This window comes from Cytobacillus citreus, from assembly GCF_018343665.1.
GTDB lineage: Bacteria > Bacillota > Bacilli > Bacillales > Cytobacillaceae > Cytobacillus > Cytobacillus citreus.
This window is the reverse complement of sequence record NZ_JAGYPM010000001.1, coordinates 959,290-1,296,606: the sequence shown is the minus strand read 5'-3', so window position 1 is coordinate 1,296,606 and position 337,317 is coordinate 959,290. Positions and strand designations below refer to the sequence as shown.

315 protein-coding genes, 9 pseudogenes and 6 riboswitches (1 of these 330 only partly in view) are annotated in these 337,317 nt (G+C 36.1%); of the genes and pseudogenes, 258 read left to right on the top strand and 66 right to left on the bottom strand.

Annotated features, from left to right (window positions below; all coding sequences use genetic code 11):
- Positions 1–147: 147 nt before the first annotated feature.
- The 8 genes and pseudogenes from KHA94_RS06340 to KHA94_RS06305 form a co-directional block, all read left to right on the top strand.
- Positions 148–1,044, top strand: a pseudogene (locus KHA94_RS06340) (IS3 family transposase); the annotation flags it as partial.
- 318 nt (positions 1,045–1,362) lie between these two features.
- Positions 1,363–1,854 carry an RNA polymerase sigma factor gene (locus KHA94_RS06335; RefSeq protein WP_213101221.1) on the top strand — a complete coding sequence of 164 codons (492 nt, stop codon included), beginning with the start codon at positions 1,363–1,365 and terminating at the stop codon, positions 1,852–1,854.
- The gene (locus KHA94_RS06330; RefSeq protein WP_213101220.1) at positions 1,851–2,786 is read left to right on the top strand and encodes an anti sigma factor C-terminal domain-containing protein; all 936 of its coding nucleotides are present in this window, start codon (positions 1,851–1,853) and stop codon (positions 2,784–2,786) included. Before KHA94_RS06335 ends, KHA94_RS06330 begins: the two co-directional genes overlap by 4 nt.
- A 38-nt stretch (positions 2,787–2,824) precedes the next feature.
- Positions 2,825–3,604, top strand: coding sequence for an ABC transporter permease (locus tag KHA94_RS06325; RefSeq protein ID WP_213101219.1), 780 nt, complete (start codon positions 2,825–2,827; stop codon positions 3,602–3,604).
- Between the two features lie 31 nt (positions 3,605–3,635).
- Positions 3,636–5,099, top strand: a complete 1,464-nt coding sequence (locus tag KHA94_RS06320; RefSeq protein ID WP_213101218.1) for a permease — start codon at positions 3,636–3,638, stop codon at positions 5,097–5,099.
- Positions 5,100–5,114: 15 nt separating this feature from the next.
- Positions 5,115–5,753 (top strand): ABC transporter ATP-binding protein, encoded by a 639-nt coding sequence (locus KHA94_RS06315; protein WP_213101217.1) that lies wholly within the window; start codon positions 5,115–5,117, stop codon positions 5,751–5,753.
- Between the two features lie 398 nt (positions 5,754–6,151).
- Positions 6,152–6,802: a hypothetical protein gene (locus KHA94_RS06310; RefSeq protein WP_213101216.1), complete on the top strand. Its 651-nt coding sequence runs from the start codon at positions 6,152–6,154 to the stop codon at positions 6,800–6,802.
- A gap of 73 nt (positions 6,803–6,875) precedes the next feature.
- Entirely contained in the window at positions 6,876–7,262 is a 387-nt protein-coding gene (locus KHA94_RS06305) for a hypothetical protein (RefSeq protein WP_213101215.1), read from the top strand.
- 79 nt (positions 7,263–7,341) lie between these two features.
- On the opposite strand, the gene KHA94_RS06300 is transcribed toward KHA94_RS06305, so the two are convergent.
- Positions 7,342–7,911 (bottom strand): recombinase family protein, encoded by a 570-nt coding sequence (locus KHA94_RS06300; RefSeq protein WP_213101214.1) that lies wholly within the window; start codon positions 7,909–7,911, stop codon positions 7,342–7,344.
- Positions 7,912–8,551: 640 nt separating this feature from the next.
- On the opposite strand from KHA94_RS06300, the gene KHA94_RS25875 reads away from it, so the two are divergent.
- The 3 genes from KHA94_RS25875 to KHA94_RS06285 all read left to right on the top strand — a co-directional run bounded on the left by KHA94_RS25875 (position 8,552) and on the right by KHA94_RS06285 (position 10,573).
- On the top strand, positions 8,552–8,950 hold the full coding sequence (locus KHA94_RS25875; RefSeq protein WP_249365328.1) for a hypothetical protein: 399 nt from the start codon (positions 8,552–8,554) through the stop codon (positions 8,948–8,950).
- A gap of 16 nt (positions 8,951–8,966) precedes the next feature.
- Positions 8,967–9,407 (top strand): RlpA-like double-psi beta-barrel domain-containing protein, encoded by a 441-nt coding sequence (locus tag KHA94_RS06290; protein WP_213101213.1) that lies wholly within the window; start codon positions 8,967–8,969, stop codon positions 9,405–9,407.
- Positions 9,408–10,180: 773 nt separating this feature from the next.
- Positions 10,181–10,573: a DUF3888 domain-containing protein gene (locus KHA94_RS06285; RefSeq protein ID WP_213101212.1), complete on the top strand. Its 393-nt coding sequence runs from the start codon at positions 10,181–10,183 to the stop codon at positions 10,571–10,573.
- An 81-nt stretch (positions 10,574–10,654) separates the two neighbouring features.
- Here the strand turns inward: KHA94_RS06285 and KHA94_RS06280 are convergent.
- A pseudogene (locus KHA94_RS06280) lies at positions 10,655–13,652 on the bottom strand (Tn3 family transposase).
- 478 nt (positions 13,653–14,130) lie between these two features.
- Between KHA94_RS06280 and KHA94_RS06275 the strand changes: the two are divergent.
- The 11 genes and pseudogenes from KHA94_RS06275 to KHA94_RS06225 all read left to right on the top strand — a co-directional run bounded on the left by KHA94_RS06275 (position 14,131) and on the right by KHA94_RS06225 (position 24,542).
- Entirely contained in the window at positions 14,131–14,685 is a 555-nt protein-coding gene (locus KHA94_RS06275) for a hypothetical protein (RefSeq protein WP_213101211.1), read from the top strand.
- A gap of 317 nt (positions 14,686–15,002) precedes the next feature.
- The gene (locus KHA94_RS06270) at positions 15,003–15,821 is read left to right on the top strand and encodes a tyrosine-type recombinase/integrase (RefSeq protein ID WP_338030710.1); all 819 of its coding nucleotides are present in this window, start codon (positions 15,003–15,005) and stop codon (positions 15,819–15,821) included.
- Positions 15,712–16,713 (top strand): tyrosine-type recombinase/integrase, encoded by a 1,002-nt coding sequence (locus tag KHA94_RS06265; protein WP_213101209.1) that lies wholly within the window; start codon positions 15,712–15,714, stop codon positions 16,711–16,713. The genes KHA94_RS06270 and KHA94_RS06265 overlap by 110 nt, the downstream gene beginning before the upstream one ends.
- Positions 16,714–16,835: 122 nt before the next feature.
- A pseudogene (locus KHA94_RS06260) lies at positions 16,836–17,054 on the top strand (transposase domain-containing protein); the annotation flags it as partial.
- 284 nt (positions 17,055–17,338) lie between these two features.
- Positions 17,339–17,716 carry a hypothetical protein gene (locus KHA94_RS06255; protein ID WP_213101208.1) on the top strand — a complete coding sequence of 126 codons (378 nt, stop codon included), beginning with the start codon at positions 17,339–17,341 and terminating at the stop codon, positions 17,714–17,716.
- A 94-nt stretch (positions 17,717–17,810) separates the two neighbouring features.
- On the top strand, positions 17,811–18,590 hold the full coding sequence (locus tag KHA94_RS06250; protein ID WP_213101207.1) for an ABC transporter permease: 780 nt from the start codon (positions 17,811–17,813) through the stop codon (positions 18,588–18,590).
- 67 nt (positions 18,591–18,657) lie between these two features.
- On the top strand, positions 18,658–20,094 hold the full coding sequence (locus KHA94_RS06245) for a permease (protein WP_249365326.1): 1,437 nt from the start codon (positions 18,658–18,660) through the stop codon (positions 20,092–20,094).
- Between the two features lie 16 nt (positions 20,095–20,110).
- Entirely contained in the window at positions 20,111–20,749 is a 639-nt protein-coding gene (locus KHA94_RS06240; RefSeq protein ID WP_213101205.1) for an ABC transporter ATP-binding protein, read from the top strand.
- Positions 20,750–21,481: 732 nt separating this feature from the next.
- A complete protein-coding gene (locus KHA94_RS06235) occupies positions 21,482–21,970 on the top strand; it encodes a TniQ family protein (RefSeq protein WP_213101204.1) in 489 nt (162 codons plus the stop codon).
- Between the two features lie 2 nt (positions 21,971–21,972).
- Complete coding sequence (locus tag KHA94_RS06230; RefSeq protein ID WP_213101203.1) at positions 21,973–23,181, top strand: TnsD family Tn7-like transposition protein; 1,209 nt, start codon at positions 21,973–21,975, stop codon at positions 23,179–23,181.
- A gap of 201 nt (positions 23,182–23,382) precedes the next feature.
- Positions 23,383–24,542, top strand: a protein-coding gene (locus KHA94_RS06225) for an IS3 family transposase (protein ID WP_249365325.1) whose coding sequence is annotated in 2 segments (ribosomal slippage) — positions 23,383–23,644 and positions 23,644–24,542 — 1,161 coding nt in all. Because the reading frame shifts where the segments join, the coding sequence is not laid out codon by codon here.
- Positions 24,543–25,317: 775 nt separating this feature from the next.
- Here the strand turns inward: KHA94_RS06225 and KHA94_RS06220 are convergent.
- On the bottom strand, positions 25,318–25,935 hold the full coding sequence (locus KHA94_RS06220) for a TetR/AcrR family transcriptional regulator (RefSeq protein WP_213101202.1): 618 nt from the start codon (positions 25,933–25,935) through the stop codon (positions 25,318–25,320).
- A 198-nt stretch (positions 25,936–26,133) separates the two neighbouring features.
- On the opposite strand from KHA94_RS06220, the gene KHA94_RS06215 reads away from it, so the two are divergent.
- Genes KHA94_RS06215 through KHA94_RS06195 form a run of 5 tightly spaced genes read left to right on the top strand, consistent with a single transcriptional unit; the run spans position 26,134 to position 30,789 of the window.
- Entirely contained in the window at positions 26,134–26,820 is a 687-nt protein-coding gene (locus KHA94_RS06215) for a CoA transferase subunit A (RefSeq protein ID WP_213101201.1), read from the top strand.
- On the top strand, positions 26,804–27,466 hold the full coding sequence (locus KHA94_RS06210; RefSeq protein ID WP_213101200.1) for a 3-oxoacid CoA-transferase subunit B: 663 nt from the start codon (positions 26,804–26,806) through the stop codon (positions 27,464–27,466). Before KHA94_RS06215 ends, KHA94_RS06210 begins: the two co-directional genes overlap by 17 nt.
- Positions 27,467–27,483: 17 nt before the next feature.
- Positions 27,484–28,239 (top strand): 3-hydroxybutyrate dehydrogenase, encoded by a 756-nt coding sequence (locus tag KHA94_RS06205; RefSeq protein WP_213101199.1) that lies wholly within the window; start codon positions 27,484–27,486, stop codon positions 28,237–28,239.
- Between the two features lie 22 nt (positions 28,240–28,261).
- Complete coding sequence (locus KHA94_RS06200) at positions 28,262–29,446, top strand: acetyl-CoA C-acetyltransferase (RefSeq protein ID WP_213101198.1); 1,185 nt, start codon at positions 28,262–28,264, stop codon at positions 29,444–29,446.
- Between the two features lie 23 nt (positions 29,447–29,469).
- Positions 29,470–30,789: an MFS transporter gene (locus KHA94_RS06195; RefSeq protein WP_213101197.1), complete on the top strand. Its 1,320-nt coding sequence runs from the start codon at positions 29,470–29,472 to the stop codon at positions 30,787–30,789.
- 502 nt (positions 30,790–31,291) lie between these two features.
- Here the strand turns inward: KHA94_RS06195 and KHA94_RS06190 are convergent.
- The gene (locus KHA94_RS06190; RefSeq protein WP_213101196.1) at positions 31,292–32,269 is read right to left on the bottom strand and encodes a ring-cleaving dioxygenase; all 978 of its coding nucleotides are present in this window, start codon (positions 32,267–32,269) and stop codon (positions 31,292–31,294) included.
- A 442-nt stretch (positions 32,270–32,711) separates the two neighbouring features.
- Between KHA94_RS06190 and KHA94_RS06185 the strand changes: the two genes are divergently transcribed.
- From KHA94_RS06185 to KHA94_RS06155, 7 genes are all read left to right on the top strand, one after another.
- Positions 32,712–34,679, top strand: a complete 1,968-nt coding sequence (locus tag KHA94_RS06185; protein ID WP_213101195.1) for a transporter substrate-binding domain-containing protein — start codon at positions 32,712–32,714, stop codon at positions 34,677–34,679.
- A complete protein-coding gene (locus KHA94_RS06180) occupies positions 34,654–36,033 on the top strand; it encodes a sigma-54-dependent transcriptional regulator (protein WP_213101194.1) in 1,380 nt (459 codons plus the stop codon). Before KHA94_RS06185 ends, KHA94_RS06180 begins: the two co-directional genes overlap by 26 nt.
- Positions 36,034–36,197: 164 nt before the next feature.
- Complete coding sequence (locus tag KHA94_RS06175) at positions 36,198–37,178, top strand: TAXI family TRAP transporter solute-binding subunit (protein ID WP_213101193.1); 981 nt, start codon at positions 36,198–36,200, stop codon at positions 37,176–37,178.
- Positions 37,179–37,219: 41 nt separating this feature from the next.
- Positions 37,220–38,320, top strand: coding sequence for an ABC transporter substrate-binding protein (locus KHA94_RS06170; protein WP_213101192.1), 1,101 nt, complete (start codon positions 37,220–37,222; stop codon positions 38,318–38,320).
- A 17-nt stretch (positions 38,321–38,337) separates the two neighbouring features.
- Positions 38,338–39,438, top strand: a complete 1,101-nt coding sequence (locus KHA94_RS06165) for an ABC transporter ATP-binding protein (RefSeq protein ID WP_213101191.1) — start codon at positions 38,338–38,340, stop codon at positions 39,436–39,438.
- Positions 39,402–40,349: an ABC transporter permease gene (locus KHA94_RS06160; RefSeq protein ID WP_213101190.1), complete on the top strand. Its 948-nt coding sequence runs from the start codon at positions 39,402–39,404 to the stop codon at positions 40,347–40,349. Before KHA94_RS06165 ends, KHA94_RS06160 begins: the two co-directional genes overlap by 37 nt.
- On the top strand, positions 40,349–41,146 hold the full coding sequence (locus KHA94_RS06155) for an ABC transporter permease (protein WP_213101327.1): 798 nt from the start codon (positions 40,349–40,351) through the stop codon (positions 41,144–41,146). Before KHA94_RS06160 ends, KHA94_RS06155 begins: the two co-directional genes overlap by 1 nt.
- A 229-nt stretch (positions 41,147–41,375) precedes the next feature.
- Here the strand turns inward: KHA94_RS06155 and KHA94_RS06150 are convergent, their stop codons facing one another.
- Positions 41,376–42,050 (bottom strand): hypothetical protein, encoded by a 675-nt coding sequence (locus KHA94_RS06150; RefSeq protein WP_213101189.1) that lies wholly within the window; start codon positions 42,048–42,050, stop codon positions 41,376–41,378.
- A gap of 130 nt (positions 42,051–42,180) precedes the next feature.
- Here KHA94_RS06150 and KHA94_RS06145 point away from each other — a divergent pair, with 130 nt between their 5' ends.
- The 8 genes from KHA94_RS06145 (at position 42,181) to KHA94_RS06110 (ending at position 51,520) form a co-directional block, all read left to right on the top strand.
- The gene (locus tag KHA94_RS06145) at positions 42,181–43,590 is read left to right on the top strand and encodes an FAD-binding oxidoreductase (RefSeq protein ID WP_420828146.1); all 1,410 of its coding nucleotides are present in this window, start codon (positions 42,181–42,183) and stop codon (positions 43,588–43,590) included.
- Positions 43,583–44,851, top strand: coding sequence for a (Fe-S)-binding protein (locus KHA94_RS06140; RefSeq protein WP_213101187.1), 1,269 nt, complete (start codon positions 43,583–43,585; stop codon positions 44,849–44,851). The genes KHA94_RS06145 and KHA94_RS06140 overlap by 8 nt, the downstream gene beginning before the upstream one ends.
- Before the next feature lie 136 nt (positions 44,852–44,987).
- Positions 44,988–46,142, top strand: a complete 1,155-nt coding sequence (locus tag KHA94_RS06135) for an acyl-CoA dehydrogenase family protein (RefSeq protein WP_213101186.1) — start codon at positions 44,988–44,990, stop codon at positions 46,140–46,142.
- A complete protein-coding gene (locus KHA94_RS06130) occupies positions 46,139–47,200 on the top strand; it encodes an acyl-CoA dehydrogenase family protein (protein WP_213101185.1) in 1,062 nt (353 codons plus the stop codon). The genes KHA94_RS06135 and KHA94_RS06130 overlap by 4 nt, the downstream gene beginning before the upstream one ends.
- Complete coding sequence (locus tag KHA94_RS06125) at positions 47,181–48,002, top strand: enoyl-CoA hydratase/isomerase family protein (protein WP_213101184.1); 822 nt, start codon at positions 47,181–47,183, stop codon at positions 48,000–48,002. Before KHA94_RS06130 ends, KHA94_RS06125 begins: the two co-directional genes overlap by 20 nt.
- A gap of 20 nt (positions 48,003–48,022) precedes the next feature.
- Complete coding sequence (locus KHA94_RS06120) at positions 48,023–49,207, top strand: CaiB/BaiF CoA transferase family protein (RefSeq protein ID WP_213101183.1); 1,185 nt, start codon at positions 48,023–48,025, stop codon at positions 49,205–49,207.
- A gap of 228 nt (positions 49,208–49,435) precedes the next feature.
- Positions 49,436–50,650, top strand: a complete 1,215-nt coding sequence (lhgO, locus tag KHA94_RS06115; protein WP_213101182.1) for an L-2-hydroxyglutarate oxidase — start codon at positions 49,436–49,438, stop codon at positions 50,648–50,650.
- Between the two features lie 84 nt (positions 50,651–50,734).
- Positions 50,735–51,520, top strand: coding sequence for an SDR family oxidoreductase (locus tag KHA94_RS06110; RefSeq protein ID WP_213101181.1), 786 nt, complete (start codon positions 50,735–50,737; stop codon positions 51,518–51,520).
- A 459-nt stretch (positions 51,521–51,979) separates the two neighbouring features.
- Here the strand turns inward: KHA94_RS06110 and KHA94_RS06105 are convergent, their stop codons facing one another.
- Positions 51,980–53,068 carry a citrate synthase/methylcitrate synthase gene (locus tag KHA94_RS06105; protein WP_213101180.1) on the bottom strand — a complete coding sequence of 363 codons (1,089 nt, stop codon included), beginning with the start codon at positions 53,066–53,068 and terminating at the stop codon, positions 51,980–51,982.
- A gap of 108 nt (positions 53,069–53,176) precedes the next feature.
- Between KHA94_RS06105 and KHA94_RS06100 the strand changes: the two genes are divergently transcribed.
- The 5 genes from KHA94_RS06100 (at position 53,177) to KHA94_RS06080 (ending at position 57,331) form a co-directional block, all read left to right on the top strand.
- Positions 53,177–54,058: a LysR family transcriptional regulator gene (locus KHA94_RS06100; RefSeq protein WP_213101179.1), complete on the top strand. Its 882-nt coding sequence runs from the start codon at positions 53,177–53,179 to the stop codon at positions 54,056–54,058.
- A 213-nt stretch (positions 54,059–54,271) separates the two neighbouring features.
- Complete coding sequence (locus KHA94_RS06095; protein WP_213101178.1) at positions 54,272–54,721, top strand: NUDIX hydrolase; 450 nt, start codon at positions 54,272–54,274, stop codon at positions 54,719–54,721.
- Positions 54,722–54,806: 85 nt separating this feature from the next.
- Positions 54,807–55,115: a hypothetical protein gene (locus tag KHA94_RS06090; RefSeq protein WP_213101177.1), complete on the top strand. Its 309-nt coding sequence runs from the start codon at positions 54,807–54,809 to the stop codon at positions 55,113–55,115.
- A 102-nt stretch (positions 55,116–55,217) separates the two neighbouring features.
- Positions 55,218–55,463 carry a hypothetical protein gene (locus tag KHA94_RS06085; RefSeq protein WP_213101176.1) on the top strand — a complete coding sequence of 82 codons (246 nt, stop codon included), beginning with the start codon at positions 55,218–55,220 and terminating at the stop codon, positions 55,461–55,463.
- A 1,484-nt stretch (positions 55,464–56,947) separates the two neighbouring features.
- Positions 56,948–57,331, top strand: a complete 384-nt coding sequence (locus tag KHA94_RS06080; RefSeq protein ID WP_213101175.1) for a hypothetical protein — start codon at positions 56,948–56,950, stop codon at positions 57,329–57,331.
- A 181-nt stretch (positions 57,332–57,512) separates the two neighbouring features.
- Here KHA94_RS06080 and KHA94_RS26610 read toward each other — a convergent pair whose 3' ends face one another.
- From KHA94_RS26610 to KHA94_RS06065, 3 genes are read right to left on the bottom strand one after another with little or no spacing between them, the layout of a single operon-like run.
- Entirely contained in the window at positions 57,513–57,788 is a 276-nt protein-coding gene (locus KHA94_RS26610) for an IS3 family transposase (protein ID WP_420828136.1), read from the bottom strand.
- 38 nt (positions 57,789–57,826) lie between these two features.
- Positions 57,827–58,120: a transposase gene (locus KHA94_RS06070; RefSeq protein ID WP_213101173.1), complete on the bottom strand. Its 294-nt coding sequence runs from the start codon at positions 58,118–58,120 to the stop codon at positions 57,827–57,829.
- Between the two features lie 30 nt (positions 58,121–58,150).
- The gene (locus tag KHA94_RS06065; protein ID WP_213101172.1) at positions 58,151–58,420 is read right to left on the bottom strand and encodes a hypothetical protein; all 270 of its coding nucleotides are present in this window, start codon (positions 58,418–58,420) and stop codon (positions 58,151–58,153) included.
- Between the two features lie 592 nt (positions 58,421–59,012).
- On the opposite strand from KHA94_RS06065, the gene KHA94_RS06060 reads away from it, so the two are divergent.
- From KHA94_RS06060 to KHA94_RS05995, 14 genes are all read left to right on the top strand, one after another.
- Positions 59,013–59,318, top strand: a complete 306-nt coding sequence (locus KHA94_RS06060) for an AbrB/MazE/SpoVT family DNA-binding domain-containing protein (RefSeq protein ID WP_213101171.1) — start codon at positions 59,013–59,015, stop codon at positions 59,316–59,318.
- A 184-nt stretch (positions 59,319–59,502) separates the two neighbouring features.
- Positions 59,503–59,844, top strand: coding sequence for a PDDEXK family nuclease (locus KHA94_RS06055; RefSeq protein ID WP_213101170.1), 342 nt, complete (start codon positions 59,503–59,505; stop codon positions 59,842–59,844).
- Positions 59,841–60,755, top strand: a complete 915-nt coding sequence (locus KHA94_RS06050) for a polyprenyl synthetase family protein (RefSeq protein WP_213101169.1) — start codon at positions 59,841–59,843, stop codon at positions 60,753–60,755. The genes KHA94_RS06055 and KHA94_RS06050 overlap by 4 nt, the downstream gene beginning before the upstream one ends.
- Before the next feature lie 19 nt (positions 60,756–60,774).
- Positions 60,775–60,936 carry a competence pheromone ComX gene (gene comX, locus KHA94_RS06045; RefSeq protein WP_213101168.1) on the top strand — a complete coding sequence of 54 codons (162 nt, stop codon included), beginning with the start codon at positions 60,775–60,777 and terminating at the stop codon, positions 60,934–60,936.
- Positions 60,937–60,981: 45 nt separating this feature from the next.
- The gene (locus KHA94_RS06040) at positions 60,982–63,342 is read left to right on the top strand and encodes a sensor histidine kinase (protein ID WP_213101167.1); all 2,361 of its coding nucleotides are present in this window, start codon (positions 60,982–60,984) and stop codon (positions 63,340–63,342) included.
- Positions 63,317–63,982 (top strand): response regulator transcription factor, encoded by a 666-nt coding sequence (locus tag KHA94_RS06035; protein WP_213101166.1) that lies wholly within the window; start codon positions 63,317–63,319, stop codon positions 63,980–63,982. The genes KHA94_RS06040 and KHA94_RS06035 overlap by 26 nt, the downstream gene beginning before the upstream one ends.
- A gap of 426 nt (positions 63,983–64,408) precedes the next feature.
- On the top strand, positions 64,409–64,804 hold the full coding sequence (locus tag KHA94_RS06030; protein ID WP_213101165.1) for a hypothetical protein: 396 nt from the start codon (positions 64,409–64,411) through the stop codon (positions 64,802–64,804).
- Positions 64,805–65,160: 356 nt separating this feature from the next.
- Positions 65,161–65,538, top strand: a complete 378-nt coding sequence (locus tag KHA94_RS06025; RefSeq protein ID WP_213101164.1) for a BlaI/MecI/CopY family transcriptional regulator — start codon at positions 65,161–65,163, stop codon at positions 65,536–65,538.
- Between the two features lie 3 nt (positions 65,539–65,541).
- Positions 65,542–66,732, top strand: a complete 1,191-nt coding sequence (locus KHA94_RS06020; protein ID WP_213101163.1) for a M56 family metallopeptidase — start codon at positions 65,542–65,544, stop codon at positions 66,730–66,732.
- A 50-nt stretch (positions 66,733–66,782) separates the two neighbouring features.
- Positions 66,783–67,856 carry a beta-glucanase/beta-glucan synthetase gene (locus tag KHA94_RS06015; protein ID WP_213101162.1) on the top strand — a complete coding sequence of 358 codons (1,074 nt, stop codon included), beginning with the start codon at positions 66,783–66,785 and terminating at the stop codon, positions 67,854–67,856.
- Between the two features lie 13 nt (positions 67,857–67,869).
- The gene (locus tag KHA94_RS06010) at positions 67,870–69,069 is read left to right on the top strand and encodes a transcriptional regulator (RefSeq protein ID WP_213101161.1); all 1,200 of its coding nucleotides are present in this window, start codon (positions 67,870–67,872) and stop codon (positions 69,067–69,069) included.
- Between the two features lie 83 nt (positions 69,070–69,152).
- A complete protein-coding gene (locus tag KHA94_RS06005) occupies positions 69,153–70,025 on the top strand; it encodes an ABC transporter ATP-binding protein (protein ID WP_213101160.1) in 873 nt (290 codons plus the stop codon).
- Positions 70,019–71,227, top strand: coding sequence for an ABC transporter permease (locus KHA94_RS06000; RefSeq protein ID WP_213101159.1), 1,209 nt, complete (start codon positions 70,019–70,021; stop codon positions 71,225–71,227). Before KHA94_RS06005 ends, KHA94_RS06000 begins: the two co-directional genes overlap by 7 nt.
- Before the next feature lie 6 nt (positions 71,228–71,233).
- A complete protein-coding gene (locus KHA94_RS05995; RefSeq protein WP_338030697.1) occupies positions 71,234–73,291 on the top strand; it encodes a DUF5050 domain-containing protein in 2,058 nt (685 codons plus the stop codon).
- A gap of 651 nt (positions 73,292–73,942) precedes the next feature.
- Here KHA94_RS05995 and KHA94_RS05990 read toward each other — a convergent pair.
- Entirely contained in the window at positions 73,943–74,608 is a 666-nt protein-coding gene (locus tag KHA94_RS05990; RefSeq protein ID WP_213101158.1) for an IS3 family transposase, read from the bottom strand.
- A 49-nt stretch (positions 74,609–74,657) separates the two neighbouring features.
- Here KHA94_RS05990 and KHA94_RS05985 point away from each other — a divergent pair, with 49 nt between their 5' ends.
- The 3 genes from KHA94_RS05985 (at position 74,658) to KHA94_RS05975 (ending at position 77,402) form a co-directional block, all read left to right on the top strand.
- Positions 74,658–74,915 (top strand): DUF5348 domain-containing protein, encoded by a 258-nt coding sequence (locus KHA94_RS05985; protein ID WP_213101157.1) that lies wholly within the window; start codon positions 74,658–74,660, stop codon positions 74,913–74,915.
- A gap of 326 nt (positions 74,916–75,241) precedes the next feature.
- Positions 75,242–75,640 (top strand): hypothetical protein, encoded by a 399-nt coding sequence (locus KHA94_RS05980; protein ID WP_213101156.1) that lies wholly within the window; start codon positions 75,242–75,244, stop codon positions 75,638–75,640.
- 91 nt (positions 75,641–75,731) lie between these two features.
- Positions 75,732–77,402 (top strand): ribonuclease J, encoded by a 1,671-nt coding sequence (locus tag KHA94_RS05975; RefSeq protein WP_213101155.1) that lies wholly within the window; start codon positions 75,732–75,734, stop codon positions 77,400–77,402.
- An 883-nt stretch (positions 77,403–78,285) separates the two neighbouring features.
- Here the strand turns inward: KHA94_RS05975 and KHA94_RS05965 are convergent.
- Entirely contained in the window at positions 78,286–79,107 is an 822-nt protein-coding gene (locus KHA94_RS05965; protein WP_213101153.1) for a helix-turn-helix domain-containing protein, read from the bottom strand.
- Between the two features lie 371 nt (positions 79,108–79,478).
- On the opposite strand from KHA94_RS05965, the gene KHA94_RS05960 reads away from it, so the two are divergent.
- From KHA94_RS05960 to KHA94_RS05945, 4 genes are all read left to right on the top strand, one after another.
- Positions 79,479–80,909: a class-III pyridoxal-phosphate-dependent aminotransferase gene (locus KHA94_RS05960; protein WP_249365324.1), complete on the top strand. Its 1,431-nt coding sequence runs from the start codon at positions 79,479–79,481 to the stop codon at positions 80,907–80,909.
- Positions 80,910–81,368: 459 nt separating this feature from the next.
- A complete protein-coding gene (locus KHA94_RS05955; RefSeq protein ID WP_213101152.1) occupies positions 81,369–82,805 on the top strand; it encodes an aldehyde dehydrogenase family protein in 1,437 nt (478 codons plus the stop codon).
- Between the two features lie 438 nt (positions 82,806–83,243).
- Positions 83,244–83,561: a hypothetical protein gene (locus KHA94_RS05950; protein WP_213101151.1), complete on the top strand. Its 318-nt coding sequence runs from the start codon at positions 83,244–83,246 to the stop codon at positions 83,559–83,561.
- 1,124 nt (positions 83,562–84,685) lie between these two features.
- Positions 84,686–85,549, top strand: coding sequence for an NAD(P)H-dependent flavin oxidoreductase (locus KHA94_RS05945; RefSeq protein WP_213101324.1), 864 nt, complete (start codon positions 84,686–84,688; stop codon positions 85,547–85,549).
- Between the two features lie 120 nt (positions 85,550–85,669).
- On the opposite strand, the gene KHA94_RS05940 is transcribed toward KHA94_RS05945, so the two are convergent.
- Positions 85,670–86,866, bottom strand: a complete 1,197-nt coding sequence (locus KHA94_RS05940) for an MFS transporter (RefSeq protein ID WP_213101150.1) — start codon at positions 86,864–86,866, stop codon at positions 85,670–85,672.
- A 230-nt stretch (positions 86,867–87,096) separates the two neighbouring features.
- On the opposite strand from KHA94_RS05940, the gene KHA94_RS05935 reads away from it, so the two are divergent.
- The 11 genes from KHA94_RS05935 (at position 87,097) to KHA94_RS05885 (ending at position 98,690) form a co-directional block, all read left to right on the top strand.
- Positions 87,097–87,555 (top strand): nucleoside deaminase, encoded by a 459-nt coding sequence (locus KHA94_RS05935; RefSeq protein WP_213101149.1) that lies wholly within the window; start codon positions 87,097–87,099, stop codon positions 87,553–87,555.
- A gap of 313 nt (positions 87,556–87,868) precedes the next feature.
- The gene (locus KHA94_RS05930; RefSeq protein WP_213101148.1) at positions 87,869–89,218 is read left to right on the top strand and encodes an acyclic terpene utilization AtuA family protein; all 1,350 of its coding nucleotides are present in this window, start codon (positions 87,869–87,871) and stop codon (positions 89,216–89,218) included.
- Positions 89,219–89,230: 12 nt separating this feature from the next.
- Positions 89,231–89,542, top strand: coding sequence for a DUF4387 domain-containing protein (locus KHA94_RS05925; RefSeq protein WP_213101147.1), 312 nt, complete (start codon positions 89,231–89,233; stop codon positions 89,540–89,542).
- Between the two features lie 14 nt (positions 89,543–89,556).
- Positions 89,557–90,477, top strand: a complete 921-nt coding sequence (rbsK, locus tag KHA94_RS05920) for a ribokinase (protein WP_213101146.1) — start codon at positions 89,557–89,559, stop codon at positions 90,475–90,477.
- Entirely contained in the window at positions 90,452–91,354 is a 903-nt protein-coding gene (locus tag KHA94_RS05915) for an ABC transporter permease (protein ID WP_213101145.1), read from the top strand. The genes rbsK and KHA94_RS05915 overlap by 26 nt, the downstream gene beginning before the upstream one ends.
- Positions 91,355–91,372: 18 nt before the next feature.
- On the top strand, positions 91,373–92,251 hold the full coding sequence (locus tag KHA94_RS05910) for a carbohydrate ABC transporter permease (protein WP_213101144.1): 879 nt from the start codon (positions 91,373–91,375) through the stop codon (positions 92,249–92,251).
- 56 nt (positions 92,252–92,307) lie between these two features.
- Positions 92,308–93,768: an extracellular solute-binding protein gene (locus tag KHA94_RS05905; RefSeq protein WP_338030696.1), complete on the top strand. Its 1,461-nt coding sequence runs from the start codon at positions 92,308–92,310 to the stop codon at positions 93,766–93,768.
- A gap of 12 nt (positions 93,769–93,780) precedes the next feature.
- Complete coding sequence (locus KHA94_RS05900; RefSeq protein WP_213101143.1) at positions 93,781–94,941, top strand: ADP-ribosylglycohydrolase family protein; 1,161 nt, start codon at positions 93,781–93,783, stop codon at positions 94,939–94,941.
- A 9-nt stretch (positions 94,942–94,950) separates the two neighbouring features.
- A complete protein-coding gene (locus tag KHA94_RS05895; RefSeq protein ID WP_338030709.1) occupies positions 94,951–97,065 on the top strand; it encodes an ADP-ribosylglycohydrolase family protein in 2,115 nt (704 codons plus the stop codon).
- Positions 97,066–97,182: 117 nt separating this feature from the next.
- Positions 97,183–98,202 (top strand): LacI family DNA-binding transcriptional regulator, encoded by a 1,020-nt coding sequence (locus KHA94_RS05890; RefSeq protein WP_213101141.1) that lies wholly within the window; start codon positions 97,183–97,185, stop codon positions 98,200–98,202.
- A 326-nt stretch (positions 98,203–98,528) separates the two neighbouring features.
- Positions 98,529–98,690 (top strand): DUF3934 domain-containing protein, encoded by a 162-nt coding sequence (locus KHA94_RS05885; RefSeq protein WP_213101140.1) that lies wholly within the window; start codon positions 98,529–98,531, stop codon positions 98,688–98,690.
- Positions 98,691–98,854: 164 nt separating this feature from the next.
- On the opposite strand, the gene KHA94_RS05880 is transcribed toward KHA94_RS05885, so the two are convergent.
- Positions 98,855–99,295, bottom strand: a complete 441-nt coding sequence (locus KHA94_RS05880; protein WP_213101139.1) for a YaiI/YqxD family protein — start codon at positions 99,293–99,295, stop codon at positions 98,855–98,857.
- 599 nt (positions 99,296–99,894) lie between these two features.
- Between KHA94_RS05880 and KHA94_RS05875 the strand changes: the two genes are divergently transcribed.
- Positions 99,895–103,101 (top strand): DUF7402 domain-containing protein, encoded by a 3,207-nt coding sequence (locus KHA94_RS05875; RefSeq protein ID WP_213101138.1) that lies wholly within the window; start codon positions 99,895–99,897, stop codon positions 103,099–103,101.
- A gap of 206 nt (positions 103,102–103,307) precedes the next feature.
- Positions 103,308–103,751, top strand: coding sequence for a HupE/UreJ family protein (locus tag KHA94_RS05870; protein ID WP_338030708.1), 444 nt, complete (start codon positions 103,308–103,310; stop codon positions 103,749–103,751).
- A gap of 80 nt (positions 103,752–103,831) precedes the next feature.
- Here KHA94_RS05870 and guaC read toward each other — a convergent pair whose 3' ends face one another.
- Both guaC and KHA94_RS05860 read right to left on the bottom strand, forming a co-directional pair.
- Positions 103,832–104,815 (bottom strand): GMP reductase, encoded by a 984-nt coding sequence (gene guaC, locus KHA94_RS05865; RefSeq protein WP_213101137.1) that lies wholly within the window; start codon positions 104,813–104,815, stop codon positions 103,832–103,834.
- Between the two features lie 84 nt (positions 104,816–104,899).
- A riboswitch (purine riboswitch) is annotated at positions 104,900–104,998 on the bottom strand.
- A 293-nt stretch (positions 104,999–105,291) separates the two neighbouring features.
- Positions 105,292–106,653 carry a uracil-xanthine permease family protein gene (locus KHA94_RS05860; RefSeq protein WP_213101136.1) on the bottom strand — a complete coding sequence of 454 codons (1,362 nt, stop codon included), beginning with the start codon at positions 106,651–106,653 and terminating at the stop codon, positions 105,292–105,294.
- A 162-nt stretch (positions 106,654–106,815) separates the two neighbouring features.
- On the opposite strand from KHA94_RS05860, the gene KHA94_RS05855 reads away from it, so the two are divergent.
- The 3 genes from KHA94_RS05855 (at position 106,816) to KHA94_RS05845 (ending at position 110,093) form a co-directional block, all read left to right on the top strand.
- Complete coding sequence (locus KHA94_RS05855) at positions 106,816–107,793, top strand: Rieske 2Fe-2S domain-containing protein (protein WP_213101322.1); 978 nt, start codon at positions 106,816–106,818, stop codon at positions 107,791–107,793.
- A gap of 552 nt (positions 107,794–108,345) precedes the next feature.
- Complete coding sequence (locus KHA94_RS05850) at positions 108,346–109,716, top strand: aldehyde dehydrogenase (RefSeq protein ID WP_213101135.1); 1,371 nt, start codon at positions 108,346–108,348, stop codon at positions 109,714–109,716.
- Positions 109,717–109,829: 113 nt separating this feature from the next.
- A complete protein-coding gene (locus KHA94_RS05845; protein ID WP_057776460.1) occupies positions 109,830–110,093 on the top strand; it encodes a hypothetical protein in 264 nt (87 codons plus the stop codon).
- 52 nt (positions 110,094–110,145) lie between these two features.
- Here the strand turns inward: KHA94_RS05845 and trhA are convergent, their stop codons facing one another.
- Positions 110,146–110,793, bottom strand: a complete 648-nt coding sequence (trhA, locus tag KHA94_RS05840; RefSeq protein WP_213101321.1) for a PAQR family membrane homeostasis protein TrhA — start codon at positions 110,791–110,793, stop codon at positions 110,146–110,148.
- A 137-nt stretch (positions 110,794–110,930) separates the two neighbouring features.
- Here trhA and KHA94_RS05835 point away from each other — a divergent pair, with 137 nt between their 5' ends.
- Positions 110,931–111,515: a DUF1836 domain-containing protein gene (locus KHA94_RS05835; RefSeq protein ID WP_213101134.1), complete on the top strand. Its 585-nt coding sequence runs from the start codon at positions 110,931–110,933 to the stop codon at positions 111,513–111,515.
- Between the two features lie 71 nt (positions 111,516–111,586).
- On the opposite strand, the gene KHA94_RS05830 is transcribed toward KHA94_RS05835, so the two are convergent.
- Complete coding sequence (locus tag KHA94_RS05830) at positions 111,587–112,615, bottom strand: LLM class flavin-dependent oxidoreductase (protein WP_213101133.1); 1,029 nt, start codon at positions 112,613–112,615, stop codon at positions 111,587–111,589.
- A 301-nt stretch (positions 112,616–112,916) separates the two neighbouring features.
- On the opposite strand from KHA94_RS05830, the gene KHA94_RS05825 reads away from it, so the two are divergent.
- Positions 112,917–114,155: an MFS transporter gene (locus KHA94_RS05825; RefSeq protein ID WP_213101132.1), complete on the top strand. Its 1,239-nt coding sequence runs from the start codon at positions 112,917–112,919 to the stop codon at positions 114,153–114,155.
- Positions 114,156–114,193: 38 nt separating this feature from the next.
- Here KHA94_RS05825 and KHA94_RS05820 read toward each other — a convergent pair whose 3' ends face one another.
- Positions 114,194–115,030, bottom strand: coding sequence for an undecaprenyl-diphosphate phosphatase (locus KHA94_RS05820; RefSeq protein WP_213101131.1), 837 nt, complete (start codon positions 115,028–115,030; stop codon positions 114,194–114,196).
- A 473-nt stretch (positions 115,031–115,503) separates the two neighbouring features.
- Between KHA94_RS05820 and KHA94_RS05815 the strand changes: the two genes are divergently transcribed.
- The 7 genes from KHA94_RS05815 (at position 115,504) to KHA94_RS05785 (ending at position 125,073) form a co-directional block, all read left to right on the top strand.
- Positions 115,504–116,907 (top strand): sodium:solute symporter family protein, encoded by a 1,404-nt coding sequence (locus KHA94_RS05815; protein ID WP_213101130.1) that lies wholly within the window; start codon positions 115,504–115,506, stop codon positions 116,905–116,907.
- Positions 116,908–117,030: 123 nt separating this feature from the next.
- On the top strand, positions 117,031–118,191 hold the full coding sequence (locus tag KHA94_RS05810) for a CaiB/BaiF CoA transferase family protein (protein WP_213101129.1): 1,161 nt from the start codon (positions 117,031–117,033) through the stop codon (positions 118,189–118,191).
- A 25-nt stretch (positions 118,192–118,216) separates the two neighbouring features.
- Positions 118,217–119,356 carry an acyl-CoA dehydrogenase family protein gene (locus KHA94_RS05805; protein WP_213101320.1) on the top strand — a complete coding sequence of 380 codons (1,140 nt, stop codon included), beginning with the start codon at positions 118,217–118,219 and terminating at the stop codon, positions 119,354–119,356.
- 251 nt (positions 119,357–119,607) lie between these two features.
- A complete protein-coding gene (gene hutU, locus KHA94_RS05800) occupies positions 119,608–121,251 on the top strand; it encodes a urocanate hydratase (protein WP_213101128.1) in 1,644 nt (547 codons plus the stop codon).
- Positions 121,252–121,291: 40 nt separating this feature from the next.
- Positions 121,292–122,875 carry a helix-turn-helix domain-containing protein gene (locus KHA94_RS05795; protein WP_213101127.1) on the top strand — a complete coding sequence of 528 codons (1,584 nt, stop codon included), beginning with the start codon at positions 121,292–121,294 and terminating at the stop codon, positions 122,873–122,875.
- A gap of 496 nt (positions 122,876–123,371) precedes the next feature.
- Positions 123,372–123,908, top strand: a complete 537-nt coding sequence (locus KHA94_RS05790) for a hypothetical protein (RefSeq protein WP_213101126.1) — start codon at positions 123,372–123,374, stop codon at positions 123,906–123,908.
- Positions 123,909–124,176: 268 nt separating this feature from the next.
- Positions 124,177–125,073, top strand: coding sequence for a M23 family metallopeptidase (locus tag KHA94_RS05785; protein WP_338030695.1), 897 nt, complete (start codon positions 124,177–124,179; stop codon positions 125,071–125,073).
- 773 nt (positions 125,074–125,846) lie between these two features.
- On the opposite strand, the gene KHA94_RS05780 is transcribed toward KHA94_RS05785, so the two are convergent.
- Positions 125,847–126,296, bottom strand: a complete 450-nt coding sequence (locus tag KHA94_RS05780; protein ID WP_213101125.1) for a hypothetical protein — start codon at positions 126,294–126,296, stop codon at positions 125,847–125,849.
- A 391-nt stretch (positions 126,297–126,687) separates the two neighbouring features.
- A complete protein-coding gene (locus tag KHA94_RS05775) occupies positions 126,688–127,887 on the bottom strand; it encodes a DUF418 domain-containing protein (RefSeq protein WP_213101124.1) in 1,200 nt (399 codons plus the stop codon).
- A gap of 152 nt (positions 127,888–128,039) precedes the next feature.
- Between KHA94_RS05775 and KHA94_RS05770 the strand changes: the two genes are divergently transcribed.
- The 4 genes from KHA94_RS05770 to KHA94_RS05755 all read left to right on the top strand — a co-directional run bounded on the left by KHA94_RS05770 (position 128,040) and on the right by KHA94_RS05755 (position 132,790).
- Positions 128,040–128,759 (top strand): response regulator transcription factor, encoded by a 720-nt coding sequence (locus tag KHA94_RS05770; protein WP_213101123.1) that lies wholly within the window; start codon positions 128,040–128,042, stop codon positions 128,757–128,759.
- The gene (locus KHA94_RS05765; RefSeq protein ID WP_213101122.1) at positions 128,756–130,492 is read left to right on the top strand and encodes a sensor histidine kinase; all 1,737 of its coding nucleotides are present in this window, start codon (positions 128,756–128,758) and stop codon (positions 130,490–130,492) included. Before KHA94_RS05770 ends, KHA94_RS05765 begins: the two co-directional genes overlap by 4 nt.
- 343 nt (positions 130,493–130,835) lie before the next feature.
- On the top strand, positions 130,836–131,321 hold the full coding sequence (locus KHA94_RS05760) for a hypothetical protein (protein WP_213101121.1): 486 nt from the start codon (positions 130,836–130,838) through the stop codon (positions 131,319–131,321).
- Positions 131,322–131,755: 434 nt separating this feature from the next.
- Positions 131,756–132,790: a CNNM domain-containing protein gene (locus tag KHA94_RS05755; protein ID WP_213101120.1), complete on the top strand. Its 1,035-nt coding sequence runs from the start codon at positions 131,756–131,758 to the stop codon at positions 132,788–132,790.
- A 54-nt stretch (positions 132,791–132,844) separates the two neighbouring features.
- On the opposite strand, the gene KHA94_RS05750 is transcribed toward KHA94_RS05755, so the two are convergent.
- Positions 132,845–133,975 (bottom strand): CAP domain-containing protein, encoded by a 1,131-nt coding sequence (locus KHA94_RS05750; RefSeq protein ID WP_249365321.1) that lies wholly within the window; start codon positions 133,973–133,975, stop codon positions 132,845–132,847.
- A gap of 199 nt (positions 133,976–134,174) precedes the next feature.
- Between KHA94_RS05750 and speD the strand changes: the two genes are divergently transcribed.
- The gene (speD, locus tag KHA94_RS05745; RefSeq protein WP_213101119.1) at positions 134,175–134,984 is read left to right on the top strand and encodes an adenosylmethionine decarboxylase; all 810 of its coding nucleotides are present in this window, start codon (positions 134,175–134,177) and stop codon (positions 134,982–134,984) included.
- Between the two features lie 105 nt (positions 134,985–135,089).
- Here the strand turns inward: speD and KHA94_RS05740 are convergent, their stop codons facing one another.
- Positions 135,090–136,013, bottom strand: coding sequence for a MerR family transcriptional regulator (locus KHA94_RS05740; RefSeq protein WP_213101118.1), 924 nt, complete (start codon positions 136,011–136,013; stop codon positions 135,090–135,092).
- 301 nt (positions 136,014–136,314) lie between these two features.
- On the opposite strand from KHA94_RS05740, the gene KHA94_RS05735 reads away from it, so the two are divergent.
- Positions 136,315–137,040 carry an AAA family ATPase gene (locus KHA94_RS05735; RefSeq protein WP_213101117.1) on the top strand — a complete coding sequence of 242 codons (726 nt, stop codon included), beginning with the start codon at positions 136,315–136,317 and terminating at the stop codon, positions 137,038–137,040.
- Between the two features lie 108 nt (positions 137,041–137,148).
- Here the strand turns inward: KHA94_RS05735 and KHA94_RS05730 are convergent, their stop codons facing one another.
- Entirely contained in the window at positions 137,149–137,577 is a 429-nt protein-coding gene (locus KHA94_RS05730) for a cell wall hydrolase (RefSeq protein ID WP_213101116.1), read from the bottom strand.
- Between the two features lie 152 nt (positions 137,578–137,729).
- Complete coding sequence (locus tag KHA94_RS05725; protein WP_213101115.1) at positions 137,730–138,176, bottom strand: OsmC family protein; 447 nt, start codon at positions 138,174–138,176, stop codon at positions 137,730–137,732.
- A 208-nt stretch (positions 138,177–138,384) separates the two neighbouring features.
- Here KHA94_RS05725 and KHA94_RS05720 point away from each other — a divergent pair, with 208 nt between their 5' ends.
- A complete protein-coding gene (locus KHA94_RS05720) occupies positions 138,385–138,669 on the top strand; it encodes a hypothetical protein (RefSeq protein WP_213101114.1) in 285 nt (94 codons plus the stop codon).
- Between the two features lie 70 nt (positions 138,670–138,739).
- Positions 138,740–139,501 (top strand): exodeoxyribonuclease III, encoded by a 762-nt coding sequence (locus KHA94_RS05715; protein WP_213101113.1) that lies wholly within the window; start codon positions 138,740–138,742, stop codon positions 139,499–139,501.
- An 85-nt stretch (positions 139,502–139,586) separates the two neighbouring features.
- Here KHA94_RS05715 and KHA94_RS05710 read toward each other — a convergent pair whose 3' ends face one another.
- Positions 139,587–141,155, bottom strand: coding sequence for a GNAT family N-acetyltransferase (locus KHA94_RS05710; RefSeq protein ID WP_213101112.1), 1,569 nt, complete (start codon positions 141,153–141,155; stop codon positions 139,587–139,589).
- Between the two features lie 306 nt (positions 141,156–141,461).
- Here KHA94_RS05710 and KHA94_RS05705 point away from each other — a divergent pair, with 306 nt between their 5' ends.
- Positions 141,462–142,697: a dicarboxylate/amino acid:cation symporter gene (locus KHA94_RS05705; RefSeq protein WP_213101111.1), complete on the top strand. Its 1,236-nt coding sequence runs from the start codon at positions 141,462–141,464 to the stop codon at positions 142,695–142,697.
- A 153-nt stretch (positions 142,698–142,850) separates the two neighbouring features.
- On the opposite strand, the gene pdxR is transcribed toward KHA94_RS05705, so the two are convergent.
- Positions 142,851–144,248 carry a MocR-like pyridoxine biosynthesis transcription factor PdxR gene (gene pdxR / locus KHA94_RS05700; RefSeq protein ID WP_213101110.1) on the bottom strand — a complete coding sequence of 466 codons (1,398 nt, stop codon included), beginning with the start codon at positions 144,246–144,248 and terminating at the stop codon, positions 142,851–142,853.
- 126 nt (positions 144,249–144,374) lie between these two features.
- Between pdxR and pdxS the strand changes: the two genes are divergently transcribed.
- Positions 144,375–145,262, top strand: a complete 888-nt coding sequence (gene pdxS / locus KHA94_RS05695) for a pyridoxal 5'-phosphate synthase lyase subunit PdxS (RefSeq protein WP_213101109.1) — start codon at positions 144,375–144,377, stop codon at positions 145,260–145,262.
- Position 145,263: 1 nt separating this feature from the next.
- Positions 145,264–145,851: a pyridoxal 5'-phosphate synthase glutaminase subunit PdxT gene (gene pdxT / locus KHA94_RS05690; protein WP_213101317.1), complete on the top strand. Its 588-nt coding sequence runs from the start codon at positions 145,264–145,266 to the stop codon at positions 145,849–145,851.
- 303 nt (positions 145,852–146,154) lie between these two features.
- Here the strand turns inward: pdxT and KHA94_RS05685 are convergent, their stop codons facing one another.
- Positions 146,155–146,781, bottom strand: coding sequence for an FMN-dependent NADH-azoreductase (locus tag KHA94_RS05685; RefSeq protein ID WP_213101108.1), 627 nt, complete (start codon positions 146,779–146,781; stop codon positions 146,155–146,157).
- Between the two features lie 294 nt (positions 146,782–147,075).
- Here KHA94_RS05685 and KHA94_RS05680 point away from each other — a divergent pair.
- Positions 147,076–147,236: pseudogene (locus KHA94_RS05680) on the top strand (transposase); the annotation flags it as partial.
- A 32-nt stretch (positions 147,237–147,268) separates the two neighbouring features.
- Here the strand turns inward: KHA94_RS05680 and KHA94_RS05675 are convergent.
- Both KHA94_RS05675 and KHA94_RS05670 read right to left on the bottom strand, forming a co-directional pair.
- Positions 147,269–147,913, bottom strand: a pseudogene (locus KHA94_RS05675) (DsbA family oxidoreductase).
- A gap of 154 nt (positions 147,914–148,067) precedes the next feature.
- On the bottom strand, positions 148,068–148,652 hold the full coding sequence (locus KHA94_RS05670) for a DUF3238 domain-containing protein (RefSeq protein ID WP_213101107.1): 585 nt from the start codon (positions 148,650–148,652) through the stop codon (positions 148,068–148,070).
- A gap of 150 nt (positions 148,653–148,802) precedes the next feature.
- Here KHA94_RS05670 and KHA94_RS05665 point away from each other — a divergent pair, with 150 nt between their 5' ends.
- From KHA94_RS05665 to KHA94_RS05655, 3 genes are all read left to right on the top strand, one after another.
- A complete protein-coding gene (locus KHA94_RS05665; protein ID WP_213101106.1) occupies positions 148,803–149,279 on the top strand; it encodes a MarR family winged helix-turn-helix transcriptional regulator in 477 nt (158 codons plus the stop codon).
- 169 nt (positions 149,280–149,448) lie between these two features.
- Positions 149,449–149,546, top strand: a riboswitch (guanidine-I (ykkC/yxkD leader).
- Positions 149,547–149,616: 70 nt separating this feature from the next.
- Positions 149,617–149,961, top strand: coding sequence for a DMT family transporter (locus KHA94_RS05660; protein WP_213101105.1), 345 nt, complete (start codon positions 149,617–149,619; stop codon positions 149,959–149,961).
- The gene (locus KHA94_RS05655; protein WP_213101104.1) at positions 149,958–150,272 is read left to right on the top strand and encodes a DMT family transporter; all 315 of its coding nucleotides are present in this window, start codon (positions 149,958–149,960) and stop codon (positions 150,270–150,272) included. The genes KHA94_RS05660 and KHA94_RS05655 overlap by 4 nt, the downstream gene beginning before the upstream one ends.
- A 24-nt stretch (positions 150,273–150,296) precedes the next feature.
- Here the strand turns inward: KHA94_RS05655 and KHA94_RS05650 are convergent, their stop codons facing one another.
- Entirely contained in the window at positions 150,297–150,782 is a 486-nt protein-coding gene (locus KHA94_RS05650; RefSeq protein ID WP_213101103.1) for a GNAT family N-acetyltransferase, read from the bottom strand.
- 216 nt (positions 150,783–150,998) lie between these two features.
- Between KHA94_RS05650 and KHA94_RS05645 the strand changes: the two genes are divergently transcribed.
- From KHA94_RS05645 to corA, 5 genes are all read left to right on the top strand, one after another.
- Positions 150,999–152,063: an undecaprenyldiphospho-muramoylpentapeptide beta-N-acetylglucosaminyltransferase gene (locus KHA94_RS05645; protein ID WP_213101102.1), complete on the top strand. Its 1,065-nt coding sequence runs from the start codon at positions 150,999–151,001 to the stop codon at positions 152,061–152,063.
- Positions 152,064–152,218: 155 nt separating this feature from the next.
- On the top strand, positions 152,219–153,400 hold the full coding sequence (locus tag KHA94_RS05640; RefSeq protein WP_213101101.1) for a DHH family phosphoesterase: 1,182 nt from the start codon (positions 152,219–152,221) through the stop codon (positions 153,398–153,400).
- Positions 153,401–153,446: 46 nt separating this feature from the next.
- A complete protein-coding gene (locus tag KHA94_RS05635) occupies positions 153,447–153,803 on the top strand; it encodes a cupin domain-containing protein (RefSeq protein ID WP_213101100.1) in 357 nt (118 codons plus the stop codon).
- A gap of 107 nt (positions 153,804–153,910) precedes the next feature.
- Positions 153,911–154,480, top strand: coding sequence for a nucleotidyltransferase family protein (locus KHA94_RS05630; protein ID WP_213101099.1), 570 nt, complete (start codon positions 153,911–153,913; stop codon positions 154,478–154,480).
- Between the two features lie 188 nt (positions 154,481–154,668).
- Positions 154,669–155,610, top strand: a complete 942-nt coding sequence (gene corA, locus KHA94_RS05625; RefSeq protein WP_213101098.1) for a magnesium/cobalt transporter CorA — start codon at positions 154,669–154,671, stop codon at positions 155,608–155,610.
- Between the two features lie 75 nt (positions 155,611–155,685).
- Here corA and KHA94_RS05620 read toward each other — a convergent pair whose 3' ends face one another.
- Both KHA94_RS05620 and KHA94_RS05615 read right to left on the bottom strand, forming a co-directional pair.
- On the bottom strand, positions 155,686–156,135 hold the full coding sequence (locus tag KHA94_RS05620; RefSeq protein ID WP_213101097.1) for an HXXEE domain-containing protein: 450 nt from the start codon (positions 156,133–156,135) through the stop codon (positions 155,686–155,688).
- A 286-nt stretch (positions 156,136–156,421) separates the two neighbouring features.
- Entirely contained in the window at positions 156,422–157,135 is a 714-nt protein-coding gene (locus KHA94_RS05615; RefSeq protein ID WP_213101096.1) for an NAD-dependent protein deacylase, read from the bottom strand.
- 206 nt (positions 157,136–157,341) lie between these two features.
- Between KHA94_RS05615 and htpG the strand changes: the two genes are divergently transcribed.
- The 22 genes and pseudogenes from htpG (at position 157,342) to KHA94_RS05510 (ending at position 176,578) form a co-directional block, all read left to right on the top strand.
- Positions 157,342–159,222, top strand: coding sequence for a molecular chaperone HtpG (htpG, locus tag KHA94_RS05610; RefSeq protein WP_213101095.1), 1,881 nt, complete (start codon positions 157,342–157,344; stop codon positions 159,220–159,222).
- 220 nt (positions 159,223–159,442) lie between these two features.
- Positions 159,443–159,535 carry a putative holin-like toxin gene (locus KHA94_RS25865; RefSeq protein WP_249365320.1) on the top strand — a complete coding sequence of 31 codons (93 nt, stop codon included), beginning with the start codon at positions 159,443–159,445 and terminating at the stop codon, positions 159,533–159,535.
- A 135-nt stretch (positions 159,536–159,670) separates the two neighbouring features.
- On the top strand, positions 159,671–159,895 hold the full coding sequence (locus KHA94_RS05605; protein WP_213101316.1) for a hypothetical protein: 225 nt from the start codon (positions 159,671–159,673) through the stop codon (positions 159,893–159,895).
- 35 nt (positions 159,896–159,930) lie between these two features.
- A pseudogene (locus KHA94_RS05600) lies at positions 159,931–160,308 on the top strand (ATP synthase beta subunit C-terminal domain-containing protein); the annotation flags it as partial.
- 748 nt (positions 160,309–161,056) lie between these two features.
- Entirely contained in the window at positions 161,057–161,512 is a 456-nt protein-coding gene (locus tag KHA94_RS05595; RefSeq protein WP_213101094.1) for a GNAT family N-acetyltransferase, read from the top strand.
- A 182-nt stretch (positions 161,513–161,694) separates the two neighbouring features.
- Positions 161,695–162,015: a GNAT family N-acetyltransferase gene (locus KHA94_RS05590; RefSeq protein ID WP_338030707.1), complete on the top strand. Its 321-nt coding sequence runs from the start codon at positions 161,695–161,697 to the stop codon at positions 162,013–162,015.
- Between the two features lie 304 nt (positions 162,016–162,319).
- Positions 162,320–163,795: an MDR family MFS transporter gene (locus KHA94_RS05585; protein WP_213101093.1), complete on the top strand. Its 1,476-nt coding sequence runs from the start codon at positions 162,320–162,322 to the stop codon at positions 163,793–163,795.
- Between the two features lie 305 nt (positions 163,796–164,100).
- Positions 164,101–164,664 (top strand): hypothetical protein, encoded by a 564-nt coding sequence (locus KHA94_RS05580; protein ID WP_213101092.1) that lies wholly within the window; start codon positions 164,101–164,103, stop codon positions 164,662–164,664.
- A 65-nt stretch (positions 164,665–164,729) separates the two neighbouring features.
- Complete coding sequence (locus tag KHA94_RS05575; RefSeq protein WP_213101091.1) at positions 164,730–165,878, top strand: FAD-dependent monooxygenase; 1,149 nt, start codon at positions 164,730–164,732, stop codon at positions 165,876–165,878.
- Positions 165,879–165,988: 110 nt separating this feature from the next.
- On the top strand, positions 165,989–167,038 hold the full coding sequence (locus KHA94_RS05570; RefSeq protein WP_249365319.1) for a hypothetical protein: 1,050 nt from the start codon (positions 165,989–165,991) through the stop codon (positions 167,036–167,038).
- A gap of 103 nt (positions 167,039–167,141) precedes the next feature.
- Positions 167,142–167,624, top strand: a complete 483-nt coding sequence (locus KHA94_RS05565; protein WP_213101090.1) for a pyridoxamine 5'-phosphate oxidase family protein — start codon at positions 167,142–167,144, stop codon at positions 167,622–167,624.
- Positions 167,625–167,821: 197 nt separating this feature from the next.
- Positions 167,822–168,004 (top strand): hypothetical protein, encoded by a 183-nt coding sequence (locus tag KHA94_RS25860; RefSeq protein ID WP_249365318.1) that lies wholly within the window; start codon positions 167,822–167,824, stop codon positions 168,002–168,004.
- A gap of 120 nt (positions 168,005–168,124) precedes the next feature.
- Entirely contained in the window at positions 168,125–168,547 is a 423-nt protein-coding gene (locus tag KHA94_RS05555; protein WP_213101089.1) for a hypothetical protein, read from the top strand.
- Positions 168,548–168,804: 257 nt separating this feature from the next.
- Positions 168,805–169,176 carry a DUF2089 domain-containing protein gene (locus KHA94_RS05550; protein WP_213101088.1) on the top strand — a complete coding sequence of 124 codons (372 nt, stop codon included), beginning with the start codon at positions 168,805–168,807 and terminating at the stop codon, positions 169,174–169,176.
- The gene (locus tag KHA94_RS05545; RefSeq protein ID WP_213101087.1) at positions 169,176–169,565 is read left to right on the top strand and encodes an SHOCT-like domain-containing protein; all 390 of its coding nucleotides are present in this window, start codon (positions 169,176–169,178) and stop codon (positions 169,563–169,565) included. Before KHA94_RS05550 ends, KHA94_RS05545 begins: the two co-directional genes overlap by 1 nt.
- A gap of 3 nt (positions 169,566–169,568) precedes the next feature.
- Positions 169,569–169,838, top strand: coding sequence for a hypothetical protein (locus tag KHA94_RS05540; protein ID WP_213101086.1), 270 nt, complete (start codon positions 169,569–169,571; stop codon positions 169,836–169,838).
- A gap of 444 nt (positions 169,839–170,282) precedes the next feature.
- On the top strand, positions 170,283–170,969 hold the full coding sequence (locus KHA94_RS05535) for a DUF3995 domain-containing protein (RefSeq protein ID WP_213101085.1): 687 nt from the start codon (positions 170,283–170,285) through the stop codon (positions 170,967–170,969).
- Between the two features lie 99 nt (positions 170,970–171,068).
- Positions 171,069–171,743: a response regulator transcription factor gene (locus KHA94_RS05530; RefSeq protein WP_213101083.1), complete on the top strand. Its 675-nt coding sequence runs from the start codon at positions 171,069–171,071 to the stop codon at positions 171,741–171,743.
- The gene (locus KHA94_RS05525) at positions 171,740–173,098 is read left to right on the top strand and encodes a sensor histidine kinase (protein ID WP_213101081.1); all 1,359 of its coding nucleotides are present in this window, start codon (positions 171,740–171,742) and stop codon (positions 173,096–173,098) included. Before KHA94_RS05530 ends, KHA94_RS05525 begins: the two co-directional genes overlap by 4 nt.
- An 85-nt stretch (positions 173,099–173,183) precedes the next feature.
- Entirely contained in the window at positions 173,184–173,447 is a 264-nt protein-coding gene (locus KHA94_RS05520; protein WP_213101080.1) for a hypothetical protein, read from the top strand.
- On the top strand, positions 173,438–174,376 hold the full coding sequence (locus KHA94_RS05515; RefSeq protein WP_213101079.1) for a hypothetical protein: 939 nt from the start codon (positions 173,438–173,440) through the stop codon (positions 174,374–174,376). The genes KHA94_RS05520 and KHA94_RS05515 overlap by 10 nt, the downstream gene beginning before the upstream one ends.
- Before the next feature lie 459 nt (positions 174,377–174,835).
- The gene (locus KHA94_RS05510; RefSeq protein WP_213101077.1) at positions 174,836–176,578 is read left to right on the top strand and encodes an ABC transporter ATP-binding protein; all 1,743 of its coding nucleotides are present in this window, start codon (positions 174,836–174,838) and stop codon (positions 176,576–176,578) included.
- Positions 176,579–176,798: 220 nt separating this feature from the next.
- Here the strand turns inward: KHA94_RS05510 and KHA94_RS05505 are convergent, their stop codons facing one another.
- The gene (locus KHA94_RS05505) at positions 176,799–177,887 is read right to left on the bottom strand and encodes a PrsW family glutamic-type intramembrane protease (RefSeq protein WP_213101076.1); all 1,089 of its coding nucleotides are present in this window, start codon (positions 177,885–177,887) and stop codon (positions 176,799–176,801) included.
- A gap of 375 nt (positions 177,888–178,262) precedes the next feature.
- Between KHA94_RS05505 and KHA94_RS05500 the strand changes: the two genes are divergently transcribed.
- Together KHA94_RS05500 and KHA94_RS05495 are read left to right on the top strand one after the other, a co-directional pair.
- Positions 178,263–178,613: an anti sigma factor C-terminal domain-containing protein gene (locus KHA94_RS05500; protein ID WP_249365316.1), complete on the top strand. Its 351-nt coding sequence runs from the start codon at positions 178,263–178,265 to the stop codon at positions 178,611–178,613.
- Entirely contained in the window at positions 178,598–178,918 is a 321-nt protein-coding gene (locus tag KHA94_RS05495; RefSeq protein ID WP_213101074.1) for a hypothetical protein, read from the top strand. Before KHA94_RS05500 ends, KHA94_RS05495 begins: the two co-directional genes overlap by 16 nt.
- A gap of 124 nt (positions 178,919–179,042) precedes the next feature.
- Here KHA94_RS05495 and KHA94_RS05490 read toward each other — a convergent pair whose 3' ends face one another.
- Positions 179,043–180,053 carry an AI-2E family transporter gene (locus tag KHA94_RS05490; protein ID WP_213101073.1) on the bottom strand — a complete coding sequence of 337 codons (1,011 nt, stop codon included), beginning with the start codon at positions 180,051–180,053 and terminating at the stop codon, positions 179,043–179,045.
- A 228-nt stretch (positions 180,054–180,281) separates the two neighbouring features.
- On the opposite strand from KHA94_RS05490, the gene KHA94_RS05485 reads away from it, so the two are divergent.
- The 9 genes and pseudogenes from KHA94_RS05485 to KHA94_RS05445 all read left to right on the top strand — a co-directional run bounded on the left by KHA94_RS05485 (position 180,282) and on the right by KHA94_RS05445 (position 188,626).
- The gene (locus KHA94_RS05485) at positions 180,282–180,965 is read left to right on the top strand and encodes a M50 family metallopeptidase (RefSeq protein ID WP_213101072.1); all 684 of its coding nucleotides are present in this window, start codon (positions 180,282–180,284) and stop codon (positions 180,963–180,965) included.
- Positions 180,966–180,997: 32 nt separating this feature from the next.
- Positions 180,998–181,840 (top strand): oxidoreductase, encoded by an 843-nt coding sequence (locus tag KHA94_RS05480; protein WP_213101071.1) that lies wholly within the window; start codon positions 180,998–181,000, stop codon positions 181,838–181,840.
- Positions 181,841–182,076: 236 nt separating this feature from the next.
- Positions 182,077–183,201, top strand: coding sequence for a metallophosphoesterase (locus KHA94_RS05475; RefSeq protein ID WP_213101070.1), 1,125 nt, complete (start codon positions 182,077–182,079; stop codon positions 183,199–183,201).
- A 250-nt stretch (positions 183,202–183,451) separates the two neighbouring features.
- A complete protein-coding gene (locus KHA94_RS05470; RefSeq protein WP_213101069.1) occupies positions 183,452–184,558 on the top strand; it encodes an ABC transporter ATP-binding protein in 1,107 nt (368 codons plus the stop codon).
- Positions 184,548–185,351, top strand: a complete 804-nt coding sequence (locus KHA94_RS05465; protein ID WP_213101068.1) for an ABC transporter permease — start codon at positions 184,548–184,550, stop codon at positions 185,349–185,351. Before KHA94_RS05470 ends, KHA94_RS05465 begins: the two co-directional genes overlap by 11 nt.
- On the top strand, positions 185,348–186,151 hold the full coding sequence (locus KHA94_RS05460) for an ABC transporter permease (RefSeq protein WP_213101067.1): 804 nt from the start codon (positions 185,348–185,350) through the stop codon (positions 186,149–186,151). Before KHA94_RS05465 ends, KHA94_RS05460 begins: the two co-directional genes overlap by 4 nt.
- Positions 186,148–187,221 carry an ABC transporter substrate-binding protein gene (locus KHA94_RS05455; protein ID WP_213101066.1) on the top strand — a complete coding sequence of 358 codons (1,074 nt, stop codon included), beginning with the start codon at positions 186,148–186,150 and terminating at the stop codon, positions 187,219–187,221. Before KHA94_RS05460 ends, KHA94_RS05455 begins: the two co-directional genes overlap by 4 nt.
- 129 nt (positions 187,222–187,350) lie before the next feature.
- A complete protein-coding gene (locus KHA94_RS05450; RefSeq protein ID WP_213101065.1) occupies positions 187,351–188,112 on the top strand; it encodes a divergent polysaccharide deacetylase family protein in 762 nt (253 codons plus the stop codon).
- Positions 188,113–188,302: 190 nt separating this feature from the next.
- Positions 188,303–188,626: pseudogene (locus KHA94_RS05445) on the top strand (nucleoside triphosphate pyrophosphohydrolase).
- 40 nt (positions 188,627–188,666) lie between these two features.
- On the opposite strand, the gene KHA94_RS26460 reads toward KHA94_RS05445, so the two are convergent.
- Positions 188,667–188,951 (bottom strand): polysaccharide deacetylase family protein, encoded by a 285-nt coding sequence (locus KHA94_RS26460; RefSeq protein ID WP_420828145.1) that lies wholly within the window; start codon positions 188,949–188,951, stop codon positions 188,667–188,669.
- 661 nt (positions 188,952–189,612) lie between these two features.
- On the opposite strand from KHA94_RS26460, the gene KHA94_RS05440 reads away from it, so the two are divergent.
- From KHA94_RS05440 to KHA94_RS05380, 13 genes are all read left to right on the top strand, one after another.
- The gene (locus KHA94_RS05440; protein WP_213101064.1) at positions 189,613–190,779 is read left to right on the top strand and encodes an SPFH domain-containing protein; all 1,167 of its coding nucleotides are present in this window, start codon (positions 189,613–189,615) and stop codon (positions 190,777–190,779) included.
- A 15-nt stretch (positions 190,780–190,794) separates the two neighbouring features.
- Positions 190,795–191,385 carry a zinc ribbon domain-containing protein gene (locus KHA94_RS05435; protein WP_213101063.1) on the top strand — a complete coding sequence of 197 codons (591 nt, stop codon included), beginning with the start codon at positions 190,795–190,797 and terminating at the stop codon, positions 191,383–191,385.
- 60 nt (positions 191,386–191,445) lie between these two features.
- Positions 191,446–192,180 (top strand): hypothetical protein, encoded by a 735-nt coding sequence (locus KHA94_RS05430; protein WP_213101062.1) that lies wholly within the window; start codon positions 191,446–191,448, stop codon positions 192,178–192,180.
- 66 nt (positions 192,181–192,246) lie between these two features.
- Complete coding sequence (gene essC / locus KHA94_RS05425; RefSeq protein WP_213101061.1) at positions 192,247–196,926, top strand: type VII secretion protein EssC; 4,680 nt, start codon at positions 192,247–192,249, stop codon at positions 196,924–196,926.
- 82 nt (positions 196,927–197,008) lie between these two features.
- Positions 197,009–197,263 carry a hypothetical protein gene (locus KHA94_RS05420; protein ID WP_053435329.1) on the top strand — a complete coding sequence of 85 codons (255 nt, stop codon included), beginning with the start codon at positions 197,009–197,011 and terminating at the stop codon, positions 197,261–197,263.
- A 17-nt stretch (positions 197,264–197,280) separates the two neighbouring features.
- A complete protein-coding gene (locus KHA94_RS05415) occupies positions 197,281–197,580 on the top strand; it encodes a WXG100 family type VII secretion target (protein WP_213101060.1) in 300 nt (99 codons plus the stop codon).
- A 62-nt stretch (positions 197,581–197,642) separates the two neighbouring features.
- A complete protein-coding gene (locus KHA94_RS05410; RefSeq protein WP_213101059.1) occupies positions 197,643–197,954 on the top strand; it encodes a WXG100 family type VII secretion target in 312 nt (103 codons plus the stop codon).
- A gap of 22 nt (positions 197,955–197,976) precedes the next feature.
- A complete protein-coding gene (locus KHA94_RS05405; protein WP_213101058.1) occupies positions 197,977–198,273 on the top strand; it encodes a WXG100 family type VII secretion target in 297 nt (98 codons plus the stop codon).
- A gap of 84 nt (positions 198,274–198,357) precedes the next feature.
- On the top strand, positions 198,358–199,335 hold the full coding sequence (locus KHA94_RS25855; protein WP_249365315.1) for a hypothetical protein: 978 nt from the start codon (positions 198,358–198,360) through the stop codon (positions 199,333–199,335).
- 111 nt (positions 199,336–199,446) lie between these two features.
- Positions 199,447–200,217 carry a hypothetical protein gene (locus tag KHA94_RS05395; RefSeq protein ID WP_213101057.1) on the top strand — a complete coding sequence of 257 codons (771 nt, stop codon included), beginning with the start codon at positions 199,447–199,449 and terminating at the stop codon, positions 200,215–200,217.
- Between the two features lie 19 nt (positions 200,218–200,236).
- On the top strand, positions 200,237–200,506 hold the full coding sequence (locus tag KHA94_RS05390; RefSeq protein WP_249365314.1) for a DUF4176 domain-containing protein: 270 nt from the start codon (positions 200,237–200,239) through the stop codon (positions 200,504–200,506).
- Between the two features lie 39 nt (positions 200,507–200,545).
- The gene (locus KHA94_RS05385; protein WP_213101056.1) at positions 200,546–201,400 is read left to right on the top strand and encodes a PP2C family protein-serine/threonine phosphatase; all 855 of its coding nucleotides are present in this window, start codon (positions 200,546–200,548) and stop codon (positions 201,398–201,400) included.
- 38 nt (positions 201,401–201,438) lie between these two features.
- Positions 201,439–203,295 (top strand): serine/threonine-protein kinase, encoded by a 1,857-nt coding sequence (locus tag KHA94_RS05380; protein WP_213101055.1) that lies wholly within the window; start codon positions 201,439–201,441, stop codon positions 203,293–203,295.
- A gap of 1,330 nt (positions 203,296–204,625) precedes the next feature.
- On the opposite strand, the gene KHA94_RS05375 is transcribed toward KHA94_RS05380, so the two are convergent.
- Positions 204,626–206,356: an AAA family ATPase gene (locus KHA94_RS05375; protein ID WP_249365312.1), complete on the bottom strand. Its 1,731-nt coding sequence runs from the start codon at positions 206,354–206,356 to the stop codon at positions 204,626–204,628.
- 222 nt (positions 206,357–206,578) lie between these two features.
- Positions 206,579–206,681, top strand: a riboswitch (TPP riboswitch).
- Between the two features lie 66 nt (positions 206,682–206,747).
- Between KHA94_RS05375 and thiT the strand changes: the two genes are divergently transcribed.
- Entirely contained in the window at positions 206,748–207,347 is a 600-nt protein-coding gene (gene thiT, locus KHA94_RS05370; RefSeq protein ID WP_213101053.1) for an energy-coupled thiamine transporter ThiT, read from the top strand.
- An 80-nt stretch (positions 207,348–207,427) separates the two neighbouring features.
- Here thiT and KHA94_RS05365 read toward each other — a convergent pair whose 3' ends face one another.
- Positions 207,428–208,420, bottom strand: a complete 993-nt coding sequence (locus KHA94_RS05365) for a thermonuclease family protein (RefSeq protein ID WP_249365311.1) — start codon at positions 208,418–208,420, stop codon at positions 207,428–207,430.
- Positions 208,421–208,609: 189 nt separating this feature from the next.
- Between KHA94_RS05365 and KHA94_RS05360 the strand changes: the two genes are divergently transcribed.
- The 4 genes from KHA94_RS05360 to KHA94_RS05350 all read left to right on the top strand — a co-directional run bounded on the left by KHA94_RS05360 (position 208,610) and on the right by KHA94_RS05350 (position 212,777).
- Positions 208,610–209,050, top strand: coding sequence for a ferritin-like domain-containing protein (locus tag KHA94_RS05360; RefSeq protein WP_213101052.1), 441 nt, complete (start codon positions 208,610–208,612; stop codon positions 209,048–209,050).
- Between the two features lie 203 nt (positions 209,051–209,253).
- The gene (locus KHA94_RS26235; protein ID WP_275950862.1) at positions 209,254–209,382 is read left to right on the top strand and encodes a hypothetical protein; all 129 of its coding nucleotides are present in this window, start codon (positions 209,254–209,256) and stop codon (positions 209,380–209,382) included.
- 403 nt (positions 209,383–209,785) lie between these two features.
- Positions 209,786–211,954 carry a beta-propeller domain-containing protein gene (locus KHA94_RS05355; protein ID WP_213101051.1) on the top strand — a complete coding sequence of 723 codons (2,169 nt, stop codon included), beginning with the start codon at positions 209,786–209,788 and terminating at the stop codon, positions 211,952–211,954.
- Between the two features lie 250 nt (positions 211,955–212,204).
- On the top strand, positions 212,205–212,777 hold the full coding sequence (locus tag KHA94_RS05350; protein WP_213101050.1) for a glycerol-3-phosphate acyltransferase: 573 nt from the start codon (positions 212,205–212,207) through the stop codon (positions 212,775–212,777).
- 157 nt (positions 212,778–212,934) lie between these two features.
- On the opposite strand, the gene KHA94_RS05345 is transcribed toward KHA94_RS05350, so the two are convergent.
- Positions 212,935–213,324, bottom strand: a complete 390-nt coding sequence (locus KHA94_RS05345; RefSeq protein ID WP_213101049.1) for a globin domain-containing protein — start codon at positions 213,322–213,324, stop codon at positions 212,935–212,937.
- A gap of 151 nt (positions 213,325–213,475) precedes the next feature.
- Here KHA94_RS05345 and KHA94_RS05340 point away from each other — a divergent pair, with 151 nt between their 5' ends.
- Together KHA94_RS05340 and KHA94_RS05335 are read left to right on the top strand one after the other, a co-directional pair.
- Entirely contained in the window at positions 213,476–213,625 is a 150-nt protein-coding gene (locus tag KHA94_RS05340; RefSeq protein ID WP_213101048.1) for a hypothetical protein, read from the top strand.
- Entirely contained in the window at positions 213,622–213,945 is a 324-nt protein-coding gene (locus tag KHA94_RS05335) for a DUF3889 domain-containing protein (RefSeq protein ID WP_213101047.1), read from the top strand. Before KHA94_RS05340 ends, KHA94_RS05335 begins: the two co-directional genes overlap by 4 nt.
- 92 nt (positions 213,946–214,037) lie before the next feature.
- On the opposite strand, the gene metH is transcribed toward KHA94_RS05335, so the two are convergent.
- The 4 genes from metH to KHA94_RS05315 all read right to left on the bottom strand — a co-directional run bounded on the left by metH (position 214,038) and on the right by KHA94_RS05315 (position 221,828).
- Positions 214,038–217,490, bottom strand: a complete 3,453-nt coding sequence (metH, locus tag KHA94_RS05330) for a methionine synthase (RefSeq protein ID WP_213101046.1) — start codon at positions 217,488–217,490, stop codon at positions 214,038–214,040.
- Complete coding sequence (locus tag KHA94_RS05325; protein ID WP_213101045.1) at positions 217,468–219,333, bottom strand: bifunctional homocysteine S-methyltransferase/methylenetetrahydrofolate reductase; 1,866 nt, start codon at positions 219,331–219,333, stop codon at positions 217,468–217,470. The genes metH and KHA94_RS05325 overlap by 23 nt, the downstream gene beginning before the upstream one ends.
- Before the next feature lie 219 nt (positions 219,334–219,552).
- A complete protein-coding gene (gene metC / locus KHA94_RS05320) occupies positions 219,553–220,719 on the bottom strand; it encodes a cystathionine beta-lyase (RefSeq protein WP_213101044.1) in 1,167 nt (388 codons plus the stop codon).
- Entirely contained in the window at positions 220,716–221,828 is a 1,113-nt protein-coding gene (locus KHA94_RS05315) for a methionine biosynthesis PLP-dependent protein (RefSeq protein WP_213101311.1), read from the bottom strand. The genes metC and KHA94_RS05315 overlap by 4 nt, the downstream gene beginning before the upstream one ends.
- A 142-nt stretch (positions 221,829–221,970) precedes the next feature.
- A riboswitch (SAM riboswitch) is annotated at positions 221,971–222,085 on the bottom strand.
- Positions 222,086–222,454: 369 nt separating this feature from the next.
- Between KHA94_RS05315 and sucA the strand changes: the two genes are divergently transcribed.
- From sucA to KHA94_RS05295, 4 genes are all read left to right on the top strand, one after another.
- A complete protein-coding gene (gene sucA / locus KHA94_RS05310; RefSeq protein ID WP_213101043.1) occupies positions 222,455–225,298 on the top strand; it encodes a 2-oxoglutarate dehydrogenase E1 component in 2,844 nt (947 codons plus the stop codon).
- Between the two features lies 1 nt (position 225,299).
- The gene (odhB, locus tag KHA94_RS05305; protein WP_213101042.1) at positions 225,300–226,541 is read left to right on the top strand and encodes a 2-oxoglutarate dehydrogenase complex dihydrolipoyllysine-residue succinyltransferase; all 1,242 of its coding nucleotides are present in this window, start codon (positions 225,300–225,302) and stop codon (positions 226,539–226,541) included.
- A 530-nt stretch (positions 226,542–227,071) separates the two neighbouring features.
- Positions 227,072–229,225, top strand: a complete 2,154-nt coding sequence (locus KHA94_RS05300; RefSeq protein WP_213101310.1) for a peptidoglycan D,D-transpeptidase FtsI family protein — start codon at positions 227,072–227,074, stop codon at positions 229,223–229,225.
- Positions 229,200–229,352, top strand: a complete 153-nt coding sequence (locus KHA94_RS05295) for a hypothetical protein (RefSeq protein ID WP_213101041.1) — start codon at positions 229,200–229,202, stop codon at positions 229,350–229,352. Before KHA94_RS05300 ends, KHA94_RS05295 begins: the two co-directional genes overlap by 26 nt.
- A 35-nt stretch (positions 229,353–229,387) precedes the next feature.
- Here the strand turns inward: KHA94_RS05295 and sda are convergent, their stop codons facing one another.
- On the bottom strand, positions 229,388–229,522 hold the full coding sequence (sda, locus tag KHA94_RS05290) for a sporulation histidine kinase inhibitor Sda (RefSeq protein ID WP_213101040.1): 135 nt from the start codon (positions 229,520–229,522) through the stop codon (positions 229,388–229,390).
- A gap of 187 nt (positions 229,523–229,709) precedes the next feature.
- Between sda and KHA94_RS05285 the strand changes: the two genes are divergently transcribed.
- The 5 genes from KHA94_RS05285 to KHA94_RS05265 all read left to right on the top strand — a co-directional run bounded on the left by KHA94_RS05285 (position 229,710) and on the right by KHA94_RS05265 (position 234,890).
- Positions 229,710–230,279, top strand: coding sequence for a hypothetical protein (locus tag KHA94_RS05285; RefSeq protein ID WP_213101039.1), 570 nt, complete (start codon positions 229,710–229,712; stop codon positions 230,277–230,279).
- 97 nt (positions 230,280–230,376) lie between these two features.
- Positions 230,377–231,174 carry a VOC family protein gene (locus KHA94_RS05280; RefSeq protein WP_213101038.1) on the top strand — a complete coding sequence of 266 codons (798 nt, stop codon included), beginning with the start codon at positions 230,377–230,379 and terminating at the stop codon, positions 231,172–231,174.
- 178 nt (positions 231,175–231,352) lie between these two features.
- The gene (locus KHA94_RS05275) at positions 231,353–233,011 is read left to right on the top strand and encodes an AMP-binding protein (RefSeq protein ID WP_338030705.1); all 1,659 of its coding nucleotides are present in this window, start codon (positions 231,353–231,355) and stop codon (positions 233,009–233,011) included.
- Positions 233,012–233,109: 98 nt separating this feature from the next.
- The gene (locus KHA94_RS05270; protein ID WP_057770592.1) at positions 233,110–233,313 is read left to right on the top strand and encodes a DUF6501 family protein; all 204 of its coding nucleotides are present in this window, start codon (positions 233,110–233,112) and stop codon (positions 233,311–233,313) included.
- A gap of 119 nt (positions 233,314–233,432) precedes the next feature.
- A complete protein-coding gene (locus tag KHA94_RS05265; protein WP_213101036.1) occupies positions 233,433–234,890 on the top strand; it encodes a pyruvate kinase in 1,458 nt (485 codons plus the stop codon).
- A 74-nt stretch (positions 234,891–234,964) separates the two neighbouring features.
- On the opposite strand, the gene KHA94_RS05260 is transcribed toward KHA94_RS05265, so the two are convergent.
- From KHA94_RS05260 to KHA94_RS05250, 3 genes are all read right to left on the bottom strand, one after another.
- The gene (locus tag KHA94_RS05260; protein ID WP_213101035.1) at positions 234,965–235,540 is read right to left on the bottom strand and encodes a YhcN/YlaJ family sporulation lipoprotein; all 576 of its coding nucleotides are present in this window, start codon (positions 235,538–235,540) and stop codon (positions 234,965–234,967) included.
- A 238-nt stretch (positions 235,541–235,778) separates the two neighbouring features.
- Positions 235,779–236,573, bottom strand: a complete 795-nt coding sequence (gene yidC, locus KHA94_RS05255; protein ID WP_213101034.1) for a membrane protein insertase YidC — start codon at positions 236,571–236,573, stop codon at positions 235,779–235,781.
- Positions 236,574–236,601: 28 nt separating this feature from the next.
- Positions 236,602–236,886, bottom strand: coding sequence for a hypothetical protein (locus KHA94_RS05250; protein WP_213101033.1), 285 nt, complete (start codon positions 236,884–236,886; stop codon positions 236,602–236,604).
- A gap of 172 nt (positions 236,887–237,058) precedes the next feature.
- Here KHA94_RS05250 and KHA94_RS05245 point away from each other — a divergent pair, with 172 nt between their 5' ends.
- The 3 genes from KHA94_RS05245 to nadE all read left to right on the top strand — a co-directional run bounded on the left by KHA94_RS05245 (position 237,059) and on the right by nadE (position 240,477).
- Positions 237,059–237,985: a lysylphosphatidylglycerol synthase domain-containing protein gene (locus tag KHA94_RS05245; protein ID WP_213101032.1), complete on the top strand. Its 927-nt coding sequence runs from the start codon at positions 237,059–237,061 to the stop codon at positions 237,983–237,985.
- 145 nt (positions 237,986–238,130) lie between these two features.
- Positions 238,131–239,609, top strand: a complete 1,479-nt coding sequence (locus tag KHA94_RS05240) for a nicotinate phosphoribosyltransferase (RefSeq protein ID WP_213101031.1) — start codon at positions 238,131–238,133, stop codon at positions 239,607–239,609.
- 46 nt (positions 239,610–239,655) lie between these two features.
- Positions 239,656–240,477: an ammonia-dependent NAD(+) synthetase gene (gene nadE, locus KHA94_RS05235; protein ID WP_213101030.1), complete on the top strand. Its 822-nt coding sequence runs from the start codon at positions 239,656–239,658 to the stop codon at positions 240,475–240,477.
- A gap of 258 nt (positions 240,478–240,735) precedes the next feature.
- Here the strand turns inward: nadE and KHA94_RS05230 are convergent, their stop codons facing one another.
- Positions 240,736–241,188 (bottom strand): cupredoxin domain-containing protein, encoded by a 453-nt coding sequence (locus KHA94_RS05230; protein WP_213101029.1) that lies wholly within the window; start codon positions 241,186–241,188, stop codon positions 240,736–240,738.
- A gap of 729 nt (positions 241,189–241,917) precedes the next feature.
- On the opposite strand from KHA94_RS05230, the gene KHA94_RS05225 reads away from it, so the two are divergent.
- The gene (locus KHA94_RS05225) at positions 241,918–243,066 is read left to right on the top strand and encodes a D-alanyl-D-alanine carboxypeptidase family protein (protein ID WP_213101028.1); all 1,149 of its coding nucleotides are present in this window, start codon (positions 241,918–241,920) and stop codon (positions 243,064–243,066) included.
- A 22-nt stretch (positions 243,067–243,088) separates the two neighbouring features.
- Here KHA94_RS05225 and modB read toward each other — a convergent pair whose 3' ends face one another.
- Both modB and modA read right to left on the bottom strand, forming a co-directional pair.
- Complete coding sequence (gene modB, locus KHA94_RS05220; RefSeq protein WP_213101027.1) at positions 243,089–243,748, bottom strand: molybdate ABC transporter permease subunit; 660 nt, start codon at positions 243,746–243,748, stop codon at positions 243,089–243,091.
- A gap of 5 nt (positions 243,749–243,753) precedes the next feature.
- Complete coding sequence (gene modA / locus KHA94_RS05215) at positions 243,754–244,596, bottom strand: molybdate ABC transporter substrate-binding protein (RefSeq protein ID WP_213101026.1); 843 nt, start codon at positions 244,594–244,596, stop codon at positions 243,754–243,756.
- 118 nt (positions 244,597–244,714) lie between these two features.
- Here modA and KHA94_RS05210 point away from each other — a divergent pair, with 118 nt between their 5' ends.
- Entirely contained in the window at positions 244,715–245,641 is a 927-nt protein-coding gene (locus KHA94_RS05210) for a substrate-binding domain-containing protein (protein WP_213101025.1), read from the top strand.
- 52 nt (positions 245,642–245,693) lie between these two features.
- Here KHA94_RS05210 and KHA94_RS05205 read toward each other — a convergent pair whose 3' ends face one another.
- Entirely contained in the window at positions 245,694–245,939 is a 246-nt protein-coding gene (locus KHA94_RS05205; RefSeq protein ID WP_057770563.1) for a YkuS family protein, read from the bottom strand.
- Positions 245,940–246,053: 114 nt separating this feature from the next.
- Between KHA94_RS05205 and KHA94_RS05200 the strand changes: the two genes are divergently transcribed.
- A complete protein-coding gene (locus KHA94_RS05200; RefSeq protein ID WP_213101024.1) occupies positions 246,054–246,191 on the top strand; it encodes a YuzL family protein in 138 nt (45 codons plus the stop codon).
- Positions 246,192–246,385: 194 nt separating this feature from the next.
- On the opposite strand, the gene KHA94_RS05195 is transcribed toward KHA94_RS05200, so the two are convergent.
- A complete protein-coding gene (locus KHA94_RS05195; protein WP_213101023.1) occupies positions 246,386–248,005 on the bottom strand; it encodes an ABC-F family ATP-binding cassette domain-containing protein in 1,620 nt (539 codons plus the stop codon).
- Positions 248,006–248,306: 301 nt separating this feature from the next.
- On the opposite strand from KHA94_RS05195, the gene KHA94_RS26230 reads away from it, so the two are divergent.
- Positions 248,307–248,441: a hypothetical protein gene (locus KHA94_RS26230; protein WP_275950861.1), complete on the top strand. Its 135-nt coding sequence runs from the start codon at positions 248,307–248,309 to the stop codon at positions 248,439–248,441.
- Between the two features lie 90 nt (positions 248,442–248,531).
- Here the strand turns inward: KHA94_RS26230 and KHA94_RS05190 are convergent, their stop codons facing one another.
- Both KHA94_RS05190 and KHA94_RS05185 read right to left on the bottom strand, forming a co-directional pair.
- Positions 248,532–249,131 (bottom strand): SCO family protein, encoded by a 600-nt coding sequence (locus KHA94_RS05190; protein WP_213101022.1) that lies wholly within the window; start codon positions 249,129–249,131, stop codon positions 248,532–248,534.
- 388 nt (positions 249,132–249,519) lie between these two features.
- On the bottom strand, positions 249,520–251,004 hold the full coding sequence (locus tag KHA94_RS05185) for an aldehyde dehydrogenase family protein (protein ID WP_213101021.1): 1,485 nt from the start codon (positions 251,002–251,004) through the stop codon (positions 249,520–249,522).
- Positions 251,005–251,367: 363 nt separating this feature from the next.
- Here KHA94_RS05185 and KHA94_RS25850 point away from each other — a divergent pair, with 363 nt between their 5' ends.
- The 7 genes from KHA94_RS25850 to KHA94_RS05150 all read left to right on the top strand — a co-directional run bounded on the left by KHA94_RS25850 (position 251,368) and on the right by KHA94_RS05150 (position 256,426).
- Positions 251,368–251,805 (top strand): molybdopterin-dependent oxidoreductase, encoded by a 438-nt coding sequence (locus tag KHA94_RS25850; RefSeq protein WP_249365310.1) that lies wholly within the window; start codon positions 251,368–251,370, stop codon positions 251,803–251,805.
- A gap of 103 nt (positions 251,806–251,908) precedes the next feature.
- Positions 251,909–252,154 carry a 4Fe-4S dicluster domain-containing protein gene (locus tag KHA94_RS26605; RefSeq protein WP_213101309.1) on the top strand — a complete coding sequence of 82 codons (246 nt, stop codon included), beginning with the start codon at positions 251,909–251,911 and terminating at the stop codon, positions 252,152–252,154.
- Between the two features lie 6 nt (positions 252,155–252,160).
- Positions 252,161–252,397, top strand: a complete 237-nt coding sequence (locus tag KHA94_RS26225) for a 4Fe-4S binding protein (protein ID WP_213101020.1) — start codon at positions 252,161–252,163, stop codon at positions 252,395–252,397.
- A gap of 229 nt (positions 252,398–252,626) precedes the next feature.
- Complete coding sequence (locus KHA94_RS05165; RefSeq protein ID WP_213101019.1) at positions 252,627–253,421, top strand: ABC transporter ATP-binding protein; 795 nt, start codon at positions 252,627–252,629, stop codon at positions 253,419–253,421.
- On the top strand, positions 253,418–254,602 hold the full coding sequence (locus tag KHA94_RS26220; protein ID WP_213101018.1) for a putative ABC transporter permease subunit: 1,185 nt from the start codon (positions 253,418–253,420) through the stop codon (positions 254,600–254,602). The genes KHA94_RS05165 and KHA94_RS26220 overlap by 4 nt, the downstream gene beginning before the upstream one ends.
- On the top strand, positions 254,595–255,116 hold the full coding sequence (locus KHA94_RS26215) for a hypothetical protein (protein ID WP_213101017.1): 522 nt from the start codon (positions 254,595–254,597) through the stop codon (positions 255,114–255,116). Before KHA94_RS26220 ends, KHA94_RS26215 begins: the two co-directional genes overlap by 8 nt.
- 128 nt (positions 255,117–255,244) lie before the next feature.
- The gene (locus tag KHA94_RS05150; protein ID WP_213101016.1) at positions 255,245–256,426 is read left to right on the top strand and encodes an MFS transporter; all 1,182 of its coding nucleotides are present in this window, start codon (positions 255,245–255,247) and stop codon (positions 256,424–256,426) included.
- Between the two features lie 118 nt (positions 256,427–256,544).
- Here KHA94_RS05150 and KHA94_RS05145 read toward each other — a convergent pair whose 3' ends face one another.
- A complete protein-coding gene (locus tag KHA94_RS05145) occupies positions 256,545–256,691 on the bottom strand; it encodes a hypothetical protein (RefSeq protein WP_213101331.1) in 147 nt (48 codons plus the stop codon).
- A gap of 73 nt (positions 256,692–256,764) precedes the next feature.
- On the opposite strand from KHA94_RS05145, the gene KHA94_RS05140 reads away from it, so the two are divergent.
- A complete protein-coding gene (locus KHA94_RS05140; protein ID WP_249365308.1) occupies positions 256,765–256,986 on the top strand; it encodes a cold-inducible protein YdjO-related protein in 222 nt (73 codons plus the stop codon).
- 63 nt (positions 256,987–257,049) lie between these two features.
- On the opposite strand, the gene KHA94_RS05135 is transcribed toward KHA94_RS05140, so the two are convergent.
- The 3 genes from KHA94_RS05135 to yhfH form a co-directional block, all read right to left on the bottom strand.
- Positions 257,050–257,226, bottom strand: a complete 177-nt coding sequence (locus KHA94_RS05135) for a hypothetical protein (RefSeq protein ID WP_213101015.1) — start codon at positions 257,224–257,226, stop codon at positions 257,050–257,052.
- A 429-nt stretch (positions 257,227–257,655) separates the two neighbouring features.
- The gene (pepF, locus tag KHA94_RS05130; RefSeq protein WP_213101014.1) at positions 257,656–259,470 is read right to left on the bottom strand and encodes an oligoendopeptidase F; all 1,815 of its coding nucleotides are present in this window, start codon (positions 259,468–259,470) and stop codon (positions 257,656–257,658) included.
- Positions 259,471–259,770: 300 nt separating this feature from the next.
- A complete protein-coding gene (gene yhfH / locus KHA94_RS05125) occupies positions 259,771–259,905 on the bottom strand; it encodes a protein YhfH (protein WP_213101013.1) in 135 nt (44 codons plus the stop codon).
- Between the two features lie 285 nt (positions 259,906–260,190).
- Here yhfH and KHA94_RS05120 point away from each other — a divergent pair, with 285 nt between their 5' ends.
- Positions 260,191–262,320, top strand: a complete 2,130-nt coding sequence (locus tag KHA94_RS05120; RefSeq protein WP_249365307.1) for a PAS domain-containing protein — start codon at positions 260,191–260,193, stop codon at positions 262,318–262,320.
- Between the two features lie 81 nt (positions 262,321–262,401).
- On the opposite strand, the gene KHA94_RS05115 is transcribed toward KHA94_RS05120, so the two are convergent.
- Positions 262,402–263,754 (bottom strand): VWA domain-containing protein, encoded by a 1,353-nt coding sequence (locus tag KHA94_RS05115; RefSeq protein WP_213101011.1) that lies wholly within the window; start codon positions 263,752–263,754, stop codon positions 262,402–262,404.
- 356 nt (positions 263,755–264,110) lie between these two features.
- Here KHA94_RS05115 and KHA94_RS05110 point away from each other — a divergent pair, with 356 nt between their 5' ends.
- The 4 genes from KHA94_RS05110 (at position 264,111) to KHA94_RS05095 (ending at position 269,317) form a co-directional block, all read left to right on the top strand.
- Positions 264,111–264,692, top strand: a complete 582-nt coding sequence (locus tag KHA94_RS05110) for a TerD family protein (protein WP_213101010.1) — start codon at positions 264,111–264,113, stop codon at positions 264,690–264,692.
- A 75-nt stretch (positions 264,693–264,767) separates the two neighbouring features.
- A complete protein-coding gene (locus tag KHA94_RS05105) occupies positions 264,768–265,346 on the top strand; it encodes a TerD family protein (RefSeq protein WP_213101009.1) in 579 nt (192 codons plus the stop codon).
- Positions 265,347–265,534: 188 nt separating this feature from the next.
- The gene (locus KHA94_RS05100) at positions 265,535–266,836 is read left to right on the top strand and encodes a glycosyl hydrolase family 18 protein (protein ID WP_213101008.1); all 1,302 of its coding nucleotides are present in this window, start codon (positions 265,535–265,537) and stop codon (positions 266,834–266,836) included.
- 411 nt (positions 266,837–267,247) lie between these two features.
- Complete coding sequence (locus KHA94_RS05095) at positions 267,248–269,317, top strand: transglycosylase domain-containing protein (protein ID WP_213101007.1); 2,070 nt, start codon at positions 267,248–267,250, stop codon at positions 269,315–269,317.
- A 468-nt stretch (positions 269,318–269,785) separates the two neighbouring features.
- Here the strand turns inward: KHA94_RS05095 and KHA94_RS05090 are convergent, their stop codons facing one another.
- Entirely contained in the window at positions 269,786–270,262 is a 477-nt protein-coding gene (locus KHA94_RS05090; RefSeq protein ID WP_213101006.1) for a DUF2512 family protein, read from the bottom strand.
- A 198-nt stretch (positions 270,263–270,460) separates the two neighbouring features.
- Between KHA94_RS05090 and KHA94_RS05085 the strand changes: the two genes are divergently transcribed.
- The 8 genes from KHA94_RS05085 (at position 270,461) to dacB (ending at position 275,721) form a co-directional block, all read left to right on the top strand.
- Entirely contained in the window at positions 270,461–270,661 is a 201-nt protein-coding gene (locus tag KHA94_RS05085) for a hypothetical protein (RefSeq protein ID WP_420828135.1), read from the top strand.
- A gap of 102 nt (positions 270,662–270,763) precedes the next feature.
- Positions 270,764–270,898: a hypothetical protein gene (locus tag KHA94_RS26210; RefSeq protein ID WP_275950860.1), complete on the top strand. Its 135-nt coding sequence runs from the start codon at positions 270,764–270,766 to the stop codon at positions 270,896–270,898.
- A gap of 73 nt (positions 270,899–270,971) precedes the next feature.
- A complete protein-coding gene (locus KHA94_RS05080) occupies positions 270,972–271,409 on the top strand; it encodes a peptidylprolyl isomerase (RefSeq protein WP_213101005.1) in 438 nt (145 codons plus the stop codon).
- Positions 271,410–271,508: 99 nt separating this feature from the next.
- A complete protein-coding gene (locus KHA94_RS05075; protein ID WP_213101004.1) occupies positions 271,509–271,700 on the top strand; it encodes a YbxH family protein in 192 nt (63 codons plus the stop codon).
- An 84-nt stretch (positions 271,701–271,784) separates the two neighbouring features.
- Positions 271,785–272,306, top strand: a complete 522-nt coding sequence (locus KHA94_RS05070; RefSeq protein ID WP_213101003.1) for a mismatch-specific DNA-glycosylase — start codon at positions 271,785–271,787, stop codon at positions 272,304–272,306.
- A 150-nt stretch (positions 272,307–272,456) separates the two neighbouring features.
- On the top strand, positions 272,457–273,422 hold the full coding sequence (locus KHA94_RS05065) for a S8 family peptidase (RefSeq protein WP_213101002.1): 966 nt from the start codon (positions 272,457–272,459) through the stop codon (positions 273,420–273,422).
- 329 nt (positions 273,423–273,751) lie between these two features.
- Entirely contained in the window at positions 273,752–274,069 is a 318-nt protein-coding gene (locus KHA94_RS05060) for an MGMT family protein (protein ID WP_213101001.1), read from the top strand.
- A gap of 167 nt (positions 274,070–274,236) precedes the next feature.
- Positions 274,237–275,721, top strand: coding sequence for a D-alanyl-D-alanine carboxypeptidase/D-alanyl-D-alanine endopeptidase (gene dacB / locus KHA94_RS05055; protein WP_213101000.1), 1,485 nt, complete (start codon positions 274,237–274,239; stop codon positions 275,719–275,721).
- Positions 275,722–275,824: 103 nt separating this feature from the next.
- On the opposite strand, the gene KHA94_RS05050 is transcribed toward dacB, so the two are convergent.
- A complete protein-coding gene (locus KHA94_RS05050; RefSeq protein ID WP_213100999.1) occupies positions 275,825–276,358 on the bottom strand; it encodes a YceI family protein in 534 nt (177 codons plus the stop codon).
- A 381-nt stretch (positions 276,359–276,739) separates the two neighbouring features.
- On the opposite strand from KHA94_RS05050, the gene KHA94_RS05045 reads away from it, so the two are divergent.
- The 13 genes and pseudogenes from KHA94_RS05045 to KHA94_RS04985 all read left to right on the top strand — a co-directional run bounded on the left by KHA94_RS05045 (position 276,740) and on the right by KHA94_RS04985 (position 290,566).
- Positions 276,740–279,307 (top strand): DEAD/DEAH box helicase, encoded by a 2,568-nt coding sequence (locus KHA94_RS05045; RefSeq protein ID WP_213100998.1) that lies wholly within the window; start codon positions 276,740–276,742, stop codon positions 279,305–279,307.
- Positions 279,308–279,389: 82 nt separating this feature from the next.
- On the top strand, positions 279,390–280,028 hold the full coding sequence (locus KHA94_RS05040) for a spore coat protein (RefSeq protein WP_213100997.1): 639 nt from the start codon (positions 279,390–279,392) through the stop codon (positions 280,026–280,028).
- Between the two features lie 180 nt (positions 280,029–280,208).
- Positions 280,209–281,369 (top strand): ABC transporter substrate-binding protein, encoded by a 1,161-nt coding sequence (locus KHA94_RS05035; protein WP_213100996.1) that lies wholly within the window; start codon positions 280,209–280,211, stop codon positions 281,367–281,369.
- A gap of 25 nt (positions 281,370–281,394) precedes the next feature.
- On the top strand, positions 281,395–282,279 hold the full coding sequence (locus tag KHA94_RS05030; RefSeq protein WP_213100995.1) for a branched-chain amino acid ABC transporter permease: 885 nt from the start codon (positions 281,395–281,397) through the stop codon (positions 282,277–282,279).
- A 4-nt stretch (positions 282,280–282,283) separates the two neighbouring features.
- Complete coding sequence (locus KHA94_RS05025) at positions 282,284–283,264, top strand: branched-chain amino acid ABC transporter permease (RefSeq protein ID WP_213101306.1); 981 nt, start codon at positions 282,284–282,286, stop codon at positions 283,262–283,264.
- Positions 283,236–284,009 (top strand): ABC transporter ATP-binding protein, encoded by a 774-nt coding sequence (locus KHA94_RS05020; protein ID WP_213100994.1) that lies wholly within the window; start codon positions 283,236–283,238, stop codon positions 284,007–284,009. Before KHA94_RS05025 ends, KHA94_RS05020 begins: the two co-directional genes overlap by 29 nt.
- The gene (locus KHA94_RS05015; RefSeq protein WP_213100993.1) at positions 284,002–284,706 is read left to right on the top strand and encodes an ABC transporter ATP-binding protein; all 705 of its coding nucleotides are present in this window, start codon (positions 284,002–284,004) and stop codon (positions 284,704–284,706) included. Before KHA94_RS05020 ends, KHA94_RS05015 begins: the two co-directional genes overlap by 8 nt.
- A 797-nt stretch (positions 284,707–285,503) precedes the next feature.
- Positions 285,504–286,562 (top strand): annotated as a pseudogene (locus KHA94_RS05010) (xanthine dehydrogenase family protein molybdopterin-binding subunit); the annotation flags it as partial.
- Entirely contained in the window at positions 286,549–287,382 is an 834-nt protein-coding gene (locus KHA94_RS05005; protein ID WP_213100991.1) for an FAD binding domain-containing protein, read from the top strand. The pseudogene KHA94_RS05010 and the gene KHA94_RS05005, both read left to right, overlap by 14 nt.
- A 24-nt stretch (positions 287,383–287,406) precedes the next feature.
- Positions 287,407–287,871, top strand: a complete 465-nt coding sequence (locus tag KHA94_RS05000; RefSeq protein ID WP_213101305.1) for a (2Fe-2S)-binding protein — start codon at positions 287,407–287,409, stop codon at positions 287,869–287,871.
- An 89-nt stretch (positions 287,872–287,960) separates the two neighbouring features.
- Positions 287,961–288,470, top strand: coding sequence for a DUF3189 family protein (locus tag KHA94_RS04995; protein ID WP_213100990.1), 510 nt, complete (start codon positions 287,961–287,963; stop codon positions 288,468–288,470).
- Between the two features lie 308 nt (positions 288,471–288,778).
- The gene (locus KHA94_RS04990) at positions 288,779–289,375 is read left to right on the top strand and encodes a branched-chain amino acid aminotransferase (protein WP_213100989.1); all 597 of its coding nucleotides are present in this window, start codon (positions 288,779–288,781) and stop codon (positions 289,373–289,375) included.
- Between the two features lie 288 nt (positions 289,376–289,663).
- Complete coding sequence (locus KHA94_RS04985) at positions 289,664–290,566, top strand: DUF1002 domain-containing protein (protein ID WP_213101304.1); 903 nt, start codon at positions 289,664–289,666, stop codon at positions 290,564–290,566.
- 31 nt (positions 290,567–290,597) lie between these two features.
- Here KHA94_RS04985 and KHA94_RS04980 read toward each other — a convergent pair whose 3' ends face one another.
- Positions 290,598–290,954 (bottom strand): hypothetical protein, encoded by a 357-nt coding sequence (locus KHA94_RS04980; protein ID WP_213100988.1) that lies wholly within the window; start codon positions 290,952–290,954, stop codon positions 290,598–290,600.
- A 142-nt stretch (positions 290,955–291,096) separates the two neighbouring features.
- Here KHA94_RS04980 and desA point away from each other — a divergent pair, with 142 nt between their 5' ends.
- The 18 genes and pseudogenes from desA to KHA94_RS04890 all read left to right on the top strand — a co-directional run bounded on the left by desA (position 291,097) and on the right by KHA94_RS04890 (position 306,433).
- Entirely contained in the window at positions 291,097–292,131 is a 1,035-nt protein-coding gene (gene desA, locus KHA94_RS04975; protein ID WP_275950859.1) for a Delta(5) desaturase DesA, read from the top strand.
- A 151-nt stretch (positions 292,132–292,282) separates the two neighbouring features.
- Positions 292,283–293,419, top strand: coding sequence for a sensor histidine kinase (locus KHA94_RS04970; RefSeq protein ID WP_213100986.1), 1,137 nt, complete (start codon positions 292,283–292,285; stop codon positions 293,417–293,419).
- Positions 293,416–294,015 (top strand): response regulator transcription factor, encoded by a 600-nt coding sequence (locus tag KHA94_RS04965; protein ID WP_213100985.1) that lies wholly within the window; start codon positions 293,416–293,418, stop codon positions 294,013–294,015. The genes KHA94_RS04970 and KHA94_RS04965 overlap by 4 nt, the downstream gene beginning before the upstream one ends.
- 280 nt (positions 294,016–294,295) lie before the next feature.
- Positions 294,296–295,363: a branched-chain amino acid aminotransferase gene (locus KHA94_RS04960; protein ID WP_213100984.1), complete on the top strand. Its 1,068-nt coding sequence runs from the start codon at positions 294,296–294,298 to the stop codon at positions 295,361–295,363.
- A gap of 109 nt (positions 295,364–295,472) precedes the next feature.
- A riboswitch (TPP riboswitch) is annotated at positions 295,473–295,578 on the top strand.
- A gap of 75 nt (positions 295,579–295,653) precedes the next feature.
- Positions 295,654–295,745, top strand: a riboswitch (TPP riboswitch).
- Between the two features lie 132 nt (positions 295,746–295,877).
- Positions 295,878–296,567 (top strand): thiaminase II, encoded by a 690-nt coding sequence (tenA, locus tag KHA94_RS04955; RefSeq protein ID WP_213100983.1) that lies wholly within the window; start codon positions 295,878–295,880, stop codon positions 296,565–296,567.
- Between the two features lie 18 nt (positions 296,568–296,585).
- Positions 296,586–297,332: an ABC transporter ATP-binding protein gene (locus tag KHA94_RS04950; protein WP_213100982.1), complete on the top strand. Its 747-nt coding sequence runs from the start codon at positions 296,586–296,588 to the stop codon at positions 297,330–297,332.
- Positions 297,319–298,086, top strand: coding sequence for an ABC transporter permease (locus KHA94_RS04945; protein ID WP_213101303.1), 768 nt, complete (start codon positions 297,319–297,321; stop codon positions 298,084–298,086). Before KHA94_RS04950 ends, KHA94_RS04945 begins: the two co-directional genes overlap by 14 nt.
- 22 nt (positions 298,087–298,108) lie before the next feature.
- Complete coding sequence (locus KHA94_RS04940; protein WP_213100981.1) at positions 298,109–299,119, top strand: ABC transporter substrate-binding protein; 1,011 nt, start codon at positions 298,109–298,111, stop codon at positions 299,117–299,119.
- Between the two features lie 28 nt (positions 299,120–299,147).
- Positions 299,148–299,669 (top strand): energy coupling factor transporter S component ThiW, encoded by a 522-nt coding sequence (gene thiW / locus KHA94_RS04935; protein ID WP_213100980.1) that lies wholly within the window; start codon positions 299,148–299,150, stop codon positions 299,667–299,669.
- Entirely contained in the window at positions 299,638–300,444 is an 807-nt protein-coding gene (gene thiD / locus KHA94_RS04930; protein WP_213100979.1) for a bifunctional hydroxymethylpyrimidine kinase/phosphomethylpyrimidine kinase, read from the top strand. The genes thiW and thiD overlap by 32 nt, the downstream gene beginning before the upstream one ends.
- Before the next feature lie 21 nt (positions 300,445–300,465).
- The gene (gene thiM / locus KHA94_RS04925) at positions 300,466–301,269 is read left to right on the top strand and encodes a hydroxyethylthiazole kinase (RefSeq protein WP_213100978.1); all 804 of its coding nucleotides are present in this window, start codon (positions 300,466–300,468) and stop codon (positions 301,267–301,269) included.
- The gene (gene thiE / locus KHA94_RS04920) at positions 301,266–301,880 is read left to right on the top strand and encodes a thiamine phosphate synthase (protein ID WP_213100977.1); all 615 of its coding nucleotides are present in this window, start codon (positions 301,266–301,268) and stop codon (positions 301,878–301,880) included. Before thiM ends, thiE begins: the two co-directional genes overlap by 4 nt.
- Before the next feature lie 339 nt (positions 301,881–302,219).
- A complete protein-coding gene (locus KHA94_RS04915; protein WP_420828144.1) occupies positions 302,220–302,921 on the top strand; it encodes a 2OG-Fe(II) oxygenase in 702 nt (233 codons plus the stop codon).
- Positions 302,891–303,628 carry an amidase domain-containing protein gene (locus tag KHA94_RS04910; protein ID WP_213100975.1) on the top strand — a complete coding sequence of 246 codons (738 nt, stop codon included), beginning with the start codon at positions 302,891–302,893 and terminating at the stop codon, positions 303,626–303,628. Before KHA94_RS04915 ends, KHA94_RS04910 begins: the two co-directional genes overlap by 31 nt.
- 584 nt (positions 303,629–304,212) lie before the next feature.
- A pseudogene (locus KHA94_RS04905) lies at positions 304,213–304,407 on the top strand (Tn3 family transposase); the annotation flags it as partial.
- A 216-nt stretch (positions 304,408–304,623) separates the two neighbouring features.
- Positions 304,624–305,082: a RidA family protein gene (locus tag KHA94_RS04900; RefSeq protein WP_213100974.1), complete on the top strand. Its 459-nt coding sequence runs from the start codon at positions 304,624–304,626 to the stop codon at positions 305,080–305,082.
- A 13-nt stretch (positions 305,083–305,095) separates the two neighbouring features.
- Positions 305,096–306,055 (top strand): threonine ammonia-lyase, encoded by a 960-nt coding sequence (locus KHA94_RS04895; RefSeq protein WP_213100973.1) that lies wholly within the window; start codon positions 305,096–305,098, stop codon positions 306,053–306,055.
- 42 nt (positions 306,056–306,097) lie between these two features.
- Positions 306,098–306,433, top strand: a complete 336-nt coding sequence (locus KHA94_RS04890; protein WP_213100972.1) for a rhodanese-like domain-containing protein — start codon at positions 306,098–306,100, stop codon at positions 306,431–306,433.
- 109 nt (positions 306,434–306,542) lie between these two features.
- Here the strand turns inward: KHA94_RS04890 and KHA94_RS04885 are convergent, their stop codons facing one another.
- The gene (locus tag KHA94_RS04885) at positions 306,543–306,992 is read right to left on the bottom strand and encodes a CBO0543 family protein (protein ID WP_249365304.1); all 450 of its coding nucleotides are present in this window, start codon (positions 306,990–306,992) and stop codon (positions 306,543–306,545) included.
- Positions 306,919–308,064 (bottom strand): DUF2515 domain-containing protein, encoded by a 1,146-nt coding sequence (locus KHA94_RS04880; RefSeq protein WP_420828143.1) that lies wholly within the window; start codon positions 308,062–308,064, stop codon positions 306,919–306,921. Before KHA94_RS04880 ends, KHA94_RS04885 begins: the two co-directional genes overlap by 74 nt.
- Positions 308,065–308,354: 290 nt before the next feature.
- Here KHA94_RS04880 and shc point away from each other — a divergent pair, with 290 nt between their 5' ends.
- From shc to KHA94_RS04810, 14 genes are all read left to right on the top strand, one after another.
- Positions 308,355–310,226, top strand: a complete 1,872-nt coding sequence (gene shc / locus KHA94_RS04875) for a squalene--hopene cyclase (RefSeq protein WP_338030692.1) — start codon at positions 308,355–308,357, stop codon at positions 310,224–310,226.
- A 203-nt stretch (positions 310,227–310,429) separates the two neighbouring features.
- A complete protein-coding gene (locus KHA94_RS04870; RefSeq protein ID WP_213100970.1) occupies positions 310,430–310,768 on the top strand; it encodes a YmaF family protein in 339 nt (112 codons plus the stop codon).
- Between the two features lie 287 nt (positions 310,769–311,055).
- Complete coding sequence (locus KHA94_RS04865; protein WP_249365303.1) at positions 311,056–311,232, top strand: hypothetical protein; 177 nt, start codon at positions 311,056–311,058, stop codon at positions 311,230–311,232.
- 144 nt (positions 311,233–311,376) lie between these two features.
- Positions 311,377–311,967: a TetR/AcrR family transcriptional regulator gene (locus tag KHA94_RS04860; protein WP_213100969.1), complete on the top strand. Its 591-nt coding sequence runs from the start codon at positions 311,377–311,379 to the stop codon at positions 311,965–311,967.
- Positions 311,968–311,990: 23 nt separating this feature from the next.
- Positions 311,991–312,452 (top strand): DUF2269 family protein, encoded by a 462-nt coding sequence (locus tag KHA94_RS04855; protein WP_213100968.1) that lies wholly within the window; start codon positions 311,991–311,993, stop codon positions 312,450–312,452.
- A 15-nt stretch (positions 312,453–312,467) separates the two neighbouring features.
- Complete coding sequence (locus KHA94_RS04850) at positions 312,468–312,902, top strand: DoxX family protein (RefSeq protein WP_213100967.1); 435 nt, start codon at positions 312,468–312,470, stop codon at positions 312,900–312,902.
- A 258-nt stretch (positions 312,903–313,160) separates the two neighbouring features.
- Positions 313,161–313,592, top strand: coding sequence for an NAD(P)H-dependent oxidoreductase (locus KHA94_RS04845; protein WP_338030704.1), 432 nt, complete (start codon positions 313,161–313,163; stop codon positions 313,590–313,592).
- 440 nt (positions 313,593–314,032) lie between these two features.
- Positions 314,033–314,749, top strand: a complete 717-nt coding sequence (locus KHA94_RS04840) for a GNAT family N-acetyltransferase (RefSeq protein WP_213100965.1) — start codon at positions 314,033–314,035, stop codon at positions 314,747–314,749.
- A gap of 266 nt (positions 314,750–315,015) precedes the next feature.
- A complete protein-coding gene (locus KHA94_RS04835; RefSeq protein ID WP_338030703.1) occupies positions 315,016–315,681 on the top strand; it encodes an alpha/beta fold hydrolase in 666 nt (221 codons plus the stop codon).
- Between the two features lie 720 nt (positions 315,682–316,401).
- Entirely contained in the window at positions 316,402–317,589 is a 1,188-nt protein-coding gene (locus KHA94_RS04830; protein ID WP_213100964.1) for a CaiB/BaiF CoA transferase family protein, read from the top strand.
- A 47-nt stretch (positions 317,590–317,636) separates the two neighbouring features.
- The gene (locus KHA94_RS04825; RefSeq protein ID WP_213100963.1) at positions 317,637–318,851 is read left to right on the top strand and encodes an acyl-CoA dehydrogenase family protein; all 1,215 of its coding nucleotides are present in this window, start codon (positions 317,637–317,639) and stop codon (positions 318,849–318,851) included.
- 116 nt (positions 318,852–318,967) lie between these two features.
- Positions 318,968–320,365 (top strand): APC family permease, encoded by a 1,398-nt coding sequence (locus tag KHA94_RS04820; RefSeq protein ID WP_213100962.1) that lies wholly within the window; start codon positions 318,968–318,970, stop codon positions 320,363–320,365.
- Positions 320,366–320,389: 24 nt separating this feature from the next.
- A complete protein-coding gene (locus tag KHA94_RS04815; RefSeq protein WP_213101300.1) occupies positions 320,390–321,691 on the top strand; it encodes an aminotransferase family protein in 1,302 nt (433 codons plus the stop codon).
- A 12-nt stretch (positions 321,692–321,703) separates the two neighbouring features.
- Positions 321,704–323,155: an NAD-dependent succinate-semialdehyde dehydrogenase gene (locus KHA94_RS04810; protein WP_213100961.1), complete on the top strand. Its 1,452-nt coding sequence runs from the start codon at positions 321,704–321,706 to the stop codon at positions 323,153–323,155.
- A gap of 117 nt (positions 323,156–323,272) precedes the next feature.
- On the opposite strand, the gene KHA94_RS04805 is transcribed toward KHA94_RS04810, so the two are convergent.
- Positions 323,273–323,581 (bottom strand): DUF3870 domain-containing protein, encoded by a 309-nt coding sequence (locus KHA94_RS04805; RefSeq protein ID WP_057770420.1) that lies wholly within the window; start codon positions 323,579–323,581, stop codon positions 323,273–323,275.
- A 165-nt stretch (positions 323,582–323,746) separates the two neighbouring features.
- On the opposite strand from KHA94_RS04805, the gene KHA94_RS04800 reads away from it, so the two are divergent.
- The 8 genes from KHA94_RS04800 (at position 323,747) to KHA94_RS04765 (ending at position 333,310) form a co-directional block, all read left to right on the top strand.
- Positions 323,747–325,774, top strand: coding sequence for a hydantoinase/oxoprolinase family protein (locus KHA94_RS04800; protein WP_213100960.1), 2,028 nt, complete (start codon positions 323,747–323,749; stop codon positions 325,772–325,774).
- Between the two features lie 17 nt (positions 325,775–325,791).
- Positions 325,792–327,771, top strand: a complete 1,980-nt coding sequence (locus tag KHA94_RS04795) for a hydantoinase B/oxoprolinase family protein (RefSeq protein ID WP_213100959.1) — start codon at positions 325,792–325,794, stop codon at positions 327,769–327,771.
- Positions 327,772–327,860: 89 nt separating this feature from the next.
- Positions 327,861–328,133, top strand: a complete 273-nt coding sequence (locus tag KHA94_RS04790; RefSeq protein WP_213100958.1) for a hypothetical protein — start codon at positions 327,861–327,863, stop codon at positions 328,131–328,133.
- 225 nt (positions 328,134–328,358) lie between these two features.
- Positions 328,359–329,267, top strand: coding sequence for a hypothetical protein (locus tag KHA94_RS04785; RefSeq protein WP_213100957.1), 909 nt, complete (start codon positions 328,359–328,361; stop codon positions 329,265–329,267).
- A gap of 15 nt (positions 329,268–329,282) precedes the next feature.
- On the top strand, positions 329,283–329,924 hold the full coding sequence (locus KHA94_RS04780) for a DUF4129 domain-containing protein (RefSeq protein ID WP_213100956.1): 642 nt from the start codon (positions 329,283–329,285) through the stop codon (positions 329,922–329,924).
- 11 nt (positions 329,925–329,935) lie between these two features.
- Entirely contained in the window at positions 329,936–331,075 is a 1,140-nt protein-coding gene (locus KHA94_RS04775; protein WP_213100955.1) for a DUF4350 domain-containing protein, read from the top strand.
- Positions 331,072–332,001, top strand: a complete 930-nt coding sequence (locus tag KHA94_RS04770; protein WP_213100954.1) for an AAA family ATPase — start codon at positions 331,072–331,074, stop codon at positions 331,999–332,001. The genes KHA94_RS04775 and KHA94_RS04770 overlap by 4 nt, the downstream gene beginning before the upstream one ends.
- Positions 332,002–332,008: 7 nt before the next feature.
- Positions 332,009–333,310, top strand: coding sequence for a DUF58 domain-containing protein (locus KHA94_RS04765; RefSeq protein WP_213100953.1), 1,302 nt, complete (start codon positions 332,009–332,011; stop codon positions 333,308–333,310).
- Here the strand turns inward: KHA94_RS04765 and KHA94_RS04760 are convergent.
- Positions 333,288–334,268 (bottom strand): stage II sporulation protein M, encoded by a 981-nt coding sequence (locus tag KHA94_RS04760; RefSeq protein ID WP_213100952.1) that lies wholly within the window; start codon positions 334,266–334,268, stop codon positions 333,288–333,290. The genes KHA94_RS04765 and KHA94_RS04760 overlap by 23 nt on opposite strands.
- Positions 334,269–334,369: 101 nt before the next feature.
- Here KHA94_RS04760 and KHA94_RS04755 point away from each other — a divergent pair, with 101 nt between their 5' ends.
- Positions 334,370–335,176: an RDD family protein gene (locus tag KHA94_RS04755; RefSeq protein ID WP_213100951.1), complete on the top strand. Its 807-nt coding sequence runs from the start codon at positions 334,370–334,372 to the stop codon at positions 335,174–335,176.
- Positions 335,177–335,209: 33 nt separating this feature from the next.
- Here KHA94_RS04755 and KHA94_RS04750 read toward each other — a convergent pair whose 3' ends face one another.
- The gene (locus tag KHA94_RS04750) at positions 335,210–335,968 is read right to left on the bottom strand and encodes a hypothetical protein (RefSeq protein ID WP_213100950.1); all 759 of its coding nucleotides are present in this window, start codon (positions 335,966–335,968) and stop codon (positions 335,210–335,212) included.
- A 159-nt stretch (positions 335,969–336,127) separates the two neighbouring features.
- Here KHA94_RS04750 and pepF (KHA94_RS04745) point away from each other — a divergent pair, with 159 nt between their 5' ends.
- Positions 336,128–337,317 carry the 5' portion of an oligoendopeptidase F gene (pepF, locus tag KHA94_RS04745; protein ID WP_213100949.1) on the top strand. The gene runs 598 nt beyond the window's last position, so 1,190 of the gene's 1,788 nt are visible here — the first part of the coding sequence; it begins with the start codon at positions 336,128–336,130; the stop codon falls past the right edge of the window.

The following is a 337,317-nucleotide window of genomic DNA, read 5'->3' as shown; positions in this document are numbered from 1 at the left end:
AAATACTTTACATGGATGGGTCAAGAAATATGGTGAACAGCCCGAGGTAAAGGCTGTACAAACATTTTCATCTCCAGAAGCCGAACTAAAAGCATTACAAAAACAATTGCGTGATCTGGAGGAGGAAAACGAAATTTTAAAAAAGGCGATGCACTACTTCGCGAAAAGCCCTCGGTAAAGTATGATTTTATTCATCATCATCACTCCCAATACCGAGTGGAGAAGATGTGCAAAGTCCTGGGAGTTTCTAAAAGCGGCTATTTCAAATGGATAAAACGACCAAAGAGTAGCCGACAGAAAAAGCATGAGGAACTGTCTCAACAGGTCTTGAAAACTCACATTGAATTCAAGCAACGCTATGGAAGCATAAAAATTACAAAAATGCTAAACAAGCGAGGAATAAAAGTAAGCCAGCGTACAGTTTCACGCATCATGACAAAGAATAATTGGAAATCTTGCACAACCAAAAAATATAAAGCTACGACCAATTCCAAGCACCATCATCCAATAAGTGAAAATGTGTTAAATAGACAATTTAAGGCGGACAAGCCCAACCAGTCGTGGGTTACAGATATTACGTACATCCCGACAAATGAGGGGTGGCTTTATTTGGCAAGTGTCATGGATTTGTATTCCCGCAAAATTGTCGGATGGTCTATGGATAAAACGATGACAAAGGAGCTAGTGATGAATGCTTTAAAAATGGCGTACCATCGCCAGAAGCCTGGTAATGGGCTTATTCATCACTCCGATCGTGGCGTCCAGTATGCATCAACTGAATATCAGAAACTATTAAAACAATATCAGATGATTGGCAGCATGAGCCGCAAAGGAAACTGTTACGACAACGCTTGTATCGAGTCCTTTCACGGTATTCTTAAACGTGAACTCGTTTATCAAACTAGATACAGAACAAGAAATGAAGCCAGAAAATCGATCTTTGAATATATCGAATTCTTCTATAATTCAAAGCGAATTCATTCAACTCTTGACTATCACACACCTAATGAATTTGAGAAAATGTATGTTCAAACAGTGGCATAAAATTTTCCTGCACAAAAAAGTTTAAAAATGGTTTTCTTTTAAACTTTTTTGTGCAGGCCACCAAGCGATAGCGCGGTAGAAAATCTGTGTCTATTTTCTTGACATAGTATCATCCCACCAACAAAAAGCGCAAAACCTACGTATGCTAAGCAAATTTCGACATGAAAAAAGCCGATTTTTCTTACGCTTTTATAACTATATAAAGAATTGCTTTGTAGCCCACACTATATGTTTTGATGTGGGTTATTTTTATTTTATTTAAAAAAAGTGTATACAAAGAGAGATGAAGATTCGTTTACTTTATGAAAGGAGGAAAAAATGGCATATGAATTAGATGATTTTTTTAAAAATAAAATGAATATGCTCTTCCGATATTTGCTTAAAATGGGTGTCGGCGAGGCAGATGCACAAGATATTATTCAAGACACGATGATTAAAACCTTGTCATATCTAGGAGAAATCCCAAACGATAAATTGAATGCATGGTTATTTAAAGTAGCAATGAACCGATTTTATGATATGTATCGAAAAAAGAAAAGGACCATACATATCCCAATCGAGCCAGAGCATTTAATTGATGAAGAAGGACCAGAAGAAATCATATTAACATCTGAGCAAAAAAATGAATTTAACGCTCTACTCGATCAACTTAGACCAGAATACAAGCATATTTTACTATTAAAATACGAGTTTCATTATTCCTACAAGGAAATATCAGACACGCTTGATATGAAAGAAGAAACGGTAAAGACATGGTTGTATCGGGCGAGAAAACAATTTGAAAAAGTGTACAGGAGGTCAGAACAATGAAACAAGATAAAACGCCAATGCTGGCTGATGATCAAGTCAACAAAATGTTAAATAAAGCAAAGAGAAAATCTGTATTTAAACAAATTATTATTTCAGCTGTTGTGACACTGATACTTGTCCCAACGATGTTCCTTGGGGTTAGCCATCTGTCGAATCGAAGTTATATAAACATGAATATGGAGATTGAAGATATTAATAAAATTACCCGTCCCAATACTCAACTAGTTGAAACCATGATTCGTTATGGTTTATTCGGTGGAGAAGCAGAATATACAGCCTATAAAGTGATTGAAGGCGTACCCGTTCCATTAGGAAAAGAAAATTATGAATATAACTTTTTAAATAATTTTTCTCGGAAGGACAAGTTTAACGTTATAAAAGTTCCTGAAGAAGACACTGGGGTTTTCTACCATATCAATTCAACGCAGCGAGATATGCAGTTTTATCATCCCGGAAAAAAATACAGTGACTACCAAAACGATGCAAAAATAATAGGGAGATATCCAAACGAAGTTGCAGAGATGGCTGTTTCATTTGATAAGCCATATTCAATAGAGCAGATTCAAAAGATGCTGCCCAATGGGGTGAACCCTGTATGGTACTGGGTGGACACATATGAGAATCCAGAAAAACTTGATACTCCGGACTCTTCTTTAGAAGTTTACGGTATTGCTCATAACAGTAACGATGTTGATCTAAAAAGAGACTTTCTCGGCTCAATTGAAAAGGGATTTAAAGAAGAAGGCAGGTATAAGCGAGAGTATAAAAGAATTTACGATGTTTTAAGGGATGGAAAAAAGGAACCTACAGAAGATGATGTTCAGATCATTGGGGTTGTTGTGACCGGAAAAACAGAAAATTTAACTAAATTAAATGGCCAAACCTTTGCAAAAGCAATTGTTTTAGGTGCGATGGCTAAAGAATTACATTAATACGTATCTTTTATGCTGAGGAAGAAAGGAAGAATAAAATGCTTGGACAGCAAATTAAAGCAGAATTTAAAAGTGCAGTAACAGGAAGACAGCTAATCATTTGGTCGGCATTGATCTTGGCATTTCCGACAATACAGTTTTTACTTGTTATGAATAACTATGTCTATTATAGGCAATTAGAAATATTTTTACGTGTCAATAATGGCTTTTTACCGATTCTTTTGCCACTTTTGATGGTGTTAATTTATGCAGTCCGTTTTATTGGTGAACAGAAAAATAATTTCATTCCCTATGCAAGAATTCGAATTTCATTGAAAGATTATATAGGCAGTAAGGCAATAGTAAATGCACTTTATTCTTTTAGCGCAGCGTTCTTAATGGTGTTCATACCTTTCCTATTTATTATTTATATTGAGCCAAGTCTAGGGATCATTGAACTTTATCCACCTGATTCTAGCCCCAAGGTTGCAACAACTTTTGAACAGCTCTTACCTTATGGAACGATCACATATGGGCTGATTTATTCAGCATGGGTTGGATTGAATGGAATGTTATATGCAACAATTGCTTTCTTGCTCTTACAGTTGTTAAACAATTCATTTGTAGCATTATCTATCCCATTTGCTGGTTATATGGTGATTGTATTTGTTCTTCAAATATTCCATCTTGATAAATTTTCACCGATGGATTCAGTGTTCCCGTTTGGCATTGGCCAGCAACCGTTATGGACAGTTTTTATTCCATTTTCGGCTTTATGCCTTATCACTACGGCTCTGATTTTAAACGTAAGGAAGAAGTTGTATTTCCGATATGAATAATTTAAAAGAAAATCTTTGGAGCTTATCTTTTATGAAGTGGATAGGTTTAGGCGTAATTATGTACCTATATGTTGTTAATCATATAAATAGACTTGCAATGTTTTCAACAAAGCATGACGCCACATACAATGGTTGGGATCTTATCATAACATCACTTAGCGAAAGATATCTCATCACATATTTTTTATTTCCATGGATGATTTGGCACTCTGTCTCCTTCTTATTAAAGGACTCTGATTATAACAAATTGATTCGCTTTGGTTCCTATAAAAGTTGGATTTTTTATACCCTGAAAAATTTCATCATCATGTATGGGAAATTAATGTTCTTATGGATTGCTGTCATCGTGATTTTATTAATCGGTATGCCGTTTTCCTTAGAATGGAGTGAATTTAGTCAGATAAATGATTCCAGTTTTGGATCGCAAATATTGGAAAAGCACTTTAATAACCCAGTTATAGCACTTCTATCACACATATTTTTATTTACACTTTCGATGGTTGCTACTCATTTGTTGTTAGCAATAATCTATGTTGTGACAAAAAGTAGGGTTATAACGATTTCTACAATGATTTTAATAGGTTTATGGGTAATCTGTTCAGGTAAATATCTCCCTGATTCTCTTGCTTTTTTATACCCATTAAATTACTTTTCATTGCCTATTGGTATCTATAATACCGGTAATAGCCTTGTGGCTTTTATTGTTGTAGGGACGGTACTACTATTAAGTACACTGATAATTAGTCAAGTCGATTATAACTTCCAACATGTATGGGGTTTTTTCAAAGACAAGGGAACTCTACTTATCTTTCTCTTTTTAATTAGTGCGATATTGTGGAAAGGCACTTCCGTAAACGGTATACAAACAATTGGTGACATGTTTTTTTACACCTTCTATGGAGGGTCTATTGAAGGGTTTAACTTCTTTAACTTTTTATCTTACTTTATTCTATATTTCGGTTTTGTATATGTAGTTCAATTGCATCTACAAAAGGTTCTGTCGCAAATAAGTCATTATATGATCATTCGATATCAATCAGTAAATCGATGGTTTTGGCAATGGTATCGAAAAGTAGCATTTTCTACATTAATCTACTTAACTATACTCGCATTGGTTAGCATCGTTATTGGTGGATTAGCAGGTGGAACACTAGGTTTTTCAACAACTTTTGAAAGTTCCTTTTCAACCTTTGAGCTGTACTATCACTTTTTTGTAAATGGTTATCTTCAAATTTCATTTTATGTGCTTCTTGTATTTATGATTTCTTGGCTTACTACCGATCCTTTTTATAGCTTAGTTGTCATAGGGGTATTATCTATTTTTATGTTTCCCGGTCTAAGTTTAATCAAAGTTGTTCCTGTTGGGTTGAATAGCTTAGGGTATCTAACAGGTCACTTCACGCCATATACAATAAGCATCATACTATTATTCTATATTTTACTGGAATTTAGAATCTTAAGTTTTCTGTTAAATCGAAAAGATATTACTCTATAAAAGGGGAGAAAATAAGTGGCATTAATACACATATCAAATGTAAACAAATCCTATAAAGGGCAAACAATTTTTGAAAATTTAAATTTTGATGTAGAAAAAGGCAAGATCTACGGAATTACAGGTCCAAATGGATCAGGAAAGTCCGTATTATTTAAATTAATGTGTGGATTCGTGTTTCCAGATGCAGGAAAGGTTGTTGTGAATGGTGAAGCGCTTTGGAAAAACAAACGTTTTCCAGATAACTTTGGGATTATTATTGACCGTCCAGGTTATATAGCGAATCAATCAGGGTTTGACAATTTAAAATCATTAGCAATGATTAAGGGCAACATAGGAGATGAAAAAATAAAACAAACCATGGAATTAGTCGGCTTGCAGCCTCAAGCAAAACAAAAAGTAAAAAACTATTCCCTTGGCATGAAGCAAAAACTTGCCATAGCTCAGGCCATAATGGAAGACCAGCAAACGCTTATTTTGGATGAGCCATTTAATGCTCTTGATGCTGATAGTGTTGAAAATACACGCCAGTTGATTCAAAGATTTAAAGATGAAGGTAGAACAATTTTACTTACAAGTCACAATCAAGAGGACATTGATCTTCTCTGCAATGAAGTTTATAGAATTAATAAGTTTAAGCTTGAAAAGGTTAAATAATTTAACATAAGGGATTTCGGACCTGATTTTTAGTGCGAATGTTCCTAACTTAAATGAATGTTGTCACACATCGTTATGTACGGAAACTCATGAGTAATTGAACAAAGTTCTTAGACAAGAAGAAGTATTTTATTTATCTGAATTTTATACTGGCAAATTAAATTTGCCCTTTAAACTACAAGAAATACTATAATTCACTGTATTTCACAAAAATAAGTCGAAAGTTTTCTGTTTAATTAAATATGCGAATATATTAAACTATCAATATGAACTAGAATGGAAATAATTATCTAAATTATTAAATTTTTACTACTAGAGGATTAATTATAAAGTTGTAACAACAGTCGACTAATGTGATATTGAGTAGAAGTTCTTAAAACTTTAAAGGTCGTGGTAATTTGAAAAAGAGAACCTTGTTAATCTATGTTATTTTACTTATTTTAGTATCTAGTGGTGGTTTGCTTTTAAAATCTAATTTCTTACAAAGTAGCCAGACCTCCAATAATTTAGAAAAAGAAATAAAAAATCAAGTCTATTATGTAAAATCTTTTAATTCATTGCCTGATAGAGAAATTACATTTCTAGAAGCTTATCAATTCGGTTTTAAAAAAGCAAAAGAATTAGACAAAACTGCAGAACTTATGTTTTTAAACAGTGTAGATGACGGTAAAGTAAGTGGACAGGATGGAAAAAAAGCAAACTGGCAAGGGGTATTTGCTTTACCTTATATCAACCGACAAATTGTATTCGTAATAGAAAAAGGGAAACTAAAAAGTTACGAAATAATCGATAAGTCTGATGAACTTACTATAAAAGATAAAAACATTAAAATAGATAGTCCTCAAATTGTAAAGGCAGCAATAAAATACTTTAATCTTCAACCATCTCCCAGAGATCATCCATTTTCACATGGTTATCATTTTAGAATTTTAAGAGATGAAAAAAATATTTTTTTCGCCGTGGATGGTCAAGTAGATGGTAAAGCAGTAGAGATATATTATCATCCAAAAACAGGAGAGTACATGGGTAGAACCGAAGCAAAAAAGTGACCTTAAAGGAGGTGATTTTTTATACCTTAACAATATACCTATTTAATTTTATCAAATGGAGGAGGTAATATAATTGAAAAGGTTTATTTTAGGAATTATTTTGTCAACAATGTTAATCTCATTAAATTTTGAGGGAGAAGCATCCGCAGCGTCTTACACCGACGAAAATGTTACCGCTTACACTGCATATTCTGAGAGCTTAACTTATCATGAGACAACTCCTGTATACTATACTACTGCTGCCGTTCGTCCTTTGATATGTGGTAAGCCTACTTCAGGAACGAAGTTTGCGAAGGGTACAATAATAACAACCTCTACAAGTTTGTCCTTCCCAGATGCTCGGTTAAGAAACACATTTTCTGTTTATGACATGGGCGATGAAAACTGCACACGAGATGTAACTCAAAACTTCTTTGACATATATTTTGGTAAGAAAACTGTTAACTATACTACTCGTTAAAACACTTAGAAGGCCTAGTGACAGGGTTCCTGCTGTAGACCGCAAAGTAAATTTGAAGAAATAATAAATAAAACGCGCCCTATTTTTTTATTTCTTCGAGCTTTCTTCCGTTGACTGCTCTATATAAGGAACCTTGAGATATTCCAGTTGCTGAGACTATCTCCTTTATAGAATATTCTTCACTATCATACATCCTTAGCGCAACAGCAAGTTTTTCTTTATCCAACTTGGGTCTACCTAATGTTTTCCCACGTCTTTTACTTGCTTCAAGTCCTTCCTTTACTCTCTCAGCAATAAGGTTTCTTTCTAATTCAGCAATGACACACATCATTTGGAACATGGCTTTGCCCGTAGAGGTTCTTGTATCCATATTTTCTTTTAAAGAAATGAATTGCACCCCCATCTCTTCTAACTGTTGAATAATGTTGAGGATATCCAATGTTTTACGTCCTAAACGGGAGATGCTCTCCACTGCAACCGTATCGCCTTTCCGAATGACATCAAAAAGTTGATGAAGACCTTTTCGATCTTTAACCGTACCTGTAAATTTCTCCTTAACTATTTTTTCACAACCATATTCATTAAGCATACCAATTTGCCGATCTAAGTTTTGGTCAATAGTAGATACCCGAGCATAACCGATTATCATTTGTAACCTCCAATAAACTTGTATATTTTTATTTTACTAGAGGGGTAATTATTGTAAAGGTATTTGGTAATACTTTTGGTAATTATTTTTGGTAACTTCTAATCTTAATATAATCAAAGAACATCAGGGTCATGGGGGATCATTACAAAAACACTGGTTTTTGGTAATGGTATGTATTAACATGACAGTCTGTAACGCTAAAAGCCACTTTGAATTAATAAAGAATATATTAGTAATAATTTCAAAAATAGACAAAATTATACAAAAAACATTGAAGGGTTTTAATTAAAAATAATAGAATTATATTCTTATGAAAGTAAATGAAAGGGAAAGGAGTGCTGATTAATATACAGAAAGGGAAAAAATGCAAATGATATTTTTATCTAATCTTTAATAATAAATAAAGAGGTGCTTACATGAAAAAAAAAGAAAAAATTTAATTATTGTTATATTCTTATTAATTCCGTTATTACTAGTTAGTGTTCTACTATTTGAGGATAATCGTACTCCCCAAACCGTAGCTTCTAAAGTCGAAAAACCAAAAACTGAAATAACAGTCCTAGAAGCAGTTAATCTTGCATATCCCTCTGCTTTAAAATGGAATAAAAATGCTCAATTATTAGATGTAATAAATATAGACTTGGATAAGCCAGGTAAGTCAATAGGGAGCAATGGGAAAAGAAAATATTGGAATGTGCAATTTGCGGTGCCGGATACTAATTTGCATTTTTTAGTCACTATCCATGAAGGGGAAATTGATAAAACAACGGATTTAACCAATAAAGTTAATTCCCCAATTCCAAAAGAACAATTTATAAAATTGTCAGATATAAACTACGACTCGCCTCAATTACTTAAAAAAGCGGTGAAAAAAGGCGGAGTTCAACCTGGAAAAGAATGGGCTAAAGGCTATAATTTTAATCTATACAAAGACCCAGAAACAAATATCACTCAAATGGTTGTAATTGGTTGGAATAGTGATTATAAAAAAATGGCTGCAATTTCTTTTAATGCCAATAATGGCAAATTACTTAAATAAAGGGAGGCTATTAAAAATGAAAAAGTTTGTAATTTCTATTGTAGCAGCTTTAACTTTGATTGGATTTAATTTCTATTCAGAAGCATCAGCTGCAAGCAAACATACTCATTCAAGTCAAGACGTTACTGCTTATGTAGGTTCAACTTGTGGACATGGATGTACTACAGGTTACAAAAATTCACAATTCAATACAGTTGCAGTGCATAAAGACGGATCAAATATCCCTTATATTCCTTTTGGAACTACTATTAACCTTAAGTCTTCAGTCCTTTTACCTTATGTAGATGGTACGAAGACGAAATCCGCTTTTACAGTTACTGATACTGGTGGAGGGCCAGGTAAAACTGATTATTGGATTGATATTTATTATGGAGAAGACAACTCGACAAATAGATATTGGGCAAATAAATTTGGTACTAATAATGATATAAGAATCAGCTATACTGCTTATTATTAAAAATGTACATCCTGGTTTAACAATTTGACGCTAAATGAGTTGCTTGAGCAACTCATTTTTTAATTAAAAGGAAATATTTTAACTAAGAAGTAAAACATTATTAATTTATACCTTTTTAATCTCATCTTTTTATACTTTTTGGTTCATTTCCTGTGTGACTTTCGATTGTTTTATTTGTTCAATAAGAGTATTTTTCATTTTTTCGAATGTTTGTTTTGACTCCTGTTACAGTTCGAAAGGGATAAACACTTTTTGCTTGAAAAATTGGGACACTTTTTCAAGTTAGAGACGTGCTTTTTACATGGAGAGATGTACATGATAGCCTTAGTCGATAAGGCATATTCCTTGTGTGGCTTCGTTTTATAAGAGAATCATGTTCGTAGAGGCTCCATGTCAAATGACATTGGATTTAATCTAATTTCCAGTAAAGTGTGTCACTTGAATGAGCAGAAACTGTGTCATTTTACTTGACGGTCACAACGCCCCGTTACTTCTGCCATATGGTATCCATCTTGAGTTTTAGGGGGAGGACTTTGTTTTGTTTTAACGAATAGGATGCCTATGTTTTCGACCTTACTAATGATCAGATAATTATTCAAAGAATTGGAATTACCAAACAACCCAAAATTTAAATTTAATTTCATGACAGTTATAAAGGAGTACCAAAAGGTTAACAAAAAGAAGAAATAATTACTTTACAAAGCCAAATGCCTTAGTATAAAAAACATCGGCATGGGGAAAATAAGGTAAAAATATGGAGGTTCTTATGACTTATGAAGAAAAGCCTTTTAATATTAGTTACCTTCTTGACTCTTTTCTCTTATTCTCACGTTCAAGCTGAAACCGTAACTAAAAATGATGTACAGTTGCGCGATGATGTGATCCTCGATTTGCTTTTTCCATCCATCGACAAAGCACTCGAAAAACATTTCGGCAAACCGAAGCAGTATTATTGCGAACAGATTCACCAAATCAATAAGATGGTAGAAAACAAAACCTACAGCTACTTTAATGTCACCTTGCAAGTAACAACATTTGAAGGTGCTCACGATTTCCCATATGATTTAGTTACTATCACTTTTAGTAATAAAAATAGTATGGAGTGGCGGGCTATTGATGTCAAAAGCAGAACGTTAAAACCAAAAGAAATAACTAAATGCCATTGAAATAGGGTATTTTATTACGAAGCAAATAAAAAATCGGGTACAGTTTAGTCTGTATCCGATTTTTTCGCAAAATGATGAGAATTATGATAATTTCAACTTAATATGTATTCGTTGATCCATATCGAGTTCAAATGTTCCATATGGATTAACGTGATGGTAAAATAAAGGTGTTAATCCTCTAAAATCTTCCAATGTCATTTTCTTCAACCAATATTGATTGTTGTCATATAGTACTTCTTGTACCATTAAGGTATTCATATAAACTAAGCAATTTTGCAGTAATTGAAGTGATAAGGCAGACACCTCTTGATCTTCTATCGAATTGGAACGAATCTCACTGTTTTTTCCGTAGAAAATATAAGTATTCACCGAATTCCATTGTTCCACTGTGTTTAATCCTTCATGGATCTCTCTTCGAATCTCTTCATACGTGTAAGTAATTACATAAAAAGATTGTTTTGATCGCTTTTCCTAATTCACATAAAGCCTGGTAGGTAGGATGTTTCGTATCCCTTGTAAATCGCTTTAATATGGATTCGGCAGAAGCAGTACCCAATCGTAGAGCAGTTGCAAACTTAATGATTTGTTCATACTGTTGCCGAATAAGATCCCAGTTAATCGGTCTACTTAAAACCTGTTGTAGGTGAGGATATTCCTCATTCATGCCGGCTTCTGGACGATATAACTTTTGAGACCCGATATTTTTAAAGCGTGGCATCAGTTTAAAACCAAGTAAATGACAAAAAGCAAAAGCAACGACACTTTGTCCGTGTGTATCGACATAATTTCTGTCAACTTCCATATCCGTACAGTGACGAAGAACCCCTTCCATCATTGCTGCCACCTCAGAAGAAAGGCATGACTTAAGCTGAGAATAAATACAAGCTGACTTACGATCTGTATGCCAATAGATCATGACTCCTTGTTTCTTGTAACGTGGATGCCATTCAGAAAGCAGGTTCTGATCCCAAGAGCCAAAATGTTTTGAATCGGAAGCACATGCAGTGGTAGCTTCTCCCCATACCTCTTTCATTCGATTGTAGATGATATGGTTGGTAACCTCTGGGTTGGCTTTTCGCAAATGATCCTTATGAATAAACTTTTGACGTATATACCGAAGTTCCCGATAACTATCTAGGTGGTTTCCAGCAGAAACAGTTTTTAATCCTGTATTTGTTCCCAATCCAAATAAACTTAGAAGAAGCCGTCGTTGGACGGTTTCTCGTTCTAAAATCTCTCGATTGGCTGTGGTTTTAAAATGTTTCGTAAACCCCGTATGAAAATCTGTTTCTTTTAGTAAATCCAATAGGTTAATGTCAGACCAACGGTTCTTAACCTCCTGTTTAAGCATCGTCATGTGTGGAGGTTCTGGTTGCTTTTCAAGTGGAGAAACTTTAATCCATCCTTTATTATTTTTGGTAGTAATCGCTACTTTTTCATTACTTTGATCGCCTAGCCCTTGATTCAATAAATGGAGTTTATCTTTCATCAACTGTATAATATCATTGATAAAAGGCTCTACATCAAGAGGGGCTTTCAGTGCTTGAAAATATTCTTCCTTGTGTTCATCAAAATCTTGTGGGAGATCTTCATCTGGGTTTCGATATCGATCAGCGCCCTCAATCCAAATTTCTTTACAACGAAGTCTAGTGCGAAGCGATTGTATCACAGCAATTTCATAATTGATTCGATTTACTCTTTCAATCCCTTTGCTGTCGGTCTCGACAATAACGTCTTTCCATTTTGGCTGAATTACGCCTTCAATGGGAACTTCATCTCCAGTAGCAAAATAACGTTGCCCACTTTCTCCATATTCTCGTATGAGTTGGATAGCCTCAATAATTGGCTGATGAAATTGATTATTTGAGCGAAAAGTAAGGTTGTTTAAAATTTTGAAAAGAGACTTCCGATAATGTCCTTGGTAAGAAGAATGCATTTTTGTATAGATTTTTTCTTTGTACTCCCGGTTATTTTTTGTCATGTCCTTAATAATATCCCGAATCATTTCAGAGCTAACAATAGGGAATAAAGTATCTTGAATGACCCCTTCTGGGTGACCTACGGTTGCTTTTAATAAATTGACAATATGTTTATTTTTTCCTTGGACTTTTTCTAATTCTTCTACTGCTTCTTTTCTGGTTGTGTTCTTGGCTTTATTTCCGAATTTAAGCGTAATTTCATCCAATAAATCAGCTAAATAATCAATGACTTCCTCATGACGATGCGAAAATAAAATGGCAAGAAGAGTATAGCGAATGGATGCAGGGTGTGCGCGCAATTCCGTTACGGTTTCTGTAGCTGCACGAACTCGATATTTTTTTACTAGCTTAGGAGACATCTGCTTACATAAATCATCTGGAATTTGAAGATGGCGAATGGCTAATAATTTTTTGATTTCCATTTCCATGGTATTTACACTTGGTTTGCTAGGAGAAGATAAAAGTCGTCGAAAAGTTAAAATATCTGATTCCTTTTCCTTATGAAACTCTTCTTCAAAACCTTCTGGTGATACCTCATCATCATGAGATTCCAGAAGCGCATCTAATCGTGAACAAGTCTTAGAAGACAGCTGTTGATAGATTGTTTGATACAAATTCTTTTCAAAAGTATCAATGGCTGAATCGATCATACGCTTTAAACTTCCATTTGAAGGAGGCTCGACTTTCCACTTACGAAACAGACTGTATGCCTGAACTTTTAGATAGTCGGTATCGTGCGTAAAGTGAACTTGTTCGTTTAACCAATCTGTCAAAAAAACATTGTCCTTTGCCGTAAGTTCTCTAAAGCCGAAAAATTCCCTAATTTGCTTTCGATGGTAAGTAAAATTTCTTTCCTCTGCCCCCCAACGATAGTCCTCAAAAAGATCTGCAGATATTTCCAATTGATTCGCTATGTATTCAACTATGACCTTGGGAATATCTTGTTTCTTGGACGGAAATCTAGCCTCTTGTTGAAAATACTTTAATAATACTGCAAATCCTAAACGACTTGCCCCTGTTTTATTACCAATTAATTTTTTCTCAATTGGTAATACTCCAAAGTGCTCGAGTAACTCATCTTCATTCCAATTTCGTTTCATAAAGCCTCTTCCCCTAATCTAAAGTAATTACTAATTTGAGTGTAATCTATTGATTAGAGGATGAAAACAATACTTTGCGGTCTAGAGCAGCTACCCTGTCACTAAGCCTAGAAGAGGAGTAGATACAATTGATCTGCTCTTCTTTTGTTTCTTTATATCAAAATGGTTAATTTCAGCAAGCTATTGTGTATCATTTACTTGAGTGTACTTTTCATATTCTTTCTATGGAAACAAGAAAGGAAAATGGATATTGTATAATAGAAAATTCATTCTAAATCAACATCAAGTAGAAAAAACCGATTCCTTAGCGTAGGAAAAATCGGCTTTTTTTATGTCGAAATTTGCTTAGCGTATGTTTTCCGCGTTTATCTTAAACTAGCTAAAAACGCACTATTCATAGTATACAAAGTAAAGAAAACCGTCCTAATTGTTACACTGTAGACATGATATCTTAACTCTGTAAACAATGAATAAACCATTGATAGGCAAAGGTTTTCTATTTACGAGTCAAGATAAATGCATTTTGTTGGTGGGACCCCATTATAAACTAAAGGAAATGGATTTTAATAGAGCAGCAATATTAGAGGAAGTTTTAAGTATGCGTTACTCAATTAATCAGAATAAAAATACTGACAATATTAAAGAAACGGAACCTGATTCTATTATAAAAGATGGTTTAAATGAAAATTTGTTTGTTACCAAAAATAAAGAAAAGTTACAGTCTGTTTTTGTTGAAATAGAAGGGAAAGAACTTACATTGTCTGTTGGAAATGATACAGAAAAAGCAATGAGATATGCAATAGTAGCTTTTAAAGATTGGGAACAAAATAAAATCATAAATAATCAAGATGTTATTTATACTACTGTTCCTTCGGGAGTAAGGCAAATTTTTGATTTTAACTTACCTAATGTGGATAACGAAACTAATTTTCAATTATTAGCTCTACCTTTTCCATATGAGGTCAGTAATGAAAATTATATCAGTCAACAAGCTTTTGGTTCTTTCCGAATTGTCATTCAAAATAAAGACTAAAAAATAATCCAGGAAGGAGCATTATAACTTGTTTACTATAATTACGTTTTCGATTTTATTATCATTGTTTTTTTAGCTATGGCAAAAACGGTAAGAGATAATTCGAAAAAATAAGATAGTTTTTTACATTTAAATGTTCTTATATAATACCACCAAAATAAAGCCGAGGATTCCTTAGCATAGGAAAAATCGGCTTTTCTTATGTCAAAATTTGCTTAGCGTGTATTTTTCCCGTTTTGATACGGTGACCCCATACACGTTGGTATAGAGCACGGAGATTAGAAACTGTTCATGTTTTCGCAAAATATGCTTTTTCCATTGATAAAAATACACAAATACCCCCAACAGGAATCTTTGGTAAATGCCATGGTCGCGTTGCTCCCTACATCTACTCTAATGACGAAGTCATTATACTTATGGATCATGCAAAAAAACTAATTTCTCCAGACAACTTAAGGGCAAGTGCTATCATTACAGCTATTGGATTATTGTGGGCAACTGGAATGCGGGTATGCGAATTATACCGATTACTGCAAAATGATATTGATTTCGATAAAATGGAAATCCATATTAGAGATACGAAATTTCATAAAGAACGGTATATCCCTATTCATAAAACAGTTATTGAAGCATTACAGAGGTATGCAAAATTTCGGGATAGTTTATATCCAAACAGTGATAGTGCCCACTTTTTTCTTACAACGGGTGGACAAGTACTTACAAAAAGACATCTTGAATATAATTTTGCAAAGGTTCGTCAATATCTATTGCCAAATGGGAAAAACTGTTGGGATAGACGTCCGCCAAGGCTATACGACCTAAGACACACCTTTGCTTGTAATACTATAATTCGTTGGTATAAAGAAGGAGCTGATGTTAATCATAATCTATTGCTACTTTCAACGTACCTTGGGCACGTCAAGCCAAGCGATACTTATTGGTATTTGACGGGAACTCCTCAACTTCTAGCTATTACTACTGAACAGTTTGAGAACTTTTCCCGTGGGTTCGGAATGGAGGAAAGCTATGAAAAATTATATTTTTCAATCATTATTACAATGCTTCTTTTTGGACCGGCTAATAAAACAAAAAAATGCATCTTCATTTACTGTAAGTTCGTATCGGGATACTTTTAGGATTTTTCTTAAATTCATGAAAGAGAAAAAACAATGTGCCCCTTCCAAAGTAACAATCGAAATGGTAAATGCAGAAAACGTAATTGACTTTTTAAACTACATTGAGTTTATAAGAAATAATTCCGTTAATACCAGAAATAACCGATTAGCAGCTATACATTCGTTTATGGAGTATGTTTCATTTCAGGCTCCTGAGTATTTAGGCATTGTTCAAAGGGTTATGACAGTTCCTTTTAAGAAAACAGAAACAAGAATTATTGATTACCTAATTAAGGAAGAGGTCGATTCAACCCTGGGGGCATGTAACCTGAACTGCTGGTTAGGTAGACGTGACCGCTTAATGATTTCAATTCTTTATAATACTGGGGTAAGGGTTTCGGAATTAGTTTCAATTAAAATAAAGGACATTACCATAAATAAAAATGGAACAGGATTAATCCATGTAATAGGCAAAGGACGAAAAGAAAGAACCATTCCTTTATGGAAATCAACACAAGCTTATTTAGTAGACTATATGGCAGAAATGAGGTGTTCAGATGAAGATTACTTGTTCAAAAATAATCAGGGTGAAAATCTCACACGTTCCGGGGTGGCATATCGCTTAGATTGTCTGGTGAAAAAAGCAGCTCTTCATTGCCATTCTTTACTTAAAAAACGAGTGACTCCGCATGTTTTTCGTCATACAACAGCGATGCATTTATTAGAAGCAGGAGTTGATATTTCGACAATAGCTATCTGGCTGGGTCATGAAAGTATTGAAACCACCCATAAATACATGGTTGCTGATATTCGGTTAAAAGAAAAAGCATTGGCAAAGGTTAATGAGCCTATTGTTTCAGAATTCAGATACAGGCCTTCTGAAGATATCCTTAATTTTCTTGATAGTTTATAATCTAAATTATGTAATATTTTATCCTGCTTGATTATTTCTAAAGTAGCGTAAGCAATGCTTATGCTACTTATATTTTTATAATCGACTGAACATAAATTCTTTTATGTTTTCAAGAACATAAAAGAAAAAACTGGCTTTTTTCGGTCAGCGAAGCCGGCGCAAAAGCAAATGCCATTTGTTTGAGTATCGCAGAAACAGCCAAAAGTAACGGGATTGATTTCTACGAATACATAAAGAAACTTTTAAAGGATCTTCCGAATCTCGGGATCCATCAAAACCCTGAAATTTTAGATCAATACATGCCCTGGTCAAAAATGATCCAGGCTGAATGTAGCAAATAAATTAAATAAGCCGTATATTCGATTGAAAAAATCGGGATAAACGGCTATTTGTGTTGCGTACCGGTAAGGTGCGCTTATTTTTTATAATTCGGGCTTACCTTAGAGTTGTTTGTATAGTAGTCTGCGCGGATACGTAGTATCTCGTAAATATTTACCTATTACCACTAATAGGGCTTCGGTAAACCGCAATTTTATTTACGGTGAAGTTTAATAGAATTTATGTGAGAATAATAGTGTGAGATACTTACAGTATCTACCAAACAAATTACAAGGAGATGTTGTAAATGAAAAAGAAACTTGCAGTAATGGCATTAGCAGCAGGGCTTGTGACTACAGGAAGTATGGCTCAGGCTGGAACAACGTATTCAGGATATGATGTAATCGTGCCTGGGTTTAATAGCAGTGGATTTTCTCCTCAGCAAACAAAATCTACAAGTAATGCATCTGCTGATCTAAAAGTCAGTATACTTGGTAAACCAATGGATGCTAGGGCACATTCACACAGTGGAGGAACCGGAGCTTGGGTACGTCTTTCAACTGTTGGCGGTCCTTTCAAATTACCTAATACCATCAAATCAGGTAATCCAACTAGAGTAGAATTCGACTCCGATTGGAATCAAACAGTTGATGCGAGGGTAAAGGGAGAGTGGAGAAGTAATTAATTTTTTCTGATAACAAGAATCAGTCAAATTTATTTGACTGATTCTTGTTTAAAGTCAAAATGGAAATATTGTTAATAAGACAGGAGATTTTAAAATGTTAGGACATCAACTTAAAGCTGAATTTAAAAGGGTAGCAACCTGGCGGCAGTTTACTATTTGGATGTTATTAATATTGGTAATACCAACTATTCAATTTTTATTAATTAAAGACAATTACGTATTTTATAGACATTTGGACCTTTTCCTGCGGTTAAATTCTAATTTTATTCCATTGCTTTTCCCTATAATAATGGTCCTTGTAAATACAATTCATTTTGTTGGAGAACAAAAAAACTATTTTATTCAATACACTCGTATTCGTATTCCTTTATCTACTTACTTATTTAGTAAGTTATTAACTAATGCTGTTCTATCTTTTTCTATAGCATTTTTAATTACATTCATTCCTTTTGTCTTTTCTATGTATATCGAACCATATCTTGGTATAGTAAAGTTGTATCCTACAGAAGGCAATCCTATTCCATATACAACATTTGAGCAGCTCCTCTTTCTTGGAACTTTACCATACGGAATAATTTATTCGCTTTGGGTGGGACTTAACGGAATGATGTATGCGACGATTGCTTTATTGGCTCTTATGATATTAGAAAAATCTTTTATAGCACTTTCAATTCCTTTTATGTATTACTTACTCGCTAATTTTATTACACAAGCGCTAGGTTTTGACAAATTTTCACCATCCAACACAATTTTTCCATTTAGTATATCGCAACAACCTTTATGGACAGTATTTGTTCCGTTTACAATATTATGCATTGCCGTTATCATATTAGGTTTGTATTTAAAGGAGAATATGAATAAACGCTATGAGTAGTATATTAAGAAGTAATTTTAAGAGTTTTATAGATGAAGCTTTTAAGTTTAGGTGGATAATATTAGGGATGGCTTTATATGTGTTTGGTTCGAGAAGTAAAGAACAATTATTTTATTTTTCGACTCAGACTGAATTGTTAATAAATAAGTGGGATTTAGTTTTTAATTTCCTAAGTAACATTTATCTAATTATATATGTTATATTGCCAATTTTAATATATCGATCAGTCTCTATTATTATATCTGATTTTGAATATATTATTTTAATTAGATTAGGATCCTATCGAAAGTGGGTTTATCAAACCTTAAACAAGTTTTTCAAAACTTTTGCGGTATTAGTTGTTGTCTGGATCTCAGTCATAGTGATTTTAATGATTGGTGCTCCTCCATTTAGCGGATGGAGTCCGTTTAGTGAACTAAATGAATCATTAAGCGAATCACAGATACTAGAAAAGTTTATAAGTATGCCCTCTTTGGGGATATTCTTACAATTTATTTTATTTACACTAAGTTTAATCTGTATTCACTTTAGCCTATCGCTAATTTATGTTATGTCAAAAAGAAAAGGGATTGTAATATCTATAGCTATTCTATTATGGTTATATGGTGTTGCATCATTCAGAATTTTGCCCGATAGTGCTTTTTTCTTTGATTTGTCTAACTATTTACTATTGCATTGGGGAGCAATAGGGTTTGGAAATATATGGGGGCCTATAATTATTGTAGTGGGCATACTACTCATCCATATTTGGATTTTAGGTAAAATTGATTTAAATCAAAATGTTTTTAAAAAATCTCCAATCTGGATATATATTCTATTTTTGGTTATTACCTTAATAGTTTTATGGTCAGGCACTCAAGAGGCATCATCTAAGAATGTTTGGGATAAATTTATTATAATTTTTTTAGGTGGTTCATTAAACGGTTTTAATCTAAAAGCTTTTTTTTCCTATTTTATTATTTATGTGGGATTTATATATTTAATTCAATTGTACTTACAAAGAGAATTAAGAGAAATTGGATACTATAAACTTTTACGCTATCATTCGGTAAATAAGTGGTTCTGGAGCTGGTATAAAAAAATAATTATCTACATTGGGCTCTATTTATTATCACTTTCATTATTTTCATTAATTCTATCTTTCTTAACAGGTTCTTCTTTAAGTTTCTATATTTCTATAAAGGACACTATTACAATATATGAAACGTTGTTTCACTTTTTTGTTAACGGTTATCTACAATTGCTATTCTACACGTTATTTGTATTTATCATTGCTTGGCTGTGCAAAGAAACATTTTATAGTTTAGTCGGTATAAGTATACTTTCAATTTTTATGTTTCCAGGTCTGAATGCGAAATTAATTATGCCTTATGGATTAAACAGTATGGGGTATATACTAAATGGCCACTCAACTTATTATATAAGTCTTGTTTTATCCATATGGATTATCGTGGAAATTATAGTTATTTTATATATCTTTAATAAAAAAGATATAGATTTATAAAAAGGAAGTGGAAAATTTGTCGTTTATAGAGATTAATCATGTTAGTAAGTCGTTTAAAGGAATAACTATATTTGAAAATCTGAATTTTACGGTAGAAAAAGGTAAAATATACGGTATTATTGGTCACAACGGTTCTGGTAAGTCGGTATTGTTCAAGTTAATATGTGGATTTATTTTTCCTGAATCCGGAAAAATAATTGTAGATGGGGAAGAGTTAGGAACAAATAAACGATTTCCAAATAGTTTTGGAATTATAATTGACCGACCTGGATACATTGCTGGAAAAACAGGTTTTGAGAATTTAAAAGCACTTGCAATGATTGAAAACAAAATTAGTAATGACAAAATAAAGCAGACAATGGAAATGGTAGGATTACAACCAGAAGCAAAACAAAAAGTAAAAAATTATTCTCTTGGAATGAAACAAAAGCTTGCAATTGCTCAAGCAATTATGGAAGATCAACAAACTCTAATTTTAGATGAACCTTTTAACGCACTTGATATAGATAGCGTTGGGAATATTCGCCAGTTGCTTCAAGGGTTTAGAGAAGAAGGTAGAACTATCATACTTACAAGTCACAATCAAGACGACATCAACCTTCTCTGCGATGAAGTTTATAGAATAAATAATTATAGACTTGAGAAAGTGAAATAATTGGATGAATCGTTTCTATATATTAACAGAACGAATATTAAACAACTTTATTATTACATCATTGAAGTATGATTCAGGAATTACACCAAAAATTAAACAACATTATTTTTACACCGTCAATATTTGTGGACGGTGTAATGCGTATTTACGGCTTCAAAATTAAACAACTTTTATCATATAACAAAATAGCCGGTTTTAACCACGTTAAGGGTTTAGCCCGCTTAATTTATTCTATTCTTGGCTTAATGGCCGCAATGATTCTAAGGTGGTAGCTCCTTTATGGGAAAATCCCCCTGAATCAAAAATTAATAAAAGTACTATTTATAAAATGCTTCCAGGTTATGTTCAAAGCAGGTGCTATTCCTACAGTGCCTTCTTACCAAGGACGATACAATTAATTGAGCAAAGTATAGAAACAGATGATCAATATTTTGTTAGAAATTTTCCAAAAGTAGTTGATTGGTTCAAAGAGTCTAGGTATAAAACGTTATCATTAAAATTAATTCAAAATAGGTTTAAATCGTATAAAAAGTGTTCGATTATGGTTATACAATGGATAGAGGTTCAAATCGCTCTAATTAATAGGTCTTGAGGAGATTTAAAAAAATATGCATTTTTTCCCCCCTCTTTATCCAGACGAATTGCTGTATAGTGCATTTGCTAGATATCATACTTATTCAGGTAATGAAAATTTTAAAAAAACCATGAGAGATTTATTCGAGTGTGAAGTCGGTGTGTTCTGTAACTGATCTACCATGTCATCTTGATATATTAAGTAAACGTATCCCTGGCAATGCTATTAGTAAAGAAAAACTAGTTCAAAAACACACTTTACTGCTATACTATAGCCATTTTATTCCTCAGGAGCGTTTAGAAAATATTCTATTTGAAATGTACTTTAATAAAGGCAGCTCGGTTCATATGAAACTAGGCTTAACAGCTAATAGTGTTAAGTCTCATCGATACTTAAAGTACTGTATATCTTGTGCCAGAAATGATCGATATCAGTATGGTTTAGCCTATTGGCATCGTGTACATCAACTACCTGGGGTAACTGTATGTTACAAGCATAAAAATCAGCTCTGGGAATCCAATGTTCTTTATGCTCAAAGAAGAAATAAGCATGAATTTATTCCTTTAGATACAATCTTGGAAGATGTAAGTTTTATGGGGGGATTTGTTGAAAACCATTTGAGTTTGCTTATTGCGGAGAACTCTTAAATATGAAACCTAAAAGGTCTGTAAAATTAGAACATATCAGATATAGCTATTTATATGAGTTACAAAAATTAAATATGTTGTCGGCTAAAGGAAGAATTAAGTTTAATAATCTTATCTCTAGTTTTAACAACTATTTTAGGAATGATTTATTAGCTTCGATAGGAAGTCAAGTGGAAAGAGATAATCATGAAACATGGTTACATAAGGTATTACGAAATTCTGGAGATGTAATTCATCCTCTTAAACATATTTTATTACATATTTTCTTTGGTATGAAAATAGATTCTACAATTAAAGGAAGTAATTTAATGATTTCAATTCCTCACCCATTTGGTAATGGCCCATGGCCTTGTTTAAATAAAACAGCAGAGCATTTCGGGGAAAAAGTAATTCCTTTATGTGAAATAACAAGATGCCATAATACTGGTAAACCTGTTGGAACTTTTACTTGCAGCTGTGGATTTGTTTACTCACGTAGAGGTCCAGATAGTTCTGAAATAGATCAAATGAAAATTGGGAGAATCAAGAATTTCGGTAGTGTTTGGGAGACTAAACTTTGTGAGTTATGGGACAATAAAAATCTGTCCTTAAGAGAGAAAGCAAGACAATTAGGTGTGGACCCACAAACTGTCAAGCGAAAGGTTAATGTTTCATCTCAGGTGACCAATGAAAATAGTCAAAAACCTAACAAATTACAACAAATAAAAGTAAAGAGAAATGAATGGTTGTCCTTAAAAGGGGAAGATACATCTCAACAAAGAAAGACAGTGTACAACTGGCTATATAAACATGATAGAGATTGGTTAATGCAAACTAGACCAATTAATAAAGGTAATTCTTATAGTAATAATCGTGTCAACTGGGTACAAAGAGATGAGGAAATAGCAGAAAAGGTAAGAGACATAGTGAATAAGTTGAAACCAATAAAACGAGTAAGGATATCTAAAACGGAAATAGGAAGGCAAATAGGGGCTTTGTCTTTAATAGAAAACCAGCTAGATAAATTACCAAAAACGGAAAAAGAATTAGAAAAAGTTGTAGAGAATATAGAACAATTTCAAATTCGTAGAATTGATTTAAGTATCGCAGAATTAGTGAGAAGTAATGAGATATTAAAAGCATGGAAAGTTGCAAAAAAAGCAGGATTAAAGACGGAAGCTTATAATCGATTGAAGGAAGAAATATTAAAAAAAATTAATAATGTTAGTTAATGTCTTATTAAAAAATCATTCGTATATACAGTTTCTGTATCTAAAAAGAATAATATAAGTTATGGTTACCAACTTATGCTATTAAATAAACTTAATGTAAATATTTGAGTTACCAACTTTAATCGAAATAAGTTTGATGCTAGACTAAAAAGTAGACACAGATTGTTATAATAAAATAAACAACAATAATGGGGTGTCTACATGACCAAAGGTACTGGTAAACGTTATGATGAAACATTCAAAAAAGAAACAGTGAAGTATATTCTTGAGAACAATAAACCAGTCGCACAAGTGGCGAGAGAAACTGGAATCAATACAAATACTTTACATGGATGGGTCAAGAAATATGGTGAACAGCCCGAGGTAAAGGCTGTACAAACATTTTCATCTCCAGAAGCCGAACTAAAAGCATTACAAAAACAATTGCGTGATCTGGAGGAGGAAAACGAAATTTTAAAAAAGGCGATGCACTACTTCGCGAAAAGCCCTCGGTAAAGTATGATTTTATTCATCATCATCACTCCCAATACCGAGTGGAGAAGATGTGCAAAGTCCTGGGAGTTTCTAAAAGCGGCTATTTCAAATGGATAAAACGACCAAAGAGTAGCCGACAGAAAAAGCATGAGGAACTGTCTCAACAGGTCTTGAAAACTCACATTGAATTCAAGCAACGCTATGGAAGCATAAAAATTACAAAAATGCTAAACAAGCGAGGAATAAAAGTAAGCCAGCGTACAGTTTCACGCATCATGACAAAGAATAATTGGAAATCTTGCACAACCAAAAAATATAAAGCTACGACCAATTCCAAGCACCATCATCCAATAAGTGAAAATGTGTTAAATAGACAATTTAAGGCGGACAAGCCCAACCAGTCGTGGGTTACAGATATTACGTACATCCCGACAAATGAGGGGTGGCTTTATTTGGCAAGTGTCATGGATTTGTATTCCCGCAAAATTGTCGGATGGTCTATGGATAAAACGATGACAAAGGAGCTAGTGATGAATGCTTTAAAAATGGCGTACCATCGCCAGAAGCCTGGTAATGGGCTTATTCATCACTCCGATCGTGGCGTCCAGTATGCATCAACTGAATATCAGAAACTATTAAAACAATATCAGATGATTGGCAGCATGAGCCGCAAAGGAAACTGTTACGACAACGCTTGTATCGAGTCCTTTCACGGTATTCTTAAACGTGAACTCGTTTATCAAACTAGATACAGAACAAGAAATGAAGCCAGAAAATCGATCTTTGAATATATCGAATTCTTCTATAATTCAAAGCGAATTCATTCAACTCTTGACTATCACACACCTAATGAATTTGAGAAAATGTATGTTCAAACAGTGGCATAAAATTTTCCTGCACAAAAAAGTTTAAAAATGGTTTTCTTTTAAACTTTTTTGTGCAGGCCACCAAGCGATAGCGCGGTAGAAAATCTGTGTCTATTTTCTTGACATAGTATCATTCTACATAGAATGTAGTTTTTTGCACATATTTTCTTTTGAATGGTTTGCGGGTTCCGCCGCATGCCCATCAAGCTAATATGTTGAAGTGTCCTCACAACGAAAGTTTTATTATTTTATAGTTATTTATGAGAATGCAACTCATTTTTTTCGTTTTGGGGAGCAACCAATTTCTTAACTTGATGGCGATGTGGTAGTACCTCAGAATGAAGAAGGTTCTAAAAATAAAAAGGAATTTAACTGTTTGGAGTAAGGTAAAATAAAATGATAATATCCAATAATATTATTATGAAACTAGAAAATAAATCGATTCAATTTGGAAAGAAAAGAATGTTAAATATTAAAAGAAATATTCAACCGTTTGGGGAAAATAAATTAGATCGATAATATCCAATAATATTATTATGTAAACTAAAAAACAAATTAATCATGACCAATATGGGGTCTAACCAACGCTATCCTGATGCAGTTGCTCTCCATCGCACGGCGAGGAAGAGAGGCATGTTTATTGCAACAGCCGTCTCTTTGATAGTTACTAAACGATCAGAGACCTTTTTTAAATATCCGCAAGATGAATAAGAAGACCGTTCTCACATGAGAATGGTCTTCTTATTGTGCACCCAGTATGAGTCCAATTCTACAGAGTTCTGTTCGCGGATGGCGTCTAATCTTGTTTTTTGTTCTTCATTTTCAGCCCCACAAGGATTGTTTTCATCAGCGGGATTGATAATGATTCCAGACTTTGATCGGAGTCGTGTATACCCCAGTGATAGATGATTCCCATTAGGCTTTGTGTGACCATTGTTGATATGACTTCTACACATTGGTCAGTGCCAATGGATCCTTGGTCCTTAGCTTCTTCAAGTAGTGTAAAGATGATTTGAAAGAGTGAACGGTTTGAATTTAAAAAGTAAGTGTGTTCTTTTGAATTTAGAGAGGAACTATAAATGACTTTCATAAGATCTTTACCCATTTCTTCTTCTAGAAAACGCATTAATTTCTGAGTGAAAATAAATAGTTTTTCAAATGGGTCCATATCTTCCGGGAAAGAGTGGAAAACTTCTAAATAATAATTATCGACTTCTGTAAATCTCACTAAAAATATGTCCGATTTAGCCGAAAAGTGTTGGTAAAATGAGCCTTTTGAAGTGCCGGTTTTTTTCACGATTTCATCGACTGTAACTTTGTCATAACCTTTTTCGCTAAAAAGTCTTAAAGCCGTTTTTAAAATTTTATCTCGTGTTACTTCTCCGCGGCGCTGCTTTTTTTTTGATTCTAGCATAAAAAATCCTCCAAAAATAGTTGACAGAATATTTATATTTTTTATAAAATCAGACTATGGTCTAATTAAAAACAGACTGTAGTCTAGTTGATAGGTTGGTATTCTTTTCAAGTCTACCTTAGATTTCAACTATTACAACGATTTCTTATTTTATTTTAACAAAAAAGAAAGCGCTTTATAAAGAACCGGAGGGAAATTATGGATAAAGTCATTGAGTCTAGTGAATTAAGAAAGTATTTCAAGAGTGGTGATGTAATTTTAACAGGAGGCTTTGGCTTATCAGGTACACCTTTGACGATCATTGATGAACTATTGGAAACAGATATTCGTGATTTAACGATTGTTAGTAATAATTTAGGGGATCTTGGACAAGGATTGCATAAATTATTTATGCAGGGAAAAATCAAAAAAGCAATCGGCTCCTTTTTTTCCATTAATAAAGAAGCAGTTATAGCTTGGTCTAAAGGCGAGCTGGAAATCGATTTGCTGCCTCAAGGTACATTAGCTGAAGCAGTTCGCTGCGGCGGTGCCGGTATTGGAGGTTTTTACACAAGAACTGCTGTTGGTACTGAATTAAGCAAGGGCAAAGAGGAAAGAGAAATAGATGGAGAGAGATACATTTTTGAAAAAGCTATTAAAGGTGATGTCGCCATTATAAAGGCGGCTAAAGCAGATCGAATGGGAAATTTAGTGTACCATACGACAGCTAGAAACTTTAACCCTATGATGGCTACAGCTGGAAAAATAGTCATTGCAGAGGTTGATGAAATTGTTGAAGTTGGTGTGCTGGATCCAGAATTTGTTGTGACGCCTTATGCATATGTGGATTATGTCATCCAAAGCAAATATTCAAAGATAGGGAGTGAATATGTTGAGTCAAGATAAAAGACATATTATTGCTAAGAGAATTGCTGAAGAATTAGAAGATGGACAGATTGTTAACTTAGGAGTTGGAATTCCTACTTTGGTTGCTTCCTATTTAGGTAATAAGGAGGTTTATTTACAATCTGAGAATGGGTTGTTAGGTATGGGACCTTCTCCCGCAGAGGAAAATGTAGATATTGATCTAATAAATGCAGGAAAAGAACCGGTTACCTATTTAAAAGGCGCATCATTTTTTAATAGTGCTGATTCTTTTGCTTTGATTAGAGGGGGTCATATTGACGTAGCGGTTTTAGGCACACTTCAGGTGGATGTTCATGGTGAAATTGCCAACTGGGCCGTTCCTAATCAGCCGATTTTAGGTGTTGGTGGAGCGATGGATTTGGTGACAGGAGCAAAAAAGGTTATTGTCGCAGCTACTCTGTTTGCAAAGGATGGAGCGTCTAAATTAGTCCAGGAATTATCATATAAAACTAGCGGGATTCGAAAAGTAGACCTATTCGTTTCCGATTACGCTGTTTTTAAATTTACGGATGAAGGCGTAAAAGTCGTAGAAATGATGGAAGATATTTCAATAGAAGAATTAAGTGAAAAAGTTGGTTTTGATTTAGAGTATTTGAATGATTTAACACTTGTAAGTAATAAGTGAAGAATGGAGGGCAACAGATGCACAAGCAAAGAACAGTTATTGTGACAGGTGCAGCAGGCGGTTTGGGTAAAGCAATTGCAAAAGAATTTATTAAACAAAATGACTTTGTTTATGTAGCTGATCTTAATAAAGGGGCTGCAGAGGAGACCGCGTATGCGCTGGGAGCAAATGCAAAAGGAATATATTTGGATGTTACGGATGAATCTGTTATTCAATCAGCCATTGCAGACATTATGAAGGAGAGGGGATCGATTGAGGTTTTAGTTAATAATGCCGGACTTCAATATCGTGCACCATTAGAGTCATTCCCTTTAGAAAAATGGAACTTGCTTATTGATGTCATGCTGACAGGTGTATTCCTAATGACGAAGCATGTTTTTCCGCATATGAAGAAAGAAGAATACGGCAGGATTGTGAATATTTCATCTGTCCATGGGAAGATGGCCACACAGGAAAAAGTCGCCTATGTTGCTGCTAAGCATGGCGTGATAGGCGTAACGGGTGTAACTGCTTTAGAGGGAGCGCCATATAAAATAACGGCTAACTCGATTTTACCAGGTCCAGTGAAAACAGAATTGCTAGTTAAGCAGCTTGATAGCTTAACAGATAAAGGAATGACGGATAAAGAAGCGCTTGAGGCTATTATGTATCCAAGGCAAGCGATGAATCGTTTTATCGAACCAGAAGAGGTTGCTTCTGGCGTCGCATATTTAGCATCAGATGCAGCAGGCGGTATTACAGGAGAACATATTAAAGTCGCAGGCGGCATGTAATAAAAAAAGAGGAGGAAAAAGAATGGCAACTTATATTGTTAACGGAGCAAGAACAGCCTTTGGTACTTTTGGCGGGGCATTAAAAGATGTGAACGATATCGATTTAGGTGTAGTAGCAACGGAAGAGGCATTGAAAAGAAGCGGAATTCAAGCTTCTCATGTAGATGAAATCATATTTGGAAATATTATTCATACAAGCAGCAGCTCTGCTTATTTAGCCAGACATATCGGTTTAAAAAGCGGCATGGCAGAGTCATCATCTGCTCTTACACTTAATAGATTATGCGGTTCAGGCATGCAGTCTATCGTATCTGCCGCACAGTCCATTGCTTCTGGGGATGCAAAAGTAGTTGTCGCTGGAGGAACCGAAAATATGAGCTTATCGCCGCATGTATTAAGAGGCACGCGCTTCGGCTCACCAAATAAAGCACCAAAAGTTGATGATATGTTATGGGAAACATTAACAGATAACTACGTTGGCTGTGGAATGGGAATGACAGCTGAAAACTTAGCTGAAAAATATTCAATTTCCCGAGAAGAGCAGGATCAGTTTTCTGTGGAATCACATGAAAAGGCCATTGCAGCAAGAGATAGCGGCCGCTTTGCAGAGGAAATTGTTCCGGTTAAGTTAAAAGGCAGAAAAGGTAAGGAAGTCATTTTTGATACGGATGAGCATATTCGTGAAGGTACATCTGTAGAAGGTTTAGCAAAATTGAAGCCCGCTTTTAAAAAGGATGGGACTGTTACACCAGGGAACGCGAGCGGCATTAATGATGGTGCAGCTGCTGTGTTAGTCGCATCTGAGGAGTATGTGAGTGAACATAACTTAAAGCCGCTAGCGAAAATTGTAACATGGGGCGTAGCAGGAGTTGACCCGAGCATTATGGGGATTGGCCCCGTACCAGCAAGCAAAAAAGCATTACAAAAGGCTGGTTTAAGCTTAGAGGATATTGGCTTGTTCGAATTTAATGAGGCATTTGCTTCACAATCTATTGCTGTAATGAAAGAGTTAGGTGTCGATAAGGAAAAGGTGAATGTGAACGGAGGGGCTGTTGCATTAGGACATCCTGTAGGCGCAAGCGGTGCTAGAATCACCTATTCTTTAGCACTTGAAATGAGGAAAAGAAACGTTAAATATGGATTAGCCGCGCTTTGTATTGGCGGCGGACAAGGCATTGCCATTATTTTAGAAAATGTACAAAGCTGATGAAACAGTCAGGAGGAAATTTGATGAATCAGAATATTAAGGCTATAGAAAAAAGTACAATTCGTAAAACGATGAAACGCCTTCTTCCAACTATACTAATTCTCTATATTGTTGCTTACTTAGACCGGGTAAACTTAGGCTATGCTGCTTTGGAAATGAATGCAGAATTAGCTTTATCTGCTGAAGTTTTTGGTCTCCTTTCCGGTATATTCTTTATTGGCTATTTCTTTTTTGAAGTCCCAAGTAACATGATTATGCATAAAATTGGGGCGCGCATTTGGATTGCCCGGATTATGCTTTCATGGGGGATTATAGTAATATTAACTGGTTTCGCGCAAACGACGTCACATTTATACATCCTGCGTTTTCTATTAGGTATTGCTGAAGCCGGATTTTTTCCTGGAATTATTTTGTATTTAACTTATTGGTTTAGAGCCCGCGAAAGAGGACGAGCAACAGCTGTATTACTGCTGGCATTACCGATAGGAGGCCTAATTGGCGCACCGTTGTCAACGTGGATTATGGATAACATATTTTGGCTCAATATGTCAGGGTGGAGATGGATGTTTATCCTTGAGGGCATCCCGGCCATTATCTTAGGTGTTTTTACTATCTTCTTCTTAACAAATAGACCTGCAAATGCAAAATGGTTATCGAAGGAAGAAAGAGATTGGCTGGAGAGCGAATTGAGTGCTGAACAGCAAGCAAGTTCAAAAGTAAATAAAGTCTCAAAACTAGACATGCTGAAGGATTCAAAGGTTTGGAAGTTATCTGTGCTATATTTTGCTGTTTATACAGGTATCTATGGCTTGTCATTCTGGATGCCAACCATCATTAAATCCTTATCAGAAACTGCCACGACCAACTTAGAAATAGGCTGGTTAGCCATGATTCCTTCATTAGTAGGTATTCCGGCTATTATATTTGTCGGATGGTATTCGGATCGAACGAATGCGTACAAACAACACTTAATTGTTTGCTTTATTATCTCAGTATTGGGCTTTATCGGATGTGGCCTTTCAGAAAGCGTCTTTATGATGGTACTTATGTTAACCATTACATCCGCTGGATTATATGGATTTACTGGATGTTTCTTTGCCTACATGACATTTTTCTTCACTGAGTCTACTGCACCTGTTGGCATCGCTTTAGTTAATTCATTTGCAGCATTAGGCGGATTTGTAGGACCGATGATTCTTGGAAGTGTAGCACTTACTCAAGGGATGTTTATTATATCAGGATTACTGCTCATCGGCCTTTTCACATTAATTACATTAAAATTGAAAAGTAATAATAGTGTGGAAACTGTCAAAGAAGCACAGACAAATGTTATTCAATCATAACGGATATTTAATAGGACGCTAATTTGTACGAAAATGGAGTTGTGTATCATAAACAAGATGTAAACAAGCACCCCTCGTGAGAAGCTCTAGCGCCAAGCTCGATGAACAAAAAAATATTAGATAATTGAAAATATTACCAGCTTCTCAGTATAAAAAAGAGCTGCAGGAAAGTGATGAATTGATAAAAAAAGTGCCTGATCCCCAGAAAAAAGGGGAGTCCGGGCACTTTTTTGAGCTAATAGGAAAGTTTAAGTTTATTAACTTACTAAAGTGAAGTGTGTTTTCATTTAAATATCTGCTAATAAGATCGCATAAGAAAAACTAAGGAGTTCGCCAAAAAGGACTTGGCGAACTCCAAGTTTTTCTAAGCTAATAGGAAAATTCATGTTAATTAACGTACTAAAGTAAAGTGTGTGTTCAATTAAATATCTGCTAATAAGATCGCATAAGAAACACTAAGGCATTCGCCAAAAAGGACTTGGCGAACGCCAAGTTTTTCTAATTATTCTTTTTCAAAGTGGATCGTGCTTCTCACTGTATCAATCGGGCGAACGAGCTTTTCAATTTGTTCACGCTTTGGTTCAAGGAAAGGAGGAAGTGATAGCTTTTCTCCAAGTGTTTCATATGGTTCATCTCCCATAAAGCCAGGACCATCTGTTGCAAACTCAAATAATATATGTGGCGCAACTCTTGCATATAAGGACTCAAAAAAGTGACGGTTTACATATCCAGATGTATTGAATCCAAAGCTTTCCATTCGGTCGATCCATTCCTCTAAAACAGATCGATCCTCAACACGAAATGCTGCATGGTGAACAGTCCCAAAACCCTGGCTTCCTGTTGGAAGTATCGAATTATGCTCAACAATAATCTGTGCACCGTTTCCACCTTCCCAAACTTCAAATAAATGGAATTCTTCTTCCTGTCCAATTTCTTTAAATAGAAGCACCTTTTCCAACATTTCTTTAAAATAGTCAAAATTAGCGATTCGAACAAAGATCGGACCTAATCCAGTAATAGCAAATTCAAGAGGAATGGGGCCCTTTTGCCATGGTGTGCCTGAAGCGATACCTTTATTATTTTCATCTGAAATCAATTGATATTGCTGATCATCAAAATCAACGAAGGATAGAGTCTTTTTACCAAATTGTACTTTAATTCCTGTATGTTTTACTTCTAATCGATCAAAACGCTTAACCCAATAGTCTAATGAGGCATCATTAGGAACTCGAAAAGATGTTTTTGATATTTCATTCGTTCCATGTACACCTTTTGGGATCCCAGGGAAGTCGAAGAAGGTCATATCTGTACCAGCACTGCCGGTATCATCTGCAAAAAATAAATGGTAGGTTTGAATATCATCTTGGTTAACTGTCTTCTTTACTAAACGCATACCCAATACATGAGTGAAAAATTTGTAGTTCTTTTCTGCACTGCTTGTAATAGCTGTTACGTGATGTATTCCTTTTAAATGGTTCATGGAAATTTCCTCCGTTAAGAAGTATTTATGATCATGTTTCCTATTGACAAAGCATTATTATGCTAAAATGTATCTCTTTAATTAAAATATCTTTAATTCAAGATAAATTTATCATGGTTATTATAATTTGTCAATTCGTCTTTATATTATAAATTTGCTCGAGAAGTTCTTTCGTATAACACTGCAAAAAAATATTTAAAGCCAAAAACACGTCATCGTAAATGGTGTGTTTTTTTGTTTGTACCAAATATCTTTGAGAATGGAAGTGGTTCCTAGTGGTTTGGAAAAGCAAACAATATAAATAAGAGAGGGTTGCTATCATACGAAGATTTCCATATTATTATATTATTATCAAAAATTTTTGAATTTTTACTCGAAAGGAGGTAGTGTTATTCAAAAACTGATCAGGCTATTAATTATTATCATTAGTCTCCTTTTATTTATGTCATTATCACAACGTTTAGTAATTGCTGAAGATAAAATATATAAAATCGCTGGGGAATGGGCTCTCCCTCCTTTTTCTTATAAAGATCAACAAGGGTCATTGACTGGCATAAATATTGAATTAATGAAAAAAATCGCAGATGAAAATGGGCTTACTTTTAAATATATACCAATGGAGATTCATGAAGCGGAACAGGCATTAAGAGATGGCGAAGTAGATGCGATAGCAGGGGTAACATATAGCACCGAAAAGGATAAAGTATTCGATTTTAGTCAACCCTACTTTACGATGTCGGATTCTTTAATTATCCCAATGGAAAGTAGTGATAAAATTAAAAGTATCGAGGATATTAGAGACATGCATATTGTCCTGCAAGATAATCCTCCTGCTCTAAGCACTTTATTAAATTTAAGGAATACGAATCTTACTGTGGTGACAAATCACTACTCGGGTCTATTGATGCTTCTAAATGACCGGTCTGAAGTCTTTATTGGAAATAAATTTACAGCCTCCTTCTTTTTAAAAGAGTTTGGTCAAGAAGAAAATTACCTTATTCTAGATGAAGTAATTAATCCGGCAGATTATGCGATTGCAGTAAAGGAAGGGAATGAGGACCTCCTTTTAATCATTAATCAAACGCTAACAAAATTGAATGCTAAGGGAGAGGTAAGTAAATTAATTGATGAATGGGTTAGACCAGAAACCGAAGCTAAAATTGCTCGGTTGGAATATTTTATCTTCTTATTATTTATATTTCTTTTGATTGGTGCACTCATCCTCATTTTCATCTATATTTGGAATCAACGGTTAAAAGAAGCTGTTAATATTCATACAAAAGACCTCCAACTATTAAATGAAGATTTACAAAAGCAACGGCAACGAACGGCTGATAGCCATGCATTTAAAGATCAAATATTAAATAATATAGACACGGGCATCGTCACTTTCGATATCGATTTTAAGATAACGAGCTGTAATAAGTGGGCATTGGAAATTCTCGAGCTTCGCGCCCATACAAAGTTCAATCTCCAGCATTCCCCCATTTTTGTGAAGCTTTTTGAACATTACCGTTATGGACAAGCTTTGCACCAAGAAAGCGCTGAATATAATCGCTCTTTAGAAATAATTAATAATGGAGAACGCAAGGTAATCTATTATTCTCTCAATAAGATGTTTAACTCACTTGAAAACCAGGCAGGCTATTTGCTCTCAATGAATGACGAAACAGAAAAAAAGAAACTCGAACAAAAGCTAATTACACAGGAGAAGCTCCACGCGCTTGGCCAGTTAGTAGCTGGTGTAGCTCATGAAATTCGGAACCCGTTAACGTCAATTAAAACCTTCATAGACCTGATTCCAAGGAAATACGATCAACCGAACTTTCAAAAGGTACTTATGGAGCATTTACCAGAGGAAGTGAACAGACTAAATAGAATTGTAACAGATTTAATTGATTATGCTCGTCCTAGCTTGCCTAATATTCAACCCTGCACTGCAATCGAGCTGACATCCTTACTAGCTATACTTCAAGTAACTATGGATGAAAATAGGATTGAATTTGAACAACACATAGAATCCGACCTTGTTTTTAACATTGATCCTCAGCAAATTCGTCAGGTCCTTCTTAATCTATTATTAAATGCCATTCAGGCAGTGGAAGAAACAGAAGTGAAGAAAATTAAAATCATAATGAAGAAAGAGGATTTTAAGAAGGGAAGGATTGTGATTAGAGATACCGGTAAAGGGATGGAGCAAGAGGAACTAAACCATATCTTTGAACCATTTTATACAACAAAGGGAAAAGGCGTCGGATTGGGGTTGACCTTATCCTACAATTTAATAAAAGAGAACAATGGAGACATTCAAGTAAGCAGTATTCCTAATACAGGAACGACATTTACGGTTGTATTGCCTTTATACCAAAAGGAGGAGATTCAGAATGAAGCCAAGAGTACTGGTTATTGACGATGAACAAGCAATTTGTACTTCACTTAGCTTTGCTCTTGAAGATGATTATTTCGTTATGACCACAACGGATCCGGAGAAAGGTATACTCATTGTTGAAAAAGAACAAGTGGATATTATTCTGCTAGACCTTCGTATTGGGCGTTACAATGGAATGGACATTTTGCAAAGAATTAAACAAATAGACTCAAAAGTGACTGTCATTATGATGACCGCTTATGCTTCAATAGAAACATCCATTGAAGCAATCAAAATGGGTGCTTATTATTATATTGAAAAACCGATTAATATCGAAAACCTGTCATTGCTTTTATTAAGGGCCTCTGAGTTTAAACAAATATCTAATAAGCTTGAAACACTTCATGAAGAGCTGGAGGAAAGGAAGGGCCTTAAAGACTTCTTAGGAAATAGTAAGGCTATGAAATATGTATTTTCGATGATCGACCGCATTAAAGATATCGACTCTTGCGTCTTGATTACGGGAGAAAGTGGAACGGGGAAAGAACTTGTAGCTAAAAGGATTCATTATTCAGGGAAGCGTAAGGATGGACCATTAGAAATTTTGAATTGCGCAGCCATTCCGGAAAGCTTACTTGAATCTGAATTGTTCGGTTATGAGAAGGGGGCTTTTACAGGGGCAACACAGTCTAAGGAAGGGAAGTGGGTCGCAGCAAATAGAGGAACTCTTTTTCTTGATGAAATTAGTGAGATGCCCCTCCCCCTCCAAGCGAAATTATTGCGGGTCATTCAGGAACGTGAAGTGACACCTCTAGGCTCTAATAAGAAGATCCCATTAGATGTTCGTATTTTATGTGCTGCTAATAAAAATCTTGAACAAATGGTCCAAGAAGGGACTTTCCGAGAGGATCTGTATTTCAGATTGAACGTTATTCCTATTAAAACACCGCCGCTTAGAGTAAGAAAAGAGGATTTGCCACTGTTGATTGATTATTTTTTGCAAAAGTATTGTAAAGAAATGAACAGGGAAAAGAGATCTTTTTCTGCAGCTGCCCGCAGGTTTTTACTAGACTATCACTATCCGGGAAACGTTCGGGAACTAGGAAATATTATTGAATACTCTGTCGCGCTCTCTATCAATACAGTCATTGATGAGGGGGATTTGCCACATTACATTCTAGAGCAAAAGAAAGGGGATGGATATATTTCTAATGATTGTGAAAAAAATATTGTCATTCCTATCGGTCTATCAATGAAGGAAATTGAGAAAAAGGTGATTTCCGGAACTTTAAAATATTATGGAAAACACCGCCAAAGTACTGCCCAAACATTACAAATTTCTGAAAGAAGTCTCCGGGATAAAATTAAACTATATGGTATTGAAAAAGCTAAATAATAAATAAATTCGGATATACGGCAAATTTTGCTGAGAATAGCGGCAGAATTTGCCGATTTCATTTATAAGAAAGTATTTAGTGTTGTGAAAACGCATACAAATTCAATAATCTGAAGATTGGCACAATATTTGCAAGTATTATTTGTATGAAAGGAGGACAGTCATTGAAAACTGGGACACTTTTAAAAATCTTCTTCCTTTTAATATTTCTTTTGATTGGGTGTATAAAGATAAAGCAGGAATTATTTCCACCCAGGGTTCAAGCAGTTCCAGAGCTATCAGAGGAACTCACAGGAAGAAGTCAACCTCCATTGGTTATTGCTACCGGTGATATGTCAGGTGTCTATTTTCCTTTGGGACAAGCGATGGCAGACTTATTTCGCAAGTACAACGGAAAACCGTCGGGAACACAAGTAACGAACGCTTCGATTCAGAATACTCAACTAGTAAGTCAGAAACAGGCTGAAATAGGATTCAGTACAGTGGATGTCCTTGGGCTGCCGGAAACTAAAAAATCCGAAATTCTCGCCCTTACAGGAATTTACTCTAATTTCATCCATATTGTCACGACCGGAAGTGATATTAAAACTTTAGAGGATTTACGAGGGAAAAGAGTAAGTATAGGAACAGTCGGGAGTGGAACAAAGCTAATGTCAGAAAGAATTCTGAAGGTTGCCAATCTAGCAAGCTATGAAATGGATTTATCTACTCTTTCATTTACACAATCGGCGGATGCTTTAAGAAATGGAGCGATTGATGTTGCTTTCTTTTCTTCCGGTTTACCGAATCCAGTCATTGCGGAACTTGCTTCAGAGATGGAAATTTCACTTGTTCCGATTCCAAAACAAATTGCTGAAAGCCTTCATGAGGAGTTTGAATTTTACACACTGGATGAAATAAGCGGTCAAACTTACGAAGGTATAAAGAGTACTCCTACATTAGCAGTAAAAAATGTCCTTCTTACATACCCAGATTTGCCAAAACAAGAAGCTTATCAAATAGTAAAAACGTTATATGACCACTTACCAGAATTGCAAAATGTCCACCCAGAAGCAATGGAAATCAATTTAGCAGAAGCAACCGTAGGGATTCCAATAGATTTCCATCCCGGAGCAACACAATTTTTCAAAGAAATTATCCAATAAAATACAAAATCTATAAAACTAAAAATAGGAGGCAAGTGAAAATGAAAAAGATCATTACATTAATTTCAATCCTTTTTCTAATTGTTTTATCAGCTTGTGGTGCACCTAATCCACAAAAGGCTGGAGAAACAGCCAGTACGAATACGAGTAAGGATGGAGAAAAATCCATTACCATAGCAGGAAATGGCGGGGTTATTGAAAAAACCATTCGTGACGTCATTGCTCCGAAATTCAAAGAGGAAACAGGTATCACGGTTAACTATGTTCCAGGACTTTCTGGGGAGATTTTATCTAAGGTAGAATTACAAAAAAATGCTCCACAAATTGATATTGCCATTTTTGTACCAACAGATGTACATCGCGCAAATGACAAGGGGCTTACAGGTAAAGTCGATGAAGCTAATGTTCCTAATATGAAAAATGTAGATTCGAAGTTCGTTGCAGTTGAGGGTGCGGGTGCTCCAGTATTTGGATTGGTCATTGCCCCTGCTTATAATACAGAATCGTTTAAAGAAAAGGGTTTGAAACCCATTGAATCATGGAATGACTTACCATCAGGTCAATATGAAGGAAGAACAGCGTTTGTGGATATTACGAATGACTGGGGCTTTAACACATTATATGCACTAGCGATGACAAACGGTGGCGGTACAGATAATGTGGAGCCAGGGATAGAAAAAGCAAAGGAACTTGCCGGTTACTCAACGACTTTTTATAAAAATTCCACACAAGTAATGCCAGCGATTCAGCAAGGTGCTGCAGACGTAACAGTTATGGGAAGCTATGTTATTGGTGATTTAGCGTTATCCGGTGTTCCAATTAAAATGGCTGTACCGAAAGAAGGAGTTCCTATTCAAGCCTTTAGTGGAGCCCTTGTGAAAAATGCTCCTAACGAGAAGGAGGCACTAGAATTCATTAACTACCTAATCAGCAAAGAATCACAAGCATTGATTTCAGAACAGGGGTTTTATCCAGTTGTTGAAGGCCTGGAGCTTCCAGAGAAATTCCAAGAATCCATTGGGCTAAAGGATACAGATAAAACATTTAAACCAGATCCTGCTGTATTTGCGGAAATACGTGCTGAATGGTCTGATCGTTGGACGAAAGAAGTAGTTCCAGAAATCGGTAAATTACTGAAATAAGAATGGAGGGAACACCCATGAATGCAATTACATTCGATGTAGAGATAAAGGGGGCAAGAAAGCAATTTGGTTCCAATGTCGTATTGAATGATATTGACTTAGAAGTAAAACAGGGTGAGTTGTTAACACTGCTTGGACCCTCGGGCTGTGGGAAATCAACAACATTGAATTTAATTGCAGGCTTTCTTGAAGCAGATCAGGGAGATGTTTATATTAAGGGAAAGAAAGTAACGAAAGTTCCCCCTTATAAGCGTGATTTAGGTATGGTATTTCAAACCTATTCCTTGTTTCCACATATGACGGTGCTTGAAAATCTTAGCTTTGGTCTGAAGTTGCGAAAAGTGGCTAAAACAGAACAAAAAAAGAAAATTGATCGAGTTCTTGAACTTGTTAAGATGTCTGGGCTTGAACACCGTTATCCAAGGGAATTATCGGGGGGGCAAAGGCAACGTGTCGCTATCGCTAGAGCCCTTGTAGTTGAGCCAGAATTACTGCTGCTTGATGAACCGCTATCAAATCTAGATGCAAAATTGCGACATGAACTTCGCGCGGAAATTAAACGTTTACAAAAAGAAATTGGTGTAACAACGATTTTTGTTACACATGATCAAGAGGAAGCTCTATCTATGTCTGACCGGGTAGTTGTTATGAATGCAGGGGAAATCGAACAAATCAGCACACCGACTGTTATCTACAATCATCCTGAAACTGAATTTGTCTTTCAATTCATTGGTAAATCGAATTCTTTTGAAGGAGAGGTTATAGAGACCGATGGTAGGAAAATTTCGTTGAAGTTAGGTGAGGAAATTATTCATGTCAATCCGGCCAATATTATTGGTGAGAATCGTTCATTGAGAGCTGCGGATGAGGTGAAACTATATATTCGCCCTGAGAATATTCACATTTCCTCTACCAGGGAAACATCATCACCAACAATGGAACTTCAGCCAGCTAAAATCATTCAGCTTAATTACCTTGGCACTTCATGGGAAGTAGATGTTTCATTACAAGGGAAAACGATTCAATTATTAACCAATTCATATGACTCAGCTTGGCAATATGGAAGTGAGGTGTATGTTGGATGGAACCCCTCAGAAATTATGCTGATCAAGAAGTAAGTGAACAAGTAAAGGTAACGGGAGAACCGCAAAGAAAGACGAAAGTAAGAAAAAGAAGAAGTTGGATAGCTGGGCTTCTTCTTTTAATCCCAATCCTTTTATTTGTCTTTGGATTTTTTATTGTTCCTATGCTGTATATTTTGTATTTAAGTTTTATTTCTACTGATAATTTGAATGGTGCGGATGCGGTTTATAGCTTACAAAACTATATAACTTTATTTACCGATAGCTATTACTTATCTTCAATGTGGCTGACGGTAAAAATCAGTTTATATTCTGTGCTTGTTTCACTTATCCTCGGATATCCAATCGCGTTAACGATGGCCAAAAGCTCACCAAAAATTAGGGGATATATAACGTTATTAATTGCTTCGCCTCTTTTGGTCAGCATCGTCGTACGTAATTTTGGATGGTACTTATTATTATTGCCAAATGGTACAATCAATCAATTTTTAATGAATATTGGACTAATCAAAAAGCCGCTTAATCTATTATTTTCAGAACTTGGTGTCGTAATCGGGCTTTCAAACGCCTATTTACCTTTTATGGTATTAGCCATTGCGACAAGCTTGTATAATATTGACCCTTCATTAGAGAAAGCGGGAGCTATTCTTGGTGCAAGCCCGATGCGCAGTTTTTTAACGATAACCCTTCCACTTAGTTTGCCTGGGATAGTATCAGGATGTGTGCTCGTCTTTAGTTTATCCATGAGTGCCTATGTCACCCCTTCTTTAATGGGAGGAGCGAATGTTCCGATGATGCCAGTTGTAATATACGACCAAATTAACACTCTGCTGAAATGGACGTTTGGCTCTGCGTTGTCGTACGTTCTCTTAGGTATTACTCTTTTATCAGTTTTCTTCTTTACACGGGCATTTGAAAAAAGTAAGTTTAGGGAGGTGTTTAGATGATGAAAGCACTTGGAAAGCTCCGACTCGTCCTTGCAGTATTAGGGATCATTTATATATTAATTCCATTAATTGCTGTCGTTCCGGCATCTTTTACAAGTGCAAATTATCCAAGTTTTCCTCCAAAAGGTTTTTCTCTCCAATGGTATACAAAGATTTTAGAACGTCAAGAGTTCGTCGAAGCATTCTTTAATAGTTTGCAATTTGCCTGCTTAGCAGCATTTTTTGCTGTTTTATTTGGGACGCTAGGTGCACTGGCGATTGCGAAATATGATATTCCAGGAAAACATTATGTTACATCCATTTTGACAGCGCCGTTAAGTGTTCCACAACTAGTATTGGGGATTGCCCTGCTTATTTATTTCACACCGATGATGCTTGCAGGTACATCAACAGGATTTTTGATTGCACACACGATCATTTGTATCCCGTATGTTATTCGCTTGGTACTAACAGGGTTAAGCGGATTTGATTACAATTTGGAGAAAGCAGCAGCTATTCTGGGAGCAAACCCATTCATCGTTTTTTGGAAGGTAACACTGCCGCTCATCAGACCGGCCATGATATCTGGGGGATTATTTGCATTCTTGACATCTTTTGATAATGTCACAGTTTCATTGTTTATGATTTCCCCTAATATGCGAACACTTCCAATTGAGATTTTCTCAACGATGCAGGATGCTTATAATCCAATAGTAGCTTCCGTTTCAAGTGTGGTTATTTTCATTTCTGTCATATTAATCGTCGTACTTGAAAAAATTCATGGGGTTGGAAAGGTATTCGGTGGCACCCAGCATTAGGAAATGAAGAGGTGAATAAACATTAGCCGGCCGATTTGCTTATTTAAGTAAAACTGCCGGCTGTTTCAGTTCAAGAGGAAAGATTTTTTACACGTTAAGAACGTATAAATTGTCAGCGCGGAAGGTGATTCGACGTAGTTGCCAATTTTAGGAATTAAGTACGACGGAAAGGATGTCCTAGTCGGGCGAATGCCACAGGACGTGGCATGTATGAGCGCGATAAGTGCAACTACGCCTCTGTCTTCGCCTTTCCAAGGCTCGTCAATCGCCGAGTTTTCTTTAAATAGTCTATACATCTATTCACAGTTGCTTGTGGAGCAGTAAGAATAGGAACAGAGGTCTGAACCTGATGTGCAATATGATCCATACTATACTGAGAAAGAACAATTACATCTACTTTTTCGTCCATCTGCTGTATCATGTTTCGTACTCTTTCGTCATGTTCATCGACCCTCCCTTGAAAAAGAAGATGGATAATTCCTGGGTCTACTAGAGATTCAATGATACAATCTGGCTTCTTTTCTCTTAAATAACTCATTAAGGCAACCGGTGTTTCTTTAACGGTGGAAATGAGGCCAATTCGTTCATAGGCAAGTGCTTCATCTAACATGGCTTCATCTGACCGAAAAAGTTTAACATCATGCATTGGCTGCAAAATCGAAGTGATGTTATTAAAGGCTGAACAAGTCAATTGAATGCAATTTGCTTCAGATTCAGCAGCAAGTTTGACCAATGCTGAAAATCTGCGAATAATTTCCGGGGTTAATCCCTCGGACTTTTCCATCATGGAAAGCAAATTTGTATCCATAAAATGCAGTAGTTCAATTTCAGGAGCTGTTTTCTGAAAAGCTTTTTCAATAGGCTTTAAGGCTGTGGTCGTTGCATGGATCAGGGCTACTTTCAAAATTTGTCATCCTCTTTCATTATCATTTTGTAATTATAACTATATTTCTATTATTTTAATATATAACAAATCGAATATTTTGAATTTTCATTCATGATTAAATATTTTTCAAAGGGAGGTTTGGGTCTTGATACATGCAGAAATAGAAAAAGCAATACGCCAAGTGATCAATAACAAACGTCGAGTACTTACAAATGAAGCGGATCTTGCCAGTTATTCATATGATGCTTCTTTCGGCGTTTTTCTCCCGGATATTGTTGTACAGCCAACTTCTACGAATGAAGTGGTTGGAATTGTCAAATTGGCCAATAAATATAAAATCCCGATTTATCCAAGGGGAAGGGGAACTAGCTTAAGCGGGGGACCATTACCTGTTCATGGAGGGATTGTTCTTGATTTTTCTAAATGGACAGATATTTTAATTATCGAACCAGATGATTTAGTCGCGATTGTTTCCCCAGGAGTCATAACGGCAGATATTAATAAAAAGGCCAATCAATTTGGTCTTATGTATCCTCCTGATCCGAGCAGCTCCCATGTGTCAACGATTGGTGGGAATTTAGCGGAAAATGCCGGTGGCCCGCATGGACTTAAATATGGGGTTACGAAAGATTATGTGCTTGGCCTTGAAGTGGTTACTGCTGACGGTGAAGTAATCCAAACTGGGGGAAGAACCGTAAAAAATGTAACAGGATATGACTTGACGAAATTAATTGTTGGATCTGAAGGGACTTTAGGGATAATAACAAAAGCGATTTTACAGCTAATCCCTAAACCACAGTCTACAGGAACTTTATTGGTCCTTTTTGATGACCTAATCATTGCTGGAAGAGCCATTTCCAGCATCCTGACAGGTGGCATTTTACCATCTAAATTAGAAATTATGGATCAAGCATCTGTTGTCGCTGTAGAGCAATTTGATCCATCAGGGTTACCTACCGAAATAGAAGCACTTTTATTAATAGAATTGGACGGTCATCCTGCTGCCATAGAGGCAGAAGCCAAAAGGGTAAAGGAAATTTGCTTGGAAATTGGCGCTATTGAAGTGAAAATAGCAAAAACGAAGGAAGAAGAAGCCGAACTTTGGAAGGCGCGAAAACTAGTTTCTCCAGCAATAGTCCGAAAAAAGCCAACGAAAATTTCAGAAGATGCTACTGTTCCGCGCAGTAGGATTCCAGACATGTTTCAACGTTTAAAGGAAATTAGAGATAGGTATAACATCGATTTAGTTGTATTTGGTCATGCTGGAGATGGGAATTTACATCCCAATATAATAGCGGATAAACGAGATATCGAAGAAATGAAGCGAGTTGAAAAAGCAGTCGAGGAGATTTTTAAAGCTGCAGTGGAATTGGGTGGCACGTTATCAGGAGAACATGGGATTGGAACGATGAAGGCCCCTTTTATGGAGATGGAGCTTGGTCCAACCGGTTTATCCATGATGAAACGGATTAAAGAAGCCTGGGATCCTTATAACCTCTTAAATCCCGGAAAAGTGTTTCCAGAGCCTGGACAAAGGTTTGTGTTAACAAATGAGTAGAAGCCATCTATTAGCCTATGAAGAAACGTTTGCATGTGTCCAATGCGGCTATTGTTTGCCCAAATGCCCAACCTACGAGACGACAGGTGTGGAAACCCAGTCACCGCGGGGGCGAATAAATTTAGTGAAGTTATTAGCAGAAGAAAAAATTTCGATAGAGTCCGCAGCTTCTTCCATTGAGTTATGTTTAGGCTGTAGAGCCTGTGAAACAGCTTGTCCGACCAATGTTCAATACGGGACCATTTTACAATCTGCCAAGGAATTAATCGCGAAAGAGATGCCTGCTTCTAAAATGGAATCGCTACTCCTTGAAAAAGGAATACCGAATAAAAAGTGGCAAAAAGTTGCCGGAAGGGGGTTAGAAATAGCACAGAAAACAGGAATGGTATCTTTAGCGAGAAAAGCAGGCATCATGAGGGTATTCCCAGATAGTATTCAGGCAATGGAATCTATTGCGCCCGTGATCAAGATGCCGAAAAAAAAAGAAAGAGAATACAGAGTATTACCTCCAATTGGGAAGAAGACCTATACTGTTGGATTTTTTGTTGGTTGTATTATGGATATGATGTTCTCAAAAATTAATGATGACAGTATGAAATTGCTACAGCTTGCAGGCTTCAAAGTCACCTTGATCGAAGAACAAACATGCTGTGGAGCTCTTTTACATCATAGTGGAAAAAAAAGAGAGACCATTGCCCTAGCTCAAAAAAATATTGCAGTATTTGAAAAATATGATTTTGATTTTATTGTCAATAGTATTGGTGGCTGTGGTGCGATGTTGGTGGAATATCCTGAATTGTTTGACGAACACTCAGAATGGCGTTCTCGTGCAGAAAAATTTGCCTCGCGGTGTAAAGATATTAGCGTTTTATTAGCCGAGAGTTCATTGCCATTTACTAAAGAAATTCGAAAAGTCGTAGCATACCAACCTTCATGTCATTTACAGCATGTTCAAAAAGTCATTAATGAGCCTCACCAATTGATAAAGAAGATTCCGGGGATTGATTACCGCCTTTTTGAAAACCAGGACATGTGCTGCGGATCTGCAGGAATTTACAATGTTATCCACTACAATGAAGCGATGGAAGTGTTGGATCAAAAGATGAATCATATTGAGAAAGTGGTGCCAGATATCATCGTCACAAGTAATCCAGGCTGCCATTTACAGATGAAATTAGGTGTCCGGCGCGAAGGGAAAACAGAAAAAATAAAAGTGGTTCATATTGTTGAACTGCTAGCTGAAGCCTGTGGGATATCCTAATTCCTAATCTATGAATAAATATCGACTAAATTTTCTGTTAATAAAAAATAGCAAATAAAGCATTGGCAGGTAATATGAATTTAATCATACAATTTGCATAATAGTTATGCTATATCGGTAAAAGGAGTGAGAGATAATGAGACAATTACAACTTCCGGCATTTGAATTTACGGAAAAACAAAAAGAGTTTCGTAAAGAAGTACGTTCTTTCTTACAAGCTGAGAAACAAAAAGGAACATTCGACACACATGCAGATTCTTGGCTAAGCGGGTATAGTAAGGAATTTTCGAAAAAGATTGGGGCAAAAGGCTGGATCGGGATTACATTTCCGAAAGAATACGGGGGGCAAGCACGTTCCACAATAGACCGTTACATCATTACAGAAGAGCTCTTAGCGTTTGGAGCTCCCGTTGCATCACACTGGTTTGCAGATCGTCAATCTGGACCGTTAATTTTAAAATTTGGGACAGAAGAACAGAAGAAATTTTTTATTCCGAAAATCGTGAAGGGTGAATGTTATTTTTCGATTGGACTTTCTGAACCGAACTCAGGATCTGATTTAGCGTCACTAAAAACAACCGCTGAAAAAGTGGATGGCGGATGGATCGTTAATGGAATGAAGACGTGGACCTCTGGTGCTCATCACTCGCACTACATGATCACACTTTGCAGAACCTCTCAGCAGGATCCAAAAAATCGTCATGGAGGAATGAGTCAATTAATCATTGATCTAAAATCCGATGGCGTAACCATTCGGCCCATTCAGTTCTTAACGGGTGAACATCACTTTAACGAAGTCTTTCTTGAAAACGTTTTTGTTCCAGATAACCGAGTAGTTGGAGAAGTTGGAAATGGCTGGGCACAAGGGTTGACTGAACTGGCATTCGAACGAAGTGGCCCAGAACGAATTTTAAGCACATTTCCTCTGCTTGAAGAGGCGATTCGTCTATTGAAAGAAAAGGAGGATCATAGAGGTTTGATGGAGGCTTCGAAACTAGTAAGCCGAATGTGGGCACTGCGTAATATGTCGATAGGTATTGCTGCTCTCCTTGAAGAGAAAAAAGATGTAAACCTAGCAGCTGCTCTAGTGAAAGACCTTGGCAACAGCTTTGAGCAAAGTGTGGCTGAGCTCATTCGGCTACTTTTACCGGCGATGCCAAGCAAGCACGCGGAAGATGTGTATGCCAGGATGTTAGCGGAATCCATTTTACACGGGCCAGGATTTACCATTCGTGGTGGAACAACTGAGATCCTTAGAGGGATTGTAGGAAAAGGAGTGATATCTGCATGAATGAGATGAAATCATTTATTGAAGACACTGTTGGGAAGATTTTAAGAGACTTATCGACTAAGGAACAACGTGAACGTTTTGAAGAAGGTGAGTGGGCGAGTTCACTATGGAAGACGATTCAAGAATCTGGGTTAACATTACTTGGAATTGCCGAAGAGAAAGGTGGGGGCGGCGGAGATTATGAGGACGTTTTCGCTATCCTGCGAGTCGTCGGAAAGCACGCTGCTCCAGTTCCTTTAGCGGAGGTTATATATGCCAATCAATTTCTTGCCGCACATGAAGGTGAGGTCGAAGATAAATTAAGAGTCGTTCATTTCGCAGAAGAAAGCTCGTCGGTTCATTCTCCGTATAAGTTAATAAATGTTCCATATGGAAGATATATAGACGAAGTGATTGTGATCCGTCAGGAGGATCATCAAGCTTCTTATTCAATTGTCAATGCATTAGTATGTGAGATTGAGAAGAATGACAATCTAGCTGCGGAGCCTCGTGATAGCTTAACCTTTTCAAATTTAGGTGAAACGAAGAAATTAGATCTAAGTTTTAAAGAGGCATTAGAAGATTACAAAAAATTCTTAGCGCTTAGCCGTGTAGCGATGATGACAGGTGCGATGGAAAGTGTGCTAGCTTTATCTATCTTCTATTCAAAAGAGCGTCAGCAGTTTGGTCGACCACTGCACAAATTCCAAGCTATCCAGCATCACTTGACTGCAATGGCTGGCGAGGTGGCTGCAGCCTATGCAACACTTGCTGTGGCGAGTGCATCTTATCTATCAGACTTGGAAAAAGAGCAAATTGCGATGGCAAAAATTGAGTTATCCGCTAACGCGAATGTGGTTGCAAAAGCTGCACACCAGCTACATGCTGGAATTGGGATGACATATGAACATGAACTTCATCATTTTACACGTCGTTTGTGGGCGTGGCGTGAAGAAGGAGGAAATGAGACGTATTGGGCTGATCAGTTAGCCAGTTTGTATCAGGCTCGAGAAGAAACGATTTGGGAATCGATTACTCATGTAAAAGGAGAAGAAGCACATGCCGGATCTACTGTTTGAAGTCAATAATAAAATCGCAACCATCACATTAAATCGTCCTGAAGCACTAAATGCGTTTAGTGGCGAAATGCTTGATTTATGGATTGACTCGCTTGAGAAAGTGAGGGATTCAGATGAGATTTCTGTTTTAATTGTCCAAGGAGCAGGAAGAGGCTTCTGCTCGGGTGGAGACATTAAAGAGATGATCGCTGGTAACGGATTCTACAAGTCGGATCAAGATATTGTTTCAAAAGGAATAAATCGAAAGAACTCGCTGTGGAAAAAGGTGCAGAGGATCCCTCTTTTATTAGAAGAAATCGACAAACCAGTTATTGCAAAAGTACATGGAGTGGCATTTGGTGCAGGACTTGATATGGCTCTTATGTGTGATATTCGTTTTGCTTCAGAATCAGCTCGATTGTCTGAAAGCTATATCAAAGTAGGAATTGTGCCTGGAGACGGTGGAGCGTACTTCTTGCCGCGACTCGTTGGACGGGATATGGCATTGCATATGTTGTGGACGGGAGAAGTGTTGACAGCAGAAGCGGCAAAAGAACGCGGACTCGTTACATTTGTTGTGCCAGATGAGGAGCTTGATCAAGCAGTTGCAGACTACGCTCACAACTTAGCAAGTGGCCCTCAACTGGCAACGCAGCTCATCAAGCGTGCAGTCTATCAAAATAGCGAAATGTCATTACGGTCCTCACTTGACTATATTTCTTCGAAAATGGCGCTGGTCATGGAAGAGGAAGATCATAAAGAAGGTGTCCGAGCTGTCACGGAAAAAAGAAAACCGAATTTCGGAAAAAATAAACAGCAATAAAGTAAAAGAGGTGAGTTGGATTGATACAGCCCCTGCATGATATACGTGTGTTGGATTTGTCTAGAGTTTATGCCGCCCCAGCTGGAGCCATGACACTCGGAGACATGGGTGCAGACGTCATACGCGTGGAGCCACCAGGCGGGTCGGACAGTATGAGGGAGTGGGGACCTTTTATAAATGGAGAGAGTACCTACTATTTAAGTGCTAATCGTAATAAAAGGTCTATTACCCTTAATTTAAAAACGGAAGAAGGGAAGAAGCTTTTCCTGAATTTGGTAGAAAAATCAGACGTTGTAATTGAAAACTTTAAGTCTGGTACTTTGGACAAACTTGGGCTGAATTATGAAGTTTTAAAGGGACGAAATTCAAGGCTCATTGTTTGCTCGGTAACAGGATTTGGACAAGATGGCCCCTTAGGTTTACTGCCAGGCTTTGATCCAGTCATACAAGCGATGAGCGGGTTGATGGATGTCACAGGTGACCCAAATGGCGAAGCCACAAAAGTAGGAATTCCGATTGCTGATATCATTACTTCGGTTTATGTTGCATTAGGGATAGTCGCTGCAATACGGCAAAGAGATCTAACTGGAGAAGGCCAATATATCGACATGGCTTTGCTGGATGTTCAAGTCTCTAATATGGCCAATGTTGCTAGTGCTTATTTAAATACAGGAATGATTTCTGTGCGGAAAGGCAATCAACATAATAATGTTGCGCCATATCAAGTATTCCAAACTGCTGATTTTCCAATTATGATATGTGCGGGGAACGATAACTTGTTCCGAAAGCTATCTCAAACATTGGATCATCCAGAGTGGGGCAGTGATGGACGCTTTTTAACAAATGATGATCGTAAACAAAATGAAGATGAATTAGTTAAGCTGATCGAGGAAGTATTAGCGACTAAGACGTCAAGTGAATGGGTTGAAATTCTTGCAGAAGCCAAGGTTCCTGTAGGGCGTGTAAATAATATTCAACAGGCATTGGAGCAAGATCAAGTAATCGCTAGGGGGGGAATCGAAACAGTTCCTTATGCTGCGGGTGAGGTAAAGTTGCTGGCTAGTCCGCTTCGGCACAGCGGATTAAATATCCAAACTAAATTCGGCCCGCCTGGGTTAGGTCAGCACAATAAGGAAGTATTTGAAGAACTTCTTGGAATAGAGGAAGAAGAACTTTCAGTTTTGTTTAAAGACAATGTAATATGAAGAGAGTTGGTCTGAAAGAGGTGTTTTCAATGGAAAATGAAAAATTTAAAAGTAATTATTCGATGTCTTCAATCCACCGAGTGATACAAGTACTGCGAGCATTTTCGGTGGATTATCCTAAATTGTCGTTAACAGAGATTTCGAAAAGAACGGGTATTTCGATGCTCAGAGAATCTGGTGAATATAAACCTTAATAGCAGAAATCCGGGATAATGGAGGTGTTAAATAGTGTATGATTTTGCAGTTGTTGGCGGAGGGATTGTAGGTTTATCAACGGGAATGGCACTTTATAAACGGTTTCCTAATGCGAAAGTAGCGATTATGGAAAAGGAGTCAGCTGTCGCGGAACATCAAACAGGGCACAATAGTGGAGTTATTCATTCAGGAATATATTACAAGCCTAATAGTTTCAAAGCACGTTTTGCGCGTCAAGGAAGTAAATCGATGACTGAATTCTGCCAAACTCACGGAATAGACCATGATATTTGTGGAAAAGTAATTGTTGCAACTAAACAGGAAGAGTTACCACTTCTTGAGAACTTATATAAACGTGGACTACAAAATCAATTAGCTATTCAAAAAATTGGTGTCGATGAATTGAAGGAAATTGAGCCACATGTTAACGGTCTAGGGGCAATACGTGTTCCTCAGGCAGGCATCGTTAATTACAGACCAGTAAGTGAAAAATTTGCTGAAATTGTTCAGAAGCACGGTGGAGAAATACACCTAAATACAAAAGTAGAGAAAATGCATGAAGATTCAGACCAAGTGGTCATCGAGACAAATCGGGGTACATATAGATCTAGAATGGTGATTAACTGTGCAGGACTTCACAGTGACCGTATAGCTGCAGCTACAGGATATAAAACGGATATGAAAATCTTGCCTTTTAGGGGCGAGTATTTTAAATTGAAGCCTGAAAAACGCTATCTTGTTAAACATTTAATTTATCCAGTACCAAATCCAAAGTTTCCATTTTTAGGAGTCCACTTTACCCGAATGATCAGTGGCGAGGTCGATGCAGGGCCAAATGCAGTGCTTAGCTTTAAACGTGAAGGATATAAAAAGACAGATTTTAATGCAAAAGATTTAATGGAATCTTTATGCTTTCCTGGTTTATGGAAAATGGCGGGTAAATTTGCAAAGGAAGGGCTTGAAGAATACGCCCGTTCATTTAGCAAAAAACAATTTACAAAAAGCCTACAGGAATTGATTCCTGAAATCCAAGAAGATGATTTAATACCTGCACCTGCTGGTGTCCGTGCCCAAGCATTAAGAAGTGATGGGAATATGGTCGATGATTTCCATATTATTATGGGAAAACGAACGATTCATGTATGTAATGCCCCATCTCCAGCTGCAACAGCTTCCATTGAAATTGGAAAAGAAATAGTTAATAGAATACCAGAACAGATAAACCTAAAAGAAGCAAAACTAGTTTAATAGCTTTCTTTCGAGATAGATCCCAACTTGATTATAATAAAGTGAATATTCTATAAAAATATACGAAAAGGAAGGTGTTTAGATTTGGAACTGAATTTACATAATAAAGTCGCACTTGTCATAGCTTCCAGTCAAGGTCTAGGGAAAGCAATAGCCATGCAACTAGTAAAAGAAGGGGCAAATGTTATGCTAACAAGTAGAGATGCTGAAAAGTTAGCAACAGTTAAAAGTGAATTAGATGCTCTAGGTAAAGGGAAAGTTTCATATTTTCCAGCTGATATTACAAAAGTAGAAGACATTAAATCGTTAGTTCGCAAAACTAATGAGGTGTTCGGCAAAATTGATATTTTAATTAATAATGCTGGTGGACCTCCTGTAGGATCATTTGAATCCGTCTCTGATCAAGACTGGCAAAATGCATTTGAACTAAATTTATTGAGTTATATTAGAATCATCCGTGAAGTTCTTCCAGATTTAAAAGAGGCAGGAGGAAGAATTATTAATATTGCCTCTTCATCTGTAAAACAACCTATACCCGGACTTATTCTTTCGAATACATTTCGATTAGGTATTGTAGGACTGGCTAAAACATTGGCAGAAGAACTGGCTCCATATAACATATTAGTTAATACAGTTAGCCCTGGAAGAATTGCAACAGAGCGTGTTGCACACCTTGATAAAGTGAATGCCGAGAGATTAGGTGTTTCTAAAGAGCAAGTTACAGAAAGGTCCCAAAATACAATAGCCTTAAAACGGTATGGAACTCCGAAGGAATTTGCTAATGTAGTCGTATTTTTAGTTTCTGATGCAAGTTCTTATGTAACTGGAAGTTCAATTTTAGTTGACGGAGGAATGATTAAATCAATTTAACTTTTGAAGGTGGTTTCACCTCAATTTTCATTAAAAAGAAATAAACGTTTCTGCCTATATTTTATTATTTGTTTATGGTAGGGGAGATTTTCCAGCGAATATAGGGAAAAAGAGCTTTGAAGAGATTTTTGAGTACATGGATTTATTAAAAGAAGCTTTTTACAAAGAAGAATACAAGTAAGTTTTATTAGGAGATGATAATTATTTAAGCGACTTTCACGTCTTACCTTTTTAATATAATGTTCTTCCACAAACGGGCGCATTTCTAGAATAAGAAATGCGCTGGTTTTTATAGCTTAGCGTAGGATAGAATCCCGAATTGTGAATAAGTTACTGCGTGGAGATGTCTTTTCTAGACTCTCGGTGCCAGCCCCCTTTAGTACTCAGACTTGAAGATAATAGAAAAATCGTTGTTATATAAAAGGACTCCGGTGCTTGTCCGTGCTATGCATTCGCCTTTCACTTTTTTTCGTATCCAATATATTCTGACTGAGGGCGGAAAATTGAATTATCTTGTAGTTGCTCTATTGCGTGTGCAGTCCAACCAATGATTCTTGCAACGCTGAATGTTGGCGTAAATAGTTCTGTTGGCATTTCGATAGAACGCATAATGGCAGCTGCATAATACTCGACGTTTGTATATAGTTTACGGTCAGGCTTATGATGTGCGAGTAAAGCAATTATTTCCTTTTCAGCTACAGTTGCTAAGTCTAACCATTCATCTTTTCCGGACATACTGGTACATTTTTCTCTCAAAAGAATGGAACGTGGATCTTCCGTCTTATAAATTCTGTGACCGAATCCCATTATTTTTTCCCCGTTTTGAAGTTTTTCTTCTATAACTGTTAGGATGTTTCCCGGTTTTCCTATTTCTTCAAGTAATTCAATAACTCCCGAAGGTGCTCCTCCGTGCAAAGGACCCTTCATTGTACCAATTGCAGATGTGATGGCTGCGGTTAAATCCGATTCTGTCGAAATAGTTACACGAGCAGAGAACGTAGCTGCATTCAATCCATGCTCCATTGTTAATTTCAAGTATGTTTCAAGAGCCTCAACTTGTAGGTGGTTTGGGAGCTTCCCATTTAGCATCCATAAGTAATTCGCTATGTGTGACAAATTAGGATCCGGGTTGATGGGAAGTAAACCTTGTTGTTTTCGATAATATCTTGCTACGATTACTGGAATGACGGCAGTAAGAATAATTGCTTGCTCTTCGATAGGTTCATTTGTAAAACCATCATGTGCAAATGCGGAAATAGCTGTACGCACTGCATCCATGATTGGTACTTCTGCTGGTAAAGCGTCGATAATTTTTTGAACATGAAGAGGCAACTGTCTCCCATTCATTAATTTAATTTCCAAATGCTTTAACTCACTTTCGTCTGGTAACATTCCATACCAAATAAAATATGCCACTTCTTCAAACGAATGAGATGGGATGAGTTCGTCTATTAAAACACCTCTGTAGCGTAATTCCCCAATATCTCCTTTAACGGAAGCTATGTTTGTTTGAACAGCCACGACATCTTTTAATCCTTTTTTAAACATACCGATTCCTCCTTCTTTTCTTTAGTATAGTGGTGTTATATGATTATAGAAATTAAATATTTTATATTGAAATGATTAATTTTTTTAATTAAAAAAGGGGGAATCACGGTGGAACTTCAGTGGTTGAAAACATTTATTGTAGCAGCCGAAACGACTAATTTTCGTCAAGCATCGGAAAAACTAATTATTTCTCAACCAAGTGTGACCGTTCATATCCGGTTATTAGAGGAATACCTCGGAACAAAGCTTTTTGATCGAATAAACAACCGCGTCACATTGACCGATGTCGGAAAACTTTTTTATCGAGAGGCGATGCAACTCGTCGAACAGATGGAACTGAGCGTAAATCGGATTCATACATATGCACAAGGATTTCGTAAGAATTGGACGATTGCTATTTCCCCCCTTATGGCGGAAACGATATTGCCATATATTTTGCGAACGTTTATGGAGAGTCATCCAGACGTTGAGATTAGCATCCGAGTTGAAGAATCAACTAATATTGAACAACTCGTAGAAAACGGGGATGTGAATTTGGGCATTTCAGCACTAGATACTAAATTAAAGAATATCGAGTCGATTCGAATTTACGATGACCCCATTCTGTTCGTGACCTCACCTGATTCATATGATGAAGAAAGTGGACCTCCAATTGACGCATTGGAATTACTACAGAATAATTATATATTCACTTACCATCATCCTGTTTATTGGGATAGCCTGCTTAATAAGCTAAATAAATATGTAAAGCGTTTCCGAACGATGAAAGTTACACAAGCACACATTGTAAAACGATTCATTCAGGAAGGACTCGGCATATCTTTTTTACCACACTCAATTTTAAGGCGTGAGTTAATAGAAGGAAGACTAATGCAACCACATTTTGATGTGTTCACCCTACCGACTGTTTCAACCTTTATTATCGTTAAAAGGAAAGAAGAACTTGAGCAAGATTTCATAAATTTGATTTCCAAATATTATTTTGGGTAATAAAGGATTTAGATTTAGTTTTTCGGATAGGTTTTACTTGAAGAAGGACATTGAATAAATTTCAATAAAATTATTAACGAATGGTAGGTAGGGGATTGGGGGTAACGGGTGCGATTGATAAACAACAGAGATCATCATCAAAACATGATAGTTTCTTTTATTTTTTCAACTATTTGAGCAGGTTTTTTCGATAGGAACTTACGGAGGGGTTCTATGGTAGACAGAGTTAATATTCAAGCATTTATATATACAAGTAATCAAAGAACAACATTTTTATTGTTAAAAAGAACCCTAGAAAAAGGTGGATTTTGGCAACCAGTTAGTGGAGGTATAGAGAAAGATGAACAGCCTACACATGCTGTAAAAAGGGAAATATTTGAGGAAACAGGAATTAATGAAATAGTTCAAATTACAGACTTACAATTTACTTATACATTTAATGCAACAAAAGATAACATCAAAATGAAAATGAAAGATATATGCTACGGTGTCGAAGTCTTAAGTTTAAAACCCGTATCTTTATCCCTCGAGCATTCCATGTATAAGTGGTGTACAAAAGAAGAAGCAGAGGGATACTTAGAATGGGAATATAGTAGATTAGCTTTTAAAAAATTGTTATCATATATCGATATAAAAAGTGATCAACCAGAAATATCTGGCTGACCTTATAATACGAAGGGCCATTTAACGGAATAAAATTTTAAGTAGCAGGTATGATCTGATTAAAAAGTGAAAGGGAGGTTCTAACATGGGGTTTGTCATGGCAATTGCGCCTGTTGTAATAGTGGGAGGGATTGTAGTATTTGTAATTGAAAGGCTTAAACATAAATATAACCAAGGTAACCTTGGTAAGAAAAAATCAAAAGGCGCTCAAGATTTATTAGATAGTTTAATACCAATCGGAATGCTTTTTGGTTGTGCTATCGGTGTAATTTTAGGCATGTTTTTCCCACTCCCTCTACTATCTACAGTTAGTTTAGGAACTGGAATAGGCTATTTATTCGGATATTTCGCTTATGAAATTTATAGTAAGAAGGAAACAATCATTCATAAATAGATATCTTCCTGAAACGGGCGCGATTCAAGTGTATGAATTGCACACTTTTGGCGTTAAAGGGCCAGATTGTTTGATACTGTAGGATAGATTGAAGGTGGTCCAATGGCTTATCTATTCTTCTTAGTGGGAATTATTTTTTGTATATGGCAATTGTCCTTAGCGAGAAAGGGAAAGGTAAAAACATCTTTACTTATTGCGACTTTATTCAGTGTGATTGCAGTGCTAATGATTCTTTTTGCAGTAGATTTTGTTAAGTTATATCAAACTGAAATTGCTATTATATTATGGGTTCTATTCAGTTTAGCGCTAACTAAGAAAAGTAGCACTAATTACAATCGGGCGCAATAATGGAATAAGATCTTGCGCCATTTTTGCTTTTAAAGATCCATATTGCCGAATAGTTGTAATTTTGGAGGGGGGTTAGTTAGAAGTAAAAGATAAAAAGAATACACATGCCAAATTGATTTTATTCTGCTTCTTTTTGCAATTATCGTTATACTCGATAGTCTATTAGTTATTGGTTCTCCCTATATATTTGTTAAGGTGTTAAACCTTATCGTGGTAATTGTTTTATCAGCAGTTATAGGAGCATTTATTAGGGGGATTTTTATTTTATAGGAAGAAAGAAAATTCGCTATCAAAATAATTTCTATTCCATAAAAGGGCGCAATTCCAGAAGAGAAATTGCGCTCTCTCTTTATGTATAGGTCCATTTAGTGCAAGAAGGATTAAATTATTTTGTGAAAGAAATATATATAGGACTTTAGAATATTGTTGAGGTGGTCTAATTTTGAAGTTTTCATATGTAGAAATTAGAAGTGGTAATGCAACATGTATATTAGAGATTAATGAACAAAAGTTTGAGTTTTATCCTACTTTTCATTCGGATACTCTAGGAGATTTTGTTTCATATTTAGCATCAATACATCCGTTATGTAATTTAAGTTGGAAGGAAGGTGTGACCGTCAAGTAAAATTGAACACTTTTTGCTGAATAAGAGTGAACACTTTTCTGGAAACTAGCACGTACTCATTGTCATTTGACATGGAGCCTCTACGTACTTGATTTTTTCACAAAGTCAGCCACACCAACAACCAGCCGATTTTGACTAGGCTATCACGTACGCCTCTCCATGTAAAATGCACGTCCCTACTGGAAAAAAAGTGTTCACAGTAAACTAGCAATATATGTTCATTTTTATTCAGCGGTTACAGAAGGTGCATTTCATAAAATAAATGGAGGTATTGAGTGGCATACTGTTCCCTTTTTATTGCGGTGGGAATTTAAGCGAGATTTTGAAGAATTAGAAATTACAATTACAGAAATTCAAAATCCGATTGTAGATAGAAAAATAAATAAAAATTTACCTAGAATAGTATTAAAGACGAAATGTAACTTTGAGGAGTTTGTTTTATACATAGTGAAAGAGTTGGACCGAGTTATTAAACAACGGGGAATTTTAGGATATCGACAGGAGTGGCAAAACTACACATTTCCAATTGATGGATTTCTAGCTTTGAAATATGCTTGTATTTATAAAAGACCTTTCGAGATTACAGATTTCTCAAACGAGAAAGCCCACACCGGGCATAGCCCGTCTTTAGACGTGGGATGAAAGTGAGGTCAGATACGGAGTAACGCTAAAAGGTCAAAATCGTTAGCGGCACTTCAAGTATCTGAAGATTCGTATAGAAACATATGTTCTTTATTCTGTAAATCTGATATACTATGATAGAAATGGTCTTTAGGGACCAATTGAGGTGAATAATCAATAAAATCCATTAAACGATTTTCATATAATAAAATGCAAGAGAAGGAAAGGAGTATGTTTTATGACATCTTCTATGCCCAGCTACGTATTAACCCTGACACTTGAAATTAGACATTATGAGGCCCATATTCTTGAAAAAAGGTTTGAGATTGCTCGAAAAATCTATAATGCATGTTTGGCAGAAGCGGATAAACGTTTGCGAGTCATGCAAGAATCTAAGGATTATCAGAAAGCTCGTAAACTCCCTTCATCGACCCCATCAGAACGCAAACTACGATCCACTACATTCCGTCAATTGCACAAACGATTTAAATTGGAGGAATATGCACTCCATACATATGTAAAGTCCATGCAAACTCGATTTAAACATTTAATCCATTCCCATACTGCTCAAAAACTCACGTCTCGTGCATTCCATACAGTTAAAAAGAAACAAATAGATTAGATATTACACAATCGGGAGCTTTTCTTGAGTAACGAAAAAGCCCAATTTCTCAGGATTAAAATTGGGCTTTTTAATATTGATTTCCTTAACGTTGTAAATTCACATTTTGCTGGTGGTACCTATGGCGTTATCCCCATAATGAAGAAACCCAGTTAATCTTCACATGTAAAGGTAGCTGGTTTTAAAGCTGGATGTGCAAAAAATAGCACTTGAAGCAAGATTTCCAATTATTCTTTGTCATGATGCGTGAAACTATACGCTGGCTTACTTTTATTCCTTGCTTGTTTAGCATTTTTGTAATTTTTATGCTTCCATAGCGTTGCTTGAATTCAATGTGAGTTTTCAAGACTTTTTGAGACAGTTCCTCATGCTTTTTCTGTCGGCTACTCTTTGGTCGTTTTATCCATTTGAAATAGCCGCTTTTAGAAACTCCCAGGACTTTGCATATCTTCTCCACTCGGTATTGGGAGCGATGATGATGAATAAAATCATACTTTACCGAGGGCTTTTCGCGAAGTAGTGCATCGCCTTTTTAAAAATTGCGTTTTCCTCCTCCAGATCACGCAATTGTTTTTGTAATGCTTTTAGTTCGGCTTCTGGAGATGAAAATGTTTGTACAGCTTTTACCTCGGGCTGTTCACCATATTTCTTGACCCATCCATGTAAAGTATTTGTATTGATTCCAGTTTCTCTAGCCACTTGTGCGACTGATTTATTGTTCTCTAGAATATACTTCACTGTTTCTTTTTTGAATGTTTCATCATAACGTTTACCAGTACCTTTGGTCATGTAGACACCCCATTATTGTTGTTTATTTTATTATAACAATCTGTGTCTACTTTTTAGTCTAGCATCACTGTCTTTGTTGTCTATATATGTACCAATATCATTGAGTTGTTGTCTTGCAATAGTTGTGCTTTTTACGAGTGTGTAACCTTCTTCTTTAGCTTTTTTAGGATGCGCCCAAAAACCATTTACAGAAGCCCCAACGCTATTTTCTTTGTAAAGAAAAGCACCTATACCCACAGAACCTACCAATAAAATAGCAATCATTAGCTTAATAATAAACCCTCTCGTGTTTTTCTCCATTAATGTCTCCAATTAAACTCCTATCCTTCTATTTTTATTAATATTCAGACTATTTAAATATATAATAATATTACAAAAAAAGGTGCTTTCTTCCTGTTTTTTTGTCGAATATTAATAGAAAACAATCAATATGCTGTTAAGGCGTACCGCCAACATTTTGCGCTTATCTTAACTAGCTAAAAACACACTATTCATAGTATACAAAGTAAAGAATTCTTAACTCTGTAAACAACGTATTCAGCGTAGCGGTGTCTTTACAATGAGAAGGCAACAGATAACCTTGTAAGGTAAACCGACCATTTCTCAAGTGTCGGGCCAAGAGGTTAGAATCTGATGCCGCGAGGCTCATTGTCAAGACGAATACGTTGTTTACATGGCAACAATGAATAAACCATTGATAGGCAAAGGTTTTCAATTTACGAGTCAAGATAATAGCGGAAAACATACGCTAAGATCATCATAGGTATAACAAAACTTATCTTCAATTTATTAACTGGACACAGAAACTTAATGGAACTATTTGACAGCAAAAGAAACTATATTATAATTTGGATATAAAAGGTTTTAAATTTATATAAGGAGATTGATAACTTTGAAAAGTACTGGTGTAGTAAGAAAAGTAGATGAACTTGGAAGAATTGTTCTTCCAAAAGAATTAAGAAGAACATTAGAAATAAATGAGAAGGATCCATTGGAAATTTTCATTGAAAATGAAAAAATCATATTACAAAAATACAAATCAAATATGGAATGTGTAATCACTGGAGAAATTTCTGATGAAAATAAAATATACTCAGGAAATATAATTCTTAGCGCAAAAGGTGCGGATATATTAATGAAAGAAATAAATACAAATCTATTTAAACCCTTTAATCATAGGGTGTTCAGTAATTCCTGATTTTCTGAACAAATCCTTAACGTATGTTTTCAGCGTTTGGTTGGTGGAACCCCAAGAATGACATTATACCGCAAACTAAAAGATAATGAGTCTAACTAGTATAATTAGGGACAAGAATAGTTTACTTTGCCCCTGGTTGCACGAACGCTGGTACTACCCCAATGAGGAAAAAATAGCCCGTTACTTGAAGGAAGGTCGTGGACAAGGGGAACTCTCTAATTATAAGCCATGGATTAATATTCAAGATTTTGGATCTTCTGGTCGAGTGCATCGATTAAATGTATGGAAAACGAATCGGATTCATCATTTATTGTCGGATTTAGAGCGTAATTATTTTTATGCTCTTGAATGGGCAGATGAAGTTATTGACATTCAGGACCAATACCCCCTGGATCGTCATCTATCAACTGTTATTGCAGAAGAAAAGGCGGCAGATCAAGTGACTGAAACTCCTTTGGTTATGACAACAGACTTTCTAATTACCGTCCGGAAAAATAAAGAAATAATCAAGGAGGCAAGCAATTGAGTGCCATTATGTCCCAAGTGATAAGAAAATCATTATACACTATTATTAATGAGCATATTAAACAAAATGAATTGAAAGAACAGCTTTTTGGATTTGTTGATTATCAATCAAAAAAAGGATTTCCTTTTGGGGAATTGCTTGTCTTACACTATAACATATTCAACGGAACAAGAACTGAAGAAATTTATTCGGTAGCAGCTGCAATAGAAATTTTGATATTATCCTTCGATATGTTAGATGATTTTGAAGATGATGATTTTAAGGACAAACCTTGGTCAACAGAATCTAATTTAGCATTAAATGCAACAACAGCTCTCCTTTTTTTGAGTGCAATTGTTATAAGAAATACAGGCTTTAAGAATAAGGATAAATGTATTTCTACTCTGTTAAAATATGCTCTTCAATCGATAAACGGACAGCATAAGGATCTTCTAAACAATTGTAAGAATGAAGCTGATTATATAGAGATGACTATTGAGAAGTCAGGTTCGCTGGTTGCTTTGTCTTGTTTAGTAGGTTCAGTCTTAGCAGCCGGTGACTATCCAGTAGAAGTAGGAACTTATTCAAGGTTCATTGGTCTGATAGGACAAATTAATAATGATTTGTCAGATATAAAAACATGGGATGAAAAGAATGACTTAATAAATAAAAAGTTCAGTCTTCCTATTATCTATTTACTAAATTACAAGGATGAAGAACTTAAGTTCATTCATGATTATTACGACAACAAGATAGAAAAAAATGAGATAATTAAGAATCAAAAGCTGATTTCTAATAAGTTTGTCATGACAGGGGCTATAGCCTATACCGAAGTAATTAAGAAGGTATACCAAAACAAAACAATAGAAGAAATAAAGAAGCTTAATATTGATCAATATTATATTGATCTTCTAGTAAAATACATTTATTAATAAGTTAGGAGAAGAAAAAATGCAAGATGTTATTCAGTTTCTAATCAACAATTCTGATGTATTAAGCAAAGTAAAAGAGGGAACAGCAAGTCTGGTTGGAGTTAGCCCAGAAGAGCTAAAGGCGATATTGGAAGTATTCTTCGATGAACACATTGCTCCAAGGGCCTATTATTGGCAATAAAGTTTAAAGCCGGGATATTAATCCGGCTTTTTTAAAGGAGTTAAAATGAAAAATAGAGCTAGCGCATTAGGTTTACTGTCAATTTTATTTGTATTAGGAATAACCGGTTATTTTACCGTAATCGTCTTGAAATTTCCATTGGTTGGGATGGAAGTGAAGAAAAATAATAATCAATGGATAATTGAAAAAATATATAAAAACGGATGGGCTTCAAATCAGCCAATAGAAGAAGGAGAAATATTAGAACTCGTCGATGGCAAAAAGCCGGAAGAACATTCTACGGTAATTTTGTTTAATAGGGTGGAAATGGCGAATTTCATTACTATCATGGATGAAAATTTAGAAATCAAAACAATTTCCATCTCGTATGACCATTTGGACACACAGTATATAAATTATTTAATATTACCGTTTTTATTTAGTATTACGACATTATCATTAAGTATTTTTCTGTATCGAAGAAAAAAAGACGACAAGTCAGCAAGAATCTTAATATACTTTTTATTGTCAACAGGAATTAGTTATTTAAGCGCATCGGTTTCAGCTCGGGGAGAAATTGTTGGGAGGGTTTTAAATACAATAACATTACCCGTTTCCTTAATTATATTTGTTCACTTTTTAAAAAGTTATTTACTGAGATTCAATCTAGTATTTATAAAAGCAAAATCACTTGTAATATTGTATATACTCTATTTTATTTTTTTATCCTTGATGGTTAGCAGTTATGTGTTTTTAAAACCAAATTTTCATACTAAAATAATTCAGTTTCAGTTACTATTCTTCTTAATATTAATAAGCTATTTGCTTATTCATCTAATCAGGTTTTACCTAAAATTTAAGAGTTCTGAGGGGAATACCGTTTTAAAAATCCTCGGGATTACTTTATTTTCAGCTTTTAGTCCTTTTGCTTGTTTATATGTTATTCCAAATATCCTTTTTAAAAAGGAACTTGTATCAGCTGAAACAACAGCTATTTTCCTAATCGTTATTCCAATTGTTTTTGTCTATTTACAACTAGCAGAAAAGTTATTTGATATCGAATTTTTATTGAGCAGGTTACGGTATTACTCTTTACTATCTCTTCCGTTTACTGCTTTTATCGTTTTATTTTTAAGTCTCATCCTTAATATTGAACTTTTTTCCGGTTTAACCTTCATTATTTTTTTTCTTTTGTTAACATGTACTACTATATTCTTATATGTCAAAGAATATCTAGATTATAAATTAAGACATCATTTATTCTCACAAAAAAGTGGTTTTGAAACCAGTTTATATACTTTTTTTCAGAGAGCAAAGTATGAAACAAAGGTAACTAGTTTGATTAATAGCCTCATAAATGAGATAAAAGATGTGCTAATGACGAAAAGTGTTTTCTATTTTGAAGTGGCAACAGAAAATGGTGGAGTAACCTGGTTGCTAAAAAATAGAAGTAATTTTCCCCCTTCCTTTACTAAAGGGTTAGAAAAAATAAAGTGGAATAATCATCGTATCGGATCTTTGAATGAGGTATTGGATGGATTCGGGATTGTTATTGGTGGAGACTATAATCATAAACATATTATTTTTTTTGGTATGAAGAAATCCAAAACAAATATAAATATCCAAGAAAGAATTTGGCTTGAAACATTGGCGTATTTTTCAAGTATTCTTCTTGAAAATTTTCAATTAATTGAAGGTCTATTTGAAAAGATCGAAGATTACAAAGGGAAAAAGGAAATAGAGAATGGAAATTATCCCTATTGGTTTTCAAGATTAATGTTCTCTTTATCCGAAAAGGAAAGAGCTAATCTATCAATTGATTTACACGACTCGGTGCTTCAAGATCAATTACAGCTTCTAAGAGAAGTTGAAAAGATAAAAGGAAAGGTTACGGATATTTCCATCAAAAATGATTTATTCAAACTCAGGGAAAGAATGCTCGACAATATCCACTTAATACGGGAAACATGTAATGAGCTTCGACCGCCTTTTTTGAGTGAATTAGGAATCATTCAGTCCATTCAGAATTTAATCGATCAGACAAAGCTTCGTAGCAATTTCATATTAAAATCTGAATTGGATCAATCGATTAAAATTTTGAATAAGGAATATGAATTAACCCTATATCGTGTGGTCCAGGAGCTTTTAACAAATGCAATGAAGCATTCCTCAGCCTCTGAAGTAACGGTAGCATTACGTAAGAATAATCAAACCCTAACCTTAATATACAGTGATAATGGGAAAGGGATCGATATGACCAAGCTCAATGACTCTTTTAAAACAATGGGTATTTTCGGAATAAAGGAAAGGATAAAAAGTATCGGTGGTACGATTGAGATTAACTCTACTTCGGGAAAAGGAATACTTATATTCATTAAGATAAAAACAGGGGGTAGTGTGAATGATAAAAGTTTTAATTGTGGATGACCATCCTACCTTGGGCGAGGGAACTAGGACAATTATAGATCAAGAAGCAGATATGAAGGCAACTTTTATTACAGATATTGATAAGGCTTTTGAGACACTTAAGGAAGATAAATATGATATCTATTTAATAGACCTATATATGCCAAAGGTAAATGGTATTGAGCTTTCAAAAATGCTTCTACAAGTGGATCCAGATGCAACTATACTCATTTACACTGGGTATGACATAATGTCACATTATAATTTATTGATCGAGGCTGGGGTCGCAGGTTTTATTAGTAAGACTGCAGCCCCAGAACAATTGATTACCGCAATTAGATGCGCATTAAGGGATGAAGTTGTTATTCAACTTCAATTATTAAAACAATTAAGAAGGGTAGAAGCTGGGCCTTCCACCAATGAAGGGCAGCAGAATTTAGGGGATATTACCCTGTCAAGTAAAGAGCAGCAAATACTCGATGGAATTTCAAAAGGTTTAACAAATAAGGCGATTGCTATTGAAATATCTATGAGCCAACGAACTATTGAATATAATTTAACCAAAATATTTTCGAAACTTGGGGTAGGTTCAAGAACAGAAGCATTATTAAAGGCAAAAGAGTTTGGTTTATTATCTCTACAGATAGAAATGAACGATTAAATTTTAAGAGCTAGAAATAGCTCCTTTTAGTTTTTTTATTTTCTAGAAAATGGCATTTAAAATTACCAGTATATGTGTTATTTATAGTTACTACTAATTAGCTCTTCGGTAAACCGCAACTTGATTTACGGTGAAATTGGATAGTAACTATGCAAGAATCATAGTGTAAGGTTCATCTTTGTGATTTCAGAAGAATGCAGTTTCAACCGAAACAAAATATGAAAAAGGAGATTGATAAATGAAAAGAAGCTTCTGAAAATAGTGTCAGCAGCTTGACGTGTATTTCTTAAGGTTACCCTTTTACTTGCTTAACTAGGACAACTTAAAGGAAAGTACATGTATAGCAAGAATCTAGTGTAATTTAGTAGATTTAGCAGGATGTCGGCTAGGGTTAGAGCATGTTTTCAAAAAAAAGGAGGATTTGCTATGAAATTAAGTAAAAAAACATTGACTAGTAGTCTTGCTGCTGCTGTGGCTTGTTTGTCGCTAGCGACTGTAACAGCTTTCGCGAACACAAGTTCCACTCCGGCACCAGGATACGGAACACTGACTGGTACGTTAGCGGGTAAAAGTTACACTACAAAGGTAACTGAAAATAGTGACAATGCACTGCTGACAGTGAAAGGCTCTATGCAAGATAAAAATGGAAGTACAGTTGTTACAACACAAGAAATAAAAAGTCCGAGAGGATATACTTCCTATTCAGGTTCCTGGACATCTGTACCTTCAAACGTTTATGTGATTTATGGAACACACGGTGTGCAAGGTGGAAGTAAATATGGAGCTAAAGCTGTATATACTTATTCGCATGTTAATCCTTAAATAATAATCATGTAAAAGAATGTTTATACTAATGTACTTAAAGTGAGGTATATACTTTATTTGCATAGTATAAACATTTCTTTTTTTATAGAAAGTATCATCTTATAGGAAAATGATGCGGATGAAACAGTTTGATGTTATCACAATTTTTCGATCTACAATTGACTGCTAGTCATTGTTTAAGTATTGGGATTTTTCTTTTCGATGCTAGACTGGTAGCTTCCAATTATTTCAGTCTGCAATACTCCACAAATAAAAACTAAGAACTGTAAGTATTATTTGTAAAATCTATTGACTTTCATATTTTACATTTGTAAAATATGAAAAACGACAATTGTAGAAAAGGGGTTGTATGTATGGAGACTATTAAGAGGCTGCCCGATGCGGAATTTGAAATCATGAGGGTGGTTTGGGAGAACGAACCGCCAATCACAACAGCAATGATTATGGTAAAAATCGGAAATGAGCGTAAATGGAAGCCGCCTACATTGCTTACACTCATGAGTAGATTGGTAGAACGAGGTTTTTTACAAACAGAAAAGAAAGGAAAAGAGCGTACTTATTATCCGTTGATCAGCAAAGAAGATTACCTAGAATTAGAAACCGGAAAATTTATGGAGCAATATCATGAAAACTCATTTTTAAGTTTTGTTAATACGCTGTACAACACGAAAAAGCCAACTGAAAGAGAGTTAGATGAATTGTTGAAATGGGCGAAAGAATGGAGGGAGTAGTTTTTGGAGAAATTTATGAATGCGCTACTTGAGGCCTCCATTGCAATGTCAGTAATCGCACTTATGTATATTGCTATTACTCCTATACTTAGGAAAATGTTTACAGCCAAAGGACGATACTATGCATGGTTGGTAATTATTATCGGACTCATTATTCCATTCCGATTTCACCCACAAGTATCGGTAATTTATATTGATAAGCTTATACCTATTATGAAGTCAACAAGCAGTCATTCCGTAGAACCCTATGTGACAATGATGTCATCAAATATTCCATGGTCTCTTCTGTTTTGTGGACTATGGCTTGTCGGTGTGACTGTTTTTATCACTATACACTTAATTCAGCACATACGATTCTTGAAAGTGGTGAAGCGTTGGAGCACTGAAGTTGTTGATCCGCAAATGCTGAAAATATTGCATGATATTCAAGCGAAGTTGAAAATAAAGCAGCCAGTGGATTTGCGGATTTGTCCCGGCATTTCCAGTCCCATGTTGCTTGGCATTTTTCACTCAACGATTTTGCTTCCGCCGGGCGAAATTCCTGAAGATGAACTGCCTCTTATTTTTAAGCATGAGCTGGTCCATTGTAAACGGAGAGATATATGGTACAAGACACTTGTATTTTTAGCTACCGCCCTACATTGGTTCAATCCATTCGTCTATATGATAGCAAGAGAAATCTCTATTCATTGTGAACTCTCTTGTGACGAAGAAGTGGTCAAAGATACAGATATAGTCTGCCGGAAAAAATATGTTGAAGCAATAATTGGCATCATTAGAAAACAGTCAAAGGAGCAAAGCAAATTCTCCACAAATTTTTATAGTAGGAAGCAGGGCATGAAGCATAGAATATTCTCCATTATGGATACCAGAAACAAAAAATGGGGATTTTCAATTTTGGCAATTATTGTTGTGGCAACTCTCAGCACAAGTATGATGGTGAAAATTAGTACTCCAGAATCCTCTCACAAATATTCTATACTTGCATCCGAAAATGAATCAGATCAAAAGAGCTTGAGTGATGAGGAGAATACACAGATTCATGAAATCTTCCACAAGAAGGATAAACCTGTTCATGGGAAGAAAATCCCTGTAAATGATATGTCAAGTGTTACAACTGAAGTGATTTTGTTAATGGAAAAGAATGAAAATATTTTTGAAGTTGATATTCCTAAGTTAGTAGAAAGGAAGTAATGCTACATAAGGGATATCAATTATTAGAAATGTGAAAGGGGAAATACTTTATGGGGAAATATGGATTCTTACGTAACGCATTATTATTAATGGCATTAGTTGTGCTAATAGTGGGTTGTTCAAATCAAAACCAAAATTCAAATAAAGATGATTCTGATACCACCAGTTATGCAAATGACAATCCATTTGAAGTGAATGGCGAAGACACTGTTATGATGGGTGCTATAGGTCATGGTTTTGTTAATCCAGAATTAGATGAAAGTGGAGAGAGGCGGCTCCCGTTGCAATACGATGGTGGAGAATTAGAAATAAATTATTTCGTAAATGCTTCTGGAAAAGCTAAAAATGTCGGCTTTCTTGTTTTTGTGGATGGTATACCACAACCTTATAAATTTAATACGACGGAAGCATCTTATGAATATATGCATATCTTTGATTTAGAGGAAGACGATAAAGATACACCATTCACATTCGTCTTCACCCCAGTTACAGGGAAGCAAGGTGAAACTCTGAATGTTAGTATTACAAGTATATACAATCCAGCATTTATTCCGGATATGAAAGAAACGAGTTCGTATGGAGGCTATCACGAAACGCTGGAGGTTTTAAATCCGTTGTTTTTTGAAAAAGATGCGGAGGCTCTGGAAGCTTCTAAAATCCCTAAAAATAACTATTTAAACAATGTTAGCCTATCAAATGAACCAATTACAGAGAAACTGTTAGAAAAGCATAGTGTTATGCAGAAAATAGATTTGGAGACATTGGAGAAACAAGTGCTTAGTGAGTTGTATTTTGACGGTGACAGTGCGATGAATGTCGACAACCTTCAGGTAAATGACAGTGGAACGCTTCATGTGACCTTTAAACTATTCGGTCATCCCGGAGTTAAATACCAAAATACGTTTTATATCAATCATCAAGCGTTATCTACTAAAGATGGTGATACTTCTTTTGAGATGGTATTAACAAAAGGAGAGGTAACTGTGATAGACATGGAGATTGACTTGGAAAGATTGGAAGATATCAATACGTTCTATGTCACCTCCGTTCCTATGAATGCTGGAGATTTTCCAGATGATGCTATCGACCTACAAAAAACTGAATCCATCTTATTATATAAATAATTGGAGGATGAGTATGAAACATAAACTATTAACCATTATATTAAGCTTATTTGTACTCTTTACCGTTGGGTGCACAAAAAACTACGATAATATAGTTGATTCAAATGATAAACAAGGGCATTCCAATAATGAAGGTAAAGTAATTGGCTCACCTGAATCCCAGTCTACTGTACCCGAGGTTGTTTCAGATTTGAAATTAGATGGAGATATAAAGAATATCTATTATGCTAATGAGAATAAGATTCTCATAGCAGCTGACAAACTATACCTATATGACTTAGATACTGGGAATGTATTGAAAGAATCCCCACCAGAACCATTTGACAGTGAGAATTTTTGGGTGATTAATAATGGTTTTGTAGCGGTTAGGGAACTTTTGAGTAGTGATAGTAGCGAATCAATGATGACGGCTGGCGGATTTAGTTATAAAGCTATGTTTTACGATCATGATTTGAATACAGTTTCCGAGTTTGACTTGAATCAATTGTTTGAAGACGATGATATGTTGATGTCTTTAAATGCGATTTCATTTTCTTCTACTGGAAACCAAGTTGCGTATGCCACATATTCAGGATTATATATCTATGATTTTGAAAAGGAAACAAAGACTAAAGTCATTGATTTGGAATCTGTAGACGCTAAGGAGCGTTCTGGCATCGTCAACATCGAACAAATTGGTTTCACAAATGATGATAAGCGTATTGCTTTTAAGGCACAAAGCTTTGATATCCCAGCTAATCCAGACAAGCCTTCCTATGATACTTGTGGAATCGTAAACGTGGATGGTTCTGGATTACTAAATAAAACATTTGACAACTACATATGCAAAAGATTGACAGCATATAATGATGTTCTGTTATTTGCTCAGGACCCTACGATTGCAACAGGAAAAACGTTGGTGATGGAGATACCAAGTGATAAAACAAAGATTCATACGCAAATCGAAAAGGTGGAAAGTGGAAGTATATGGGGGTCTAACACTGGAGGCTATTTTGCAACTTCGATTTCACATGAAACTGGATGGACCATTCGGGTGTACAATACGGAAACTGGAAAATTGGAAGCAGAGCAACAAGTCTCAAATGATGGTGAGGAACGTTATATGGATCATGACCCCATTATCAAAGTGATTGATGATACAAGGACTTATATCGTGTTATTAGGAGCAATACGAGACGATATTGAAACGAAAATGATTGTTAGCCAATTTTAAGTTATAAATCAAATGCTTTCTTCCTTTTATTACCTAAAGAAGAAAGCTACTTTTTAATAGGAGGAACTAGGAGGAACCTATTTATGAAAGTAACATTTAAGGATATTTCAAAGCAATATAAGGGTAAGTATGCGCTTGAAAATTTTAACTCAGAACTGGAGAACGGTATTTATGGTCTTTTGGGGGCAAACGGTGCAGGGAAAACAACGCTTATTAACATTTTTGTAGGCATTCTAAAAAGCGACAAAGGGCAAGTGTTGATTAATGACGTTGATGTAAGAAGCTTAGGGATTGAGTTTTTATCACATATTGGCTATTTACAACAATACCCGCAGTTTTACAAAAACTTTAAAGTGATGGACTTTCTCAGATATATGTGTGTACTTAAAGATATTCCAAAGGAACAAGGGGAAAAAAGGGCAAAGGAATTATTGGAGATCGTTAATTTAAGTGATGCTTCTACCAAAAAAATCGGTGCATTATCGGGAGGCATGCGCCAGCGTGTTGGGATTGCACAAGCAATGCTCAATGATCCTGACATTTTAATTTTGGATGAACCAACAGCTGGTCTTGACCCGCAAGAAAGAATACGTTTCCGGAATCTGATTACCAAGTTTTCTGAGAATCGAATTGTATTATTGGCTACGCATATCGTCTCCGATATTGAATATATCGCCAATCAGGTCATTTTACTAAAAGATGGACAGCTTCTGAAACAGGACTCGCCTCAAGCGCTTGCGCGTGGAATCGAGGGGAAGGTATGGAATGTAACCGCAACTGAAAACACGATTGAAGAAAAATTGAAGCATCTTAAAATCAGTAATATGATGCGGAATCAGGATGGTATACATTTAAGAGTAATTAATGATGAGAAGCCAGATGCTCATGCTGTCAATATACAGCCCAATTTGGAGGACGTATTTTTGTACTATTCGGGAGATGGCGAACGATGGTGAAGTTACTTCTTTTTGAATGCCGTAAACATTTTTTGAAAAAGTCAATTGTTACAGTGATCCTTCTCTTCAGTGTGCTAAACGTTGTTAAAATATACAGCGTATATGATCAAACATCATTGCTATCCAAAAGTACTGGGTCGGATTGGAATGACTTATATTGGGAAATGTATGAGGAATTTGGAGGTACTATTACAAAGGAAAAAATCGATAAGCTTATGTCGATTTATGGACCGCTTGATAAACAAACAGCGGATAAGACAGCAAGCACGGCAATTGATAATCCGAATACATATACTGGAAATGTATACAACGATACGTACTTCTTTCGTTGGAATTTTGTAAATCCGATGGAATACGCCTATATGTACAGGAGCTATGCAAATGATGTTGTCACTGCGGCAAAAGAGAATCTGACATTTTTTGAATCGCTCGGAAATCAATACGAATATAAAAAAAATGCAGCGATTGCGGATCGTTACATAGGACGGGTCATATCGGATTTTTCATACACAGAAATGTACGAGAATTATATTCATTACGATTTTTCGGCGTTTTTGGTGATATTGATTTGTATGTACGTCTTAATCAATGTATTCGTTTCTGAAAAGGAGACTGAGATGGATGTTCTTTTATTAACGACGAAAGCAGGAGGAACCAAAACCGTTATAGCTAAAATAATGACCTCTGCCATTTTTGTGTGCATTGTTTGTTTTTGGTTTTGGTTGATTGATTTTGCTGCATTTTCGACGATTTTCGGATCTTTGGAAGCAACTTCTTCCCCGCTTTATGTCATTGAAAACTTTGCGAATTCATCTATTGGGATAAGCTTGGGAGAATACGTAGTTCTATCAGATCTCCTGAAAACAGCAGGAATTCTAGTGCTTAGTTTGGTGTTTCTATTGATTTCCACTCTTTTTAAAAATGCTCTATTTCCTTTTATTATAAGCCTGTTCACTACCTTTGGATTCATTTATATGCAGGAATTGTATATGGGGTCTGGTCACATTTTATTGAAAATTCTAAATCCATTTGCGCTGGTTGTCAATCGGGAATTGTTTCGTAAAACGGAATTTGTCAGTCTCTTTGGATACCCAGTGATTAGTTATGTTCCAGCTTTTTTGTTTGCAGCAGCTTGGGGAACGCTATGCATTTTAAGTATTGTGATTTTAATTAGGAAGAATACTGTCAATAGAAAGGGGTGAGAGAGCGTGTCATTATTAATCTATGAAATGAAGAAGATGTTTTTTCATCAGAAGGGTTTATTATTTATCAGTTTGTTTTTCATTTTAAGTATATCGACATTACTTGTTTTTGACACGCCTAAGAACCCAGATATTGAGATGAATTCTAAGCAGTATTCTTTCTACATAAATCAAGTCAATGGTGCATTATCGGATGAAACAGAGCGATTTTTTACCAATGAATCAAAAAGAATTTCTGAAGCAAACGTAGAACTAGAAAAGGCATATAACGATTACTATGACGGGAAAATCTCAGAGGATGAGTTGCTAACATTATCAAGCCCATTGGAGGAAATTGTGAAAAATGAAAGTGGCTTTAAGGTCATTTTCGACCAATATACGTATATTCGCGAAAATCCAGACAACCGCTATTTTTTATCTACGAATGGCTGGGACGGACTATTATCCACTGATAGTTTGGATTTGTTATTTTTATTATTACTGTTAGTATTGGTCACTCCAGTGTTTTGTTCAGAGTTTGCAAACGAAATGGATTCCCTTCACTTGACCGTAAAGAAAGGAACGCGCGTGCATGCTATCTCTAAAGTTGTTCTTGTGATAATGACGGTTATCGTGCTTGGTCTATTTACTTCACTGTTAAGGTATGGGTTCTTTGAAATAAAATATGGATTAGAACATGGGGATTATCCAATACAAAGCTTGTCTTACTTTGGAACTTCCACAAAAAGTAGTACATTATTTTCTACATTCATATGGTTATCTGCCATAAAAATATTTGGCAATTTAAGTTTGTCCATGCTTATTATGCTTGTTTCTGTATGGACGAAAAGATATGCATTAACTCTATTTTCTTCTACAGCTGTGATTTTATTACCTTATTATGGATTTAGTATGGAATCCTCTAAATATTCTTTGCCGGGACCGCTAGGGTTTATGGTTTCCACTGGTTTTTTCAGAGGAAGCGAATACGAGTATAACATAGTTACAGATCAGATGGATGTAACATTTGAGGAAATTTCGATGAAGGCCATGCTCATCTTGTTTGTAATTACATTGTGCATCAGTATAGGTGCAATGATAGTGATCATCATTCAACATACGAATGTATGGAGTGCCAGGAAACGTCGTCATTGGCTGACATCATCAAGTATGATGCTTGTCCTTTGTATGGCCGTATCTAGCCTTGCCGGCTGTACCTCTAATCAAAACATGGATGATTATGATGTATACAATTATTCTTCCAGACAGTCCTTTGAAAATGAGCAATATCGTTTTTATGTCGATGAAACGAATTTGGATGATATCAGGCTTGTATTTGAAGATAAACAAACCGGCGAAGTAAAAAATCTAATCAGAAATCCAATGCAATCATTAACAAAGGTCGAGACCTTTATTTATGGTAATGGACCGTATGTATATTATATGAAACATGACTCTGAGAAGTTGAGGGGGTTTGCCTATCGCTTCGAGGAAAGGGGCAAGGTTTCCATCATAGAAGTAGATACGACAACTTTTGATGAGAGGATTATTTTTGAAAAAAACCTTAATTCACATGAAGATAATTTTCTAGGACTTAATTCAGTAGATAGTGTCGACTCAAGTTTTTACTCAGGAATAGCTTCCTTCTTTTTAGATGAGAAAAGTATCTATTTCATCGCTCAGGACGAAATTAGGCAAGTTAATCGATTGACAGGCAAATCAAATGTCATTATTCGATCTCCATTATTAAGAAGCGTTGCTTTTGATGGACAGCATATTTATTATATAAATGAAAAATATCAAGTTGTTAAGTACGATACGAAGACAGATTCAGAAACAGTTGTTCCTGATATAATAACAACATATTTCGTTTTGACAGATTCAGAACTGTTTTTTTTAAATCGCAAAGATCAGTACAAAATCTATGTAATGAATTTGGAGGATTTTACGTTTCAAAAAATAACGGACAAATCTGTACTTAACTTTACTCTTGATGATCAATATATTTTCTATAAGAATAAGGTAGACCTTAAGAGATATCGGATAGATAGGGATGGTCAAAATGATGAGCTAGTCCAAGATTAGCTCATCATGGACAATAATCTACTTGAAAAAGGTCAAAAATGTATTCAGGTATCCCTCATGTCCGATTCCGGGTGTGTTGACGATCTAGAACCAGTTTTCCTTTTCCGGGTTCCACCTTGTGCTCTGCGAGGACTTCCCCATTCTCTTTCTCGAAAATAAGCAAGTGTTTGTCTTCTGTAACTGCAATATGGACAATCTTATCTTATTAAATGTTTCTATTTTTTAAAACTAAATTTCAAACAAATTTATTATTACATCTTTGAAGAGTGATTCAGCAATTTTGCCGAAAATTAAACGACTTTATTTTTACACCGTCTATATTTGTGGATGCTGTATTACGTATTTGCAGCTTCAAAATTAAACAACTTTATTATCACGTAACACAATAAAACTAATATTCGTTCCTTTGTTCCTAGCGTTTCTACTAAATTTATTAACTAATATATAATATTAAAGTGAAAATGTACTAATTGCTCGTTTCTTTTGCTCAAAATCAACATGCGTATAAACAGGGGTAGTTGACAAACTTTCATGGCTCAATTTGTATGTTGCCAGAAAATTATACCTCTAAACGTTAAACAAATGTCACCTTTTTTTACGACAATTATGTGAAGGGTCTCGTGAATGATGAAGACAAAGATCCATATCATATTAAGAAAAGATTGAAAGTATTGATATGTGGGAACCATCCTCCATAAACTGTGGACCATTGTTTGTTCGAATCACAGGTTTTTCCAATTCGTTAATTTGTTTACGCTTGAATAACGCTCGCAAAAGTGTTTGTTTCAAGTCTTTAGCCGTGCAGCTTAATCCCATATAGTACTCGATAATACTACGATCATAGACATCAATTATTGATAATACAAAGAAAAATCGATCTTCACCTTCAATGTAGCCATATTTAATGTCACTCTCCCACAATTGGTTCGAACCTGTAATCGTGCGATTTCGTGCTAGTTTTCTAGGATATGAGACTTTCTTTTGCCGTTGTGGGCGTAAAATATCAAGTTCTTTGCACAAACGGTAAACTTTTTTCTTATTGATAATGAGATTGTATTTTCGACGAAGCACTTTGGTTAATTTACGGTAGCCATAATTAAAGCCATCGCCTGCAATCTCTTCTAGTAAATATTCTTTAATTTGTTCATCTGCAACATTTAGACCGTCCTCTTTGATGGAATAACCTGGCGCTGGACGTCCCTCACTTACTTTTTTCTCTTCCACACGATAGTTCTTTTGATAATAGAATGTGGATCGAGATACACCAATGATTTTCAGCACTTTTGAGATGGAGTGGTATTCCTGGTCCCGATCCATCTTCAGGTACATACAGAGAGGGGACTCTAGAAATAGTTAGTGGCCTATGATGGCACGAGGCATATTAATATTTGATCCACAACATCAAGAGTGGAGGGTTTGGATAGGCCAGAGGGCATATTGGATAGACCAAGGCTATTCATTTGAGCTGCGGATTCAGCACAAGTATTTTCAAGCAATTTTGGAAAAGGATATTGATTGGTTTGTCACATTAGACTATGATGCCAGCTTTGTCCTACATATACATGAGGTATATAAAGTTCGAATAAATAAACAAGATTTTATGCCAGTAGATTCCCCTTTTTAGGGGTTTTCTTTTTATGATTTATAGCTGAATTAATTTGGACAACATTTTGCACAATCCGAAACAAAGTGAAAAAATAAGCACATTATATCAGCAAATCATCTGGATTAAAGTGAAAAGATGTGTATGAAATAATCTGCTCGTTTACAGAAGTATCACAAGAAAAATTGAATGCTTATGGTAATGCAAGTATCGTGTTTGTGAAAGATTATTCTTAAACTATAGAGCAGCATTCCTGTAATGGAGAAAAATAAGTGGAATTAAGGGGGACAAATTGTGTTGATAAATATGGGGAGCTTTATGGAGAAAATTTGGGATGCTTAATAATTATGTCTATCTTATTTTTAGCTGCTTGTTCGAAGGAAAAAGGTTTTGAACTAAAATCTTCTAAAGTGGATATTGTAAATGACAAAAGTAAGACAGGGACAATAGTGATTTCCGATGAACATAAGGAAACTGAAATAATACCCACTTCTTTATATTATGAATTTGAAATAAAAAACAACGGGAAAACAATTGATTCATCTGATAGATTTCAAATTAAAGTAGAACCTTCTGCTGAATTAAGTGGAGAAATTCAGAAAATTGAAGTCCGAAATTTCTTTTCTTCCAATGGCTTAGGGTGTGGATGGGGATTATCGCCCATACCTCTTAAGACAAAGGAAAATGGAATTGCGACTGTTTATTTTCACTTAGGCACTCATAGAGATTTTAAGGAATGTACTTAAAGTATTTATAGGAAGCTCGAGCATTCACCCCGCTGATAAAGGGAAACCCAAAGGGCATATTAAGATTATATTTAAAGTGGGGGGATTAAATTTGAGTACAAAAGAGAATGCGTTATCTATCTTCGCTTTAGGCGGTTTGAATGAAATCGGGAAAAATATGTATGCAATCGAATATTCAAACGATATCGTGATTATCGACTGTGGAAATAAGTTTCCAGATGAAAGTTTATTAGGAATTGATTTGATTATCCCTGATATGGCTTATTTAGTAGAAAATAAAGATAAAGTCAGTGCTTTAATTGTTACACATGGACATGAAGATCATATCGGAGGGATCCCGTTCTTCTTAAAAAAATTGAATGTACCCGTTTTTGCTACGCGCTTCACACTAGGATTAATTGAAATCAAATTAAAAGAACATAAACTTCTCAGAGAAAGCGAACTTATTGAAATCAACTCAAACTCAAAATTGAAAATCGGAGAAATGAATGTAAGCTTTTTCAAAGTGACTCATAGTATTCCTGATTGCTTGGGAGTGGTCTTTCACACACCAGAAGGGAATATTGTACATACGGGGGACTTCAAGTTCGATTTAACCCCTGCGAATAATGAGCATGCGGATATTCATAAAATGGCTGAAATCGGCAAAGAAGGGGTCTTGCTTTTATTGTCTGAGAGTACCAATGCAGAACGTCCTGGTTTGACCCCATCGGAACAAATGGTAGGTGAACATGTGGAAGCAGCTTTCATGAAAGCCGAACGCAAAGTGATTGTTTCTACCTTTGCTTCGAATATTAGTCGTGTTCAGCAAGTCGTAAATGCAGCGCAAAAAACGAAACGAAAACTTGCGTTACTTGGGCGAAGTATGGTTAATGTTGTAGCGGTGGCTATGGAACGTGGTTATTTAACAGTTCCTGCTGGAATGTTAATTGCCCCACATGAGATCAATGAAATGGCTCCTGAAAAGGTGGCAATTTTATGCACGGGGAGTCAAGGAGAACCATTGGCTGCTCTTGCCCGCCTGTCCACTGGAAACTTTCGCGGTGTCGATATTTTGCCTGAAGATACGGTTATCATTGCAGCAGGTCCAATACCTGGGAACGAACGTAATGTCACGAGTATTGTAGACAACTTATTTGCACTTGGAGCCAAAGTGATTTATGGATCAGGAAGTACATCCGGCATGCATGTTTCTGGCCATGGTTATCAAGAAGATTTAAAACTAATGCTTACATTAATGAAACCAAAATATTTTATTCCCATTCACGGTGAATTTAGAATGCTACACCATCACCGTTTGTTAGCTGAATCCGTTGGAGTAGAGAAAGGAAACACGTTTATCATCAATAATGGCGATGTCATCGATATTGAACATACCATTGCTCGCAAGACCCGGAAAATACCAGTTGGGAATACCTATATCGATGGGGGAGATGTAGGGAATGTTGGTGAATTTGTATTACGGGATCGCAAACAGCTTTCAGAGGATGGAATGCTCATCATTATTTTACCGATGAGCAAAGCGGAAGGAAAGCTAATTTCAGAACCCGATACCCTATCTCGTGGATTTGTGGATAGAGATTTTTCGGAACTCCGAAGGGACTTGAATCGACTGACTACACAAACGGTTATCGAACTACAAGAAGCAAATAGAAACCAATGGAATGTAATGAAAAAACAAATAAAAAAATCAATACGAGAATACGTATATACACATACTAAGAAAAATCCAATGATCGTTCCTATACTTATTGAAATTTAATAGCTGCGAAGTTTTAAATTTGAATTAATTGATCTTCAACAAACTGGACATATAATGGAATAAGGATTATTGACCTACCATGCAAGGACGATATTTTATGACACTTTCTGGGGGGAGAAATCTATAAAGGTGTAGCGTCAGGAAATCGCATTTCCTGACGCTACACCTAAAGGAATTTTCTCTAATCTATTGATAAAAATTTCTTGTTGACAATTCCCGTAAAATACCTTGGCAAAGTTACAGTTCCATTTACAGTGCAGGTCTGTACAGTCTTTAAAGTGGGATCATAGTTTGAAGAATCTACATTCCATGTCACTTTGGCTTGAATGGGGTGGCTGCCTGAATCGATAACCAAGTCTACTGTAGTTGGCAATCCAAGGGCGTCGGCTGTCCTACGGCAGAAAGCTCTGCAGAAAACACTACGGAAGATCCTATCGTCAGCTTTATATCAATATCTGACATACATGTCAATACAAGAAACTTGCTAAGGCGTTGAATGACTCTGTTGCTAACAATGTCAGTATCCTTTTCTCCATTGCTCTGGATGTATTTCGTAACCATTTTCAGCTCGTTTATGTAAAAGAGGCATACGTTGGGGAATTGAGAAAAAAGGTACTAAAGGAATAATTGAAACAATAGGTTTTAATGCTTGGTTACCTAACTTCCAGCAACTTTTGCACCTTTATTCAAAACACCTTGCATATATTAGCTTGGGCGGAAAGAACCAATTTGAAATTTGTTCCCCAATTTTGCTTTTTTGGAGATGAGAATACATAATTTTCTGGAAATTTTAGTTATTCAACGATAAATCTATATTTCATTCAAACGCTCTAGCAGGGAAAGTCTCTAGTCGAAGCAGATATTCATCCGGTAAATGATCATTCTACTTAGTAATAATGGTATTGTTCTTTAATTGGGCAGGTTTAAATAGATTAAACTTTTTAAAATCATTAATAAGATGAGCTTGATCACAATATCCGAATTCATCCACCACATCTGAAAAAGAGGTGCGTTCATTAGTAAGCAGAAAGAAAGCCTTTTGGAATCTAATGATCTGACTAAAAAGCTTTGGTGGAATTCCAACTATCTCCGCAAACTTCATTCGTAAATATCGATCGGAATAACCAGTATCTTCTACTAGGTCTTTCATATTAAAGTTTCCTTTGGATAAATATATTTTTTTTATAGAATAATCAACAATCGTGGGTATCTCTCTAAAATTTATGCATTTTCCGAATTTTTCAAACAACTTTATCCTCTTATGAAACGAATTTTGTTCTGCTATTCTGTCAACAATTGAATCTTCTAGTGAAATGATATTACAAAGAGGAAGTTTCTTATCTATAATATCAGGCATGTCATTTTTAACAAATTTAATTGCATGCTCAGGTAAAATGCGAACCCCAAAGTGCTCATATCCGGGTTGGAAATGTAATTGTTTAATTTGCAATAAACTACCGTAAATATGAGCAGAGGGTTTTTTCGGATTACAGCAAAAAATAAACTCGATACATCCGTCGGGAAGGGCCGGGACCCAGTCTTTAAGATGATCAATCTTAAACTGATAGAATAATATGATTGGAAGTTGGGCAGAATCCTGTCTTGGTTTTAGCTCTATATAATAATCAGTATTGGATTTCAATCCAGGTTGAAAGGGAAAATAATGAATAGTTTGTAATGTGTTTCGTACGTTTTTATTAATCATAAACTTCCTCCGTTCCTTTGAAAATTTCTAGGAATACCTATGGAGCTTCTTTATAGATATATAAGTGTTAAGAGCAGGTTGTTATTATATTTTTTTACCTTGGAAATTTAGAAAAAAAGTTTGCTACCTATTCTCTAATAGTACGATGCTCTTCTTCTATCACCCACTTTTATATTTTTAGCTAATCAATCATTTCGTTTGTGTCGTGAATGAAAATTTTTCAGAGGCAGTCAAAAATAATTAATAGAATTAAGTTTTTAAAAGATTATATCAAAAAAATAAAAATTTGTAATGTTCCGATTTTTTCAATATTAATCACTAGGAATATAATACACTTAATAGCAACAAAGGGGAAAGGAAGGGATCAAAATATGAGTTTAACAATGCAAAAAATAAACTGGGAGCAAGTTAAAGAATGGGATCGTAAATACCTGATGAGGACGTTTAGTACCCAAAATGAGTATCAACCAGTACCGATTGAATCAACAGAAGGTGACTACTTGATTATGCCTGATGGCACAAGATTATTAGATTTCTTCAATCAACTTTATTGTGTCAATTTAGGTCAGAAAAATCCAAAAGTTAATGCTGCGATCAAGGAGGCTTTAGACCGATATGGTTTTGTATGGGATACTTATGCAACTGATTATAAAGCCAAAGCAGCAAAGATAATTATTGAGGATATTTTAGGTGATGAAGACTGGCCAGGAAAAGTTAGGTTCGTATCAACAGGAAGTGAAGCAGTGGAAACGGCACTGAACATAGCGAGGTTATATACAAATCGCCCACTAGTGGTTACACGAGAACACGATTATCATGGTTGGACTGGTGGAGCTGCTACTGTTACTCGATTAAGGTCATATCGAAGTGGTTTAGTTGGGGAAAATTCAGAATCTTTTTCAGCACAAATACCTGGTTCATCATATAATAGTGCTGTTTTGATGGCGCCATCCCCTAACATGTTTCAGGATGCGAACGGTAACTGCCTAAAAGATGAAAACGGGGAATTGTTGAGCGTAAAGTATACACGTCGTATGATCGAAAACTATGGTCCGGAACAAGTGGCAGCAGTGATAACTGAAGTATCGCAGGGTGCAGGCTCTGCTATGCCCCCATATGAATACATTCCACAGATCCGAAAAATGACAAAAGAACTAGGTGTCCTTTGGATTAATGATGAAGTTCTTACTGGCTTTGGGCGGACAGGGAAGTGGTTTGGATATCAGCATTATGGGGTACAGCCAGATATAATCACTATGGGTAAAGGACTCTCCAGTTCCTCACTCCCTGCTGGCGCTGTCTTAGTTAGTAAGGAAATTGCAGCGTTTATGGATAAGCACCGATGGGAGTCAGTATCCACCTATGCCGGTCATCCAGTTGCGATGGCTGCGGTCTGTGCAAATTTAGAAGTGATGATGGAAGAAAACTTTGTTGAGCAAGCGAAGAACAGCGGCGAGTATATAAGGAGTAAACTTGAACTTCTGCAAGAAAAACATAAAAGTATAGGCAATTTCGATGGATATGGCCTTTTATGGATAGTAGATATTGTGAATGCCAAGACTAAGACTCCTTACGTAAAATTGGACCGGAACTTTACGCACGGGATGAATCCAAATCAAATCCCAACACAAATCATTATGAAAAAAGCGCTAGAAAAAGGAGTGCTGATTGGTGGAGTAATGCCTAATACAATGAGAATTGGCGCATCTTTGAATGTTAGTCGCGAAGACATCGATAAAGCAATGGATGCACTGGATTATGCACTTGACTATTTGGAAAGTGGAGAATGGCAGCAATCCTAATGGTGCCATTTCAGAGGTGTGGTTTTTATGTCTCCTATAGCTTCAATGATGCTGTTCGGGATTAATGTAACCGCTTCCGAATGAGGCATATAGTTATGGAAAGATGAAACTGGTAACTGTTTAGGAAATTGGTCTGCTGAGAGGGAAATCAAAAAAACTCTCCTAAATAAAATATAAGTATTATCGAAAAGGCTTGTTAATTCATAAATGCCACTTTTCAGTAAGGGAATGAAAAGTAAAAAAGATATTGAAGAGTGTAAACATATAGTGGAATGTTGATTAATTACAGATAATTCAGTTTATGAAGCCTGATGGTTAGTAGAATCGGTAAGACTTTTATTTGTAAAGCTATCAGAAGGTCGAAATACGAAACTAGAAAGAAAGAATTTACAACATGGAAGATTACATAAGGAGTCCTTAAATAAGTGATAAAAGTATTTGCAAATGGGGGTCATAAATATGGAAGTGATAAATATGGATATATTTAACAAAACATACACGATGACCATTGACGGGAAGGCCGTATCCTCGGATCGGATGATCAAAGTTATCAATCCAGCCAATGAGGAAGTGATTGCAAGTGCTCCGGATGCGAAGAAAGAGGATTTGGATGCGGCAGTTAGAGCAGCAAAAAATGCTTTCCAAGGATGGTCGCATAAAACAATCGAGGAACGTAGCGATTTCTTGTGCCGGTTAGGAGACGCAATCGACAAGCATAAAAAAGAATTTATGAATCTTTTAACTCTTGAGCAGGGTAAGCCTCGATCAGGAGCAGATTGGGAAATTAGTGGGTCCATATACTGGTGCAAAGAGATTGCAAAACAACGATTGGATGTAGAAGTTATCGAAGAAACACCAGAGCATATCGTTGAACGACACCATACACCGCTTGGAGTAGTGGGTGCCATTACTCCATGGAATTTTCCGGTTCTTCTAGCGATTTGGAAGATTGCGCCTGCTCTCATGGCGGGTAATACAGTGGTATTAAAACCGTCTCCATATACACCTTTATGTACGCTTAAGCTAGGTGAAATCGCTCGTGAGATCCTTCCGAATGGAGTACTGAACATCGTCTCGGGGGGTAACGAACTTGGTCAATGGATTACTGAGTATCCAGAGGTAAGTAAAGTTAGTTTTACTGGATCAACGGAGACCGGTAAAAAAGTGATGCAAAGTGGGGCATCTAACTTGAAGCGAGTTACGTTAGAACTAGGTGGAAACGATGCGGCCATCGTTCTTCCAGATGTAGACCCCAAGGCTATTGCCAAAGATTTGTTTTGGGCATCCTTCCAGAACAGTGCACAATTTTGTGTAGTATGTAAGCGACTTTATGTCCATGAGGACGTATACGATGAGGTTCTTCATGAGCTGGTTGAGTATGCAAAAACCGTAAAGGTGGGTGATGGAAGTGATCCCGAAAGTGATCTTGGTCCAATACAAAATCGGATGCAATATGAAAAGGTAGTTGGACTTATAGAGGATACAAAGCAAATTGGTGCGAAAATTGCCTTAGGTGGGCAAGTGGAGAAACACCCCGGCTATTTCGTTCCCGTTACCATCGTGGATAATCCACCCGAAGATTCCCGAGTAGTAATCGAAGAGGCATTTGGTCCCGTACTTCCAATTTTAAAATATCGTGATTACGATGAGGTCGTCGAACGTGCTAACAGCACGCCCTACGGACTTGCGGGATCTATATGGGGTAAAAATCTTACACTTGCAAAAGTTATAGCAGAAAGGCTTGAGACTGGAACGGTATGGATCAATGAGGTACATGTTTTCTCACCAAGTATTCCATTTGGCGGCCACAAACAGTCTGGTATAGGGATTGAAAACTCTCTTGATGGACTAGCCGAGTATACAAACTCGAAAACAATCATGGTAAACAAAAAATAGATTGTCTAGAGGTCTATCTATGTATCTAAAAAAGAAAGGGTGGAAGACACCATCCTTTCTTTTTTAATCCTAATCACAAAATCTCAAATGTGTAGGATTTAACTACTTCTTATTCTTACTTACATCTTAGTTATGTAAAAAGTGAGAACAATGGTTAAAACCTTTTTGGTTCTATAATTCCATATCTATTAAATTCGGAGGGTCTGATGTGGCTAAAATCTTTAATATTAAGATAAGGAAAATAATATTTTTGAATGACAGTTTTTAATCGGAGAATTGGAAGTAGAATTAGTCCCTCAAGGTACGTTGCCAAAATGGTATTCATGCGGCGTAATACTTGAAGTATCACTCTTGAAAGGGATTTAAAAATGAACCCCAACTGAAAAGTATTTCATAAATTTTTGTTTGCTAAAGTCAGCTTCAGAAAAGGTGAGGTATTTGAGAATAAAAGGAGAAATTTATAAGAGACGATCATATAAAAGTAGTGGTTTTAATTCCTCTTACATCACTTTTATTAGAGTTCATCAAGGAATTATGATAAATGGAGAGAACATTATTATTATTCCTATTCTAAGTGATGAGATGCATAGGTATGAAGTGGGAGAACATATTGATCTAAATGGAAGAATCGAGTTTAAACGCATTATCACCTCTACCGGAGACCTCAGTTTTTTGCCGGTCCCAGTTATTATTCCAGAAGGTGAAATACCCATCAATAAATGTGTAAAGTTTGATGAACATAAGAACGTTGTTTAATTATTTCAGATACACTCATGAAAATTGATTGGTACATGACAAATTACGCTTGCTTAAGATAAGGAAGTAGTCAATGCTCTGATTGTCCTACCAGGAAGGGAGGTAGGTAATCATATTAGAAAACATTTTCCTAGCGCTACCCCTTAACAGTAAGTTCCCCAATCCTCGGCCATTTGGCACTAGAATAATAATAAAAAATGATACAAAGCTTTTTTTATGGGAGTATTCTGATCTCGTTCCAATTTTTGTTCCCACAGGCAAGATCTTCCGTGAGAGTATCATCTAGCATTTTTCCAATGTATAACTTATCTAACTAAATAGAGTAACGGTAGCTTTAGTTGTAGAAGAATAAAGTTATTTTAGGATTTAGAACACATTTTTGTTATTCCATTAATGGCCGGATTGTTGAACAACATAGGTAGAAAATGATCAAACTTTTTTATAAAAATCAAACTTAAATCTGCTGAAGAGGAATCCATTTTGATCAATCTTTTTTTGAAATGGATTCTTTTTTATTTACCATAAAAAACAGGTTTGTATGGTGTTTTTGATCAAACTTTATTTCGATGCAACACTTGACAATGAGAAGACAGCGAATAACTTTGCCTAGATAAATCATTCAAAGAAGAACAAAGGCATTTTCTACTTCATAAAACGCCTTAAGGCGTTCTGTTTGTCTTCAAGGCAACAAACGGTTGTAGAATTGGATGCTGCAAGGCTCGTTGTCTAGAAGAATACGGTGTTTACATGACTTCAATGAATAAACCATTGATAAACAAAGGTTTTCTATATTACCTGTTAAGATAAATGCGGATTTACAACGATAAGCCCATTTTCTAGATGATACCTCCTTTTTTAATAACGTTAGAAAAGTTTTAATGATCTTAAAGAATCTAATGAGATTACTTTCTCTGAATTAAAATGGTACTCATCCAGTAAATTAAAATGCTCTTATCCTAAAGGAGCCGTGTAGAAAGAATAATTTAGGTATTTTGAATTTTTCGTGACAATGACAAATGTAACTATTAGAAGAGGAATTATTATGACATCTTAGAAATAATAAACAAAATAGTTATATGAAATGAGGAATTTAATTGAACTTTCCACAACTGAAAATCTCGCATATGATGCCTACAGTTCCAGTCCTACAGGGTGGAATGGGCGTCGGAATCTCATTAAGCAATCTAGCTTCAGCTGTAGCAAATGCTGGAGGTGTTGGAATTATATCTGGTACAGGAATTTCAGTTGAAGATATGCGTACACATATTAGAAAAGCTAAAAGTCTCTTAAAGGATACAGGGTACATCGGAGTCAATGTATTGTTTGCCATGAATGATTTTGCCGAAAAAATGAAAGCTGCACTTGAAGAAAAAGTTGATTTCATTATTTCAGGTGCTGGGATTTCAAGAGACATGTATGCATGGGGGAAACAAGCTGGAATTCCAGTCATCTCAATTGTCTCTTCTGCTAAACTTGCAAAAATTTCTGAACGACTTGGAGCTGCTGCTGTTGTTGTTGAAGGTTTTGAAGCTGGAGGACATTTAGGAACTGACAGGCCTCTTTTTGACATACTTCCTGAAATTGTCGAAGCCGTTTCCGTCCCAGTTATTGCAGCAGGAGGAATTATGACTGGCTATGATATTGCTAAAGCACTTAGAATGGGTGCATCTGGTGTTCAAATGGGAACAAGATTTGTTGCAAGCGAGGAATGTGATGCCCCTCTTTCTTTTAAGCAAAAATATGTTAATGCTCGTAAGGAAGATACAATTTTAGTTAAAACGACTGTCGGTTTACAAGGAAGAGCAATTACCAATAATTTCACTGATATAATTAGTGGATCAGAGAAACTTAAAATTTCAAAATGCCATAATTGCCTTAAAAATTGCTCTTATCGTTTTTGTACGCTCGATTCCTTGGTTAAATCCGTAGAAGGTGATGTTGAAAATGGTCTCGTTTTTGCTGGTGCAAGAGTAGATGAAATCAAGTAGATCCTTCCCGTCCAAAAAATCATTGAAAAACTAAAAGTAGAATTTCAAGAAGCAATGAAGCAGTAAGATCGTGATGTTAAAAAAAGCATTCGCTAAAAGGACTTTGCGAATGCCAGTTTTTTATTGGATATTAGCACGACGATTTTTCGCTAATATACCAAGATATAAAAGGATAGAACAAAGAATAGAAACGGCAGATAGGGTATAGATAGCGCTATAGCCAAACCAATGAGCGATTTGCCCGAAAAGAATCGCTCCTATCCCGACACCTAGGTCAAAGAAAGAGAAGAACGTCGCATTTGCCATACCTCGGCGATTGCTTGGCGTTTCTTTTACAGACCAAGCTTGTAATGCTGGCTGAACTGTACCGAAGCCTAGACCGTAAAGAATCGCTGCAGTGAAAAGAATGAAGCTATTTGGCAGCCATGCGAGTAACCCCATCGCAATAAATATTAAGATGGTGCCAGGGATAAAAACGGCTTGATGCCCCTTTTGATCATAGATTTTCCCGGCAAATGTACGTGATACCATGAGTGCTAAAGCATACAGCAGAAAGTACCATTGAATGCCTTCCACACCTTCTTGGACTGAATAGAGTGGCAGGAAGGTGGCAATTCCTCCAAATGTAACGGTTATGAAAAATAAGAGCAAGGATGGAGGGAGTGCACTCTTTTCATAAAAATCCCATTTTTTTAACGGTACAGATTTTGGCTCGACCTTTTTATAACGAATGAAAGAAGATAAAATAAATGCAGCTAATCCTAAAACGGCACAAATTAAGAATAATTGCTTAAATGTTAAAACTCCTGCTAAAGTAAGGCCTAATGATGGACCGAAAGCTAAAGCTAAATTACCTGATAGCCCGTAATAGCCCATTCCTTCACCGCGTCTTCTTGTAGGGATAAGATCAGTTGCAATCGTACCAGAGGCGGTAGTAGAAAGTCCCCAGCCTACCCCTTGCACAATTCGCATAATAAATAGAAATATTAAGCTATTAACAAAGCCAAAAGATCCTATAGACAGTACAAATATGATTAAACCAGTTAAATAGACAAAGCGCCGTCCTTTTGATTCCAATGCATGCCCAGCATAAGGTCTAAGGAGAAGTGCGGAGAACGTAAAGATCCCTACAACAAATCCAATTAATTGATCATTTCCTCCCAGCTCTTCTACAAAGAGAGGAATGGTTGGTAAAGTCATTTGAAAACCTAGAAAAACAAAAAAGTTGGACAGAACTATTAATGAAAAATCTTTTGTCCAAATCTTCTCTGAGTTTGATTTATTTTGTGGAGCTTCCTTTGCTAACTGCTGACTCATTCACATATCCTCCTGTTGGTAACTCTCTATAGAAACAAAATATATTTAGAGATACTAAACATATGCACTATTGTACATGAAATAAGGTGAAAATTCTAACTGTAGGATTTCCCCAAAATAAAATTTAATCGGAATCACCTTAGAAATATAAAACTGGACATAGTATTATCTTGATGCTTAAATGTAGGCAAGAATGATTATCCTTAAAATTTTAGAAAGGGGTTCTTTTAATGGATCAATTCATGAAAAGAGCTATTCAATTAGCAGTAGAAAATGTAGAGCAGGGAGGACAGCCTTTCGGAGCTGTACTAGTAAGAAATGGAGAGGTGATCGCTGAAGGGGTAAATGAACTTCATACCCATTTTGATGTCAGTGGACATGCAGAGTTATTGGCGATAAGAAGGGCGCAAGAAATGCTGCAAACTTTGGATTTAAGTGATTGTACCATGTATGCAAGTGGTGAACCATGTGCAATGTGTTTAACTGCGATGTATTTTGCGGGTATTAATAAAGTCTATTATTCAGCAACGATTGATGATGCAGAAAAGGTTGGTCTAGGATTGTCCAAAATGATTTATCTTGATCTCAAAAAAGAGAGACGCGATAGAAAAATTGATATGATTCACATGCCGAATAACCAAAATCTACCTGACCCCATGAAGAATTGGAATGAAAAAGTGAGGAACTAATCTGAGTGATTAGTTCCTCATTTTTTATTTATTCTACTAATTTAAAATATATAATCAGAAAAGAAACAAAAAAATGAATAAAAAGAATTCATCGCCTCAGTTAGACAATAAATATATTATTGGAATATGAAACCGGTTACATTTATATATTGTATGGAACTAACTTAGTTTTTAATTAATATCATATCAAATTACATAATAGCCAATATTCGAATGGCTTTCTTTTTTGAATCATATGAAACCGGTTACATATATGAGATGAAATTAATGATATTTAGTTAATCAGCTAATGAATAACGGAGGTCATAATAATATGTGTGAAGAAATCCGAATCATATCACCATGTGGCATATTGGGTTACGGCTTTCCAGAAGATTCATTTCTTAAAGGTCTGGAAAAAGAAATTCATGGGATTGTGGTTGATGCTGGTTCTACTGATGCAGGTCCTCATAAATTAGGTGCTGGTGTATCTATAGTTAGCAGAAGAGCATCCAAAAAAGATTTAGAAATCATAATAAAAAATGGAGTTCCGAGAAAGGTCCCAATCATTATTGGGTCTGCAGGAGGAGCGGGAGCAAGACCTCACGTTGAATGGGCTTTAGAAATTATTAAGGAAATACTTTCGGAAAACAATCTTGATGCAAAAATTGCTGTGATTTGGGCTGATTTTACAAAAGAGGAGATCCTACAAGCAAACCAACAAGGGAGGATTAAACCTTTAAGCCGTAATATCAAACCTCTAGAAGCGGAAGTTATTAAAGATACTTGTAATATTGTAGCTCAAATGGGGCATGAACCAATCTTGGAAGCTTTAGAGAATAATAGTGATATTATCGTGTGCGGAAGAGCATATGATCCATCTCCGTTTGCTGCTATCGGAATTTATCATCAAAAGGATGCCGGCCTTTCCTATCATCTAGGAAAGATATTAGAGTGCGGGGCATTATGTGCAGAGCCAGGAACAACGAAAGATAGTATAGTAGGAACGATTTATGATCATTCATTTACAGTACAATCTCTAAATCCAGCCAGAAAGTGTACACCAATGACTGTTGCTGCTCATACTTTTTATGAAAAAGAGCATCCTTATCTCTTGCATGGACCAGGAATAATTCTCGATTTAAGTGAATGTGAATTTAAAGAAATAGAAGATGGTGTTGTTCAAGTAACAAAGAGTAAGTTAATTAATACAGATCAAACATATATAAAGCTTGAAGGAGCAAGAAGGGTCGCTTACAGGACTTTTGTTATTGCTGGCGTAAGAGATCCTATTTTAATCGAAAATATTGAGGAAATTGAACAAAAAGTAAAAGAGCAAGTTTCTGACTATTATCCAGAAATTAATAGAGATGAGTATCAAATACAATTTTATAACTATGGAATGAACGCCGTACTTGGTTCAAAGGAAAAGGAACATTTTAACGGGCATGAGATTGGTGTGTTATTTGAAGTTATTGCTAAGAGCCAAGAATTAGCTAATAGTATTTGTGCAACTGTAAGATCGACCTTCTTGCACTATGGTTATGAAAAAAGAAAGTCAACGGCTGGGAATCTTGCCTTTCCATTTGCTCCAAGCGATATGGAGTTCGGTCCAGTATTTGAATTTTCCATCTATCATCTCATGGAAATTAATGAAAACCCATTCAAAATTGAGTACCTATAGGCGGGAGATAATATGGCATCTTTATTTGATTTAGCAAAAGTATTGAGAAGTAAAAACTCCGGACCGTTTGAGATCACGTTAGACATCTTGTTCGATTCAAAAGAAAAGTATGAGAAAGTAAAGCAATCAGGAAGAATTAATACAGAAACAATTTGTAATTTATATAATATTTCCGAAGATCAAGTACATCATCTTGCCTTTTTTGACCAAGCTTTAGGGATTAAAATCACTATTGCAAGAGACATTTCTTCAGGAACAATTGGAGATAGAGATGTATACGGTGCACAGCAACACGCTCCTTTAATGAAGATAATGATAGATTAGGATGGTGATATTTAATGGGAAAAATAGCTGTAGTTGGCAGTATAAATATTGATTATTTTATAGAAACAGATAGATTACCAAAATTAGGAGAAACAGTGCTAGGGAAAAGTTTCTTTATATCCTTAGGAGGTAAAGGAGCTAATCAAGCAGTTGCGGCTTCACGTCTAGGAGGGGAAGTATCCTTATTCGGTTCAATCGGGGACGATGAGAATAGCAAGGTTCTAAAAGAAAAAATGGAAAAAGAAGAGGTAGATTTATCCTATATTCATACGGTAAAGGATACTCCAAGCGGAGCGGCCTTTATTGAATTATGTAATAGTGATAATCGGATCTTAGTTGTTCCTGGGGCTAATAAAAATACAGATGTTTCTTATATTAATAGAGTAGTATCTGAACTGCTTTCGTATGATGTTACCCTTTTTCAATTAGAGACTCCTATCGAAATGATTGAACACATTGTTCCGATTCTTTATGACCATGGGAAAACGATCATTCTTAACCCTGCTCCAGCTAGAAAAATGAAAACAGAAATCATTGAAAAAATAACCTATTTAACTCCAAACGAACATGAATTTGAAATGGTCTTAAACAGTAAAGATCAGATGGTCGACTGCTTAAGAAAATATCCAAATAAACTCATCATTACTTGTGGTACAAAGGGAGTGGCCTACTTTAATGGTGAGAAATGTATAAATGTTCCAGTTGTAAAAGTAGAGGCAGTTGATACAACTGGGGCCGGAGATACATTTTCTGGTGCATTTGCAGTAGCGATCAGTGAAGGGAAAAATTTATTCGATAGCATACAATTTGGGAATGCAGCAGCAGGGCTTTCTGTTACAAAAAAAGGAGCTCAAGCTGGAATGCCATATCGAAAAGAGGTCGATTCTTTAATGAAAGAGAGGCTTGACCATGAAAGTAAAGGCCATATTTACTAGGATCAGAAAAGACTGGGTCATCTATTTAATGCTTTTGCCTGCTCTTATTTATTTTGTTACTTTTCATGTCGTGCCTTTAATTGGGATGAAACTAGCTTTTCAGGATTATCGCATCATTGGAGATAACGAATGGGTTGGAATGAAACATTTTGAGGTTCTATTCAGTTCTCCTGCTTTTTTTGATGTTTTAAAGAACACGATCATTATAAGTACGATGAAAATGGTTTTTTTCTTTCCTATCCCCATCATTTTATCACTTTTGATTATTGAAGTACGGAATGGGAGATTTCGAAAATATGTTCAATCTGTCGTGTACTTGCCCCATTTCTTGTCTTGGGTTGTTATTGCAGGGATATGGATTAGTTTATTAAATCCAGCAGATGGCGGAGTAAATGTTATCCGTAACTTTTTCCAGCTGCCTTCCCTTGACTTTATGACAAGCAAAGATCATATTCGGTGGGTTTTAGTTTTCTCTGAAATGTGGAGAAGCGCCGGTTGGGATTCGATCATTTATCTTGCTGCCATAATGAAGATAAGTCCATCCTTATATGAAGCAGCACGTATTGATGGAGCAACAAATCTTCAACAAATGAGATATATTACTTTACCAGAGTTGACAGGTACAATTGTGACAGTGTTTATTCTAAACCTTGGTTTCTTTATGAATGCTGGATTTGATCAAGTGTTTAACTTGATGAATGACTCTGTTCTTAGTGTGATCGATATATTGGATACCTACGTATATAGAATTGGGATCCTGAATGGCCAATATGCTTATGCCACTGCAGCAAGCTTATTTAAGGGTCTTATCGGTGTCATATTAGTTCTAGGTACACATTTCATATCCAAACGTTTAACTGGCAAGGGAGTTTGGTAATAGGGTGGGTGATTTAAATTGAAGAAGTTAAACTGGTCAACATGGATTATATATATCGTTTTATTCTTGCTTTCCCTATCAGTCCTAGTACCGATTCTGAACCTGGTGGCTATGTCATTATCTGACCCGCTCAAGGTTCACGAGTTGGATGGATTAGATATTCTTCCAAAAGGGTTTTCACTAATTAACTACGAGGTATTATTTTCAAATCCATTAATTGTCCGCAGTATATTCAATACATTATTTATTACAATTGTTGGAACATTGCTTAATCTTTTCTTAACTGCAATGGCAGCTTATGTATTAGCACGAACCAATTTTGTTGGAAAAAAGCTCGTCATCGTATTTTTGATTGTCATTATGGTTTTTGAACCGGGCCTTATTCCAGAATACCTATTAGTAAAAGATTTAGGTCTATTAGATACGTATTTATCTCTTATCCTTTATAAGGCGATCAATGTATATTACTTGTTTATATTGATGAGATTCTTTGAAGACGTACCAGATAGCATTATTGAAGCAGCTAGAATTGATGGGGCAGGACATTTTAGAATTTTCACAAGAATTATGCTCCCGTTATCTAAGCCTGCTCTTGCCACATTAGGATTATTTTACGGAGTTTATCATTGGAATGAATATTTTAGAGCTACCATTTATATTACTGATCCTAACAAATACCCTTTACAGGTAGTATTAAGACAGTTTGTCGTCCAACAGGATAATACGTCACTATTAGGCGCACAAACGGTTCTTTCATATGATAAAATCGCCAGTCTTGATTTTTCTTCGCTTCAGGCGGGAACGATCATTATTTCAATGGTGCCGCTATTAATTTTATATCCGCTTATTCTGAAATATTATGCAAAGGGTGCGCTTGAAGGGGGTGTCAAAGACTAATTAGCTTCAAGCAATCTAGTAAAAAAACAATTTAATATTTAGAGGGGGAAAAATGAGTGAAGAAGATTTTTGTTTTATTTATTGCAATGCTTTTAACCTTTAGTCTCGTTGCCTGTAAAGATAAAGCAACAGTAAAGGAAGATGAAAAAGATGGAAAAACAACGATCAGAGTTGTTTACAAAGATGAAGGTCCATCTAATCCAGTAGCACAAGCTTATTTTTCTAATTTAGAAAAAGCTTTAAAAGAAGATGAAAAGATTGATGTAAAGTTTGAATTAGTGGAAGTACCACAAGGAAATTATGCTGAGAAATTAAACTTGATGCTATTTAGCGGCGATATCCCCGATATGATTTATTTCCAAGGTGGAGATCAGCAAATTGCGGAACAAGATTTGCTAGAAGATTTGACTCCTTATATTGAAAAATCAAAACATATTAAAAATATTTTACAGCCATACAATGAAAAAAGATTAAATAATTATCCTTACTTACTTTGGATTAAGCCTCTTGATTCTAAGACACCTGTTGTAAGAGGAGACTGGTTTAATCAATTATCGAGCTCTAAAGAATTGATGGAAAATCCGACAATCGATAACTATTACAAATTCTTTAAAGAACTAGTAGCTAGTGCACCAGGTGGCGGAAAACCGGCAAATGCAGTAACAGTGGCAGGAGATATTACGGAGCTGGATTTTATTTTTGAAATGGCATTTGGCATTAATCAAACCTGGTTGAAAAAAGAAGATGGAACTTATGAATATTCAAAAGCATCTAACAAAGAAAAAGAAAAGTTAACATTCTACAATAAATTATATAATGAAGGACTTCTTGATCCTCAATACTTAACAAAACAATGGGATACGAAAGAAAAGGCATTTTATGATGGTGAAACAGGAGTAATTGTTGGTACATCTGGAAAAGTTATCGATATTTATAATGGAAAAATGACCCAAGTAAATGGAGAAGAGGCAGAATTAGTTGTTCTCCCACCAGCTAAAGGTGAATCCCAAGGATTTGCACCAACAGATATTACGAAAGAACCTAGAGGAATTGCAATCTCATCACAGTCGAAACATAAAGAAACCGTTTTTCAAATTTTAGATTATCTTGCGAGTCCAAAAGGCCAAATGTTGGATCGACTTGGATTTGAGAAAGAACATTATAACATTACAGATGGGCAAATCGAACTTACTCAAAAATATTACAATGAATGGTATGCGAAATTTTTTGAACCTTCTGATTTTGAAACAGAAAAGCCATTGAAAACACCTTTGTTAAGTGAGCCTGCGATGAAATCACAGGAATTAGCAAAAGAGTATTATGCTGAAGATAATAGCTTTATTATACCAGAGGAATATGTGTCAAAATGGGATGCTATGGAAAATCTCTACAAAGAGTATGCAACTGATATTATTACTGGTAAACGCCCTGTAGACGATTTTGAAAAATTCGTTAAAGAATGGAACGCTGCGGGTGGAGAGGAATTAACAAAATATGCAAACGAAAACATTAAATAAGGAGTTCTTTAAATGATTTCATTTCAGGAACGGGTCCGGGGTGTCATCTTATCTACAGCTCTAGGTGATGCCTTAGGGGCAACAATTGAAAAATTAAGCTATGAGCAAATCAAAGAAAAATACGGCCGTGTTGAATCCTTGAAGACAGAATGGTATAAAGCAAATGCACCAGCTGATGTCACCCTCGGGAAGATGCGCGGAAATGGTATCGTGACGGATGACACGTTAATGACATCAGCATTAATCCATGTTTATTTGAAGGAAAAAAGACATCTTGACGCCTATGATCTTGGCAATGAATTCGTTAAAGAGATTTCCTGTAAAAAAACATATATACCTGAGTTTGGCAAAGAAGGGCTTATCATTGATCGCCTATTTTATCCGGAAAAATATATCTATATCCGTCACGTGTTAGCTAACTGTGAACCTAGAGAAGCGGGTATTGGAAATATGATCAATTGCGGAGCCGCCATGTATATTTCCCCAATTGGGATTGTTAATGCGTGTAACCCGAAGTCTGCATATGATGAAGCAATCTTGTTTGCGATGGGTCATCAAAGCAGCTATGGATTAGAAGCTGCCGGTGTTTTGGCAGCTTGTGTAGCTAAGGCCTTTGAAGAAAGCGCTACCATAAATGATATTGTGGAAACTGCTATTTATTATGCAAAGGATGGTACAAAACAAGCCATTATTGATATAACATTGGCAGCCAGACAGCTTCGTGATCAGAAAGCAACAATGGATCAGGTAATCGAATCATTCCAGACCATCATGGTCAAATATTCACCAATGAAAGATGATGTTCATAGAAAAATAGAGAAAATTGGAATTCCTTCTAACCATTACACACCAAGCAGGTTATTTTCAATTGAAGAATTGCCGATGGCATTAGCATTTATTGTCTTAAATGATGGTGAATTCTATCAATCTATATATGATGGAATTAATTCTGGGAGAGATACAGACTCAATCGGAGTGATGATTGGTGTTATTCTTGGAGCCATGTATGGAGATCGAGTTATACGTGAAGAAGATGTAAAGCTTCTAGAAGAAACAAACAAAATGAATCTTATCCAATTGTCAGATTCTTTTTCTGAAGTTGCAGAAGGAATTATTATGGAGGACTTACGGTTAAACGAAAGAAGAAAAAAATACTTCGAAGAGTACTGCTAAGAAATGGGAGTGAATCGATTGATTCTCAAAAATTACTTGGAAAAAGTATATGCAGGCTTTCTAGGCATGAATGTTGGAATCCGTTTAGGAGCACCAGTTGAGCCTATTGAATGGACACTTGAAAGAATACATCAATTTTATGGTGAAATTAAAGGGTATGTGAAAGACTATAAAATGTTTGCAGCAGATGATGATGCAAATGGACCGATTTTCTTTATTAGAGCATTGTATGATGACGCAATAGACCGTGAAGTAACAGCTGAGGATATCGGAAAGGCATGGCTGAACTATGCTAGAGATGGAATTGGCATGTTTTGGTGGGGTGGAGAAGGCGTCAGTACCGAACACACGGCATATAACAATTTGAAAAAAGGGATTCCAGCACCTCGCTCTGGTTCAGCTGACTTGAATGGCATCATTTTAGCTGAACAGATAGGAGGGCAAATTTTCATTGATACTTGGGGATTACTATACCCTAATAATATTGAAAAAGCTGCACACTATGCAGAAATGGCTGCAAGTGTATCTCATGATAAAAATGGTATATTCGGTGCAAGGTTTATAGCGGCATGTATTTCAAAAGCCTTTTCAGCTTCATCTATTGAAGAAGTTATTGAAGCTGGTCTAAGCACTATACCAGGTGATTCGTTATATGCTAAGGTTGTTCAGGCAGTCGTTAATTTTCATCAAAAACATCCAAATGATTTTAGATTATGCCGTCAATATCTTGAAGATGAATGGGGTTATGACAAGTACCCAGGTATATGTCATATTATTCCTAATGCAGGAGTCTGTGTCCTTTCTCTTTTATATGGGAAGGGAAGTTTTGCAAGAACAATTGAAATAGCGACCATGTGCGGATGGGATACGGACTGTAATGCTGGAAACGTTGGAACGATTGTAGGTGTGCTTTATGGAATTGAAGACATCCCAAATCATTACCGGAAACCAATCAATGATCATATTGTGACTTCGAGTGTATCTGGTTACTTGAACAATTTAGATATCCCAACCTTTGCGAAAGAGTTAGCACTTCTAGGGTATAGAGTGTCTGGCATGGAACCGCCTAAATCATTGGTCGATAGTGTTAAAAATGGGGAAGTCTATTTCGATTTTTCATTCCCAGGTTCTACACATGGCTTTAGAACAAATAATTCATGTAAAACGATACTTAAATACAGTGAAGAAAAAGGATACAATCGCCTTGGCTCTCTGGAAGTCATGTTTGATAGAATGGTAGAAGTCGATGAAAGTAAAATCTTTTATAAGCCTTTTTATAGACGTGCTGAATTTAATGATGAAAAGTATAAACCAACATTCGCTCCAACAGCCTATAGCGACCAAACTGTATCAGTGAAAATTTTCCTCGATCAATGGCAAGGGGATACGATTATCCTAACCCCATATGTTAGAAAAACTTATAAACAGGATGAAATAAGATTACAACCGGTTGTGTTAAAGAATCAAGACTGGAACCATATTGAATTTATTATTCCAGAAACGGATGGAGATTTTATTGATGAAATCGGTTATATTGTCCAGAGTCCTTCAACTTTAACGAATCGTGCATTTGGCAGATTTTTTCTTGACCAATTTCATATTTCGGGCAATGCGGATTATTCGATAGATTTCGAAAAGCAAAGTGTTGAATTTAAATGTATTACTCCGTTTGCACATAATAACGGGGAATGGACTTTAGACGATGGCAGCATGAAGTGTGAGTCCATTAATGAATGCTCTTCTTACACCGGGAATTATTATGCTAAAGATTTCATCGTGGGGGCAGTAATTACACCTGAGAGCGGCTTTAGCCATTGTGTCATTTTTAGAGCGATAGGTGTTAAGCGCCATTACTTAGCTGGCTTGGATGGCGAAGGACAGGTATCTCTTATTTTAAATGATTTTGGCTTAAAGCGTCTAGAAAGCGTACCATTTCAATGGGAACTTGGAAAGAGTTATCACTTCAAAATTACCTGTAGAGGCTCAAATATTACTTTTTCTATAGATGATAAGATTCTCATTCAAACATCGGATTCACGTCTTTCGTATGGAATGTATGGATATGGATGTTTGGAGGCAGGTGTTTCAAGGATTCACACATTTCAATTTCAGGCTATAAATTAAGTGAATTTTCATACAAAAAATGAAAAAGGTTTGGTTTTGGGATATAATATGGTTAATTCATTTCCATTTCCAAACCTTTTTTTCATGTAATGATTAGTACAATTGAGGAGAACATATGTGAAGAAGAATAAAGTGACAATTCGAGAAGTGGCAAAAGAGGCAGGTGTTTCAGTCGCAACTGTTTCAAGATTCCTCAACAATAATAGTTACATTAGCGAGGATAAAGAGAAGAAGATTCAAGAGGTAATGGATAGGCTTGATTATAAACCGAATGAAATTGCCAGAGGTCTCGCTAAGCAAAAATCGAACACTATTGCATTAATCATTCCTGATCTAACTAATCCATTCTTCCCTGATTTAGTAACAGCGATTGAACAGGTTGCAAAATTAAATGGATACAGCTTAATTTTAGTTAATTCACATGAAGATGATTTGCAGGATGCTCAACTTTGGAAAAGCTTTAGGAGCAGATATATAGATGGTTTTATATTAGCATCTTTTCAGGTTAATGAAGAGGTTCTCAAAGGTTTAGAGGGTTCAAAAATTCCTTTCGTACGAGTGGATCGTGCAGTTAATTTTGATTCATCGAATTCCATTGGAGTAGACAATTATCATGGAGCAAAAATGGCTGTTGAACATTTAATAGAAATTGGCTGCAAGAAAATAGCTCATATTAGTGGGCCCAAATCTTTTTCCCCTTCAATCGATCGGGTGAGGGGATATTTAGATACAATACGCAGATTGGATAAACATGAGCTAATACTGCTTGAGGGGGATTTCTCTTTAGAAAGCGGCATGCAATTAACAGCAAAATTGATGAAGGAACATCAACATGTAGATGGGATTTTTCTTGCAAATGATTTAATGGCATTAGGTTCTTTAAAAGCATTAAAAACACTTAATATTAATGTGCCAAAAGATGTTGCTGTCATAGGCTTTGATGGAATAAAGCTAACTGAAATTGTAGAACCTGAAATCACTACCATTGAACAACCGATTTATAACATTGGTGCAGCAGCAACGGATAAGTTAATTAGACTGATTGAGAACGACTTTGAAGATATACCGAATTTTGACTTAAACGTGCGGCTAATCAAAAGAGAATCAACATTAGGATTCCCGCAAAAAAATAAATAAATGATTGGATCATATTTAAAAATCCTGTGTTGATATGCAGGATTTTTTATTATTCCACGATCGGGGAAGATAATTAAATAACACTTGGATGAAGATTTATATATTTATGTTAATGTAGAGATTGTGTAGGAATGTACTTATAGTTACGGTCAGGTTAGTGAAAAAAGGAAATTCCGTGAAGTCGATATTAGTTTATTGTTTCTACACAATAGTATGGGTGACTGGAAGGATGTTATTTATTGCAATATGCTTGGTTAATAACCGAGTAAAATGACTAAAACTAACGAGATAGGTAACTCAACCTAGAATAATAATGGGGTGATTTTATGAGTAAAGCTAAAGGAAAAGGTGGAACAGGGAGAGGAACAGACAAGAAGGGGTGGAATCGTTGGCAAGCTAGTGCAAACAAAAAAAAGAGTTCAAAACCTTATATTAGTAAAGGTACAAAAAAAACGGATGTTGAAAATAACCCCACGAGAAATAGTTAAAGTCACCTATCCGAAATATAGCGAATGCTGAATAAAGACAATTATTTAATGACCCAACGTGTGCGAGCTCCTTTAAAGGAGTTCGTTTTTTTAGCTAATGGGGAGGTTAGTTTAATATTTGTCACAATTTTTTTTAGGTTTTTCTTAAAAATGAACGGTACTTATTAATGTGAAATCGCTTTTTTAAAAAGCCTCTTAAATTTCTCCCTATCTTCTGATGTAAATGGTTTTGGCCCCTTTGTACGCTTTCCGCTTTTTCGAGCCATTGCACTCAAATAACGTGTTTGTAATAATTGGTCAATGTTTTCATTTGTATAGCTAGACCCATTATGGTGAAGTACCGCACACCCTTTTGCTAAACCTAGCGAAGCAAGACCATAATCTTGCGAAACGATTATATCTCCTTTTTCTGCTAACTTCATAATCCGATAATCCGCAGCATCTGCTCCAGAATCAACATAAATGGTTTCCACTCCTGATGGTTGTTCCGCATTAGAAAAATGAGAATAGCTAGTAACAAGGGTAACAGGAATTTCAGCATTCGTACCTTCAGAGATAATGATATCTTTTACCGGACAAGCATCTGCATCAACATAAATTTTCATCTTTACTTCTCCCCGTAAATAAGTTTGAGTTGATGATAATGGAAAATTTAGCCTATGTCAAACGATAAAGATGGTTATCACAACCCCTTTTTCTTATGAACAGGGTGAGTCTGTTATTTTGAATATTCGTTAAATCCTGTCTACACAGGATATACCTTTTGAACTATATAGTTAAACCAATAGTTAAAACAATTATCATGGTTGCAAAAATTTACACTGAATTTACACACTATTAAACTATATCACTTACCATTAAGCAGATATGTAAATTTGATTCTGGAGGTGGTGGTTTAGAACAATGTCCGGCAATTGGAATGTATCAATGAGTTGATATGCTAAATTGGGTGGAAATCTTTCAGCAAGAGTTGTATAGGATCAATGCTTGCGAATTTAGCTCAAAAACTTTAAGAAGAGGGAGGGACAACAAGATTCGACGTTAACGGGGGCCCGCTGTCAAAACGAGAATTTTTCCCGCTAAGTGATCAGGTATTATAAAATCCTGATTTTCAACCTCTCAAAGGGACTCCTTAACGGGCTAAGCAAGACGACAAACGGCCATTTCATATTGAGTATTACATAGAATAACAGGAGGTTTAATTATGCTATTTCTTAAAAGGTTAAAAAAGCCATTTCTATCACTCATGCTGCTGAATGTAGCCCTGGCGGGTGTAGTAGGCAGTACTGCGGCAGAAAGCTCTGCAGCAGTGACAGAAAACACTACGGAAGATCCAATCTTCAGCTTCATGTCAATGTCGGACACGCATACCAATACGGGTAAAACGGCTAAAGCTGTAACGGATGCTAAAAATAATAATGCAAGTGCAATAGTTTTAAACGGGGATATAACCGAGCGCGGGGATAGCGGTGAATATGACGCCATAAAAAATGCTATCGATTCTGTAAAAGATCATCCGCCGGTGTATTATACAATAGGAAATCATGAATATGATTGGCAGTCGGATTATAATGTAGCGAAGAACAGATTTATAGAAAAGGCAGAAATACCAGAAAAGAAGGTGTATTACCACCGGGAAATACAAGACTATGACTTTATATTTTTAGGGTATGATACGAAACCGTCCTATTACGCGTATATGTCCGACGAACAGTTAGCCTGGTTGGAAAGCACGCTTGCTGCAAATGCTGAACCGGACAAGCCGATTTTTGTGTTCATGCATGAGCCTATTCACCAGACTGTATCCAAGTCATATTCTTCGAATGGTTATTATCAAAGAACTGCACAGGATCAGGAGTTCCGAAAAATCCTTGAAAAATATCCACAGGTTATTTTAACAACAGGACATCTTCACGACGATATCAAGATACAAGGCAACATGTACGCGGATAAATTCACTGCATTAAGAGACGGTGCCGTTTTAAATAGTCAAGCTATGATGTTTGATGTCTATAAAGACAAGGTGCATATAAAGGGAAGGGATGTAACTACACAAAAAACCATATGGGAAGGTACTATGAGTCTGCACCCGAATACAACCGGCATGTATGAAGCCGAGGATAGTGTGTTCGCAAATGCGACCTCTGGCGACGACATAAATCCGTCCGGCGGCAAGTATGTGAATATGAACCATGGAAGCGCATATATCGAGTCGCTCAAGGTTGACGGAGGAGCTTCTGGCGGCAATAAAATATTGAAAATAAGGTATGCTACCGATGCTGCCAATGCTACTAAGGGAATATATGTAAATGGTGCCAAAGTACAGACGCTCAGCTTACCGACTACCGGAAGCATGAGCTCGTATAACGAATTGGCGGTACCTGTTGAGCTGAATCCGGGTCCAAATAACAAGATCGTCATACAAAGCGATGGCGACGCAGCGGGCGTTAACATAGATAAATCCCAAATTATGGATAGTAAAGATCCCAAAAATATGTGGGGATTTAACGGCAATGGCAACGACAGTATCAAGAATGGGTTGAATGCAACCTTGCATGGAAGTGCTGCCTATGATAAGACGGATAAAATGGAAGGTTCTGCTTCACTCAGCCTGAACGGTGCTGACGGTAATTATGCAAGTACAGATCTTGTATCCAATAAAAAGAACAATGTAACGCTAACAGCCTGGGTGAAGTGGAATGGCGCAACTTCGGGATCTCAACAAATATTGTCCAACGGAGATGGACTTACCAATGGATATTCAATCATGCTGGATCATGACCAAGGCGATAAGGTGTCCATTGCGATCAACGGGCAGACGATCCTTGGATCGCAGACTGCTTTGACGGTGGGCCAATGGACCAATATCACGGCGGCAAGAAGAAACGGCACCTGGGAGCTTTATATCAATGGCAAGAGCACACCGGTAACCAATAATACAACAGATCCTTCTACGCCAACAACGGGAACGTATATCGGTGCAGACAGTAGAGGCCAACAAAGCTTCAATGGACGTATTGATGCAGTAAGGGTTTACAATCAAGCATTGTCTACAGATCAGATCATGGCAATTGCCAACGAGACTTCTAACGTTAAGTTACAAAGCATCGAAATAACTAAACTGCCAACAAAGTTGAATTACCTGCTGGGAGATTGGTTGAATATAGACGGGCTGGTTGTGACAGGCACTTACAGCGATGGAACAACAAAAGTGGAGAACGTAACGGATGATAATATTACCGGCTTTAATAGTTCCACTCTTAAAGAAGGAGCGCCAATTACTGTGACTCTAGGTGGAAAGACAGCCAGCTATAATGTAAATATTTTAGATGTAATGCCTGGTTCAGCATCGGTGCCAGGAAGGATAGAAGGTGAAAACTACAATTCGAAAAAAACGGATTCTGTATTTAGAAATTTTCCGAATTATGATGGCGGACCCGCATGGGTGGTGACTGCTATAGAAAAAGGCGAATGGATGGAATATAACGTAGATGTGGCAAAATCGGGATTCTATCAAGTAAATTATAGGGTGGCAACATGGCGTCCGGCAGAGGTTGAATTCCAGGTAGATGGAGTACCTCAAACGAGCACCCCATTTTCAACCGGGAGTTGGAAATATGGCACTTTTTCTTCCGATACGGTCAAACTGAGTGAAGGCTCACATAAAATAAGGCTGAATGCAAATACAGGTTTTTGGAGATTGAACTGGTTTGAATTGACAGAGGTTCAAGAAAAAAAATTGAGTAGCATCACTGCGCCTGCTGACATAGACGCGGCCATTGGAACGGCGAAGACAGCGGAAGCTCTTGGATTGCCTGCTAAAGTAGCCCTTGTAACCGATGGGGGAAATGTGGATGCCAGTGTGAATTGGGATGTAAATAGTGCAAGCTACGATCCAACTTCCACGACGGCGCAGACCTTCACGGTAACAGGAAAAGTAACTCTGCCTATTGGAGTCGCAAACCCGAACAGCGTTCCATTGACAACAAGCATTAGAGTAACTGTTAATAGGATCCCAGTGGGGACCGCCGCAGTTACCGCTTCATCGATTTACAATGCCAGTTTTACTCCCGACAAAGTATTTGATGGCATAGGGCAAGCGGTTAATGGCGAATGGGCCTCCAAGGGAGAAAAGAATCCATGGATCCAGGTGAATTGGACGACGAATCAAACGTTCAACAAGATTATCTTTCATGATCGGCCCAACACAACGGACTGGGCGCCCGGCGGAACGCTTACCTTCAGCGACGGAAGCACTTTGACGGTTTCAGGAATCCCAAATGACGGGAGCGCTTATTCTGTAACTTTCCCTGACAAGACGGTGACATGGGTCAAATTCCAGGTATCCGGTGGAAGCGGGTCAAATGTCGGCTTGTCGGAAATGAAAATTTTAGCGCCGGTGGATAAGTAAGTTCCTGAGGTCGAGATGACCGTACTGGGAGACAACGGCATTTATAAAGATTCCGTGGATTTGACGCCTAAGTTTGCATTAACCGATAGGCAGCATACGCTTGTTGTATCCTCCAGCGACTTGGCCGGCAACCAGGTATGCAAAACCGTTCACTTTCAGACAGTAGCCAGCATCGATTCCATTCAGGGGAATAGTTCTATCAGAATATTCTTGATACCAAAAATAAAGATGTTCATATCACCATTGCTCAGACTGAAAGTGAATCCGTCCTATGGAAATACTTTGTACTTGGAATCGAACACATTTTGACCGGGTACGATCATTTGCTGTTTTTGTTATCCTTAGTATTAATCGCATCTCGCTACAAGGATGCGTTGAAAATTGTTACTGCTTTTACAATCGCCCACAGCATTACACTTTTCTTGGTGGCCACCGACCGTATTCAGGTCAGTTCGCATTGGGTCGAAGCCTTGATTCCCCTTACGATCTGTTATGTGGCAGTGGAAAATATGTTTGTTCAAAAGGCGAAATGGCGGTGGCAATTGACGACCTTATTTGGCCTGATTCACGGTATGGGTTTCGCCGGGGCTTTGGCTGAAACGGAACTTCCAAAGAGCAATCAAACAGCATACTTAATCACTGCGGATTAAGTATGCTGTCTTGTTTGTCCATCTAATTTTCTCCATAAAATTAAACTACTTGCCTTTAGATGCTTTTATTCAATTCGGCTTTAATATACTTTATCGCCATTAAAAATAGAGTTTTTGACAATAACATAATCTACGTGACGAATGGAATCTAAAGTGGTTCCACCAGCATATGAAATAGAAGATTGAAGATCTTGTTCCATTTCAGTTAACGTATCCCGTAAGGAACCTTTATGTTCAACGTACATTTTTTTTCCTTCTACGTTCTTCTTTTCACCCTTTTGAAATTCAGAAGCAGAGCCAAAATATTCCTTAACAAACTTTCCGTCTTTTTCGATGGTTTCTCCTGGTGATTCTTCATGTCCGGCAAAAAGGGAACCAATCATGACCATCGATGCACCGAAACGGATTGATTTGGCAATATCACCGTGTGTTCGTATTCCACCATCAGCAATAATCGGTTTACTTGCTGCCTTTGCACACCAACGAAGTGCTGCCAACTGCCAGCCTCCAGTCCCGAATCCTGTTTTAATTTTTGTGATACATACTTTACCAGGACCAATCCCAACTTTTGTCGCATCAGCACCGGCATTCTCAAGTTCTCGCACAGCTTCAGGAGTACCAACATTACCAGCGATGACAAAGCTCTCGGGTAGGTATTTTTTAATATGCTTGATCATATTAATGACAGCATTTGAATGACCATGTGCAATATCGATTGTAATAAATTCAGGGGTAAGCTCTGCCTTTGCAAGCTCTTCAATGAACTGATATTCTTCTTCCTTCACTCCAACACTAATGGAAGCGTAGAGACCTTTTGCCTGCATTTCCTCAACAAATGACAGCCGTTTTTCTGGCTCAAAACGGTGCATAATATAAAAATAATTATTTTCAGCAAGATAAAGGGCTATCTTTTCATCAATGATTGTTTGCATATTGGCTGGCACAACAGGAAGTTTAAATTGACGGCCTCCTAGTGTTACAGAGGTATCACATTCAGAACGGCTGTTAACCACACATTTATTTGGAATTAACTGAATATCTTCATAATCAAATACATTTTCCATGATACACACTCCTAAAAGAATAATTTTAATAGTAATATTCCTCAAAATCTTAAAATAACAAAAAAATCCTAACTAAAAATGGGCAGAGTAATCCCACCCATTCGTAGTTAGGATTTTTGGCTCCTAGTAGAAACTCTTAGACCATATTTCTAAGAATATACGAATGATGTAATTAATTTATTTAAGCACAAATTTGATTATAAACGAACTTTTATTATATGTAAACGTATAATGTTCGGTTTTTAATAAAAAACTTGTTGGATTTGAACATTTTCAACAAAAAAATTGGTTTTTCTTAAAAGGGGGAGAATATTAAAACAATATATTTAATTATTTTTTGTTTTATCTATAACATCATCTAATTTATCATTACAAGAATCATTGATAGAAAATGATCAAACTATTTTATAAAAATCAAATGTATATCTTCTTATTTACCATAAAAAACGGGTTTGTATAGAATTTTTGATCAAACTTTATTTAACCGCAAACTCTTTAGAAGATTTTTCTTTATTTTCTGGTATAGCCAAATTTAATATTACGGTTGCCAAGGCTCCTACTGAGATCCCTGACGATAAAATATAATTTGCCCAATCAGGCGCACTGTATAAAACTTCCTTAGGCAAGACAGTAACGGCCATTGTTAAGAGAATTGGAATTCCAATGACCATCATATTGCGTTCATCAATGACAATAGGCTGGATAACCTTCATACCGTTCGTTACAATGGCTACACACACGATACCAAAGATCCCATTGATCACTGGCTCAGGTATGCAAGTTATGGCAGTAGACAGCTTAGGTACAAGCCCTAAACAAACAAGAATCACACCGCTCGCCATAATCGCTAATCGACTCGCTACTCCAGTGATGGCAAGAAGCCCTGCATTAGAAGAATAACCTGTCATTGGTGTACTGCCAAAAAGGGCACCTACAAAACAGCCAAGGCCTTCGCCAACAGAAGCACGATTCAATCGTTTTTCATCGAGCTCTTTACCTGTTACTGTTGAAACAACAAACCATGTTCCCGTCGTCTCAATTAAGATAATAAAATAAACAAAAACCATTGTTATAATAGCACTTACATCGAAAATCGGTTTTCCAAATGGAAGGAATGAGGGCAAAGAGAACCAATCAGCCTGTTTGACTGGAGAAAAATCAACGCCACCAAAAAAGCTGGCTGTTAAAGTTCCAGCAATAATTGCAATAATGACAGACACTAATCGGAAAAAGGTACCGATTCCATGCATTTTTCTGCCAAGAAGCATGCATATGATTAAAACCCCTGCAGAAACGCTCGCTACTATGATATTATCGCCGATATTTCCTGGAGCATGAAAGACATTATTCAGTCCTATTGGCATTAAAGCAATTCCAACAATTATAATGACCGTTCCTCCGACTAGTGGCGGAATAATTCTTTTAACGACCTTTGCAAACCATTTCAGCGGATAACCAATGAGAGCCACAATAATCGCTCCTGGAATTAAACTTCCAGCAATTGCTCCTAATCCAAGCTTGCCGCCAATTGCAGCAATCGCACCAATTGGAACATACGAGGGTCCTTGCACAACAGGCAGCTTTATGCCTGCACCTGTCTGAATTAACGTCGCAATCCCTGTTGCCAAAAAACACATTTGGATGAAGAAAGAAGTATTTTCAGTACCTAATGAAAGTAGTCCTGCGATGATGATTGGTGCAATATACAAATCCATTGCAAGCACATGCTGTGCTCCAAGAAGGAGCGCTTTTCCATAACTAATTTTATCATCAACGCCGATGATGATCCCGTTATTCGGTTTCTGTTCCAAAAGGTATTCCTCCTCAAATTTTCGCATTATTACTCTTTTCAACAGGATTATATTAAAAAAACAATCGTTTGTATATAAAAAACGAACATTTTTTTATTTTAATATTTTTTTGTTCGTGTTTCATGTTGACCGATTGATTATCTCTTATTACAATGAAATCAGATAATAAGAAAATGGTTGGAGGTATAGATCGTGATACAAGACAAAGTTTTACTAAATGACTGGATTGTAGCTTGCCGTTCGGAGGATGTTAATGATAAGCCGATTCAGGTCGTTTTAATGGGAGAGCGGTTGGCAATCTTTAGAAATAGCGAAGGAGTTCACGCTTTTAAAGATTTATGTATTCATAGAGGGGCAGCACTTTCACTTGGGGAAGTTAAGAATGATTGCCTTGTTTGTCCTTACCATGCTTGGGAATACAACCATGATGGCGAGTGTGTGAAAATTCCTCAGCTGCCAAAGGGGAGAGCGATTCCGAAAAAAGCGAAAGCTGAAAGCTATTCATGTATAGAAAAATATGGATTTATCTGGGTAAACTTAGTCAATAATAAACCTGATTTGTTCCAGTATAGTGAGATGGAATCGAATGAATTTCATAATGTTATTTGGGGACCTCAGGCAGTCAATGCAAAACCGCCAAGGATTATTGAAAACTTCCTTGACGTTGGCCATCTAGCAGTTGTTCACCTTGGATTTTTAGGAACAGAAACGCATAGAGTGATTGAAGACTATAAAGTAAACAATATAAACGGCAGGATTTATTCTGATGAAATTGCCATTTTTCAACCGGACCCTGATGGCTCAGGAAAGCCGAAATATGTTTACTATACGTATGAGATTGTTCGTCCTTTAACAGTAAAGTTTACGAAAAGAGATCGAGAAAATGACTCAGAAATGACTATTTTATTAACCGTTCGTCCTGTTGATGAAAATACATCTGTAGCATATGGAATCCTTTCCTTTAATTATGATACTGGTACAACGGATGAAGAAATTATTAGCTTTCAAAATGAAATTTTTGCTCAGGACAAGCCAATAGTAGAAAACCAAAAACCAGAAGAGCTTCCGCTTGATTTACAGGTTGAACTTTCACTCGTTTGCGACCGCATGAGTATTGCATATAGGCAATATTTAAAAGAGCTCGGAGTTAAATTAGGGACTGCATAAAGAAATGAAATGGGGATCTATTAAATAATGAAACTAGGTCCCCGTTATAAAAATAATTCGTTTTTATTATTTCAGCACTCTACAATTACTTATTAAGCAAGAAAGAAGCCTTCACCCAGTTAAAAACCGCTTTACCTGTCCTGATTGAGCAAGAAAGAAGCCATGAACCAGCTAAAATCCCCGTGACCTGTCCTCATTGAGCAAGAAAGAAGCCATGAACCAGCTAAAATCCCTGTGACCTGTCCTGATTGAGCAAGAAAGAAGCCATGAACCAGCTAAAAACCCTGTGACCTGTCCTGATTGAGCAAGAAAGAAGCCATGAACCAGTTAAAAACCTTGTGATCTGTCTTCATCGAACATGAATTAAGCCATCAACCAATCAAATACACCATCACCTATTTTCATTGAGAACAAAAAAACCTCTAAGTACTTCTTTTTTATCAATTGAATTCTTTAAAGAAATACTTGTAAATTGTCACGGATTGCTTACATAATAAGATCAAAGTAGATGAAATAGTTGATCGTGAATATGCTTTTATTGGGGGAATAACATTGAATATATACACAGAATTAGTTCAAAAACAGAGAACATTTTTTTTACAAGGTAAAACGAAGGAAGTTTCTTTTCGGTTAAAGAATTTGGAAAAATTGCGAGATTTGATTCGTTCGAATGAGCAAGAGCTGATGGAAGCCCTTAAAGCCGATTTAAATAAAAGTGAGTTTGATTCCTATTTAACCGAAATTGGAATTGTTTTAGAAGAGCTTCGTTTTACAATAAAGAATCTTAAAAAATGGGCAAAGCCAAGAAAAGTAAAGACTAGTTTAGCAACCATCGGGTCGAAAAGCTATATTTATCCAGAACCATATGGTGTGGCGCTAGTGATTTCTCCTTGGAATTATCCATTTCAATTGGCCATTGCGCCTTTAATTGGTGCTATGGCTGCCGGGAACTGCACGATATTGAAGCCATCTGAATTAACACCGAGAACATCTGCTATTCTAGCCAAAATAATCAGTGAAAATTTCCCCGAGGAGTATATGGCAGTAGTTGAAGGCGATGTGGAAGTGAGCACCGCACTTTTAAAAGAAAGATTAGATTATATATTCTTTACTGGCAGTGTATCCGTAGGTAAAGTCATCATGAATGCAGCCGCGAAAAATTTAACACCCATTACATTAGAACTCGGTGGAAAGAGTCCATGTATTGTTCATAAAGATGCAAACTTGAAGTATGCTGCGAAAAGAATAGTTTGGGGGAAATTCATAAATGCTGGGCAGACATGTGTGGCCCCAGATTATTTATTTGTTCATAGTCAAATTAAGCAGCCCTTTCTCGAAGAATTGAAAAAAGCAATTCAAGAATTGTATGGGGAAACTATTATCCAATCTGGTCATTTTACAAGAATTGTAAGTGAGAGACATTTCAATAGACTCGTGGCATTTCTTGATAACGGTAAAAAAATTGTTGGAGGGAGTTATAGTGTAGAAGCGTTATCCATTGAACCAACCATTCTTGATCAAATTAACTGGGATGATGAGATCATGGGTGAAGAAATTTTTGGACCTATTTTACCCGTTTTAGAGTACGATGACCTTAACCTGATGATGAATGAAATAAAAGATAGGCCAAAGCCGCTTGCACTGTACCTTTTTTCTGAGAATCAAGAGGTTCAAAAAACAATATTAAATGATATTTCTTTCGGAGGCGGCTGTATTAACGATACAGTCTATCATTTAAGTTCTCCTTATTTACCATTTGGAGGAGTAGGTGAAAGCGGGATCGGGTCATACCATGGGAAGGGTAGCTTCGATGTCTTTTCTCATGAGAAAAGTATATTAAAGCAGACAACGAGATTTGATCTGCCCTTTAGATACCCAAATACGAAAAATGCTTTAAAGTATGTAAAGATGTTCCTTAAATAATATAAAAAGGTAAAAAATGATCATTTAATATTTGTCATATTATTGGTAAACTTGTATAGGAATTTATTGATTATTCTTTCCATTATTTTTATAGAGAGAAAGGAGGGAACAGAATGGAATATTTTATTGGGTTGGCTGTAAGTATAGCGTGTTGCGTGTATTTGGTTATTGATGCACCAAAGCATGGAAAAAGCCCTGTCTTATGGGGAATCCTCGGTTTTATCTTAGGACTACTTGGATTAGGGATATATTTAATTGCGACAGGCAGAAAAGTGCTAGGCTGGATTATTGTTGCATTATTTATTCTTTTTATCATCGTCATTATTATTCTTATTGTCTTATTTTTTTCATTATTTATGAGTTTTTCAGGTTTTTAATGAGTAAAATCCGCTTCCTTAATGGGAGCGGATTTTTTTTTACCATACTAACCTACAAAACATATAAAAACACACAAAGGAAATGAGCCATGCTTCCCATCATAATAAAAATATGAAAAATTTCATGAAAGCCAAAATATTTAAAGTCTAGAAATTTAGGTTTAACAGCATAAATTACTCCACCAATTGTATATAGAATGCCACCTAGTAATAATAAAAGGAGCCCTTCTGAACTTAAAGTCTTGGATAGAGGTGAAAAGGCAAAAATGATGACCCAGCCTAATGCAACATATAGGGCAGTTGAAAGCCATCTTGGACAGTTAAACCAGATCATTTTAAAGAAAACGCCACTAACCGCTACAATCGTAACGATTGAGAAGATCACCCAGCCCGTTACTCCATGTAAACTAATAAGACAAAACGGTGCATAGGATCCTGCGATTAAGACAAAGATCATGGCGTGGTCTAAGCGTCTTAAGAATGCGATGACCTTGTCTTTTGCTATTACCATATGATAGGTCGCTGACGCTGAATAAAGTAAAATCATACTGATCCCGAATATCACAACTGATGTGATCACTAGCGCTGATGTAGTTGTTGATGCAGCTTTAATAACCATAGAAAGAAGGCCAACAAAGGATAAAATAGCTCCAGCTAAGTGGGTAAGACCATTAATGGGCTCTCTAATATAAGTTGTCATCATTAATCCTCCTAATATATCTGTATGTAGTTTTAATAACTACTTAAAATAATATAACCATTTCATTATGTAGTCAACATTTACACGAAACTTTTTTTCGAGTAAAATAATTAAAAAACGATAGAGGTTTAATGTGTATGGAAAATCTTCAGAAAATGATAGAATCACTTAATTTAGAAAATCAAATCACAATTGAAGACATCCCGCAAATTGATTTATATATGGATCAGGTTATCCAGCTGTTTGAAAATAAATTTAGCGGATCGAAACGAAACGATCAGGATAAGGTACTCACCAAAACAATGATTAATAATTATGCGAAAGGGAAGCTATTTCTCCCTATTAAAAATAAAAAATATTCAAAAGAGCATCTCATTCTCATAAGCCTTATTTATCAATTTAAAGGTGCTCTTTCTATTAATGACATTAAAGAAACTCTATCTGGTATAAATGAGAGAGTAATGAATAGCGATATTGATATAGATCAATTTTATGAAACTTTTCTTCATTTAGCGAATAAAAACAATGATGCTTTTAAAGAAGACATAGAATTAAAATCAAAAGAAGTAAAAGAAGAAGTGATGGAGCTAGAAGATAGCCATTCAGCAGAACTAGAAAATATCCTCATGATCGCTTCACTTGCTCATATGAGTAATTTATATCGTCGAGTAGCGGAAAAGCTTGTTGATGAAATTAGTGATAATGGGGTAGATAATAAATAGAAAAAACTTTATTTTGTCATCAATAAAGGCCTCCGATTTGTGGAGGCTTTTATTGATTTTCGTGAACGATATCAATGACTTTTAAAAATTTCGGAAACAAGTTCAAACGAACGAAGGCGATCGTCGTGATTAAAAATTTGAGCATTGATCATGAATTCATCTGCCATTGTTTCGATGAGGAAATGTTGCAGCTTATCTTTTACCATTTCTTGATCGCCAATAATGGAGGATCCAAGCTGTTTTTGAAGAAGTGCCTTCTCATACTCACTCCAAAGATCGTCCATGTTATCAACTGGTGGCTTTAATTGACCAGGTGTATTGCGAATCAGACCAAGAAACTGCTGCTGCATCGATGTTGCAAGCCATTTGGCTTTTTCATCTGTGTCGGCTGCAATCACATTAACTCCTACCATGGCATAAGGCTTCTCCAGAATACTTGATGGCCGGAAGCTGCGACGATATAAGCTGAGTGCAGGTAATGTGTTTTCTGGTGAAAAATGACTTGCAAAAGCAAATGGAAGCCCAAGCTGGCCAGCGAGCTGCGCACTGTATCCGCTTGAACCAAGCAGCCAAATCGGAATTTTCAAGCCCTCACCAGGCACTGCTCGAACATGAAGAGGTTCTGAAGCCCTTGATGGATCGAAATACGTCCGCAATTCCTCTAACTGTTCTGGAAAGTCAGAGCCATCACTTCTGCGATCACGCCTTAATGCCCTTGCAGTTAATTGATCCGTTCCAGGTGCACGTCCAAGCCCAAGATCAATCCTTCCTGGGTACAATGATTCAAGCGTCCCGAATTGCTCTGCAATGATTAAAGGAGCATGATTAGGCAGCATAACTCCTCCTGAACCTACACGAATCGTAGATGTTCCATTTGCTACATAGCCAATAACGATAGACGTTGCCGAGCTTGCAATCCCTTGCATATTATGATGCTCCGCTAGCCAGTAACGGTGATAACCCCAATTTTCAGCATGCTGAGCTAAATTTAATGTATTTTGAAGCGATTCAGCTGCTGAACCGCCAACAATAATAGGAGATAGGTCGAGAACAGAATATCGTATATCCTTTAATGATTTATATTGTGAAAGGTATGACATAAACTCAGCCTCTTTCTTTAAAAGATCACTTAAAAGTTTTATTTGATTGCCATTTTATCAATTTTTTATTATACGGCAAAACAAAACGAACTGAACTTAAATTTGAAAGAGTATTTAAAATTATTAATGACAGGTTTATGATAGCTAAACTATAATGGGAATATCTGAAAAAAGGAGTGTATTTTTATGTTAAAAGAGGTACTTGTTTCCTAGTTTGAAACGAAGGCCCTTATGATTTAATTGATCTTCGTTTCAGACTTTATTTATGCACTAATAAAGAGATTGAAACGGAGGAACTACTTTGGCAGCAAGAAAAGTTTATTATCGGTTAACAGGAATACGTGCATTTTTATTTCAAGTCATTTTTACTGTGAATGCCATTTATTTTGTAACAGTGGCGGATTTGAACCCACTGCAGCTTGTCCTTATTGGGACAATAATGGAGATATCCGTATTGGTATTTGAAATACCTACTGGTGTAATTGCCGATCATTTTAGCAGGAAATGGTCGATTGTAATAGGAACGGTTATTCTAGGATGTGCTCATTTACTGGAAGGCAGTATTCCGCTATTCGTATCGATTGGTGCAGCATATGCGATTTGGGGTTTAGGGTATACTTTTTTTAGTGGAGCAGAAGAAGCTTGGATTGCCGATGAGGTTCAAGGAAAGGACTTGGATAAGCTATTTCTGACTGGCTCTCAAATGGCCTCAATTGGAAAAATTATCGGTATTGTAGCCAGTGTTGCAATCTCTATGCTGTTTTCCGTGCAAATCACTATTATTGTAGCGGCATGTTCGTTTTTTATTCTTGCTTTGTGGTTAGCAATTAAAATGCCAGAGAAGCATTTCGTGAAAATGGAACGTACGCACCATTCTCAAATTCGGCAAATGGCTTCAGTTATTATTGGTGGATTCCAAAAGATAAAGAATAATGTAGTATTGTTAAGCATGGCGGGGGTATCCATTATGTGGGGACTAGCAAGCGAAGGCTTTGACCGCTTATGGGAAATTCATTTTCTTGAAGATATACAGCTGTCTGAAAGCTCTGCCATTATTTGGTTTGGCGTAATCAACGCGATTGCATTATTGCTAAATATCGGATTGGTGAAATGGATTGAAGTAAAGGCTTCAGCAACAGGTGAACTACGATTTGTCTGGATACTTCTCATCATCAATAGTGCATTGATAGTTAGTATTTTTCTCTTTGCTATAAGCGGAAATCTATGGCTTGCCCTTGCTTCTTATTGGATTAGCTCAAGCTTGAGAGGATTAAATGCTCCGCTGTATAGTATATGGTTAAATCAAAGACTTGAATCTAAGGGACGTGCCACAATGCTGTCAATGTTTGGCCAGCTTGATGCCTTTGGTCAAATTGCTGGAGGACCTATAGTCGGCTGGATTGCTTTAACGATCTCTGTCCCTGCTGGCTTAATTACGACAAGCCTTCTCGGTGTCCCGGTATTATTTTTACTTTGGCTAGCGAAAAGAAGGATGGCTGGAGAGACATCCTCTGTCCCTATGAAACAAATATCAGAATGAAAAAAATGGACTATCTCATATGGATAGTCCATTTTTTTTTAGAAGAATACAAGATAAATCACTAATGCTAAAACAATTCGATAAATCGCAAATGGAACAAGCTTGATTTTATTAATCAATTTTAAGAAGAAACGGATCGAAATAAGGGCAAATACAAATGCACTTATAAAACCGGCAATGAAAAACGGCAGGGCATCTAGTGTGATATATTGCCAATTTTTCAAAAGTGAAAGGAAGCTCGCTCCAGCCATAATCGGAACAGCCATTATAAATGAGAAATCAGCTGCTGCTCGATGGCTTAATCCTAATAATACACCACCAGAGATGGTTGATCCTGAACGGGAGAAGCCTGGCCATAAAGAGAAGCATTGAATAAGACCAATCGAGAGCGCTTGCTTATATGTGATTTTATCAACCGTGTTAACCTTTGGGCTCTTTCCGCCAAAAATGTCTGCCATGATCATGAAAATGGCGCCGATGACTAACCCGATTAATACCGTTTTAGTGGAAAATAAGTATTCATCAATATAATCCTCAAATAAAAGGCCAAGAACACCTGCAGGAATTAAACCAATAATTACATGAGTAAGCTTTAAATGGCCTTCCCCAGAGACATTCTCCTTTTTTCTCCGACCCAGACCTAACATCTCAAAGAATCGATCCCTAAAGATGATAACCACTGCTAGGATAGATCCTAACTGAATAACCACTTTAAACGTATTCGCTGTCGGTGCTCCCAAAAACTCCTTTGAATTAAGCCACATATCATCCACTATAATCATATGTCCTGTTGAAGAGACAGGCGCAAATTCTGTTAAGCCTTCAACAAGCCCAAGAATAATTGCTTTAAGAATATTAATGAAATCAACTTCCATATGCTGAATAGCTCCTTTTACTTAATTTGAAATATTTCCATTCATAAGAATAAACGGAAAAAGGGGAGATTTACCCTACACTCTCATATTAAATATCCTAAAAATAATGCTGTTAAAGTATAACATAGATAATAGAAAAATGATTAAGAAATTATCAAATGAGGGTGACTAAAATAAAAAATAAGGCTAAAGGCAGATGAAACATAAAAAGCTCCTTCATTCATTATTCTGTTTCTATAAATGGTATATTCTCTTTGATTTATAAAGAAAAATATACAATATAACAGAATGATGCTCGAAGGAGATTTAGATTATACTAAAACTCATCGAAATAATTAAAGTCAAGGGTTATAGACAAAGCTATGTGTGCAGTGCACCTTAAAAAAGTGAACCTATTCAAAAGAAAATGCACTTATTGAGAAAAACGAGAAGTGCTAAAATTCAGATAATACTCTTAAGAATGGGGTTTTGCTATGAATATAGTTGATATTGTAATCATTGTTGGCTACTTCGTTTTTATTGCTATAGTTGGATTAATTGGGGCAAAGAAGGCGAAGACATCCGAGGATTATACCGTTGCCGGGAGGAACTTGAATTTTTTCATGTTTACCGCCTGTCTTTCAGCTCTTACACTCGGAGGTGCTGCAACGGTCGGGACAGCTAAACTAGGATATCAGTTTGGATTGTCTGGCATGTGGTTTGTTTGTGCACAAGGTATAGGGTTGATTCTAATTAGTATTTTTCTAGCTAAGAAGATCTTTCATTTACGAGTGTTAACGATCGGAGAGATGCTAGAGAATCGTTTTAATGTAGAGGCCAGATTAATTAGTTCTCTCGTTTCAGCCACCTATACAACAATGCTTACCGTTACTCAAATTATTGCAATAGGAAGTATCTTAAATGTTTGGGTAGGCTGGGACGTTACCATTTCCATTTTAGTTGCCGGGGGGATTGTCTTATTTTACACCGTTTTAGGCGGTATGTGGTCTGTGACCATGACAGACATTGTTCAGTTTACCGTCATGACGATCGGTGTCTTCTTTATTATGCTTCCAATTAGTCTAGGCAAGGTAGGCGGCTTTGCTGGATTGCAGGAGAACCTTCCTTCGGACCACTTCAACCTCACAGTGATGGGCGGAGTGGATATTTTTAAGAGTATACTGTTGTACACATTAGGAATTGTTGTAGGGCAGGATGTGTGGCAGCGGATTTTTACTGCTAAAACCTTAAAAATTTCAAGAGTGGGGATGATCGTATCGGGCGGATATTCATTTTTATACGCTATTGCAGTTGCGCTGATTGGAATGAGTGCCCTTGTAGTTCTTCCTAATCTATCTGATCCTCAAAATGCTTTTGCCAGCATTGCGATTTCTGTACTTCCTGCTGGTGCATTAGGGTTTGTTTTAGCAGGTGTCCTTTCCGCATTAATGTCAACTTCATCCGGAACGTTGCTTGCCTCCTCAACTTTAATCGTAAACGATATCATCAAGCGGCTATTTATGCCAACGATTAGTGAAAGAAAGTTTTTGGTTGTCTCAAGAATAACGACATTCGCGATCGGTTTATTTTCAATCGTTTGTGCTTTGTGGATCCAGGATGTATTAGTGGCCCTTGATATCGCGTTTGCTGTCTTATCGGGAGCATTATTTTTCCCAATAATATTCGGTTTTTTCTGGAAAAGGGTTTCTTCACGTGCCGTGTTCTATTCCATTATTATCAGTACAGTGGTGATAGGAATTAGTTTAGCGATGAAAGGAACCACATCGATCGTTCCAATTTTCTTTGGCTTGGTTACGAGCATTATAATTATTTTTATCTTCACGTTTGTAGAAAGTATAAGGAAATCATCTGCGAATGATATTCAGCTCAAACAATAAAGATGTGCACTTTTTTCTGAATAATCGTAATAAAGTGGACAAAACAGTAAGAAATCACTCTTGATGCAAAAAACGGTGCAGTTGAAAATAAAGGTAACCTATTAAAAAAAAGGAGAAAGCACAATGAAACAGCCTCTTGAAAAAATAAAAGTTCTCGATTTTACGAGAGTACTAGCAGGTCCTTATTGTACGATGCTGCTCGCTGATATGGGAGCTGAAGTGATTAAAATTGAAAAACCTGGTACAGGTGATGATACCAGAGGATTCGGTCCTTTTCTAAATAATGAAAGCGGTTACTTCACTTTTTTAAACAGAGGGAAAAAAAGCATTGAACTTGATTTGAAAAACCCTGAAGCGATCGCGATTATAAAGGAATTAGTGAAGGAAGCAGATGTAGTTATTGAAAACTTTCGACCAGGAGTCATGAAAAAGCTTGGATTGGATTATGAAAGCTTACAATTAATCAATGAAAGAATAGTGTATGCTTCTATTTCGGGTTTTGGACAGTACGGTCCATATAGTCAAAGACCAGCTTATGACCTTGTTGCTCAAGCGATGGGGGGACTAGCGAGCATTACTGGACATGCGGAACATCCGCCAACTCGTGCCGGGTCCTCGCTTGGAGATATGAGTGCAGCACTGTACGCCGCCTATGGAGTTATGGTGGCATTATTCCACCGGGAGCAAACAGGTGAAGGTCAATATATTGATATTGCCATGGTTGATTCCATCTTCTCGCTTTTGGAAAGCAATGTTATGAGATACACGGTGGATAAAATTGTCCCTGAGAGAATAGGAAGCCGTCACCCAATCAGTTCACCGTTTGATATTTATAAAGCAAATGATGGATATATTGTGATAGCAGTGGCAAACGATTCATTATTTAACAAACTTTGCAGGATTATGGGGGATCCGGGTCTTAAGGAAGATGTAAGATTCAGTACAGACCGAGCACGAACAGAGCATGAAAATGAATTAAAGGCGATCATTGAAAACTGGCTGCAGGCGTACACAGTTGAAGAAGCAGTTGAAAAAATAAATGAAGGGGGAGTTCCGAGCTCGCCAATTTTAACGATTGATGAGATTTGTGAAGATGAACATACAAGAGTAAGAGAAATGCTTATAGAAATGGAGCATCCGGTTGCCGGCAAGATGAAAATACTAGGAAACCCTGTGAAATTATCAAAAACGCCTGTTGTAATAAAGAATCCAAGTCCATTATTGGGTGAACACACTAGAGAAATTATTGAAAAATATAAAAATCGAACAAAAATAAACATTTAATTTATGAAGGCTAGGGGGAACGATGATGAATTTTGAATTGACTGAGGAACAGCAAAGTATTCGTAAAATGGTAAGGGATTTTAGTAGAGAAGTGCTGCTGCCAAAAGCAGCGGAATTAGATGAAGAAAATCGCTTCCCGACAGAGCATATCCCCAAATTAGCAGAATTAGGGTTAATGGGAATTGCCTATCCGGAAGCAGACGGTGGGGTTGGTGCGGATTCGATTGCTGAAGCGATTGCCGTTGAAGAGATTACCTACGGTTGTGCTGCTACAGGCTCCATCCTAACCGCTCATTATTTAGGAATCGATGGACTCTATCTTGCAGCGAACGAAGAACAGAGGAAGAAATACTTAATACCAGGTTGTACAGGAGAAAAATTGTTTGCCTTTTGCTTAACAGAGCCGAACGGAGGGACGGATGTTTCCTCGATGAGAACAAATGCCAAGCTTGTGGGAAATGAGTATGTTCTTAATGGTTCTAAAATTTTTATTACAAATGGCGCTTATGCTGATACCTTGGTTGTTTATGCTAAGACCGATACAGAAAAAGGAACAAAAGGAATCAGTGCCTTTATTGTAGAAAAAGGAACACCGGGATTATCCTATGGAGCCGGTGATGACAAAATGGGGATTCGGGGTGCTCGAACACATGAAATTGTATTTGAAAATTGCCGAATTCCAAAGGAAAACCTTATCGGTAAGGAAGGGGATGGCTTCAAAATCGCCATGACGGTAGTGGATAGGGGAAGGATTGGAATCGCCTCCATGGCCATTGGCCTCTCACAGGCTGCTTTGGATGCTGCTGTCTCTTATTCGAAAGAGCGCATTGCGTTTGACAAGCCGATTTCCGAGTTTCAAGGCTTGCAATGGATGTTTGCTGAAATGGCTACAGATATCGAAGTTGGCCGTTTGTATTCGTATTATGCAGCGAGCCTTAAAGATAAAAAAGGATATAGAATTTCGAAAGAAGCCTCCATTGCGAAGTTATTTACATCTGAAGCCTCAAATCGGGTCATTCATAAAGCTGTGCAAATTCATGGCGGGTACGGATATATGAAGGAATATCCTGTGGAACGCTTCTATCGTGATCAAAGAATTTTAGAAATATTTGAAGGAACCTCTCAAGTACAAAAGATGGTTATCTCTCACCATGTTATTAAATAACAGAAAAATTTGAATAATAGAGGAAAATGGATGTCTTTCGTGAGATAATATCAATATACTTGATGAACTCGTATCTAATTTGTATAAATATTAACTTTGAGAATCAGTCAGCTCCGGGCGCCATCGGCTCGAGGAGACAAGCTAATCCGTCCAGTAGGTAAAAAAGATACCTTCTAGTAGCCGGCTCATCTTCTGCTTGTCGCCGATAGTCAGGCGCCCTGCGCTTTTCTCATTAAAGGGAGAGATATTCTATGCTCCAAGCGATCCACTCACCAACCGGAAGGAATATATCCTGTAAAAACTGGGAAACAGAAGCATTATTTCGATTATTGCTAAACAGCTTAGATCCTCGTGTAGCTGAAAATAGTGAAGAGCTAATTGTCTATGGCGGCAAGGGGAAAGCGGCTAGAAATAAAAGGTCATTGGAAGTGATTATCCGGGAGCTGCAGCAACTAGATGAAGACCACACATTATTGATTCAATCCGGAAAGCCTGTTGCGGTGTTCCGGACTTTTCCGTTTTCTCCTCGAGTCCTGTCATCGACAGCGATGGTTGTCCCGAAATGGGCAAATGATGATTATTTTAACATGCTTGAAAAGAAGGGCTTGACAATGTATGGGCAGGCCACTGCGGCTTCATGGGCTTATATAGGTGTTCAAGGTGTACTGCAGGCGACGTTTGAAACGATGAGTGAAATCGCGAACCGGCATTTCGCTGGCACGTTGAAAGGTAAACTCGTTGTGACATCCGGACTTGGCGGTATGGGCTCAGCTCAGCCTTTATCCGTCAAGATGAATGGCGGAGTATGTATTATAGTTGAAATGGATGAGGCAAAAATTAAGAAACGATTGGTTAACAATTATTGCGATATGAAAGTGCATTCTCTCGATCAAGCACTAAAATTAGCATACGAGGCAATGTCCATGGGCAGGCCGCTAGCAATTGCTCTTCAGGGAAATGCAGCGGATATTTATTGTGAAATGGTCGATAAGGGAGTGACTCCCCATATTGTAACTGATCAAACAGCGGTTCATGATTTGCTGAACGGGTATATTCCGAGCGGATTAACATTAGATCAAGCTTCTTTTTTGAGGAATAAAAAACCGGAAAAATACTTAGAAATGGCTGCGGAAACTGTCATAGCGCATGTTAAGGCCATGTGTAAGCTACAGGAACGGGGAGCGATCGTCTTTGATTACGGAAATAATATTCGCGGCCAAGCTAATAAAGCAGGATTTGAACGTGCGTTCACATTTCCTGGCTTTATATCTGAATATTTGCGTCCGCTCTACTGTGAGGGACGGGGGCCATGCCGCTGGATTGCGCTTTCAGGGGACCCGGGGGATATTTATAAATTGGATGAAGCTGTTTTATCCACATTTCGAAGTGACGAAAGAATTTGCCGCTGGATAAAATTTGTTCAAGAAAAAATTTATTTTTACGGATTGCCTGCCAGAACATGCTGGCTCGATTATAATGAACGCCGTCAGATAGGAGAATTAATTAATAACATGGTCGCATCGGGTGAACTATCAGCACCGGTAGCGATTACAAGAGATCACTCAGAAGGTAGTACAATGGCTGCGCCGACAAGGGAAACAGAAGGCCTCCTCGATGGAAGTGATGCCGTTAGTGATTGGCCGATTTTGAATGCGTTAATGAATGCCAGTAATGGCGCTGCGATGGTTAGCATTCAACATGGGGGCGGCGTAGGGATTGGGAACTCCATCCATTCAGGTATGACAGCTGTAGCGGATGGCAGCCTAGCTGCATTAAAAAAGCTAAGTAATTTGCTGACTATCGATCCAGGCTTAAATATCATCAGGCATGCAGATGCCGGCTATTTGAAGGCAAATCAAAAAGTTCATGAATTAGGTCTGAAGAAACCCTTATAACACAAAAAGCTGTTTTTCATCGAAGAAAGGTTGTGTTTACATGAAAAAAAAGGTTTTAATCTTTTCGGAAGATGAACGCCTCCTTCAGAAAATCGAGAATGTAAATACTTACCTTCATTCTCCATTCTCGTTTGAAAGAATCCATACGTTAACTCCATCTATCACTCCAGAAGTTGTCGCTGTTTTTTTTGATATGGACTTAGCTGAAGAGAAGGCTGTTACCCGTTTTATACAATCTCATCGTAACTTGTATTCGATTATGATAAAAGAGCATTTTCAGCATGATGAAATAAGGAGATTTTTTAAAAATGGAGCATTTGACTGCTTTAAGCTTCCATTAAATGAAGAAGGCTTATACAAGCTTTTTCAAGAAATTATTAAAGGTGAGAGGAACGTTCCATTCCAATCCACTCCGTTAAGTAATGACCAGCTGGAACCGATTAAGGATGAATTAAAAATGAGTTTGGCTTATGATTTGATTTATGGAAATACAAAGCATTCCAAAGTAATATGGGATCGTAGCCAATTGGCCGGATTATCGGCTATTCCGGATACCTGTATGGTTGTGTGTGTAGATGATTACCGACGATTAACGGAAAATAAAAGTGAATTATGGGGCCAATCTATCCGCAATGATATCATTGTTTCTGTTAAATCGTATTTTGACTCCAGCCAAGTAAAAGAAATGATTGTTATTATGAATGGACCAGAAAATATTGTCGTTCTTATGTCACTGCCTGTGCAAAATCATTTACAAGAATACAAGGCGCTATCATCTGGGCATGCTCTTAAATTAAAAGAATATATTCAAGAGAGCACTGGGTATTCTATGACGATTGGGATTGGAAACTATTATGAAGATGCGAGGAACCTTCATGTTTCCTATCAAGAAGCTTTACAAGCAGTGGCTAATAAATTTTTTACTGGGTCAAATGCCGTCATCCACATTGAAGATGTCGAGCCGTTTACAAATAATGTGGACTTGCTTCAAATGAATGAAATGGCCGTAATGGCCAACCAATTAACGATGGGAGATTTTGAAGGTGTAAAAAGTAGTTTGGCCGCTGTTTTGCGTTGGATATTTTCACAGCGGAATATTAGTCCTCGTTTATTTAGACTGCAAACCTTAGATTTGCTTTCTACTCTTTCAAGGGCAGCTATCAACGGTGGCGTACAGCCAAAGGAAATTTTAACGATGCAATTAAGTTATGCCAAAGAACTGCTGCTTCTCGAGAACCTCGAGCAAATTTGCTTATGGTTTGATAAGGTTGTACACCAATTCTTAGAGATGGTACTTAGCAATCATAATGAGAGCATGCTAAAGTCAGTCCAAATGGCATTAGGTTATATCAATCGTCATTTCACTGAGGAGATTACGCTAGAAAGTGTGGCAATGGAAGTACACTTAAGCCCGAACTATTTCAGCAATATTTTTAAAAAAACAACAGGATCCTCTTTCATTGAATATTTAACCCAATTGAGAATGGAAAAAGCGAAATTAATGTTGATGGATTTAAACTGTACCGTCTATCAAATCGCCGAAACTGTTGGTTACAGTACCTCAAGATACTTTAGTAGAGTTTTTAAATCTTACAGCGGTATGACCCCCAAGCGAATTTCGTAACTCCATGCTAGTTACAAATTTCCCGAACGAGAAAGCCCATACCGGGCATAGCCTGTCTTTAGACGTGGGATGAAAGTGAGGTCAGATACGGAGTGCCGCTAAAAAGTATAATTGTTAGTGTCACTTCAAATATCTGAAAATAAATATAGAAACATACGTTCTTTTATTCTGTAAATCTGATATTTTAGGAATAACAATAAACAAATTAATTTTAAGGCCAGATTGTTTAATAAGAGTGTTTCTGCACAATACCCCGAAAAAGTTTAATAAGCTATATTACTTGACCAATTGAGTTTAGGGAAAGCCTTTTAAAAAGTACACTATTTGAAATATGCTGCCTGTCTTTCGTGTTTTATAAATACAACTTAAATCAATTTGAAACATGTCATTAGTATTGTACATATTTTGACATACGTTGTTTTTCCCTTAATAAACCTTTTCGAAGGGATATTTAAATATACCCAATAATAAATTTAAAACAGAAGGGGGAGTGACTATGGAGCCGGAATATATAAGGGACTATGTGATGTACACAGCGATTTTCGGTATGTTTAGTTTTGTTTGGTTCGGGTGGGCTCAGGAGAATCCCAGAGAAAATTGGCGCAAGTATATCGGGGTTGCTTCCGGAATTGCGTTGTTAGTATGCTTGATTGGCGTGTACTTAAGCGTGACGCACTGGGATGCGGCTACTACTTTGTCAAAAAAGAACACGTTTAATAACTACCTAATTGTTTTCTACACTGAATTTTTAATAGCGGGTCTCGGCGCTTTCTCGTTGATCCGAAGTAAAAAAAAGGATTATGTTGCTCCGTGGATTGCTTTTATCGTAGGAGTTCATTTTTTCTGGTTAGTAAACATCTTTAAAGACCCCAGTCTGTATTTATTAGCGGTACTTATGATAGCAATTGCAGTAATATCACCATGGGGATCAAAAAAATTGGGCGTTGCCAGCAGTGCAATCACCGGCATAGGATCTGGCATAGTTTTATTTTGTTTTGCCATATTGGGATTAATGCGCTACCTATTGGCATAAAAATTATTGCTAAAACATTAACTAATCACTCGGAAACATTTGTCGGTTTCATGGTTTATGGATCTTCAATCATCGGGCGCAATTCTGCAGCAGGAATTGTGCTTTTTCCTTATGTTTAGGGCCAGCATTGTTGAAAAAGAAGTAAAAGGTTCTTTAACTATTATCCCTGTGTTATAGTAAAAACTGGCATGAAGTAATATATTACCAGTCATGTAGTAACTTCTAATAAAGCACTACAAACAATGAATCAATAGGGGGATGAGAAATAGTGTTTCCAATCTTTTATTCCATCGGTATGCTAATCGTATTGCCTGCCATCTTTATTATGATGCTATGGAAGGTTTCTTTTAAAAGTAAACTTGAATGGTTGTTGGACTCATTGGTAACTGTAGTACTAATCGTTTGGTTATTTCAAGCAGGAAACTGGAGTTGGATAGGATATTATTTTCGCTTTCTTTGGTTGATTCTCCTGATTGGCGCTTTTATTTTTTCTTGGAAAAAGGTACGTAATTTGCCGTTTGTCACAAAATATACTCTAAATCAAAAGTTTTCAATCGGTATTTATGTTGTCCTATTATTGGTTTTTGGTACTTATAATGCTTTTATCGTAAAAAGCTATACAGTAGACGAAAAAGGAATTGAGTTAACTTTCCCACTTAAGAATGGCACCTACTATGTTGGGCAGGGTGGAAATCAGGTACTGATGAATTATCATAATTCCCACCCAGCTCAGAAATATGCTTTAGACATCTTAAAATTAAATACGCTTGGAACCCGTGCAAAGGGGCTATATCCAAAGGAACTTAAAAAATATAAAATATATGAAGATGATCTGTATAGTCCTTGTAACGGAAAAGTAGTCAACATACAAAATGATTTACCTGATCTTCCACCTCCTAAATCCGATCCAGAAAATCCTGAAGGGAATCATGTCACCTTACTATGCGAGAATCATGATGCCACCATTTTATTGGCCCATATGCAAAAGGGAAGCATAGTCGTGTCAAAAGGAGAAAAAGTAAAAACGGGCCAAAAACTCGGAAATGTAGGAAACTCAGGAAATACAAGCGAACCACATTTACACATTCACGCTGAAAAAGACGGGAAAGGTGTACCGATAACATTTAATGATCGATTTTTAGTGAGAAATAGCTTAGTACGTTAATAAAAACTGGATATTAATGAGGGGGCTGTTCGTTTTATCCCGCATTAACGGGCAGTAAGACCCCCACCTCAAGATTGAGAGAAGCGAGGAAGATAGGTGGGGGACAACTGCCCGTAAAAGCCCGTAAAATGAACACAGACTAAAAGCGCCACATCGTGTGGCAACGTCTGCGTGACCCACCTCCTGTGGGCCGCAACTAACCATCAGTGGGGGATGGAAAAAAAACCCACTGATGGAAGTTTCACTTTATCTCTTCATGCAACAATATAAACAAAATACACTACTTCCGTTTTTACCCATTAATTGAAGTGTACTCACTCCCCATGTTTATTGACCGGCTCTCATAAAAACAAAAAAGTACTCTATAGAGTAGACGCATATGTAAAGTGATAATAAAGTTATTTAATTTTGATTTAAAAATATAAGAGCCTCGCTACAAATCATATTGTAATAAGGCTCTTTAAAGTTGTTTAATTTCTAACCATTTAAATGTGTTTGTAGACAAAAATCAATAATAAAGTTGTTTAATTCTTGTTCAACTAAAGCACCCGTTAGCCATCCATGCAGCACAAAATCAGTGCTGCACCACAGAGAATGAAAATGGTGAGGCAGTGTTAATACTGATAATGACCTTAATCCAGTCAACCCTAATCCATAGACTTATTAATTAACGCTCTTCTCTTTTTTTAACGATTGAGCAGGGGCTTCTTAAGTAATGTCATTTTTCTAATCTTAAAGAAACTTATTTTCATGGTAGTTGAAGAAGCGAAAATTTAACCTTCATTTAGCACACCATATCTTCTGTTGTCACCCATCCAATTGCTTACATCACGCCACTTAACTCTTTTAGATGCAATCCAAGTAACTTCGTCATCGTGGCTAATTGGTTTCCAATCATAAGCATCTGCCCAATAGAATGTCCCATCTTGTAATAAGAGGATGGCATCTAAGATAATTGAATCGTAATTTTCGGGACTTGGACTTAAGTGAAATTGTGTTACTCCTTCGAATAACAATTCTATTGCCGATGGATTATTGAACTGTCTTTGAAAAAGCATTCGTATGTTGGTATCAAGCCCCAATCCAACCCCCATAGACAGGTCTTTGTCAACATAACTGTCAGTCCACATCAATAACTCTTTCAAACAGCTATCGTGAAAGTTACCAAACATTATAAGCAACTTTTTAATATCTTCATTTCCTTTAATTTCAATCCATTCCATATCAGCACCTACTAAAAAAGATTACTTGCTTCAGAAATAAGTAAGTTTCATAATCAAAACTCCTTTAATATAATAAAAGTTCGCCTTATTAAAGACAAATCCTTCTTCCACTAAATTGCCCCGTTAGTGAGTATTCGAGAGATAATCGTATCTAACTGAGGGAATTCAATAAGAATTAAACAACTTTATTATTTTTTAAAGGACTTTATTGTAAATCAAACATCTTTATTATCTCTTAACAGCATAAAGTCTACCAATAGGGTACTTTTTTGTTTTTCTCATCTGGTATTGCAGCAAGTTCTATATTAAATAATAACTACTACAGAAATTTTGAAACTGTATCAAAAATTTAGAATTGCTCTTAACATCTCAGTTAAATCACGAAGCCTGATTACACTATTTTTACATATGTTTCTTCTGATTGTTTTTTTACTTTAGGTCTACCGCTTAATGTTAAATACGTACAAATTCTCATTAATTTTTCAACTGGACCCGTTTTAAACATTTTTAAATACCAATAACTAATAAATAGCTGGCATCCATAAATGAAGAGAGATAATAGCAAACCGTAGAACACACCCAGTTTTCCAAAGAGACCAAATCCATAGCCATAAAATATTGTTGTACAGATTACGGTTTGTAAAAGATAATTAGACAGTGACAGCTTTCCAACAGATTCAAATGCCTTAAATAGCAGAGAGTTATGCATCAGTGAATAAATAGATGCAAATAAACAGATGTACCCGAGTGATAAAATATTTGCGCCAAGCATGTTTAACATACCTAACCAGCCTAGATCAGGGAATAAATATACTCCGCCTTTCATCAGCAATCCAATAACTGTAATAATCATTCCATACTTAAAATAAAACTTTGACTTATTTTTCACATCATGAAATTCCTGATTTTTTGCAGCAAACATCCCGAATAAAAACAGTGGGGCTGTTATAAACGGCATAATGATGAACATAATTAAATAAACATAATCTGGAAGTCCTAATGGATCTACGTTACTGCGATGATACTTAATTTCCTCATAAGTTCCACTTCCGTATACTGCATATGTGTCCTTTACGTATTCAGCCATTCTTGTTTCATCTTCCATTGGTACAGGCTCATTCATACCAAGGCCCATGAATGAAGTTAAGATCAGAAGAATGATTCCCCAGATAACAAGTGTTTTCTTCTTTCGATTCATAAACATTAGGAGGAAAAAACCCATTAATCCATAGGAGAGCAAAATATCTCCTTCCCATAAAAACGTACTGTGAAGTGCGCCCAAAATGATTAGCAGGATATATCTGCGAGCAAGGTTTCTTTTTGGTTTTAAGCCCTTTGCATCTAAACCTTCCTTCATTTTTATTAATGAATAGCCAAATAGAAAAGCAAATATGGGCATAAAGCTTCCTTCGACAGCGATTTTTAACAAGGTATGGACTCCTTTATCAAATGCTGATATTGAATAGAAATCCATCTCATCTTTACCAAAAATCCCATATTGAAAAATAAGCATATTCGCAATCAAGATCCCCAAAAGACTAAACCCTCTAATTGCGTCAATAACCTGTATTCGTTTGTTTTGTGTTTTCATTGCATTTCTCCTCTATAAGATTTATCTATTATAAAATAATAAATAAAGATTGCAACAAGACTAACAGCACATTATCATTTCATAAATTTTTTAGTAATCCAGTAATATTCTGGTAATGTAGTTGTGGTAGGATATGATCGAGGTGCAGGTATATGGAAAATACGAAAATATTAATTGTCGATGATGAGAAATCCATCGTGAAAATGCTGGAAACAGTTTTAAAAAAAGAAGGCTTTCAAAAAATACACACAGCTTATACGGCAAACGAGGCTTTGCAATGTATTGAAGAGAATGAAGTAGATATTATTCTCCTCGATGTCATGCTGCCGGATCAAAGCGGTTTTGATCTATGTCCAAAAATAAGAGAAAAAACGGATGCATATATTCTATTTTTAACAGCGAGGGTATCTGATCTGGATGTCTTAACTGGGTTTGCGATTGGCGGTGATGATTATATCACTAAACCATTTAATCCATTGGAAATTGCTGCGCGAATTAAAGCCAGATTGAGGAGAAGAAGTCAACCATCTGGAGGGACAATCTTTAAGAAGGAAGATAAAGCAAGATATGATTTCGGTCATTTTGTCCTGGATGAGGAAGCAGGTGAATTACTTGTAAAAGGAAAACTAATCCCATGTCCAGCCCAAGTCTTTCTTCTCCTCCAATATTTTTGCAAACATCCAAATATCGTATTTTCAAAGACCCAGCTCCTTGAGGCTGTCTGGGGCTTCGATAGTTTTGTAGATGATAATACAGTTACCGTACATATTAGAAGAATAAGAGAACGAATTGAAGAAGATCCAAGCAGGCCGTGTTATTTACAAACTGTTCGTGGACTTGGTTATAAGCTCGTTAAGGAGAGAGAAAATTGAAATCTCTACGGAATAGACTTGCGATCCATTTTTCACTTCAGTTCATTCTCTTAACGATTGTCATTGTTATCACGTTTGTTGTGCTTTTTACTTTATTAATACAATTTATTATGAATGAAGAATTAAAGCGGAATTTCCCTTTGGGAGCACTTGATGCGATATATACGGCAACAAATGTGACTGAAGACAAAGTAGAATTCCATGAAAAGTTGAAAGTGCATTTAGAGAAAATGGGTTTTTGGGTACAAGTTATTAATACTGAAGGGGAAGTAATTGGATCTCATAATACTCCGAGCAAGCTGCCTAACCACTATACGGTTAATGAAATCATGCAGATCGAAAATACTAAACAATTTCAAGGGTTTTATATTTATTCTCAGCTTGATAGCACATATGAGAAACCATTTCTATTTTTTCTTGGTTACAAAAATAATCATTTAGATATGCTGCAAAACTGGTTTTTAACATTTAGTCAAAGCGGTCTAATCAAAGAAAGCCAGGTAATAGAGCTTGAGAAGAAGCTTGCTTCTATTCATGGTTCACTCCAAGTATTAAATGAAAATGGCGATGTCATACAATCTATTGGCGAAGAAATGAAAGAAAAGAAGTACGAGCCTTTAGATGTACTAATAAGAAGTCAAGCACCAGGAATAAATGAAAATGACAGTGTTGTTTATAACGATTCTGCTTCAGGAAATACATGGATACTGCAATTTCCTAGGAACGGAGAAGGTTTAAGCAGTGGATCGTTTCTTGGTGATTTTATTCGTGTTTTCATCATAATAGGAGTTGCTTTCCTCGTAGCAACCGTTGGAATTTCTATCTGGCACGGATTCCGTTACGGACAGCCATTGCTAATCTTTTCTGGATGGCTCGAAAGGATGGGCCACGGCTTGTATGACGAGGTTCTAACTGAGAAGGAGCGGAAGAAAATTTTCCGTAAAAATGGGAAGGTACGAATTAAATATCGACTTTACAAGGAAGTCTTTAATGCTTTTTATCAAATGGCAGAAAAGCTTGCCTCTGCAGAAAAGGAGAGAAATCGTTTAGAAAAAACAAGAGAAGAATGGATGACAGGGATATCACATGATTTACGAACACCACTTTCCACCATTGAAGGATACGGTCATTTACTTGAAAGCGGTCAATACACATGGACAGAAGAGGAATTGAAGGATATGGGGAAAATGATTCGAGAAAAAGGAGATTACATGACCGATTTGCTTGATGATTTTATCCTTGCCTTCCAGCTGAAAAATAACTCCTTGCCACATTCTTTTACTAAAAGCAATGTAAATGAGCTTGTAAGAGCAAATATTTTGAAATTCGTAAATGATATGACTCTCCAAGATACAAGATTTTCTTTTCAAGGCTCAGAAAAAGAGGTTAGTATCCTAGCCGATCAGCGCTGGTTTGAGCGGATGATTGATAACCTCATCTTCAACGCAATAAAACATAATCCACCAGGAACAGTGATTTCGGTATCACTAGAAAATGCAGGAGATTCTGTTTGCATTTTGATCGCAGATAACGGTATGGGGATAGATAAAGAAACAATCGAACATTTATTTGATCGATATTATCGAGGGACTAATACGGATGAAAGCTCAAAAGGAGCTGGCTTAGGTATGAGCATTGCCAAAGCAATTGCTGAGCTTCATCATGGTACGATAATCGTTCAATCGAAAAAGAATACGGGTACGACAATTAGGCTGTCGTTCCCAATTATTTGAGTGGAATTCTAGATTAGAATGGGGTATCTCATAAACTGAAATTTCGGTTTGGAGATGCCCCGATTTTTTTCTGAAATGTTGTATAATTTTAAGTATTGAACAATATAACCTTTGGAGATAGCCACTTTCAATGGTCAATTTTTCATAGGGTATATTGGATATCCTTCAAGTTTATCATTGGTGGGTTAGGACGGAATTGATACGGCTGTTGGACAATATCTTTCTTATAAATATTCCGATGGTGGATCAGGTAATACAGGATCACATTGGGTTAGTTGGAGCACGATGGTTGGAAGGTTCATACTGTTTCATTTTCAAGATAATCACTAAAAGAAGGTGGAATATGTTTATAATTATCTACTTCATAAGCTTTTTAATGTCTGGTTTACTTTTTTACTTATGTAATGATATGACACAAACTCTAAATATAAATAGTGAGTTGGGAGTAGTTGGTGGTAATGGTAATCCAGGCTTATTTCCTTGGATCTTCCTCTTTCCCTTCTTTGGATTCTTTGTTTATGGAACTTTTAAGTATTCGATGCTCACATTAACTAAACTTGCTAAGGCTAAGAAAATAATGATAATTGCAGGTTCAAGTGTTCTATCTTTCATAATACTGATAAATGTCTACATTCAAGCTTCAGAATTGAGAAAAAAGATCGCAGAGGTTAGTCCTTCTTATACAAAGGAAAGTGAATTATCATTATTGAATTTCTGGTCAAATTCTATTTTCTTCAATTTTTTTACGTTTTTGCTGGTCATTCTTCTGACTATTCTGGTTAGTGCAGGAACGGCTATGTTAAAAAGGAATATCCCAAGAGCAGGGTAATATTACTGCTCTTTTTTTATCGCAGATTAACGGGCAGTAAGACCCCCACTTCAAGGTTGCGAGAGAATTAAAGCAACCTAAGAGGGGGATCAACTGCCCGTAAAGGCCCGACGACGGACACGATGTCCTAGTCAGGCGAAAGCCACAGGACGTGGCGTTTTGAGCGTGATTGGTTCAACTAACCATCAGTGGGGGATGGAAGCCGACTAAGAACGCCACGTCCTGTGGCAACGTCGGCACTAGCACGTCCTGTGCGTCGAAAAACCCCCACTGATGGAAGTTTCACTTTATTGAGCACAAAAAATTGAGTCGGTTTAAGTTATTCCTTTTTTAGTAATGCTAGAAAAATATTCATAATCTTTCCCGTTATAAGTTAAAGAACAGAAAATATGGAGAAAATAGTATTTAAAGGAAAACGATGGAGGCTTTCGACGTTGGTTATTGCAATTGTGTTTTTTATGTTTATGTCCTTTTTCTTATCTGGGAGTGAAACGGCTTTAACAGCTGTTAATAAAATGAAGTTAAAGTCAAGAGCTGACCATAATGATATCAAATCTGAAAAGCTTTTAAAACTTGTTTCAAAGCCGGATGAGCTCATTTCAGCGATTTTGATTGGAAATAATATTGCGAATATAATGCTTCCGACTTTAGTTACAGTTATTGCGATTAAGTATGGATTCAATGTCGGTGTGGCAACAGGTATTTTAACCGTTGTCCTGATTATTTTTTGTGAAGTTCTGCCAAAGTCAATTGCAGCTTCATTACCTGAAAAAATTGCTTATACTGTGTTCCCAATCATTCGAGTTCTAGTATTTATTTTAAAACCATTAACTTTTTTATTATCAAAGTTTACGAGTACGATTATTAAGCTCTTTGCAAAAAATGTGAATAATACCGTCTCTGTTTCAAAAGAAGAATTAATGACATTGGTAGATATTGCGTCAAATGAAGGGACATTTAGAAATGAAGAAACCATCAGAATCAAAGGAGTTATCGATTTTAATCGTTTAGATGTTCATGATGTCCTTAAAACACCGAGAATAGATATTGAAGGGATTCCTTACGATTCGAAGTTTGATGAAGTAAGGGGAATAATATTAAATCATAATTATTCGAGATATCCTATTTACAAAGGGAATTTAGATCATATCATCGGAGTTTTTCATGCAAAACAGTTACTCGCTTGGTCAGTTGAACCAAATAAGAAAATGGAAGAATTCGCAGACAATAATCCAATTTTTGTTTTCGAATTTCATTCTATTGAAAAGGTTTATAAATTAATGATGAGAGAAAGGAAACATCTTGCAATTGTCCTTGATGAATATGGTGGTACAAAAGGGATCATTAGTCTTGAAGATATTATAGAAGCAATGCTTGGCCAGGAAATTGAGGATGAAACCGATGAAGACACAGAAAATCGGGCTGTAAAATCACCATTATTAGAGTTGAAGGAAAAAGAAAAATTATAAAGTGGGGGTTGAAAGAACCCCCACTTTATAGAAGTTTCATAATATGTCAATTCATCATTTTCTAAGGAAGTTTTCAGTATAATATGGTTGAGATTCATCGTTAAAGGCAACGCCTACACCTAATAACTCATATTCCGGCCTGAGTATATTTTCTCTGTGGCCAAGTGAGTTCATCAGGCCTTCATGGGCAAAGATGCTGCTAAATTGACCTGTGGCAAGATTTTCTCCTGCTACTGTAAAGAAAATATCGTCCTCGCTCATTCGGTCAAATGGTGATTGACCTTCTAAATTTGTGTGGGAAAAATAGTTTTCCTCAGCCATATCATTACTATGCTTTCGTGCAGTTTCTTTTACATGACCATCCCATTCTAATACAGAAAGGTTATGTTTGACGCGGTCTGCATTTGTTAGGTCAAATAATTGATATTCAAAGCCTTCCTTTAATTGCTGACTTCCTTCTGAATAGAAGTCTTTCTTGTTTTGTTCAAGATCCTTATTAATGATTTGAATGGCCGTTACCGTATTATTTTTGTGTTTGTCGTAAAAAATAGTAATATAGCTGTTGTCTATCCTGAAAACATCGTAATCCCGATTATTCTCAAATTTATAATAAACAAGACCTTTTCTTATTTCGTTTAAAGGCTCTCCAAGTTGTTGATAAACCATTTCCTTGGGAGTTCCAAGCTTAATTCCTTTTGCAGAAGAAATTAAGTCCTGATTTGTAAATAATCCATCAACTGTATTATTCGAATCATAAGAAACCATTATGAAGTTGCGATAATGGTCATGATACGTAAACCAGTTCGTTCCATATTCATTCATTGATGACCGCTGCGGTGCCCCTAGCTGCTTTTCGACTTCTTCTTTACTTTCTCCAAGAATAATATTATAGATAGAAAAAACCTGATCAGTTGGTACAGCCAAATCTTGCTGATTAACTTGATTGCTTTCATTTCCATCTTTATTTTTAGGGAAACTATTTATTTTCCCTGTAAGCTCATCAATCGTTGTGGATATCGTATCGATCGCTGCAGAAACATGAGGATTTTCTGTTAATGATTGAATCTCCATTTTCATGTTTTGCAATATAGGATAGTACTCCGTTTTTGCAATTTGTTTTTCAATAAAAGGCCATGAAATAAATAATATGAGCATTAATAATAAAGTTCTGAATATTTTCCTCAATGTTTCACCTTATTTCTATTTATATCTTCATTTATTACCTTTAATTATAAATAGTAAAATTCAATTATTAAAATCAAATACACTTAGTTATTTTTGGTAACTATTTTGATCTATAAAACATTTCACTTGCACATATTATTCAAGTGAAAATGGGTGATAAAACAATATTTAATGAAGATAATGTATCGAGGTATTTGACATGTTAGAAGGGGGTATAGATTTGAATTTAACTCTGCATGGTTTTAATAATTTGACAAAGACTTTAAGCTTCAATATGTACGATATATGTTATACGAAAACGAAGGAAGAGCGAGAGGCGTACATCGAATATATTGATGAGGAATATAGCGCAGAAAGATTAACAAAAATATTAAAAAGCGTCGCGGATATTATTGGAGCACACGTTCTAAATATTGCTCAGCAGGATTATGTTCCACAAGGTGCAAGTGTAACGATGCTTGTTTCCGAAGGCCCTGTTGTTGAGGCTCCGAGTGAATCTTTTAAAGAATCTCCAGGTCCGCTGCCTGAGTCTGTTGTGATGCAGCTAGATAAAAGTCATATTACGGTGCATACATATCCTGAATATCATCCTTCTGAAGGTATAAGTACATTTCGAGCAGATATCGATGTTTCAACATGTGGAGAAATTTCTCCCTTAAAGGCGTTACATTTCTTGATTCATTCATTTGATACAGATATTATGACAATTGATTATCGGGTTCGCGGCTTTACAAGGAATAAGGATGGACAAAAGCTTTTTATCGATCACAATATAAGCTCTATTCAAAATTATATACCAGATGAGATTAAAAACGAATTTGATATGATTGATGTTAATATTTATCAGTCAAATATTTTTCATACAAAATGTAGAATTAGAGATTTTGTTTTGAATAATTATTTATTTGGTTATACCAAAGATAGGCTAAAACCTCATGAAGTAGAGGAAATTACAGAACGTTTAACAACAGAAATGGATGAAATTTTTTACGGAACGAATATTAATTAAAGTGGTAAATCCAGGTGCAAACTCGCCTGGATTTACCCATTTTACAATAATGTTTATTGTTGGCAAATGGGGGAGTAATGCCATGGTTGATCAGCCTGAGCTTTTTTATTGCCAAAATTTCCACCAAGGCTTCGTTTTTTCTTCTTCAGCAGCTGCGGCATTTCGAAAATTAACAATCATATCTTGAAACATCATTTCTCTTTGATTAACATCCTTCCAATATTGTTCTCGTTCTCGGTTAATCGTTTCAATATATATTTCTCTGTCTGAGTTTAATGTTTCGATGAGAGCACTTATTTCAGTATGGGTAACCTCAGCGGAGCTAGATATATAATGGATCATTGTTTTAAATTCTTCAGATGCAGCTTCAGAGGATTCAGTAACGCGATTCGCTAAGTAACGAATTTGTTCGGAAGTACCTTTTGAGACTTTCGCAATCCTTTTAGTCAACGTTCCGAGAGATTCGGAAGTTTGTTCCGAAGCGTTATGTAAATGGTTGGATAGTTCATGGATATCGAGCTTTGTTTTTTCATTTGCTTTATATATAGAATCTGAAAGGCTTTTAACTGTGTGTAAAGATCCTTTTGAAACTTCTTTTTTCACTTCCTCTAACACTTCCTTTCGAATGCCTGTACGGATCTCTTCTCTAACGTCATTAATTAATTGTTCTCTAAATGCCTCCATTGAGGTTAGGAACAAAGCCATTTGATCCTCTTCAGATTCCGTTTGAATGTCATTTGAAATAGGTGATAATGAGGTAATATGAGGTACAGAGTCAGTATCAGAAACGAAATTCCTTTGCAATAACTCTCTGATCATATCTTTACTTAAATTTTTATCACGCATTTGTTTTATCGTGTCAAGCAATTTTATTTCATCATCTGTATAAAATCGTGCCCCTTGCTTCGAACGTGGGATAATTAGTAATCCTTCTAAATCTTTTTCCCATTGCCGAAGTGTCCCTGGTGGTACGTTGAGAATCTTAGATACTTCTTTAATTGTATAGGCTTTGACGAAGTGACTTGTCATTAATGTCCATTCCTTTCCATGATAAAATTGTCATGAATGCTTCAATGTTAAATCAATTTCTCTTTTTTCTTTGTAAAATAATTCATCAACAGCTACCCATTTTTCCTGCAACATGACAAAAGCTATCAAAAGAAGACGGATTTCAGCAGAATTAAGCGGTTTCGACAATAAGGCTAAAAAGACATAATTGTTAGTATTAACGTGATTCTAATCTGCATGAAGTAAGCAATGGTTAAAAAGGGATTCTTGACTAGAATATCGAAATAATATCTTATATGAATAAAAAACCTAGGTGATCATTATGTTTTTAAAAAGAATTACACTTTTACAGAATAATATTCCATCCTATTATCAATATCCTTTTTCCATTCCGAGCATTAAAAGTATGAATGAAATTATTTTAAAGAAGAATGTCACGTTTTTTGTTGGTGAAAATGGATCAGGAAAATCAACATTATTAGAAGCAATTGCCGAGAAATGCGGTTTCAATACAGCTGGGGGAGGGAGGAATAATTCGTATGAAGTTCATGCATCAGGTTCATCGTTAGGTGAATATATTCGTCTTTCATGGATGCCAAAGGTGACGAATGGCTTCTTTCTTCGTGCAGAATCCTTTTATCACTTCGCATCCCATTTGGATGAGGTGGATGATACCGGTTTTCGGGATTATGGAGGAGTATCGCTTCACGAACAATCGCATGGAGAATCTTTTCTCTCCCTTTTTATAAATCGCTTTCAAGGCGAAGCAATTTATCTGCTTGATGAGCCAGAGGCGGCTCTTTCGCCGCAACGTCAATTATCCTTTATGAGAATTATTCATGATTTAACACAGAACGATGAGGCGCAGTTTATAATTGCGACTCATTCACCTATTTTACTAGGTTTTCCTGATGCTACTATATTAAGCTTCGATAATGGAGAAATTACTGAAATAGGGTATGAGGATACTGATCACTACCAAATAACAAAATATTTCCTGCAGCACCGTGAGCGATTTTTGGCAGAAATATTTAGTGATGAGGAATGAAAGGAGAATTTCCAAAGAGTCAAGTATGGTGTAGCTATTGAAACAAATGCTACTGAAATAAAAAAAGCTTAATCCGTCATATGTTTTTCATACGGATTAAGCAAATCTTTAAAATGTATTATAAACATTTACACATTCCTCTGCTGTAGGCTCAAAAAAGCAGTGAAGCTTATAGCGCCCCACTAAAGGTTGATCATACCAAGTAGGAGGGCAATCTCCAGGTGGTCTAAAATACCAAAGAGAATATTTAGCAGGCCATACCCACTCTCCATTAACAGCCCGACGAGCGAGGCGTCGCTCACTGTCCCTAGCCCTCTGGTAAAAATAACTCTTTGTTGTCGCTTCAAATGCATGTGGCTGATAGACCATTTGTGGAATTGTTCGCAATCCAATAAAGTCTGAGCAATTTGCTCTAATTCGATTTATACCAACATTTCCAACCATCATCATTCCTTGCTCTCCTTCGCCCTCAGCCTCTGCCCTAAGCAATCTTGCTAATAAGTCAATATCTGAATCAGTTGCCTTTACAACAGCCATTTCATCACCACCATTGATGTTATACAGTTATCATATTGCGAGAAAGACGTATTAATGTCTGTCCATGTAAACATCAGATTTAAGGAAATAAACTGCAGCACATAGCCTGGCGCTGATTTTTTGTATTTATTACCTTTATTATTGAAAATGTATTATTTTTCAAGTATTGTCGCTTCTAATTCAATTTCAACATTACCCTTTAATGCACGGGAAATCATGCAAGATGCATCAGCTTTTTGCGCTAATCTCAATGCTAATTTAACGTCTCTTTCAGACGCTTCTTGTTTAAGAATAATACATGGACGGTGGACGATTTTTTTGTAAGTGATGATACCTTTTGTAACATCCACAATACCAATAGATTCCATTGTTAAGTCAATCTTTTCTAAATGGCTTCTTTCCATCATTGCTGCCAAAGTAATAATATAACAAGTTGCCGCAGCGCCAAGAAGCATTTCATCTGGATTCGTTCCAACTCCCGGTCCATCCATTTCAGGAGGGATAGAAACCTTTGTTATTAATCCACCTGTTTCTATTTCACCGACATCATTTCTTAGACCAGGCCAATGTGCTTTTAACTGAAAATAATGCTCGGCCATTCGGTAACCTCCTTTTTATAAAACTATACATGAAGGTTTGTGAAAACTCTAAAATAGTGTTTGTTTGAATAGGAGAAAATAAATTGTAAGTGTTTTTGAAAGATTCAATTATCGACTTGTTTACTTTTTCCATTTATTGATGTCATAATGTAGGAGAAAGATGTCGAATTTTACATGAAATTAGATTCGTTTTAAAGGGTGGTCTCGTATGAAGAGCTTAGAATGGATGTTTAAGACAAAGCATAGAAGATCAGAATTACTAGCAGTAAGTTTTGCCTATTTTTTTGCGTTATTTCTTCCCAATTATCTTGGTTTGGATAAAGTCTCCTCATTAATTTTGGTTATTTGCATTTTAATTATGATGAGAATAATAGAATGGCCACTAGCAAAGTTTTTAGGTCAAAAGGATAAAAAGGTAGAGTTTAAATATTATATTTACATGTTTTTGCTTGTGCCATTTTTAGTAATTGCTCTCAGGATGTTTGTCATATAGTAAGTGCACGAAAACATGTTCTATGGTACTCTATTAAAATATCGTCATTTTTAAAAGGAGAATTTACAGCATGAAATTTGTTTCTTGGAATGTTAATGGATTAAGAGCTTGCGTGAAGAAAGGCTTTTTAGATTATTTTCATGAGGTAGATGCTGATATTTTATGTATACAAGAATCTAAGCTTCAAGAGGGACAGATTGAACTGGAGCTGAAAGGCTATCATCAATTTTGGAATTATGCTCTAAAGAAGGGCTATTCGGGAACGGCAGTTTTTACGAAAAAGAAACCTTTATCAGTTAAATATGGGGTAGGAGAGAACGAATCAGAAGACGAAGGTAGAATCATTACGCTTGAATTCGAAAGCTTCTATCTTGTTAATGTCTATACTCCTAATTCACAGCGTGACTTGGCACGTCTGTCTTATCGGTTAGAATGGGAGGACAAGCTTTTTGAATATCTTCACGAATTAGACCAAAAGAAGTCTGTTATTTATTGTGGCGATCTTAATGTTGCTCATAATGAAATTGATTTAAGAAATCCCAAATCAAATGATGGAAACTCTGGATTTACCACGGAGGAACGGGGGAAGATGACAAGATTGCTAGATTCGGGCTTCATTGATTCCTTCAGATATGTATATCCTGATGCAGATGGGGCTTATACGTGGTGGTCCTATATGTCAAAGGTAAGAGAGCGAAATATTGGCTGGCGGATAGATTATTTTATCGTATCTGAAAAGCTGAAAGATGCCATAAATTCAGCTCAAATACATTGCGACGTGATGGGGAGTGACCATTGTCCAGTTGTTTTAGAAATGAAATTGTTTGAATAACTTTTATTTCAATTCAGTCAGCAACGAATAATGCGAGGGTTTTTCAACAGATTGAAGGGATTTCCAATACAGAAATCCCTTCATCTCATTCCATTGTTTGGTATATTTTATAATTTAGAAGCCACTTACGAAACTTTTTCCATGCTGCTTCAAAGTCTGGTTGAATGATTGATAGCTGCACCCAGCTTTTTTCCACTAAATAGGCACTTTTATAATGTAAATCAAAACCAGATAGTGCTGCATCCTCTGCCATATTTGGACAGCTTTCTTCACCCTTTAATGTGACAATCATGGGATATCCGTAAGGTGTTAAAAATGACAATTCTTTATTTCTTTCCGAGTTGAGAAGTTGTTCAAAACGGTTTTTCAATAAAGTATAGCGATTATTATCCTTATAGGCATTTAAAGCTGTACCAAAGCTGTTCAATAACTGGGATGAGTATGTAAAGGGAATCTTCCCATTCGCATACAAGCCTAAATCTAGGTAAGAAGGCAAGGTTGGATCTACGGTAATTTCATGGTTTGAAAATACAATCGATAGTCCACTCATTGTCCCAATTGCTTTTCCACTCACTCCGGTTGCTAAATAGACATCGGATAGTGAAAAAGGCAGCGAGCCAAATGAGCTCACACAATCGAGACAGAGCTTAACTTGATGTGTGTTACAAAGGTTTTGCACCATATCCAAATTATTTAGCATACCAGTTGATGTTTCACCATGGGCCATTAATAGCCATTCATATGTTTCTTCTGCAAGCTTACTAGATAACAGAACCTCATCATAAGGTTGCCCCCATTCGAGATTCATACAATCAAATGTGAGCCCCCATCTCTTTGCTTGATTAAGTAATCGTTCTCCAAATGTCCCATTTGTAAGAATTAATCCTTTTCCTGAAAGCCTTTTTAGCTGAGCGATCATTGCTTCATTTGCTAAAGTTCCGCTGCCAGCCAATAAATGAATATATTTTGCATTACTCATATCCTTTAAACGATCCTTTACTTTTTCCATTGTTACTGTAAAATCATAGGATCGGTGTGAAACAGGCCCATTCGTAAGGGAAGATTGAATCTCATCTGTTAATTGTACAGGCCCTGGATAAAAGGAGTATCTCTTTTGTTTAAGCCTGGCTCCAACGGATTGTTCATACAACTTCCTTGTCAATGCCATTGGGATAAATTGAGCATCGTCTGAGCCAACGGGATCTGCAAATGTCTCAAAACCCATTTGTTTATATAGCTTTAGTTCACGAACTGTCCCAGAAATAACTGCGGCACTGTATCCTTTCCTATAAGCATAATCAGAAAGCGCACCAACAAGCATGAAAAAAACACGTCCATTTCGATGCTCTTTTCTTACAGCAAGTAGTCTAATTTCACATAGCTTACCGTTCAAAGCATCTTCTGGAAGTAACTCTTCAACAGGACCGACCTTTTTATCTAACGAAAAGGGGCGTTGATCACGTATGGCAATCATCCCTGCAAGCTCTTGATCTTTAAGAACAATAATATATTTATTCTCGTAATGAAAAGGGTCCACACGAATGCCATTCACATCCGACTCATGCTGTGGAATCTCCTCGACAAACGTTTCGTAATTTAGTTTTGCTATTTCCGTAAATTCCTTTTCTGTGCGTGCAACTTTACACCAATACATGTGGAATACCTCTCCTTGTTAATGCTCTTTCTTCATTTTATGCAATCTGACTAGATTCTATTTTCGCATAATTTTAGATTGAAAGAAATATTTTTCTCCTAAATTTGGTAAATAGGAATTGAATACAAGGAAAAAAGAGAATAGTAATCAATTCATTCAGGTATTTTGTTTCCATTGTTGTAAAAAACTCATACTTTTTCTATATGAATTAAGTCTTATTTTAGAAATATGTTACATAAGACTTATTGAACTTAAAATATGCAAAATTTATAATAATCTGTATATTCTGTTAAAAGGAGGAAGGAAATGTCGTTAACTAAGAAAATATTGATTGGAATGAGCTTAGGTATTATTGCTGGCTTGTTATTTAACCTAGCAATACCTGGGTTTTTTGACTCAGCTTCAAATTATGTATTAATTCCTCTTGGTAAAATATTTATAAATTTAATAAAGATGCTTGTTGTTCCAATTGTAATCGTTTCATTAATATTAGGAAGTGCAGGAATAAGTGACCCAAGAAAGCTCGGAAGAATTGGCGGAAAAACGATTGCATTCTTCCTGGTGACGACTGCTATCGCCATTATTTTGGCTTTAGCTATAGGAATGCTATTTCAGCCAGGAGCGGGAGATTTTCAGCTAGAAGGGGCGGAATATGAAGAAAAGGAAGCACCACCTGTTATTGAGACATTACTTAATATTATTCCGACAAATCCATTCAATGCAATGGTTCAAGAATCAATGCTGCAAATTATTGTCTTTTCAATTTTTATCGGATTTGGTTTAGCACGCCTAGGTGATAAGGTTCAAGGAATAGTCCGCTTAGTTGAACAAGCCAATGAAGTACTAATGTATTTAGTAAATGTAATCATGAAATTTGCTCCTTATGGTGCGTTTGCTTTAATTGCTACTGCCATTGGCGGACAGGGCTTAGATGCTGTAATCGCAATGGGAAAATATATGTTTGTTGTCCTTTTTGTCTTGCTGCTGCATCTTATCATAGTTTACGGTTCTGCTTTATCATTCCTAGGAAAAATGAATCCAATTAAGTTTTTAAAGGGTTTTTCTCCTGCAATGGTTGTTGCATTTAGCACGTCTAGCAGCAGTGCAACACTACCAATTTCCATGAAGGCAGCCCAAAACAATCTCGGAGTCTCTAAAACAGTCAGCAGTTTTGTACAACCATTAGGTGCAACAATTAATATGGATGGTACTGCTATCATGCAGGGGGTAGCTACAATCTTTATCGCTCAAGTTTATGGCCAAAATTTAAGTATGAGCCAATTGCTGACAGTTGTATTAACTGCAACACTAGCGAGTGTTGGCACTGCGGGAGTTCCTGGTGCTGGAATAATCATGCTTTCTATGGTGTTAACGTCAGTCAATCTGCCTGTTGAAGCAATTGCATTAGTACTTGGAGTCGATCGCCTTATTGACATGTGCAGAACATCCATTAATATTACTGGGGATGCAGTTTGTGCCGTAATTATTTCAAGGTCAGAGGATACGATAAAAACAGGGGATTCAGAGATCGTAAATGTATAAGTTGATGCATAGGTATATACGGAAGTTGTTGGATTAAGTAGGGGATACCTTTTCAGCAGTCATGAATTAATTTTCTTTAAAAACCCCAATAAATATTCACTGAAGTGTTCATTTAAAGGGGTTTTTTACCCAAGTTAGGAGGTTCAGTAATTACTAAATACCCCAGATTTTCAACAATAATTCTATTGCATTTTCTAATTCATCCTCTGGAATTCCTGCAAAACCGAGAATGATTTTGGGAGGATTTTCGTAATTTTTCTCCAGTGAATAATAGGAGAGTGGATAAACCTTTATGCTAGCGTCGGCCGCTTTTTGGACGAGTTCTTGTTCGTCCATGCCATTATTTACGATAAGGACGATATGAAGACCAGAATGCTCTCCAATTATAGTTAACACTTCATGATAAGGCTTTAACAGTCCAATGATGTTATCAAGCTTGCGCCGATAGACTTTTCGCATTCTGTTTAGATGCTTTTCAAAATCTCCCTCTCTCATAAACTGTGTTAAAATATGCTGATCAATTCTCGAAACGGAGGAATGATAAAAATTTAACTCTTTCTTGTAGAGCTGCAGCAATCGTTTTGGCAATACCATATAGCTAATTCGAAGCGATGGAATCAAGGATTTTGAGAAGGATCCAAGATAAATGACTTTTTCACCATGATCCATACTTTGTAGGGAAGGAATGGATTTACCGCTATATCGAAATTCACTATCATAATCATCTTCAATAATATATCGATTATCCGCTTCAGCTGACCACTTTAATAACTTTGTTCGTCGGTTGACAGAGAGTACTGTCTTATATGGAAAGTGATGTGATGGTGTTACATAAACTACATTAATTTTTGAGCTTTCTAAAGGCTTTACTTTTACTCCTTCATCATCTACTTCAAGAGGAAAAACTTCATTCGGATAGCTTTTGAGAATTCGCAGAATTAAATGGTATCCTGGGTCTTCAACACCATAAACTGTTTTTTCACCGAATAAGAGAACAAGCTGCTGTAATAATATTTCAATACCGGCTCCGATGATAATTTCCTCTGGTGAACATTGCACACCTCTGGCATGGTATAAATAATGGGCGATCTCCCGGCGAAGCTCAAATTCTCCTTGTGACTCTCCAAGTAATAGCAGGGAATGATGCTGCTTATCTATTGTATCTTTAGCAAATTTTCTCCATTTATCAAATGGGAAATTTGCTGTATCGATCCAGCTTGGATGAAAATGATATTTATATTCCGTACTATTTTCATTACTAATGTCCAGAATCGGTTTAAACGTTTGGACATAGGCTAAATCCTCATGAGCCATCACATAATAGCCTTTTCGCGGCAATACCTCAACATAGCCTTCAGCTGTCAATTGATCGTAGGCAGTTTCAACTGTATTTTGACTAATTTTGAGAAACTCCGCTAATTTACGCTTTGAGGGAAGTTTTGAACCATATTCTATGCGACCTTCAGTAATTTCTTTCTTAATAAATAAATATAATTGTTCATATAAAGGTATATCAATTGAACGATTTAGATGACACGATAACATATCCATAGTAATCTCCTTGAACTGACCCTATTGTTTTATAAAAAACTGACCCTTTTATTACAGTCACTTAATTTTTATATTAAATAGTATATTAGAAATTTACAATAAGTAAAAAGAAATGGAGTGGATAACATGGAAAAAATATTAGGTACTGAAACTGTTAAAAGAGGAATGGCGCATATGCAAAAGGGCGGCGTCATTATGGATGTCATTAATGCAGAGCAAGCAAAAATCGCAGAGGCAGCAGGTGCTGTTGCCGTTATGGCATTAGAAAGAGTACCATCCGATATCCGTGCTGCAGGCGGAGTAGCAAGAATGGCAGATCCGCGAATTGTTGAAGAAGTATTAAACGCAGTATCCATTCCAGTTATGGCAAAAGCACGTATTGGTCATATTGTTGAAGCGCGAGTTTTAGAGGCTATGGGAGTAGATTATATTGATGAGAGTGAAGTGCTGACTCCTGCAGATGAAGAGTTTCATTTATTAAAAAGTGATTTTACTGTTCCATTTGTTTGCGGCTGCCGTGATCTAGGTGAAGCAGCTCGGCGTATTGGGGAAGGGGCTGCAATGCTTCGTACGAAAGGTGAACCGGGCACAGGAAACATTGTAGAGGCTGTCCGCCATATGCGCAAGGTTCAAGCACAGGTGCGTAAAGTAACACTTATGAGTGATGATGAGATCATGACAGAGGCCAAAATTCTTGGAGCCCCTTATGAAGTATTAAAACAAATTAAGAAAGAAGGAAAACTTCCAGTCGTTAACTTTGCGGCAGGTGGAGTTGCTACACCAGCGGATGCTGCTCTTATGATGGAACTAGGTGCAGATGGAGTATTCGTAGGATCTGGTATTTTTAAATCTGAGAACCCTGAAAAATTTGCAAGCGCGATTGTACAAGCTACAACGTATTTTAATGATTATGATTTAATTGGGAAGCTATCCAAAGAATTGGGTAATCCGATGAAAGGGATTGAAATTTCGAAACTGGCTGCTGCAGAAAGGATGCAGGACCGTGGCTGGTAAAATCACTACTATCGGAGTTTTAGGACTGCAAGGTGCAGTTGAAGAACACATAAAACAAATAGAGTCTATAGGCTTACATGGAATCGTTGTTAAAAAACCAGAACAGTTGGAACAAATCGACGGGTTAATTTTACCAGGTGGAGAAAGTACTGCGATGAGAAAGCTCATAGACCAATATGGTTTTCTCGAGCCGTTAAAACAATTTTCCGACAACAAGAAACCTATTTTCGGTACATGTGCAGGCATGGTGTTAGCAGCTAATAAGCTAGTTGGGTCAGAGGATTCCCATCTTAATATCATTGATATTACTGTAAAGCGAAATGGATTTGGTCGCCAGCGTGATAGCTTTGAAGCCGAGCTTGATATCTACGGGATCGAGAAACCAATAACAGCTGTTTTTATTCGTGCGCCTTATATTGACAAAGCTGGAGAAAATGTTGAGGTACTAGCAAAGTTTGAAGAGAAGATTGTTGCCGCAAAACAGGATCATATTCTCGTATGTGCCTTTCATCCAGAATTGACTGCTGATACCCGGTTCCTGAAGTTATTCGTCCAAATGATTGAAGATTATAAACAGATAGCTGTATAATCTAAATTACAGCAATGTCACATTTCTGATTTTAGTTTTTATTCATTTGATAGTATCAAATGAATAAAGGTTGTATTAATTTGTTCCTCCTATTATAATCATATGAGGATTTTTTATAGGATGAAAACAGGCATCAAGAAATTGAAACCTAAAGAAAAAATTTTTCGTATTTAAGTAAAAGGGGTACCTCCGTGGTGGTACCCCTTTTAGAAAAAAGTATCCTAAATCTCGTTCGCAATACTTACTTTTACGTACAAAAAGAAGTGTTGGTACTGCCATATTGAGTGACAAGTGTTTAGTTAATTAGAATGTACTTGCTACTTTAACAGCCTTTTCAAGGCCTACGGTAATAATTTCTTCTGCTTTATCCGGGAATTGGTTGTGACCTTCAATTACTACTTTCTCTAAATCTTTTACACCGAAGAAGCCCATCATACTAGCTACATATTTAACAGCCATTTCTACTTCAGCTGCTGGTCCTTTAGAATATACACCGCCACTTGCATTTAATAATGCAATTTTCTTATTTCCGATAAGACCTACTGGACCTTCCGGCGTATATTTAAATGTTTTGCCTGCGCGGTTTAAATAATCAATATATGTGTGTAATACAGCTGGGATTGTTAAGTTCCATAACGGGAAACCAAATACAACTTTATCAGCTACAAGGAATTGATCTAAATATTTATCAGCAACAGCTACTGCTTTTGCTTCCTTTTCTGTTAAATCGAGTCCTCTACCAGCCTTAAAAGTACCGTTAATCATATCTACTCCTACATATGGCAATTCTTCATTGTATAAATCAAGCTCTACCACTGTATCATTTGGATGTGATTCTTTATAGCTTGCTAGAAAAGCATCATATAATTGCACACTAACCGCTTGGTCTGCTGGGCGGTTGTTTGCTTTTACAAATAAAACTGTTGTCATTCTCTATTCCTCCTGTTGCTCGCTCTTATGGTGTTATATATTTACTCATTAAAAAGGGGTATCCCATTTTTAAAACAAAAAAATATAGTCAACTTTATTGACCACATTATGCATATTACATTAGAATTTTAATAAAGTCAATTTAATTGACTTTATTTTTGTTTTATAGTAAAGAAAACCCTAGGCTTGTCCTAGGGTTCCAAAAAGCTTTCAGCGTGGTATAAAAAAACTCTTCCGAGGTGCTAATATATTTTCGGTTCGCCAACCAAAATATCAGCATACGGAGGAGTTTATATGTCAAAAGACACTAATAGTTTAGCACACACAACTTGGAATTGTAAGGATCACATTGTATTTGCACCGAAGTATAGAAGACAGGTAATTTATGGGGAAATTAAAAAGGACATTGTGAAATACTCCGAACTCTCTGGGAAAGAAAAGGTGTGGTAATTATAAATCTATATTTTTTCACGAATCCAATCTAGCATTAACAATCTCCATCTGCATTACATTGAAGTCCAGCTAACTCATTCTCTTTACTCTTTTCTAGTTCTTGATCAATCGCCTTTGCTAATATTTCTTTGCTAGTAAATCCTTGAATGATCTCGTCGCCAATCATGAACGTTGGAACAGCCATAATTTGTGCTTCTTCATGGGCATGTATTATCGCTTTTTGATGCATTTCTCGGTACTTTCGTGATACTAATGCTTCTTTAAATGCATCCTGAGAAAGTCCCGCTTCTTCCGCTAATTTTGTTAACACTTCGATGTCTTCAATATTTTGTTCCTCTTGGAAATGTGCAATAAACACTCTATGGTGAAACTCATTTCCTTTTCCATGTTCCATTGCAAATTGATAACCTTCAAACGCAAGGTGCGTATACGAACGAAAATGTGGTAACTTTATTTATAATCCTAATTTCTTAGCAGTAGGATAAATAAATGAATTCCAAGCTTCCATTACACGAGGTTGTGTCCGTGGATCAATTTTCGGAGATGGACTAGGACGCAATTCAAATGGCATCCATTCTACTTCTACATCTTTTTCCTTTACAACCTCATCCAAAGTACCTGTTGCTAAAAAACAAAATGCGCATACAAAATCAGAATAAACTTTAATTTTTATAGTCATATAAACGTTCCCTCATTTTACCTTCTATCGCCCTATTTGTAACTGCGAAAGTTACAAATAGGGCGATAGAATATACATTTGAATTGTACCTACATCCTTACTGCGAAGAATTTACTTTATCTTGGTTCGATGTCAATGTGGCACCACAATGAATTTACAATAATTTTTTAAAACTATACTCCATTTCTCCAGCTAGAGCTTCAGGAGTATCACCAGTTTCTCTGAAATCATGTGTATGAATTTTTTCAAACGGGCCAAAATTTACTTGTTTATAAAATTCAAAACAAGGGAATCCATCATGTGCACCTTCAATATCGACAGTACCATCTTTTTTAACATATACAGTTAAAAGATAATCAACAGGAGGTGCATATACATTTAATGGGTTGCTAGCACTTGCGCTCATTTGAAATTTGACGTCATCTGACCCCCATACAACATCAGTGCACAAAATGCCTTCGGTACTAGCTTTTCCTGATCTTTTATTAACGGAACCATCAGGAGTTGTGATTCTTTCAGTTGTTATGCCCGTATTCGCATATGAGAAAATGTCTTTTTTGTAAAAATCTACAACTACTTCTTGTTCCACTCTAGAACGCATAGCGTTTACCGCATAAGGTGTAAATTCACGTGAGTCACCTTCGAATTGGATTATGTTTCCCGTTTGAATATCTTTCTTAGGTTCAGTCCAAGACATTGGAATAAATACGCTCGCTCTAATTTTAACAATGTTAGTCATATAGAACCTCCATAGTATATTGATTTTTTAATGAATCATATTTCTTTTAAAAAAAAACAAAATAGTCAACTTGATTGATGATATTATGTATAGTACAAAGAGATTTAAATAAAGTCAACTTAATTGACTTTATTTAAGGAGGTTTTATGTATGGATAATCATCTAGTATTTGGTGAATTGGATCTTACATCACTTTTGTCATTATCCTTTAGTTCATCGATAAATGAGCTACATGATAAATTGAGTGAATTGGGATTTGGAGATCTTAGACCTGTACATGGTTTTATGTTTAAATGTATCACCCCTGATGGAGCAACTGGTATAGAACTAGCCGAATATTTAGGAATTACAAAGCAAGCTGTGAGTAAAATCGTGGATTTTCTTGAGAAAAGTGGTTATGTAATGCGCCAAACTCATCCCACTGATAAGAGAGGGAAAATTATTGTTTTGACCGAACGAGGCTGGTTAGCAATGAAAGTAAAAGATGAAATACTAACTGAGATTGAGCAACGTTGGATTGAAAACATAGGTACTGAACGAATGCAAATGCTCAAAGAGGATTTAACAAAATTAGTTTATGAAGCAAATGAAGGCAAATTATCATCGAGGATAAGACCTGTTTGGTAAATATAGAGTCTATAAAGGTGATCAACAACAGCCATTAACCTAGGAAACAGATAATCCCCAAAATGATAAAAGAAGATACTTTTCTGTCGCATTTGTAAAAAAAGGTAAAATGTATTGTTTTTACTTGCATACATTTGAACAATGTATATAATAGTAATTAATTTAATAGAAAAATGTTTTCTAGGGTTCCGCAGCTTTTTACTGGACTGGTCCGAGAGAAAACTCACAGTATTGACTGTGTCACGGAAGGATAAAAGCCTGGGAGATAACTGTTTAACAGATATCTCAAGGGCTTTTATTTTTTTGGGACATATTATTTTTAAGGGAGTGAAAACGAATGAATTGGCTTAAAGTTTTTATTGCGGCATTCTTTGAAGTATTTTGGGTTATCGGATTGAAACATGCAGATGATGTATGGACTTGGACGGGGACGATAGTTTCCATTATTATAAGCTTTTATTTAATGATTATGGCTGGGAAGAAGCTTCCTGTTGGAACGGTTTATGCTGTTTTTGTTGGTATGGGAACAGCTGGAACTGTCTTGTCAGAAATACTCTTTTTCGGAGAACCTTTGAAAATGTCTAAGATCATCCTTGTGTTAATTTTATTATGCGGAGTCGTTGGTTTAAAGCTTGTTACAAAGGATGAAGAGATGAAGGCAGAGGAGGGGAAAGCTTCATGAGTTGGGTTTATCTTGTTTTAGCAGGTATTTTTGAAATGATTGGCGTAACGATGATCAACAGCTTCCATAAAAATCGTAATTGGCAATCTTTTTGTATGCTGCTTTCTGGATTTGGAGCTAGTTTTATTTTTCTTGCCCTTGCGATGAGAGAATTGCCAATGGGAACAGCATATGCCATTTGGACTGGTATTGGTGCATCAGGTGGAGCTATATTAGGAATGGTTTTATACGGGGAGCCAAAGGATTGGAAAAGAGTCGTGTTTATTTTAATGGTGCTAGGTGCGGCTGTTGGCCTTAAGCTTACTTCATAGCAAAGAGCTCGCGACAAAGCGAGCTCATGCTTTTAAGACCATTCTGACTGTATTTAGTAAATGGTCATCAAAATCTTCTTCGAATTCGGAAAGAACCTTAAAACCTTTAGCATCATAGAAAGCTTTGCCAATTTTATTGTCTTTTTCAACATTGATAAATACCTGACTTACATCTTTTGCATGTTTTATTCCTTCATGTAAAAGGGCAGAACCAATTCCTTTTCCTTGGTACTCTGGAAGTAAAAAAATAGCCCCTAATTCCATTTGTCCATCCTCTTTTACAGGCGAGAAATTAGCAAAACCAACAATATATCCATCCACTTCTGAAACATATATAAACGACTGATCGATCCTTCTTTTCATCATTTCGTCGTTATAAGCGGATTTTAAAAAGTTCTCTTGTATATCCTTTGGAATAATTCCATCATATGTATGATTCCAGCTTGTTTTTGCTACTTTCTGAACTTGCGGAATATCCTCAACCGTCATCTTTCGAATGAAAAAGTCCATATGCAATAAGCCTTTCGATATAATTTTTTCTGTGAACACTTTCCAAAATAGAGTAAATCATAAATTTCCTCTTTTAATTACCAATTTTAACAAAATGGATTAGCTATTTATATACTTAATATTAAAATTTTTTAAAAAATATTTTTTTATTTCTTGGTGATACTTTTATAGAAAAAGCTATAATGATACTAATGAAATTTTTAGGCAGGTGATGAAATGCCACAAAAAACAATTATATTTACTGGAGGGGGATCTGCAGGACATGTAACCCCTAATATAGCCGTTATGAATGAACTTGATAAAAGGAAATGGAATATCTCATATATTGGGTCAAAAAACGGAATAGAAAAAGAATTGATATTAAAAATGAATATTCCTTATTATGAAATATCAAGCGGGAAGCTAAGGAGATATCTTGATTTTGAAAATGTAAAGGATGTTTTCCGTGTTGGAATTGGCTTTATGGAAGCCAGATCCATTTTAAAGAGGCTAAAGCCAGATCTAGTATTTTCTAAAGGCGGATTTGTTTCTGTGCCTGTTATCATGGCAGCAAGTTCATTGAAGATTCCGATCTTCATCCACGAAAGTGATATGACACCAGGACTTGCTAATAAAATATCTCAGCGTTTTGCAACAAAGATTTTTACTTCGTTTGAAGAGGCTGTAGCATTTTTTCCTCAAAAAAAGGCAGTCGCTATTGGTTCCCCAATCAGACGCGATATTTTTAACGGTTCATCCATTAAAGGGAAGGCTTACCTCGGATTCAATGATGAACGTCCTATCTTAACCATCATGGGTGGAAGTCTAGGAGCGAAAAAAATAAATGATACAGTTAGATTATCTATTGATGCGTTAACTAAAAAATATCAAATTGTTCATTTATGTGGAAAGGGTCATTTAGATGAAGGCCTTTCTACTAAAAATAACTATAAACAATTCGAATATATTCATGAAGAATTACCAGATATATTAGCAGCTACAAATTTAATCATAACAAGAGGCGGGTCCAATGCTATATTTGAATTTTTAGCTCTACAAATTCCTATGTTGATTATTCCGCTTACAAAAAAACAAAGCAGAGGGGATCAACTATTAAATGCAAAATCCTTTAATGGAAAAGGATATGCAATAACATTAGAAGAAGAAAATCTAACTGGCCACTCACTCATCCAAGCCTTAGGTTTTATCGAACAAAACAAATTAAACATGATCAAGAAGATGAAAGACTCTAGCATGGAGGACGCCTTGACAGTGCTGGTGAAGGAGATTAATCAAATATGAAGTAATAGATGACGCTTCCTTGTATTGAAGCGTATTTTATTTGTATTTCAAATAGAGTGGTTTTGGAAAAAACAACTTAATAAATGTTAAAATGTAGAAAATTAAATCAATAATTTTCCCATTAAATATCCATACTACTTTTTGAGGTGAAGTTTATGTACAAATTGTTATCACACAATGACTTGGATGGAGTTGGATGCGGTATTTTAGCAAAGATTGCATTTGGAGATCAGGTAAAAGTCCGATACAATTCCATATCAAGTCTAAACCGAGAAGTAGAATGGTTTTTAGAAAATGATCAAAAAGATACCTATTTGTTTATAACAGATTTGTCTGTAAATGAAGAGAATGAAAAAAGATTAGAAGCTTTTTTTAAAGCTGATGGTAAAGTTCAGTTGATTGATCATCATAAAACTTCTATTCATTTTAATGATTATGGGTGGGCACATGTTGTTGTTGAAGATGAGGAGGGAAAATTAACCTCGGCAACCTCCCTTTTTTATGAGCATCTTGTAACTCATCAATTAATTAGACCTTCTGACACCTTAGCGGAGTTTGTTGAACTCGTAAGACAATATGATACATGGGAATGGGAGAAAAATAACAATCATCACGCACACCGTCTAAATGCTTTGTTTTTTCTAGTATCGATTGAGGAATTTGAAGAAAAAATGATAGACAGATTGATATCAAGCGCACATTTTTATTTTGATGATTTTGAAATGAAAATACTGGATATGGAAGATGCGAAAATCGAACGCTACATCCGACGAAAAAGAAGGGAAGTCGTTCAGACAAAAATAGGTGCACATTTTGCCGGCATTGTTTATGCTGAATCCTATCATTCAGAGCTGGGAAATGAGCTGGGAAAAGAATTTCCGCATCTTGATTATATAGTTATTTTAAATATGGGAGGAAAACGTGTAGGATTTCGAACAATTCATGATCATATTGATTTGTCAGAAGTAGCAGGCCATTTTGGAGGGGGCGGTCATGCAAAAGCATCGGGCTGCTCATTAACAGAGGAAGCTTACAAGAAGTTTGTAGCAGGTACATTTCTCCTGGAACCGCTGCGAGAAGATGCGAAGCAAAATCGGTATAACTTGAAACGATCTTCGTTCGGCTCACTCTATAAAAACCGAAAAGATGATATCTTTTTTGTCTATTCTATCAATGAACATGAATGGATGATCGAAAAAAATAGGATCAAAATGGATGGGGATTTTGCAAACTTTGAGGAAGCGGAAAAGTTCTTAAAGAGAAATGATGAGGCATGGCTTGCATGGGATGATACATTTGTTAGCTTTTTAATGGATGGATTGAAAAGGGATAAATAAAATAGATAATCAACGTTTTTTTCTTTAAAGGGAGGGGGCTATCTTAATGGAATTGTTTCAATTTGACAAATCATCTGGTAAATACATAGATCATTATAATTCTAATTTCATTATGTCAAGAATCGTTAAAACAGAAAAAGCATCACAAATTGGCTGCATGCACTTAGATGCAAATGGAATAATTGGCTTCCATCAAGCCGTTGTCCCACAACTGCTCCTTGTTGTTAATGGAGAAGGGTGGGTTCGAAGCGACGATGGATTAAAAGTAAAGATAAAGAAAGGTGAAGCCGTATTTTGGGAAAAAGGTGAAGGGCATGAAACTACAACGGATAAGGGACTAACAGCAATTGTTATTGAATCCGAAGAGCTTACGCCATCTGCCTTTATGTTGAAAAAAGATTAGATATTAATATCATTCATTTTGATCACCGAAATGTAAATTTGTCAAAATCCCCCTTTTTCTAATAAATATGAAATGATATGATAAGAATATATGTTCGGGATGGGGTTATGATCATTAGAAGTGAATTAGATATCATACGGCTAATTGAAAAAGATCAATGGATGATCGAAATTTTACAAGCTGTAAAGTCATTGGAATTATCAGATAACTGGGTCTGTGCCGGTTTTGTTCGTTCTAAAGTTTGGGATACATTGCATGGTTTTGAAGAAAGAACACCAATTCCAGATATTGATGTGATTTATTTTGATAAAGATAATATTGATGAAATGAAAGAGAAAATTCTTGAAGAAAAACTAAGGGAGCTAATCCCAAATATTCCTTGGTCAGTGAAGAACCAGGCAAGGATGCATGTTGTTAATAATTTTCCGCCTTATTCATCATCTTTTGATGCCATTTCTAAGTTTCCAGAGACCGCAACCGCTTTAGGTGTAAAGTTAAATGAGGAAGGCAAAGTGATACTAATAGCTCCTCATGGAATAGCTGATGTGATCAATTTAGAATTAAAGCCAACACCTTATTTTGTTGGAACTCAAGATCTGATAGAAATATATAGAAATAGAATGTTCAAAAAGAGATGGAAATCGATATGGCCAATGATAAAAATGAATAGCTTGTAAAAAAGAAGGAGATTATCCTTCTTTTTTTCTATCAATTTTCAAGACTAAAGTAATAAGATTGATGAATATACTCATCATGATTTGAACACTTTTCCTTTTTATGTAAAATAATTATTCTTAGGAAATAAAAAAAGTATGATGCTTTTATCTAAGGGAAAACTACCCTAATATAGGAGGATGTGAAAAGCATGATTCGGACTTTTGCTGTTACAAATGATCATAAGCTTTTAGAGGATATAGTGTTAGACCGACTAAATGATTCAAATATTAAATGGTTTTGGATTGACTTTGAAACTCCTAATGAAGGAGAAATGATGGTTCTAAAAACACATTTTAATTTTCATCCTTTAGCAATTGAGGATTGTATGCATTTACTGCAACGACCAAAATTGGATTACTATGAGGGTTATGATTTTTTTGTATTACACTCTTTAAACCAAAATACACTTTTCCCAGAAGAAGTTGATGTATTTGTTGGTAAAAACTTTATCATTACATTCCATTTATCCCCGTCACCTGAAATCGTAATGGTTCGACAGAGATTAAAAGAGGAGAATAAGATACAAAGAAAAGGTGCCCTGCACATTTTTTATTTATTAATGGACAAGATAGTCGATGAGTATTTTCCAGCGCTTTATAAAATTGAAGATGATTTAAATGAAATAGAAATGAAAGATGCCAATCGGAATTTAATGGAAGAGGTTTTTGGGATAAGGAGCCAGCTGTTAAAATTACGACGAACCATTTTACCAATGCGAGAATTGCTTTATCGAATCTTAAACTCTGAACGGGTGATTATTCCAAAAGATGAAAGAGCTTATTTTATGGACATATATGATCATTTGCTTAAGCTTTCAGAGATGATTGAATCAAACCGTGAATTGACAAATGATCTTCGAGACAGCTATATTTCTCTAAATTCTGATCGAATGAATAATATTATGAAGACATTGACTGTCATGTCATCTATTTTTATTCCTCTTACATTTATTGCAAGCATTTATGGTATGAACTTTGAAAATATGCCAGAGCTAAGCTGGCAGTGGGGCTATTTTGGAGTATTAGGAGTAATGCTTACAGTTGGATCGGGCTTGTTAATTAGTTTATGGAGAATGGGATGGTTTAAATAATACATATAATAAATATTGCAATTATAGAATCATTATTATCGTTAATAGACATTCTAAAGGCATCGTATTCAAAAACTAATTTATAACTTGACTTTTGAATAATGAGTTTAACATTACTATGCAATAAGGAAAAACAATAAATACGGAAGTGATAACACCAGGAGTAAGTGAACGAAATAAGATAGACTGCCCAATATGAGTAAATACATGAAGAAGGAAAATGATAATAATAATAGTAAAGAAATAAATGTTGCCAAGTGAACCATGATTAACATATTGAATTGCCATAAAAGTAGAACTACTAACAAACAGAAAGATAACCAATACCGAAACAGAAAATTGTGCTGTTGTCATTGAAAATTGATTGATGACTCGATTAGCCATTCTTCTCGGTAATCTTTCATAAATGACATCTGAATTTTTTTTCATCCACTTTTCAACCATAATAATTTCTTCAAAATCATGAAGGATAAATATAATTGGAAATAGCCAGATAAGTGTTTGAACATCAATCCATTGTTCCATAGTCTTCACCCATTCTAATTATTATTACTCACAATAAATAACAGTACAAAGCTAATGATTGCTGGGTAAAGCTGGCATTCTGTACAAATTCATAATCAAGATATTGTTATAGAGGCTATAAAGAACAAATCCTTAAACGAAAAGATAACATCGATAATAAAGGAAATTTGCAGAAAAACTCATGATAATATGAAAGAAAATGTAAACTTTAACATCAAAAAGAAATCTGCATAGAAATTAAATCGATTTTTACGTCTGCACCCACTACAAAATTGAGGACAGTTTTTTATAAGTCATTATTTAATTCTACTAAAAGACTCCCTATTTCTTTTCCATTAATGACCTCATCTGCATACATATCGAAATCAGTTGGTTCCCAATTTACAATTACTAATTTTGCGCCATTTTCTTTCGCGATAAGTGGAAACTGATTTGCCGGTGTAACACTTAGCGAGGAGCCTAATACGATAAAAAGTTCGGATTTTCTCGCTTCATTTAAGGCAAATTCGAAGGGCGCTTCAGGTAAAGATTCCCCAAATAACACAATCGAAGGACGAAGTATTCCTCCGCACTCACAATAATAGGCTTGATTAAGATATTCTTCACTGCTGTATACCTTTAAACAAGACTGGCAATGAAGCTTTTGCAATGTGCCATGAAGTTCTGCTACTTTTTTATTTCCTGCTGCTTGATGGAATCCATCAACATTTTGTGTAATAATTGATTTGATTACGCCAGTCTTTTCCCATTCAGCTAAAATATTATGCCCTTTATGTGGCTGACATTCCTTTACTCCTAAAACACGTTCCCGATAAAAGGCTATAAATTCTTCAACATCATCATTCAATGCTCTTGTACTAGCAATTTTGCTAGGATCTTTTTTATTCCATAATCCTTGTTTAGAAGAGCGAAAATCTGGTAAACCACTTTCAGTTGACATGCCTGCACCTGTAAATACAACCGTATACTTCGACTCATTTAGCCATTTTGGTAATAACATATACTGATCCTCTTTTCATTCGATCATATTATTCATTTATTTTAACATATACTTTTATTTAACAAGAAGATTCACGATTTTATTCGATTTTCAGCTTTGTTTGATTGACAACCAATCAAACAATATGATATTAAAATATTAAGATTAGCACTCTGATTGGAAGAGTGCTAATCATCCAGTTTTAAATTTGGAGAGGAGCGGTTATTTTGGAAAAAAAGCAATTTCAAGCAGAATCGAAAAGGCTATTAGAAATGATGATTAACTCTATTTACTCGCAGAAAGAGGTTTTTTTAAGAGAGTTAATTTCAAATGCAAGTGATGCTATTGATAAAATCTATTATAAAGCATTAACAGATGATACATTAACTTTTAATAAAGACAGTTATTACATAAAAGTTATTCCTAACAAAGCGAACAGAACATTAACTATAATTGATACCGGAATTGGTATGTCGAAAGAAGATCTTGAAAATAATCTTGGAATCATTGCCAAGAGTGGTTCATTAGCTTTTAAATCTGAAAATGAACTAAAAGATGGTCATGATATTATTGGCCAGTTTGGTGTTGGATTCTATGCTGCATTTATGGTAGCTGATGTTGTTACAGTAATTAGCAAAGCATTAGGACAAAAAGAGGCTTACAAATGGGAATCTGAAGGTGCAGATGGATACACGATTACACCTTTTGAGAAAGAACAGGTTGGTACAGAAATCATCCTGAAAATTAAAGAGAATATAGAAGAAGATAATTTCGATGAGTACCTTGAGGAGTATCGATTAAAAGCGATCATTAAGAAATACTCTGACTTTATCCGCTATCCAATTAAAATGGATATGACCGGAAAAAGACCGAAAGAAGGAAATGAAACTGAATTAGAGGACTATACGGAAGAACAAATTATTAATAGCATGGTTCCGATTTGGAGAAAAAATAAAAATGAGTTAACGACAGAGGATTATGAAAAGTTTTATACTGAAAAACACTATGGATTCGACAAGCCGTTAAAACATATTCACATTAGTGTAGACGGGACAATTAGATACAATGCCATTCTTTATATCCCTGAGAAAATTCCGTTTGATTACTATTCAAAAGAATTTGAAAAGGGACTTGAGTTATATTCGAATGGTGTATTAATTATGAATAAATGCTCTGACCTGCTGCCAGATTACTTTAGCTTTGTTAAAGGAATGGTAGATTCTGAAGATTTATCTCTCAACATTTCTAGAGAAATGTTACAGCATGATCGTCAGTTGAAGTTGATTGAGAAAAACTTGAACAAAAAAATTAAAAGCGAATTGTTAAGCGTACTGAAAAATGAACGAGAGAAGTACGAAGAATTCTATAATTCCTTTGGAAGACAGTTAAAATTCGGAGTTTATAATGACTTCGGAACTCATAAAGAAGTTTTGCAGGACTTAATCATGTTCTATTCTTCAAAAGAGAAAAAGATGGTCACGCTAGATGAATATGTTTCTAGAATGACGGAGGATCAAAAGTATATTTACTATGCTTCTGGTGAATCAAATGAAAGAATTGAAAAGCTGCCGCAAACAGAATTATTAGCAGAAAAGGGCTACGAAATACTATATTTCACTGATGATATCGATGAATTCGCCATTAGAATGCTAATGAATTATAAAGAAAAAGAATTCAAATCTGTTTCAAGCGGAGACCTAGGCATTGATGAAGATGAGAATCAAAATGCTGACGAAAATGAACAAAACGAAAATAAAGAGCTTTTTGACTTTATGAAAAATGTTTTAGCAGACAAAGTTAAAGATGTAAGGCTTTCAAAAAGATTAAAGTCACATCCAGTTTGTCTTGCTACGGATGGGGAAATTTCGATTGAAATGGAAAAAGTACTAAATTCCATGCCAGATAATCAAAATATTAAAGCTGACAAGGTATTAGAAATAAATAATAATCATGAAGTATTCCAATCATTAGTAACAGCTTACACTAATGATAAAGAGAAATTGAAATTATATACAAATCTGCTCTATAATCAAGCGTTATTAATTGAAGGGTTGCCAATCAATGACCCTGTTGAATTTACGAACGATATTTGTAAGGTAATGGTTTGATTGTAAAGGGAGTGTAGAAACGATTCGCAGTTCCAGGAGCTGCAAAGGGATATTAATCATTGTAAGAACCTATCAATAGGATAGGTTCTTATTTCATTTATAAAGTTGTTAGTTCGTATTATTGGTATACATCTGTCAGGTACAAATAACTAAATTTTTTTCTGTTGTATAGGACAAGTTTGGATTTGGGAAGGCTGAATGGTAAGGAGGCGATGTTTAGATGGAGACGTTTGAGGCTTTATCTTTAATGATTAGCTTTGGTATGTTGGTAATCGCCGTTCTAGAATTTAGAGACAAGGATAAGAATTCTTGAACACGCTGAAAAGGCGTGTTTTTTTCTGTAAATCGTGTTCAAGATTTTCTAATAAATAGAATCAAATGCTGATTAATTATGTTATCATTAAATAGGAAAATAAATCCATTAACATGTTATAAATGGGGGGTTATGATGACAGGAACGATCGCAGTTATTATGATATTTTCAATTCCAATTATCGCAATTGTGACAGATCATTTTCAAAAACAATCAAAAGTGAAGCATAAAATGATTCAAGATCAACTCGAACTTGAGAAGCTAAAACACGAAAATTATTTAATTGAAACACAAAAAATGCGAATAGAACTTGAACAAATGCAGATTGAAGACTCTCATAGTAAGAAAAAATTGTTATAATAGATGTGGCCTTTCTTTCAGAGAGGTCTTTTTCTATGACAACATTTTTAGTTGATTTAAAAGGAGAAGCCGTTGATGAAGACCTTCCATACGGACCACTTGAAACGATTTGGCAATTTGACGCGGATCTAACAGCAAGACATAAGTTTCCAGCGGTTAACCCAATCTACTCTACTTCTTCTGTACTCGAAGGAGCTCATCTAGATCAAACTCATCTCACTATCCAACAGCGCGCACAAAAACTTCTGCGCCGGTACCGGGAGCTTCGTTCATTAGTCAATGCAGGCGGCATGGAGCGAATCCCAGCATCAGAAATCCAAACTTTTAAACGTGGAGAAAGACTTGAAGCTTATTTAACACAGCCATTTTATGTAGCAGAAGAGTATACAGGGAAGAAGGGGGAAATCAGTCCGTTTACATGAAACATTACAAATTTCCCGAACGAGAAAGCCCACACCGGGCATAGCCTGTCTTAGACGTGGGATGAAAGTGAGGTCAGATACGGAGTGCCGCTAAAAAGTCTAATTGTTAGCGGTACTTCAAGTATCTGAAGATTAATATAGAAACATATGTTCTTTTTTCTGTAAATCTGATATAATAGGAATAACATTAAACAAACAAAACAAAATAATCAGTTTTGTAATTTAAAGAAATATTGGGTTAGAAACGAGCCCAGCAGTCGATAAGCACCGCTGACTGAGGTGTTTGGCTGCGGAAGTCTTGAGCAAACGCTTTGTAGTGTCTATATGTTGTACCCTATTTGATGGATTAAAATGGGGGAGAGTATAGAAGAAACAAGCTAGTCGTTCAAGAACCCCATTGCTTTAGCTGTGGGAGTTTCAGATGATGTAAGAAAGATACTAGACGGTGCAGTTGATTCTTTAGAAATTGAACAAATAAATTATATTGGTCAGTTGATAGAAAAATAATTTATCGCAGATTAACGGGCAGTAAGACCCCCACTACAAGGTTGCGAGAGAATCAAAGAAACCTAAGTGGGGGATCAACTGCCCGTAAAGGCCCGACGACGGACACTACGTCCTAGTCAGGCGAAAGCCACAGGACGTGGCGTTTTGAGCGTGATTGGTTCAACTAACCATCAGTGGGGGATGAAAGAACCCCCCACTGATGGAAGTTTCACTTTATTCAAAGGAGTAAGAAATGAAAGTAAGAATGTTAGCTATTGACGAAAAGCCTCCAATTGATTTGTTATTATTAGCAGATCCTTCCATAGAAATGATCGAGGATTACATTCATATGGGGGAATGCTATGTTTCAGAGTGGGATGGAAGCATTCAAGGAGTTTTCGTATTGCTTTCAATTCGGCCTGGAATTGTTGAGCTAGTCAATGTGGCTGTATCAAAGGAACATCAGGGCAAAGGCTATGGCAAGAAATTGGTTTTAGCTGCAATCGACATAGCAAAGTCAAAAGGCTATAAAACGATTGAAGTTGGAACTGGCAATTCAAGTATAGACCAGCTCGCACTTTATCAAAAATGCGGATTTCGAATGATGTGGATAGACAAGGATTTTTTTATACGCCACTATAATGAATTAATCTATGAAAATGGAATTCAATGTGTTTATATGGTCCGGTTATCGTTGGATCTTTATTAGAATGATAAAACAAAGTTTTTGATGAACCCTTTGTCTGGGTTCTTTTTTTCTCAAAAGAAGGGAAAAAATAGAAACACATTGAAATATAATCTGACTTAGATCAGGAAAAGCGAATTCAAATCTTTGAGAGGTAGGTTGGTTCCAATACTTTTTTTCTAGCAGCTTGCCAAGTTTATGGCTTCATACCAAGGGCAATTTATGATGGAGAAACCTTAATCGGTTTTGCATCACAAGGTTTGAATAAGGAAACAGAAAGATACGAATTAATAAGCCTAATGCTTGGACATGCATTCCAGAGAAAGGGTTATGGGCTCCCGATATTAATGGCAGTTATTGACGAAATGGCTGAAATGTATCCATGTAAAGAAATATATTTGTCCGTTATTTATAATAATAAGGCTGCCATACATTTATACGAGAAAATAGGGTTTAAGCCAACCGGAGAGATTGAGGAAGGGCATCATCCAGAACCTATTTATCGTTTAGATATGAATGATTACTAAAGCCAAAAAATATAAGGGAAAAAAGTCTCTAAGATTCTTGTAAAGCTCTTATAAAAATAAGAGCTTTACAAGAATCTTTTATTATTAAGAATATCCCTAAGCTACATTAACTTTGTGTTAAAATTAGTAATTTTTCTGCTATTCTTGCACCAAAATAATTATAATATATAAGAATCAATTGACTTTTTTTGCACGAAAATTTGTGTTAAAATAACTTTCTGGTTTTAGTCTAAAAACTTAAGCAGCTCTTTTTTTTGAAAGACACATCATAAACATCCTTTTTAGAAAAGGAGAAGGAGTACGTATGTCAGTAAAAACAGAAAATAACAATGAAGCATTTTCCATTAAAACCATCATAGGACCGCTATTAGCTGTCATTGTTGGTATGATAATGGTAATTCTTGATAGTACGGCGATGAATGTTGCCTTGCCTGGAATAGTGGAAGATTTTAATTCTGATGTTTCGACTATGCAATGGTCCATAACAGGTTACACACTTGCATTATCAGCTGTCATTCCTTTAGCTGGTTGGATGACAGACCGATTTGGGGCAAAAAGGATATTTTTAATTACAATCGCCTTGTTTACACTTGGTTCCGTTCTATGCTCTGTTGCACAAACCCCTGAACAGCTTATCCTCTATCGGGTTATTCAAGGGCTGGGGGGAGGAATGGTAGCACCAATAGGAATGGCCATTATTTTCCGACTTGCACCTCCTGATAAGATAGGTGCTATAATGGGAACACTTGGGGTTCCGATGCTATTAGCACCGGCACTAGGGCCTGTTTTAGCAGGATATCTTGTAGAATACGTTACTTGGCATTGGATTTTCCTTATTAATTTGCCAATCGGTATTATTGCAATTTTGGTTGGAATGAAATTTTTACCGGAAGTTGAACGAAAGACCGTTCCATCCCTTGATTATTTAGGAATTATATTAGCACCTATCGCATTCGCAATGCTAGCCTATGGAGTGAGTGAAGGGGGCAAAAGCTGGACTTCAACGGAAACTCTTACCGGATTAATTGTAGGTGGAGTTGCTCTCATTCTATTCATTATCGTCGAACTTCGTCAAAAGCAGCCTTTATTAGAGCTGAGAGTTTTTGGATCTTCTGACTTTAGAAAAGGGATTGTGATTGCATGGATTTCCCAAATCGCATTATTTGGGGTTATGATTATTGTCCCGTTATTTTTACAAACAGTAAGAGGTTACGGTGCATTAGATACTGGTTTAATTCTACTTCCACAAGCTCTAGCATCAGGTGTTATGATGCCAATCGGAGGGCGTTTATATGATAAAATAGGTGCTCGTCCATTAGCTATAACAGGCTTGTCTATTATTACTGCAGCGCTTGTTATGCTTTCACGAATTTCTATGGATACAACTACTGGATATATCATTGCATGTTTAGTAATGATGGGAGCAGGAATGGGACTATCCATGATGGCGATTAATACCCATGTTCTTCAGTCCGCTCCAAAACATCTTGTAAGTCGCGTCACACCATTAACAACTGCGGCCCAACAAGTAATGGTTTCATTTGCAGTAGCAGGTATGACTGGGTTCCTAACGTCAAGAATTACTGATCATATGACAGAAATAACTAACCCAATTGAAGCTACCGTTTCTGCCTATGGTGACACGTTCCTTCTAGCTGCAGGGATTGCATTCGCAGGGGCACTTCTAGGAACAATCCTTAGTAGACCAAAACAACAGCCGGAACATACACCAGATGATGAAACAAAAGAAGCGAATGCCTCAATGATGGCAGGACATTAAAAAGTAAAATGGATGATCTTTCTATCTAATAAATTGATCTTCCGTAATCGGGCGTTATCCTTGAACAAGGATAACGCTCATTTTTTAAACTAAATTTAAACTACAGGTCACCTCAATTTTCCTTTTGCTGAGTAAACTGGAATTTGAGGTGATTTTATTTTTATAAAAAATGGGGAATTATTAAAGTTCTCTTCGTAACCACTATTTTGTTTAAAAGGTCAACCAGAAATATCTGGTTAAGCTTATTTACGATCGGGAGCAATTTTGCAGGGCTTTATTACTTAAACGAGAAGGGTGAATGTTTTTTGAGCTTATATCATAAGAAACATATGAGGCCAGAAATAGCCGATAAAACATATTTGACTAAAGGATGGGGCTATGTTGCAGCTCTTGCACTGTTGCCTTATGCGATTTTAAAATCGCTTTGGGCATGGGGATCAACGGTAGGAATTACAACAAAACAAGCTGTAGAAAACGTAGCAGGGTTTGGTGAAACATTAAAGGAAGGACCGGCTTTTCTATATACGTTATATACCATCGGATTAGACTTCACAGCTATCTTGGCGATACTGGCATCTATATTTGCTTTAGCTCTCGTGACTTCCTGGGGGGAGAAACTACCAAAATGGTTATTAATCATACCAGGATGGTCAGTTGGAATGTTGACAGTTCTAATTAGCTTCTTGACAGTTCTTCAATTTTTAGGAGTGCTTCCAAAGGGATACAACGAAGGATTAGCAAGTTGGGTGTATGTGGTAACGTATGGTGGATTGTTCTTGTGGGGAGTAACTGTATTTATGGCGACTCTATCGTTCCAGCATCGGATGAGAAACAAACAGTCTATTGAAAAAAGGTATATTAGTCAATAATCTACTTCGAGTGCCATGTGTGTGAAAGCCTATAGGACTATAAGTTAAAGAGGTGAAAATCAAAAATGAAATATGACTTTATTATATCAGGAGGTGGGATTGCTGGATTGACAACAGCAATTGCATTGCAAAATGAAGGGTATCATGTCAAGGTACTTGAACGTATGAAAGAATTGAAAGTGGTTGGTGCAGGTCTGGGACTTGGCGCTAACGCTTGGAAAGGACTTGCGCATTTGGGGATTACAAATGACTTGGAAATGAACTGCAACCTCATAAAAAGTACGAAATTCCTAGATCAAAAAGGTAATTTGATAAGTGAAATGGACATTGATCGCTTAAACCGTAAATATGGAGTTGCTTATTTTACTATCCATCGTGCGGATTTGCAGAAAGTACTCATTCAACGACTTCTACCCGGAACACTTCAATATGGAAAAAAAATCATTAATTTTGAACAAAATGAAACTGGTGTTACGGTGTATCTGGAAGATGGAAAAAGCGTAGAGGGGGACGCGCTTATTGCTGCTGACGGCATTCATTCTGCCGTACGGAAAAAATGCCTTCCTGACATAAAACCACGTTATTCAGGTTATACATGTTGGCGTGCTGTAGTAAAAGTTCCGAATAAAAATTATGTACCGGGAGAATTTACTGAAACATGGGGTTCAAAGGGTCGATTTGGCATTGTTCCTCTAACGAACGATCAAATATATTGGTTCGCATGTGTCAACGCGCCTTTTCAAGACAAAGATTTCTCGGCTTTTAAAACGATTGATTTGTATCACCTATTTCATGATTATCATTCTCTTATACCGGAGATACTCAAATGGACTCCTGACGAAAACCTTATATGGAATGACATTATTGATCTGAAGCCGTTAAGCCGATTTGCCTTCGATAAGATGTTGCTAATAGGTGACGCTGCACACGCAACTACCCCTAATATCGGTCAAGGAGCAAGTCAAGCAATTGAAGATGCAATCATACTGAGCAATGTTTTAAAGAAGTACAAAAATATACAAGATGCTTTTTGTGAATTTGAAAAACAGCGAATTCCAAAGACAAAAAAGATTATCAATCTGTCATGGCGAATAGGAAAAGCCGCACAGTTAGAAAATCGACTTCAAATTCGTATTCGTAACTTAGTTATAAGAATACTGCCAGCTAAAATTCAAGAAAATCAGTTAGAAGCCGTTTTTCACACGGATTTTTAATTACAAAAGACCATTTTGTCATGATTTAGATCACCTGCCGCATTGAGAAGCTCATCTTTGATCACATCCATTGGACGTACTATTAATATATTAGATTTTAGGAGGATGAAATGGAACCGAAAATAAATATCAATAATTCAACACATTTTTCCTGGCTGTCGCGCTGGCCTCAATGGACCGGGTATGCTGCAGCTATATGGTCCATTATATATGGGTTACTCGGGCTATACTGGTTATTAGGAGGAATTGGATTTCCTTACGGTAAAAACGATCCAAGGGCAGAAATGATGGGATCATTTTTATCCAATTTTAATGTTAATGTCGGGGGTCCAGTCATTGCGATAGCTGGATTGGTAGGGACGGTAGTAGCTCTAGCGATGGTAATGACATGGGGGAGTCGTTTTCCTCGTACAATATTACTCTCCTTTGCGTGGATAATGAGTGTAACACTTATATTTGTAGTTCCAGATTCTAGAATTGTACAGAATTTTGCTTATTTGTTTCTACTTCACTTTGATCTGCTGGACTGGAAAGTTTTTAATCAAGTTTTTTGTATAGTTGGTGGGTCCATTTGGGGAGCTACTGCAATAGCATACTTTCGTCTTACAAAAGATGCTTGCGGTAATTGCGGCAGAAATGACGCTAACGAAGTATCATTAGTGAAAGGAGCACAATGGGGAAAGTGGTTTACCTATATGGCCGTCATTATGGCGTTGCCATACGGCATTGTCCGATGGGCGTGGGCCTTAGGTATTCCTCTGGGGACAACCAACTTATCAATGGTCGGGAATGAAGACATTGTATTAGTTGATACTATACTGGGTGGATTATGTATTGGCGGTGGAATTTTGACCCTTGGACTTATTCAGAGATGGGGAGTGATTTTTCCAAGGTGGTGTTTATTTCTAGCAGGTAAACAAATTCCAATCTGGTTTGTTGTGGTACCCGCTATATTGATGTCGGCTATTATCACGATAACGGGGATAAAGCTCAGTCCACAATTCATATATATGATAGTTAATGGTTCAATTAATCATGAAAATTGGGGAGAATTTGTTCCTTTTTTGTTCTGGTTACCATGGGGAATATCCCTAGGGATAGCAACTCTGGCCTATTATTTAAGAAGACGGGGTCGATGTAAGCATTGTGGTAAACTTTAGTACTCATCGTTTATCTGCCGAGGACCCCATGAAGCTTTAAAATAGATAACACCAGGAGAGCTCTACATCCCATTAACTTAATATGAAGAGAAGAGGGATTACGATGCAACCATTCGATCACTGGAATACTTGGAAAGATGTTGCTTCTCAGTCATTTGGATTCTCATTTGCCTCCGTAAACCCAGATGGAACTCCACGTGTTACTCCGATTGGATCACTAATACTCAGCAAAGATGAGCCAAAAGGTTTATATTTCCAAATTTTCACTTCCAAAATGACACGAAACCTGGAACGGAATAATCGAGTCTGTATTCTTGCTACTAACAGTAGTAAATGGTTTTTGTTACGATCGTTTCTTTCCAGAAAGTTTAAGACTCCTCCAGGAGTACGGTTGTCAGGAATGGTTGGAGAAAAAAGGATCGCAACGGAGGATGAGATTCAATCGTTAAAAGAAAGTTTAGGATTGTTAGGGCGTTTTTTAAAAACTGGTCCTGAAGGTCTTAACATCAAGTATGTTCGCGAAAATCACTTTGACTCCGCTAAACCAGTTTACGTTGGAAAATTGACCAAAGGACTCTTTGAATAAGTTTACAATTTTATGTGGTCAGCAACTCAAACATGTTGCATAATTTTGGTTATTTTTAAAAGTAGTCTTAGAGGATGTCCTTTGATTTTGATCACTTTTTGTTGAAAAAAAAAAGGAAATGGTGGAATAAACTTATATTGATTTAATTTGTTGCATAAATCCAATTAAATAATAAAATCAAATTCTTTGGAGGTTTTATGAATATTCAGATCATGCAGTATGCGGACTTTTCTCTTGACGAAATCAGGGGGGGATTCGGTTTCCACAAGATGGAAAACAGCGACACCACTTACTGCGATGAGGTTGCTGCGTTCCTCGACGCTAAGAACGCGAAACGCGCAAGAAGATTGACCAGCTGGAAAAGGTCAGTCGGCTGCTAAACATAGCAACCGGAACGTTAAGGGACTTTAATACTGAAAGCGACCAACGGTTAGCAGAATTCGTCCTCAAGCTTTATAAGGATATCCGAGAGAATGAACCGGGAATTTCCAAGGAGGGTTGTGATCAACATCAAGGTTAGGAATTTTTATTATCTGATTGCAGGTGTTCTTGCGATGCTTTTTGCCGTCACGCATGCATGGAACGGACAATCCGCTGTGCTTCCGAAGCTCGATATTAGTGAGTTGTCCATGGATACCCAGACGGTATTTACGTATGTTTGGCACATTATAACGGCAGAAAATCTGGTCTTCGGAATCGCATTTATTTTCATGTCATTCCAAAGTGAGCGATCAAAGATCCGGTTTGCCGCATGGATGATCGCGGCGATCCTTATCGTCCGACTGATGGTCATTCTTGGCGTAACGGCAATGCTTGACGTTTCGGCTCTTACGGATACGCTTATAGATTCGATTGCAATCGTAATCTATGTCGCCTTGATCATACTGGGCACAACTATGAAGAAAAAGCAGTCCGGTGGTTAACAACTACACTAACAGAGATGTCCGAAGAACTTTTCTTTAAGTGTCAAATAGGCTCTTATTCCTTTCTCTACAATCAGACAGACTCTCCAATGAGTCTGTTTTTTTCTTTAACTTAAATGATCGATAAATTAAATTATTTAATGCGTAAATTAACTTATTGAATAAAAATATAAATTTTCATCAATTATTTTAAATGTTTATTTGAAAATTAAAAGATATGGTGTATGATATGAATAAATGAAAGAAAGGAGATCAGTATGGCGTATCCTTTACTCACTAATTGTCCTGTTTGCAGGAAGGCACTTAAAATTACTAAGCTACAGTGTAACCATTGCCAGACAACGGTAGAAAATGAATTTGAAGTTTCAAGACTTGCTGCTCTCGGTCAGGAACAGCTGCATTTTATTGAGATTTTTCTTAAATGCCGTGGAAATATCAAAGAGGTCGAGAAGGAGCTAGGAATTTCCTATCCGACTGTCAGAGGAAAATTAGATGAAATTATCTCTACTCTGGGATATTCCTCTCAAAAGAAACCGGAAGTGGATAAGAATAAAATTGTATCGTTATTGGAAAAAGGCGAAATTACGGCAGAGAAAGCCATTCAGTTATTAAAAGAGGGGGAAGTATAATGAATGATGAAATTTCGAGAGTCTTAACGCTGGTGGAGGAAGGAAAGATTGATAAGGAAAAAGCAAGTGAATTAATTAATATTTTACAAGGTAAAGATCAGCCAGAGCTAGTGACAATAAGAAAAGAAGTCCCATATGGAAATAAAATGTTAAAAATTCGTGTGACCTCCGAAAAAGGTGATAATGTAAATGTGAATTTACCGATTAATCTGGTAAAGGCTGTTTTAAAAGTAGGTACAAATATTGCTGAAAAAATACCTGAGGCAGAAAAATATGTAAAAGATATTAATGTTGACTTGCTCATCGAAGCAATTGAAAACGAATTGGACGGACAAATTGTTAACATCACCTCGGCCAATGGTGATAAAGTTTTCGTGGTGATTGAGTAGATTATGTTAAAAGTCAAGGTGAAAGTAAGGAATAAACGATTCTCCATTCCGGTTCCCTATGTTGTTTTAAATTTGGTTAGTTTGATTATTACATCAAAAAGGATAAATCGTTTTATAAATAAAGCAATTGAAAAGGATGGCAGCAAATTCATCCTCCCGGAAATTGAAAGAAAAGATTTGAAGCCGTTGCTGCAGGGATTTTCTAAGCACAGTGGAGTTATCCTTGTTGAAACGAAATTGAAAGATGGAACTGAGGTAGAAGTAAAGCTTTAAATAAAACTCAGCGATTATCGATTTAATGGAATAATGTTTATTGACAGAAGGGGAAGATTGGTTTATAAAAAGATGTACTATTTTGAAAAATTTGCACCGTTTTCCCCCTCGAATAATTTTATTTATAAGTGTGTTTTTTTAGTTCATTTCTTCCACTACCTTTCCCGCCTTATTAATGATCCACCAAATAGTTTGTTTTACAACCCCTGCCTACATCTCCTTTAATACCATTTTTACTATAAGCTTCCAACATTAATAAATAATACTGGATAAGATTGTCTTTTCCGATGTATTTTCAAATGAAGAAGGAATTTAAACAAAACTTAAATATGACCTCACTTTCATTTAACTTTCGATAGTTAAAATGAATTTGAGGTTATTTGGGGTTACAGAGAAGAGTGTAATCCATCTAAAATGAATCGAAAAATGGAGGGATAAGCATCTATGCAAAAAGCAAATATCAATAAAATATCAACAGATTCTAGAGTGAATATCTTTGAACGCTTTGAATGCTTTACAAAATCGTCTGTATGGCCTGCTTACGTTGGCTGTTTTAGCGCGTTTATGTATGCGGTATTCGTCAGATTTTATCATGCTGCTGGCGGCACGATCGGTATGCCGGGGGAAATGAAAGATCCCACAACTATTTATATGGGAAGTTACATCGCCGGTCTTGCAATTATGTTCTGTGGATTTATTTTAATTGCGCTTATTAAGCCTTGGAGTAGGTTCGTTCCACAACAGGTACCGTTGATTGGAGGCAGAAAGATTCATCCACTTATTGTATTGACTCCCACTCTTGTTGGCACTGCCTTTTTAATTGCGCACGGAGTAAGTGGAATGATTACAAGAGCGCTTCTGTTGGCAGATATCATTACAATTGATTTTCCTCGGTTTGTTGAAGTAGATGTTCGTGACCTAGCTTTATGGGGTTTATTATTCTACGAACCGTGGTTTTCCTTTTTGGGTATGATGGCTGGCTTAACTGCTGCTCATTATGCGCAAGCTTCTGGGGTTCGACAATCCTCTTTTAGACGGGGGACTGTCCTTTATTTAATCATTGTTTTTCTTTTAACAGCACTTTTTGCATCGTCTATGATTTTTGACTTCTCTGATAAAATCAGCTTTTAAATGTCATTTATTTTAAAAGAATTAGATGAAATGTTAGGATGGCATGGTAAAATTAGGTGGAATTTTCCTGTTTTATTATTGAGGGGAGGCACCTAGTTTATGAAGCTAACTATTTTGCATATTGAAGATGATCAAGAAATTGGCTCATGGGTAAGCAAATTTTTAACAGATTGTGGATACGAAGTCATTTGGATTACATCTGGTCATGAGGCAATGAAGCATATGGAGCGGGCTGATCTTGTTATTTTAGATATTATGCTGCCAGGTTTAGATGGATATACAATCGGTCAGCGTCTGAAGCAGAAGTACCCGAATACGCCAATCATGATGTTATCGGCAAGAACTTCAATGGAAGATAAGTTGCAAGGACTCACTTTCGCAGATGACTATATGACAAAGCCGTACCACCCTGATGAGTTAGCTGCACGTATTCAAGTATTAGTTAGGCGATTAGGAATTGTTTCACCAGAAATTATTCAGGTTATGCACTTGCGAATTGATCAGAAGTCAAACCGTATTTTGAATACAATTTCGAAAACAGACATCGTTTTGACCGGGAAACAATTTCATATATTTATGTATTTATTAGACCACTTGAATCAAATATTGACGAAAAAACAAATCTACGAAGCGGTGTGGGGAGATCCATACATTGAAGGGGATAAAACATTAATGGTTCACATACGCCTCTTGCGTGAAAAAATAGAGTTGGACACAAGCAAACCGCAAATTATTGAAACAATCAGGGGGATTGGATATAGGTTGAGATCATGAATATCATACAATCTTTAATGACTAGATATTTGTTTCTTATTTTATTTGCTTTAGTCCTTTTTCCTCTTATTCCTGCCATTTATTATTCTCATCTTCTTTTCAATCAAGTATTGTACGATCCAGATGAAATTGAAGACATATGGAAACGAGAGGCTGCTCAATTAGATGGTCAGGAAGAGGAGGTAATTCATCACCGTCTTCAGTCTATAAAAAATAAGTATCCAAAGGCTGAGATTTTCTGGATAAATGGAAGTGGCGAGTCTAGATTCATCGGAAATCGGTCTGCCGATATTCCTGAAAATTGGACATTTATCGATTCCCTTGTATTTATGGAGGAGAGCAAATTTCATGTGGATACGTTTTTACAAAATAAAGACCCTCAAAAAATATATACCATTACGGCATTAATAGGAAACGATCCTAGGCAAGGGGTAATGGTTTTTCAAGTTCCGATCACTGATACAAATCTTGGCAGTATTACTCTAAACGAAGACTTGCCATTTGTGATATTTTTTATCTCCACTTGTGGAGCTTTTCTATTAATCTCTTGGTTTTTCTTCTTTAATATACGCAAACGGCTTGTTAAGCTTCAATTTGCTATGTCTGAAATGGGAAATGAAGGGATCCCTGATGAAGTCGTGATTAGAAAAATGGATGAGATTGGAAGGCTGGAAGGTGCATTTAACGAGATGATCAACCAGTTGAAGTGCAGCAGGGAGAGGGAGAAAAAGGAAGAAAATCTTAGGAAACAGCTAATCGCTAATATATCTCATGACTTACGAACACCATTAACAGTCATAAGGCAGCACGTATATTCCGTAAAGAAATACCCAAAATCCTCTACAGAAATAGAATCACTTCAAATTGTTGAAAATAAACTAGATGATATGGATAAAATGATCAATAATCTTCTTTCTTACACACTGCTTTCAGCTGGTAAACATCCAATCGATATGCGAGACACGGATATATTGGATGAAGTTCGGAAAGTTATAGCGGAATGGTATCCTATATTCGAAGAGTGTAAGTTTGAAATAGATATTGATTTACCGGAAAAATCGCTGATATGGAAAGTAGACCCAATTTGGTTTAAAAGTATTTTGGACAACTTAATTCAAAATGTCACTCGACATACTCGCTCAGGACGATATATTGGAATTCAAACCGTGGAACGATTTGGATCAACCTTCATTGTTATTAAGGACAAGGGGGGTGGTTTTGGCCAAGAATCTGAAAATAAAGGTGCTGGAATTGGACTTTCAATCGTTTCGCTCATGATGAAGGAAATGAATTTAGATTGGGAAATTTCCACTTCTTCAGATGGAACCAGCATTTATTTGGGGATGAAAACTTAAACAAATCTTAAACTTGAAGTCATCTTAATGAACACCTTTGCAGTCTATCCTTTTTATAAGTACTTATAGAAAGGATTGTGTTCAAATGGAGATTAGTACTCAAGAATTAGAAAACAAACACGGGAAACACATGATAAGGTGGCATTCCTGGATTGGATATGCAGCTTTACTTTTCATAAGTTTAGCTATGAATCATCAATGGGGGAGAATGGTACCTTACTGGTTATTCATCATTTTTTCTTGGGCGTCTGTTGTTTTCTTACTCCCTTTTATACGTGATCTCAGATTGAAGGGAACACTTATTGAGGGTACAGCTATCCCGGTGGCCGAGGTGACGACATGGCAGTAACGGCAGAGCGGGCAACCTCACGATTGATGAAAATGCGTAGAATCTGTGGTTATGGCGCCACCATAGCGGTGACTCCGTATCTGTTGATCAAAATCGCCTGGACTTTCGGTCTCTTTCTTCCGACAGAGCAAATGGGCGCTGCCAGTTGGCGAGCGATCAACGCTGCTACCGTGGTTGTCGCCGCGGTCGGCCTCCTGCTGGCGATGGCGTTCTGCATGCCGTGGGGTGAACGGCTGCCTGCATGGCTGGTGGCACTGCCCGTATGGTTTGGTACCGGTCTTCTCGTTCCCATGCTCCTGCTAGCACCGGTCCTTGGCCCGGCCGCCATGACCCGGGACATGGAAGCAGGCGCCAATGACTTCTGGGTCTACGAGCAGATCTTCGTTATGGTCTCTCTGGTCGGGGTTGGTATTTGTCTGCCACTAGCTTTGGCAGGGTACACTAAGGCGCGGTGGCCGGAAGCGGTTGGCGGTCCGATCGACTGCGGGGAGCTTACGGGACACACCCGGCAGCTGCAAATCACCCTGGGCAGGCTCGTATCAGCCGGCTGCATTCTGCTCGGCATCATCAAGGTGTTCTGGGCGATAGGCGGCACCCTCGGCATCGACCCGGGTATGCTGGATGACCGTGATCTGTGGTGGCACCTGTTGACGTTGAGTACCGGCTTATGGGCCTTCGCGGGGGCGTGGGGCCTACTTGTACTGACCACCCGCCGCGGGTCACGGAGCTTCTTGCCCCCCATGGTGGCGGCATGGATCTCGTCGGGAATGCTGTTCTCTTATAACCTCTTTTCCGTCATTCGCTACGATTTTCAGTTCTCCCCGGAGTATCCGCTGGCAAGGGTGCTAACCACGGAGGCCGGCATTGTACTGGGCGTGATGATGGGGATGATCATCCTGCTGGTGCTGCACGACCGCCGGCGAGCATGATGAGACAGGAGTAATGGGGAGAATATTCTCATGGGAACCTGTTGATTTCCACGGCAGGTACTCAGCGAACGCGGGCGGTCCGGAAGCCTTCTCGTCGCTATCGTTCCTGAAGAATCTCCCTTTGATCCGCTTCTCCCGCTCCTATCAACAACAAATTAGCATTATCAATAGTGGGCTTTAATACAGTCTATCTTTATATATATTGTTTTTTTATGAAAAATTTAGTTTTCTTTAAAGCTATTTTCATTAAAATCAGATATGAATGAAATTTCTAAAATTTTATTGAGTACTCACACAAAATCGCTTACTATAGAAGTATCAAAGAACAAGGAGGCAATTTACATGAAAAACATGACTAATCAAACCGTACAAACATATAAGGGTGGAACACTTACTTAAATGTAAACGGTGTACCCCCTTTATATGTGTTTATTTAAATAACACAAAAAGGGGTAAATCATGCGTTTTCCAGTAAAAAAATTTTTCTCATATTATAAACCGTATTTAACGATATTTCTTACGGTATTGACGTGTGCCATAATCGTATCTGCTTTGACTTTGGTGTTTCCTTTGCTCGTTCGGTATATTACGAAAGATGTTCTGGAAGGAGACTTGTCCACTGCGCTAAGTGAAGTGTATTGGATTGGTGGGCTGATGCTTGTTATAGCTGTGATCCAGAATACCGGGAACTACTTTGTGGACTACAAAGGACATGAAATCGGTGCTCGTATGGAAAGTGATATGCGTAGAGAGCTGTTCACACACATGCAAAAGCTTTCCTTTAGCTTTTATGATAAGGAAAAGACAGGTCAGCTTATGTCTCGGATTACAAACGACCTGCTGTTGCTTTCCGAGCTGTACCACCACGGTCCAGAAGATTATATCAAATATCTCGTTCGATTTTTAGGAGCGTTTGTCATTTTGTTCTTTATTAACGCACCCTTAACGATTACCGTATTCTGTTTTTTACCATTCTTAGGTGTCTTTTCATTGTATTTTAATAAGAAGTTGAACAAGGCATTAAGAAGAAACAAAGAGCGAATTGGTGATGTAAACGCACAGGTAGAGGATAGTCTATCGGGAATCCGCGTAGTAAAATCGTTTGCCAACGAGCACGTGGAGATCGGGAGGTTTAACCGAGAAAATAATCGTTTCCTCGATAGCAGAAAGAAAACATATAAGGCTGAGGCGTATTTTTTCAATGGTGTTCAAACGTTTATCCAACTGATTACAATCACGGTTATCATCTTTGGAAGTGCCAGTATCGTTAACAACACTTTAGAGTTAGCTGATTTGATTACTTTTTTACTATATATCAGCTATATGATTGAGCCAATTCAACGAGTGACTCATATGAGCACACAATTTCAAGAAGGAATCACTGGCTTCCAGCGCTTTATGGAAATCATGAATCTGGAGCCGGCAATCAAAGACAAACCAAATGCCAAGACCTTGCAAGAGGTACAAGGTGAAATTGAGTTCAAGAAAGTTTCCTTCCGTTACGAAGACGATTTGGACAATGTCTTGGTAAACCTTTCACTTCGTGTACAACAGGGAGAGTACGTTGCGTTAGTTGGTCCGTCTGGTGCTGGAAAAACTACATTATGCTCGCTCATCCCTCGCTTTTATGATGTAACAACTGGGGAAGTGTTACTTGACGGGATCAACGTCCGTGATATCGACCTCCAAGCATTAAGAAAAACAATAGGTATTGTACAGCAAGATGTGTACCTTTTTACGGGAACGGTGATGGAAAATATCCGCTACGGAAATCCTGCAGCAAGCGATGAAGAAATTATCGCGGCAGCCACGTACGCCAATGCCCATAACTTTATCATGAGTTTGCCAAAAGGCTACCACTCTGAGATTGGCCAACGAGGTGTTAAACTGTCTGGTGGTCAAAAACAGCGGTTAAGTATCGCTCGCGTATTCTTAAAGAATCCGCCAGTTCTTATTTTAGATGAGGCAACAAGCGCGCTAGATAATGAGAGTGAAAGCATCGTCAAGGAATCGCTAGAATTGTTAGCTAAAGGGCGGACAACCATCGTCATTGCCCATCGCCTTTCCACTATCCGCAATGCCGGGCGGATTATCGTATTAACTGAGGACGGTATTGTGGAACAAGGTACGCACGATGCGTTACTTTCACGCGATGGAGCGTATGCACACCTTTATTCCAAGCAGTTTGAATATCAAACATAAGCTCTTTAAACAAAAATCGGCTCTCCCTTTAACGAAAGGGGGCCGATTTGTTATTTCCCACTGTCTTCATTCCCAAACCACTCCACTACATGCCAAAACTTATATACGGCACCAAAAATAAAGGAAAATTTAATTTTCAGGATAGTTTAAGAAAGGAATGCTTCAAGACGGGTCCGAGGCATTAAATCTCAATAGTACAGTAAATATTAATATATTTTAACTATGATGTAGGCTGAAATGGATTATTGCTTAACTGCAACTTCTTATTAGCTATTTCCTTTAAGCCGCTACGTATCATTCGAAAAACCATAATCCATGATAAGACCATCAGAATGATTTGTCCGACCGGAAAAATACCTGGTAAAGGTGTGTCCCATAAAGCATGCATCAAAACGACAAGAATAAATATTCGGACAAATTTTGGCTTCAACAACATGTTCAGTTCAAATTTCTTGTTTCCTTGTACCATGCAAAAGGCTGCCCCTGTTATAGCGGCCCAAGCGACATGTCCGCCGGGAGCTAAAAAACTGCGCAACAGTATGGTAGAATATAGGCTTGGAAAACTTCCGGATAGAAGAGCCCTTAGTGCATAGCCAGCAGTTTCAAAAGCTGCAAAACCCGCCCCTACCGCAGCACCCAACAGAAGTCCGTTAAGTATATATCGGTATTTTATGTTTCTCACGAAATAGATAACGGTTATAACTTTGGCTAGTTCTTCAACAATTCCAATCGTTATTGGATTTATGTTATGTTTTAGAATATCATAAAACACCAGTGCCACTAACATCGAAAGGATCCCGCCGATAAATACCACATAAATGATTTTATACATAGCAATATTCTGAGGAGCATTCATTTCCCAAAAGAATATCAATGTCGAGATAGGAACAGCAAAAGCGCCGACAATGATAAGACCCGGTATAAAGTTTATATTTCTGAACAAGCTTACACCCAAGTACAATCCTAAGAATGCAATAAGTGCAATAAGAAATACTCTCGCAAAAAGCCAAGGTTTTGGCCACGTTTCCTTAACTTCCTCAATTCTGGGTGTTGTAAGCGCAGTTCCTACGATGAAAAGCCGCTCAGCCTCAAGCTCACTGTGCTTTCGGAATACCCGAGAGAATATATTTTGAAATTTAGGCTCAACCGAACGTTCATACATGGGAACCATATCGACATAATTGGCAAACTCATAAAAGAGGCTGTTTGAGTCTTGATGAGTATTGTCGCCACTAAAAAATGTATTGCCGCAATTTATACAGAACTTTCCTCCATCCTGATTAACATAATCACATTCCGGACATTTCATTTAATATCCCCCTCTTTATGTACGGATCTTTCCAAAAGGAATGAAATAAATTTGTTTAACAATTTATCTATTTACTTTCCCCTATATACAATTTTTATATTATCTTTTTGTTAATAAAAACTAAATCATGTTCAATATGGATTTAAAGTCATTAAAAAAGAGCTAATCGTCCATTTTTTATCGACTAGCTCTTACTATTTTTTTGATTCGCTTTCTTTAGCCATTTGTGTACTTATTGGTCACATAAACCATGATGAGTAATAAGCCATTTTTTCTGAACTCAGTGAAAATAGAAAAATATTTTTTTGAAATATATGTTTCAACTGCAACTTTTTGCTATGTTAAAACGTGGATAGTTTGGAAGGGGGTAAAAGATTGGATTTAGATGAGGCATACAAAGCATATGTAAAAGATATTTCACCAATTGGCTTTCCTTTACAAATTGACCAAACAACTTGGTCTCCGTTTAATGGCAGGGAGCAGACAAATGAAGAAGTGTTTATCGATACATTAGAATTTCTACAAAAAAATGAAGAATCTGCTGAGAAAATTGCTAGAGCCAAATCGTTATCACTAAATGAGCGAATTCCTTATATAAAAGAAAATGGCGTTCAAGTATATGGAGCTGTAGTAACGGGGCCAATCCCGGAATTAAGAAAGTTAGAACAAAACGAATTGATTCGTGCTATGAAGGTAGGGGAGGTTAAGCTATGGAATTGGAAGTAAAACAAAAGAAAAAATGGCAGAGCAGAAGGGAAGGTGCATCAACAGTAACAGGTTTTCTTTCTTTTCTATTAGCCTTAATTGCATTAGCTGGCTTAAATGTATCGCTATTATTGAAGTCTGATGAATTTCCAGATTTTTCCCTAATCAAACTACCTATTATAGGATTAATTTTAGGTTTAGTTGGATTATTTACTCAGAAAAGATCGCGCTTATATGCTGCATGGGGAATATTCTTATGTTTATTTCTATTTATTTTCACTTTTTTAATGTTCGGACTATCATGGATCATAAATCCTAAGCCTTAATGTAAGGGGTTGTCCCATAAGGTGTCTGGCATCCACTTAATACACAATTTCTAGAATCTCACTTGTCTGATACTAGATATTGTTCGTGGTGCCTGACACCTTTGCTTTTGGGAGAACTCCTTATTTATTTTTTCACATTCACAGCTTTTACATCCAATACATCCAAAAGGAATACAAAAACAGGAATCCCTACTATCAGTCCCCATGTTCCGAAGAAATGCTCTGAAAAGATTAACACGATAAAGGTATAGAATACTGGCAAATTTGTTTTGGATGACATGAGTTTAGGGTTTAAGATGTACGATTCAATAGCATGAATGATCATAATGACAATAAATATATAAATAACTTGCATAACGCCGCCAATTGTATAGGCGATTACACTTAAAGGAATTAATGAAATGATTACGCCAGCTACTGGAATTAGCCCTAGGAAAAAGATGAGAATGGATAATCCCATTAGCTGTGGAAATCCCAAAATGTATAGTGCAAGTGTAGTTAGTCCGCAATTGACAAGGGCAATAACAAATTGAGCCTCAATAACTTTTCCAAATGTTTTTACAAATTTTTTCCCGAAAAATTCGATCTCATTATAGAAGGGTGCAATTTTACTATGCTTAAATTTTGATGTAAATTCAATGAGCTTAGGTTTTTCCAAAAGGAAGAATAGACTCAATATAAGTGACAAAAAGATATGGATACCAATTTTACTCATACCGCTAAAGTATCTTAGTAAAAAGGTAAAACCCTGTTCCAAATAATTTGAAATTCGATTCGTTTCAATCATACTTAAAAAATAATTAACGAGTACATGATCATGCTGCTGAGTTAAGAAAAGTTGAATCTGAGTCACTAATTGAGAAATTTCTATAATAATAATTGGCAAATATTTAATAATCCCAATTGATAAGAGGCCAACAAGGACTAAATATAATATGATGACAGTTAGCTTGCGATGGAGATTAAATTTGTTTGATACAAGATTCACAAGACGATCCATTAAAAAGGAAAAAATAAACGTGATTAGAATCAAGTTAATCATGCTTCTAAGCATATACAATAACAAAACTAAAATCGAAAATATGATGAATCTCTTAAGTGAATGGTTGTTGATGAGCGAACGGATCATTTCCATGAATCATATATTCCTCCAGTATACATTGGGTTAAGAAAGCCAACTAAATTTATTTGCTATTTTTATTTTATAATATATTCAAATAGATTCATATTAATTAATTTCAAATAAAGTGATACAATAGCTTTTTCTAAATGAAACTTTTATTGATGCCTATCGTAAGTTAATAATATTCAGAGTTATTCGTACATTTATACAACAATAGTCAAAAAAAGAGGAGAGGAAAATGTGAAAAAAATAACAGACAAATTTAGCTGGAAATTCTTTTTGTTTATCGGAATTGCGATTATTCTTACGAATATTCCGTTTATCGGGAACTATGTTCGGGTGATAAATACAGTAATCCATGAATCGGGTCATGCTCTTATGGCCCTTATAGGGGGAAAGGTTCATGAAATTTCATTATTCATGAATACAGAAGGTGTAACATATACGAGTCATAAAGGCTGGTTTAGCGGTTTTTTTACTGGAATAGCTGGATATGTGTTTTCATCTCTTATCGCATTTCTCTCATTTTGGCTTATTAGCAGGAATAAATATAAGCCATTAATCATTATTTTGCTTATATTTATTGGGTTAAATTTAGTATTTTGGGTACGAAATTTTTATGGTTTATTTTGGCTGATTTCTTTTGGGGCATTGTTTATATTATTACTCTTAAAAGGCTCTTCTACTATTGTGCAAAACTGTTTACTGCTAATTGCCAGTATTCTTTTAGTTGAATCTATAACTTCATCATTTACGATCCTTTTATTAAGTTTTAAACAGCCATACTCTGCTGGAGATGCTACAGGCCTGGCAGAAGCAACAGCATTTATTCCGGCACAATTATGGGGAATCTTTTTCTTTGTTCAAGCTATTGCTTTTCTATATGCCGGATTTAAGACTGGTGCTTTTCGGATTGAAAGTTAGCTAGTAAATAATATCATAAATGAGGAAAAATTGTGAATAAAAAAATAGCTGTTATTACTGGATGTTCAAGTGGTTTTGGTCTCTTAACATCAATTGAATTAGCTAAATCGGGTTACCAAGTAATCGCAACAATGCGAGATTTGAGAAAACAAGATGTTTTATTACATGAAGCAAAAATGAATGGAGTAGAGTCATCCATTACTGTTCATGAACTAGACGTAACCTCACAAACTTCAATTAAAAAATTAAAATCCTATATTGAAAAAATAGGTAGAATTGATGTTTTAATCAATAATGCCGGATATGCGGTTGCAGGCTTTGCAGAAGAGATTCCAATTGATGAATATAGAAAGCAATTTGAAACAAATTTTTTTGGCGTAATCGCTGTAACTCAAGCGGTTCTTCCACTCATGAGAGCTCAACAGAAGGGGATAATAATTAATATGAGCAGTATAAGTGGAAGAATGGGGTTTCCAGGCATGTCGCCTTATGTTTCTTCTAAGCATGCTCTAGAAGGCTGGAGTGAATGTCTTAGACTTGAAATGCAGCCTTATGGTATTCATGTCGCACTAATTGAACCTGGCTCCTTCAAAACAAATATTTGGTCTTCAGGAAACCATATCATTGAAAAATCAGCGCAAAAAGAATCTCCATATTTTCATTATATGAAAGAAATTCAACAATATATCGAAAAAGGAGAACCAAAGTTCGGGGACCCTATAAAAGTTGCAAAAAAAACTGCGAAAATTGCTTCACAAAGCAAGCCATCACTGAGAGCTCCGATTGGAAAAGGAGTTTCATTTAATTTGTTTATTAAAAATTTTTTACAGTGGAAGTTATGGGAAAAATTATTTTTAAAAACATTATATAAATGAATGTTCCCACCTCATAGAGAGAAAAAATTTAATACTTTTTCAGGCTGATTAATAATGATTGTCATAAAGCCTTACGAGGTGCGGAGTTACCATGAATGGGGAATGAAAATCGCAGGAAAGTGAGTAATGAACTTTTGTCAATCAGCCTTAGGTGAAAGCAAATGCTTTCACCTTTTTATGTTTAATTCTCACCAATATAGAGAAAATAAGATAACTATTTGGTGAGAGGTGGTTTGATGAGTAAATTGAAAAAGATTGCTCCATTTATACTTATCCTAGTCATCATGCTCAATGCCTTAAGCAGCACGAATGCACAAAACGTCATTGAACCTGCCATTCGGCTTCGAATAATGGAAACAACGGATCTGCATGCAAATATGATTGGATTTGATTATGAAAAAAACAAACCTAAAATCGAATATGGTTTTGCAAGAACTGCATCACTTATTAAGGAAGCGCGGAAAGAAGAGCCAAATACGCTCCTTTTTGATGTAGGTGATGTTTTAGTAGGAAATGCATTAGGGGAATATGCATATCTAAGCCATTACTTGAATCCTCATGATATTCATCCTGTTTTTAAAGCGATGAATTTACTAAATTATGATGCAGCAACTGTTGGAAATCATGAGTTTAATTATGGTTTGGATTTTTTACAGGTGAGCTTGCAAGGAGCTAACTTTCCATATGTCAATGCAAATATTTATATTGATGATCATAATGATTTCGAAGGAGACGATCTCAATTATTTTAACCCATATATCATCTTAGACAGACAATTGACGGATTCAAATGGGAAGAAACAAACACTTAAGGTGGGGGTTATAGGTTTTATTACGCCAATAACGGCTGAATGGGATAAGGAATATTTTCAAGATAAGCTGATCGTGAAAAATATAAAAAAAACGGCTGAACATTTCGTCCCTATCATGAAAGATAAGGGTGCAGACATTATTATTGCCTTAGCACATGTTGGGATGGAAGCAGATAAAGGTTTAAAAGAACAAAAAGGAAATTCTGTTTTCGACTTAAGTGAAGTAGAAGGAATTACTGCTATTCTATATGGTCATAGTCATGCCCTTTTTCCTTCAGATGATGGTCATATTGAAAAAGGGATTGATCATAAGACTGGTACTATAAATGGAACTCCAGCTGTACAAGCAGGCTTTTGGGGGAATCATCTCGGTATAATTGATCTAGATCTTATTCAAGTTGATGGAAAATGGGTTGTGAAGAGCAGTCAATCAAGCGTAAGACCAATTTTCCAGACAATAAATAATAACAAGATCCCAATTGCTAATGAGGACCCTGATATTGTTAAGGCTATCATGTACAGCCATATTGAAGCCTTGATGAATAAGTGAAATTAAGCGATTGTTTACTAAATATTCATGTTGATGAGGAGTCGATTTGGTTGGTTTGAATTAAAAATTCAATCACCCTATTTACAGGTATGAAGATTTTTTAGAAATAGCAGGTCTTTGATACATAATTATCAAAAAAATATCTGCCTCAATACTTAGGAATATGGTATTATTACGTTTGAATGTTTCTAATACAATTCGATATTTTTCGACGAAAATTAAACGAAATTTTATGATTGAAGGAGATAAAATGACTAATAATACGATTATCCGATTTGAGCAGGTGACAAAACAATATGATGATGACCCTCCAGTTTTGAAGGAGGTCAGCTTTGAAATTGAACGCGGGAAGTTCTATACATTGCTTGGCCCCTCAGGCTGTGGGAAAACAACCATTTTAAGATTGATAGCAGGCTTCGTGGAGCCGTCATTAGGAAAAGTTATTATTAACGGTAAAGTAGTAAATGATGTACCTGCAAATAAACGGCAAGTGAATACCGTTTTCCAAGACTATGCACTTTTTCCTCATTTAAATGTATTTGAGAATGTAGCTTTTGGCTTGAGAATTAAAAAAATGAAAAATAATGAAGTGGATCAGAAAGTTAAAGAAGCACTTCGTTTTGTCAATTTGGAAGGCTATGAAAATCGTGAAATTAGAGAAATGTCAGGTGGGCAGCGGCAGCGTGTGGCCATTGCAAGAGCGATCGTTAACGAACCTGAAGTGATCCTGCTTGATGAGCCATTATCTGCACTAGATTTAAAATTACGTACAGAAATGCAGTATGAACTTCGTGAACTGCAGCGCAGGCTTGGCATTACGTTCATCTTCGTTACCCATGACCAGGAAGAAGCATTAGCCATGTCAGATGAGATATTTGTCCTTAATAATGGAAAAATTGAACAAAGCGGGACACCGACAGATATTTATGATGAGCCAATTAACCGTTTTGTAGCTGATTTTATCGGAGAATCGAATATTGTTCCAGGTGTCATGATTAAGGATTTATCTGTACAGTTTGCTGGAAAAACCTTTGATTGTGTTGATGGTGGTTTGAATCCAAATGAAGCGGTTGAAATCGTCATTCGTCCTGAAGATTTGGAAATTACAAAACCAGACCTAGGGAAGCTTAGAGTTCGTGTTGATACTCAACTTTTCCGTGGGGTTCACTATGAAATTAGCTGTTATGATCAGGACGGAAATGAATGGCTTGTTCACTCTACTAAGAAGGCAAGGGTTGGTGAAGAAATTGGTCTTCACTTTGATCCAGAGGCTATTCATGTAATGAGACACGGAGAGACAGAAGAGGAATTCGATAAACGATTGGAAGCATATGAAGAGGGAAATTATGAAAAGTAATTCTCGTAACCTTTATCTTATCCCATATATTATTTGGATTGGCTTATTTGTCGTTACTCCGATTCTCCTTGTCTTATATTATTCATTTTTTGATATCGAAGGGCATTTTACAATAGATAATTATAAGAAATTCTTTACACCAGTCTATTTGAAAATGATATTCAATTCTTTTTGGTATGCATTTTTAATCACCTTGTTCTCATTAATTATTGCATATCCAACTGCCTACTTGCTAACAAAAACAAAGCATAAGCAGCTATGGCTCTTATTAATTATTCTGCCTTCTTGGATCAATTTATTGTTAAAAGCCTATGCGTTTATCGGTATTTTTGGAACATATGGCGCAGCGAATAGCTTTCTTGAAGTGATGGGAATTGGAAGTAAGCAATTATTATTTACTGATTTTAGTTTTATCTTTGTATCTGTATATATCTTTCTTCCATTCATGATTTTACCTATATTTAATGCGTTGGATGAGCTAAATCCATCTCTCATTGACGCATCAAATGACCTTGGGGCATCACCTTGGACAACATTTAGGCGTGTCATTTTTCCTTTGACGCTAGATGGAGTGAAATCAGGATGCCAAGTTGTTTTTATCCCTGCATTATCCTTATTCATGCTTACAAGATTAATTGCAGGAAATCGAGTTATCACCCTCGGAACGGCAATTGAACAGCATTTCCTCGTCACACAGGATTGGGGAATGGGTTCAACCATTGCAGTCTTTTTAATCATTGCAATGGTACTCATTATGGTGCTTACTGGTAAAAGAAAGCGGGGGATCTTATGAAGAAAAAATCTAAACTTTCATCTGTTTATTTAGTCTTAGTATTTCTCATTTTGTATGCCCCTATCTTTTATTTAATGTTTTATTCCTTTAATAGTGGTGGAACGATGTATCATTTCGAAGGGTTTACCCTTGATTGGTATCGTGAGCTATTTGAAGATACTAGACTTTTAATTATCGTTTTAAATACTGTCATTATTGCATTATTATCTGCAGTCATTTCGACCATATTAGGTGTTGCAGGTGCCCTTGCCATTTATTATGCAAGAAGAAGAAGAGTGAAAAATACATTACTATCTCTTAATAATGTCCTTATTGTCAGCCCAGACGTTATTATTGGTGCATCATTCTTAATCTTATTTACAATTATTGGAATTAAGCTAGGATTCGTTTCTGTTTTACTTGCTCACATCGCTTTTAGTGTTCCAATCGTCGTCATTATGGTACTTCCAAAGATTGAAGAAATGAGCACGTCAATGATTTATGCTGCATTAGACTTGGGAGCAAGCAGATGGGATGTTTTAACAAAGGTAATTCTGCCGTATATTACTCCTGGAATCTTTGCAGGATTTTTCATGGCGCTAACCTATTCTTTGGATGACTTTGCCGTTACGTTTTTTGTAACAGGAAATGGATTTACGACTCTATCAGTTGAAATTTATTCACTTGCTAGACGGGGAGTTTCATTAAATATTAACGCCCTTTCTACTTTACTGTTTGTGTTCACAATGATGTTAGTTGTTGGTTATTACTTCATTACAAAACGGAATAATCGGCCGAATGGATTGGGGGTAAAACAATGAAGCAGCTTACCCGAGCATTAATTGCAGTATTAATTATATCGTTAATATTAATTATTACTGTAAACAAACTGAATTCGGCACAAGGATATTCAGGCGGAAACACCCTTACGATTTTTAACTGGGGAGATTACATCGATCAAGATTTAATTAAGAGGTTTGAAAAAGAAACGGGAATCAAGGTCATTTATGAAACTTTTGATTCTAATGAAGCGATGTTGACAAAAATTGAACAGGGAGGAACCTCCTACGATATTGCAATTCCATCGGAGTATGCAATCGACAAAATGATAAAAGAAAATTTGCTTATTCCAATCGATCATTCGAAAGTACCAAATCTAAAATATATCGATCCTCGCTTTATGGATTTGTCCTTTGATCCTAAAAATAAGTATTCAGTTCCATATTTTTGGGGAACAGTCGGAATTGCATACAATAAAGCGATGATTGGTGATATTGAAATTACTAGCTGGGATGACTTATGGGATCCTAAGTTTAAAAATCAAATCTTAATAGTAGATGGTGCCCGTGAAGTAATGGGGATGTCATTAAATAGCTTAGGGTATTCTTTGAATGATACAAATGAAAAGCATCTTATCGAAGCAAAAGAAAAGCTTGATTTACTAACGCCGAATATAAAAGCAATTGTTGGAGACGAAATTCGGATGTTATTAGAAACTGAGGAAGCAGGAATTGGGCTTGTCTGGTCAGGTGTTGCCCAAGAAATCATGTGGGAGAATGAAGATGTCGAATATGTAGTTCCAGAGGAAGGATCCAATCTTTGGTTCGATAATATGGTCATTCCTAAAACATCAAAAAATCCAGAAGCTGCTCATCAATTCATCAATTTTATGCTTGATCCAGAAATAGCCGCACAAAATACAGAGTATGTCGGTTATTCTACGCCAAATAAAGGCGCATTAGAGTACATGGACGAAGAAGTCATAAGTGATGAACGATTCTATCCAGATGAAGAATTGACGTCAAAGCTAGAAGTATATGAAAACCTTGGAAAAAGGATGCTTGCTTACTATAACGATCTATTCCTTGAATTTAAAATGCATCCGAAGTAATGAAAAGACTAACTGGCGAAAATGCTGGTTAGTCTTTTTTAATTTTATGAACAAGTTAGATGTAGAACACAAAATCTTGTATTAAACCAATGTGTGTGGAGAAAGATAGTGAAAAAGGAGTGTTCTTCATTGAAAAGAGTAGTGTCTATATTATTATTCATATTTCTATTAAATAATCCAGTATCTGCTGAAGCCCCTTTTCTGAAAAAGGAGCTGGCCATCGTTATCGACGATCTTGGCAACAATATGAAAGGCACTGAGGAAATATTAAAGCTTCCAATTACCTTGACAGCCGCCATTATGCCTTTCATGAGTACATCAAAAGAGGATGCTGAAATGGCATTTAAATATGGGCACGATATCTTAGTTCATTTACCCATGGAGCCGAAAAAAGGGAAGGCAAGCTGGTTAGGACCTGGAGCCATAACAACAGATTTGAGCGACGAAGAAATTCGCAGGCGTGTGGAGGCTGCTATTAAGGACATTCCACACGCTATTGGCATGAATCATCATATGGGTTCTAAAGCGACTGAGGACGAAAGAGTCATGAGAATTGTACTCGAGGTTTGTCAGGAAAATGGATTATTTTATCTTGATAGTAAAACAACCGGCAAAAGTGTTGTTGGTAAGCTTGCATCAGAAATGGGCATTCCGTATTTAGAAAATAATCTCTTTTTTGATGATATTTATACAACTCAGCACATTTCGAAACAAGCAAATATTTTAGCAAAAAAACTTGATAGCAGTGACCGTCTTATTGCAATTGGGCATGTAGGAGTTACAGGACCTATGATGGTTGATGTATTACAGCAATATATTCCCTTATACAAGAATAAAGCAAATATTGTTCCATTATCTGATCTTATTCCAGAGCTTCAGCTAATCGAATAAAAATAATAATCTGCTGCTCTGTGTGCTCCAATGGTTTAATCATCTTAGAATACCAGGACACTGGGCTATTTAAGCCCTATTGAATATAAAAAGGAACACCTTAAAAAAGTTGTCTAGTTTAGTGTTGACATACCAAGACGTGTTAAGCAGTGAGCAGTAACAATACTATTCAAAATAAGTGAGGGGAATAATGCCTGCATATAACAAGCTAGTTCGCGACCGTATTCCAGAAATCATTGCAGGAACAAGGAAGAACTATTCAACAAAAATTCTTGACCAGTCAGAATAAGTTAAAGAACTCAGGAAAAAGAGTGTAGAAGAATTACAGGAATATTCAAACGCGATTAATTATGAAGAGGCTTTAGAAGAACTTGCTGATTTACTTGAAGTTGTCCATGCACTTGCAGAGTCTCATGGGGCATCGATTGAGTATTTAGAGAAATTACTGAAACAAAAAGCTGAAGAACGTGGAGGTTTTAAAGAGAAAATATTTTTAATCGAGGTCGAAGAATGATGAGCCCACTACAGGAAAACATTCTATAAAGCCTATTGCCCTATAAAACAGAAAAATAAATATCACGATAAAAAGACACTTCTATGAGGTGTCTTTTCATTTGTATTAAGTTCGGACACCTATCCACTTTACCCTTCCTAGTATTGCACTCAAATAACTTTTTCATTTTCGAGAATGTCACAATAGGAATCTTAGCATCGTTATATATTTGAAGGGGATAAAGCGCATTGTGTTGTTCTTTAAATATATCCAGGATAAGCGGTGTAATCTTTGGGCTGGGCCCATCATCAAAGGTAAGGGCAATATACTTCCCGTTAGGTTTCAGCAGAGTTATCCGGATGATAAATAATAATTACCTCTGGAATTAACCACAAATACTTAATGTTTTGGATGCTGTCCAATAATTATCTAAAAGCTGTTAGAACTTATACATACTAATGATTTAAAGAATATATCTATAAATGCTTTATAAAAACAAGTGCAGAAATCAGGTACTAAGTATTATGAATAGGAACGAGGAATATCCATTCTTTTTTCCTATAAACTACCAATTATCCTCCGATAACCCCATTGACCACCCATCCCTTATTGAATATTATAAAATTGTTATGGGGATTATTTTACACAATTTCAAATATTATCAATAATCAACCATGCCTCGAATAAAAATTACTAGAATTTTTATTCTAAGTGCTATTAGGTAAAGCATTGGTATATAGTCAGTTAAATCTGAATTAAAAAATCTACTCTTAAAGTTATTGCAAACAATGCTTTAGTCTTCTTATCCAATACCTCTCAGTAATATTTCCATATTAATAAAATTATATTTTAAATATTAAATTTGAAAAACTAGGTATTTGTTTTATTATAATCAGAATTTTTTAATGCAAGAATCTAAAACTATTAGAAAGTAGGAATAGTCCAGATTAATAAAGGGGGGAGAAGCACTTCTATTCGATTCAAATGAATAGAGATGCTCTATTTGTATGGCTATTATTGACAGAATAAAATACGATGGTCCGGCTTTCGATGGGCCATGGCTTATCTATAAGTATCCTTCAGATGAATTTGTTCTGGGTTCTCAGTTAATTGTGAACCAAAGTCAAGAAGCTCTTTTCCTTAGAGGAGGAAAAGCTCTCGATCTTTTTGGCCCTGGGACCCATACTCTGACAACCGGTAACCTGCCAATTTTAAAGAGATTAGTTAACATTCCATTCGGAGGCAAGACACCTTTTAGTGCGGAAATCTATTATGTAAATACTACCGCACGGCTGGATAATAAATGGGGAACTTCTGTGCCTTTTCAAGTAACAGATCCTAAATACAATATCATCATGGCAGTAAGGGCGTTTGGACAATATGGTATTACCATTTCAGATGCCAGACTATTTATTACAAAAATTGTCGGAGCTGTTAATAGTGATCATATTTCGAATCATGATGATGTAAGGAAATATTTTAATGGCTTAATTAGCACAAAAATTAAAGAGGTTGTCTCTTCTTACATCATACATAGGAAAATTTCTCTGCTGGAGATTACTACTTATCTGGGGGAGTTATCTGAGTTTTGTCAATCAGCAATCAATGATGAGTTTAATCGATTTGGTATTGATCTCCATAACTTCTATATTGAATCAGTTAATTTCCCTAATAATAATATTGATAAGCTGAAGGAAGCGTTAGAGCGAAAATCGGAACTGACTGTTTTAGGAGAAGATTACTATCGACAGCGTTCATTTGATGTGCTTGAAAAATTAGCGGGAAATGAAGCTGCTGGCAGTGCGGCAAATGCTGGCATTGGATTGGGTATGGGGCTCGGAACAGGAACGGCGGCAGGGAGCGCATTCGCTGATCTGGCAAGAAATTTACAAGTAGCCCCTGATGCTTCTTCAGTGACTGGAAAAGAGACTTCAAATAGCATTGTCTGCAATAAGTGTAGCCACAAAAATGCACCAGACTCCAAATTTTGTGGAAACTGTGGTGATCAATTTGATCATTCAGTGAAGTGTCACAATTGTCATGAAGAGCTCCCTGCCGGCTCCAAATTTTGCGGCCAATGCGGTCAACCACAGGGCATTAAGAAATGCAGTCGCTGCGGGCATTCGAATAAACCAAATAATCTTTTCTGTGAAGAATGTGGAACAAAATGTTAACAGGAGTTGGGTAAATTGATCAATGATGCTATTGCAATGATTGCTGAGTGTCCTCAATGTGGCGCTCCGGTTAAGCTAAACAGCAATATTTGTGAATTTTGCGGTTCAGAATATCTGATTCAAACCTTAAAGGGTTTAAACGGTTTTGATAAAAAGGGAATTGACAAGTACATAGCAAATTATCGAAAACTATCTGCTAAAAATTCTGCTAACCCTGAAATAAATTCAGCCATTGGCATCTGTTATTTGAAGCTGGGACTTTATGATTTTGCTTATAAATACTTTGAAAAAGCAATGGAAGACATGATAGAAAACAGTGATTTATATTTTTACAGCGCTGTTTGCAAATTAAAAGGCAAACGCCCCTTCCTGGTTCCATTGACACTTATTAGAAAGTCAGAGGAATTTCTTGACGCGGCCAAAAACTTGAACTCAAGTGATGGAAAATATGCTTATGCACATGCTTTGATTAAATATGATTATTACTATAAAAAAAGACTGAATACGGACCCTAACTTCCAAGAACTCCTGAATGAAGCAGAACATTGTGGCATTAGCCAGGATGATAAGCAATTAGTTGAGAATTTATTGAAGTTATCATTCTAGCATTAACAGCGGTTTAGGCTGTTAATCATATATTACAATTTTTTAAGGAGGAATTTGTTTATGGTAGACCGTTTGTTGATCAAAAATTATTTTACAAGGAAATTTCCCGTTGCAGCACTTGTTATTGCGCTTATAGGACTTTTGGTTATTTCAGGCAGTCCTGTTTTTGGCCTGATAATACTCGCAATAGGTAGTGCATGGATGGCTTTTGCGTTTTTTCTTAAAAAGACGGCAACTGACCATCAGGTTGATGAAGCTTTAAGTCAGGATTTATCCAAACTTGTTAAGAAAGGTTTAGATAAATTTGGATTATTAGAAGAAGAAGTAAATCTTATCAAGCCGATTATTGTTAATGGTCCTTCCTATGAATATGTTAATAATGTTACACTTCTCCATTTCAAACGGGGGAAAGATGATGAAATCCGATATTCCCTAGTAAAAGGGGTTATTTTTTACTTTAATGAAAATCAAGTATACTCTTATACTTGCGTGTTTGATTTATTAACTGGAAATCATTTCACAGAAACAACTGACGAATATTTCTATAAAGATATCGTTTCCGTTGCCACTAAGTCAGAAAGAATTAAGTATGAAAGCAGTTCTTTTAATTTGAAAGAGGGAGTCGCTCACGATGTAGAATCATTTACTTTAACAACTTCAGGCGGTACTTCCATCTCGGCATACATCAGGGATAACACAATCATGAGAAAGCAAAAAGGGAACATGGATGTTACAGATTTAGAGGAAAAAATCAAAGCCATGCGTAATCTCCTTCGCGAGAAAAAAGCGGTGTAATCATAATCTTACCTTCCGTTAATTGAGGGTAATGCGTTTTAGAATAAATGATAGGGGGTGAATGGAATGTCAGATTTTTTACTTGCGTTGTTTATAGGCGATAAATATAAAGAATATAAATTAAGTTCCATTCATTCGAACCAATTCATTACAGATTTAGAACAGTATTTGCAAATAGGCAGTATTAGCTATAGTGATCTCTTTATTGAAAAAAATAAGAAATGGATCATAAATAAAGTTGGTCAAAAACATATTTCATTATCTTGCAATAGACAAGAGATACGGGAAAAAGTATTGGAGCATGGGGATTTTTATATCGTCCATGATGCAGAACATGATGTCCATTTTGAATTTTTAATCACATCACTAGAAAATGAAAACATAGCGTTCACTAAACAGAGGATTGAAAAAAACAAAAACATTTTCATAGGTAGATCACCAGATAACGAAATTTATTTTGACATAAATACAAGCGTCTCTAGGAAGCATGCTGCCATAAGGTTTGAAAACGAGCGCGCTTTTATTGAAGATGTGTCAAGAAAAACAGGAGTATTTCTTAACGGGGAAAGAGTTCAATCCGCCGAATTGTTTTACGGAGATATCATTTACATCATGGGATTGAAAATGGTGTACTTTGATGAATTTCTTGCAATAAACGACGTAATTAATAAATGTTCATTTCCTGGTTTTACACAATTTGCATACACAAAACCTAAAAAACAGGTTCAGAGTGAAAAGTATTTCACTCGCTCTCCCCGAATCATTAAGTCTTTGGAGACAAGTGAATTTGTCATTGATCCGCCGCCGGAAATGCAAAGCAGACAGGACATGCCTTTGGTTTTTACAATAGGACCATCTCTAACAATGGCGATTGCTATGCTGGTAAGTTTAGGCATAACGATAAGCAATACGAATAATGGAAGCAGCGTGTGGACTAGTGCCACAATGGCTGTCAGCATGCTAATCGGTGCGTTAGTATGGCCCATTGCATTGAATCGATATCAAAAGAGACAAGAGGCAAAATTCGAAAACCACAGAATTAAGAAATACAGAAAATATATTTTTAAAAAGAAGCTTGAATTGGAAGAGAAAAAACAACGGAATATTAAAATCCTTACAGAAAAAATGTTCCCTGACCCACTAACGATTATAAAATTTCTGAATAGTGAAGAAACGATAAGGCGATTATGGGAAAAGACCCCAAACAATGCAGATTTTTTGGAGCTGCGTTTAGGAAAAGGGAATCGGGAATTTGATGTCAATGTAATAACGTCCAAAAAAGGTTTTACCCTTCATGATGATCCTTTAGCTGATGAACCAATTAAATTGGCAGATGAGTATAAGATGTTAGATCATGTTCCAATAACTGTCTCCTTGAAAGAACAAAAAATAATTGGATTGATCGGCAACAGGAGAAACAATATAAATAACGCCAATTGCTTGGCAATAAATCTAGCCGGACAGCACTCTTACGATGAAGTGAAAATGGTGTTCATTTATAACGAGAGAGATGCGAATGATTTTAAATGGGTGAGGGAGCTTCCTCATGTTTGGAGTCCTGACCGGACATTAAGATTTGTTGCCACAAATAAAGAAGAAGTCCATCAATTATTTTCTGCTTTAAATGAAGATATGAAGGAAAGAGAGCTGCAATTGAAAGATAGCAATAAAGAGGAGTCCATTCCTCTTCCAAAATATGTTTTCTTTATAGCGGACGACAGGCTAGTTGAAAATGAACCTTTAATGAGGTATCTAACAAATCCGGATAACCCGGTGGATGTCACTAGTCTCTTCATATATGGGCAAATTTCGATGCTGCCGAAAGATTGCAGCGCCATTATCCAAAATGATTCTAACCTTTGTGGTGTTTATTTTAAGAATAAGCATTTTAACCGATTGGTAGAATTTCAACAAGATGAAATAGATCAAGAGTCATTATTAATGTTTTCTCAAAAGCTTTCCAAGCTAAAGGTAAAAACCGATAGCATCAGTCTGGATGTTCCCGAAAGCGTATCCTTCCTAGGCATGTTGAAGGCAGGAAGTATAGATGAATTAAATATTGAACAGCTCTGGAACAAAAAGGTTTCCTATAAATCCCTTGAAGTACCAATCGGAATTAAAGCCGGGGGTGAGCTTTTCTCTTTAGATATTCATGAAAATTATCATGGACCGCACGGATTGGTTGCGGGTATGACAGGTTCAGGGAAGAGTGAATTTCTGCAAACATACATTATTTCTGCAGCTGTCAACTATCATCCTAATGATTTATCCTTTGTACTCATTGATTACAAGGGAGGAGGGATGGCTAATGTTTTTGATGGAATTCCGCATATTGCAGGTAAGATCACGAACCTGTCCGGCAGTCAATTAAGTCGTTCCCTTATATCGATTGAGGCAGAAATCAAACGCAGGCAGCATCTATTTAACCAATATGGGATTAATCACGTTGATAAATATCAAAAGCTGTTTAAAGAAGGAATTGCAATACATCCGCTTCCACATCTAGTTATCATTTCAGATGAGTTTGCTCAATTGAAAACGCAGCAGCCTGATTTTATGCGCAAGCTCATTGATGTTGCTCAAATAGGAAGAAGTCTTGGGATTCATCTCATTTTAGCTACACAAAAACCTGCTGGTGTTGTTGATGATCAAATTTGGGGAAACTCCCGATTTAGAGTGTGTTTAAAAGTGCTTGATAAGCATGACAGTAATGAGATGATTCGAAAGCCTGATGCGGCCCTTATAAAACAGCCTGGCCGCTGCTATGTTCAAGTAGGTTACGATGAAATTTACGAATACGTACAATCAGGTTATAGCGGAGGTCAATACGCCCCTACCGATGGATATATCGATCCAACTGAGCAGACTGTTCATTATGTAGACAATACAGCAGTGCCAATCCGCAAAGCAAAAAAAGAGCTGGTAGCCCGTAATACAGATAACTCTCAGCTGGAAGCAATTATTGAAAAGCTGATTGATATGAAAAAAATTCAGAATATTGCCTCCATTTCTCTTTGGCTTGATCCATTGGAGGAAGTCATTTCTTTGTCGGAATTAAAGGGATACTGTGAATTTAATCGGCAATGGTCAGGAAGGACAGGTGAATTGTCCGCCGTAATTGGATTAGCTGATTTTCCAGGGAAACAAGAACAAAATCCTGTAGAAATAGACCTTATGAACGATGGGCATGTAGTCATTTATGGTTCCTCAGGGACTGGAAAGACAACATTTCTGCAATCCTTATTGTTTTCATTTGCTTCCAAGTATTCACCTGGACAGCTAAATATGTATGTATTTGATTTTGCCGGGCGCTCATTAGGTTATTTTGCCAATATGCCGCATTGTGAAGAGGTAATCTATGCAAATGATGAAGAAAAGGTAGAACAGGTTTTAGAAGATGTATTAGTAATAATGGAAGAAAGAAAAGTGCTATTCTCTGAAGACAATGTAGGTTCTTTCGCTTCCTATGTTAGTCATTCTAAAAACGAGCTTCCAGCCATTATGATTGTGATTGACAATTATAGTACGTTCAGGGACCGCTTCTTTCCTCAAGAGGATAAACTAATCAGTTTGGTGGCAAATGGGAAAACCTATGGGATTTTCTTTGCTATAACAGGTAACAGCAAAAACGCGGTCTTCTATAAAGTGACCGAGCATTTTTCCAACTTTTTTACATTACAGTTGAATGATTCTTTGGATTATAGAGAAATTCTCGGAAAACCTGTATCTGTAGAACCGGACAATGTACGAGGAAGAGGTTTGACAGTCATCGGTGAAGTTGCCGAATTCCAGACCGCACTAGTAATTCCTGTAGAAAATGAAGCAGAAAGGGTCATCTATATACAACGAAAGTTTGAAGAAATGTCAGCTGCTGCTGGGGACTCTTTTACTAAAGCCAGGACTAAAAAGAGTCAATCGGACGTCACCCCCGTTAAAAAGCAGCTATCTGCCAGTCCAACTAACAGGCACTCAGGCTCCGGCAGTATGAAGAATAACCTGGAAGTCATTGGACCGGGAGAACATGCTTTATACGCTGGTAATTTACTAAAACGGAACAAGTCTATAGGCATTCCATTAGAAGAATTGCATACATTCTTCATTGGAGGGCTTCAGAAAACTGGGAAAACCAACTATTTGAAATTTATGATAAAAAGTATTAAAGAATATTCCAACCAACTAGTAACGTTAATTGACAGGGCTGATTATGAGCTGGAAGACTTTGCGAGAGAACAAACAATCAATCGTTATATATCCTCTTCAGATGAATTTGACACGTATGTAAAGGAGCTGGAAGAAAGGGTAAAAGAACGTCTGCAGGTGTATAACGATTTCAAAAAAATTACTGATTCAAAAGAAGGCATCTGCGAATATATGCAAAAATTCGAGAAACTCTTTATATGTATTAATAGTTTCTCAAATTTCTTTGATATGATTTCAGACGATGCATTAGAGATGTTCACCAATATTGCAGCAAAAAGTAAAGGACTAAATATTTACTTTATTACTTTAGACGATATGGAGAGAGTACAAAATTATTCAAATGCGGAACTATTTAGGTACTTAATCAAGGCACGGCACGGAATCATTATGGGCGGGAATATGCATAAACAGGGTATTATCGTGATTGAAGACATGGGATACCTCGATAGAGAACTAGAATTAAAGAATGGCGAGGGAGTCCTCTTTAACGGAAATAAATATGCAGTTGTTAGAAACCCTTTAATGAAACTGGAGGTTGTAGGTTAAGGGCTGTTACTGACAGGATTCTTTTAGAAGACTCCTGGTAAGATAGAATTTCTGATAAAAAGAGTGGATAGAGGAGGAAAGAATGGCTCGGAAAATTTCACTATATGTTGATGTTCCAGCAGTAGGCCAAACATTAAACTTTTTAGTGCCCGGATCCATGAAAGTTGGGAACATAATTGACTTGATTGTTAAAATCATTCACGAAGAATTTCATGGCATTCAGGCTAAAAAGAGAGGGTTAATGTTAGTGGATACTAAGAACAAAGTCATTCTAAATAAAAATTTTAACTGTTTGGAGCTTGATATACATGACGGCAGCAATCTAATGCTGATGTAAAGGCAGGTGTCTATTTCATGAAAATAAGCATTGATTATTATCTAATTATGCTGCAGGCGAACAGGATTGCTGATGAAGCTGGAAACATGAAAAATAAAATAAATCAGCTTGATCAATTCATTAACCAGATAAGAGCCGCATGGGCAGGGCCAGCATCAGAAACCTTTATCCAAAAGTGTGAACAATTGAAACAGGAAATGCTCCAAACACAAAGAAAAACAGTAAATTTGGCCGATTCAATAAAATCCGTGGCAGATCATGTTCGTAGAGAAGACGAAGAAGCTAAACAAAGGACCAGACGACTGCGGGAAAGTTAAAAAGAAGGCTAACTAGTCTCTTTTTAAATAAAAATTTATTCATTGAAAGGGTGAATGGTTATATGGCAGGAGGTAAGTTTTCTGTAGAAACAAATGCATTAAAAAAATCATCACAATTTATCAAAGACAAGACATCAAACTATGAGGCTCAAGTTAAAAACTTATATGCTGAAATTGCAAATTTACGTGCAGAGTGGCAAGGACAATCAAGCGACACGTTTAACAATAAAATTGAAGGATACAGGAATGACTTCCAAGAATTATCCAAAGTTCTTCAAACCTACTCGGATTTTCTTAAAACAACTGCGGAAAGATATGAGAAAACCGAAAATGCGATAAAAGATTCAGCAAACAGTCTAAACATAGGAAAATAAAAATCCTTAGGGGGGAAATGATATGGCATCTATTAAAGTCAATTCAAAAGTGATGCGAGATAAAGCAAACAGCTTAAAAACGATTGCAAACTCAATTCGCGCTTTTACAGAAGAAATGACAAAGGAGATTAATAGCCTTAAATCAAGCTGGGAAGGCCAAGCAGCAGAAGTGGCTGTCAAAAAGTTTAGCCAGTTAAGTAATAATTTCAAAGAAAAATATGACACCATTAATCAATATGCAAAATTTCTTGAAAATGCGGCGGAGCAGTGGGATCGCACAAACCAAGAAACGATTCAAGCAGCAGAAAATCAGCGCTAAAGCTTCCATTTATTATAATCTCTTACATCTTCATGAAATGGATGTAAGAGATTATCGTTTTGGCATTTAAGGAGTTGTATACAAATGACTTATATCATGGTGGATAAACCGAAATTCATAGGTTTTGTTCTAATAACCAAAAATTTATCGAGAGATCTGGATAATATAAAAGACGATATTCAATCGGCAGGCAAGAGACTGGACTGGGAAGTTCTCGCTAGTACAAACATAGAAAATAATCTTAAAACAATCACACGCTCAATGGACGAACAGGCTGCACTGCTAAATAAAATGTCCGCTTTTCTGGGCAATGCCTTACGTGACTACAACGAGTTAGATAAAGTATTATTTGCAAAATGGGAAAATGGGAATGCGAAGGTTAAAAAGTCCTTAATTACAGATATTAACTGGTTAGCTCCATTAGGACCTTCAACAGTAGCTGCTTTAATAAGATACGGTGAATATCTCAAAAAAATTTCGCAGGGATTTGATATTCAAAGATTTAAGGATGGAGGTATTTGGAGATCACAAAAGTTCCTAGATGCTTTAGATGATGATGAGATTAAGGGAATTGCACGTTATTTAAGTAGTGATGAGATAAAGTCCGCATTAAAAGAAATGGATGTCCAATCCGTATTAAAAGAATTAAAAGAAGGAGGTGAACTAGAGGGTGCTGAGTTTGTTAATAAGAAGATAGCTGTTCTAGGAGCTTTGCGGGATAGATTAGGGTGGTTAAGCGTCGGAGTAGATGTTGTCACTGATTTTAATGAAAATCTTAAAAAAGATGCCTCTAGTAGTAAAATAATAGGTGATACTTTAGGAAATGTTTTTGTAGGTGCTGGTACCGCTGTGGCAGGGGCATTATTAGTCACAACATTACCTGTCTCTCTTTCCTTTACAGCCGTTGTAACCGCAGGCTTTGGAATATCGGTGGGCTTAACATATTTAACGGAAGGAATAAAATTTGATTTCGATAATGATAAGAAAGATGAAAGCATGAAGGACATGGTTAAAGCCGGGTTTACCGATGGACTTGAAACAGTTGCAGGATGGTTTAAATAGTGATTAATCAATAATCCTATTTGTGAATCTGCATTCTAATAAACTTTTTTGAGGAGAATTCAATTGTCAGACACATATATTTCATTCAAGCTAAGTTCCGAAGAGGCCTTTTTGCTTTTGAAATTAATGGGGTTCAATGAACTGCTGGGTTTTTCCAATCCATTTAAAAATGATTCGCAGGAAGAAATGAATCAATCATTAATGAATGCTAAGCAGCAATTGCTGGAGGAAAAATTAATATATGAAACAGAAGGCAGGATTGAATTGGATCCTACAGTTTATACCATCTTACAGGGATGCAAACTTTGTGAGAGAGTTTCCTGGCTGAACATCGTAAGGGATGAAAAGATTTATGATTATTATTATTTTATTTCCTCTCAACAAGTCATAGAGTTAACGGAAGAATTAAGTGATCAATCTAGTTCAGTGGAATTTAAACTAATAGGAAATATCTATGACTACCTTGTGGAAATACTAGCAAACCTAGACTCTCCAAACGAAGAATGCTCCCTTACCATCAGAGATTCGATCAGTTTAGAATCACTTAATTTCATTGTTAACAATCTCAAACATGCATCTCTTAAGGAATTAGAATCTTATGTTTTAGAAGAAGGTGCATCAATTCCTTTTGCAAAGGCACTTGTTAAGGGGTTTAAACATAACATTACGATAGGCCAATTAGTATATTTCTTAAAAATTGTTGATGGCTGGAACACAAAAGGAATGAAGTTTTTGATAGAACCTAATGGAAATTGGCTGTTTACACAAAGCGATCAAGATAATATAAAGGATATCTTTTATGCCGAATGTTTTAATCGCAATGAATTTTATCAGTCAGTAATCGAAGAAGCAGTTTCTTCAGCCAAACAGTTCTCATATTAAGTAAAAGGTGGTAAGAATATTGGACAATAATGAAACGTTACTGCCAATAGGTTCAGTCGTCATCCTGAAAGAAGGCACTAAAAAACTCCTTATATATGGCAGAAAGCAGCTTCTGTTAAAAGAGGATGGCCCGAAAATGTACGACTATGTTAGTTGTTTCTACCCTGAAGGGCATATCAATGCAGACTATACTTTTGTTTTTAATCAAGCGGATATACATGAAGTTATTTTTAAGGGTTATGTAGACGAGGATGAAAGTAAGTTTGTATCAGAAATATTAGGAGATTAATAATATGTGCAAGAAATTTTAGATTAAGGAAGAAATCAGATGAATGATTATTTTCAAATTCGTGTAACTTCACAATCTAATATCGGAAATTTCAGAAAAAATCATGAAGATAATTTCCTGCTGGATAATGGAGATTATCTTTCTCAGTTACACCTGGAAAATGATTTTGATGAATCCGTAAAATCCTATCAAACTACAGTTTCACAAGCTTTATTTGCAGTAAGTGATGGAATGGGCGGACATCAATCTGGTGAAGTTGCAAGTTTTCTTACTGTTAGCAAACTATCTGAAATGCGTAACCATATACTTTCCGCTCGTCGTCTTGAGGAAGCCGTTAACCGCTATCAAAAATATATCAGCAGCCTGAATTCAGAGATGATTATCATGTCTTCCATGGATAAATCTTTAATGGGTATGGGGGCTACTTTATCAACCCTCATTCTGCATAGCGGCCATGCTATAGGTATTCAGGTTGGTGATAGTCGAATCTATCAGTATCGGCAAGATGAGCTCATACAAATGACGAAAGATCATACAGAAGGTCAAAGAATGCTGGATTTGAATTTATTGACAACCGAGGAAGTGAGCCGATTTAGATCCAGTAAAGAATTGACTCGTTATGTAGGTATGGGGGATGAATACTTTGTTCTAAAAGGAGATCACACAGAAGCTGTGAAGATAACTGATCGAACATGGTTTCTTCTTTGCAGTGACGGCTTAACAGATGCTGTGGAGGATGCGGATATTCAAATAATCCTAAAACATTATTTTGATGACGGAATTGTAGAAGTTGCAGCAGAGGAGCTTGTATATAAGGCTTTACAGGGCAATGAAAGAAAAAAGGGAGGGACAGATAATATCACCGTAATGATCGTAGAAATTCTCCCTGTATGAATAAAGTAAATCTCGTTCTTGGAAGGAGGTGTCTTGGAGTGTCAATTTCCTCAAATCTGGCAGGTCAAAAAATCCTTGGTTATCATGTCGATGAATTCATTGGATCGGGAGGATTCGGTACCGTTTATAAGGTATCTAAAACTAATGAGAGCGGACATTATGAATCAGCATTAAAACATATTGTCATCCCGAACGAAGCACAATATCATGATGTTTTAAATTCTATGGGTGGAGATCATTCTAAGGCCGAAAACTATTTTAAGTCTGTACTGCAGGAAATTATTGATGAGATCAATATTTTACGGTCATTATCTGAAAAGAACAATAATCACATTGTTACATACTATGACAACGAAGTTGAAAAACAAGACGTACCTCTAAGATATGATATTTTTATCCGTATGGAATATGTAACACCTCTTGCCAATTACCTGAAAGAAAACAAGATTACAGTTGAAAATGTCATTGACTTAGGTCTTGATATTCTGTCTGCATTGGAATTATGTCATACGAACGGAATCTTCCATAGAGATATTAAAGATGAGAATATATTTGTGAATAAAGAAAGAGTTTTTAAAGTTGGCGATTTCGGCATTGCTAAGCTTTTAAAGAACACTTCAAGGGCCGCTTCAATGAAAGGAACACCTGCTTATATCGCTCCCGAAATCCTTGCATTAGAAGAATATGATCATACTGTAGACATATATTCATTGGGAACATTACTATATAAATTGTTAAATTATGCAAGGCTTCCGTTTCTGCCTCCCTATCCGGAAAGCTATGAAATGTCGGATATTGATCATGCAATTGAAAAGCGGCAAAAGGGTGCAATACCAGACCGTCCTTTGAATGCTCCTGCAAAATTAGGCGATGTAGTGGTAAAAGCTTGTTCACCAAGAGAAAACCGTTTTTCGTCAGCAAAAGAATTTTCAGATGCCCTTTTTGAAGTAAAACAGGGCTTATCATACGAAGAACTTCTTAAAGTCGTTTTGGTACCAGCTGCTGCAAGGCAAAGTAAAGAGTCCAGTTCCAATTTAACGATAGATAATCATTATTCAAACAGTCATTCAAGATTCCTAAGTTATGACGAAACTGTAGGGACAGACTATTCGAATACAAGTAATAGGCTAAAACAAAATGAACAGAAAACAAATAAAAATGATCAACATGAAAATCTATTTGAGACGATTCCTAGTGACAGAACGATGCAAAGTGCAGATCCGATTAGCATTACCCCGCCTAATTTAGAAATGGGCAATGATCATAGACGCAATACTCTTGAACATGATAATTCCCAACGTCGTGAATCAGATGAATATACTGCACCATCTGTTAAAAAAGACTTTAGTTGGCTTGTTTATTTATCCCCTGTAATTATTGCTTTTATATCAATTATTTATTATATGAACATGTTTTCATTTCTAGAGGATATTCCTTTAGTCAGAATTATTCTTAGCAAAGGAATCATTACTTTAGTACTCTCAATTTCATTTATTGTATCTTTGTTCTTAGTTGGTAAAAAGCTTCAAGGACGGAGAGAAGAATCTTCCCCATTTGCAGAATTAAAGGATAAAGAGCCATACTTCAAAGTATCTGAAATCCTAAGCTTACTTAAACAAGTAATGGACCGTGAAAAAGAAGATAAAGACCGCTATAGACAAGTCTGGCAGCGTGTTAAGCAACTTAAAGAACAATTGGAAATTGAACCTGATTTTGGTTATGGAAAAAGACACATTATACAAATAGAAAATGAAATAACATCAATACTTTATCACATAAAAGGATTAATCGATGGCCTCAAAAACCGTAATACCGGACAACTGAATAAAATTAATCATCTTTTATCAGATATTAACGAGCTATTAAGAAGAAGACGTGAGATGCTTAAACGTTAAGACAGACAAAGAAACCGAATTTCCAAAAGGTGGATTGTAGGAAGGGAATTAGCAGAAATAATTTATTCATGAAAAATATACGCTCAGAGAGCTCTAAGCGTATTTCTTTCCCTTTTTCAAGCTTTTATGCCTATTTCCAAAAAACGTACCCGCTACTTCCTGTTCCTACATGGAAAGCAGATGTAGTACGTTAGTGAATTCGTAGCCCTCTTTTTTAAGCACCTTAAGCATGTTGGGCAGTGCTTCAGCAATAGGCATGTGGATATCATGTATAAGGACGATCGAGCCTGGCACTAGATAGGCCGTAACCACCTTATGGATGGAATGCGCATTCCGGCTTTTCCAGTCGATTGAATAGACGGACCATAGGAAAAGTTTTTTCCAGTCATGCTGGAAATCTTTTTGACATCTCCATTTATGGCTCCATAAGGAGGACGGACGGTGGATGGAAGCGGGGCGCTTGCTTCCTCAATTTCTTTACAGATTAAAAATGAGTGCCTGTTCCCTAGTCTTGTAAAGCTTTACCTTACTAGGGGACAGTGACTTTTTATCAAAATATGAACTGAATTGCAAATAAAACGCCTAGCACGTTTACTTGAAGAACGAGGACTTTTCATCTAGTTCTTTCTCAAGAAATTTGATAGGCGTTGGCGGGGAAGTTAGGTTGGGTTACAAAAGCAATTCTTTTTTTAAAGGAATATGTTGATTTTGTGTGGATTTTGAAAATATATGGATAATTATGATATCAAGCTTAAGTATGGTACAAGCAAAGTAGCAGAAATGGGTGGCGAAAACATAACGGTTAAGAAAAATCATCCATCATACCATTTTCAATAGGAGAGGAGAAACTCGAAGTAAATATTACCGAAAGGGATAAGGTATATGTCGAAAATACGAAAGCAGATATTATTAGAAGAAAATCTATTCACAACGGAATAGGATGTGAAATTAGGCTAATCGAATATACAAATGAATTATATGTAGAAAATTCATCAGTTGTATTAGAAAAAAGAAAAACCTGCTAAAATGGTATTCAAAAAATTGGACCGTCCACATTCCGATCTGGTTAGTCCCGCAACGATGCGAAGTTAGAAGAGGTGGACGGTCTTGAATATAGTTTATGCTCTAAAAATAAAAATAATGCAAGTTAGATTGGTTATTTATTGATAAGCGAAATATTCAATTAATATTTCTCGGGAAAGCGCAAATTCAGACATTTCCTGATTTCCTCAATCAAAAATTAGCGTAATTTGCCGGAATTACAGATATTTTCCGGATCAAAATAAGTCAACAAAAGATAAAAAAACCGGCCCTAAAGAGAGCCGGCATTTTATGCAAAAGAACATTCTTTTTCTGAAGATGAAACAATTTTTTGAACTTCAGAGCCTTCTAATGTTTCTTTTTTCAGTAGTGCTTGGACTAATGAATCAAATTGTAATCGATTGGTATTGATGAGTAGTTCGGTTTTTTCTAAAGCCTTATGGAAAAGCTCTTGCATTTTTGTTTCTTTTTCAACCTTATTAAAGGTTAATGTAAAACCATCCTCAAGTAAACCTGTATCAACCATTTGCTCTATCACATGCTTGGCTTGTTGGACGTCACCGCTTACCCCAATGCTATGTTCACCCAGAATGAGCCGCTCAGCTACACCACCTGCCAAGATCATGGCTACTTGATCAAGCATATCACTTGTAGTTGATAAGTGCATTTCTTTCGGAATCGGTGCAACATAACCAAGTGCTTGTCCACGCGGAATAATGGTCGCTTTACGAATAGAGCCAGGTTTAGTAATTGCGGCAACAAGAGCATGCCCAGCTTCATGAATAGCCACTCTCTGTTTTGTATCAGGATCTTGCAAGACTCTTGTTGTACTTCCAAGGACGGTACGATCCAGTGCAAAATCTAGATCTTCTTTCGAGATTACTTCCTGTCCATTTCGAACAGCTCTTCTGCTTGCTGTTTCAAAAAGGGAATGAAGCTCTGCGCCTGAAAAACCTGAAGTACTTTCTGCCAGATCTTCAAGTGAATCCTTAACATCGTCTGCCAAAACACGATCTTTTGCTTGAATTTCAATAATTTCTTTTCTGCCATTTGTATCTGGAAGCGGGACATGGAAAGAAAAATCAATACGACCGGGACGTAGGAAGGCATCATCGAGCATATCCTTCCGATTCGTTGCAGCGATGAATAGGATCCCATCATTTGATTGTCCACCATCAAGCTGAACGAGAAGCTCCGTTAATGTTTTTTCACTTTCCTCACCGCCATGCTGTTTTCTTTTACCAGCAAGGGCATCGACTTCATCGATAAATACGACAGCAGGCTTTTGCTTTCTTGCATTTTGGAATAATGTCCGGACACGAGAAGCTCCGACACCAACAAACATTTCATTAAATGCAGAACCACTCGTAGAAAAAAAGGTAGCACTAATTTCCTTTGCGATCGCTTGGGCAAGTAATGTTTTACCAGTCCCAGGAGGACCGTATAGTAATATGCCTTTTGGAGGTTTAACGCCCATTTTGAGAGAGCGATTTGGATCTTTAATTGTTGTTAGAGTTTGCAAAATTTCCTCTTTCATTTCACCTTGAATACCGCCTACATCGGCAAGCGAAATAGAGGGTAGAGCTGTTGCTTTAGAAACACTTTGCTTCAATGAATTAGCAGCTCCTAGACCGCCTTTTCCGGATTTATATAAATAAATGCCTATTCCTGCCAGGAACGCAACCAACCCGCCAAAAATCCATGGAGTATAAGGGCTGCTAGAAGAAAATGTATATTGAACATTATAGTTTTCTACTATATTATCTATCATTTGGCTGTTCGGAGGAATATATGAAACATAATTACCTTTACTCGTTGAAATAAAAAGCTTTCCGTCTTTTTGTTCATTGATTGTAACTAACTCACCTTTTTGAGCAATTACTAAGTTCTCAACGGAGGAAAAAGGAATTTGTTCAGCTTTTTTTCCTGCTTGAACAGTCCAAATTACTGCTGCTAAAATCACCAAAAACGCTACAAATATTATTGTAATTGTTGATGCTTTATTTATACGTAATTTCAACTTATTCCCTCCCTTATGTATTTTTATTATAAATAACATAAATAGGGTAGGGATAGACCCATTTTCATGTAAAGTGAAGAAAACATTGGAAATTATATTCGTTAAATTAAGAAAACAAAATTTAATATGGAATTATAAAAGTTGAGAAAGGAGTAAAATAGTCATTTCAACTTCACATATGTTGGAAAGTAATATATACTAATTTAGGAATAATTACATAAACGTAACCACAAGGGGAGCAAATTGCTGAGAGTGAACACATAGTTGTTCTGACCCTTCGAACCTGTTAGTTAATTCTAGCGTAGGAATGTGGCATGAATAGAATGTTTATTTTGCATGAATTTCTATTCTCCCCTTGAGGTAACGTATGACACAAAAGGGGAGATTTTTTATGAAGAAAATAAGTCTGATTGCATTGATCGAGGCTTCTTTTTTTGCTGCATTTGCTATTGTTCTAGATTTATTGCCATCGATTAAGCCAACACCAAATATTTCGATTTCAGTTGCAATGATACCTATTTTTATTCTAGCCTTTCGCTGGGGGTTTCGTGTTAGCTTAATCTCAGGTTTACTTTGGGGTATTCTTCAGATCGTAATGGGTGACGCTTGGATTGCTACACCTACTCAAGCATTCATTGAATATTTCATCGCATTTGCTTGCATTGGTTTTGCAGGTTTATTTTTTAATCTGATACAAAAGGAATTGCGTTTCGGCGACAAGAAAAAAGCCTATGGATGGATCGTTGCCGCAATATTTGTTGGCAGTCTGGCGCGATATTTCTGGCATTTCATTGCAGGAGCAATTTTCTTTGGAGAGTACGCACCAGAAGGAATGGATCCAATTCTATTCTCATTCGCGGTAAATGGTGTAACAATGCTAGGTGCATTTACATTATGTTCATTTGTTGCTGTCCTATTAGTATCAACTGCGCCTAGATTAATTATTAGAAAAGACAATACACTAGCAATCGAGCATAAAATAGTATCATAATAAAATAGGGGACTTCATTAAAAATTGCACTATGATTGATAGAATTTGTTGATCAATCATAGTGCAGTTTTGTTTGGAAATTATTTTCTATTTTTTCTTTTAATAAAAATATACAGAAAAACGATTACTAATAATCCAATTATTACTTTGTCAGAAATCCCATTTTCCTCATTCTTTTTTTCTTTCGCTTTGCTGCTTTCATCCTTTTGATTGTTATCGATTTTTTCTGTTTGTGTATTATCCGTAGAAGTTTCTTCGGTTTTATCAGGAATGGCCACTGATTTATTTTCTATATCATTCTTCTCTTCATCTGAAGGTGCGTACATACCCTTTGATAATTTTTTTGCCTCAGCCATTGCAGAAACAATGCGGTCTTCATATAAATAGTTTCCATAATCATAGAAATCCTCAACTAAACCAGCTTTTGTTATTTCCTCTTGAAGCAATTGATCATCAACCCAAACCCATGCAAGCAAGCGATTATATTTATCGAAAACACGATCTCCATCCGTTTCCAGAGTAATATTTCCAGATCTTAAGTAGGAGCATGTATATGTACTTGCCTCTTTTCCAAACGGTTCTATTTTGTTTGTGCTTTCTGGTGTATCGATATATAAAAATCTTGTTTTATAGGTTTGTCCGTTTATCTTAAAGTGTGCAGTATCCCCATCGATGCATTTTACAAGTTCAGCGGGGTACCTCATTCCTAACTTAATTGCCTCATTTGGTCCTTCTGTAGAAGACATATCAACAGATGGTGGTAAAACTTCCGTTTGATCTGTTTTACTTTGGTTTGGAAATGAATAGCCTTCTAAATCCACTTTTTCTTTGGACAAACCAGATGCACAACTGGAATTGCTGTTATATTTTTTAATTAATTGAATGAGTTCCTCCATATTGGCTGCTGTTTTTGCAATAGAGGAAGGTTCATGAAGTAAATAGACACAATCTGCCTTGCGAAAATGCCCTCCTAATTCATCCCGTGCTCCATTATGAGCTGCTGTTAATGTAGGGAGTATAAAAAAGCTAAAAATAGTAAAAACAAAAATGATGATTCGATTAAATTTGCACAAAACTTGTACCTCCTATGTAACAACCATACGGTACAATATAATACCATAATCAATTTAATTTTTGTTTGTTTTTCGATTATTCATCTCAAATACAATTTTTTACTTCCAAACAAAAGAATCAAAAATAGGCACATTATCTTTAACTTCTCGTATTATAAAGGGATATTTTTTTGATGAGGAGGTATAGAATTGTATCCATATTATGATTATACAAATTCATATAGACAAACTGAAAAAATAATCGCAAATTTAACGAAAGCTATTAATGGTGAGTACAGTGCTATTCAATGCTATCAAAAACTAGCAAATATGGCGCCAACACAAAAAGAAAAAGAGCAAATCCTTGAAATAAAACAAGATGAAAGTAAGCATCTTCAAACATTTTCACAAATGTATGTAAATCTAACTGGTAGACAACCAAGTCCTCAATTAATGGATCGATGCCCTAACAATTATAAAAGAGGGCTGGAGTATGCACTAATTGATGAACAGCAAACTGTGGATTTTTATTTAGAAGTCGCTGACGAAACAACAGATCAAACAATAAAAAATGCTTATAAACGTGCGGCTTTAGATGAACAAAATCATGCTGTATGGTTTTTATATTTTTTGACGAAGCAAAAATATTAAGATCAATAGAAAAGAAATTGGGAAAAAATCGATTTCTTTTTCATTTTGAAGATAAAAGTTGTCATTTTTTGTACCCCCAAAACGAACAAGTAGATGGCGAATAATCTATTAAAAATATTATTTATCCCGCATTAACGGGCAGTAAGACCCCCACTGATGGAAGTTTCACTTTATTGCTCCAATTCAACAAAGGAGGTCTGATTGTGATCTTAATAAAGACTGATATTGATAAACTATTAGACGCAACAGAGGAAATGGCAGATGAGGATTTTAGTAGTATAATCAGACGGATTGAAATTGATAGATTACTTGAAAATACACAGGACTGGTAAAATTCATATAAGTAAGAGCATATCCACTCAAATTCTGAGTGGTTTTTTGTTTTTTAGGAGATTAACTTATTAGAAATGAAATTAAATCTCCAATGAAACTTCATCAATGAAGTTTTTCTGAAGTATAGGATGTGCTAGGCAGACTATGTGACAGGGCAGTAAAGCTGCTGCAGTAAGACATCGTACGAGGAAAAACTTTTTATTGAGGACGTGGCGTTTTTGTTGGTCACTCTGTAAACAAAAAAACTCTTGCTTAAAAATTCACCAAAGCTTACAAGCGCAATTGTTAAAAGTGCTTTAAACTTTAAGTTTTTTACAGAGTGTAAACTTTTTGGTTTTTTATACAATATTTGTAACGAACGGAAGTGGATCTGCGTCAATAGCTAATAAAGGGGTGAAGTCAATGAAAAATAAATGGTTTGTTATTATCGGAGTTGTATCATTTTTCATAATCTTTCTCTCGTTTTTCTTTACAACCCAATTAAAGGTTGTAAGCGGAATGGATGAAGGTGATGATAAAATGATTGTACTTCAAAATAAGGTTTGGAAAATTCATTTTTCAGAAAAACTAAAACCAGCAAGTGTCAATGAAAAAACTGTTTATGTAAGCAATGAAAAAGGAGAGAAGCAAAAGGTATCCCTTTCTTTGAGTAATAATCAGAAAACCATTATGGTTGAACCTCCAGCTGATGGCTATTCATTGTTATCACAATATTATACATTATATGTCACAAAAGATATAAAATCCGATTTAGGAAGAAACATGCTAAAAATAAATAAGCAAACCTTCACAGTGAAAGAGAAACTGCCTACCGCTGACTCAAAAAGCAAATTGAATGCCCACCTATTAAAACGATTAAAAGAAGAGCAAAGAGGAATAAAATCTACAGTAAGTATTATGGATACCGCTAAAGAGGAATCGTCGAAATCTAATGATGCAGGTGCGGATTTTTCAGAAACAAATGTACAAGTTCAAGGAATTGATGAAGGAGATGTCGTTAAAACAGATGGATCACATATCTATCAGGTCGTAGATGGAAAAGTTCAAATCGTAAAAGCAGTTCCTTCGAATCAAATGTCTTTAGAGTCACAGATTGCATTCGAACAATCCTTCTCTCCTTATCAAATCTTTTTGCACAAGGATCAATTGGTGATTATGGGTAATAGTTATGGACAGATGAATATGCCCATGCATAATGAAAGCTCAAAAATAAGGATTGCCCCTATCCATGAAACAACAAAAGTCTACATCTATAATGTGAAAAACAAAAAGAGCCCTAAAAAAGTAAGAGAGATAGAAATTGAAGGCCACCTTATGTCATCGAGATTAATGGATGGTAAAGTATATTTAATCGCAAATAAATATGCAGATATATGGTTGCTGAAAGATAATCCAGAAATGGATATGAGGCCAAAATACTTTGATTCCGCAAAACATACCGCAATACAGCCGATAGACTATAATAAAATTCAATATTTCCCAGATTCCAATGAATCAAATTTCACGAATATTGCTGTAATTGACCTGAATAATCCAAAGGCAGATATAAGTCTCTCAACTTATTTAGGAAGCGGCGATAATATCTACATGTCAAAAGACAATCTTTATCTTGCCGTTACGAATTATTATCCTTATTCAACACAGAATGATCCATCCTTCCAGCTTGATACATCAGTATATAAATTTACAGTTAAGGGGATGAAAGTAGATTTCCATAGCTATAGTGAAGTTCCGGGAACGGTATTGAACCAATTTTCAATGGATGAATATAAAGGATATTTTCGAATTGCCACAACAAAAGGCCAGATTTGGGATGATCAAAGGCCATCAGCAAATAATCTTTATATCCTTGATCAAAATTTAAAGCAGGTTGGAGAACTAGAGGATTTAGCTAGAGGTGAACGAATCTATTCCGCACGTTTTATGAATGACCGAATATATATTGTGACTTTTAAGCAAACAGATCCATTATTTGTTATAGATGGTTCAAACCCACAAGAGCCAAAGGTAATAGGAGAATTAAAAATACCTGGATTTAGCAACTATCTGCACCCTTATGATGAAAACCATATTATTGGCTTCGGGCATGATACGAAAGTATTAAGTGGGAAAGGAGAAAGAAATCAGCCGATTATTTTAACAAATGGAGTAAAAATCTCGCTATTCGATGTTAGTGACATGGCTAATCCTAAAGAAAAATTCACTGAAATTATAGGAGGCAGAGGAACATATTCACCTCTCAACCATGACCATAAAGCACTTCTATATGATAAAAAGAAAAATCTATTTGCCTTTCCGATAACCGTATATCAAAATTTAGAAAATAGTCAATATGACTCCAGTTATGAATTCCAAGGTGTCTATGTCTACAATATTGACTTAAATAAGGGATTTACATTAAAGACAAAATTATCTCATCAGAACCCTACAGCACCATATGAAGAATGGGAAAACAACATAGATAGATTATTGTTTATTGGAAATTCATTATATACATTATCACCGCAGAAAATTTCTTCTTATGAAATCGGTTCATATAAGCTGCAGAGAGAACTGAACTTGAAAAAATAATGGAGAAAGAAGTTTTTACACGTAATGAAAAATTTCTATTAGACAGAAATAGGGCAGTTTCATGGTCGAAAAAAAGACCTATGAAACTGCCTTTTCTATTGAATTATAAATATAAAATCTAGGATAATAAGGATATATTCTAGTATCATACATATCTATATATTAAGTATCACCTAAAATAGATGTACCACACATATTACTAGCTTAAATCACGGCTATTAAACTGCTCTTAAAAAGGCTGGAGATATTAATGATGAATACGATTTTATTTTATATTGGCTCCTATTTTATCGGGAATTTATTAACAGCTCATATTATAGTAAAATTCATTCGAAAAAAAGGGGATATCCATACTCAAGGATCAGGTAATCCAGGTGCAAGAAATATTGGGCGATTATATGGAAAAAAAGCATTTGTCATCACATTTCTTGGGGATGCACTGAAAGGCTGCTTCGTCATTCTTATTGGGAGGATTCTAAATCTCTCGGAAATTGAGCTATTATTAGGTTTAACACTAGCCGTACTTGGTCACATTAAACCAATTATTTTTCACTTAAAAGGGGGAAAAGGGGTTTCAACTTTTATAGGCGGAATCATTACTTTTGAACCATTGTTAGCACTGTTGATTATTATAGTATTTTTAATTATTTATCCTCTGACTAAAAGCTTTACCATTGCAGGTCTCGCTTCGTTTTGTATGATTCCGGTTGCCGTATTATATTTTTACAAGTCCATTGATCTTTTGTTCGTACTTTCAACGTTGATAGTCATCATTATCCTTGCTCACTCTGAAAATTTATTTAAAAAAATTGGACATACTTAAGTGATGGAAAAAAGCATGATTATGAAGTGACTCACAAAAGTTAGACACGGGTTATTCATTAGGCTGTTTGCTAGGCATGAATCCGGTATTGCACTGGAACCATGCCTTTTCATTTTGCCTTAACTCGTTTTTGATTATTAACGAGCTTTGCACTTTTCTAATGATCAGGAGAATTAACCATTATTGCTGCGACTTGTGTTAATCGATCATAAAACAGATTTCCAGCAGGATGATCATTAAGACCAATCTCCTCGAATGCTTCTTTCATGCAATGGAGCCAACATTTTGCCCGTTTCGGAGTAATTTCAAATGGAAGATGGCGTTTTTGCATAGCAGGAGGTCCAAATTCCTGACTGTATAGAGCAGGACCTCCAGTAAATTGTGATAGAAACATTATCTGTTTTCTTTTTATTTCCTCCATATCATCTTGAAACAAAGGGCTTAAATCCTTATCCTCATAAACTCGTGGGTAGAATGCATTTACAAGCTTTTCAATCGTTTCTGCGCCACCAATTTCCGTATATAGAGAAATAAATTTATTATCCATTATACTCACCACATTTTATTTTTTCTGATAAATTCTAATTATAAACTTAAAAGGATTCAGACTTTGTGACATGAATCACGCAACTTGGAATAACAAAGAGAGCATTGTCAAATTCTATTACAAAACGAACAATTGAAGGGAAGTAATAGGAATGAAAAAAGATTTAGGATTTGAATGCCAAGAAGAAAAAGATATATATCATCATTTATTGCAGGAACAAATAACATATATTTCCGTGAAAGAAGAGGAAGAACGGATAAGAGAGGAATTAAAAAATGGGAAAGGGTATGAAGATGAATGAATAGAAAGACTCTTCCTGTAATATTTAGTCTGATTATGCTTATTTTTATTCCTTCAACATTAACCTATGCCCAACCTGAAGCACCCTCCTATGCAAAATGGGGACAACTAGCTGTGAAAACGGCAAAGGAAAAATACCCAAAAGCGAATATTGTCGATTATCTGCATATTGGCAGGGAGGACAAAGCAAAGTCCTCGATAGAAAAATTTAAGCTCTGGCTCGTTGAGGGAGGGAAAGAATTCGGATTATTTATTAATATCGAATTTAACCCCAAAAATGACAGAGTGATTCGTATTATAGTAAAAAAATCAGCAGTATAGGTAGGGGAAACAATATATTTAATATTACAGTCAGGGCTGACTTTAAATAAAACCAGCCCTGATTATTGATTCGACATTCACTTCAAAATAACCTAAGTCTTTGACACGTTAAAATACTTAGCCTCCGGATGAGCAAAAACGATAGCAGAAACGGATGCTTCTGGCTCCATCATACAGCCTTCTGTTAAATGAACACCAATATCCTCAGGACGAATGAGATTGAATAGCTTTCGCTGATCCTCTAAATCAGGACAAGCTGGATAGCCAAATGAAAAGCGTTGCCCTTGATATTTCGCAGCGAAGCGTGCTTTCATTGTCATATCAACAGGATCAGGGAAGCCCCAACGGTCACGTATCTGTCTATGAACGAGTTCTGCAAAGCCTTCTGCTGTTTCAAGTGCAAGTGATTGCAGTGCATGACATTCTAGAAATCTTCCTTGTGACTTTAAATTGTCAGCAACCTGCCTAATCCCTTTTCCAGCCGTAACAGTAAAAAAGGCGACATAGTCCATTTGGCCGCTGTCCTTTGGTTTTAAATAATCTGCTAAACATAGATATGGTTCTACTTCCTGTCTTGGAAATTCAAATACTTGGATTATTTCCGTCTGCTTTTCATTATAAATCAGTACCTTATCTCCATCTGATTGGGCAGGGAAGAATTGATAAACAGCTGCTGGGGCGATCCAGCCTTTTTCTTTTGCATCTTCAATTAATCCATTTACAATTTCATTAATTTTTATTGCCTTTTCATCGCCTTCTGCAAGCAGCTTCTCAAGCTTTCCATTTAGACCAAGATGATGTCCAATCAGCATTTGCTTATTAATATAAGGCTCAATATGAGAGATTGAAATCGATGTCAAAACACGTCGTTTTAAATCTAAAGGTATATAAACTGGAACATTCGTATTTAGTTTTGGGCGAACTTTTACAGCAGTTGCAGCTGAAATCGTGCTTCTATCAAATGGAACAGCATTTTGAGTCTTTGCTTGCTTTTCTAAATGCTCACGCTTTAATATTTCATATTCTTCAGGATTCTGCAGCTGGTTGACGATGGAGAGTCCATTCATGGCGTCTTTAGCGTATAGGACAAGTCCATTATATTCTTTAGCAATTTTTGTATCTGTGAATTTACGTGAAAGAGCAGCACCGCCAACAAGAATAGGGATATCTATTCCTGCCTGCTTCAAATCATGAGCAGTTAGGACCATTTGCTGAGCAGATTTTACGAGCAACCCTGATAATCCAATCATATCTGGTTTTTCTCTTTTAATCGTTTCAACTAGCTCTGAAGGTGGAACCTTAATGCCAAGATCGATTACTTCATATCCATTATTGCTTAAAATGATATCGACTAAATTTTTACCGATATCATGTACATCACCCTTTACGGTAGCCAATACAATTTTACCTTTTCCTGCACTTGAATCGTCTTTTTCCATAAAAGGCTCAAGAAATGAAACAGAAGCCTTCATTACCTCTGCACTTTGCAAAACCTCTGCCACAATGAGCTGATTATCATTAAATAATCGTCCGACTTCCTTCATGCCATTCATTAATGGTCCATTAATAATATCGAGTGGGGCAGGATATCTGCTTAATGCATCTTCCAAATCTGGAATAAGTCCTTCCTTTGTTCCTTCTATAATATAATAGGAAAGGCGTTCTTCAAGCGTCATGTCAGGCATGATGCTTTTCTGTTCTTTTTTCTTATCTCGGTAAAAGTCGGTAAATTCAGCAAGTGACTTATCAGTCGTTTCAAATAATAGTGACTCCGCAAGCTTAACTTCCTCTTTTGGAATGGAAGCAAATCTTTCAAGCTTTTCGGTATTGACAATCGCATAGTCGAGTCCAGCCTGTGTACAGTGATATAGAAAAACAGAATTCAAAATTTCACGACCGACAGGAGGGAGGCCGAAAGAGATGTTGCTGATTCCAAGAATAGTTTGAACTTCAGGGAAGGCTTCTTTAATTAGACGAATCCCTTCAACTGTTGCTTTTGCACTTCCTATATATTGTTCGTCACCAGTGCCAACAGGGAAAACAAGAGGATCAAAAATGAGATCTTCTGGTTGAAAGCCATATTTATGAACGAGCAAATCATAGGACCGTTTTGCAATCTCAAGCTTCTTCTCAGCTGAAACACCCATGCCTTTTTCGTCAATCGTTCCGACAACAACGGCAGCTCCGTATTTGTGGACGAGGGGAGCAATTGCACTAAATCGCTCTTCACCGTCTTCAAGGTTAATAGAGTTAATAATGGCCTTACCTTGTGAATATGAAAGAGCTTTTTCAATAACTTTCTCATCAGTTGAATCGATAACAAGAGGGGCCTTCACTTTTTTGACAAGCTCCTTCATGAAGGATTCCATATCATGGATTTCATCACGATCAGGATCTGCGAGACAGACATCAATGACATGTGCTCCTCCTTTCATTTGTGCACGAGCAATTTCAGAAGCTTCCTCATATTTACCTTCTTTTATTAATCTTTTAAACTTACGAGACCCGATGACATTTGTGCGTTCTCCAACCATAATAGGACGGAGGGTAGGATCATCATAGATAAGAGGTTCGATACCGGAAACTTTATGGACTAATTTTTTATCAAAATTTCTTGGTGGATACTTTTTCATTTCATCAGCAATGGCTTTAATATGTTCTGGTGTCGTTCCGCAACAACCTCCGACAATATTGAGCCAGCCTTCAGAAGCAAATCCCCCCAGCTTTTTCGCAAGCGATTCAGGTGTTTCATGATATTGTCCTTCTTCATCTGGTAATCCTGCATTTGGATAACAGCTTATTGCAGCTGAGGAAAGACTTGATAGGGAACGGATATGTTCCTGCATGAACTCAGGTCCAGTCGCACAATTCAAACCGACAGCTAATGGCTTCATATGTTCCAGTGAAATATAGAATGCTTCGATCGATTGACCAGCTAGTGTTGTACCCATTGGTTCGATTGTGCCAGAAACAAAAATAGGCAATTGCTTTCCTGTTTTTTCGAATGCTTTTTGAATACCGATAAATCCAGCTTTTACATTCAGCATATCTTGACTCGTTTCCAAAAGAAGAAGGTCAATTTGTCCATCAATTAGCCCAATCGCTTGTTCTTCATAGGATTCAATAAGTTTTTCAAAAGTTGTACCGCCAGTGACACTTAATGTTTTAGTTGTTGGACCAAGTGAGCCCGCAACAAATCTTGGCCAGTCTGTTGTTGAAATCTGATCAGCTACTTTTCTGGCTATCTGTGCAGATTTTTTATTTATCTCATACGCCTTATGGCCAAGATTGTACTCATCCAGAACAATGCCTGTCGCACCAAAAGTATTCGTCTCAATAATATCTGCGCCTGCTTGTAAATATTCAATATGAATTTGCTCTATAACAGAAGGGGAAGTGATATTTAAGTTTTCATTACAACCGTCATATTCCTCTCCACCAAAATCCTCAGTTGACAAATTGGCGTTCTGAAGCATAGTTCCCATTGCGCCATCCATAATGAGTATTTTTTTCTTGAGTTGTTCAATTAATTGTGACTTCCGCATTTTGTCTCCTCCTTGAAATCTTGGCACTTGTTTCATGGGCATATGCTGATAATTCAACTGATATTTCATAGCGCATAAACGGAGTAATTAAATAAATTCCGTTAAATAATTCTGCTGCAGCATCAATTAAAGATTTCGTAATGGTAATTCCTTCACGAGCAGCAAGTATCGAGTCATCTTTAAGCTCAGCCATTCGAGCGCGAATTGAATCTGATATTTTAATACCTGGTACCTCATGATGAAGGTATTCTGCATTTTTACTGCTTGTTAATGGCATAAGCCCGATATATAACGGTTTCTTTAAATGTTTAATTGCTCCATGAACCTCTATTAATTTTTCCTCTGAAAAAATAGGCTGGCTTATAAAGTAATCGGCGCCATATTCGATTTTTTTCTCAAGTCGCTGCACAGCTCTATCAAGTGATTTCACATTCGGATTAAAAGCAGCACCAACAGAAAAAGCTGTTTTTTCACCAAGATCTTTACCTGATATGGATAAACCTGCATTTAATTGTTTTATCATTTGGATTAATTCAAATGAAGACATATCATAAACAGACGATGCCCCTGGAAAATCTCCAACTCTAGCTGGATCACCAGTGACAGCAAGAACATCATGAAGTCCAAGGGTATGCAGCCCCATTAAATGGGACTGCAATCCAATAATATTTCGATCTCTGCATGTAATATGGACCAATGGCCGTGTGCCTATTTCCTTTTTAATCCGATAACCAATTGCCGAATTGCAAATTCTTGGAGAAGCTAAAGAATTATCCGCGAGCGTAATCGCATCAATTCCAATATTTTTTAACGCTTTTGCCCCTTCGAAAAATTTATCTGTATTTAGTTTTTTGGGTGGGTCAAGCTCGACGATAATGGATGCTCGTTCTTTAACTATATCCTGCAAAGGAGGATCTTCTCGTAAGGTTGCAGATGAATTTGAAATAATTATCTTTTTACTATTCTTTACCTTCTTTTCAGTAATAGGAGGGAGTCCCTTTAATTCTTTTGCAAATGCACGAATATGATCAGGAGTTGTTCCGCAGCATCCTCCAAGAAGTCGAACACCTTGATTCCGAAAGTCCCTTGCAGATTGCCTGAAATATTCAGAATCTCCTTCATAATGAAATTTGCCATCTGTATAAGCAGGCATACTTGCATTTGGATAAGCGGATAAATAAGCTTGCTTTGGAAGGGGAATCCCTTCTAAAGTCAACAGCATATGGTGTGGGCCGAGTCTGCAATTTAACCCAACTACATCAGCCCCTAGCTTTTCAAGGCGAGAAAGTGCTTCAGAAATTGGTGTTTGATCTTGGAGAATTCCAACCTCATGAAGAGAAACTTGGGCAATAATCGGCAAATCCGTTTCTTTTCTTGTAATAGCTAAGATATGTTCAAGCTCTTCAAGATCATAATAGGTTTCTAGCAAGATACCGTCCACACCTTCTAGCAAAAGGCAATAAAGCTGTTCTCTAAAGCTTCTCTTTATTTCCTCAATTGAAACAGTATTTGGCCTTATTCCTCTTATTCCACCTATTGTTCCTACAACATACGCGTCTTTTTTTATAGCATTTCTAGCATTTCTAACCGCATAGGTGTTAATCTCTTTCACCTGTTCTTCTAGTCCATATCTTTGCAATTTTAAGTAATTAGCAGCGTAAGTGTTGGTTTGAATCAAATTCGCGCCCGCAAGAATGTATGCTTCATGAATTTGCTGGATTTGTTCAGCATGGGAGAGATTCAAATTTTCGAAACAACTATCCGTTCCATAAGAGTAAAGAAGAGTTCCCATTGCACCATCAGCTATTAAAATTTCATCTTTCATTCTTTCTAGGAAACTCATTTCCATCCTCCTTAGCAATACGTTTTAAATGTAATAGATAAAGTGAAACTTCAATCAGTGGGGGTTTTCCTTCATTCCCCACTGATTGTTAGTTGAACCAATCGGGCTTTTACGGGCTGTTGATCCCCCACTTAGAAATTTATTCTTAACTCAACTTCTTGAAGTGGGGGTCTTACAGCCCGTTAATCTGCGATCAATTGAAACTTCAAAAATGGAGTTTTAAACCTCGTTAATCAGTGATAGAGCAGATGTAATATCATTTATTAAGTCATCGGGATTTTCCAAACCGACGGATAGACGGAGAAGTCCATCAGTAATTCCTCTGCAATGTCTTTCCTTTATTGACATTGATGCATGAGACATTTTTGCAGGGTAGGAGAGGATTGATTCAACCGCTCCTAAGCTTACGGCAAATGCAGGAATTTTAATTCTAGAAACAAACTCTTTAGCTGCCTGTTCGTTTTCAAGTTCAAATGAAATGACTGCACCAGGGCCATTAGCCTGTCTCATTTGGATTTGATATTGCGGATGATCGGCAATTCCAGGGTAATATACTCGTTTGACTACTGGATTTTTTTGTAAAAAAGATGCGAGTTTCCTTGCTGATTTCATAGATTGATCCATTCTGACATGTAATGTTTTCAGTCCACGCAGAACGAGCCATGCATCCTGGACTCCTAAAATTGCACCAAAAGAATTTTGTAAAAACCCTAGTTTTTTCCCTAGTTCAGTATTTTTTACAACTGCTAAACCTGCTACGACATCACTATGACCCGATAAAAATTTCGTTGCACTATGTAGCACTATATCAGCTCCTAAAGAAAGGGGCCTTTGTAGGGCAGGCGTTAAAAAAGTGTTATCAACAAATGTTAATGCCCCATGCTCTTTAGCAATCGAAGAAATTGATTTAATATCAGAAACCTTTAAAAGGGGATTGGAAGGTGTCTCTACATAAAACACCTTCGTATTTGGACGAACAGCCTTCTTTACAGCCTCTAAATCGGTCATGTCGACAAATGTGTACTCAATTCCATATCGTGAAAGAACCTTCGTGACGAATCGGAATGTCCCACCGTACACATCATCCGTAATGATTACATGATCACCTTGTGATAATAGGAGGAAGGCAGTGGAGATGGCTGCCATCCCTGAGGAAAAAGCGAATCCATGTGTTCCTTCCTCTAACTCCGCAATAACAGATTCAAGTGCCTCACGTGTAGGATTTAAACTTCGGCCATAATCGTATTTGCCAAATGTATCGAAATCGCTCTGATGAAAGGTGGAGGCATGTTGTATTGCTACACTAACCGCACCTGTTAATGGATCAAACTTATGCTGATTATATAGAAGCTTTGTTTCAAATGAATAGTCATTTGCATCACTCATATCGCCACCCCCTCCATGACTTTGGCAAATGCAATTTCTAAATCATGAATAATATCTTCTGTATTTTCTATTCCTACTGAAAATCGTAATAATCGGTTACATACTCCAGTTTCAATTCTAATATCCTCTGGTATATCAGCATGAGTCTGGGTAGCAGGATAGGTAATAAAGCTCTCAGCTCCTCCAAGACTTTCAGCAAATGAAATAAGGTTGAGGCTTTGCAAAAACTGATTCACCCATTCTTCATTTTTGATCCGAAAAGATATCATTCCTCCACGCCCTGGGTAGAGGACATCCGTAACTGCATCATGACTTGATAAAAAGTCCACTATTCTAAGTGCATTTTTTTCATGTCGCTCCATTCGGAGGGCAAGAGTTTTCATCCCTCTCATGAGCAGCCAAGAATCGAAGGGACTAAGCACCGCACCTGTCGCATTGTGATATAGTGTAAGCTGCTCACATAAATCCTTTCCCTTAGCAACAATCAAGCCCGCCAATACGTCATTATGTCCGCCTATGTATTTGGTTGCGCTGTGGATAACGATGTCTGCTCCTAATTTCAAAGGCATTTGTAAAATAGGTGTATAAAAAGTGTTATCAACAATAAGTAATAAATTATGCTTTTTAGCGAACGAAGCTACTTCTGCAATATTCGTTTGCTCCATTAATGGGTTTGTAGGCGTTTCGATGAATATCGCTTTTGTCTGAGATGAAATTTCTTTAGTAAGAACCTCTTCAGAGAAAGTTCGAATATATTTGCACTGCAGCCCCCATTTTTTGAAGCCTTGTTCAAAGAGTCTATATGTACCACCATAAAGATCTTTTGACACGATAAATTCATCACCGGCTTGAAAAAGTGAGAGGAGAGTATGTATAGCAGCCATTCCAGAGCTGCATGCAAATCCTTGATCACCTTCTTCAAGCTCCGCAATTGCTTTTTCCAATAAAGCCCTTGTAGGATTACCAGTACGGATATAATCGAATCCAGTTGACTGACCAATCCCTTCATGGCGATAGGCAGTTGAAAAATATACAGGGGGGTTAACCGTCCCTGTAGACGTTTCACTTCGATTACCGATTTGTGCAAGTATTGTATCAACCTTATGCATCATTAACACTCCTTAATCAAATGAGAATTTTTTAGCATTGAATTTCACTTTAATAGGTTAGTAAACTTAGTTTTTTTATAGTTAAAAAATAAAAAAAGCCCTCTTATAAGAAGAAGACTTTTCAAAAGAAACAGCGCCATTCTTCTTATCTTTCAAGTTTTAAAAAAACTTGCAGGAATTAGCACCTTTTCAATCATATGTGATTGATGGTTGCTGAGGCGTCACTGGGCCTTACCCTCGACCTCTCTTGATAAGAAATTCGTATTTAATTTTTTTTAAACTTTACACTATTACATTCTGAAAAGTCAATCCCTTCTGATAACTATTTTTTCTATACGAATTATAGAGGCTAAAAATTGTAAGGGAAGAACAGATTAAAGTTTATTGTCTAAATATTGTAATTATTTTATCAGAATAAGTTTTTTGTTTTTACATTTACGAGGAAACTTTACACTATATGTATGTTTAAAACCTTTGAATTAGTCACTTTAAAGTGATAAAATTGCATTGGAAATTATTTATCCCTGAAAAATAATATTATTCTTTCAATTTACATTTTATAGTTTTTTTGGGAGAGGTTAATGAGGAAATAGGTTTTTTCCAATACAGTGATGGAGGTTTTTTTCATGAAAAAGCCATTGAATGGCGAGAGACCTTTTGATGAAGGTTTTTATGGCCCGAACCTTGGCTATGTCATCGAGTTATATGAAAATTATTTACAAAACCCAGAATCAGTAGATCCAGATATGAGAGCCTATTTTGATGCAACAGGCTCACCAATTGATGTAAAAACGAGCGCTCCAAAAGTTGAAGCTAGCGGCTCATACACATCAGCTATTCAATTAGAAAAAACACTGGCTGTTATTCGTTTGGCAGATAATATTCGATCTTACGGCCACCGAGCTGCTGATATATATCCATTAAAAGATTATAACCCTGAAAAAAATCTTTTTGAGCTTTCACAGTACGGTTTAACAGAGGAGGATCTTCGTTCACTTCCTGCAGGTATAATCTGTAAGGATGCTCCTATTCCTCTAAAAACTTGCTATGATGCAATTGAATACTTAAAAAGTGTATACACGGAAACGATCGCTTATGAATTTCATCATGTATACGATGAAAACGAAAAAGACTGGCTTCGCAAAAAAGTTGAAACAAGCAGTCTAAAACCTAAATTAAAAACTGAAGAAAAAGCTAAAATTCTAAAGAGACTTACTGAAGTTGAGGAATTTGAAAAATTCATTCACCGAACATTTGTAGGACAAAAGAGATTTTCCATTGAAGGATTGGACACTTTAGTTCCATTACTTGATGAAATTGTCTCTGAATCCGTATCAAATGGGACAAAGACAATCAATATTGGTATGGCTCACCGTGGACGTCTAAATGTCCTTGCCCATGTACTTGGGAAGCCTTATGAAATGATTTTTGCTGAATTTCAGCATGCTCCTAATAAAGAGCTAGTTCCTTCAGAAGGTTCAATTGGCATTAGTTATGGCTGGACAGGGGATGTAAAATACCATTTAGGATTAGATAAAAAAATTAAAGATGAAAACACAACCATTGCTCGTCTTACTCTAGCGAATAATCCAAGTCATTTAGAATTTGTTGGCCCTGTTGTTGAAGGATATACACGTGCTGCTCAGGATAATCGTTCAGAAAAAGGTTATCCAGAAGTTGATTTTAGTTCTGCGCTTTCAATCATTATCCATGGAGACGCTGCATTTCCAGGTCAAGGAGTTGTGGCAGAAACTCTTAATCTGGGACAGCTAACAGGCTATAATACTGGCGGCTCCATTCATATTATTTCGAACAATACGATTGGGTTTACAACTGAATCACGTGATTCACGATCAACCAGGTATTCAAGTGACCTAGCAAAAGGGTATGAAATTCCCATATTGCATGTGAATGCAGATGATCCGGAAGCTTGTTTCGCTGCCGCAAGATTGGCTTGTGAATATAGAGAAAAATTTCAAAAGGACTTCTTAATTGATCTTATCGGATATCGTCGTTTTGGTCATAATGAAATGGATGAGCCAATGACAACGAATCCTTTGATGTATAAAATCATTCATAGCCATTCAACAGTGAAGGAACTATATAGTCAAAAGCTATTAAGTGAATCATCTGTTACAAAGGAAACAGTTGTACAATTGGAAGAAGACATCATTGCTAAGCTAAAAGCTGCCTATGAAAAGGTTCCTGATAAGAAAATTGAAATCGAATCAATGAATATTCCAGAATATGTTGAAAAAGGTCTGCCGAAATTAAATACTGCAGTCCCAATTGATTTATTAAAAGAGATTAACCAACAATTATTGGCATTCCCAGAAAATTTTTCTGTTTTCAATAAGCTTGATAAAATATTGAAGAGAAGACTGGACGCGCTAGATGGTGAAGGAAAAATCGACTGGGGACATGCTGAAACATTGGCATTTGCATCTATTCTAAAGGATGGAACACCGATTCGTTTGACAGGTCAGGACTCGGAGAGGGGAACTTTTGCCCATCGAAATATCGTTTTGCATGATAATGAAACTGGAAAATCATTTTCTCCGCTTCATTTATTACCATCAGCGAAAGGATCATTTGCGATTCATAATAGCCCACTATCTGAAACATCTGTTCTCGGATTTGAATATGGCTATAATGTTTTTGCACCTGAAACATTAGTGCTATGGGAAGCACAATTTGGAGATTTTGCCAACTCTACTCAAGTCATATTTGATCAGTTTATCGCTGCTGGACGTGCAAAATGGGGGCAAAAATCTGGACTTGTTATGCTGCTGCCACATGGCTATGAAGGACAAGGACCAGAACATTCAAGTGCCAGATTAGAGAGATTTTTATCATTAGCTGCAGAAAATAACTGGACCGTCGCCAACTTAACATCATCTGCTCAATATTTTCATATTCTACGCAGACAGGCTGCCATTTTGAATCGTGAAGAGGTGCGACCACTAGTCATTATGTCGCCAAAAAGTTTATTACGTCATCCTCTTGTTGCTTCAAGTGGCGTTCAATTAAGTGAAGGAGAATTCCAGCCTGTTATTGAGCAGCCATTGCTTGGTGAGAATATTGAAAAAGTAACACGGATTGTTTTGGCAAGTGGAAAAATGGCCATTGATTTAGCAGATAGTCTAAAAAATATTGAAAATAAAGACTGGTTCCATATTATAAGAGTAGAAGAAATTTATCCATTCCCGATGAATACCATTGAAGACATAATTAACCGTTATCCAAACTTGAAGGAAGTCGTATGGGTACAGGAAGAACCAAAAAATATGGGTGCATGGTTCTTTGTTGAGCCGAGATTAAAAGCAATTACAAAAGATGGCGTTGATGTAAATTATGCAGGAAGACGTCGCCGTTCTAGCCCTTCAGAGGGGGACCCAGTTATTCATAAGATAGAACAGGCCCGCATTATTGAAGAAGCATTAACGCGTAAACATGAAGGAGGAAAATAAGGTGGCAGAAATTAAAGTACCTGAGCTTGCAGAATCGATTACAGAAGGAACAATTGCACAATGGTTAAAGAAACCAGGTGAATTTGTTAATAAAGGTGATTATGTAGTTGAATTAGAGACAGATAAAGTAAATGTTGAAATTATCTCTGATTTTTCAGGAGTATTAAAAGAAGTTAGATTCCAAGAAGGAGATAATGTCAATGTAGGCGAAACAATCGCTGTAGTTGATGAAAACGGTGAAGCGACTGGAGCTTCTGCTCAAGCTGAACCAGTACAAGAAGAAAAAGTGCAAACTCCTGTTGAAACTGTGAAACATTCTGAGAAAAACGCAGCACTTCAAGCAGAAAACAACGAAACACAACGCACAATTGCTTCACCAGCTGCTAGAAAAATGGCACGAGAAAAGGGTATTGATTTAACACAAATTCCAACCGTTGATCCGCTTGGAAGAGTTCGTGCCCAAGATGTATCTTCCTTTAACCCGCAGCAGAAATCGGTACCAGCACCAGCACCGAAAGCTGCAGTACAGCAAGAATCTGGCAAGCCAGTAGAGCGCATTCGTATGACGCGCCGCCGCCAAACAATCGCTAACCGTCTTGTTGAAGTTCAGCATACTGCTGCAATGCTTACTACTTTTAACGAGGTCGATATGACGAATGTCATGAATCTTCGCAAAAAGCGCAAAGATAAATTCCTAGAAGAAAACGATGTAAAATTAGGCTTTATGTCCTTTTTTACAAAAGCCGTTGTTGCAGCATTAAAGAAAAACCCGCTGCTTAATGCTGAGATTCAAGGTGACGAAATTATTTTGAAAAAGTATTATGATATTGGTGTTGCCGTTTCCACAAATGAAGGCCTTGTTGTCCCTGTTGTTCGAGATGCAGACCGCAAAAACTTTGCAGAAATTGAAAAAGATATTATGGATCTTGCAGGAAAAGCAAGAAATAACAAGTTATCACTTCAAGACCTTCAAGGTGGTTCATTTACAATTACAAATGGAGGCACATTCGGATCATTACTTTCAACACCGATTCTCAATGGGCCGCAAGTAGGAATCTTAGGTATGCATGCGATTAATCTTCGTCCTGTTGCTATTGATGCGGAAAGAATGGAGAATCGTCCAATGATGTATATTGCTCTTTCTTACGATCACAGGATCGTCGATGGAAAAGAAGCAGTAACCTTCCTTAAACGAGTAAAAGAATTAATTGAAGACCCTGAATCATTATTATTTGAGGCTTAATTAATAGTACAGCTACTTATTAAAGTTTCTCATCAAATGTATATTTAACCTTAGAAAGACTGCACTTCCAATTGTCAGTTGTGTCTAACAATTGGGGTGCAGTTCATTATTAAAAAGGCATTTATAATAAATAATGTTGTCATGTAACAAGTTCGATTCAGAAAGTGCTGTAAGTTTTGAATTTACAAAAGGATAAGCCCTCTTATTTTGAAAGAAGATTAATCAAAATAAGAGGGCTATTTTTTTTGTATCATTCATTTAAATAAAATAGTTTGATAATAACTTAATACAAGCTTTGAATTAGCAGCATTTCTATTATCTTTTAATACTTAAAACATCAGAAATTTTTACCCTCTCAATCTGTTTTTCACTTTTACAAATCTACATTAAGTGCTCATGAATAGGTTAGCAAACTCGTGTTTTTTTGATGTAACAATTTCTATATATAGAAAAATTTAGTAATTTCTTATAGAATGAATTAAGGGAGAAACAAGTTAACCTTTTTTAAAGGAGGGAGGGGTCGTTTGAAATTGAATAAAAAGAAAGAGAAAAAAAAGTCACATATTCCATTCCGCTTAAACCTTTTATTTTTGATAGTGTTTATATCGTTTTCTGTATTGATTCTTCGATTAGGTGTTGTTCAAATTGTGTATGGAGACGATTATAAACGGGAGATTGAACGAACAGAGGATGTAACCGTCAATAATCCTGTACCAAGGGGAAAGATGTATGATCGGACAGGAAAGGTGATCGTTGATAACATTCCGCAAAATGCTATTACCTATACAAAGAACGCAGGAGTTAAGCAAGATGATATGCTTAAAGTAGCAAATAAGCTTGCTGTGCTCATAGAAAAGGATTTGGATAAGGTTCAAGAGGGAGATAAAAGAGATTTCTGGATTATGAAAAATCAGAAACGAGCTGATAAAAAGGTTTCTGAAAAAGAAATTGATAAATTGAAGGAAAATTTTGAGGGAAAAGAATTAGACAAGAAAATTTACCGGTTAAAACGTGATCGCATTACTGAGGAAGAATTGAATGAGCTCACAGCAGAGGATTTAGAAGTTCTTGCTATTTATAGAGAGCTTTCAACTGGATATGCTTTGACACCTCAAATTGTAAAAAATAGAAATGTAACGCCTGAAGAATTTGCAGTTGTAAGCGAAAATCTACAGCTTCTACCTGGCGTTGATACGACAACAGATTGGGAAAGATACTATCCTTTTGATTCAACATTAAAATCTGTTCTTGGGAAAGTGACAGAATCTGAAGAAGGCTTACCCGCAGACATGCTTGATTACTATCTTGCAAGGGATTACAGTCGAAATGATCGGGTAGGAAAGAGCTATATTGAACAGCAATACGAAGAGGTTCTGCACGGCCAAAAAGCGAAAGTTAAAAATGTAACGGATAAAGCTGGCAAGGTTCTTGAAACGATTCCGATCACAGATGGAAAAAGAGGTAGGGATCTTGTACTAAGTATTGACATGGAGTTACAACAAGCAACAGAAAAGATTATTGAAGAAGAGTTAAAGAAAGCAAAAAATATTAGTGGTACTTCATTGCTGGATCGCGCCAATGTTGTAATTATGGATCCACGCACAGGAGAGGTACTTACAATGGCAGGCAGACAAATTGTTAAAGATAAGGAAACAGGCCAAGAAGTAATGCAGGATGATGCACTTGGCAATATTTCAATGGCATATAACGTCGGTTCAGCAGTTAAGGGAGCGACGATCATGACGGGGTATAATACTGGGGCAATCAAGCCAGGTGAAAGATATTTAGACACTCCGATGAAAATTCATCAAACACCTGTAAAAAAGTCATGGAAACCCCTTGGTGTTGTTAATGATCTTGATGCACTAAAAAGGTCCTCGAACGTTTATATGTTTCACATAGCTATTAACATTGGTGATGGTAAATACATTCCTAATGGAACCTTACCATTAAATCTTAAATATGGGTTTAAAACAATGAGAGAATCCTTTGCACAATATGGTCTTGGTGTGAGAACGGAAATTGACCTTCCTAATGAACAAATTGGGTTTAAAGGACCAGCTGAAAACCCAGGTTTACTTCTTGACTTTTCGATCGGACAGTATGATACGTATTCAAATATGCAGCTAGCTCAATATGCTTCTACTATTGCAAATGGCGGCAATCGGATGAAGCCACATATTGTGAAGTCGATTCATGAGCCTTTAATGGAAAATCACGAGATCGGGCCGATTGTACAAGAAATTTCTCCGAAAGTTCTTAACCGTGCAGAAGGGCATGTAGAATGGTTTGAAAGGGTTCAAGAGGGATTCAAAAAAGTTGCACAGGAGCCAGGCGGAACAGCCTATTCTTTTTTTGGAGACAAGGACTATAACCCTGCTGGCAAGACTGGTACTGCCCAAGCATTTTATGATGGACCTGATAAAGAAGAGAAATTCGGCAAAGAGCTTCATGAAGTCATTAATTTAAGCTTTGTTGGCTATGCACCAGCGGATGAGCCGGAAATGGCAATCGCAGTTATTGTACCTTGGGCATATGATTCAGGGAAAGGCCATAATATGAATCTTGAACTTGCGGAAAGAGTTATGGATACTTATTTTGAACTAAAAAAACAGCGTCAAATGGGAAATGAAAGTGCTAAAAATACAGGTGAAATAAATGAAAGAAACGAAGACGGTCTTTGAAGATATAAAAGAAAAGGCAAGAACAGCACTTGAATGTGGAGCAATAGCTACTTTTTTTAAAATAATCTCCATTAAAAAAGCAGCTAAGGAAAAATGTGTCAGTATCCTTAGCTGCTTTCCTTTTTAAGACTTATCATCAGCCTCTTGATTTATTTATTAAAACTACTTTGCTTTTATTGGTTTTAAACCTCTTCTATTAATTTCCGTTTTTAATATCCGAATCCATTCTTTCTCCGAACCAGACTTCAATGCATCACGATAAGAGAAGACCAACTGTTCATTACTCATAATCTTCATTTGCATTACCTCCTGTAGAATTGGAATGAATATTCTTTTGTTCATTCCATTGTAAAGGTTTCCTTCCGTTTTGAAAACAGTAAATTCTAAGAAAAGAAAAAAAAGGACTTTCGAACCTTATAATAGCAGGTAAAAAATGGTTTAATTTATAAAGATTGGGAATTATCTATCTATTGGAGGAGAATCTATGAAATTAGTAAAATCTATAGGTTGCGTACTATTTTTGTTAGCTCTTGTTGCTGGCTGTTCCCAAGAGACAAAAGTGACAAAGGAAGAAGTCAAGCTAGGAGAGAAAGATCAAGAGGATACAAATAAAAATAAGGAAAACGAATCAGAAAATAAAAAACAAGAGGAAGAAAAAACAGAAGCGTATGAGCCTGAAGAAACGTTTGAAGAAATTGCTTTCCAAAATGTTGACTGGTTTTTTGGATCACCTAAATTACAGCCAAAGGGAGGAATTTGGGTATATAATGCTGAAAAGCATCCTGGTGAAATCGAGGAAACATTCGAGTGGGAAACAGAAGATGTATTGTTAGTGCAAATTAATGATCCAAATTATAAAAATCATAAATTGACAATTAAAGGGTTACAAAATGTAGATAATGAAACTGTAAAAATAGTGGCATCATTTAAAGCACTAGAGAATGATGAAGGGAAGACTCCGAGAAGATACATAACGATCGAAAAAAGTTCGCTGGATGGAAAAAAATTTGTTATTGAGGATGAAAAAACAGGTGAAGCAGTAAAACTAAACTAGAGAGCCTACTTGCTCTCTTTTTGTGCTAATTAAAGTAGTCATTCATTCAGATAATTTATATGATAATTAAAAACAAGGCTAATAAAGGAGATTATATATGGATTTACAACTCGATCATGTTGTTCATTTTTTAAGCGATCATCCTAATAAAGCGATTATGGAATGGCAAAAGCTTAGCTACAAAGCAGTGATGGGAGGAAGCCATGAGAGTTGGGGAACATTTAATAGTTTACTGTATACTAGTACCTCTTATATCGAATTTCTTGCAGTTGAAAATCAGACAATTGCTGAGCAATCAGATAATCCTCTTATAAAACAATTGATCACAGATTTAAACAATGGGAATGGGATTGGACAAATTTGTTTTCGAACAAAGGATATAGTCATGCTAAAGGAGCAGCTAAAAAATAAAGGAATAAGTACTTTCCCTATTTTTCCTGGAAGTAGAAAAAGGCATGATGGCTCCATGATTAGATGGAAAATGCTTTTCATTAAAGAAAAAGCTTCGTTACCATTCCCGTTCTTTATCGAGTGGGAGCAAATGGATGAAGATCGTTTCAAGGAGCTTAAGATGCTTGGCATGACTGACAAAAAATTAGAAAATCATTCTGTTAAATCGATATTTATCGCTTGCTATAACGCAATAAAGACGGCAAAGGAATGGACAAGACTATTTGATTTTCCAATGATAAATAAAAATTTAGATGTGAATTTTACTACAAAAAGCATTGTCCTTCAATGTGGCTCCTTAGATTTAGTCTTTTGCGAGACTTTAAGTCAAGAGGGAGTTATTCATGATACATTACAATCACGTGGTGAAAGACCATTTTTTATCCAATTTCAACCGATGTTATTCGATAAGCCAATCTCGTTATTCCATTCGCATTATCAGTGAGTAAGTATTTATTAATCGTGACAAATTGTCACGATTTTTTCTATTAAAATAAAAGTGATTAATACATGAAAATATTGAATATTCAGGATAATATGTTAACATAAAATGTAACGAATTTTTTATCCATCAACTACATATAGCAAGCTTCTTAGGATGGCGTCATATTTTTAAAAGGGGGATAACTATGGCAGATTTACTTCATACGACTGTCGGTAAGCTACTAGAAGATAAAGCAAAGCTTCATCCTGAGCATGAAGCTGTCGTCTATTCAGATAGAGGACTTAGAATGACATATAAAGAATTTGATGACTACTGTAGAAAAGCAGCAAAAGGGTTAATGAAACTTGGGATTGAAAAGGGGGAGCATATTGCTGCGTGGTCAACAAATACCCCTGAGTGGCTTACAAGCCAATTTGCAACTGGGAAAATGGGAGCTGTGCTTGTAACTGTCAATACAAATTACCGCACTTCAGAGCTAGAATATTTGTTAAAACAATCAGATACAACAACTCTTATATTAATGGAGAAGTATAGAGATACTTCCTATATAGACATGCTATATGAAATTGTACCGGAACTAAAAACAAGTGAGCCTGGACATCTAGAGAGTGATAAACTGCCATACTTAAAAAATATCATTGTACTCGGTGATAAACATTTTCCTGGTACTTATAAGTGGTCTGATCTATTAACAATGGGCGAATCTGTTTCTGATGAGCAACTTGATCAAAGAATGAATCAGCTTGATCCAGATGATGTAATCAATATGCAATACACTTCTGGTACAACTGGTTTTCCTAAGGGTGTCATGCTAACTCATAATAATATTGTCAATAATGGCTTCAATATTGCAAACTGTATGAAATTAACAAAAGAGGATCGGTTATGTATTCCTGTACCATTCTTTCACTGTTTTGGCTGTGTTCTTGGTGTTCTCGCCTGTGTATCAGTTGGAGCTACAACTGTTCCTGTTCAGGAATTCAGCCCAAAAGAGGTTTTAAAAACAGTACAAAATGAGAAATGTACGGGTCTGCATGGGGTGCCGACAATGTTCATAGCTGAACTAAATGATTCTGAATTTAGCCAATATGATTTATCTACACTGCGAACAGGGATAATGGCAGGTTCAAATTGCCCAATTGAAGTGATGAAGGCAGTGATTGAACAAATGGGTGCTAGTGATATTACTATTGCATACGGGCAAACAGAATCATCGCCAGTTATCACTCAGACAAAAACAGATGATCCTATTGAACTTAGGGTTGAAACAGTAGGAAAAGCATTGCCGCATGTCGAGGTTAAAATTGTTGAACCCGGTACAAAGATGGAAGTTCCCCGTGGAATACAAGGTGAGCTTTGCACAAGAGGATATCATGTCATGAAGGGATATTATAAAAATCCAGAAGCTACGAAAGAAGCAATAGATGAAGATGGCTGGCTCCATACAGGAGATTTGGCTGTCATGGATGAAAATGGCTACTGTAAAATTACTGGTCGCTTAAAAGATATGATTATTAGAGGCGGAGAAAATATTTATCCTCGCGAAATCGAAGAATTCCTTTATACCCATCCTAGCATCCTTGATGTACAAGTAATTGGAGTTCCTGACGCAGTCTATGGAGAAGAAGTTGTCGCCTGGATTATTTTAAAAGAAGGTGTACAAATTACAAGTGATGAAATTCGTGAATACTGTAAGGGAAAAATATCTCGACATAAAGTTCCAAGATATATCGAATTTATCGATTCTTACCCGATGACAGCATCAGGTAAAATTCAAAAATTCAAATTACGTAATCAAGCTCAGCAATTAATTATTAATTCGCATTCTCATGATTAAACTTAAAGGTTTGCCAATATAAATTAAAAGAATCATCTTGCAGCCACTAATGAAAATTCTTTATACTAAATATATTAAAGAAAAAGGAGTGGCAACTATTGATACACCATAATTGGAATGAAAAACCTTCTTTAAAAAAAGTAAAATGTGTACACACTGATGCGGCTAAATATATTGTAAATAGAGCCTTAACAGCCGGAAAAGAATATGAAGTTAAAAATGAAACAGAAGAATTTTATTTTATCATCGACAATACAGGTAAAGTCGGTGGCTTTTATAAAGATTATTTTCAAGAAGCTTAAATACGTTAAAAGAAAAACTGTCAGCTCATCGTTGACAGTTTTTACTATGCACCTCACCATTTACTCGCCCATCCCATATACTAATTTCTAAGGAATACATAATGAATGGTGGTGTGTGAATGAAACTGAATTATTCCTTAGTTAATAAGCTTTCTGATATCCATGATGAAATCGAAAAAACGTGTATACCTTTTATTAAGGAAAATTCATCAGAATTATTTAGCTTGTCAAATTTAATCGCATACCTTTCATTAAGGAACAATGACCTGAGCAAAATTCAATCAAATCTTTTGCAAGAAGGACTTGCATCTTTTCATGATATCCATCCCCATGTACAATATTCCATACAGAAAATGCTTAATAACCTAAATAAAAAAGATATACAAAAAAAATATTTACTTGATACACATCTTTCAAATCAAATTAATGAAGAACGTGTGAAAAGATTATTCGGATCAAAAATACCATCAATTATGGTCACTTTACATTCATCTATGATTGACAATCCCAAGATTATAAAGGATTTGTTATACCATGGTATGAGTATTGCAAGGATAAATTGTGCACATGATTCCCCGCAAATATGGAAAAAGCTTGTACAACATGTAAGAGACGCAGAAAAGGAGATTGGTCGAGACGAACCTCAGTGTAAAATTCATATGGAATTAGCTGGGCCAAAAATTCGAGTGAAAAAGATTATTGAACCTGAATATACTTCTGCAGTGGATGAAAAACCATATTTCAAAGTAGTTCCTGGAGACTATATTACGATCATTAAAAAAAATCATGCTTTAAATTCAATTACAGACCAAACAAAAGTAATAACAATCAATGTTACAGGTGCATTAACAAATGTTCGGCTAAAAGACAGTATATATTTTCATGATGGGAAAATAGTTGGCGAAATATGCTCAATAACGGATGACTGGGTTAGAATAAAAATTTTATATACAAATAAAAAAATGGCAAAACTTCGAGAAGAACATGGAATTAACCTTCCAGACTCTTTTGTTCACTTTATTTTATCAGCGATTACAGAGGAGGATTTGAAGAATCTTCCCATCATATACGATCTATCAGATAGTATTGGTCTTTCATTTGTACATTTCCCAAGAGACTTAGCAAAGTTTCGAATGCATTTAGACTCCTTACCGCAAAAGAAAATCAGTGTAATTGCAAAAATCGAAACAAAAGAAGCAGTCCAAAATCTTTCAAAAATTATTATTGAAGGCTTAGCGTTTGATTCTTTTGGTATTATGATTGCGAGAGGTGATCTTGCTGTTGAACTCGGATTAAATCAATTGGCCTTCATACAAGAGGAAATTTTAAATCTTTGCCGAGCGGCACATACTCCAATCATTTGGGCAACTGGTGTTCTTGAAAATCAAACAAAAAAAGGAATGCCTTTGCGTTCAGAGATAACTGATGCATATATGGGTTTAAGGGCAGATTGTATCATGTTGAATAAAGGAGAATTTATTATTGAATCAGTCAAAACTTTAAATGAACTTATTCATATGAAGCAATCAAAAACTAGCCGATTAGGAAATAAAACTTTTATCCAGTATGGTTTTTAATGAAATTGAATACATGATAACAGGCATCCCTAAGTCGAATACACGACTTAGAGATGCCTATTTGTTTTTTAGTATTACTTATTATAATGGGTAGGGAAGACTCTCTGTACGGTATTAGTGAATTCATCATAGAAGCCTTCAACCGGTTTTCCATTTCGGATATCATTTGCATAATTCGTCATTCGATCATAGAAATCGGGGTTAACAGATACATAAACATCGTTAATGCTCTTATCAGCAGCCTTAACTTGATCTGCAATTTTACGCTCTACATCACTAGATAACCCCTTATTATTATCCTCAAGACGCGCAGCAACATATGCATTATTATCGGTCACAATCACACTTGCTTGATCCACCTCTGGCAATGACACAATTTTGTCCGCTGCACTATCTGCAACGTCCATCTTCGAGGTTTGATTTACGTCATTATTACGAACTGGAGTTACCCCATTATCTGTTCGCCCATTATTATCAATAAAATCATTGTCATTTGTTAATGGGTTATTAACTCTCGTCGGATCTGTCACATTTGGATTCCTTACTGCTGTATCATTCACATTATTTTTCGCATTATCGTTATTATTAACCCCGCAAGCTGATAGCACTAAGGTTGTTAAAGCTGTAGCCAGCAATGCTTTACTTTTCATGAATAAACCTCCCTTATTGATGAATCATTTATTATAATTCCAAAATAAAAAGAAGGTATTCATTCTTTTTTTTCCAACAAAATAGATTAAACATCAAGTTTGTTGTGATAATAAGACCAGTGTTCTTTACTTTTCAAGAGGGTATAATTGAAGGCTTACTTGTGCTTTTGGACATTTCCTTAATTCGTTTTAGATCATTGAAAAGAGAGCATGGCATTTGCCATACTCCTAAATTTTTCTATTTTTGAATTGTTTGTGGTTGTTTTGATTTTTCCGAAATAGTGGAAGGGTAGAGCTTTCGTCCAATAATTGTTTGAATAGTTAAGAAAATACCACCAACTGTCCAGTAAAGCGGGAGTGCAGCTGGTGCATTTAACGATACCATCACAATCATGATTGGAGATAGTAGCCCCATAAATTTCATTTGCTTTTGCTGCTGAACAGGCATTGTATATTGAGAAACTTTAAATTGAAAATAATAGACAATACCAGCGGCAGCAGTGATCCATATATCTGATTGACCTAAACTAAACCAGAGGAATGAATGGGAAGCTATTTCCTCTGAGCCTCTTATGGCATAATAAAATCCCATTAAGATCGGCATTTGTATAAGAATTGGCAAGCAGCCCATATTAAGAGGGTTAACACCATGTTTCTTATATAAGCCCATCATTTCCTGCTGTAGCTTCTGCTGTTCCTTTTGGTCCTTTGTCGCCTTCAATTTCTTTTGAATGGCGTCCATTTCTGGCTTTATTACATCCATTTTTTCTTTCATATTTCTTTGATTTTTGTATTGCTTTAGCATTAGCGGCATGAGCAGCAGTCTTATTCCAAGTGTAATTATGATAATCGCAATTCCATAATTATCATTAAAAATAGTAGCTACTCCATGTATTAGAGAAGTAAAAGGCTCAACTAAATAATTTTGAAAAAAGCTGTCATTATTTTGACCACTTTGTCCTGAACATGCAGAAAGCAGCAGAGAAACCATTGAAAGCATCATTATCATTAAAAAACTATTCTTTTTTTTCATTTTAGAAACTCCTCCTATTAATTATTTTCTATAGAAAGGAGTATCTGCTATCAGGATCATCACCTGGACCGACTTTTTTCCTTACGCATTTTACTATCCAATTTAATAATGGATTCCTTTGAAGATAAGTTTGCATTTGCAAAAGCGGATTAATTGCAAATGAATCTATATTATTCGTATCATTTAAAGAATTAATAAAATGATATTCAATATTCCATACCCATAGGAATTTTACGATGAGGCTAAGCATAAAGCTTGCATAAATCGTGTATTCAGTCGGAATATTTGATACATCGAGAAGAAAATCTAACATTTACTCACCTCTGAAATGAAGGGCAATGGATATATTATAATGGAATTTTTATATTCAAGCAATTGAGAAACCCATCCATATCTAACAATTTCTGATTTTATTTGTTGTACGATGAATATGGAAGTAATAGAATATAGTATGGACTTACTATTTGATTGAACGGTGTGGTGTTTTGTCTTTACTAAAACGTAAAAATGTTTATAAAGTAGCAAAGATATTTGTTCCATTTCTTATTTTATTTTTGATAGGATTAGAAGCAAAAGGGTTATTTAAGGATTTCAACTGGGATTTAATCAACCATTATTTGGACAGGTTATCGATTCAAAACATCTTAATGATGCTAATTATTGGATTGATTGCATTGTTTCCAATGTTTTTTTACGATGTAATTCTTTTAAACATTTTTCATGTAAAATTGCCGAAAAGCAAGTTATTATTTTACTCGTTATCTGCAAATACTTATTCGAACTTAGTTGGTTTTGGCGGAGTGGCGGGAGCTACCTTAAGATCTTATTATTATCGCAGGTATGTGCCAGATACTGTTCCTTATATTCGAATTATTGCAAAGCTTTCACTATTTTACTTAACTGGACTTTCCATTTTTTCTTGGATCGTTGTTTTCTCTGATTTGCATGTTTATGTAGAATTACGTTTGATAAAAATAGCTGTTTGGGCAATTGCAGTTTATACACCCTTATTAATCGTGTTATTTTCATTTAGAAAAAAGTTTTGGAGTCTGGAGAATATAAAGAGAGGATACATTTTTGAATTAATAACAATTTCTATTTTTGAATGGTTGTTTGTTGGGATTTGTATTTGGGGAATTGCTCAATTATTAGAGGTTGCTGTCTCATTTTCAATAATATTTCCGATCGTTATTATTTCCGCATGCGCTGGAATTATTAGTTTAATTCCAGGTGGCATTGGGTCCTTTGATCTTGTTTTTCTCATTGGGATGGAAACGCATGGAATTCCAGCAGAAGTAAGCTTGTTAATAATCATGTTTTATCGCCTAAGTTATTATATTTTTCCTGTATTGATTTGTACGCCATTTGTTTTCTATCAATTTTGGGGAAGTCGAAAGACAAAGCATACGTAAAGGCTGCTCACATGGGCAGCCTCTCTCTGTATCATAATAGTGATCGAGATAAGATTGCCTATTTTTAAGCGATTTTCGGGTAATAAAAGATCTACAGGGGTAAAATGTGAATAAGGAATTCTTTAGCTTTTTAGGAGGTCTATTTATGAGTACATCATTTTTAGATGATAGCTTGACATTACATACAGATTTATACCAAATCAATATGGCGGAAACTTATTGGGCAGATAATATACATAATCGAAAAGCCATTTTTGAATTATATTTTCGGAAGACACCATTCGGAAATGGCTATGCGATTTTTGCTGGATTAGAACGAGCAATTGAATTTATTAACCAGTTTCGTTTTTCTGAAAGCGATCTTTCCTATTTAAGAAATGTATTAGGCTATGATAAAGACTTTCTAAATTATTTAAGCACGCTCACCTTTACTGGCTCAATACGTTCGCTAGAAGAAGGGGAGCTTGTTTTTGGTAATGAACCAATTATGAGAGTTGAGGCACCATTGGCACAAGCACAATTAATTGAAACTGCCCTCTTAAATATAATTAATTATCAAACATTAATTGCCACAAAAGCTGCTAGAATTAAAGAAGTCATTGGTGATCAAATGGCTATGGAGTTTGGTACTAGAAGAGCACAAGAAATGGATGCAGCTATTTGGGGTGCACGAGCAGCATATATAGGAGGCTTCCAATCTACTTCGAACACAAGAGCTGGAAAAAAGTTTGGAATACCCGTTTCAGGAACTCATGCCCATGCTCTTGTTCAAGCATATCAAGATGAATATACCGCATTTCTAAAATACGCAATAAGACATAAAAATTGTGTCTTTCTTGTCGATACATATGACACATTAAAATCAGGTGTTCCTAATGCAATAAAAGTCGCACAAGAACTTGGAGATAAGATAAACTTTATTGGCATTCGACTTGATAGTGGAGACCTTGCTTACTTGTCGAAGGAAGCTAGAAAAATGCTTGATGAAGCTGGTTTTCCTAATGCAAAAATAATTGCTTCAAATGATCTGGATGAATATACGATCGTGCATTTAAAAGGCCAAGGTGCAAAAATAGATGCATGGGGTGTTGGAACAAAATTAATAACTGCTTATGATCAGGCAGCTCTCGGTGCAGTCTATAAACTTGTTTCGATCGAAAACGAAGATGGAGAAATGATTGACACAATGAAGATAAGCGGGAATCCAGTGAAGGTTTCCACACCTGGATTAAAGAAAGTATACCGTATTATTAATAATGAAAATCAAAAATCTGAAGGGGATTATATAGCTTTAGACGATGAAAGCCCACAGGAAGAAGAACGATTAACGATGTTTCATCCTGTCCATACGTACATCTCGAAATATGTTTCAGACTTTAAAGCAAAAGAGCTTCATAAAGATATTTTCCTTAATGGACAACTTGTCTATAAAATGCCAAAATTAATTGAAATTCAACAATTTGCAAAAGAAAATTTGAATGTGCTCTGGGATGAATATCGCAGATCCTTGAATCCAGAAGAGTATCCAGTCGATTTAAGTCAAAAATGCTGGGATAATAAAATGCATCAAATCCAATCCATAAAAGAAAAAATAAAAAAATCAAACTCCAATAAGGAAAGGTAACAAAAATCAACAACATAAATACTATGGCAAAGGGAGCTGAAAATAGATGGTTTTACAAAATGAAATCATAAAAAAATTACATGTTAAAGCAAACATAGATCCAAAAACAGAAATCAGAAAGCGAATTAATTTCTTAAAGGATTATCTAATAAAAACGAAATCAAAAGGGTATGTTCTTGGAATTAGTGGAGGACAGGATTCCACTCTAGCAGGTCGTCTTGCTCAGTTAGCAGTAGAGGAATTTCGTAATGAAGGAAATGATGCCATTTTTGTAGCTGTTCGACTTCCTTATGGAGTTCAAGCAGATGAAAATGACGCAATAATGGCATTATCTTTTATTAAAGCTGATCATGAATATGTATTTAATATTAAAGAATCGGTAGATGAAATACAAAAGGAGTATAATAAAATCGTAAAAAGCAACCCTTTAAGTGATTTTCAAAAGGGGAATGTTAAAGCCAGAATGAGAATGATTGCACAGTATGCCTTTGGAGGCGAAATGGGCTTATTAGTTATAGGAACCGATCATGCTGCTGAAGCAATAACAGGCTTTTTTACTAAATATGGAGATGGTGGGGCGGATGTCACTCCATTAACAGGACTAACAAAAAGACAGGGGAAAGCACTGTTAAAAGAACTAGGAGCAGATGAAAGATTATATTTGAAAGTGCCAACTGCAGATTTACTTGATAATAAACCAGGACAAGCGGATGAAACAGAGCTAGGCAACACATATGATGAACTTGATGATTACTTAGAAGGAAAGCAAGTAAGAAAAGAAGCTGCAGATAAAATTGAAAAACGCTATCTTCTATCCGAACACAAAAGAAGAATTCCGGCATCCTTACATGATGAATGGTGGAAATAAATGGGATTTGTTAAAAGGTTAGTGTTGAAAAAGCTATTTTGTTGTTGATTGGAGCGGAAGGCGCGAGACTCCTGCGGGAGAAGCGAGTCAAAGGGAGACCCCGCAGGAGCGAAAGCGACGAGGAGGCTCCCGGACCGCCTGCGGAAAGCGAGTGCCTGCAGCGGAAATCAATAGGGAAGTTTAACTTAGCCAATTATTAAACCAGCACATAATTATAAGATAATTGTGCTGGTTTTTGAATAAAAAATTAAAATTACACTAGTCTACAACTATATAAGCAATCATTGGTCCGTTTTGTTCTTTACTGTAATGGGTGTGACAAATTAAACGATAGACCCCTTTTTTATTGAATAGAAGAGGAACAATCGTATCTTCCCCTTTTTTAACAACTCCTTTAATCTCGGTTCCTTCAATTGAGAATGGGTGTTCAGCTCCATTAACTCCCGAAATCACAAGATTAACTTTTTCACTTTTTTCAACAAAAATGGTTCCAGGGTCCCAGCGGTAAGATTCAATCTCTTTTCCATTTGGCAATTTGGCTTTAAATTCTCCTGTAACCATATGAATCTCTCGAACTTCATCGTTAGACCCTTGGCTAAAAACTGTTACGGCATCATTTTTTACTAATAACCAAATCGATGCTGATGCAATAGCTAGAAAGACAACTAAGAACATGATGATGGCTCTTTTTTTCAAAACAATAAATGGCATTTAATTCTCTCCTTCCCTTAATATGTTTGTCCATTATTATAGATATGCAATTAGGGGGCGAGAACTTGTCTAAAACATTTACTTTCATCTTAAAAAATCCATTCAATAGATAATTGCTAGGAGTTTAGACTTTATTTTTTTACTTATAAAAAAGAGAAAGAAGAAAATCTGAATTTATTAGCAGAGGCTGTCCCATCATTTCTTGGTATATTAATAGAAGAGGGGAAACCGATCGTTAAGCATTTGCATTCTTCTTTACATCGATCTTTCAAAAAAGATATTCTTCAAAATTTTAAAAACCAGCCAGAAGATGAACTGCTTAAAAGGTATTTCCGAGATACAGATGATTGGATAGATGAAAAAAAATACCTAATACAAAAATGAAAATTTCTCAATCTGAAAATATGGTTTATAATAAAAATCAATCTCCATTTACTAGATTAACTTCAGAAACTGACTTTCATCTTTTACTTCCTGCAGCAGTTAACAATGAAAATAGGAGAATTTGGTCTCAATCAAAAAAACTACTATATTGTTCAAAGAAAAAGTGTCTCAAGGCTGATAGTTTGGCTTAATGAGATACTTTTTTTAATTTTGTTACTCTTCAACATTGAATCATCCAATTAATTTTTCATTTTTGTAACAAATATAAGTCATTTACTTTTTTTTGCATTTATTTTGGTACAATCATTATTGGATAAAATCTATAGGAAAATGGATGGATTTTTTATGAAAAAAATTATTTTATGTATACTAGTCTTGAATTTTTTAACATTTAAAATAAATGAAGTCCATGCAGAAGAAGCTTCAATTCCTGAGATCGAGAGTGAAGCTGCTATTCTTATTGACTCTAAAACTGGAGCAATTCTATACGAAAAAAATGCGAAAAATAAAATGTTTCCTGCAAGCTTAACAAAAATTGCTACAGCTATTTACGCCATTGAAACTGGAAATTTAGATGATGTTGTAACTGTTAGTAAGGAAGCAGCTAGTACAGACGGTACAAGTGTGTTTTTAGAAGAGGGAGAACAGGTTCCTTTAATGAAGTTAATACAAGGAATGCTCATTAATTCAGGAAATGACGCAGCGATGGCCATAGCTGAGCATTTAGATGGAAGTATAGACATTTATGAAGAAAAAATAAATCAATATTTACAAGAGAAAGTAAACGTAAAAAATACACATTTTACAAATCCCCACGGATTGTTTGATGAAGATCATTATACGACAGCTGAAGATCTAGCACTAATTACTAATTACGCACTCAAAAATGAAACGTTTAGAAACATTTACGGAACGAAAGAATTGACATGGAGTGGAGAATCATGGGATACAACACTATTAACCCATCATCTCATGCTGAAAGGCGAGATTCCTTACGAGACTGTAATTGGAGGAAAAACCGGTTATGTTCAAGAATCAAAATATACCCTTGCAACAACAGCTAAGAAAGATGATCTAGAGTTAACTGCGATTATTTTAAAAGGGGAAAATGATAAAGTTATTTATAATGACACTAAGAATCTATTTGACTATGGTTTTAATCAGTTTAAGCATTCTATCATAAGTAAATCTGATGAATTTATTACTGAAGGTAAATCATATACAACTGGATTGAAAGACGTTATGGTAACGGTTCCTAAAAGTTCATATGAGAAAAAAATTACTGCAGATGGAAAGTTGAATTTCACTAATGCTGAAGGTGAGATCATTCAAACCATTCAATTATTAGAAAATAAGAAAATGCAAACTGTCTCCAATCATCAGGTAATAAAAAAGGATGAAAATAAGACGATGGGCATTTACGGAATATTTGCCTTCTTTCTATTTATTCTTGGAGGGCTTGTAATAGGAGCAAGTAAAAAAATAAAACGATAAGCATTTATGTTTGCTTATCGTTTTATTTTTTTATGAACACCGAAATCGATATTAGCATAAGAAATGATATGATAATCATTGTTAATACAAGGGTCCATGCAAGGTTCATATTACCCGATTCAATTGACATATAAATAGCTGTTGACATCGTTTGTGTTTTCCCAGGGATATTTCCAGCAAACATTAACGTTGCCCCAAACTCGCCTAATGCTCTGGCAAAGCTTAGAATTGCACCTGAAACAAGCGATTTATATGCAAGTGGCATTGTGACAAAACAGAATACATGCCACTCACTAGCTCCATCTACTCTAGCTGCCTCGACAATTGCACGGTCAATTTCGGAAAATCCTGTTTTAGCAGATTGATACATAAGTGGAAGAGAAACAATAGTAGATGCAATGACTGCTGCCCACCATGTAAACATGACAGGATGGTTAAAAATTGATTGAATCCATCTTCCCACAGGACTTGTATTACCAAATACCACAATCAGAAGAAAACCGATAACAGTTGGAGGGAGGACAAGGGGAAGTAATAGAATTGTTTCTGCTACGACCTTGCCCCGAAAATGGCGATGCGCCATAAATTTTGCTAATAGTGTTCCGATGACGAAAACAATAACTAATGATACTATAGATACTTTTAAAGAAAGTTGAACAGGAGCTAGAAATTGGTCAGTCATTCACATCATTCCAATACAGAAAAACCATATTTTTCAAAAATATCTTTTGAATCATCTTCTTGTAAAAATTGATAAAAAAGTTCTGCTTCATCCATATGTTTCGTTGCTTTAATAATCCCAACTGGGTATACGATAGGATCATGACTTCCTGCATCAGCTTCTGAAACTACAGCAACTTTATCTGATGTAAGTGCATCGGTTTTATAAACGAGGCCAGCTGCTACATTCCCTGTTTCTACATATGTTAACACTTGTCTAACATCTTTGGCAAAAACAATATTGTCCTGAACTTTTTCCCATAGTCCTAAATGTTCAAGTGTCTGTTTGCCGTAATTTCCTGCAGGTACAGCTTCTGGTGTTCCAAGGGCAAGTTTACCATCGCCAAGATCTGCAAGATTTTGAAATCCATCTATCGAATTCTTCGCATCTTTTGGTATGATTAAAACAAGTGTATTTTTTAACATATCAATCCCTTGATTTTCAGCGATAATCCCTTGTGTTACTAGTTCATCATATTTGTCTTCAGCAGCCGAGAAAAACAGATCAACAGGAGCTCCTTGGATGATTTGCTTCTGTAAAGCACCAGAGCCTCCGAAGTTGAATAAAAGCTTAATATTTTGATGTTCTTTTTCAAAAAGTGGTTTTATTTCATTAAACGCATCTTCTAAACTTGCAGCCGCAGAGATAGTCAGCTCCGTAGTTTCTTCTTTTTTTGTTGATGTCTCGGTCGTTATTTCTTGCTGCTTATTCGTATTGCTATCAGGCTGACTGGCTGGTTTGTCTGTTGAACAGCCTCCAAGTATAATCATACAAATAAACATAAAAATAATGGAAAATCTAGTTTTCATTTCTTTCTCCCTTTCTAGTTATAATTATGTATATCTAATTCTAACTAATCATAACTAAATATAACTAATTATAACAGTAATATTTATCACAATAAATAAAATAGATAGGAGTGATCTCATGTCTGACAATAATATTTCGTATACGATAGAAGAAGTTGCTTCATTATTAAAGGTATCCAAATTAACTGTTTATGATTTAATTAAAAAAAACGAATTAACCTCATATCGAGTAGGGAGGCAAATGAGGGTCGATGCAAGCGACCTTGAAAGCTATAAGGAAGGAAAAAAGAATAAAGGAAGGCAAGTAGGGAATAGTGAGGCTATTGTCAATGATAGTCCAAGAACATTTGTTATTAGCGGACAGGATATTGCTTTAGATTTGCTTGCGAAACAGCTCGAAAAAGAGACTGAAAACATTAGACCGCTTCGATTATATACCGGTAGCTTAAACAGCCTTATATCTATGTACAATAATCAATGCGACTTAGTAAGCCTCCATTTATTTGACGGGGATACAGGCACTTATAATATCCCATATGTAAAAAAAATCTTAACCGGTTTCCCATTTATCGTGATTAACTTCCTATCAAGATGGGCGGGCCTATATGTGCAAAAAGGAAATCCCAAAAATATTACTGGATGGAAGGACCTAAATCGTGAGGATGTCTCTATCATTAATCGTGAGAAGGGATCAGGTGCACGAGTGCTATTAGATGAACAGCTGCGCATACAAGGTATGCGTTACAATGAGGTAAATGGTTATCATATAGAGGAGACAAGCCACTTATCAGTCGCCGCGGCTATAGGTGGGGATCGAGCAGACATCGGAGTAGGAATTGAAAAGGCAAGTAAAATAGTGGGTGTAGATTTTATCCCATTAATTAAGGAAAGGTATGATTTAATCCTGTTAAAAAATGAAGCGAATGAGGATGTCATTCGAAAAATTAAAGAAATTTTATCTTCAGAAGAAATAAGGAAAGAGCTTAGCTTGATGGGGGATTATGATTTATCAGAAACTGGCAAGGTTATATTTGAAACATACTAGGTGATAAAAGACTAAAGAATTCAATTCTTTAGTCTTTTATGTACATATTTATTTATTGCATCCTCTGTTCAACTTCTTGACAAACTTCATCTGCTGTTAATCCGCTGGCTTCAATAATGGGGGCTTTTGTTGAAACATCTTGCATTCCCATGAAATTTGAATCCACTCCACTTACAACGCATGCAGAGCAATTTTCTACATCTGCTGCAGACTTTAAATCAACAACATCATAACCTTTTTCGCGAAGTGCATCAGAAACATTTGTTAATGACTGTTCAACTGCAATTTTTTTCGTCATTCATTACACCTCCTCCGTTGATAGAATGGCTTTTTAACCATATTTTTATTCTGTGCTTTCCGTGAATAGAATATTGTGAGAAAAGGGACAGTAAGGATGGAGGTGAAATTTTTTATGAAAAAACGAAAAAAAGATCCATCTAAAGCTGGATTAAGTTCTCCGGAAGTGAAAGGACAGGGTACAACGAATACAGAAACAGGGGGAAGGACTTCCTCATCGGCTCGCCATAAAAAGAAGAAGCAGGATTTCTAGCTTCTGATACATGTCGTGATACATAAACAAGGAAAATAAATAGCAGGAAGGTGAACCTTCCTGCATAAAGAATTTATCGCAAATTAACGGGCTGTAAGATCCCCAATTCAAGAAGGATCAACACTAGTAATGCCCGATTAGTTCAACTAACAAACAGTAGGGGATGGAAAAAAACCGCTGAATGATGTTCCAATTTATTTATACATTTCAGCAATTTGTTTTTGTAAATCAGTGTTCTCTAAATATTCATCATATGTCACTTGTTTGTCAACATAGCCATTTGGTGCAAGTTCAATAATACGGTTTGCAATGGTTTGAATAAACTGATGGTCATGAGAAGCAAAGATCATTGATCCTTTATAATTAATTAAACCATTGTTTAATGCTGTGATGGATTCCAAATCTAAATGGTTAGTTGGCTCATCAAGCAGGAGGACGTTTGCGCCGCTAAGCATCATTTTTGAAAGCATACAGCGCACCTTTTCTCCCCCTGAAAGAACACTCGCTTTCTTTAAGACTTCTTCACCAGAAAAAAGCATTCTTCCAAGGAAGCCTCTTAAGAAGCTCTCACTTTGATCATTAGGAGAGAATTGACGAAGCCAGTCAACAAGATTTAAATCACTGTTCTCAAAATACACTGAGTTATCTTTTGGAAAATATGCTTGAGACGTTGTTATTCCCCATTTAAATGATCCGCTGTCAGCTTCCATTTCACCCATTAATATTTTGAATAAAGTTGTTTTCGCGATCTCGTTTGTCCCAACAAAAGCAATTTTATCATCTTTATTCATAATAAAACTCACATTATCAAGTACCTTAACACCATCAATTGTTTTGCTTATTCCTTCTACACGCAATAAATCATTTCCAATCTCACGCTCTGGCGAGAACCCAACATAAGGATAACGTCTAGAAGATGGCCTAATGTCATCAAGTGAAATCTTATCAAGTAGTTTTTTACGTGAAGTTGCTTGTTTTGATTTAGATGCATTGGCGCTAAATCGGGCAATAAACGCCTGAAGCTCTTTAATTTTTTCTTCTTTTTTCTTATTCGCATCTGAAGCCATACGAAGAGCAAGCTGGCTTGATTCGTACCAGAAATCATAGTTACCGACATAAATTTGAATTTTACCAAAATCCAAATCAGCGATATGAGTACAAACTTTATTTAAGAAATGACGATCATGGGATACAACAATTACTGTGTTTTCGAAGTTGATTAAAAACTCTTCCAGCCACGCAATAGCTTTAATATCCAAGTGGTTCGTCGGCTCGTCTAGAAGAAGAACATCAGGCTTTCCGAACAAAGCTTGTGCAAGCAATACTTTAACTTTTTCAGAACCGGACAAGTCAGCCATTTTCTTCACATGAAGGTCTTCTTCGATGCCAAGTCCTTTAAGTAGAATAGCAGCTTCAGATTCTGCCTCCCAGCCATTAAGCTCCGCAAATTCACCTTCAAGCTCAGCCGCTTTCATACCATCTTCATCTGAAAAGTCAGCCTTCATATAGATGGCATCTTTTTCTTGCATAACCTCATATAATCTTGCATGACCCATAATCACCACTTTTAATACTTCGAAATCCTCGTATTCAAAGTGGTTTTGCTTTAATACTGCCATTCGTTCACCAGGGCCTAGATGAACAGTTCCTGTCTGTGATTCAATTTCTCCCGATAAAATTTTTAGAAATGTTGATTTACCCGCACCATTTGCGCCAATTAAACCATAGCAATTACCTGGTGCAAATTTAATATTAACGTCTTCAAAAAGTTTGCGATCACCGTAGCGAAGACTTACATTATTAACAGTTATCATTTTTTTATATTCCTCCAAAAAACATAATCTATAAAATTATACCACTTTCAGTTAGAAATCGCTATTTCTATAAGTAATCTTGAGAATGAAATTATTTAAAAAATTTAAATAAAGACAGGAGATCAATAAAAAAGATAGAATATTAATAAAGAGGTGCTTTATAGAATTTAAATGATTAATGTTTTTTTCCTGAAACAAAAATTTTAATAAAATTCATTAATATATTAACTAGTTGTTCATAGTTTTTTCATAATTTTCTAGTACAATTAAATCATTCAGGCAGGATAAAGGAGTTTTTATTGTGGCCAAAAAACAGCTCGTTGAATTAGTAAACCGATTAAAAAAAGCAGGGATTAATGTTAGCTTTACAAAGCCGAGATCAAAAATGCTGATCGCTTTTCCTCAAAACAAAAGCTTATCCTCCAGCACAAATTAAGCTATAAAAGTGAAAAATCGTTGAGCGATGATTCGTTCAACGATTTTTTATTTAAGCGAATAGGAAAGATTAATTTTATTAAAGTACTAATTAAATTTCTTTCATAATTTTATAAAAGATATCATCTTTGTTAAATTCTTCTCCCATTGGGAATTTCTTGATAAACTTATTATTTTCATCGATTAAATATACAAATGTACTATGGACATAGAAGCCATCGCCTGGGTCTCTGTACTGAAATTGAAAAGTTCCTGCTAGATCACGAATTTCCTCTTGATCTTTCTTAATATTATTTGGATCCCCAGTGAGCAAAATCCAGTTTCCATCATCTTCAATATCGAACGTATCCATATATTTACGCATTACTTCAGGTGTGTCTCGATAAGGATCAATGCTGATGGTTAAAAATTCAACTTTATCCCCATAAACTCCCTCTTTTTCTAAATCATTTTTTAAAAGCTTCATTTTTTGAGTTGTCGTCGGACAAATATCTGGACAATGAGTATACATAAATTCAACTAGCTTTATTTTTTTATTCGATTTAGAAAAATCATATACCTCATCATTCATAGTTACAAGTGTAGTATCATCTGGTATCTTAGAAGTCATATCACGAATGACAAAAAATGAAATACCTGCTGAGATTCCTAAAAAAACAATAATTCCACATATTATATATACTTTTTTCATTATCTCCCCTCCCTATATAAGGATAATGAAAAAAAAAGAAAAATCATATGGATAATATGTGAACTTATCACGGTCAAAACGCTACGTCTTATGGAATTCGCCTGACTAGGACTTCGTGTTCCTCGTCAGGCTTATACGCGTTGTCGATCCCACACATAGAATTTTCTTGTTCATTGAATTTTTTTGTTTAAGCGCTTGCGAAGCGCACGATTCGCTAGTACTCAACTGTGTGACAGGATAAGGAAAACTGAAGCTGTAAGACATCGCACGAAGAAAAAGCGTTCTTCTTTTTCGAGTGGTGATATGTTGGTCAGCAAATTAATCTTTTATCAAATAGAAAAGCCAAAGGAAATCATAAAAACTTCCTTTGGCTAAAGATTTATCCTATTTACTTCATGGAAATCCAGACACTTTTCACTTCTGTATAGTTGTTAAGAGCATATGAACCCATTTCTCGGCCAATTCCGGATTGCTTGTAGCCTCCAAATGGAGAAGCAGCATCAAAGGCATTGTAACAATTCACCCACACAGTTCCGGCACGAAGCTTATTGGCAATATAATGAGCGTTTGCCACGTCCCGAGTCCATACTCCAGCAGCTAGACCATACTCGCTACTATTTGCTCGATTAATGAGTTCATCGAGATCTTCATATGGTAAAGCAGAAATGACTGGACCGAAAATCTCTTCTTTTGCGATCGTCATTTCGTCGTTAACATCTGCAAAAATAGTAGGGGAGACAAAGTACCCCTGTTCTTGAGGTTTCTCACCACCAACAACAAGCTGTGCACCTTCATTTAATCCTTTTTCAATATAGCCTAAAACACGATTTTGCTGTTCAATTGAAACAAGTGGCCCAATCTCTGTATCAGAATGAAGACCAGCACCTTGTCTAATCTTTTTCGCATGTGCAGCCATATCAGCAACAACATTATCAAATTGCTTCTTTTGAATAAAGACACGTGAACCAGCACAGCAAACTTGCCCCTGATTAAACATGACTCCATTTAAGGCACCTGGGATCGCTTTTGACAGATCTGCATCAGGAAGTATGATATTAGGGGATTTTCCGCCTAATTCGAGTGTTACACGCTTCAATGTTTTTGAAGCTCTTTCCATTATCATTTTCCCAACTTCAGTCGAGCCAGTAAATGCAATTTTGTCGACTAATGGATGATCAACTAGCGGCTGACCTGCAGTTTCGCCAAAACCAGGAACAATATTTACAACACCTGGTGGGAACCCGGCTTCCTGAATTAATTCAGCTAAATATAAAGCTGATAACGGAGTTTGTTCTGCAGGTTTTAAAACAACTGTACATCCGGTTGCAAGGGCTGCACCTAATTTCCACATTGCCATAAGGAGAGGGAAGTTCCAAGGAATGATTTGTCCAACAACTCCGACAGCTTCATGACGAGTATAGTTAAAGAAAGGACCATTCACGGGTATTGTTTGCCCCACGATTTTCGTTGTCCAGCCTGCATAGTAGCGCATATGTTCTATTGCAAGAGGTATATCCGCATTCGTAGTCTCACGAATTGGCTTTCCATTATCCAAAGTTTCTAATTGTGCTAATTCAGCACTATTGGCTTCCATTAAATCAGCAAGTTTATACATGAGACGGCTTCTTTTAGCAGACCCCATTTTAGACCATGGGCCTTCATCAAATGCCTTCCTAGCAGCACGAACGGCAAGATCAATATCTTCAGCACCGGCTTCGAATACGTGAGCGAGAACCTCACCAGTTGCAGGATTATATGTTTCAAATGTCTTCTGAGACTTGCTTTCAACAAATTCTCCATTAATATACAAATGTTTCTTGCCACTTAAAAATTTCTCAACTTTCTCTTTTAAACTAACAGTTAATTGACTCATAATATTCCTCCTTTAAAATGGTATTCTATGTATTTCTTGATGAAAATTATGAGAAGATTGCGTTTGTGTGAACGCTTACAATTCTATGTTAACACTATGAAAATTTGATAATCAATAAATAGTTGAACAAATATTCTGACATTAATCGACATTATTTCGTCATATGGAAGGTTTTCGTGAAGCATCTTGAGAAGAAGCTCTGGATCTTGTAACGAATAAATTAAAAGGAAATTATGAAAAGGATCCTAAATCAATTGCATTTTGGGGTTCGGGTCAACAAACAATAATGGATGGCTATGTATCTGTTAAACTTTGGAAAGCTGGTTTATTAAACAATAATATTGATCCGAATGCAAGACTTTCATGGCCAGTGCAGTTACCGGTTTCATGACTACTTCCAATCTGATGAGCCAAGATTTAGATGAAGCAGATGTTCTTGTCACATGGGGAGCTAATATGGCCGAGATGCATCCTGTTTTATTTTCCCGATTAACAGCTAGAAAGCTCTCGAACCCAAGTGTTAAACATTTTGATTTAACAACAAGATTTTCTCGAACATCGGAAACAGTAGATTCTGTTCTTGTATTTAGGCAACAGACCGATTTAGCAATTGCCAATGCAATCGCTAATTACCTTATTCAAAATAATATGTATGATCAAAAGTTCATTGACGAGCATCTCAAGTTCAAAGCTGGTACAGAAAATCTGGGACATTCCTTTAAAGATGACTATGATGTAACAGATGGGAAGATGCAGATAAGGTTTGGGACTTTACCTTTGAAGAGTTTAAAAAAAGTGTAAGTGTATACACGCTTGAAAAGGCTGCTGAACTTTCTGGTGTTCCTGCTGCTGACATTGAAGCTCTGGCAAAAGAGGTCCAGAGAGTGTTTTTACTCTATTCACTATAACTGATGGAGCCAAGCTTATAAATACCCCTGTTCTGAATCCGAATGAGAGCCCTTGTACATTTTGCCGAAAATGTGTAGATGTATGCCCAACTGATGCACTAAGTATTACAAGTTTTTTGGAAGATCCATCACTAGGAAAGGCAACGATTCAAAATAAAAGCTGCCTTTCATTCAAAGAGGTTATGTGCGATTACTGTGTCCGTTCATGTCCCGCCGAAGGGGCCATTGCATTAATAGATTGAAAACCAATGATTAACGCTGATCACTGTACTGGGTGTAGCATTTGTGTTAAAAACTGCATCTCAGATCAAAAAAGCAGGGAGAGTAAATATGTTGTGGCTGGTGATTGCAGTCTCTGTGGTGCATGTGTAGACCATTGCCCATTTGATGCACTAAAAATTACGGCTCAAATGCCGCTTTCACGCAAAAAAGTAGATAGCAAAATTGAAAAAGAAAGTGCAGAAAAGGAAAGAATAGCTAATTGAAATAAAATCCAATAATTTAATGTGTATTCATTGTGGCAAAACCATTTCGGTTTTGCCTTTTATATGCTTATAGCTCAATTAATCAAATTACCATTTGAAAGTGAACTTGCTTTTTCACCAAATTACTCTAATGATCGTCATCTATTAAAATGAAATTAAGGAACCTTTTTCCAATTAATCCGTAATTTATGATATTGTAAAATTACTAGATTCGATTGGGGTGTTGAAATTGGAAAAATCACTTTCCATAAAGGTGAGAAATCTTTCAAAAAGCTATGGATCCTTTCATGCAGTAAAAAATGTTAATTTGGAAATTAAAAAAGGCGAGCTTTTTTGTTTTTTAGGACCAAATGGAGCTGGGAAAACAACTACAATTAAAATGATGACAGGTCTCCTTGAACCTGGTATTGGAGAAATTGAAATAGCTGGCACAAACATATGGAAGTCACCAATTGAAGCAAAAAAGAAAATGGCCTATATTCCAGACCATCCGATTCTATATCCGAAGCTTTCTGGGAGAGAGTTTTTAAGATTCATTGGCAGTGTATTTCAAATCGATCAGGATGTATTTGAAGAAAGAATGGAAAAATATCTTTCGCTTTTCGAGCTATCTGGAAGAGCAGATGAGCTAATTGAATCCTATTCACATGGAATGAAGCAAAAGATTAATTTATGCGGGGCGTTCATACGCCAGCCAGATGTATTATTTTTGGATGAGCCAACAGTTGGTCTTGATCCAAAAGGAGCAAAAACATTAAAGAACTTATTACAGTCTATGTGCCGCCAAGGGATGACAGTATTTATGTCAACTCATATTCTTGAAATTGCAGAACAAATGTGTGATAGGGTCGGCATAATAAAAAATGGCGAAATCATTGCGATTGGAACAATGGAAGAATTAAGACAGAAGGAAGGGAAGACACAATCTTCACTTGAAGATTTGTTCTTGGAATTAACCGGGGATGCAGATACTTTACATCTTATTCAAGAACTAACCGACGATGATGAGAAGGTGGAGAAATGACGAAGAAATTACTCCTTCTTTTCTGGAAAATGGGAAAAAATCAGTTCCGTACAGCACCGGACAGTACAAAAATTGCCGTAGTGCTTTCTACAATTGCTGCTCTCTTTGTCACCGTTATTCTCAGTATTGGGGTAGGAGCAATGGCGACGATATTACCAAGAGAGTCTTATTCCAGCTTGATTTCCTTTGCATTCTCAGGTCTTTTAGCATTTAATATATTATTTGGTGTCCCACAGGTGTTTAAAAACCTATATGGTACGAATGATTTAGCTTTTTTATTTACTTTACCGATAAAAACAAGAAGTATCTACTGGGTGAAATTTTTGCAAAGCTTTGTTGGGGTTCCTGGGGTTCTTTGGATATTTTCAATTATATTATTAACTGTTTTTGGAGTTGTAAGTAAGGCTAGCTTTGTTTATTTCCCTGTTACATGTATCGCATCTTTAATGATTACATTAATTGGGATGAGTATTGCTTATTTAATAAATTTGCTTCTGATCCAAATAATTCCTGTACACAGAGCAAAGGAATTAATGACTGCTATGAGTGCCCTTGCTGGTCTATTTGTATATGTGCTATTTCAGCTTCCAAATTTATTGAGTAAAAATGAGATTGAAGAAGAAGTACTTGGTGAAATGCCGCAAATGCCAAAATGGATTCCAATGGAATGGGCAGGCAGAAGCTTAAATGAAGCTTCATTTGGGTCATCTGAATTTATTCTTCCGTTACTATTGCTTTTAGTGCTTGTGATATTTATGCTATCTTTATCAGCAGCTTTAGTTGAAAAAGGCTTTCGAACAGGCTGGATAAAATTGAATGAAGGTAATCGCCCGAAGAAAAAGAGAAAAAGGAGCAAAACAGCCGTAAAAATCCACCATCCAATAATTGCTATTGGCATTAAAGAATGGAGAGCCATACACAGGGATATGCGTGAATGGGTAATGTTCCTGCCATTTCTTTTCTTTATGTTCTTTCCGGTTATTTCTATGATCAACGACAAGGACAGTCTGCAATTTATCATTAATCATCCAGATGTATCTTGGTTAATTGCTCAAGGAACTTTCTTGTTTATGTTTCCATTTCTCACAGGTGGTTTTGCTTCCTCCTCCATTGGACGAGAAGCATATTCCATCCACCTATTGCGTATATTGATTATCAGGATGGACTATAGCATTGGGTAAATTCTGGATCAATTGGCTTATTCCTGTATTGTTTTTATCACTTTTAGAAATAGTTGGAGGCATCCTATTGAATTGGAGTCCTATCCAAATCCTATTTGGAATATCTGTAATTTCAATCATGTCTTTAGGCATTGCTGGGATTGGCCTTTGGATTGGTTCGGTCGGCGCAAAATATAATCCTAATAATCCGCAGAATAGGCTGGAAACAGGGGTATCATTCTTACTAATGTTTCTGTCATTTGGCTATTTACTAATTGCAGCATTACCTTCCTTTTTAGTTCTTATACCTACCGATGCTATCGATTTATTTAAACAAGGGGAAAGCCCTACTGGAATCTTTGGACTGCTCGTATCTCTCCTTAAATGGAAAGCTGAAAATAAAACATTATTAATGAGCATCTCAGTTTTGTTTACTTTGATTATATCAATGGGTGTCACGCTAATAACATTAAACCTTAGCGCTAGAAAAATAGATAAAGGGTTAACAATAAATTTTATCTCAAATAAAAATTAATAATTGTGCCTCCAGAAACGCTGGAGGTTTTTTTTAAACCCTATTTATGAAATTTAGTATATCGAAAGGCTTCCAATAAGTGCTACAATATTATTTGCTTAATTGAAAGAATAGAAGGAGTTACTTCAATGGATAAACATATAAAAAGAAATATTTTGACAATGCAAGGCTTTTACTTATTAACCTTTTTTGGTGTTGGAAGCTTATATCCTTTACTAAGTGTATATTTAAGTGAAGTTGAACATTTAAATGGGGTTCAAATTGGTACGATTATGTCTATTAATCCAATTGTCATGATATTCTTTCAACCATTATGGGGAATGGTTTCAGACAAAAGGAATGCTCCCATAAAGATTCTTACTATAACAACTTTCATTGCGGGAATTTTTGCCTTGGGCTACACCTTTTTTAACGGATATGTGTGGCTGTTTATCATCGCAATCGCGGTTGCTATTTTCCAAAGTGCCATTATCCCAATATCCGATAGTTTATCGATCAAGTACACAAGTAAGGTAAAAATGAATTATGGCAATATACGATTATTCGGTTCACTTGGGTTTGGAATCGCAGTATTTGTAATGGGAAGGCTTTCCGAATGGAATCCTGAAGTAATATTTTATTCTTTTTTTGTTTCGTTATTATTAGCAAGCTTTCTTGCTTTAAAAATGCCTACTGAAAATTCTTCTAGGAACCATAATCTTCTTTCGGGGGTAAAAGAAATCCTTGTTCATAAAAAGTTTCTCATATTCCTTGCTATTACATTCCTTATTTTTGGCCCTAATCTTGCAAATAATAATTATTTTGGTCTTTTTATTGAAGATAGAGGAGGCACCTATACAGGGATTGGGATTGCCTTTTTAATTGCTGTTTTGTCGGAAATTCCTTTTATGAGAGTAGCAGGTAATTGGATTCATCGCTTTGGATTATTGCAAGTTGCGACCTTTGCTGGAGCAGTTTCTTTAGTTAGATGGCTGTTATATTTTACTGAACCAAGTCTTTGGCTCATATATGGTACGGCCATTATTCAAGGATTTTCAATTGGGCTTTTCATACCGGCCGCTCTTCAATATATAAGAGATATTACACCATTGCATATTACGGCAACAGCTATAACATTATATTCTGCTTTTGGTAATGGAGTCGGAAATTGGTTCTGTACTTTCATCGGTGGAATCATCTATGAAGAATTTAATATTTATGCTGTATATTTGTTTTTTGGTTTATTAAGCGTAATCGGATTATTTTTGTGTTTTTGGTTATTGAAGGAAGAAAAGGTAAGTGCAGTAGCACGTACAACCGCTAAACAGTGAAATGAATAAAACTGAAAAAATTAGAAAACTGCTTAAACTTATATGAATTTTAATAAAAGAAATCGGCTTCCTCGCCGATTTCTTTTTTGAATCCCATGAATAGGTCGAGATATACTAGTCAGTCCGTCTTATTCTTATTTGCTCGACTAGCTATCAGCATTTTCACTTCATTATAGGATAAACCGGATTGACTATTAAGTTGTTTTACCTTCTCAATATCAGTTCCAACCACTGTGAATTTTTTCATCGTTTGATTTTCATCCAATTTATACCCTCCATTCATCGCTAATTTATTCCCTTAGTAAGAAAACAGTTCATTTAGGATAAATTTCCCTAAGATGTTCATACTAAGGAAAAAGGGGGCGTTTGCTATTTTTTTCAATAGAAAAGGTCAAGACGATAAACCTGAAGTTGTTATGCTTAATACAGAAGTCTATGCCTGCAGCCACGAAAGCTGCAATGGCTGGATGCGGAAAGAATTTGTTTCTGATGATTTAAAATGTCCATTATGTGGAAATGAAACAAATGTCGAAGTACGGGAATTACCACAAATTGAGTAGAACTGCTGATTAAACTATTTTCGAAAAGACTGTTGATTTCGCACAACAGTCTTTTAATATTCATTATAAATTTTCATTTTGTTGCCCAAGCTCTTTTTCACTAATAAGGACATTAGCAAATTCAATTGCACGATGTTCATTAATTGATTCACCAGGATCGTTATTATGATTCGGAAATTTTTGCGCTTTATTCGCTTGAGCTAATGAAATTCTTTTATTTACTAATGATTGTTTTTTCATTTAATAACCCCCTTTACAAGCTCATTATATGAAGCCTTATCCATAACTTTTCATATAAAGGTATTTATTATTCATTTTTCAATATAAAGAAAACTGTTAGAAAAACTTGGCATTCGCCAAGTCCTTTTTGGAAAAATAAGAAAGTATTAGTTTTCATGAGTTTGAGAAATGTCTAGCTTCAGCGCCTACCCCCTCGAGGTCATAAGCCAATCCTCCCAGAAAGGTAAAGAACACCTTTCCGAGAGGATTGGCTTATGCTTGTCGGGGGTGATCAAGGCGCTTGCGCTTTTCTTATGAATGCCTTAGTTTTTCTTATGCGATCTTATTAGCAGATATTTAATTGAACACACACTTTACTTTAGTGCGTTAATAAACTTAAACTTTCCTGTTAGCTAAAAAAATCTCCCCAAAAATGGAGAGACCTTTTGATTATTCATAGCTTTTTTCAAGTTCGTTAACTAAAGTGCCAACATAAGATACTGCCTTCCGAATTGCATCTGGCTTTGACATATCAATTCCTGCGTGTTTTAAAAGATCTAATGGTTTTTTTGTACCGCCAATTTTTAGAACATCAAGCCAACGGTCAATGGCTGGCTGACCTTCTTCATTTATCATTTGCATCATTGCAGTCGAAGCGGTTAAGCCTGCAGAATATGTGTAAGGGTAAAGTCCCATATAATAGTGCGGCTGGCGCATCCAAGTAAGTGCAGCATATCCATCTAGCTCGACGGCATCTCCCCAGAAGGATGAAAGAGTATCCATTTTTTGCTCACATAATGTCTTTGCGGTTAGCGGAGTTCCTTGTTCTGCTATAGTATATATTCTCCGTTGGAATTCTCCTTCAAGCAAGTGGGTAACGAAATTATGGTAATAAGTCCCCAGAAGTTGAAGAATAACCCAGCGTTTCATTCTTTTATCCTCTGTACTGTTCATTAAATATTGACCAAGGAGTAATTCATTCATTGTTGATGGTGCTTCAACGAAATATGTGGAGGGACGAGTGTTCATGATTCGCTGATTCTTATTAGCTAGATAGAAATGGCCCGCATGCCCAAGCTCATGTGCGAGTACGAATGCTCCACGCATTGTATCTGTCCAAGTAATTAATATGAATGGATGTGAGCCATATGGACTTGCACAGAAGGCACCAGTTGCTTTACCAATATTATCAGCTCGATCAACCCATCGTTCTGTTAATCCTTTTTCCATTATTTCGGAATATTCCGGTCCCATAATCTTTAATGCTTTTAGTATTACACTGCTTGCTTCAGAATACGTAGTTTGCGGGTTAAATTCAGGATCCAATGGTGCTTTTAAATCACAAAATAGCATCTTATCCAGTCCTAAAACTCTCTTCTTTAAATGTGCAAATCTGCGCATATGAGGGGCAAGTTCCTTTTGAATGATATCTAGCTGATTATGATACATTTCTTTTGTTACATGCTGTGCTTCTAAAAGCATATCTGTTACTGACTCATATTTACGAAGCTTTGCTAATGAAACTTGTTTTTTGACCTCAGTTGAATATACAGCTGCAAAGGTGTTTTTATATTGTGTTAATGATTCTGAGAAAGATTGGTAGGCATTTCTTCTGATCGTTTTATCTGGAGAAAACTCATAACGATCCTCGAAAAGAGCGAAAGAGTTTGGCTGCTCATTGTCATTCTTATCAACAAAATTAGAAAATTGCATATCAGCAAGCTTTGCAACCTGATAAATAGAATATGGAGCTCCATGTATTTCCCCAAGTGCTGCTAATGCTTCCTCTGTTTCGGGAGAGAGCTGATGTTTTTTTGTCTTTAATAAATCCATCAATTGAGTAGAAAAAGGCTCAAATCTACTATCATCCGCAATATATTCTTCAACAGTGCCCTCTGGCATAGCAAGTATTTCTGAATCAATAAATGATAATGAAGCTCCGGCTTTTGCTCTTAGCGAAGCCATTATAGAAGAATTCGCTTGATTAATAGGATTGGTTCCATCTTCCGATTGACGTAAATTAGCATATGTACCTGCTTGTACTAACCTGATCATTATTTTTTCTTGAGCTGAAAGACATTTATATAAAATGTCTGCATTAGTATGGAGCTGACCTTTATATAATTTGAAGGTTTCAATTTCGTTTTCAATCTCTTTTATTTCTTGTTTCCATTCACCTTCATTGGAAAATAAATCCTTGAGATTCCATGTAGCATCTTCTGGAGCTTCTGAACGTAATAATCTAATGGCAGCTTTTGTAACCAATTTAATTCCTCCTTTATTCGCATTGCTAAAATTTTGTATTTCTAAAAATTATACAGGATAGACTTTAAATTGGATATATTTTTCAAAAAAATGAAAAAATAAAAATGGGGATTTTTTGAAATTCCTCCTTTTTGTAAAAGTGGAATAGGAACTTAGATTCTTATATTGGGGATAAACTTTTTGGAACGATATTTTTAAAAGGTTATAAGTAATAAAACGGCATCCAAAAAGGGTGCCGTTTTAAAAACTATTTAGTAAATTATTTCAGTTGGAAAACCCAATTAACAAACCTGTAATAAACTATTCAATCTTTTTAGATAAACATCGGTCACATTCCAATAGGTAGGAGTCTTCATGTTCCTTCATGTTTTGACCGCATTCTTGACATATTTTCCGTGGCAGTGTTTTTATTGCTTCAATTGAACTTTTCAACAATTTCCCCACTCCTTTTTATAATACAGATTTTATTTGCCTTGCTTGTTATATAACAGTATACACAATTAGTAGTTAAATGTGTAGTGTATTTTCTGAAAATTTTTATTATGTATCATTTTTTCGCCTGACAGTTATTAATGTTTACACTATAATGAGATTTTTTTGATTTGCACTTCCAACAAATGAAGGATTGGATTACAATCATAGAAGATATTATAAATACCCTTAGAAAGAAAGAGGGGAAGGAACATTTACATTTTTGGCATGTTAAAGTTGATTAATCCAATGCTTATATTTATTGCGATGATTCTAACATTTATCGCTTCCTATACAGGTTTAGATTTATTTACTCTTGTCCGATCATCAGAACGAAATAGAAGATTTCTATTTTGGGGAGGAACATTTTCTCTTGGAGTCGGTATATGGATCATGAATTTTATAGGGATGTTAGCAGTAAACATAAATGGTTCAGGCAACTATCATATTCCTTATACTGTATTATCACTCATATTAGGGATATTCTTTACGGGGCTGGCCTTTTATGGAGTTATTGATCGGGAGTTAAAACGTAATCAACTTTGGATAAGCAGTTTTTTTATGACTATTGCAGTATTGTCAACCCATATTACTGGTATGTTTGCAATGAAGATGAGCATCCATTTCAGTCCAACACTATTTATTTTGGCAACGCTGCTCATTTTTGGTTCGTTTATTTTCTCTCTGTGGATGTTATTCCATTCAAAAAGTCTTTCGAAATTCAATGAATTTTGGATTAAGCCTGTAAGTTCACTCCTTATTACTGGGGCAATTATAGAAGGGTATTTATTGCTTTTACGTACTACCAATGACTTTTATGGATCAAGTTTTGATAACGAAGTAGCTTCATCAAAGTCGTTTCTCATATACTTAGTGTTGTTCGTATCTATTCTAATTTTAAGCGGACTAGTAGGCTCAAGAACAGTTGTTGGAAAAAGATTGGTTGATAGCGACACTTACTTAAAGGACATTGAAGCAGCGCTAGATGAATCTGCAATCGTCACAATTACAAACTCAGACGGTATCATTACTTATGTAAATGATAAATTCGTTGAAATATCAAAGTATGAGAAAGACGAGATCATTGGAAAAACGCATCAAATTTTAAATTCCAACTATCATTCAGAAGAATTTTTTAGAAACCTTTGGAATACAATTTTAAGCGGCAACATTTGGTCTGGTGAAATTCGCAATCGGTCGAAAGATGGAAGATACTATTGGGTTGAATCAACGATTGTTCCATTTTTAAATAATGAGGGGAATCCTTATCAATTCGTTTCAATTAGAACAGATATCACCGCTCTAAAAACAACAGAAGCGCATTTGAAGGACACTATTAAAGAAGTAGGAGATATTAAATTTGCACTAGACCAATCCTCAATCGTCGCATTCACTGATGAATTTGGCGTGATTACGAATGTGAATGACAAGTTTTGTCAAATCTCACAGTATAGTAGGGATGAACTTATCGGTCAAAGCCATTCATTGCTAAATTCAGGATATCATCCTAAGGAATTTTTCAAAAATCTATGGATAACGATTAGGAATGGGGATGTCTGGAAGGGGGAAATTCGGAATCGTGCAAAGGATGGTACCTTTTATTGGGTCGATACAACGATCATTCCTTTTTTAGATGAATACGGGAAACCCTATCAATACTTAGCTATTCGAAATGATATTACAGAAAAGAAAAAAAACGAACAGATCTTACACAGACAGGATAAGCTAGCCGCAGTTGGCCAGCTGGCTGCTGGAGTTGCTCATGAAATTCGAAATCCGCTTACTTCAATAAGAGGATATACAGAATTCCTGCAAATGGACGAAACTAATAATGAGCGCTTAGAATATTTTGAAATCATTCTAGATGAAATAAGCCGACTTAATAATATTGTTGAAGATTTTATGATGCTAGCTAAACCGAAAGCGGTCCTCCTTGAAGAAAAAAACGTAGTTCCAATTTTGAACAATGTTCTTTCTTTGTTTGAGCTTGAAGCAAGAAAGAAAAATGTTGACTTTCGGTTTGAACCTAAAGATGATGAGATATTAATCAATTGTGATGAAAATCGTCTTAAACAGGTTTTTATCAATTTTATCAAAAATGCTATTGATGCAATGCCAGATGGGGGAAACCTCATAGTAAGTACAAATGTTTTTGACAATCAAGTATATATTTCAGTAGAAGATACTGGAATAGGAATTCCACCCGAAAAGCTTAAAAATATAGGTGAACCTTTTTATACAACAAAGAAAACCGGAAATGGACTTGGGCTTATGGTTAGCTTTCATATAATTGAGAGCCACAATGGAAAAGTTAATATTGAAAGTGAGCTTAATAAGGGTACAAAATTTCTCATAGAATTACCTGTCATTTTGGATTAATACTACTTTATTAAGTATTAAAGGAAGGAGTATAGCGCTCCTTCCTTTTTAGTTTGATTTTCTTCTATCGGTAATAACCCATCACACTCTTACTTGATTATTTCCAATTAGCTGCTTTAACGTAGCTAACTTTACCCACTCTGGGTATTCTTCCATCAGCAAATCATATAATACTTCATCCGATATGCCTGATGGATCTTCAACACTAAAGAAGTTTGCATTGTCAATATATCTTCCCGTTAAGTTGTCTAACTGTTCCAGGAATGAAAAATCTGATTGGAATATTCTTTGGAATAACCCTCGCTTTTTCACATCTTTATTTGACTTTCCAATCGCCATAAACTGCCAAAATATTGGTTCATAAGATGACTGAGTGATTTGATCAATCGTTACCCCTTCATCAAAGGTTGCACCATCAGTAACAAACATAACATACACTGACATATTTCTAGTAATTGGCGTCCTATTCAATGAATAGCCGAAATAGCGCTCTCGTATTGTTTTCATTACTTTCCCATAATATGTCCCGCCTTCTAATGGAAAGCTTCTATTAATATTTGATATAAAACCATTAAAATTATCAATCGTCATTTCACCAACATCATGGGCTTTTTCCCCAAATAGGAATATATCAATTGATCCATCATCATCAAATCGTGTTGCGAGTGCTAGAATTTTTTCAGAGAATTCTTGAATTTTACCAGATCGATAAAGGGAGCTCATTGATCCAGATATATCTAGACATAAAGCAACCTTTGCCTGGTGAGTGCCTAAGCCTACCTTTTCTAAAGTTACTTTCGCTTTTTTGGAAAGATCTAAAAGTTTTGGTGCTTTCTCAGCCATTTTCTTTTCAAGCTGAATTTTATTATTTTGAATAGGCGTGCTAACTGGTGGTGAAGAAGCTTCTGTTTGTTCTTCTGCCACCTCACCGCCAAAATGTTTTAGAAGAGCTGCTAAACCGCCATTAAATCCATTGCCGACTGAGGATAGTCTCCAAAGAGCTTTAAAATAGATTTCAGAAATGATAATTGCTTTTTCATTTTGAAAGTCATTACCTGTAAATCTATACTCAGCAAAGGACTGGCCATTTGAACTAAATCTAATTATTCCTGATGAAATCATCGACATTGTTCCGTTGCCGTCAATCGTAGCTGTAAAAACTAATTGTTGGGAAGAGGAGGGAAGTTTTGTTAAATCAATTGAAAATGCAGCTGAACCGCTCTTATTGCTTAAAAGCCTAATTTCTTGCGCAGGAGATTCGCTTTGGTTATAAAAAATCATATAACGATCATCAGTTAATTTTTGTTCATGATTTAATCCAAAACATGTAATGTCAATTTCAAAGCTTGACTGAATTTCTACATCTACTTGAATCAGGTGAGATGGACTCCAATCTGAAATTTTAATCTTTTCGCCACGAACTAATGATTTCATAATCTATCAACCTCTTTCATTTGTTACCTCTTATTTTACCAAATATTATAAATATTCACCTTTATTTCCATATCATTTTTTATAAAATTTAGATTTTAGCTTGTTTATCGTCTTTTAGTTTTACTTTAATTTTACATTAATGGTAAATGTAAATTAAAATAAGGTGGTCAGTGGTATTTTTCTTTAGTAGAATATAAATAAATAATAAAAAAGGCTTATTAGTTTACGCTTTCCCAATTGAAGGGGTACACTATGAAAGTAAGAAAACCTTTTTTAATTGAAAAAAGTTTTTACCTTGGATGATCCTTCCTGATGAAATAGGAAGATCTAATAAAATAATGAAGGGACGATTGTTAATGGCTATTTCTTTATCAAAAGGGCAAAAGGTAGATTTAACAAAAACAAACCCTGGATTAACAAAAGTGATTGTAGGACTTGGATGGGATACAAATAAATATGACGGGGGCCAGGATTTTGATTTAGATGCTAGTATTTTTCTATTAGATGCATCTGGAAAATGCGCTTCCGATAAAGATTTTATTTTCTATAATCAGCTAGAAGGCGGAAATGGGTCAGTAGTACATACAGGTGATAACCGTACAGGTGAAGGGGACGGCGATGATGAGCAAGTAAAAGTAAATTTATATGCTGTTCCTGCGAATATCGAGAGAATTTCTTTCGTCATTACTATTCATGATGGGGAAAACCGTGGACAAAATTTTGGTCAAGTTTCTAACGCTTTTGTAAGAATTGTAAATGAAGAAACGAATGAAGAAGTCATCCGTTATGATCTAGGAGAAGACTTTTCTATTGAAACGGCGATCATTGTCGGTGAATTATACAGGCATAGTGATGAATGGAAATTCTCTGCAGTAGGTTCTGGTTATCAAGGTGGATTAGCACGTATTGCTACGGACTTTGGTTTACAAGTCGGATAATAGTGAAAAGCAGGAAAGGCATATTTATTTTCCAGCTTTACAATTGAATAAACATTTTTATAGGAGGATTTTCAAGTGGGAATTCAATTGGCAAAGGGACAAAGGATTGACTTAACAAAAACAAACCCAGGTTTAACGAAGGTAATTATTGGACTTGGCTGGGATACGAATAAATATCAAGGTAGGCATGATTTTGACTTAGACGCCTCAGCTTTTTTAGTGGATGCCAATAATAGATGCCAAAACGACCATGATTTTGTTTTTTATAATAATCTTCAACATCCAAGCGGAGGGATTGTACATTCCGGAGATAACCGCACAGGTGAAGGGGATGGAGACGATGAGCAGCTAGTCGTTGACTTTACAAAAATACCTTCCTATGTTGATCGTATTGGTATAACTGTAACAATACATGATGCAGAACTTCGTCAACAAAACTTTGGTCAAGTATCAAACGCATTTGTTCGCCTATTAGATAATTCTAATCAACAAGAATTATTACGTTTTGATTTAGGTGAAGATTTTTCAATCGAAACAGCTGTTGTCATATGTGAACTTTACCGTCATGGCAATGATTGGAAGTTCAATGCTATCGGCAGCGGTTTTTCAGGCGGATTAGCTGCATTATGTCGTAATTACGGTTTGCAAGTTTAAAGAATCATCTTAAAAAAGAATGAAAGAGCACCCAAATTGCACTGTCCCCCGATTCTTAGAAATTGCAAGTCATTCGGAGGACAGTTCATAATTTGAGTGCTTTTTTTCATTCATCTGTTTATGTACTATTTAGAGATGAATACCCCATAAAATAAATTAAGGTTTTATTATAGGAGGTGTGAGGACAGATGTCGATACACATCGTCCAAAAAGGGGATTCTTTATGGGCAATATCTCAGCTCTATGGAGTACCGATCGAATCAATCATAAATGTAAATAGGTTAGTTCAAAATAGTAGGATCATACCTGGTTTAGCCCTCTATATCCCTGATCAAACATTACCCATTAGATCAAAAATAATAATACCTGGAGATTCAATTTGGAAAATTGCTCAGCAGTACAATACGAATGTTAATTTAATCCTCTTAGCTAATCCTTCCATAAATCCAAATAATCTATATATTGGTCAAAAAATTAATATTCCTTCTTCACAAAAGCTTTCCATGCAAACACTAGGTTTCATCATTCCATTTAATCCAGATTCATTTATCCCTGTATTAAACCAAATTGCACATAATCTCACTTATTTAGCAGTAGTCTCTTATTCATTAACAAATGAAGGTTCCGCGTATTTAACTTTAGATGATACTCAAATTGTTGCAGAAAGTAAACGGTTAGATGTCATTCCACTATTAATGATAAGGAATTATGCGGATCAAAAATTTAGTCCGGAACTTATTGGAAAAGTGCTTGAAAATCCAATTTACAGGCAAAACTTAATTAAAAGTATCATGAATTTTATAACGGAAAAAGGATATCAAGGGGTTAGTATTGACTTTGAATTTATTCCCCCGCCACGGAGAAATAATTTCTCTCAATTTCTTCATGAATTAAAACAAGCATTAGGTTCATTCATTCTTCATGTCAATGTCCATGCAAAAACGGAAGATATTCCAACGAATCGTATTATAGGTGCATATGATTATAAGGCTATTGGCGATGCTGCAGATATTGTTGCAGTAATGACGATTGATTATGGATATCCAACGGGGCCTCCAAATCCTGTAGCACCAATTTGGTGGATAGAGGAGGTAATTCGCTACTCCATCAGTTTAATTCAACCACAGAAACTGCAAATGGCACTACCTTTATATGGATATGATTGGAGAAATATTGACAGCTTTACGAGTGCAATTTCACTTCTAGGTGCACAAAATCGGGCCATTTCAACAGGTGCAGTTATCAATTATGATTTACATGCTGCTACCCCTTGGTATAATTATTGGATTAAGCAAGATAAGCATACCGTTTGGTTTGACGACATCCGCAGCTATTCTGAAAAATATAAACTAATAGATCAATATCATCTTCTAGGGACAACCTACTGGCAATTAAGTTTGCCCTTTCCACAAAATTGGGCATATGTTGAAAAAAATTTTATTATCACAAAAGATAAGCGGAACCGCCAATGTCACCCCCAACAAGGATAAGGCAGGTGAGAAAGGTGTTTTATATACTTCTTGGTGGACTTTAGACACGAGAGGTCAAAAATTACGCGAAGTCCTCCCAAAAGCTTTTCTATTGGTTTTGCAATATATATGCTTCCTAAGCCTATCTTGTGGAGCTAAACATTTCTTTATATCGAATAAAGGTATGATATCAATTAAAAAAGGATGCCAGTTACGGCATCCTTTACGTATTGCGGCGATTAACTGCACGCCACATTCGTGCATTCCATCTTGGATTGTTAATCGACTTACGCAATTAGCTCATCGCATATATAAATATAATATGCATCTTACAAAAGGTCAAGATAAAAGAATAAGTGAAACTTTTAACAATATTTTACGTTTATATTATAATAAAAGAGAAACTTTAATAGTAGCAGGTAAGGAGATACAATGAAAAGACTACAACCTATATGGGAAAGTATAAAACGTTTTTGGCGAAATAAGCATATAACAAAAATATTAATGTTGATCGTTCTAACATTTTTATTATTAACCATCTTATTTTTCGCTTTTTTAGCAGCAACAGCGAATGTGGAATCATTGCAAGAAGGGTTAAAGCAATCTACGATTATTTATGATAAAGATGGGGAAGTTGCCAGCACATTAGCTACGAATCGGTCTGAGGGAATAATTATTGAGGAATTGCCTGATTATGTAAAAAATGCCGTGGTAGCCATTGAGGATGAACGCTTCTATAAGCATAATGGCTTTGATATAAAAGGAATGGCACGTGCTTTTTTCAAAAATTTATTTGCTGGCAGAATTACTGGTGGAGGAAGTACTATAACCCAACAACTTGCTAAAAATGCATTACTTTCACCAGAAAAGACTTATAAAAGAAAGATAGAGGAATTATTTTTAGCAGTAGAAATTGAAAAGTATTACAAAAAAGATGAGATTCTCCAAATGTACTTAAATCAAGTGTATTTTGGGAGTGGTGCATGGGGCATCGAACAAGCTTCTAATAAGTATTTCAATAAAAGTGCAAAGGAATTAACGATTAGTGAATCAGCTCTTTTGGCAGGCTTATTGAAATCACCATCTGCACTTGATCCTTACAAAAATTATGACGGTGCCATAGAGCGACGTAATGTGGTGCTTGGCAAAATGAAAGAACATTCTATGATTACTGAATCGGAATACAAGGAAGCCATTTCTGAAAAGATTCAGCTTGAAGAAGGAAAAGGAAGCTTTGTAGAGAGAAAATATCCATATTATGTAGATGCAGTACTTGATGAGGCTATTAATAAGTACGGCTTAACTCAGGAAGAAATTTTCACAAGAGGATACCGAATTTATACAGAAATGGATCAAAATATTCAAGCTGGACTTGAAAAAGTATATGAGCAGGATTACTTATTTCCTCGTGGTAAAAATGGGGTCCTCGTCCAAAGTGGTTCTGTTCTTTTAGATCCTGAATCAGGAGGAGTAAGGGGACTTGTTGGCGGACGCGGAGACCATGTATTCCGTGGTTTTAATCGCGCGACTCATTTAAAAGCCCAACCTGGTTCAACTCTAAAGCCACTGGCTGTCTATACACCAGCACTTGAGGAAGGCTATAATGCAACATCAATGCTAAAGGATGAACCAATGGTTTTTGGAAAATATAAACCTGAAAATGCTTCAAAGACTTTTTCAGGTGAAGTCCCAATGTATAAAGCCATCGAGGATTCCCTAAATGTTCCAGCGGTCTGGCTGCTTGATCAAATCGGACTGGAAAAGGGGATTGATTCATTGAATCGTTTTGGTATCCCTTTAGAAAAAGAGGACGAATATTTGGGAATAGCATTAGGAGGCATGCATAAAGGTATTTCACCATTAAAACTCGCTGAAGCCTATTCAGTCTTTCCTAATGAAGGGAAAAGAAAGGATGCCCATCTAATTACGAAAATAGTAGGTCCTACTGGAAACATTATTGCTGAAAGAAAGAAGGAAACAGTTAAAGTAACTACCAAATCGGTTGCAAACCAAATGACGTCAATGCTTCTTAATGTCGTTGAATCTGGAACCGGACAAGGTACAAAAATCAATGGAGTTCAACTTGCCGGAAAAACAGGTTCCACCCAACTTCCTTATAAAGATATTAACGGAACGAAAGATCAATGGTTTGTGGGATACACGCCAAACCTAGTCGGTGCTGTTTGGGTTGGATATGATAAAACTGATCGAGAGCATTATTTATCAAGCAGAAGTTCAGAAACGGTTGTACCTATATTTAAAGCAATTATGGAGAATACGCTTCCATATATTGAGCCTGCTGAATTTTCAACAAAATCAGTTAATGAAAAGCTTACACAGCAAGATAAAAAAGAAGAAATTGAGAAAACGATAAAAGAAAGTACTGATAAGATAAAACAAGAACTGCCAAAATGGAAAGAAAAACTATCTGAAGGTGTAACTGAACTCGAACAATTTGGCGATTTTCTTAAAGAGAAATGGAATAAACTGCTTAACCAGTAGAAGAATTGGAGGTATCCAATTCTTTTTTTGTTATTGCGTGCCCAGGCAAGCGTTCATTGCAAGTTGGTGAAAGTCCAATCCGAGTAAATGCCAAGACGCTCGGCAACTGACAGGCGACTGATGAAGAAAATCTAATGTTGAAGCCCTGTGACAAAGTAACTTTCTTAAAAAAGTTCAAGCAAACTAACTGGTTGTAACATCAAGCCAATCCTGCCGCCCGTCAAAAGAAACCTTTGATAAGGACAAAGAGAAGTCGAGTCTGGTGCATGTAGACGAAGACCACGGAAGGTGTAAAGAACTTGGAAAGACAACATCGAAAATCTCTCGGGGGACATGTTTAAAGAATAAAAAACAAGAAGTTATTAAAAAGAAGTGTCGATAGTGGACGCAAGGGAGATTATAAATTTTTAAAAATGAAAAATACAGTTTAACATGAAAATACCCAATAGTGTAATTGGGTATACGGTTTTACTCATTTGATTTTTGTGTTTCTCTATCTTTATTATCATCTGATATTAATTCAGAAGGATAAAACTCTTCAGAAGTTTCAGTATGATATTGCAAAAATGTATCTTGAAGTTCTTTGTCTTCATCTCCATAAACCACATAGATAACAAAATACTTATTAAAAAAAGATTCAAAAAATGCAATTCCCGCAGATGAAATAAGTGACATAGTAAATAAGTTAATATTATTACCTGTGGTTAAACTTACACTAAATATCCAAATAACTGGCATTGCTAAACCGAAATCAAAAACGGTAGCTACAACATTGCTGGTTCTTGGTAAGATAATCAAATCACCGATAATATACGATAAAATACTGAGAGTTATTGTAATTGTTAAAACGTTCGCAACTGTCATGTCATATAAAAAGCCTAGAATGAAAAATAAGAAAATAAAGTTTGAAGTAATTTTTATTATGAAAGCAATGACATGATTCATTAACTCACCTCCATTTTTTATTGTGTATAGTAGATGAAATAATATTCACAAAATGTAATACATTGAAGTTTAAAATGAATTAAAAATTATTTATCATATAAAGAGCTAGCGCATGCTATAATTTAACTATCAAACTGCTAGCAGATTGATAGCGTTATGATAGATTAGAAGTAAATGCTATTTTGGAGGCTGTTAAAGATGATATTGGACAAAGAAAAAAGAATTCAGCTTAATGTTCGAATTGCTCAAGAAACATCACAAAAACTAGATGAAATCGTTAACTATTATCAGGAAAATACTAAGCTTGGCAGAGTGTATAAAGCAGATGTTTTAACAGATATTATTGAAAAATCTTATGATATTATGAACAAACAAAAGCAAATGCAAAAGAAGTTTTAAATAATAGGTAAATACCTATTATTTAAATTGGGTAATTTTTCTTAGTAGAATATTGTCAATATTGTTAGATTTAGATAATATTTTATTAAGGATGGTGATATTATGCGAACTAGAATCCGTAAGCGAGGTATGACCCTTGAAGATGTTAAGTTTGGATTAACAACAATTTTTTTGCATGTATCATTTTATGGCTTAATTGTTTTTATTTTAATCTTATTTATTGAAATTTTTAGTTAAAGACCAAGTTACTTTTATTTCTAATGTATTTAATGTATGATTAAGAATGATTTTTATTGAAGGAGATGATTGTATGGCGAAAAAAGGATACATATTAATGCAAAATGGCGAAAAGGTGGAGTTTGAACTATATCCAGAAGCTGCTCCGGGAACAGTTGCTAACTTTGCGAAGCTAATTAACGAAGGTTACTATAATGGGCTTGCTTTTCACCGTGTAATTCCAGGATTTGTAAGTCAAGGTGGATGTCCACACGGTACAGGTACAGGTGGTCCTGGCTACACGATCAATTGCGAAACCGAAGGCAATCCACATAAACATGAGGTAGGTTCTTTATCGATGGCTCACGCTGGACGCAATACAGGCGGCAGCCAATTCTTTATCGTCCATCAACCACAACCACATTTAAATGGTGTTCATACAGTATTCGGAAAAGTGACATCTGGTATGGATACTGTTTTAGCAATGAAAAATGGGGATGTAATGGAGAAAGTTGAAATTACAGAAGAATAATTAGGGATGAAAAAGAGCCAAATGGCTCTTTTTCTTTATTTAGGTGATAAAATTAAGCATCAAGCCCATACTAAAAAAATGTAAAAGGAGATGACTAAAATGGGTGCAATAGAAAGAAATGGCTATCAATTTAAGCCTGAGTATAGTGTAATTAATCAAGATGGGGCCATTCATGTTTATAGAAATGGGGAATTCATAGAAGAAATTAAATTTCAGTTTTCCGATAAATTTCCAGAACATGATTTAATCGAGGAGCTTGTCAATCACTATTGCTATGAGCATGGAATTTGAGTTTTTCTTACGTTAAAAAAACCTCTTAACTAAATGATACCTATTTTATTTTCAAAGCTATCTACAATCATGGAGGTGTATTCCTTGAAACCAGTAAGGGATTATATAAAAGAAGATCTTAATCTTTTATTTGTTGGCTTTAATCCAAGTATCCGATCTTCAGAGACGGGGCATCATTTTGCTAACCCGAATAATCGATTTTGGAAAATCCTTCATGAATCTGGATTGACACCAAGAAAATTTGATTCAACAGAGGATAATCAATTACTAGATTTGGGCTATGGTTTGACAAACATTGTCCCTAGACCTACGAAGGCTGCCGAAGAAATTACGAAAGAGGAATATGAAGTAGGTAGAAAGGAGCTCATAAGAAAAATAAGCTTCTATAAACCAAAGGTAATTTGTTTTGTTGGGAAAGGAGTTTACCAAGAATACAGTAAGAAAAAATCAATTCCTTGGGGAAAGCAAGAGAGTTCAATTATTTCTGGCACAATCGATTTTGTCGCCCCCTCTTCTAGCGGACTAGTGAGAATGCAAATGAGGGATATTATACAGATTTATTCAGAAATACCAATACTAATAACACAAAGCTGTCATGATATATAGATAAACAATAACTATGAAACTTTAAAAAATAGTACAAATGAAACTTTAAAAAATAGTACAAATGAAACTTTAAAGAATCATTCAGAATAATTAAAATAATATGAACACCAAGAATCCGCTTCAATTTTAATCTCTTAAGGAGGGAAAGAAATGGAGCATTATGTTCGTGTTATTCCATTCAAGGTCATTGAACAAACAGAAGTGGCAAATCAAATTCCGAAAGGCGTAGAATTGATTCAAGCACCAAAGATTTGGAAAGATACGAAGGGAAAAGGTGTTACAGTAGCAGTATTAGATACGGGCTGCGATATAAGTCACCCTGATCTAAAAGAAAGTATCATAGGTGGTCGAAATTTTTCAAGTGATGATAAAGGTAACCCAGAATTATTCAAGGATTATAACGGTCATGGAACACATGTAGCTGGAACTATTGCTGCCAGGGAGAATAACTTAGGTGTCGTTGGAGTTGCACCGGAAGCAAGCCTGCTAATTGTCAAGGTTCTTAATAAAAATGGTTCAGGACAATATAGTTGGATCATTAATGGAATCAATTATGCCATTGAACAAAAAGTCGATATTATTTCCATGTCTCTTGGGGGTCCAAATGATGTTCCAGCACTTTATGAAGCGATCAAAAAGGCTGTAGACAATAATATTCTCGTTGTATGTGCAGCAGGTAATGAAGGAGATGGGGATGACTCGACAGACGAATTTGCCTTTCCCGGTTCCTATAATGATGTAATTAGCGTAGCCTCCATTAATCTAGAACGTCGCTCATCTGAATTTAGTAATTCTAACAATGAAATCGATGTTGTTGCTCCTGGTGAAGAAATCCTCTCAACCTATTTGAATGGTAAGTATGCCACTTTAAGCGGCACTTCAATGGCTGCACCCCATGTTTCAGGTGCACTTGCCTTAATTAAGAGTTTATCCATACAACAATTTGATCGTCAGCTCTCTGAGCCAGAGCTGTATGCACAATTGATAAAAAGAACCGTACCTCTTGGGTATTCACCGAAACTAGAAGGAAATGGACTAGTCTATATGACGGTGCCTGAACATTTGGCCAATATCTTTGATCAAGAAATTAAATCAATAATCATAAAGGTGAATTAATATATTCAGCATGTAATTCGTTTTATTCATATCATTTTAAGAATAGTTCTTAATAAGAACGCGAGGGGATTGTCCAAAAGGATAATTCCCTTTTTTTCTAAATATAAAAATGCTGTAAGCAACATTTAATAGGGCTTCTCTAAGTAGATAATTCAACCTACAAAAAAGTCATGGTTTATGTTTCAATCATTTTGAAAAACTATCCTTGTAATTAATATTGTTCGAACGAACAAAAGTAAGTTTCGTAATTTTTAGTTTTTTATAAATCTAAAGTGACAGTATTATATGCTATTATTTAGGGAAGAAATCAAATAAAGGGAGTATGTCAATTGGAGACTTTCACACAAAGAGCCATCTTCATTATTAAAAATATCCCAGCGGGAAAGGTTATGACCTATGGGCAAATAGCTAAACTTGCAGGCAGTCCAAGAGGAGCAAGACAAGTAGTAAGGATCCTTCATTCCATGAGTAAAAAACAGCAATTGCCCTGGCATCGAGTAATAAACTCGAAAGGAGAAATTGGACTAAAAGATAATGAATTTTTTACAATTCAAAAGCTATCATTAGAAAGTGAAGGGGTAGAATTCAAACTAAATGGGACAATTGATTTAAATCGCTTTTTGTATGAGCCAGATATAAGATATTAGTTGAAATACTGTTTCATTTTACCTACATATTTTTCAATTAATTTATTATTCCTTGTACTTTTTTGTATGAAAAACACTGCTTTTTCCTCATCTTGAAAATAGAGGAAATTCACCTTTCAAAGAAGAAATGGATTCATGAACAAATATAAGAAAGGTGGCTAATGCATATGAAAAAAGGAATGAAATTTAGTCTTAGCTTTTTATTGATTTTCATGCTGGTGCTCGTTCCTCAAATTAATTCAGAGGGACCAGCCGTTCAAGCAACAGAGGAAGGGGGAGAACTGGTTCAGGAACTGAATCAGCTGCTTAACAATGATCCCGATTTATATGGGGCACTCGCAGGTGTCAGTATACGATCTGCAGAAACTGGGGAACTGCTTTATGATCATATCGGTGACATACGTTTAAGACCCGCATCTAATATGAAGCTATTAACCGCCGCAGCTGCATTAGCTACCTTGGGTGAAGATTACAAATTTACTACAGAGATTCTGACTGACGGTTCTGTGAAAGGGAAAACGCTACAAGGAAATCTATATTTAAAAGGGAAGGGGGACCCTACTCTTTTAAAGGCTGATTTTGACAATTTCGCTAAGGAAATTAAGGTATTAGGAATTAAAAATATCCAAGGAGATTTAATTGCGGACGACACATGGTATGATGACATCCGTTATTCCACCGATTTATCATGGAGTGATGAATCATACTATTATGGAGCCCAAGTTTCTGCCTTAACTGCATCCCCAAATGAAGACTACGATGCGGGTACGGTTATTGTTGAAGTGAACCCTGGTAAAAATGCTGGCGAAGCACCTTTAGTCTCTCTAGAACCAAAAACAGATTATGTAAAAATTATTAATAACGCAAAAACGGTTGGAAAAGATGGAGCTAAAAATATTACTATTGAGCGTCAGCATGGAACAAATTCAATTATTATTAATGGAACAATTCCATTAGAATCTAGCAGGGCAAGGGAATGGATGGCTGTCTGGGAACCGACAGGCTATGCACTCGATCTCTTTAATAAATCTCTACATGAACAAGGGATTGAGCTAAAAGGGAAAATGAGGGCTCAAGAAGCACCTCAAACAGCTAGCGTATTAAGCATACATCAATCCATGCCCTTATCAGAATTACTTATTCCCTTTATGAAACTGAGTAATAACGGACACGCTGAAACTTTAATCAAAGAAATGGGGAAAGTCGTAAAAGGAAAAGGAAGCTGGGACGAAGGTCTTCAAGTACTAGAAGAAGAATTGACAAAACTTGGTGTGAATATAGAATCACTAGTTTTACGAGATGGTTCAGGCATCTCCCATGTGAATTTAATCCCAGCCAACGAGATATCCAATCTTCTTTTTGAAATTCAAAACGAGGAATGGTATAACTCCTATTTGAATTCATTACCGGTTGCTGGAGCAACAGACAGAATGGTCGGGGGCACTTTACGGAATCGAATGATAAACTCACCTGCTCAGAATAAGGTAAGAGCGAAAACAGGGTCCATCTCAACAGTGAGCTCATTATCCGGTTATGTTGATACAAATAGCGGGGAAAGACTAATTTTTTCAATCGTATTAAATAATTTAGTAGATGGATCGAAAGGAAAAGTTATTGAAGATAAGATTGCTGTAATTTTGGCAGAGCAATAGGTTAAACCTGAGATCCTTACAATTAATATGCATATCATTGGGAAAAAGGCGGCTTCAAGGAAACCAAATTCCTCATAGCCGCCTATATCATTTGATCATATTATTACTCAGCTTTTGCAGCTTGAACATCAAGAGAAATCTTTACTTTATCCCCAACTAGGACACCGCCAGTTTCAAGAGCTGAGTTCCATGTTAGGCCATATTCACTGCGCTTTATGGCACCTTCAACGGTGAAACCAGCTTTTTCATTACCCCACGGATCTTTACCTGATCCTTCGTAAGTCACTTCAAAAGTTTCTACTTTTGATACACCATGAAGAGATAGTTCTCCAGTTACATCATATTCTCCATCACCTTTACTTACAATCTTAGATGACTGGAATGTCATTGTTGGATAATTTTCCACATTAAAGAAATCTCCTGAACGAAGGTGGTTATCACGATCTTCATTACGAGTATCAATACTTGATAAATCCACTGTAAATTGAATATTTGCCGTCGTTAAATCCGTAGGATCTGCATCAATGACTGCATCGAATCGATTAAAAGTACCTTTTACATTTGCAATCATCATATGTTTAATCGAGAAATCAACACTGCTGTGTACCGGATCTATAGCCCATTTCGTATTTGTCATATTATTAGCCTCCATTTTGTTTGAATTCAATTAGTTTGAATTCGAGATTATTTAATTCTAGATAAATAATATTACCGATTAATCATTTTGTCAACAATATTTACTATAAATTAAGGAAAACTTTAATCGATGGGAGTCATATGACGCACAGGATATGCAATGTCAAACTTTCCAAAAGGAAAATTACTGCCATAAGACATCGCACGAAGAAAAAGAGTTTTCACTTTCGAGGATGTCGCAATCTTTTGGTTGGAAAGCCGAAAAATCTGAGCTAATTAGTAAAGAATTTAGTTCGATCAACGTTATGATTAATGATTTATCAATGCAAGTGTTACAATAAAAAATGATTTTGAAAATTAATATACTAGAGGGTGTCTGGAAATGAAACAATTGGAAACAACTTACCGAAATGCCGTGGAGTCAACAAAATCAAAGATAATAGATGATTTAAACAAGTTTCTAGGAATGAAAGATAAAATGCCTTCTTTTGAAGAGTATATTACAAATAGAGGTAATTATGTTGATCAAATCTGGATCAACGTTTGGTTAAATAAATCAACGAGTATTTCCAGACTAGAGAAAAAGATGTTTTTAAAGGATAAGGGCTATGAAACAGAGCATATTGATCGTAAAGTTCTTGATCATCTATTTCGAACTGAAATGCGTACATACATTCCATTCGATGCAAATAAATGGCTGAACGATATTTGGAATACGAATAATTTTACTTGGGAAGTCCGATATAAGGAAGCAAGAGAGAAGTTTCTGCAAAAATTAGAAGAAGAGCGTATTCAAACAGCACTGCAAACCCTTCAAGATGAATTAGGAGAAGAAATTATTTCCTTGATTGAGAAAAATGAGGATCTGCTTTATCTATATGTCAGGCACTTCGTATCCTGTCAATTTCAAAAAGATCTTAACACGAAAAAGAGATATCAATTAGTAGACACATTTGCACTCGAAGAAAAATTAAATATGATAGGTAGACTTGAACCAGATTCCTATAAAACTTTATCTGATTTTTTTGAAGAGCTAACAGGGGACATCCGAAAAACAAGAAACAGGAAACGAACATATTTTGAATATGAAACTTATTATAACCATTATGAAGATCTGGTAAGCGAATATCTTACAGATATCCTTCCATCAATAATACTCAAGAATTTACCTGCAAGCTATTACAATAACGAACAAAGCAGATTATCAAAGGAAACTGTTGAAGCCTTAATCGAGGAAATCATAATTTATGAATGCGAGTATTTAGCAAATGGCTTCATTCACAATTTACAGCATGAATTCATTACAGATTTATTAAATTTAGCAAATATCCCTTTCGATCCTGAAAAACATAATGAAATTTTACACAATGATCTTGCGAAAAGAGAGAGGCTAAGGGCTGAAGAGCTTGCTGAAGCTAAACGTAAAAAAGAAGAAGAAAAACGGATGATTGTTGATATTTTTGGACAAGAATACCAACCATCTATAGAGCGAAACATTCGCTACATTCTTCATATTGGTGAAACAAACACTGGAAAAACTCACCATGCACTTGAAAAAATGAAGGCTGCTTCTAGTGGAATATACCTAGCACCACTCAGACTGCTGGCTCTTGAAGTATACGATAAACTTAATGAAGAAGGTACATTGTGTTCATTAAAAACAGGGGAAGAGGAAAAGCTTATTCCAGAAGCTCGTCATATATCAAGTACAGTGGAGATGTTTCATGAAAAAGATTTCTATGAATGTATTGTAATAGACGAAGCGCAAATGCTTACTGATAAAGATCGTGGGTTTTCTTGGTATAAAGCCATAACAAAAGCAAATGCCGCTGAGGTACACATAATAGGAAGTCAAAATGCAAAAGAAATGATCCTGCAGCTGCTCGGAGAATCAAATATTGAATTGAATGAGTACCACCGAGACATTCCATTAGAAGTCGAAAAGAGAGAATTCAAATTTAGCCGAGTTGAAAAAGGAGACGCACTTATTTGTTTTTCTAGAAAGCGCGTTCTTGAAACGGCCTCAAGACTAGAAAATTCTGGGCATTCTGTTAGCATGATTTATGGCAGCATGCCCCCAGAAACTAGGAAAAAGCAGGTTCATCGGTTTATTAAAGGCGAGACATCGATCATAGTAGCAACAGATGCTATTGGTATGGGGCTTAATCTTCCAATCCGTCGGGTAGTTTTTCTTGAAAATGAAAAATTTGATGGTGAGAAAAGAAGGGTGCTCACATCTCAAGAGGTCAAACAAATTGCTGGACGTGCGGGTCGTAAAGGAATCTATAATATCGGAAAAGTAGCATTCACTTCCAACATCAATAGGATGTGGAACCTTCTCATTTCTGAGGATAAACCTATACGAACATTCGCAGTTGCACCAACGAGTATAGTTTTCGAACGTTTTCAAAACTATTATCGAGATCTCGAAAATTTTTTTGAACTGTGGGAGAAATTTGAAAGTCCAAAGGGCACAAAAAAAGCAGCCCTTTTGGAAGAGAGAATCCTATATGAAAAGATTCGCGGAACAGAAATAGAAGCTAAGTTTTCCATTAACGATCTATATTCATTTTTGCATCTCCCATTTTCTAAAAAGGAACCAGATCTTATTTGGCAGTGGGAAAAAACGATGTATGCCCTTATTCATAACACCGAGTTACCTGAACCCCAAATAAAGAAACGAAATTTGGAAGAATTGGAACTTACTTATAAAGCAATTGGACTTCATTTATTGTTTTTATATCGTCTAGATCGAAGAACTGAGGCGATTTATTGGGAACGAATCCGTGAAGAGATTAGTGACCAAATCCATACCAGATTAAAAACAGACGTCAAAAAAATAGCAAAAAAATGCCATAGCTGTGGAAAACAGCTTCATTGGGACCATAAATTTCAAATTTGTAATGCTTGTTATGAAAGAAAATATCGAAATAGCTATTTCGAATATTAAAAGGTCGAAAAATTAAATAGGAATAATTAATATTTTTTTTCACAAAATAAGGGGTGATTTTTAATATTAAGGAGGTATTTTTATGATGAATCAACAAGGTCAAACGCATCAAAATATGCATACAGGTACGGTTCCGCCTCAACAAAATCACGGTGGTCATGAAGTATTTGATGTTCATGAAGTACTTTCAGGAACAATTGGTACGTTAAACTTGTACACCATCCTGCGCCCAAGTGTGAAGGATCAAGAGCTGCAAAACATTCTTGACCGCCAATATCAATTCATTCAATCGGAATATAATACAACGGTAGACTGTTTTAAATCCGGACAAGATCCCGCTGTTCCTACACAAAGCTATAAAATGACACAAGATAATGATTTTGTATACGGATTGCAGCCATCACAGCCAAAGAAACCTCTTCAATCAACATCTGAAATTACCGACGAATGTATATCTGGTTTAATGCTTGGCTCAGTAAAGGGTGCAGCAGGCGCTAAGGCCATGGCCGCACTTGAAGTGACAAATCCTGTAGTAAGACGTGTAATCGCTGATTCCATACCAAACTGCATTGAAATGGCGTATGAATTGTCAATCTACCAAAACAAACATCATTACTATCAAGTGCCACAGCTCGCACAGCAAGACATGCAGCAACTATTAAATGCATACGCTCCAGCACAAATGAATGGTCAAATGCCGAATAATCAAACTGCACATTAAAAAATATATGAGTTATTTAAAAGGTGATTCTCTTAAGAATCACCTTTTTTAATTAATAATAATTATTATAAATTAAAAAAACTTTTAATTCTAATAATTGGCAAAATATATTTACATTGTCAATTAAGTATTATTTAATAGATATATGTTTAAAAATTCAGATAAATAAGGAGGAAAAAAATGAGAAAATTATTTAAAAAACCATTTCTATCTATCTCCATATTAATGCTAGTTTTGTTATCAGCTTGTAGTGGCAAAAGCTCAGAAACAACAGGAGAAGGCACCTCTTCCAAAGAAGGGGATGTAATAAACGCAAAAATTGGCGTCATTTCCTATATTACTGGACCAGGTGCAGCTTACGGTGAGGCTATTACAAATGGTTTTAAATTGGCACAAAAAGAGATTAACGATAAAGGTGAAGTGAATATTAACCTAGTAATCGAAGACTCTGCAGGTAAACAGGAGGAAGCATTGTCAGCAGCACAAAAATTGATGAGCGACGATAGCATTGTTGCACTTTTAGGCCCAACATTAAGTACAGAAATGAATGTTGTCGGACCTGAGGCTGAATTAAACGGAATTCCAATCATGGGAACATCTACGACAGCAGAAGGCATTCCACAAATTGGAGAATATGTATTTAGAAACTCATTGCCTGAGGCTTTAGCTATACCAACTTCAATCAAAAAGGCTGTTGAAAAAAACAGTGTAAAAAAGGTTGCTATCCTGTATGGAAATGATGATGTGTTCACAAAGTCTGGATTCGACACAATGAAAAAAGTGGCTGAAGATATGGGTCTAGAAATTGTGACGATAGAAACATTCCAAAAAGGCCAATCAGATTACAATGCACAATTAACGAAAATCAAGGGATTAGAACCAGACTTGATCCTATGTTCAGCACTTTATAATGAAGGAGCTGTAATCATGGATCAGGCGAGAAAGATGGGGGTTGATGTCCCATTTGTTGGTGGAAATGGATTTAACTCCCCTCAAGTAATTGAAATTGCAGGAAAAGCTGCTGATGGGTTAATCGTTGCCACTCCATGGTTTGGAGACAAAGAAAATCCAAAAGTGCAAGCATTTAATGAAAAATATGAAGCTGAATATAAAATGAAGCCTGACCAATTTGCTGCACAAGCTTACGACGCACTTTATATTATGGCAGAAGCTCTTAAAAATGCTGGAGAAGCAGATAGGGATAAACTAAAGGAGGCACTTCTTGAAATTAAAGATCTAGAAGGGATACTTGGAAAATTCTCTTTTGATAAAGATGGGGATGTGGTGATGGACCCAACAGTATTAATCATAAAAGATGGAAAATTTAAAGTTTTTGAGTAAAACAAAAGCTAGAGGGTGAGAAATCATGTTGTTAGAACAACTTATCAATGGTATTACACTTGGAAGCATCTATGCGATTGTTGCCCTAGGATTCACACTTGTTTTTGGTGTATTAGGAATCATAAATATGGCCCACGGCGAAATTTTTATGTTCGGGGCATTTATCGGGGTAATTATTACAAGTACATTAGGATTACCTCTCTGGATAGCATTTCTAGCTGCTATTATTGTAACGGGTATTTTAGGCTATATGCTTGAGCGTGTTGCTCTGCGTCCATTAAGAGGAAAGCAAGGTGTCTCACACCTCGCTCCCTTAATTAGTACCATAGGAGCATCGATCTTATTAGAAAATCTATCACATCATCTTTTTGGGGCAGGAAATCATCCTTTCCGAAATGCATTTGCTGAAATCAGTTTCCAAATTGGATCAATAACCATCTATCTTGTTCAAATATTAATTTTCGTTATTTCCGTTATTTTAATGATAGTACTTTCTTATTGGCTATTAAAAACAAAAGCAGGTAAAGCACTTCGAGCAACTGCGGAAAATATTGAAACAGCAAGTATTCTTGGTGTAAATACTAAAAGAATTATTATATTAACTGTCGTAATTGCGTCTGCCATGGGAGGAATTGCTGGAATTCTAGTTGGAATGGCATTTAACTCAGTGAACCCGCAAATGGGCTTATCAATGGGGCTGAAAGGTCTAGCTATTATCATTTTAGGCGGTATGGGCAATGTGAGGGGCGCAATGGCTGGTGGCCTAATTCTTGGATTATCTGAAACTCTTATTGTAGCATATGGTGATTCTGGATATCGTGATGCTGTTGCGTTTATTACGATCATCGTAATCCTATTATTACGGCCGCAAGGATTATTTGGCCAAAAAACAACAGCAGCGGGAAGGTGACATGATGCTTGTAGAAATTGTGAATCCTTATTATTTACAAGTTGGATCATTTATCCTAATCAATATTATTCTCGGACTGAGCATTTATGTAACCCTTTCTTCAGGGCAGCTATCTCTTGGAAATGCAGGATTTATGGGGATAGGAGCGTACACCTCCGCCCTATTGACACTTAACTTTGATGTACCAATTATAGTGGGAGTCATTGCTGGTGCTGTAGTTGCAGGATTGTTTGGTATTCTAGTAGGGATTCCTTCTCTGAGACTACAGGGGGTATATTTAGCCATTGCAACCCTCGGTTTCGGTGAAGTCATCCGAGTGTTTTTTGTAAACTGGGAATCGGTTACAAAGGGAGCAGTTGGGATTTCCGGAATTCCGCATATTGGAAGAGAAATATTTATGGTGTTAAAAGATGCTGGTTTTGATCCAGCAATTATTGGTTTAAAAAATAATCAATTTGTGTTTTTAACAGTTTTTTTTGTTTTACTACTCATTAATATTCTACTCGTATGGTTTATTTTTAGACAGCAGAATTCTAGAATTGGACGAGCATTTGCCGCTATTAAAATGGATGAAAAAGCAGCAGAATCGATGGGGATTAATATTACTTACTATAAAGTATTAGCATTTGTCCAAGGTGCTCTCATTTCAGGCTTTGCGGGTGCTTTATTTGCGCACGTCATGTCCTATATTAGCCCGGCTGATTTTTCCTATCATCGAGCAGTTGAAATCCTTATCTTTGCAGTATTTGGTGGAAGTGAGGTCATTGTGGGTGCAATTTTTGGAGCTACATTTTTGACTTTAATGCCAGAAATGCTGAGGTTTATAAGTGAATATCGCTATATGATTTATGGTCTGATCCTATTATTAATGATGGCTTTCCGTCCTCAAGGACTAATCGATGTACAAGTTTTACATTGGTTCCAAAAGCTAAGACTGCCAAAAAGGAGGGCAGAACATGGTTCTAAAAATCAAAAGCATCTCTAAAAATTTTGGTGGTATTTCTGCGCTAACGGATGTTTCCTTCTCCATTGAAGAAGGTGAAATCTTTGGTTTAATTGGTCCCAATGGAGCTGGCAAAACGACGATGTTTAATATGATTACAAATCTATTTCCACCATCATCTGGGGAAATTACCTTCGCCGGCGAAATAATCACCGGAATTAAGCCCCATTTGATTACAGAAAAAGGAATTTGCAGAACCTTTCAAAACATACGTCTTTTCCCACAAATGTCTGCACTGGAAAATGTGATGGTTGGTGGACATAGCCGCAGCAAGTCTGGAGTATTTAGCAGTGTTATTCGAACAAAAGCGCAGAGAAATGAGGAAGCTAGACTTCGTGGTTCAGCAATAGAATTACTAGAATTAGTTGGGTTATCGGATGGAATCGGCACTGAGGCGGAAAATTTATCCTACGGTCAACAACGAAGACTAGAGATAGCTAGGGCCTTAGCAAGTAAGCCAAAGCTATTGTTGCTGGATGAACCTGCTGCAGGGATGAATGAAACTGAAACGGATGACTTGTTTGATTTAATAAAAAAAGTTCAAGCGAGAGGAATTACAGTTCTTATCATTGAACACGATATGCCACTTGTAATGAAGCTTTGTGACCGTATTTTGGTTTTAAATTTTGGAAAAAAGCTTGCTGAGGGTACCCCAAAGGATATTCAAAATAATAAAGCAGTAATCGAAGCCTACCTCGGTTCGGAGGAGGATGAACAAAGTGCTTAATATTACAAATATCGAAACTTTTTATGGGAAAATTCAGGCATTAAAAGGAATTACTCTAAATGTAGAACAAGGAAAAATTGTTACACTACTGGGAGCAAATGGCGCAGGAAAAACGACGACGATGAAAACCATTGTAGGTTTATTAAAGCCGCAAAATGGGAAAATAGAGTTTTTAGGTGAAAATGTTACAGGACTAAGACCTGATCAGCTTTTAAGGAAAGGTATTGCACTTGTCCCAGAAGGCAGAGCGATCCTTGGTAGTATGACGGTTATAGAGAATCTGGAAATGGGAGCCTACCATAGAAAAGACAATGAAATCGACAAGGATGTAGAAAAAGTAATGATGCATTTTCCTATCTTAAAAGAAAGAAAAGAACAACTCGGTGGTACTCTCTCAGGGGGACAACAGCAAATGCTCGCAATTGCTAGAGCATTGCTTTCCCGTCCTAAGCTTTTACTGCTTGATGAACCATCAATGGGACTTGCACCGCTAATTGTCGCAGATATTTTTAAAATCATTAGAGAAATCAAGGACAACGGGACAACTGTTCTCCTTGTTGAGCAAAACGCTAGGCAAGCATTAAAAATTGCCGATTATGGGTATGTAATGGAAACGGGAAAAATCATTATCAAAGGAAAAGCATCTGATCTATTAAAAGATCCTCGGGTTGTCGAAGCCTATCTTGGTAAAAAATGAAGTTAATCATTTTTTGAAGAGACTCCAAATGGTGTCTCTTTGTGCGAAGCGCAGTCGTAAAGAGTGTTGACTCAGTCGACACTCTTCTTTTCATTATTGGACAGAAACGTCATCTCGATGAAACGACTGAAGGAAGATAATGAACTTGAATCCCTTGTGGTGAAAATACTTCCCTGAGGAGACTGACCTAGCTCGGGAAGCTTAATCATGGGCAAAGTCGTGAGGTGTGTCTGAAGGAGTTGCGGAAAACCGAGAGACCCTTAGGCGAATAGGTAGACCCTAATGCAATTAGTGTGTAGCACGGCGGCTGAATAAAATAGCTACCTTTCGAAGAGTGAGGAAGCCCATTAGAGAGGCATTTTCTTAAGAAGTCAGAACGAGAAAATGTGACTTATAACGTGATTTTGGGAAAAATAAATTGTCTCCATAAATTGAGTTCCGCTTTATTACAAAGGAATAACATCTTTTCTCAATCTGATTCATAAATTTAATACCGTGGTAAGGAACATCGAAATAACTCTTCAGAAAGTTATGTGTTATGAAGGGGATGAATTCCAAAATGAAAACGATAAGAAAAGGTTTTTATCGAAAAGAATCATATGAGACAAACCGCCAATTGCTGTAGATCGAGTCAGATATCACGGAGAGGTTGTAGTATTAGTAGTTGTTGAATCTCCTTTTATTGCGATACGCGGAGCAGAAGCCATTAAAGTTCAATATGAGTTACTGCCTGTCGTAAATTCCCCCACTGAAGCTCTTAAACCTGGTGCGGTCATCATTCATGAGAACCTAGGGCGCTAGAGTTTCTTGCTTATATTGCTTCAAAGGCAGTTAAAGGCAGGTTAGTGAAAATACAAAATAGCAGAGAGCAAGATATTCTTACATCTCCTTGCCACATCGGTCTTGATGCGACTGTTAAAATTGGATGTTCAGAGGATGGGCTTATTAAAGTTGCTGAAATACTTTACTTATTTGATCGGAGCATATGCTGACAAATCCGCAGATCTCAGCAGAGCAGGTGCGGTTGACTGTACTGGCCCCTACAATATTAACCACATTTGGTGCGATTCATTATGCATGTATACGAACCATCCATATGCTTCTCCTTTCCGAGGATTCGGACATCCAGAAGTCCTATTTGCTTTTGGAAGAACGATGGATATGTTAGCAGAGAAACTGAAAATAGATCCACTTGAACTTCGTCTTCGGAATGCCATAATGCTAGGAGATACAACCCCGACACAAGTCCTCCTAAATTCTAACAATGTAGGAAATCTACCGAAATGTATTACAAGATTAAAAGAACTGATTAATTGGGATGAAGGTCAAATCAACGACATGGGAAACAATAAATTAAAAGCAAAAATAATTAATTGTATTGGAAAGCCAGGACCTGAATGGACCGTTGGAGCGCAAGGAGTAGAAGTGGAAATTGATACGGAAAATTCTACTTATAAAATTCTTAAAGCTGTATCTGTCATTGACATTGGGAGGGTCTTAAACATAGAAACTGCATTAGAACAGGTGAAGGGTGCTATGAGCATGGGACTGTCCTTTGCTGGAATGGAAACATTTGTATTTGACTCATTAGGAAGAGTACTTAATCATCAATTTAGAACGTATCGGCCTATACGCTTTGGAGAACATCCTCAATATATTGTAGATTTTATTGAAACTCCGAAATAGATGCACCATTTGGAGCAAGAGGAGTTGGTGAGCACGGATTACTTGGAATGCCTGCCGCCCTTGGAAATAGTCTTTCAACAGCTCTCTCTGTACCTATTAACTATTTGCCAATCATTCCAGAATTACTTTGGAGGATTAAAGAAGGTGGTGATCCCGATGTTAACAGCTGATATTGAATACTATCAGCCAAAAAGCTTAAATGAAGCCATTGATTTATTTTTTCAATTAAAGCATGTAAATAAACAGCCTCTTTATTACTCCGGCGGGACTGAAATCATTACATTTCGGAGATTAAACCTCATTCAAACAGGAGCTATTATTGATATAAAAAATATTCCTGAATGTAAGATCTTCGAATTAAATGATCATTTTTTAATAACTGGAGCTTCCATATCATTAACTTATCTGGAAGAAAAAAATTTTTTTCCTCTATTAAGTAAAACTTCAAGAGGGGTAGCAGATTTCACTGCTCGTAATAAGATTACTTTAGGAGGCAATATTTGTGGTCAAATCTTTTATCGTGAAGCAGTTTTGCCTTTTCTCTTAGCGGATAGCAATGTCATTTTAGCTGGTTATGACGGGGTGAAAAGCCTCCCAATTCATATGGTTTTTAATCAAACACTTAACCTTAATGAAGGACAGTTTCTTGTTCAATTACAAACAGAGGAAAGTTATTTGTCATTGCCGCATTATGCGATCAAAAAAAGGCAGCAATGGGATACTGGATACCCATTAATAACGATTGCAACTCTAAAAAAGGACGGTCAATTAAGAATTGCTTTTAGCGGATTATGCCCATTTCCATTTCGTTCATTAGAGGTTGAAAAAGAGTTAAATAATCGGCAATTGCCCATTGATGAAAGAATCATGAATGCTATTAAATATTTGCCAGGCCCCATCCTAAATGATGTTGAAGGCTCTAAAGAGTATCGATTATTTGTTTTAAGAAATACATTGAAGGATATTTTCAGGGAATTGGAGGGGGAATAAGTGGCTTTTTTACCTTTAAATAAAATCAGTGTCAATCTTGATATTAATGATGAAATTTATCAAGCGGAAATAAGGCCATTTAGCACTCTATTAAGTATTCTCCGTCTCGAGTTAGGGTTGACTGGTTCAAAACCAGGCTGTCTAAATGGAGATTGTGGTGCTTGTACAATTATAATGGATGGACTTCCCTATAAATCTTGCATAATACTAGCTGTAGAAGCGGCAGGACGGAAAATAACCACCATCGAAGGGCTAAAAAATGCACCAATACAAACTGCATTTATTGAAAACTTTGCATTTCAATGCGGATATTGTACGCCTGGATTTATTATGAATTGCCATGCCTTGATTTCAAAATATCAAAATCCTTCAAAGGAGACAATAAAGGAATGGCTGGAATCGAATATTTGCAGATGCACAAGTTATGAGGAAATCGAAAAAGCAGTTTTATCAGTCATTCATAATGAAGTGGAATCAAGAAAAGAGTAAGTTAATATACGCTGGATGTTTGAATAATTTTCATATTAACAGGAGATAATAATAATAATATTTTAGTTTTTATTAAAAGGATGATCCTGTTGATTTATATATATAATGATTTCGGTGGAACTCATACAACAGCACTAGCTGCGTCTTATCATTTACAAATTCTCCCTGAAAATAGAGTGCTTACTAAGGAAGAAATATTAAATGTACCGTATTTTAATAAGCTAAATAAATCAGATGCTGGGAAGTTTATTTTTCATGGAACAGACGAAGATGGAAATTCGGTATATACTTTAGGAAGAAGATCGTCTAAGCTTGTTGTGCCAGCATTAAAAAACTTTTGCCATTTAATTGAGGATAAATTGCAAATAGATGAAAAAATAATTTTTTCAAACACTTCACCAACTGTTCCTTTTGCTATGACAATGGGGGGATTTTTTTCAAGAGGATTAAAAATCGACTTCATCGGGGTTCCCTTATTAGTTTCTGGTGCAAAGAAATCCTGCTTAAATGTACATAAGCTTGTTGAAAGGACAAAACAAATCGGAAACACCACTAATTCGAAGGTAACTGTCATTGAAAATAAAAACTTTCAGGCTTAAAAGAACAATTTACTGGATGTAAACAGACGATACGATTGTCTGTTTTTTTTATTTGCTATTTCAACGGAAAACAAGCAAAATAAAAGAAAAAAATCATATTATGGTTAATGCTTTATAGAAAGTACACCGTTAAGCAGACAAACGATGCTATTTTCGGCAACAATACCTGCTGAAATTAGAGAGCCCGCCCAAAAACATTTAAAGAATCCTACATACATTCAAGTAGAAAAAACACAAGGATCTTCAAAAAATGTAAAAGCGAAATCTGCAAAGAAAAGACGATCAACTGTTAAAAAAGGAGCGGTAAAATGTTAAATAAAAAACTTCACGAATATTTTTCAAATAAAATAGCAAATTCCAAATTAATCGAGACTTATAAAGAAGAAATTGCCTATGCAAAAAAGCATAAGATTCTCGAAGAAGACATTACAATTATAGAAAAAGAGGATAATACACGTTTTAATGACGCACTTATTGAACGATACGATAAAGAATCGGAAGAAATGCTTGCTGAAGAATCTTCTAATTTTTTGGACCAGCCAGTTTCTTATCTAAAAAAACAAATAAAAGAATTTATTTACATAGAATCTAAATGGTTCGATCTCATTGGAGCCGAATCTGTTTGTATAGAAGTAGATGATGTTTTCGGCACTTATGAGGTCATGTTAGGCTTAAAGCTGCAAAAGAAATATGAAAACAAGTTAAAAGAGAAAATTAATGAGGGATTAAAAGGGGAAGTTAAATACAGTCTACTATTTAGCCATGCGGATGGCTTATGGGAATTTAATTTTGCCTTGAACGGTGTAGACGGATTTAATGATGAATTGTCAATTAATGAAACATGTAGAATAATTTATCTTTATCTATTTAAGCTTGTGGAAGCTGTAGAAGAAGACATGCAATAAGAATTATTCCCGATAGCAAAACAAACTTTAACAGACCTTTGAAAAGGTCTGTTTTCTTTTGGCTAAAGGTTTAACGTGCTAATGTTAGATTATATATCTGTAATCACAATTACAAAAGAAAAACTATTCATTTGTCAGAAGGACTCGGCGATCAACAAGTAAAATGCTAAATATAGGACGATTTACGAAAAATGTGATAAAATTTCTAAAAGTGCTATATGCATTATGAAAAATTGTTCTTTACGACAATTTATATTTAATTGGAGAGTGTAAATATTGAAACAATTGATGAAATGGATAGTAGTTGCGTTTTCTTTGATTCTAACATTAAATTTCGGAACAAATGCCAATGCGTCGAATGGGGATAGTAATGAAGAAGCCATCAATGAAAAATTTGGTATGCCTATCGTTGTATATGGTGAAAAATTATCAGCAAGTCAAAAGGAAGAAGTGCGTAAATTATTAGGGGTAAAGGATACAAGCAAAGTAACGGAGATAACCGTTACCGGAGACGATCTTGTGAAGTATATTAATGGTGACCGACATGCAAATATGTATTCATCGGCAAAAATTACAAGAAAAGAAGCAGGAGAAGGACTTGTCGTTCGACAAGTTACACCTGAAAATATTACCGAAGTGACAGATGAAATGTATGCCAATGCACTTCTAACTGCTGGAATCCAGGATGCTGTTGTTGAAGTCGCTTCACCAGTAAAAGTCTCGGGCCATTCTGCCTTAGTCGGAATATATAAAGCATATGATGAAGGAAATGGCGAAGGGCTTAATACAGAGCATACAGAGGTAGCGAATGAGGAACTTAGCTTGGCAACTCAATTAGCAAATAAGGAAGGCATGAATCAAGATAAAGTAACCGAGCTCTTAACCGAAATCAAGAAGGAAATAGCAGCACAAAATCCTGCTACAAAGGAAGATATTGAACAAATCATTAATGAACAATTACAAACGCTTGAAATTAAATTAAGTGATCAGGATCGTCAGCTCCTAATTGATCTATTTGAAAAAATGCGTTCACTTAACATCAATTTTGATAATGTACAATCTCAGCTAGAAGACATTTCTAAAGATATAAAGCAGCGCATTGATGAAGCCGTTGGTGATAAAGGCTTTCTACAAGCAATTGGTGACTTTTTTAAAAATTTATTTGAAAGTATAAAAGGTTTATTCTCATAAGAAGTGAACCCCCTGATGAATGGGGGTTTTCTTATGTGAACTCTGGGAATTTTATAGGTATGTTTAAGCTAAAATGATCCCGATAAGAGCGATATGTTACAATTTGTTTGTTTTCCAACTGTACATCAAGCTGTAGAATATAATCACTTTTTGTTTCTAAATGATAAAGTATCCCTTCCACATTCAGATCGTAAAAATAAAAAGTTCGGCCTAAAAGTTCTTTCTTCATTACCTTTGTATCGGTATGATTGCGGATATATTCTGCAATTTGTATAACAGTTGCTGAAGAGGTTCCCGTTAATGTATAAAATCTTTCTTTCAAATGTGCAGAAGTGGAACTTATAGCTGATTTTGTTTTGTGCACAAGTTTGTCCATAAAATTGTTCATCTTATTATGCCTCCAATTTTTCAACTTCAATTTTTAAATTTCCCTACATGACATTTATCATGGTTTATACATGACACGTATGCCTTCAAATGCCTTTTCCATTTCTTTATGATTAAAAGAAAAGATGAGGAAGGATACACATATGACCAAAGAAAAGCAACTTCATTTAAGAAAGCAAATGTCCCCATTTGAAAACCCTAACACAAATTCTAGTATCATGCAGATTCTGAACACTATTGTACCCTTTATTATTTTATGGTTTTTAGCATATAAAAGCTTATCTATTTCTTATTTTTTAACACTTGGTATAAGTATAATTGCTGCTGGTTTATTAGTCCGAATTTTTATCATCTTTCATGACTGCTGCCACTATTCCTTTTTTAAAAATCGAAAAGCAAATAAAATCCTTGGTACGATAACCGGGATTATCACCATTTTCCCATTTAGCCAATGGCAGCATGACCATTCTGTACACCATGCGACAAGCAGTAATCTTGATAAGCGCGGCGTTGGAGATATTTGGCTGCTAACAGTTGAAGAATATATTTCTGCATCTTTTTGGAAACGTATTGGTTACCGACTTTACCGAAACCCTATTATCATGTTTGGTCTCGGCCCGATTTATCAATTCTTGATAAAAAATAGATTCAATAGAAAAAATGCCCGAATGAAAGAACGGCTAAATACGTATATTACAAATATTTCAATAGTAGCTTTATATAGCTTGCTTTGCATGGCGGTAGGTTGGGAAGCATTTCTTCTAGTGCAAGCTCCAATCTTTTTGATCTCTGGCGCTGCAGGTATATGGTTATTCTACGTTCAGCATACTTTTGAAGATTCATATTTCGAAGAAGATGAAAATTGGGAATATGTAAAAGCTGCTGTAGAAGGGAGCTCATTTTATAAGCTTCCAAAACCGCTGCAATGGATGACTGGAAGCATAGGTTTTCACCATGTACACCATTTAAGCCCAAAAGTTCCTAACTATAAGCTAGAAGATGCCCATAATAATACGCAGCCATTGCATAATGTGCCAACCATATCATTGAAAACAAGCTTACAATCGCTAAAATTCCGTCTATGGGACGAACATAATAAAAAATTTGTTGCTTATAAAGAAGCTATTACTATCATGAAAAATCGAAAAGAAAAGCAACTTATTTCCAAATTCAATTAATTTACATTTACGAATGGCAAGGCTTAATGAAAAAAGCTCCTTGCCATTTTTTTACGAAAATGAATGGGCTGTAACCCCCAATGATGGAAGTTTCAATTTATGATAAAATAGCATTACAGAATGAATGGCAATTTTCAAAAAAGAGGTTTTTATGTTGAAAAAATATTTGTCTTTTCTAAAAAGTTCAGGGATTACTCCATACATTTGGAGTGTTATAAGTATTTTGCCTTTCTATTTTATTTTTCAATCCTCTTCAACCATTGATATTATCATCGGAATTATACTGACCATACTTTTTTTTATCACACTTCGTCTTGCGTTCATCTCAAAAAAATGGCCTGTTTATTTATGGGCCTGTGTCCTGATTAGTATTTCTATAACAATGACGATTCTTTTTCAATTTGTGTATTTCGCCTTTTATATTGCCTACTATAACGGAAATATTAAAAACAGGATTGCTTTTTTGACTATTTATATTATTCATTTAGTGTCTACTACCATTTCAATAAACTTTAATTTCGTCCTTAGGGATGAGCTATTTTTATCGCAATTGCCTTTTATCATTATTATTTGGATAAGTGTAATCCTGCTTCCATTCAATATATATAATAAGAAAAAGCAGGAAAAGCTTGAAGCTCAGCTGGAATATGCCAATAAGAGAATTGCAGAGCTTGTAAAACAAGAGGAACGTCAACGAATTGCAAGGGACCTCCATGATACACTAGGGCAAAAACTATCACTTATAGGTCTGAAAAGTGATTTAGCGCGTAAGCTCGTGTATAAAGATCCTGAACATGCACGCAATGAAATGAAGGATGTACAACAAACGGCTAGGACTGCCTTAAATGAAGTTCGAAATATGGTTTCCCAAATGCGAGGGATTCGTTTGAAGGAGGAAATCATTCGTATTAAGCAATTACTTGAAGCTGCACAAATAAATCTAATCTGTCCTGAAGAAATAAAATTAGTAAATGTATCAATCTTTCTAGAAAATATACTAAGCATGTGTATGAAAGAAGCAGTTACGAATATAGTAAAGCATAGTAAAGCTACGACATGCCTAATAAAAATAGAACAAACATTAAATGAAATATGCATAACAATACAGGATAATGGAATAGGGATTCAAAATGATTACAGCCTAACAAAAGGACATGGACTATTAGGAATTAAAGAGCGTCTTGAATTTGTAAACGGCAATCTTGAAATTACTGTAACAAATGGCACAACCATAATCATGAAAGTACCTAGCGTCATAAAACAGACAGATAAGGAGGAGATAAAATGATTCGAATTGTCATAGCAGAAGACCAACGAATGATGTTAGGTGCATTAGGTTCTCTGCTTAATCTTGAAGATGATATGGAAGTAGTTGGAAAGGCGAGCACAGGCGAAGAAGCAATTGCACTAGTAAAAAAATATCAGCCTGATGTTTGCATTATGGATATCGAAATGCCCGAAAAAACTGGCCTTGAAGCTGCTGAAGAACTAAAAAAAACAAGCTGCAAGGTCATCATCTTAACAACCTTTGCGCGAACTGGTTATTTTCAAAGGGCTTTAAAGGCAGGAGTTAGGGGTTATTTATTAAAGGATAGCCCTAGTGAAGAGTTGGCTAGTTCAATCAGATTTGTCATGTCTGGTAGAAGAATATACGCCCCGGAATTAATGGATGACGTGTACAGTGAAGAAAACCCATTGACTGAACGAGAAAAAGAGGTACTCGAACTTGTTGCTCATGGTAAAAATACGAAAGAGATCGCTGATGAGTTAAGTATAAAGACTGGTACAGTGAGAAATTATATTTCCCAAATAATGGAAAAGCTTGAGGTGAAGAATAGAATTGAAGCCATTACTCAATCAAAAGAAAAAGGCTGGTTTAAGTAAGCTGTCCAAATTGATAATTAATTGCATTAAAATATAACCGAAAAAATCATAAAACTTCTAGTTCACCTGGAATTGTAATTAGAGAGTGTGGAATTATTAAATAATTTAAAAAATTTACAAAAACCTCTCGACAAAAGCCTATAGATTGTCGGATAATTGTAATTACAATCACGAGATGAAATTATTTGAAAATATTAATTATCCTTTCTTTAAGGTGTTTTTTTAGTGATTGGATTAACAATTTAAAGCGACAAAGTATAAGAAGGCAGGGAGAAGTAGGATGAACGGCTATCAAATTGAAATGAACCTTAGTCATGAAAGAAAACAAAAACCAGCATTTGACAATCTTCAGTTTGGAAGGAACTTTACAGATCATATGTTTATCATGGATTATACAGAAGGAAAAGGCTGGCATGATCCGCGAATTGTTCCTTATCAACCTATTACTTTAGATCCTTCAGCCACAATATTTCATTACGGGCAAACTGTTTTTGAAGGGCTAAAAGCATATCAGACAAAAGATGAGCAAATCCTTCTATTTAGACCTAATAAAAATATGGAAAGATTAAATCGATCGAGCGCTCGCTTGTGTATGCCACAAATTGATGAAGAGCTTGCTCTTTATGGTTTAAAACAATTACTAAATGTAGATAGAGATTGGGTTCCAAATGTAGAAGGAACATCTCTTTATATTCGTCCATTCATTATTTCGACAGAAGCACATTTAGGAGTTTCACCTTCATTAACTTATCAATTTATCATTATCTTATCTCCAGTAGGAGCATATTATAAAGAAGGCATTAACCCAGTAAAAATCGCAGTTGAAACGGAATTTGTGCGTGCTGTTAGAGGTGGAACTGGTAATGCGAAAACAGCTGGTAACTATGCAGCTAGCTTAAAAGCGCAGGAAGTTGCAAGCAAATCAGGTTATTCGCAAGTATTATGGCTAGATGGAAAAGAGAATAAGTATATCGAAGAAGTTGGAAGCATGAACGTATTCTTTAAGATTAATGGGGAAGTCATTACGCCAGAACTTAATGGAAGTATTTTAGATGGAATAACCCGTGATTCAATTATCCAACTTTTAAAGCTTTGGAATATTCCGGTTATTGAGAGAAAAATTTCAATAGAAGAAATATATCAAGCTAGTAAAGAAGGAAAATTAGAAGAAGCATTCGGAACAGGTACGGCAGCTGTTATTTCACCTATAGGAGAATTATTCTGGCAAGAGAAGCTTGTTGTTAATAACGGAGAAACAGGTTCATTATCAAAAAAATTATACGAGACCTTAACAGGCATACAAAATGGCTCGATAGTAGATCCATTTGGATGGCGTGTTTTAGTATAGAGAGCTGTTTGAAACAGCTCTTTTTATATTCATTTTTTTGGAAATCCTTATCTTTCAAATTATTTTCCTTGCAATAATAATATTTCATGCTATTCTATTTATGAAGATAAAAGTACACTAGGGGTGTCTGCATAAGACTGAGATGGAACAACTGTTCTTAACCCTTTGAACCTGATCTAGTTTATACTGGCGTAGGGAAGTGGCATTTGGATAAAATATTCGTATGTTTATTTATCCCCACTCTTACGTTTTTGAGTGGGGATTTTTTGATTTTTACAAATTCTATAGAATTAATCTACTAGGGGCGCCTTAAATGGCTGAGATAGAACCCTTTGAACCTGATCTAGTTCATACTAGCGTAGGGAAGTAGGTTTAGTGAAAGATATATTACTTCTTTCATTAACCGCTTTCCAATATGAAAGCGGTTTTCTTTTTTTTCTTCTGCATTTACCAAAGATGCAGTTTATTCCAGTAAGGCAAAATAGAGCTCAATTTATTCAGGAGGAGAATTGAAATGGAAACTGTAAAAACGAAAAAATTCACTGAAAGGTTATTTGAAAATGTTAAGCCAATTTGGGAGAAAAACCATCAGCACCCATTTGTACAAGAACTTGGAAAAGGGACTTTGGATGAAGAAAAATTCATCCATTATATGAAGCAAGACTACGTTTATTTAATTGACTATTCAAAGCTTTTTGCGGTAGGCGTAATGAAAGCTCATGATTTAAATATGATGGGAAATTTCGCACAAACCCTTCATGAAACACTTCATTTTGAAATGGAATTACATCGCCAATTTGCAGCAGAATTCGGTATTACCCGTGAAGAACTTGAAGCAACAAAACCTACACCTGTCAATTTAGCCTATACAAGATATATGTTGAATGTTGCCCAGAATGGTAGTTTAGCAGAGCTTGTATCCTGTTTACTTCCTTGTGCATGGGATTATTGGGAAATCGGCAAATTACTAAGAAAGCAATATGGAGAACATCTATCAACAAATCGTTATGCTAAATGGATTGAAACATATGATTCAGAAGCATTTGGAGAAGGTGCAAAATGGTTAATTCAACTGATGGATGAGCTTGCGGAAGGGAAACCTGAGCGTGAGTTAACCATACTTGAGGAGCACTTTCAAATGGCATCAAAATATGAATACTTATTTTGGGATATGAACTATTATAAACAAGATTGGCCGATCTAAAAACAAGTTGGTGAAAAGATGACACTCGTGTTAAAAAATGTTTCCTATACATTTAGGAATGAAGCAAATCAAAAAAATAAAGTTATTTCTGATTTAAATATGGAAGTAAGAAATGGAGATTTCGTTTCATTAATTGGAAAAAGCGGCACTGGGAAAAGTACGATTTTAAAATTAATTACAGGCCTGCTTAAACAAGATGAAGGCGAAATCCTAATCAATGGAAAAGCAATCACACTTGGGGATGTTGGCTACATGCCACAGCGAGATCTTCTGCTCCCATGGAGAACAATTATAGAGAATATTATGATTGCATCGGAGATTCAAAAGGATCTACAAATAACGAAGGATGAGGCAAGAAGCTGGCTTGACCGTGTAGGATTACTCGCTTACGAGAATGCGCTGCCAGATCAGCTGTCAGGCGGAATGAGACAAAGGGCAGCATTTTTGCGTGCTCTATTAACGGGGAAAGATTTGTTATTGCTTGATGAGCCTTTTGGTGCACTTGATGCGTTAACAAAAAAAGATATGCAAACATGGCTGTTGTCTATTTGGCAGGAGTTAAATAAAACGATTTTATTTATCACACATGATTTAGAGGAAGCGTGTTTTTTAAGTGATCGAATTCTTTTATTACATTTGGATAAAACACTGGATGATATTCCTGTAAATCTGTCTCGGCCACGCCACCCTGAAATGCTGCACGAAATGGAACTTATTACTTTAAGACATAATCTGGAGAAAAGGATTGCCCATGAAACAAATTAAACAATGGCTGCAAACATATAGTCTGTTTCTCATTTTTACCCTTATTATTTTTATTTTGCTGGAATACCTCGTTCGATCAGAGCTCATTCCTGCCTTTATCATTCCGGCGCCTACGAGTGTAATCACATCAATCATAGAAAATTGGAAGCCGTTATTTTTAGAGCATTTGCCTGCAACCTTGCTTGAATTTCTAATTGGCTTTGTCATAGCTGTTGTTGGTGGAGTTGGATTAGCAGTAGGTATGTTTTTTTCAAAAATAGTGGAAAAAACTCTTTATCCTGCGGTATTAATATCACAGATGATCCCTATCATTGCACTGTCACCAATTTTTGTTCTCTGGTTTGGTTATACAATTTGGAGCAAGGTTGCTGTGACTGTACTAATTTCTTTTTTTCCAATCGTTGTTGGTACATATGATGGACTTAAATCAAGTGATAAGGAATATATCGAATTACTACGTTCGATGGGGGCAACCCGCATGTCTATCTTCAAAAAGCTTAATATTCCGATGGCAATGCCCTCTTTTTTCTCAGGGTTAAAGCTTGCAATCGTATATGCCTTAGTCGGAGCGACAATTGGCGAATGGTTAGGAGCAAGTGAAGGGCTTGGATATTACAGCCGTCGAATGTCTGGTAATTTAAATTCTGAGGGAGTATTTGCGGCAATTACCATTCTTACTTTGCTTGGCATACTTATGTTTGCACTCATTTCATTAATAGAAAAACGCGTTTTAAAATGGAAATATACAGATTAATTTACAGATGGAGTGGAACATTTTGAAAAAAATATGGTTTAAACGATTATTGATTGTGGTAATGGCGATTATGCTCGTTGGCTGTTCAAGTAAAAACGAGAGCACCAAGGAAGGTAATAAGAAAGAGCTTGATGATATTAGTATCATGCTTGATTGGTATCCGAATGCAGTTCATACAGCCATTTATGTTGCAAAGGAAAAAGGATATTTTGAAGATGAAGGTCTAAACGTAAAAATTGAAATGCCTGCTGATACAAATGATCCTTTAAAGCTTGCAGCTACTGGAAAAGTTGATTTAGCTATTAGCTATCAAAGCCAGCTTTTATTATCACGAGCAGAGGACATACCAGTTGTCTCTATTGCCGCACTTGTAAGACATTCTCTAGATGCGATTATGTATAAAAAAGAAAGTGAAATTAATTCACCAAAAGATTTAGAAGGAAAAAATGTCGGCTTCCCATCATCTTCTATTAGTGAAGCAGTAGTTTCATCAATGGTTAAAAACGATGGCGGTGACATGAGCAAGGTAAAGATGACAGATGTCGGCTGGGATTTAATGCCATCCTTAGCAACAGATAACGTAGATGCACTTGTTGGTGCTTATATCAATCATGAGCAAGTCCTTCTGAAAAAAGAAGGCTACAACGTTGATTTCCTTAGTCTCCCTGATTATGGTGTGCCCGATAATTATGAATTAGTCATCGTAACTGGTGAAAAAACATTAGCAAAGAAAAAAGAGTCCATTGAGAAGTTTTGGCGTGCTGTAACAAAAGGACAGGAAACGTTGAAAAAAGATCCTGCAGCTGGGCTTCAAATATTACTAGATCACGAAAATGAAAGCTTTCCATTAGATAAAGAAGTTGAAGAAGAAAGCTTACAAGTATTACTGCCATTAATGGAGGATCCGAATATACCTTTTGGTTATCAAGATGAAGCTGTGTGGCAGGATGTTGCAGATTGGCTATACGATTCAAAAGTTATTCAAGAAAAAGTTGATCCAAAAGAAGCATTTACTAATATCGTTTCAAAGTAACTTTGGGAAATGGAGGAAGATGAAATCTATGCAAAAAACTAAAAAGCTTACATTAACTGCAATCATTGCAGCGATCACCACTGTTTCTAGTAGCTTTATTTATATTCCTGTTGGTTTTGCAAAAATCTTCCCCATTCAGCATTTTGCTAATGTGTTATCTGCTGTGTTACTTGGACCGTGGTATGCAGTTATACAAGCATTTATTTCTTCAACACTAAGAAATATGCTTGGAACTGGCAGTCTGTTTGCATATCCAGGAAGTATGATGGGGGCATTTCTAGCAGCAATCCTTTATTCAAAAACAAGGAAAATTGGCTTTGCAGCAACAGGCGAAGTAATTGGTACAGGGATTTTAGGTGCACTAGCCACTTATCCTATTGCAGTTTTAATTCTAAGACAGGATGCTACATTATTTGGTTTTATTCCTGCTTTCACATTGAGTTCCTTTACTGGAGCAATCATGGGATTTGGTTTATTGAAGGTTTTAGTTAGGAATAAAGCAATTGGAGGTTTGTTACATGAAAACAGCACTTACAATCGCGGGCTCTGATTCTGGTGGAGGTGCAGGAATTCAAGCTGATCTAAAAGCATTTGCAGCTCAAGGCGTATTTGGAATGTCAGTCATTACAGCGATCACTGCTCAAAACACGAAGGAAGTTCGCTCTGTTCAGAATATTGATCTCTCTATCATTCAGGATCAAATCGAAGCAGTTTTCGATGATATTCGTGTTGATGCCGTAAAAATTGGAATGCTTTCTTCATCTGAAACAGTTGATATAGTTGCAAACTCTTTTAAAAAATATGATCCTAGCTTTATCGTACTAGACCCTGTAATGGTTTCAAAGGGCGGGCATCATTTACTGCAAGAGGAAGCAATTACCGCACTAAAAGAACAAATGATACCACTAGCGACAGTTATTACACCTAATATTCCGGAAGCCGAAGTGTTAACTGGCATTCGAATTCAATCTGATCAAGATCAGATTGATGTGTGTAGGGCTATTCAAGCACTAGGAGCAAAATCGGTCCTATTAAAAGGCGGGCATCATAGTGGAGACCCAAATGATTTATTTTTTGATGGAACAGATTTTCATTGGATTTACGGAGAACGAATTCATACAAAAAATACACATGGAACAGGATGTACACTTTCATCAGCGATTGCTGCTAATTTAGCAAAAGGAGTTTCTTTAAAAGATTCCATTGAAATTTCTAAAAGCTATATTACAACTGCAATCAAGCATAGTCTTAATCTTGGCCATGGTCACGGACCAACAAATCATTTTTATGAACTCTATGAAAAAGCAAATCTAGTAAAAGCATAATCATTCCTGGAGGATTCAACTATGCATGTATTGGTAATAAAAGATTTATTGAATAAGATCAAAATTCAAAATCCCCTTGTGCACCATATTACGAACAATGTCACAATAAATGATTGTGCAAATGTTACTTTAGCCATTGGCGGTTCACCGGTCATGGCAACAAGTATCGAAGAAGTGGCAGATATGGTTAATCTTGCTAACGCACTTGTCATTAATTTTGGAACGATTGATGATCAGACATTTGATGCTATGATTCTTGCAGGCAAGGCTGCCAATGAAAAAGGTATTCCTGTCATTTTTGATCCAGTCGGTGTCGGTGCTACACCATTTCGGACAAAAAAGGCTCAAGAACTTCTTAATAAAGTGAGTGTATCCATTGTAAGAGGAAATGCAACAGAAGTATATGCACTTATAGGTGGAGATGCACAAACAAGAGGTGTTGATGCTGGTAAAATACCTTTATCCAATGAAACACTAGCATTAAAAGCTGCTAAGGATCTTAAAGCGATTACAGTAATTAGTGGGCAATTAGATGTTATATCAAACGGTGAAGAAACTATAAGTATAGCAAATGGAGATATCTGGTTAACTCGAATTACGGGTACTGGATGTATGACGACTTCCCTCATTGGCTGTTTTGCTAGTATTACAAAAGACTTTTTTTCAGCTGCTATTGCAGGAATGTCTGTTATGAGCTTGTCTGGGGAACGTGCGAAATCAAGACTTAAGGAAAATGAAGGAATTGGAACTTACCGTGTAATGCTGATGGATGAAATCTCCCTGATTACTGCTGAGATTTGGGAGGAAGGGGTGCGTTTTGGATGAAAGCAAACTACATTTTATATTTAGTAACAGAAGAATCCGTACCAGTAGAAGAACTTCTTTTTAAAGTTGAAGAAGGAGTTAAAGGCGGAGTAACCATTGTTCAGTTGCGTGAGAAATTGAGCTCCGGCAATCTTTTTTACGAAAAAGCGAAAAGGCTGAAGGAATTACTAGCTCAGTATCAAGTCCCACTTATCATAAACGATCGAATCGATGTGGCTCTAGCAATTGATGCCGAGGGTGTTCACATCGGCCAGAATGATATTCCATTAACTGCGGTTAAAGAAATTGTTCCCGATTCTATGATTGTAGGTATATCAGTATCAACAGTTGCAGAGGCAATAGAAGCTGAAAAAAACGGTGCTGATTATCTTGGAGTAGGGTCCATGTTTCCAACTCAATCTAAAAGTGATGCTGAAGTGCTACCGAGTGGTATGCTAGATTCAATTTTAAAAACCGTATCCATTCCTATTGTTGCAATAGGAGGGATACAGTTAAATAATATAGCCGAAATTCGCGATAAAAATATCGCTGGTATTGCGGTTGTATCAGGAATTATGAAAGCAGAAGATCCATTTTTAGCAGCAAAGGCTTTTCGTAATTCTTTTCGTTAATCAAAATAAGGCAACTTAGTTAATAAATATTCTATATCAGATTTATTTAAGGTTAATCAGTATTCCACTGGTTAACCTTTTTTCATATTTTCTCATAATGATAGATTTGTGAAAAACAAGATATTACCGCAATTTTTAAAAAAGTAATATAATTATAACAAACGAGCAATTATTATGAATATGAGGAGATTAATTATGCAAAAAATTAGCAGCATCTCAATTGAGCTGAGAGACTGGATTATAAATACATTAAAAAGTGGTGTCAATCCTGAATCAATTGTCCAAGGGATGATAAAAAAGGGGTTTGATCAAGCCTTTGCCTATTCAACAATTATCAGTATACTTAATAATCAAACTGTTAATACAATCGATAAAGAACAGACCCCCTTTTTTTATGAATTACCTAAAATTGCAAAAAAGGGGAATATTATTCGCACTAGTGAACGTGATATAAAAGTTTTATTAAAAATTGATAAGCCGTATATTCTTTATCTAGATAATGTTTTGAGTTACGACGAGTGTAATCAACTCATTGAGCTATCAAAAAACCGGTTGGAACCTTCACAAATTATCGATACATATTCAGGTGAAAGAAAGCTAGCACCAGGAAGAACAAGTAAAGGGGCTTATTATAAGGTAAATGAAAACAATTTTATTTCTAAAATCGAAAATAGGATAGCAGAAATAACCAATCATCCAATCATTAATGGAGAGGGGCTTCAAGTCTTAAATTATGAGTTAGGGGAGGAGTATAAGGCCCACTTCGATTATTTTCCTTCAGGTCAAATACAATTAGAAAATGGTGGTCAGAGGATTGCGACTTTTTTAATGTATTTGAACGATGTAGAAGAAGGAGGCGAAACGATTTTTCCAAAAATCGGTTTGTCCATCGTTCCTAAAAAGGGGACAGCTCTCTATTTCCATTACGGAAACAACAAAGGGCAAGTGGATCGACTTTCACTTCATAGCAGTGTACCTGTTACAAAGGGTGAAAAATGGGTCTCCACGAAATGGATTCGAGAAGGAATGATTATACAATAAAATATGAAAATCATTCTAAGAATAATATTCTTAAACAATATAAAAATAAATTAAATAACAAAGTGATATTATCAGAACAAGAGAATATGGAGTTAAGAAGTCTATTACCGGTTTTTCCCGACGCCCCTTCTACTGAAAATGATGTGGTGTTTAGTATAAATAAAGATACCTCCGAAGATTCTATATCACCTGCTACTGTCTATGCAAATGGATATAATAATATTGCTGCAAGGGATTATGCATATAAATGGTGGGACGGAAGAAACCCTCTCTATGATTATTATGCTAATAAACAAGGTTGTAAAGTTACTGATAAGAATTGTTGGAGTAAGTGGAATGATTGTGCAAACTTTGTTTCACAAGCCTTATACGCCGGTGGGATTAAAATGAAGTATGGTCCTTCTTATACCCATTCAACATCATGGAGTTATGGCGTAGTGCCATCTTATACTTGGGGTGGTGCACACAATTTTTATCTTCACTGGAAGACACGTGCAGGAGTAGCGAGTTCAGTTTCATCATTAAAAACCGGTGATGCTGTAAATGCAGATTTCACCAAAGATGGTGATATAGATCATACGGCTATTATTACTAAGAATACTGGTTCAGCCAGTAGCCAAAAGTACTTGACGCAACATACATCCGATAAAAAAGAAACAACAACTTTAGCAAATTGGTATAACAGTGGATATACAGTATATGGTTAATGAAATGAACAAGGCGTCGAATTAATTAAGCAGTTAAGAGGAATTGTAAAAGCACAAACCAATTAGTTTGTGCTTTAATTAATAAAAATTTCAATAGTAGCTTATTAAGAAGGGAAAGATTCGGTGAAAAAAAAAATGGGTTATTATCAGTATAGCTTTTATCAGTATTGTGTTTTTTGCAATTTTCATCTTTCTAAATAAACTACACTACCCATTCCTACCTATTGAGTCTGTTACACCAAAGGAAGCAATCCAAAAATTAAATGAATCGAATCAAAAGTTAGTTTAGATTTCAAAAGACAGTGATGCAATTTGGTATATCGCCGATAATAATCAAAAAGTTAATGAAAGTATTGAAAACCTTATAAGCAGCGATGGTTGGATTTTAAAAAAGATAGAGGGTAATAGTCTTTTTTTTTGAAAAGGGAGATGAAGTTTTGATTGTAAGTACGGAAATGTGGACGACTCAATATCGTCTAGTTAAGATTCCTTCTCATTTTAAAAGTGATTAAAATTGATAAAGAATTTGTTCAATTTTCAGTGTTAAGGGTGTCTAAACATTGTTGAAAGGGCGCGTTTGTGGAGTAAATTATCAGCACCGTCTTTCTTTGGCTTTGTATTGGGGAGATGAAACAACATCATCTTCAGGTGGTATGCAAGTTATTGTTGGTGTATCTTCATTACATGCAGACTCAAACCCACATTATGGAACGGGTAAAGGTACAACCATATATCGTATTACAAGTGATCAGTTTTCCTCATTTTATGCAAAAGTAATTATTGTGCCTCCTTATCGTATCTATCAAGAAAATTTTAGCATATAAAAAGATTTCTGGAAGCCAGGACTCTACTGTTTAAAATATTTACTTTGCCCCTGATTACAGCAACGCAGGTACTGGGCCAACTTATGAAAAAAATTTTTTAGAGGATTTTTATAGTAATAGGTCGAAACATAAATATTGTAAATTGATGAATTAAAGGAGAATTGTATACGAATGGTAGAACAACGCTTGAAGGAACTTCAACTTACATTACCTGATGCAACTCCACCCTTATACCACTATGTTCCTGTGACTGTGCATAAAGGAATCACGTATATTAGCGGACAAGTCCCTAGAATAGATGGTATCGTTCCATATACAGGAAAGGTTGGCGACGAGGTAACAATTGAGCAGGCACAAGAATTAGTAAGGATTTGCGTCTTAAAAGGCTTGAGTTGCTTAAAAGAAGCGATTGGCACATTAGACAAAGTGGAACAGGTGCTAAAAATAACAGGATACGTGCAGTCTGCAGCTGGATTTACACAACAATCTATTGTAATTGATGAAGCATCCGAATTATTAACGGACATATTTGGCGAAAAGGGGCGGCATGCCCGAACTGCGATTGGAGTAGCTGAGCTTCCAAGCAATACGCCAGTTGAGATTGATTTTATTTTTGGACTGAGTGAATAAAGGAGGCAGAAAAATGATTTCATTAATAGATGTGCAAGCTGCCAGAGAGCGGATAGCAGACATTACATATGTAACACCGATATTAAAATCGAAGCAGCTTTCAGAAGTTTGTGGAAATCAGATTTTTTTAAAATCTGAGCATTTACAAAAAACAGGTTCTTTCAAAATAAGAGGAGCAGCGAATAAAGTTATTCAATCTGTTCAAGAGGGAGCAAAATACGTAACTGCCGCTTCTTCTGGTAATCACGGACAAGCAGTCGCCTATATTGCCGACAAATATAACGTTCCTGCTACGATTGTAGTTCCAGAGGATATAAGTTTTTGCAAAGAAAACGCCATTAAAGGATATAACGGGCAAATTGAAAAATGCGGAACAACATCAGCTGAGCGATTGCCGAGAGCAAAGGAGATTGCCATAAAGGAATACGGTGTGTATATTCCGCCATATGACGATCCTTTTATAATGGCAGGACAAGGCACAATTGGATTGGAAATTTTAGAACAAATCGAGGATGTAGATGCAGTTATTGTTCCAATTGGAGGAGGGGGTCTCATTTCAGGGATATTAACCGCAATTAAAGAAACCAATCCAAAAATAAAAATTATTGGTGTGGAGCCTGACACGGCCAATGATACATTTATTTCCTTCCAAAATAAAAAAATTACTTCGATTCCAGGTACAGTAACGATTGCAGATGGTTTAAGAACAATCCAGCCTGGTGACTTAACATTTCCAGTATTAATGAAATACTTGGATGATATCGTCCTTGTCAGTGAAGATGAAATCCGTAGTGCGTTCAGCTTTGTAATGGAACGTATGAAGCAATTAATAGAACCGTCCAGCGCGACAACAATTGCTGCAGCAATGTTTAATAAATTACCTTTTCAAGGAAAAAAAGTAGTTACCGTAATATCTGGTGGAAATGTAGATTTGGGGAAAATATCTAAATTTAATGTTGAAATACAAATATGATATGATGAAAATGATACGTAAGAAATAAAGGTGGCTGAAGAGATGAAATCAATTACTCCAAAGGAACTTGCAGAAAAAATAAAAAAGTATGAGGAAGTATATATTCTAGATGTGAGAGCAGAAGAAAAATACAATAACTATCATATTAATGAGGAAAATATTAAAAGTATTAATTTAGGAAAAACAGTGATTTTTGCATTAGAAGAAGGTAATAATCAACCTATTCATTCGTTACCAATAAATAAAGAAATTATAGTAACATGCACAACTGGCAACTCAGCAAAAAAATGCTCTGCCATTTTGGCCGAAAAGAACTATCATGTTACCTTATTAGAAGGCGGAATTACTGCTTGGAAAGAATTTAAAGATGGAAATTAATTATTCAAAGCGATCCTAGAAAGATCGCTTTTTTTATATCAAAACATCATTTCATAGTGGCTAAACAAGAAAAATCATTCGAGTATGAATAGTGAAATATTCGCTTGTTTTACCATCGTTTATTATATAATTTATAAACGATAGAAATGATTGATAAATATATGATATATCCATAAAACGAGAAAATATGCTTCCATGATTCATGATGATAAAAAAAACCAAATGATTCTGCTGCTTTTTCTATTGAAGACATCATTAAACTTAGGAGGATAATGAATATAATTTTTTGCCATAAATTAATTCTACTGCAAACAAAAAGAAACATAACAATAAAAAGGGGAAGAGCAATCAATGTAAATGCTATATTGATAGAGAATATTTCAGGCATTGGCCTTACAGGAAAAGAGTACAAGCCTTTTCCTACAAAGAAAAGGTCTAGATAGGTAGCTGCTAATATTGCAAGCAGGAGAATAGGAATCGTTGTTTTATTCACGATACGAAAGTACTTTTTTTGTAATGGCTGCAAATTCGAGCCTTTCGAGGGTTTTACAATATTCATTTTCAATCTCTCCATCTACTTTTTCAGTTGATTTCGTTAAATAATAGATTACTTTCCATTTATTGTACCAGTCTCCTAACTCTGCAGACTCATGTTCAGTATCTCTCCATGCAAATTCCAATCTGGGACTAAATATTCTAGAAGCACCTGGAATAAGATTACATGATCTTATTTTTGGTTTCCAAATCTTCTCAGGTACTCCTTCCTCAATTGTATTAAATAATTGTGGCCAATAATCCTTCCTTGATCCTGTATGTGGATTTTCGATCGCCCACTTTTCAACCATTTGTAGTCGGTCCTTTTCACCATAAAGAATAGCATACAGCCTTTTTCCAAATAATATCCGCTCATGTAAGTTTTCAAAATGATGAAGTGTCTGACCAATTAGTTTTAACTTCTCATTTTCATAATAAGGGAAGAGGACATGATTCATTGATAGAAAATCTTGAATCTTGAACTCCAATGTATTGAAAACATTCTTCTTAAATAATGGATTTTGTAAAACTCTTGATTCCAAATAGCTTTGTTCATTAATGACAAGTGCTATTGTAAGAAAATATGGGTCCTGTTCACTAAAAAAATGACTCCAAATGGTTTCCATAAAAGTTGATACATTTAGATGCGGCAATAAATAAAAAAGATTTTTCCCACAATTTAGGCTTTCTTCATAAAGCATAAATTGCGGGAATGCGTCTTGAAAAATCAACCAATTTCCGCGCTCCAAAAATGAAAAAAATGATATTTTTTCTTTTCTTGACAACAATCTTGAAAGCATTCCTCCTTTTAAATCAGTCATATTCCAGCCGCCATTTCGCGAAACCATATGACCTAAGAATGCCCAGTGTACCTCTGGATGGTGTAAATAGAAATCGAGATAGGCCTTTGTTCTTGTCACATTATTTATATTTAATTGACTCGTCCGATATTTGATTTGATGTACAAACCTTTCTTCTTCATGTGATAATTTAGTTTTTAAGGAAGAGGGTCTAGTCTTTCTCTTTAACTCTTTCTTGATTTTTATTAATGATTCAGAAAGTGGAGGATCTTTTTGAAGAAAGAGTTTACTAAAGATAATAATCACCTCAATTGTGAAACTTCAGTCAGCGGGAATTTTCCGATTTACACGAAATGCTATTGTTGAATAGATGACAGAACGTCACGTTTAAATATTGCCAAATCTCAAACTGATTGTTAGTTGGTCATTTCTAGCTATAAAGGCTGTTGATCCTCTACTTAGATTTTTTCTTCTCCCAACATCTTAAAGTAGTGGTTTTACAGCTCGTTAATCTGAGATAAATGAATTCTCTCCTATTTTGGTGAATATGTATTTTGTAAAAAGAATTATATTGGGAGAGGATGAGTGTGTTGAAAATAGACATTTCAGAAGGAATAGATCAGATTATTGAGAAATTAAGGAGGGACCAGACTCCCAACGGATCATGGGCATATCCCTTTGAAACAGGAATTTCAACTGACAGTTATATGATCATTTTATTAAGGGCATTAGAAATAAATGATGAAAAATTAATTTATCAACTTACGGAGCGAATTTTAAGCAGGCAAGAAAAAGACGGAGGATGGAAGCTTTATCATGATGGAGATGGAAATATTTCAATCACTTTGGAAGCGTATTATGCACTGCTTTATTCTGGTTATTATCTAAAAAGTGATGAAAGAATGAGGGCAGCTAGACAATTTATTCTTAATAAAGGCGGGATTGAAAAATCTCATATGTTTACAAAAATCATGCTTGCCATAACGGGGCAGATTAAATGGCCGTTGTTTTTTCCGATACAATTAGAATTGATTTTACTTCCAATTTCGTTTCCAATAAATTTTTATAGTTTCTCAGAGCCCGGCAGAGTAAACATGGCGCCAATTATGTTATTAGCAGATCGCAAATTTCGTCTAAAAACTAAAAATAGCCCTAATTTATCGGAACTAAAAGTAAGGGAAGATAATGAGTTTGTTCGAGAATCTGCTGAATGGAGATCGTTTTATTCTTCAATAAAAAATGGCATTGATTGTTTAATAGGACTACCCAGCCATATCCACAAGCAGGCTACAGAACAGGCTAAACATTATATGCTAGCCCGCATTGAAAAAGACGGAACCTTACATGGTTATTTTAGCTCTACATTTTTGATGATTTTCGCGCTTTTATCTCTCGGTTATTCAAAAACACATCCAATCATAATAAATGCTGTCAAAGGGCTTATGGACATGAAGTGTGAAATCAATGGATTGCCTCATATGCAATATACAACTGCTACGGTGTGGAATACATCTTTAATTAACTATGCATTACAGGAGGCAGGACTGCCTCCTTCAGATCCAATGGTGAAAAAGGCTAACCAATACTTATTAAAGCGGCAGCATTTCAAATATGGTGACTGGATCATTCATAATCCAAAAGCATTTCCTGGAGGATGGGGATTTGCAGACATCAACACTATTAACCCTGATGTGGATGATACAACAGCATCACTAAGATCAATTGCAAGAAGTGTTCAGCAAGACCCAAACTTTTTTCAATCCTGGGAAAGAGGAGTTCAATGGGTTCTTTCCATGCAAAATAACGATGGAGGCTGGCCAGCATTTGAAAAAAATACGGATAGTAATTGGATCAAACTTATTCCAATAGAAAAAGCTAACTACATTCTAAGTGATCCTTCTACGGCTGATTTAACAGGAAGAACACTTGAATTTCTTGGGAATTATACGAATCTATTAAAAGAGCACCCTTCAATCAAATCAGCTGTACATTGGTTAATGAATGATCAAAAAAATGATGGTTCATGGTATGGACGTTGGGGTAATTGTTATATTTATGGCACATGGGCTGCGGTAACCGGGCTTATTGCTACAGGTACACTTTCGACCCATCAAACCGTTTCTAAAGCTGTTAAGTGGATGAAGGAAATTCAAAACCATGATGGCGGTTGGGGAGAATCTTGCAAAAGTGATGAAAATGGAAAGTACATTCCATTAAATACAAGTACTTTAACTGATACCGCATGGGCAGTTGATACCCTCATTTCGGTATCCGATCAGCCGACAAAAGAGATAAATTCAGGGATTAAATTCATATTAAACAATATCAATATAGAGGACTGGACATCCGAATATCCAAAAGGCCAAGGAATGGCAGGAGATTTTTATATCCACTACCACAGCTATCGCTACATTTTCCCATTGTTGGCGCTTGCTCATTATAAAAATACTTATTTTTGAATATCTTTAATAGGTCTTAAAAATATTATACGTGCTCTTATACCAACACTATATACAGTTGTAACATTAGCGTATTACAAACTTGGTAGAATAGAATGGAATTGACTTATGATTAGTAGAATCCAATTAAAAAGTAAAAACATATTTTCATTTTTTAAAAATATTATGAGTAATGAAGGGGTAGTAAAGAAGGGGGGGAGGTAATGGCTAAGGTAGGAAAAGATGATTTTGTAAATGGATTTGTACCACACCATAATCATGGCTCCGTTGATTATACTTCGGTGGAAGACGGGCATGTTCATCAGTGCTTAGATGTCACTTCTCCGGCAATACAGACTCAGGATGGTAACCATATTCATTATACAGAAGGATATGTGAACTTCGAAAATGGGCATACCCATCATTATAAGGCATATTCAAGTCCAGCTATTCCAGTCGGAAATGGCATGCATGTTCATTATTACGATTTCTATACAACGGAAGACGATGGTCATCGACACCGTGTTAAAGGTGTTGATCAGCCAGCTCCAGGCAATAAATAGAAAGTCAAAAATGAAGAATGAGACGTACAAACCAATCTAGCTATTTTAGGTTGGTTATTTATTTTTCAAGAAAGCATTTACAACACTAAGTCCAATTTAGTCGTGCACTTTACATGGAGAGGCGGGCATGATAGCGTATTCTAGGTGGCTCCGATCATGGCAGAAGTATAGTCTGTCCGAAGTGGCTTTGAAAAATGGCAGAAGTGTCACTCTTGCATGGCTGTAAGCACCGAAGAATAGCTCAATTTTTCGAAATATTTCTAAATGAAGGATCAGGGAGTTTAATTATGTTTGAAATCAGTGATGAAACATTACGATTAATTAAAAGGGTCTGCAGAGGAAAAAAACATTTAAAATTAACTGTTGGCTATTTAACAGACAATAATTCTGTAATAAAAATTTATAATGAAAACGGTGAACTGGATTCATCAAAAAAATATCATTATGAAATTGGATCCTTCTAAAGAGTAGGTAGAAAAATTAAGGAATACAATAAATCCACGCGAAGCTAATACAAGAAGATTATAATACCCATTTACAAACCGATGGTCGGTATGTTATATTCGGTGTATTAGAAATAGTGATTTTACCACTCCGGAGGGTTGACTTTGAAGCAAGATGAACGAAGACTGCAAACAACAAGGCTTCTGCTTGAAACGACTAAAGAGCTGATACGGGAAAAAGAATGCGATTCGATTACGCTGAAGGACATCATGGACAGATCAGGCTTGTCAAAGGGGGCTATTTTCCACTATGTGAAGAGCAAAGACGAACTTTTTGTGTGGGTGCTGCAGGAGCGGCTGGAAGAGACGAACGAACTTTTTAAGAACGAAGTGGAGCAAGGACGCCGATCATTTGATGAGCCATATCAAAAAATATTTGAAAGTATTTCGGCTTATGCAAATGCTGACGTGACGAACAAAGTGCTGATGTATTTGCTTGGAAAGGAGGAGCAGCCGGTTATCGCGGAAGCGCTCAAGCAGTATTATGAGCGTTCTGTATTCTTATCAAGACAGTGGATCGAGAGCGGTCAAAGGCATGGAGTTATTTCGGAATCGGTCGAGGCAGGCAAAACAGCCGAAATGTTCGTTCTTCTGACAATCGGTTTGCGTGTGCGATCCACGATTCCATCTGTTCCGGCTGTTTTTAAGACCCAAGATTTCTCGTCGTTTATTATCGATATTTTAAAATCACGGTAAAGGGTGTGGAGGGGATGAACACTATGAGCTTATGGTTAGTATTGCATCTGATTGGAGTCGTATTATTCGTTGGAAATATCATTACGGCAGCCTTTTGGAAGATAAGGGCGGATTTGACGAAAAATCCGGTTGAAATTCATAGCGCAGTCAAAAACGTCCAGCTGGCCGATTATATATTTACAATCCCGGGTCTTGTCCTCATCATCGTCACGGGCAGTATAATGGCTGCACGCGCAGGAATGCCAATGTCGGGGTTTAACTGGCTTACGTTGTCGCTCATATTACTAGCTGTAACCGGGATCATTTGGGCAGTTATTCTTATTCCGCTGCAGCTTAAAATGATTCGGTACAGCGCGCAATGCATCAAAAGCGGCGCAATCTCCAAGGATTATCAGGATGCATCTCGCTCGTGGGCCGTCTTCGGCATCGCCGCTACGCTGCTGCCGCTCGTCATTTTATACCTTATGGTAACGAAAGGTTTCTAAAAGGGAGGGATCGAGATGGTACCATTTTATGTGCTTGTCGCCGCTTTTCTGCTGTTCAAGGCTATTGGCTTGATTGGAGTATCCTATTTCGAAGGCTGGCATACCTCGCTCCAAGGGGCGGTGGCCGTAATGCTGCTACTTACCGCATCCGCTCATTGGGGGACAAGGCGGCCTGATTTGATCCGTATGGTTCCGCCGGCTTTCCCTAGACCGGATTGGATCGTGACGGCTACCGGGCTGCTTGAAATTGCCGGAGCTGTCGGCATTCTGTTTCAGGACACCTCCAAGGCGGCGTCTTTAGGTTTGGCGGTGCTGCTGTTGGCAATGTTCCCCGCCAATTTGCGGGCGGCCAGAGAAAATTTAACGATTGGGGGGAGACCTGTACCTAAGCTGATTCCCCGAACTGTGCTTCAGATCGTATTTCTTACGGCCGTCCTTTTGGCAGGTTGAACCTGCTGCGTGAAAGAACCGGCTTCCTCTACAAGATTGTCTATCTCAAAGCATTGGATGACAACAAAACATGGAGCTGCCGCTCAATCAGAGGGTTCAGTGACTCAGAAACCAATGAAAAGTTGTAACAGATATAGTGCAACGATAGGTACATCAAGGAGCTGGCCGACAGTTCTTTTTTTTCGCCGTTAGACCCGTTACGGTGAGGCTCTTTGTCAAGGTGAATACGTGTTTACATATCTTTGATATAAAAACTGCATCTCTGCCGTTCTTCCGTTAAACTCTTATGGACCCTTGCTTGCTGCCGTAATGAAAGGTCTTACCGCAGCAGGTCATACGATCGACCTTATTGATTTGCATGCTGGCGGTTCTAACCCGGTCATGACAGCAGCAGATCTCGCAGCGTGGCGACAAAAAAAGGTGCTTGATCCTCTTGCTCAAGACTATCAGCGTCGGTTGATCGCCGCGGATCATATCATCTTCATATTCCCGATTTGGTGGGAGTGCATGCCAGCTATTACGAAAGGGTTTCTCGACAAAGTAATCGTAAAAGGCATCATATACGATGAACCTAAACCAGGACGTCTAATCGTCCATCATCTTCCAAAACTTAAAAGAGTCTCTCTGCTTACGGTAATGAGTACACCCGGAATATTCTACAAATTGTTTTTCGGAAAATGCCATGTGTGATGCTAGATTTGCAGATAATGTAAACTTTTCTCTGTAGTTTTTGGCATCTAAAATACATAAGGTTAGTAGGGTGGAGGAAATGTGTTACAAAAATACTGGTTTTTGGTAATGTCATGTATTAACATGGAGATAGGTTATTCAGCAATCGAACCATTATATGTAGTATGATTTTTGACTGTATTCAACGTAAACAAAGATAGGACTTAACTTGGAGGGGTGGGAATGATAGGCTTGTATGTCAGATGAAACAACGGCTTCAGCCTTTTAAGACCAATCATGCCCACAGAGGCTCCAAGTCAAGTCCTTAAACGCTTTTCTATGGTTACATATAATCAATGATAAAGGGTGCACTATATCAATGATTTGAAACGGATACTATATATAACTGCCCGTTTGTTGAATAAATAAAATATCGAAATGTATTTGGAGGAATGGATTGTATGAGGGAAAAAACAGAGTTAGAAAAGGCTGTTGATTTTTTTGTTCGAGGCGAGTTTTACTGTAGTCGCCAACCTTCAAGCCAATTACATGATTACGAATCTATCAAACATCTTGCTTTTGGTACAAATGTTGATGGCAGAACTGACGAGTTTTTCGTTTATAATTCAAATCCTGTTCACGTTATTGAAACCATAAATAAACAAGACACCAAAAAAGACTATTGGCTTACTGTGTTTTCTGATGAAAAACCGTATAGTTATGATGCGGAGGGATATACCATCAAAAGTACAGAGTTTCTTATGATTTTAAATCTAGATAACTGGTCTTTTGAAACAGAAGACAAGATCATCAAGCGTGTCAAAACCGTGGAAGAAGCCCGACGTATCAATCATTTTTTCAATAAGGCTGCTATCGATCTTAAAAAATTAGATGATCCAAATCTGCATTATTATGTTGGTGAGGAAAACGGACATCCTGCATCCCATGGAAGCTATGCACTATTAGATAAAACCGTATTTTTGGATAATATATTTACTTCAGTAATTCATAGGGGTAAAGGAATGGCCAAAGCACTTTGCCGAAAAATGCTTATTGATGCCAAGCAGGAAGGCGCTGACAAGAGTGTACTTGTTTCTAGTCAGACGGGGCATCCTTTATATTTAAAATTAGGTTATCGAGATGTATCAAAAATGTGGGTGTTCGAAAGAAAATCTTAAACAATCGGGCGCATTTCCAGAGGATGGATCTGCGCTTTTTCTTTAGGTTCAGGGCCAGATTGTTAAATAACAGATAATAAACAAAAAGCAGATACTTATGACATTATATATACTAAAGGGTAAATCCATACTAGTGAAAAGTAGGTGAAGAAATGCCTAAAGTCAAAATAAATAATGTTGAATTGTATTATGAAGTAAAAGGTTCTGGTGATGCAATTGTTTTTACACATGGTGCTTCATGGGATCATCGACAATAGAAACCACAGATTGATGAATTATCTAAACGATACAAAACCATTACCTGGGATGTACGTGGACATGGTCAATCTTCATTACCAAAAGGTAAAGTGGACTCTGAGGATTTCAGCAAAGATTTAATTGGATTATTAGCACATTTAAATGTAAAACAAGCCAATCTTTGTGGCTTATCAATGGGAGGGCATATCTCTCTTCAAACTGCAATTAGGCACCCGATATTCGTAAAATCACTCATATTGATTGGTACACCATTTACGAATACATACAATTGGTTTGAGAAAGTATTTGTTCCTATAAATCGATGGTCAAGCATTTTTATACCTATGAGGGTGATGGCAACAATTCAGGCAAGAACGCTCTCTAAGTTCAATAGCAATAACAAACAATACATCAAAGAATCGGTTACCTCGATACCTTTAAACCGCTGGATACGTATATGGCATTCGGTTTCTAAAATGGAAAGCGGGAATGATTTACATAAAGTAAATTGCCCCACCTTAATACTTCAGGGTGACCATGACACTATGACAGAAAGACAACAACGAGAAATGGCTAAACGTATTCCTCAATCTAAATTCGTTTATATAAAGAACGCCCATCATGCTACAAACCTTGATAACCCAGTCCAAGTCAACAATGAGATTATTAACCACTTATCAGAAATAGAAGCATAACTCCAATAATGCTGCTTACAATCTTCCGCTATCGCGTGCTGTCCTGAGGCTCATTTTTCATATAGGGTCCAGATTGGTGAAGTAGGATTATTAAATTAAAAGAAGGTTAATGAGATGATGAACTAAACTAATAACATTCTCAAATCAAAGCTAATCAGTCATATTAAGTATAATCTTATATGAGAGATCTATAAAAAAGAAAGGGGAATAGATATAAAATGGATCAATTGGTAATATTCCAAAGTGTTCCAGTAGCTCATCTTCATTCCAATTTCGTTACATAGATACAATACCCCTAATCATAGAATAACTATTATTTAGAGTGTAATCTATTTATTAGAGGATGAAAACTATACTTTGCGGTCAAGAGCAGTAACCCAATCATTAAGCCTATTACAGGATTTCATGAGCAATTTACTCATACTTCTAATAAACGAAAACCAGATTAAGAAGAAACATAAAAAGAAATGATTAAAACAAATAACACTTGCAAGATTCAGAAGATTAAGATAAGATTAAAATAATTCCATCACCCTATCTGCCTAATCAGCAGAAGGATAGAGAAGAAACTACTTTAATTCCTTTCATTTGACTGATAAGATTCCACGTCCATCCTTTGCCGGATGGTTACAATGGATCATTTAGCCAGTCCTTACCACAATCATGTGATAGGGCTGGCTTTTGTATTTTTAGGAACTTATTTGCGAGGAGGTGTAGGACATGAAGGCTGCTCTAGATGGTATTAAAGTAGTAGATTTAACAAGGGTTCTTGCTGGCCCATACTGTACAATGATTTTGGCAGATCTTGGAGCAGACGTGATTAAAGTGGAAGCTCCTGGAGGTAGTGATGAAACAAGGAGCTGGGGACCACCATTTCAAAATGGAGTAAGTGCTTATTATTTATGTGCCAATCGAAATAAACGAAGCATAACTGTAAATTTAAAAACAGAAGAAGGCAGAGAAATTATACGAAAGTTAACAAAAGAAGCAGATGTTCTTATTCACAACTTTAAAACAGGCTCGATGGAAAAATGGATGCTTGATTACGACTCAATGAAGTCAATAAATCCAAAATTAGTGTATTGTTCCATCACAGGTTTTGGAGAAACAGGACCAGATCGTCACTTGCCAGGATATGATTATATCATCCAGGGATTGAGCGGACTTATGAGTATCACAGGTTACGAAGAAAGCGAGCCCCTTAAAATTGGTGTAGCAATGGTAGATATACTTACTGGGTTATATTCAGCCATTGCTATTGAAGCTGCTTTATTTGAAAGAGAGAAATCGGGTCAAGGTCAAAAAATTGATATGTCCCTATTGGATACTGCTGTTAGCTCTCTTGCAAATGTAGCAAGTAATTATCTCATTTCCGGAAATGTACCAAAAAGACTTGGAAATGATCACCCAAATATTGTTCCATATTCGACATTTAAGACAATGGACGGTGAAATGATTATTGCTGTTGGGAATAACCGCCAGTTTTCCACTTTGTGTGAAATTATAGGAATTCCTGAAGTGGCTTATCTAGAAAAATATAAAACAAATGATGCGAGAGTAAAAAACAGTAAAGGACTTACTAGAATTATTGAAAATCAACTGCAATTAAAACCGGCTGATCATTGGATAACCCTTTTTACCCAAAATCAAATTCCTTGTGGTCCCATCCAAACAATGGATCAAGTTTTTACCCATCCTCAAATTATAGCCCGTGAGATGGTTGTTAATTTTATTCATCCTGAAGCAGGAAAAGTAAAACTAGTTGGTTCTCCAATAAAACTATCTAGAACAAAAGTGAAAATGGAACGGCATCCGCCCTTGGCTGGAGAACACACAATAGAGGTACTTCAGCAAGCTGGATTTTCAAAAGATGAAATTGTGAAACTAATAGAGGAAAAGATTGTTTAAGAGTTAATAGTATTAAATCTTAATTATACCTTTGAAGGAGGATCTATATGAATTTTGATTTTACAGAAGAACAAGAAATGTTAAGAAAAATGGTAAGGAGTTTTGTAGACAAGGAAATTATCCCTTATATGCAAGAGTGGGATGAGAATGGCCAGTTTGATCCAAAAATAATTGAACGTTTAGGTAAATTAAATCTTATGGGAGTTTGTATTCCAGAGAAATATGGCGGCAGTGGCATGGATTATAATTCTTTAGCAATAGTATGCGAAGAGCTTGAAAGAGGTGATACCGCATTTCGTACGGCTGTTTCCGTACATACAGGATTAAATAGTTTAACCATATTGCAATGGGGAACTGAAGAACAAAAATTGAAATATCTCGTACCTCAAGCAAAAGGTGAAAAAATTGGTGCATTTGGTTTAACAGAGCCTGGTGCAGGATCGGACGTGGCTGCCCTTTCTACTACAGCTGTAAAAGACGGAGACGATTACATTATTAATGGTTCTAAAACATGGATTTCCTTATGTGACATTGCAGATCATTTTCTCGTATTTGCGTATACCGATAAAACAAAGAAACATCATGGCATTTCTGCCTTTATTGTAGAGCGAACAACACCAGGTTTTTCATCTCGTGCAATTAAAGGAAAGCTCGGAATTCGCTCAGGAAACACAGGTGAATTGTTTTTTGACCAAGTAAGAGTTCCAAAAGAGAATTTACTTGGAAAAGAAGGTGAAGGTTTTAAAATCGCCATGTCAGCACTTGATAACGGACGCTTCACCGTTGCTGCAGGAGCAGTTGGATTGATCATGGCAAGTATAGAAGAAAGTGTCAAGTATTGCCATGAAAGAAAAACATTTGGTAAAGATATTGGGAAGCACCAGCTTGTACAACAAATGATTGCGAATATGGAAGCAGGCCTCCAAATGAGTCGTTTATTAGTGTACAGGGCTGGAGAACTGAAAAACCAAGGAAAACGCAATACAAGAGAAACATCTTTAGCAAAATGGCAGGCATGTGATTTTGCTAATAAAGCCGCTGATGACGCAGTACAGATTCATGGAGCATATGGATACTCGAGTGAGTACCCAGTAGAACGCTTCCTAAGAAATTCTAAAGCTCCTGTTATTTACGAGGGAACTCGCGAAATCCACACGATCATGCAGGCTGAATATGTACTAGGTTTCAGAAATGATAAACCGTTGAATCAACCATTGCCTGCTTGGCCGTTTGAACAAAATAAAGATATGGTAAATAGCTAAATATTATTAAATTACTTCCATCCGAGACTTACGTAAATTTCCCTCACTTCGTTTAAAGAAAAAGTGAGGGAATAACTAAAGTTAAGTTAATTAAGGCTTAATGTAGGAGGGAATGGATGTCACAGAAAGGTGAGTTCTCAAGAGTATTGTCACGTGCCGATGTTATTGTCTTAGCCTTTGGAGCAATGATTGGGTGGGGGTGGGTCGTACTTTCCGGAGATTGGATATTGAAAGCAGGCTCTGCTGGCTCGATTATTGCATTTATTATCGGAGGCATCATGGTTACATTTGTAGGATTAGTCTACTCAGAATTAACAACCGCTTTGCCAAAAACTGGTGGAGCACATCATTTTGCTCGAGAAGCTCTCGGGTCAAAAGCAGCCTTTATTGTATCTTGGTCCATCTTGCTTGGATACATTTCGGTAGTTGCTTTCGAAGCTGTAGCTTTGCCAACCGTCATTGAATATATTTTTCCAAATTATCAGGTTGGATATATGTGGACGATTGCTGGCTGGGATGTTTATTTTTCTTGGGTTGCAGTTGGTATGCTTGGCTCAATTATTGTTACTTGGATTAATTGGATTGGTGTGAAACAAGCAGCTTTTCTTCAGCTCATATTGACTCTTCTTTTAGCTCTAGTTGGTCTAAGTTTAATTTTTGGATCTGCTTTTGGCGGAGAAATAAGTAATCTATCCCCACTTTTCACTGGCGGAATGGCTGGCATCATGGCAGTGATGATAATGACACCGTTTATGTTTGTGGGCTTTGATGTCATTCCTCAAATGGCGGAAGAAATGAACATTCCTAAAAAAACAGTAGGAAGTGTTCTACTTTTATCGGTGTTATTAGCTATATTTTGGTATATTTTTATCATATTAGGTGTGTCGCTTTCATTAAATGACGGCCAGCTTCAAGTTTCTAGTTTGCCAACTGCCGATGCAATGGGAGCGGTGTTCGGCTCTGCAGTTTTCTCTAAAATATTAATACTTGGAGGAATCGCGGGAATATTAACAAGCTGGAATGCTTTTATCATTGGTGGGAGCCGTGTTATGTACGCGATGGCTCAGGACGGGATGTTGCCAAAATGGTTTGGTCACCTGCATCCAAAATATAAAACGCCGAGTAATGCTATCTTTATCATCGGTTTACTTGCAACTTTAAGTCCTCTTCTCGGTCGTCCCGCCTTAGTATGGCTCGTGGACGCAGGTGGTCTTTCAATTGTAATCGCTTACTTTATTGTTTCTGTTTCATTTGTTGTTCTTCGGAAAACGCAACCAGAATTAGAACGTCCATTTCGAGCTGGGAAGAGCAATTTGGTGGGTGTTATAGCTACGATCTTGAGTGTAGGCTTCATAATTTTGTATATGCCAGGCATGCCTGCATCACTCATATGGCCTTATGAATGGATTATTTTTGGTGTTTGGTGGATTTTTGGGCTAGTCTTCTTCATTCGGATAACAAATTTAAAAGACATAAAAACAAATCCCATTACAGAACAAACTTTTAAGGAGTGATGAAAAGTGGTTAAAACCGAAATAATGGAAACATTAATTGACTTAGATAAGAAACATTTTATCCATCCAACTTCTTCTTTGAAACAGCAGCAAGAAATAGGTGCACCTTTTATTTTCACAGAAGGAAAAGGGGTCTATTTAACTGATTTAAGCGGGAAAAAAGTTTTGGAAGGCATGGCTTCGTTATGGAATGTAAATGTAGGTTACGGTCGGAAGGAACTGGCCGAAGCTGCACGAGAGCAAATGGAAAAGCTAGCCTTCACAAACTCCTTTTCTTCAATGGGCAACGAGCCAGCGATACGCCTTGCTGCAAAACTATCAGAGCTTACTCCAGGTGATTTAAATGCTGTTTTCTTTACATCAAGCGGGTCTGAATCTAACGATACCGCCTACAAACTTGCACGATATTATTGGAAGATCAAAGGTTCTCCAGAAAAAACAAAAATTATTTCAAGGAAGAAAGGCTACCATGGAGTAAATATTGGGGCGACAAGCGCGACAGGTATTACTCCTTTTCAAGAAATGACGTCTTCATTGGCTCCAGATTTTCTTCATGTAGATACGTTTTCAACTGACTCTCTTCGCAAATGTATTGAAATTGAGGGTCCAGACAAGATTGCGGCATTTATTGCTGAGCCTGTACAAGGTGCAGGTGGGGTAAATATAGCTCCTGATGGATATTTTCAAGAAATCAGGAAAATTTGTGACGAAAACAATATTTTATTTATTGCAGATGAAGTCATTACTGGTTTTGGAAGAACCGGTAAAATGTTTGCTTGTGAACATTATGGCATTGTTCCTGATATCATGCTCCTTGCAAAAGGAATAACAAGCGGGTACATTCCACTAGGCGCTGTAGTTGTTACTGACCGAATCCACAAAGAATTAATTGAATATTCAGAAGGCGTTCTCCTTCATGGATATACATATAGCGGTCATGCAACTGCCTGTGCTGTGGCTTTAAAAAATATTGAAATTATCGAGAAAGAGAACTTAATAGAGAATTCACGTTTAATGGGTCAAGAATTATTAGATGGATTCTATAAACTACAAAAAGAAATTGATATTGTGGGTGAGGTTCGGACTCTGGGCTTAATTGGGGCAGTTGAAATCATAAACCCAGTGACAAATACTCGATTCCCTACCCATATTGCTCCCAAAGTAAGTGCTGAAGCAGCAAAAAGAGGGTTAATTATTAGAACTGTTGTTTTTGAAGGTATGGATACAATCGTCTTTTCTCCACCGCTTGTTATTAATAAAAAGGAGATTGAGGAGCTCCTATCTATATTGCGTGAAGCACTAATAGCCGTACAAAACAGTTTATAAGGAGGATCCAACGTGCTGATAACTGAACAAAAAGAAAAAGGAATCTATATTAATGGAAAATGGCGGGATGCAATCGACGGGAAAACAAGGACAGTCTTAAATCCTGCTACTCTGGATATTTTGACAGAGGTTACTTACGGAGGCAAGCATGAAGCAATGGATTCCATTGCCGCTGCACAAGCTGCGTTTCCTTCATGGGCAAAAAAAACAGCAAGAGAACGATCTGCATTTCTATACAAAGGCTTTGAAAAAATGATTGAGAAAAAAGAGGAATTAGCTAAAATTCTAACATCTGAACAAGGTAAGCCATTATCTGAAGCCAGGGCAGAAATTGAGTCAGCTGCTAGTTACTTGTTGTGGTACGCTGAGGAAGGGAACCGAATCTATGGAGAGATCATTCCCTCCTCAAAAGCAAATAAGCGATTACTTGTTGTACCACAGCCAATTGGTGTTATCGCTGCTATTACTCCTTGGAACTTCCCTGCCTCAATGGTAACAAGGAAACTTGCTCCTGCACTCGCCGCAGGATGTACGGTTATCCTAAAACCAGCATCTCAGACCCCTCTAACGGCAATTGCAATTGTAAAAATTTTCGAAGAGATTGGACTCCCAGAAGGCGTATTAAATTTAGTTACCGGTAATGCAAAAGAAATTGCAGATACATTGACTGAGGATCCAAATGTGCGATTAATTACATTTACAGGTTCAACAGAAGTTGGAAGAGATTTAATGAAAAAGAGCTCTCAGCACATAAAAAAACTGTCATTGGAATTAGGAGGGCATGCCCCTATCGTTGTAATGGATGACGCAGATTTAGATTTAGCGGTTAATTTAACTCTATCTAGTAAATTTAGAAATTCCGGCCAGACTTGTATTTGTTCAAATAGAGTTTATGTACAAAATAAGATTGCAAATGACTTTGTAAAAAGGCTAACTTCAAAAGTAAAAGAAATGAAAATAGGCAATGGAATAGACAATGATACGAATATGGGCCCTTTAATTGATCAAGACGCTCTCGAGAAAGTAAAAGACCATGTAGAAGATGCACTTACGAAAGGAGCAACTATAGTTGCAGGTGGCAAGGATTGGAACGGCACAATACAAGGTTATTTCTATCAGCCAACAATCTTAACAGATGTGACAAATCAAATGAAGGTCATGAATGAGGAAACATTTGGCCCAGTCCTACCCATTAAATACTTTGAGAATGATGATGAAGTAATTGAACAAGCCAATCATATAGAATATGGTCTTGCAGCCTATGTCATGACCGAAAGTACGAGCCGCGCATTTAAAATGATGGAAGCGCTAGAATATGGAATTATTGGAATAAATGATGTCTTTCCTGGAACAGCAGAAGCTCCTTTTGGAGGAATGAAGGAATCCGGTTTCGGAAAAGAGGGAGGAAGAGAGGGAATTAAGGAATTCGTAGAAATGAAATATGTATCTATTGGAATTTCATAACAAGAAACGCGGGGATCATCCTGCTCTATTAAAACTCTTTCCCTATGACTAAATAGTTTTTAAACAGGGTATGGGGGGCAATCAATTAGAGTGCCCCCGAATTTTATCGTAAATATTTTATTGAAAATGAACTTCATATTGTTTATGGAGATCCTTTAAGGCAGCAATTAATGCGTTATTCGCCTTTCCTAAGTAGCCTTTTCTTAGTAATTCTTGAGGCTTATCAATACCATCTCTTAAACTATGGCCTTTTAATAGCATCGTAATATAATCTCTGCCGTGTTCAGTAGCTAATGTGCAGGAAGCATCTACTATAACCCCATATTTCTTATCAATTTCTGCCGTGATCGTCAATGTTTCAAAAACATTCGTGGCCGCCATTCCAGAAGGTAATTTAGCATGACCGGCTATAAAGATTGTATTCATCATATCTCTCCTAATATTTTTTATATCTTTAGAATAATACAAATCTATATTCATTTTAACTATTACGGCTCCAAAAATATAGAAAATTGCCTAAATTATATTCTGAATATTAATAATATTGAAACAAACATTAAATATACAAATGGTAATAGGAGGTAAATCAAAATGAAACAGTCAAGACTTGCAATCGATGTAGGTGGAACATTTACAGATGTATTCGTCTTCGATGAAAGCACGGGGGAAATTTTTGTTACGAAAACAGCTTCTACTCCTTCAAATCCTGAACGTGGAATACTTGATGGGATTGAAAAAGCCCAATTAAAAGGAGAAAACATAAAGATGTTTTCACATGGAACCACTGTTGGTACCAATGCTCTAATAGAGAGGAAGCTGCCGAAGACAGCATTGATTACAACGAAAGGGTTTCGAGATGTTCCTGAGATACGCAGAGGAACTAAATTAGATTTATGGGATGCTTATAAAGATACGGCAAAACCATATATTCAAAGACGAGATCGGTTTGAAGTAAACGAAAGAATTGATTATAACGGAAATGTACTAATAAAAATTGATGAAGAAGAAGTCCGTCATCTAGCAAGAAAATTAAACAAACGGGGAACAGAATCAATTGCCGTTTGTTTTATGAATGCCTATGTAAATGGCGAGAATGAAAAAAAGGTAAAGGAGATTCTTCAGGAGGAGCTCCCAGATGTATATATCTGTATTTCAAATGAAGTTTTGCCAGAAATATTTGAGCATGAACGTATGAGTACTACCATTATAAATGCTGTATTAGGCCCTATTATTAGTAAATACATTTACACATTAGAAGGAGAAATGGAACAAAAAGGATATAACGATGATATACTCGTTCTTCACTCTGGCGGCGGGGTCATGACCTCTAGTACTGTCCCGCGTTTTGCTGCAAGAGTTGCCAGTTCTGGTATTGCTGCAGGGGCAATAGCTAGTAAACATATCGCTAAGCTATGCGGTTTTAACAACGCTATTGGACTAGATATGGGCGGGACCAGTACAGATATATCCCTCATGTATGATGGCGATATTAGAATCACGAAAGATTGGTATATCGAATATGGGTACCCAATTGGTTTTCCAAGTATAGAAATACTGACCATCGGAGCAGGTGGAGGGAGCTTAGCCTGGAAAGATGATGGTGGCTCACTACGTAATGGGCCGCAAAGTGCAGGAGCTACCCCTGGTCCAGCCTGTTATCCAAGAGGAGGTGAGGAGCCTACGAACTCGGATGCAAATTTAGTCCTTGGACGCCTTGGTAACAATCTTTTAGACGGTAAAATGCAGCTAGATAAGGAGAAAGCAATAGAAGCTGTTGGAAAAATTGCTAAAGTGTTTGATTTTTCAACAGTCGAAGCGGCTAATGCCATTATTGAAGTTGCTAATGCAAATATGTGTGATGCACTGAGGTTGATTTCCGTGAGACGGGGCTATGATCCAAGAGAATTTGCTCTTGTTGCTTTTGGGGGAGCAGGCCCGTTACACGGAGCTTATTTAGCAAAGGAAATGGAAATTCCTACAGTTATTGTTCCTCCTCATCCTGGAGTAGCTGCAGCAATGGGTTGCTTACTTGTTGATGTACGTCACGATATTTCAAAAACATATGTTAAGAATTTTAGTCATGTCACAATAGATGAACTAGAATTAGAGTTTTCTAAAATGGAAAAAGAGGCAAAAGAATTGTTAGAAGAAGAAGGAGTGGCAAAAGAAAACTCGACATTAATGAGCTTTTTAGATATGAGATATAGCGGACAGTGGAGATCATTAGCTATACAGATCAATTTGAAAGCGTATTCATTAGAAGATGCATTGGAAGCTTTCCATCTGGAACATGAACGCGAATTTGCCTATTCGGATCGGAAACAATCAGTCGAGATATACGGATTACGATTAACTGCATTGGGAACCGTCCCAAAGCCGGAATTTCCAAAGTACGGTCCATCCGGCAGTCTTGAAGATGCTCTCAAGGAAGTGAGAGATGTCTATTTTGAAAATAAATTTGTTGCAACAAAAGTTTTTGATAGAGAAAAAATCCCAGTATTCTCAGAAATCCAAGGGCCAGCTATCGTTGATCAGCTTGATGCAACAACAGTTATACCACCTGACTTCACTGCATTTGTTGATGAATATAGAAATTTGATTCTCACGTTAAATAAATAATGAAGAGGTGAAAGGCAATGAGTTTTAATCAAGTTTCAGAACAGACTCATGGAAATCGATTAGATCCCGTTACTTTTGAAGTATTAAAAAATGGCTTTGTCAACCTCGTTGACCAAATGGCTGAACAAATTTTAAGAACTTGTTATTCATTTGTGATTTATAATCGTGATTTTAGCTGCGCACTTTGTGATGCAGATGGAAATACTGTCATGCAAGGCACACAAGACATTTCGGTTCATGTTGGAACATTGCATTTAACAGCGAAGGCTGTTTTAGAATATTTTAAGGATGACATTCATCCCGGTGATGTGTTCTTAGTGAACGATCCATATCGTGGCGGAACTCATTTTAATGATACACGTGTTGTATTGCCAGTGTTTTATGACGGAAAATTAATTGCGTTAATGCAGACGAATGGACACTGGGCTGATATGGGCGGATCCACTCCGGGCTCTTTTGATATAAATGCAAAAGAACACTATGGTGAAGGGGTTCGAATCCCACCTGTACGAATTTATAGTAAAGGGATTTACTTAAAAGATGTCGTCAACGTCCTAACATCCAATATGCGTATTCCTGAAGAGAGAAGCGGTGACTTACGAGCACAAGTAGAGGCTGCAAAAGTAGGGCAAACTCAATTGCTTGAGATCGTAAACAAATACGGCATTGAAACTACGCTAATCGCATTCGTAGAAGTGCAAGATTATGTTGAACGATTAGCCAAAGTCAAAATTTCCTCTTTACCAAAAGGTACTTGGCAGACAGTCGACTATATCGACATGGACCCAGAGTTAGGAGATGGGTTAATTCCCATTCATGTGAAGATGACCATTTCCAAAGATGAAATTTTGTATGATCTAAGTGGATCACATCAATATATCAGCTGTTTTTTAAATTCAGGTTTTGGCGGTTCATTATCTGCAACGTATGCAGGAACAAAAACCTTTTTCCCGGAAATTCCATTAAACTCAGGTTTTTATCGAGTGGTAAAAGTTAAATTACCTGAAAACTCTGTAGTAAATGCTCCTGCTCCAATCGCTGTGACCGGGTTCTGTTCAGGTGCTTATGAAAAGATAATGAATGCTTGTTTTGAATTATGGTCAAACATCATGCCTGAAAGAGCGATTGCCTGTTCCTTCAACTTAGAGTACTTATTAATTGGCGGAAACGATCAAAGAACTACTAATAATAGCTACTTTATGTGGTATGACTGGATGGCTGGAGGCCACGGGGGCCGTAATGACCGCGATGGAGTAAATGCCACTTCTCCCGTTTTTGGAGTTGGATTGAGCGTACAGCCATGTGAAGGACAAGAAAGACTCTCGCCTGTTATTACAACGAAACATCAAATCATTACAGATTCTGCAGGACCTGGAAAATACAGAGGCGGCTGTGGTGTTGAAAAAGGTGGAGTGCTCTCAAAAATTAATAACTCAGTCATGTCTTATTGCTGTGACCGTTCCCGTTCGGTAACATGGGGGATTTTTGGAGGATTGCCATCCTATCCGCATGGGGCCTGGCTAAATCCAGGTAAGGAGGATGCACAATATTTAGGAGCTATTTTTTCTAATGTTAAAGTGAAAAGCGGAGACTCGTTTGTCAGACCCTCAGCTGGTGGGGGAGGGTTAGGTGATCCTCTTGAAAGAGATCCAAAAGCTCTGTTAGAGGATGTGATCGATGAATATGTCTCAATCGAAAGAGCAAGAAAGGACTACGGTGTAGTAATAAAAGAAATTGATCGAGATATTGATCTATTTGAAATTGATTACGAAGAAACAAAGAATGAAAGGGAAAAAATAAGAAAACATCGGAAACAATGGTTAGAGATAGATCCTTTGAAAGTTGAAGAGATGTTTCAAAATAAAGAGATTGATAAGTTAGATGTCATTCGTCAATATGGAGTGATTATGGAGTATTCCACAAATAAAGCATTGTTGAAATCAACTGAACAATTTAGGAAATCTATGAAAAAACGTTCACTAGCTTATTGGAATTAACTTTAAAGTGCAAGGGCTTCTGGCCCTTGTTCTTATAAAAAAATTTAAGTAATGGGTGGAATGGATGGCCATTCGTAGTAAAGAAAGTTTTGAGAATTGGTCCCAATTACTTTGAACATCGTCAAGAATATTTATATGCTTGGAATCCAGTAGGCGTAGTATCATTAATTATTTCAAGCGTTGTTGGTTCGTTTGCGTTTGCTGCTTTCGGATTTTTTGGTGTCTTTCTACAAAATGTACCAGCTTTTTTCGCAGCAATCTTAGCTTTCATTCTTACCATCGTTTTAGCTATAACAACCAAGGGTAAGTATTACAGAAAAAAAGAAGCGAAAGATGTTTCATCTAATGAAATGATAGTATAAAAAAAATTCATTGCGAAAACTTACCATTGCATGAATTGGTTAGTTACATAAAAAATAAACATACACTCTTTTTTTATCTAGGTCCTGACCCTCACAAAAAGAAATTGTTCATTCTTGGGGGTTGGGCCCTATTTTTACGTTTTTTTACAACTTTTTACTCAAAGTTGATCGGAAGAATGATAAAATAGATGGTATTACTATTCAATAAAAGGAGGTTTTATAATATTGGACACAAAGTTTAATAAGCCAAAGAGTTTTAGTGAAATATTGGATCATACCTTTAGTTTAAGTAAAAATCGTTTTAAAGATTTCTTTATGATTTTACTTATTTTAATGGGACCGGTTTATTTAATTCAAGCCATCATTCAACTGCTATCTGGTGTTAGCTTTTTTAGGGAACTTGGAAGCGGAAATGTTTGGTATGAACAAATTCTATCAGGCTTTGCTGAATCAGAAATGGCGACAAGCATTGGTGCTAATTTAGGAACAATATTTGTTGGACTATTAGGTTTAATATTATTTCCTGTTGCTGAGGCTGCAATCATATTCGCATTGAATCACATAAGAAAAAATGAAGAATACACTGTTGGCTCTGTTATAAAAGAAGCATTTTCGAGATTTTGGCCAATCCTTGGAAGCAGTATATTATATGGAATAATAGTATTTGGGTTTATATTTGTACCCATTATGATTATTAGTTTTGTAGGTGTCATATTTGGTTTCTTGCATCCAGCTATTGGTATCATCATAGCTATTCTATTATTTCTAGGATTTTCAGTTGGTATTGGATATTTATTAACACGCTGGAGTTTTTATTTTGGTTCTGTAGTCATTGATAGAGACGCACCAGGGTTTACGAGAAGCTGGAGACTTACAAATAAACGAACATGGATCTTAATGGGGCTTTATATTCTTTTCTTTTTTATTATTTCTAGCATTAGTTTTACGGTAGAGATGACCTTTAGTGTTTTATTAGGGAATAGTGTGCTTCTGTCAATGATTGTGAACTTAGCTACTCTATTTACAACAATGATTTTATCAGTTGGATATGGTGTTATGTATTTTGATTTGAAAATTAGAAATGATGCGGATGATATAAAAGATATGATCGCGGAGTTCAAAGAACCTATTTAAGCTAGGTGAAAATTCATGATAAATTCAAGCAATGCAAGAGATGAGATTCAGAAAATCTTAAATGACAAAGAATATAAAGTTTATTACAACGAATCAAAAAATGCACTTGAGCTTTGGTGGGAAAACGCGAAAGAATGGATAGCAGATCAGCTAGCAAAATTATTTCCGTCTATTACACCGTCAAATGGTACGGCAGGATTCATTCTCATTATCATCATTGTTGCTGTCATTGCTTTATTAGGAATAATCGTGTTCTTTCTCGTACGGAATCAATACAGAAACCGCTTGCTCCGGGAAAAAAATCCTTTGCAATCGATGAAAGAAATGGATTGGTCGTATCAAAAGCATCTTATGGAAGCGAATAAACTAGGAGCCTTGGAAGAGTATACGCTATCAACTCGCCATTTGTTTTTAGCGTTACTCCTCTATTTTCACGATAAGGGCTGGCTGGAAGCAAGAATATGGAAAACAAATTGGGAGTATTATGATGAATTGCGAAAGGAAAATCAAAAATGGGCTGATCAATTTTTCAATTTAGCCCTTTTATTTGATGAGGCCGCATACGGTGAACGGGAGATTAAAAAAGAAGAATATTTAGCATTTCGAACCGAAGCAATGAAATGGCTTAATGAAGCAGTTGAAAGAACGGAAGGGTAGGGGAAATGGCCATGCAAAATGCAAAATCAAATAAAAGAACTTGGCTATGGCTAATTATCCTTCTAATCCTTTTTATGGTCATTGGTTTCTTTGCTTATTCTCCCGAACCAAAGCAATATCCAAATTATGTATCTGACTCTCCTTCACCAACGGGAGTAAAAGGACTATATACATATTTAGATAATAAAATGGAAGCGAAGAGATGGTCACATGACCCTAAGCTATTGCCAAAAATGGGCAAAAAACAATTACTCATCATGACAGAACCATTTTTTGTTCCTAAGCATGAAGAAATGGAAGCCTATAAAAAATTTATCGAAGCAGGAAATACAGTTCTTTTATTGAAAAAAAATCCTAAAGGTATGTTTGATATTAATACATTTCCAATTGAAAAGGAACCTTCTTCAGATCAGGTTATTGAAATACATAATAATATTGACGCTTCTTATAAAGCTGAAATAAGTTCTTTCTTTCGCCTGCAAACAGAACCTGAGGATATCATATTATTAAATGATCAAGCTGGCCCTGTTGCAGTAAAAAGAAATATTGGTAATGGAGATTTGATAGTAGCCGTAACACCTGAGTGGATGATAAATGGAAATCTGTTAAACAATGATCATCTTACTCTCGTTATCTCTCTTTTAAATGAAGGAAATGCCAAAAGTATATTATTTGATGAATTTACTCATGGCGGACAAAATGCTTCAACAATTTCAACACTGTATCCAAAGTGGTTCCTGTTGCTACTGCTTCAAGGAGCGATTATATTATTCCTTTGGCTCTGGTATTCCGGAAAGCGTTTCGGCCCTATTTACCTTCCTAGAATAGAGTCTGTCAGGTTCAGTGATGAAGGGCTTAGAGCGTTAGCTTCTTGGTATATAAAAGGACGCCATTATCGCGACTCATTATATATCCAAGCTGATTATGTAAAGATTGTATTACAAGAGCGCTGGAGAATCCCATATAACATGCAATGGAATGACTTGTCTAGTTATCTTGAGAAAAAATGGGAAAGGATGCCATCATCAGAAGTTCAAGCCTTTATAAAAGGAATTGAAAACGTCCTTGGGAAAGAAAAAATTAATAAACAAGAATACTTAATGTGGTCTAAAAAGCTTGATCAGTTAAGAAAAGAGGTGGAAGAAGGATGAGGACTGAATTAACATCCTTACTAGAGCAGTATGAAAAACGAATATTAGGCCAACATATGAACCTTAGACTATTGCTATCTGCTATTTTATCTGGGGGACATGTACTCCTAGAGGGGGTCCCTGGCACTGGAAAAACACAAATGGTTAGAACACTTGCTAGTCTTCTAGGTGGAAGCTTTAACCGAATTCAATTTACGCCAGATTTACTTCCAAGTGATATTACTGGCAGTGTCATCTACAATATGAAAGACAGTACATTTCAAACATTGAAAGGGCCTGTTTTTACAAATATTTTATTAGCGGATGAAATTAATCGTACACCTGCAAAAACGCAAGCTGCTCTTCTCGAGGCGATGGAGGAAAAACAAGTAACCATTCAAGGTGAAACTTTTCCGTTATCTGATATCTTTTTTGTAGTTGCTACGCAAAATCCGATTGAATTTGAAGGTACATATCCATTACCAGAAGCTCAACAGGACCGTTTCTTATTTAAACTGCAAATTGATTTTCCAAGCTTTGATGAAGAGAAAAATGTATTAAAGCAAGTATTAGAAAATAGTTTTGATTCCAATCAGGTATCATCTATCCTTGATTTAAATACTTTTTTAGCGATCAGAAATGAAATTAAGAGTGTCACGATCGGGGAAGGCGTTTTAGACTATATTATGCAAATCGTTCGAAAAACACGTGATTCAGATTCCATTCGATTTGGAGCAAGCACAAGAGCTGCGATTTCAATAGGAAAAGCTGCACAAGCATGGGCGTATTTATCCGGAAGAGATTATGTAACGCCAGATGATGTAAAAGTGACAGCAAAACCAGCATTGAGACATCGTATTCAACTATCTCCACATATAGAATTGGAGGGAGCAACCGTTGACCAAATCATTGAAGAACTTGTGGGGTCGGTTCCTGTTCCAAGATAGGGGGATAGTGCCAACGAAACGGTTATTATTCATTTTCTTAATAGTAACCATTATATTAATAGTTGGGACTGCTTCAGAAATCTCATGGAAATTGATATTGTTTGTTAATGGCTTTGTGCTTTCAGCTAGTTTATTAGATCTTTTTTTTTCACCGAAAAAAAAGCAGATTTCACTTAAACGGATTTTTCCGGATGAAATGGAAAGAGGAATTCCCTATTATGTGAGCATTGAAGTGAATAATATGTCTCCATATCCTATTCACTTTCGATTAACTGATGGGGTTCCTCAAACATTTTCCAGATCATTTCCACTTCATGGGAAAGCAATAAATGATTCGATTACACACGCTATGTATGAAACAAGAGCAACAACGAGAGGAAAATACGAGATTAATAAGCTCTATTTACGTTATTCGAGCTTCCTCGGACTATGGGAAAAGCAAATTACTTTTGAATCACAGATGTCCGTTAAAGTCATTCCCGATCTATCCGAAACAAAGAATTATTTAGAAAATGCCCAAGCATTTTTATTATATGAGGGAATAAAAATCCGGAAGCAGCAAAGTGGGATTGGGGATTTCGCAAAAATTCGAAACTATGTTGTAGGGGATGATCCTCGTAAAATTAACTGGCGGCAAACAGCTAAGCTGCATGAAGTCATGACGAATGAATATGAGCCAGAGCATGGGAAGTATATTACGATTTTAATTGATTGCGGGAGAATGATGGGGGCCGAACTGAAGAAGGGAAATCGGCTTGAGAAATCGATTGAGTCCGCATTAACGGTAGCTGCTGCCGCATTAAAAAAAGGTGATTATGTATCTGTTTTGGCGTTTTCCAAAGAAGTAAAAGTTTTTGTTCCTCCAGCAAAAGGGATGGCTCATATGCAGACCATTTTGCAAGCTATTTATAATATCAACGTGGATGCGGTAGAATCGAATTATGCAGCTGTATTCCAGTATTTAGGAATGATACAAAAGAAAAGAAGTCTTTTGTTATTATTTAGCGATGTCCGTACCTTTTTGCATGAGGAAAGTGCACTCATTTATTTAAAGCGCATAAGGCAAAAGCATTTATTTTTAATGATTGGAATTGAGGATGAAACACTTCTAAAGAGGGTTAAGGATATACCAACTAATGTCCAGGATACAATGGTAAAGAGTATGGCCCAGCAACAAATGCTTAATAAGAAGAAGGAAAAAGCAAAATGGGAAAAGCTAGGCCTCCAGATGATCGAGGCCCGTGAAGAAAAACTTGCTGTCGCAGCTGTGTCACACTATATCGACATTATGAATCGAAATCTCTTATAGTCTGATTTTTCATCAATTTTATTCTTCCAATAGCGATATATAGTATAAGTCCGATGACCGTTAAAAAAGCAACTGCATACTTTGCTTCTAATGAAATAGCAGCAGGCGTGATAAAGCCTTCAATGATTCCAGCTAAAACAAATAATGGAAGCGTACCAAGCAATAATTGAACTGAGCGCTTTGCTTGCTGCTTTAATTGAAAACCTCTTGTGAAATTACCTGGTACAAAAAGCTTATAACCCATTAACAGTCCTGCACCGCCTGCTATAAAAATTGCTGTAAGCTCTATCATTCCGTGGGGGACAATATAGGCCCAAAAATCATAGGATTTTCCGTAATGCCAAAATAGAGCTGCAAGTGCGCCAACCAAAATGCCATTATAAATTAATAAATAAACAGTTAAAAGTCCAAATGTAACACCCCCAGCAAAAGCTAATATGGCTACTTGGATGTTGTTTGTCATAATGCTTGCAGACATAAGGGAGGAATCCACATTTCCATCGCTGCTGCCAAGCTGTTCAGGATCAACCCCTTGAGCCATTTCCGCTGGGAGAATGGAGTAGATATGCAATGGATCATTGACAACTGAAAAAAAGCTTCCCGCTGCTCCAAGTGTAAAGAGGAGCATGGCAACAATAATAAATTTCCATTGTTCTAATAATAGACCAATGAATTTAGTGCTAAAAAAATAACGAATCTGCTTAACACTTGTCATTTGATCCTTATACAAAAGATTATGTGATTTCGATACAAGAGAATTTAAATATTGAGTTACTTCTTCATTTGGAAAATATGTTTGACTGTATGAAAGGTTCTGGGCAGCTTTTTGGTATAATCGATTGAATTGATTGATATCAGTTCCAGAAAAGTTATTTCTTTTTTTTTGAAGAACTACTGCCAATAACTCAAGCTGTTTCCATTCATCTCGGTGCTGCTTTACAAATTGCTTAACATTCATATAAACACCTCTTGTAATTATTGCTATTCTCCTTATTATAGTAACTTTGTAGAAAAATAGAAACAACCAGGGGAAATTCACCTAGGAAATGAGGGAAAACATTGAATCAAAATCATGAAGAAGTTGGCATAAAAACTCCTGAATATGTATCACTTCAATTTCAGCTTGCTGGACTAGGGAGCCGATCGGCTGCTTTTATTATTGACCAGCTAATATTAATGATTGTAAACATTTTAATCATCGTCCTTCTTATTTTCATTATAGTTGATCAGCCAGACTATATGCTTTGGGCTAATATGAATTCTGTCTCGCTTGCAATTGCCATTATTTTATTATTTATTCTTAATTGGGGTTACTTCTTTGCTTTTGAATATTTTTCAGGAGGAAGAACAATTGGAAAGAAAGTAATCGGAATAAGAGTAATTCAGGATAACGGACACAGCATTACACTGTTATCAAGCTTTATCCGAAATTTCCTGCGTATCATTGATTCTTTGCCCGTTTATTATTTCCTTGGCCTAATCATGATCTTTTTCCATTCAAAGCATAAGAGAATTGGAGATCTTGTCGCAGGGACGATCGTTGTTCATGAAAGAAAGACGAAAAAGAATAAGCAAACAGCCATAGAAAAGGAAATCGAAAAACGCGGACTTACGAAAGATGACATTGATTTTGATGAGTGGGCTCTGAAATCTTTTGATACAAAGGAATGGAACCTTGTAAAAACCTATTCCAACCGATTTATGCAATTACCTTATGATGAAAGAAATCAATTAACAATAAATGTTGCTAAAATTGTGCTGCCGAAAACAGGAATAGAAATGTCAGGTAAAAATTATCAAAATTTAGAAGATATTCTTCTAATTCTTTATTTAAAATTAAAGGATGAATGGGAATATGAATTGTAAAGAAAAAAGGCTAAAGAACGAAAATCTCGTTCTTTAGCCTTTTTTAATTTTTGATGGATTATTAATTTTATATAAAACGGGAACATCTACGATAAATTCTTCCTCTACATCTTTACCTTTAGGTAATTTCTTTTTTACAATCTTTCCGTCGAATTCTAGTCCATCACCTGGTGTAAGCTCGAATTTCTTCAATGTTTTGGAGTGAGAGCACCATGCGAGACCCACTTCAATTGGTTCATCCTGCTGTATTATCACTTTTTCCAAAACTATTACTTCATCATTTTCTTCATTAAAATTATTCCAACTTAAAGCAAATTGCTTTACTATTGCAGAAAAATGTACTTTTTCTTCTGGAAGTGTTAATTGTCCCGGCTTTTCTTTCTTTTCCTTCTTCTTTACTGGTTCATTTGACTTTTCTTCTTTAGAAGATTTCATTGGCTGATCGCTATTTTGATCAGATGGGATCGAGGTATCAGCAGCATCAGTAAATATGCCCTTTCCGAAGCTAGATGCCTGCATTTCTTTTAGGTAAGCTGGATGAATGCAGCTTAAGTTCCCATCTTGAAATTCAATAATAATTGTATTAAATACCTCATTTTTACCGTAAACCTCATAACCTCTAATTGTTACTAAGTATTGGAGATTTTTTTCCTTATAGAGAAATTGTTTTTTAGAAGATAATCCCCATTCTTTTAGTTTTTCTGCATAATGGGATTCATCAACAAAAATTTCATAATCCCCCTTAGGTGGAAGATAAGAAATACTACATAATTTTGGAGAAACGGAAGCCATTTTACTTCATCCTTTCTTAGTTATTCATGCCATTCAGATTTAGAATAGCAATAACCTGCGATTAATCATTTATTATCTCAGTTTTTTAAGTGCAAGTTAAACGATATACTATAATATAATTAGTATAACTTACTAAAACCTTTAAAGGGAGTCCTGTGAATGAAGACATATACGAGCAGAAAGGAAATACCGGAATTTGAGAAATGGAATTTAGCAGATATATACCCTGATATTAGTAATTGGGAAGAGGATTATCAGCTGATTGAAGGACTGGCTAAGGATTTAAAAGGATTTGACGGGAAAATTCATGACGGTCATGCATTATATAAATTTCTAAAACAAAAAGAAAATTTATCTTATATGTACAATAAAGTTTATGCTTTTGCAATGCTGATGGTTGATGAGGATACAAGGGTAACAAAATCACAAGCATTAATGGATCGAGCAAAGCAGCTAAGTGTGAAGGTTAGTGCTTCTACTGCCTTTTTCATGCCATATTTACTAAGTTTAGATGAGGAAACATTGAAGGAATACATAGGAGCAATAGAAGGACTAGAATATTTTGCAGAGGATTTATGGAAGTCATTCAGGTACAAAAAGCATGTATTAAGCAAGGAGCAAGAAGAAGTTTTATCAAATTTAGGTGAGGCGCTATCTGCTCCAAGTCATACATTTGGAATGATCAATAATGCTGATATCAAATTCGGTGAAGTAACTGGTGAAAATGGTGAAAAAATAGAACTTTCAAGAGGAATGTATTCTAAATTAATTGAGGATGAAGATCGTGAAAAGCGGAGGGAGGCTTATAAAGCATATTATAAACCATATATACAATTAAAAAACTCCATTGCTTCAACACTTTCAGCCACAATTAAAAATAACGTAACGATGGCAAAGCTTCGTCATTATCCATCTGCATTAGAAAAAGCATTATTTGGAGACCAGGTTCCTAAAGAAGTCTATGAAAATCTTATACTTACGACAAAAAAGAATATAGCTTCAATGCATCAATACACGCAAATTCGTAAGAAAATGCTCCGTTTAGATGAATTAAGGCAATATGATTTAAGTGTACCACTTGTAAAAGGTATAAAGCCCGTGATAACGTATGAAGAAGCCTACGGAACAATGGTCGAGGCATTAGCACCGCTTGGTGAAGAGTATATAAAGATTCTAAAAGAATTTAAAGATGCACGATTTATTGATGTCAGGGAAACACCTGGAAAGCGATCAGGGGCCTACAATCTAGGGGTGTACGGTGTTCATCCGTTCATCCTCTTAAACCATCAAGACGATTTAGATAGTTTATTCACTCTTGTTCATGAATGCGGTCATGGTGTTCATAGCAA

What these genes read in the sequence shown, in the direction of transcription:
- KHA94_RS05335 (WP_213101047.1), top strand. Translation starts at nt 213,622, where the DNA reads ATGAATAGAAAGACTCTTCCTGTAATATTTAGTCTGATTATGCTTATT.
- KHA94_RS05490 (WP_213101073.1), bottom strand. Translation starts at nt 180,053, where the DNA reads ATGGAAATGATCCGTTCGCTCATCAACAACCATTCACTTAAGAGATTC.
- modA (WP_213101026.1), bottom strand. Translation starts at nt 244,596, where the DNA reads ATGAAAACTAGATTTTCCATTATTTTTATGTTTATTTGTATGATTATA.
- KHA94_RS05385 (WP_213101056.1), top strand. Translation starts at nt 200,546, where the DNA reads ATGAATGATTATTTTCAAATTCGTGTAACTTCACAATCTAATATCGGA.
- KHA94_RS05080 (WP_213101005.1), top strand. Translation starts at nt 270,972, where the DNA reads ATGGCGAAAAAAGGATACATATTAATGCAAAATGGCGAAAAGGTGGAG.
- KHA94_RS05955 (WP_213101152.1), top strand. Translation starts at nt 81,369, where the DNA reads ATGGAAGTGATAAATATGGATATATTTAACAAAACATACACGATGACC.
- KHA94_RS05510 (WP_213101077.1), top strand. Translation starts at nt 174,836, where the DNA reads ATGCGTTTTCCAGTAAAAAAATTTTTCTCATATTATAAACCGTATTTA.
- KHA94_RS04885 (WP_249365304.1), bottom strand. Translation starts at nt 306,992, where the DNA reads ATGAATATTGTAAAACCCTCGAAAGGCTCGAATTTGCAGCCATTACAA.
- KHA94_RS04945 (WP_213101303.1), top strand. Translation starts at nt 297,319, where the DNA reads ATGAAACAAATTAAACAATGGCTGCAAACATATAGTCTGTTTCTCATT.
- KHA94_RS06065 (WP_213101172.1), bottom strand. Translation starts at nt 58,420, where the DNA reads ATGGAGAAAAACACGAGAGGGTTTATTATTAAGCTAATGATTGCTATT.
- metC (WP_213101044.1), bottom strand. Translation starts at nt 220,719, where the DNA reads ATGAGTGATGCAAATGACTATTCATTTGAAACAAAGCTTCTATATAAT.
- KHA94_RS06070 (WP_213101173.1), bottom strand. Translation starts at nt 58,120, where the DNA reads ATGACCAAAGGTACTGGTAAACGTTATGATGAAACATTCAAAAAAGAA.
- KHA94_RS04965 (WP_213100985.1), top strand. Translation starts at nt 293,416, where the DNA reads ATGATTCGAATTGTCATAGCAGAAGACCAACGAATGATGTTAGGTGCA.
- KHA94_RS06080 (WP_213101175.1), top strand. Translation starts at nt 56,948, where the DNA reads ATGACATCTTCTATGCCCAGCTACGTATTAACCCTGACACTTGAAATT.
- KHA94_RS06265 (WP_213101209.1), top strand. Translation starts at nt 15,712, where the DNA reads ATGAAAAATTATATTTTTCAATCATTATTACAATGCTTCTTTTTGGAC.
- KHA94_RS05100 (WP_213101008.1), top strand. Translation starts at nt 265,535, where the DNA reads ATGTCGATACACATCGTCCAAAAAGGGGATTCTTTATGGGCAATATCT.
- KHA94_RS04865 (WP_249365303.1), top strand. Translation starts at nt 311,056, where the DNA reads ATGTTTGAAATCAGTGATGAAACATTACGATTAATTAAAAGGGTCTGC.
- KHA94_RS05900 (WP_213101143.1), top strand. Translation starts at nt 93,781, where the DNA reads ATGATTTCATTTCAGGAACGGGTCCGGGGTGTCATCTTATCTACAGCT.
- KHA94_RS06290 (WP_213101213.1), top strand. Translation starts at nt 8,967, where the DNA reads ATGAAAAAGTTTGTAATTTCTATTGTAGCAGCTTTAACTTTGATTGGA.
- KHA94_RS06185 (WP_213101195.1), top strand. Translation starts at nt 32,712, where the DNA reads ATGTCATTATCACAACGTTTAGTAATTGCTGAAGATAAAATATATAAA.
- KHA94_RS05670 (WP_213101107.1), bottom strand. Translation starts at nt 148,652, where the DNA reads ATGACTAACATTGTTAAAATTAGAGCGAGCGTATTTATTCCAATGTCT.
- nadE (WP_213101030.1), top strand. Translation starts at nt 239,656, where the DNA reads ATGGTTTTACAAAATGAAATCATAAAAAAATTACATGTTAAAGCAAAC.
- KHA94_RS05420 (WP_053435329.1), top strand. Translation starts at nt 197,009, where the DNA reads ATGGCTCGGAAAATTTCACTATATGTTGATGTTCCAGCAGTAGGCCAA.
- KHA94_RS05415 (WP_213101060.1), top strand. Translation starts at nt 197,281, where the DNA reads ATGAAAATAAGCATTGATTATTATCTAATTATGCTGCAGGCGAACAGG.
- KHA94_RS05045 (WP_213100998.1), top strand. Translation starts at nt 276,740, where the DNA reads ATGAAACAATTGGAAACAACTTACCGAAATGCCGTGGAGTCAACAAAA.
- KHA94_RS05960 (WP_249365324.1), top strand. Translation starts at nt 79,479, where the DNA reads ATGAGTTTAACAATGCAAAAAATAAACTGGGAGCAAGTTAAAGAATGG.
- KHA94_RS04970 (WP_213100986.1), top strand. Translation starts at nt 292,283, where the DNA reads ATGTTGAAAAAATATTTGTCTTTTCTAAAAAGTTCAGGGATTACTCCA.
- KHA94_RS05830 (WP_213101133.1), bottom strand. Translation starts at nt 112,615, where the DNA reads ATGTCATACCTTTCACAATATAAATCATTAAAGGATATACGATATTCT.
- KHA94_RS05820 (WP_213101131.1), bottom strand. Translation starts at nt 115,030, where the DNA reads ATGGAAGTTGATTTCATTAATATTCTTAAAGCAATTATTCTTGGGCTT.
- KHA94_RS05505 (WP_213101076.1), bottom strand. Translation starts at nt 177,887, where the DNA reads ATGAAATGTCCGGAATGTGATTATGTTAATCAGGATGGAGGAAAGTTC.
- KHA94_RS06000 (WP_213101159.1), top strand. Translation starts at nt 70,019, where the DNA reads ATGGTGAAGTTACTTCTTTTTGAATGCCGTAAACATTTTTTGAAAAAG.
- KHA94_RS25850 (WP_249365310.1), top strand. Translation starts at nt 251,368, where the DNA reads ATGGCCAGTGCAGTTACCGGTTTCATGACTACTTCCAATCTGATGAGC.
- KHA94_RS05860 (WP_213101136.1), bottom strand. Translation starts at nt 106,653, where the DNA reads ATGCGAAAATTTGAGGAGGAATACCTTTTGGAACAGAAACCGAATAAC.
- KHA94_RS26210 (WP_275950860.1), top strand. Translation starts at nt 270,764, where the DNA reads ATGCGAACTAGAATCCGTAAGCGAGGTATGACCCTTGAAGATGTTAAG.
- dacB (WP_213101000.1), top strand. Translation starts at nt 274,237, where the DNA reads ATGAAAAAAGGAATGAAATTTAGTCTTAGCTTTTTATTGATTTTCATG.
- KHA94_RS04770 (WP_213100954.1), top strand. Translation starts at nt 331,072, where the DNA reads ATGAGGACTGAATTAACATCCTTACTAGAGCAGTATGAAAAACGAATA.
- KHA94_RS05280 (WP_213101038.1), top strand. Translation starts at nt 230,377, where the DNA reads ATGGATTTACAACTCGATCATGTTGTTCATTTTTTAAGCGATCATCCT.
- KHA94_RS04840 (WP_213100965.1), top strand. Translation starts at nt 314,033, where the DNA reads ATGAGGGAAAAAACAGAGTTAGAAAAGGCTGTTGATTTTTTTGTTCGA.
- KHA94_RS04825 (WP_213100963.1), top strand. Translation starts at nt 317,637, where the DNA reads ATGAATTTTGATTTTACAGAAGAACAAGAAATGTTAAGAAAAATGGTA.
- KHA94_RS04815 (WP_213101300.1), top strand. Translation starts at nt 320,390, where the DNA reads ATGGAAACATTAATTGACTTAGATAAGAAACATTTTATCCATCCAACT.
- KHA94_RS05230 (WP_213101029.1), bottom strand. Translation starts at nt 241,188, where the DNA reads ATGCCATTTATTGTTTTGAAAAAAAGAGCCATCATCATGTTCTTAGTT.
- thiW (WP_213100980.1), top strand. Translation starts at nt 299,148, where the DNA reads ATGCAAAAAACTAAAAAGCTTACATTAACTGCAATCATTGCAGCGATC.
- yidC (WP_213101034.1), bottom strand. Translation starts at nt 236,573, where the DNA reads ATGAAAAAAAAGAATAGTTTTTTAATGATAATGATGCTTTCAATGGTT.
- KHA94_RS05885 (WP_213101140.1), top strand. Translation starts at nt 98,529, where the DNA reads ATGAGTAAAGCTAAAGGAAAAGGTGGAACAGGGAGAGGAACAGACAAG.
- KHA94_RS05545 (WP_213101087.1), top strand. Translation starts at nt 169,176, where the DNA reads ATGAATGATGAAATTTCGAGAGTCTTAACGCTGGTGGAGGAAGGAAAG.
- KHA94_RS05705 (WP_213101111.1), top strand. Translation starts at nt 141,462, where the DNA reads ATGTCGTTAACTAAGAAAATATTGATTGGAATGAGCTTAGGTATTATT.
- KHA94_RS05550 (WP_213101088.1), top strand. Translation starts at nt 168,805, where the DNA reads ATGGCGTATCCTTTACTCACTAATTGTCCTGTTTGCAGGAAGGCACTT.
- KHA94_RS04985 (WP_213101304.1), top strand. Translation starts at nt 289,664, where the DNA reads ATGAAATGGATAGTAGTTGCGTTTTCTTTGATTCTAACATTAAATTTC.
- KHA94_RS05715 (WP_213101113.1), top strand. Translation starts at nt 138,740, where the DNA reads ATGAAATTTGTTTCTTGGAATGTTAATGGATTAAGAGCTTGCGTGAAG.
- KHA94_RS06040 (WP_213101167.1), top strand. Translation starts at nt 60,982, where the DNA reads ATGAAAAATAGAGCTAGCGCATTAGGTTTACTGTCAATTTTATTTGTA.
- KHA94_RS04855 (WP_213100968.1), top strand. Translation starts at nt 311,991, where the DNA reads ATGAGCTTATGGTTAGTATTGCATCTGATTGGAGTCGTATTATTCGTT.
- KHA94_RS06135 (WP_213101186.1), top strand. Translation starts at nt 44,988, where the DNA reads ATGAGACAATTACAACTTCCGGCATTTGAATTTACGGAAAAACAAAAA.
- KHA94_RS05570 (WP_249365319.1), top strand. Translation starts at nt 165,989, where the DNA reads ATGGAACCGAAAATAAATATCAATAATTCAACACATTTTTCCTGGCTG.
- KHA94_RS05410 (WP_213101059.1), top strand. Translation starts at nt 197,643, where the DNA reads ATGGCAGGAGGTAAGTTTTCTGTAGAAACAAATGCATTAAAAAAATCA.
- corA (WP_213101098.1), top strand. Translation starts at nt 154,669, where the DNA reads ATGATTCGGACTTTTGCTGTTACAAATGATCATAAGCTTTTAGAGGAT.
- speD (WP_213101119.1), top strand. Translation starts at nt 134,175, where the DNA reads ATGTTAGAAGGGGGTATAGATTTGAATTTAACTCTGCATGGTTTTAAT.
- trhA (WP_213101321.1), bottom strand. Translation starts at nt 110,793, where the DNA reads ATGACAACTTATATTAGAGAGCCCATTAATGGTCTTACCCACTTAGCT.
- desA (WP_275950859.1), top strand. Translation starts at nt 291,097, where the DNA reads ATGACCAAAGAAAAGCAACTTCATTTAAGAAAGCAAATGTCCCCATTT.
- KHA94_RS04900 (WP_213100974.1), top strand. Translation starts at nt 304,624, where the DNA reads ATGGTAGAACAACGCTTGAAGGAACTTCAACTTACATTACCTGATGCA.
- KHA94_RS05915 (WP_213101145.1), top strand. Translation starts at nt 90,452, where the DNA reads ATGAAAGTAAAGGCCATATTTACTAGGATCAGAAAAGACTGGGTCATC.
- KHA94_RS05025 (WP_213101306.1), top strand. Translation starts at nt 282,284, where the DNA reads ATGCTTGTAGAAATTGTGAATCCTTATTATTTACAAGTTGGATCATTT.
- KHA94_RS05195 (WP_213101023.1), bottom strand. Translation starts at nt 248,005, where the DNA reads ATGATAACTGTTAATAATGTAAGTCTTCGCTACGGTGATCGCAAACTT.
- KHA94_RS25855 (WP_249365315.1), top strand. Translation starts at nt 198,358, where the DNA reads ATGACTTATATCATGGTGGATAAACCGAAATTCATAGGTTTTGTTCTA.
- KHA94_RS04750 (WP_213100950.1), bottom strand. Translation starts at nt 335,968, where the DNA reads ATGGCTTCCGTTTCTCCAAAATTATGTAGTATTTCTTATCTTCCACCT.
- thiD (WP_213100979.1), top strand. Translation starts at nt 299,638, where the DNA reads ATGAAAACAGCACTTACAATCGCGGGCTCTGATTCTGGTGGAGGTGCA.
- KHA94_RS05240 (WP_213101031.1), top strand. Translation starts at nt 238,131, where the DNA reads ATGAGTACATCATTTTTAGATGATAGCTTGACATTACATACAGATTTA.
- KHA94_RS05495 (WP_213101074.1), top strand. Translation starts at nt 178,598, where the DNA reads ATGGAATTGGAAGTAAAACAAAAGAAAAAATGGCAGAGCAGAAGGGAA.
- KHA94_RS05730 (WP_213101116.1), bottom strand. Translation starts at nt 137,577, where the DNA reads ATGGCTGTTGTAAAGGCAACTGATTCAGATATTGACTTATTAGCAAGA.
- KHA94_RS05065 (WP_213101002.1), top strand. Translation starts at nt 272,457, where the DNA reads ATGGAGCATTATGTTCGTGTTATTCCATTCAAGGTCATTGAACAAACA.
- KHA94_RS05980 (WP_213101156.1), top strand. Translation starts at nt 75,242, where the DNA reads ATGTCTATCTTATTTTTAGCTGCTTGTTCGAAGGAAAAAGGTTTTGAA.
- KHA94_RS26225 (WP_213101020.1), top strand. Translation starts at nt 252,161, where the DNA reads ATGATTAACGCTGATCACTGTACTGGGTGTAGCATTTGTGTTAAAAAC.
- KHA94_RS05465 (WP_213101068.1), top strand. Translation starts at nt 184,548, where the DNA reads ATGAAAAGTAATTCTCGTAACCTTTATCTTATCCCATATATTATTTGG.
- KHA94_RS04960 (WP_213100984.1), top strand. Translation starts at nt 294,296, where the DNA reads ATGAACGGCTATCAAATTGAAATGAACCTTAGTCATGAAAGAAAACAA.
- KHA94_RS04895 (WP_213100973.1), top strand. Translation starts at nt 305,096, where the DNA reads ATGATTTCATTAATAGATGTGCAAGCTGCCAGAGAGCGGATAGCAGAC.
- metH (WP_213101046.1), bottom strand. Translation starts at nt 217,490, where the DNA reads ATGCGGAAGTCACAATTAATTGAACAACTCAAGAAAAAAATACTCATT.
- tenA (WP_213100983.1), top strand. Translation starts at nt 295,878, where the DNA reads ATGGAAACTGTAAAAACGAAAAAATTCACTGAAAGGTTATTTGAAAAT.
- KHA94_RS04800 (WP_213100960.1), top strand. Translation starts at nt 323,747, where the DNA reads ATGAAACAGTCAAGACTTGCAATCGATGTAGGTGGAACATTTACAGAT.
- KHA94_RS05090 (WP_213101006.1), bottom strand. Translation starts at nt 270,262, where the DNA reads ATGAATCATGTCATTGCTTTCATAATAAAAATTACTTCAAACTTTATT.
- KHA94_RS05265 (WP_213101036.1), top strand. Translation starts at nt 233,433, where the DNA reads ATGAAACTGAATTATTCCTTAGTTAATAAGCTTTCTGATATCCATGAT.
- KHA94_RS05845 (WP_057776460.1), top strand. Translation starts at nt 109,830, where the DNA reads ATGGAATATTTTATTGGGTTGGCTGTAAGTATAGCGTGTTGCGTGTAT.
- KHA94_RS05540 (WP_213101086.1), top strand. Translation starts at nt 169,569, where the DNA reads ATGTTAAAAGTCAAGGTGAAAGTAAGGAATAAACGATTCTCCATTCCG.
- KHA94_RS06130 (WP_213101185.1), top strand. Translation starts at nt 46,139, where the DNA reads ATGAATGAGATGAAATCATTTATTGAAGACACTGTTGGGAAGATTTTA.
- KHA94_RS05085 (WP_420828135.1), top strand. Translation starts at nt 270,461, where the DNA reads ATGATATTGGACAAAGAAAAAAGAATTCAGCTTAATGTTCGAATTGCT.
- KHA94_RS05815 (WP_213101130.1), top strand. Translation starts at nt 115,504, where the DNA reads ATGAATATAGTTGATATTGTAATCATTGTTGGCTACTTCGTTTTTATT.
- KHA94_RS05355 (WP_213101051.1), top strand. Translation starts at nt 209,786, where the DNA reads ATGAAAAATAAATGGTTTGTTATTATCGGAGTTGTATCATTTTTCATA.
- KHA94_RS05260 (WP_213101035.1), bottom strand. Translation starts at nt 235,540, where the DNA reads ATGAAAAGTAAAGCATTGCTGGCTACAGCTTTAACAACCTTAGTGCTA.
- KHA94_RS04950 (WP_213100982.1), top strand. Translation starts at nt 296,586, where the DNA reads ATGACACTCGTGTTAAAAAATGTTTCCTATACATTTAGGAATGAAGCA.
- KHA94_RS06285 (WP_213101212.1), top strand. Translation starts at nt 10,181, where the DNA reads ATGAAGAAAAGCCTTTTAATATTAGTTACCTTCTTGACTCTTTTCTCT.
- thiM (WP_213100978.1), top strand. Translation starts at nt 300,466, where the DNA reads ATGCATGTATTGGTAATAAAAGATTTATTGAATAAGATCAAAATTCAA.
- KHA94_RS04805 (WP_057770420.1), bottom strand. Translation starts at nt 323,581, where the DNA reads ATGAATACAATCTTTATAGCCGGTCATGCTAAATTACCTTCTGGAATG.
- KHA94_RS05945 (WP_213101324.1), top strand. Translation starts at nt 84,686, where the DNA reads ATGATGCCTACAGTTCCAGTCCTACAGGGTGGAATGGGCGTCGGAATC.
- KHA94_RS05985 (WP_213101157.1), top strand. Translation starts at nt 74,658, where the DNA reads ATGGCACGAGGCATATTAATATTTGATCCACAACATCAAGAGTGGAGG.
- KHA94_RS05595 (WP_213101094.1), top strand. Translation starts at nt 161,057, where the DNA reads ATGAAAGTAAGAATGTTAGCTATTGACGAAAAGCCTCCAATTGATTTG.
- KHA94_RS05660 (WP_213101105.1), top strand. Translation starts at nt 149,617, where the DNA reads ATGAATTGGCTTAAAGTTTTTATTGCGGCATTCTTTGAAGTATTTTGG.
- KHA94_RS04980 (WP_213100988.1), bottom strand. Translation starts at nt 290,954, where the DNA reads ATGAACAATTTTATGGACAAACTTGTGCACAAAACAAAATCAGCTATA.
- KHA94_RS05325 (WP_213101045.1), bottom strand. Translation starts at nt 219,333, where the DNA reads ATGAGTTTCCTAGAAAGAATGAAAGATGAAATTTTAATAGCTGATGGT.
- KHA94_RS06190 (WP_213101196.1), bottom strand. Translation starts at nt 32,269, where the DNA reads ATGAACCATTTAAAAGGAATACATCACGTAACAGCTATTACAAGCAGT.
- KHA94_RS25860 (WP_249365318.1), top strand. Translation starts at nt 167,822, where the DNA reads ATGAATATTCAGATCATGCAGTATGCGGACTTTTCTCTTGACGAAATC.
- KHA94_RS05740 (WP_213101118.1), bottom strand. Translation starts at nt 136,013, where the DNA reads ATGACAAGTCACTTCGTCAAAGCCTATACAATTAAAGAAGTATCTAAG.
- KHA94_RS04795 (WP_213100959.1), top strand. Translation starts at nt 325,792, where the DNA reads ATGAGTTTTAATCAAGTTTCAGAACAGACTCATGGAAATCGATTAGAT.
- KHA94_RS05340 (WP_213101048.1), top strand. Translation starts at nt 213,476, where the DNA reads ATGAAAAAAGATTTAGGATTTGAATGCCAAGAAGAAAAAGATATATAT.
- pdxR (WP_213101110.1), bottom strand. Translation starts at nt 144,248, where the DNA reads ATGGATATGTTATCGTGTCATCTAAATCGTTCAATTGATATACCTTTA.
- hutU (WP_213101128.1), top strand. Translation starts at nt 119,608, where the DNA reads ATGCTCCAAGCGATCCACTCACCAACCGGAAGGAATATATCCTGTAAA.
- KHA94_RS05635 (WP_213101100.1), top strand. Translation starts at nt 153,447, where the DNA reads ATGGAATTGTTTCAATTTGACAAATCATCTGGTAAATACATAGATCAT.
- rbsK (WP_213101146.1), top strand. Translation starts at nt 89,557, where the DNA reads ATGGGAAAAATAGCTGTAGTTGGCAGTATAAATATTGATTATTTTATA.
- KHA94_RS05645 (WP_213101102.1), top strand. Translation starts at nt 150,999, where the DNA reads ATGCCACAAAAAACAATTATATTTACTGGAGGGGGATCTGCAGGACAT.
- KHA94_RS06155 (WP_213101327.1), top strand. Translation starts at nt 40,349, where the DNA reads ATGAAAGCACTTGGAAAGCTCCGACTCGTCCTTGCAGTATTAGGGATC.
- KHA94_RS05095 (WP_213101007.1), top strand. Translation starts at nt 267,248, where the DNA reads ATGAAAAGACTACAACCTATATGGGAAAGTATAAAACGTTTTTGGCGA.
- KHA94_RS05930 (WP_213101148.1), top strand. Translation starts at nt 87,869, where the DNA reads ATGTGTGAAGAAATCCGAATCATATCACCATGTGGCATATTGGGTTAC.
- KHA94_RS05640 (WP_213101101.1), top strand. Translation starts at nt 152,219, where the DNA reads ATGTACAAATTGTTATCACACAATGACTTGGATGGAGTTGGATGCGGT.
- KHA94_RS05780 (WP_213101125.1), bottom strand. Translation starts at nt 126,296, where the DNA reads ATGGAATGGATTGAAATTAAAGGAAATGAAGATATTAAAAAGTTGCTT.
- KHA94_RS06215 (WP_213101201.1), top strand. Translation starts at nt 26,134, where the DNA reads ATGGATAAAGTCATTGAGTCTAGTGAATTAAGAAAGTATTTCAAGAGT.
- KHA94_RS06195 (WP_213101197.1), top strand. Translation starts at nt 29,470, where the DNA reads ATGAATCAGAATATTAAGGCTATAGAAAAAAGTACAATTCGTAAAACG.
- KHA94_RS05050 (WP_213100999.1), bottom strand. Translation starts at nt 276,358, where the DNA reads ATGACAAATACGAAATGGGCTATAGATCCGGTACACAGCAGTGTTGAT.
- KHA94_RS05530 (WP_213101083.1), top strand. Translation starts at nt 171,069, where the DNA reads ATGAAGCTAACTATTTTGCATATTGAAGATGATCAAGAAATTGGCTCA.
- KHA94_RS05775 (WP_213101124.1), bottom strand. Translation starts at nt 127,887, where the DNA reads ATGAAAACACAAAACAAACGAATACAGGTTATTGACGCAATTAGAGGG.
- KHA94_RS05205 (WP_057770563.1), bottom strand. Translation starts at nt 245,939, where the DNA reads ATGACGAAAAAAATTGCAGTTGAACAGTCATTAACAAATGTTTCTGAT.
- KHA94_RS04830 (WP_213100964.1), top strand. Translation starts at nt 316,402, where the DNA reads ATGAAGGCTGCTCTAGATGGTATTAAAGTAGTAGATTTAACAAGGGTT.
- KHA94_RS05345 (WP_213101049.1), bottom strand. Translation starts at nt 213,324, where the DNA reads ATGGATAATAAATTTATTTCTCTATATACGGAAATTGGTGGCGCAGAA.
- KHA94_RS06245 (WP_249365326.1), top strand. Translation starts at nt 18,658, where the DNA reads ATGGCTTTATATGTGTTTGGTTCGAGAAGTAAAGAACAATTATTTTAT.
- KHA94_RS04780 (WP_213100956.1), top strand. Translation starts at nt 329,283, where the DNA reads ATGATAAATTCAAGCAATGCAAGAGATGAGATTCAGAAAATCTTAAAT.
- KHA94_RS05665 (WP_213101106.1), top strand. Translation starts at nt 148,803, where the DNA reads ATGGATAATCATCTAGTATTTGGTGAATTGGATCTTACATCACTTTTG.
- KHA94_RS05460 (WP_213101067.1), top strand. Translation starts at nt 185,348, where the DNA reads ATGAAGAAAAAATCTAAACTTTCATCTGTTTATTTAGTCTTAGTATTT.
- KHA94_RS06085 (WP_213101176.1), top strand. Translation starts at nt 55,218, where the DNA reads ATGGCTTATCTATTCTTCTTAGTGGGAATTATTTTTTGTATATGGCAA.
- KHA94_RS05430 (WP_213101062.1), top strand. Translation starts at nt 191,446, where the DNA reads ATGGTAGACCGTTTGTTGATCAAAAATTATTTTACAAGGAAATTTCCC.
- KHA94_RS05115 (WP_213101011.1), bottom strand. Translation starts at nt 263,754, where the DNA reads ATGAAATCATTAGTTCGTGGCGAAAAGATTAAAATTTCAGATTGGAGT.
- KHA94_RS04760 (WP_213100952.1), bottom strand. Translation starts at nt 334,268, where the DNA reads ATGAATGTTAAGCAATTTGTAAAGCAGCACCGAGATGAATGGAAACAG.
- KHA94_RS05285 (WP_213101039.1), top strand. Translation starts at nt 229,710, where the DNA reads ATGAAATTAGTAAAATCTATAGGTTGCGTACTATTTTTGTTAGCTCTT.
- KHA94_RS05315 (WP_213101311.1), bottom strand. Translation starts at nt 221,828, where the DNA reads ATGCATAAGGTTGATACAATACTTGCACAAATCGGTAATCGAAGTGAA.
- KHA94_RS06170 (WP_213101192.1), top strand. Translation starts at nt 37,220, where the DNA reads ATGAAAAAGATCATTACATTAATTTCAATCCTTTTTCTAATTGTTTTA.
- sda (WP_213101040.1), bottom strand. Translation starts at nt 229,522, where the DNA reads ATGAAGATTATGAGTAATGAACAGTTGGTCTTCTCTTATCGTGATGCA.
- KHA94_RS05805 (WP_213101320.1), top strand. Translation starts at nt 118,217, where the DNA reads ATGAATTTTGAATTGACTGAGGAACAGCAAAGTATTCGTAAAATGGTA.
- KHA94_RS05005 (WP_213100991.1), top strand. Translation starts at nt 286,549, where the DNA reads ATGTTAACAGCTGATATTGAATACTATCAGCCAAAAAGCTTAAATGAA.
- KHA94_RS05725 (WP_213101115.1), bottom strand. Translation starts at nt 138,176, where the DNA reads ATGGCCGAGCATTATTTTCAGTTAAAAGCACATTGGCCTGGTCTAAGA.
- KHA94_RS04990 (WP_213100989.1), top strand. Translation starts at nt 288,779, where the DNA reads ATGTTAAATAAAAAACTTCACGAATATTTTTCAAATAAAATAGCAAAT.
- KHA94_RS05575 (WP_213101091.1), top strand. Translation starts at nt 164,730, where the DNA reads ATGAAATATGACTTTATTATATCAGGAGGTGGGATTGCTGGATTGACA.
- KHA94_RS05875 (WP_213101138.1), top strand. Translation starts at nt 99,895, where the DNA reads ATGCTATTTCTTAAAAGGTTAAAAAAGCCATTTCTATCACTCATGCTG.
- KHA94_RS06330 (WP_213101220.1), top strand. Translation starts at nt 1,851, where the DNA reads ATGAAACAAGATAAAACGCCAATGCTGGCTGATGATCAAGTCAACAAA.
- KHA94_RS05615 (WP_213101096.1), bottom strand. Translation starts at nt 157,135, where the DNA reads ATGTTATTACCAAAATGGCTAAATGAGTCGAAGTATACGGTTGTATTT.
- KHA94_RS06125 (WP_213101184.1), top strand. Translation starts at nt 47,181, where the DNA reads ATGCCGGATCTACTGTTTGAAGTCAATAATAAAATCGCAACCATCACA.
- KHA94_RS06180 (WP_213101194.1), top strand. Translation starts at nt 34,654, where the DNA reads ATGAAGCCAAGAGTACTGGTTATTGACGATGAACAAGCAATTTGTACT.
- KHA94_RS06250 (WP_213101207.1), top strand. Translation starts at nt 17,811, where the DNA reads ATGTTAGGACATCAACTTAAAGCTGAATTTAAAAGGGTAGCAACCTGG.
- KHA94_RS04775 (WP_213100955.1), top strand. Translation starts at nt 329,936, where the DNA reads ATGCAAAATGCAAAATCAAATAAAAGAACTTGGCTATGGCTAATTATC.
- KHA94_RS05185 (WP_213101021.1), bottom strand. Translation starts at nt 251,004, where the DNA reads ATGAGTCAATTAACTGTTAGTTTAAAAGAGAAAGTTGAGAAATTTTTA.
- KHA94_RS06140 (WP_213101187.1), top strand. Translation starts at nt 43,583, where the DNA reads ATGAGTAGAAGCCATCTATTAGCCTATGAAGAAACGTTTGCATGTGTC.
- KHA94_RS04890 (WP_213100972.1), top strand. Translation starts at nt 306,098, where the DNA reads ATGAAATCAATTACTCCAAAGGAACTTGCAGAAAAAATAAAAAAGTAT.
- KHA94_RS04820 (WP_213100962.1), top strand. Translation starts at nt 318,968, where the DNA reads ATGTCACAGAAAGGTGAGTTCTCAAGAGTATTGTCACGTGCCGATGTT.
- essC (WP_213101061.1), top strand. Translation starts at nt 192,247, where the DNA reads ATGTCAGATTTTTTACTTGCGTTGTTTATAGGCGATAAATATAAAGAA.
- KHA94_RS05020 (WP_213100994.1), top strand. Translation starts at nt 283,236, where the DNA reads ATGGTTCTAAAAATCAAAAGCATCTCTAAAAATTTTGGTGGTATTTCT.
- KHA94_RS05075 (WP_213101004.1), top strand. Translation starts at nt 271,509, where the DNA reads ATGGGTGCAATAGAAAGAAATGGCTATCAATTTAAGCCTGAGTATAGT.
- KHA94_RS06160 (WP_213101190.1), top strand. Translation starts at nt 39,402, where the DNA reads ATGGAACCCCTCAGAAATTATGCTGATCAAGAAGTAAGTGAACAAGTA.
- thiT (WP_213101053.1), top strand. Translation starts at nt 206,748, where the DNA reads ATGAAGAAAATAAGTCTGATTGCATTGATCGAGGCTTCTTTTTTTGCT.
- KHA94_RS05620 (WP_213101097.1), bottom strand. Translation starts at nt 156,135, where the DNA reads ATGGAACAATGGATTGATGTTCAAACACTTATCTGGCTATTTCCAATT.
- KHA94_RS05210 (WP_213101025.1), top strand. Translation starts at nt 244,715, where the DNA reads ATGTCTGACAATAATATTTCGTATACGATAGAAGAAGTTGCTTCATTA.
- KHA94_RS06035 (WP_213101166.1), top strand. Translation starts at nt 63,317, where the DNA reads ATGATAAAAGTTTTAATTGTGGATGACCATCCTACCTTGGGCGAGGGA.
- KHA94_RS06090 (WP_213101177.1), top strand. Translation starts at nt 54,807, where the DNA reads ATGGGGTTTGTCATGGCAATTGCGCCTGTTGTAATAGTGGGAGGGATT.
- KHA94_RS05630 (WP_213101099.1), top strand. Translation starts at nt 153,911, where the DNA reads ATGATCATTAGAAGTGAATTAGATATCATACGGCTAATTGAAAAAGAT.
- KHA94_RS06230 (WP_213101203.1), top strand. Translation starts at nt 21,973, where the DNA reads ATGAAACCTAAAAGGTCTGTAAAATTAGAACATATCAGATATAGCTAT.
- KHA94_RS05040 (WP_213100997.1), top strand. Translation starts at nt 279,390, where the DNA reads ATGATGAATCAACAAGGTCAAACGCATCAAAATATGCATACAGGTACG.
- KHA94_RS05135 (WP_213101015.1), bottom strand. Translation starts at nt 257,226, where the DNA reads ATGAAAAAACAATCATTAGTAAATAAAAGAATTTCATTAGCTCAAGCG.
- KHA94_RS05525 (WP_213101081.1), top strand. Translation starts at nt 171,740, where the DNA reads ATGAATATCATACAATCTTTAATGACTAGATATTTGTTTCTTATTTTA.
- KHA94_RS06005 (WP_213101160.1), top strand. Translation starts at nt 69,153, where the DNA reads ATGAAAGTAACATTTAAGGATATTTCAAAGCAATATAAGGGTAAGTAT.
- KHA94_RS06255 (WP_213101208.1), top strand. Translation starts at nt 17,339, where the DNA reads ATGAAAAAGAAACTTGCAGTAATGGCATTAGCAGCAGGGCTTGTGACT.
- KHA94_RS05520 (WP_213101080.1), top strand. Translation starts at nt 173,184, where the DNA reads ATGGAGATTAGTACTCAAGAATTAGAAAACAAACACGGGAAACACATG.
- KHA94_RS06105 (WP_213101180.1), bottom strand. Translation starts at nt 53,068, where the DNA reads ATGTTTAAAAAAGGATTAAAAGATGTCGTGGCTGTTCAAACAAACATA.
- thiE (WP_213100977.1), top strand. Translation starts at nt 301,266, where the DNA reads ATGAAAGCAAACTACATTTTATATTTAGTAACAGAAGAATCCGTACCA.
- KHA94_RS05605 (WP_213101316.1), top strand. Translation starts at nt 159,671, where the DNA reads ATGACAGGAACGATCGCAGTTATTATGATATTTTCAATTCCAATTATC.
- KHA94_RS06300 (WP_213101214.1), bottom strand. Translation starts at nt 7,911, where the DNA reads ATGATAATCGGTTATGCTCGGGTATCTACTATTGACCAAAACTTAGAT.
- KHA94_RS05475 (WP_213101070.1), top strand. Translation starts at nt 182,077, where the DNA reads ATGAGTAAATTGAAAAAGATTGCTCCATTTATACTTATCCTAGTCATC.
- pdxS (WP_213101109.1), top strand. Translation starts at nt 144,375, where the DNA reads ATGGAAAAAATATTAGGTACTGAAACTGTTAAAAGAGGAATGGCGCAT.
- KHA94_RS05770 (WP_213101123.1), top strand. Translation starts at nt 128,040, where the DNA reads ATGGAAAATACGAAAATATTAATTGTCGATGATGAGAAATCCATCGTG.
- KHA94_RS05225 (WP_213101028.1), top strand. Translation starts at nt 241,918, where the DNA reads ATGAAAAAAATTATTTTATGTATACTAGTCTTGAATTTTTTAACATTT.
- KHA94_RS26220 (WP_213101018.1), top strand. Translation starts at nt 253,418, where the DNA reads ATGACGAAGAAATTACTCCTTCTTTTCTGGAAAATGGGAAAAAATCAG.
- KHA94_RS05250 (WP_213101033.1), bottom strand. Translation starts at nt 236,886, where the DNA reads ATGTTAGATTTTCTTCTCGATGTATCAAATATTCCGACTGAATACACG.
- KHA94_RS05650 (WP_213101103.1), bottom strand. Translation starts at nt 150,782, where the DNA reads ATGGACTTTTTCATTCGAAAGATGACGGTTGAGGATATTCCGCAAGTT.
- KHA94_RS05685 (WP_213101108.1), bottom strand. Translation starts at nt 146,781, where the DNA reads ATGACAACAGTTTTATTTGTAAAAGCAAACAACCGCCCAGCAGACCAA.
- KHA94_RS05190 (WP_213101022.1), bottom strand. Translation starts at nt 249,131, where the DNA reads ATGAAAAAAGTATATATAATATGTGGAATTATTGTTTTTTTAGGAATC.
- KHA94_RS06015 (WP_213101162.1), top strand. Translation starts at nt 66,783, where the DNA reads ATGGGGAAATATGGATTCTTACGTAACGCATTATTATTAATGGCATTA.
- KHA94_RS05440 (WP_213101064.1), top strand. Translation starts at nt 189,613, where the DNA reads ATGGCTATTATTGACAGAATAAAATACGATGGTCCGGCTTTCGATGGG.
- modB (WP_213101027.1), bottom strand. Translation starts at nt 243,748, where the DNA reads ATGACTGACCAATTTCTAGCTCCTGTTCAACTTTCTTTAAAAGTATCT.
- KHA94_RS05585 (WP_213101093.1), top strand. Translation starts at nt 162,320, where the DNA reads ATGTCAGTAAAAACAGAAAATAACAATGAAGCATTTTCCATTAAAACC.
- sucA (WP_213101043.1), top strand. Translation starts at nt 222,455, where the DNA reads ATGAAAAAGCCATTGAATGGCGAGAGACCTTTTGATGAAGGTTTTTAT.
- KHA94_RS05295 (WP_213101041.1), top strand. Translation starts at nt 229,200, where the DNA reads ATGAAAGAAACGAAGACGGTCTTTGAAGATATAAAAGAAAAGGCAAGA.
- KHA94_RS05120 (WP_249365307.1), top strand. Translation starts at nt 260,191, where the DNA reads ATGCTTATATTTATTGCGATGATTCTAACATTTATCGCTTCCTATACA.
- KHA94_RS06205 (WP_213101199.1), top strand. Translation starts at nt 27,484, where the DNA reads ATGCACAAGCAAAGAACAGTTATTGTGACAGGTGCAGCAGGCGGTTTG.
- KHA94_RS05965 (WP_213101153.1), bottom strand. Translation starts at nt 79,107, where the DNA reads ATGATTAATAAAAACGTACGAAACACATTACAAACTATTCATTATTTT.
- KHA94_RS05470 (WP_213101069.1), top strand. Translation starts at nt 183,452, where the DNA reads ATGACTAATAATACGATTATCCGATTTGAGCAGGTGACAAAACAATAT.
- KHA94_RS05720 (WP_213101114.1), top strand. Translation starts at nt 138,385, where the DNA reads ATGAAGAGCTTAGAATGGATGTTTAAGACAAAGCATAGAAGATCAGAA.
- KHA94_RS05200 (WP_213101024.1), top strand. Translation starts at nt 246,054, where the DNA reads ATGAAAAAACGAAAAAAAGATCCATCTAAAGCTGGATTAAGTTCTCCG.
- KHA94_RS05710 (WP_213101112.1), bottom strand. Translation starts at nt 141,155, where the DNA reads ATGTATTGGTGTAAAGTTGCACGCACAGAAAAGGAATTTACGGAAATA.
- KHA94_RS06095 (WP_213101178.1), top strand. Translation starts at nt 54,272, where the DNA reads ATGGTAGACAGAGTTAATATTCAAGCATTTATATATACAAGTAATCAA.
- KHA94_RS05455 (WP_213101066.1), top strand. Translation starts at nt 186,148, where the DNA reads ATGAAGCAGCTTACCCGAGCATTAATTGCAGTATTAATTATATCGTTA.
- KHA94_RS05795 (WP_213101127.1), top strand. Translation starts at nt 121,292, where the DNA reads ATGAAAAAAAAGGTTTTAATCTTTTCGGAAGATGAACGCCTCCTTCAG.
- KHA94_RS05515 (WP_213101079.1), top strand. Translation starts at nt 173,438, where the DNA reads ATGGCAGTAACGGCAGAGCGGGCAACCTCACGATTGATGAAAATGCGT.
- KHA94_RS04870 (WP_213100970.1), top strand. Translation starts at nt 310,430, where the DNA reads ATGGCTAAGGTAGGAAAAGATGATTTTGTAAATGGATTTGTACCACAC.
- KHA94_RS05810 (WP_213101129.1), top strand. Translation starts at nt 117,031, where the DNA reads ATGAAACAGCCTCTTGAAAAAATAAAAGTTCTCGATTTTACGAGAGTA.
- KHA94_RS06030 (WP_213101165.1), top strand. Translation starts at nt 64,409, where the DNA reads ATGAAATTAAGTAAAAAAACATTGACTAGTAGTCTTGCTGCTGCTGTG.
- KHA94_RS05350 (WP_213101050.1), top strand. Translation starts at nt 212,205, where the DNA reads ATGATGAATACGATTTTATTTTATATTGGCTCCTATTTTATCGGGAAT.
- KHA94_RS06320 (WP_213101218.1), top strand. Translation starts at nt 3,636, where the DNA reads ATGAAGTGGATAGGTTTAGGCGTAATTATGTACCTATATGTTGTTAAT.
- KHA94_RS06210 (WP_213101200.1), top strand. Translation starts at nt 26,804, where the DNA reads ATGTTGAGTCAAGATAAAAGACATATTATTGCTAAGAGAATTGCTGAA.
- KHA94_RS05925 (WP_213101147.1), top strand. Translation starts at nt 89,231, where the DNA reads ATGGCATCTTTATTTGATTTAGCAAAAGTATTGAGAAGTAAAAACTCC.
- KHA94_RS04850 (WP_213100967.1), top strand. Translation starts at nt 312,468, where the DNA reads ATGGTACCATTTTATGTGCTTGTCGCCGCTTTTCTGCTGTTCAAGGCT.
- KHA94_RS06010 (WP_213101161.1), top strand. Translation starts at nt 67,870, where the DNA reads ATGAAACATAAACTATTAACCATTATATTAAGCTTATTTGTACTCTTT.
- KHA94_RS05140 (WP_249365308.1), top strand. Translation starts at nt 256,765, where the DNA reads ATGTTCATACTAAGGAAAAAGGGGGCGTTTGCTATTTTTTTCAATAGA.
- KHA94_RS06025 (WP_213101164.1), top strand. Translation starts at nt 65,161, where the DNA reads ATGGAGACTATTAAGAGGCTGCCCGATGCGGAATTTGAAATCATGAGG.
- comX (WP_213101168.1), top strand. Translation starts at nt 60,775, where the DNA reads ATGCAAGATGTTATTCAGTTTCTAATCAACAATTCTGATGTATTAAGC.
- KHA94_RS05835 (WP_213101134.1), top strand. Translation starts at nt 110,931, where the DNA reads ATGGAAAATCTTCAGAAAATGATAGAATCACTTAATTTAGAAAATCAA.
- KHA94_RS06200 (WP_213101198.1), top strand. Translation starts at nt 28,262, where the DNA reads ATGGCAACTTATATTGTTAACGGAGCAAGAACAGCCTTTGGTACTTTT.
- KHA94_RS05940 (WP_213101150.1), bottom strand. Translation starts at nt 86,866, where the DNA reads ATGAGTCAGCAGTTAGCAAAGGAAGCTCCACAAAATAAATCAAACTCA.
- KHA94_RS04910 (WP_213100975.1), top strand. Translation starts at nt 302,891, where the DNA reads ATGGATTCGAGAAGGAATGATTATACAATAAAATATGAAAATCATTCT.
- KHA94_RS05030 (WP_213100995.1), top strand. Translation starts at nt 281,395, where the DNA reads ATGTTGTTAGAACAACTTATCAATGGTATTACACTTGGAAGCATCTAT.
- KHA94_RS05880 (WP_213101139.1), bottom strand. Translation starts at nt 99,295, where the DNA reads ATGAAAATTTATGTTGATGCAGATGCTTGTCCGGTAAAAGATATCATT.
- KHA94_RS05035 (WP_213100996.1), top strand. Translation starts at nt 280,209, where the DNA reads ATGAGAAAATTATTTAAAAAACCATTTCTATCTATCTCCATATTAATG.
- KHA94_RS05735 (WP_213101117.1), top strand. Translation starts at nt 136,315, where the DNA reads ATGTTTTTAAAAAGAATTACACTTTTACAGAATAATATTCCATCCTAT.
- KHA94_RS06165 (WP_213101191.1), top strand. Translation starts at nt 38,338, where the DNA reads ATGAATGCAATTACATTCGATGTAGAGATAAAGGGGGCAAGAAAGCAA.
- KHA94_RS05990 (WP_213101158.1), bottom strand. Translation starts at nt 74,608, where the DNA reads ATGGATCGGGACCAGGAATACCACTCCATCTCAAAAGTGCTGAAAATC.
- KHA94_RS05565 (WP_213101090.1), top strand. Translation starts at nt 167,142, where the DNA reads ATGCAACCATTCGATCACTGGAATACTTGGAAAGATGTTGCTTCTCAG.
- KHA94_RS05790 (WP_213101126.1), top strand. Translation starts at nt 123,372, where the DNA reads ATGGAGCCGGAATATATAAGGGACTATGTGATGTACACAGCGATTTTC.
- KHA94_RS06220 (WP_213101202.1), bottom strand. Translation starts at nt 25,935, where the DNA reads ATGCTAGAATCAAAAAAAAAGCAGCGCCGCGGAGAAGTAACACGAGAT.
- KHA94_RS05535 (WP_213101085.1), top strand. Translation starts at nt 170,283, where the DNA reads ATGCAAAAAGCAAATATCAATAAAATATCAACAGATTCTAGAGTGAAT.
- KHA94_RS05405 (WP_213101058.1), top strand. Translation starts at nt 197,977, where the DNA reads ATGGCATCTATTAAAGTCAATTCAAAAGTGATGCGAGATAAAGCAAAC.
- guaC (WP_213101137.1), bottom strand. Translation starts at nt 104,815, where the DNA reads ATGGAAAATGTATTTGATTATGAAGATATTCAGTTAATTCCAAATAAA.
- KHA94_RS05110 (WP_213101010.1), top strand. Translation starts at nt 264,111, where the DNA reads ATGGCTATTTCTTTATCAAAAGGGCAAAAGGTAGATTTAACAAAAACA.
- KHA94_RS05935 (WP_213101149.1), top strand. Translation starts at nt 87,097, where the DNA reads ATGGATCAATTCATGAAAAGAGCTATTCAATTAGCAGTAGAAAATGTA.
- KHA94_RS05150 (WP_213101016.1), top strand. Translation starts at nt 255,245, where the DNA reads ATGGATAAACATATAAAAAGAAATATTTTGACAATGCAAGGCTTTTAC.
- KHA94_RS06335 (WP_213101221.1), top strand. Translation starts at nt 1,363, where the DNA reads ATGGCATATGAATTAGATGATTTTTTTAAAAATAAAATGAATATGCTC.
- KHA94_RS05655 (WP_213101104.1), top strand. Translation starts at nt 149,958, where the DNA reads ATGAGTTGGGTTTATCTTGTTTTAGCAGGTATTTTTGAAATGATTGGC.
- KHA94_RS05760 (WP_213101121.1), top strand. Translation starts at nt 130,836, where the DNA reads ATGTTTATAATTATCTACTTCATAAGCTTTTTAATGTCTGGTTTACTT.
- KHA94_RS06325 (WP_213101219.1), top strand. Translation starts at nt 2,825, where the DNA reads ATGCTTGGACAGCAAATTAAAGCAGAATTTAAAAGTGCAGTAACAGGA.
- KHA94_RS25865 (WP_249365320.1), top strand. Translation starts at nt 159,443, where the DNA reads ATGGAGACGTTTGAGGCTTTATCTTTAATGATTAGCTTTGGTATGTTG.